This window comes from Variovorax sp. 01N425 (genome assembly GCF_056399465.1).
This window is the reverse complement of record NZ_JBFTRJ010000002.1, coordinates 56,263-496,725: the sequence shown is the minus strand read 5'-3', so window position 1 is coordinate 496,725 and position 440,463 is coordinate 56,263. Positions and strand designations below refer to the sequence as shown.

At 68.2% G+C, this 440,463-nt stretch carries 428 protein-coding genes, 2 tRNA genes, 1 pseudogene and 1 riboswitch (2 of these 432 cut by a window edge); of the genes and pseudogenes, 165 read left to right on the top strand and 266 right to left on the bottom strand.

Going from position 1 to position 440,463, the window contains the following annotated elements:
- Both AC1DSC_RS05475 and AC1DSC_RS05470 read right to left on the bottom strand, forming a co-directional pair.
- Positions 1-124: the start of a type 1 glutamine amidotransferase domain-containing protein gene (locus AC1DSC_RS05475; protein WP_436288192.1), read on the bottom strand. Its footprint begins 452 nt before the window's first position; the window shows 124 of its 576 coding nt (coding positions 1-124); its start codon is at positions 122-124; its stop codon lies off the left edge, out of view.
- Positions 125-268: 144 nt separating this feature from the next.
- Positions 269-1,459, bottom strand: a complete 1,191-nt coding sequence (locus AC1DSC_RS05470; RefSeq protein WP_436288193.1) for a M48 family metalloprotease — start codon at positions 1,457-1,459, stop codon at positions 269-271.
- Positions 1,460-1,663: 204 nt separating this feature from the next.
- On the opposite strand from AC1DSC_RS05470, the gene AC1DSC_RS05465 reads away from it, so the two are divergent.
- Positions 1,664-2,638, top strand: coding sequence for a tripartite tricarboxylate transporter substrate-binding protein (locus AC1DSC_RS05465; RefSeq protein WP_018905152.1), 975 nt, complete (start codon positions 1,664-1,666; stop codon positions 2,636-2,638).
- A 76-nt stretch (positions 2,639-2,714) separates the two neighbouring features.
- Here the strand turns inward: AC1DSC_RS05465 and AC1DSC_RS05460 are convergent, their stop codons facing one another.
- Entirely contained in the window at positions 2,715-4,841 is a 2,127-nt protein-coding gene (locus tag AC1DSC_RS05460; RefSeq protein WP_436288194.1) for a carboxypeptidase-like regulatory domain-containing protein, read from the bottom strand.
- A 181-nt stretch (positions 4,842-5,022) separates the two neighbouring features.
- Here AC1DSC_RS05460 and AC1DSC_RS05455 point away from each other — a divergent pair, with 181 nt between their 5' ends.
- The gene (locus AC1DSC_RS05455) at positions 5,023-6,003 is read left to right on the top strand and encodes a helix-turn-helix transcriptional regulator (protein ID WP_018905154.1); all 981 of its coding nucleotides are present in this window, start codon (positions 5,023-5,025) and stop codon (positions 6,001-6,003) included.
- Positions 6,004-6,033: 30 nt separating this feature from the next.
- Here AC1DSC_RS05455 and AC1DSC_RS05450 read toward each other — a convergent pair whose 3' ends face one another.
- On the bottom strand, positions 6,034-8,127 hold the full coding sequence (locus AC1DSC_RS05450; protein WP_307593387.1) for a PQQ-dependent dehydrogenase, methanol/ethanol family: 2,094 nt from the start codon (positions 8,125-8,127) through the stop codon (positions 6,034-6,036).
- Between the two features lie 159 nt (positions 8,128-8,286).
- Here AC1DSC_RS05450 and AC1DSC_RS05445 point away from each other — a divergent pair, with 159 nt between their 5' ends.
- The gene (locus AC1DSC_RS05445) at positions 8,287-9,558 is read left to right on the top strand and encodes a helix-turn-helix domain-containing protein (protein ID WP_436288195.1); all 1,272 of its coding nucleotides are present in this window, start codon (positions 8,287-8,289) and stop codon (positions 9,556-9,558) included.
- A 4-nt stretch (positions 9,559-9,562) separates the two neighbouring features.
- Here the strand turns inward: AC1DSC_RS05445 and AC1DSC_RS05440 are convergent, their stop codons facing one another.
- The 5 genes from AC1DSC_RS05440 to xylF form a co-directional block, all read right to left on the bottom strand.
- A complete protein-coding gene (locus tag AC1DSC_RS05440) occupies positions 9,563-12,001 on the bottom strand; it encodes a membrane-bound PQQ-dependent dehydrogenase, glucose/quinate/shikimate family (RefSeq protein WP_436288196.1) in 2,439 nt (812 codons plus the stop codon).
- 114 nt (positions 12,002-12,115) lie between these two features.
- The gene (locus AC1DSC_RS05435) at positions 12,116-13,279 is read right to left on the bottom strand and encodes an ROK family transcriptional regulator (protein ID WP_436288197.1); all 1,164 of its coding nucleotides are present in this window, start codon (positions 13,277-13,279) and stop codon (positions 12,116-12,118) included.
- Positions 13,280-13,298: 19 nt separating this feature from the next.
- Positions 13,299-14,075, bottom strand: a complete 777-nt coding sequence (locus AC1DSC_RS05430; protein ID WP_436288198.1) for an ATP-binding cassette domain-containing protein — start codon at positions 14,073-14,075, stop codon at positions 13,299-13,301.
- Between the two features lie 211 nt (positions 14,076-14,286).
- Positions 14,287-15,477: a sugar ABC transporter permease gene (locus tag AC1DSC_RS05425; protein WP_319439916.1), complete on the bottom strand. Its 1,191-nt coding sequence runs from the start codon at positions 15,475-15,477 to the stop codon at positions 14,287-14,289.
- A 110-nt stretch (positions 15,478-15,587) separates the two neighbouring features.
- Entirely contained in the window at positions 15,588-16,610 is a 1,023-nt protein-coding gene (xylF, locus tag AC1DSC_RS05420) for a D-xylose ABC transporter substrate-binding protein (RefSeq protein ID WP_436288199.1), read from the bottom strand.
- 250 nt (positions 16,611-16,860) lie between these two features.
- Between xylF and AC1DSC_RS05415 the strand changes: the two genes are divergently transcribed.
- Genes AC1DSC_RS05415 through AC1DSC_RS05405 form a run of 3 tightly spaced genes read left to right on the top strand, consistent with a single transcriptional unit; the run spans position 16,861 to position 19,119 of the window.
- Entirely contained in the window at positions 16,861-17,292 is a 432-nt protein-coding gene (locus AC1DSC_RS05415) for a VOC family protein (RefSeq protein ID WP_278879865.1), read from the top strand.
- A 9-nt stretch (positions 17,293-17,301) separates the two neighbouring features.
- Entirely contained in the window at positions 17,302-18,213 is a 912-nt protein-coding gene (locus AC1DSC_RS05410) for an amino acid ABC transporter substrate-binding protein (protein WP_436288200.1), read from the top strand.
- Between the two features lie 39 nt (positions 18,214-18,252).
- Positions 18,253-19,119, top strand: a complete 867-nt coding sequence (locus AC1DSC_RS05405; protein ID WP_436288201.1) for a LysR family transcriptional regulator — start codon at positions 18,253-18,255, stop codon at positions 19,117-19,119.
- Here the strand turns inward: AC1DSC_RS05405 and AC1DSC_RS05400 are convergent.
- Positions 19,113-21,671: a PepSY domain-containing protein gene (locus AC1DSC_RS05400; RefSeq protein ID WP_436288202.1), complete on the bottom strand. Its 2,559-nt coding sequence runs from the start codon at positions 21,669-21,671 to the stop codon at positions 19,113-19,115. The genes AC1DSC_RS05405 and AC1DSC_RS05400 overlap by 7 nt on opposite strands.
- Before the next feature lie 55 nt (positions 21,672-21,726).
- A complete protein-coding gene (locus tag AC1DSC_RS05395) occupies positions 21,727-23,853 on the bottom strand; it encodes a TonB-dependent siderophore receptor (protein WP_436288203.1) in 2,127 nt (708 codons plus the stop codon).
- 212 nt (positions 23,854-24,065) lie between these two features.
- Between AC1DSC_RS05395 and AC1DSC_RS05390 the strand changes: the two genes are divergently transcribed.
- Genes AC1DSC_RS05390 through AC1DSC_RS05380 form a run of 3 tightly spaced genes read left to right on the top strand, consistent with a single transcriptional unit; the run spans position 24,066 to position 26,468 of the window.
- Positions 24,066-25,079 (top strand): thiamine pyrophosphate-dependent dehydrogenase E1 component subunit alpha, encoded by a 1,014-nt coding sequence (locus AC1DSC_RS05390; RefSeq protein ID WP_436037381.1) that lies wholly within the window; start codon positions 24,066-24,068, stop codon positions 25,077-25,079.
- Positions 25,070-26,032, top strand: a complete 963-nt coding sequence (locus AC1DSC_RS05385) for an alpha-ketoacid dehydrogenase subunit beta (RefSeq protein ID WP_436037383.1) — start codon at positions 25,070-25,072, stop codon at positions 26,030-26,032. Before AC1DSC_RS05390 ends, AC1DSC_RS05385 begins: the two co-directional genes overlap by 10 nt.
- A gap of 13 nt (positions 26,033-26,045) precedes the next feature.
- A complete protein-coding gene (locus AC1DSC_RS05380) occupies positions 26,046-26,468 on the top strand; it encodes a MarR family winged helix-turn-helix transcriptional regulator (protein WP_436037385.1) in 423 nt (140 codons plus the stop codon).
- Between the two features lie 3 nt (positions 26,469-26,471).
- Here AC1DSC_RS05380 and AC1DSC_RS05375 read toward each other — a convergent pair whose 3' ends face one another.
- The gene (locus AC1DSC_RS05375; protein WP_015867781.1) at positions 26,472-27,233 is read right to left on the bottom strand and encodes an SDR family oxidoreductase; all 762 of its coding nucleotides are present in this window, start codon (positions 27,231-27,233) and stop codon (positions 26,472-26,474) included.
- Between the two features lie 116 nt (positions 27,234-27,349).
- Here AC1DSC_RS05375 and AC1DSC_RS05370 point away from each other — a divergent pair, with 116 nt between their 5' ends.
- Both AC1DSC_RS05370 and AC1DSC_RS05365 read left to right on the top strand, forming a co-directional pair.
- The gene (locus tag AC1DSC_RS05370) at positions 27,350-28,276 is read left to right on the top strand and encodes a LysR family transcriptional regulator (RefSeq protein WP_062364132.1); all 927 of its coding nucleotides are present in this window, start codon (positions 27,350-27,352) and stop codon (positions 28,274-28,276) included.
- A 63-nt stretch (positions 28,277-28,339) separates the two neighbouring features.
- Positions 28,340-29,359 carry a Bug family tripartite tricarboxylate transporter substrate binding protein gene (locus AC1DSC_RS05365; RefSeq protein WP_018905171.1) on the top strand — a complete coding sequence of 340 codons (1,020 nt, stop codon included), beginning with the start codon at positions 28,340-28,342 and terminating at the stop codon, positions 29,357-29,359.
- Between the two features lie 112 nt (positions 29,360-29,471).
- Here AC1DSC_RS05365 and AC1DSC_RS05360 read toward each other — a convergent pair whose 3' ends face one another.
- Positions 29,472-29,795 (bottom strand): DUF1840 domain-containing protein, encoded by a 324-nt coding sequence (locus AC1DSC_RS05360; RefSeq protein ID WP_015867784.1) that lies wholly within the window; start codon positions 29,793-29,795, stop codon positions 29,472-29,474.
- 12 nt (positions 29,796-29,807) lie between these two features.
- Positions 29,808-31,076: an SAM-dependent methyltransferase gene (locus AC1DSC_RS05355; protein ID WP_062364129.1), complete on the bottom strand. Its 1,269-nt coding sequence runs from the start codon at positions 31,074-31,076 to the stop codon at positions 29,808-29,810.
- A 155-nt stretch (positions 31,077-31,231) separates the two neighbouring features.
- On the opposite strand from AC1DSC_RS05355, the gene AC1DSC_RS05350 reads away from it, so the two are divergent.
- Genes AC1DSC_RS05350 through AC1DSC_RS05325 form a run of 6 tightly spaced genes read left to right on the top strand, consistent with a single transcriptional unit; the run spans position 31,232 to position 38,135 of the window.
- The gene (locus AC1DSC_RS05350) at positions 31,232-33,580 is read left to right on the top strand and encodes a bifunctional salicylyl-CoA 5-hydroxylase/oxidoreductase (RefSeq protein ID WP_436037388.1); all 2,349 of its coding nucleotides are present in this window, start codon (positions 31,232-31,234) and stop codon (positions 33,578-33,580) included.
- Position 33,581: 1 nt separating this feature from the next.
- Positions 33,582-34,058 carry a MarR family winged helix-turn-helix transcriptional regulator gene (locus AC1DSC_RS05345; protein ID WP_015867787.1) on the top strand — a complete coding sequence of 159 codons (477 nt, stop codon included), beginning with the start codon at positions 33,582-33,584 and terminating at the stop codon, positions 34,056-34,058.
- A complete protein-coding gene (locus tag AC1DSC_RS05340; protein ID WP_027730984.1) occupies positions 34,055-34,909 on the top strand; it encodes an enoyl-CoA hydratase family protein in 855 nt (284 codons plus the stop codon). The genes AC1DSC_RS05345 and AC1DSC_RS05340 overlap by 4 nt, the downstream gene beginning before the upstream one ends.
- A gap of 3 nt (positions 34,910-34,912) precedes the next feature.
- A complete protein-coding gene (locus tag AC1DSC_RS05335) occupies positions 34,913-36,106 on the top strand; it encodes an acyl-CoA dehydrogenase family protein (protein WP_018905175.1) in 1,194 nt (397 codons plus the stop codon).
- Between the two features lie 5 nt (positions 36,107-36,111).
- Complete coding sequence (locus AC1DSC_RS05330; protein ID WP_436288204.1) at positions 36,112-37,740, top strand: AMP-binding protein; 1,629 nt, start codon at positions 36,112-36,114, stop codon at positions 37,738-37,740.
- Positions 37,737-38,135 carry a RidA family protein gene (locus tag AC1DSC_RS05325; RefSeq protein ID WP_015867791.1) on the top strand — a complete coding sequence of 133 codons (399 nt, stop codon included), beginning with the start codon at positions 37,737-37,739 and terminating at the stop codon, positions 38,133-38,135. Before AC1DSC_RS05330 ends, AC1DSC_RS05325 begins: the two co-directional genes overlap by 4 nt.
- 152 nt (positions 38,136-38,287) lie before the next feature.
- Here the strand turns inward: AC1DSC_RS05325 and AC1DSC_RS05320 are convergent.
- The 18 genes from AC1DSC_RS05320 to rplN form a co-directional block, all read right to left on the bottom strand.
- Positions 38,288-38,364, bottom strand: a tRNA-Met gene (locus AC1DSC_RS05320).
- A gap of 18 nt (positions 38,365-38,382) precedes the next feature.
- Positions 38,383-38,781, bottom strand: coding sequence for a 50S ribosomal protein L17 (gene rplQ, locus AC1DSC_RS05315; protein ID WP_015867792.1), 399 nt, complete (start codon positions 38,779-38,781; stop codon positions 38,383-38,385).
- A gap of 83 nt (positions 38,782-38,864) precedes the next feature.
- The gene (locus AC1DSC_RS05310; RefSeq protein ID WP_009124827.1) at positions 38,865-39,854 is read right to left on the bottom strand and encodes a DNA-directed RNA polymerase subunit alpha; all 990 of its coding nucleotides are present in this window, start codon (positions 39,852-39,854) and stop codon (positions 38,865-38,867) included.
- A gap of 128 nt (positions 39,855-39,982) precedes the next feature.
- A complete protein-coding gene (gene rpsD, locus AC1DSC_RS05305; RefSeq protein ID WP_013544104.1) occupies positions 39,983-40,606 on the bottom strand; it encodes a 30S ribosomal protein S4 in 624 nt (207 codons plus the stop codon).
- A gap of 130 nt (positions 40,607-40,736) precedes the next feature.
- Complete coding sequence (rpsK, locus tag AC1DSC_RS05300) at positions 40,737-41,141, bottom strand: 30S ribosomal protein S11 (RefSeq protein ID WP_009124825.1); 405 nt, start codon at positions 41,139-41,141, stop codon at positions 40,737-40,739.
- Between the two features lie 12 nt (positions 41,142-41,153).
- The gene (gene rpsM / locus AC1DSC_RS05295) at positions 41,154-41,519 is read right to left on the bottom strand and encodes a 30S ribosomal protein S13 (protein ID WP_013544105.1); all 366 of its coding nucleotides are present in this window, start codon (positions 41,517-41,519) and stop codon (positions 41,154-41,156) included.
- Positions 41,520-41,542: 23 nt separating this feature from the next.
- Entirely contained in the window at positions 41,543-41,656 is a 114-nt protein-coding gene (gene rpmJ / locus AC1DSC_RS05290) for a 50S ribosomal protein L36 (RefSeq protein WP_013544106.1), read from the bottom strand.
- 74 nt (positions 41,657-41,730) lie between these two features.
- Complete coding sequence (gene secY / locus AC1DSC_RS05285; RefSeq protein WP_015867793.1) at positions 41,731-43,044, bottom strand: preprotein translocase subunit SecY; 1,314 nt, start codon at positions 43,042-43,044, stop codon at positions 41,731-41,733.
- 26 nt (positions 43,045-43,070) lie between these two features.
- A complete protein-coding gene (gene rplO / locus AC1DSC_RS05280) occupies positions 43,071-43,502 on the bottom strand; it encodes a 50S ribosomal protein L15 (RefSeq protein WP_015867794.1) in 432 nt (143 codons plus the stop codon).
- Between the two features lie 11 nt (positions 43,503-43,513).
- Positions 43,514-43,699, bottom strand: a complete 186-nt coding sequence (gene rpmD / locus AC1DSC_RS05275) for a 50S ribosomal protein L30 (protein ID WP_009124818.1) — start codon at positions 43,697-43,699, stop codon at positions 43,514-43,516.
- A gap of 35 nt (positions 43,700-43,734) precedes the next feature.
- On the bottom strand, positions 43,735-44,253 hold the full coding sequence (rpsE, locus tag AC1DSC_RS05270; RefSeq protein ID WP_015867795.1) for a 30S ribosomal protein S5: 519 nt from the start codon (positions 44,251-44,253) through the stop codon (positions 43,735-43,737).
- Positions 44,254-44,271: 18 nt separating this feature from the next.
- Positions 44,272-44,637, bottom strand: a complete 366-nt coding sequence (rplR, locus tag AC1DSC_RS05265) for a 50S ribosomal protein L18 (RefSeq protein WP_021012927.1) — start codon at positions 44,635-44,637, stop codon at positions 44,272-44,274.
- 14 nt (positions 44,638-44,651) lie between these two features.
- Positions 44,652-45,185, bottom strand: a complete 534-nt coding sequence (gene rplF / locus AC1DSC_RS05260; protein ID WP_013544111.1) for a 50S ribosomal protein L6 — start codon at positions 45,183-45,185, stop codon at positions 44,652-44,654.
- A 24-nt stretch (positions 45,186-45,209) separates the two neighbouring features.
- On the bottom strand, positions 45,210-45,605 hold the full coding sequence (gene rpsH, locus AC1DSC_RS05255) for a 30S ribosomal protein S8 (protein ID WP_015867797.1): 396 nt from the start codon (positions 45,603-45,605) through the stop codon (positions 45,210-45,212).
- A 20-nt stretch (positions 45,606-45,625) separates the two neighbouring features.
- A complete protein-coding gene (rpsN, locus tag AC1DSC_RS05250) occupies positions 45,626-45,931 on the bottom strand; it encodes a 30S ribosomal protein S14 (RefSeq protein WP_015867798.1) in 306 nt (101 codons plus the stop codon).
- Positions 45,932-45,939: 8 nt separating this feature from the next.
- Complete coding sequence (gene rplE, locus AC1DSC_RS05245; RefSeq protein ID WP_013544114.1) at positions 45,940-46,479, bottom strand: 50S ribosomal protein L5; 540 nt, start codon at positions 46,477-46,479, stop codon at positions 45,940-45,942.
- An 11-nt stretch (positions 46,480-46,490) separates the two neighbouring features.
- Positions 46,491-46,823, bottom strand: a complete 333-nt coding sequence (gene rplX / locus AC1DSC_RS05240; protein ID WP_015867799.1) for a 50S ribosomal protein L24 — start codon at positions 46,821-46,823, stop codon at positions 46,491-46,493.
- 13 nt (positions 46,824-46,836) lie between these two features.
- Entirely contained in the window at positions 46,837-47,205 is a 369-nt protein-coding gene (gene rplN / locus AC1DSC_RS05235; protein WP_009124801.1) for a 50S ribosomal protein L14, read from the bottom strand.
- A gap of 247 nt (positions 47,206-47,452) precedes the next feature.
- On the opposite strand from rplN, the gene AC1DSC_RS05230 reads away from it, so the two are divergent.
- Both AC1DSC_RS05230 and proC read left to right on the top strand, forming a co-directional pair.
- Complete coding sequence (locus AC1DSC_RS05230; protein ID WP_436288205.1) at positions 47,453-48,595, top strand: esterase-like activity of phytase family protein; 1,143 nt, start codon at positions 47,453-47,455, stop codon at positions 48,593-48,595.
- Positions 48,592-49,449 (top strand): pyrroline-5-carboxylate reductase, encoded by an 858-nt coding sequence (gene proC / locus AC1DSC_RS05225; RefSeq protein ID WP_369663749.1) that lies wholly within the window; start codon positions 48,592-48,594, stop codon positions 49,447-49,449. The genes AC1DSC_RS05230 and proC overlap by 4 nt, the downstream gene beginning before the upstream one ends.
- 6 nt (positions 49,450-49,455) lie before the next feature.
- Here the strand turns inward: proC and AC1DSC_RS05220 are convergent, their stop codons facing one another.
- The 4 genes from AC1DSC_RS05220 to AC1DSC_RS05205 form a co-directional block, all read right to left on the bottom strand.
- Entirely contained in the window at positions 49,456-49,923 is a 468-nt protein-coding gene (locus AC1DSC_RS05220) for a MaoC/PaaZ C-terminal domain-containing protein (RefSeq protein ID WP_369663750.1), read from the bottom strand.
- A 19-nt stretch (positions 49,924-49,942) separates the two neighbouring features.
- A complete protein-coding gene (ubiA, locus tag AC1DSC_RS05215) occupies positions 49,943-50,803 on the bottom strand; it encodes a 4-hydroxybenzoate octaprenyltransferase (RefSeq protein WP_369663751.1) in 861 nt (286 codons plus the stop codon).
- 58 nt (positions 50,804-50,861) lie between these two features.
- Positions 50,862-51,428 carry a Dps family protein gene (locus tag AC1DSC_RS05210; protein ID WP_015867804.1) on the bottom strand — a complete coding sequence of 189 codons (567 nt, stop codon included), beginning with the start codon at positions 51,426-51,428 and terminating at the stop codon, positions 50,862-50,864.
- 141 nt (positions 51,429-51,569) lie between these two features.
- The gene (locus tag AC1DSC_RS05205; RefSeq protein WP_015867805.1) at positions 51,570-52,535 is read right to left on the bottom strand and encodes a LysR substrate-binding domain-containing protein; all 966 of its coding nucleotides are present in this window, start codon (positions 52,533-52,535) and stop codon (positions 51,570-51,572) included.
- A gap of 92 nt (positions 52,536-52,627) precedes the next feature.
- Between AC1DSC_RS05205 and AC1DSC_RS05200 the strand changes: the two genes are divergently transcribed.
- A complete protein-coding gene (locus AC1DSC_RS05200; RefSeq protein WP_018905182.1) occupies positions 52,628-53,260 on the top strand; it encodes a LysE family translocator in 633 nt (210 codons plus the stop codon).
- 9 nt (positions 53,261-53,269) lie between these two features.
- Here the strand turns inward: AC1DSC_RS05200 and recG are convergent, their stop codons facing one another.
- On the bottom strand, positions 53,270-55,399 hold the full coding sequence (gene recG, locus AC1DSC_RS05195; protein ID WP_027730904.1) for an ATP-dependent DNA helicase RecG: 2,130 nt from the start codon (positions 55,397-55,399) through the stop codon (positions 53,270-53,272).
- Positions 55,400-55,481: 82 nt separating this feature from the next.
- Between recG and queA the strand changes: the two genes are divergently transcribed.
- Genes queA through tgt form a run of 3 tightly spaced genes read left to right on the top strand, consistent with a single transcriptional unit; the run spans position 55,482 to position 58,974 of the window.
- Positions 55,482-56,528 (top strand): tRNA preQ1(34) S-adenosylmethionine ribosyltransferase-isomerase QueA, encoded by a 1,047-nt coding sequence (queA, locus tag AC1DSC_RS05190; protein WP_062364106.1) that lies wholly within the window; start codon positions 55,482-55,484, stop codon positions 56,526-56,528.
- Positions 56,525-57,778, top strand: coding sequence for a PQQ-dependent sugar dehydrogenase (locus tag AC1DSC_RS05185; protein WP_369663752.1), 1,254 nt, complete (start codon positions 56,525-56,527; stop codon positions 57,776-57,778). Before queA ends, AC1DSC_RS05185 begins: the two co-directional genes overlap by 4 nt.
- Complete coding sequence (gene tgt, locus AC1DSC_RS05180; RefSeq protein ID WP_369663753.1) at positions 57,775-58,974, top strand: tRNA guanosine(34) transglycosylase Tgt; 1,200 nt, start codon at positions 57,775-57,777, stop codon at positions 58,972-58,974. The genes AC1DSC_RS05185 and tgt overlap by 4 nt, the downstream gene beginning before the upstream one ends.
- A gap of 9 nt (positions 58,975-58,983) precedes the next feature.
- On the opposite strand, the gene AC1DSC_RS05175 is transcribed toward tgt, so the two are convergent.
- On the bottom strand, positions 58,984-59,352 hold the full coding sequence (locus AC1DSC_RS05175) for a hypothetical protein (protein WP_369663754.1): 369 nt from the start codon (positions 59,350-59,352) through the stop codon (positions 58,984-58,986).
- A 137-nt stretch (positions 59,353-59,489) separates the two neighbouring features.
- On the opposite strand from AC1DSC_RS05175, the gene AC1DSC_RS05170 reads away from it, so the two are divergent.
- Positions 59,490-60,275 carry an SDR family NAD(P)-dependent oxidoreductase gene (locus tag AC1DSC_RS05170; RefSeq protein ID WP_278877104.1) on the top strand — a complete coding sequence of 262 codons (786 nt, stop codon included), beginning with the start codon at positions 59,490-59,492 and terminating at the stop codon, positions 60,273-60,275.
- A 133-nt stretch (positions 60,276-60,408) separates the two neighbouring features.
- Here the strand turns inward: AC1DSC_RS05170 and AC1DSC_RS05165 are convergent, their stop codons facing one another.
- The 7 genes from AC1DSC_RS05165 to AC1DSC_RS05135 form a co-directional block, all read right to left on the bottom strand.
- Positions 60,409-60,786, bottom strand: coding sequence for a DUF3597 domain-containing protein (locus AC1DSC_RS05165; protein WP_015867813.1), 378 nt, complete (start codon positions 60,784-60,786; stop codon positions 60,409-60,411).
- A gap of 91 nt (positions 60,787-60,877) precedes the next feature.
- Positions 60,878-61,990, bottom strand: a complete 1,113-nt coding sequence (locus AC1DSC_RS05160) for a serine endopeptidase (protein WP_369663755.1) — start codon at positions 61,988-61,990, stop codon at positions 60,878-60,880.
- Between the two features lie 30 nt (positions 61,991-62,020).
- Positions 62,021-62,818: a DUF2145 domain-containing protein gene (locus AC1DSC_RS05155; RefSeq protein WP_369663756.1), complete on the bottom strand. Its 798-nt coding sequence runs from the start codon at positions 62,816-62,818 to the stop codon at positions 62,021-62,023.
- Positions 62,815-63,273 (bottom strand): hypothetical protein, encoded by a 459-nt coding sequence (locus AC1DSC_RS05150; protein ID WP_155736567.1) that lies wholly within the window; start codon positions 63,271-63,273, stop codon positions 62,815-62,817. The genes AC1DSC_RS05155 and AC1DSC_RS05150 overlap by 4 nt, the downstream gene beginning before the upstream one ends.
- Positions 63,274-63,314: 41 nt before the next feature.
- On the bottom strand, positions 63,315-63,821 hold the full coding sequence (locus AC1DSC_RS05145; protein WP_369663757.1) for a YiaA/YiaB family inner membrane protein: 507 nt from the start codon (positions 63,819-63,821) through the stop codon (positions 63,315-63,317).
- Between the two features lie 125 nt (positions 63,822-63,946).
- Positions 63,947-65,908, bottom strand: coding sequence for an MFS transporter (locus AC1DSC_RS05140; RefSeq protein ID WP_436288206.1), 1,962 nt, complete (start codon positions 65,906-65,908; stop codon positions 63,947-63,949).
- Positions 65,909-66,061: 153 nt separating this feature from the next.
- The gene (locus tag AC1DSC_RS05135) at positions 66,062-66,919 is read right to left on the bottom strand and encodes a hypothetical protein (protein ID WP_369663759.1); all 858 of its coding nucleotides are present in this window, start codon (positions 66,917-66,919) and stop codon (positions 66,062-66,064) included.
- A 138-nt stretch (positions 66,920-67,057) separates the two neighbouring features.
- Here AC1DSC_RS05135 and AC1DSC_RS05130 point away from each other — a divergent pair, with 138 nt between their 5' ends.
- Positions 67,058-67,792 (top strand): helix-turn-helix domain-containing protein, encoded by a 735-nt coding sequence (locus AC1DSC_RS05130; RefSeq protein ID WP_015867820.1) that lies wholly within the window; start codon positions 67,058-67,060, stop codon positions 67,790-67,792.
- 112 nt (positions 67,793-67,904) lie between these two features.
- Here the strand turns inward: AC1DSC_RS05130 and pyrF are convergent, their stop codons facing one another.
- The 6 genes from pyrF to AC1DSC_RS05100 all read right to left on the bottom strand — a co-directional run bounded on the left by pyrF (position 67,905) and on the right by AC1DSC_RS05100 (position 72,641).
- A complete protein-coding gene (gene pyrF, locus AC1DSC_RS05125; RefSeq protein WP_369663760.1) occupies positions 67,905-68,729 on the bottom strand; it encodes an orotidine-5'-phosphate decarboxylase in 825 nt (274 codons plus the stop codon).
- Between the two features lie 33 nt (positions 68,730-68,762).
- Entirely contained in the window at positions 68,763-69,536 is a 774-nt protein-coding gene (locus AC1DSC_RS05120; RefSeq protein ID WP_369663761.1) for a uracil-DNA glycosylase family protein, read from the bottom strand.
- The gene (gene rimI / locus AC1DSC_RS05115; RefSeq protein WP_015867823.1) at positions 69,533-70,075 is read right to left on the bottom strand and encodes a ribosomal protein S18-alanine N-acetyltransferase; all 543 of its coding nucleotides are present in this window, start codon (positions 70,073-70,075) and stop codon (positions 69,533-69,535) included. The genes AC1DSC_RS05120 and rimI overlap by 4 nt, the downstream gene beginning before the upstream one ends.
- Positions 70,072-70,791: a tRNA (adenosine(37)-N6)-threonylcarbamoyltransferase complex dimerization subunit type 1 TsaB gene (gene tsaB, locus AC1DSC_RS05110; RefSeq protein ID WP_369663762.1), complete on the bottom strand. Its 720-nt coding sequence runs from the start codon at positions 70,789-70,791 to the stop codon at positions 70,072-70,074. The genes rimI and tsaB overlap by 4 nt, the downstream gene beginning before the upstream one ends.
- Positions 70,784-71,800 carry a DMT family transporter gene (locus AC1DSC_RS05105; protein ID WP_018905198.1) on the bottom strand — a complete coding sequence of 339 codons (1,017 nt, stop codon included), beginning with the start codon at positions 71,798-71,800 and terminating at the stop codon, positions 70,784-70,786. The genes tsaB and AC1DSC_RS05105 overlap by 8 nt, the downstream gene beginning before the upstream one ends.
- A 76-nt stretch (positions 71,801-71,876) precedes the next feature.
- Positions 71,877-72,641: a DeoR/GlpR family DNA-binding transcription regulator gene (locus AC1DSC_RS05100; RefSeq protein WP_018905199.1), complete on the bottom strand. Its 765-nt coding sequence runs from the start codon at positions 72,639-72,641 to the stop codon at positions 71,877-71,879.
- A 79-nt stretch (positions 72,642-72,720) separates the two neighbouring features.
- Here AC1DSC_RS05100 and AC1DSC_RS05095 point away from each other — a divergent pair, with 79 nt between their 5' ends.
- The 3 genes from AC1DSC_RS05095 (at position 72,721) to AC1DSC_RS05085 (ending at position 76,465) form a co-directional block, all read left to right on the top strand.
- Positions 72,721-73,311 carry an NUDIX hydrolase gene (locus AC1DSC_RS05095; protein ID WP_369663763.1) on the top strand — a complete coding sequence of 197 codons (591 nt, stop codon included), beginning with the start codon at positions 72,721-72,723 and terminating at the stop codon, positions 73,309-73,311.
- An 8-nt stretch (positions 73,312-73,319) separates the two neighbouring features.
- The gene (gene dacB / locus AC1DSC_RS05090; RefSeq protein ID WP_369663764.1) at positions 73,320-74,753 is read left to right on the top strand and encodes a D-alanyl-D-alanine carboxypeptidase/D-alanyl-D-alanine endopeptidase; all 1,434 of its coding nucleotides are present in this window, start codon (positions 73,320-73,322) and stop codon (positions 74,751-74,753) included.
- 128 nt (positions 74,754-74,881) lie between these two features.
- The gene (locus AC1DSC_RS05085; RefSeq protein ID WP_369663765.1) at positions 74,882-76,465 is read left to right on the top strand and encodes an alpha/beta hydrolase family protein; all 1,584 of its coding nucleotides are present in this window, start codon (positions 74,882-74,884) and stop codon (positions 76,463-76,465) included.
- Between the two features lie 15 nt (positions 76,466-76,480).
- Here the strand turns inward: AC1DSC_RS05085 and AC1DSC_RS05080 are convergent, their stop codons facing one another.
- The 3 genes from AC1DSC_RS05080 to purE are packed head-to-tail and all read right to left on the bottom strand — an operon-like array spanning position 76,481 to position 79,220.
- The gene (locus tag AC1DSC_RS05080) at positions 76,481-77,482 is read right to left on the bottom strand and encodes an L-threonylcarbamoyladenylate synthase (RefSeq protein WP_124959047.1); all 1,002 of its coding nucleotides are present in this window, start codon (positions 77,480-77,482) and stop codon (positions 76,481-76,483) included.
- Positions 77,479-78,675, bottom strand: coding sequence for a 5-(carboxyamino)imidazole ribonucleotide synthase (locus AC1DSC_RS05075; RefSeq protein WP_369663766.1), 1,197 nt, complete (start codon positions 78,673-78,675; stop codon positions 77,479-77,481). The genes AC1DSC_RS05080 and AC1DSC_RS05075 overlap by 4 nt, the downstream gene beginning before the upstream one ends.
- Positions 78,672-79,220 (bottom strand): 5-(carboxyamino)imidazole ribonucleotide mutase, encoded by a 549-nt coding sequence (gene purE, locus AC1DSC_RS05070; RefSeq protein ID WP_369663767.1) that lies wholly within the window; start codon positions 79,218-79,220, stop codon positions 78,672-78,674. Before purE ends, AC1DSC_RS05075 begins: the two co-directional genes overlap by 4 nt.
- Before the next feature lie 36 nt (positions 79,221-79,256).
- Here purE and AC1DSC_RS05065 point away from each other — a divergent pair, with 36 nt between their 5' ends.
- A complete protein-coding gene (locus AC1DSC_RS05065) occupies positions 79,257-80,177 on the top strand; it encodes a tetratricopeptide repeat protein (RefSeq protein WP_369663768.1) in 921 nt (306 codons plus the stop codon).
- A 115-nt stretch (positions 80,178-80,292) separates the two neighbouring features.
- The gene (locus AC1DSC_RS05060) at positions 80,293-80,745 is read left to right on the top strand and encodes an META domain-containing protein (protein ID WP_307593448.1); all 453 of its coding nucleotides are present in this window, start codon (positions 80,293-80,295) and stop codon (positions 80,743-80,745) included.
- A 19-nt stretch (positions 80,746-80,764) separates the two neighbouring features.
- Here AC1DSC_RS05060 and AC1DSC_RS05055 read toward each other — a convergent pair whose 3' ends face one another.
- The 3 genes from AC1DSC_RS05055 to AC1DSC_RS05045 all read right to left on the bottom strand — a co-directional run bounded on the left by AC1DSC_RS05055 (position 80,765) and on the right by AC1DSC_RS05045 (position 83,463).
- Positions 80,765-81,670: a phosphoribosylaminoimidazolesuccinocarboxamide synthase gene (locus tag AC1DSC_RS05055; RefSeq protein ID WP_015867835.1), complete on the bottom strand. Its 906-nt coding sequence runs from the start codon at positions 81,668-81,670 to the stop codon at positions 80,765-80,767.
- 106 nt (positions 81,671-81,776) lie between these two features.
- Complete coding sequence (fba, locus tag AC1DSC_RS05050) at positions 81,777-82,841, bottom strand: class II fructose-bisphosphate aldolase (RefSeq protein ID WP_018905207.1); 1,065 nt, start codon at positions 82,839-82,841, stop codon at positions 81,777-81,779.
- A 112-nt stretch (positions 82,842-82,953) separates the two neighbouring features.
- A complete protein-coding gene (locus AC1DSC_RS05045) occupies positions 82,954-83,463 on the bottom strand; it encodes an Lrp/AsnC family transcriptional regulator (protein ID WP_015867837.1) in 510 nt (169 codons plus the stop codon).
- Positions 83,464-83,599: 136 nt separating this feature from the next.
- Here AC1DSC_RS05045 and AC1DSC_RS05040 point away from each other — a divergent pair, with 136 nt between their 5' ends.
- Positions 83,600-84,616 (top strand): 1-aminocyclopropane-1-carboxylate deaminase, encoded by a 1,017-nt coding sequence (locus AC1DSC_RS05040; protein ID WP_015867838.1) that lies wholly within the window; start codon positions 83,600-83,602, stop codon positions 84,614-84,616.
- Between the two features lie 6 nt (positions 84,617-84,622).
- On the opposite strand, the gene pyk is transcribed toward AC1DSC_RS05040, so the two are convergent.
- The 3 genes from pyk to AC1DSC_RS05025 form a co-directional block, all read right to left on the bottom strand.
- Entirely contained in the window at positions 84,623-86,071 is a 1,449-nt protein-coding gene (gene pyk, locus AC1DSC_RS05035; protein ID WP_062364063.1) for a pyruvate kinase, read from the bottom strand.
- 84 nt (positions 86,072-86,155) lie between these two features.
- Positions 86,156-87,349, bottom strand: a complete 1,194-nt coding sequence (locus AC1DSC_RS05030) for a phosphoglycerate kinase (RefSeq protein WP_026284084.1) — start codon at positions 87,347-87,349, stop codon at positions 86,156-86,158.
- A 94-nt stretch (positions 87,350-87,443) separates the two neighbouring features.
- Positions 87,444-88,352, bottom strand: coding sequence for a LysR family transcriptional regulator (locus tag AC1DSC_RS05025; protein WP_018905209.1), 909 nt, complete (start codon positions 88,350-88,352; stop codon positions 87,444-87,446).
- An 89-nt stretch (positions 88,353-88,441) separates the two neighbouring features.
- Here AC1DSC_RS05025 and AC1DSC_RS05020 point away from each other — a divergent pair, with 89 nt between their 5' ends.
- From AC1DSC_RS05020 to AC1DSC_RS04995, 6 genes are read left to right on the top strand one after another with little or no spacing between them, the layout of a single operon-like run.
- The gene (locus tag AC1DSC_RS05020) at positions 88,442-88,990 is read left to right on the top strand and encodes a VOC family protein (RefSeq protein WP_018905210.1); all 549 of its coding nucleotides are present in this window, start codon (positions 88,442-88,444) and stop codon (positions 88,988-88,990) included.
- Positions 88,983-90,104, top strand: a complete 1,122-nt coding sequence (locus AC1DSC_RS05015) for an alpha/beta hydrolase family protein (protein ID WP_369663769.1) — start codon at positions 88,983-88,985, stop codon at positions 90,102-90,104. The genes AC1DSC_RS05020 and AC1DSC_RS05015 overlap by 8 nt, the downstream gene beginning before the upstream one ends.
- A gap of 7 nt (positions 90,105-90,111) precedes the next feature.
- Positions 90,112-91,764: an FAD-dependent oxidoreductase gene (locus AC1DSC_RS05010; protein WP_369663770.1), complete on the top strand. Its 1,653-nt coding sequence runs from the start codon at positions 90,112-90,114 to the stop codon at positions 91,762-91,764.
- The gene (locus AC1DSC_RS05005) at positions 91,764-91,970 is read left to right on the top strand and encodes a DUF2783 domain-containing protein (RefSeq protein ID WP_307593460.1); all 207 of its coding nucleotides are present in this window, start codon (positions 91,764-91,766) and stop codon (positions 91,968-91,970) included. Before AC1DSC_RS05010 ends, AC1DSC_RS05005 begins: the two co-directional genes overlap by 1 nt.
- Positions 91,967-92,944 carry an MBL fold metallo-hydrolase gene (locus AC1DSC_RS05000; protein ID WP_369663771.1) on the top strand — a complete coding sequence of 326 codons (978 nt, stop codon included), beginning with the start codon at positions 91,967-91,969 and terminating at the stop codon, positions 92,942-92,944. Before AC1DSC_RS05005 ends, AC1DSC_RS05000 begins: the two co-directional genes overlap by 4 nt.
- 40 nt (positions 92,945-92,984) lie before the next feature.
- A complete protein-coding gene (locus tag AC1DSC_RS04995) occupies positions 92,985-93,959 on the top strand; it encodes a Bug family tripartite tricarboxylate transporter substrate binding protein (protein WP_436288207.1) in 975 nt (324 codons plus the stop codon).
- A gap of 13 nt (positions 93,960-93,972) precedes the next feature.
- Here AC1DSC_RS04995 and AC1DSC_RS04990 read toward each other — a convergent pair whose 3' ends face one another.
- From AC1DSC_RS04990 to def, 5 genes are read right to left on the bottom strand one after another with little or no spacing between them, the layout of a single operon-like run.
- Positions 93,973-94,308, bottom strand: coding sequence for an AzlD domain-containing protein (locus tag AC1DSC_RS04990; protein ID WP_018905216.1), 336 nt, complete (start codon positions 94,306-94,308; stop codon positions 93,973-93,975).
- Entirely contained in the window at positions 94,305-95,045 is a 741-nt protein-coding gene (locus AC1DSC_RS04985) for an AzlC family ABC transporter permease (RefSeq protein ID WP_369663773.1), read from the bottom strand. Before AC1DSC_RS04985 ends, AC1DSC_RS04990 begins: the two co-directional genes overlap by 4 nt.
- Positions 95,045-96,001, bottom strand: a complete 957-nt coding sequence (fmt, locus tag AC1DSC_RS04980; protein ID WP_436288208.1) for a methionyl-tRNA formyltransferase — start codon at positions 95,999-96,001, stop codon at positions 95,045-95,047. Before fmt ends, AC1DSC_RS04985 begins: the two co-directional genes overlap by 1 nt.
- Positions 95,998-96,498: a hypothetical protein gene (locus AC1DSC_RS04975; RefSeq protein ID WP_018905219.1), complete on the bottom strand. Its 501-nt coding sequence runs from the start codon at positions 96,496-96,498 to the stop codon at positions 95,998-96,000. Before AC1DSC_RS04975 ends, fmt begins: the two co-directional genes overlap by 4 nt.
- Positions 96,495-97,016 carry a peptide deformylase gene (gene def / locus AC1DSC_RS04970; RefSeq protein ID WP_015867852.1) on the bottom strand — a complete coding sequence of 174 codons (522 nt, stop codon included), beginning with the start codon at positions 97,014-97,016 and terminating at the stop codon, positions 96,495-96,497. Before def ends, AC1DSC_RS04975 begins: the two co-directional genes overlap by 4 nt.
- Before the next feature lie 160 nt (positions 97,017-97,176).
- Between def and AC1DSC_RS04965 the strand changes: the two genes are divergently transcribed.
- The 3 genes from AC1DSC_RS04965 to AC1DSC_RS04955 all read left to right on the top strand — a co-directional run bounded on the left by AC1DSC_RS04965 (position 97,177) and on the right by AC1DSC_RS04955 (position 100,202).
- Positions 97,177-98,394, top strand: coding sequence for a LysM peptidoglycan-binding domain-containing protein (locus AC1DSC_RS04965; RefSeq protein WP_369663774.1), 1,218 nt, complete (start codon positions 97,177-97,179; stop codon positions 98,392-98,394).
- A gap of 33 nt (positions 98,395-98,427) precedes the next feature.
- A complete protein-coding gene (gene dprA / locus AC1DSC_RS04960; RefSeq protein WP_062364040.1) occupies positions 98,428-99,582 on the top strand; it encodes a DNA-processing protein DprA in 1,155 nt (384 codons plus the stop codon).
- A 101-nt stretch (positions 99,583-99,683) separates the two neighbouring features.
- Positions 99,684-100,202, top strand: coding sequence for a Smg family protein (locus tag AC1DSC_RS04955; RefSeq protein ID WP_369663775.1), 519 nt, complete (start codon positions 99,684-99,686; stop codon positions 100,200-100,202).
- Between the two features lie 4 nt (positions 100,203-100,206).
- On the opposite strand, the gene AC1DSC_RS04950 is transcribed toward AC1DSC_RS04955, so the two are convergent.
- The 5 genes from AC1DSC_RS04950 to AC1DSC_RS04930 all read right to left on the bottom strand — a co-directional run bounded on the left by AC1DSC_RS04950 (position 100,207) and on the right by AC1DSC_RS04930 (position 109,941).
- The gene (locus AC1DSC_RS04950) at positions 100,207-102,621 is read right to left on the bottom strand and encodes a DUF1631 family protein (protein ID WP_369663776.1); all 2,415 of its coding nucleotides are present in this window, start codon (positions 102,619-102,621) and stop codon (positions 100,207-100,209) included.
- 140 nt (positions 102,622-102,761) lie between these two features.
- A complete protein-coding gene (gene secF, locus AC1DSC_RS04945; protein WP_015867857.1) occupies positions 102,762-103,721 on the bottom strand; it encodes a protein translocase subunit SecF in 960 nt (319 codons plus the stop codon).
- A gap of 18 nt (positions 103,722-103,739) precedes the next feature.
- Positions 103,740-105,623, bottom strand: a complete 1,884-nt coding sequence (gene secD, locus AC1DSC_RS04940) for a protein translocase subunit SecD (protein ID WP_015867858.1) — start codon at positions 105,621-105,623, stop codon at positions 103,740-103,742.
- 101 nt (positions 105,624-105,724) lie between these two features.
- Entirely contained in the window at positions 105,725-106,060 is a 336-nt protein-coding gene (yajC, locus tag AC1DSC_RS04935; RefSeq protein WP_018905224.1) for a preprotein translocase subunit YajC, read from the bottom strand.
- A 272-nt stretch (positions 106,061-106,332) separates the two neighbouring features.
- Entirely contained in the window at positions 106,333-109,941 is a 3,609-nt protein-coding gene (locus AC1DSC_RS04930) for an indolepyruvate ferredoxin oxidoreductase family protein (RefSeq protein ID WP_369663777.1), read from the bottom strand.
- 179 nt (positions 109,942-110,120) lie between these two features.
- On the opposite strand from AC1DSC_RS04930, the gene AC1DSC_RS04925 reads away from it, so the two are divergent.
- The 4 genes from AC1DSC_RS04925 (at position 110,121) to AC1DSC_RS04910 (ending at position 113,867) form a co-directional block, all read left to right on the top strand.
- The gene (locus AC1DSC_RS04925; protein WP_369663778.1) at positions 110,121-110,597 is read left to right on the top strand and encodes an Lrp/AsnC family transcriptional regulator; all 477 of its coding nucleotides are present in this window, start codon (positions 110,121-110,123) and stop codon (positions 110,595-110,597) included.
- A 64-nt stretch (positions 110,598-110,661) separates the two neighbouring features.
- Positions 110,662-111,420, top strand: coding sequence for a basic amino acid ABC transporter substrate-binding protein (locus AC1DSC_RS04920; protein ID WP_369663779.1), 759 nt, complete (start codon positions 110,662-110,664; stop codon positions 111,418-111,420).
- Positions 111,421-111,452: 32 nt separating this feature from the next.
- Positions 111,453-112,223, top strand: coding sequence for an amino acid ABC transporter permease (locus tag AC1DSC_RS04915; protein WP_062364030.1), 771 nt, complete (start codon positions 111,453-111,455; stop codon positions 112,221-112,223).
- A 15-nt stretch (positions 112,224-112,238) separates the two neighbouring features.
- Positions 112,239-113,867, top strand: coding sequence for an MFS transporter (locus tag AC1DSC_RS04910; protein WP_369663780.1), 1,629 nt, complete (start codon positions 112,239-112,241; stop codon positions 113,865-113,867).
- A 17-nt stretch (positions 113,868-113,884) separates the two neighbouring features.
- On the opposite strand, the gene AC1DSC_RS04905 is transcribed toward AC1DSC_RS04910, so the two are convergent.
- Genes AC1DSC_RS04905 through AC1DSC_RS04880 form a run of 6 tightly spaced genes read right to left on the bottom strand, consistent with a single transcriptional unit; the run spans position 113,885 to position 119,050 of the window.
- Positions 113,885-114,199, bottom strand: a complete 315-nt coding sequence (locus tag AC1DSC_RS04905; RefSeq protein ID WP_015867865.1) for a cytochrome C oxidase subunit IV family protein — start codon at positions 114,197-114,199, stop codon at positions 113,885-113,887.
- Positions 114,200-114,216: 17 nt separating this feature from the next.
- Positions 114,217-114,921: a heme-copper oxidase subunit III family protein gene (locus AC1DSC_RS04900; protein WP_015867866.1), complete on the bottom strand. Its 705-nt coding sequence runs from the start codon at positions 114,919-114,921 to the stop codon at positions 114,217-114,219.
- A gap of 11 nt (positions 114,922-114,932) precedes the next feature.
- On the bottom strand, positions 114,933-115,562 hold the full coding sequence (locus tag AC1DSC_RS04895) for a cytochrome c oxidase subunit 3 family protein (protein ID WP_369663781.1): 630 nt from the start codon (positions 115,560-115,562) through the stop codon (positions 114,933-114,935).
- Positions 115,559-117,331: a cytochrome c oxidase subunit I gene (gene ctaD, locus AC1DSC_RS04890; protein WP_369663782.1), complete on the bottom strand. Its 1,773-nt coding sequence runs from the start codon at positions 117,329-117,331 to the stop codon at positions 115,559-115,561. Before ctaD ends, AC1DSC_RS04895 begins: the two co-directional genes overlap by 4 nt.
- Entirely contained in the window at positions 117,328-118,488 is a 1,161-nt protein-coding gene (locus AC1DSC_RS04885; RefSeq protein ID WP_369663783.1) for a cytochrome c oxidase subunit II, read from the bottom strand. Before AC1DSC_RS04885 ends, ctaD begins: the two co-directional genes overlap by 4 nt.
- Before the next feature lie 46 nt (positions 118,489-118,534).
- Complete coding sequence (locus tag AC1DSC_RS04880) at positions 118,535-119,050, bottom strand: DUF1269 domain-containing protein (RefSeq protein ID WP_369663784.1); 516 nt, start codon at positions 119,048-119,050, stop codon at positions 118,535-118,537.
- A gap of 196 nt (positions 119,051-119,246) precedes the next feature.
- Here AC1DSC_RS04880 and AC1DSC_RS04875 point away from each other — a divergent pair, with 196 nt between their 5' ends.
- The 8 genes from AC1DSC_RS04875 to AC1DSC_RS04840 all read left to right on the top strand — a co-directional run bounded on the left by AC1DSC_RS04875 (position 119,247) and on the right by AC1DSC_RS04840 (position 126,928).
- Complete coding sequence (locus AC1DSC_RS04875; protein ID WP_369663785.1) at positions 119,247-120,068, top strand: creatininase family protein; 822 nt, start codon at positions 119,247-119,249, stop codon at positions 120,066-120,068.
- A gap of 13 nt (positions 120,069-120,081) precedes the next feature.
- Positions 120,082-120,882, top strand: coding sequence for an ABC transporter ATP-binding protein (locus tag AC1DSC_RS04870; protein WP_369663786.1), 801 nt, complete (start codon positions 120,082-120,084; stop codon positions 120,880-120,882).
- Positions 120,860-121,744, top strand: coding sequence for an ABC transporter permease (locus tag AC1DSC_RS04865; RefSeq protein ID WP_015867873.1), 885 nt, complete (start codon positions 120,860-120,862; stop codon positions 121,742-121,744). The genes AC1DSC_RS04870 and AC1DSC_RS04865 overlap by 23 nt, the downstream gene beginning before the upstream one ends.
- A 4-nt stretch (positions 121,745-121,748) precedes the next feature.
- The gene (locus AC1DSC_RS04860; protein WP_436288209.1) at positions 121,749-123,113 is read left to right on the top strand and encodes an FAD-binding oxidoreductase; all 1,365 of its coding nucleotides are present in this window, start codon (positions 121,749-121,751) and stop codon (positions 123,111-123,113) included.
- A gap of 383 nt (positions 123,114-123,496) precedes the next feature.
- Positions 123,497-124,525, top strand: a complete 1,029-nt coding sequence (locus AC1DSC_RS04855; RefSeq protein WP_369663788.1) for an ABC transporter substrate-binding protein — start codon at positions 123,497-123,499, stop codon at positions 124,523-124,525.
- A gap of 141 nt (positions 124,526-124,666) precedes the next feature.
- Positions 124,667-125,257, top strand: coding sequence for an NAD(P)H-dependent oxidoreductase (locus AC1DSC_RS04850; RefSeq protein ID WP_369663789.1), 591 nt, complete (start codon positions 124,667-124,669; stop codon positions 125,255-125,257).
- A gap of 25 nt (positions 125,258-125,282) precedes the next feature.
- Positions 125,283-126,260: a PDR/VanB family oxidoreductase gene (locus AC1DSC_RS04845; protein ID WP_369663790.1), complete on the top strand. Its 978-nt coding sequence runs from the start codon at positions 125,283-125,285 to the stop codon at positions 126,258-126,260.
- Positions 126,257-126,928, top strand: coding sequence for a TetR family transcriptional regulator C-terminal domain-containing protein (locus AC1DSC_RS04840; RefSeq protein WP_436288210.1), 672 nt, complete (start codon positions 126,257-126,259; stop codon positions 126,926-126,928). The genes AC1DSC_RS04845 and AC1DSC_RS04840 overlap by 4 nt, the downstream gene beginning before the upstream one ends.
- On the opposite strand, the gene AC1DSC_RS04835 is transcribed toward AC1DSC_RS04840, so the two are convergent.
- The 10 genes and pseudogenes from AC1DSC_RS04835 to mdeB form a co-directional block, all read right to left on the bottom strand.
- On the bottom strand, positions 126,921-127,388 hold the full coding sequence (locus AC1DSC_RS04835; protein WP_015867879.1) for a RidA family protein: 468 nt from the start codon (positions 127,386-127,388) through the stop codon (positions 126,921-126,923). The two genes, AC1DSC_RS04840 and AC1DSC_RS04835, sit on opposite strands and share 8 nt — an antisense overlap.
- Entirely contained in the window at positions 127,385-128,584 is a 1,200-nt protein-coding gene (locus AC1DSC_RS04830; protein WP_369663792.1) for an amidohydrolase family protein, read from the bottom strand. The genes AC1DSC_RS04835 and AC1DSC_RS04830 overlap by 4 nt, the downstream gene beginning before the upstream one ends.
- Positions 128,581-129,399, bottom strand: coding sequence for a 2-oxo-tetronate isomerase (gene otnI, locus AC1DSC_RS04825; RefSeq protein WP_369663793.1), 819 nt, complete (start codon positions 129,397-129,399; stop codon positions 128,581-128,583). The genes AC1DSC_RS04830 and otnI overlap by 4 nt, the downstream gene beginning before the upstream one ends.
- 25 nt (positions 129,400-129,424) lie before the next feature.
- Complete coding sequence (locus AC1DSC_RS04820) at positions 129,425-130,093, bottom strand: class II aldolase/adducin family protein (RefSeq protein WP_369663794.1); 669 nt, start codon at positions 130,091-130,093, stop codon at positions 129,425-129,427.
- Between the two features lie 336 nt (positions 130,094-130,429).
- Complete coding sequence (gene otnK, locus AC1DSC_RS04815; protein ID WP_369663795.1) at positions 130,430-131,698, bottom strand: 3-oxo-tetronate kinase; 1,269 nt, start codon at positions 131,696-131,698, stop codon at positions 130,430-130,432.
- 3 nt (positions 131,699-131,701) lie between these two features.
- Positions 131,702-132,724, bottom strand: a complete 1,023-nt coding sequence (gene denD / locus AC1DSC_RS04810) for a D-erythronate dehydrogenase (protein ID WP_369663796.1) — start codon at positions 132,722-132,724, stop codon at positions 131,702-131,704.
- Positions 132,725-132,745: 21 nt separating this feature from the next.
- Positions 132,746-133,669 (bottom strand): L-threonate dehydrogenase, encoded by a 924-nt coding sequence (ltnD, locus tag AC1DSC_RS04805; RefSeq protein ID WP_369663797.1) that lies wholly within the window; start codon positions 133,667-133,669, stop codon positions 132,746-132,748.
- A 16-nt stretch (positions 133,670-133,685) separates the two neighbouring features.
- A pseudogene (locus tag AC1DSC_RS04800) lies at positions 133,686-135,008 on the bottom strand (MFS transporter).
- A gap of 175 nt (positions 135,009-135,183) precedes the next feature.
- A complete protein-coding gene (locus AC1DSC_RS04795) occupies positions 135,184-135,960 on the bottom strand; it encodes a FadR/GntR family transcriptional regulator (protein WP_015867887.1) in 777 nt (258 codons plus the stop codon).
- 67 nt (positions 135,961-136,027) lie between these two features.
- Complete coding sequence (mdeB, locus tag AC1DSC_RS04790; RefSeq protein WP_369663799.1) at positions 136,028-138,694, bottom strand: alpha-ketoglutarate dehydrogenase; 2,667 nt, start codon at positions 138,692-138,694, stop codon at positions 136,028-136,030.
- Between the two features lie 105 nt (positions 138,695-138,799).
- Between mdeB and AC1DSC_RS04785 the strand changes: the two genes are divergently transcribed.
- Positions 138,800-139,264: an Lrp/AsnC family transcriptional regulator gene (locus AC1DSC_RS04785; RefSeq protein WP_015867889.1), complete on the top strand. Its 465-nt coding sequence runs from the start codon at positions 138,800-138,802 to the stop codon at positions 139,262-139,264.
- Positions 139,265-139,288: 24 nt separating this feature from the next.
- Here the strand turns inward: AC1DSC_RS04785 and AC1DSC_RS04780 are convergent, their stop codons facing one another.
- Positions 139,289-141,550, bottom strand: coding sequence for a PhoX family protein (locus AC1DSC_RS04780; protein WP_478131776.1), 2,262 nt, complete (start codon positions 141,548-141,550; stop codon positions 139,289-139,291).
- 109 nt (positions 141,551-141,659) lie between these two features.
- Positions 141,660-142,808, bottom strand: coding sequence for a murein transglycosylase A (gene mltA, locus AC1DSC_RS04775; protein WP_015867891.1), 1,149 nt, complete (start codon positions 142,806-142,808; stop codon positions 141,660-141,662).
- Here mltA and AC1DSC_RS04770 point away from each other — a divergent pair.
- The 3 genes from AC1DSC_RS04770 (at position 142,807) to AC1DSC_RS04760 (ending at position 144,489) form a co-directional block, all read left to right on the top strand.
- Positions 142,807-142,971 (top strand): hypothetical protein, encoded by a 165-nt coding sequence (locus AC1DSC_RS04770; protein ID WP_167313238.1) that lies wholly within the window; start codon positions 142,807-142,809, stop codon positions 142,969-142,971. The two genes, mltA and AC1DSC_RS04770, sit on opposite strands and share 2 nt — an antisense overlap.
- Positions 142,972-143,168: 197 nt before the next feature.
- On the top strand, positions 143,169-143,828 hold the full coding sequence (locus AC1DSC_RS04765) for a YiaD family glycine zipper/OmpA-like lipoprotein (RefSeq protein ID WP_015867893.1): 660 nt from the start codon (positions 143,169-143,171) through the stop codon (positions 143,826-143,828).
- Positions 143,829-143,925: 97 nt separating this feature from the next.
- Positions 143,926-144,489, top strand: a complete 564-nt coding sequence (locus AC1DSC_RS04760; RefSeq protein WP_278879237.1) for an OmpA family protein — start codon at positions 143,926-143,928, stop codon at positions 144,487-144,489.
- 116 nt (positions 144,490-144,605) lie between these two features.
- Here the strand turns inward: AC1DSC_RS04760 and AC1DSC_RS04755 are convergent, their stop codons facing one another.
- The 4 genes from AC1DSC_RS04755 to AC1DSC_RS04740 are packed head-to-tail and all read right to left on the bottom strand — an operon-like array spanning position 144,606 to position 152,344.
- Positions 144,606-145,232 (bottom strand): response regulator transcription factor, encoded by a 627-nt coding sequence (locus AC1DSC_RS04755; RefSeq protein WP_015867895.1) that lies wholly within the window; start codon positions 145,230-145,232, stop codon positions 144,606-144,608.
- Between the two features lie 43 nt (positions 145,233-145,275).
- Positions 145,276-147,327, bottom strand: coding sequence for a two-component system sensor histidine kinase NtrB (locus AC1DSC_RS04750; protein WP_436288212.1), 2,052 nt, complete (start codon positions 147,325-147,327; stop codon positions 145,276-145,278).
- Complete coding sequence (locus tag AC1DSC_RS04745; RefSeq protein WP_436288213.1) at positions 147,328-148,143, bottom strand: carbon-nitrogen hydrolase family protein; 816 nt, start codon at positions 148,141-148,143, stop codon at positions 147,328-147,330. It lies immediately after the preceding gene.
- A 16-nt stretch (positions 148,144-148,159) separates the two neighbouring features.
- Positions 148,160-152,344, bottom strand: a complete 4,185-nt coding sequence (locus tag AC1DSC_RS04740; protein WP_436288214.1) for a YhdP family protein — start codon at positions 152,342-152,344, stop codon at positions 148,160-148,162.
- A gap of 25 nt (positions 152,345-152,369) precedes the next feature.
- Between AC1DSC_RS04740 and glnE the strand changes: the two genes are divergently transcribed.
- Together glnE and AC1DSC_RS04730 are read left to right on the top strand one after the other, a co-directional pair.
- The gene (gene glnE, locus AC1DSC_RS04735) at positions 152,370-155,165 is read left to right on the top strand and encodes a bifunctional [glutamate--ammonia ligase]-adenylyl-L-tyrosine phosphorylase/[glutamate--ammonia-ligase] adenylyltransferase (RefSeq protein ID WP_436288215.1); all 2,796 of its coding nucleotides are present in this window, start codon (positions 152,370-152,372) and stop codon (positions 155,163-155,165) included.
- The gene (locus tag AC1DSC_RS04730; RefSeq protein ID WP_436288216.1) at positions 155,158-156,333 is read left to right on the top strand and encodes a septal ring lytic transglycosylase RlpA family protein; all 1,176 of its coding nucleotides are present in this window, start codon (positions 155,158-155,160) and stop codon (positions 156,331-156,333) included. The genes glnE and AC1DSC_RS04730 overlap by 8 nt, the downstream gene beginning before the upstream one ends.
- Positions 156,334-156,342: 9 nt before the next feature.
- On the opposite strand, the gene AC1DSC_RS04725 is transcribed toward AC1DSC_RS04730, so the two are convergent.
- The 3 genes from AC1DSC_RS04725 to AC1DSC_RS04715 all read right to left on the bottom strand — a co-directional run bounded on the left by AC1DSC_RS04725 (position 156,343) and on the right by AC1DSC_RS04715 (position 158,678).
- Positions 156,343-156,807: a carboxymuconolactone decarboxylase family protein gene (locus tag AC1DSC_RS04725; protein ID WP_307593317.1), complete on the bottom strand. Its 465-nt coding sequence runs from the start codon at positions 156,805-156,807 to the stop codon at positions 156,343-156,345.
- A 91-nt stretch (positions 156,808-156,898) separates the two neighbouring features.
- Positions 156,899-157,780, bottom strand: coding sequence for an RNA polymerase sigma-70 factor (locus tag AC1DSC_RS04720; RefSeq protein ID WP_436288217.1), 882 nt, complete (start codon positions 157,778-157,780; stop codon positions 156,899-156,901).
- Positions 157,781-157,820: 40 nt separating this feature from the next.
- Complete coding sequence (locus tag AC1DSC_RS04715; protein WP_015867903.1) at positions 157,821-158,678, bottom strand: ferritin family protein; 858 nt, start codon at positions 158,676-158,678, stop codon at positions 157,821-157,823.
- 130 nt (positions 158,679-158,808) lie between these two features.
- Between AC1DSC_RS04715 and AC1DSC_RS04710 the strand changes: the two genes are divergently transcribed.
- Positions 158,809-159,426: a glutathione peroxidase gene (locus tag AC1DSC_RS04710; protein WP_436288218.1), complete on the top strand. Its 618-nt coding sequence runs from the start codon at positions 158,809-158,811 to the stop codon at positions 159,424-159,426.
- A 289-nt stretch (positions 159,427-159,715) separates the two neighbouring features.
- On the opposite strand, the gene AC1DSC_RS04705 is transcribed toward AC1DSC_RS04710, so the two are convergent.
- On the bottom strand, positions 159,716-160,327 hold the full coding sequence (locus AC1DSC_RS04705; RefSeq protein ID WP_015867905.1) for a glutathione S-transferase N-terminal domain-containing protein: 612 nt from the start codon (positions 160,325-160,327) through the stop codon (positions 159,716-159,718).
- Between the two features lie 122 nt (positions 160,328-160,449).
- Here AC1DSC_RS04705 and purB point away from each other — a divergent pair, with 122 nt between their 5' ends.
- From purB to AC1DSC_RS04685, 4 genes are all read left to right on the top strand, one after another.
- On the top strand, positions 160,450-161,829 hold the full coding sequence (gene purB, locus AC1DSC_RS04700; RefSeq protein ID WP_307593315.1) for an adenylosuccinate lyase: 1,380 nt from the start codon (positions 160,450-160,452) through the stop codon (positions 161,827-161,829).
- Positions 161,830-161,964: 135 nt separating this feature from the next.
- Positions 161,965-163,107 (top strand): PepSY-associated TM helix domain-containing protein, encoded by a 1,143-nt coding sequence (locus AC1DSC_RS04695; RefSeq protein WP_436288219.1) that lies wholly within the window; start codon positions 161,965-161,967, stop codon positions 163,105-163,107.
- A gap of 78 nt (positions 163,108-163,185) precedes the next feature.
- The gene (locus AC1DSC_RS04690; protein WP_436288313.1) at positions 163,186-165,324 is read left to right on the top strand and encodes a TonB-dependent receptor family protein; all 2,139 of its coding nucleotides are present in this window, start codon (positions 163,186-163,188) and stop codon (positions 165,322-165,324) included.
- Positions 165,325-165,358: 34 nt separating this feature from the next.
- On the top strand, positions 165,359-165,919 hold the full coding sequence (locus tag AC1DSC_RS04685; RefSeq protein ID WP_412512059.1) for a YaeQ family protein: 561 nt from the start codon (positions 165,359-165,361) through the stop codon (positions 165,917-165,919).
- A 2-nt stretch (positions 165,920-165,921) separates the two neighbouring features.
- On the opposite strand, the gene AC1DSC_RS04680 is transcribed toward AC1DSC_RS04685, so the two are convergent.
- The gene (locus AC1DSC_RS04680; protein WP_015867910.1) at positions 165,922-166,227 is read right to left on the bottom strand and encodes a putative signal transducing protein; all 306 of its coding nucleotides are present in this window, start codon (positions 166,225-166,227) and stop codon (positions 165,922-165,924) included.
- Between the two features lie 13 nt (positions 166,228-166,240).
- A complete protein-coding gene (locus tag AC1DSC_RS04675) occupies positions 166,241-166,705 on the bottom strand; it encodes a DUF3717 domain-containing protein (protein ID WP_015867911.1) in 465 nt (154 codons plus the stop codon).
- Positions 166,706-167,189: 484 nt separating this feature from the next.
- Between AC1DSC_RS04675 and AC1DSC_RS04670 the strand changes: the two genes are divergently transcribed.
- The 3 genes from AC1DSC_RS04670 (at position 167,190) to AC1DSC_RS04660 (ending at position 168,897) form a co-directional block, all read left to right on the top strand.
- Positions 167,190-167,939: a TerC family protein gene (locus AC1DSC_RS04670; protein ID WP_018903516.1), complete on the top strand. Its 750-nt coding sequence runs from the start codon at positions 167,190-167,192 to the stop codon at positions 167,937-167,939.
- Positions 167,940-167,993: 54 nt separating this feature from the next.
- A complete protein-coding gene (locus tag AC1DSC_RS04665) occupies positions 167,994-168,458 on the top strand; it encodes a hypothetical protein (RefSeq protein ID WP_018903515.1) in 465 nt (154 codons plus the stop codon).
- Between the two features lie 85 nt (positions 168,459-168,543).
- Positions 168,544-168,897: a phage holin family protein gene (locus AC1DSC_RS04660; RefSeq protein ID WP_307593313.1), complete on the top strand. Its 354-nt coding sequence runs from the start codon at positions 168,544-168,546 to the stop codon at positions 168,895-168,897.
- A gap of 28 nt (positions 168,898-168,925) precedes the next feature.
- Here AC1DSC_RS04660 and AC1DSC_RS04655 read toward each other — a convergent pair whose 3' ends face one another.
- Complete coding sequence (locus AC1DSC_RS04655) at positions 168,926-170,491, bottom strand: M48 family metalloprotease (protein ID WP_436288220.1); 1,566 nt, start codon at positions 170,489-170,491, stop codon at positions 168,926-168,928.
- A 54-nt stretch (positions 170,492-170,545) separates the two neighbouring features.
- Here AC1DSC_RS04655 and moaC point away from each other — a divergent pair, with 54 nt between their 5' ends.
- Positions 170,546-171,037, top strand: coding sequence for a cyclic pyranopterin monophosphate synthase MoaC (moaC, locus tag AC1DSC_RS04650; protein ID WP_018903513.1), 492 nt, complete (start codon positions 170,546-170,548; stop codon positions 171,035-171,037).
- Here the strand turns inward: moaC and AC1DSC_RS04645 are convergent.
- Complete coding sequence (locus AC1DSC_RS04645) at positions 171,034-172,734, bottom strand: PglL family O-oligosaccharyltransferase (RefSeq protein ID WP_436288221.1); 1,701 nt, start codon at positions 172,732-172,734, stop codon at positions 171,034-171,036. The two genes, moaC and AC1DSC_RS04645, sit on opposite strands and share 4 nt — an antisense overlap.
- A gap of 130 nt (positions 172,735-172,864) precedes the next feature.
- Between AC1DSC_RS04645 and pilV the strand changes: the two genes are divergently transcribed.
- From pilV to AC1DSC_RS04615, 6 genes are read left to right on the top strand one after another with little or no spacing between them, the layout of a single operon-like run.
- Positions 172,865-173,461, top strand: a complete 597-nt coding sequence (gene pilV / locus AC1DSC_RS04640) for a type IV pilus modification protein PilV (protein ID WP_436288222.1) — start codon at positions 172,865-172,867, stop codon at positions 173,459-173,461.
- Entirely contained in the window at positions 173,458-174,474 is a 1,017-nt protein-coding gene (locus AC1DSC_RS04635) for a PilW family protein (protein ID WP_436288223.1), read from the top strand. The genes pilV and AC1DSC_RS04635 overlap by 4 nt, the downstream gene beginning before the upstream one ends.
- A gap of 1 nt (position 174,475) precedes the next feature.
- Positions 174,476-175,072 (top strand): pilus assembly PilX family protein, encoded by a 597-nt coding sequence (locus tag AC1DSC_RS04630; protein WP_436288224.1) that lies wholly within the window; start codon positions 174,476-174,478, stop codon positions 175,070-175,072.
- 14 nt (positions 175,073-175,086) lie between these two features.
- Positions 175,087-179,448 carry a pilus assembly protein gene (locus tag AC1DSC_RS04625; protein WP_436288225.1) on the top strand — a complete coding sequence of 1,454 codons (4,362 nt, stop codon included), beginning with the start codon at positions 175,087-175,089 and terminating at the stop codon, positions 179,446-179,448.
- A 2-nt stretch (positions 179,449-179,450) separates the two neighbouring features.
- Positions 179,451-179,924 (top strand): type IV pilin protein, encoded by a 474-nt coding sequence (locus AC1DSC_RS04620; protein WP_436288226.1) that lies wholly within the window; start codon positions 179,451-179,453, stop codon positions 179,922-179,924.
- The gene (locus tag AC1DSC_RS04615; RefSeq protein WP_436288227.1) at positions 179,921-180,496 is read left to right on the top strand and encodes a GspH/FimT family pseudopilin; all 576 of its coding nucleotides are present in this window, start codon (positions 179,921-179,923) and stop codon (positions 180,494-180,496) included. The genes AC1DSC_RS04620 and AC1DSC_RS04615 overlap by 4 nt, the downstream gene beginning before the upstream one ends.
- 265 nt (positions 180,497-180,761) lie before the next feature.
- Here the strand turns inward: AC1DSC_RS04615 and AC1DSC_RS04610 are convergent, their stop codons facing one another.
- The 4 genes from AC1DSC_RS04610 to AC1DSC_RS04595 all read right to left on the bottom strand — a co-directional run bounded on the left by AC1DSC_RS04610 (position 180,762) and on the right by AC1DSC_RS04595 (position 184,991).
- Positions 180,762-182,468 carry a hypothetical protein gene (locus tag AC1DSC_RS04610; protein WP_436288228.1) on the bottom strand — a complete coding sequence of 569 codons (1,707 nt, stop codon included), beginning with the start codon at positions 182,466-182,468 and terminating at the stop codon, positions 180,762-180,764.
- A 75-nt stretch (positions 182,469-182,543) separates the two neighbouring features.
- On the bottom strand, positions 182,544-183,299 hold the full coding sequence (locus AC1DSC_RS04605) for an SDR family NAD(P)-dependent oxidoreductase (RefSeq protein WP_436288229.1): 756 nt from the start codon (positions 183,297-183,299) through the stop codon (positions 182,544-182,546).
- 1 nt (position 183,300) lies between these two features.
- Positions 183,301-184,593, bottom strand: coding sequence for an FAD-binding oxidoreductase (locus AC1DSC_RS04600; RefSeq protein ID WP_436288230.1), 1,293 nt, complete (start codon positions 184,591-184,593; stop codon positions 183,301-183,303).
- A complete protein-coding gene (locus tag AC1DSC_RS04595; RefSeq protein WP_436288231.1) occupies positions 184,590-184,991 on the bottom strand; it encodes a GtrA family protein in 402 nt (133 codons plus the stop codon). Before AC1DSC_RS04595 ends, AC1DSC_RS04600 begins: the two co-directional genes overlap by 4 nt.
- A 48-nt stretch (positions 184,992-185,039) precedes the next feature.
- On the opposite strand from AC1DSC_RS04595, the gene AC1DSC_RS04590 reads away from it, so the two are divergent.
- Together AC1DSC_RS04590 and AC1DSC_RS04585 are read left to right on the top strand one after the other, a co-directional pair.
- Positions 185,040-185,924: a decaprenyl-phosphate phosphoribosyltransferase gene (locus tag AC1DSC_RS04590; protein WP_436288232.1), complete on the top strand. Its 885-nt coding sequence runs from the start codon at positions 185,040-185,042 to the stop codon at positions 185,922-185,924.
- Between the two features lie 3 nt (positions 185,925-185,927).
- Positions 185,928-186,359 carry a divergent PAP2 family protein gene (locus tag AC1DSC_RS04585; RefSeq protein WP_436288233.1) on the top strand — a complete coding sequence of 144 codons (432 nt, stop codon included), beginning with the start codon at positions 185,928-185,930 and terminating at the stop codon, positions 186,357-186,359.
- Between the two features lie 127 nt (positions 186,360-186,486).
- Here the strand turns inward: AC1DSC_RS04585 and AC1DSC_RS04580 are convergent, their stop codons facing one another.
- From AC1DSC_RS04580 to sucC, 9 genes are all read right to left on the bottom strand, one after another.
- Positions 186,487-188,382, bottom strand: a complete 1,896-nt coding sequence (locus AC1DSC_RS04580; protein ID WP_436288234.1) for a tetratricopeptide repeat protein — start codon at positions 188,380-188,382, stop codon at positions 186,487-186,489.
- Between the two features lie 63 nt (positions 188,383-188,445).
- Positions 188,446-188,961 carry a pilin gene (locus AC1DSC_RS04575; protein WP_436288235.1) on the bottom strand — a complete coding sequence of 172 codons (516 nt, stop codon included), beginning with the start codon at positions 188,959-188,961 and terminating at the stop codon, positions 188,446-188,448.
- A 205-nt stretch (positions 188,962-189,166) separates the two neighbouring features.
- Positions 189,167-189,970, bottom strand: a complete 804-nt coding sequence (locus tag AC1DSC_RS04570) for a 3',5'-cyclic-nucleotide phosphodiesterase (RefSeq protein WP_278876395.1) — start codon at positions 189,968-189,970, stop codon at positions 189,167-189,169.
- A gap of 32 nt (positions 189,971-190,002) precedes the next feature.
- Positions 190,003-192,279 carry a CHASE2 domain-containing protein gene (locus tag AC1DSC_RS04565; protein ID WP_436288236.1) on the bottom strand — a complete coding sequence of 759 codons (2,277 nt, stop codon included), beginning with the start codon at positions 192,277-192,279 and terminating at the stop codon, positions 190,003-190,005.
- A 42-nt stretch (positions 192,280-192,321) separates the two neighbouring features.
- Positions 192,322-192,978, bottom strand: a complete 657-nt coding sequence (locus AC1DSC_RS04560) for an FHA domain-containing protein (RefSeq protein WP_018903498.1) — start codon at positions 192,976-192,978, stop codon at positions 192,322-192,324.
- Positions 192,979-193,002: 24 nt separating this feature from the next.
- A complete protein-coding gene (locus tag AC1DSC_RS04555) occupies positions 193,003-193,803 on the bottom strand; it encodes a Stp1/IreP family PP2C-type Ser/Thr phosphatase (protein ID WP_307593288.1) in 801 nt (266 codons plus the stop codon).
- A 32-nt stretch (positions 193,804-193,835) separates the two neighbouring features.
- A complete protein-coding gene (locus tag AC1DSC_RS04550) occupies positions 193,836-194,522 on the bottom strand; it encodes a TerC family protein (protein WP_015867929.1) in 687 nt (228 codons plus the stop codon).
- A 102-nt stretch (positions 194,523-194,624) separates the two neighbouring features.
- Positions 194,625-195,518: a succinate--CoA ligase subunit alpha gene (gene sucD / locus AC1DSC_RS04545; protein WP_015867930.1), complete on the bottom strand. Its 894-nt coding sequence runs from the start codon at positions 195,516-195,518 to the stop codon at positions 194,625-194,627.
- Positions 195,519-195,528: 10 nt separating this feature from the next.
- Positions 195,529-196,695 carry an ADP-forming succinate--CoA ligase subunit beta gene (gene sucC, locus AC1DSC_RS04540; protein ID WP_015867931.1) on the bottom strand — a complete coding sequence of 389 codons (1,167 nt, stop codon included), beginning with the start codon at positions 196,693-196,695 and terminating at the stop codon, positions 195,529-195,531.
- Between the two features lie 206 nt (positions 196,696-196,901).
- On the opposite strand from sucC, the gene argC reads away from it, so the two are divergent.
- Positions 196,902-197,825: an N-acetyl-gamma-glutamyl-phosphate reductase gene (argC, locus tag AC1DSC_RS04535; RefSeq protein ID WP_015867932.1), complete on the top strand. Its 924-nt coding sequence runs from the start codon at positions 196,902-196,904 to the stop codon at positions 197,823-197,825.
- A gap of 50 nt (positions 197,826-197,875) precedes the next feature.
- Here the strand turns inward: argC and recX are convergent, their stop codons facing one another.
- Together recX and recA are read right to left on the bottom strand one after the other, a co-directional pair.
- Positions 197,876-198,328, bottom strand: a complete 453-nt coding sequence (gene recX, locus AC1DSC_RS04530) for a recombination regulator RecX (RefSeq protein WP_436288237.1) — start codon at positions 198,326-198,328, stop codon at positions 197,876-197,878.
- 27 nt (positions 198,329-198,355) lie between these two features.
- Complete coding sequence (gene recA, locus AC1DSC_RS04525) at positions 198,356-199,474, bottom strand: recombinase RecA (protein WP_018903494.1); 1,119 nt, start codon at positions 199,472-199,474, stop codon at positions 198,356-198,358.
- A gap of 146 nt (positions 199,475-199,620) precedes the next feature.
- Here recA and AC1DSC_RS04520 point away from each other — a divergent pair, with 146 nt between their 5' ends.
- The 3 genes from AC1DSC_RS04520 (at position 199,621) to AC1DSC_RS04510 (ending at position 202,334) form a co-directional block, all read left to right on the top strand.
- Positions 199,621-200,106, top strand: a complete 486-nt coding sequence (locus tag AC1DSC_RS04520; protein WP_436288238.1) for a MarR family winged helix-turn-helix transcriptional regulator — start codon at positions 199,621-199,623, stop codon at positions 200,104-200,106.
- Between the two features lie 65 nt (positions 200,107-200,171).
- Entirely contained in the window at positions 200,172-200,843 is a 672-nt protein-coding gene (locus AC1DSC_RS04515; protein WP_015867936.1) for a response regulator, read from the top strand.
- 45 nt (positions 200,844-200,888) lie between these two features.
- Positions 200,889-202,334 carry a sensor histidine kinase gene (locus tag AC1DSC_RS04510; RefSeq protein WP_015867937.1) on the top strand — a complete coding sequence of 482 codons (1,446 nt, stop codon included), beginning with the start codon at positions 200,889-200,891 and terminating at the stop codon, positions 202,332-202,334.
- Between the two features lie 21 nt (positions 202,335-202,355).
- Here AC1DSC_RS04510 and AC1DSC_RS04505 read toward each other — a convergent pair whose 3' ends face one another.
- The 3 genes from AC1DSC_RS04505 to AC1DSC_RS04495 are packed head-to-tail and all read right to left on the bottom strand — an operon-like array spanning position 202,356 to position 204,056.
- Entirely contained in the window at positions 202,356-202,544 is a 189-nt protein-coding gene (locus AC1DSC_RS04505; RefSeq protein WP_015867938.1) for a hypothetical protein, read from the bottom strand.
- Positions 202,545-202,557: 13 nt separating this feature from the next.
- The gene (locus AC1DSC_RS04500) at positions 202,558-203,385 is read right to left on the bottom strand and encodes a biotin--[acetyl-CoA-carboxylase] ligase (RefSeq protein ID WP_436288239.1); all 828 of its coding nucleotides are present in this window, start codon (positions 203,383-203,385) and stop codon (positions 202,558-202,560) included.
- Positions 203,386-203,387: 2 nt separating this feature from the next.
- Entirely contained in the window at positions 203,388-204,056 is a 669-nt protein-coding gene (locus AC1DSC_RS04495) for an SET domain-containing protein (RefSeq protein ID WP_436288240.1), read from the bottom strand.
- Between the two features lie 182 nt (positions 204,057-204,238).
- On the opposite strand from AC1DSC_RS04495, the gene AC1DSC_RS04490 reads away from it, so the two are divergent.
- On the top strand, positions 204,239-207,181 hold the full coding sequence (locus AC1DSC_RS04490) for a DNA topoisomerase III (protein WP_436288241.1): 2,943 nt from the start codon (positions 204,239-204,241) through the stop codon (positions 207,179-207,181).
- Positions 207,178-208,176 carry a tripartite tricarboxylate transporter substrate binding protein gene (locus tag AC1DSC_RS04485; protein ID WP_436288242.1) on the top strand — a complete coding sequence of 333 codons (999 nt, stop codon included), beginning with the start codon at positions 207,178-207,180 and terminating at the stop codon, positions 208,174-208,176. The genes AC1DSC_RS04490 and AC1DSC_RS04485 overlap by 4 nt, the downstream gene beginning before the upstream one ends.
- A gap of 19 nt (positions 208,177-208,195) precedes the next feature.
- Here AC1DSC_RS04485 and AC1DSC_RS04480 read toward each other — a convergent pair whose 3' ends face one another.
- Positions 208,196-209,125, bottom strand: coding sequence for a LysR substrate-binding domain-containing protein (locus AC1DSC_RS04480; RefSeq protein WP_319440060.1), 930 nt, complete (start codon positions 209,123-209,125; stop codon positions 208,196-208,198).
- Positions 209,126-209,237: 112 nt separating this feature from the next.
- On the opposite strand from AC1DSC_RS04480, the gene AC1DSC_RS04475 reads away from it, so the two are divergent.
- The 3 genes from AC1DSC_RS04475 (at position 209,238) to AC1DSC_RS04465 (ending at position 211,377) form a co-directional block, all read left to right on the top strand.
- Positions 209,238-210,203: a tripartite tricarboxylate transporter substrate binding protein BugE gene (locus tag AC1DSC_RS04475; RefSeq protein ID WP_278876381.1), complete on the top strand. Its 966-nt coding sequence runs from the start codon at positions 209,238-209,240 to the stop codon at positions 210,201-210,203.
- Positions 210,204-210,215: 12 nt separating this feature from the next.
- Entirely contained in the window at positions 210,216-211,088 is an 873-nt protein-coding gene (locus tag AC1DSC_RS04470; RefSeq protein ID WP_436288243.1) for an N-formylglutamate amidohydrolase, read from the top strand.
- Between the two features lie 106 nt (positions 211,089-211,194).
- The gene (locus AC1DSC_RS04465) at positions 211,195-211,377 is read left to right on the top strand and encodes a hypothetical protein (protein WP_018903485.1); all 183 of its coding nucleotides are present in this window, start codon (positions 211,195-211,197) and stop codon (positions 211,375-211,377) included.
- A 13-nt stretch (positions 211,378-211,390) separates the two neighbouring features.
- On the opposite strand, the gene AC1DSC_RS04460 is transcribed toward AC1DSC_RS04465, so the two are convergent.
- A complete protein-coding gene (locus AC1DSC_RS04460; RefSeq protein ID WP_062363953.1) occupies positions 211,391-212,278 on the bottom strand; it encodes a gamma-glutamyl-gamma-aminobutyrate hydrolase family protein in 888 nt (295 codons plus the stop codon).
- Positions 212,279-212,406: 128 nt separating this feature from the next.
- Here AC1DSC_RS04460 and AC1DSC_RS04455 point away from each other — a divergent pair, with 128 nt between their 5' ends.
- The 6 genes from AC1DSC_RS04455 (at position 212,407) to AC1DSC_RS04430 (ending at position 216,636) form a co-directional block, all read left to right on the top strand.
- Positions 212,407-213,462 carry a sugar phosphate isomerase/epimerase family protein gene (locus AC1DSC_RS04455; protein ID WP_018903483.1) on the top strand — a complete coding sequence of 352 codons (1,056 nt, stop codon included), beginning with the start codon at positions 212,407-212,409 and terminating at the stop codon, positions 213,460-213,462.
- Between the two features lie 388 nt (positions 213,463-213,850).
- A complete protein-coding gene (locus tag AC1DSC_RS04450; RefSeq protein ID WP_015867949.1) occupies positions 213,851-214,111 on the top strand; it encodes a hypothetical protein in 261 nt (86 codons plus the stop codon).
- Between the two features lie 61 nt (positions 214,112-214,172).
- On the top strand, positions 214,173-214,445 hold the full coding sequence (infA, locus tag AC1DSC_RS04445; RefSeq protein ID WP_015867950.1) for a translation initiation factor IF-1: 273 nt from the start codon (positions 214,173-214,175) through the stop codon (positions 214,443-214,445).
- A gap of 88 nt (positions 214,446-214,533) precedes the next feature.
- Positions 214,534-215,964, top strand: a complete 1,431-nt coding sequence (gene dbpA, locus AC1DSC_RS04440) for an ATP-dependent RNA helicase DbpA (RefSeq protein ID WP_369663833.1) — start codon at positions 214,534-214,536, stop codon at positions 215,962-215,964.
- A gap of 100 nt (positions 215,965-216,064) precedes the next feature.
- Positions 216,065-216,235, top strand: coding sequence for a hypothetical protein (locus AC1DSC_RS04435; protein ID WP_319428235.1), 171 nt, complete (start codon positions 216,065-216,067; stop codon positions 216,233-216,235).
- Positions 216,236-216,321: 86 nt separating this feature from the next.
- Positions 216,322-216,636, top strand: a complete 315-nt coding sequence (locus AC1DSC_RS04430; RefSeq protein WP_015867953.1) for a hypothetical protein — start codon at positions 216,322-216,324, stop codon at positions 216,634-216,636.
- 21 nt (positions 216,637-216,657) lie between these two features.
- On the opposite strand, the gene AC1DSC_RS04425 is transcribed toward AC1DSC_RS04430, so the two are convergent.
- The 24 genes from AC1DSC_RS04425 to AC1DSC_RS04310 all read right to left on the bottom strand — a co-directional run bounded on the left by AC1DSC_RS04425 (position 216,658) and on the right by AC1DSC_RS04310 (position 241,878).
- Entirely contained in the window at positions 216,658-217,581 is a 924-nt protein-coding gene (locus tag AC1DSC_RS04425) for a fatty acid desaturase family protein (RefSeq protein WP_436288244.1), read from the bottom strand.
- A 53-nt stretch (positions 217,582-217,634) separates the two neighbouring features.
- The gene (locus AC1DSC_RS04420; RefSeq protein WP_026283856.1) at positions 217,635-218,303 is read right to left on the bottom strand and encodes a GntR family transcriptional regulator; all 669 of its coding nucleotides are present in this window, start codon (positions 218,301-218,303) and stop codon (positions 217,635-217,637) included.
- Positions 218,304-218,335: 32 nt separating this feature from the next.
- Positions 218,336-219,625 carry an FAD-dependent oxidoreductase gene (locus AC1DSC_RS04415; RefSeq protein WP_436288245.1) on the bottom strand — a complete coding sequence of 430 codons (1,290 nt, stop codon included), beginning with the start codon at positions 219,623-219,625 and terminating at the stop codon, positions 218,336-218,338.
- Entirely contained in the window at positions 219,622-219,870 is a 249-nt protein-coding gene (locus tag AC1DSC_RS04410) for a (2Fe-2S)-binding protein (RefSeq protein WP_018903478.1), read from the bottom strand. The genes AC1DSC_RS04415 and AC1DSC_RS04410 overlap by 4 nt, the downstream gene beginning before the upstream one ends.
- Positions 219,867-220,973, bottom strand: coding sequence for an NAD(P)/FAD-dependent oxidoreductase (locus AC1DSC_RS04405; protein ID WP_436288246.1), 1,107 nt, complete (start codon positions 220,971-220,973; stop codon positions 219,867-219,869). Before AC1DSC_RS04405 ends, AC1DSC_RS04410 begins: the two co-directional genes overlap by 4 nt.
- A gap of 11 nt (positions 220,974-220,984) precedes the next feature.
- Complete coding sequence (locus AC1DSC_RS04400; protein WP_436288247.1) at positions 220,985-221,935, bottom strand: 4-hydroxyproline epimerase; 951 nt, start codon at positions 221,933-221,935, stop codon at positions 220,985-220,987.
- 14 nt (positions 221,936-221,949) lie between these two features.
- Positions 221,950-223,089, bottom strand: a complete 1,140-nt coding sequence (locus AC1DSC_RS04395; RefSeq protein WP_436288248.1) for a branched-chain amino acid ABC transporter substrate-binding protein — start codon at positions 223,087-223,089, stop codon at positions 221,950-221,952.
- A 45-nt stretch (positions 223,090-223,134) separates the two neighbouring features.
- A complete protein-coding gene (locus AC1DSC_RS04390; RefSeq protein ID WP_436288249.1) occupies positions 223,135-224,052 on the bottom strand; it encodes a dihydrodipicolinate synthase family protein in 918 nt (305 codons plus the stop codon).
- 439 nt (positions 224,053-224,491) lie between these two features.
- Positions 224,492-225,469: a tripartite tricarboxylate transporter substrate-binding protein gene (locus AC1DSC_RS04385; protein ID WP_436288250.1), complete on the bottom strand. Its 978-nt coding sequence runs from the start codon at positions 225,467-225,469 to the stop codon at positions 224,492-224,494.
- Between the two features lie 45 nt (positions 225,470-225,514).
- The gene (locus AC1DSC_RS04380; RefSeq protein WP_418146326.1) at positions 225,515-226,720 is read right to left on the bottom strand and encodes a M20 aminoacylase family protein; all 1,206 of its coding nucleotides are present in this window, start codon (positions 226,718-226,720) and stop codon (positions 225,515-225,517) included.
- Between the two features lie 84 nt (positions 226,721-226,804).
- Positions 226,805-228,088 (bottom strand): aspartate aminotransferase family protein, encoded by a 1,284-nt coding sequence (locus AC1DSC_RS04375; RefSeq protein ID WP_436288251.1) that lies wholly within the window; start codon positions 228,086-228,088, stop codon positions 226,805-226,807.
- A gap of 10 nt (positions 228,089-228,098) precedes the next feature.
- Complete coding sequence (locus tag AC1DSC_RS04370; RefSeq protein ID WP_436288252.1) at positions 228,099-229,154, bottom strand: phosphotransferase; 1,056 nt, start codon at positions 229,152-229,154, stop codon at positions 228,099-228,101.
- Positions 229,151-230,179, bottom strand: a complete 1,029-nt coding sequence (locus AC1DSC_RS04365; protein WP_018903469.1) for a histone deacetylase family protein — start codon at positions 230,177-230,179, stop codon at positions 229,151-229,153. Before AC1DSC_RS04365 ends, AC1DSC_RS04370 begins: the two co-directional genes overlap by 4 nt.
- 18 nt (positions 230,180-230,197) lie before the next feature.
- Positions 230,198-230,986 (bottom strand): GntR family transcriptional regulator, encoded by a 789-nt coding sequence (locus AC1DSC_RS04360; RefSeq protein WP_018903468.1) that lies wholly within the window; start codon positions 230,984-230,986, stop codon positions 230,198-230,200.
- On the bottom strand, positions 230,973-231,899 hold the full coding sequence (locus AC1DSC_RS04355) for a DMT family transporter (protein WP_436288253.1): 927 nt from the start codon (positions 231,897-231,899) through the stop codon (positions 230,973-230,975). Before AC1DSC_RS04355 ends, AC1DSC_RS04360 begins: the two co-directional genes overlap by 14 nt.
- Before the next feature lie 49 nt (positions 231,900-231,948).
- The gene (locus tag AC1DSC_RS04350; RefSeq protein ID WP_436288254.1) at positions 231,949-233,319 is read right to left on the bottom strand and encodes an aminotransferase; all 1,371 of its coding nucleotides are present in this window, start codon (positions 233,317-233,319) and stop codon (positions 231,949-231,951) included.
- A gap of 30 nt (positions 233,320-233,349) precedes the next feature.
- A complete protein-coding gene (locus AC1DSC_RS04345; protein WP_436288314.1) occupies positions 233,350-234,306 on the bottom strand; it encodes a 2-hydroxyacid dehydrogenase in 957 nt (318 codons plus the stop codon).
- On the bottom strand, positions 234,306-235,964 hold the full coding sequence (locus tag AC1DSC_RS04340) for an ABC transporter ATP-binding protein (RefSeq protein WP_436288255.1): 1,659 nt from the start codon (positions 235,962-235,964) through the stop codon (positions 234,306-234,308). The genes AC1DSC_RS04345 and AC1DSC_RS04340 overlap by 1 nt, the downstream gene beginning before the upstream one ends.
- A complete protein-coding gene (locus AC1DSC_RS04335; RefSeq protein WP_062363917.1) occupies positions 235,961-236,812 on the bottom strand; it encodes an ABC transporter permease in 852 nt (283 codons plus the stop codon). Before AC1DSC_RS04335 ends, AC1DSC_RS04340 begins: the two co-directional genes overlap by 4 nt.
- Positions 236,809-237,780, bottom strand: coding sequence for an ABC transporter permease (locus AC1DSC_RS04330; protein ID WP_015867973.1), 972 nt, complete (start codon positions 237,778-237,780; stop codon positions 236,809-236,811). Before AC1DSC_RS04330 ends, AC1DSC_RS04335 begins: the two co-directional genes overlap by 4 nt.
- 40 nt (positions 237,781-237,820) lie before the next feature.
- The gene (locus AC1DSC_RS04325; RefSeq protein ID WP_436288256.1) at positions 237,821-239,389 is read right to left on the bottom strand and encodes an ABC transporter substrate-binding protein; all 1,569 of its coding nucleotides are present in this window, start codon (positions 239,387-239,389) and stop codon (positions 237,821-237,823) included.
- A 95-nt stretch (positions 239,390-239,484) separates the two neighbouring features.
- On the bottom strand, positions 239,485-240,276 hold the full coding sequence (locus AC1DSC_RS04320; protein ID WP_436288257.1) for a class II aldolase/adducin family protein: 792 nt from the start codon (positions 240,274-240,276) through the stop codon (positions 239,485-239,487).
- A gap of 315 nt (positions 240,277-240,591) precedes the next feature.
- The gene (locus AC1DSC_RS04315) at positions 240,592-241,452 is read right to left on the bottom strand and encodes a pirin family protein (protein ID WP_436288258.1); all 861 of its coding nucleotides are present in this window, start codon (positions 241,450-241,452) and stop codon (positions 240,592-240,594) included.
- 36 nt (positions 241,453-241,488) lie between these two features.
- Positions 241,489-241,878 (bottom strand): DoxX family protein, encoded by a 390-nt coding sequence (locus AC1DSC_RS04310; protein ID WP_436288259.1) that lies wholly within the window; start codon positions 241,876-241,878, stop codon positions 241,489-241,491.
- An 85-nt stretch (positions 241,879-241,963) separates the two neighbouring features.
- Between AC1DSC_RS04310 and AC1DSC_RS04305 the strand changes: the two genes are divergently transcribed.
- Positions 241,964-242,896 (top strand): LysR family transcriptional regulator, encoded by a 933-nt coding sequence (locus tag AC1DSC_RS04305; protein ID WP_436288260.1) that lies wholly within the window; start codon positions 241,964-241,966, stop codon positions 242,894-242,896.
- A gap of 7 nt (positions 242,897-242,903) precedes the next feature.
- Here the strand turns inward: AC1DSC_RS04305 and AC1DSC_RS04300 are convergent, their stop codons facing one another.
- Genes AC1DSC_RS04300 through AC1DSC_RS04275 form a run of 6 tightly spaced genes read right to left on the bottom strand, consistent with a single transcriptional unit; the run spans position 242,904 to position 247,673 of the window.
- Positions 242,904-243,587: a GntR family transcriptional regulator gene (locus AC1DSC_RS04300; protein ID WP_319440090.1), complete on the bottom strand. Its 684-nt coding sequence runs from the start codon at positions 243,585-243,587 to the stop codon at positions 242,904-242,906.
- Between the two features lie 37 nt (positions 243,588-243,624).
- Positions 243,625-244,293 carry an amino acid ABC transporter permease gene (locus AC1DSC_RS04295; protein WP_436288261.1) on the bottom strand — a complete coding sequence of 223 codons (669 nt, stop codon included), beginning with the start codon at positions 244,291-244,293 and terminating at the stop codon, positions 243,625-243,627.
- Positions 244,294-244,295: 2 nt separating this feature from the next.
- Positions 244,296-244,976, bottom strand: a complete 681-nt coding sequence (locus AC1DSC_RS04290; protein WP_436288262.1) for an amino acid ABC transporter permease — start codon at positions 244,974-244,976, stop codon at positions 244,296-244,298.
- Between the two features lie 33 nt (positions 244,977-245,009).
- Positions 245,010-245,861, bottom strand: a complete 852-nt coding sequence (locus AC1DSC_RS04285) for a transporter substrate-binding domain-containing protein (RefSeq protein WP_278876024.1) — start codon at positions 245,859-245,861, stop codon at positions 245,010-245,012.
- A gap of 53 nt (positions 245,862-245,914) precedes the next feature.
- Positions 245,915-246,868 carry an aminotransferase class IV gene (locus tag AC1DSC_RS04280; protein WP_436288263.1) on the bottom strand — a complete coding sequence of 318 codons (954 nt, stop codon included), beginning with the start codon at positions 246,866-246,868 and terminating at the stop codon, positions 245,915-245,917.
- 19 nt (positions 246,869-246,887) lie between these two features.
- Positions 246,888-247,673, bottom strand: coding sequence for an amino acid ABC transporter ATP-binding protein (locus AC1DSC_RS04275; RefSeq protein ID WP_018903453.1), 786 nt, complete (start codon positions 247,671-247,673; stop codon positions 246,888-246,890).
- A gap of 138 nt (positions 247,674-247,811) precedes the next feature.
- On the opposite strand from AC1DSC_RS04275, the gene AC1DSC_RS04270 reads away from it, so the two are divergent.
- Complete coding sequence (locus tag AC1DSC_RS04270) at positions 247,812-248,288, top strand: FKBP-type peptidyl-prolyl cis-trans isomerase (protein ID WP_015867985.1); 477 nt, start codon at positions 247,812-247,814, stop codon at positions 248,286-248,288.
- Between the two features lie 27 nt (positions 248,289-248,315).
- Here AC1DSC_RS04270 and AC1DSC_RS04265 read toward each other — a convergent pair whose 3' ends face one another.
- Positions 248,316-249,932 (bottom strand): CYTH and CHAD domain-containing protein, encoded by a 1,617-nt coding sequence (locus AC1DSC_RS04265; protein ID WP_436288264.1) that lies wholly within the window; start codon positions 249,930-249,932, stop codon positions 248,316-248,318.
- Positions 249,933-250,007: 75 nt separating this feature from the next.
- Here AC1DSC_RS04265 and AC1DSC_RS04260 point away from each other — a divergent pair, with 75 nt between their 5' ends.
- The 3 genes from AC1DSC_RS04260 (at position 250,008) to AC1DSC_RS04250 (ending at position 253,162) form a co-directional block, all read left to right on the top strand.
- Positions 250,008-251,381, top strand: coding sequence for an amidase family protein (locus AC1DSC_RS04260; protein ID WP_436288265.1), 1,374 nt, complete (start codon positions 250,008-250,010; stop codon positions 251,379-251,381).
- Positions 251,382-251,489: 108 nt separating this feature from the next.
- The gene (locus tag AC1DSC_RS04255; protein WP_015867988.1) at positions 251,490-251,912 is read left to right on the top strand and encodes a VOC family protein; all 423 of its coding nucleotides are present in this window, start codon (positions 251,490-251,492) and stop codon (positions 251,910-251,912) included.
- A 77-nt stretch (positions 251,913-251,989) separates the two neighbouring features.
- Positions 251,990-253,162 (top strand): pirin family protein, encoded by a 1,173-nt coding sequence (locus tag AC1DSC_RS04250; protein ID WP_436288315.1) that lies wholly within the window; start codon positions 251,990-251,992, stop codon positions 253,160-253,162.
- 19 nt (positions 253,163-253,181) lie between these two features.
- Here AC1DSC_RS04250 and AC1DSC_RS04245 read toward each other — a convergent pair whose 3' ends face one another.
- Positions 253,182-253,472 carry a YciI family protein gene (locus tag AC1DSC_RS04245; RefSeq protein ID WP_015867990.1) on the bottom strand — a complete coding sequence of 97 codons (291 nt, stop codon included), beginning with the start codon at positions 253,470-253,472 and terminating at the stop codon, positions 253,182-253,184.
- 147 nt (positions 253,473-253,619) lie between these two features.
- Between AC1DSC_RS04245 and AC1DSC_RS04240 the strand changes: the two genes are divergently transcribed.
- Entirely contained in the window at positions 253,620-254,690 is a 1,071-nt protein-coding gene (locus tag AC1DSC_RS04240; protein ID WP_062363893.1) for a M4 family metallopeptidase, read from the top strand.
- Positions 254,687-255,028: a protealysin inhibitor emfourin gene (locus AC1DSC_RS04235; RefSeq protein ID WP_018903447.1), complete on the top strand. Its 342-nt coding sequence runs from the start codon at positions 254,687-254,689 to the stop codon at positions 255,026-255,028. The genes AC1DSC_RS04240 and AC1DSC_RS04235 overlap by 4 nt, the downstream gene beginning before the upstream one ends.
- 21 nt (positions 255,029-255,049) lie before the next feature.
- Here the strand turns inward: AC1DSC_RS04235 and AC1DSC_RS04230 are convergent, their stop codons facing one another.
- Positions 255,050-256,378 carry an Nramp family divalent metal transporter gene (locus tag AC1DSC_RS04230; RefSeq protein ID WP_436288266.1) on the bottom strand — a complete coding sequence of 443 codons (1,329 nt, stop codon included), beginning with the start codon at positions 256,376-256,378 and terminating at the stop codon, positions 255,050-255,052.
- 102 nt (positions 256,379-256,480) lie between these two features.
- Between AC1DSC_RS04230 and AC1DSC_RS04225 the strand changes: the two genes are divergently transcribed.
- The 3 genes from AC1DSC_RS04225 to AC1DSC_RS04215 all read left to right on the top strand — a co-directional run bounded on the left by AC1DSC_RS04225 (position 256,481) and on the right by AC1DSC_RS04215 (position 258,091).
- The gene (locus tag AC1DSC_RS04225; RefSeq protein ID WP_015867994.1) at positions 256,481-256,789 is read left to right on the top strand and encodes a putative quinol monooxygenase; all 309 of its coding nucleotides are present in this window, start codon (positions 256,481-256,483) and stop codon (positions 256,787-256,789) included.
- 103 nt (positions 256,790-256,892) lie between these two features.
- Positions 256,893-257,462 carry a hypothetical protein gene (locus AC1DSC_RS04220; protein WP_230537728.1) on the top strand — a complete coding sequence of 190 codons (570 nt, stop codon included), beginning with the start codon at positions 256,893-256,895 and terminating at the stop codon, positions 257,460-257,462.
- Between the two features lie 29 nt (positions 257,463-257,491).
- Positions 257,492-258,091 (top strand): hypothetical protein, encoded by a 600-nt coding sequence (locus tag AC1DSC_RS04215; RefSeq protein ID WP_015867996.1) that lies wholly within the window; start codon positions 257,492-257,494, stop codon positions 258,089-258,091.
- A gap of 70 nt (positions 258,092-258,161) precedes the next feature.
- Here the strand turns inward: AC1DSC_RS04215 and gap are convergent, their stop codons facing one another.
- Together gap and AC1DSC_RS04205 are read right to left on the bottom strand one after the other, a co-directional pair.
- On the bottom strand, positions 258,162-259,163 hold the full coding sequence (gap, locus tag AC1DSC_RS04210) for a type I glyceraldehyde-3-phosphate dehydrogenase (RefSeq protein WP_015867997.1): 1,002 nt from the start codon (positions 259,161-259,163) through the stop codon (positions 258,162-258,164).
- A 63-nt stretch (positions 259,164-259,226) separates the two neighbouring features.
- On the bottom strand, positions 259,227-261,332 hold the full coding sequence (locus AC1DSC_RS04205) for a transketolase family protein (protein WP_436288267.1): 2,106 nt from the start codon (positions 261,330-261,332) through the stop codon (positions 259,227-259,229).
- Positions 261,333-261,468: 136 nt separating this feature from the next.
- Between AC1DSC_RS04205 and speD the strand changes: the two genes are divergently transcribed.
- From speD to AC1DSC_RS04190, 3 genes are read left to right on the top strand one after another with little or no spacing between them, the layout of a single operon-like run.
- A complete protein-coding gene (gene speD / locus AC1DSC_RS04200; RefSeq protein ID WP_015867999.1) occupies positions 261,469-261,849 on the top strand; it encodes an adenosylmethionine decarboxylase in 381 nt (126 codons plus the stop codon).
- 26 nt (positions 261,850-261,875) lie between these two features.
- Positions 261,876-262,586: a nucleotidyltransferase family protein gene (locus tag AC1DSC_RS04195; RefSeq protein ID WP_278878311.1), complete on the top strand. Its 711-nt coding sequence runs from the start codon at positions 261,876-261,878 to the stop codon at positions 262,584-262,586.
- Complete coding sequence (locus AC1DSC_RS04190; protein ID WP_436288268.1) at positions 262,583-263,977, top strand: aminopeptidase P N-terminal domain-containing protein; 1,395 nt, start codon at positions 262,583-262,585, stop codon at positions 263,975-263,977. Before AC1DSC_RS04195 ends, AC1DSC_RS04190 begins: the two co-directional genes overlap by 4 nt.
- Here the strand turns inward: AC1DSC_RS04190 and AC1DSC_RS04185 are convergent.
- The 7 genes from AC1DSC_RS04185 to AC1DSC_RS04155 form a co-directional block, all read right to left on the bottom strand.
- Positions 263,919-264,893 carry a LysR family transcriptional regulator gene (locus AC1DSC_RS04185; RefSeq protein WP_436288269.1) on the bottom strand — a complete coding sequence of 325 codons (975 nt, stop codon included), beginning with the start codon at positions 264,891-264,893 and terminating at the stop codon, positions 263,919-263,921. The genes AC1DSC_RS04190 and AC1DSC_RS04185 overlap by 59 nt on opposite strands.
- A gap of 49 nt (positions 264,894-264,942) precedes the next feature.
- Entirely contained in the window at positions 264,943-266,301 is a 1,359-nt protein-coding gene (locus AC1DSC_RS04180) for an esterase-like activity of phytase family protein (protein ID WP_436288270.1), read from the bottom strand.
- Positions 266,302-266,388: 87 nt separating this feature from the next.
- Positions 266,389-268,020 carry an FAD-dependent oxidoreductase gene (locus AC1DSC_RS04175; protein WP_436288271.1) on the bottom strand — a complete coding sequence of 544 codons (1,632 nt, stop codon included), beginning with the start codon at positions 268,018-268,020 and terminating at the stop codon, positions 266,389-266,391.
- 274 nt (positions 268,021-268,294) lie between these two features.
- Positions 268,295-269,839, bottom strand: coding sequence for a polyamine aminopropyltransferase (locus AC1DSC_RS04170; RefSeq protein ID WP_062363873.1), 1,545 nt, complete (start codon positions 269,837-269,839; stop codon positions 268,295-268,297).
- A gap of 14 nt (positions 269,840-269,853) precedes the next feature.
- Positions 269,854-270,072 carry a DUF350 domain-containing protein gene (locus AC1DSC_RS04165; protein ID WP_015868006.1) on the bottom strand — a complete coding sequence of 73 codons (219 nt, stop codon included), beginning with the start codon at positions 270,070-270,072 and terminating at the stop codon, positions 269,854-269,856.
- Positions 270,073-270,134: 62 nt separating this feature from the next.
- Positions 270,135-271,616, bottom strand: a complete 1,482-nt coding sequence (locus AC1DSC_RS04160; protein WP_436288272.1) for a DUF4178 domain-containing protein — start codon at positions 271,614-271,616, stop codon at positions 270,135-270,137.
- A 9-nt stretch (positions 271,617-271,625) separates the two neighbouring features.
- A complete protein-coding gene (locus AC1DSC_RS04155) occupies positions 271,626-272,675 on the bottom strand; it encodes an SPFH domain-containing protein (RefSeq protein WP_015868008.1) in 1,050 nt (349 codons plus the stop codon).
- 165 nt (positions 272,676-272,840) lie between these two features.
- Here AC1DSC_RS04155 and AC1DSC_RS04150 point away from each other — a divergent pair, with 165 nt between their 5' ends.
- The 3 genes from AC1DSC_RS04150 (at position 272,841) to AC1DSC_RS04140 (ending at position 276,250) form a co-directional block, all read left to right on the top strand.
- Positions 272,841-275,183 carry an NADP-dependent malic enzyme gene (locus AC1DSC_RS04150; RefSeq protein WP_027729499.1) on the top strand — a complete coding sequence of 781 codons (2,343 nt, stop codon included), beginning with the start codon at positions 272,841-272,843 and terminating at the stop codon, positions 275,181-275,183.
- A gap of 180 nt (positions 275,184-275,363) precedes the next feature.
- Positions 275,364-275,774, top strand: coding sequence for a guanyl-specific ribonuclease (locus tag AC1DSC_RS04145; RefSeq protein ID WP_015868010.1), 411 nt, complete (start codon positions 275,364-275,366; stop codon positions 275,772-275,774).
- A 50-nt stretch (positions 275,775-275,824) separates the two neighbouring features.
- Positions 275,825-276,250, top strand: coding sequence for a barstar family protein (locus AC1DSC_RS04140; protein WP_086012221.1), 426 nt, complete (start codon positions 275,825-275,827; stop codon positions 276,248-276,250).
- 359 nt (positions 276,251-276,609) lie between these two features.
- Here AC1DSC_RS04140 and rsmA read toward each other — a convergent pair whose 3' ends face one another.
- The 3 genes from rsmA to AC1DSC_RS04125 are packed head-to-tail and all read right to left on the bottom strand — an operon-like array spanning position 276,610 to position 281,386.
- The gene (gene rsmA, locus AC1DSC_RS04135; protein WP_062363868.1) at positions 276,610-277,377 is read right to left on the bottom strand and encodes a 16S rRNA (adenine(1518)-N(6)/adenine(1519)-N(6))-dimethyltransferase RsmA; all 768 of its coding nucleotides are present in this window, start codon (positions 277,375-277,377) and stop codon (positions 276,610-276,612) included.
- Positions 277,377-278,786 carry a peptidylprolyl isomerase gene (locus AC1DSC_RS04130; protein ID WP_015868013.1) on the bottom strand — a complete coding sequence of 470 codons (1,410 nt, stop codon included), beginning with the start codon at positions 278,784-278,786 and terminating at the stop codon, positions 277,377-277,379. Before AC1DSC_RS04130 ends, rsmA begins: the two co-directional genes overlap by 1 nt.
- A 17-nt stretch (positions 278,787-278,803) precedes the next feature.
- The gene (locus tag AC1DSC_RS04125) at positions 278,804-281,386 is read right to left on the bottom strand and encodes an LPS-assembly protein LptD (protein ID WP_015868014.1); all 2,583 of its coding nucleotides are present in this window, start codon (positions 281,384-281,386) and stop codon (positions 278,804-278,806) included.
- Between the two features lie 234 nt (positions 281,387-281,620).
- On the opposite strand from AC1DSC_RS04125, the gene AC1DSC_RS04120 reads away from it, so the two are divergent.
- The 5 genes from AC1DSC_RS04120 to AC1DSC_RS04100 all read left to right on the top strand — a co-directional run bounded on the left by AC1DSC_RS04120 (position 281,621) and on the right by AC1DSC_RS04100 (position 286,930).
- Entirely contained in the window at positions 281,621-282,877 is a 1,257-nt protein-coding gene (locus AC1DSC_RS04120) for an aminoglycoside phosphotransferase family protein (protein WP_436045189.1), read from the top strand.
- Between the two features lie 8 nt (positions 282,878-282,885).
- Complete coding sequence (locus tag AC1DSC_RS04115; protein ID WP_436288273.1) at positions 282,886-283,620, top strand: 16S rRNA (uracil(1498)-N(3))-methyltransferase; 735 nt, start codon at positions 282,886-282,888, stop codon at positions 283,618-283,620.
- A gap of 62 nt (positions 283,621-283,682) precedes the next feature.
- Positions 283,683-285,047, top strand: a complete 1,365-nt coding sequence (locus AC1DSC_RS04110; RefSeq protein ID WP_018903430.1) for a M20/M25/M40 family metallo-hydrolase — start codon at positions 283,683-283,685, stop codon at positions 285,045-285,047.
- 100 nt (positions 285,048-285,147) lie between these two features.
- Complete coding sequence (locus tag AC1DSC_RS04105) at positions 285,148-285,609, top strand: YidB family protein (protein WP_278878488.1); 462 nt, start codon at positions 285,148-285,150, stop codon at positions 285,607-285,609.
- Between the two features lie 142 nt (positions 285,610-285,751).
- Positions 285,752-286,930 (top strand): MFS transporter, encoded by a 1,179-nt coding sequence (locus tag AC1DSC_RS04100; RefSeq protein ID WP_018903428.1) that lies wholly within the window; start codon positions 285,752-285,754, stop codon positions 286,928-286,930.
- 12 nt (positions 286,931-286,942) lie between these two features.
- Here AC1DSC_RS04100 and AC1DSC_RS04095 read toward each other — a convergent pair whose 3' ends face one another.
- Entirely contained in the window at positions 286,943-287,809 is an 867-nt protein-coding gene (locus AC1DSC_RS04095; RefSeq protein WP_436288274.1) for an alpha/beta hydrolase, read from the bottom strand.
- Complete coding sequence (locus AC1DSC_RS04090) at positions 287,806-289,317, bottom strand: M20 family metallopeptidase (RefSeq protein ID WP_436288275.1); 1,512 nt, start codon at positions 289,315-289,317, stop codon at positions 287,806-287,808. The genes AC1DSC_RS04095 and AC1DSC_RS04090 overlap by 4 nt, the downstream gene beginning before the upstream one ends.
- An 88-nt stretch (positions 289,318-289,405) precedes the next feature.
- Here AC1DSC_RS04090 and AC1DSC_RS04085 point away from each other — a divergent pair, with 88 nt between their 5' ends.
- The gene (locus AC1DSC_RS04085) at positions 289,406-290,191 is read left to right on the top strand and encodes a DUF72 domain-containing protein (protein WP_436288276.1); all 786 of its coding nucleotides are present in this window, start codon (positions 289,406-289,408) and stop codon (positions 290,189-290,191) included.
- Positions 290,192-290,204: 13 nt separating this feature from the next.
- Here the strand turns inward: AC1DSC_RS04085 and AC1DSC_RS04080 are convergent, their stop codons facing one another.
- On the bottom strand, positions 290,205-290,720 hold the full coding sequence (locus tag AC1DSC_RS04080; protein WP_015868023.1) for a bactofilin family protein: 516 nt from the start codon (positions 290,718-290,720) through the stop codon (positions 290,205-290,207).
- Between the two features lie 135 nt (positions 290,721-290,855).
- Between AC1DSC_RS04080 and AC1DSC_RS04075 the strand changes: the two genes are divergently transcribed.
- On the top strand, positions 290,856-291,794 hold the full coding sequence (locus AC1DSC_RS04075; RefSeq protein ID WP_278878495.1) for an ion transporter: 939 nt from the start codon (positions 290,856-290,858) through the stop codon (positions 291,792-291,794).
- On the opposite strand, the gene AC1DSC_RS04070 is transcribed toward AC1DSC_RS04075, so the two are convergent.
- The 4 genes from AC1DSC_RS04070 to AC1DSC_RS04055 all read right to left on the bottom strand — a co-directional run bounded on the left by AC1DSC_RS04070 (position 291,739) and on the right by AC1DSC_RS04055 (position 294,824).
- Positions 291,739-292,329 carry an IMPACT family protein gene (locus AC1DSC_RS04070; RefSeq protein WP_436288277.1) on the bottom strand — a complete coding sequence of 197 codons (591 nt, stop codon included), beginning with the start codon at positions 292,327-292,329 and terminating at the stop codon, positions 291,739-291,741. The two genes, AC1DSC_RS04075 and AC1DSC_RS04070, sit on opposite strands and share 56 nt — an antisense overlap.
- A 37-nt stretch (positions 292,330-292,366) precedes the next feature.
- Complete coding sequence (gene metW, locus AC1DSC_RS04065) at positions 292,367-292,954, bottom strand: methionine biosynthesis protein MetW (protein WP_015868026.1); 588 nt, start codon at positions 292,952-292,954, stop codon at positions 292,367-292,369.
- Positions 292,951-294,126: a homoserine O-succinyltransferase MetX gene (metX, locus tag AC1DSC_RS04060; RefSeq protein WP_436288278.1), complete on the bottom strand. Its 1,176-nt coding sequence runs from the start codon at positions 294,124-294,126 to the stop codon at positions 292,951-292,953. The genes metW and metX overlap by 4 nt, the downstream gene beginning before the upstream one ends.
- 134 nt (positions 294,127-294,260) lie before the next feature.
- Complete coding sequence (locus tag AC1DSC_RS04055; protein ID WP_015868028.1) at positions 294,261-294,824, bottom strand: TMEM165/GDT1 family protein; 564 nt, start codon at positions 294,822-294,824, stop codon at positions 294,261-294,263.
- Positions 294,825-294,830: 6 nt separating this feature from the next.
- A riboswitch (yybP-ykoY riboswitch) is annotated at positions 294,831-295,015 on the bottom strand.
- Positions 295,016-295,278: 263 nt separating this feature from the next.
- Between AC1DSC_RS04055 and AC1DSC_RS04050 the strand changes: the two genes are divergently transcribed.
- Positions 295,279-295,824 carry an RNA recognition motif domain-containing protein gene (locus AC1DSC_RS04050; RefSeq protein WP_015868029.1) on the top strand — a complete coding sequence of 182 codons (546 nt, stop codon included), beginning with the start codon at positions 295,279-295,281 and terminating at the stop codon, positions 295,822-295,824.
- Positions 295,825-295,903: 79 nt separating this feature from the next.
- Here the strand turns inward: AC1DSC_RS04050 and AC1DSC_RS04045 are convergent, their stop codons facing one another.
- The 4 genes from AC1DSC_RS04045 to AC1DSC_RS04030 are packed head-to-tail and all read right to left on the bottom strand — an operon-like array spanning position 295,904 to position 298,873.
- Complete coding sequence (locus tag AC1DSC_RS04045) at positions 295,904-296,686, bottom strand: SDR family oxidoreductase (protein ID WP_436288279.1); 783 nt, start codon at positions 296,684-296,686, stop codon at positions 295,904-295,906.
- Between the two features lie 8 nt (positions 296,687-296,694).
- Positions 296,695-297,330: an LPS export ABC transporter periplasmic protein LptC gene (gene lptC / locus AC1DSC_RS04040; protein WP_015868031.1), complete on the bottom strand. Its 636-nt coding sequence runs from the start codon at positions 297,328-297,330 to the stop codon at positions 296,695-296,697.
- On the bottom strand, positions 297,327-297,875 hold the full coding sequence (locus tag AC1DSC_RS04035; protein ID WP_369663877.1) for a KdsC family phosphatase: 549 nt from the start codon (positions 297,873-297,875) through the stop codon (positions 297,327-297,329). Before AC1DSC_RS04035 ends, lptC begins: the two co-directional genes overlap by 4 nt.
- The gene (locus AC1DSC_RS04030; protein ID WP_015868033.1) at positions 297,875-298,873 is read right to left on the bottom strand and encodes a KpsF/GutQ family sugar-phosphate isomerase; all 999 of its coding nucleotides are present in this window, start codon (positions 298,871-298,873) and stop codon (positions 297,875-297,877) included. Before AC1DSC_RS04030 ends, AC1DSC_RS04035 begins: the two co-directional genes overlap by 1 nt.
- A gap of 87 nt (positions 298,874-298,960) precedes the next feature.
- Between AC1DSC_RS04030 and AC1DSC_RS04025 the strand changes: the two genes are divergently transcribed.
- On the top strand, positions 298,961-300,946 hold the full coding sequence (locus AC1DSC_RS04025; protein ID WP_436288280.1) for a monovalent cation:proton antiporter-2 (CPA2) family protein: 1,986 nt from the start codon (positions 298,961-298,963) through the stop codon (positions 300,944-300,946).
- A gap of 22 nt (positions 300,947-300,968) precedes the next feature.
- Here the strand turns inward: AC1DSC_RS04025 and AC1DSC_RS04020 are convergent, their stop codons facing one another.
- The 7 genes from AC1DSC_RS04020 to rpmH form a co-directional block, all read right to left on the bottom strand.
- On the bottom strand, positions 300,969-301,937 hold the full coding sequence (locus tag AC1DSC_RS04020; RefSeq protein ID WP_436288281.1) for a hypothetical protein: 969 nt from the start codon (positions 301,935-301,937) through the stop codon (positions 300,969-300,971).
- Positions 301,938-302,032: 95 nt separating this feature from the next.
- Positions 302,033-302,497 (bottom strand): Crp/Fnr family transcriptional regulator, encoded by a 465-nt coding sequence (locus AC1DSC_RS04015; protein ID WP_015868036.1) that lies wholly within the window; start codon positions 302,495-302,497, stop codon positions 302,033-302,035.
- Between the two features lie 90 nt (positions 302,498-302,587).
- Positions 302,588-304,003, bottom strand: a complete 1,416-nt coding sequence (mnmE, locus tag AC1DSC_RS04010) for a tRNA uridine-5-carboxymethylaminomethyl(34) synthesis GTPase MnmE (RefSeq protein ID WP_015868037.1) — start codon at positions 304,001-304,003, stop codon at positions 302,588-302,590.
- 69 nt (positions 304,004-304,072) lie between these two features.
- Positions 304,073-305,770 carry a membrane protein insertase YidC gene (gene yidC, locus AC1DSC_RS04005; RefSeq protein ID WP_062363864.1) on the bottom strand — a complete coding sequence of 566 codons (1,698 nt, stop codon included), beginning with the start codon at positions 305,768-305,770 and terminating at the stop codon, positions 304,073-304,075.
- Positions 305,767-306,054: a membrane protein insertion efficiency factor YidD gene (gene yidD / locus AC1DSC_RS04000; RefSeq protein WP_015868039.1), complete on the bottom strand. Its 288-nt coding sequence runs from the start codon at positions 306,052-306,054 to the stop codon at positions 305,767-305,769. The genes yidC and yidD overlap by 4 nt, the downstream gene beginning before the upstream one ends.
- A complete protein-coding gene (locus tag AC1DSC_RS03995; protein WP_018903417.1) occupies positions 306,051-306,476 on the bottom strand; it encodes a ribonuclease P protein component in 426 nt (141 codons plus the stop codon). Before AC1DSC_RS03995 ends, yidD begins: the two co-directional genes overlap by 4 nt.
- A 101-nt stretch (positions 306,477-306,577) precedes the next feature.
- Entirely contained in the window at positions 306,578-306,712 is a 135-nt protein-coding gene (rpmH, locus tag AC1DSC_RS03990) for a 50S ribosomal protein L34 (protein ID WP_007834827.1), read from the bottom strand.
- Positions 306,713-306,999: 287 nt separating this feature from the next.
- On the opposite strand from rpmH, the gene dnaA reads away from it, so the two are divergent.
- The 4 genes from dnaA to AC1DSC_RS03970 all read left to right on the top strand — a co-directional run bounded on the left by dnaA (position 307,000) and on the right by AC1DSC_RS03970 (position 313,609).
- Positions 307,000-308,379 (top strand): chromosomal replication initiator protein DnaA, encoded by a 1,380-nt coding sequence (gene dnaA, locus AC1DSC_RS03985; protein ID WP_012745166.1) that lies wholly within the window; start codon positions 307,000-307,002, stop codon positions 308,377-308,379.
- Between the two features lie 89 nt (positions 308,380-308,468).
- Positions 308,469-309,575, top strand: a complete 1,107-nt coding sequence (gene dnaN, locus AC1DSC_RS03980) for a DNA polymerase III subunit beta (RefSeq protein ID WP_012745167.1) — start codon at positions 308,469-308,471, stop codon at positions 309,573-309,575.
- 134 nt (positions 309,576-309,709) lie between these two features.
- Positions 309,710-312,334 (top strand): DNA topoisomerase (ATP-hydrolyzing) subunit B, encoded by a 2,625-nt coding sequence (gyrB, locus tag AC1DSC_RS03975; protein ID WP_012745168.1) that lies wholly within the window; start codon positions 309,710-309,712, stop codon positions 312,332-312,334.
- 288 nt (positions 312,335-312,622) lie between these two features.
- Positions 312,623-313,609 carry a JmjC domain-containing protein gene (locus tag AC1DSC_RS03970; RefSeq protein WP_436041807.1) on the top strand — a complete coding sequence of 329 codons (987 nt, stop codon included), beginning with the start codon at positions 312,623-312,625 and terminating at the stop codon, positions 313,607-313,609.
- Between the two features lie 99 nt (positions 313,610-313,708).
- Here the strand turns inward: AC1DSC_RS03970 and AC1DSC_RS03965 are convergent, their stop codons facing one another.
- A complete protein-coding gene (locus tag AC1DSC_RS03965; protein WP_012745170.1) occupies positions 313,709-313,996 on the bottom strand; it encodes a hypothetical protein in 288 nt (95 codons plus the stop codon).
- Between the two features lie 302 nt (positions 313,997-314,298).
- On the opposite strand from AC1DSC_RS03965, the gene AC1DSC_RS03960 reads away from it, so the two are divergent.
- The 3 genes from AC1DSC_RS03960 to AC1DSC_RS03950 all read left to right on the top strand — a co-directional run bounded on the left by AC1DSC_RS03960 (position 314,299) and on the right by AC1DSC_RS03950 (position 316,808).
- Positions 314,299-314,811: a hypothetical protein gene (locus AC1DSC_RS03960; RefSeq protein WP_012745171.1), complete on the top strand. Its 513-nt coding sequence runs from the start codon at positions 314,299-314,301 to the stop codon at positions 314,809-314,811.
- A 129-nt stretch (positions 314,812-314,940) separates the two neighbouring features.
- On the top strand, positions 314,941-315,429 hold the full coding sequence (locus AC1DSC_RS03955; protein ID WP_436287025.1) for a hypothetical protein: 489 nt from the start codon (positions 314,941-314,943) through the stop codon (positions 315,427-315,429).
- 131 nt (positions 315,430-315,560) lie between these two features.
- Positions 315,561-316,808 (top strand): metallophosphoesterase, encoded by a 1,248-nt coding sequence (locus AC1DSC_RS03950; protein WP_436287026.1) that lies wholly within the window; start codon positions 315,561-315,563, stop codon positions 316,806-316,808.
- A 13-nt stretch (positions 316,809-316,821) separates the two neighbouring features.
- Here the strand turns inward: AC1DSC_RS03950 and AC1DSC_RS03945 are convergent, their stop codons facing one another.
- Positions 316,822-317,322: a polyhydroxyalkanoate granule-associated phasin gene (locus AC1DSC_RS03945; RefSeq protein WP_369663880.1), complete on the bottom strand. Its 501-nt coding sequence runs from the start codon at positions 317,320-317,322 to the stop codon at positions 316,822-316,824.
- A gap of 204 nt (positions 317,323-317,526) precedes the next feature.
- Here AC1DSC_RS03945 and AC1DSC_RS03940 point away from each other — a divergent pair, with 204 nt between their 5' ends.
- The gene (locus tag AC1DSC_RS03940; protein WP_436287027.1) at positions 317,527-318,102 is read left to right on the top strand and encodes an acyloxyacyl hydrolase; all 576 of its coding nucleotides are present in this window, start codon (positions 317,527-317,529) and stop codon (positions 318,100-318,102) included.
- On the opposite strand, the gene AC1DSC_RS03935 is transcribed toward AC1DSC_RS03940, so the two are convergent.
- Genes AC1DSC_RS03935 through AC1DSC_RS03925 form a run of 3 tightly spaced genes read right to left on the bottom strand, consistent with a single transcriptional unit; the run spans position 318,099 to position 321,151 of the window.
- Positions 318,099-319,070 (bottom strand): lysylphosphatidylglycerol synthase domain-containing protein, encoded by a 972-nt coding sequence (locus tag AC1DSC_RS03935; RefSeq protein ID WP_062363862.1) that lies wholly within the window; start codon positions 319,068-319,070, stop codon positions 318,099-318,101. The genes AC1DSC_RS03940 and AC1DSC_RS03935 overlap by 4 nt on opposite strands.
- The gene (gene clsB / locus AC1DSC_RS03930) at positions 319,067-320,335 is read right to left on the bottom strand and encodes a cardiolipin synthase ClsB (RefSeq protein WP_436287028.1); all 1,269 of its coding nucleotides are present in this window, start codon (positions 320,333-320,335) and stop codon (positions 319,067-319,069) included. Before clsB ends, AC1DSC_RS03935 begins: the two co-directional genes overlap by 4 nt.
- A 33-nt stretch (positions 320,336-320,368) precedes the next feature.
- Positions 320,369-321,151 carry an endonuclease/exonuclease/phosphatase family protein gene (locus tag AC1DSC_RS03925; RefSeq protein WP_018903409.1) on the bottom strand — a complete coding sequence of 261 codons (783 nt, stop codon included), beginning with the start codon at positions 321,149-321,151 and terminating at the stop codon, positions 320,369-320,371.
- Positions 321,152-321,362: 211 nt separating this feature from the next.
- On the opposite strand from AC1DSC_RS03925, the gene AC1DSC_RS03920 reads away from it, so the two are divergent.
- Positions 321,363-321,791: a hypothetical protein gene (locus AC1DSC_RS03920; protein ID WP_012745179.1), complete on the top strand. Its 429-nt coding sequence runs from the start codon at positions 321,363-321,365 to the stop codon at positions 321,789-321,791.
- Between the two features lie 92 nt (positions 321,792-321,883).
- On the opposite strand, the gene AC1DSC_RS03915 is transcribed toward AC1DSC_RS03920, so the two are convergent.
- The 8 genes from AC1DSC_RS03915 to AC1DSC_RS03880 all read right to left on the bottom strand — a co-directional run bounded on the left by AC1DSC_RS03915 (position 321,884) and on the right by AC1DSC_RS03880 (position 330,342).
- Positions 321,884-322,462, bottom strand: coding sequence for a Spy/CpxP family protein refolding chaperone (locus AC1DSC_RS03915; RefSeq protein WP_436287029.1), 579 nt, complete (start codon positions 322,460-322,462; stop codon positions 321,884-321,886).
- Positions 322,463-322,611: 149 nt separating this feature from the next.
- Entirely contained in the window at positions 322,612-323,703 is a 1,092-nt protein-coding gene (locus AC1DSC_RS03910) for a flavodoxin family protein (RefSeq protein ID WP_436287030.1), read from the bottom strand.
- 75 nt (positions 323,704-323,778) lie between these two features.
- Positions 323,779-324,678 carry a pirin family protein gene (locus tag AC1DSC_RS03905; RefSeq protein WP_012745182.1) on the bottom strand — a complete coding sequence of 300 codons (900 nt, stop codon included), beginning with the start codon at positions 324,676-324,678 and terminating at the stop codon, positions 323,779-323,781.
- Positions 324,679-324,734: 56 nt separating this feature from the next.
- Positions 324,735-325,487 (bottom strand): GNAT family N-acetyltransferase, encoded by a 753-nt coding sequence (locus AC1DSC_RS03900; protein ID WP_436287031.1) that lies wholly within the window; start codon positions 325,485-325,487, stop codon positions 324,735-324,737.
- On the bottom strand, positions 325,484-326,758 hold the full coding sequence (locus AC1DSC_RS03895; RefSeq protein ID WP_436287032.1) for a biosynthetic peptidoglycan transglycosylase: 1,275 nt from the start codon (positions 326,756-326,758) through the stop codon (positions 325,484-325,486). Before AC1DSC_RS03895 ends, AC1DSC_RS03900 begins: the two co-directional genes overlap by 4 nt.
- Positions 326,759-326,768: 10 nt before the next feature.
- Positions 326,769-327,338, bottom strand: coding sequence for a hypothetical protein (locus AC1DSC_RS03890; protein ID WP_012745185.1), 570 nt, complete (start codon positions 327,336-327,338; stop codon positions 326,769-326,771).
- On the bottom strand, positions 327,319-328,248 hold the full coding sequence (gene xrtQ, locus AC1DSC_RS03885) for an exosortase Q (RefSeq protein ID WP_012745186.1): 930 nt from the start codon (positions 328,246-328,248) through the stop codon (positions 327,319-327,321). Before xrtQ ends, AC1DSC_RS03890 begins: the two co-directional genes overlap by 20 nt.
- An 18-nt stretch (positions 328,249-328,266) precedes the next feature.
- Entirely contained in the window at positions 328,267-330,342 is a 2,076-nt protein-coding gene (locus tag AC1DSC_RS03880; RefSeq protein WP_436288282.1) for a VIT and vWA domain-containing protein, read from the bottom strand.
- A gap of 210 nt (positions 330,343-330,552) precedes the next feature.
- Between AC1DSC_RS03880 and creD the strand changes: the two genes are divergently transcribed.
- From creD to AC1DSC_RS03865, 3 genes are all read left to right on the top strand, one after another.
- Positions 330,553-332,034 carry a cell envelope integrity protein CreD gene (gene creD / locus AC1DSC_RS03875; protein ID WP_436287033.1) on the top strand — a complete coding sequence of 494 codons (1,482 nt, stop codon included), beginning with the start codon at positions 330,553-330,555 and terminating at the stop codon, positions 332,032-332,034.
- Positions 332,035-332,082: 48 nt separating this feature from the next.
- Positions 332,083-334,491 (top strand): penicillin-binding protein 1A, encoded by a 2,409-nt coding sequence (locus AC1DSC_RS03870; protein ID WP_436287034.1) that lies wholly within the window; start codon positions 332,083-332,085, stop codon positions 334,489-334,491.
- 79 nt (positions 334,492-334,570) lie between these two features.
- On the top strand, positions 334,571-335,176 hold the full coding sequence (locus AC1DSC_RS03865; protein ID WP_012745190.1) for a hypothetical protein: 606 nt from the start codon (positions 334,571-334,573) through the stop codon (positions 335,174-335,176).
- Between the two features lie 5 nt (positions 335,177-335,181).
- On the opposite strand, the gene creC is transcribed toward AC1DSC_RS03865, so the two are convergent.
- Together creC and creB are read right to left on the bottom strand one after the other, a co-directional pair.
- Positions 335,182-336,624, bottom strand: coding sequence for a two-component system sensor histidine kinase CreC (gene creC, locus AC1DSC_RS03860; RefSeq protein WP_436287035.1), 1,443 nt, complete (start codon positions 336,622-336,624; stop codon positions 335,182-335,184).
- The gene (creB, locus tag AC1DSC_RS03855; protein ID WP_436287036.1) at positions 336,621-337,403 is read right to left on the bottom strand and encodes a two-component system response regulator CreB; all 783 of its coding nucleotides are present in this window, start codon (positions 337,401-337,403) and stop codon (positions 336,621-336,623) included. Before creB ends, creC begins: the two co-directional genes overlap by 4 nt.
- A gap of 567 nt (positions 337,404-337,970) precedes the next feature.
- Between creB and AC1DSC_RS03850 the strand changes: the two genes are divergently transcribed.
- Positions 337,971-338,924 carry a YcjF family protein gene (locus tag AC1DSC_RS03850; protein ID WP_436287037.1) on the top strand — a complete coding sequence of 318 codons (954 nt, stop codon included), beginning with the start codon at positions 337,971-337,973 and terminating at the stop codon, positions 338,922-338,924.
- A gap of 12 nt (positions 338,925-338,936) precedes the next feature.
- Here AC1DSC_RS03850 and cueR read toward each other — a convergent pair whose 3' ends face one another.
- Positions 338,937-339,341, bottom strand: a complete 405-nt coding sequence (cueR, locus tag AC1DSC_RS03845; protein ID WP_012745194.1) for a Cu(I)-responsive transcriptional regulator — start codon at positions 339,339-339,341, stop codon at positions 338,937-338,939.
- Entirely contained in the window at positions 339,338-339,532 is a 195-nt protein-coding gene (locus AC1DSC_RS03840; RefSeq protein WP_012745195.1) for a heavy-metal-associated domain-containing protein, read from the bottom strand. The genes cueR and AC1DSC_RS03840 overlap by 4 nt, the downstream gene beginning before the upstream one ends.
- Before the next feature lie 135 nt (positions 339,533-339,667).
- On the opposite strand from AC1DSC_RS03840, the gene AC1DSC_RS03835 reads away from it, so the two are divergent.
- Positions 339,668-341,911, top strand: coding sequence for a heavy metal translocating P-type ATPase (locus AC1DSC_RS03835; protein ID WP_436287038.1), 2,244 nt, complete (start codon positions 339,668-339,670; stop codon positions 341,909-341,911).
- Between the two features lie 13 nt (positions 341,912-341,924).
- Here the strand turns inward: AC1DSC_RS03835 and AC1DSC_RS03830 are convergent, their stop codons facing one another.
- The 4 genes from AC1DSC_RS03830 to AC1DSC_RS03815 all read right to left on the bottom strand — a co-directional run bounded on the left by AC1DSC_RS03830 (position 341,925) and on the right by AC1DSC_RS03815 (position 344,893).
- A complete protein-coding gene (locus AC1DSC_RS03830) occupies positions 341,925-342,407 on the bottom strand; it encodes a GNAT family N-acetyltransferase (protein ID WP_278880647.1) in 483 nt (160 codons plus the stop codon).
- A 67-nt stretch (positions 342,408-342,474) separates the two neighbouring features.
- Positions 342,475-343,701, bottom strand: a complete 1,227-nt coding sequence (locus AC1DSC_RS03825) for a beta-ketoacyl-[acyl-carrier-protein] synthase family protein (RefSeq protein WP_436287039.1) — start codon at positions 343,699-343,701, stop codon at positions 342,475-342,477.
- Positions 343,698-343,997, bottom strand: coding sequence for an acyl carrier protein (locus AC1DSC_RS03820; RefSeq protein WP_418146387.1), 300 nt, complete (start codon positions 343,995-343,997; stop codon positions 343,698-343,700). Before AC1DSC_RS03820 ends, AC1DSC_RS03825 begins: the two co-directional genes overlap by 4 nt.
- A gap of 17 nt (positions 343,998-344,014) precedes the next feature.
- Positions 344,015-344,893 carry an alpha/beta hydrolase gene (locus tag AC1DSC_RS03815; protein WP_436287040.1) on the bottom strand — a complete coding sequence of 293 codons (879 nt, stop codon included), beginning with the start codon at positions 344,891-344,893 and terminating at the stop codon, positions 344,015-344,017.
- A 142-nt stretch (positions 344,894-345,035) separates the two neighbouring features.
- On the opposite strand from AC1DSC_RS03815, the gene AC1DSC_RS03810 reads away from it, so the two are divergent.
- Together AC1DSC_RS03810 and AC1DSC_RS03805 are read left to right on the top strand one after the other, a co-directional pair.
- Positions 345,036-345,725, top strand: a complete 690-nt coding sequence (locus AC1DSC_RS03810; RefSeq protein ID WP_012745201.1) for a response regulator transcription factor — start codon at positions 345,036-345,038, stop codon at positions 345,723-345,725.
- Positions 345,722-347,134, top strand: a complete 1,413-nt coding sequence (locus AC1DSC_RS03805; protein WP_307593197.1) for a sensor histidine kinase — start codon at positions 345,722-345,724, stop codon at positions 347,132-347,134. The genes AC1DSC_RS03810 and AC1DSC_RS03805 overlap by 4 nt, the downstream gene beginning before the upstream one ends.
- Here AC1DSC_RS03805 and AC1DSC_RS03800 read toward each other — a convergent pair.
- The 5 genes from AC1DSC_RS03800 to gstA form a co-directional block, all read right to left on the bottom strand.
- Positions 347,131-347,616 carry a RidA family protein gene (locus tag AC1DSC_RS03800; RefSeq protein WP_436287041.1) on the bottom strand — a complete coding sequence of 162 codons (486 nt, stop codon included), beginning with the start codon at positions 347,614-347,616 and terminating at the stop codon, positions 347,131-347,133. The genes AC1DSC_RS03805 and AC1DSC_RS03800 overlap by 4 nt on opposite strands.
- A 23-nt stretch (positions 347,617-347,639) precedes the next feature.
- Positions 347,640-348,743 carry an alkene reductase gene (locus AC1DSC_RS03795; RefSeq protein WP_436287042.1) on the bottom strand — a complete coding sequence of 368 codons (1,104 nt, stop codon included), beginning with the start codon at positions 348,741-348,743 and terminating at the stop codon, positions 347,640-347,642.
- A gap of 84 nt (positions 348,744-348,827) precedes the next feature.
- A complete protein-coding gene (locus tag AC1DSC_RS03790; protein WP_436287043.1) occupies positions 348,828-350,687 on the bottom strand; it encodes an acyclic terpene utilization AtuA family protein in 1,860 nt (619 codons plus the stop codon).
- Complete coding sequence (locus AC1DSC_RS03785) at positions 350,684-351,478, bottom strand: enoyl-CoA hydratase/isomerase family protein (protein WP_436287044.1); 795 nt, start codon at positions 351,476-351,478, stop codon at positions 350,684-350,686. Before AC1DSC_RS03785 ends, AC1DSC_RS03790 begins: the two co-directional genes overlap by 4 nt.
- A gap of 152 nt (positions 351,479-351,630) precedes the next feature.
- Complete coding sequence (gstA, locus tag AC1DSC_RS03780) at positions 351,631-352,239, bottom strand: glutathione transferase GstA (protein WP_018903385.1); 609 nt, start codon at positions 352,237-352,239, stop codon at positions 351,631-351,633.
- A gap of 188 nt (positions 352,240-352,427) precedes the next feature.
- On the opposite strand from gstA, the gene AC1DSC_RS03775 reads away from it, so the two are divergent.
- The 9 genes from AC1DSC_RS03775 to AC1DSC_RS03735 all read left to right on the top strand — a co-directional run bounded on the left by AC1DSC_RS03775 (position 352,428) and on the right by AC1DSC_RS03735 (position 359,704).
- A complete protein-coding gene (locus tag AC1DSC_RS03775; protein WP_145738865.1) occupies positions 352,428-352,613 on the top strand; it encodes a DUF1328 family protein in 186 nt (61 codons plus the stop codon).
- Positions 352,613-352,759: a hypothetical protein gene (locus AC1DSC_RS03770; RefSeq protein WP_418146397.1), complete on the top strand. Its 147-nt coding sequence runs from the start codon at positions 352,613-352,615 to the stop codon at positions 352,757-352,759. Before AC1DSC_RS03775 ends, AC1DSC_RS03770 begins: the two co-directional genes overlap by 1 nt.
- 190 nt (positions 352,760-352,949) lie before the next feature.
- A complete protein-coding gene (gene mnmG / locus AC1DSC_RS03765) occupies positions 352,950-354,908 on the top strand; it encodes a tRNA uridine-5-carboxymethylaminomethyl(34) synthesis enzyme MnmG (protein WP_278878068.1) in 1,959 nt (652 codons plus the stop codon).
- Entirely contained in the window at positions 354,905-355,546 is a 642-nt protein-coding gene (gene rsmG / locus AC1DSC_RS03760; protein ID WP_436287045.1) for a 16S rRNA (guanine(527)-N(7))-methyltransferase RsmG, read from the top strand. The genes mnmG and rsmG overlap by 4 nt, the downstream gene beginning before the upstream one ends.
- Positions 355,547-355,661: 115 nt before the next feature.
- On the top strand, positions 355,662-356,276 hold the full coding sequence (locus AC1DSC_RS03755) for a LysE family transporter (protein WP_012745212.1): 615 nt from the start codon (positions 355,662-355,664) through the stop codon (positions 356,274-356,276).
- A 7-nt stretch (positions 356,277-356,283) separates the two neighbouring features.
- Positions 356,284-357,198, top strand: coding sequence for a ParA family protein (locus tag AC1DSC_RS03750; RefSeq protein WP_012745213.1), 915 nt, complete (start codon positions 356,284-356,286; stop codon positions 357,196-357,198).
- Entirely contained in the window at positions 357,198-357,749 is a 552-nt protein-coding gene (locus AC1DSC_RS03745) for an RBBP9/YdeN family alpha/beta hydrolase (RefSeq protein ID WP_436287046.1), read from the top strand. Before AC1DSC_RS03750 ends, AC1DSC_RS03745 begins: the two co-directional genes overlap by 1 nt.
- Positions 357,749-358,696 carry a ParB/RepB/Spo0J family partition protein gene (locus tag AC1DSC_RS03740; RefSeq protein WP_018903381.1) on the top strand — a complete coding sequence of 316 codons (948 nt, stop codon included), beginning with the start codon at positions 357,749-357,751 and terminating at the stop codon, positions 358,694-358,696. The genes AC1DSC_RS03745 and AC1DSC_RS03740 overlap by 1 nt, the downstream gene beginning before the upstream one ends.
- 108 nt (positions 358,697-358,804) lie before the next feature.
- Positions 358,805-359,704 (top strand): CsgG/HfaB family protein, encoded by a 900-nt coding sequence (locus AC1DSC_RS03735; RefSeq protein WP_436041860.1) that lies wholly within the window; start codon positions 358,805-358,807, stop codon positions 359,702-359,704.
- Between the two features lie 81 nt (positions 359,705-359,785).
- On the opposite strand, the gene AC1DSC_RS03730 is transcribed toward AC1DSC_RS03735, so the two are convergent.
- Positions 359,786-361,210, bottom strand: a complete 1,425-nt coding sequence (locus AC1DSC_RS03730; RefSeq protein ID WP_436041861.1) for an FAD-binding oxidoreductase — start codon at positions 361,208-361,210, stop codon at positions 359,786-359,788.
- 86 nt (positions 361,211-361,296) lie between these two features.
- Here AC1DSC_RS03730 and AC1DSC_RS03725 point away from each other — a divergent pair, with 86 nt between their 5' ends.
- From AC1DSC_RS03725 to AC1DSC_RS03710, 4 genes are all read left to right on the top strand, one after another.
- Complete coding sequence (locus AC1DSC_RS03725; RefSeq protein ID WP_436287047.1) at positions 361,297-361,803, top strand: DinB family protein; 507 nt, start codon at positions 361,297-361,299, stop codon at positions 361,801-361,803.
- A gap of 16 nt (positions 361,804-361,819) precedes the next feature.
- Positions 361,820-362,425 carry a cob(I)yrinic acid a,c-diamide adenosyltransferase gene (locus AC1DSC_RS03720; protein WP_278878081.1) on the top strand — a complete coding sequence of 202 codons (606 nt, stop codon included), beginning with the start codon at positions 361,820-361,822 and terminating at the stop codon, positions 362,423-362,425.
- Positions 362,422-362,790, top strand: a complete 369-nt coding sequence (locus tag AC1DSC_RS03715) for a hypothetical protein (protein ID WP_278878083.1) — start codon at positions 362,422-362,424, stop codon at positions 362,788-362,790. The genes AC1DSC_RS03720 and AC1DSC_RS03715 overlap by 4 nt, the downstream gene beginning before the upstream one ends.
- A 328-nt stretch (positions 362,791-363,118) precedes the next feature.
- Positions 363,119-363,637 (top strand): class IV adenylate cyclase, encoded by a 519-nt coding sequence (locus AC1DSC_RS03710; protein WP_436287048.1) that lies wholly within the window; start codon positions 363,119-363,121, stop codon positions 363,635-363,637.
- Between the two features lie 9 nt (positions 363,638-363,646).
- Here the strand turns inward: AC1DSC_RS03710 and AC1DSC_RS03705 are convergent, their stop codons facing one another.
- Both AC1DSC_RS03705 and AC1DSC_RS03700 read right to left on the bottom strand, forming a co-directional pair.
- Positions 363,647-364,285: a GDSL-type esterase/lipase family protein gene (locus AC1DSC_RS03705; RefSeq protein ID WP_436287049.1), complete on the bottom strand. Its 639-nt coding sequence runs from the start codon at positions 364,283-364,285 to the stop codon at positions 363,647-363,649.
- Between the two features lie 13 nt (positions 364,286-364,298).
- The gene (locus tag AC1DSC_RS03700; protein ID WP_012745223.1) at positions 364,299-364,481 is read right to left on the bottom strand and encodes a hypothetical protein; all 183 of its coding nucleotides are present in this window, start codon (positions 364,479-364,481) and stop codon (positions 364,299-364,301) included.
- A 178-nt stretch (positions 364,482-364,659) separates the two neighbouring features.
- Between AC1DSC_RS03700 and AC1DSC_RS03695 the strand changes: the two genes are divergently transcribed.
- Complete coding sequence (locus AC1DSC_RS03695; protein WP_436287050.1) at positions 364,660-365,091, top strand: RcnB family protein; 432 nt, start codon at positions 364,660-364,662, stop codon at positions 365,089-365,091.
- Positions 365,092-365,110: 19 nt separating this feature from the next.
- On the opposite strand, the gene AC1DSC_RS03690 is transcribed toward AC1DSC_RS03695, so the two are convergent.
- Both AC1DSC_RS03690 and AC1DSC_RS03685 read right to left on the bottom strand, forming a co-directional pair.
- Positions 365,111-365,371 carry a hypothetical protein gene (locus AC1DSC_RS03690; RefSeq protein ID WP_012745225.1) on the bottom strand — a complete coding sequence of 87 codons (261 nt, stop codon included), beginning with the start codon at positions 365,369-365,371 and terminating at the stop codon, positions 365,111-365,113.
- A gap of 114 nt (positions 365,372-365,485) precedes the next feature.
- Positions 365,486-366,430: a CysB family HTH-type transcriptional regulator gene (locus tag AC1DSC_RS03685; RefSeq protein ID WP_012745226.1), complete on the bottom strand. Its 945-nt coding sequence runs from the start codon at positions 366,428-366,430 to the stop codon at positions 365,486-365,488.
- 195 nt (positions 366,431-366,625) lie between these two features.
- Between AC1DSC_RS03685 and AC1DSC_RS03680 the strand changes: the two genes are divergently transcribed.
- Together AC1DSC_RS03680 and AC1DSC_RS03675 are read left to right on the top strand one after the other, a co-directional pair.
- Positions 366,626-367,228, top strand: coding sequence for a TetR/AcrR family transcriptional regulator (locus tag AC1DSC_RS03680; protein WP_436287051.1), 603 nt, complete (start codon positions 366,626-366,628; stop codon positions 367,226-367,228).
- 209 nt (positions 367,229-367,437) lie between these two features.
- Positions 367,438-368,355, top strand: a complete 918-nt coding sequence (locus AC1DSC_RS03675) for an alpha/beta fold hydrolase (protein ID WP_436287052.1) — start codon at positions 367,438-367,440, stop codon at positions 368,353-368,355.
- A gap of 48 nt (positions 368,356-368,403) precedes the next feature.
- On the opposite strand, the gene minE is transcribed toward AC1DSC_RS03675, so the two are convergent.
- The 5 genes from minE to AC1DSC_RS03650 form a co-directional block, all read right to left on the bottom strand.
- The gene (gene minE / locus AC1DSC_RS03670) at positions 368,404-368,682 is read right to left on the bottom strand and encodes a cell division topological specificity factor MinE (protein WP_012745230.1); all 279 of its coding nucleotides are present in this window, start codon (positions 368,680-368,682) and stop codon (positions 368,404-368,406) included.
- Between the two features lie 3 nt (positions 368,683-368,685).
- The gene (gene minD, locus AC1DSC_RS03665) at positions 368,686-369,501 is read right to left on the bottom strand and encodes a septum site-determining protein MinD (RefSeq protein ID WP_012745231.1); all 816 of its coding nucleotides are present in this window, start codon (positions 369,499-369,501) and stop codon (positions 368,686-368,688) included.
- A 55-nt stretch (positions 369,502-369,556) separates the two neighbouring features.
- Positions 369,557-370,330 (bottom strand): septum site-determining protein MinC, encoded by a 774-nt coding sequence (gene minC / locus AC1DSC_RS03660; RefSeq protein WP_012745232.1) that lies wholly within the window; start codon positions 370,328-370,330, stop codon positions 369,557-369,559.
- 121 nt (positions 370,331-370,451) lie between these two features.
- Entirely contained in the window at positions 370,452-371,738 is a 1,287-nt protein-coding gene (locus AC1DSC_RS03655; protein ID WP_012745233.1) for a solute carrier family 23 protein, read from the bottom strand.
- A gap of 95 nt (positions 371,739-371,833) precedes the next feature.
- Positions 371,834-372,256, bottom strand: coding sequence for a hotdog fold thioesterase (locus AC1DSC_RS03650; RefSeq protein ID WP_012745234.1), 423 nt, complete (start codon positions 372,254-372,256; stop codon positions 371,834-371,836).
- Positions 372,257-372,339: 83 nt separating this feature from the next.
- On the opposite strand from AC1DSC_RS03650, the gene AC1DSC_RS03645 reads away from it, so the two are divergent.
- A complete protein-coding gene (locus AC1DSC_RS03645; RefSeq protein WP_012745235.1) occupies positions 372,340-373,680 on the top strand; it encodes an AsmA family protein in 1,341 nt (446 codons plus the stop codon).
- A gap of 14 nt (positions 373,681-373,694) precedes the next feature.
- Here AC1DSC_RS03645 and AC1DSC_RS03640 read toward each other — a convergent pair whose 3' ends face one another.
- From AC1DSC_RS03640 to AC1DSC_RS03625, 4 genes are read right to left on the bottom strand one after another with little or no spacing between them, the layout of a single operon-like run.
- Positions 373,695-375,512, bottom strand: coding sequence for a feruloyl-CoA synthase (locus tag AC1DSC_RS03640; RefSeq protein WP_012745236.1), 1,818 nt, complete (start codon positions 375,510-375,512; stop codon positions 373,695-373,697).
- 1 nt (position 375,513) lies between these two features.
- On the bottom strand, positions 375,514-376,455 hold the full coding sequence (locus AC1DSC_RS03635; protein ID WP_012745237.1) for a 3-hydroxyacyl-CoA dehydrogenase NAD-binding domain-containing protein: 942 nt from the start codon (positions 376,453-376,455) through the stop codon (positions 375,514-375,516).
- A 10-nt stretch (positions 376,456-376,465) separates the two neighbouring features.
- Positions 376,466-377,458 carry a Bug family tripartite tricarboxylate transporter substrate binding protein gene (locus AC1DSC_RS03630; RefSeq protein WP_012745238.1) on the bottom strand — a complete coding sequence of 331 codons (993 nt, stop codon included), beginning with the start codon at positions 377,456-377,458 and terminating at the stop codon, positions 376,466-376,468.
- Positions 377,459-377,481: 23 nt separating this feature from the next.
- The gene (locus AC1DSC_RS03625) at positions 377,482-378,408 is read right to left on the bottom strand and encodes a beta-keto acid cleavage family enzyme (RefSeq protein WP_012745239.1); all 927 of its coding nucleotides are present in this window, start codon (positions 378,406-378,408) and stop codon (positions 377,482-377,484) included.
- A gap of 131 nt (positions 378,409-378,539) precedes the next feature.
- On the opposite strand from AC1DSC_RS03625, the gene AC1DSC_RS03620 reads away from it, so the two are divergent.
- Positions 378,540-379,250: a Crp/Fnr family transcriptional regulator gene (locus AC1DSC_RS03620; protein ID WP_012745240.1), complete on the top strand. Its 711-nt coding sequence runs from the start codon at positions 378,540-378,542 to the stop codon at positions 379,248-379,250.
- Between the two features lie 43 nt (positions 379,251-379,293).
- On the opposite strand, the gene AC1DSC_RS03615 is transcribed toward AC1DSC_RS03620, so the two are convergent.
- The 4 genes from AC1DSC_RS03615 to AC1DSC_RS03600 form a co-directional block, all read right to left on the bottom strand.
- Positions 379,294-381,096 (bottom strand): NAD(P)/FAD-dependent oxidoreductase, encoded by a 1,803-nt coding sequence (locus tag AC1DSC_RS03615; protein ID WP_012745241.1) that lies wholly within the window; start codon positions 381,094-381,096, stop codon positions 379,294-379,296.
- Positions 381,097-381,299: 203 nt separating this feature from the next.
- Positions 381,300-383,246 carry a sigma-54-dependent Fis family transcriptional regulator gene (locus tag AC1DSC_RS03610; protein ID WP_012745242.1) on the bottom strand — a complete coding sequence of 649 codons (1,947 nt, stop codon included), beginning with the start codon at positions 383,244-383,246 and terminating at the stop codon, positions 381,300-381,302.
- A 144-nt stretch (positions 383,247-383,390) separates the two neighbouring features.
- Complete coding sequence (locus AC1DSC_RS03605; RefSeq protein ID WP_012745243.1) at positions 383,391-383,612, bottom strand: tautomerase family protein; 222 nt, start codon at positions 383,610-383,612, stop codon at positions 383,391-383,393.
- A 10-nt stretch (positions 383,613-383,622) separates the two neighbouring features.
- Positions 383,623-384,363 (bottom strand): SDR family NAD(P)-dependent oxidoreductase, encoded by a 741-nt coding sequence (locus AC1DSC_RS03600; protein ID WP_012745244.1) that lies wholly within the window; start codon positions 384,361-384,363, stop codon positions 383,623-383,625.
- A 111-nt stretch (positions 384,364-384,474) separates the two neighbouring features.
- On the opposite strand from AC1DSC_RS03600, the gene AC1DSC_RS03595 reads away from it, so the two are divergent.
- Positions 384,475-385,386 (top strand): LysR family transcriptional regulator, encoded by a 912-nt coding sequence (locus AC1DSC_RS03595; protein ID WP_012745245.1) that lies wholly within the window; start codon positions 384,475-384,477, stop codon positions 385,384-385,386.
- A 12-nt stretch (positions 385,387-385,398) separates the two neighbouring features.
- Here the strand turns inward: AC1DSC_RS03595 and AC1DSC_RS03590 are convergent, their stop codons facing one another.
- The 11 genes from AC1DSC_RS03590 to AC1DSC_RS03540 all read right to left on the bottom strand — a co-directional run bounded on the left by AC1DSC_RS03590 (position 385,399) and on the right by AC1DSC_RS03540 (position 397,632).
- Positions 385,399-387,309 carry a tannase/feruloyl esterase family alpha/beta hydrolase gene (locus tag AC1DSC_RS03590; protein WP_012745246.1) on the bottom strand — a complete coding sequence of 637 codons (1,911 nt, stop codon included), beginning with the start codon at positions 387,307-387,309 and terminating at the stop codon, positions 385,399-385,401.
- A gap of 108 nt (positions 387,310-387,417) precedes the next feature.
- Positions 387,418-388,296: a helix-turn-helix domain-containing protein gene (locus AC1DSC_RS03585; protein ID WP_012745247.1), complete on the bottom strand. Its 879-nt coding sequence runs from the start codon at positions 388,294-388,296 to the stop codon at positions 387,418-387,420.
- Between the two features lie 27 nt (positions 388,297-388,323).
- Positions 388,324-389,025: an ABC transporter ATP-binding protein gene (locus AC1DSC_RS03580; protein ID WP_478131774.1), complete on the bottom strand. Its 702-nt coding sequence runs from the start codon at positions 389,023-389,025 to the stop codon at positions 388,324-388,326.
- A gap of 1 nt (position 389,026) precedes the next feature.
- On the bottom strand, positions 389,027-389,773 hold the full coding sequence (locus tag AC1DSC_RS03575; RefSeq protein WP_012745249.1) for an ABC transporter ATP-binding protein: 747 nt from the start codon (positions 389,771-389,773) through the stop codon (positions 389,027-389,029).
- A gap of 139 nt (positions 389,774-389,912) precedes the next feature.
- On the bottom strand, positions 389,913-390,887 hold the full coding sequence (locus tag AC1DSC_RS03570) for a branched-chain amino acid ABC transporter permease (RefSeq protein WP_012745250.1): 975 nt from the start codon (positions 390,885-390,887) through the stop codon (positions 389,913-389,915).
- Positions 390,884-391,756, bottom strand: coding sequence for a branched-chain amino acid ABC transporter permease (locus AC1DSC_RS03565; protein ID WP_012745251.1), 873 nt, complete (start codon positions 391,754-391,756; stop codon positions 390,884-390,886). The genes AC1DSC_RS03570 and AC1DSC_RS03565 overlap by 4 nt, the downstream gene beginning before the upstream one ends.
- Positions 391,757-391,911: 155 nt before the next feature.
- Positions 391,912-393,096: an ABC transporter substrate-binding protein gene (locus AC1DSC_RS03560; protein WP_012745252.1), complete on the bottom strand. Its 1,185-nt coding sequence runs from the start codon at positions 393,094-393,096 to the stop codon at positions 391,912-391,914.
- A complete protein-coding gene (locus AC1DSC_RS03555) occupies positions 393,093-393,896 on the bottom strand; it encodes an alpha/beta fold hydrolase (RefSeq protein ID WP_012745253.1) in 804 nt (267 codons plus the stop codon). Before AC1DSC_RS03555 ends, AC1DSC_RS03560 begins: the two co-directional genes overlap by 4 nt.
- Positions 393,897-394,035: 139 nt before the next feature.
- Positions 394,036-395,583 carry a benzoate-CoA ligase family protein gene (locus AC1DSC_RS03550; RefSeq protein WP_436287053.1) on the bottom strand — a complete coding sequence of 516 codons (1,548 nt, stop codon included), beginning with the start codon at positions 395,581-395,583 and terminating at the stop codon, positions 394,036-394,038.
- Between the two features lie 28 nt (positions 395,584-395,611).
- A complete protein-coding gene (locus AC1DSC_RS03545; protein WP_436287054.1) occupies positions 395,612-397,162 on the bottom strand; it encodes a 3,4-dehydroadipyl-CoA semialdehyde dehydrogenase in 1,551 nt (516 codons plus the stop codon).
- Positions 397,159-397,632, bottom strand: coding sequence for a 4-hydroxylaminobenzoate lyase (locus AC1DSC_RS03540; RefSeq protein ID WP_018903352.1), 474 nt, complete (start codon positions 397,630-397,632; stop codon positions 397,159-397,161). The genes AC1DSC_RS03545 and AC1DSC_RS03540 overlap by 4 nt, the downstream gene beginning before the upstream one ends.
- Positions 397,633-397,832: 200 nt before the next feature.
- Between AC1DSC_RS03540 and AC1DSC_RS03535 the strand changes: the two genes are divergently transcribed.
- From AC1DSC_RS03535 to AC1DSC_RS03515, 5 genes are all read left to right on the top strand, one after another.
- Positions 397,833-398,783, top strand: a complete 951-nt coding sequence (locus tag AC1DSC_RS03535; RefSeq protein WP_012745257.1) for a helix-turn-helix transcriptional regulator — start codon at positions 397,833-397,835, stop codon at positions 398,781-398,783.
- Between the two features lie 129 nt (positions 398,784-398,912).
- Positions 398,913-400,589: a 2,3-epoxybenzoyl-CoA dihydrolase gene (boxC, locus tag AC1DSC_RS03530; protein WP_012745258.1), complete on the top strand. Its 1,677-nt coding sequence runs from the start codon at positions 398,913-398,915 to the stop codon at positions 400,587-400,589.
- Between the two features lie 41 nt (positions 400,590-400,630).
- Positions 400,631-402,058: a benzoyl-CoA 2,3-epoxidase subunit BoxB gene (gene boxB / locus AC1DSC_RS03525; protein ID WP_012745259.1), complete on the top strand. Its 1,428-nt coding sequence runs from the start codon at positions 400,631-400,633 to the stop codon at positions 402,056-402,058.
- A 125-nt stretch (positions 402,059-402,183) separates the two neighbouring features.
- The gene (gene boxA / locus AC1DSC_RS03520; protein WP_436287055.1) at positions 402,184-403,470 is read left to right on the top strand and encodes a benzoyl-CoA 2,3-epoxidase subunit BoxA; all 1,287 of its coding nucleotides are present in this window, start codon (positions 402,184-402,186) and stop codon (positions 403,468-403,470) included.
- A gap of 10 nt (positions 403,471-403,480) precedes the next feature.
- The gene (locus AC1DSC_RS03515; RefSeq protein ID WP_307593150.1) at positions 403,481-403,921 is read left to right on the top strand and encodes a MaoC family dehydratase; all 441 of its coding nucleotides are present in this window, start codon (positions 403,481-403,483) and stop codon (positions 403,919-403,921) included.
- A gap of 53 nt (positions 403,922-403,974) precedes the next feature.
- Here the strand turns inward: AC1DSC_RS03515 and AC1DSC_RS03510 are convergent, their stop codons facing one another.
- Positions 403,975-404,514 carry a hypothetical protein gene (locus AC1DSC_RS03510; protein WP_012745262.1) on the bottom strand — a complete coding sequence of 180 codons (540 nt, stop codon included), beginning with the start codon at positions 404,512-404,514 and terminating at the stop codon, positions 403,975-403,977.
- 251 nt (positions 404,515-404,765) lie between these two features.
- Between AC1DSC_RS03510 and AC1DSC_RS03505 the strand changes: the two genes are divergently transcribed.
- From AC1DSC_RS03505 to AC1DSC_RS03495, 3 genes are all read left to right on the top strand, one after another.
- The gene (locus AC1DSC_RS03505) at positions 404,766-405,227 is read left to right on the top strand and encodes an RrF2 family transcriptional regulator (RefSeq protein ID WP_436287056.1); all 462 of its coding nucleotides are present in this window, start codon (positions 404,766-404,768) and stop codon (positions 405,225-405,227) included.
- Positions 405,217-406,125, top strand: coding sequence for an NAD(P)/FAD-dependent oxidoreductase (locus tag AC1DSC_RS03500; RefSeq protein ID WP_436287057.1), 909 nt, complete (start codon positions 405,217-405,219; stop codon positions 406,123-406,125). The genes AC1DSC_RS03505 and AC1DSC_RS03500 overlap by 11 nt, the downstream gene beginning before the upstream one ends.
- A 54-nt stretch (positions 406,126-406,179) precedes the next feature.
- Positions 406,180-406,255 (top strand) — tRNA-Gly (locus AC1DSC_RS03495).
- 63 nt (positions 406,256-406,318) lie between these two features.
- Here the strand turns inward: AC1DSC_RS03495 and fahA are convergent.
- From fahA to AC1DSC_RS03460, 7 genes are read right to left on the bottom strand one after another with little or no spacing between them, the layout of a single operon-like run.
- Positions 406,319-407,644, bottom strand: a complete 1,326-nt coding sequence (fahA, locus tag AC1DSC_RS03490; protein WP_436287058.1) for a fumarylacetoacetase — start codon at positions 407,642-407,644, stop codon at positions 406,319-406,321.
- 19 nt (positions 407,645-407,663) lie between these two features.
- Positions 407,664-408,470, bottom strand: coding sequence for a cyclase family protein (locus AC1DSC_RS03485; RefSeq protein ID WP_436287059.1), 807 nt, complete (start codon positions 408,468-408,470; stop codon positions 407,664-407,666).
- Between the two features lie 39 nt (positions 408,471-408,509).
- Positions 408,510-409,301 carry an ABC transporter permease gene (locus AC1DSC_RS03480; RefSeq protein WP_412510066.1) on the bottom strand — a complete coding sequence of 264 codons (792 nt, stop codon included), beginning with the start codon at positions 409,299-409,301 and terminating at the stop codon, positions 408,510-408,512.
- Positions 409,298-410,068 (bottom strand): ABC transporter permease, encoded by a 771-nt coding sequence (locus tag AC1DSC_RS03475; protein ID WP_436287060.1) that lies wholly within the window; start codon positions 410,066-410,068, stop codon positions 409,298-409,300. Before AC1DSC_RS03475 ends, AC1DSC_RS03480 begins: the two co-directional genes overlap by 4 nt.
- Positions 410,061-410,843, bottom strand: a complete 783-nt coding sequence (locus AC1DSC_RS03470) for an ABC transporter ATP-binding protein (protein ID WP_436287061.1) — start codon at positions 410,841-410,843, stop codon at positions 410,061-410,063. Before AC1DSC_RS03470 ends, AC1DSC_RS03475 begins: the two co-directional genes overlap by 8 nt.
- A complete protein-coding gene (locus tag AC1DSC_RS03465; RefSeq protein ID WP_436287062.1) occupies positions 410,840-411,784 on the bottom strand; it encodes an ABC transporter substrate-binding protein in 945 nt (314 codons plus the stop codon). Before AC1DSC_RS03465 ends, AC1DSC_RS03470 begins: the two co-directional genes overlap by 4 nt.
- A complete protein-coding gene (locus AC1DSC_RS03460; protein ID WP_436287063.1) occupies positions 411,781-412,509 on the bottom strand; it encodes a TetR/AcrR family transcriptional regulator in 729 nt (242 codons plus the stop codon). Before AC1DSC_RS03460 ends, AC1DSC_RS03465 begins: the two co-directional genes overlap by 4 nt.
- Before the next feature lie 99 nt (positions 412,510-412,608).
- On the opposite strand from AC1DSC_RS03460, the gene AC1DSC_RS03455 reads away from it, so the two are divergent.
- Positions 412,609-414,624 carry an acetoacetate--CoA ligase gene (locus tag AC1DSC_RS03455; protein WP_436287064.1) on the top strand — a complete coding sequence of 672 codons (2,016 nt, stop codon included), beginning with the start codon at positions 412,609-412,611 and terminating at the stop codon, positions 414,622-414,624.
- On the opposite strand, the gene AC1DSC_RS03450 is transcribed toward AC1DSC_RS03455, so the two are convergent.
- The 10 genes from AC1DSC_RS03450 to AC1DSC_RS03405 form a co-directional block, all read right to left on the bottom strand.
- The gene (locus tag AC1DSC_RS03450; protein ID WP_436287065.1) at positions 414,603-416,549 is read right to left on the bottom strand and encodes an adenylate/guanylate cyclase domain-containing protein; all 1,947 of its coding nucleotides are present in this window, start codon (positions 416,547-416,549) and stop codon (positions 414,603-414,605) included. The two genes, AC1DSC_RS03455 and AC1DSC_RS03450, sit on opposite strands and share 22 nt — an antisense overlap.
- Positions 416,550-416,738: 189 nt before the next feature.
- On the bottom strand, positions 416,739-417,452 hold the full coding sequence (locus tag AC1DSC_RS03445) for a 2OG-Fe(II) oxygenase (RefSeq protein WP_436287066.1): 714 nt from the start codon (positions 417,450-417,452) through the stop codon (positions 416,739-416,741).
- A gap of 83 nt (positions 417,453-417,535) precedes the next feature.
- A complete protein-coding gene (locus AC1DSC_RS03440) occupies positions 417,536-418,321 on the bottom strand; it encodes a 2-keto-4-pentenoate hydratase (RefSeq protein ID WP_244883452.1) in 786 nt (261 codons plus the stop codon).
- Positions 418,297-419,676, bottom strand: a complete 1,380-nt coding sequence (locus AC1DSC_RS03435) for an amidase (protein WP_436287067.1) — start codon at positions 419,674-419,676, stop codon at positions 418,297-418,299. The genes AC1DSC_RS03440 and AC1DSC_RS03435 overlap by 25 nt, the downstream gene beginning before the upstream one ends.
- 25 nt (positions 419,677-419,701) lie before the next feature.
- Entirely contained in the window at positions 419,702-420,994 is a 1,293-nt protein-coding gene (locus tag AC1DSC_RS03430; protein ID WP_018903333.1) for a TRAP transporter large permease, read from the bottom strand.
- The gene (locus tag AC1DSC_RS03425) at positions 420,991-421,650 is read right to left on the bottom strand and encodes a TRAP transporter small permease subunit (RefSeq protein ID WP_436287068.1); all 660 of its coding nucleotides are present in this window, start codon (positions 421,648-421,650) and stop codon (positions 420,991-420,993) included. The genes AC1DSC_RS03430 and AC1DSC_RS03425 overlap by 4 nt, the downstream gene beginning before the upstream one ends.
- A gap of 11 nt (positions 421,651-421,661) precedes the next feature.
- Complete coding sequence (locus AC1DSC_RS03420) at positions 421,662-422,744, bottom strand: TRAP transporter substrate-binding protein (protein ID WP_018903331.1); 1,083 nt, start codon at positions 422,742-422,744, stop codon at positions 421,662-421,664.
- A gap of 176 nt (positions 422,745-422,920) precedes the next feature.
- Positions 422,921-423,763: an IclR family transcriptional regulator gene (locus AC1DSC_RS03415; protein ID WP_412510073.1), complete on the bottom strand. Its 843-nt coding sequence runs from the start codon at positions 423,761-423,763 to the stop codon at positions 422,921-422,923.
- 184 nt (positions 423,764-423,947) lie between these two features.
- Complete coding sequence (locus AC1DSC_RS03410) at positions 423,948-424,352, bottom strand: phage holin family protein (protein WP_278878416.1); 405 nt, start codon at positions 424,350-424,352, stop codon at positions 423,948-423,950.
- Positions 424,353-424,415: 63 nt separating this feature from the next.
- Entirely contained in the window at positions 424,416-425,324 is a 909-nt protein-coding gene (locus tag AC1DSC_RS03405) for a LysR substrate-binding domain-containing protein (RefSeq protein WP_436287069.1), read from the bottom strand.
- Positions 425,325-425,499: 175 nt separating this feature from the next.
- On the opposite strand from AC1DSC_RS03405, the gene AC1DSC_RS03400 reads away from it, so the two are divergent.
- The 3 genes from AC1DSC_RS03400 to AC1DSC_RS03390 are packed head-to-tail and all read left to right on the top strand — an operon-like array spanning position 425,500 to position 428,407.
- Positions 425,500-426,699: an acyl-CoA dehydrogenase gene (locus AC1DSC_RS03400; RefSeq protein ID WP_018903327.1), complete on the top strand. Its 1,200-nt coding sequence runs from the start codon at positions 425,500-425,502 to the stop codon at positions 426,697-426,699.
- Positions 426,700-426,710: 11 nt separating this feature from the next.
- A complete protein-coding gene (locus AC1DSC_RS03395; RefSeq protein WP_436287070.1) occupies positions 426,711-427,952 on the top strand; it encodes a CaiB/BaiF CoA transferase family protein in 1,242 nt (413 codons plus the stop codon).
- A 17-nt stretch (positions 427,953-427,969) separates the two neighbouring features.
- The gene (locus AC1DSC_RS03390) at positions 427,970-428,407 is read left to right on the top strand and encodes a VOC family protein (protein WP_436287071.1); all 438 of its coding nucleotides are present in this window, start codon (positions 427,970-427,972) and stop codon (positions 428,405-428,407) included.
- Here the strand turns inward: AC1DSC_RS03390 and AC1DSC_RS03385 are convergent.
- Positions 428,404-428,862: a CopD family protein gene (locus tag AC1DSC_RS03385; protein WP_436287072.1), complete on the bottom strand. Its 459-nt coding sequence runs from the start codon at positions 428,860-428,862 to the stop codon at positions 428,404-428,406. The genes AC1DSC_RS03390 and AC1DSC_RS03385 overlap by 4 nt on opposite strands.
- Before the next feature lie 99 nt (positions 428,863-428,961).
- Between AC1DSC_RS03385 and AC1DSC_RS03380 the strand changes: the two genes are divergently transcribed.
- A complete protein-coding gene (locus AC1DSC_RS03380) occupies positions 428,962-429,792 on the top strand; it encodes an isocitrate lyase/PEP mutase family protein (protein ID WP_436287073.1) in 831 nt (276 codons plus the stop codon).
- 16 nt (positions 429,793-429,808) lie between these two features.
- The gene (locus AC1DSC_RS03375; RefSeq protein ID WP_436287074.1) at positions 429,809-430,387 is read left to right on the top strand and encodes a uracil-DNA glycosylase family protein; all 579 of its coding nucleotides are present in this window, start codon (positions 429,809-429,811) and stop codon (positions 430,385-430,387) included.
- Here AC1DSC_RS03375 and AC1DSC_RS03370 read toward each other — a convergent pair.
- The 7 genes from AC1DSC_RS03370 to AC1DSC_RS03340 all read right to left on the bottom strand — a co-directional run bounded on the left by AC1DSC_RS03370 (position 430,384) and on the right by AC1DSC_RS03340 (position 437,432).
- Complete coding sequence (locus tag AC1DSC_RS03370; protein WP_436287075.1) at positions 430,384-432,057, bottom strand: amidohydrolase; 1,674 nt, start codon at positions 432,055-432,057, stop codon at positions 430,384-430,386. The genes AC1DSC_RS03375 and AC1DSC_RS03370 overlap by 4 nt on opposite strands.
- Before the next feature lie 2 nt (positions 432,058-432,059).
- Positions 432,060-433,055: a tripartite tricarboxylate transporter substrate binding protein gene (locus tag AC1DSC_RS03365; protein WP_436287076.1), complete on the bottom strand. Its 996-nt coding sequence runs from the start codon at positions 433,053-433,055 to the stop codon at positions 432,060-432,062.
- Between the two features lie 54 nt (positions 433,056-433,109).
- The gene (locus tag AC1DSC_RS03360) at positions 433,110-433,472 is read right to left on the bottom strand and encodes a cupin domain-containing protein (protein WP_436287077.1); all 363 of its coding nucleotides are present in this window, start codon (positions 433,470-433,472) and stop codon (positions 433,110-433,112) included.
- Between the two features lie 28 nt (positions 433,473-433,500).
- Positions 433,501-434,499 carry a quinone oxidoreductase family protein gene (locus AC1DSC_RS03355; RefSeq protein ID WP_436287078.1) on the bottom strand — a complete coding sequence of 333 codons (999 nt, stop codon included), beginning with the start codon at positions 434,497-434,499 and terminating at the stop codon, positions 433,501-433,503.
- 352 nt (positions 434,500-434,851) lie between these two features.
- Positions 434,852-435,748, bottom strand: coding sequence for a beta-keto acid cleavage family enzyme (locus tag AC1DSC_RS03350; protein WP_436287079.1), 897 nt, complete (start codon positions 435,746-435,748; stop codon positions 434,852-434,854).
- Positions 435,745-436,509, bottom strand: coding sequence for an SDR family NAD(P)-dependent oxidoreductase (locus tag AC1DSC_RS03345; RefSeq protein WP_307593122.1), 765 nt, complete (start codon positions 436,507-436,509; stop codon positions 435,745-435,747). The genes AC1DSC_RS03350 and AC1DSC_RS03345 overlap by 4 nt, the downstream gene beginning before the upstream one ends.
- A gap of 20 nt (positions 436,510-436,529) precedes the next feature.
- On the bottom strand, positions 436,530-437,432 hold the full coding sequence (locus tag AC1DSC_RS03340) for a dioxygenase family protein (protein WP_436287080.1): 903 nt from the start codon (positions 437,430-437,432) through the stop codon (positions 436,530-436,532).
- A gap of 112 nt (positions 437,433-437,544) precedes the next feature.
- On the opposite strand from AC1DSC_RS03340, the gene AC1DSC_RS03335 reads away from it, so the two are divergent.
- A complete protein-coding gene (locus AC1DSC_RS03335) occupies positions 437,545-438,576 on the top strand; it encodes a LacI family DNA-binding transcriptional regulator (protein ID WP_319428427.1) in 1,032 nt (343 codons plus the stop codon).
- Here AC1DSC_RS03335 and AC1DSC_RS03330 read toward each other — a convergent pair whose 3' ends face one another.
- Together AC1DSC_RS03330 and AC1DSC_RS03325 are read right to left on the bottom strand one after the other, a co-directional pair.
- Positions 438,577-440,262: a hypothetical protein gene (locus tag AC1DSC_RS03330; protein WP_436287081.1), complete on the bottom strand. Its 1,686-nt coding sequence runs from the start codon at positions 440,260-440,262 to the stop codon at positions 438,577-438,579.
- A gap of 28 nt (positions 440,263-440,290) precedes the next feature.
- Positions 440,291-440,463, bottom strand: partial view of a YjiS-like domain-containing protein gene (locus tag AC1DSC_RS03325; RefSeq protein WP_018906665.1) — the 3' portion only. It continues 19 nt past the right edge of the window; 173 of the gene's 192 nt are visible here — the last part of the coding sequence; its start codon lies beyond the right edge, outside the window; its stop codon occupies positions 440,291-440,293.

Here is a 440,463-nt window from a genome sequence, read left to right as displayed (position 1 = left end):
TCTGTGCGCCGGCCAGCTCAAGCGCCTTGCGCGGCTCGGTCATCTCGGCCTGCTCGAAGCCGTCCGCCACGAGGATGGCAACCTTCATTCCGTCCAGTGAAGAAGAAGAGATGGTGGTGGGCATGGGTGAGTCACTCCTTGAAGGTGGTTCTTTTGATGGCAATGACACTTCACCCTAGGGCCCGCGCCCGCGGCGCGCATCGGCGCGCGCCGGGTCCGCCTGTCGGACGGTTCGACGGGCGGCAACCTTCTTTTACGGCGTGCGCTGCTATTTGCGGCAGCTGGCCGGCAGCGCCTTGTCCTGGAGGCCGTCGCCGGCCACGCAGTTCCACGCGATGCCGTCCTCGGTGGCCGAGGGCTCCATGCGCAGCGTGCCCTTGGCCTTTGGAAGCACCGCCTCGACCACCATGGTGTCGGGGTCGAGCGTCAGCTCCGAGCCGCCGGGCAGGGTTTCGGGTGCGCCGGCCGCGGCCAGGGAATCGGGAATCTCTTCCTTCTGCTTGTAGTAGCTGCCGAGCGCTTCGCGCACCGGTGCGGCTTCGGACCAGGCCTGCGAAACGGCCGCGCGCGACTCGTATTGCTGATAGGCCGGCAGCGCCACCGCGGCCAGCACGCCGATGATGGCCACCACCACCAGAAGCGCCAGCGCGCCGCCGCCGGCTCGGCCGGCGTACGGCACGAAGACCGCGAGCAGGTAGGCCACCGGATTGCGGCTCGGCAGCTTCGCGCCCGGATCGATGGCGCGCGCCACGCGCTTGGTGAGCCAGGGGTAGCCGGCGATCAGTTCATGGAACGAGGCCCAGAAGCCGCTGTTGCCTACCGACTGGTCGGCGTAGCGCTGCAGGTCGACGTGGCGCCACTGCTGCGCGCCGGCGGCCAGCGCCACGAGCGCGCGGGGCGCGGAGTCGGTCTGCGTGCAGCAGGCGGCGCCGTGCAGGTCGCAGGTGTATTCCTGGGCCCGCGAATAGGCGGCGCCGAGCAGCGGCAGCCACAGCACCGGGGCGCGCCAGATGTGGCCCGTGAGGTGGCCGCGCCGGATATGGCCGAGCTCGTGGCCGATGTAGAAGTTGATGCCGTCGGGCTGGGCTTCCATGGCGTCGACCACGTCGGACAGCAGCACCACGAAGTTGCGGCCGAAGAAGCGCGTGGCAAAGGCATTGAAGATGCCGTCGCCGTGCAGCAGGTAGGCCTCGGGCGGGTTCTGGATGCCCAGATGGCCGCAGCAGGCCAGGAACCGCGCATGCAGTTCCGGCAGCTGGGTGGGGGAGAGCTTCACGGCCGTGCCCTTGATCCAGGCGATGACGGCCGATTGCGCGAACACGTAGGCGATGAAGCCGAGCAGCACATAGACGAGCGCGATGCCCACGGTGCCCAGGACCAGCAGTGCCCAGACCAGCAGGCCAAGCCCGAGCGTGATGTTGCCGAGCCAGCGCTCGCGCGGATAGACCCATGGATCCATTGGAATTTCCTCCTCGATGCGGCCCGAAGGCCTGCGGTGTTGTGGTTTTTCTTCGCGCCCCTCCAGGCGCGGCTTGCGAGCCGCATCATGCCCCAGGAAGGGGCGCATCTCGGCCCACCCCTAAGGGCTATTCGCTATTCGTCAGGTCATGGTCAGCCTTTATGATCGCGGCCATTTTTGAATTTCACCAACCGAGAGACACTCATGAAGAAACTGCTTGCACTCACGGCATTCGCCGCTGCTGCCGCCGGCGCCCATGCCCAGGATTTCCCCGCAGGCAAGACCGTCACGCTGGTGGTGCCTTTCTCCGCCGGCGGCCCGACCGACCGCGTGGCCCGCGACCTGGCCGAAGCCCTGCAAAAGACCCTGGGCACGACGATCGTGGTCGACAACACCGCAGGCGCCGGCAGCTCCATCGGTACCGCCAAGGTGGCCCGCGCGGCGCCGGACGGCTACACGCTGCTGCTCAACCACATCGGCATGTCGACGATGCCTGCGCTCTACCGCAAGCTGCCGTTCAACGTGGAGAACGACTTCGAATACCTGGGCATGGTCAATGAAGTGCCGATGACGCTCATCGGCAAGCCGACGCTGCCGGCCAACAACTACAAGGAGCTGACGGCCTGGATCGCGGCCAACAAGGGCAAGATCAACCTCGGCAATGCCGGCCTGGGCGCCGCCTCGCACCTGTGCGGCCTCTTGTTCCAGAGCGCGCTCAAGGTCGAGATGACGCCGGTTCCCTACAAGGGCACCGCGCCGGCCATCGCCGACCTGCTGGGCGGCCAGATCGACCTCCTGTGCGACCAGACCACCAACACCACCTCGCAGATCGAGGCCAAGAAGGTCAAGGCCTACGCCGTGACCACGAGCAAGCGCCTGACCACGCCGGCCCTGAAGGACCTGCCGACGCTCGCCGAATCGGGCCTGAAGGACTTCGAGGTCTCGATCTGGCACGGCGTGTACGCGCCCAAGGGCACGCCGGCACCGGTGCTGAAGAAGCTCAACGAAGCCATCAAGGCCGCCATGAAGGACCCGGGCTTCATCAAGCGCGAGGAAGCGCTGGGCGCCGTGATCACCACCGACAAGCGCACCGAGCCGGCCGAGCACAAGAAGTTCGTCTCGGCCGAGATCGCCAAGTGGGGCCCGATCATCAAGGCCGCCGGCGTGTACGCCGACTGATTTCCCCCGTGCTCAAAAAAAGAGCCGCCGGCCCTCGGGACCGGCGGCTTTTTTCATGGCGTGACAGCAGAAAAAATCAGGGCAGCGTGACCGTCCACACCTCGAAGTTCTTGCGCACGTCGACCTGGCGCGCCGTGCGGGCCGTGAAGCCGAAGGTGCTGATCGAGGAACCCTGGGCGTACTGCCAGCTGCTGTTGCCCGCCGGCACGCAGTGCGTGTCGCTCGCGCCCACCGGCTGGCAATAGACCATGGCCTTGCGCGCGGTGCTGCGCACGGTGACGGTTTCGCTGAAGCGCGCGCCGCCAGCGCCCGGCGCCCTGCCGAAGACGCTGAACGAGGTGGGCGCGAGCGCACCGGCCGGAACCGTCCAGCCGTCGAGGCCGCCGTCGGCGCTGAAGTCGACGTTGTTGGGCTCCGAAGGCGTGGGTGCCGCAAAGACGATGCCGCGCGGGCTGCCCAGGCTTTCCGCGAGCACCTGGGCACGCAGCGCGGGCGTGAGTTCCACCATGGGCGTCTGCACGGCTTCCGCGATGGTGGGCACGCGGGAGAAGGTGCGCACGTACTGCACCACGTTCGGCGTCGCGCCGTCGGCGTGGAAGAACTCGAGCTTCCACACCGACTGGTCGGCGATCTTGCCAAGCTCCTCGTCGGTGTACGCCGGCGTGGCAAAGAGGTTGGCGTTGTCGAAATCGCTCGGGCTGCCGGGCTGGGCCGGGTCCAGGTAGCGTGCGGACATGCGCCACACCCCCGAATTCAGGGCCGAACCGGCCGTGCCGTCCGGCGTGAGCACCAGCGAGTTGAGGCCGGCCTTGGGCACCAGCACCAGTTCCTTGCCGGGCAGCGATGCGGTGGTTGCCACCACCTTCGACAGCACCGGGTTGCCATTGCCGTCGCGCACGTTGTCGACCGAAACCGCGTAGCCGACCGAATGGAACACCAGGTTCTGGTGCTTCAGGTAGTCCTTCTTGTCGAGCTGGGGACGCACGAAGGCGCGGTAGGTGTTGCCGTTGCCGGTGAGCTTCAGCGCACCGTCCACGATCTTCGCGTTGAAGACGTCGTTGTCGGTGTTGCCCAGGACGTCGGTCCAGCGGTAGGTGAGAGCGATGTCGCCGTTCTTGTGGAAGTATTCGAAGTTGCCGCGGTCGTGCTTCAGGTTGGTGGGGCCGAAGCGGAACAGGCTTTCGAACGAGCGGCGCGCACCGCTGCTCACGCGGCCGATGGGCGCGCCGGCCGCCACGAAGCTGGCCGGATCGTCGTTCACGAACAGCGTGCGGCAGGCCGGCGCCACCACGTTGGCGGCGCTGCCGTAGGCATTGCCGTCGGCCTCGATGGGGCTGTCGACGCGCTGTGCGAGCGGCAGCGCATAGCAGGCGTTGATGCGATCGAGCAGCGCCTGCACCATGGCCGGCGTGGGCGGCTGCACCAGCGTTGCGGCATCGATGGCGGGCAGCGCCGCAATGGTGGCGTCGCCGCTGCGAAAGACGATGGACACCGGCGGGCTGTCGTCGCCGGCGGGCAGCGCCTTCACCGTGATCTCGATGTTGGATGCGGTGCCGTCGGGGCGCACCGACACGTTGAGCGCGTCGAGCACGCGGTCCTGGCCGGTGCCGTTGGCCTGGAACTCGCCGCTCATCGGGTCGATGCTCGCGTCGAGTGCGCTCAGCAGCGGCTGCAGCGCAGCCAGCAGCTTGGACACCTGGTCGCCGATCGATCCGGCCGTGACGGCGCCGGCGTCGGCCTGGATCGCGGCGGCCAGCTTGGCCGGGTCGCCGTTGGGCGCGAGCTGCGCCACCACGATGGTGGTCAGCGGCGTCACGTTGGTGGTGCCGGTGGCGGTGCTGGCGGTGGTGCTGTAGAGAGTGAGGTCGTCGCGCACGGCCTGGATCACCAGCGGCGCCTTGGTGCCGGCGGGCAGCGAGCAGCTGTAGCTGCCTTCGGCCGTGGTGGTCACTTCGCAGACCTTGGCGCCGGTCTGGTCGAACACCGTGAGCACCGCGCCGGCCAGGGCTGCGCCGGTGGCGACGGTGCCGCTCAAGGTGGTCCCGGCCGCCGCGGGCGGGTCGCCGCCGTTCGAGGCCGGCGGGATGAAGCCGAACCCGCCGCCGCCGCCGCCGCCACCTCCACCTCCTCCGCCGCACGCGCCAAGCAGCGCCAGGGTGACAACGGACAGCGCATGGGGAATCTTGCGGGTGAGAGAGGGCATCGGTGGGCTCTTCGAAGGGGTTTGAAAGCCCCGGACCATCCGGGGCCTGCAAACAATAGCTTTCACTTTTCCAAAAAAAATGATGCAAATGCATCATTCTTGAAATCCGCCGGCGGGCCGCAGGATGGAATCACCTGAACATGGGATGCGCGCTGCGCGGGCGCGATGGAAAACTTCGGCGATGACCCGGCCTGCCGCCCTGCACGACTTCAGCGAGCTGCTGCTGCGGCTCTACCGGCTCTCGCACGAGCTGCCGATCGATGCCTTCCAGGATGCCGCGCTCGATCTCATCAAGCCGGTGCTGGCTTTCGACTCGTCGATGTGGGGCACCGCCACCCGCACCGACAGCGGCATCGACATCCACACCATCCACCTGCACAACCAGCCAGCGGAAATGCTGGCGGCCTATGAAGAGGTGAAGCACCTCGACACCGCCGCCGTGGAAGTGGGCAAGCGGCCGAAGTCGACGCTCTCGTTCAATGCCAATGCCTGGTTCCACCGCAAGGACCAGGCGCAGCTGCGCGCGTATGGCGAGCGCTTCGAGCAGTCCAACTTCTTCATCAGCTCGGACGTGCATCCGCAGACGAATTTCGTGCACTGGCTCAGCCTGTTCCGCTCGGACCCCGATGCGCACGGCACCGAAGATGAACGGCAGCTGCTCGCGAGCCTGGCGCCGCACGTGATGCAGGCGCTGGCGCTCAACCGCATCGTGCACCTCGACCGGCTCGAGGCCGGCGGCCAGGCGCCCGGCGGCTCCGCCATCGGCGACCTGCGCGGCGTGCTCTATCACGCCGACGGCCCCTTCGAGGCGACGATGAAGGCCGAGTGGCCGTCCTGGCACGGGCGGACCCTGCCCGATGCGCTGCTCGCGCACTTCCTCGGCCGCCATGCGCGCTACAGCGGCCGGGCGGTGGTGGTCACGCACCACGTGGAGCAGGGCCTGCTGTTCCTCAAGAGCCGCATGCGCTGCCTGGCCGACAGCCTGACGCCGCGCGAGCACACCATTGCCGAGCTGCTGGCCCGCGGCGACACGCACAAGGACATTGCGGCCATGCTGAACCGCTCGCCCGCCACCGTGCGCAACCACATCCAGTCGATCTACGACAAGCTGCAGGTGGGCAACGTGGCGGGCCTGATCCAGGAGCTGCGGCTCGCGGGCTGACCGGCCCGCGCCGGTTGCGGCCCCGCGGCCTCACTTCGGCCGGATCGCGTCGGCCGTGCCCTGGATGAAGGCCTTGATGCTCTCGATGTCTTCGCCCGAGAGCTTGCCCGTGAAGTCGGGCATGCCGCGCGCCATGGCCGGGCCCTTGAGGATGAACTTGTCGAGGTTCTCGATGTAGGCCGCATCCATGTAGCCGAGGTTCGGGATGTTGCCGCCGCGGTCCACGCCCGGCACGCCGTGGCAGAACACGCAGTTGCTCACATAGAGCATGGTGCCGGCCTGGACCTTGGCGGGGTCGTACTTCACGCCCTGCACCAGCTTGTCCATGCGGTACTGCACGAACTCGGGCATCTTCGCGCTGCCGCCCACCGCAAAGGTGTAGACCGTGCCCGGACCCTGCCGCTCGGTGGCGCGCTGCGCCAGGCCGTACACGCCGCCCCAGCCCACCGCGACCGACACGTACTGCTTGCCATCGACCATGTAGGTGGTGGGCGCGGCCACCACGCCGGTGCCGGTGGCCGTTTCCCAGAGCTTCTCGCCGGTCTTCGCGTTGTAGGCCACCAGGCGGCCGTCGGCCGTGCCCTGGAACACCAGGTTGCCGGCGGTGGTGAGCGTGCCGCCGTTCCAGGGCGAGACGTAGTCCACGCCCCAGGCTTCCTTCTGCGCCACCGGGTCCCAGGCGACGAGGCGGCCGAAGGGCTTGCTCTTGGGCGGCTCGGCGTTGGCGAACATGGCGGTGTTCCAGCCGAGCGCGGCGTGCGGCCGGCCCGGTGCGTTCTGGTCGAACTTCCAGTCCTTGTCGTCCATCAGGTTGATCGGGATGTTCTGCGCCGGCAGGTAGGCCAGGCCGGTCTGCGGGTTGAACGACATCGGGTGCCAGTTGTGCGCACCGAAGGGGCCGGGAATGCTGTCGCCGGGCTTGTCGTTCTGGCGCGCGGCCGCGATCTCGATGGGGCGGCCGTTCTTGTCGTAGCCCGTGGCCCAGTTCACGTCGACGAAATTCTTCGCCGAGATGAACTTGCCGTTGGTGCGGTCGATGACGAAGAAGAAGCCGTTCTTCGGCGCATGCAGCAGCACCTTGCGCGCCTTGCCGCCGAGCGTGACGTTGGCCAGGATCATCGACTGGGTGGAGGTGTAGTCCCAGTTGTCGCCCGGCGTCTCCTGGTAGTGCCACACGTACTTGCCGGTGTCGGGGTTCAGGGCCACCACCGAGCCCAGGTAGAGGTTGTCGCCGCCCTTCGGGCTGCGCTTCTTGTGCGCCCAGGGCGAGCCGTTGCCGGTGCCCACGTACATCAGGTTGAGCTCGGGGTCGAAGGCGAAGCTGTCCCATGCGGTGCCGCCGCCGCCGGCCTCCCAGTACTTGCCCGAAGGGTCCCAGGTCTTGGCGGCGCGCGCCATCGATTCGTCCTCGAAGGGCTTGGCCGGGTCGCCCGGCACCACGAACCAGCGCCACTTCTGCGCGCCGGTCTTCGCATCGTAGGCCGTGACGTAGCCGCGCACGCCGTACTCGGCGCCGCCGTTGCCGATGATGACCTTGCCCTTGAAGACGCGCGGCGCGCCGGTGATGGTGTAGCTGCCCTTCTGCCCCTCGATGGTGTTCTTCTCCCAGACCTTCTGCCCGGTGGCCGCGTCGAGCGCGATCAGCCGTCCGTCGAAGGCGCCGACGTAGACCTTGCCTTCGTGCAGCGCCACGCCGCGGTTCACCACGTCGCAGCAGCCCCTGAAGCCCTTGGACTTGTCGACCTGCGGATCGAAGCTCCAGAGCTTCTGCCCGGTGCGCGTGTCGATGGCATGCACCACGCTCCACGACGCGGTGACGTACATGACGCCGTCCACCACCAGCGGCGTGGCCTCGACGCCGCGCGTGGACTCGAGGTTGTAGGACCAGGCCAGCCCCAGCTGCTTCACGTTGCCGGCATTCACCTGGTCGAGCTTGCTGAAGCGCGACTCGGCGTAGTCCAGGCCGTAGCTCGGCCAGTCGGGGGTCTTCTTCTGGGCCGCATTGGCGCGAACGAAGTCGCCGTTCACCTGCTTGGCGGCCGAGGCCTGCGCCGCGGCGGGCGAGCTGCCCAGGCACAGCAATGCACCGGCGAGCGCAAGCCAACCGGAGTGGATCTTTTTCATCGTGGGTCTCCTTTGTGCCGCAAGGATCGGTTGTGCCGCGCTCGCGTTCACCTTCGGGATTTCCCCAGTCCGGCGCTGTTCCATTGCGGAACACATTCGACGGGGGCAGCGATCTCCCCTTCCTTCCTGATCCCCCCATTTCGAGGAGCGGCGAACAGCATGGCTTTCGAACGGCTGGGCACGGCAACCGCGCCGCGCCAACTTTTTTCCAGCACGCCGGCGCAGCGCGTGGCGCTCGCGCGGCAGCAGTTCTTCGAGGAAGGCGTGCGGCCATCGGGCCTGGTCGGCGAGGCGGTGATCCAGTCGTGGCTGCGCTGCACCCGCAACCACAGCGACCGGCAGCGCATCGTGCCTTTCGATGCGGTTACGCCGAGCCGCCTGCACGCCACGCTGGCGCGCAACCGCGAGCTACTCGAGGTGGCGCGGCAGGAACTCGCGAGCATGGAAAGCGCGCTCGCGGGCACCGACTGCCGCGTGATCCTGACCGACGGCGAAGGCGTGGTGGTGCACGTCACGCACCAGCCGGCCGCCGCGCATCAGCCGGTGCTGCGCAAGACCGCGCGGGTGGGCGTGAACATTTCCGAGCGCATCGTCGGCACCACGGCGCCCGGCATCGTGGCGACCACCGGGCAGGCCTGCACGGTCGACGGCGCGGAGCACTACTTCGACGTGCTGTCGCAGATGCAGTGCGCCGCGGCGCCGATCCGCGACGTGGCGGGCCGGCTCGCGGGCGTGCTCGACATCACGATGGAGGCGCGGCGCTTCGGCTTCGATGCAGCCTCGATGGTGGGGCTCTACGCCACCACCATCGAGAACCGCCTGCTGCAGGCGCAGTCGCGCGATCACCTGATCCTGCGCTTCCAGGCCAGCCCCACGCTGCTGGGCACGCCGATGGAAGCGCTGGCCGGCGTGGCGCCCGACGGCACCATCGCCTGGCTCAACGGTGCCGGCGCGCGGCTGATCGGCCGCCTGCCCGAAGAGGCCTGCGAGCGGGATGTCGAATCGATGCTGGGCCACGACCTTGCGAGCCTGCTGCGGCTCGAAAGGCGCGAAGCCGCGCAGCCGCTGCGCCTGGCGAGCGGCCTGGGCGTGTGGGTGCAGGCGCGCCTGAAGGCTGCGGACGGCGTGGACTTCAGGCATGCGGTGGCGGTGCCCGGCGACGCCGGCGCGGTGTTGCCCGCCGAGCCCGCGGCGGCGGCCCAGCCGTTGGCGGCGCACGAGCACACGCCAGCGATCGGCTCGCACCATGTGCCGGCGGAAGCACTTCCGGGCGAAACCCTGCGCGAGCACAGCCGCAAGCTGATCGAGGACACGCTGGCGGCGCAGGGCGGCAACGTCTCGCAGGCGGCGCGGCAGCTGGGCGTGTCGCGCGGCACGCTGTACCGGCGGCTGCGCGGCTGGCGCGAAGAGGACAAGGTCGCGCCGGGCTGAAGGTTCAGCGCCTGGGCAGCGCGTAGGCGATCACGTGGTCGCCGGTGCGCGTGCCCAGCGAGCCGTGGCCGCCCGCGGCCACCACCACGTACTGGCGCCCGTCGCTGCCGCGGTAGCTCATCGGCGTGGCCTGTCCGCCCGCGGGCAGGCGGCTGCGCCAGAGCTCCTTGCCGCTGGCCACGTCGTAGGCGCGCAGGTAGTAGTCGAGCGTGCCCGAGAGAAAGGCCACGCCGCCGGCCGTCATCATCGGCCCGCCGAGGCTGGGCACGCCCATCGCAAAGGGCAGCGGCAGCGGCGAGCTGTCGCGCACGGTGCCGTTCTTGTGCTTCCACACCACACGGCCGGTGCGCAGGTCGGCCCCGGCCACATGGCCCCAGGGCGGCGCCTGGCACGGCAGGCCGAACACCGAGGTGAAGGCGCTCAGCTGCACCGCGAACGGCGCGCCGAAGTTCTCGTTGAGCGCGGGCAGGCTGTCGTTGGGCCGGTCCTTGCCCTGCACATAGAGCGAGGTGTCGTCGGCGCGCGGAATGAGCCTGGACACGAAGGCCAGCGAGGCCGGCGTGGTGAACGCCATCTGCCGCACCGGGTCGACCGCCACGCCGCCCCAGTTGAAGACGCCGAAGTTGCCGGGGTAGATCAGCGAGCCCTCGGTCGACGGCGGCGTGTAGCGGCCTTCGTAGCGCAGCCGGTGAAAGGCGATGCGGCAGGCCAGCTGGTCGAACACCGTGCCGCCCCACATGTCGGCCGGCGTGAGCGCGGGCGGATCGAAGGACAGCTCCGACACCGGCTGCGTGAGCGAGGTGTGGTCGCCCGCGGCCGGCCCCTGCGGCGCGGGCCGTTCATGAACCTTGGTCAGGGGCTTGCCGTCACGCCGGTCGAGCACGAACAGCTCGCCCTGCTTGGTCGGCTGCACGAGCGCGGGCACCGTCTCGCTGCCGATGCGCAGGTCGACGAGGCTGGGCTGCGAGGGCACGTCGTAGTCCCAGAGGTCGTGGTGCACGGTCTGGAAGCTCCAGCGCACGCGGCCGGTGGCCAGGTCCAGCGCCACCACCGAGGACGAATAGCGCTCGGCCCCTTCGGTGCGCTTGCCGCCCCACTGGTCGGGCGGCTGGTTGCCGGTGGGCACGTAGACCAGCCCGAGCGCCTCGTCCACGCTGGAGATCGACCAGCTGTTGGGCGAGTTGGCCGCGTAGCTGCGGTCGGCCGCGATGGGTGCGGTGTCGTCCGGGTTGCCCGAATCCCAGTTCCACACCAGCGCGCCGGTGTCGATGTCGAAGGCCCGGATCACGCCCGAGGTCTCCTTCGTCGAGACGTTGTCCAGCACCGTGCCGCCCACGATGACGAGGGAGCGCGTCACCACCACGGGGGAGGTCGAGTAATACGAGCCGGGCTTCACGTTGGGCATGTTCTTCCAGAGGTCGATCTGGCCCGTGCCGCCGCCGAAACGCATGCAGGGCTTGCCGCTCCCGGGGTCGAGCGCGATGACGCGGCCGTCGGCCGTGGGCATGAAGAGCTTGGCGTCGCAGTCGCCGCCGGCGGCGAGTGGCGATGAAGCAGCAGCCGCTGCGGGCGTGGGCCGCACCGCGCTGCCCGGGTCGTAGGACAGGCCGCGGCAGGTCAGGTGCTGCAAGGCCAGCGGGCGCCGGATCTCTGGCGTGTAGCGCCAGAGCTGCTGGCCGGTGGTCGCGTTCAGCGCCACCACCGACTGGTGCGGCGTGCAAAGAAAAAGCCGCTCGCCGATCTTCAGCGGCGTGACTTCGAAGGTCGTCTCCTCGGGGTCGCCGCTCTGGCCGCGCACGTCGCCGGTGCGGAAGTGCCATGCCTCCTGCAGCTCGCCCACATTGGCCGGCGTGATCTGGTCGAGCGCCGAATAGCGCTGGCCCATGCCGTTGCCGCCATAGGCCGTCCAGTCGTCCTTCGGCGGGGCCGGTGCGGTATTGCCCGATGCCGCGGCGGGTGCCGCGGCCGCCGGCATGGCGCCTTCGATGCGCGTTGCATCGCGCGTCCACGAGAACACCCCGGCAGCCAGGAAGGCCAGCAGCACCACGCCGAGGAAGCCGCGCGCGGGCGCCACGCCCGCGGCGCTGCGGCGCCCGAGCGCACGCGCCACCCAGGGCGTGAGCAGGAACAGGCCGAGCACGAAGAACACGTCGCCGCGCGCTGCCAGCGGCCACCAGTCGAAGCCCACTTCCCACAGGGCCCACACCAGCGTGAACGCCACCACGGCCGCATAGGCCCAAAGGCCCGCGCCGCTGCCGCGCGGCAGCAGCACCGCGCAGGCGATGAGCCCGAGCCCTGCCGCGAGGTAGTACCACGAGCCGCCGAGCACCACGAGCCATGCGCCTGCCGCCCCCAGCCCCAGGCCTGCAAGGCCGATGACGACGGCGGTGATGTTGAGCAGCGCGGAAGAAGGCGCACGAACGCGCGCGGCGGCATCGGGCATGGCATGGGCTCCAGGTTTTGATCGAACCTAGGCCAAGGCCGCGGCAATGCGCGTAGGCGGTTTGCGCATGTCGCCGTGCATCACCGCAATCGCGGCCGCCTGCCGCCGATCTTTTTAAATAGAAGGTATTCGGTCTTCGTTGCGCGCGGCGCGGGCCCGGCGCGTGCGCGCATCGGGCTGCAGCGGCCTGAGGTATTCGTGCAGCGCCAGCGCCGCGGCACCCACGGCGGGTGCCAGTGCAAGGTAGCGCGCAATGCGCAGATCGGGTGCGGGCATGCCGGCCGCATCGGCATGGCGCCCGACCCACTCGAAGGCCGCCTGCGCCAGCCCGAGATGGCCGGTGCAGGACTTGCCGCCGAGCACGATGGCGCGCGGATCGAAGGTCACCCACAGGTTCTGCAGCAGCACGCCGAAGAAGGCTGCCGCGTGCGCCATGCCGGGCGCTTCGCGCGCGAGCGCGCGCGAGCCGAAGAACGCCTCGGCGCAGCCGCGGCGCCCGCACGAGCACAGCGGCCCATCGAGCTGCAGGATGGTGTGGCCGATCTCGCCCGCCATGCCTTGCGCGCCCGTGAAGAGGCGGTCGTTCAGCACCACGCCGGCGCCCACGCCCACGTCGCAGCTCACGAAGATCAGCGGGTCCGCGCTCTCGCCGCCGGAGAACTCGTACTCGCCGAGCGCGGCGGCATCGGCGTCGTTCTGCAGCTGCACCGTGACGCCCGGCAGCCTGGCCGCGGCAAAGGCTTCTTCCAGCGCGGGCAGCAGGCTCACGTTGCGCCAGCCGAGGTTGGGTGCAAAGCGGACCACGCCGGTGCAGTCGTCCACCGCGCCGGGCACGCAGACGCCGATGCTCGACAGCCGCAGCCCCAGTGCGTTGAGCTGCCCGTGCGCCGCCGCGGCCATGCGCGCGACCTGCGCGCAGGCGCCGGCCGGTGCGCTGTCGGCCAGCGCCTGCGTGTCGGCATGCAGCACCTCACCCTGCATCGAGACGCACACCAGGCGCACCGTCTCGACCGCGATCTCGACACCCATCAGCGCGCGCACGCCGACGTTGATCCGCAGCGGCGTGGAAGGGCGCCCCAGCCCATCGGCAACGGTGGTGCCCGCTTCGCTGAGCCAACCCTCGTCGAGCAGTTCGCGCACCAGCAGGCTCACGGTCGACTTGGTGAGGCCGCTCTCGCTCGCGAGCCGTGCGCGCGACAGGCCCGGGCGCGCGCGCAGGAGGCGCAGCAGCACGCTGCGGTTCATGCGCTTGAGCAGCTGCTGGTCGCCGATGGTCACGGGGCCACCCTGCCTTCGTTCACCTGTGGGCCTGCTCTTTTCCTTCGGGGCGCTTGCCGGCGATGATCATGCCGAGCACTTCGTCTTCGGTGACGTCCGCGGTGCGGTAGGTGCCCACGAGCCTGCCGTTCTTCATGACCGCGACGCGGTCGCTCAGCGAGAACACGTCGGGCATGTCGTGCGTGATCAGGAAGATGCCGACGCCATCGGCCTTGAGCTGCTTCACGAGCCCGCCGACCATCGCGGTTTCCTCGGGCCCGAGCGCGGCGCAGGGCTCGTCCATGATCAGGATGCGCGCGTTGAAGTACAGCGCACGCGAGATCGCCACCACCTGCCGCTGCCCGCCCGAGAGCCTTCGCACCGGAATGCGGATGTTGGTGAAGTTCTTGTTCAGGCGCTGGAACACCTTGCGCGCCTGCACTTCCATGAAGTGGTCGTCGAGCGTGTTCCAGCGCGTCATCTTCTCGCGGCCGAGAAAGAGGTTCGATACGGAGTCGAGGTTGTCGGCCAGCGCGAGGGTCTGGTAGATGGTCTCGATGCCGAGCGCCTGCGCCTCGGCGGGCGTGCGGATGTGGACCTTCTCGCCCGCGATCAGCGTGTCGCCCGAATCGACCGGGTAGGCGCCCGCGAGCATCTTCATGAGCGTGGACTTGCCCGCACCGTTGTGGCCGAGCACGGCCACCACTTCGCCGGGATGCAGGTTGATGCTCACGCCGTCCACGGCCTTCACGCCGCCGAAGGCCTTGCGAATCTCCTTCAGTTCGACCAGGGGCTTCGAGGTGTCGACCGTGGTCATTTGGATTCCTTTTGCGGTGTGGCGATTTTTGCGTGCGGGGCTCCGATGTTCGGGGCGCGTGCACAGGCCACCGGGTACTCCCCTCCGCGAATGTCCCCCGCCTTCGGCTCCTCCTTGATTTCGCTGCGGGGAGCACCCGGTGCCCTGTGCACTGGGCACGCTCTGGGTGTATCGCTGATCAACGACTGCTCTGTCCAACGCACTTTCATCTCTAGTTCTCCCCGAACTTGCGCCGGTACAGCACATCGAACACCACCGCCACGATCAGCACCTGCCCGATGATCACCATGCGCTTGCCGATCGGCACGTCGAGCAGCAGCATGCCGCTGTCGAGCGACTGCATGATGAGCGCGCCCAGCACCGAGCCGAAGATCGAACCGGTGCCGCCCGCGAGCGCCGTGCCGCCGATCACGGCCGCCGCGATCACGTACAGCTCCATGCCCGTGCCGAGCGAGTTGGTGCCGGCATTGAGCCGCGCGATCGACACGATGGCCGCCACCGTCACCAGCACCGCGAGCAGCGCGAACAGCATCAGCGTGACGCGCTTGACCGGAATGCCCACCAGCGCCGCCGCATCGGGGTTGCCGCCCATCGCGAACACATAGCGGCCGAAGCGCGTGCGGTGCACGATGAACGACAGCACGATCGCCACCACGGCCCAGATCAGCACCGGGATCGGCAGGCCCTGCGGCGCGTCCTTCGAGGCGATCTGGTAGTTGTTCATGACCGCCGCGAAGACGAACACCACGGCCGCCGGCACCGCCGTGAGAAGCAGCTCCAGCCACAGCGGCTCGTTGGGCATCTCGTGGTGCGCGCGAGCGCGGCGCTTCTGCAGCATGCGCGCGAACAGCACCAGCGCCACGAAGGCCGCGAGCACCCAGGTCATGGTGGTGCCGATGCCGCCGTCGTAGCCGCCGCCCAGGCGCTGGAAGAATTCGTCGTTCACGGGCTGCGTCTTGCCGTCGGCCACCAGGAAGGCCGCGCCGCGGAACGACATCAGCCCGCCGAGCGTGACCACGAACGAGGGCACGCCCAGCATCGCCGTGAGCCAGCCCTGGTAGATCGACACCAGCAGCGCCACCGCGAGCCCCGCGAGGCAGGCCGCGGGCCACGACCAGCCCGAGGTGTATTGCAGGTACGCGATCAGCACGCCGACGAAGCCCATGACCGAGCCGACCGACAGGTCGATGTGGCGCGCCACGATCACCAGCACCATCACCGTCGACACGATGCCCACCACCGCCGTCTGCTGCGCCACGTTGTAGAGGTTCTCGGGCGACAGGAACACGCCGCCCGACATCACGTTGAAGACCACCCCCATGGCGATCAGCAGCACGCTCATCAGCAGGAGCCGCAGGTCGACGCCCGTGCGCCGCCACCAGCCTGGCGTTGGATTGCTCATTTTTCAGGTCCTCTCGAAGGAACAACAGGTGCGCGGCGGCGGTCCGGACAGGCCCGTGGGCCCGCCGGACGCGGCAGTGCGGCGCGGATCGGCGGCGCTTCTTCTTGCTGCTACTTGCAGGCCGCGGGTGCGCTGGCGGCCGGGACGCCCTTGCAGAGCTCGTCCTTCTTGATCCAGCCGGCCTTCACGACCACGTCGAGGTTGTCGCGCGTGATCGGCACCGGCGTGAGCAGGCGCGACGACAGCGAGATCTTCTTCGGCCCGGAATTCCAGGGCGCGGCCTTCTCGACCGGCTTGCCCTGCGACAGCGCGATGGCCGCGCTGGCGGCCTCGCGGCCGAGTTCGCGCGAGTCCTTGAAGATGGTGGCGGTCTGCGTGCCCAGCGCAATGCGGTTGAGCGCCGCGAAGTCGGCGTCCTGCCCCGACACCGGAATGCCGCGCAGGCCCTTGGCCGTGAGCGCGGCCACCGCGCCGCCGGCCGTGCCGTCGTTGGCCGCCACCACCGCGTCGACCTTGTTGGCGTTCTTGGTGAGGATCTGCTCCATGTTCTTCTGCGCCACCTCGGGCTTCCAGCCTTCGGTGTATTCGTCGCCGACGATCTTGATGTCGCCCTTCTTCACCGCCGCGTCGAGCACCTCCTGCTGGCCCGCGCGCAGGAAGTCGGCGTTCGGGTCGCTCGGCGAGCCCTTGATGATCACGTAGTTGCCCTTGGGCTTGACCTTGAAGACCTCGCGCGCCTCCATGCGGCCAACCTCGACGTTGTCGAAGGTGATGTAGAAGACGCCGGGCGCCTCGATCAGCCGGTCGTAGGCCACCACGGGCACCTTCTGGCGCGTGGCCTTGGTGACGGCCGGAAGGATCGCGTCCTTGTCCATGGCCAGCACGATGAGCGCCTTGGCGCCCTTCGACATCAGGCCCTCGATGTCGCCCAGCTGCTTCTCGGGCGAGCCGCCCGCGTCGGCGCTGATGTACTTGGCGCCGAGCTTCTCGAGCTGCGCCTTGATCGCGGCCTCGTCGGTCTTCCAGCGCTCTTCCTGGAAGTTGGACCAGCTCACGCCGACCACGGTCTGGGCCACTGCGCCCACGGCAGAAAGGCCGAAGGCCACGGCGGCCAGGGTGTGCTTGAGTTGCATGGATGTCTCTCCTTGGAAGGGTGTGCCCGGCGAAGAACGCCGTGTAAGAAATTAGTTAGTTTGAAGGGCGAACTAACTATCCCATCGTGGCCGTGCGCTGGGCACCCGGGAATTCCCGGGGAATGCGCTTGGCCCGCGGGCGCGTCGAGCATCGAAAAGATCGATGCTCAGCAAGAAAATATATCGTTTTCGGTTATGGGGCGCGCTGCTTAAAGTCCGGCCATCCTGAACTCACAGACCGATGGCCGCCATGAATGCATCCCCCACGAGAATTCCGTTCCACCTGGCTTTCCCCGTCCGCGACATTGCCGAAGCCCGCGCCTTCTACGGCGAGCTGCTCGGATGCCCCGAGGGCCGCAGCGCGCCCGAATGGGTCGACTTCGACTTCCACGGCCACCAGATCGTGGCGCACCTCGCCCCCGATGAATGCGGCCATAAGGCCAGCAGCGCGGTCGACGGGCACGACGTGCCGGTGCGCCACTTCGGCGCCATCCTCCCGATGGACCAATGGCAGGCGCTGGCCGACAAGCTGGTGGCGCGCCAGACCCGCTTCGTGATCGAGCCCTACATCCGCTTCAAGGGCGAGCCGGGCGAACAGGCGACGATGTTCTTCCTCGATCCGTCGGGCAATGCCATCGAGATGAAGTCGTTCGCGAATCTCGATTCGCTGTTCGCCGTCTGAGGGCGCCGCGTGAAGACACGACGCTTTCTTGCAGCCGCGGCCGCCACAGCACTGCTGCTGTCCGCCGCAGGCGCCGGTGCGCAAACCGACACCTTGAAGAAGATCAGGGAGTCCGGCGCCATCACCATGGGCGTGCGCGACGCCTCGGGCGCCATGTCCTTCACGCTGGGGCCGGGCAGCTACACGGGCTTTCACGTCGAAGTCTGCGAGCGTGTCGTCGCCGACATCGGCCGGGCGCTGCAGATCGAGAAGATCCACGTGAAGTACCAGCTGGTCACGCCGCAGAATCGCATTGCCCTGGTGCAGAACGGCACCGTCGACATCGAGTGCGGCACCACGACCAACAATGCGGCGCGCCAGAAAGACGTGGCGTTCGCGCCCACGCTCTACGTCGAAGGGGTTCGCATCGCCGTGAAGGCGGCCTCCGGCATCGTGTCGCCCGCGCAGCTCTCGGGCAAGGCGGTGGCCGCGACGACGGGCACCACCTCCGTCCAGCTCCTCAGGAAGCTCAAGCGCGAGGGTGCGGGCGAGATCGCGGAGGTGCTCGCCAAGGACAACAGCGAAGGCTTCCTGCTGCTCGAATCGGGCCGGGTGGATGGCTTTGCGGCCGACGGCCAGATCCTTGCCACGCTGATCTCCAAGAGCAGGGAGCCGGCGCAGTACAGGCTGCTCGACCAGGTTCTCAGTGTCGAGCCGATCGCGATCATGCTTGCGAAGGGCGACCCCGCGTTCAAGAAGCTCGTCGACCAGAGCGTGGTGTCGCTGGCCAGGAGCGGAGAAGCCGCGCGGCTCTACGACAAGTGGTTCATGCAGCCCATTCCTCCGCACAACTCGAAGGTCGGGCTGCCGGCCAGCGCCTTGACGAAGGCCGCCTGGGCCAGTCCGAGCGACAAGCCGATGGAAGCGTACGAGGCGCGATGAATCATTGAACCTTGCATCGATTCTTGAGATGCTCGGTTCATGATCAACGAACTCAGAACCTTCATCGCCGTCTGCCGCCACGGCACCTTTGCCGCTGCGGGAGAGCGGATCGGCCTGACGCAGTCGGCGGTCAGCAGCCAGGTCAAGCGGCTCGAGGAAGCGCTGGGGTTCGAGCTGTTCGAGCGCACCGGGCGCTCGGCCACCTTGAATGCGGCCGGCCAGACGACGCTGGCGCGCGCGGAGCAGATCTGCGCGCTCTACGCCAAGCTCGGCGAGCTTCCCGATGACGCCGCGAGCGGCGGGCTGCTGCGCATCGGCGCGATTGCCTCGGCGCAGTCGACGCTGGTCGCACGGGCGCTTGCAAGGCTGCGCAAGCAGCAGCCGCTGCTGCGCGTGCATGTGTCGCCCGGCGTGTCGATGCGGCTGATGGACGAGCTCGATGCAGGCACGATCGATGCCGCGGTGATCATCCGGCCGCCGTTCGGCATTCTTCCGGAGCTGGCGTGGCAGCCGCTGGTGCAGGAGCCGTATGTGCTCATCGCGCCCAGGAAACTGCCGGGAAAGGACTGGCGCGCGCTGCTCCAGGAACAGCCCTTCCTGCGCTACGACCGCGCATCATTCGGCGGCCGCATGGTGGAAAGATTCCTCCGGCGCGAAGGCATCGCGGTCAACGATTCGATCGAACTCGACGAGATCGCCGGGCTCATCCACATGGCGTCCAAGGGGCTGGGCGTTGCGCTCGTTCCGCTGGTCGAGGCGCACCTTCCGCTGCCCGCGGGTGTTCGCATGCTCTCGCTCGGCGAGCTCACGTTCCACCGCGAGGTGGGCCTGCTGCTGCGCAAGCCGCGCGCCAGCCCGCCTGCCGCCGCGCTGTTTGCGCAGTGCCTGCGGGAAGCCGCTCAATAGACGTCGCGCCGGTAACGGCCCTCTGCCACCAGCGCGTCATAGGCCGGCGCGCCCAGCACCTCGCGCAATGCGAGATCGACGCCCGGCGCCATGCCTTCGAGGCTGCCGCAGACGTAGACCACCGCCCCCTCGGCCACCCATTGGCGCAGCAGGCCGGCCGCCTCGCGCAGCCGGTGCTGCACATACAGGCGCTCGGCCTGGTCGCGCGAGAACACGAGGTCGACGCGCTCGAGCGCCGCGGCCGCCTGCCACTGCGCGATCTCCTCGGCGCAGAAGGCGTCATGCGCGGCATTCCGCTCGCCGAACACCAGCCAGTTGCGCCCGTGGCCTCGGCGCACGCGCTCGCGAAGATGCGCGCGCAGGCCGGCAAAGCCGGAGCCGTTGCCGATGAAGACGCAGGGCGCCTCGTCGTCGACGAGCGCGAAAGCGGGATTGGGCAGCAGGCGCAGCTCGACCTGCGCATCCAGCGGCGCTCCCTCGGTCAGCCAGCCCGAGGCCACGCCCATGCCGTCCGCATGGCGGGCCTGGCGCACCAGCAGCTGCACGCAGCCATCGGCGGTGGTCGAGGCCACCGAATAGCGCCGCGGCGCGAGCGGCACCAGCATGTCGGCCAGTGCCTGCGCGCTGGCCGCCGGTGCGGCCGGAAGCATGCTGCGGGACAGCGCGTCTTCGAGCGTGCACGCGCGGCCATCGCAGCGCACGCGCGTTCGCCCGTCGAGGCCGGCGCGGCGCAGGAATTGCTCGACCGCGTGGCCGGACTGGCGCGGCAGCAGTTCGACGAGCGCGCCCGGCGCCCAGTCGGCCGCGCCCGCATGCGCGAGCTCGACCTCGAAGAGCGGATCGCCCTGGCTGCCGGCATTGAGCAGCGTCCGCCGCACGAGGCGCCAGGGCTCGAAGGGCGCCGCCTCCGCTTCGTGCGACTTCCATGCGCCGGGCTGCAGCACGCCGAAGGCTTCGGCCAACGCGTGCTGCCAGCGCGCCAGCGCACCGGCATCGCCGTTGTGCACTTCGATCATCGGGAACAGCGCCTCTGCGCCATGGCCGCGCAGGTCGCGGTCGAGCGACCGGCCGAAGCCGCAGAAGTTGGCGTAGTGCCGGTCCCCGAGCGCGAGCAGGCCGTAGTGCACATGCTGCAGGCCGGAACCGGTCTGCAGCGCGAACTGGCGCGCAAAGGCGCGCAGGCTGTCCGGCGGATCGCCATCGCCGAAGGTGCTGGCCACCAGCAGCACCTTGCGGTAGCGCCGCAGCGCCTCCACGCTCAGGCGCACCAGCGGCTGCAGCACCACCGCGACGCCGGCCGACTGCAGCACCGCGGCCGTCTGCAGCGCGATGCGCTCTGCCTGCCCGGTCTGGCTCGCAAAGGCGAGCAGCACGGGCTCGGCGCCGGGCGCGTCCGGCTGCAGTACCGGACCGAGCCGCGTGCGCTCTTCGCGCACGGCCCGCTTGGTGCGCCGGCGTCCGAGGTAGAGCATCCACCCCGTGACCGCGAACAGCGCCAGGCCCAGGCTGCCGAGCAGCATCACGATGCGGCCCGGCAATCCCCAGTAGGTGCCCATGTGCATCGGATAGATGCTGTTGACCAGGCGGCCGGCCAGCGGCTTGTCGGCGTAGCGCTGGTGCCGGGAGGGCTCGCCGGTGGCGGCGTCGAGATAGAGGCGGTTGCGTGCGCGTTCGTGTTCGGGGCGGGCACGCAGGTAGGTCACTTCCACCTGCGATGCATTGCGCGCCGGCGGGCGCAGCGTGGCCAAGCTCCAGTCGCCGCCGGTTTCATCGAGGAAGGACTGCCACACGCGCTGCAGGTCGGGCGCCGCCTGCGCCTTGGCGGGCGCGCCGCCGGCCTGCATGCCCTGCGCACGGACCACGCGCCCTTCGCCGGCGGCGTTGTCGACCATCGCGCGCACGGCGTCGAAGCCCCAGTAGATGCCCGTGAGGCTCGAGACCAGGTACACCAGCAGCGCAAGGGTGCCGGCCACCGCATGCAGGTTCCAGAGAAAGGCGCGGCCGGTCAGCGCGAAGTCCAGCTTCAGCCAGGCCCGCCACGCGAGCGGCCGGCGCGGCCAGCGCAGGTAGAGGCCCGACAGCGCAAGGATCAGCAGCCCCGCGGCCAGCGTGCCGGTGACGGGCTTGCCCGCATCGCGCGGCAGCAGCAGCCAGCGATGCAGGTGCTCGGCGAACTCGAAGAAGGCCTCGCCCGTGGGCACGGGCAGCAGCGCGCCGGTCCAGGGATCGATCAGCCGGACCTCGCCCTGGCGCTCGCCTTCGGGCGGCGCGAAGTTGACGCGCGCCGGCCGCCCCGCTTCGGCAAACACCGTGAGCGCGGCGATGCGCAATGCCGGCTCCGCCGCCTGCACCTGCGCCGCGAGCGCTGCGGGCCGCAGTGCCGGTGCACCGGCGGGGTTGGGAATGTGGCGCAGCGTGGGATTGAGCGCGTCGACGATCTCCGCGCGAAAGGAGAGCACCGCGCCGCTCAGCCCGATCACGACGAGCACGCTTCCGGCCGTGATGCCGATGAACCAGTGGATCTGGAACCAGATCCGTCTCAGGAGAGCCATGGGGAAAAAACGCCGAAGGATGTGGAGGGCCGCTGCCGTCTTGTTGCGGATGCGTTCAAAGGTCGACCTTGAGCGTCGCCTTGATGCTGCGCGGCGCGCCCACGGCCAGCCGCGTGCCGGCCGCCGCCCAGTAGCGCTTGTCGGCCACGTTGTCGATGTTGACCTGCCACAGCGTGCGCTTGCCGAACAGCTGCGTCACGTAGCGCGCGCCCAGGCCGAAGAGGGTGTTGCCGCCGATGAAGGCCTGGTTCAGGTCGTCCACCGGCCGGCGCCCCGTGTAGTAGGCGCCCGCGTTGACCGACAGGCCCGGCACCGCGGCAATGTCGTACGAGAGGAAGGCACTGGCCGTCTGCCTGGCGGTGTTCTCGGGCATCTTGCCGTTGTATTGCGCGTTGATGCCGCGGAACTCGGCATCGAGCGACTGGGCCGACAGCTGCCAGGCGAGCGCGCGCGTCAGGCGGCCCTGCGCCGAAATTTCAAGTCCGCGGTAGCGCTGGCGCCCGTCGGCCACGAAGGTGTTGGCGCTGTTGGTGTAGGCGCCGGGGCGTTCGATGTCGAACAGCGCGCCCGACAGCAGCATGCCGCCGTCGGTGAGCCAGCGCAGGCCGATTTCCTTCTGCTTGCTCACGCCGGGCGGCATGTGGGCGTTCTGGTTGGCGGTGCCGGCCGGTGCGATCTCGCCTTCCTCCACGCCCTCCGCATAGGAGACGTAGCCCACCAGCGCGGGCGTGAACCTGTAGCTCAGCGCCGCGAGCGGCGTGGTCTTGCGCACGTCGTAGGCAAGCGACGGGATCGTGGCGCCCGCGCCCTGCGTGCTCTCGTAGTGCGTGCGGCGCAGGCCCGCCACCAGCTGCCACTGCGGCGAGAAGGTGATGCGGTCGAGCGCATAGAGCCCGAGCTCCTCGCTCTCCTGGGCGCCGGTGGTGGGCCGGGCCGGCCGCGCCGTCAGCGGCAAATAGCCGATGGGCACCGGGTTGTACAGGTTCTGCACGGTGCCGGCGCCGCCGTAGTTGCGCTGGAAGATCGGGTCCTGCGTCTTCTTGCTGCGCGCGGCGCCGAGCGTGAGCTCGTGCTGCACGCTGCCGGTCGAGAAGGTGCCGAACAGTTCGGTGCGCAGCAGGTCCGAGGTCTGCTTCAGGCTCTGGTCGTTGCCGGTGATGCGGCCGGCGCCGGTCCGCACGTTGTAGTTGCTGAAGCTTGCCAGCCGGCGGTCGCGCTCGGCTTCGGAGTGGCCGGCTTCCACGGTCAGCGCCCAGTTGCCTCCGAGCGAGTAGTCGGCGCGCAGTTGCGTGTTGGTGACCTCGGCGTCGAACACGGCCCACGGCGGCCCGAGCAGCTTGTCGGGGTTGGGCAGGGCGGGCAGCGCGATCACGCCGTTGACGGCCGCGAGCCGGGTGATGCCGGCCTGCTCGGTGATGCGCTTGCGGTAGTTCTCGACGTCGGCCTTCAGCGTGAGCCGGCTGTTGACGCGCCAGTCGAACGCGGCCGACACGAACCTGCGGTGGCCGTCCACGCCGTCGATGTTGGAGCCGATGCGTCCGCCGGCCGCGTTGATGCGCAGCCCGTACTGCTTCTGGTCGCCGAACTGCCGCCCGAGATCGACCAGCGCCTGCGCCGAGCCGCGGTCGTCGAGCGTGAGGCCGACGGTGCTCACGGGCGTGCTGCCGGCGCGCTTGGTCACGAGGTTGACGATGCCCGCGGGCGTGGTGAAGCCGTAGTAGAGCGCCGATGCGCCCTTCAGCACCTCGACGCGCTCCTTGTTCTCCATCGGAATCTCGGAGATGTTGGGAATTGCGAGCGAGCCGTTGAGCCGGTAGTTCGTGCGGTTCTCCACCGCGATGCCGCGGATCACGAGCTGGTCGAAGGTGTCGCCGCCGTTCTGCTGGCGCGTCACGCCGGCCGTGTTGCGCAGCGCCTCGTAGATGCTGGCCGCGCCCTGCAGCTCCAGCACCTCGCGCGTGACGGTGTTGACCGTGGCGGGCACGTCCATGATGCCGGCGCCGCGGAAGGTGCCGGCCTCCACCGTGTTGGCGACGAAGCCGGTGGTCGCGCTGGATTCCACCGTGACGGTGCCGAGCTGCCCGCGCGCCTCGGCGGCGGGATCGGCGGCGGGCTGGGCGGTTTGGGCATGGGAAAAGGCCCCCGCGAGCGCGAGAGGCGTTGCCAGAAAGAACTTGTGCATGGGAAAGGCTGGGGACCGGCGCTGCTTCGATCGACAGGGGCAGCAGCCGCAAAGGAATCGTGCGGACGGGGGCGCCATTCTACCGATGCATTTGAGAATCATTCTCAGACTTCCGCTGCCGGCGCATGAGAGGGGTAAGCCCTGTGAGGCGATATCGTCACGCTTGATACGATTTTTGCCGGAACGCCCTCGTCAAGGGCGCTGGAGACAAGATGGACCCGAGCAATTCAGGCACGGCGCTGTACCGCGCCATGGTGCGCATCCGCGCCTTCGAGAACGCCGCCGAAGCCGCGAGCCAGGGCGGCGTGAGCGCCTATGGCCAGCAGGCCGCCGGTGCCGCCAAGGTGCGCGGCCCGCTGCATCTTTCGACCGGCCAGGAGGCGGTGCCCGCGGGCGTCTGCGCGCATCTGCGCACGAGCGACTACCTCACCTCCACGCACCGCGGCCACGGCCACACGCTGGCCAAGCGCGCCGACCTCGCCCGCATGATGTGCGAGCTGTTCGGCAAGGCCAGCGGCTTCAACGGCGGCAAGGGCGGCTCGATGCACATCGCGGACTTCTCGGTCGGCATGCTGGGCGCGAACGGCGTGGTGGCGGCGGGGCTGCCGATTGCGGTGGGCGCGGCGCATGCGCAGAAGCTGCTCGGGAAAGGTGACGACATCACGGTCTGCTTTTTTGGCGACGGCGCGATCAACCGCGGCCCTTTTCTCGAAGCGCTGAACTGGGCGCGCGTGTACGGCCTGCCGGTGCTCTTCGTCTGCGAGGACAACCGCTGGAGCGCCACCACCGCGAGCGGCCCGATGACGGCGGGCGAGGGCGCCTCGGCACGCGCCGCGTCGATGGACATCGCGGCCACGCAGGTCGATGGCAACGACGTGTTCGCGGTGCACGAAACCGCCGCGCGGCTGGTCGCCGAAGTGCGCGGCGGCGGCGGACCGCGGCTGCTGCATGCGCTGACCTACCGCGTGAAGGGGCATGTGTCGGTCGACCTCGCGGCCTACCGCGATCCGACCGAACTGGCGGCCGCGCTCGAAACCGATCCGATCGCGCGGGCGCGCGGGCAGCTGCTGGACATGGGCGTGGCCGCCGCGGCGCTGGATGCCATCGAGAATGCCGCGCGCGACGAGGTCGATACCGCGCTGGCCATCGCCGACGCGGCGCCCTGGCCCGAGCCGAGTGCCGCGTTCACTGACGTGCAGACCACGGGAGCAGGCCAATGGTATTGAAGGATTTGAGCTATTCCGAAGCCGCCGTGCTCGCAATCCAGCGCGAAATGGAGGCCGACCCGCGCGTGGTGGTGCTCGGCGAGGACGTGGGCCGCGGCGGCATCTTCGGCCAGTACAAGGGCCTGCAGCAGGCCTTCGGCGACGAGCGCGTGATCGACACGCCGATCAGCGAGGCCGCGATCATGGGCGCCGGCGTGGGCATGGCGCTCGCGGGCCTGCGGCCCGTGGTCGAGATGCGCGTGGTCGACTTCGCGCTCTGCGGCATGGATGAGCTGGTGAACCAGGCCGCCAAGAACCGCTTCATGTTCGGCGGCCAGGGCCGCGTGCCGCTGGTGGCGCGCATGCCCGGCGGCATCTGGGACGCCTCGGCCGCGCAGCACTCGCAGTCGCTCGAAGCCTGGTTCGCGCACCTGCCGGGCCTGGTGGTGGTGAGCCCGTCGACGCCGCAGGACAACTACGGCCTCCTGCGCGCCGCGCTCGCGTGCGGCGACCCGGTGGTCTACATCGAGCACAAGACGCTCTGGGGCCTGCGCGGCGAGGTCGACGAAGACATCGCCGTGCCGCTCGGCAAGGCGCGGCGCGTGCGCGAAGGCAATGCGCTCACGCTCGTGAGCTGGAGCCGGCAGATGCAGGCCTGCGCCGCGGCCTGCGATGCGCTGGCGGCCGAAGGCATCGCGGTCGACCTGATCGACCTGCGCACGCTCTGGCCCTGGGACCGCGAAACGGTGCTCGCGTCGTGCGCGCGCACCCAGCGGCTGCTGGTGGTGCACGAGGCGGTGCAGGTGGCCGGCTTCGGCGCCGAGATTGCCGCCAGCGCCGCCGAGGCCACGGGCTGCCGGGTGGCGCGGCTCGGCGCGCCGCGCATTCCGGTCGGCTATGCGCCGGTGCTGGAGGCGCAATCGCGCGTCGGCGCCGAAGCCATCGCGGCCGCCGCGAGAAAACTGCTGGGCTGAACCGCGCCGCGCCATGGACCCGCTGTTCTTCAAGCTGGTGCGGGTGGTCAACCTCACGGCGCGGCCCTTTCACGAGAAGGTGGGCCGCGAGCACCACCTCACGCTCAACGAATGGCGTGCCATGGCGGTGCTCGGCGCGCAGCCGGGGCTCCATGCCACGCAGATCGCGGACCTCACCGGCCTCGACAAGATGGCGGTGAGCCGCGCCCTGGCCGGCCTGAAGCGCCACAAGCGCGTGCAGCTCCTGGGCGACCCCACCGACCGGCGCCGCAGCCGGCTTTACCTCACGGCGGCGGGCAAGGCGCTGCACGAAACCGTCGGCATGCTGGGCCGCCAGCGCGAGGCCGCGCTGTTCGAGGGCATCGCAGCCGACGAGCTCGTCCGCCTCGATGCCACCCTGGACAAGCTCGTTGCCGCCGTCCAGCGCGCCGGGTAGCCGTCAGGCTGCAAAGCCGCCGTCGATGTTGAGGCTGGCGCCCGTCACGAAGGCGGCTTCGGGGCTTGCGAGGTAGGCCACCATGCCGGCGATTTCCTCGGGGCGCGCGTGGCGGGCCAGCGCCATCAGGCCGTGCATCGCGGCGGCATTGGGGCCGTCGACCGGGTTCATGTCGGTGTTGACCGGGCCGGGCTGCACGTTGTTGACCGTGATGCCGCGCGGGCCGAGGTCGCGCGACAGGCCCTGCACCAGGCCCTTGAGCGCCGACTTGCTCATGGCATAGGCGCTGCCGCCGGGCCAGGGCATGCGCTCGGCGTTGGTGCTGCCGATGTTGATGATGCGGCCGCCTTCGCCCATGTGGCGCACGGCCGCCTTGGCCGCCACGAACACGGCGCGCACGTTGATGTCCAGCGTGCGGTCGAAATCCTCGAGCGAGAAATCGTCGATGGTGCCGGGCAGGAAGACGCCGGCGTTGTTGACCAGCACGTCGATGCGGCCGAGCTTGCGCGCGGCCTCGTCGATGCCGGCGGTGAGCGCGGCGGCGTCGGCGCTGTCGATCTTCAGCGCCAGCGCGCGGCCGCCTTCGGCCTCGAGGCTGCGCACGAGCTCGTCGGCCGGTGCGCTCGAGCTGGCGTAGCTGAAGGCAACGGCGGCGCCGTCCTCGGCCAGGCGCCGCACGATGGCGGCGCCGATGCCGCGTGAACCGCCGGTAACGAAAGCGACCTTGCCCGCGAGCACGGGGGAAGTGGATTTGCTGAGAGCCATGGTGATGTTTTCCTATCGGTTGTGAGGTGGAAGACCTTCAGTGTCGGGATTCCATTACCGTTGCGGTAGCCATCAATCGGTCCAATCAGATTCAACTATTGATTGAAAATAGGCCCATGGAACCGCTCAATCACCTCCAGTCCTTCGTGCAGAGCGCCGAAAGCGGCAGCTTCTCGGCCGCCGCCCGCCGGCTCGGGCTCACGCCGGCCGCGGTCAGCAAGAACGTCGCGCGGCTCGAAGCGCGGCTGGGCGTGCGGCTGTTCCAGCGCAGCACCCGCCGCCTCACGCTGACGGAGGGCGGCGAGCGTTTCCTCGGCCAGATCGGCGGTGCCCTTGCCACGCTGCAGGACGCGGTGGCCGGGCTCTCGAAGGACGACGGCCAGCCCGCCGGCACGCTCAAGGTGAGCATGGGCCAGGCCTTCGGCCGCGAGCATGTGCTGCCGATGATGGGCGACTTCCTGGCCCGCTATCCGTCCATCCTGCCCGACTGGCACTTCGACAACCAGCAGGTGGACCTCGTGGGCGAAGGCTTCGACGCGGCCATCGGCGGCGGCATCGAGCTCTCGCCCGGCGTGGTGGCGCGCGAACTGGCGCGCATCCATGTGGTGGCGGTGGCCGCCCCGGCCTACCTGGCAGGCCGCGCGCTGCCGGCGCAGCCCGCGGAACTGGCGCAGCTGGACGCCCTGCTGCGGCGCTCCTCGCCCACCGGCCGGCTTCGCAGCTGGACGCTGCAGCACGCGGGCGGCGACCAGGCCACGGTGGAACTGCCGCGGCCGCGCGCGATCTTCAACGACCCCGAAGCCATTGCGCATGCCGCGCTGATGGGCCTGGGTGTCGCCATGCTGCCGATGCCCTTCGTCGAGCGCGGGCTTCGCAGCGGCGAGCTGGTGCGCCTGCTGCCCGAGTGGCACTTCGATGCGGGCGCGGTCTGGCTCTACTACCCGAGCAAGAAGCTGCTGCCCGCGAAGACCCGCGTGTTCATCGACTTCGTGCTCGAGCGCTTTCGCAGCGAGCGTTTCGCCGAGCGCATGCAGGTGGCATAGACCGGCGCCGCACGGGGTTTTTACCCGCCATGCGCGCGGCGGTTCCCCTGTACAAACGCCCGCATGACCTCTTCTTCAAATTTCAAGACGAACCGCCGCGCCGCACTGGCCGCTTCCGCCGCCGCCATCGCCCTCGCGGCCACTCCTTCCTGGGCCCAGAGCACCTGGCCGACCAAGCCGGTGCGCATCGTCGTGCCCTTTGCGGCCGGCGGCACCACCGACATCCTGGCGCGCGCCGTTGCGCCCGAACTGTCGAAGGCCTTCGGCCAGCAGTTCATCGTCGACAACCGCGCGGGCGCGGGCGGCAACGTGGGCGCCGAGATCGTGGCGCGCGCGCCGAACGACGGCTATACGCTGCTGATGGGCACGGTCGGCACGCACGGCATCAACCGCGCGCTCTATCCCAAGCTGCCGTTCGACCCGATCAAGGATTTCGTGCCGATCACGCTGGTGGCGGCCGTGCCGAACGTGATGGAAATGAACGCCGACAAGGCCAAGGCGCTGAACATCCACAACGTGCAGGACTTCATCAAGTACGCCAAGGCCAACCCCGGCAAGCTCAACATGGCCTCGAGCGGCAGCGGCACCTCGATCCACCTGGCGGGCGAGCTCTTCAAGAGCATGACCGGCACCTTCATGGCCCACATCCCGTACAAGGGCTCGGGCCCGGCGCTGCTGGACATGGTGGGCGGCAATGCCGACGTGATGTTCGACAACCTGCCCTCGTCGATGGCGCAGATCAAGGGCGGCAAGCTCACGGCGCTGGCCGTGACCAGCGCCAAGCGTTCGCCGGCGCTGCCCGACATTCCGACGGTCGAGGAAGCGGGCGGTCCGTCGCTCAAGGGCTTCGAGGCGAGCTCGTGGTTCGGCCTGCTGGCGCCGGCCGGCACCTCGCCCGAGATCGTGAACCGGATCCAGCAGGAAGTGGCCAAGTCGCTCGGCACCCCCGCCATCAAGGAAAAGATGCTCGCCCAGGGCGCCATCCCGAGCGGCAATTCGCCAGCCGACTTCGCCAAGCTGATTGCCAGCGAGCACGTGAAGTGGGCGAAGGTGGTGAAGGACTCAGGCGCGAAAGTGGACTAACCCCCAGGCTTCGCGCACTTCGTGTCGCTTCTCCCTCCCCCTTGCAGGGGGCAGCGCCTGCGGCCCGGCGAAGCCGGTTCCGCGGCGCTCCTCGAAATAAAAAGACAGGCGCTCAGGTCTTCCAGGTCACGTCTTTTTTCTCGGCCAGGGAGTCCCTGAGCATGTGCAGCAGCGGGGCTGCGCGCTGGTGCAGGCCCACGTGCTGCTTCTCGGCCTCGTTGGCATGGCCTTCGACGGCGTAGTCGTCGTGGTTGTGCGGGTTGCTGGCCTCGCGCGCCAGCGCGGACTCGAGCGCCGCAATGGCGCCCGGGATCTGCTCGACCGTGACGATGCCCTGCGGCGCGGGTGCCTTGCCGATGATGTCGAACAGCTGGCGGGCATGCACCTCCAGCATCACGAAGTCAGGGGAGGCCCGGGACTGGAATCGGTACAGCATGGTTGTTCTCACTCACTTGTAGATGTAGTCACGGGCAAAAGGGTACACCGATTGCGAACCGCGCAAAACACCATGCTCGACCCGGCCGTCGGGCTTGGTCGAAAGCATCTGGTGCAGTGAGATCCAGCCCTGCTCGAAGCTCATGGCCGAGCCCGCCAGGTAGAGGCGGTAGGCGCGCAGGATGCGCTCGGCATTCTCGCCCTGGCGGCCGCCCGCGCGCGCGAGCACCTCGCGTGCCGTGTCCAGCTGCGACTCCAGCGCGTCCGACCAGGCCCACAGCGTGCGCGCGTAGTGCGGGCGCAGGCTTTCGGTATCAACCATCTCCAGGCCCGCGGCCGCTGTCTCGCGCAGCACATGCGTCACGTGCAGCAGCTCGCCGCCCGGAAAGATGTACTTCTCGATGAAGTCGCCCATGCCCGCGCCCAGCTGGCGGTAATCGAGCTGGCCCGAGGTGATGCCGTGGTTCAGCACCAGCCCGCCGGGCTTGAGCAGCGAATGGATCTTGCGGAAATAGGTGGGCATGTTGGCCGCGCCCACATGCTCGAACATGCCGACCGACGCGATCTTGTCGAAAGGTGCGTCAGCGGAAAGTTCGCGGTAGTCGCGCAGCTCCACCCGCACGCGGCCCTGCAGGCCCTTTTCCTGGATCAGGCGCTGCACGTGTGCATGCTGGTTCTTCGACAGCGTGATGCCGGTGGCGTCGACGCCGTAGTGCTCCGCCGCCCACAGCAGCAGCCCGCCCCAGCCGGAGCCGATGTCCAGGAAGCGCTCGCCGGGCTGCAGCATGAGCTTGCGGCAGATGTGGTCCAGCTTGGCTTCCTGGGCCTCTGCCAGCGTCAGCCCGGGCGTGCGGAAATAGGCGCACGAGTACACCCGGCGCGGATCGAGCCACAGCGCGTAGAAGTCGTCGGAAACGTCGTAGTGGAACTGGATCTGCTCGGCATCCTTGTGCAGCGAATGCGAGCTGTGGGACTTGGCCAGCCGCATCAGGCGGGTCCACCAGGTGGTGTTGGTCTCCGCCGGGTTGCCCGGCAGCATGCCGACCGTGGCGTCGATCAGGTCGCGCATCGCGCCTTCGATCTGCACCCGGCCTTCCACGTAGGCCTCGCCGATGGCCCCCACCTGGTGCGCCGCCAGCTTGGCCAGCGCCGACCACTCGCTGAACGCCAGGGTGACACGCGACCCCGGCTTGGCAACTCTTCGGCCATCAGGCAGTTCCAGCGCGATGGGCACGGGCAGCGACGCAAGCTGCGACTCGATCTTGGGTATCAAGCTTTGCATGGTGAAGCGATGGTATTGATTTTTTCGATTTTTTGCATGACACCCGCCGCGCCCCGGGTACCCCGCTGGGGATGGCCCCGTTGACACCAGATTGTTTATGCTTAAACTATTCAACCATGAACAGCCTAACCACCGGCTCCCCTGCCGCACCCGCCATGGACCTTCAACGCATCCTGTGCATCGGCGGCGGCCCCGCTGGCCTGTACTTCGCGCTGCTGATGAAGGCGCGCAATCCCGCGCTCGAGATCACCGTGGTGGAGCGCAACCGCCCCTTCGACACCTTCGGCTGGGGCGTGGTGCTCAGCGACCAGACGCTCGCCAACCTGCGCGCGGCCGACGCCGAGACCGCGGCGCTGATCGGCAGCGAGTTCCACCACTGGGACGACATCCAGGTGTTCTTCAAGGGCCGGCAGGTGCGCTCGGGCGGCCATGGCTTCTGCGGCATCGGCCGCAAGCGCCTCCTGAACATCCTGCAGGAGCGCTGCCTCGCGCTCGGCGTGAAGCTGGTCTTCGAGACCGACGCCACCGACGACCAGGCGATCGCCGCCCAGTACAACGCCGACCTGGTGATTGCGAGCGACGGCCTGAACAGCCGCATCCGCCAGCGCTATGCCGACGTGTTCAAGCCCGACATCGACCTGCGCAACTGCCGCTTCGTGTGGCTGGGCACGCACCAGACCTTCGACGCCTTCACCTTCGCCTTCGAACAGACCGAGCACGGCTGGTTCCAGGCCCATGCCTACCAGTTCGACGACAAGACCTCGACCTTCATCGTCGAGACGCCCGAGGCCGTGTGGAAAGCCCACGGCCTCGACCAGATGGAGCAGCCCGAGGCCATCGCCTTCTGCGAGAAGCTGTTCGCCAAGTACCTGGGCGACCATTCGCTCATCAGCAATGCCACGCACCTGCGCGGCTCGGCCAACTGGATCCGTTTTCCGCGCGTGGTGTGCGAGCGCTGGACCCACCGCATCGACGTCGAGGGCCGCTCGGTGCCCGTGGTGCTGATGGGCGACGCGGCGCACACGGCGCACTTCTCGATCGGCTCGGGCACCAAGCTCGCGCTGGAAGATGCGATCGACCTGGCCAACGAATTCGCGCAAGGCGGCACCGTCGACCACGTGCTCGAAGGCTACGAGGCGCGCCGCAGCGTCGAGGTGCTCAAGATCCAGAACGCCGCGCGCAACTCCACCGAATGGTTCGAGAACGTACCGCGCTACACCGGCATGCAGATCGAGCAGTTCGCTTATTCGCTGCTCACGCGCTCCCAGCGCATCAGCCACGAGAACCTGCGTGTGCGCGACACGCAATGGCTCGGCGGCTACGAGCAGTGGCTGGCCGGCGGCAAGCCCGTTGCGCCCATGCTGATGCCGCTGCAGGTGCGCGGCCTCACGCTGAAGAACCGCATCCTGGTGTCGCCAATGGCCACCTACAGCGCGGTCGACGGCGTGCCGCAGGACTTTTTGCTGGTGCACCTGGGCGCCCGCGCGCTCGGCGGCGCCGCCATGGTGTTCGTCGAAATGACGAGTCCGACGCCCGAAGGCCGCATCACCCCCGGCTGCACGGGCCTGTACAACGACGCGCAGCAGGCCGCGTTCAAGCGCATCGTCGACTTCGTGCACACGCAGTCGAGCGCGAAGATCGCCATGCAGCTCGGCCACAGCGGCCCCAAGGGCTCGACCCGCGTGGGATGGGAGGGCACCGACGAGCCGCTCGAAAGCGGCAACTGGCCGCTGCTGGCCGCCAGCGCGGTGGCCTACGGCGAACAGAACCAGCTGCCGGCCGCGATGACGCGCGAGCAGATGGACGCCATGCGCGACCAGTTCGTGGCGTCCACGCGCCGCGCCGCCGAATGCGGCTTCGACTGGCTCGAGCTGCACTGCGCACACGGCTACCTGCTGTCGGCCTTCATCAGCCCGCTCACCAACCTGCGCACCGACGAGTACGGCGGCGGCATCGAAGCGCGCTGCCGCTATCCGCTCGAGGTGTTCCGCGCGATGCGCGCCGCCTGGCCGCAAGACAAGCCGATGAGCGTGCGCATCTCGGCGCACGACTGGGCCCCTGGCGGCAACACCGACGCCGACGCCGTGGTGGTGGCGCGCCTCTTCAAGGAAGCCGGCGCCGATTTCATCGACGTGTCCTCCGGCCAGACCACGCGCACCGCCAAGCCGGTGTACGGCCGCATGTACCAGACGCCGTTCTCGGACCGCATCCGCAACGAGGTCGGCATCTCGACCATTGCGGTCGGCGCCATCACCGACGCCGACCAGGCCAACAGCATCATCGCGGCCGGCCGCGCCGACCTCTGCGCCATCGCCCGCCCGCACCTTGCCGATCCCGCATGGACCCTGCACGAGGCCGCCAAGCTGCAAAGCCGCGACGTCGACTGGCCGAAGCAGTACCTGAGCGGGCGCGACCAGATGTACCGCGAGATCGCCAAGCAGCAGCAGATCGCTGCCGCTGCGAACGCCGCATTGGCTGCCTCCAACAACGAGGAGACGCACTGACATGGACCTCGAAGCACGCGCCCACAGCGAGCACCCCGAGGCCCTGCGCCTCTGGCTGCGGCTGCTCACCTGCACCCAGCTGATCGAGAAGCAGGTGCGCAACGAGCTGCGCTCGCAGTTCGCCACCACGCTGCCGCGCTTCGACCTGATGTCGCAGCTCGAGCGTTCGCCCGACGGCCTGAAGATGAACGAGCTCTCGCGCCGCATGATGGTGACGGGCGGCAACGTCACCGGCATCACCGACCAGCTCGTGACCGAAGGGCTGGTCGAGCGCATCAACGTCGAGGGCGACCGCCGCGCCTGGCGCGTGCGGCTCACGGCGCGCGGCCGCAAGCTCTTCAACGAGATGGCGCAGCAGCACGAAGACTGGATCGTCGATGCCTTCGCGGCGCTCAGCGCCAAGGAGATCGCGCAGCTGCACAAGCTGCTCGGCAAGGTCAAGCAACACTCACACAGCCAGATGGCGGAGGCCGAATGAAGCACTACATCGGCGCGGGCAATCCCATGCACGCGCAATTCGAGGCCAAGGCGCCTTACGCGGCGAAGCACTTCGCATGGCACTACGAAGCGGGCGTCGGCACCATCACGCTGAACCGCCCCGAGCGCAAGAACCCGCTGACCTTCGATTCGTACGCCGAGCTGCGCGACCTGTTCCGTGCGTTGAACTACGCGACCGACGTGAAGGCCATCGTGGTCACCGGCGCCGGCGGCAACTTCTGCTCGGGCGGCGACGTGCACGAGATCATCGGCCCGCTCACCGGCATGCGCATGCCCGAGCTGCTCGAGTTCACACGCATGACCGGCGACCTGGTCAAGGCCATCCGCCATTGCCCGCAGCCGATCGTCGGCGCGATCGACGGCGTGTGCGCCGGCGCCGGCGCGATGATCGCGCTGGCCTGCGACCTGCGCTACGGCTCGCCCGCCACGCGCACCGCCTTCCTGTTCACGCGCGTCGGCCTGGCCGGCGCCGACATGGGTGCCTGCGCCTTGCTGCCGCGCGTGATCGGCCAGGGCCGCGCCTCGGAACTGCTCTTCACCGGCCGCGCGATGACGGCACAGGAAGGCCAGGCCTGGGGCTTCTTCAATGCGCTGCACGAAAGCGATGCACTGCTCGAAGCGGCCACCAAGGTAGCGCGCGAACTGGCCGAAGGCCCGAGCTTCGCGCACGGCATGACCAAGACCATGCTCTCGCAGGAATGGTCGATGACCATCGACCAGGCCATCGAGGCCGAGGCACAGGCACAGGCCATCTGCATGCAGACCGAGGATTTCAAGCGCGCCTACGAAGCGTTTGCAGCCAAGCGCAAGCCCGTGTTCGGCGGAGACTGAATCATGATGGCCAAGATCCCCGCACCGCCCTCGACAACGCACCTCGCGCTGCCGTTCTTCGATGACGCGCATCGCGCGCTCGCAAGCGAGCTGCTGCCCTGGTGCGCCGCGCAGGAAGTCGACGAGCGCGACGACCGCGCGGCCTGCCGCGAATGGGTGCGCCGCCTCGGCGACGGCGGCTGGCTGCGCTATGCCGTGCCCGGCAGCGCTGGCGGCGCGCTGGAGCGCCTCGACTCGCGCGCGCTCGTGCTGCTGCGCGAGACGCTCGGCTACCACTCGCCGCTGGCGGACTTCGCGTTTGCGATGCAGGGGCTGGGCAGCGGCGCGATCACGCTCGCGGGCACGCCCGAGCAGCAGTCGCACTACCTCACAGCTGTGGGCAAGGGCGAGAAGATCGCGGCCTTTGCGCTGAGCGAACCCGATGCGGGCTCCGACGTGGCTGCGATGGCGATGCGCGCCGAAGCCACGCCCGACGGCTGGCGCCTCAACGGCGAGAAGACCTGGATCAGCAATGGCGGCATCGCCGACTTCTACTGCCTGTTCGCCAAGACCGATCCCGCGGGCGGCACGCGCGGCATCACGGCGTTCATCGTCGATGCAACCGCCGCCGGCCTCGACACCTCCGGGCACATCGACGTGATGGCGCCGCACCCGCTCGCCACGCTGCGCTTCCAGGACTGCATCGTGCCGCGCGCGGCGCAGCTCGGCGAACTCAACGGTGGTTTCAAGCTCGCGATGCGCACGCTCGACATCTTCCGTGCCTCCGTTGCGGCGGCGGCATTGGGCATGGGACGCCGCGCGCTCGCCGAAGCCGTCGCGCATGCAAAGGGCCGGCGCATGTTCGGCCAGACGCTCGCCGACTTCCAGCTCACGCAGGCCAAGCTCGGCGAGATGGCCGCGCTGATCGACAGCGCCGCATTGCTCACCTACCGCGCCGCATGGATGCGCGACGACGCCGAACAGCGCGGCGCTCCCGCGGTGGGCGACGTGTCGGCCGCCGCGGCCATGGCCAAGATGTGCGCCACCGAGAACGCGAGCCGCGTGATCGACATGGCGCTGCAGATGCACGGCGGCCTTGGCGTGAAGGTTGGCACGAAGATTGAAAGCCTCTACCGCGACATCCGCTCGCTGCGCATCTACGAAGGCGCGACGGAGGTTCAGCAACTGATCATCGGCAAATCCGTTTTGCGGGGATAAACATCGTGTCAGCCCAAGTCGACCGCTTCGTTCACGACCGCCTGCCGCCCGCCGAGCAGCTGCCGGTCTTCCGCTACGACCTTCCGGAGCTGCAGCTGCCCGATCAGCTGAATCTGGTCGAGGAGCTCCTGGACAAGGCGCCCGCCAAGGGCTTCGGCGACAAGCCGATGCTGCGTTCGCCCGCCGGCACGCTGACCTATTCGCAGGCCGCCGTCGAGGTCAACCGCATCGCGCAGGTGCTGGTCGAAGACCTCGGCCTCGTGCCCGGCAACCGCGTGCTGCTGCGCGGCGGCAACTCGGTGGCCATGGCGCTGTCGTGGCTCGCGGTGGTCAAGGCCGGCCTGATCGCGGTGGCCACCATGCCGCTGCTGCGCGCCAAGGAACTGGGCGAGATCATCGAGAAGGCGCGCCCCGTGGCGGCGCTGTGCGACGGGCGCCTGCTCGACGAGCTCGTGCTGGCGCAGCGGGAGCATCCTGTGCTCGCATCGGTGATCGCGTTCAACAAACCCGATGCGCCCGATTCGCTGTCGGCACGCGCGGCCGGCAAGAGCGGCGTGTTCACCGCCTGCCCCACGGCGTCGGACGACATCGCCCTGCTCGCGTTCACCTCCGGCACCACAGGCAAGCCCAAGGCACCGGTCACCACGCACCGCGACGTGCTCGCGATGTGCCAAACCTGGCCGCGCCATGTGCTGCAGGCGCGCAGCGACGACATCGTGATCGGCTCGCCGCCGCTGGCCTTCACCTTCGGGCTCGGCGGCCTGCTGGTGTTTCCGATGTGGGCCGGCGCCTCGGTGTACTTTGCCGATGCGCCGTTCACGCCCGAAGGTTTGGTGCAGCTCATCAACGAGGTCGGCGCGACCATCTGCTACACGGCCCCCACCTTCTATCGCCAGATGGCGCCCTTCGTGCGGCAGCACGGCGCGCCGAGCCTGCGCATCTGCGTGAGCGCGGGCGAGGCACTGCCCGACGCCACGCGCCAGCTCTGGAAGGAAGCCACCGGCATCGAGATGCTCGACGGCATCGGCGGCACCGAGGTGTTCCACATCTACATCTCGGCCGCCGGTGACCAGGTGCGCCGCGGCGCGGTCGGCAAGGTGGTGCCCGGCTTCACCGCCAAGGTGGTGGACGACCAGGGCAACGAAGTGCCGCGCGGCACGGTCGGCAAGCTGGCGCTGCAGGGCCCCGTGGGCTGCCGCTACCTGGACGACCCGCGCCAGGCCGACTACGTGAAGAACGGCTGGAACTACCCCGGCGATTCGTTCGTGCAGGACGACGACGGCTACTTCTTCTACCAGGCGCGCGCCGACGACATGATCATCACGGCCGGCTACAACGTCGGCGGGCCCGAGGTCGAGGATGCGCTGCTCAAGCACCCGGCCGTGGCCGAGTGCGGCGTGATCGGCAAGCCCGACGCCGACCGCGGCATGATCGTGAAGGCCTTCTGCGTGCTCAAGCCCGGCCATGAAGGCGACGCGGCGCTCGTCAAGGCGCTGCAGGACCATGTGAAGGCCACCATCGCGCCCTTCAAATACCCGCGGGAGATCGAGTTCGTGCCGGTGCTGCCGCGCACCGAGACCGGCAAGCTCCAGCGATTCAAACTGAGACAACTCAACGAGACCACCCCATCATGATGAACAAACTCTTGCAGCCCCCGGGCTGGTTGCCCCCCAAGGGCTATGCGAATGGCGTGGCCGCACGCGGCACCATGGTGTTCGTCGGCGGCCAGATCGGCTGGAATGCACAGCAGCAGTTCGAGTCGGACGACTTCATCGAGCAATGCGGCCTGGCGCTGCGCAACATCGCCGAGGTGCTGCGCGAAGCCGGCGCCGGCCCCGAGCACATGGTGCGCATGACCTGGTACGTGACCGACCGCGACGAATACAGCCGCCGCCTCGGCGAACTCGGCCCGGTGTACCGCGATGCGATGGGGCGCAATTTCCCGGCCATGACCTGCGTGCAGGTGGCGGCGCTGGTCGAGCACCGCGCCAAGGTCGAGATCGAGGTCACGGCGGTCATTCCAGACTGACGGAACGCCTGCGGGAAGCCGCCCGGTGCGGCGCAAACAAGAATGCCCTCTTCGCGAGGGCATTTTTCATGGCATGGGTGCATGGATCTGCCGACCTGAAGATCGGCGGGCCAAAGAAAAAGGCCCTTTGAAATTCAAAGGGCCTTTTAAATTGGTTGCGCGAGCAAGATTTGAACTTGCGACCTTTGGGTTATGAGCCCAACGAGCTACCAGGCTGCTCCATCGCGCGGCAAGATGGAATTATACCTTATTCAGCAGCGCCTTGCTCGGCGGCTTCTTCTTTAATTTCAGGACGGTCGACCAGTTCGACCAGTGCCATGGGTGCATTGTCGCCAACGCGGAAACCCATCTTCAGGATGCGGGTGTAGCCGCCCGGACGCGCTGCGAAGCGCGGGCCGAGTTCGCCGAAGAGCTTGACGACGCTGTCGCGGTCGCGCAGGCGGTCGAAGGCCAGGCGCTTGTTGGCAACCGTGGGCTTCTTGGCGAGCGTGATCATCGGTTCGATGACGCGGCGCAGTTCCTTGGCCTTGGGGACCGTGGTCTTGATGACTTCGTGCTCGATGAGCGAATTCATCATGTTCTGCAGCATCGCAAGGCGGTGCGAGCTGGTGCGGTTGAGTTTGCGGAGTCCGTGTCCGTGACGCATGGTGCTTTCCTTTACTTTATTAAACAGGCAGCCGTATCAGGTACTGCCCGGGCACGAGCCCTCAGGGGCTCAATTTTCAAAAATCAACGCTTGTCGAGGCCGGCCGGCGGCCAGCTTTCAAGCTTCATACCCAAGGTCAGGCCGCGCGAGGCAAGCACTTCCTTGATTTCGTTGAGCGACTTGCGACCCAGGTTCGGGGTCTTGAGCAGCTCGTTCTCGGTGCGCTGGATCAGGTCGCCGATGTAGTAGATGTTTTCGGCCTTCAGGCAGTTGGCCGAACGCACGGTGAGCTCGAGCTCGTCGACAGGGCGCAGCAGGATCGGGTCGAATTGCTGTGCGCTGCGCGGTGCCGGCGCATCGAATGCAGCCAGTTCGCCGCCTTCGAGCTGCGCGAACACGGCCAGCTGTTCGACCAGGATTTTAGCCGAGGCGCGCACGGCGTCTTCGGCCGTGATCGCACCGTTGGTTTCGATCTCGACCAGCAGCTTGTCCAGGTCGGTACGCTGTTCGACACGGGCGCTTTCGACCGTGTAGCTCACGCGCTTGACGGGCGAGAACGAGGCGTCCAAGACGATGCGGCCGATCGACTTGGTCGGCTCGTCGGCATAGCGGCGCATCGTGCCGGGCACGTAGCCGCGGCCCTTTTCGACCTTGATCTGCATATCGAGCTTGCCGCCTTGCGACAGGTGCGCGATCACGTGGTCGGGGTTGATGATCTCGACGTCGTGCGGTGTCTGGATGTCCGACGCCAGCACCGGGCCTTCGCCGTCCTTGCGCAGGCTCAGCGTGACTTCGTCGCGGTTGTGGAGCTTGAACACCACGCCCTTGAGATTCAGCAGGATGTTGACGACATCTTCCTGCACGCCATCGATCGACGAGTACTCGTGCAGCACGCCGGCGATCGTGACTTCAGTGGCCGAATAACCGACCATCGACGACAGCAGGACGCGGCGCAGCGCGTTGCCGAGCGTGTGGCCGTAGCCGCGCTCGAAAGGCTCGAGCGTGACCTTGGCCTTGTTGGCGGCAAGTTGCTCGACCTGGATGGTCTTGGGTTTCAGCAGGGTGGTTTGCATGCAGACTTCCTCTCAATACCCCCGGCTCGTTACACCGGTAAGGCTGGTGAAGCACCCGTCGGGAGTGCCTCCCGATGGGAACAAAAAAATCAAAAGCGGACCGCAAAGCGCGGCCCGTTGTCGCCCGCTTAGCGCGAGTACAGTTCGACGATCAGCGATTCGTTGATGTCAGCTGCGAATTCGTCGCGATCGGGCACCTTCTTGAAGGTACCTTCGGCCTTGTCGGCGTTCACTTCGACCCAGGCCGGGATACCGACCTGCTGGGCGAGCTGGAGCGCTTCGGCAATGCGGGTCTGCTTCTTCGACTTGTCGCGAACGGCGATCACGTCGCCGGTCTTCACCAGGTACGACGGGATGTTGACCGACTGGCCATTCACCGTGATCGCCTTGTGCGACACGAGCTGGCGTGCTTCGGCGCGCGTCGAGCCGAAGCCCATGCGGTAGACGACGTTGTCCAGGCGCGATTCGAGGATGAACAGCAGGTTGGCGCCGGTGTTGCCACGGCGGCGGTCGGCTTCTTCGAAGTAGCGGCGGAACTGCTTCTCGAGCACGCCGTACATGCGCTTGACCTTCTGCTTTTCGCGCAGCTGCAGGCCGTAGTCGGAGGTACGCTGACCCGAAGTGCGGCCATGCTGGCCGGGCTTGGAATCGAACTTGGCCTTGTCCTGGATGGAGCGGCGGGCGCTCTTGAGGAACAGGTCGGTGCCTTCACGGCGGGAGAGTTTGGCCTTGGGGCCGAGGTAGCGTGCCACGATTTTTCCTTTGTGTCATCTGCCGCAGTTGCCTGCGGGAGCCATCGGCGAAGACGCGGATGGCGGTGGGCTTAGTAAAAAAACAAATGCGCAGCCGCTCAAAAGCCGGCTGCGCCTTGCGGACTGACGATCAGATGCGGCGACGCTTCTGGGGACGGCAGCCGTTGTGCGGAACGGGCGTCACGTCGGCAATGGAATTGATCCGGATGCCGAGCGCAGCCAGTGCGCGCACCGACGATTCGCGACCGGGGCCGGGGCCCTTGATCTCGACGTCGAGGTTCTTGATGCCTTGTTCGACAGCAGCACGGCCGGCCACTTCGGAAGCCACCTGCGCAGCGAACGGGGTCGACTTGCGCGAGCCCTTGAAGCCCTGGCCACCCGACGAAGCCCACGACAGGGCATTGCCCTGGCGATCGGTGATCGTGATGATGGTGTTGTTGAACGAGGCATGCACGTGGGCGATGCCGTCCGCAACGTTCTTGCGAACCTTCTTGCGAACGCGCTGTGCGGCGTTGTTTGCAGGTGCTTTAGCCATGCTGGTCTATCCTTATTTCTTCAGGGACTGCGCTGCCTTGCGCGGACCCTTGCGGGTGCGGGCATTGGTGCGCGTGCGCTGGCCGCGCATCGGCAGGCCGCGACGGTGACGGAAGCCGCGATAGCAGCCGATGTCCATCAAACGCTTGATGTTCATCGTCGTCTCGCGACGCAGATCGCCTTCGATGGTGAACAAGGCGATCTGGTCGCGGATCTTTTCGAGATCGGCGTCAGTCAGGTCCTTGATCTTCTTCGAATATTCGATGCCGCTCGCTTCGCAGATCTGACGGGCGCGGGTGCGACCGATGCCGAAGATGGCGGTCAGGCCGATTTCAGCGTGCTTGTGCGGCGGAATGTTGATGCCAGCAATACGTGCCATGTGCGTCCTCTAATACTCTTCAATCAACCCTGGCGCTGCTTGTGGCGCGGGTCGGTGCAAATCACACGCACCACACCTTTACGGCGGATGACCTTGCAATTACGGCAGATGGTTTTGACCGAAGCCGAAACTCTCATTTCATTCTCCTAAAACTGTTTAACGTGGCGGTACACCGCCCACACCCAAATTCTCAATACTGAAACTCACAGCCCTACGATGTCTTGAAGTTGGCCTTCTTCAGCAGCGATTCGTACTGCTGGGACATCATGTAGTTTTGCACCTGGGCCATGAAGTCCATCGTGACGACCACGATGATCAGCAGGGAGGTACCACCGAAGTAGAACGGGACGTTGTACTTCAGGATCAGGAACTCGGGCAGCAGGCAGACGAAGGTGATGTACACCGCGCCAGCCAACGTCAGGCGAACCAGAATCTTGTCGATATAGCGAGCGGTCTGGTCACCCGGACGGATGCCCGGAATGAATGCACCGCTCTTCTTCAGGTTGTCGGCCGTTTCCTTGCTGTTGAACACGAGTGCCGTGTAGAAGAAGCAGAAGAAAACGATCGCGGCAGCGTACAGCAGCACGTAGATCGGCTCGCCCGGACGCAGAGCGCCGGCCACGTCCTTGATCCAGCCGAAACCACCTTCGCCGGTGCTGAACCAGCCGACCACCGTTGCGGGCAGCAGGATGATCGAGGAGGCGAAGATCGGCGGAATCACACCGGCCATGTTCAGCTTCAACGGCAGGTGCGACGACTGGCCGCCATAGACCTTGTTGCCGACCTGGCGCCGCGCATAGTTCACGAGGATCTTGCGCTGGCCGCGTTCGACGAACACCACGAAGTAGGTGACCAGCACCACGATCGCGATGATGAACAGCGCAATGATCGGGTTCATCGCACCGGTCGTCACCAGCGAAGCGAGGCCGCCGATGGCGTTGGGCAGACCGGCCGCGATACCTGCAAAGATCAGGATCGAGATGCCGTTGCCCAGGCCCCGTTCGGTGATCTGCTCGCCGAGCCACATCAGGAACATCGAACCTGCCGTGAGGCTCACCATGGCGGTCAGGCGGAAGCCGAAACCGGGCGAGATGACCAGGCCGGCCGAAGACTCGAGCGCCACTGCAATGCTGAACGACTGGAACAGGGCCAGGCCGAGCGCGCCATAGCGCGTGTACTGCGTGATCTTGCGGCGGCCGGCCTCGCCTTCCTTCTTCAATTGCTCGAAGGTCGGAAGCACGTAGGTCATCAGCTGCATGATGATCGACGCCGAGATGTACGGCATGATCCCCAACGCGAACACGGTGAAGCGCGACAGCGCCCCGCCCGAGAACATGTTGAACAGGCTCAGGATGCCGCCCTGCTGGCCCTGGAACAACGCCGCCAGCTGGTCCGGGTTGATGCCCGGCACAGGAATGTGCGCGCCGATCCGATAGACCACGAGCGCGAGCAGCAAGAAGACGAGCCGGCGACGCAGGTCGCCGAACTTGCCTGTCTTTGCGATCGTTGCCGCGTTAGTTGCCACGAAGAACTTCTTTCAGTCCAGTGTGATCAGGCGACGCTGCCGCCGGCTGCTTCGATCGCAGCCTTGGCACCAGCGGTTGCACCCACGCCCGTCAGCTTGACGGCCTTGGTGAGTTCACCGGTCTTGACGATCTTGACGACCTTGGCGAGCTGGCCCACGAGGCCGGCTTGCTTGAGCGCCAGGATGTCCACTTCGGCCAGGCCGAGCTGCTCGAGGGCAGTCAGCGTGACTTCGGCGTTGAACTTCAGCAGGTGCGACTTGAAGCCGCGCTTGGGCAGGCGGCGCTGCAGCGGCATTTGACCGCCTTCGAAGCCGACCTTGTGGAAGCCGCCTGCGCGCGACTTCTGACCCTTGTGACCACGGCCTGCGGTCTTGCCGATACCGGAGCCGATACCGCGGCCGACGCGGCGCTTGGCGTGCTTGGCGCCAGCTGCCGGCTTGATGCCATTGAGTTCCATATCAGTCTCTCTTACAGAACTTTGACCAGATAACTGATCTTGTTGATCATGCCGCGCACCGCCGGGGTGTCCTGCAGCTCGCTCACGCTGTTGAGCTTGCGCAGGCCGAGGCCACGCACGGTCGCGCGATGCGATTCCTTGGTGCCAATCGGGCTCTTGACCAATTGCACCTTGAGGGTTTGTTGTTGCGTCGTCATTTGAATGCTTCCTTCAGCCTTGCGAGAGCTTGCGCTCAGGCGAAGATTTCTTCGACGGTCAGGCCGCGCTTGGCAGCCACTTCGGACGCGGTCGTCGAGTTCTTCAACCCGTCGAGCGTGGCGCGAACCATGTTGTAGGGGTTCGACGAACCATGGCTCTTGGCCACGATGTCGGTGATGCCCATGACTTCGAACACGGCGCGCATCGGGCCGCCGGCGATGATGCCGGTACCCTTCGGGGCCGGGATCATGACCACCGAGGCAGCGCCCCAGTGGCCCGTCACGCGGTGATGCAGCGTGCCGTTCTTGATCGAGATCTTGGCCAGGTTGCGACGGGCTTCTTCCATCGCCTTCTGCACGGCAGCAGGCACTTCCTTGGACTTGCCCTTGCCCATGCCGACGCGGCCGTCGCCGTCGCCCACGACGGTGAGTGCTGCGAAACCGAGGATACGACCACCCTTCACCACCTTGGTGACGCGGTTGATCGCGATCATCTTCTCGCGCAAACCGTCTTCAGGGCCTTCGTTCTGCGTTCTTGCTTGAATCTTTGCCATTTTGAATCTCGTGTCCGTTTAGAACTGCAGGCCGGCTTCGCGGGCAGCGTCGGCCAGCGCCTTGACGCGGCCGTGGTACGCGAAACCAGCGCGGTCGAAGGCGACCTTCTCGACGCCGGCAGCCTTCGCCTTTTCAGCGATGCGCTTGCCGATGGCCGTTGCAGCGGCGGCATTGCCGCCCTTGCCCGAACCGCCGAGCGCAGCGCGCACTTCGGCTTCGGCCGTCGATGCGGTGGCGATCACCTTGGTGCCGTCGTCGGAGATGACGGTGGCATAGATGTGCAGGTTGGTGCGGTTCACCGTCAGACGGGCCACGCCCTGCGTCGCGATGCGGATGCGGGTCTGGCGCGAGCGGCGAAGACGCTGTGCTTTTTTGGTCAACATCATTTTGCTGCCCCTTACTTCTTCTTGGTCTCTTTGATCACGATCTTCTCGTCCGAATAACGGATGCCCTTGCCCTTGTAGGGCTCAGGCGGACGAACAGCGCGGATCTCAGCGGCGATTTGACCAACGCGCTGACGGTCAGCACCCTTGATCACGATTTCGGTCGGCGTTGCAGTGGCCACCGTGATGCCTTGGGGCATGTCGATGTTGACCGGGTGCGAATAGCCGACTTGCAGGTTCAACTTGTTGTTGGACGCTGCAGCCTTGTAGCCGACGCCGACCAGGTTGAGCTTCTTCTCGAAGCCCTTGGTCACGCCAACCACCATGTTGTTCACCAGCTGGCGGATCGTGCCGCTCATCGCGTTCGCTTCACGCGACTCGTTGGCGGGCTCGAAATTCAGCTTGCCGTCGTTGCTGACGACCTTGACCAGGGGGTTGCGTGCAAGGTTGAGCGTGCCGCCCGTGCCCTTGACGCTGATCTGGTCTTCCTTGATCGACACATCCACGCCTGCGGGGATGGTGATCGGCATTTTTCCTACTCGGGACATTTCAGTTACTCCTCGATGTCTCGGTTAGGCGACGTAGCACAGCACTTCGCCACCGACACCGGTAGCGCGCGCCTTGCGGTCGGTCATCACGCCCTTGGGGGTCGTGACGATCGCGACGCCCAGGCCGTTCTGGACTTGCGGAATGGAAGCACTGGCCTTGTAGACGCGCAGGCCGGGACGGCTCACGCGCTCGATGCGCTCGATGACCGGACGGCCAGCGTAGTACTTCAGGGTAATGACGAGTTCGGTCTTGCCGTCTTCGGTCTTGACCTGGAAACCGTCGATATAGCCTTCGTCCTTCAGGACCTGCGAGATCGCGATCTTCACCTTGGAAGACGGGACCGACACAGTGGGCTTCGCCACCATCTGCGCGTTACGGATACGCGTCAGCAGGTCGGCAATGGGATCACTCATGCTCATGTTGTTTGCTCCTGCCTGGCTTACCAGCTGGCCTTGGTGACACCGGGGATGTCGCCATTGAAGGCCAGTTCGCGGATCTTGGCGCGGGCCAGACCGAATTGACGGAAGGTGCCACGGGGGCGACCGGTGATTTCGCAACGGTTGCGCTGGCGCGTGGGGTTCGCGTTGCGCGGAAGCTTCTGCAGGCCCAGGCGGGCAGCAGCGCGCTCTTCGTCGCTCTTCTTCAGGTCGTTGGAGATTGCCTTCAGTTCCGCGTGCTTCGCAGCGTACTTGGCGACCAGCTTGTCGCGCTTGAGTTCGCGTTGGATCAGGGATTGTTTAGCCACGGTGCGCCTCAGTTCTTGAACGGGAAACGGAAACCAGCGAGAAGCGCCTTGGCTTCTTCGTCGGTCTTGGCCGTCGTCGTGATGCTGATGTTGAGACCGCGCAGGGCATCGACCTTGTCGTATTCGATCTCGGGGAAAATGATCTGTTCCTTGACGCCGATGTTGTAGTTGCCACGGCCGTCGAACGCACGGCCGGAAATGCCGCGGAAGTCGCGAACACGCGGCAGCGCGATGGTCACGAAACGGTCCAGGAACTCATACATCTGCACGCCACGCAGCGTGACCATGCAGCCGATCGGCTGGTTTTCGCGGATCTTGAAACCGGCGATGGCCTTCTTCGACTTGGTGACCACGGGCTTCTGGCCGGCGATCTTGGTCAGGTCGGCAACTGCGTTGTCCAGGACCTTCTTGTCGGCGACAGCTTCACCCACGCCCATGTTGAGCGTGATCTTGGTGAGGCGGGGGACCTGCATCGGCGACTTGTAGCCGAACTTTTCCGTCAGGTCTTTCGCGATCTTTTCGCGATAGTGTTGTTGGAGACGTGCCATGTGAGTACCTCTTAGGCGAACTTGATTTCGTCGCCGCTGGACTTGAAGACGCGAACAGCCACGCGCTTGCCGTCAGCACCCTGGGTGATCTTGATGCCCACGCGATCGGCCTTGCCGGTCGCGGCATTGAAGATCGCCACGTTGGATTGGTGGATGGGCATGGTCTTCTCGACGATGCCGCCGGTCGTACCCTTGAGGGGGTTCGGCTTGGCGTGCTTCTTGACGATGTTCACGCCCTCGACGACGAGGTGCGAATCATCCTTGCGCAGCGAGACGGTGCCGCGCTTGCCTTTGTCGCGCCCGGCCAACACGATGACCTGGTCGCCTTTGCGAATCTTGTTCATGGCGTTGTTGTCCTTAGAGAACTTCGGGGGCCAGCGACACGATCTTCATGAACTTTTCGGTGCGCAGCTCGCGCGTCACCGGTCCGAAGATGCGGGTGCCGATCGGCTCCAGCTTGGCGTTGAGCAACACGGCTGCGTTGCCATCGAATTTGACGAGCGAACCGTCGGCGCGACGGATGCCCTTGGCGGTGCGGACCACCACTGCGCTGTAGATCTCGCCCTTTTTGACGCGACCACGCGGAGCGGCTTCCTTGATGCTCACCTTGATGACGTCGCCCACGCTGGCATAACGCCGCTTGGAGCCACCGAGCACCTTGATACACAGGACGGACTTCGCGCCTGTGTTGTCGGCCACTTCGAGCCGGGATTCAGTTTGGATCATTGCTAGTAGTTCCCAACTTGTACCGATGCGCCTCCGGGAGGGAAACGCTGCGGTCAGTCTTGGGCCCGTCGTCCGCACCTCGAACCACTCGAGGCACTTCCGCTTTGGGCTGAAAGCTTCGCCTTTTGAAGCGAAGCCTGCGATTGTTGCACGCAGGCCAAGGCATGTCAACTGCCTTCTGAGATCGAATCGAACTGGAACTAGACTCGGCGGCGTGCGCACCTTCGATCCAGGCCCCATATCGCCCATGCGCCGCCGGCTGCTGGCGGGGGCGGGCGCCATGGCGGCGGGGCTCGCAGGGCTGGGATTGGCCGGCTGCCGCAGTCCGGCCATTCCGCCGGCGGGGCCACAGCGGCTGCGCCGCCTTGCCGAGGCGCACTGGCCGCACCGGCTGAATATACAGGGCACGACCGCCGGCGGCCTCTCGGGCATCGACTACGATGCAAAAAGAAGTGAGTACCTGCTGCTCAGCGATGATCGGTCAGACCTCGATCCTGCGCGTTTCTATGCGGCGCAATGGGCGCCTCCCTGGGCGCAGCCACCCGAACCGAAGGGTGTCGTGCAGCTGCAACGCCCGGGCGGCGGTCCCTGGCCTGCGCGGCGCCGCGCCGAGCCCGGCACCCCGGTTCCGGACCCCGAATCGCTGCGCCTGCGCCCAGGCGCCGGAACCCTGCTCTGGACGAGCGAAGGCGATGTGGGCCGGGGATTCGGCCCGGCCTTGTACGAATCGGCGCGCGACGGCCGCCTGCTGCGCGAGTTCGCGCTGCCGGCCATGTTCAACCCCGATCCGGCCCGGCGCCGCGGCCCGCGCGACAACCTGGGCCTCGAGGGCCTTGCGCTGCCGCCCGACGGCCGCCACGCCTGGCTTGGCATGGAAAACGCGCTGATCCAGGACGGCCCGGTTCCCACCACGAAGGCGCCGGGCGGTCCCTGCCGGCTGACCCGGATCGACCTGGAGACCGGCCAGGCCACGCGCCAGATCGCCTATGTGCCCGATGCGATCCCGCTGCGGCCGCTCATTCCCGGCAGCCATGCGGACAACGGCATCAGCGAGATCCTGATGCTCGACGCCGACCGCATGCTGGTGCTGGAACGCGCCTATGCCACCGGCGCCGGAAACTCGCTGCGCCTGTACGAGATCGATACCCGCAACGCCACCGACGTGCTGGCCATCGACGCGCTCGCCGCGGACAACCACCGCGCCGCGCCGAAGACCCTGGTCGCTGACTTCGCCTGGCTCGGCCTTTCGCGCCTCGACAACACCGAGGGCATGTGCTGGGGACCGCCGCTTTCGGACGGCAAGCGCATGCTGGTGGTCGTGAGCGACGACAATTTCAACCCGCTGCAGACAACCCAGTTTGCGGCATTCGAATACACCGACCGACCATGACCATCGCCGTCACCTTCCTGCCCCGCACCGCACCGCCGCCGCTGCCTCCGATCGCCTTCATCGGCGGCGGCAACATGGCCAGTGCCATCATCGGCGGCCTCATCAAGCAGGGTACGCCCGCCGGCAGCTTCGAGGTGGTCGAGCCCTTCGAGGAGGCCCGCACCAAGCTCGCGCAATCCTTCGGCATTGCCGCTCACGCCGAGGCCGGCGACGCCCTTTCGCGCTGCTCGGTGGTGGTGTGGGCGGTCAAGCCGCAGACTTTCGCGGACGCGGCGGTCCCGGTGCGCGCATTCGCGGCCAACGCACTGCACCTGAGCGTGGCGGCCGGCATTCCGTCGGGCAGCATCGCGCGCTGGCTCGGCAGCGAACGCGTGGTGCGCGCCATGCCCAACACGCCGGCGCTGGTGGGCCAGGGCATGACCGGCCTTTTTGCGCGGGCCGCGGTGGAGGCCGCCGACCGCTCCCTGGTCGGGCAGCTGCTGGCGCCGACCGGCGAGCTGCTCTGGGTCGACGACGAAGCCGCGCTCGATGCGGTGACGGCCATGTCGGGCTCCGGCCCGGCCTACGTCTTCTATTTCATCGAAGCGATGACCGAAGCCGGCGTCGAGATGGGCCTGCCGCTCGAGCAGGCCCAGCGGCTGGCCATCGGCACCTTCACCGGCGCTTCGGCACTTGCGCACAGCGCCACCGAGCCGCCGTCGGTGCTGCGCGAACGCGTGACCTCCAAGGGCGGCACCACCCACGCGGCAATCAGCGCGCTCGAGGGCGCCGACGTCAAGGCGAAGTTCAAGGCCGCCATCCGTGCGGCGCAGAAGCGCGCCGCCGAGCTGGGCGACGAATTCGGCCGCGCCTGAGCCTCGTCAGGCCGCCAGTGCGCGCGGCCCGAGGAAGACCAGCCACTCGGCCGCCAGCGTGACGGTGCCGTCCTCGAGCTCCAGCAGCACCGCCTCCTTCAGCAGGAAGCTCTCTCCGGGCTTGGGCGTCGCCTCGAGAATGCGCACACGCGCCCGGAAGCGCGCGCCGACGGGCATCGGCCTGACGAAGCGCAAGCGGTCGAATCCATAGTTCAGCGCGTGGTTCGCATCGAAGGGCAGCAGCGTCCGCATGGCCTCGCCGGTCAGCCGGATCAGGTGCGACACCTGGAAGAAGCCCGGCACGATCGTTCCGCCGTAGTTCGCCTCGCGGACGGCGCGCTCCGGATCGAGGTGGATCCATTCGCCCTCGCCGTCGCCCGAGAGCGCCGCGTACCGGTCGACCATCTCCTGCGTGATGAGGTGCCATCCGGACAGGCCTTCCTGGCCGATCTTCTGCGTCAGGCGATCGAGCATGTGCGTCCTGTCTTTCTAGCTAGCGAAGGGCGTAGCCGGCCGCGATGCCGGCAAACACGGTGAAGCCGAGCCAGTGGTTCAGCCGGAAGGCCTTGAAGCAGCCGTCGCGCGTGCGCTCGCGGATCAGCCGCCAGTGCCAGGCGGCCTGTCCCGCGGCCACGGCGATCCCCGCGAAGAACGGGGCCCCCAGCGACCGGCTCGCGCCGGCCCAGGTCCAGACCGCCAGGAAGACCGCGTAGCTCAGCATCACCGCCGCCACGTCGAAGCGGCCGAAGGTGATGGCCGAGGTCTTCATGCCGATCTTGAGGTCGTCGTCGCGGTCGACCATCGCGTACTCGGTGTCGTAGGCCAGCACCCAGAACAGGTTGCCGGCCAGCAGCCAGGCGGCGAACACGGGCACGCTGGCTTGCACCGCCGCAAAAGCCATCGGGATGCCGAAGCTGAAGGCGATGCCGAGCACCGCCTGCGGGACCGACACGAAGCGCTTGGCGAAGGGATAGGCCAGCGTGATGGCCAGCGCCGCGAACGACCACAGGATGGTGAGCCGGTTGGTCGTGAGCACCAGCCCGAAAGCCAGGAGTGCCAGCACCGCGCCCAGCGCGAGCGCCTCCCTGACCGAGACCGCGCCGCTGGTCACCGGCCGCTGGGCGGTCCGCTTCACGTGGCGGTCGAAGTCGCGGTCGGCCACGTCGTTGACGCAGCAGCCTGCGCTGCGCATCAGGATGGTGCCCAGCACGAACACGGCCAGCAGGTGCCAGCCCGGCCAGCCTTCGGCCGCGAACCAGAGCGCGCCCAGCGTGGGCCACAGCAGCAGCAGCCAGCCGGCGGGGCGGTTCCAGCGGATCAGGTCGAGATAGAGCGCAAAACGGCGGGCAAGCATGCGGCGGGCAAAAAAAGAGCGGCCATTGTGCCGCTCCTGGGTTCGCGGGCTCGGAGGGTCAGTCCTCGAGCAGCGAACGCAGCATCCATGCGGTCTGGTCGTGCACGGTGCAGCGCGCGGTCAGCATGTCGGCCGTCGGGTCGTCGCCGGCTTCCTCGGCCACGGGGATGAATTCGCGTGCGATGCGCGACACGGTTTCGTGGCCCTTGACCAGGATGCGCACCATCTCCATCGCCTTGGGCGGGGTCTGGGGCACGTCGGGCACGGTGGCGATCTTGCTGAACTCGGCGTAGGAGCCCGGTGCGTAGTGGCCCAGCGCGCGGATGCGCTCGGCAATGATGTCGGTGGCGCCCCAGAGCTCTGTGTACTGGCCCATGAACATCGCATGCAGCGAGTTGAAGTGCGGCCCCGTCACGTTCCAGTGGAAGTTGTGGGTCGTGAGGTAGAGCGTGTAGGTGTCGGCCAGCACGCGGCTCAGGCCCTCGGCAATCGCGGCGCGGTCCTGGCGCTCGATGCCGATGTTGATGAGGGGCGCATTGCGGCTGCCCGATTCCTGCGCCACCACGGCGGCGCCCTTCTTGGGCACCTTGCCGGACGACGATGCTTTCTTCGATGCTTTGGCCATGGCTGGAAATTCTTTCTTCAGGTTTTGCGGAACACGCCGTTATTCTGAAAGCCGACCCGCGGCTTCGCAACAGCGCCACTCTATCCCGGCGATCAACGAATTCGAACGGCCGCCGCGTAGGCCAAATTCTCGTCTTTGCCTCTACGACAGCCGCTTGACGCCCGGCAGCTCGCAGGCATAGATCGCGTTGCGCAAGGCCGCGATTGCCTCGTAGCGCGTGAAGGTGCGGCGCCAGGCCAGCACCACGCGCCGCGTCGGCGGATCGCGGTCCTGCGCGTCGCGCACCGGCAGGTAGCGCACCATCTGCTCGGGCTCCTTGCGTCCCTTGACCTTGGGCTTGAGGGCTTCGGCCGGCACCGACAGGCGCGGCACCAGCGTCACGCCCATGCCCGATGCCACCATGTGCTTGATGGTCTCGAGCGACGAGCCCTCGAAGCTCTTGCGGATGCCCTCGGCGTTGCTCGAGAAGCGCGCGAACTCGGGGCAGACCTCGAGCACGTGGTCGCGAAAGCAGTGGCCGGTGCCCAGCAGCAGCATGGTCTCGTTCTGCAGCTCTTCCGAAGTGACCGATTCGCGGTCGGCGAACTTGTGCTTCGTGGGCAGCGCCGCCATGAAGGGCTCGTCGTACAGCGGCGCCATGGCCAGGCCGGTGTCGGGGAAGGGCTCGGCCATGATCGCGCAGTCGATCTCGCCGGCACGCAGCATCTCGAGCAGCTTGGCGGTGAAGTTCTCCTGCAGCACCAGCGGCATCTGCGGCGTGCGCGCAATCACCTGGCGCACCAGGTCGGGCAGCAGGTAGGGCCCGATGGTGTAGATCACGCCGAGGTTCAGCGGGCCGGCCAGCGGGTCTTTTCCGCGCTTGGCGATTTCCTTGATGCTGGCGGCCTGGTCGAGCACGCTCTGCGCCTGCTGCACGATCTGCTCGCCGAGCGGCGTGACGGTGACTTCGCCGGCACTGCGCTCGAAGAGCTTGACCTCGAGTTCGTCCTCGAGCTTCTTGATGGCCACCGAGAGGGTGGGTTGGGAGACGTAGCAGGCCTCGGCCGCCTTGCCGAAGTGCCGTTCGCGGGCCACTGCGACGATGTATTTGAGTTCGGTGAGAGTCATAGCTTGCTTCAATTATGCGCAAGCGTCCGTGACCGAGCGTTCTCTGGGGTCGGCCTGCGGATAATGGTGGCCCCATCGACACCGGTGCAGCCATGACCTTGTCCACCTATCTGCTGTTCCTGCCGGCCTGCTTCGCCATCAACATGGCTTTCGGCCCCAACAACCTGCTGTCGGTCACCAACGGCGCGCGCCACGGCGTTTCGCCGGCGGTCATCGCGGCCGGCGGGCGCCTCGCGGCCTTCGCCATCATGATCGCCATCGCGGGCCTGGGCATGGGCGCGGTGCTGGTCGCGTCGGAGCTGGCCTTCGACGTCATCAAGTACATCGGCGCCGCCTACCTTGTGTGGATCGGCGTCCGCCTGCTGCGCGCCCCGGCGCCGGCGGCCGAAGCGCAGGCAGCGGACGCGGCCGCGCCGCCCTCGATGCGCGCGCTGGTGCGCCAGGAGTTCACCGTGGCGGCGGGCAATCCCAAGGCGATCCTGGTGTTCACGGCCTTCTTTCCGCAGTTCGTGGTGCCGGGGGCCTATGCCACCAGCTACCTGCTGCTGGGCACCACCTTCCTGCTGCTCGAAGTGGTTGCGATCGCGCTCTACGCGATGCTCGGCGCCCGCATGCGCCGGCTCGCCAACGGCAGCCGCGCGATGCGCTGGTTCAACAAGGTGAGCGGCAGCATGATGGTCGGCTTCGGGCTGCTGCTGGCCTTCACGCGCCGCCCCGCCGCCTGAGCGAGGCCTTCAGGCCTTCAGGTACTCGGCCTTGGTGCCGAGCCAGCGGTCGATGTGGCGCTGGGCCAGGTCGGGGTGCTTGTCGAGCATCAGCGGCGCGAGTTCGCGCGCCCAGTCGAGCAGCATCGTGTCGGTGCTGAGGTCGGCAAAGCGCAGCAGCGGCGCGCCCGACTGGCGCGCACCCAGGAATTCGCCGGGGCCGCGGATCTCGAGGTCGCGCCGCGCGATCTCGAAACCATCGCTGGTTTCGGCCATGGCCTTGAGCCGGGCGCGGGCCGCTTCGCCGACACGGCCGCTGTCGCCCGGCGCGTAGAGCAGCACGCAGGCCGAGGCCGCGGCGCCGCGGCCCACGCGGCCGCGCAGCTGGTGCAGCTGCGAGAGCCCGAAGCGCTCGGCATGCTCGATCACCATCAGCGAGGCGTTCGGCACGTCCACGCCCACCTCGATCACCGTGGTGCTCACCAGCACCTGGATCTCGTTGGCCGTGAAGGCGGCCATCACCGCCTGCTTCTCGGCCGTGGGCATGCGCGAATGCAGCAGCCCGACGTTGACGGCCGCGCCGAGCGCATCGGCGAGCTCGTCGCGCGTCTCGGTGGCGTTGCGCAGGTCGACCGCTTCGCTCTCCTCGATCAGCGGGCAGACCCAGTAGACCTGCCGGCCCTGCGCGATCTGCGCCTGGATGCGGTCGATCACCTCCTCGCGCCGGTGGTCGGCCACCAGCTTGGTGACGATGGGCGTGCGGCCCGGCGGCAGCTCGTCGAGCGTGGAAACGTCCAGGTCGGCGTAGTAGCTCATCGCCAGCGTGCGCGGGATCGGGGTGGCGCTCATCATCAGCAGGTGCGGCTCGAGATGGCCCACGGCCTTGCCGCGCAGCGCGAGCCGCTGCGCCACGCCGAAGCGGTGCTGCTCGTCGATGATCGCCAATGCGAGGTTCTTGAAGCGCACCTTCTCCGAAATGACGGCATGGGTGCCGATGACCAGCGCCGCCTCGCCGCTCTCGACCGCGGCCGACATTGCGTCGCGCTCCTTCTTCTTCTGGCTGCCGGTGAGCCAGGCCACGCGCAGGCCGCGCTCGGCCAGCAGTGGATCGAGCCAGCCGACCAGCTTGCCGAAGTGCTGGGCCGCGAGGATCTCGGTCGGCGCCATCAGCGCGCACTGGAAGCCCGCATCGATGCAGCGCGCCGCCGCGAGCGCCGCCACCACGGTCTTGCCCGAGCCCACGTCACCCTGCAGCAGCCGGTGCATCGGGATCTCGCGGCCGAGGTCGCGCGTGATTTCCTCGCCCACGCGCTGCTGCGCGCCGGTCAGGCCGAAGGGCAGCACCGCGAGCAGTTGCGCATGCAGCGAGCTCGCCTGCGGCTCGGCCGAGGAAGGCAGCATCGGCGCCCGCTGCGCCGCGCGCTCCAGCCGCGCCTGCAATTGCGAGAGCTGCTGCGCGAGCAGCTCTTCCGCCTTGATGCGCTGCCATGCCGGATGGCTGTGGTCTTCCAGCGTGGCCATGGCCACATCGGGTGTCGGGTAGTGCAGGAAGGTCAGCGAACTGCGCAGGTCCCAGGCGCCGCGCCATCCGATCTGCACGGGGATCGTCTCGTCGAGCACCGCGCGAGCCAGGCCCGAGCGCACCTCGCGCCGGAGCACCGGCTGCGGCAGCCCGGCAATGGTCGAGTAGACCGGCGTCAGTGCCTGCGGCAATGCCGTGCCGGCCGCCTTGACGGTGGGATGCATCATCTGCCGCCCGACGAAGCCGCCGCGCATCTCGCCCCGCACGCGCACGCGCGCGCCGACGGCCAGCTGCTTCTGCTGCGAGGGGTAGAAATTGAAGAAGCGCAGCTGGCAGGTGTCGCTGCCGTCGTCGATGGTGGCGATCAGCTGCCGGCGCGGGCGGAACACCACCTCGCATTCGGTCACCACGCCCTCGACCTGCGCCATGTCGCCGTCGCGCGTGTCGGCCAGGCGCACGATGCGCGTCTCGTCTTCGTAGCGCATCGGCAGGTAGAGCGCGAAGTCGATGTCGCGCACCAGGCCGAGCTTGCGCAGCGCGCGCTGCACGGCGCTCAGCCCGGCCCCGGGCGCGGCCGGAGCGGCAGCGGGCGGGCTTGTGGTCTTTTCGGGCGGCACGGACTTCGCGGAAGCGGGCATGGGACAATTCTGCCCGGCTCCGGCCACGTCTCGCTCATCTTCCACGCCTCCTTGGCACGGGCCCGTCCGGCCCTCAAGCACCATGCGCGCCTTCACGCTTTCCGATTTCGATTTCGACTTGCCGCCCGAGCTGGTGGCACAACACCCGGCCTCCGAACGCACCGCCTCCCGTCTGCTCGACGGCACCGGCAGCACCCCGGCCGACCGCATCTTCAAGAGCCTGCCCTCGCTGCTGCGCGCGGGCGACCTGCTGGTCTTCAACGACACGCGCGTGGTCAAGGCGCGCCTGTTCGGCGAGAAGCCGACCGGCGGCAAGCTCGAACTGCTGGTCGAGCGCGTGCTGCAGGGGCAAGAAGTGGTGGCGCACATGAAGGTCAGCAAGAAGCCGCCCGTGGGCACGATGCTGCAGATGGTCGGCGGCTTTCGCGCCACGCTGCTGGGCCGCTGGCCGGAGGAAGACGGCGCGCTGTTCCGCTTCGCTTTCGAGAGCGATGCCGGCGAGGACCCGTACGCATTGATGGCCCGCTGCGGCCACGTGCCGCTGCCGCCCTACATCACGCACAGCGATTCGGCCGACGACGAGCGTCGCTACCAGACCGTGTTCGCGCGCGTGCCCGGCGCCGTGGCTGCGCCGACCGCCGCACTGCATTTCGACGAGGCGCTGCTGGCCGAACTCGAAGCGCGGGGCGTGCAGCGCGCCAGCGTCACGCTGCACGTGGGCGCCGGCACCTTCCAGCCGGTCAAGACCGAGAACATTGCAGAGCACACGATGCACGCCGAGCGCTACGAAGTGCCCGAGGCCACACAGCGCGCGATTGCCGAGTGCAAGGCGCGCGGCGGCCGCGTGGTCGCGGTCGGCACCACCACCGTGCGCACGCTCGAATCGTGGGCCAAGAGCGGCGAGGCCGCGGGCGACACGCGCATCTTCATCACGCCGGGCTTCGTGTTCGAGCATGTCGACCTGCTGGTCACCAACTTCCACTTGCCCAAGAGCACGCTGATGATGCTGGTCTCGGCCTTTGCGGGCTATGAACGCGTGATGGCGCTCTATGCCCACGCCATCGCGCAGCACTACCGCTTCTTCAGCTACGGCGACGCCATGCTGCTGGCGCGCGCTGCTCCCGCATGAAACCCCTCAACACCATCCGCTCCTCGCTGGCCGCGATCGCATTCGGATGCGCGCTGCTGCTGCCCGTGGCCGTCCAAGCACGCGGCTACACGCCGCAGGGTCTGTGCGGCGGCTATGCGCGGCTGGACATCGGCAGCCCCGCGGGCACCTGCGTCGCGCTGCTGGCCGACGAGGCCCAGGGCCTGCGTGCGCCCCGGCGCATCCTCGAGGTGGCGCCGGGCCGCTACTGGGTCGTCGACATGGGCTCGTGGGAGCCGCGCCGCGGCCGCCTGCTCGAGATGGTGCTGCCCACCGAGGGCCCGGCGCCGCGGCGCGCGCGCTTCAGCGTGCTGGCCGAGCAGCTCGACCGGCCGCTCGGCCTTGCCGCCGGACCCGACGGCAGGATCTACATCGGCGAGTCGGGCATGATCTGGCGCACACCCATCCCTTCTTCGCCCGGCGGCGCGCTGCAGCGCGAAACGGTGATCGACGGCTTGCCGGGCGACGGCACGCATCCGCTCAAGGAACTGGCCTTCGGCCCGGACGGACGGCTCTACGTCAACGTCGGCTCCGACTCCGATGCCTGCCGCGATGCCTCGTCGAAGCAATACCCGCTGCCCTGCCCCGACCTGGCCGGACCGAAGCCGCGCGCCGCGGTGTACGAGGCCGTGCTCGCCGGGCCGGACCACAAGCTGCAGAGCTTCAAGCCCTTTGCCACCGGCCTGCGCAACTCGGTCGCCTTGACCGTGCTGCCGGACGGCCCCGCCAAGGGCACCGTGCTGCAGGGCGAGAACTCCATCGACTACGAAGACGTGGGCCAGCCGCCCGAAGAGCTGAACCGGCTGCAGGCCGGGCGCGACTACGGCTGGCCCTATTGCGTGGGCAACCGCCAGCCCGCGCGCGGCTACGAGAACCGGCAGGGCTGCAAGGCCACCGAGGCGCCGCTGATGCTCTGGCCCGCGCACGCCGCGCCGCTGCAGATGATCACCGGGCCCGCGGGCAGCCGCTTCGCGGGCCAGCTGCTGGTTGCCTGGCGCGGCCACCAGCCGCCCGGCCACCGCGTGGTGGGCTACAAGCTCGATGCGCGCGGCCTGCCGTCGGGCAAGCCGATCGAATGGCTCGCCGGCTGGAGCCCCAAGGCGGGCGTGCGGCCCATGGGCCGGCCCACCGGCATCACCGTCGACCGGCAGGGCCGCCTGCTCGCCGTCGAAGACTTCAACCGTACCATCCTGATGCTGCTGCCGGACACCGGCGCCGCCCCCCAGAAATGACCGACACCACGTCCTCCCTGCCGCGCCTGAAGTTCGAACTTCTCAAGACCGATCCCGCGAGCCACGCGCGCCGCGGCACGCTCACGCTCAACCATGGCGTGGTGCAGACGCCGATCTTCATGCCCGTGGGCACCTACGGCACCGTCAAGGGCGTGATGCCGCGCAGCCTCGAGGAAATGGGCGCGCAGATCATCCTGGGCAACACCTTCCACCTGTGGATGCGCCCCGGCCTCGACGTGATGGCCAGCTTCGGCGGGCTGCATTCGTTCGAGAAATGGAACAAGCCCATCCTCACCGACTCGGGCGGCTTCCAGGTCTGGTCGCTGGGCGCGATGCGCAAGATCAGCGAGGAAGGCGTGAAGTTCGCCTCGCCCGTCAACGGCGACAAGCTGTTCCTCACGCCCGAGGTCTCGATGCAGATCCAGACTATCCTCAACAGCGACATCGTGATGCAGTTCGACGAGTGCACGCCCTACGACACCAAGGGCCACATCACGACCGAGGCCGAGGCGCGCATCTCGATGGAGCTGAGCCTGCGCTGGGCCAAGCGCTGCCAGCACGAGTTCGCGCGGCTCCAGAATCCGAACGCGCTGTTCGGCATCGTGCAGGGCGGCATGTTCGAGAACCTGCGCGAGGAATCGCTCGCGGCGCTGGTGGAGATGGACTTTCCGGGCTACGCCATCGGCGGCGTGAGCGTGGGCGAGCCCAAGGAAGAGATGCTGCACATCATGGGCCACACGCCGCACCGGCTGCCCGCGAACAAGCCGCGCTACCTGATGGGCGTGGGCACGCCCGAAGACCTGGTGCAGGGCGTGGCCGACGGCGTCGACATGTTCGACTGCGTGATGCCGACCCGCAATGCGCGCAACGGCACGCTGTTCACGCGCTTCGGCGACTTGAAGATGCGCAATGCGCGCCACAAGAGCGATCCGCAGCCCATCGACCCGAGCTGCACCTGCCATGCCTGCGCGGGCACCTCGGGCGTGAGCTGGAACGACGGCGGGCGCGAGGGCTTCAGCCGTGCCTACCTGCACCACCTCGACCGCTGCGCCGAGATGCTCGGGCCGATGCTCGCCACCATCCACAACCTGCACTACTACCTGAACCTGATGCGCGAGATCCGCGAATCGCTCGAGGCGGGCACCTTCGCGGAATTCCGCGCGCGCTTCAAGTCGGAGCGCGCGCGCGGCATCTGAGGCGCAGGGCTACTTCGGCGGCTGTATGGCGAGCGGCGTGGCGTAGGGCTCGATGCGCAGCAGCTCGTTCCTGAACACCACGATCTGCCTGAGCGGCGCCTGCACCAGCGTGCCGCCCGCGTCCTTGTGCGAGGCGTACTGCCACAGCGTGAGCTGGCCCTTGGCCGCGAGCTGAGCGGCCAGCCGCTCCACGGCCGGGCTGGAGCCCGGGCCCAGCTGCGCCGCATCGGCGCCCACGATCACCTCGTCGCGCGGCGAGACCACCTTGAAGAGCTGCATGGAGGCCGCCGCCTGGGCGCGCACCGGGCGCACCGCCAGCGCGGCGGGAAGAAGCGCGAACCCAAGAAGGGTGCGGCGGGGAAGCGTGTTCGTCGTCATGGAGAAGAAGCGTAGCCACGCACGGCCGCGCCGGCCATTCGCCGTAAGCCATACGCCGGCCGGCGGCCCCTCGCGCGGCAGGGGCACGCCCATCCGGTACGCTTGCCGCCCGTGTCCATCGCCGTTGCTGCACTCACATGACCACCGACGCCTCACCACTTTCGTCCTACACCGCCCGCTATCCCTCGCTGGCCGGCCGCACCGTCTTCATCTCCGGCGGTGCGAGCGGCATCGGCGAGGCGCTGGTGCGGGCCTTCCATGCGCAGGGCGCGAAGGTCGGCTTCTGCGATCTCGACACGGCCGCCGGTACCGCGCTCGCGGCGCAGCTGCAGGGCGACACGCCCGCGCTGTTCCGCGAATGCGACGTGACCGACACGGCGGCGCTCGCGGCCACCATTGCCGCGGTGCGCGCGCAATTCGGCCCGATCGGCGTGCTGCTCAACAATGCCGCCAACGACCGGCGCCACGAGATGGCCGAGGTCACCAGCGAAGACTTCGACCGCCTCGTGGCCGTCAACTTCAAGCACCAGTTCTTTGCCGCGCAGGCCGTCGCCGACGACATGCGCGCGCTGGGCGGCGGCTCGATCATCAACTTCGGCTCGATCAGCTGGATGATCAAGGGCCGCGGCTACCCGGTCTACCAGGCCTGCAAGGCGGCCGCGCGCGGCCTCACGCGCTCGCTGGCGCGCGACCTGGGCAAAGAGAACATCCGCGTCAATTCGATCGTGCCGGGCTGGGTGATGACCGAGCGGCAGATCAAGCTGTGGGTCAAGCCCGAATCGGCCGCGGAGATCGATGCGGCGCAATGCCTGCCGGGGCGCGTGATGGCGGAAGACATCGCCGCGATGGCGCTGTTCCTGGCGGCCGACGATTCGAAGATGTGCACCGCGCAGGACTACGTGGTGGATGCCGGCTGGACATAAATAGGCTCGCCCCCAGTCTTCGCGCACTTCGTGTCGCTACGCCTTCCCCCTACCGGGGGCAACACCAGCGGCCCGGCAAAGCCGGTTCCGCGGTGTTCCTGGAAATTCCTTTTTCGGCAGAAGCCGCCTTTATTTAGTCGCGCAGTTCGGCTGGCAGCGTGCCGCCATTGGCGGCGATGCGAGTCATCACCTGCTTGTGCAGGCCGATGTTCCATTCGGCCGAACCCGGTTCGCCGTTGCTGTAGAGAATTTCGCTGGCCAGTTCCTTGCGCGCGGCGAGGCTGCTGTCCAGGCCCAGCAACTTGAGCAGGTCGACGATCGAGGTGCGCCAGTTCAGGCCGGCGGCACCAGGCATCGCGTCCAGGACGGCGGGCACGTCGCCCAGTGGGATCGCAGGCGGCGGTGCAACAGCGGCCGGCGCGCCGGGTGCAGCCGCCGGCGGTGCGGCGACGACTTCAGCGGCGTTGGCCGACGGAAAAATCTTGGAAAAAATCTTGCCGAAAATGCTCATGGGTGTGCTCCGTCAATGTGAATGGGAAAACCCGCGGCACGGCGTTGCGTGACGCAGCCCGGGGTTGTAGCACGACCGTGCGGCGCTTTCGCTACGTGGCCGGCTGAACCGGTGCGCCCGGCGTGACCGATTGCGCAGTGCCGGTCACAGGTGTGTGCGGCGCCTGCGTTGCGGCCGCGGAGGTGCCGCAGGCATGGCAGAACTTCGAGAACGCGCTCTTGCGCGTTTCGCACTGGCCGCAGTGGTCGAACAGGCCGATGCCGCAGTGCGGGCAGAAGTCGATCTCGCCGTTCTTCAGGTCCACCGGGCGCTCGCAGCCGGGGCACACGCCCTTGCCGAGCCGCGCAAGCGCGACGTCGTAGCTGAGCTCCTCGCGCCGCACCTGGTCGGGCTGCTGCTCGGCGAGCTTCTGGCGCGCGAGGTAGGCGTTGAGCGCCACGATCGCATAGCGCCCCACGAGCACCGTGACCAGAATGCCCACCACGTAGCGCACATAGCCGCCGTAGCTCGGCAGGTACGGCACCAGCTCGACGAAGAAGGCGAACAGCGCAAAGAAGATGAAGCCCCAGACAAAGGGCCAGTAGGTGCTCTTGCGCTTCTTTGCGAACAGCCAGCCCGCCACGACCAGCAGCGGCAGCGTGAGCGCCAAGCGGTAGGCGAACACGCGCAGTTCGACACGGCGGTACTCGGCGCCGAGCTTTTCCCGCGCATCGCGCTCCAGCAGCGACAGCGCCTCCCGGGCGCGCTGCTCGGCCTGGCGCGCGTCGAGCACGACCTGCTGCTGCGCATTCACCAGGCGCTGGACCTCGTCTTCCTTCTGCTTGAAGGCATCGAGCTGCTTGGTGCGTGCGATCAGCTCCGTGTCCTGGTCGGGCTGCGCGGTGGCGCGCCGAGTGGCGATCCAGTTGCCGAAGGTCTCGCGCGCGTTGGCGCTGGCCTGCCGCGCGGCGCTCTGCTGCAGGCGGACCTGCTCCAGCTGCCGCGTCGCCTGCAGCTCGGCGGCCTCCGATGCCTTGATCGTGCTGCGCAGCGGCTCGGCCGCGGGGCGGTCGATGAAGTCGTCGAGCTCGAGCGCCCGCTCGACCCGCGGCAGGTCGTCCACGACGGCGCCGCCGAGCCCGATCAGGAAGCTCGCGAACGCCAGCGCCACGAGCCAGAGCCCGCGGCGAAACCATTTTTCGGACAGACGCAGTGACTTGCTCATTTCATTCTTTCGGTAGGAGAGAGAGATTTCTTATGGCAGCTTGAACGCCACCGGCGCCGCGCCGAGCCCCGCGCGCGGCATCCATGCGAACACCGAGTCGACCGTCACTGTCTCGATGCGGTCCGAGAACCGCTTCTCGTTCGGATGGTCGTCGAAGGCCACGTTGGCCGAGCCCACGCGGCCGCCCAGCCGCGTGAGCGGGCCGAGCCTGAGCATGGTCGGCTCGTAGCCCTTGAACTGCATCCATGCCTGCGCCTGCGCGCGGCTGTTGATGGTGGCGGGCTCCATCGCCGCGGCCAGCGTCTCGATGGCCCACTGGTTCGACTGCTGGTACTTCTGCCCCCAGGCGTAGCTCACGATGCTGTAGGGCGCGATGTTCAGCCGCACGATGCGCGCAGGCGGCTCGCGGAGCGCGGCCAGCAGCTGCGCCTGCACGGCGGGCGTGGGCACGACCCAGGCGGCTTCGTAGCGCCACAGGTCGTCGAGGAAGAACTCGCCAAGCCCCTGCCGGTAGACCGCGGCCACGGCGCTGCCGCACTGGTTGAGCTTGTGCACCACGCGCCATGGACCCTCGTCGGTCTTGTAGGCGATGCCCAGGTGCGAATAGCGCAGGCCGTACTTGCCCAGGTCCTGCCCGGCGCGCGCCAGCAGCACCGCGCGCGCGCCGCTGGCATCGAGCTGCTGCGAGCTGCGCTCGGCCATCTGCATGCCCTTGACGATCAGTTCGGCGGTCGGCCTGGCCTGCTCGCAGGAGCGGCCGGCCTGCGCCTGCAGCGGCAGCGCCACAGCGAGCGCGAGCAGGAGCGCAGGAAAGACCGCGCGCTTCACGACAGCCTCTCGTTGTGCAGCAGCGCGCGGCCGATGGCATTGGGCACGAAGGCCAGCACCTCGCCCGCGGCCGACAGCACGACGCCGCTGCCGATCACGCTGACCAGGACGCCCGTGCCCACCGCCGCCGACACGCCGTTGGCCGCGCGTCCCATTACCTTGACGCTGGCACGCGCGCCGTCCGAGGCACGCTCCAGCAGGTAGACGGTGCCATCGGCCGAGGCCTCGACCGCCACCACCGTGAGCATCGAGCCGCCCACCGAGAGTGCGGCGGGCAGCGCGACCACGGCCGTGGCGGAGGCACCCACCGCGGAGGCAGCGCCCACGACCGAGGCCACCGGCAGCAGCGAGAGCGCGGCCGAAGCCTCGCTCTGCGCCTGGGCATGGAAGGGCAGCGCGGCGCCCGCGAAAGCGGTGCAGGCGGCAACCAGAAGCGCAGCAACGGATTTTTTCATGGCGGTCTTTCGTGGATGGATGATGAAGAAGAAGGCGGCGCTCATTCGGCCGAGCCGGCGGCAGCGGCTTCCTGGCGGGCGGCGCGGCGGCCCTGCAGGCGCGCCTCGATCAGGTCGGCTTCGTGGCGGTCGCGCAGCGTCTTGGCCAGCGTGAAGGCCGAGCTGATGAGGAACAGCCAGCTCACACCGAGGAAGGCCTTGTAGGCGTCGTTGATCTCCATGCGGACCAGGCCCCAGCCGGTCAGGCTCATCGCGGTGAAGAAGCTGCCCCAGACCACCAGGCGCCACATCGGCACGTCGCGGCTCGCTGCCGTGCCGCCGGCGCCTGCCTGCTGGCTGTCGCGCACGAACTTGGCCAGCATGAAGGCGGTGCTCAGGCAGAACACATAGCCCATCACCATGAACGCGCGGTCCAGCGCCCCGCCCGGCAGCCAGCTCAGGCCGGTGGCGCACAGGAACACGGCGGCCGCGAACGAAGCCCAGACCTGGAACTGCCAGGCCCGCGTGTCGCGCTGGATCGAAACGGTGGTGGAAGGGAAGGTTTGCATGCGTGCCTCGCGGCGTAGTGAAGGTGAGCGAATGATGGTTCGCTCCCGCACCGCGGGGCTCGAATGCTTCGACCAGTTCCGGTTTGAGCCGCTACTGGTATCTCGAAAAGATACTTCTCGGCGCCTCAGGCGGCCAGCAAACCGCTCACGCGCTGCTGCAGCGCCTCGGGCCGCACCTCGACCGGCGGCACGGCATGGCCGACGTTGAGCCCCACGCGGCTGAAGAAGCCGCGGCGGAAGGGCTTGGCCATGGCCACGTTCTCGCCGCCGCGCAGCTCGATGCGGCTGAAGTACGAGCCCCAGAGGTTGGTCAGCGCCATCGGGATCACCGGCGGCTCGATGCCTTCGGCGCGCGCGCTTTCGATGATCTTCATCACGCCGCCCTTGAAGGGCTGCAGCTGGCCGTCGCGCGTGATCGCGCCCTCGGGAAAGATGGCCAGCAGGTCGCCTTCGCGCAGCACGCCCAGCGCCCTGGCAAAGGCCGCTTCGTAGGCCGCCGGGTCTTCCTTCTGCGGCGCGATCGGAATCGCCTTGGCCAGCTTGAACAGCCAGCCGAGCACCGGCACCTTGAAGATCCGGTGGTCCATGATGAAGCGGATCGGGCGCGGGCTCGCGGCCATCAGCAAGATGGCGTCGATGAAGCTCACGTGGTTGCACACCAGCACCGCGGCGCCTTCGGTGGGAATGTGCTCGTCGCCCTTGATCTCGAAGCGGTAGACGAAGTGCGACAGCATCCACGCGATGAAGCGCAGCAAATACTCGGGCACCAGCATGAAGATGTAGAACGCCACCAGCGCGTTGGCAATGCCCGTGAACAGGAAGATCTGCGGAATCGTGAAGCCGGCGCCGAGCAAGGCACCCGCGATGACCGAGCTGCCGATCATGAACAGCGCATTGAGGATGTTGTTGGCCGCGATGATGCGTGCGCGGTGCGTGGGCTGGCTGCGCAGCTGGATCAGCGCGTACATCGGCACGCTGTAGAGCCCCGCGAAGAGCGACAGCAGCGCCAGGTCGGCCATCACGCGCCAGTGCGCGGCCTGGCCCATGAAGGCGCCCAGCCCCATGCCGGCGGACGGCGGCAGCGCGCGCGACGCAAAGTACAGGTCGATGGCGAACACGCTCATGCCGATCGCGCCCAGCGGCACCAGGCCGATCTCCACCTGCCGCCGGCTCAGCGTCTCGCACAGCAGCGAGCCCGCGCCGATGCCCACCGAGAACACCACCAGCAGCAGCGAGGCCACCTGCTCGTCGCCGTGCAGCACTTCCTTCGCGAAGCTGGGGAACTGGCTCAGGAACACCGCGCCGAAGAACCACATCCACGAGATGCCCAGGAGCGAGCGGAACACCACGATGTTGCCGTGCGCGAGCTTGAGGTTGCGCCAGGTCTCGCTGAACGGGTTCCAGTTGATCACCAGGCCCGGGTCGGTGGCGGGCGCCCGCGGAATGGCCTGCGCCACACCGCGCCCCACCAGCGCCAGCAGCACGCAGGCCACTGCCACCGTGGTGTGGCCGACCTGCGGCAGCGCCACCAGCAGCCCGCCCGCCACCTGCCCGAGCAGGATGGCGACGAAGGTGCCCATCTCGACCATGCCGTTGCCGCCCGTGAGCTCGCGCGCGTCGAGCACCTGCGGCAGGTAGGCGAACTTGACCGGCCCGAACAGCGTGGAATGCAGGCCCATGAGGAACACGCAGCCCAGCAGCACCACCGCATCGGCGCGCACGAAGCCCCAGGCCGCGAGCAGCATGATCGCGATCTCGAGGTTCTTGACGAAGCGGATCATCTTCGTCTTGTCGAACTTGTCGGTGAGCTGCCCCGCCGTGGCCGAGAACAGCAGGAACGGCAGTATGAACAGCGCGCCGATGGCCAGGCCCGCCATGGCCGGCGGCATCCAGCTCAGCTGGAGCTGGTAGGTCACCATCACGGTGAAGGCGAACTTGAAGAGGTTGTCGTTCGCCGCGCCCGCGAACTGGGTCCAGAAGAATGGCGCGAAGCGCCGCTGCCTGAGAAGCGCGAACTGGTTGGCGTGGGCGTTCGCCTCGGGGGGCGCGGTGGCGGCAGTGGCAGCAGCAGCGGCGGGGGTTGTCATTCGGAACATCTCCTCTTGTTATCTACACACTGTCCCCGCTTCTTCGTGGAACACCGCGGAACCGGCTCTGCCGGGCCGCAGGTGTTGCCCCCGGTAGGGGGTTGGCGCAGCGACACGAAGTGCGCGAAGACTGGGGGCGAGCCTAGGTCATCCTCATGCCGTCATTGCGGCTGCGTCGGGATTGTGCCGCAGCAGGGTCGCGCGCCAGTTCATGTCGAGCTTGCGCAGCGCCGCCAGCACCGGCAGGCCCGCCAGCGATGCGGTCAGGTGCTTGAGGGTGTGGCCCGAAACCACCTGCTGCGTCGCCTCGTAGATCGCGTGGTCCGCCAGTTCGAAGACCTTGGCCAGCGCATAGAAGCAGATCACCCAGCCCAGCTTGAGCCCGACCGCGCCGCGCATCGGCGTGGCCAGCGCGAGCGTGAGCACCAGCGCCATGCCGCCGAACTGCACGATCGCCCAGGGCAGCACGTTGCCGCTTTCCTGGAACACCTCGGCCGACAGCAGCCCGGCCATCAGCACCAACCAGGCGGCCGGCCAGCCAGCGCGCTGGCTCACGCGCTCGCAGACCGCGATGCCGATCAGCCCCGCAAAAGCCACCGCCATGCCGGCGCGGTCGGCCGCGAGCCGGGCGCCGTCGGGCATCAGGTGGAAGAAGGCCGATCCCGCGGCCGTGGCAACCAGCCCCGCGAAGAAAAGCCAGGCGCAGTCGAGCGTGTTGTCCGGCGGGTCGTTGGCCGGCGGTGCCAGCGGGAACTGCGCCAGCGCCTCCTGGTGGGCCCGGTCGATCCGGTTGAGCCGGTACAGGCCCCAGAAGCCGATCAGCAGGAAGGGCAGGTTGCTCAGCACGTCCATCGCGTTGGGCAGGCCATGCCAGCTGCGGTCGTCGGCAAACACCGAGGCGATGGCCACCTCGGCCGCCGGCAGCGCGGGTCCGAACAGGGCCACCAGCGCGAGCAGCGCGAAGGTGAAGAGCAGTCCGCGTTCGCGGCGGCTGAGGGTGGGCAAAGGCATGGCGGTCCTCGGTGGTGGATGGCAGGAGCCGCGGAATTTAGTTGCCAGTCGCTCCACAGGCATCGAGAATCGATACGAGGCACTAATTCACACCTTTCGGTATCTTTTTCTAATACCTTCTTCCGCAACGCCACCCTCATGAGCACCACCGTCGACCTCGTCCAAGCCCTCAAGAACGAACTCAAGAGCGCCCGCATGACCTACGCCGACCTGGCGCGCTCGCTCGACATGGCCGAATCCAGCGTGAAGCGCATGCTGGCCAAGAGCGACATGCCGCTGTCGCGGGTCGACGCGATCTGCCGCGCGCTCAAGATCGACTTCGCCGAACTGGCGCGCCGCGTGGCCGACGCCCAGCCGCTCCTGAAGGAGCTCACGCACGAGCAGGAAAAGGCGGTGGTCAAGGACAAGAAGCTGCTGCTGGTGGCCATCAGCGTGCTGAGCCAGTGGACGCTGGAGCAGATCGTGGCGGCCTACCGGATCAGCGAGGCCGAGTGCATCGGCTGCCTGGCGCAACTGGACCGCATCGGCATCATCGAGCTGCGCCCGCTGAACCGCTACCGGCTGAAGCTGGCCAAGACCTTCCGCTGGCGGCCGCACGGCCCGGTGATGGAGTTCTTCCGCGAGAACGTGGTGCTCGACTACTACGCGGGCGGCTTCGACGGCCCGGCCGAGGGGCTGCTGCTGGTGCACGGGCAGATCAGCCGCTCGCTCGCGCCCGCGTTCCTCGAACGCCTGCAGCGCGTGGCGCAGGACTTTGCGCAGCAGCACCAGACCGACCAGAAGCTGGCCGCGAAGGACCGCGAGGGCTACACCTTGCTGCTGGGCATGCGCAACTGGGAGTTCGAGGCGTTTACCAGGCTGCGCCGCGCCTGATTGGCTCTCCCCCAGGCTTCGCGCACTTCGTGTCGCTTCTCCACCCCCCTCGCAGGGGGCAACACCAGCGGCCCGGCAAAGCCGGTTCCGCGGTGTTCCACGAAAAAGCCCATCAGGCCTTGGCCGCTTCCAGCGCGTCGCGCGTGCTGCGTGCGGCGTTCTTTGCCGCCTCGGCAAAGTCGTCGCCCGAGGAGGCGTAGATGATGGCGCGCGACGAGTTCACGATGATCGGCGCATCGGGGCGCCAGCCCGCGCGCACCGTGGCCACCGCATCGCCGCCCTGGGCGCCGACGCCGGGGATCAGCAGCGGTACCGTCGGTGCGAGTTCGCGCACGCGCTCGATCTCGGCCGGATAGGTCGCGCCCACCACGAGGCCGAGCTGGCCGTTGAGGTTCCACGGGCCCTGCGCCAGCCGGGCGACGTGCTCGTAGAGGAAGGGCTGACCCTCGATGCCCGCCAGGCGCTGGCCCTGCAGGTCGGAGCCGCCGGGGTTGCTGGTGCGGCAGAGCAGGAAGGCGCCCTTGCCCTGGTGCTTGAGGTAGGGCGCCACCGAGTCGAAGCCCATGAAGGGCGACAGGGTCACGGCGTCGGCGCCGTAGCGCTCGAAGGCCTCGATGGCGTACTGCTCGGCCGTGGAACCGATGTCGCCGCGCTTGGCGTCCAGGATCACGGGCACGCCGGGCGCGTTGCGGCGCATGTGCTCCATCAGTTGTTCGAGCTGGGCTTCGGCGCGATGGGCCGCGAAATAGGCGATCTGCGGCTTGAAGGCGATGACCAGGCCGGCCGTCGCGTCGACGATGCGCGCGCAGAAGTCATAGATGCGGCTGGCGTCGCCCTTGAGCTGCCCCGGGAACTTGGCTGGCTCCGGATCGAGCCCCACGCAGAGCAACGAACCGTTTGTTTGCTGTGCGGTGGCCAGCTTGTCGAGGAAAGTCATGGGGTCCGATTTTAAGGACCCGTCCGCCGGCCCCTAGTTCGACGGTGTTTGCTGCTCGGCCGCCAGGCAGAGATCGGCCCAGGCGCGGGCCTTGTCGGCCGGGTTCCGCAGCAGGTAGGCCGGGTGGTAGGTGGCCACCACCGGCACGCCGCTGGCCGAGGGCAGCGGCACCGCGCGGCCGCGCAGCTTGCCGAGCGGATCGGCGCTTTGCATCAGGCTCTGGGCGGCCAGCGGGCCCATGGCAAGCACCAGGCTCGGCGCCAGCGCGGCCGCATGTTCCGCGAACGCCTCGTCCATCGGACGCGGGCTGCCGGGCTGGCCGGCGCCCACGCCGCGGTGCGTGCGCATCAGGTGCACCGGCGTTTTGCCGTCGTGCAGCTTGAGGGCGCGCAGCATGTTGTCGAGCAGCTTGCCGGCATCGCCCGCAAAGGGCTCGCCGTGGCGGCCGTCGGCTTCGGGCGGCATGTCGGCCACCACCAGCCAGCCGCCTTGCGCCGCTTCGGCGGCGGCCTCGGCGTAGAGGCGGCGGGGCGCGTCGACCAGCACGGCGGCGCCCTGTGCGAGCAGCGCGGGCGCGGTGGGGCGCGCCGCCGGGGCCGGTGCTGCAGCGGGCCTTGCGGCCGGCGCCTCGGCCACGGAGGGCGCGCGCTCGCGGACGGCGGGCGTCGGCGCGGCCACCGCAGCCGCTTCCAGGGCCGCGGGCGCCGCTTCGGCAGCTTCAGGCATCGGCCACCAGACCTTCACGCCCATCTCGTCGAGCATCGCGCGCCGGCGGGCGTCGAGCTTCAGTGTCTGTACCGCGTTCATCGCAAGGCTCCCCAGGCAGAGCCTGATTCGTTCAATCGCAGGCTCATGACCACCGCGTCCTCGCGCTTGCCTTCATGCGCCGGGTAGTAGCCCTTGCGCACGCCGACGCTGCGGAATCCCTGGCGCATGTAGATGTCGAGCGCGCGCCGGTTGCTCTGGCGCACCTCGAGCCAGAGCCACTGGGCGCCCTGCGCGCGCGACCAGCCGGTCAGCGCCTCGAGCATCAGCGGCGCCCAGCCCTGGCGCTGGAAGGCCGGCGCCACGGTGATGTTGAGCAGGTGCACTTCGTCCACGCCCTTCATGGCGACGAAGTAGCCGATCAGCGTCTCGCCGAGGCTGGTGAGCGGCGTGCCCAGGTCGGGCCGCGAAACCGGGGCCAGCAGGCATTGGCAGTGGTAGCCGACCGCCATCGAATCGATGAAGTTGGCCCGCGTCCACGGATGGCTGTAGGCCGTCTGCTCGACCGCGCAGACGGCATCGAGCCGCTCGACGGTGAGCGGCTCGAGGCGGGCTTCGACGGGCTGGAGGACGGCGCTCATGACTGGTTGGCAACAGGTGGAACCGCCAGTGCGGCCGCTTTGATGGCGGCGCGCTCATCGGTGGTTTGCGCCACTTTATCGCGAACATAGAGCGGCCAGGCATGTGCCGCATCCACCGTGCGCCCCGCGGCCAGCAGCGCGGGCGCCAGCCGCAGCATGGCGGTGGCCGTGGGCAGCACTTCGTGGCGCGCCGCGGCCGGGGCCAGTCGCGGGCCGTAGGCGGCAAAGGCGTTGCCGGCAAGGGACCAGCCGGCGGGCACTTCGAGCGCCTCGGGCGCGAGCAGCAGCGGCTCGCTGTCCGCGCCGCCCAGCGCCCCGCCGCCATCGAAGTCGTAGCGCGCGGCATAGAGCTGGTCCATGCGCGCGTCGAGCACCGCCACCACCTGGCGTGCGCCGAAGGCATGGCGCGCCTCCTCGGCCACGGCCAGCAGCGTGTCGACCGGCAGCAGCGGCACGCCGGCGCCGAAGGCCAGGCCCTGCGCCACCGAGCAGGCGGTGCGCAGGCCCGTGAAGGAGCCCGGCCCGCGGCCGAAGGCGATGGCGTCGAGCGCGGCCAGTTCGAGCCCAGCCTCGGCCAGCAGTTGCAGGATGAGCGGGATCAGCGTGCTCGACGCCTGCGCGCCGCCGGCCCCGCTGTGCGTGAACAGGCGCTCGCCGTGGCGCACCGCCACCGACAGGTGCTCGGTGCTGGTGTCGAAAGCCAGGAGCCTAGGCATCGCGGCACCCCGTGGCGGTGGCCGGCATGGCGGGCCGCGCAGCCGCGCGCCCGCCGGCCGATGTTTTCTGCACGCCGAACAAGATGCCGGCCGTCACCAGCAGCAGGCCGGCGATCAGGTTCCAGTAAAGCGGCTCGTCGAGCCAGATCACCGCGCCGAAGGCCGAGAGGCCGGGCACCAGGGCCGTGATCATGGTGCTGCGCACCGGCCCGAAATATTGAATCATCTTCGTGAAGGTGATGCCCGAGACGACGACCGAGCCGACGCCCTGGAACAGCATCTGGAACGCCACCTCGCCCCAGGGCGCGGTGCCGATGCGGCTCACGACCGCGCCGCCCGCCACCAGCAGGCCGTAGACCGGAACATAGGCCAGCAGCGCGAACACGGTGATGGCGATGGTCGCGCGCACGGCGTCCAGCCCGTGGCGGCGCGCCACCACGCTGTAGCAGGCCCAGCAGAAGGCCGCGGCCATGAAGAGCAGGTCGCCCTTCCAGACCTCGCCGCCCTCGAAGGCATGCAGCAGGCTGCGCCCGCCGACGACCAGGTCGCCGGCCACGATCAGCGCGAGCCCGAAGGCGCGGCCCGGCGTGATGCGGTCGCGCAGCACCAGCGCGGCCAGCAGCGTGGTCCACAGCGGCAGGCTGCCGGGCATCAGCACCGAGGCATGGCCCGCGGGCGCGAAGAAGAAGCCGCTGTAGGCCAGCAGGGCATAGGCCACGCCGCCGAAGATGCCGGCGCCGGCCGTGAGGCGCAGCGACAGCGGCGAAAGCCCGAACAGCGACGACGCGCTGCCGTCCTTTTGCCGCTGGCCCTTCATGACCATCCAGGCGCCCCAGGGCACCAGCACCAGGCTCGCGCCGCAGATGCGCGCCAGCGCCAGATCGAGCGGGGTGAGCGAGCGTGCGGCCGAGGCCCGCGCGATCACGATGAAGGCGGTCCAGACCAGCACGGTGACCACGGCCGCGCCGATGCCGATCGTGCGGGGCGAGAAACGGGGCAGGGCGGGCATCCCCCGATTATCCAGGGCAGGCCGCGGCCGCGCCGGCCAGGGGCGAATGGATCGAATCGGCGGCGGACCGGCGCGCTCAGCCGCCGTCGCTGCGCAGGATGGCGAGCCCGGCCTTGCGCAGCGGTGCCAGCGCGGCGGCCGGCGCTTCCGGCGACACCAGCAGGCTGGTCGCGGCCGAAACGGGGTGGATGACCCAGGCCGAGGCCGCGCCGATCTTTTCCGACGAGGCCAGCACCACCGTCTCGGCCGCGGCGGCCATGAGTGCGCGCTTGATCGCGGCCTCCTCGACGTCGCCGGTGGTCAGGCCCGCCTCGGCATGTACCCCCGTCACGCCCAGGAAGCAGGTGTCGGCGTGGACGCGCGAGATGGCGTCCATGGCCGCGGCGCCCACCGCCACCATCGAATGCCTGAACAGGCGCCCGCCGATCAGCACCACCTCGATGCCGGCATGGCCCGCCAACTCGACCGCCACCGACGGGCTGTGCGTGACCACGGTGGCGCGCAGGCTGGCCGGCAGGTGCCGCGCCATCTGCACGGCCGTGGTGCCGCCGTCGATGAAGACCACCTGCCCCGGCCGCACCAGCCGTGCCGCGGCGCGGCCGATCGCCACCTTCTCCGCGGTTGCGAGCTGCAGCCGGCCCGCGAAGTCGGCTTCGGCCCTGGCGACCGGCAGCGCGCCGCCGTGCACACGCTGCAGCAGCCCCTCGGCGGCCAGCTCGCGCAGGTCGCGGCGGATGGTGTCTTCCGACAGCGCCAGCTCCTCGCTGAGCGACTTGGCCACGACGTTGCCGTCGCGCTGCAGGACCGAGAGGATGTGTTGCTTGCGCTGGCGGGTGAGCATCGGGCGATGGTAGCGGGCAGGACCGTGGATTGCACGAATTTTCTTGTTTCTGCACGAATTTACGCATAAGCTGCGCGCCATGACGACCCTCCACGACCGCGTCCGGGTGCACGAAGTCACCCTGCTTTCCGACAACTGGTACACGCTCAAGACCACTGCCTTCGACTGGCGGCGCAACGACGGCCAGTGGCAGCGCATGCACCGCGAGACCTACGACCGCGGCAACGGCGCCACGCTGCTGCCCTGCAACCTCGCGCAGCGCACGGTGCTGCTGACGCGGCAGTTCCGCTATCCGGCCTTCGTCAACGGGCACGGCGACCTGCTGATCGAGGCGGCCGCCGGCCTGCTCGACAACGCGGCGCCTGAGGAACGCATCCGTGCCGAGGTGGAAGAAGAACTGGGCTATCGCCTGGGCGCGGTGCAGAAGGTGCTCGAAGCCTTCATGAGCCCGGGTTCGGTGACCGAGAAGCTGCACTTCTTCATCGCCGAATACGAGCCGTCGATGCGCATCGGCAACGGCGGCGGCCTGGCCGAGGAGGGCGAGGACATCGAGGTGCTCGAGCTCGGCATCGACGAAGCGCTGGCCATGGTGGCCGACGGGCGCATTGCCGACGCCAAGACCGTGATGCTGCTGTATCACGCGCAACTGCATGTTTTTCCGCCGAGATAATCGGCACGATGCGTCTTCGTCGTCTCCCCTTCTTCCTGCGCACCGCCTGCGCGCTTTCCTTCGCCGCCCTGTCCATTCCGGGCGCGCTTGCACAGCAGGTCTTTCCAGGCGAAGTGGAGGCCGCCCTCGCGCGCGCCAAGGTGCCTCGCGATTCGGTGACGATGCTGGTGGCCGATGCCGAAGGCCTGCGCCCGCCGCGCCTGGCCTGGCGCACGCAGGTGCCGGTGAACCCGGCATCGATCATGAAGCTGGTCACCACCTACGCCGCGCTCGACCTGCTCGGGCCGGCCTACAGCTGGAGCACGCCGGTCTACATCGACGGCACGGTGAGCAACGGCGTGCTCAACGGCAACCTCTACATCAAGGGCCAGGGCGATCCCAAGCTGGTGCTGGAGCGCGCCTGGCTGCTGCTGCGGCGCGTGCAGGGCCTGGGCATCACCAGCGTGAGCGGCGACATCGTGCTGGACCGCAGCGCCTTCGACGCCGCGATCGAGAACGACCCGGCCGCCTTCGACGGCGAGCCGCTGCGGCCCTACAACGCCTCGCCCGAGGCGCTGCTGGTCAACTTCAAGTCGGTCAACATGGTCTTCACGCCCGAACGCGGCGGCCAGCAGGCGCGCGTGAGCTACGAGCCGCCGCTCGCCAGCGTGTCGATGCAGCCCACGGTGGCGCTCGCGCCCGGCGAATGCGGTGACTGGCGCGCGGCGATCAAGCCCGACTTCAGCGACCCGAACCGCATCCGCTTCCTGGGCGCCCTGCCGGCCTCCTGCGGCGAGAAAAGCTGGGCCGTGGCCTATGCCGATCCGCGCACCTACGGCCTGCGCGCCATCGGCGGCATGTGGGCCGAGATGGGCGGCCGGGTCGGCGGCCAGATGCGCGACGGCCGCGTGCCGGCCGGGCTCAGGCCGGTGTTCGAGTTCGGCTCGCCGCCGCTGGCGGAAGTGGTGCGCGACATCAACAAGTACAGCAACAACGTGATGGCGCAGCAGCTGTTCCTCACGCTCGGGCTCACGCAGAAGAACCGCGGCAGCTTCGAGGCTTCGCGCAGTGCGCTGGGCCAGTGGTGGCGCGAGCGCATCGGCACCGGCGAGGCGCCGCCGGTGTTCGACAACGGCTCGGGCCTGTCGCGCGACGAGCGCATCAGCGCCGCGGCGCTCGGCCGCATGCTGCAGGTGGCCTGGCGCTCGCCGCTGATGCCGGAGCTGGTGTCCTCGCTGCCCGCCATGGGGGTGGACGGCACGCTCAGGAAGCGCACGCTGCGCTCGGGCGGCGCGGCCCACCTGAAGACCGGCTCGCTGCGCGATGCGGCCGGCGTGGCCGGCTATGTGCACGGCGCAAGCGGCCGCCGCTACGTGCTGGTGGCGATTGCCAATGGCGAGAACGCCGGCGCCGCGCGCGCCGCGTTCGACGCGCTGGTCGACTGGGCGTCGCAGGACAACTGAGGGCCTTCGGCCGCTTGGCAGCGGCCGTGTACTGAAAACTTCTCTAGGTAGACGCGCCGCTTGCGCGCGGCCGTGGCGCTGCACAGAATCGGACGCCCGTTCGATTCGACAACATCAGGAGCCACGCCTTGAAAAAGCCGCAACGACAATTCCCCACTCCGCTGCACAAGGTTGCGGCTCTGGCCGGCGCCACGCTGCTGCTGGCGGCCTGCGGCGGTGGTGGAGGGGGCGGCGGCATCGGCATCGGCTTTCCACCGCCAACCAGCGACACCGGCCGCGGCTCGGTCGTCACGGACCCGCCCGAGCAGACCGCCAAGCTCTCGGCCGACCAGCTTCGCACCAACCTCCAGGCGACCGACCAGGGCAAGGCCCTGCTGCAGGTGGCGGGCACGCCCAGGTGCGGGGTCGCGGTGCGCTACCTCGAATACCGCACCATCGGCGGCAAGAACGAGGCCACCAACGCCACCGCCGCGATCATGCTGCCCTCCGGTACCGACGTGGCCTGCAACGGGCCGCATCCCGTGGTGCTCTATGCGCACGGCACCACGGCCGCGCGCAACTACAACCTCGCCAAATGGACCGACTCCACCCAGCCGGCCGCCGGCGAGGGCCTGACGATCGCCGCCATGTTCGCGGCGCAGGGCTACATCGTGGTGGCGCCCAACTATGCGGGCTACGACAAGTCGACGCTGGCCTACCACCCGTACCTCGACGGCGACCAGCAGGGCAAGGACATGGTGGACGCGCTCACCGCGGCGCGCAAGACCTTCACGGGCATCGACGCCGCGGACGCGGGCTCGCTTCTGATCACCGGCTACTCGCAGGGCGGCTACGTGGCGCTGGCGGCGCACCGCGAGATGCAGGCCACGGGCCGGGCGGTGACGGCGTCGGCGCCGCTCTCCGCGCCATCGGCCATCGGCCTGCTGGCGGACTACACCTTCATGGGCTGGCCGGCGCTCGGCAGCACGCTGTTCGTGCCGCTGCTCTCGGCCAGCTGGCAGCAGCAGTTCGGCGATGTCTACGGCAGCACCGGCGACATCTACGAGTCGCAGTACGCCACCGGCATCGACACCCTGCTGCCGAGCCTCACGCCCATCACCACGCTGTATGCCAACGGCAAGCTGCCGCAGCTCGCGCTGTTTCCCGCGGGTGCGACGCCGGGCCCGGTGAGCCCGGAGCTGTCGATCTTCTACGGCGCCAACAACCTCATCCGCCAGAGCTACCTGACGCAGGCGGCCGGCGACATCCAGGCGAACCCCTGCCCCGGCAATGCGCTGCCCGCCACGGCGGCCTCGCTGAGCACCACCTCGCCGCTCGACTGCAGGCCGGCCGTGGGCTTTCGCAAGGCGGCGCGCGCCAACGACCTGCGCACCTGGCTGCCGACGCGGCCGGTGCTCATGTGCGGCGGCGCCAACGATCCGACCGTGAACTTCCTGAGCACCCGCGCCACCGCCGGCTACTTCCGCGCCCGCGGCATGCCTGCCGCCGCGCTGACGGTGGTCGACCTGGAGGATTCCGGCACCACCGACTCGTACTCCGCCGCGCGCGCCGGCTTCGCGCAGGCCAAGAGCACCCTCGCGCAGAACACCCCCGGCAGCGACGCCGACAAGCGGCAGGCCGTCACCCTGGCCTACCACGGCAGCCTGGTGCCGCCGTTCTGCCTGGCTTCGGCGCGCGGCTTCTTCCAGGGCGTACTGGCCGCCGGCGGCTAGCAGCGAAGACCGGGGTCAGCCCATGGACGCGCGATGCAGGCGGTCGCGCACGCCTTCCCATTCGGGCGTGTCGGGCGGCGTCTCGACCCAGATCAGCTTGACACCCTCGGCATCGAACTCGCGCAGCACCGCGAACAGCTGGTGCGCGCTGGCCGCCGCGTCGTCCGGCATGCGCCGCTGCAGCACGCGCTGGGAGTGGCTGCGCACCTCGGCGCGCGTCCACACGGCGATGTGGGCCGCGCCCGGGCCGAGCACGTCGAGGCCGGCCTGGATGGCCTTGGCGTCCATCAGCCGCAGCTTGGCGTTCGGCGCATAGTGCGCTTCCAGCGTGCCGGAGGCGCGCGGATCGGGCGTCTCGAGCACCTCGCGGTTGCTCAGGCGCTCGCCCGCGGCGGCCTCGATCTGCGCGCGCGTGATCAGGCCCGGGCGCAGCAGCACGGGCGCGCCGCGGCTGCAGTCGACGATGGTCGACTCGATGCCGACCTCGCAGGCGCCGCCGTCGATCACCGTCAGCGCATCGCCGAACTCGTCATGCACATGCTGCGCGGTGGTGGGGCTCACGCGGCCGAAGCGGTTGGCGCTCGGGCCCGCGAGGCCCGGCACGCCCTGCTCGGCGCAGGCCTCGAGCAGGGCCTGCGCGACCGGATGCGAGGGGCAGCGCAGGCCGATGGTGTCCTGCCCGCCGGCGGCCGCGGCCGCCACGCCGGGCTGGCGCGTGACGATCAGCGTCAGCGGGCCGGGCCAGAAGGCCTGCACCAGCTTCTGGGCGAACGGCGGCAGCGGCTGCGCAAAGCGCGACAGCGCCTCGGTGCCCTTGATGCCGGCCGCCACGTGGACGATCAGCGGATGGTCGGCCGGCCGGCCCTTGGCCTTGAAGATGCCGGCCACCGCCATGTCGCTGGTGGCATCGGCGCCCAGGCCGTAGACGGTTTCGGTCGGGAACGCGACCAGCCCGCCCGCGCGCAGCACACGCACGGCCTCGGCAATGGCTTCGGGGGATTGGCCGTCGAGGATCATGCGAAGTCGGCCGCCGACAGCGCCGGCAGGCCGAGCACGGTGGCGGCCTGGGAGGCCGTGGCGCGCACATTTTCGAGGGTGGCGCCGGTGAGCGTCAGGTGGCCCATCTTGCGGCCGCGGCGCGGTTCGATCTTGCCGTAGAGGTGCAGGTGCACGCCGGGCAGCGCGAGCACGTCGCTCCAGCGCGGGGCCACCGGCTTGTCGCCGCCCGCGGTGAACCACAGGTCGCCCAGCAGGTTCAGCATGACCGCCGGGCTGTGCTGGCGCGGCGCGGCCAGCGGCAGGCCCGCGAGGGTGCGCACCTGCAGCTCGAACTGCGAGACGTCGCAGGCTTCCATGGTGTAGTGGCCGCTGTTGTGCGGCCGGGGCGCCATTTCGTTCACCACCAGCGAGCCGTCGGCCAGCGCGAAGAACTCCACGCACAGCACGCCCACGTAGTCCAGCCCGGTCGCAATGCTCCTGGCCGAGTTGATGGCCGCCTGGGCCACGGTCTTGGGCATGTTCTGCGCGTGCACCTCGGTCACGGCCAGAATGCCATCGCGGTGCAGGTTGCGCTGGGGCGGAAAGTGCACCAGCTGCCCGTCGCGGCCGCGCGCGACGATCACCGAGCATTCGAATTCGAGCGGCAGCAGCTTTTCGAGCACGCAGGGCACGCAGCCCGCGGCCTGCCAGGCGTCGACCAGTTCGGCGCGCGTGGACACGCGCTGCTGGCCCTTGCCGTCGTAGCCCAGGCGCGCGGTCTTGAGGATGCCCGGCAGCAGCGCATCCTCCACCGCGGCGAGCTGGGCCGCGGTCTCGATGACTGCATAGGGTGCGCAGGCCACGCCGCAGCGCGTGAAATGGGCCTTTTCGGCGATGCGGTCCTGCGCGATGGCGATGGCGCCCGCGTCGGGGGCCACGGGCCGGGCCACCGACAGCTTCTCCAGCGAGGGCGCCGGCACGTTCTCGAACTCGGTGGTGACCGCATCGGCCAGGCCCGCGAGCCGCGCGAGGCCGTCGACGTCGGCATAGTCGGTGTGGATGTGGTGGTGGCTCACGCGGCCGGCGGGGCTGTCGGCGTCAGGGTCGAGCACGGCCGTGAAATAGCCCATGCGCTGGGCGGCGTGGGCGAACATGCGGCCCAGCTGGCCGCCGCCGAGCACGCCGAGCGTGGCGCCCGGAAGAATGGGAAGGCCGTTGCCGTTGTGGTTCACAGCGCACCCCCGCCCTGCGGCGAGAACGGCGACACGGCGGCGGCATCGGCGGCCGGCGGCGGCAGCGCCATGGCCTCGGCCGCGGCGGTCTGCGCGGCGCGGAAGGCATCGAGCCGGGTGCGCAGCGCCGGGTCGTTCACCGCCAGCATCGCCACCGCGAACAGCGCCGCATTGGCCGCCCCCGCATTGCCGATGGCAAAGGTGGCCACCGGCACGCCCTTGGGCATCTGCACGATGCTGTAGAGCGAATCGACGCCCTGCAGGTGGCGGCTGGCCACCGGCACGCCGAGCACCGGCACCGTGGTCTTGGCGGCCAGCATGCCCGGCAGGTGGGCGGCGCCGCCCGCACCCGCGATGATCGCGGCCAGCCCGCGCCCGGCGGCGCTTTCGGCATAGGCGAAGAGTGCATCGGGCATCCGGTGGGCCGAGACCACCTTCGCTTCGTGCTGGATCCCGAATTGCTGGAGAATCTCGACCGCGTTGCGCATCGTCTCCCAATCGGAGTTCGAGCCCATCACTACACCGACCTGAATGGTTTCGTTCATGGTTCCAATTTTACGTTTCACCCCCAGTTGTTCCCGATGATCGACATCACTCTCGAAAATTTTCAGGCTGAACTGATCGAAGGCTCGGTCGCCACGCCGGTGCTGCTCGACATCTGGGCCGAATGGTGCGGACCGTGCAAGCAGCTCGGCCCGGTGCTCGAAAAGCTCGAAACCGAGTACGCCGGGCGCTTCACGCTGGCCAAGCTGGACGCCGACAAGGTGCCCCAGATCTCCTCGCAGCTGTCCGAAATGTTCGGCGTGCGCAGCATCCCGTTCTGCGTGATGTTCAAGGACGGCCAGCCGGTGGACGGCTTCGTCGGCGCCATTCCCGCCGACAAGATCCGCGAATTCCTCGACAAGCACGTGCCCGCCGCCGAGCAGGTCGAAGCCGCCTCCCAGGAGGCCGCGGCCCAGGAAGCGCTGGCCGAAGGCGACACCGAGGGCGCCCTCGAGCGGCTGCAGCACGCCGTGGCCACCGACCCGGCCAATGACGATGCGCGCTTCGACTACGTCAAGCTGCTGCTGCAGATGGGCCGCATCGACGATGCCAAGGTGGCGTTCGCGCCGGTGATCGCCAGGACCACGCTGGTGCGCCGCTTCGATTCGCTGCAGCGCTGGATGGACGCGATCGATTTTGCGGCGCCGGCCTCGGGTGCCGCGCCCGCCATCGCCGAGTTCGACGCGAAGATCGCCGCCGGCAAGCGCGACTTCGACGCCCGCTTCGGCCGCGCCCGCCTGCTGATGGCCGGGCAGCGCTGGACCGACGCCATGGACGAGCTGCTCGAGATCCTGATGCGCGACAAGGCCTGGAACGAGGAGCTCGCGCGCAAGACCTACATCGCGATCCTCGACCTGATCGAGCCGCCCAAGGTGAAGGTGGCGGACGGGCAGATTCCGCCGGACGATCCGGTGGTGGCCACCTACCGCCGCCGGCTCAGCAGCGTCGTGCTGAGCTGAGCCGGGCAAGCGCGGCCGATTGCGGCAGGCGCACGCATCTTGGCGAGCCGGGGCGGCCTCGCATACGATGGCGGCGATTCAACTTGTTGCAATTGAGAAGAAGGACACCCCGGCCATGCGCTTTCCCGCCCGCCACCGCGCCCGCATCGCGCTTTCCGTTTTCGCGACCGCACTGATGGCCGCCGCCCTGGCCGGCTGCGGCAGCGGCATCAGCCTCGACGAGCCGATCGAGGGGCCGGTCTGGCGCCTGGTGCAACTGGGCGACGAGCCCGTGGCGTCCGGCGGCGAAGCGCAGATCCAGTTCGACCGCAGCAGCGGGCGCGTCAGCGGAACGGGCGGCTGCAACCGCGTGTCGGGGTCGTTCACGCGCAGCGGCATCACGCTGCGCATCGGCCAGCTGGCCTCGACCCGCATGGCCTGCGCGGATCCGGTGCGCGGCGCCAACGAGGCGCAATTCATCTCGGCGCTGCAGACCACCGCAACTTATCGCCTCGCCGGCCCGGGACGGCTCGCGCTGCTCGACGCGAGCGGGCGCACGGTGGCCACGCTGAATTCGGCGAGCCGCTGAAGCGGCGCGCCCTTTTTCCTCAGCCCGTGAGCCGCTCGAGCGCTTCGCGGTATTTGGCCGCGGTCTTTTCGATGACCTCGGCCGGCAGGCGCGGCGCCGGCGGGGTCTTGTCCCAGGGCTTGCCGTTGATCTTGGTGGCTTCGAGCCAGTCGCGCACGAACTGCTTGTCGTAGCTCGGCGGATTGGCGCCCGCGGCCAGCGCGGCCTGGTAGCCCTCGACCGGCCAGTAGCGCGAGCTGTCGGGCGTGAGCACCTCGTCCATCAGCACCAGCGTGCCGGCCTCGTCCAGGCCGAACTCGAACTTGGTGTCGGCAATGATCATTCCCTTGCCCAGCGCGATCTGCGCGGCGGTTTCGTAGATCTCCAGGCTGGTCTCGCGGATCTGCTGCGCCAGCTTGGGGCCGACGATCTCGACCACGCGGTCGTAGCTGATGTTTTCGTCGTGCTCGCCGGCCGCGGCCTTGGCGGCGGGCGTGAAGATCGGGCGCGGCAGCTTGCTGGCGTTGGTGAGCCCTTCGGGCAGCGGCACGCCGCAGACCGAACGGCTTTCCTGGTATTCCTTCCAGCCGCTGCCGGCCAGGTAGCCGCGCACCACGGCCTCGACCGGGATCGGCGTCAGGCGCTTGACCAGCATCGAGCGGCCGGTGACCTGCGGCACTTCTTCGGGCGTGACCACGCTCTCGGGCGCTTCGCCCGTCAGGTGGTTGGGGCACAGCTGGCCGAGGCGGTCGAACCACCACAGCGCCATCTGCGTGAGGATCTCGCCCTTGCCCGGGATCGGCTCGCCCATGATCACGTCGAAGGCGCTGAGCCGGTCGCTCGCGACCATCAGGATGCGGTCTTCGCCGACGGCGTAGTTGTCTCGCACCTTGCCGCGCGCAAGCAGGGGCAGGCTCTGGATGGAAGAGGTGTGGACGGTGGTCATGGAACGGTGCTGCTGTGCGGAAACGGGTGACGGGGGAAAACGGATTGTGCGCGCAGAAAAAAGCCACCGCGAACGGTGGCCTGCGATTCGCGGAAAAAGTTTGTCTTCAGACCACTTCTTGCGCGAGTTCGCCCTTGGCGTACTTGGCGGCGACCACCTGCAGCGTGTCGCCCTTGATCTTGGCGCCCTGGCCTTCACAGCCGAACTCGATGTAGCGCTGCTTGCAGATCAGCCTGGCGGCTTCGCGCGCGGGCTTGAGCCATTCGCGGGCGTCGAACTTCTCGGGGTTCTCGGCCAGGAACTTGCGCACCGCACCGGTCATGGCCAGGCGGATGTCGGTGTCGATGTTGATCTTGCGCACGCCGTGCTTGATGGCTTCCTGGATTTCCTTCACGGGCACGCCGTAGGTTTCCTTCATGTTGCCGCCGTACTGGCGAATGATGGCCAGCAGCTCCTGCGGCACGCTCGACGAGCCGTGCATCACCAGGTGGGTGTTGGGAATGCGGCGGTGGATTTCCTTGATGCGGTCGATCGCCAGGATGTCGCCGGTGGGCTCGCGCGTGAACTTGTAGGCGCCGTGGCTGGTGCCGATGGCAATGGCCAGCGCGTCGATCTGGGTGCGCTTGACGAAGTCGGCGGCCTGCTCGGGATCGGTGAGCAGCTGCTCGCGCGTCATGGTGTCGTCGGTGCCGTGGCCGTCTTCCTTGTCGCCCTTCATGGTTTCGAGCGAGCCGAGGCAGCCGAGCTCGCCTTCGACGGTCACGCCCAGGCGGTGGGCCATGTCCGACACCTTCTTGGTGACGTCCACGTTGTAGTCGTAGCTGGCGATGGTCTTGCCGTCGGCCTCGAGCGAGCCGTCCATCATCACCGAGCTGAAGCCCAGGTCGATGGCGCCCTTGCAGACGTCCGGGTTCTGGCCGTGGTCCTGGTGCATGACCAGCGGGATGTTCGGGTACTGCTCGATCGCGGCCTGGATCAGGTGCTTGATGAAGGCTTCGCCGGCGTATTTGCGGGCACCGGCGCTGGCCTGCAGGATGACGGGCGCGCCGGTTTCCTTGGCGGCCTCCATCACGGCCTGGACCTGTTCGAGGTTGTTGACGTTGAAGGCCGGAATGCCGTAGCCGTTGGCGGCTGCGTGGTCCAGCAGTTCGCGCATCGAGACGAGTGCCATGGGAAATACCTCGCGGAAATAGGGGAAAAAGAAGGCGGAAAGTCGAGAGAAAACTGCCCCAATTCTATCGAGCCCCCTTGTGGGACGGCACTGACACGCGGCGCGGGCGCTCCTAGATGGGCAGCTGCGTGGTCGACAGCACCTGCTTGAGCACCACGAAGGTCCGGATCTGCCGCACGCCCGGCAGGTACAGCAGCTGCTCGGCATGCAGGCGGTTGAAGCTGTCGTTGTCGCGCGTTCGCACGAGCATGAAGTAGTCGAACTCGCCCGTCACCACGTGGCATTCGAGGCAGCCCGAGACCTTTTGCGCGGCCTTCTCGAAATCGGCGAAGGAATCGGGCGTGGAGCGGTCGAGCACCACGCCGATCATCACCAGCATGCCGAGCTCCAGCGCCTGGGCGTCGAGCAGCGCCACGATGCCCTTGACGAGCCCCGCGGCCTTGAGCCGCTCCACGCGGCGCAGGCAGGCCGGCGCGCTCAGGTTGACCTTGGCGGCCAGCGCCACGTTGGACACCGAGGCATCGCGCTGCAGGGCGCGCAGGATCGCGCGATCGGTGCGGTCGAGCTCCGCCGCCGCTTCGGCCGCCTGCGCCGGCGTGGTACGCAACTTTGTTGTGCTCATTGGGGTATTGGCAAATCAAAAATCTCTGATTTCCCGATCTTGTCTTTTTTTGCGCCGCAATTCCACCAAAGTTTGCAAGCACGTTTCGGCGGCTTCTTCCTACGATCGATGGCATCCCTTTCCTGGAGCAGCACCGATGAACCTGAAGAAATTCCCGCGCCACGCGCTCACCTTCGGCCCCACGCCGATCCATCCGCTCAAGCGCCTGAGCGCCCACCTGGGCGGCGAGGTCGAGCTCTACGCCAAGCGCGAGGACTGCAACAGCGGCCTGGCCTTCGGCGGCAACAAGACGCGCAAGCTCGAATACCTGATTCCCGAGGCGCTCGAGGGCGGCTACGACACGCTGGTGTCGATCGGCGGCATCCAGTCGAACCAGACGCGCCAAGTGGCGGCGGTGGCCGCGCACCTGGGCCTGAAGTGCGTGCTGGTGCAGGAGAACTGGGTCAACTATTCCGATGCGGTGTACGACCGCGTCGGCAACATCGAGATGTCCCGCATCATGGGCGCCGACGTGCGGCTGGACAGCGCGGGCTTCGACATCGGCATCCGCAAGAGCTGGGAAGAAGCCATGGCCGACGTGCGCAAGGCCGGCGGCAAGCCCTTTCCGATTCCGGCCGGCTGCTCGGAGCATCCGCGCGGCGGCCTGGGCTTCGTCGGCTTTGCCGAGGAAGTGCGGCAGCAGGAGGCCGAGCTGGGCTTCAAGTTCGACTACATCGTGACCTGCTCGGTCACGGGCAGCACGCAGGCCGGCATGGTGGTGGGTTTCGCGGCCGACGGCCGGGCCGACCGCGTGATCGGCATCGACGCCTCGGCCAAGCCCGAGCAGACCTTCGCGCAGATCGTGCGCATTGCCAAGGGCACGGCCGAGCTGGTCGAGCTGGGCCGCGACATCACCGACAAGGACGTGGTGCTCGACCGCCGCTTCGGCGGCCCCGAATACGGCCTGCCCAACGAAGGCACGCTGGAATCGATCCGCCTCTGCGCGCGCCTGGAAGGCATGCTGACCGACCCCGTGTACGAGGGCAAGTCGATGCACGGGATGATCGAGAAGGTGCGCCTGGGCGAATTCCCGGCCGGCTCGAAGGTGCTCTATGCGCACCTGGGCGGCGTGCCCGCGCTGAACGCCTACAGCTTTCTGTTCCGCAACGGCTGAGCGAACTCAGCTGGCGCGGCAGATCTTGAGCATGTTGGTGCCGCCGGGGGCGCCCATCGGCTCGCCGCAGGTGATGGCGTAGACGTCGCCGGTCTGCACGATGCCGCGCTTCTTCAGGTGGGCCTCGGCCTGCTCGAGCGCGGTGTCGCGGTCGCTCTCCGAATCCATCAACAGCGGGCGCACGTTGCGGTAGAGCGCCATGCGGCGCTGCGTGGCCAGGCGCGAGGTCAGTGCGTACATCGGGATGTGCGCGCGGTGGCGGCTCATCCACAGCGGCGTGGAGCCCGACTCGGTGAGCGCGACGATGGCCTTGGCGCCCAGGTGGTGGGCCGTGAACAGCGCGCCCATGGCAATCGACTGGTCGATGCGGCTGTAGGTCTTGCCGCTGAAGTCGGCGTCCAGCGTCTTGTCCTCGGCCGCCTCGGCAGCTTCGCAGATGCGGCTCATCTCCTGCACGGTCTCGAGCGGATAGCGGCCCGAGGCGGTTTCGGCCGAGAGCATCACGGCGTCGGTGCCGTCGAGCACGGCGTTGGCCACGTCGCTCACCTCGGCGCGCGTCGGCACCGGGTTGGTGATCATCGACTCCATCATCTGGGTCGCGGTGATCACCACCTTGTCCATGTCGCGCGCCATGCGGATCATTTTTTTCTGCAGCGCCGGCACGGCGGCATTGCCCACCTCCACGGCGAGGTCGCCGCGCGCCACCATGATGCCGTCGCTCGCGCGCAGGATCTCTTCCAGCTTGGGAATGGCCTCGGCGCGCTCGATCTTGGCGATGAGGCCCGGCTTGTGGCCGTACTCGGCCGCGGCCACGTTGCACAGCTGGCGCGCCATTTCCATGTCGGTGGCGTTCTTGGGAAAGCTCACGGCCACGTAGTCGGCCTGGAAGCTCATCGCGGTCTTGATGTCTTCCATGTCCTTGGCCGTCAACGCGGGGGCGGTGAGGCCGCCGCCCTGCTTGTTGATGCCCTTGTTGTTGGAGAGCTCGCCGCCGAGCTTGACGGTGGTGTGCACCGCCTCGCCGCGAACCGCGTCGACCGTGAGCACGATGAGGCCGTCGTTCAGCAGCAGCCGGTCGCCGGGGCGCACGTCGCGCGGCAGGTCCTTGTAGTCGAGGCCCACAGCCTCGGCGTCGCCGGGCTCGGTGCGCGAGGCGTCGAGCACGAACTTGGCGCCCGGCTCGAGCCAGACCTTGCCCTGCGCGAACTTGCCGACGCGGATCTTGGGGCCCTGCAGGTCGGCCATGATCGCCACCTCGCGGCCCGTCTTGCGTGCGGCCTCGCGCACCATGGCGGCGCGGTCGATGTGGTCCTGCGCGGTGCCATGGCTGAAATTGAGCCGCACCACGCTGACCTTGTTCAGGATCATCTGCTCCAGCAGCTCGGGCGTGTTGGACGCCGGGCCGAGCGTGGCGACGATCTTGGTGGCGTGGCGGGGAAGGCGATCCGTGATCATTGAGCTTGTCTCCATTTTGTATCCGCTACTGTATACACTTTGTGCGACAACAGGAAGCGGGCACCGCGGCGCGGGCGCGAAAAATCAGCCCGCGGCACGCTTGGCAAGGATTTCGAAAGCGGGAAGCGTCTTGCCCTCGAGCACTTCGAGGAAGGCGCCGCCGCCGGTCGAGATGTAGCCGACCTGCTTCTCGATGCCGTACTTGGCAATGGCCGCGAGCGTGTCGCCGCCGCCGGCAATCGAGAAGGCGCTGCTCTCGGCAATGGCCTGGGCGATGGCCTTGGTGCCGCCCGCGAAGGCGTCGAACTCGAACACGCCCACCGGGCCGTTCCAGACGATGGTGCCGGCCTTGCGCAATTGCGCGGCCAGGATCGCGGCGGTCTTGGGGCCGATGTCCAGGATCAGGTCGTCGTCGGCCACGGAGTCCGCGTCCTTGACGGTGGCGGGCGCATCGGCCGCGAAGGTCTTGGCCGTGACCACGTCCACCGGGATCGGCACGTCGGCGCCGCGCGCGCGCATGGCTTCGATCACCGCCTTGGCCTGGTTGACCAGGTCGGGCTCGGCCAGCGACTTGCCGATCGAAAGGCCGGCCGCGAGCATGAAGGTGTTGGCGATGCCGCCGCCGACGATCAGCTGGTCGACGTTGGCCGACAGGCTCTTCAAGATGGTGAGCTTGGTGCTGACCTTGGAGCCCGCCACGATGGCCACCAGCGGCCGCTTGGGCTGGGCCAGCGCCTTGGTGATGGCGTCGATCTCGGCCGCGAGCAGCGGACCGGCCGCCGCCACCTTGGCGAACTGCGCAATGCCGTAGGTGGTGGCTTCGGCGCGGTGGGCGGTGCCGAAGGCGTCGTTCACGTAGATGTCGGTGAGCGCGGCAAGCTTGCGGGCCAGGCCTTCGTCGTTCTTCTTCTCGCCCTTGTTGACGCGGCAGTTCTCGAGCAGCACGACCTGGCCGGGCTTCACGTCGACGCCGTCGACCCAGTTGGCGACCAGCGGCACTTCGCGGCCGAGCAGCTCGCCCAGGCGCTTGGCGACGGGGGCGAGCGAGTCCTCGGGCTTGAATTCGCCTTCGGTCGGGCGGCCCAGGTGCGAGGTCACCATCACGGCGGCGCCGGCGTCGAGCGCCAGCTGGATGCAGGGCACCGAGGCGCGGATGCGCGTGTCTTCGGTGATGTTGCCGGCATCGTCCTGCGGCACGTTGAGGTCGGCACGAATGAAGACGCGCTGGCCGGCGGCCTTGCCCTGCGCGCAGAGGTCGGTGAATCGAATGACGTTCATGGATCTGGAGAAGGTGGTGGAAGACAGGTCGCCTTCCATTGTAGGTTTGGCCCCGGCGCCGCTCTATGCGCCTCGTGCGGCCCGCCGATGCTTTTCATCCGGCCCTGGGCTGCGTCCGGGCATGGCGCTCGAGGATCTCGACAAAGCTCGCGGCAGCCGGCGAGAGGGTGCGCCGCGCCGCGCTGTAGATGCACACCTCGCGGTGGAAGTCGGGCGATTCGAGCCGCACCATCTGCAGGCCGTGGGCGCGCACCAGCGGCGCCGAATAGGTCGGGCACACCGTGAGCCCGAGCCCCGAGGCCACCATGCCGAGCGCGGTGGTCATGTACGACACCTCCTGGGTGCCCGGGCGCAGCATGAGCTCGCGCTCGGCCGGCGCCAGCTCGGGCAGCACGCGCTGGCGGAAGTCGCGCGTGGGCGCGATGAAGGTGTAGGGGCCGAGTTCATGCCAGCGCACCTTGCGGCGCTTCGCAAAGGCGTGGCCGGGCGGGCAGATCAGCCAGTGCCGGTCGCGAAAGAGGGTGCGGCGCTCGACGGCGCCGTCGACCGCCACGTCCTGCCCCACCGCAAGCTCCACGTCACCGGCCGTCACGCCGGCCAGCAGGTGCTCGGGCAGCGTGTCGGCCAGGCGCACATCGACGTCGGGGAACGCCTCGCGGTAGAGCGCGATCACGCGCGGCATCAGCGTGCAGGCCATGAGCTGCGGCGCTGCAAGCCGCAACAGCCCTTTCTTCTTGTCACGCAAATCCGTGACGCCGGCCACCGCGCCCGCAAGGTCGCCCAGCAGCCGGTGCACCGAGGGCAGGAACTCGCGCCCGGCCTCGGACAACTGCACGCGCCGCGTGTGGCGGTCGAGCAGCTGCACGCCCATCTCGCGCTCGAGCTCGCGCACCAGCACGCTGAGCGCCGACTGCGTGAGGTGCAGCTGCTGCGCGGCCGCGGTGAAGCTGCCGGTCTCGGCCACGGCCGCGAAGGCGCGCAATTGGCGCAGGGTCAGATTCATATGTTTATTTCATCAATCGATGAATTAATTTCGATTGCATCATAAGACGCGGCATTGCCCAATCGCGGCTCACCGGAGACCACAAAGCCATGCCGACGACCGCCCCCGCGGCCCCGCCAGTTCGCGGGCTGCACCATTTCGCCTGGCGCTGCCGCGACAGCGAGGAAACCCGCCGCTTCTACGAAGACCTGCTGGGCCTGCCGCTTGCGCACGTCATCAAGAGCGACCACGTACCGAGCACGGGCGAGTACTGCCCTTACGTGCACATCTTCTTTCGCATGCGCGACGGTTCGTACATCGCCTTCTTCGACCTGGGCGACGACATCGCCGCGCTGCCCTCGCCCAACACGCCGGCGTGGGTCAACCACATCGCGCTGCGGGTCGATTCCGTGGCCGACCTGCTCGCCGCCAAGGCACGGCTCGAGGGCGCCGGCGTCGAGGTGCTGGGCGTGACCGACCACCACATCATCGAATCGATCTACTTCTTCGATCCCAACGGCCTTCGCGTCGAGCTCACCACGCCGACGGTGCCGCAGGCCGAGATGGAGGCGCATGCACTGCGCGCCCGCGCAGACCTCGATGCGTGGACCGCGCGCAAGGCCGGGCTGCGCGCAGCGAAGGACGCGTCGCATGCCTGAGCTGCAACTCGCCGTCATCGACGTGAAGCCCGGCGCGGCCATGGAGAGCCAGTCGGGCCTGCAGATGCTGCGCCCACGCATCTACGGCGCCTTCCGCGCGCCGCCGGGCCCGAAAAGAATCGCGGCCATCGTGATGCATCCGACCAGCAACTTCATGGGCCACTACCTGATCGGCCCGCTGGCCGAGCGCGGCATCTGCTGCATGGGGCTGAACTCGCGCTACGTGGGCAACGACACGGTGCTGCTGATGGAGCGTGCGATCCAGGACCTGGGCGCCGGCGTGCAGTACCTGCGCGCGGCCGGCTACGAGAAGGTGTTCCTGGTCGGCAACTCCGGCGGCGCGGCGCTCTCGGCCTTCTACCAGGCGCAGGCCGAGAAGCTCACCGCCACCCACCTGCCCGACGGCGACCCCACGCACCTGCACCCGGCCGACCTGCCGCCCGTGGACGGCATTGCGCTGTGCGCCGCGCACCTGGGCCGCACGCGGCTGATGCGCGACTGGATCGACCCCTCGGTCACCGACGAGCACGACCCGCTCTCGGTGGACCCCGAGCTCGACATGTACGACCCGCGCCACCGCATGCCCTACGACCGCGGCTTTCTCGCGCGCTTCAGCGCGGCGCAGCAGGCGCGGCTCGATCGCATCGAGCAGTGGTGCGTCGACCGCCTCGCGCTGCTGCGCGGCACCCCGGGCGCACCGCGCGACCAGACCTTCATCGTCTACCGCACGCATGCCGATCCGCGCTGCGTGGATCTGTCGCTCGATGCCAACGACCGCCTGCCGGGCAGCGTGTGGGGCGATGCGCGCCAGGTCAACTACTCGGCCAATGCGATGGGCCGCACCACTTCGCTCACGGCCTTCCTCTCGCAATGGTCTTCGCGCTCGCAGGCCGACGGGCCAACGAATCTCGCGCGCACCGCGGTGCCGAAGCTGCTGCTGACCTACACCGGCGACCAGTCGACCTTCCCGAGCACGCGCGATGCGTGGATGGCCGCGGGCGGCGCGCGCATCCGCAATGTCGACATCGTGGGCGGCAACCACTACCTCGCGGGCCAGCCCGAGCTGATTCCCAAGGCGGCCGATGCCATCGCCGAATTCGCCCACGCGCTGTAGAGGAGCCATGGAAAGCTTTGCATTTGCACCGGCCTACGAGCTGCCGGTCTGGCCGTTCACGCCACCGCCCGAACTGGGCCGTACGGAGATCGTCCGCCACCCGATCGTGATCGTCGGCGCCGGCCCCTCGGGCCTCACGCTGGCCTGCGACCTCGCGCAGCGCGGCGTGCGCGCGGTGCTGCTCGACGAGGACGACACCGTCGGCGTGCGCGGCGCGTCCTCGCGCGGCATCTGCTATGCGCAGAAGAGCCTCGAGATCTTCGAGCGCCTGGGCATCTGCGAGCGCATCGCGGCCAAGGGCATCACCTGGTCGCTCGGGCGCACCTTCTCGGGCGAGCAGGAGGTCTACAGCTTCAACCTGCAGGCGGAGAGCGTCTCGAGGCAGCCACCCTTCATCAACCTGCAGCAGTTCTACATCGAGTGGTTCCTGGTCGAGCGCATCCTCGAACTCGGCCTCACCGACGTGCGCTGGAAGAGCCGCGTGACGCGCATCGAGCCCCTGAGCGATGGCGTGCGCATCGACATTGAAACGCCCGCCGGCCGCTATACGATCGAAGCCGACCGCCTGATCGATGCGACCGGCGCCAACAGCCCGATCCGCACGCAGCTCGGCATCGACGCGCATGCCTCGCGCAGCACCGACCGCTGGTGCATCAGCGACGTGCGCTTCAAGAAGCCGCTGCCCACCGAGCGCTGGACCTGGGTCGACGCGCCCTTCAACGAGGGCCGCGGCGTCTGGCAGCACCTGATGGCCGACGGCGTCTGGCGTATCGACTACCAGATGCCCGAGGACTGCGACACCGCCCACATCAGCCGGCCCGAAGTGGCGGGCGCGCGGCTGCGCGAGCAGCTCGGGCCGGGCGTGGAGTTCGAGTTCGTCTGGATCGGCCCGTACGGCTACCGCGACCACCTGCTCGACAGTTTCCGCCACGGCCGCGTGTTCTTCATCGGCGATGCCGCGCACGTGGTGAGCCCCTTCGGCGCGCGCGGCGGCAACAGCGGCATCCAGGATGCGGCCAACCTCGGCTGGAAGCTGGCGCTGGTCGTGCAAGGCCAAGCGAACGATGCGCTGCTCGACAGCTACGACGCCGAACGGCGGCCGGCCGCGAAGGAGAACCTGAAGGTCACGAGCCGCTCGGCGCGCTTTCTTGCGCCGCGCTCGCCGGCCGAGCACACGCTGCGCCGCGCGGTGGTGGCGCTGGCCGCGCGCCATCCGTTCGCGCGTGCGCTGGTCAACACCGGCCGCATGTCGGTCGCCAACGACTATCCGCCCGCGCCGCAGCTGCCGGAAGGCGCACGCACGGTGCAGAACCTGCCGCTGCGCTGGGCCGATGGCCGCGAGACCACGCTGATGCAGCTGCTGGCCGAGGGCACGCAGTGCCTGGGCCTGTGGCTGGCACCCACACGCGCCGCGGCCGCCGCGGCGATGGATGCCACGGCGGCGCTGCCGCTGCGCCTGCTCGCGATCGGCGGCGACAGCGGGCTGCCGGCGCTGCAGGCCGACGAGACGCTCGTGCGCCACCTCGGCCTGCGCGACGCGGGCAGCTTCGTGCTCGTGCGGCCCGATGCCTACCGCGCCGCGACGCTGCCGCGCGCCACGCCCGATGCCATCGCCGCCGCGCTGCGCACCGCGCTCGCCCTCGACCACCACGCCCCATGATGATCACCGAGCCCCGCATCCCCGACCCTGACGGCTTCTACGCCGCGCTGCTCGCCGCGCACGAGGGCCTCGGCGAAGCGCAGAGCGCCGACCTCAACGCCCGCCTCGTGCTGCTGCTGGCCAACCAGTGCGGCGACCAAGCCGTGCTGCTCGCCTGCATCCACGCCGCGGCCGAAGACCCCACGACAACTCCGGAAACCCCATGACCGCCAACGTCTCCTTTGCCTCGGCGTCCGACACGCGCGAGCAGAAGCCGCAGCTGCGCGAACTCGCACCCAACGTGTACGGCTACATCAGCGACTTCGATCCCAACTGCGGCTTCGTCGTCGGTGACGAGCAGGTGGTGCTGATCGACACGCGCCCCACACCGCGCATGGCGCGCGACTTTCTCGCAGCCATCCGCACGGTGACCGACAAACCGATCAAGACCATCGTGCTCACGCACTACCACGCGGTGCGCGTGATGGGCGCGAGCGCTTTCGGCGAGGTCGAGGCCATCATCGCGAGCAACGGCACGCTGGACTGGATCCGCACGCGCGGCCAGGCCGATTTCGATTCCGAGGTCGGCCGCTTCCCGCGCCTCTTCGCGGGCGTGGAAGAGATCCCGGGCCTGACCTTCCCGACGCAGAGCTTCGAGCGCGAGATGAGCCTGTGGCTCGGCCCTGGCCGCAGCCAAGGCCGCGAGCTTCGCCTGATGGCGCTGGGCCGCGGCCATTCGAGCGGCGACACGGTCGCGTGGCTGCCCGACTGCGGCGTGCTGTTCTCGGGCGACGTGGTCGAGAACCACTGCGGCGTCTACGCCGGCGACGCCTACATCGGCGACTGGTCCGGCACGCTCGATGCGGTGCGCGCGCTGAAGCCGCGCGTGCTGGTGCCGGGCCGCGGCGCCGTGCTGCAGGGCGAGGCCGAATGCGCCGAGGCCATCGGACTCACCCAGGCCTTTCTCCAGGCCTTGCTCGACAGCGTGAAGGCCGGCATGGCCGCGGGCGAAACGCTCAAGGGCTGCTTCGCACGCGCCGAAGCGGCCATGGCGCCGCGCTTCGGCAGCTGGCCCGTGTTCCAGCACGTGCTGCCCTTCGACGTCTCGCGCGCCTACGACGAACTGCGCGGCATCGAACACCCCGTGGTGTGGACCGCGGAGCGCGACCGCGAACTGTGGCAGACGCTGCGCGGCGAATGAGCTGAACAGATTCCAAGACAAGCAATGGAGACAAGAAACGATGAAGCGACTGATTCCCCTCATGGCCGCGGCCCTCGCGCTGGCGAGCCCTTTCGCATCGGCGCAGCAGCCTGCCGCCTACCCGAGCCAGCCCGTCAAATGGATCGTGCCCTACGTGGCCGGCGGCGGCACCGACAACCTCGCGCGCTCGCTGGCCGAGGCGATGCAGCCGTCGCTCGGGCAGCCGCTCATCATCGACAACCGGCCCGGCGCCTCGACCAACATCGGCGTCTCGGTGCTGATGCAGGCCAGGCCCGACGGCTACACCATCATGCAGGCCGAGAACGCGGCGCTGCTCTTCAACGAGCACATGTTCGCCAAGCTGCCCTACAAGCCCGCGAGCGACTTCACCTACATCGGCGCCATCGGCCGCTTTCCGGTAGCGCTGGTGGTGCACCCGGACTTTCCCGCGAAGAACGTGGCCGAGTTCGTGCGCTACGTGAAGGCCAACCCGGAGAAGGCGAGCTATGCCTCGCCGGGCAATGGCTCGCCGCACCACATGGCGATGGAGCTCTTCAAGCAGAAGGCCGGCCTGACGATCACGCACGTGCCCTACAAGGGCGCCGCGCCCGCCATGACCGACCTGATGGGCGGCCAGGTGCCCACGATGATGCTCGACCTGGCCTCGGGCCTGCCGATCATCAAGGCGGGCAAGGTGCGGGTGCTGGCCATCGCGCTGCCGCAGCGCGCGAGCGCACTGCCCGAGGTGCCCACCTTCGTCGAGGCCGGCTTCAGCGACGTCAACGCCTATGCCTTCCACGGCCTGATCGGCCCGGCCGGCATGCCGCCCGAGGCGGTGGCGCGCATCAACGGCGAACTGCACAAGGCGATGAAGGCACCGAAGGTGGCGAAGCTGTTCTCGGAGTTCGGCTTCGAGGCGCTGCCGGGCACGCCGCAGGAGTTCTACAAGCTCTCGCGTGCCGAGAGCGAGCGCTGGGGCAGGATCATCCAGGCCGCCGGCGTGAAGCTGGACTGAAAAGAAGCACGGCCTACCAGCCCAGGCCCAGGTGCAGCGGCAAGTACACCGCCATGCCCGCGAGCATCGTGCCGAGCACGCCGCGCCGCCAGTAGTAGTAAGCGGCGCCGACCACGGCCGCATACAGGCGGGCGTCGTGCAGCGTGGTGATCAGGTGGCCCTGGGTCATCACGATCTCGGGCGCGATCACGCCGGCCAGCGCGGCGGCCGGTGCGTAATGCAGCGCACGGTGCGCCCACTCGGGCAGGCCCCAGGGCCGGTCGAGGATGAAGAAGAAGCAGCGCGTGAGCACCGTGACCGCGGCCAGCCCGACGATCACGCCCATCGTCCACAGGTCGGTGCCCTTCACTTGTCGTCCTCCGCGTCGGGGTCGAGCCCGAACCGCTTCTCGAGCCAGAAGCACAGCAGCACCGCGGCGCCGATGGCCACCACGATGTTGAGCTTGAGCGGCAGGGCATAGGCGGCCACCGCGGTGGCGCTCGCGACCAGCGCGGCCAGCACGCGCAGCCGGGTGGTGGCCATCGAGCAGACGATTGCCACCAGGCTCAGCACGCCGGCAAAGCCCAGGCCCCAGCTCTGCGGAATGAAGTTGGCCAGCGCAATGCCCAGAAGGCTCATGCCCATCCAGGAGCACCAGGTCACGAAGTAGTTGCCCGTGAGGTAGGCCTCCTGCGACTGCTGCTCGGCAGCGGTGGCCGGCGGCGCGGCGTACTGCCGAGTGAAGAGCGCATAGCTCAGGTCGGCCGTGAGGTAGCCGTGCGTCATGCGGCGCCAGCGCGGCATGTGCATGAGGTAGGGCCGCAGGTGCAGGCTGAAGACCACGAAGCGCAGGTTGACGCAAAAGCCCGTGGCCAGGATCACCCAGGCCGGCGCGCCCGCGAACAGCAGCGGAATGGCCGCGAGCTGGGAGCTGCCGGCGTAGACCAGCAGCGTCATGGCCACCGACTCCAGCACGCTCATGTCCGACTTGACCATGGCCACGCCGGTCATGAGGCCCCAGGCGCCGATGCCCAGCGCGGCCGAGGACATGTCGCGGATGCCGGCGCGGAATTCGGGGCGGCGGCGAATGGCTGCGGAAAGGAACATCAGCCGAACCGCTGCCCGGGCTTCAGGTCGAAGCCGCGCAGGAAGTCGGCCACGTCCAGGCGCTTGCCGCCGGGCCGCTGCAGTTCGGTGGCCATCACCACCGAGCCGGCCGCCGCCACCGCCACGCCGGCGTCGCTCACGGCCAGCAGGGTGCCCGGCGCGGCCGAAACCTCGGCCGGCGGCGCCGCATGCGCGGCCCAGAGCTTGATGGTCTCGCCATCGAGCGCACTGTTGGCGCCCGGGAACGGGTCGAAGGCCCGGATGCGCCGCACGATCGCGTCGGCCGGCTGGTTCCAGTCGATCTGGGCTTCGTGCTTCTCGACCTTGCTGGCGTAGGTGACGCCTTCGGCCGGCTGCGGCGTGCGCGCGAGGCGGCCGATGTCGGCCAGCGCCTGGACGATCAGGCGGCCGCCCAGCTCGGCCAGCCGGTCGTGCAGCCGCGCGGTGGTGTCGCTGCCGATGTCGACGGCTTCGCGCAGCAGCATGTCGCCGGTGTCCAGGCCGGCGTCCATCTGCATGATGGTGATGCCGGTCTGCGCGTCGCCGGCCTCGATGGCGCGATGGATCGGCGCCGCGCCGCGCCAGCGCGGCAGCAGGCTGGCGTGGATGTTGAGGCATCCGTGCACCGGCAGGTCGAGCACCCATTGCGGCAGGATGAGGCCGTAGGCCGCCACCACCATCACGTCGGGCCGGGCCGCCAGCAGGGCCTCGCGCGCGGCCACGGCGTCTTGCGGGTACTTGCCGTCCAGCCGCAGGCTGCGCGGCTGCGCCACCGGCCAGCCGTGGGCAACGGCGCATTGCTTGACGGGCGAGGCCTGCAGCTTCATGCCGCGGCCCGCGGGCCGGTCGGGCTGGCTCAGCACCAGCGCGATCTCATGGCCGGCGGCGGCAATGGCTTCGAGCGCGGCGCGCGCGAACTCGGGCGTGCCCGCAAAAACGACTTTCAGCGGGGTCAATCGCGGATCCGATCGAGTTCGAGGTCGTCCCCCGTGTGATAGCGGCGGACCACGCCGGTGGGGTCGATGTAGATATAGAGCATGCGGCGCTCGTTCACGGCCTTGTAGCGCCAGCTCCAGACCACGCCGTCGAAGGAGCTGACGCGGCTGGTTTCATAGGGCCGGCCGTAGAAGGCGAGCACATCGTTCTGGCGCCACTGGCCGACCTTGATGTCGTGGCCGAAGCGCGCCTCGCTGAGCACCTGGGTCACGGAGACGACCTTGCCGGAGGCGTCGACGTCGATGTCGACCACCTCGAAGCCCGCCGGCATGCGCGAATACTGCAGGCGCTCGCCGCCGCCATTGAGCGGATAGCGGCCCGTGGGCGCACCCAGGCGCTGCAGGGTTTCGGCGGCGGTGGTGCCGGGGGCAATGCGCGTGGGTTCGCTGGCGCAGCCCGCGAGCATGAGCCCTGCTGCGGCAAGGCCGAGCGCCCAGGGCCGCAGGGAAGCTGTCACGCCCGGCCCTCTTTGGCCTCTTCGCGCTGCTGCTTGAGCAGCTTGCTCTTGATGCGGTTGCGCTTGAGCGGCGACAGGTATTCGACGAACACCTTGCCCAGCAGGTGGTCGAGCTCGTGCTGGATGCACACGGCCAGGAGGCCTTCGGCCTCGATGGTGCGCAGCTCGCCGTTCTCGTCCAGCGCCTGGACCTTGACCGAGGTGGAACGCATGACGCCGTCGTAGATGCCCGGCACCGAAAGGCAGCCCTCTTCGTTCAACACCTTTTCGTCGCTTGCCCAGATAATTTCGGGATTGATGAGCACCAGCGGCTCGTTGCGTTCCTCGGACACGTCGATGACGACCAGCCGCTCGTGCACGTCGACCTGGGTCGCGGCCAGGCCGATGCCGCTGGCGTCGTACATGGTCTCGAGCATGTCGGCCACCAGGGCCTTGATGCGCGCGTCGACGCCCTGCACGGGCTTGGCAACCGTGTGCAGGCGCTTGTCCGGGTAACTCAGAATGATTCGTTTGGCCATGAAACAGGGAGAAAGTTGTGGCTATTTTCGCCAATTCCGCGACGCGGCGACTCCGGATCGCCTGAAAACGTTGCCCTCCCAAGGGCTTCGGGCGCAGAATTCGTAGCAAATTGTGAGATTCGTATGTGCGCCGATACGCGGCGCGCTCACCCATCCAGACATGAAAAAGCTCCGAATCACTGTCCGCCAGCGCCCGCATCTTCTCGCCACGTTGGCTGCCCTTGCGGTGATCACCGGCGGCACGACGGCGGCCTGGGCACAGAACTACCCCATCACGCCACAGCAGCGCGCCACCGCCCAGCAAACCGCCCAGACCGGCGTTCCGCTGAGCGAACTGGCGCCCAATGCGCCCGACGAATACACGGTCAAGCCCGGCGACACGCTCTGGGCGATCTCGCGCCTGTACCTGCTGCGTCCCTGGCGCTGGCCGGAACTGTGGGGCATGAACATCAGCGAGATCGCGAACCCGCACCGCATCTACCCCGGCCAGGTCCTCTACCTGGACAAGACCGGCGGCCGCGCACGCCTGACCATGCGCCGCGGCGCGGGCGGCAGCGCCGATGGCGGCACCATCAAGCTGTCGCCGCGCACGCGCTTCGACTCGCTGGCCGGCATGGCCCTGCCCACGCTCAACCCGAGCATCATCGAGCCCTTCCTGAGCGAGCCGATCGTGGTCGATGCCGACACGCTGCAGGCCGCGCCGCGCATCGTTGCCGGCAACGACAGCCGCGTCCTGCTGTCGCGCGGCGACCGCGCCTATGCGCGCGGCAATGCCGAGACGCCGCTGCTCGAAACGCCGGGCCCGCTGAAGAATTTCCGCGTGTTCCGCAGCGCCACGCCTCTCAAGGACCCGGGAACCGGTGAAATCCTCGGCTACGAGGCGCAGTACCTGGGCAAGGCGCAGCTCCAGCGCGGCGAATCGACCACGGTCGAAACCACCGACGACAAGGACGTCATCACCGTGGTGCCGGCCAGCGTCGACATCATCGCGGCGCGCGAGGAAATCCGCGCCGGCGACCGCCTGCTGCCCGAGCCACCGCGCCAGCTGCTGAGCTATGTGCCGCGCGCGCCCTCCTCGCAGGTCGAGGGCCGCATCATCTCGGTCTATGGCAACGCGGTGCAGTTCGCGGCCCAGAACCAGGTGGTGGCCATCAACAAGGGCACCCGCGACGGCATCGACAGCGGCCACGTGCTGGCCATCCTGAAGAACGGCGAGACCATTCTCGACCGCACCGGCGCGCGCAAGGAAACCATCAAGCTGCCGAACGAACGCATCGGCCTCTTGATGGTGTTCCGGCCCTTCGAAAAGGTTTCGTACGCACTGGTGCTCGAGATCACCGACACTCCGAAGGCGGGCGACTTCCTCGTCAATCCCTGACACTTTTTCCGCTTTCTTCTTTCTCCGCTTCATTTGGACCGAGCAGAACTCGCAGGCTGGCTGCGGCTTTCACTGACGCCGGGCATCGGCGATGGCGCCGCGCGCCGGCTGCTGGCGGCTTTCGGCCTGCCCGAGAAAGTCTTTGCGCAGACCGGCGAGGCGCTGCGCCAGGTGGTGTCGGCGGCGCAGGCCGACGCGCTGCACCAACCGCCGCCGGGCTTGCAGGCCCAAGTCGACCAGACCTGGCAGTGGCTGCAGCCCGGCCACGATGACGGTGCCGCGCGCCGCCTGGTCACGCTGGGCGATGCCGCCTACCCCGCCTCGCTGCTCGAGATGGCCGACCCGCCGCTGATGCTCTACGTGCTCGGCGCCGCGGACTTCGACCTGACCCAACTCGGCCACAGCATTGCGGTGGTCGGCAGCCGCAATCCCACGCCGCAGGGCGCCGCCAACGCCCGCGCCTTTGCGCGCGCGCTGGGCGACGCGGGCCTGCCGGTGGTGTCGGGCCTCGCGCTCGGCGTCGATGGCGCCGCGCACCAGGGCGCACTCGATGCGGCCGGCGACATGCCGCGGCTGGCCACGGTGGCCGTGGTGGGCACCGGCCTGGACCGCGTCTATCCGGCGCGGCACCGCGACCTCGCGCACCGCATCACGCTGCAGGGCCTGATCGTGAGCGAGCTGCCGCTCGGCACGCCGCCGCTCACGCAGAACTTTCCCAAGCGCAACCGCCTCATCGCCGGCCTGGCGCGCGGCACGCTGGTGGTCGAGGCCGCGCTCGCCTCGGGCTCGCTGATCACCGCGCGGCTCACCTCGGAGCAGGGCAAGGAAGTGTTCGCCATTCCGGGCTCGATCCATTCGCCGCAGTCGCGCGGCTGCCATGCGCTGATCCGCCAGGGCGCGAAGCTGGTCGAATCGGTCAACGACATCCTCGAGGAGCTGCCGTCTTTTCTGCACGCGGGCAGCGCGGCGGCACCGGCGGCCGTGAACGGCGATGCCGGCGCCGTGTCCGCCGCGCGCGAAGAACCCTTGCTGGACGCGCTCGGTTTCGATCCCGTGAGCCTGGACGCGCTGGGCGCGCGCACCGGCTGGAGCGCCGCCGCGCTGCAGGCCAGGCTGCTCGAACTCGAGCTCGACGGCCACGTCGCGCGGCTGCCCGGCGGCCTGTTCCAGAGAGCGGCCATCGGCTGACGCCCGGGCCCGCGCCCGCTTTTTCGTGAAACACCGCGAAGTGACACGAGGTGCATGAAGCCCTGGGGGCGAGCCATCGTTTCCTCGGCTATATTGGGCCCATGTTCGAAGTGCTCGTGTTTGTCTACGAAAACTATTGGCGCGGCGATGCCTGCCCCGAACCCCAGCAATTGGGCCGCAAGCTCAGCGCCCACGGCTTCGAGCCCGAAGAAATCCGCGATGCGCTGCACTGGCTCGACGGCCTGAGCCTTGCCACCCAGGGCCTGCAGTTCGAACGAAGTCCCGGCGACGACACCGTGGCCACGGTCACGCTGCGCGGCGCGCCCGAAGCGGCCCTGCCCCAGTCGGACAACGCCATGCGGGTCTACTCGCAGGCCGAGCAGGAGCATCTGGGCGCCGACTGCCTGGGCTTCATCCGCTTTCTCGAATCGTCGAACGTGCTGTCCTGCGGCCTGCGCGAGATCGTCATCGAGCGCGCCATGGCGGCGCCGGGCGATCCGGTCGCGCTCGACGAGCTCAAGATCATCGTGCTGATGGTGCACTGGAGCACCGGCATCGAGCCCGATGCGCTGGTGCTCGACGAACTCTGCGAAAGCCGCGAAGGCCGCGTCGCGCACTAGCCGGCTAGTTCAGCAGGCGCTCCGGATTCGCATCGAGCTTGGCCAGCGCCTCGCGCGTGGCGCGCACCGTGAGCGTTTCTTCCTCGGCGGGCACCAGCAGGCCGGCCTGCAGGTAGTTGGCCAGCCGGCCGACCTGGATCAGGAAGCTGCGGCCGTCGGCCGAGGCGAACAGGTGCAGTTGCTTGCGGTCGCTGCGCCAGACGAACTGCACCTGGCTCACGCGGTCGTTGTGGTCGAGCATGAACCAGTTGCCCACCTCCAGCTCGTGGGCCCAGGCCAGCATGTCTTCGGCCGGTACGCCGCCCACGGTGTCGGCCACGACCTCGATCGAGGCTGCATCCACGCCCAGCAGCAGTTCGATGCTGGTCGCATCGAGCGGCAGGCTGGAGGCGCCGCCGTCGTCGGTGACGAAATCTTCCAGGTGCGCGAGGCGCTCGGCCATCGCCTCGATCTTGGCCGCGGGAATGGCCTCGGTCTTCGACAGGAAGGCATCGGACAAGGTGGCGCCGATGGCCTTGATGTGGGCTTCCTGCGGCTCGTCGATGATGCCCAGCAGGTTCATGCCCAGGCGCAGGCGCTGCAGCAGCTGCGGCAGGTCCTGGATCACGCGGGCGCGGTCGGCGCGGTTGGGCTTGGCGCTCGCCGCCCACACCAGCTCGGAGGCCACGCGCTTGAGCATCACCGTCTGCTCGCCCTGGGCGCCGTAGCGCAGCGCGGCAATCGCCAGCACCTCGGCCCAGACCTTGAAGAGGAACTCGCGGATCTCCTCGCGCACCGGCATGTCGTTGAGCATCTTGCGCAGCTCGATGGTGTACTGGATCGCCATCGTTTCCTTCTGCTCGACTTGCTGCGCCACGCTCATGACGCGCTGGGTGGCGTCGCTTTGCGTGAGATAGCGGTTCAGGAAGGCCACGAACTCGTCGAACACCAGCTTGAAGACGCGCTGGCCGGTTTCGGGATACTGCTCGATCACCTGCACCACGCGGCGGATCTCGCCCTCGAGCGCACTGCCCGAGATGGCCGCGGCATCGAAGCCCATCACGCAGGAGCCCATGCGGTCGATCAGCATGCGCGCCGGGTGCTGCAGCGTGCCGAAGAACTCGGGCTCGGCAATGGCCACGCGCAGCACCGGCATCTGCAGGCGCGCAAACCACACGCGCGCCGAGAAGGGAATGCGCTCCTCGGCAAGGATGGCCTGGAACATGAGCGCGACGATCTCGACCGTGGCCTTGTCGGCGGTGGTGGGCGCCTTTTTCTTGAGTTCCGCGCTGCGCCGCCGAAGGTCGACCGAGGCCTGCTGGATGAGGGTGGCCTGCTCCGCGGCGCCCGGCGCCGAGCCCTGCATGTACTGCGTGGCGGCGGCCCGGTAGGCGGCTTCGGCCTCGGCGATCATGCCGGCGAAGGTCTGGGAGACGGCACGCGGGGCAGCCGCACCGGTCGCGCCGGACCCCGCGACGGCCGCATGGCCGTCCATTCCCGTGGTCGTCATCGAAGCCGAAGGCGAGGCCGGCGTTTCCGCGCCGATGCGCGCGGCGACAAAGCGCTTGAGGCTCAGCAGCGCCGTCTGCGCACGCTGGCGCGCGGCCAGCAGCGGCGAGCCGCCCGTGGTGAAGGCCGGCGCGGACGGCGCGAACGCCCCCCGTGCCTGCGGGGATGTATCGGCACCGCCCTGGCGCTGCACGGCCCCTGCGGGCCGCATGGCGCCGCCGGCATGGGGCGAGGCCGGCATCGTGGCCGGCCCGGTGGCGCCGCCGCCGGTGGTGCTGCTGCCGGTGCGGCGCACGAAACTCTTGAGATCGATTTCGGGCATCACGCCCTGCGAAACCAGGAAGGCGTTGGCGTCTTCGTAGGCCTTGACGACCACGCCGACCAGCTGCTGCTGCACGGTGTCCTGCACGCGGGCCCAGAGCGCGCGGCTCAGGCCGGCCGCCAGCCACTGGTCCACCAGCAGCCGGGCCAGGGTTTCGGGCCTGAGCACGTCGTGGGCGTCGAGTTCTGCGGTGCCTTCCAGGAACTGGATGCGCAGCCGCAGGTCGCTGAGTTCGAAGCTGGCCTTGTCGTGGATCAGCTGCGCCAGGCGCGACGACAGGATGCTGCTCTCCATGGCATCGTCGCCGATGAGTTCGAGCCGCAGCTTCGCGGCCGGCGCGGCGGGCACCGCACCTGCTGGCGCGTCTACCGACTTGCGCCAGCCCGCCTGCGCGAGCGACACCCATTGCGAGGCCTGGCCCTGGAACGCCACGAAGTCGTCGCGGCTCTCCTGCATGGCGCGCGCACTGCCGATTTCCGAGGCCTGCTGCGTCAGGCGATCCCGTATCGCCTGCGCCAGCGGGACGATGACGCCCTCGGTGGCGCGAACGAAGCGCTCGCGCGTCTCGCGTGCGAGCTGCAGGGAGGAAGCGGACCGCGCGGTGCTCATTGAAGGATCAGGAAGGCCAACGGGACTCTATTTTTCGGCGAAAGCCGAGAGCTTGCATCGGCAAGCGCCACCGCACAAGTGTGCATCACCTGCGGCATGGCGGCGGGCTTTGCGCGGCGCGTCCCGTTGATCCGGCGCAATCAGACCACGGCGCCGGCGTTCGGGTCGTCCTCGGAGCCGCCGTCGCGCTTGGCCGGGCCGCCCTTGATCAGGTCTTCGCGCTTGATGCCCAGCCACATGGCAATGGCCGCCGCCACGAAGCAGGACGAGTAGATGCCAAAGCAGATGCCAATGGTCAGCGCCAGCGCAAAGTAATGCAGCGTCGGGCCGCCGAAGAAGAACATCGAGAGCACCACCAGCTGCGTCGAGCCGTGCGTGATGATGGTGCGGCTGATGGTCGAGGTGATCGCGTTGTCGATGATCTCGACGGTGTTCATCTTGCGGTAGCGCCGGAAGTTCTCGCGCACCCGGTCGAAGATCACGACCGATTCGTTGACCGAGTAGCCCAGCACCGCCAGCACCGCCGCCAGCACCGCGAGCGAGAACTCCCACTGGAAGAAGGCGAAGAAGCCCAGGATGATGACCACGTCGTGCAGGTTGGCGAGCACGGTGGCAAGCGCAAACTTCCATTCGAAGCGGATCGCCAGGTAGATCATGATGCCCACCACCACCATGCCGAGTGCCTTGAGCCCGTTGGTGGTGAGCTCCTCGCCGACCTGCGGGCCGACCACCTCGATGCCGCGCTGCGTGGCCGAGGGATCGACCGACTTGAGCGCCTGCATGACCTGCGCGCTCTGCTGGTCGGAGCTCATGCCCTTTTGCGCCGGCAGGCGGATCTGCACGTCGCGCGAGGTGCCGTAGCTCTGCACCTGCACGTCGGGGTAGCCGAGCTTGCCGATGGCCTCGCGCACCTTGCCGATGTCGGCGGACTGCTGGTAGGCCACCTCCATCACGGTGCCGCCCGTGAACTCCACCGACAGGTGCAGCCCGCGGTGCAGCAGGAAGAACACCGCCAGCGCGAAGGTGACGAAGGAGACGATGTTCAGCACCAGCGCGTGGCGCATGAACGGGATGGTCTTGTGGATGCGGAAGAATTCCATGGCGCTTGTCCTTGACCTTTACTTGCCTTCAGCCACGGCGGTGCCGTCGGTCTTGGGGCGCCAGACCGTGCCGATCGACACCGTCTTGAGCTTCTTCTTCTGGCCGTACCAGAAGTTCACGAGGCCGCGCGAGAAGAACACGGCGGAGAACATCGAGGTGACGATGCCGATGCAGTGCACCACCGCGAAGCCGCGCACCGGGCCCGAGCCGAAGGCCAGCAGCGCGATGCCCGCGATCAGCGTGGTCACGTTGGAGTCGAGGATCGTGCCCCAGGCGCGGTCGTAGCCGGCGTGGATGGCCGCCTGCGGCGAGGCGCCGTTGCGCAGCTCCTCGCGCACGCGCTCGTTGATCAGCACGTTGGAGTCGATGGCCACGCCGATGGCCAGCGCCATGGCCGCGATGCCGGGCAGCGTGAGCGTGGCCTGCAGCATCGAGAGAATGGCCACCAGCAGCATCAGGTTGACGGCCAGCGCGATCGACGAGAACAGGCCGAACAGCGCGTAGTAGGCGCACATGAACACCATGATGGCCAGGAAGCCATACATCACGCTCTTGAAGCCCTTCTCGATGTTGTCGGCGCCCAGGCTCGGGCCGATGGTGCGTTCCTGGATGATCTCCATCGGCGCGGCCAGCGAGCCGGCGCGCAGCAGCAGCGCGAGGTCGGCGGCCTCGGCCACGGTCATCGAGCCGGAAATCTGGAAGCGGTTGCCGAGCTCGCCGTTGATCGACGGGGCCGTGAGCACTTCGCCCTTGCCCTTCTCGAAGATCAGCATGGCCATGCGCTTCTTGTAGTTCTCGCGGCTCACGTCGCGCATGATGCGGCCGCCCTTGGCGTCCATGGTCAGGTCGACCTTGGGCTGGTTGCTCTGCTGGTCGAAGCCGGGCTGCGCGTCGGTGAGGTTCTCGCCGGTGACCAGCACCTGCTTCTTCACGATCACGGGGCGGCCGTTGCGCTCGAGGAATTTCTCGGAGCCGAAGGGCACCGGCCCGCCGCTCAGTTCGGCCGCGCGGCCTTCGGCGCTTTCGTCGACCAGGCGCATCTCGAGCGTCGCGGTGCGTCCCAGGATGTCCTTGGCCTTGGCCGTGTCCTGCACGCCGGGCAGCTGCACCACGATGCGGTCCAGGCCCTGCTGCTGGATCACGGGCTCGGCCACGCCGAGTTCGTTGATCCGGTTGTGCAGCGTGGTGATGTTCTGCTTGAGCGCCGCGTCCTGGAGCCGGCGCGCGGCTTCGGGCTTGATGGTGGCCACCAGGCGCCAGTTGCTGCCGTCCTGGCTGTCGGTGGTGGCGAGGTCCTGGAACTGGTCCTGGATCAGGCGCTTGGCCGCTTCCAGCGCGGCCGCGTCGCGGAACGAGACCTCGATGGCCTGGCCGTTGCGGTTCACCGAGGTGCCGCGGATGCCCTTGTCGCGGAAGGTGGTGCGCAGGTCGCTCGCGAAGGATTCGGCCTTCTTGTCGATGGCGCCCTTCATGTCGACCTGCAGCAGGAAGTCGACGCCGCCGCGCAGGTCCAGGCCCAGGTACATCGGGAATGCATGCAGCGCCGTGAGCCAGGCCGGCGAGCGCGAGACCAGGTTCAGCGCCACCACGTAGGGCGGATCGGCCGGATCGGGCACCAGCGTGCGCTGCAGCGTGTCGCGCGCCTTGAGCTGCTCGTCGGGCGTGGCGAAGCGCGCGCGCAGCGAGCCGCCCTCGAGCGTGAGCAGGTCGGGCGCGAGCCCGGCCGCCTTGAGCGCCTCCTCGACCCGGCTCTGGGTGGCCGCGTCGACCTTGACGGTGGACTTGGCCGCGGACACCTGCACGGCAGGCGCCTCGCCGAAGAAGTTCGGCAGGGAATAGATCAACCCCACAAGCAGCACGATCACGATGATCGCGTACTTCCAGACCGGATAACGGTTCATGAGCGGGCGCTTTTCACAAACTTATTAAAGATGGGACACAGGCGTGACTTGAGGCCATGCGCCGCAAAGCGCAAGGCCGAGCCGCGCGTTGATTGCTGGGCTTACTGCTTGACGGCGCCCTTGGGCAGGACCTGGACCACAGCGCTGCGCTGGATCTTGATCTCCACGCCATTGGCGATTTCGAGGCCGAGGTACTGGTCGCCGAGCGAGGTGATCTTGCCGAGCACGCCGCCGGCCGTGGCCACTTCGTCGCCCTTGGCCAGCGCCTCGATCATGGCGCGCGCTTCCTTCTGGCGCTTCATTTGCGGGCGGATCATCACGAAATACAGCACCACGAACATCAGCACCAGGGGCAGCATGCTGCCCAGCGAGGACAGCATGTCGCCGCCGCCGGAAGCTGCGGGTGCGGTTTGGGCGAAAGCAGAGGAAATGAACAAGAGAGTCTCCAGCAGAGAGAAGAGAGGAATGTCAGAAGCGCGGATCGGGCCCGCGGTTCCGCGGCCCCGTGGAAAAGGCCGCGAGTCAGAGCTTGAGGCGGCGTCGGCCGCGCGCAGCAGCGGGCATTGTATTCGTGGCAATGCCCCGCTCCGCGCGCTTATCCGGCGCGCGGGGCAGGGCTTTCCATGGGCTGCGGCTGCGTGTCTCTTGCTAGCTTTTCAGGAGCAAGCGCGCGATGCGGCCGGCGGTGCCAGGCCGGCCTCCGGAAAAATCACGCGGCGGCGCGCTGCGCCTCTTGCGGGTTGCGCCACTTGGCGAGCAGCTCGCTCCAGCGGGTGCGGGCCGCGGCGAGGTTGCGCTCCTTCACATGGCCGTAGCCGCGGATCTGCTCGGGCAGGCTTGCGATCTCCAGCGCCAGCGCATGGTTCTCGGCGCGAAGGCCAGCAATCACTTCCTCGATGCTCGCGCGGTACTCGCCGATCAGCGCGCGCTCGGTCCTGCGCTCCTCGGTGCGCCCGAAGACGTCCAGCGCCGTGCCGCGCAGGCCCTTGAGCCGGGCCAGCAGCCGGAAGCCGGAGAGCATCCAGGGGCCGAACTTCTGCTTCTGCAGCTGGCCCTTGGCGTTCTTCCTGGCGATGATGGGCGGCGCGAGGTGGTAGTTGAGCTTGAAGTCCTTGCCCACCTCGCCCTCGAACATGCCCTCGACCCGCGCGAGGAAGCTGCGGTCGGTGTGCAGCCGCGCCACCTCGTACTCGTCCTTGTAGGCCATGAGCTTGAACAGGTAGCGCGCCACCGTTTCGGCCAGCGCGCTCTTGCCGAGCGCCGATTCGGCCTGCCGGACCTTGTCCACGAACTGCCGGTATTCCTCGGCATAGGCCGCGTTCTGGTAGCCCGCGAGGAATTCGACGCGGCGCGCCACCAGGCTTTCGACGGTTTCGCGCTTCTTGAACTCGATCACCTGGCCCGGGCGCAGGCGCTTTTGCAGCTCGTCCGGGCGGACGGCCGCCTGGCGGCCCCAGGCGAAGGCGGCCTTGTTGTTCTCGACCGCCACCGCGTTGAGTTCGATGGCGCGCAGCAGCGACTCGAGCGCCAGCGGGATCCAGCCCTTTTGCCAGGCAAAGCCCAGCAGCATCGGGTTGGCATAGAGGCTGTCGCCCATCAGCGTGGTGGCCGCGGCATCGGCGTCGAAGGTGCCGAGCGCATCGGCGCCGATGGCGCGCGCGATCTGGCTGGCGCAGTCGTCCTGCGGGTTCACCCAGTTGGCGTTGCGCACGAAGGCGGCGGTGGGCGTGCTGTGCGTGTTGAGCGCCACGTGCGTGCGCCCCTCGCGCATACGCGCCAGGGTTTCGGCGTTGACGGCCACCAGCGGATCGGCCGCCAGAATGAGGTCGGCCGCGGCGGTGCCCACGCGCGTGGTGCGGATCGCGTCCTGCGACTGGCCGATCAGCGCATGGCTCCAGGTGGCGCCACCCTTTTGCGCGAGGCCGGCCGCGTCCTGCGTGACGATGCCCTTGCCCTCGATGTGCGCGGCCATGCCGAGCAGCTGGCCGATGGTGATGACGCCCGTGCCGCCGACGCCGGCCACCACGATGCCCCACACTTGGTCCTGCGCCAGCACCGGCACGGCCGGATCGGGCAGCGGACCGAGCGCGAGCGGCGAATCGGCCTTGTCCCTGGCCTTCTTCTTGAGCTGGCCGCCCTCGACCGTGACGAAGCTCGGGCAGAAGCCCTTCAGGCAGCTCATGTCCTTGTTGCAGCTGCTCTGGTTGATGGCGCGCTTGCGGCCGAACTCGGTTTCCAGCGGCTCGACCGACAGGCAGTTGCTCTGCACGCTGCAGTCGCCGCAGCCTTCGCAGACCAGCTCGTTGATGACCACGCGCTTGGCCGGATCGACGGCCGTGCCCCGCTTGCGGCGGCGGCGCTTCTCGGTGGCGCAGGTCTGGTCGTAGATGATGGCCGTGGTGCCGGCGATCTCGCGGAACTCGCGCTGGACCTCGTCGAGCAGGTCGCGGTGCTTGACCGCCACGTGGTCGCCCGGGATGTTCACGCCCTCGTATTTCTCGGGCTCGTCGGTCACGATGACGACCTTCTTGGCGCCCTCGGCATGCAGGCTCTCGGCAATCTGCAGCACCGAGTGGCCCTCGGGCCGCTCGCCGACCTGCTGGCCGCCGGTCATGGCGACGGCGTCGTTGTAGAGGATCTTGTAGGTGATGTTCACGCCGGCGGCGATGCTCTGGCGGATGGCGAGCAGGCCGCTGTGGAAGTAGGTGCCGTCGCCCAGGTTCGCGAAGATGTGCTGGTCGGTGGTGAAGGGCTGCTGGCCGACCCACGGCACGCCCTCGCCGCCCATCTGCGTGAAGCCGATGGTGGAGCGGTCCATCCAGGTGGCCATGAAGTGGCAGCCGATGCCGCCCATCGCGCGCGAGCCCTCGGGCACCACGGTGCTGGTGTTGTGCGGGCAGCCCGAGCAGAACCAGGGCTGGCGGTCGGCGCCCTGCACGCCGCCCACCTTGAGCACTTCCATCGAGCGCTCCTTGGCCTCGAGGATGGCCATCTGGGCGTCGATGCGCGCGCGCATGTCGGCGCCGGCCTGCTCCAGGATGCCGAGCTTGCGCAGGCGCTGCGCAATCGCCTTGGCGATCAGTGCCGGGTTCAGGTCGGCATTGGCGCGCAGCAGCGTGTTGGCCGTGGGGTTGGGCATGGCCCATTCGCCGCCGGAGAAGTCGCCGTCGAGCTCGTTGAACTTGCCGAGCACGGTGGGGCGCACGTCGGCGCGCCAGTTGTAGAGCTCTTCCTTCAGCTGGTATTCGATGACCTGGCGCTTTTCTTCGACCACCAGGATCTCCTGCAGCCCGGTGGCGAAGTCGCGCGTGAGCTGCGCCTCCAGCGGCCACACCACGCCCACCTTGTGCAGCCGGATGCCCAGCTGGCGGCAGGTGGCGTCGTCCAGGCCCAGGTCGATCAGGGCCTGGCGGGTGTCGTTGTAGGCCTTGCCGCTGGCCATGATGCCGAAGCGGTCGTTCGGGCCCTCGATCACGTTGTGGTTCAGGCGGTTGGCGCGGATGTAGGCGAGCGCGGCATACCACTTGTAGTGCATGAGCCGCGCTTCCTGCTCGAGCGCGTGGTCGGGCCAACGGATGTGCAGGCCGCCGGGCGGCATCTGGAAATCGGTGGGAATGACGATCTCGACGCGGTCCGGGTCGATCATCGCCGTGGCGCTCGACTCGACGATTTCCTGGATCGTCTTCATGCCCGACCAGATGCCCGAGAAGCGGCTCATCGCAAAGGCGTGGATGCCCAGGTCCAGGATTTCCTGCACGTTGGCCGGAAAGAACACCGGCGTGCCGCAGGCCTTGAAGATGTGGTCGCTCTGGTGCGCGGCCGTGCTGCTCTTGGAGATGTGGTCGTCGCCCGCGACCGCGATCACGCCGCCCCATTCGGTGGTGCCTGCCATGTTGGCGTGCTTGAAGACGTCGGAGCAGCGGTCCACGCCCGGGCCCTTGCCATACCAGATGCCGAAGACGCCGTCGAACCGGTTGGTGCCCGCGGGCGAGAAGCCCAGCTGCTGGGTGCCCCAGAGCGCGGTGGCGGCGAGCTCTTCGTTCACGCCGGGCTGGAAGACGATGTTCTGTTCCTTCAGGAACTTGCTGGCCTTCCATAGCGCCTGGTCGTAGCCGCCGAGCGGGGAGCCGCGATAGCCGCTGATGAAGCCCGCGGTGTTCTTGCCGGCCTGCTTGTCGCGCAGGCGCTGCAGCATCGGCAGCTTGACCAGCGCCTGGACGCCACTCATGAAGGCACGGCCGTAGTCGAGGCTGTATTTGTCGTCGAGCGTGACGGTTTCCAGCGCGCGGCGAATGTGCTCGGGCAGCGGTGCGTTCATGTTTGTCTGTCTCCGTGTGGCAGGGCCTTTTGGGCCTGGCTGATGGGTGTGGGTCTGTGCCCGGGTAGGGCGCGAGCCCATGGTCACGCAAAGTGTATGCCGGGGTGCGCGACAGGTGTTTGCGTTCTGTGCCCCAAAAAACCAGCTTCCAGGAAGAATCTTGCTTAATATCGCCCTCCATGGAAAGCATTGACAAGTTCGACCTCGCAATCCTGCAAGAACTGCAGGCCGACGGCCGCCTCACCAACGCCGAGCTTGCGCAGCGCGTGGGGCTCTCGGCCGCGCCCTGCTGGCGCCGCGTGCGCGCGCTGGAGGAGGTCGGCTTCATCAAGGGCTACCACGCCGAGATCGACCGCCACAAGATAGGGCTGGGCGTGCTCGCTTTCGTGCGCGTGGACACCGAGCGCGTCACCAACGATGCAACGCTGAAACTGGAGGATGCGATCCGCAAGCTGCCCGAGGTGGTGGCCTGCCACTACATCAGCGGCACCGGCACCTTCGAGCTGCAGGTGGTGGCGCAGGACCTGGACAGCTTCTCGGCCTTCGCGCGCCAGCACCTCATGAACCTGCCGAACGTGAAGGACCTGCACACCAGCTTCTCGCTGGGCGAGGTGAAGGCCAGCAGCGCCTGGCCGCTCGGGCACCTGGCACCCTAGAATTCCCGCCCACTCCACAGACACATCCCGCCGTCCGGCGGAACAAAGAGGAAGAGGTCCCCGCATGAACTCCATCCGCCGCGCCCTGGCGCTCGGCCTTGCCGCCGCCACGCTCGCCTTTGGCGCCCAGGCCCAGAACCGCGAACTCACCGTGGCCTCCAGCGCCACCTACGCGCCCTTCGCCTTCGAGAACAAGGACAAGCAGATCGTCGGCTTCGACATCGACATCATCAACGCCATTGCCAGGCAGCAGGGCCTGAAGATCAAGGTGGTGAACACGCCGTTCACCGGCATCTTCGGCGCGCTCAACAACGGCGACGTCGACCTCGTGATCTCGGGCGTGACCATCAACGAGAAGCGCAAGCAGAGCTACGACTTCACGCCGCCCTACTTCGCGGCGCGCCAGCTGATCGCGCTGCCCAAGGGCAGCACGGTGGCCTCGCTGAAGGACCTGGCCGGCAAGAAGATTGCCGTGGTGAGCGCCTCCACGGCCGACGACATCGCCTCGCGCGAGTTCGGCAAGACCAGCCCCAACATCCGCCGCTTCGAGAGCACGCCGCTCATCATTTCCGAGCTGGCCGGCGGCGGCGTCGATGCCGCCATGGGCGACAACGGCGTGATCGCCTACCGCGTGGCGCAGAACCCCGAGCTCAAGACGCTCGACGACAAGTCCTTCCCCGAGGAAGGCTTCGGCATCGTCGTGAAGAAGGGCGACAAGGCGCTGCTCGACAAGCTCACGGCCGGCCTGGCCGCGATCCGCGCGGACGGCAGCTACGCCGCCATCTACAAGAAGTGGTTCAACAAGGACCCGAACGCCCGATGAGCGCGCACTGCACGACCGCGCGAAAGCCCTAGATGGAGCAGCCGATCCTCTTGTTCGGATGGTTCCGCTGGGACATCCTGGTCGAATACAGGGACCTGTTCTGGCAGGGCGCCTGGATGACGCTGCGCATGACGGTGGTCTGCGTGCTGCTGGGTTCGAGCTGGGGCCTGTGCCTGGCGCTCGCGCGGCTCGCCCGGCCGCGCCATGCGCCCTGGAGCTGGATGGCGCGCTTCTTCCTGCGCTGGCCGGCCACGGTGTACGTGAGCTTCTTCCGCGGCACGCCTTTGTTCGTGCAGATCCTGCTGATCCACTTTGCGGTGATGCCGGTGTTCATCCATCCGGCGACCGGCCTCCTGATCAGCGGCGACCTGGCGCGCGAGCTCAAGCAGGAGCACGGCGCGCTGATCTCCGGCGTGGTGGCGCTCACGCTCAATTCGGCGGCCTACATCTCGGAGGTGTTCCGCGCCGGCATCCAGTCGATCTCGCGCGGGCAGTTCGATGCCGGCCGCTCGATCGGCTTCACGCCGCTGCAGGTGATGCGCTACGTGGTGCTGCCGCAGGCCTTCAGGCGCATGCTGCCGCCTCTCGGCAACAACGCGATCGCGCTGCTGAAAGACACCTCGCTGGTCTCGGCCATCGGCCTGGCCGAGCTGGCCTATGCGGCGCGCACGGTGGCCGGTGCCTATGCGCGCTACTGGGAGCCGTACCTCGCGATCTCGGTGGTGTACTGGGTGATGACGCTCGTGCTCACGACGATGCTGCGGCGGCTCGAACACCGCCTGGCACGCAGCGACAGGGGATAGGCACAATCGGGCGACATGCCGCCGATTTCGCCCGAAGAAACACCCATTCCCCCCGCCCGGCCGCAGCCGCCGAAGTTCGCGGCGCTCGAGCCGCTCAAGCTGCCCGTGTTCCGCATGCTGTGGAGCACCTGGCTCATCGCCAACATCTGCATGTGGATGAACGACGTGGCGGCGGCATGGATGATGACCTCGCTGACCACCTCGCCGATCTGGGTGGCGCTGGTGCAGTCGGCCTCCACCTTGCCGGTGTTCCTGCTGGGCCTGCCCAGCGGCGCGCTGGCCGACATCCTGGACCGCCGGCGCTGGCTGGTGGCCACGCAGTTCTGGCTCGCGGGCACGGCCATCGTGCTGTGCGCGGCCATCGCCATGGACCTGATGACCGCGCCGCTCTTGCTGGCGCTCACCTTTGCCAACGGCATCGGGCTGGCGCTGCGCTGGCCGGTGTTCTCGGCCATCGTGCCCGAGCTGGTGCCGCGGCCGCAATTGCCGGCGGCGCTGGGCCTGAACGGCATTGCGATGAACGCCTCGCGCATCATCGGCCCGCTCACGGCCGGCATGCTGATCGCCAGCGCGGGCAGCGTCTGGGTGTTTGCGCTCAACGCGGTGCTGTCGGTGGCCTCGGGCTTCGTGGTGCTGCGCTGGCGGCGCGAGCACACGCCCAATCCGCTGGGCCGCGAGAAGCTCATCAGCGCGATGCGCGTGGGCGTGCAGTTCGTCTGGCAGTCGCAGCGCATGCGCGCGGTGCTCTCGCGCATCACGATCTTCTTCTTCCACTCCACCGCGCTGCTCGCGCTGCTGCCGCTCTTGGCACGCAACCTCAAGGGCGGCGGCGCGGCCACCTTCACGCTGCTGCTGGCCGCCATGGGCGCGGGCGCGATCATCGCGGTGCTGTTCCTGCCGCGGCTGCGCCAGGCGCTCGGGCGCGACCAGCTGGTGCTGCGCGGCACGGTGCTGCAGTCGCTCGCCACCGCGGTGATGGCCTTCGCACCCAACGCCTGGGTGGCGGTGCCCGCGATGTTCTTCGGCGGCATGGCCTGGATCACGGTGGCCAACTCGCTCTCGGTGTCGGCGCAGCTCGCGCTGCCCGACTGGGTGCGCGCGCGCGGCATGTCGACCTACCAGATGGCGATCATGGGCGCGAGCGCGATCGGCGCGGCGCTCTGGGGCCAGGTGGCCACCGTCACCGACCTGCGCTCCAGCCTCGAGGTCGCCGCCGTGAGCGGCACCCTGCTGATGCTGGCGGCGCTGCGCTGGGTCACCGACGTCTCGGGCGAGGAAGCCGACATGAGCCCGGCGCGGGCCGGCTGGGCCGCGGGCCCGCCGGCGGAAACGCCGGAAGAAAACGGCCGCGTGGTCATCACCATCGAATACATGATCGACCCCGCGCGCGCGGCCGCCTTCCACCTGGTGATGCACCAGACCCGGCGCGCGCGCCTGGGCCAGGGCGCCATCGGCTGGGAACTGCTGCACGACATCGCGGAGCCGGGCCGCTACCTGGAAGAGATCGTGGACGAAAGCTGGACCGACCACCTGCGCCGCTTCAACCGCGCCACGGCCGCCGACATGGCGCTGCGCGAGCGGCGGCTGGCCTTCCACATCGGCGAATCGCCGCCGGTGGTGACGCGCTACGTGGTGAAGCGCTGAGCGGGCCTGCAACGGCTTCAGTGGAAGAACAACAGCCGCGTCAGGTAGGTGTGGCCGGCCTCCGCCGCCATCAGGCCGACCAGCACCAGCAGGCACAGCGGCGGCACCAGGATGGCATAGACCAGCGACAGCCGCTCCCAGGCCATGTGCATGAAGACCGCGACGATCAGCCCCGCCTTCAGCAGCATGAAGGTGACGATCAGCGTCCAGCGCAGGTAGCCCTGGAAATGGAAATAGTCGACCAGGTAGGACATCGTGCTGAGCACGAACAGCAGCCCCCAGATCTTGAGATAGAGGCTGATCGGATGCTGCTGGCCGGTGGCGGGGTTCATGGTCTTCTTCCTCCTCCTCACCAGAGATAGAACAGCGCAAAGATGAACACCCACACCAGGTCCACGAAGTGCCAGTACAGGCCGGCAATCTCGACGATCTGGTAGTTGCCGGACTTGTCGTAGTCGCCGCGCATCAGCTTGAAGGCCACGGTGAACAGGAAGACCACGCCGGCCGACACGTGCAGCCCATGGAAGCCCGTGATCATGAAGAAGGCCGAGCCGAACTGCGCCGCGCCCATCGGGTTGCCCCAGGGCCGCACGCCCTCCTCGAGGATCAGCTTGGACCACTCGAAGGCCTGCATGCCGACGAAGATTTCGCCGCAGGTCGCGGTCACGAGCATCAGCGTGGCGGCGTTCACGCGGTCGCGGCGGTAGGCGAAATTGACGGCCATCGCCATCGTGCCGCTGCTGCTGATGAGCACGAAGGTCATGATCGCGATCAGCAGCAGCGGAATGTCGGCGCCCCCCACATGGAGCGCGAACACCTCGCTCGGGTTGGGCCACGGCACGGTGGTCGAGGCGCGCACCGTCATGTAGCCGGTCAGGAAGCAGCTGAAGACGAAGGTGTCGCTGAGCAGGAAGATCCACATCATCGCCTTGCCCCACGAGACGTGGAACGCCTGGCGGTCGGAGGACCAGTCGGCGACCAGCCCGCGCCAGCCGGTGGCGGCGATGGCCTGCGGGTTCAGCGGCGCAGCGGCGGCGGTTGCGGTGTGGTTCATGGGACGCCTCCTCAGGATGTGCCGCAGATGAAGCGCGCCACCTCCGGCGTCACCCAGCCCAGCAGCGCGAACAGCACCAGCCACACCGCCAGCATGAAGTGCCAGTAGCGCGCGCACAGCGCGATGCGCCAGGCGGACCGGGCTGGATCGGGCCAGGCGGCGTGCGCCGTCCAGGCCCAGCCGACCAGCCCACCCATCAGGTGGAGCCCGTGCATGGCCGTCAGCAGGTAGAAGAAGCTGCCCGCCGGATTGCCGGCCGGCATCACCTGCGCGCCCAGCATCGCCTGCCAGGCCCACAGCTGCACGGCCAGGAAGCCGAATGCGAAGAGACCCCCCGCCAGCAGCAGGCGACGCGCCCGCATCGGGCCGGGACCGCGCGGTGCGCCGCTGGCCCGTTGCAGCGCCACGCTGCCCGCCACCAGCAATGCCGTGCTGAGCCAGAGCTGCCACGGCAGCGCGATGGTCATCGCATCGCCGCCGCTCATGCGCATCACATAGGCCACGATGAAGAGGGAGAACAACGCAGTCACCACGCCCATGAAGACCCACAGGCCGATGCCGGCCGCGCTCGCATGCGGATCGTGGGCGCGGCCATGGCCGCGGCCGGCACCGCGGATGCCCAAGGCGGCTCCTGAAATCATGCCGGTGCTCCCCGGACCTCGCCCTGGCCCTCCGGCTCGGGCTCCCCGGGCCCGGCTTCCGGCGGTGCGTTCTGCGCGATGAAATCCTCCGCCGCACCCGGCTCCCCATAGGCATAGGCCCACCGGTAGACCACCGGCAGCCGCGGTCCCCAGTTGCCGTGGCCCGGCGGCGTGGCGGGCGTCTGCCATTCGAGCGAGGCGGCGCGCCATGGATTGGCGTCGGCCGGCCGGCCGCGCCACGCGCTCCAGGCGAGATTGGCAATGAACAGCAACTGCGCCACGCCGACGATCAGCGCAACCACGGTGATGAAGGTGTTCAGGCTGAATGCCGAGGGCGGAATGAACGCATAGCCGTCGAAGTTGTAGTAGCGCCGCGGCATGCCCAGCACACCCAGGTAGTGCATCGGAAAATAGATCAGGTAGGTGCCGAGGAAGGTGATCCAGAAATGCAGGCGCCCGAGCCGGTCGTCGAGCATGCGGCCGGTGACCTTGGGGAACCAGTGGTAGATGCCGCCGAACACCACCAGGAGCGGCGCCACGCCCATCACCATGTGGAAGTGCGCCACCACGAAATACGTGCCCGACAGCGGGATGTCCACGCTCACGTTGCCGAGGAACAGGCCCGTGAGCCCGCCGATGAGGAAAGTGCACAGGAAGGCCAGCGCGAACAGCATCGGCACCGTCAGGTGGATGTCGCCGCGCCACAGCGTCAGGATCCAGTTGTAGACCTTGATCGCGGTGGGCACCGCGATGATCAGCGTGGTGGTCGCGAAGAAGAAGCCGAAGTACGGATTCATGCCGCTCACGAACATGTGGTGCGCCCACACCACCACGCTGAGCGCGCCGATGGCCACGATGGCCCACACCATCATGCGGTAGCCGAAGATGCACTTGCGCGCATGCACGCTGATCAGGTCCGAGACGATGCCGAAGGCCGGCAGCGCGACGATGTAGACCTCGGGATGGCCGAAGAACCAGAACAGGTGCTGGAACAGCAGCGGGCTGCCGCCCTTGTAGCCGGTCACCTGGCCCATCGACACCAGCGCCGGCATGAAGAAGCTGGTGCCCAGCGTCCGGTCGAGCAGCAGCATCACGCCGCTGACGAACAGCGCCGGAAAACCGAGCAGCGCGAGGATGGTGGCCACGAAGATGCCCCACACCGTGAGCGGCATGCGCAGCAGCGTCATGCCTTCGCAGCGCGCCTGCAGCACGGTGGTCACGTAGTTGAGGCCGCCCATCGTCGTTGCCACGATGAAGATGAGCAGCGACACCAGCATCAGCACGATGCCGCCCGCATGGCCCGGCGTGCCGGGCAGGATCGACTGCGGCGGATACAGCGTCCAGCCCGCGCCGGTGGGACCGCCCGCGACGAAGAAGCTCGCCACCAGGACCACCACCGACAGCAGGTAGACCCAGAAGCTCAGCATGTTGAGATAGGGAAAGACCATGTCCCGCGCGCCCACCATCAGCGGGATCAGGTAGTTGCCGAAGCCGCCGAGGAACAGCGCCGTGAGCAGGTAGATCACCATGATCATCCCGTGCATGGTCACGAACTGGTAATAGCGCTCGGCGTTGATGAACTCGAACTGGCCCGGAAAGCCGAGCTGCAGCCGCATCAGGTTGGACAGCACCACGCCCACCACGCCCACTGCGATGGCGGTGCAGGCGTACTGCACGGCGATCACCTTGTGGTCCTGGCTCCAGACGTAGCGGGTCAGGAAGCTCTGCGGCGCGGGGTGGTCGCCGCCGTCGGCGTGGGACGAGTTCATCGCGCAGCCTTCTGTTCGGCGGCAGCCTGCGCCGGCGGGCTGCCCAGACTCTGGATATAGGCCACCAGCGCGGCCAGTTCTTCATCGCTCAACTCGATCTTCGGCATGACCGGCGGGAAGCCCTTCACCTGGCGGGCCTGCGGATCGCGGATGAAGCTGCGCAGATAGGCTTCGTCGACCAGCGCGGTGCTGCCGTCCGCCATGGTTTCGGTCTTGCCGTGCAGGCCCTTCCAGGTCGGCCCGACGCGCGCGCTGCCGTCGACCGTGTGGCAGGCCACGCAGCCCTTGCTGTCCGCCAGCGCGCGCCCCTGCTGGACGCGTGCATCGCCGCCGGCCGCCGCGGCGCCGGCCGGGGCCTCGGGCGCCTTGGCCTGGGACTTGGCGAAGGTCGGCAGCGCCGCGTGCCAGGCCTTGTAGTTCTCCGGGTCTTCCACCACCACGTAGCCGCGCATGTTGGGATGGCCCACGCCGCACAGCTGCGCGCACAGCGCTTCGTAGCGGCCCGCGACGGTCGGCGTGAACCAGAAGCGGCTGACCTGTCCCGGCACCATGTTCATCCGGGCGCGGAAGTTCGGCACGAAGAAGTCGTGCAGCACGTCGTTCGAGCGCATCAGCACCAGCACCGGCTTGCCGAGCGGCAGGTGCACCTCGTTGCCGGCGATCAGGAGGTCGTCCTGGCCGGCCCGATCGGCGGGGTCGATGCCGAACGGATTGGTGGCGCTGACAAAGCGCGCATCGGTCGCGCCCAGCTTGCCGTCCTCGCCCGGGAAGCGGAAGCGCCATTGCCATTGCTGGCCCAGCACCTCGAGCACGAGGGCGTCGCGGGGCTCCCTGACATAGTTCGCGTACACCACGAGGCCGGGCGCCAGCAGCGCCATGATGCCGACGGTGGTGCCGCCGATCAGCCAGCGCTCGAGCTTCCTGTTCTCGGGCTCATGCGCCGCACGGCGTCCCTCGCGGTGGCGAAAGCGCACCAGCATGTAGGCGACGAACACGTTGATGGCAATGAAGAAGATCCCCGTGATCAGCAGCGTGATGGACAGGGTGTCGTCCATCGGCTGCCAGTTCGACGCAAGGGGCGTCGTCCACCACGGATTGAAGACGTGGAACAGCACCGAGCCGAGCACGATGAGCAGCAGGGCGACGGCCATGGTCATGTGCGCTCCTGCGGCTCGGCATGGTTTCCGGGCTCATGCGCGCGCTTCAGGGAAAGGCCGGGACTTGCGGCTCTTCGCCCTCGAACCGGGCTTCGGGATGCGCGGAGCGCAGCAGCGCCTCGATGTCCCGCACGCGCGAACGCGGCAAGTCCACCATCAGCAGGATCTGCCCCTGCGCGATGGCGCCCTCGAAACGTTGCAGCCTGGGGCTCGGGATCGAAATGCCGATCATGCTGGCCGACCAGGCGCCCACCACGCCGCCCAGGAGAGCCACCAGCACCGCCACTTCCCATTCGGGGCCGTCGCCGGTGATCGGGAACAGCAGCGCGGCCACGAGGCCGACGACGATGCCGCAGGCACTGCCGACCACCCACCCGGTCTTGGCTGCGTGGACGAGGTCCGAGGTCTGCCACACGTTGGCCGCATGGAGCCCGGCCATGTCCATGCCTTCCGGTCCGGCGAAATGAATGTGCGCGGCGTCGACGCGTGCCCACACCAGATCGTCCATTGCCCGCCTGGCGCTCGCCAGGTCCGGCATCAGCCAGTAGATGCGCCTCTTCATAGCGCCCCCTTTCGTCTTGCGACGAGTCAAGGAACCATGGATGACTTATATGCCCATGGAAGGCCGCCATCAAGTGGCCGCCGCATTTCACGCGGCAGCGGCATGGGGGTTATTGCCGAGCCATCTTTTTTTGACCGATTGGATAATTTAGCTCATCATCCCGCCCCTGTTGCCCGCCATCACGAGGTACGCCACGATGAACCCGCACCCCCTGCGCAGCCGCTTCTGGTCCGACCTGACCAGCGAAGAGTTCTCCCGCCTGGACCGCGAACGGCTGATCGCCGTGCTGCCGGTGGGCGCGACCGAGCAGCACGGCCCCCACCTGCCGATGTCGACCGACACCGCCACCATCGACGGCATGGTGCAGGCCGCGCTCCCGCACCTGCCGGGCGACCTGCCGGTGCTCTTCCTGCCCACCGTGGCCTACGGCAAGAGCAACGAGCATTCGCGCTACCCGGGCACGCTCACCGTCTCGGCCACCACGCTGATCGCGCTGTGGAAGGACATCGGCGCCTGCGTGGCGAAGGCCGGCGTGCGCAAGCTGGTGCTCTACAACAGCCACGGCGGGCAGATGAGCGTGATGGACATCGTGGCACGCGACCTGCGCGAGGAGCGCGGCATGATGGTCGTGGCCGCCAACTGGTACACGCTGGGCCTGCCCGAAGGGCTCTTCACCGCGCACGAGGGCAAGCACGGCATCCATGCCGGCGATCTCGAAAGCTCGGTCATGCTGCACCTTGCGCCGAACGACGTGCGTCCCGACCAGTTCCGCAACTTCCGCTCGATGACCGAAGACCTCGCCGCCGAGAACCAATTCCTCTCGATCACGCCCAGCGGCAAGCTCGGCTGGCAGATGCACGACATCAACCCCGCGGGCGCGGCCGGCGACGCCACGCGCGCCACCGCCGAGAAGGGCGCCGCGGTGCTCGACCACGTGGGGCGGCGCTTCGTGGAGCTGCTGCAGGAGGTGGACCGCTTCCCGCTGTCGCGCCTCGCCAACGAACCTGCCTGGCGCTAGGCTCGCAGCCACCATGGAAAGCTTCGCGACCTCTTCTTCGCCGCTGGTCAGCCTGCGTCATGTCAGCAAGCGCTTTGCCAACGGCACGCTCGCGCTGCAGGGCATGACGCTGGACATCGGCGAGCACGACTTCATCAGCTTTCTCGGCCCCTCGGGCTGCGGCAAGAGCACCGCGCTCAGGCTGATCGCCGGCCTGACCCGGCTCAGCTCGGGCGAGATGCAATGGTCCGGCGCCAACACCAGCAAGACACAGAGCGACCGCGACCTGGGCTTCGTGTTCCAGGAGCCCACGCTCATGCCCTGGGCCAAGGTGTTCGACAACGTCTGGCTGCCGCTCAAGCTCGCGGGCCAGAGCCGCGATGCGGCCGCGCCGGTGGTGCAGCAGGCCCTCGAGATGGTCGGCCTCTCGCGCTTCGCGGGCGTGTACCCGCGCGAGCTTTCGGGCGGCATGAAGATGCGCGTGTCGATCGCGCGCGCGCTGGTCACGCATCCGCGCCTCTTGCTGATGGACGAGCCCTTTGCCGCGCTCGACGAGATGACGCGCATCAAGCTCAACAACGACCTGCTCGCGATCTGGCGCGAGCACCGCTTCTCGGTGGTGTTCGTCACGCACAGCGTCTACGAGTCGGTGTACCTCTCGGACCGCATCGTGGTGATGGCCGCGCGCCCGGGCCGCGTGATCGAGGAGATCGGCATCGACGAGCCCTATCCGCGCGGCGAGGAATTCCGCACCTCGAGCCGCTACAACGTGCACTGCACCGCCGTGTCGCAATCCCTGCATGGAGCCCTGCATGGCGTCGACATCGATCACTGATGAGCCCGCCGCGCTCGCGGACGCGGACACGGCGCCCTCCGAGGCCGCGCTGCGCGCACACGAAGACGGCTTGCGCCGGCGCGAATCGATGCTGCGCATCGCGGTGCCTGCGGGCATCGTCATTGCGCTGCTGCTGGCCTGGGAATGGATGGTGCGCGCCAACAACATCCCGCACTACATCCTGCCCGCGCCTTCGCTCATTCTTCGCACGCTGTTCGACAACTGGGGCTCGCTCTCCAGCGCGCTGTGGTTCACGGTGAAGCTCACGCTGCTCGCGCTCGGCGCGGCCATCGTGGGCGGCGTGCTGCTGGCGATTGCCTTCGCGCTCTTCAAGTGGGTCGAGATCGGCCTGTTCCCGATCGCCGTGATCCTGCAGGTGACGCCGATCATCGCGATCGCGCCGCTCATATTGATCTACGTGTCGAGCACCACCGCGGCGCTTCTGCTGTGCGCGTGGATCGTGGCCTTCTTCCCGATCCTGTCGAACACCGTCATCGGCCTGAAAAGCGCCGACAGCAACCTGCGCGATCTGTTCCAGCTCTACAAGGCCTCGCCGTGGCAGACCTTCCGCTACCTGCTCGCGCCCAGCGCGCTGCCCTACTTCATGGCGGGACTGAAGATCGCGGGCGGGCTGAGCCTGATCGGCGCGGTGGTGGCGGAGTTCACGGCCGGCACCGCGGGCAAGGAAACGGGCCTGGCCTCGCGCATCCTCGAATCGAGCTTCCGCACCGAGATCCCGATGATGTTCGCGGCGCTGCTGCTGGTGTCCCTGCTCGGCATCGTGATCTTCATCGTGTTCGCGGCACTGTCGCGTCTCGTGCTCGGCCACTGGCATGAAAGCGAGATGCGCCGTGAACGCTAGGGCCATGCACGCCGCCACCGACTGGGAGGCCGTGCGCGCCGATCTGCGCGGGCTCAACCTGATCACCGCGCCGGCCCAGCGCAAGCAGCTGTCCAAGGACTTCTACTGGTACAGCCCCATCCTCAGCGCGCAGCTCGCGGGCTGCGTGGCCGACCTCGTCGTCAAGGTCAGCACCGAGGACGACGTGCGCCAGGCGGCCGCCGTGGCCGCCAAGTGGAAGCTGCCGCTCACCGTGCGCGCCGGGGGCACCGGCAACTACGGCCAGTGCGTGCCGCTCGAAGGCGGCATCGTGCTCGACGTGACGCAGATGTGCCGCGTGCTCGACATCCAGGATGGCCGCATGCGCGTGGAGGCCGGCGCGCGCATGCACGACATCGACCTTGCGGCGCGCGAAACCGGCCAGGCGCTGCGCATGTGGCCTTCGACCTGGCACGTGGCCACCATCGGCGGCTTCATCGCGGGCGGCTTCGGCGGCATCGGCTCGTTCCGCCACGGCATCCTGCGCGACCCCGGCAACCTGCTGCGCGCGCGCGTGATGACGGTGGAGCGCGAGCCGCGCATCATCGAACTGCACGGCGACGAGATCCAGCAGGTGCACCACGCCTACGGCACCAATGGCGTGATCCTCGACGTGGAAGTGGCGCTGAGTCCGGCGGTCGAGTGGGTGCACTGCACGGTGCTGTTCGAGACGTACCGCGGCGCGCTCGATTTCGGCATTGCGGCGCAGGCGCCGGCGCTCGACATCTTTTTGCTCTCCACGGTCGAGGCCCGCTTCTCACCCTACTACACGGCGATGCGCGACCGCTTTCCGCGCGACCGGCATGCCGCGTTCGCGATGGTCTCGCCCGATTCGATGGCCGGGTTCCGCGCGCTGGCCGCCGCGCATGGCGGCACCCTCTCCGTCGCCGGTACCGAGCCCGAACTGCTTGCCGAGGGCCTTCCGCCCGCGTACGAATGCGCGTTCAACCACACGACGCTGCAGGCGCTCAAGGCCGACCGCGGCTGGACCTACCTGCAGGTGGCCTACGCCCAGCCCTTCGACCCGGCGGTGGTCGAGCGCCATCTGCAAATCTTCGGCGACGAGGTGCTGCAGCACCAGGACTTCGCACGCGCCGGCGGCGAATGCGGCACCTTCGGCATCCTGCTGGTGCGCTGGAAGGGCGAAGCCCACCAGTACGAGGTGATCCGCGAGATCGAGTCGCAGGGCGGCTGCAAGATCTTCAATCCGCATGTCGTGACCATCGAGGACGGCGGCATGAAGACCATCGACACGCAGCAGATCGAGTTCAAGAAGCGCAGCGATCCGATGGGGCTCATGAACCCCGGCAAGACGCGTGGCTGGACTTCCGAGATGGCTGTCGAGCGTTGAAATGAAGCGTCGCCCTGTCTTTCGTCGCGTTGATTTCGAGGGCTGCTATTCAGGGCGCGCTCCCGCCGACGGGGTACCTTGCTCCGCGAATGTCCTCCGGCCTTCGGCCTCCCCCTTGATTTCGCTGCGCAAGGCACCCCATCGACGGGAGCGTTGTACAGAGCGGTCGTTGATCGGCCAGCACCAGAGCCGCGCCCATCGTGCACAGGGCATCGGGTGCTCCCCGCAGCGAAATCAAGGAGGAGGCCGCAGGCCGGGGGACATTCGCGGAGGGGAGTACCCGGTGGCCTGTGCACGCACCACGAACAACAGCGCTTGCCATCGAACAATGGCCAAGCCGACATGAAAATACCCCGTCGAATTCACACCAGGAGTCCACTGCCATGCACGTTCCCGCTCTGACCATCCGTCCGCTCGCCCTAGCCCTGGCCCTCGCGGCCGCCGCCTTCGCCGCACAGGCGCAGGAAAAAGTGGTGTTCGCCACCAATTGGAAGGCGCAGGCCGGCCACGGCGGCTTCTACCAGGCGCTGGTGGACGGCACCTACAAGAAGTATGGCCTCGACGTCGACATCCAGCAGGGCGGACCCATGGTCAACAACCGGCCCATGCTGCCGGCCGGCAAGATCGACTTCCTCATGACCGGCAACCTGCTTCAGTCCTTCGACAACGTGAAGAACGGCGTGCCCACCGTCGTGGTCGCGGCCTTCTTCCAGAAAGACCCACAGGCCATGTTCGCCCATCCGGGACAGGGCTTCGACACCTTCAAGGACATGGCCAAGGCGCCCGTGGCCTTCATCGGCAAGGATGGCCAGTTCAGCTTCTGGCAGTGGATGAAATCGGAGCACGGCTTCAAGGATTCGCAGCTCAAGCCCTACACCTTCAACGTCGGCCCGTTCCTGGCCGACAAGAAGTCCATCCAGCAGGGCTACGCCATCTCCGAGCCGCTCTCGATCAAGGCGCAGGCCGGCTTCGACCCGGTGGTGCAGCTGCTGGCCGACAACGGCTTCTCGACCTACTCGACCACCATCGAGACGCGCGCCGACCTCGTCAAGACCAAGCCCGAGACCGTGCGCAAGTTCGTCGAGGCCTCGATCATCGGCTGGAACAACTACCTCTACGGCGACAACAAGGCCGCCAACGAGATGATCGCCAAGATCAACCCCGACTCGCCCGTCGCCGCGTCCCAAGGCTCCATCGAACTCATGAAGAAGATGGGCATCGTCGACAGCGGCGAATCGCTCACCAAGGGCATCGGCGCAATGGACGAGGCCCGCGTGAAGGACTTCTACGACAAGATGGTGAAGGCCGGCCTCTACAAGCCGGGCGAGGTCGACCTCTCGAAGGTCGTCACCACGCAGTTCGTCAACAAGGGCGTCGGCCTCGACATCCGCAAGAAGCTCGCCGGCAAGTAAGCACACCGTCTTTTCCCGTGGGCCGCGCGGGGCTTGCGCCGGGGTCAGATGCCGGCGCCTGGGTTGCCATAAGGCACTGCGCGGCTCTTCATTCCCTGGGCTCTGACCCCGTCTCGCCGAACCGGCGAACCGGCCCTCCTCATGAAAACGCTCGTCGTCCACTGCCATCCGAACCCTGACAGCTTCAACCACGCGCTCTACCGCACCGCCCTCGAGGCCCTCGAGCCGCGGCACCCCGTCAAGGCCATCGATCTCTACGCCGAAGGCTTCGAGCCCACGCTCACGCGCGAAGAGCGCATCGCCTACCTCGACAACCCCGAACTGATCCGCGAACGCGTGAAGCCGCATGTCGAAGCGCTGCTGTGGGCCGAGCACCTGGTGTTCGTCTATCCCACCTGGTTCCATGGACCGCCGTCGATGCTCAAGGGCTGGCTCGAGCGCGTGTGGCTGCCGGGCGTGGCCTTCCTGCCGGCAGAGCGCAAGGGACAGCTCGCGAGGTCGGGCATGCGGCACATTCGGCGGCTGACGGTGGTGACCACGGGCGGCTCGCCGCGCTGGTTCGTGATGCTCATCGGCGACCCGGGCCGGCGGCTCTTCACGCGCGCGCTGCGGGCGCTGTTCGCATGGCGCTGCAAGGTCACGTGGCTGCAGCTGCACGACATGAACGCGGTCACCGCGCGCGACCGCACCCATTTCATCGAACGCGTTGCGCGCAAGCTGCAGAGCATCTAGCAGGACAGAGGAGACAGACCCCACCATGAGCCTCGAACGCACGCTCACCGTCCGCGTCGAACGCATCTCGCGCGAGACGCCGGAAATCCTGGCCTTCGAGCTGGCCCATCCGTGGGGCCGCACGCTGCCGGGCTACGAGGCCGGCGCGCACATCGACGTGCACATGCCCGGCGGCTTCTCGCGCCAGTACTCGCTGGCGCGATGGTCTCTTTCGAACGCGCCGTCGCACGCCGCGGCGTCCTACGTGATCGGCGTCAAGCGCGAGGCCCAAAGCCGCGGCGGCTCGGCCTCGATGCACGAGCGCGTGCGCGAAGGCGACCTGCTCGCGATCAGCGTGCCGCGCAACACCTTTGCGCTGCGCGAAGAGGCCGGGCACCATCTGCTGATGGCCGGCGGCATCGGCATGACGCCGCTGCTGGCCATGGCGCAGGCGCTCGCGGCGCGCGGTGCCTCGTTCACGCTCTGCGTGTTCGCGCGCAGCGAGGAGCACCTGGCCTTTGCCGATGCGCTGCATTCGTCCGCGCTGGCGCCGCACCTGCGACTGCACCTCGACCAGGGCGGCGCCAGCCGGCGCATCGACCTGCGCGCGCTGCTGGCCGAGCGCGCACCCAACACGCACCTGTATGTCTGCGGCCCCGGCGGCTTCATGCGGGCGGTGCGCGAGGCTGCGGCGCACTGGCCCGAAGACACGCTGCACACCGAATACTTCGCCGCCCCCACCGATGCGAACGCGAGCACCGGCCTGCCCTTCACGCTGAAGCTCGCGCAGCGCGGCATCAGCGTGCCGGTGGCGGCCGACCAGACCGCCGTCGATGCGCTGCACGAAGTGGGCATCGACATTCCGGTGTCGTGCCAGCAGGGCCTGTGCGGCACCTGCGTGGTCGAGGGCGATGGCGAAGGCGCGGAGCACCGCGACTTCTGCCTCACGGGCAGCGAGCGGCGCCACAAGGTGGCCCTGTGCTGCTCGCGCGCCAAGGGCCGGGAACTGGTGCTGCAGCTGTGAGCATCGGAGAAGAGGAAAGAGAAAGCGACAGCGAGGCGCCCGCCACGCGCGGCCGCTCGCGCAAGTACACGCAGGTGCTCGGCCTCATCAACCAGGCCGCCATCGAGGTGTTCGCAAGCGAGGGCCTGGCCGGCGCCTCGACCCAGGCCATTGCCGACAAGGCCGGGCTCTCGAAGGCGCAGCTGCACTACTACATCGAAAGCAAGGAAGCGCTCTACCGGCAGATCCTGCAGGACATCCTCAACGACTGGATCGTGGTGTTCGGCTTTGCCGACGAGGCCTTCGGCCCGCGCAAGGTGCTGGGCGACCTGATCCGCCGCAAGATGGTGTTCTCGTTCGAGCACCCACTGCGCTCGCGCATCTTCACGGCCGAGATGATGCGCGGCGCGCCGGTGCTCAACGCCATGATGGACACGAGCAAGCAGCGCACCGACCAGGCCGCCGCCGTGATCCAGAACTGGATGAACCAGGGCCTGATGGACAAGGCCGACCCGATGCTGGTGCTGTTCCACATCTGGGCGGTGACGCAGTTCTATGCCGACCACGCCACGCAGGCTGCTTACTTTCGCAACGTGGCGCAGCAGGGCCAGGACAAGGACAGCAAGGACCGGCGCTACCTGATCGAGCAGGTGACCGAATTCCTGCTGAAAGGCGCGGGCGTCAAGTAGGGCGATGCTGCGGCAGGTACATGGTGGCTTCCACTTCCACCAGCACCTCGTCGCCCGGCAGGAAGCGCGACACCTCGACCACCGTGCTGACCGGCGGCTCGCCCGGATAGAACAGGCCGCGCACGCGGTTGTAGAAGGCGTAGTGCGGCAGCTGGCGGAAGTACTGCACCAGCTTCACCACGTCTTCCATGGTGCCGCCATGCTCGGCCGCGATCTGGCGGATGCGCTCGAGCACGAACCAGCTCTGCGCCACGATGGGCGCCTCGAAGATGTCGACCGACATCTGGCCCGTGGCATAGCCCAGGCCCTGCAGGGCCGTGCGGCCTTCCTCGGGCAGGGCCTCGTAGCCGGCCACGGCGCGGCGCGTGGCCGGGTCGACCGCAACCACGCCGCTCATGAAGACGAAATCGCCCACGCGCTTGGCGGCGGCGTAGTTGGCCATTGGCTTGCCCATGCTCATCGTGTCTGCTCCAGAATTTCTTGACCGCCACGGATCACGGTGCGCCGGCGCCCGCGCGAGCCGACCAGCTCATGCTCGCCGGTGGCCGCGAGCAGCACCAGGTCCGCGGGGCAGCCCGGCGCAATGCGGCCGTCCCATGCCAGGCCGAGCGCCTTCGCGGGGCTGACGGTGATCGCGTCGAGCCATTCTTCCGCGGGCGCGAGGTGCGCCATCTGCACACCGAGGCCGAAGGTTTCGAGAAGGTCGTAGCTGCCATAGGGATAGAAGGCGTCCTGCACGTTGTCCGTGGCCAGGCTCGCACGCAAGCCCCGTGCCGCCGCCTCGCGGATGCGCGTGATGCCGCGCGGCACGGGCGTGCGGTCCCAGGCGCCCTGCAGGTAGAGGTTGGTGGTCGGCAGCGCGACGATGTGGATGCCGGCGCCCGCGCACAGCGCCAGCGTTTCGTTGGCAACGGCATCGTCCTGCATCGCCAGCGAGCAGCAGTGGCCGCAGACCACGCCGCGCCGGAAGTCGCGCGCACGCATCAGCTGCGCAATGCTGCGCAGGCCGCTCGCGTCGGCGTCGAGACCCTCGTCGACATGGAAGTCGAGGCCCAGGCCGTGGTCCTGCGCGAGGTCGAACACGCGGCCCAGCTTGTGCACCAGGCCTTCGTTGCGATACACGAAGGCGCCCAGCACGCCGCCCGCGCGCTTCACCTCGCGCGCAATGCGCTCGCCGGCCGCGAGGTCCGCGAACAGGTCGAGCGGCGTGAGAGAGACGAACTGCAGCTCGATGCGGCCGCGCCACTCTTCGCGCAGCGCCTCGAACACCGCCAGCGCGGCGGGCGGCTCGCCCTCCACCCAGTCGATGTGGGTACGCAGCGCCCGCGTGCCCGACTGCCAGGCCTCGTGCAGCGCGCGCTCCATGCGCGGGCGCAGCGCCTGGCCGCTCCAGCCCGCGCGGTGCTTCGCCATGCGGTCGATGGCCGCGAACAGGTTGCCCTCGGCCGCGCCGACTTCCTGCACGGTGTAGTTCTTGTCGATGTGCGCATGCGCCTCGACGAGCGCGCTCAGCAAGGTGCCGCGCGCCTGCGACTGCGATGCGCTCGGCACGACGGCCTGCACCCTGTCGCCGGCCAGCGTGACGTCGAAGACCTGCGCATCGCCCGCGGCAAAGCCGCGCAGCCGCGATGGAATGCGCAGCGACTCGAGTTTCATGCGCGCTGTTGCAGCGCCCGCAGCCAGCCGAGCCCCGCCGAGGTGCCGCCGGGTTCCGAGCCGCGCCGGGGCCGGTACTCGCAGCCGACCCAGCCCTGCCAGCCGGACTGCGCCGACACCTCGTCGATCAGGTCGAACAGGTAGGGGTAGTTCTGCTCGCCGATGTCGGGCTCGTGGCGCTCGGGCACGCCGGCAATCTGGATGTGGCCCACGCGCCCGGTGGGCAGGTACTTGCGGATCTTCATGGCCACGTCGCCCTCGACGATCTGGCAGTGGTACAGGTCCATCTGCACCTTGAGGTTGGGTGCGCCCACCATGTCGACGATCTCGTGCGCATGGTCCTGCCGGTTGAGGAAGAAGCGCGGGATGTCGCGCGTGTTGATGGGCTCGATCAGCACGTCGCGCCCGGCCTTGGCCGCCTCGGCCGCGGCCCAGCGCAGGTTGTCGACGTACACGGGCTGCACGGCCTCGCGCTCCAGGCCTTCGGGCACCAGGCCCGCCATGACGTGGATGCGCGGGCAGCCGAGCGCCACGGCGTAGTCGATGGCGCTGGCCATGCCTTCGCGGAATTCGGCGTCGCGGCCCGGCAGGCAGGCCAGGCCGCGTTCGCCGCGGTCCCAGTCGCCCGGAGGGGCGTTGAAGAGCACCTGCTGCAGGCCGTTGTGCTGGAGCCGCGCGGCGAGCTCTTCCTTTGCGAAGGCATAGGGAAAAAGATATTCGACGGCCTTGAAGCCGTCTTTCGCGGCGGCTTCGAAGCGGTCGAGGAAGTCGAGCTCCGGATAGAGCATCGAGAGGTTGGCGGCGAATTGGGGCATGGCGTGTTTTTACTACTACTGGCGGCTACCAGCGCGCACCGAAGATGCGGCGCAGTTCATCGATCTGTTCATTGCCGAGCGGCTCGGGCCTGGCAGGGCCGGCGAGGAGCTGGAGCTTGGCGGTGTCCTCGAGTTCCTCGAGCACGGCCATGGCGGCGGCCGGGTTCCCGTGCCACACGTTGGGGCCGAGGCGTTCGAGCATCACGGCCCGAATCGGCGTGCCGGCCGCGCCATGGCGCTCGATGGCCTGCGCCACGAGTTCGGCCGCTTCGGGCGCGCCGGGGCGGTGGTACGGAATGAGCGGTACGTGGCCGACCTTCATGACGAAGTACGGCGTGAGCGCGGGCAGCAGCTCGTCGCCCGGCGTGTTCGCCAGCGTGAGCGCGACGCAGTGCGTGCTGTGCGTGTGGATCACGCAGGCCGTGCCTGCATCGAACTTGCGGGCGGCGGCGTAGATGCGCGTGTGCAGCGCGATGGTCTTGCTGGCGCGGTCGCCGCCGGTCTGCTGGCCTTGCGCGTCGAGTTTGGCAAGACGCGCGGGGTCGAGAAAACCCAGGCAGGCATCGGTCGGCGTGATCAGAAAACCGTCGTCCAGCCGCACGCTGATGTTGCCCGCGGTGGCATGCACGTAGCCGCGTTCGAACAGGCTGCGGCCGACTCGGCAGATTTCTTCTCGGGCTTGGGTTTCTTTCATGTCTTTTTTAACTGCGCGAGTTTGGCTGTGTTCGGGCGGTCTTGTTCAGGGTGCTGTTGTCCAGGGTGTGTGCACAGATCACCGGGTACTCCCCTCCGCGAATGTCCCCCGGCCTGCGGCCTCCTCCTTGATTTCGCTGCGGGGAGCACCCGATGCTCTGTGCACCTGGGCACGCTCATGGTGTACCGCTGATCAACCACCGCTCTTTGCAACGCTCCCGCTGATGGGGTGCCTTGCGCAGCGAAATCAAGGAGGAGCCCGAAGGGCGGGGGACATTCGCGGAGCAAGGTACCCCATCGGCGGGAGCGCGCCCTGAAAAGACACCGAGCATGAACATCATTCAAGCACTGTAAAGGCCTTGGTGAAGAAGTCATCCCCCCCGAAGTTCCCGGACTTCAGCGCAATGTGCACCGGCAAACCTTCGACATCCGTGCGCGCATGGCACCACGGCACCCCCGGATCGATCTGCGGGCCGATCTGCATCTGCGCGATGCCCAGTGCCTGAACGCAGGCACCGGAGGTTTCGCCGCCCGCCACCACCAGCTGGCGCACACCCCGCTCGACCAGGCCGCGCGCAATCGCGGCAATGGTGCGCTCGACCATTGCGCCGGCCTCCTCGACACCGAGCTTGCCCTGCACCGATTTCACGGCGCCGGCCTCGGCCGTGGAATAGACCAGCACCGGCTGCTTCTCGACCAGCGGCGCGGCCCAGGCCAATGCCTCGGCCGCGACATCCACGCCCGCGGCAATGCGCAGCGGATCCACGGCCAGCGCCGCGCCGCCGCGCTGGATGAAGTCGAGCACCTGCCGGTTGGTGGCCAGCGAGCAGCTGCCCGACACCACGGCGCGCAGTCCGCCGGCCGTCGGCAGCGCACTGGCCTGCGACGACGGCGCAAGGCCGAAGTTGGCCGGCAGCCCGATGGCCACGCCCGAGCCGGCCGTAACCAGCGGCATCTTCGCGAGCGCCGGGCCCAGGCGCAGCAGGTCGTCGTTCGACACCGCGTCGACGATGGCGACCGACACGCCCTCGCCTTGGAGCTGCTCGATGCGCTCCGTGACGGCCGCCGCGCCGCGCGCCACCACCGCGTGGTCGATCAGCCCGACCTTGCGCGTGCACTGGGCCTGCAGCACGCGAACCAGGTTCGGGTCGGTCATCGGCGTGAGCGGATGGTTCTGCATGCCGCTCTCATTGAGCAGCACCTCGCCCGCGAACAGGTAGCCCTTGAACACGGTGCGCTTGTTGTCGGGGAAGGCGGGCGTGGCAATGGTGAAGCCGCACTTCAGCGCCTCCATCAGCGCCTCGGTCACCGGGCCGATGTTGCCTTGCGGCGTGCTGTCGAAGGTGGAGCAGTACTTGAAGTAGATCTGCTGCGCGCTCTGCGCCTGCAGCCAGCGCAGCGCATCGAGCGACTGCGCGATGGCCTCGGCCGGCGCAATGGTGCGCGACTTGAGCGCGACCACCACCGCATCGACTTCCGCATCGAGCGGCATGGCGGGCACGCCGATCGCCTGCACCACGCGCATGCCGGCGCGCACGAGGTTGTTGGCGAGGTCGGTCGCGCCGGTGAAGTCGTCGGCGATGCAGCCGAGCAGCAACTTGGCCATGGCTCAGTCCTTGGTGGCGAAGACAGGCAGCTTCACCGCCTGCGGGTTCTCGCGCACGTAGTCGCGCAGGATGGCGTCGAAGCTCGCGTCGGCCGCGAGGCCCAGCGCCTCGGCGCGCGCGGCGTGGATGCGGCTGGGCCAGCTGGTCACGATCTTGGCGATGGCCGCATCGGGTTCCCAGTCGATCAGCCCGGTGGCGTCCTTGCCGGCGATGCGTTCGAGCGCATCGGCCATCTCGCGCACGGTGGTGGTCAGCGCCGGCAGGTTGACGGCGGTGCGTGCGCCCCATTCGGCGGCGCTGGCCGTGGCCGCGCGCACGATGCCCGCGACGGTGTTGCCGGGCGATGCGAGCGCGACTGCCGTTTCTGGCGCCACGGGGCAGCGCGCGCGTTCGCCCGCCAGCGGCTCGCGCAGCATGCCGCTCAGGAAGCTGGAGGCCGCGCCGTTGGGCCGGCCCGGCCGCACCGAGACCGTCATGAGCCGCACGTTGCGGCCCTGCACGAAACCCTTGCGCGTGAAGTCGGCCACCAGCTGCTCGCCGATGAACTTCTGGATGCCGTAGCTGTTCTGCGGCGTCGGCAAGGTGGTGTCCTCGATCACCGCGGGCAGCCGCTGCTCGGGCGAATCGCCGAACACCGCGACCGAGCTGGAGAACACGAACACCGGCGCATGGCCCGCGCGGCGGCAGGCGTCGAGCAGCGCGCGCGTGGTGTCGAGGTTGCTGCGCATGCCCAGGTCGAAGTCGGCCTCGCATTCGCCGCTCACGGCCGCGGCCAGGTGGAACACGGCGTGCGTGTCGGCCAGCGGCAGCGCGCCGCCGGTGGCCTGCTCGTACAGGTCGCCCTGCACGAACTGCACGCGCGCATCGGCCGCGAGGTCGGCGGGCGGCGCCACGCGGTCGGCCAGCGTGATGCGCGAGATGGACTGGGCCGCGCCGCCCGCCAGTGCCAGCGGGCCGCCCGCGAGCAGCGTGCGCGCGAGCCGCGTGCCGACGAAACCGCAGCCTCCGGTGATGAGAATGTTCATGGTGCTTGTCTTCCTTTGACTTCAGGCTTTCTTGTCGGCAGCCGGCAGTTCGATGCCGGGAAAAATCTTGATGACCGCGCTGTCGTCCTCGCGCGCGAAGCCCGCGGTGGAGGCCTGCATGAACATCTGGTGCGCGGTGGACGACAGCGGCAGCGGAAACTTGCTGGCACGCGCCACGTCGAGCACCAGGCCCAGGTCCTTCACGAAGATGTCGACGGCCGACAGCGGCGTGTAGTCGCCCGCCAGCACGTGCGCCATGCGGTTCTCGAACATCCAGCTGTTGCCCGCGCTGTGCGTGATGACCTCGTACAGCGCGGCCGGGTCCACGCCTTCGCGCAGGCCCAGCGCCATGGCCTCGGCCGCCGCGGCAATGTGCACCCCGGCCAGCAGCTGGTTGATGACCTTGACCTTGCTGCCCGCCCCTGCGCGGTCGCCCAGACGATAAACCTTGGCCGCCATCGCGTCGAGCACGGCGCCGGCCTTTTCGTAAGCCGCGGGCGTGCCCGCGGTCATCATCGTCATCTGGCCGCTCGCGGCCTTGGCGGCGCCGCCGGAGATCGGCGCGTCGAGGTACAGGATGCCCTTTGCGGCCAGGCGCGCCTCGAGCGCGACCGACCAGTTCGGGTCCACGGTGGAACACATCACGAACAGGCTGCCAGGCTTCATCGACGCCGCGCAGCCGGGCGTGGTGCCGTCGCCGAACAACACCGATTCGGTCTGCGCCGCATTGACCACCACGGAAACCACGATGTCGCATTGCGCGCCGAGCGCGGCCAGCGTGTCGCAGGCCACGCCGCCGTCGCGCGCAAAGGCGTGGGCCATGTCCAGGCGCACGTCGAACACGTGCGGCTCGTAGCCCGCGCGGCGCAGCGACTGCGCCATGCCGCCGCCCATGGCGCCGAGGCCCACGACGCCGACGACGGGTGTTGGGGAGTTGGAAGTCATGCGAGGGTTCTTTCGATCAACGGTTGACGAGTTGCTTGGGCGTGAGCCACACGCCGATGGCCCCGAGCACCAGCGCAGCGGCCAGCACGTACATGCCGATCTGCGTGCTGCCCGTGAGGTCCTTCAGGTAGCCGATGAGGTAGGGGCTCGCGAACCCCGCAAGATTACCCACCGAATTGATGGCCGCAATACCCGCCGCGGCCGCCGTGCCCGAGAGAAAGGCGGTGGGCAGCGACCAGAAGAGCGGCGCGCAGGTCAGCACGCCGGCCGCCGCGAGCGAGAGGAAGGCGAGCGACACGACCGTGTTCTGCGTGTACGACGCGGCCACCGTGAAGCCCACCGCGCCCATCAGCGCCGGCACGATCAGGTGCCAGCGGCGCTCCTGCCGGCGGTCGGCGCTGCGGCCGAAGAGGTTCATCGCGACGATCGCGCAGATGAACGGAATGGCACTCAAGAGGCCGATGTGCAGGTTGCCCTTCACGCCCGTGGCCTAGACCAGCGTGGGCAGCCAGAAGGTCAGCGCGTACTGGCCCATCACGAAGGCGAAGTAGATGAGCGCCATCCACCACACGCGCATGTCGCGGAACATGGCGGCCACCGAGTGCGGGCCTTTGGCGCCATGCGCCTGGTCGCGCTCGACCTCGCGCTGCAGCAGGCTCTTTTCCTCGGGCGAGAGCCAGCGTGCATGCTGGATGCTGTTGTCCAGGTAGAGCAGCACCATCACGCCGACGAGCACGGCCGGAACGGCCTCGATGATGAACATCCACTGCCAGCCGTGCATCGACGACACGCCGTGGAAGGCGTCCATGATCCAGCCCGACAGCGGATTGCCGAAGATGCCCGCCACCGGAATGGCCGACATGAACACCGCGATGATCCGCGCGCGCCGGTGCGCCGGATACCAGTGCGTGAGGTAAAGGATCACGCCGGGATAGAAGCCCGCCTCCGCCACGCCGAGCAGAAAGCGCAGGATGTAGAAGCTGCTCGGCGTTTCCACGAACACGAAGCAGGCCGACAGCACGCCCCAGGTGATCATGATCCGCGCGATCCAGATGCGCGCGCCCACCCGGTTGAGCAGCAGGTTGCTCGGCACCTCGAACAGGAAGTAGCCGAGGAAGAAGATGCCCGCGCCCAGGCCGAACACCGTTTCGCTGAAGCCCAGGTCCTGCCCCATCTGCAGCTTGGCAAAGCCCACGTTCACGCGGTCGAGGTAGGCGACCACGTAGCACAGCATCAAAAAGGGAACCAGGCGCCAGAACACCTTGGCATAGGTGCGCTTCTCGAGCGCGGCGTCGGCGGGCACGGGCAGTGCGCCAACCGGTAGGGTGGAGGAAGTCATGAGAAGGTTTGTCCCGCTTTGGATGAGAAAGAGGCCTTGCCGCCGCTGGCTCGCGCGGCCGTCGCCTTATTTGTCAGGTCATCATACAAATTTGACCTCGGAGCTTTGCCTCGGGTAAACCCGCAGGCGCCCTCGTCCGCAGCGCCTTTTTGGTGAGCTTGTGTGTCGCGGCCGCTCAGCTGCCGAGCGGCCAGCCTTCGACCAGCGGCCGCGCGAGCTGCGCGCCCTCCTGCTGCCAGAAGGCGGGGTCGGCCTGCTCGATGCGGCGGATCGCGTTGTCCATGTGGGACTTGGCCGCCTCGCGCGCCCGCAGCGCATCGCCGGCCTCGATGGCCTCGACGATGCGCGCATGCTCCTGCGCCACCTCGCGCGCGAAGTCGGCACGGCGCGCCTCGTTGGCGCGTGTGACGCGCGTAGCGCCGTGCAGGAACTGCCGCAGGTACTGCAGCGTGCCGACCAGGAACGGGTTGCGCGCGGCCTCGGCAATGGCGCGGTGAAAGCGCACGTCTTCCTCGGCGCCGTTGCCGCCCGCGGCCACGGCCGCATGCAGCGCGTCGATGGCGTCGCGGATGTGCTGCACGTCCTCAGGGGTGCGGCGCTCGGCCGCGAGCGCGGCCACCTCGGCTTCGAGCGCACGGCGCAGCTCGACCATCTGGATCACCGCTTCGCGCGAGGCCACGTGCGGCATCTCGAAGCGCAGCGGCTCCACGCCCGCGGCGCGCACGTACACGCCGCTGCCCTGGCGCGAATCGAGCAGCCCCAGCGACTTGAGCCGCGACACCGCCTCGCGCACCACCGTGCGGCTCACGCCGAACTGCTCGGCCAGCGCGCTCTCGGTCGGCAGGCGGTCGCCCTCGGACAGGCGACCGCTGCGCACTTCGGCGGCCAAGGCGTCGGCCACCTGGTCGGCGAGGCGGGCACCGGGAGCGATGGATTGGAAGCGGGCGGTCATGGGCGCGAAAGGGAGGGGGCCTGCGACTCTAACGCAGGCCCGAACGACGAGGCGCCGCCCGCGGGACTCAGCCGAGCGCGTGGCGCGCCGCGTTCGCGATGCTCGCCGCGTCCACCCCGAAGAAGCTGCGCAGCGCCGCGCGCGTGTCGCTGCGGCCGAACCCGTCGGTGCCGAGCGTGAGGTAGCGGCGGCCTTCGGGCAGGAAGGCGCGCACGCTCTCGGGCACGGCGCGCACGTAGTCGGTGGCGGCGACGATCGGGCTCTTGCCGGCGCCGAGCTGCTGCGCGATGAACGGCACGCCTGCTTCCTTCTCGCCCGCGATCGCGCGCTGCTCGCAAGCCAGGCCGTCGCGCGCGAGCTCGCTCCAGCTCGTGACGCTGAACACCTCGGCCTCGATGCCTTCATCGGCCAGCCGCTGCGCGGCCTTGACCACCTCGGTGAGGATCGCGCCCGAGCCCATCAGCGTGACCTTCTTCTTCGCCTTGCCCGAGGCCGGCGCGTACGTGCCGAAGCGGTAGCAGCCGCGCAGGATGCCGGCCTCCGCGCCTGGCGGCACATCGGGCTGCGCGTAGTTCTCGTTCATGAGCGTGACGTAATAGAACACGTCCTTCTGCTCGACCATCATCTCGCGGATGCCCGCGTCGACGATCACCGCCATCTCGCCCGCAAAGGCCGGGTCGTAGGCCTTGCAGTTGGGAATGGTCGCGGCCACGAGGTGGCTCGTGCCGTCCTGGTGCTGCAGGCCTTCGCCGCCGAGCGTGGTGCGGCCCGAGGTGGCGCCCAGCAGGAAGCCGCGCGCGCGCTGGTCGGCCGCGGCCCAGATCGCATCGCCCACGCGCTGGAAGCCGAACATCGAGTAGTAGATGTAGAAGGGCAGCATCGCGAGGCCGTGCACGCTGTAGCTGGTGGCCGCGGCCGTCCAGCTCGCGATGGCACCGGCTTCGCTGATGCCTTCCTCGAGGATCTGGCCGTCGGTGGCTTCGCGGTAGCTCAGCACGGAGCCGATGTCCTCGGGTGCATAGCGCTGGCCCACGCTCGAATAGATGCCGACCTGCTTGAACAGGTTGGCCATGCCGAAGGTGCGCGCTTCGTCGGCCACGATGGGCACGATGCGCGGGCCCAGCGCCTTGTCCTTCAGCAGGTTGCCCAGCATGCGCACGAAGGCCATGGTGGTGCTCATTTCCTTGCCGGCGGCCGCCGTCGCAAACTGCGCATAGCTCGCGATCTCGGGCTTGGGCACCACCTCGCAGGCCGTCTCGCGGCGCGGCATGGCGCCGCCGAGCGCTTCGCGGTGGCTGCGCAGGTACTTCATCTCGGCGCTGTCTTCGGGCGGGCGGTAGAAGTCCATCGCAATGGCCTGCGCATCGGTCAGCGGCAGGCTGAAGCGGTCGCGGAATTCCAGCAGGTCGACGTCGCCCATCTTCTTGTGCGAGTGCGTGGTCATCTTGCCCTGCGCGGCGCTGCCCATGCCGTAGCCCTTCTTGGTGTGGGCGAGGATCACGGTGGGCCGGCCCTTGTGCGCGGCCGCGGCGGCATAGGCGGCATGGATCTTCACGAGGTCGTGGCCGCCGCGCTTCAGGCGGTCGATCTGCTCGTCGGTCATGCCTTCGGCCAGGCGCGCGAGCTCGGGGTTCTGGCCGAAGAAGTTGTCGCGGTTGAAGCGGCCGTCCTTGGCCGCGAAGGTCTGCATCTGGCCGTCGACGGTTTCGGCGAACACGCGCGCCAGCGCACCGCTCACGTCCTGCGCGAAGAGCCCGTCCCAGTCGCTGCCCCAGACCAGCTTGATGACGTTCCATCCTGCCCCGGCAAAGAGCTTCTCGAGCTCGTCGATGATGCGGCCGTTGCCGCGCACCGGGCCATCGAGGCGCTGCAGGTTGCAGTTGACGACCCACACGAGGTTGTCGAGTTTTTCGCGCGCGGCCAGCGTGAGGGCGCTCATCGATTCGGGCTCGTCCATCTCGCCGTCGCCGAACACGCCCCAGACCTTGCGGCCTTCGCAGTTCAAGAGGTTGCGGTGCGTGAGATAGCGCATGAAGCGCGCGTGGTAGATCGAGCTGATCGGGCCGATGCCCATCGAGCCGGTCGGGAACTGCCAGAAGTCCGGCATCAGGTAGGGATGCGGATAGCTGCTGAGGCCGCGCGCGCCGCGGCCTTCGGTGAAGGCGGGGGCGGTCAGTTCCTGGCGGTAGTGCTTGAGGTCTTCTTCGGTCAGGCGGCCTTCGAGGTAGGCGCGGGCATAGACGCCGGGTGCGCTGTGCGGCTGGAAGAACACGAGGTCGCCGCGGTGTGTGCCTTCGCCCGTGTCCTTGCGCGCATGGAAGAAATGATTGAACCCCGTCTCGAACAGATCGGCCGCGCTCGCATAGCTCGCGATGTGGCCGCCGAGCTCGCCATAAGCCTGGTTGGCGCGCGCCACCATCGCAAGCGCATTCCAGCGCATCAGCGAAGCCAGCCGCTCCTCGACGGCCAGGTCGCCCGGGAACGGCGGCTGGTCTTCCACCGCGATGGTGTTGACGTACGGCGTCGCCAGCTCGGGCTGCCAGCCGATGCGCTGCTGCCGCGCGAGGCGGGCGAGCTCCGCCAGCATCTGCCGTGCGCGCTGCGGGCCGTGCGCCTGGGCCAGTGCCAGGAAGGCCTCGCGCCATTCGGCGGTCTCGGCAGGGTCGGGGTCGTGCGTGAGCGGCGTGTCGAGCAGCAGCGCGCGCATCTGGTCGGCGGAGATCGGGGCGTTCATGCCGGCACTTTAGGCCGCCATGCGGCAAATTAGCTACCGGTACAGCCAATTCCATGCGAGCGTCCCAGCATAAAATTCCGGCAATTCTTTATTTGGCGGCATTTCATGCAACTGGACACGATCGACCTGCGCATCCTCGACGAGCTGCAGCGCGACGGCGCGCTGTCGAACGTGGAACTCGCGCGCCGCGTGCACCTGTCGCCCTCGCCGTGCCTCGCGCGCGTGAAGATGCTCGAGGCGAATGGCGTGATCGACCGCTACGTGGCGCTCGCGAGCGCCAAGGCGCTGGGCCTGGGGCTCAACGTGTTCATCTCGATCAGCCTGACGACGCAGAGCAAGCAGTCGCTCGCCGACTTCGAACAGCGCATTGCCGAGCACGACGAGGTGATGGAGTGCTACCTGATGACGGGCGACAGCGACTACCTGATCCGCATCGCCGTGGCCGACATGGCGGCGCTGGAGAAATTCATCCTGGAACAGCTCACGCCGATTCCAGGCATCGAGAAGATCCGCTCGAGCTTTGCGCTCAAGCAGGTGCGCTACAAGACGGCGCTGCCGCTGCCCCGGTAGGAAGCAGCGGCAGCGCGCGGCCGATCAGAGGCCGATCAGGCCGCCGTCGTCCTTGGTGATGACCACCGTGGCCGAGCGCGGGCGGGCGCTGCCGCCTTCGGGCCAGTGGCTGCCGAACTTGGTCGGGTCGCCGATGCTCGCCGCGGGAGTGGTTTCGCCCGGATGCTGGATGTTCACGAACAGCGCGCGGCCGTCGCCCGACTCGGCAATGCCGGTGATCTCGCAATCCTTCGGGCCGACCAGGAAGCGGCGCAGGCCGTCGGCGCCGGGCGCCTTGCCCACGAAGGTGTCCTGCGTGCGCGTGGTGGCGCCGTCGACGTTGGTGATGGTCCTGGCGCCGCCGTCGCCGACCTTGCCCGGCAGCGCGGCCAGCAGCATGCAGTTGGTGACGTCGGTGTAGGCGCCGTCGTCGGTCTCCAGCCAGAGCAGGCCGGCGGTGGCGTGGCTGAACCACATGCCGTCGGGGCTGGAGAAGTCGTTGTCGGCGCTCAGTTGCGACACGTTGATGTCGGCCGAGGCGGTGGCGCGCGCGCCGAACAGGTACACGTCCCACGTGAAGGCCAGCGCGGCGGGGTCGCCGCCCTCGTCCGCAAAGCGCACGATGTGGCCGTTGGGGTTGCCGGTCTGCGCGGTGGCGGTGGGGCCCTTGGGGTCGTTGTAGAAGCGCGGGTTGGCGCCATCGGTGGCGGTGATGGGGCGCGAGGCGGCGTTGGTGTTGGTGAGGGTGACGTAGACCTCGCCGGTCTTCGGGTTGACGGCCGTCCACTCGGGGCGGTCCATCCTGGTGGCGCCGGCGGCGTCGGCGGCCAGGCGCGCGTTGACCACCACGTCGGCCGCGTCGGCAAAGGCGTAGGCCGGATTGCTCGCGGTGATGCCGTTCACGCCGAGCTTCAGCTCGAGCCACGCGCCGGTGCCGTCGGCGTTGAACCTGGCCACGTAGAGGCGGCCGTCGTCCATGTACTTGTCGCCCGCCGCGGTGCCGCCGCCCACGTCGGCCGCATCCCAGTTCTTCGTCGAGACGAACTTGTAGATGTACTCGTTGCGCGAGTCGTCGCCCATGTACCAGACCAGCGGCTTGCCGACCACGACCGGGCCGAGGCAGGCGCCTTCATGGCCGAAGCGGCCGAGCGCGGTGCGCTTCTTGGGGGTGCTCGCGGGATTGAAGGGATCGATCTCGACCACCCAGCCGTAGGTGTTGGCGCCGTTGCGGAAGTCGTCGGTGGCGGTGGCGCCGACCACCTGGGCGTTCCAGCGGCCATAGAGGTTGTCGGCCGTGTCGGGCGTGACGGTGGCCCAGAGCTCGCGGCCGGTGCTGGCCACGCCGTAGCGGGTGAACGCTGCAATTTCCTTCGCCGTGCGGCTGGGGTCGTCGGTGGCCTTGATGCGGCGGAAATAGCCGGCCCAGTTTTCTTCGCAGGTCAGGTAGGTGCCCCAGGGCGTGGTGCCGTTGGCGCAGTTGTTGAGCGTGCCGCGGGTCTTGCTGCCGTCGGTCGAGTACTTGGTCTTCAGGTAGTCGGTCTTGGCGGCCGGGCCCGAGAACGCCATTTCGGTCAGCGTGTGGACGCGGCGGTTGAAGCTCGAGTCCTGCTTGTAGCTCCAGGCGCTGCCGCTCTTGTTGATCTCGATCACGCTCACGCCGTGCAGGTAGAACTCGCGCAGCACTTCGTCGGCGGAGGTGCGCACCGCCGCATTGCCGGTGCCGCTGATGGTCTGGCCGGCGGGGTGCAGGAACAGCGGCGTGATGGCTTCGTGGTTCATCACGAGCAGGCCGCGCGCGGCGCTGGCGGCGTCCCACTTGTTCGACGCGTTCATGCCGAAGAAGGTCATGCCGTCGTGGTGGTCGCCGGCGCGCCGGTCATAGGTGGCCGGATCGTCGGTGCCGTCGTTCTTGTAGGCCGCCACGCCCGCAGCGATCGGGTCGCCCAGGCGATAGAGCACGCTGGCGGTGTAGCCGGCGGGCACGGTGACCACGTCGGCCAGGCCCTTGGCCACGGCATTGAAGCCGAGCTTCATCGGCGTGGGCGCCGGCGCGGGGGTCGGTGCAGGCGCCGGAGCGGGAGCGGGTGCCGGTGCGGGCGGAATGATCGGGAAAGCCGTGCCGCCGCCGCCACCGCCGCCGCACGCCTGCAGCAGCGCGGTGCCGGCAGTGCCGACGCCCAGGCCGAACAGATGGCGACGGCTGAGGCGCGAAGCGATCAGGTCGGTGAAGGAGGGGTTCGCAGTGGGATTGGTGCCAACGTCGTCAAGATCGATGCCGTTGGCGTCGGTACGGGTGTTTGCGGTCATGCGCAATCGCTTTCGTGGGTTGAAAAGGAAATCAACCCGCGAAGTTAGGCAATTCGCATGACACCCGCGTGAAACGCTCAGCCCGCGGTCAGGCGCATCTGCTTGGCGCTCAGGGCGCCGGCGTTTGCCGCGGCCACAGCGCCCACAGGCGCAGCGGCTGGTTCATGCTGGCGGCCAGGCGGCCCGCATCGGCGCCGGTGCCGGCAAAGTAGTCCGCGCGCACCGCGCCGACGATGGCGCTGCCGGTGTCCTGCGCCACCACCAGCTTCTGCAGCTGCGCCGCCGGCCCGCTCGACGCGAGCCAGACCGGCGTGCCGTACGGAATGCTGTCGCGGTCGACCGCAATGGAGCGCCCGGCCGTCAGCGGCACGCCCTGCGCCCCGCGCGGGCCAAAGGCCGCATCGAGCTCGCTCATGGTCTCCTCGCGGAAGAACACGTAGCGCGGATTGCTCCACAGCAGCTGCGTCACGCGCTGCGGGTTTTGCGCGGCCCAGGCCTTGGTGTCGTCGGGCCACTTGCCGATCTTGGTCACCCCCTGGCCGATCAGCCATTGCTGCACGCTCTTGTACGGCTGCTCGTTGGTGGCCGAGTACGCCACGCGCACGGTGCGCTGCACGCCGTTGGCCTCGGTGATGCGAAGGCGCCCCGAGCCCTGGATGTGCAGCATCAGCGCGTCGATCGGGTCGGCCATCCAGGCGATCTCGCGGCCGCGCAGCGCGGCCTGGGCTTCGGGCAGGGTTTCGATCTCCTGGCGGGTGTACCAGGGCCGGCGCGGCACCAGGCCGTCGGGCGCCTGGTAGATCGGAATGTTGAAGGCGGCGGTGGGCACGCGCGAGGCCTCGTACACCGGCTCGTAGTAGCTCGTGAGCTTGCCTTCGCTCGAGCCCGCAAGCGACTCGACGCGGTAGGGCTGCAGCCGCTCGGTCATCCACTGGCGCTGCTCCTCGGGCGTGGCGATGGCCAGCTGGCGCACCTCGCGGCACAGCGGCGCAAAGGCGGCGTTGGGCCGCGCGCAGTTGGCCAGCAGCGCAATCCAGGCTTCGTGCAGCGGGTCGTCGCCGAAACCCGGCAGCTCCGACCAGCCGACCGGCACCCACCGGCTCTTGGGATGCGCGAGCGAACCGGTCAGCGGTCCGAGCTCGCGCGGCGGCGTGGCGGCCGGCCGGGCCGGGGTGTCGGGCGCACGCGGGGCGACCGAGCAGCCGGCCAGCGTTGCTACGATCGCGAGCCCAACCAGCCACTGGAGTCCATTTCTCATGGGTTTGATTTTGCTTGAAGCCCTCGGGGCCGGGCTCGTGTTCATCTTGATCGTCTGGTGGACCATGTTTTCCGGTCGAAAAAAAGGCGAGCTGCACGACGACGACGAGGCCGCCGATGGCAAGGGAGCCAACGAAAAGAAGAATCTCCCGCCCGAAGCGTGAATTCCTTGCGTAGCCCGGGACCGCAGCGGAATGTCGGAGAACAGCCCAATAGCTATTACTTTAGTAGCAATCATCGCAGCAAACACGGGCCTTTGCAGAAAGTTTTCCTCTTTCCTGCAAGTTGGGAAGGCCGTACCATCGCATGCTCGCCGAGGCTAAGCTGTGGCCCGCCTGATTCAACCTTGAAAGGGATTGCCATGAAAAAGTTTGTACTCGCCACCACCGCTGCCGCCCTCGTCCTGTCCGGCTGCGCCGGCGGCATGACCGACACCCAGCGCAACACCGGCATCGGCGCCGGCATCGGCGCGCTCGGCGGCGCCGCCATCGGCTCCGCCACCGGCGGCAACCGCGGCGCCATCGGCACGGGTGCCGTGGTCGGCGCCGCAGCCGGCGCGCTCGGCGGCTACCTGTGGTCGCAGCGCATGGAAAACCAGAAGCGCCAGATGGAAGCCGCCACCCAGGGCACCGGCGTGGCCGTGACCCAAACCCCGAACAACGAGCTCAAGCTGCAGATCCCGAGCGACGTCTCCTTCGACGTGGGCCGCTCCAACATCAAGTCCAACTTCGCTCCGGTGCTCGACCAGTTCGCGAGCGGCCTGCGCAACAACCCGAACGCCGAGGTGCGCATCATCGGCCACACCGACAACACCGGTTCGGACGCCATCAACAACCCGCTGTCGGTCGACCGCGCCGCCAGCACGCGCGACTACCTGGTGGCGCGCGGCGTGAGCGCCGCCGCCTTCCGCATCGAAGGCCGCGGCTCGCACGAACCGATCGCCAACAACAACAGCGATGCCGGCCGGGCGCAGAACCGCCGCGTCGAGATCTACGTGGGCGAGCGCGCGCCGCGGGGCTGACCGGATCGGCTGATGCAGTAAATAAAAACAAAGCCGGCCGTGCGGGAGCGGCCGGCGCCCATCGTCATCGTTTCATGTTCACAAAGAGGGAAAACTCATGAGGAAGCTTGTTGTTTCGGGTGCGGCTGCGGCCGCATTGTTCGTTGCGGGGTGCGCCTCGCAATCGCCCGCGCCAGGATCGGCCGCCGCGCCGGCCGCCCAGGCGGCTGCACCGGCCAACAGCTGGACTGCGCGCCTGGCGGCGCTCAAGACCGAGCTGGAAAGTTCCACCAAGGGCACGGGCGTGGTGATCGAGCAGACCGCGGACAACCAGCTGCATCTCGTGGTTCCCAATGAACTGTCGTTCGACGTGGGCCGCGCCAACGTCAAGCGCAACCTGGCGCAGGTGCTCGACAAGGTGGCCGAAGGCCTGCGCAGCGCGGCCGCGGCCAGCGTGCGCGTGGTGGGCCATACCGACAACACCGGCAGCGAGGAAGGCAACGAGCGCCTCTCGGTGAGCCGCGCCGACAGCGTGCGCAACCACCTGGTGAGCCGCGGCGTCTCGACCACGGCCATCACCACCGACGGCCGCGGCTCGCGCGAGCCGATCGCCGACAACGCCACGCCGGCCGGCCGGGCCCAGAACCGCCGCGTCGAGATCTTCGTCGCGGAGAAAAGCTGACCCCCAGTCTTCGCGCACTTCGTGTCGCTTCGCCAACCCCCTTCCAGGGGGCAACACCAGCGGCCCGGCAAAGCCGGTTCCGCGGTGTTCACACAAAAGACCGAAGCTCGTGACAGCTAGAGGTCTCGCAGGCGGTTGGCCAGCTCGACCGCCGATTTCACTTCCATCTTGTCGAACACGCGTGCGCGGTGGACCTCCACCGTGCGCACGCTGATGGCCAGCTGATCGGCGATCAGCTTGTTCGGCAGGCCCTCGACCACGAGCCGCATCACGTCGCGCTCGCGCTCGGTCAGTTCGGCGACGCGGCCGGCCAGGCTGCGCCGCACGCGCCGCACCTCCAGCGCCCGCAGCGAAGCGCCCAGCGCCTGCTCGATGCGGTCGACCAGGGCGTTGTCGGAGAACGGCTTCTCGCAGAAGTCGAAGGCGCCGCGCTTCACCGCATCCACGGCCGTGGGCACGTCGGCATGGCCGGTCAGGAAGATCACCGGCATGGCGTCCAGCAGGCCGCGCTCGGCGAGCCGGTCGAACAGCACCAGGCCGCTGGTGCCGGGCATGCGCACGTCCAGCAGCAGGCACAGCGGCTGGTCGGGCAGCGGGCCTTCGGCCAGGCGCAGCTCGAAGGCCTCGGCGCTCGCGAAGTGCTCGCTTTCGAGGCGGCGCGAGCGCAGCAGCCAGGCCAGCGCCTCGCGCACGCTGGCGTCGTCGTCCACGATGAAGATCAGGCCGTCGATCAGCGGTTGCATGTCATGTCGATTCCAGAAACGGGCACAAAAGCGCGGGGGTTGATCATGTACTCGGCAGGGTAAACCGGAACACGGTGCCGCGCGGCCGGTTGGGCTCGAACACCAGCACCCCGCCATGCTGCTCCACCACGGTGCGGCACAGGCTCAGGCCCAGGCCCATGCCGTCGGCGCGCGTGGTGAAGAAAGGCGTGAAGAGGCGGCCCGCCACCTCTTCGCTGATGCCGCAGCCCAGGTCGGCCACGGCAAACTCCAGCCAGCGGCGGGCATCCTCCGCGCCCGGGCCGCCGACCGCGACGACGCGCGACACGCGCAGCCGCAGCACGCGCTCGCCCCGGTGTTCCGGCGTGTCCATGGCCTGCATGGCATTGCGCGCGAGGTTCAGCAGCACCTGCTCGACCAGCGTGCGGTCGCACACGGCCGGAGGCAAGCGGTCTTCGAGCACCACCTCGATGCTCACGCCGAGCTTGCGCGCCTGCAGCCGCACCAGCGGCAGCACCGCATCGATCAGCGCCTGCGGCGCCACCGCCTCGCGCGTGCGGTCGCGGCGACGCACGAAGTCGTGCACGCTGCGGATCACCTGGCCGGCGCGGTCGGCCTGCTCTGCAATGCGCCGCACCGCCATGGCCACCTCAGCCTGCTCGCCCTTGGCGTGCGGCCCGAGCATGTTGAGCGAGCCGGTCGCATAGCTGGCAATGGCGGCCAGCGGCTGCGTGAGTTCGTGGCTCAGCAGCGAGGCCATCTCGCCCACCGTGGCAAGCCGCGCGCTGGCCTGCAGCCGCTCCTGGCTGGCGCGCGAGAGCTCCTCGATGCGGCGCTGCTCGCTGATGTCGATGAAGGCGCTCATCCAGCCGGTCTGCACGCGGTGCGCGTTGATCAGCGGGGCCTCGAAGATGAGCACCGGAAAGCGCGTGCCGTCCTTGCGCATGAAGACCGACTCGAAGCCCTCGCGCGGCGGCATGCCGCCGGCCAGCCGGCGGGCCTGCCGCTGCTGGTATTCGTGCGCCAGCTCGGTGGGCCAATAGGGCGCCTCGATGTCTTCGCCGCTGCCGGCCATCAGCTCTTCGGGGCTGAAGCCGACCATTTCGCAGAACGCGGGGTTCACGTAGGTGATGCGCCCCTGCAGGTCGCGCGCGCGCAGGCCGGTGATGACCGAGTCTTCCATCGCCTTGCGGAAGGCCAGCGCATCGGCCAGGTCGCGTTCGGCGCGCAGCCGGCGGCGCGTGTCGCGCGCCAGCAGCACCAGCACCGACACCAGCGCGATCGAAATCGCCGTGACCAGCGCCGTCAGCACGTTCGGAAAAAGATCGGGCGCAGCGCGCCAGCCGTCCACGCGCAGCATCAGCGCGGCGCCGGGCAGGTCGATCAGCTGCTGCGAGGTGAAGACGCGCGTCCCGGTGCGGCGCGAGGTGCCGAGCGCCACCAGGCGCGTGCCGTCGGCCTCGGTGAAGGCCACTTCCTGGCCGCGCGTGAGCGTGGGGCCGACCAGCTCGATCAGCGTGTCGCGCAGCGAGTAGCTCGCCACCAGGAAGCCGCCCGCATCGATCGGCACGCACAGTTCCATCACCTCGACGCCGCCTCCGCCGAGGATCGGCACGTAGTGGCTCGGCGAATAGGCCGGCGCACCCAGCTTGCGCGCGGCCGCGCAGGCGAGCCCCACGTCGGACTGGTCGGCGCCGCGGCTCTCGTCGGCGATCAGCCGCATGCGGTAGGGCGTGTTCACCGCTTCGAGTGGCCGCAGCGCGGCGTCGCGCCATTCGAGCCGGAGCCATTCGCGGTGCTCGCGCAGCAGCGAGGCCGCGGCTTCGGGCCAATGCGTGCGGTCCAGGCCCGGGGCCTGGGTGGCGCGCAGGCTCTGGGCGTTGCGCTGCAGGCCGATGCGAAGGTCCGAAACCGCATCGGCGGTGTCGCGGTCGAGCGTGGCCTGCACCTGCTCGACCTCGTGCCGGCCCGCGAGCCACACCACGGTGACCAGCAGCGCCGACACCAGCACGGCCAGGATCAGCCACAGGAACCAGCGCTGCCACAGCGAGCGCAGCCGCGCAAACGCCGACAGTGCCCACCGCGGCGGTGCGACAGTCAGGGCGGCCTCCTGCATCTAGAGCACGCAGTGCGAGAGCACGGGCAGCTGCGCGCGCACGCGCTCGATCTGCCCGGCGTCCAGGTCGAACAGCACCACGCCTTCTTCGCTCGCCTGCTGCGCCACCACCGTGCCCCAGGGATCGACCACCATCGACTGGCCCCAGGTGTGGCGGCCGTTCTCGTGCGTGCCGCCCTGCGCGGGCGCCACCACCCAGGCCAGGTTCTCGATGGCCCGCGCGCGCAGCAGCACCTCCCAGTGCGCGGCGCCCGTGGTGCGGGTGAAGGCACTGGGCACCAGCAGCAGCTCGGCGCCGCGCTTGGCGAGCGCGCGGTACAGCTCGGGAAAGCGCAGGTCGTAGCACACGCTCATGCCCACGCGCCAGCGGTGGCCGTCGCGCGAGGGCAACTCGAACATCACGGGCTCGGCGCCCGGCGCGATGACGCGGCGCTCGTCGTAGCGCTCGCTGCCGTTGTCGAAGAAAAAGAGATGGATCTTGTCGTAGCGCGCCACGCACTGGCCGTCGGGCGAATAGCACAGCGAGCTGTTGAACACGTGCTCGGCGTCGCCGCTTTCGATGGGCAGCGTGCCGCCCACGATCCAGAGCCCGAACTCGCGCGCCGCATCGGCCAGAAAGCCCTGCACGGTGCCCGCGCCGGCGGTCTCGCGCAGGCCGAGCTTGTCGGTATCGCGCGCGCCCATCATGCAGAAATACTCGGGCAGCACCGCCAGCTCGGCGCCGGTCGCGGCGGCTTGCGCGAGCAGGCCGTGGGCGCGCGCGAGGTTGGCTTCGCGGGCGATGGCCGACACCATCTGGATGGCTGCGACTTTCATGGCGTGGTCTCCGTTTTCACTTGCCCTGGCCGCCGGGCGGCACCGCGGCAGCGCCGGGCACGTTCGGCAGGATGGATCGTGGCACCTTGGCTATTTTGGGGTCGGCCCAGGTGCCTTGGATATGGAACTCCTGCGTGGCCGCGGCCGCGAGCGGCTTGCTCAGCACCCACTGCGCGAGGAAGGTGCCCAGGCCGATCGCGGGATTGATCGCGGTGGCCACCAGCGCGGCGGTGCCGGCGTTGATCTCGGGCACCACCACCACGCGCAGGTCCTGCGTTTCGCGCACGATGTCGGCCGAGCCGTCCATCAGCGCGCCCGCGTTGACGCCCTTCATCTGCAGGTTGTTGGTGCTGGCGATGCCGTTGTGGATTTTTGCGTCGCCGCGGATGAAGTCGAAGGCGAAGCCCTGGCTGAAGACATCGCGAAAATCCAGCGTGAGCCGGCGCGGCAGCGCCTGCAGGCTCAGCACGCCGAGCAGCTTGGCCAGCCCCGGGTCGGCCTTGAGGAACTGGCCCGATTCGACGTTGACCTGGAGCTGCCCGCCCAGGCTCGGATAGTCGAGCGAGAACGGCGAGCCGCGCCAGTTGACGTCGCCTTCGAGCCGCCCGCTGCCGCGCCGCAGCACACCGGACATGCCGAAGCGCGTGAGCAGGTCGCCGGCATCGGCGATGTCCAGCTTGAAGGTCATGGCCGTGCGGCGCTGCTCTGCGCGCCCGGGGGTGCCGCCCGGCGCGGCGGCCCAGGTGCCCTTGGCCGAGAAACTGGCCTCGGGCATGGTGAAGCTCAACTTGTTGAGCAGCCATTCGCGGCCCGCGCCGCCGCGGTTGACGGCGTCGATCTCGGCGCGGCCCAGGCGCTTGCCCAGCAGCTCGAAGTCGTCGATGACGATGTCGAGCGCGGGCAGCGTGCCCGGCTGCTCGTCGAGCAGGGTTTCGACCTGCCTGGCTTCGGTGGGCGCGATCTTGAGCCGCGCGAGCCGCGCATAGAGCCGCCCGGCCTGGGTGTGGCGGTATTCGGCGTAGCCGCTGAGTTCGGTGGCGTCGATGTTGGCGCGCCAGAGAGCGCCGTCGCGCGTGCCGCCGAGCACCACGTTGTGCAGCGTGCGCCCCGCGATGACGAGCTCCTGCGCCCGCACCGCGATGCGCGTGGGCAGGTAGCCCGTGGCCGCGTCTTCGGGCCGCTCGGCACCGCCCGCCGCTTCGGGCGCGCTGCTTGCGGTGTCGCCGACCAGCGCCTGCCATGCGGGCATGTCGAGCTTCGCGACGTTGACGTTGGCCAGCACGCCCTTGTCGGGCACCGGGGCGGCCTCGCCCGGCGCAAGGCCGATGCCGATGCTGCCGCGCAGCACGCGCGCCTCGGCGCCGGAGATGTCGCGCACATACTGGGCGGCGCCGATGCGGCCGAGCTCCATCGAGAGCTGGTCCTGCACGGCGACGGCGGCGCCCGCGCGGGTCTCGCGCTGCAGCACCTTCTTCTCGATGCGCAGCGGCATCTGTTCGTCCGCCGCCTTCACGAGCGGTGCGGGCAGCTGCAGCGCCAGGCCCTGCAGCGTGCTGGTGAGCAAGAACTCCGGCGCGCCGTCGCGCATCGAGAAGGTGGCCGCATAGGGCGTGCTGCCGCTCGCCTTGGCCGCGATGCGCGCGAGCCACTCGGCCTCGCGCGCCGCGCGCAGGCCCTCGGCCGTGGCGGTGCCCTGCGCCTTCAACGCCACCTCGCGGCCGGGCCCGGCAAAGCGGCCGCGGCCTTCGACGCGGACCTCGCCGCCCAGCAGCCTGGCGCTGACGCCGGCCAGCGAAAACCCCGTTTCGGTGAAGCCGACGACGCCCTTCGCATGGGCGAAGGACGGCGCCTCGGGCACCAGCTGCAGCTCGTTGTCGGTGAGCGCGATGCTGGCCTGGACCTTGGCCGCCTCGAGTGCGGCCAGCGGCAGTTCGAGGTGCAGGCGGTAGTCGGCCGTGCCGGTGGCGCGCACGCGGGACAGCACCTCGCCGGTTTCCCCGGCCAGCGGCGCGCCCACGCGCAGCAGTTCGGCGAGCGGGCCCTTGGCCTGGGCATCGACGCGCAGCAGCGCGGCATGGTGCGACATGTCGGCAATCTGCGCCTCGGCCTTGCTCACCTCGATGCCGGTGGCACCGGCCAGCCGGCCGCGCGCATTGCGCACCAGCATGCCCGCGCGCTCGAACACCAGCTCGCCCGAAAGCCCGGTGAGCGCGGGCCACACGGGCGCCGGCGCGCCGGCGCGGGCCGCGGAGGCCGGCGCCTTGGATGCCGTCGACGCGGCAATCGCCGAGGCCGGCGGCACATAGGCGTAGTTGACGTCGGCCACCTTGGCCGCGATGCGGAACTCGCCCTGCTTCGGGTCCATGAACGGCATGTCGTGCAGGTCGCCGCGCACGCGGAAGTCGACGCTGCTGGCGGTGCCCTTGGTGACCGCATCGCGCACGTAGTCGCGCGTGTGCTGGGGGATCTCGAGCGGCAGGTAGCGGAACACGCGCGTGCCGTCGGCGCGGGTCAGCTTGCCCTGCAGGTCGAGCACGCCGGGGTAGAGCGACTGCCCGCGGGACACGGCGGGATCGCTGGTGCGCCAGCTGGCTTCGGCTTCGCCGTCGGCGTCGGCATTGGCGAAGCGCAGCTTGGAAACCTGCAGCTGCGCATGGCCCTTGTCGAGCTTCCACTGCAATTGGGCCACGAGCCGGTCGATGGGAATGACCGGTTCCTCGAACACGCCCGGGAATTCGAGCGTGCCCTGCGCCATCGACAGTGCGGCGCTGCCGCCGGCCTGGCTGGCGTCGAACTCGACGGTGGCACCGCTCAGGCCCGGCGAGCCGGCATGCGGCCGCGGGGTGGCCGGCGCGGTGCTGCTGGGTCGGGCTGCAGTGGCTGGCGGGACGGGGGTGGTTTCAGGCGGGGCTGCCGCCTGCGAGGCGACGCGCAGGCCGCTGACCCGCCCCTTGGCCTGGTAGCGCTCGGGAGCGCCCAGCGAGCCTTGCCAGTTCAGGTCGATGCGCTCGACCAGCCCGCGCGGCGCATAGGCGTCGAGCACGCGGTGCGTGGCATCGCCGAGCGGCAGCCGGTCGGCAATGAGGGCCAGCGCGGCCAGGTCGAGCCGGTCGGCGCGCAAGGCGCCCTGCTCCGGCGTGCGGCCGCGCGCGGGCGAGTGCTGCAGCCACAGGTTGCCGCCGGGCCAGCGCATGCCGTCGGCGGTGTCGAACTGCAGGGCGGCGGTCGAGAACTCGAGCTTTTCCTCGTCCAGCTGGCCGGCCAGCCGCCCGGTCACCGCGCGCAGCACCAGCGGCTGCAGGCCCCGGCCCAGCGAGGCGTCGATGCGGTCGAGCCCGAGGTCGGCCGCGCCGCCCACGATTTGGCCCCGCTTCACGTCGGCCCACAGGCGCAGCGCGCCGCTGCCTTCGCGGATGCGGGCGTCGAGGGAGACATAGCGGCCCAGGCGCGTGACGTCCATGTAGGGCAGGTCGGCATAGACCTGGCCGTCCCAGGTCTGCCAGCGGCCCGAGCGCACCGACAGCAGCGGCTGGCGGAACTGTCCGCGCAGCGTGAAGCGCTCGCCCCAGCCGACCGGTGGCGTGGCGTCGAGTCTGAGGCCGTGGCGCCGGGCCGTGTTGCGCGCCACGAAGCGCACGTCGGTCAATAGCAGGGGCTCGGCCTGGCGCTGCTCGTCGGTCCAGCGCACGGTGCCGCCCTCGACCACCAGCTCGCGCTGGGCGAAAAACCAGTCGGCGGCGCGGGTCTCTCCGGTGGTGTCGGTGTCCATGTGCAGGCCCGCGACGTGCAGCTTGCCGAGCACGTCGCGGCGCACGTCGAGCTGCGGCCCCTCGATGTAGAGCTGCTCGAAATTGAGGCGCCACAGCGAGCGCGGCGACACGCTGGCCACCACCCGCACGAGGCGCAGGGCTTCCCGCTTCTGGGCGTCGTGCAGCACCACGTCGCGCAATTCGAAGGCGGGAAAGAGACTATCGGAACGCGCCGTGATCGACCCGATGCGCACGGGTACCCCGATGGCCTTGCTGGCTTGTGCCTCGAGCGCGCCACGGTAATCGCCGATTCGCGGCACAATCCACGCGTGTAGGACAACCACTGACAGTGCCAGCAGAAGCCATGCAGCGATCAGTAAACCCAGCAGCCAGCGCGCCGTCGCAGCGGTGATCTTGAGCAGACGTGAAGGGGAAGACGCCGTGTCGTTCATTGAGGATCGCGCTGTGTCCGGAATTATGACCGCCAGCATTCAGAGGGGTTCCACGGAAACCAACACCAGTGTGAACCAGTTGCCAGCCACGCCATCGACAGAAGCGACCGAGGTCGCGTTCTCTTCCTATTCGCGCTTCGTCCAGCGCCTGCGCCGCAGGTATGCGGCCGAGCTTGCATTGCTTTCCCCTGGCGCGCCGCGGCGCGAGTCGATGTCGAAGGCCTACGAGGCACTGCGCGAACGCGGGGACGGCGTCGGCGATGCGCTGCGCATTGTGCGGCAGCTCGTGATGGAACGCCTGGTCACCCTCGATTGCGACGCCAACGCGCCGCTGGCCGTGGTGACCACCGCCGTGACCGAGCTCGCGGAATTCGCGCTCGACGTCGCCTGCCGCGACGCCTGCCAGGAACTCGACGCGGTGCATGGCGCGCCGCTCGGCCCCGAAGGCCAGCGCGCGCAGCTCTGGGTGGTGGGCATGGGCAAGCTCGGCGCGCGCGAGCTCAATGTGTCGAGCGACATCGACCTGATCTACCTGTACGACCTGGACGGCGAGACCCGCGGCGATGCCGACGGCCGCGGCCGTCTCTCCAACCAGGAGTATTTCTCGCGCGCCGTGAAGCGCATCTATGCGCTGGTGGGCGACGTCACCGAGCACGGCTTCGTGTTCCGCGTCGATCTTGCGCTGCGGCCGAACGGCAACTCCGGGCCCAGCGTGGTGTCGCTCGATGCGCTCGAGGAATATTTCCAGGTGCAGGGCCGCGAGTGGGAGCGCTTTGCCTGGATGAAGAGCCGGGTGGTCGCGCCGCGCGACATCGTTGCGGACGGCCTTGCGCAGGGCCTGCGCGCCACCGTGCTGCCCTTCGTGTTCCGCCGCTACCTGGACTACAGCGTGTTCGATTCGCTGCGCACGCTGCACCGGCAGATCCGCGAGCAGTCGGCCCGGCGCAGCGCGGGGCGGCCCGAGCGCGCCAACGACGTCAAGCTCTCGCGCGGCGGCATCCGCGAGATCGAATTCACCGTGCAGCTGCTGCAGGTGGTGCGCGGCGGCCAGTTCCCTGAGCTGCGCACCCGCCCCACGCTCGACGCCCTGCAGCGGCTCGCGCGCGCCGGCCTGATGCCGCAGGAAACCGCCGACACCCTGGCTGCGGCCTACGAATTCCTGCGCCGCGTGGAGCACCGCATCCAGTACCTGGACGACCAGCAGACCCACGTGCTGCCGGTGGCTGACGACGACCTGCGCTGGATCGCGCAGACCATGGGCTACGCCGGCTGCTGCCCCTTCCTCGAGCAGCTCGACACGCACCGCGAGTTCGTGGCGCAGGAGTTCGACAAGCTGCTCGGCGGCGAGAAACCCTGCAACGGCAAGTGCAACGGCAAGAAGGCCGCCGCCCCCGCCGACCTGGCCGACCTGCTCGGCGACCTGCCGCCGGCCTTTGCCGACCGCATCCGCAACTGGTGCGAGCAGCCCCGCGTGCTGGCGCTGCGCGAGGAAACGCGCGCACGGCTGCGCCAGCTGGTGCAGCGCACCGGGCAATGGCTGAAGGAGCCCGACGGCGACGGCCCCGGCCAGACGCCGCGCCATGTCGATGCCGCCCTGCGCTGGGCCGACTGGATCGAGCCGCTCTTGCGGCGCGAAAGCTACCTGGCGCTGCTGGTCGAGCGGCCCGCGGTGCAGGAACGGCTGCTGCGGCTTTTGGGCGCGGCGAAGTGGCCGGCGCGCTACCTGATGCAGCATCCGGGCGTGATCGACGAGCTCGCAAGCGACGAAATGCTCTCGGGCCGTTTCATGGCGGCCGAGTTCGAGCGCGAGCTCGAGGCGCGCCACACCTCCCTCAGCCGCACCGGCGAAGCCGACGAGGAGCGCCTGCTGAACCTGCTTCGCCACGCCCATCACGCCGAGGTGTTCCGCACCCTGGCGCGCGACGTGGACGGGCGGCTCACGGTGGAGCAGGTGGCCGACGACCTGAGCGCGCTGGCCGACATCACGCTGCGCGTGACCGCCCATTGGTGCTGGCCGCACGTGCGCAACAGGCACCGCGAGCTGCCGCAGTTCGCCATCATCGGCTACGGCAAGCTCGGAGGAAAGGAGCTGGGCTACGGCAGCGACCTCGACATCGTGTTCGTCTACGAGGACGACGACGAGCGCGCAGGCGAGGTCTATGCGGCCTACGTGCGCAAGCTGATCAACTGGCTCACGGTGAAGACGCGCGAAGGCGACCTGTTCGAGATCGACACCGCCTTGAGGCCGAACGGCAATTCGGGCCTGCTGACCACGAGTTTCGAAGCCTACGAGCGCTACCAGCTCGGACGCGGCAGCAACACCGCATGGACCTGGGAGCACCAGGCCATGACCCGCGCAAGATTCGTGCTCGGCAGCGCCGAACTCGGCACGCGCTTCGACCAGGTGCGCGAAGCCGTGCTGGTGGCGCCGCGCGACCGCGAGGCGCTCAAGGCCGAGATCATCGCCATGCGCAACAAGCTGCGCGGCGCACGGCCGGTGAAGGCCGATCGCTTCGACGTCAAGCACAGCCCCGGCGGCATGGTCGATGCCGAGTTCGCGGTGCAGTTCCTGGTGCTGTCGGCCTCGGGCGAGCATCCGGAGCTGATTCCCAACGTCGGCAACATCGCGCTGCTCGTGCGCGCGGAAGAAGCCGGCCTGCTGCCCGAGGGCGTTGGCCGGAAGGCCGCCGCGGCCTACCGCGAACTGCGCCGCGTGCAGCACCGCGCGCGCCTCAACGAAGAACCGACCCAGGTCACCCCGCCCGCACTGGCCGCCGAGCGCGACGCCATGCTGGCGCTATGGAAGGCGGTATTTGGCTGAGCGCGCACTCTCCTTTTCCACCCCCGCGCTGGCGGCCTGCGCGGTGGCCGTCGCCGTCCTCCTTGCGGGCTGCGCGAGCGGCACGCGCAGCGGCGGCGGCGCACTGAGCGGCCGCGACGGCCCGGGCAGCAACATCCCGTCCGACCTGGACCACGTGCCCGACGCCGAGCCCCGCGTCGAAGCCATCCGCGGCAGCGGCGGCACCAGCAAGCCCTACACGGTGCTGGGCCGGGCCTACCAGCCGATCACCGACGACCGGCCGTTCCGCGAATCGGGCATTGCCTCGTGGTACGGCCGCAAGTTCCACAGCGCCTCGACCGCGAGCGGCGAGCCCTACGACATGTACGCCATGACGGCCGCGCACAAGACGCTGCCGCTGCCCAGCTACGTGCGGGTGCGCAACCCGGCCAACGGGCGCGAGGTGATCGTGCGGGTGAACGACCGCGGGCCCTTCGTCGACGGCCGCATCATCGACCTGAGCTACACGGCGGCGCTCAAGCTCGACCTGCTGCGCGGCGTCGCGCCGGTGGAAATCGAGCGCATCACGAACGAGGACATCCGCACGGGCGCATGGCGGCGCGATGCGGGGACGGCCTATGCCTCGGCCTCGCAGGCGCCTGCACCGGCGCAGCCCCAGCGCGTGGCGGCTGCACCGGTGGCCGTGCCCTCGGCCTGGGTGGCGCCGGTGGCGATGAACGCTGCAGCGCCGGCCTCGGCGACGCCGGTCGCGCCGCAAACGCCCATGGCATCCACGGCGCCCGACGACCGGATCGCGCAGGCCGCGCCGGCGCCCGAGCCGGAGGCCGCATCGCCGCGCCAGCCGATCACGGTCACCGAGCTGCCGCCGCTGGCGCCGCTCGCCGCGCCACCGCCGGCGCCGCGGGCCGCCGCATCGCAGGATTCCGCGCCCTCCTCCTCGCCTTCAGCCGCGGCCGCGGGCTTCTGGGTGCAGCTCGGCGCCTTCCGCGAGCGCGATGGCGCCGAGAGCCTGCGCAGCCAGGCCGCGCGCGGACTGCCCACGCTGGCGCCGCAGCTGCGCGTATTCAGCGAAGCCGGCACGCATCGCCTGCAGGCCGGGCCCTTCGCCTCGCGCAGCGAAGCCGGCGAGGCCGTCACGCAGCTGCGCGAGAGCCTGCGCATCGCGCCGATGGTGGTCGAGCGCCGCTGATTCAAGGCCTCAGGGCATCGCCTTGGCTGCCACCGGCAGGCGCATGCCCACACCCATGCGGTTCCACGCGTTGATCTGCGCAATCGCGATCGAGAGTTCGACGATCTCGAGTTCGCTGAAATGCGCCTGGAGCGCTTCGAACTCGGCGTCGCGGGCTTCGTGGTGGCCCGGCAGGCGCGTCAGCGTTTCGGCCCAGTCCAGCGCCGCGCGTTCGCGCTCGCTGAAGAAGCTCACTTCGCGCCAGGTGGCCAGGCTGTTGATGCGCTGCCAGTCCTCGCCCTGCTGGCGCAGGTCGCGCACGTGCATGTCGAGGCAGTAGGCGCAGCCGTTGATCTGCGAGACGCGGGCAAAGACGAGGTCGATCAGCACCTTGCCGAGGCTGGACGATTCGATGGCGCCGTTGACGGCGATCATGGCCTGGAAGGCCTTGGGGGCGATCTTGAACCAGGCGAGGCGAGGGGTGGTGGTGCTCATGGCGCGTACTCCAGGTGGTTGAGATGAAAAATCTGCTTGCTACCTGTTGAAGACGGGCCAGCCATCGGCCCTGTGACACGCCGCCGGAAAACTATTTCAGCGAATAGAGCTGCGCGATGCGCGCGAGCTTGTCGGGATTGCGCTGCACGCGCACGCGCACGATGCGCTCGTCCTCGATCTCGAAGGTCTGGGCCGATTCGAGCTCACCATCCAGAAAGCGCAACAGCCCCGGCTCGCCGTTGAGCTCCACCAGTTCCATGCGCACCGCGGCGCCCATGCGGCGCCAGAGCGCGAAGTACAGCTGCGCGAGCCGCTGGCTGCCGCGCAGGACCTTGCTGAAGCTCTGCACCTTGCCGCCGCCGTCGCCGATGAGCTCCACGTCTTCCGCCATCAGCGCCTTCAGCTCCTGCAGGCTGCCGCGTGCGGCCGCATCGGCAAAGGCGCGCAGCAGGCGCTGGTGGATTTCGCGCGGCACCTGGAAGCGCGGGCGCGCCTCCTGCACCTGCGCCTTGGCGCGGTGCACCAGCTGCCGGCAGGCGGCTTCGCTCTTGCCGAGCGTGCGGGCCACCTCGTCGTAGTCGGCGTCAAACACTTCGCGCAGCAGGAAGGCGGCGCGCGCCTCGGGCGCCAGGCGCTCGAGCACGGCCAGGAAGGCGACGGAGATGTTGTCGGCGCGTTCGAGCAGCTGCTCCGGGGTGTCCGGCCCGCCGGTCAGCGTGGGCTCGGGCATCCAGGCGCCGATGTAGTGCTCGCGCTGCACCTTGGCCGCGCGCAGCCGGTCGATCGAAAGACGGGTGACGACGGTGACCAGCCAGGCTTCGGCGCTACCGAGGGCGGCCTTGTCGGCCTCGTGCCAGCGCAGCCAGGCGTCCTGCACCACCTCTTCGGCTTCCGCGACGGAGCCGAGCATGCGGTAGGCAATGCCCTGCAGGCGGCCGCGGTGGCTGTTGAAGGCGAGGGTGGGATCGTCCATGCTCACAAGACGGGCGACCCACCGGGTTTGTGACAGGCGCTTATGCGCCCTGGTACTCGGGCCTGGGGCCGAGCGTGGCGGCCAGTTCCTTGCGGTAGCGGTTGAGCTCCTGCACCGTCTTGAAGCTGCGGTTCATCAGGAGGCTCAGGTTGTGCAGGATGCGCTCGCCGACCTTGCTTTCCCAGACCGCGTCGAACTTGATCTGCTTGTCCAGCCAGTGCTCGAGCCAGTCGGGATCGGGCATGCGGCTCTGGATGGTGTCGTTGGGGAACAGCGCCTTGTTGACGTGCAGGTTGGTCGGGTGCAGCGCCTGGGCGGTGCGCCGCGCGCTGGCCATCAGCACGCCGACCTTGGTGAACGCGGCGCGCGCCTCGTCGCCGAACTTTTCCATCGCGCGCTTCATGTAGCGCAGGTAGGCGCCGCCGTGGCGGGCCTCGTCCTGGCTCAGCGTGGTGTAGATGTGCTTGATGACCGGCTCGGTGTGCCACTGGGCGGCACGGCGGTACCAGTGGTTGAGGCGGATTTCGCCGCAGAAATGCAGCATCAGGGTTTCGAGCGGCGGGGCCGGGTCGAAGTCGAAGCGCACTTCGTGCAGCTCCTGCTCGGTGGGCGCATGCTGGGGGCTGAAGCGCTTGAGGTACTCCATGAGCACCAGCGAGTGCTTCTGCTCCTCGAAGAACCAGATCGACATGAAAGCCGAAAAATCGCTATCGTGGCGGTTGTCGCGCAGGAACATCTCGGTGGCCGGCAGTGCCGCCCACTCGGTGATGGCGTTCATCTTGATGGTCTGCGCCTGCTCTTCGGACAGCAGCGAAGCATCGAACGACTGCCAGGGAATGTCCTTGTCCATGTCCCAGCGGACAGATTCGAGTTGTCTGAAGAGTTCCGGATAAAGCATCAAAGTCTTTCTAAGGCCGTCGATTTTAGTCGGCTCGTTTGGCGCACCCATGACAGACGCGCGATGATGTGTGCATAAGCGCGGTCTTATGGCGCGAAATGCACACTTTTTTGTCTTCAGGAGCCCCTTTATGCGAATCCCTGCCGCCCTGGCCGCATGCCTTCTTGCCGCTGGCACAGCGGTCGCACAGGCCCCCTCTCCCAGCTCGCCTCCCAGCCCCACAGCCGCCCCATCCGCCCCGGCCGACGGCACCGCCGCTGCGGCCTGCCCGTCCACCCTGCAGCACACCTTCCCGCGGCTGCAGGATGAAAAACCACAATCGCTGTGCCAGTACGCGGGCAAGGTGGTGCTGGTGGTGAACACCGCGAGCTTCTGCGGCTTTACCCCGCAATACAAGGGCCTGGAGGCGCTGGACAGCAAATACCGCGCGCGCGGGCTGGTGGTGCTGGGCTTTCCGTCCAACGATTTCGCACAGGAATCGGGCTCGAACAAGGAAATTGCCGATTTCTGCGAAAGCACCTTCGGCGTGAAATTTCCGATGTTCGCGAAGTCGTCGGTGCGCGGCGCCAATGCCAACCCGCTGTTCAAGCAGCTGGCGCTGGCCTCGGGCACCACGCCGAAGTGGAATTTCTACAAATACCTGATCGGGCGCGACGGCAAGGTGGTGCAGGCCTGGTCCAGCATGACGGCGCCCGACGAGAGCGCCTTCGTCAAGGTCATCGAGAGCCAACTCGCGGCGGGCGGCTGAGGGCCTTGCCACCATGAACTAACGGTCACAAACGTTTACCACTGGAGGGGGAACCGGGCTGGCACACTGTGCTCATAACGAACGAGGGCAGCACATGCCTTCCAGTTTTCATGTTGCGAGGTCTTCCAGGCGTCCAGTCTGGTCGAAATCCCGAGGCGATTCTTCTCCTCCTCCCTCCCTCCCTCCTTCGCGTCGGGGCGCCTCGCAGCATTTTTGTATTTCCCGCAACGGGCGGGGCGCGGCAGATGCCGGCGCCCTGAAACGAAAAAGGCGCCAGAGGCGCCTTTTTTCATGGTTGGGTGTCGATGAAGCTGGGCCGCAGCATCAGCTTGTCGTACAGCTTGGCCAGATTGGTGTGCTGGCTGCGCCAGTCGATCTCGGGAAAGCGCAGCCCCAGCCAGCCCAGCGCACAGCCCACGGCGATGTCCGAGAGGCTCAGGTGGATGCCGCTGCAAAAGGGCTTGTCGGCCAGCCCCTTGGCCATGGCGGCGATGCCGCCTTCGACCTTGGCGCGCTGGCGCTCGATCCAGGCGGCGCTGCGCTCGCCGTCGCTGCGGCCGGACCAGGTGGCTTCCAGGCGCCAGAGCACGCCGGCGTCCATGACGCCGTCGGCCAGCGCTTCCCAGGTCTTGACCTCGGCGCGCTCGCGGCCTTGCTGGGGGATCAGCTTGCCCACGGGGGACAGGGTGTCGAGGTATTCGACGATCACGCGCGAATCGAACATCGCGTCGCCGCCTTCCATGATGAGGCAAGGCACCTTCCCGAGGGGGTTGGAGTGCGCGATGGTGGTGTCGGCCGCCCAGACGTCCTCGATCACGAACTGGTAGTCGAGACGCTTTTCAGCCAGCACCACGCGCACCTTGCGCACATAAGGGCTGGCGGCCGATCCGATCAGTTTCATGAAAGCTCTCTCCCCTTGCATTGATGACGTTTGTTCATGGTCATTTTAGGGGAAGGGCCAAAGAGCGGGCCCCCGATCCGTGGCAAACGTGCATCGGCGCCAAGCCACCTAAAATTCGGGGAATGAGCTTCTCCACCGTTTCCGCCCTCTCCCCACTTGATGGCCGCTATGCGGCCAAACTCGCGGCCTTGCGCCCGCTGATGAGCGAACAGGGCTACATGCACCGGCGCGTGCAGGTCGAAGTGGCGTGGTTCATCGCGCTGTCGGACTGCGGCTTTGCCGAATTCAAGCCGCTCACGGGCGGCGCCCGCAAGTACCTGCTGGGGCTGGTTTCGCACTTCTCCGAGGCCGACGCGCTGGCCATCAAGGACATCGAGAAGACCACCAACCACGACGTCAAGGCGGTCGAATACTGGATCAAGTCCAAGTTCGAAGCCCGGCCCGAGCTGCTGGCCGCCGCCGAATTCGTGCACTTTGCCTGCACCAGCGAAGACATCAACAACACCAGCCATGCGCTGCAGATCCAGGCCGCGCGCGAAAAGGTCATGCTGCCGGCCATCGACGGGCTGATTGCCAAGCTGCGCGAAATGGCGCACCAGTTCGCCGGCGTCTCGATGCTGTCGCGCACGCACGGCCAGACCGCGAGCCCCACCACCGTGGGCAAGGAAATCGCCAACGTGGCGGTGCGGCTCTCGAAGGCGCGCGCGCAGATCGCCTCGGTGCAGCTGCTCGGCAAGATGAACGGCGCCGTGGGCAACTACAACGCCCACCTGGCGGCCTGGCCCGATTTCGACTGGGAGGCATTCAGCCGCAAGGTCATCGAAACGCCGGCGCCGCTCGGCCTGGGCCTGAGCTTCCAGCCCTACAGCATCCAGATCGAGCCGCACGACTACATGGCCGAGCTGTTCGACGCGGTGGCGCGCGCCAACACCATCCTGATCGACTTCTCGCGCGACATCTGGGGCTACGTGAGCCTGGGCTACTTCAAGCAGCGGCTCAAGAAGGGCGAGATCGGCTCCTCGACCATGCCGCACAAGGTCAACCCGATCGATTTCGAGAATGCCGAAGGCAACCTGGGCCTGGCCAACGCGGTGCTGCGCCACCTGAGCGAGAAGCTGCCGATCAGCCGCTGGCAGCGCGACCTGACCGACAGCACGGTGCTGCGCAACATCGGCGTGGCCTTCGGCTATGCCACGCTGGCCTACGCGAGCCTGGCCACGGGCCTGGGCAAGCTGGAGCTCAACCAGGAAGCGCTGGCCGAAGACCTCGACGCCTCGTGGGAAGTGTTGGCCGAGCCGATCCAGACCGTGATGCGCCGCTTTGGCGTGCAGGGCGCCTACGAGCAGCTCAAGGAAGTGACGCGCGGCAAAACCGTGACGGCCGAGGCGCTGCACGGCCTGATCCGCTCGCTCGACATTCCCGAAGCGGAAAAGGAACGCCTGCTGGCCATGACGCCCGCGAGCTACGTGGGCAAGGCGGCGGAGCTCGCCAGTAGAATCTAGCCTCCCCGCACGCCGATGCAGCAGCCGCCCGAGGGCGGCTGTTTTCTTCGTGCCACGCCCCCTTTTCAGCCAACGCGCCCTCGGCGGCGCGCCAGCCAACAACCAGGCGGGGCTTTTTCGACGCCCCTGTTGTCCATGCTGCGCGCATCCCTGAGACGCCTCTGGCTCAAGATTCACCGCTGGATCGGCCTTTCGCTCGGTCCGGTCCTGGCCCTCACGGCCCTGCTTGGCGCCGTGCTGGTGGTGGCCTTGCCGATCGACCGCGAAGCGCATCCCGCGCTCTTCGTCGCGCGCAGCGCGGCCGATGCGGGAACGGGGACGCCCGCGCTGCCGCTCGAACCGCTGCGCCAGCGCCTCGCGGCCGAGTTCGGCCCCGACACCACCTTCACGCTGCGCCCGCCGCGCAGCCCCGGCGAAACGCTCTGGGTGTACGTACGCGGGCCCTGGGACGGCACGCTCTACCTCGACCCCGCGACCGGCGCGGAGCAAGGCCGGCGCGGCTCGCACGAAGGCGCCTACAACCTGCTCTTCGAGCTGCACAGCAGCCTGCTGCTGGAAGACACGGGCAAGGGCATCCTGGCGTTCGTGGCGCTGGCCTATCTTTTCCTGCTGGTCACCGGCCTCGTGCTCTGGTGGCCCGCGCGCTGGCCGCCGTCGCTGCGCATCTCGCTGAACCGCGGCCTGCTGCGCGGGCTGTTCGACCTGCACCGCACCGGCGGCGCGGTGCTCGGGCTGCTGATCGCGGTGTCTGTCTTCACGGGCGCCTACATGGCCTGGCGGCCGCTCGGCGGCTTCATTTCCGCCGCCATGGGCCAGGAGGTGGTCAAGCCGCCCGCGGTTCCCAAGGGCGCCGCAACAACAGGTCCGCGGCTCCCGCTCGACAAACTGGTCGCCCGCGCACAGAACGTGTTCCCAGGCCAGCCGATCGGCTACGTGCAGGTGCCGGCCAGGCCGAACCGCCCGGTGCGCGTGCGCTTCCGGCTGGCCGACGATCCGCATCCGAACGGCATCAGCTCCGTGTGGCTGCATCCGCTCACGGGCGAGGTGCTGGCGGTGCGCCGCTGGCAGGACCTGGACGCCGGCAACGGCGCGGTGGTGGTGATCTACCCGCTGCACACCGGCGTGCTGGGCGGGCCGGTGCACCAGGCGGTCACCCTGCTGCTCGGGCTGGCGCTCGGCGGGCTGGGCTTGAGCGGCCTCTGGCTCTGGTGGCGGCGCCGCGCAGTGGCCGCCGCGGCCCGCGACATCGCCCTTGCCAACAACCGCACGACCTCCTGAGAGGGACGTCGCGGCTTTCGATTTATTGATATCCGAGGAGAAGCCTTGTTCAAGCAAAAGAAGTGCGCCGCACTGGTCATGGCGCTGTTCCCCATCAGCTTCCAGAGCCTGGCGGCCGAAGCCGAGCCGGCCGGTTCCGCGTCCGGCGCGAAATCGCTGGAGGCGGTGACCGTCACCGGCGACTGGCTCGGCACGCCCAGCGAGACCAAGGTGCTCGAGCACCCGGGCGCGCGCAGCATCATCGAGCGCACGCAGATCCAGGAAAGCGGCGCCACCAGCGTGCGCGAGGCGCTGCGCCAGGTTCCCGGCGTGCAGGTGCAGGAGAGCAACGGCACGGGCGGCAGCGACATCTCGCTCAACGTGGGCGTGCGCGGCCTCACCTCGCGACTCTCGCCGCGCTCGACCATCCTGCTGGACGGCGTGCCGCTGGCCTATGCACCCTACGGCCAGCCGCAGCTGTCGCTGGCACCGCTGTCGCTCGGCAGCCTGGAAGCGGTCGACGTGGTGCGCGGCGCGGGCTCGGTGCGCTACGGCCCGCAGAACGTGGGCGGCATCATCAACTTCGTGACGCGCTCGATTCCCAAGCAGTTCGCGGGCGAAGTGAGCGTGGGCGTGGAAAGCGCGGGCCACGGCGGCGGCACCAAGACCACGCCCAGCCTGTTCGTGGGCGGCACCAACGAGAACGGCCTGGGCCTGGCGCTGCTCTATTCGGGCACGCACGGCGACGGCTTTCGCCGGAGCAACGACCACACCAGCATCGACGACCTGATGCTCAAGGGCGCCTACCGCCTGTCGAAGACCGACGACATCGCGGTGACGCTGCATCACTTCGAGGGCAAGGGCCGCATGCCGGGCGGGCTGACCACCGCGCAGTTCGCGGCCGACCCGTTCCAGTCGGACCGTCCGTTCGACGAATTCACGGGACGCCGTACCGACGGCTCGGTCAAGTACACGCACGACGACGGCGTGAACAAGTTCGAGATGCTGAGCTACTACACGGACTCCTACCGCAGCAGCTACCTCGAGCAGGAAGGCACCGGTGCCAACACGGGCCGGCGGCGCCTGACCTCCGCGCCGCGCAACTACAAGACCTACGCCCTCGAGCCCCGCTACTCGCGCCTGATCGACTCGGGCAGCGTGGTGCAGGAGATCAGCGTCGGCGCGCGCTACCTCAAGGAAGAGGCCTCCGAGGTGGCGACGCGCAGCGGCTACTACCAGCCGCGCCCGGGCTTCGACGCCTACGCGCTCGCCCAGCCGGCCTACCAGTCGAGCAAGGGCGGCACCACCGCCCATGCGGTCTACATCGACGACCGCATCGACTTCGGCAACTGGACGGTCACGCCCGGCGTGCGCTACGAATCGATCCGCTCGCACAACGACGTCTTCACGCTCGCGAACGGCCGGGTCACCGGCGCGAACTACCCGAAGATCGACTCCAACGAAGTGCTGCCGACGCTGTCGGTGCTCTACCGCATGAACGAGCGCTGGTCGGTGTTCGCGAACGCCGGCGTGTCGTTCGGGCCGCAGCAGTACGCGCAGCTCGCGCAGTCCACCAGCGGCCTGCACCCCGAGAAGGCCAAGACCTACGAGATCGGCACGCACTACAAGGGCGAGGCCTGGAGCGGCGAGCTCACGCTGTTCAACATCAACTTCGACAAGGAACTGCTGCTGGCCCGCTCCATCACCGGCGACGTCGGCCAGTGGACCGACCTGGGCGCCACGCGGCACCGCGGCCTGGAGTCGGCGCTGCGCTACCAGCTCGGCAGCCTGAGCGATTCGCTCAAGGGCCTGTCGGTGTCGGCCACCTACACCTACACGCAGGCGATTGCCAAGGCCGGGGCCTTTGCCGGCCGCGACCTGCCCTTCTACTCGCGCCAGGTGGCCACGCTCGGCGCGCGCTACGAGCGCGGGCCCTGGACCTTCAATGCCGACGTGTACGCGCAGTCGAAGCAGCGCTCGCCGGGCTCGCCAGACGACGGCGCGCAGTACATCACGCTGGAAGATTCGACCGGCCGGCTCGGCAACATTCCGGGCTACGCCACCATGAACCTGCGCGCGGCGTACGATTTCGGCCCCTCGATGAGCCACCTGAAGCTCGCCGTCGGCATCAAGAACCTGTTCGACCGCCGCTACTACAACCGCTCGGTCGACAACAACGGCGGCAAGTACGTGGGCCAGCCGCGCACGGTGTACCTGCAGGCCTCGGTGGCGTTCTGACGCGGCCCGTGGGGGCGCATACACTCGCGCACCCATGGCCCTCAAATCCACCATCTTCAAGGCCGCCCTCGCGGTGGCCGACATCGACCACGGCTACTACGCCGACCATGCGCTGACCCTGGCGCGCCACCCGAGCGAGACCGACGAGCGGATGATGATCCGGCTCGTCGCGCTCGCGCTCAACGCGCACAAGCTGCAGGACGTGTGCAACGGCGACGGCACGCTGGCCTTCGGCGCGGGCCTGTCGAACGTGGACGAGCCCGATGTCTGGCTGCGCGACTTCACGGGCGAGACCAAGCTGTGGATCGAGGTCGGCCAGCCCGAGGACAAACCCGTCATCAAGGCCTGCGGCAAGGCGGACGAGGTGATCGTCTACTGCTTCAACCACGCCGCCGAGATCTGGTGGCGCGGCATCGAGAACAAGCTCACGCGGCCGCAGAACCTGCAGGTCTACCGGGTGCCGACGGAAGCCTCGCAGGCGCTGGCCGCGCTCGCGCAGCGCAGCATGCAGCTGCAGGCGACGATCCAGGAAAACACGCTGACGCTGGGCGACGGTACGAACAGCATCGACGTCGAACTGCTGCGCTGGAAGTAGCCTCAGGCCACCGGCATCATCGCGCCGCAGTGCCAGCACTGCTCGAAGCCGCCTTCGATGCGCTCGCCGCAGGCGCACTGCCAGTTGCGCTGCGGCCGGTGCTGGGCCGCATGCAGCACCTGCTGTGCGCGCTCGAACTGGGTTTCGTCGTCGATCCAGATCTCGGGCAGGCACTGGTCGGGCGGCAGCTGGCCCATGACGGCGCCCAGGTATTCGCGCTGCACCGTCGCCTCCACGCCCTCCTCCCGCAGCGCATGCACCCACAGCGCGGCGATCGCGAGGTTCGGAGCCTGGGCAAGGCGGCGCATGGGGTGGCCTCTTTCAGGGCGTGTCGTCGGGGCCGAGGGGCTCGGCGGGATCATCGGGCCACTGCGGCGGCTCGGCCTCGCGCGCACGCTCGGCGTACTTGTTGAAGCGCCAGGCCGAGTCTTCCATGGTGATGCGGCGCCAGGTCACGCGCTTTTCGGCCGGCGTCATGGCGGGCCAGTGCTGCACCTCGTCGAAACTGCGCCCGCAGCCCTTGCACTGGTCGTCGCCCTGGCTGGTGGAGCAGATGGCAATGCAGGGGGTGTCGGGCGTGCTGTGGTACCAGTCGAGCCAGGCGGCCCAGGCTTTTTCAGGGAAGCCGACCTCGTCGACCTCGTCCTCGTGGTGGAACACCATGAGCGCGTAGACCTCGGCCAGCGCGCGCAATTCGGGCGCCAGCGTGATGCCGTCGGGCGAGGGGCTCTTCTCCCGCCAATGGTTGATGGCGGCCTCGATGTCGGTGATGTGAATGGCGGCCATGAAGAGAGAAAAAACAGCGAGCCGGCGATCATAGTCCGGCAATGTCCCGCGTCAGTCGAAGGTTATATGCGCTACCAAACACATAGCGACAAAGCCATTAGCCACAAGGCTTTCGAGAGCATTCCTTTTGGAGCCCGGTAATTTCGAGGTTGCCAGAACAGCATTGGCAATGCTCTAATTCTCCTCACGAAGGGGAGTAGCTCCCAGCCGCCGTGCACCACGGCGGCATCGACAGGTCGTCAATACGAAGCACAACACTTCCGGCCTGTTGGACAACACGTGCCTCCGGGCGCGCGCTGTCGAGCAAGACCTTCGATTTGAACCTGCGCAGGTTTGGTCGAAGCGTTCCTGAATCCCCGGTCATCGCCCGGTCTTCGCCATCGCTTCGGCCTACCCGCACGGGATGGATCGAAATGCAACGCATGCGCCGGACCGCCGCCATCCAGCCCAGGATGGACGGGCCGCGCGAAGACAAGAGGAACCTATGGAACAGTTCATGACCCCGGAATTCTGGGTCGCGGTCGGTCAGATCATCATGATCGACATCCTGCTCGGCGGCGACAACGCCGTCGTCATTGCCCTGGCCTGCCGCAAGCTGCCGCCCGCGCAACGCACCAAGGGCATTCTGTGGGGCACGGCCGGTGCCATTGCGCTGCGCGTGATATTGATCTTCTTCGCACTCACGCTGCTGGCCATTCCGTTCCTGAAACTGGTCGGCGCCGCATTGCTGTTGTGGATCGGCATCAAGCTGCTGGCGCCCGACCATGACGATGCGCACGGCAACATCCAGAGCAGCGACAAGCTGTGGGGCGCGGTCAAGACCGTGATCGTGGCCGACCTGGTGATGAGCGTGGACAACGTGATTGCCATTGCCGGTGCCGCGCAAGGCGCCGGCCAGGCCCACCAGATGCCGCTGGTGATCTTCGGCCTGCTGGTGAGCATTCCGATCATCGTCTGGGGCAGCCAGCTGGTCATCAAGCTGATGGACCGCTTCCCGATCATCATCACGCTCGGCGGCATGCTGCTGGGCTGGATTGCCGGCACCATGGCGGTGTCCGATCCCGCGCTGTCGAACACCGCGGCCTGGACCTGGGTGCCGAAGCTGCCGCAGACCGATACCATCCGGTACGCCGCAGGCATTGCCGGCGCGCTGCTGGTGCTGGCCGTCGGCAAGTGGGTGGCCATGCGCCAGGCCCGCCAGAAGCCGGCCGAAGCCGCAACGTCGTCGAGCTGACGGCCCTTCCCCTGCGCCCGGTCCTAGCCACTCTCATTACTCGAAGGAGCACCCATGGAAAAGGTCATTCTGTACGTCGACGATGCCGGCTATGCGGCCGAGCAGTTCGCCGAGCTTGCCCCCGACGCCAGCAGCGTCGTGGCTCGCCACTGGGTGCTCGTGGCCTGCGCTCCGCGCATGACGCACCGCATCAGCAAGTGGGTGAGCCACAGCGCGCGCGAGAACTGGCGCGCCAAGTGGTTCAGCAAGGTGCAGGCGCAACTGCTGCCGCTGCTCGAGCGCAATGGCGGCCAGGTGACGCCGGTGCTGGCCAAGGGCCCGCTGGCCGACCTGACGCAGCAGCTCAAGCGCGAGCATTCGGCCACGCTGGTGGTCGATGCGCGCCGCCCCAAGATCGGCGTCGACCTGGAACCGGTCACGCCCGAACAGGCGCCCGCGCGCCAGTCGGGCTGGGCCTTTCCCGGCGCCGTGATGGGCATGGGCGCGCTGCTGGTGCTGGCGAACGAACTGGCCGAATAACCGCGCAACCCCGTCCCTGACGAGCCCCGGTGCGGCAACGCCCCGGGGCTCGTTGTTTTGGGGGCTCTGGGGTATCCTGCGCCGCATGCGCATCATCATCAAATGGCTGCTCAGCGCTGTCGCGCTGCTGGCGGTGGCTTATCTCTACAGCGGTGTCCAGGTTGCCAGCTTCGGCTCCGCGCTGATTGCCGCGGCCGTCATCGGCCTGCTCAACATGGTCGTGCGGCCGGTGCTGGTGGTGCTGACGCTGCCGGTCACCATCGTCACGCTCGGGCTGTTCCTGTTCGTGATCAACGCGCTGCTGTTCTGGGCCGCATCGGGGCTCCTGTCCGGCTTCCAGGTCAGCGGCTTCGTGGCGGCGCTGATCGGCTCGCTGATCTATTCGCTGCTGGGCCTGGTCATCGAAGCCGCGCTGGGCGGGCTGCTCTCGAAGCGCTGAGCCGGCAGGCGAGCAGCGCTCCCCTCGCTCACTTCAGCGGCGGCTCCTCGGCTTGCCGCTTCACCAGCACCTCCACGGCCCGCGCACGGGTGTCGATGATCGACGCCTCGTAGTGGTCGATGGGCGCGCCGGGCTTGCGCATCAGCTCCTGCGCGGCCTTGAGGCGGTCGCGCGCGGCCGGATAGTCGAGGATGGCCACGTTGGCCTCCGCATCGGCGCGCACCGCGCGCACCGAATCGTTCTGCGCACCATACAGGTTGGCCAAGGCCCGCCAGGCCGTGGCGTCGCGCGGGTTCGTGGCCACCCAGTCGCGCAGCACCGGCACCATGGGCGCGGGCTGGCGCGTGGCCACGGCGGCGTCGGCCGCGAGCAGCATCTCGGGCCGTTCCTTCGACTTGGCGTCGAGCAGGCCCGCGGCCTTGGGCGCGTTGCCGCCGGCCAGCTCGATCTCGGCGTTGAGCCAGCGCGCCAGCTTGGCGGCGGAGGCGTCGTCGGCGGTGCGCGCGGTCAGCCGCTCGGCCAGGGTGCGGGCGGCGCGGAAGTCGCGTAGTTCCTTGGCCGACAGCGCGGCTGCGTAGAGCGTGCCGGCCTGCTGGGCCGCGCTGCTCTTGGCGAATTCGCCGCTGGAGGCCGCATCGACCCACAGCCGCAGCACGTCGACGCCCGGCCGCGTGAGCACGCGGGCGCGCGCGGCGATCATGGCGTGGTCCATGGCCAGCGGCATGGCCGGGGCGGTGTCGAGGCGGAACTGGAAGCGCCCCTGCATGTCCGAGATGCGCTCCGACGTGAGCGGATGGCTGCGCAGGTACGGGTAGGAACCGTTGTCGTTCAGGCGCGAGGCGTACTGCAGCTTCTCGAACATGGCGGCCGCGCCCTGCGGCGCGAAGCCGGCCTGCGTCATCACGCCGAAGCCCACGCGGTCGGCCTCGCGCTCCATGTCGCGCGAGAAGCTCAGCTGGTTCTGCATGAACAGCGCCTGGCTGCCCATCATCACGGCCTGGCCCGCATCGGCGTTGCGGCTCTTGCCGGCCGCGATCATGCCGAGGATCAGGCCGGCCAGCATCAGCGGCATCTGCCTGCCCTGCTGGTTCATGATGCGCGAGATGTGGCGCTGTGTGACGTGCGACAGCTCGTGCCCGAGCACCGTGGCCAGCTCGTCGCGGCTGCCCACCGTGGCAATCAGGCCCATGTTCAGGCCCAGGTAGCCGCCCGGCAGCGCAAAGGCATTGATGTTGCGGTCGCGCCCCAGCAGGATGGTCCAGGCAAAGCGCTCGTCGAGCTCGGGCGTGAGCTCGCCGCGCTGGCGGGCTGCGGCCAGCAGGCGCTGCCAGATGTCCTGCACGTAGGCGGCGATCACCGGGTCGTCGATGTAGTCGGTGTCGCGGTAGAGCTCGCGCGCAATCTGGTCGCCCAGCTGGCGCTCGGCACTGGCGGTCATTTCGCCGCCGTCGCCCAGGCCCGGCAGCACCTGCATCTGGGCGCGGGCCGGTACCGGCAGCAGCACCTGGCAGGCTATTAAAACGGTAGCGCAGAGCGACCGCAGAGCGGGCGCGGCGGAAGTCTTTTTGGTGGCAAAGGGAGTCAAGCGCGGCATTCCTCGTCCATGGCTCGGGCTCGTATGATGCACCTCCACACCGATCGTTCACACATGAGTTCCCTCACCCACTTCGACGCCCAGGGCCAGGCCCACATGGTCGACGTGGCGGCCAAGCCCGCCACCCATCGCGTGGCCGTGGCCACCGGCCGCATCGAGATGCAGCCCGCCACGCTGGCGCTGATCGAATCGGGCACCGCCAAGAAGGGCGACGTGCTCGGCATCGCCCGCATCGCCGGCATCCAGGCCGCCAAGAAAACCAGCGACCTGATCCCGCTGTGCCACCCGCTGGCGCTCACGCGCGTGGCGCTGGCCTTTGCACTGGCCGAAAAAGGCAACGCGCCGCAGGTGGTGTGCACCGCCACCGTCGAGACCGTGGGGCCGACCGGCGTCGAGATGGAAGCGCTCACCGCCGTGCAGGTGGCGCTGCTCACCATCTACGACATGTGCAAGGCCGTGGACCGCGGCATGCGCATCACCGACGTGCACGTGCTGGAAAAGCATGGGGGCAAGTCGGGGAGCTACGTGGCCGACCCTCAAGGCTAGGGCGCCTGCCCGTCCACGGGCAGCCCTTTCAGCCAGCGCTCGTATTCGGCCGGAAAGGCAATGCGAAAGCGCTCCGCCTGATCGCGCGCCTCCTCGCGCCGCCCCATCAGCTCGGCGCTTTCGATCAGCTTGACGATCACCCGCGGCTCGGGCGAGAAGTGCAGCGTGCGCTCGGCCAGTGAATGCATCGCGGCGGCGTTGTCCGGCGTGACCGCCGTGAGCGTGAGTTCGGCAAAGTCGACCTGCCTGGCAAAGAGCCAAGACTTTCTGGCCTTGGCGAGCGTGCCGTCTTCATAGGCCGGCAGACGCTCGTCGCGCGCCAGGTAGATCTGGCTGATGCGGATGTAGTCCCAGGTGGCATAGCCGACCACCGCCATCAGCACCGCGGCCGCGATGGAAGACAAGACTGGCGGCAAAACCACGTCGGCACCCCGCGCCGGCCACAGCATGCCCAGGCACAGCCCGAACACCAGCTGGAACGGCCCGTACCAGAGCGGATATTCGAGCAGGCTGTGCAGCGCGATCGCGCCCAACATGCCCCAGGCCATGAACCGCACCGGGTCGCGCTCGCGCCAGGGCCTGGCCGCCAACACCATCCAGACGAAGCCGCCGCAAATCAGCACCGACACCGGAATGCCCATTTCCACCGCCAGGTGCAGCGGCAGGTTGTGCGCGTTGTCCAATATCTCGGGGAAGCGCGGCCCGTCGTACAGCGTGCTGTAGTGCGCGAAGGCCAGCTCGCCCCAGCCCCACCCCGCGAGCGGATGCGCGGCAATCAGCGAGAGCACGTTGCGCCACAGGATCATCCGCGTGTGGTCGCCTGGCGCGCCCTCCTGCAGCCGCTGCATCATGCCCTCGACCTCGCCCGCCGCCAGCTGCGGCAGCAGCCAGGCGATGGCGAAGTAGACCGGCACCATCGCCAGCAGCACCAGCGGCGGCGGCAGGCTGAAGGGCGGCGCGCCGGCAGCGTCATCCGGGGCCACGCCGCGGCGCTCCCGCCGCGCGATGAACGCCGCAACGCCCACGATCGACAGCAGCTGGAGCAGGCCCGTGCGCGAAGTGGACGCCGCCGCGGCCACCAGCAGCAACAGCGCCGCCGCCACCAGCCAGCGCCGGATGCGCGCCGAGGGCTGCGCCGCGTAGATCCAGAGCGCAGCCACCAGCGCCATGCTGATCAGCGTGGCGAACTGGTTGCGCTGGCGCAGGTTGCCATAGGCCTGGCCCAGCGCGGGCGTGGTGGTCCAGGGCACCAGCGGCTCGGCCAGGCCGTAGTACTGGAGCAGGCCCAGCACGGCGCTGACAAGGCCGGCCACCAGCACGCCCACCGCCAGCACCCCCGAGGTGCCCGGCCCACTGCGCGCCATGCCCGCGCCCACGCAGGCCGCGGCCGCCATGGCGGCGAGCACGACCACGGGCGGCAGCCATGCGGCGGCTCCGGCATGTGGCGAGGAAAAAAGCACGACCGCCGCCGCCCCGGCGCCCAGCCAGGCCCAGATGCCGCGCGACGGAGTGGCGGCAGGAATGACCAGCAGCATCGCCGCCAGGCAGACCCAGGTGGCCAGCAGCTGCCAGGCCTGGACCGACGGGCCGGCCACGAGCGGACAGAGAAACGGAAACGCGACCAGCCCGGCGCGCACGGCGCCAACGGCCTTGGATGGGAGAACGGCTGCCTCGGCAGGCGCTGCGCGGGAAGTCATTCCGCCAATTGTGCCGACCGCCCGGGCCGACGAATGGCGGCGGGCGGGAGACGAGCGGCAGGGCAAGTGTTCAGCGCAAAACTTACCATCGCTGGTCACATTTGGACACCTTTGCAAACACTTTGCGCCAATGAACCCATTTCCTTTATCCCGCAATCGCATACGCCGGCAGACGGGTTTTAGCCTCGTCGAGGTTCTGGTCGCGATCGTGGTCCTGTCCTTTGGTTTGCTGGGCATGGTGGGCCTGCAAGCGGCGTCGTTGCAAGCCAACCGTGATGCGCGGCTTCAATCGACAGCCGTGGTGCTGGCGCGAGAACTCGCGGAAATGATGCGCGGCAACAAGGACCAGGCCCTGCTCGCCACCGGCAATCCGTACCTGATAGGCGACCTCTCGCACCCGCTCGCCCCGCCTACTGCTTCCTACTGCCTAGCAATCGGCCAGAACTGCGGCACCGACAAAGCGGCTGTCGCGCAGGCTGAACTGACCGATTGGCTGGCGCGGGTGGACGAGGCATTGCCGGGTGCGCGAATCAGCATCTGCCGCGACAGCGCCCCCTTCGGCTCGGACGGCACTGCCGTATGGACCTGCACCTCGACCGACAACTCCGACCCGATTTTGGTCAAGATCGGCTGGAGCCGGCCGTCGACGAAGACGGGTACCGCAGCGGTCGTTCAGGCAGATCAACCGTCCGTCGTGCTGCCTGTTACGCCGGGGAGCACCCTGTGATTGCCCTTTCCTCACGCCGCCGCGCTCTGCGCGGGCTGACACTGATCGAACTGCTCGTCGCAATGGCGGTGGGCTTGGTGGTGGTGCTGGCGGCAGTCTCGGCCCTGACCGTCGCACGGCGCGGCTTCACCACGGTCGACGCGGCTTCGCAATTGCGCGACAACGGCCGGTTTGCGGCGGACATGATCCAGCGCATTGGCGTGCAGACCGGCTACCGGGATGTGTTCTTCGCGGCAACCCCTCGCCAGCCCACCACGACGGACCCGGCACCAAGCATCATGGGCTTCAACAACGCCAAGGTGAACCTCACCAATCCGTTGGCGTCGTCCACCACACGGCCCTCCACCGAAGCGGGCACGGGGAGCGACATACTCATCATGCGCTACCAGTCAGCGCAGGCCCACACCATGGTGGTCGGTTCGACCGATGCCGACAAAACCATGATCGACTGCGCCGGCAATGCACCGGATACGGTCGCGAACATCAATACCGCCGCAGCGCGCGACACGCTCATGGCCAGCGTTTTCTCGGTGGGCATCAATCAGGGCGAGCCTTCGCTCATGTGTACCTATTACGACACAGCCACGAGCGCGTGGCTCTCCAGTCCCATCGTGCAGGGCGTCGAGAATTTCCAGGTGCTGTATGGCGTTGACGGCGTAACGGCGGGTACCGCAACGCCGTCGAGCGCAGCATCGCCCAATGTGCCCAACGCGTATTTGCGCGCGGACCAGATGACCGTGTCCGGCAACAGCGCCGCCACCAACGCGAACTGGCGCCGAGTGCGTAGCGTCCGAATCGGCATGGTGCTGCGTAGCGCGAAAGGTGCCGCTCAGGATTCGGGGACGCAGACCTTCTATCCATTCGGACCTACCAAGGGCAGCGCAAACGGCTCGGCCGGCAGCGCCTTCGCGTCCGTGAATGATCCAGGGACTGTCTTCCAGCCCACGCCGGATGGGCGGCTGCGCCAGACCTTGACCTTCACGATCCACCTGCGCAACGACCAGGGCCTCTGAGATGAGACACAAACTTCTTCCCCGTCCCGGCGGCCAACGCGGTGTCTCACTGATCATCGTGCTGCTTCTGCTGGTGATCGTGTCGATCCTTGGCGTGGGCGCGGCCCAGATCGCGACCATGGGCGAGCGCAGTTCCCGGAATGACCGTGACATGCAAGTGGCCTGGCAGTCAGCTGAGGCCGCGCTGATGGACGCCGAATTCGACATCCACGGCCCCGTTGCTTCCAGCCGGCGCTCTGTGTTCACCAACATGGCCAATACCAACGCCTTCGTCAATGGCTGCGGCGACTCGGGCAACAGCAGGGGCCTCTGCACACTGGTAACAAGCGGCCAGCCGGCTTGGCTTTCCGTCGACTTCACCGCAACAAGCAATGCGCACACTGCCGCTTACGGCGAGTTCACGGGACGCAGCTTTCCGGCCGGCACCACCGGCATCCAGCCCGCCAAGGCGCCGCGCTATGTGATCGAGCCAATCGAAGACCCGGCAAACCGCGATCTCTCGGGCTCTACAACCAGCTACATCTACCGCGTGACAGCCATGGGCTTCGGACCGCGAGCCGATATCCAGGGCGTCGCCCAAATCATCTATCGCGACTAAGCGAGCCGCCTTCAATGAAATCGTCTACTCCTAATCCACGTCGCTGGTTCGCGCGACCGCGCACCCTGGCATGGCTCGCCTTTCCAGCGGTGGCCGCAACAATCGCGTTGTCCTTTGCGGGCATCTCCTCGACCGCTCCAAACATCAAGGCCATCGCGCTGGCCAGCGATCCACTCTATGCCACCACTTCCGGTGACAAGCCAGCGCTGGCGCTGGCCCTGTCGGTGGAGTATCCGACGGTGGGCGCGCAGTACACGCCCGGCGGCGACACCGACAACACGTACAGCAACCTCACCGAGTACATCGGCTACTACGACGCCTACGCCTGCTATTCGTACAACGATGCGCCTGCGGAAACGCCAGCCACCGGTTTCTCGGCGACCGACTACAAGCGCTTCGACCGCATCCTGACGAGCACACGCACCGACCGCAAGTGTGACGACGGCTTCAGTGGCAACTTCCTGAACTGGGCCAGCAGTTCCGCCATCGACATGCTGCGGCTTGCGCTGTCGGGCGGTGATCGCTACATCGACACTCCCGACCTGACCATCCTGCAACGTGCAGTGCTGCCGAATGGCGACCCGATCTGTATGTGGAACTCCACCAACTTTCCGGCCAAGCAATTGACCCGGAACGGCGGCGGCGCTGGCACCTACTGGGGAGCGGTCCCGCAACGCATGGTGAATGCAGCCGGCCCCAACGACATCTGGGTGGCCAATACCTTGAACCGCATCTACTTCGGCACGGCCAAGGGCGGAGCTTGCACGAATACGAGTGGCTACACCCTGGGCGCCGTCGCGACAGGGACGGGGCCGTTCTCATTCAACGGCAACCTGCCGACCGGGGCCAACAAGTGCGCCGACGAAAACGGCACTTGCAACTTCAACAAGAACTCGAGGGAGGTCTGGTACGGAGCTGGAACCACCTGGATGGTCGGCCAGTTCAAGAACAGTGCCGCTTGCACCAACGCCGTATTCACCGATCCAGCGCCCGGCGTGGGCAAGGCCTGTTATACGGTTGCTGCCAACACCACCCCGAGATCGACCAGCGGCCTCAACAGCGACGGCTTCTTCTACTCCCGCGTCAAGGTCTGCGAGAAAAACGCCTCCGGCAATCTGGCCGACAGCCGTGATTACACCTTCTGCACCAAATACCCCAACGGCAACTACAAGCCGACCGGCACGGTCCAGAAGTACAGCGACCAATTGCGTCTGTCCGCGTTCGGCTACCTGCTCGATCAGACCAACAGTGCCGACACTGGTGGGCGCTACGGCGGTGTACTGCGCGCGCCCATGAAATATGTCGGCGCCAAGACCTTCGACATCAATGGCACCGAGAACACACCGACTGGCGGCAACGCTGCAGCCGAATGGAACGCAACGACCGGCGTTTTCGCCGCCAACCCCGACAGCAGCACATTGACCGGCACAAACGCCGGCTTCGGGGTGAGTGGTGTCATCAACTATCTCAACAAGTTCGGACGCACCGGCGTGGCTGGCAAATACAAGAAGTACGACCCGGTCAGTGAGCTCTACTACGAGTCACTGCGCTATCTGCAGGGGCTGCAGCCAAGCGATATCGCAACCAGCGGCATAACGACGGCCATGTACGACGGATATCCAGTATTCACCACTTGGGACGATCCGTATGGCGATGGTCGTTCCAGTTCGAGCAACTATGCGTGCCTGAAGAGCAACATCGTGGTCATCGGCGACATCAATACGCACGATGGCAGTCACTATCCAGGAACCAACGTGGCCGCCAACATTCCGGATCTGACCGCTTGGACGACTGTGGTCAAGAACTTCGAGAAGGGCGTGGACACCACCTATCGTGATGGGCAGAACGTCGAGCAGCACACCACCGGCAACCCCAACACCAACGCCAACCCACGCGGAGAAGCCATCATCGGTTACTCGTACTGGGCCCACACGCACGACATCCGTGGCACGGCGTGGACCGCCGAGCCCACCAAGCAGCGCCCGGGCTTGCGCGTGAAGAGCTTCTTCTTCGACGTGAACGAGTACGGTGACCAGAACGATGCTGCCACCCGCCGCAACCGAAATCAGTTCTTCACTTCGGCGAAGTACGGTGGCTTTGAATCTGATCCGGCCAACAACGGCAGCAAGCCCTTCAACACCTTCGGCAACCCCTTCAAGCGGCAGGACGGCACAGTCGATGCCAACGTCTGGCAAGACCCCGCCCGCCCCGGCGAAGCCAGCACCTATTACCTGCAGAGCAGCGCGCGCAGCGTGCTGAGCGCCTTCGACAGCATCTTCAGCCGGGCGTCCACCTCCGCACGCAGCATTGCTGGTAGCGCCGTGCAGTCCAAGTCGCTGCAGACAAGCAACTCGGTCTACCAAGGTGCCTTCGATACCAGCGACTGGAGCGGCGACCTGCTGGCTCAGTCAATCACCATCACCAATGGCAACGTCAGCATCTCGCCCACCCCGACCTGGTCGGCCACCGCGCGACTGGCCTTGCTTTCAGCGCCGGACACCACTCGCAACATCGTCATTGGCCGCCCCGGCAATGCAGTTCCCAAGGCCACAAATTTCGCATGGGGTTCGCTGACCACTGCTCAGCAAACCGATCTCAACAAGATCACGCCTTCTGCCACTGCCGATTCATTGGGTTCCGACCGCGTGAGCTATCTGCGCGGCAGCAACGCTCGAGAAGGCGCGCCTTTCCGGCGCCGCAACAACAAGCTGCTGGGCGACATCATCAATTCAGGCGTCGTGTATTCAGGAGCGCCGGTCAACAACATCAACTCGAGCACCTACGCCGCGTTCAGAACGGCCAATCTCAACCGTACGCCCGCTGTGTTCGTAGGCGCCAACGACGGCATGCTGCACGGCTTCAATGCCGCCACCGGCGATGAACTGTTCGGCTACATCCCGAGTTGGATGACCCCCAAGCTCGCCGCGCTTACTGATGCCGACTACGTATCGAGCCATCAGAGCTATGTCGATGGCCCACCAGTGGTAGCGGAAGCACAAGTGGGTTCCGCCGGTACCTCGGCCGACTGGAAGACAGTGCTCGTGTCGGGCACCGGTGCGGGCGGGCGCGGCGTGTTCGCGCTCGACGTGACCGATCCGACGACCTTCGGCGCAAGCAAGGTGATGTGGGAGTTCACGCAGGATGATGACGTCGACATGGGTTTCGTCGTCGGCCAGCCACAAATCCTGAAGATGCGCACCAGCGCACCGTCGGCCACGACAGCGACCTACAAGTGGTTCGCAGTGGTGGCGAGCGGAGTCAACAACTACACGAAAGTCAACTCGGCCGGCAACTTCAGCACCGGAAACCCCGCGTTGTTCCTGCTTGACCTGTCAAAAGCACCAGAGACTGCCTGGACCCTTGGCACCAACTACTACAAGGTGGAACTTCCCCTGGACACCACGCTGGCCGTGACCAAGGCGCCGGGTCTCCTCAACTTCAAGGCGGCCATTGCCACCGGCGGTAACCGCGAAGTGGCGCAGATCTTTGCCGGCGATCTGCACGGCAACATGTGGAAGCTCGACTTCCGCAGCCATGGCACCTCCGAATGGAACATGGCGAACCTGTCGGCTTTCAAGAACGCCACAAGCAACGCGCCGTATCCGCTCTTCGTTGCCAAGGACGGTGACGGCAATGTGCAGCCCATCAGCATGGCTCCGACGCTGGTGGCAGCAACGAACAACATCAACGCAATCCAGGTGGCGTTCGGCACTGGGAAGTATCTGGAAGTGGACGACCGCTCGTCGACGGCACAGAACTCGTTCTACGTGGTGTACGACGACGGCACGAGCGTTGCCGACGCAACGCCGAACGGCTCGGGCGCCATCAGCGGACGCGCGCGGCTGAGAGCGGCCACGATCGATTCCACAGGCGCGATCACTGTGCCCAGCTTCACCTGGGGCCGCGCCACGAGCGATCTCACAACATCATCGACCGTGAGTTCGGGCTGGTACATGGATTACGGCAGCACCGAGCGCCAGGTAAGCGGAGCACTGCTGACAGGCAACACGCTGATATTCGGCAGCCTGATTCCGGGAACCTCGGGCGACTCGGCCTCTTGCGGCGTGGGCGGAGGCAGCGGCAATTCGTACATCATCGATGTCGACACTGGCACGGGGACACGTCGGGCGTCCACCGTCGGCATCATGGGACAGCCGCTGGTGATCGAGGTGGCGTCCACGGTCGAAACCATCAGCGACAGCACCGGCCGGCGCAAGAAGAAGATCACCAGCCAAACCATTGCACAAGGCTCCGGCGGCGTCGGCAATGCAGCGGGGGGAACCGGGAACACCGGGCAGACGAGCGTCATCATCACCGCCGGACGACTGAGCTGGCGGCAGATCAACAATTACTTGGACCTGAAGCGCGGATCGTGAATATGACCTCAATCAAGAAACGCGCCTCCATGCGTGGCTTCACGCTGATCGAGTTGATGATCGTCGTGGCAATCATCGGCATTCTGGGCGCCATTGCCTATCCTGCGTACACGGATTCAGTGCTGAAAGGAAGACGGGCACAGGCCCGTACCGCACTGCTGGAACTCATGCAGCAGCAGGAGCGATACATGACGCAGCGGAATACGTACCTGGCCTTCACCAACATATCGGGAGTTACTACACCTACTACGGCTTCGGGCACATTCAAGGTTTATGCGGGAGACACCGCTTCGAGACCGTCCTATTGGCTTTCTGCGGTAGCCTGCGACAACCAGTCGATCACCGAGTGCGTCAAGCTCACCGCGACGCCAACAAGCAGCGATGCCACTGCTGGCGCACTCAGCCTCACCAGTACGGGCGTCAAGAGCTGCAGCATCGCCTCGACAGATGCGAAATTCAGGCTTTGCTGGCCATGAAAAGTTCTTGCCACTACCGGAGTACCGGCTTCACCCTCATTGAACTGATGGTGACGATCGCCATTGCTGCAACATTGCTGATGATCGGTGCGCCTAGCTTCGTCGCTTTTCAACGGAATTCAGAACTCACCTCGGCGGCCAATTCTTTCGTTGCGGCGCTGGGCGCCGCGCGAGGCGAAGCCATGAAGCGTGGCCGGCAAGCGGTCGTTGTGCCTCGCGCAGACAACAACTGGGCAGCGGGGTGGACGGTCTTCGTCGACACGGACAACGATCAGCAATTTGATGGGTCGGATATCCTCCTCGTGCAACAGGGTGCGCTGCCGAGCTACTTCACGGCGACCGGACAGGGAACTGCGCAGAACAGCCCCGCATACGTCATGTTCAACCCGTCGGGCTATACACAGACCAGCGGAGCAGTTTTTCAATCGGCAACGCTGAAGATCGAGCGCAATGACCTCTCGGGCACGGAGAAGACTCAGCAGACGCGAATCGTCGTGATTGCAAAGACGGGGCGTGCACGAGCTTGCCAACCTGCAACGGATACGACATGCACAACTTCGGCTACCGAGTGAGTAGCAGTGCCTCTAAGCCAACAGTTGGCAGGTAGAAAACCCACGATTATTGGAATCTTGGTCGACATCTTTTCGTTAACGCTTTAGCCGTTTTCCCGCGGATTCGACGCAGGCGAGCATCCATGCAGTGAAGGACAGCTTAATCGCCACCGCTCGGAGCTGTGTACGCGCCGATCACTGCAGCTAGGTCGAATGCCGGACTGAGCACAACCTAAGAGTGCAAACAATCAGCAGTAAGTCAGTAGCTTGCCATCCGCGCTACTTGTTACTGTGGGTTGAAGTTGAACGATGCCCGAAGGACGACGACAGGCGGTCCATCGATCCTCCAGATGCCGTCCCAGCCGTATGGCACACCGTAGCAGGAGAACTTGGATCTGCTCATAACTTTGACCCCAGGCAATCCAATTGCCTGTCGGTCAAAGCTTTCCGAGATGTAAGCGCCTTTATCGGCATTTAAGCGCCAGATTGCGGCCATTCGTCCTGGTGCAGTTAGCGGAGCTCTTGTAGCCAAGTCCACATCGGCATACAGGCGGCTCAATGCAGGGTCAAGGATTAGATTTTGTCGAGCTACGGTCGATTCTAGATAGCCTGCGGGAAACGCTCGTTCATAGTGGCCGACGCGCCCCCCGGTTCTTGCAGGCAGCCGAGCGAGAAATGGCTCCGTCAGCGCCAAAGGATCAATCCAATATATGTCCGGTCCGCCGGCGTAGCCGGTCATGCCTACCGCGCATCGCGTGTAAGTGCCCGGAACCTCTTTCAGAGTGGCTCCCTCCAGAAGCCATGGATGCGAATTCCAAGTACCTCGCCGAAGGACCGGGAGGACGCCCAACTGCTGGTAGTAAAAACCTCTTTCATCAGCGACTCCGCTCTCTGCAAGGATCTTCTGATCGAATGAGGAGGGAGAGAAGACTGTGACCTGTAGTGCTCCAACACTTATGGCGAGATATGCAGTCCACAACGCTTTCCACAATCCCCCGTGTTTGCGAAGTTTGAAACCAACGAGTAGGCAGGCCAGCAGTAGTGGTGCGCTGAAAAAACGGCCGCCCATATAGTCGGCGCCGACATAGAAGAGGTATGCGGTCCAGAGTACAAGTCCGATCGCAAACTCCCGCAATTTGCGATCCCATAGACCACCCACCGTTCCCACCAAAAGCAGAACGGCGGAGACTGTGTCGCGATCAACCGTCCATCTGATGTAGTTAGTGGCTTGCTCAGCATTCTCCGCGAGGGTGAGTCCATTCTGAACTTTCGCGAGGGCGGTGTTGGGGACCGGGCTTCCATAATAGAAAAGCGAAAAGCCGACCCAGAGTACCGCGGGGAGAAGTCCAACAACCGTGCTCAAGGCGGTCTGCGCGAAGCGCTGTCTGCTCTGCCAAACGTGCACTGCGAGACTTGGGGCTACAAGAACAATTGCGTCAGGCCGTGTCAGAAACAAAAGTGATACCAGCAATGCCAGCAGAAAGGTTCTGCGCTGTGGCTCTTCGCGCAGCCACACCATCACGTATCCCGCCAGCAAGGCATGCGTCAAGGGATTCTCAAGGCCGGATGTGCTGTAGTCGATGAATGCGTGTGACCAAAGCAGACTCGCGGTTGCCAGCAGGGCTGCAATATCCCATCGCCCCCAGATGCGTCCGACCAAGAACAGTGTCATGGCCAATGCCACGAAGCTTAGAGCAATGCTGGTCCAGTACGGATCTCCGCTCAAGGCCGTAAAGGGCAACAGTAGGGCGAGCCAGAGAGGGTGCGTGAATGCCTGCACCCGTTCGATGGGATTCCACGTCAGGCCGTATCCGCCGAGCGCATTGCTGACCGTCCGGAAGGTAATGAACGCGTCTTCGCTGACCCAAGCGGTTTTGGCGACTGCGACAAAAAAAAGGCCGAGTACCAAGACCCAGAGATAGGTCTGTTTGACGATGATCTTGTTAGACGAAGCTAGCGCTTGAAGATGTTGCTTAAGGTTGGCGTGGCGCATCGAGGCATGTTACAGGATGCTTTATGCCCGCCTCTAGTCTAGAGAACGACCGATCACCGGGTTTCGCGTCAAGCTCTAGATGTTCAACTTGTTGAAGATGAACGCAGGCAGGTGTCGAATGATCAACATGACCCAGCGCCATTTGCCCGGGACATATATGGTGCTGTCGCCCCGGTCGATACCTTTGACAATCCGGCTTGCAACATCTTCGACTGGTGCGAGCCGCGCGCCCCGGCCTTTCAACTCCGCAGTCATCGGCGTGTCTGTTGGGCCTGGTTTTATTAGAACGATGCTCACGCCTGTTCCGGCAAAACGATGCTGCAGTCCTTCGGCATATCGTGAGAGGAGCCCCTTGGCTGCGCCATAGATGTAGTTGGACTTGCGGCCGCGGTCGCCTGCGACGGACCCAATGATGGCTATCGTGCCGCTTCCCACCTGCCCCATTGGGAACGCAAAAGCTTCGGCGAAAAGCACCGGGGACACGCCGTTTACCTGCAAAGCATCCTCGGTCCGCGCCAAACTTTGTTGGCATGCATCCTGGTCGGGCAAGGAGCCATGCGCGATGAGCACGACATCGGGCAAACCTTGTGCGACGATGGTTTGAACGACGTCGGCGATGGCATCGGCTTCCGCGAAGTTCGCCTGAATCGCTTGGATGTGGGAGGAAGGACTCCTCACACGAAGATCAGTGGCAACACGCTCGGTACGCCGCAGATCTCTTCCCACCAACACCAAGTCGATATTCCCAGCCTTGACCCACTCTCGAGTGCAGTGCTCGGCGATGGATGAAGTTGCGCCTATGACGATGATTTTTCGATTCGTTGTTGTCAATTCAACTTCCCATCAAACGACGCGACATTGCGGAACTGATCCCCGGGTCGCGATACGATAAAAACTCCGCCAAGCCCGGATAGCCCGCCTCAAACAGCGCTCGCGGCATGCGTGCATCCTTGGCACAGTAAATTCGACCCCCAGCCTCGCGCACGATCGCATCGAGCCTGTCAAAGAGCGCTAGGGTGCGGCCCCCCCGATTCGGAAAATCTAACGCAAGTGTGGCGCCCGGCATGGGGAAACTGAGCATCCCAAGCGGCAAGCGACGGCCGAATGTCTTCAGGACAGCCAGAAACGAGCCTTCGCCAGAACGAGTGATTTCATTCAACATGGCCTTCGATGCATCGCGCTGCACCGACCGCGGCACAACGCTCTGATACTGATAGAACCCTCGAGGGCCGTAGAGGCGGTTCCAGTCTTGGACATTGTCTAAGGGGTAGGAGAATGCTTCATGGTGCACGATAGTCGTGGAAGCCTTGTGCAAATGGAAGTACGCGGCATTGAATGGCCGCAATGTCAGCCGATTGACGAGTGACATGGGTGGGACAACGGGCATTGCCACCGATCGAATGCGAGGCTCGACGCGAGCCTGTGCTTTTGCATGGTTGGCGCGCATGAACAAACCGCGTCCTTCCTTAGATCCGATGCAATCAATCCAGGAGACGGTGTGCTCCCACTCTTCTTCCGAAGCGTCTGCGAGCGCGAAGAATTCATCCAAGTTCTCATAGGGCACCGTCTCCGCTTGCATCCACGGTCCGGTCACTCGACGAAGCTGAAGTTCGGCTTCAAGCACTACACCCGTCAATCCCATGCCACCGACAGTTGCGGCAAACCAGTCTGCTCGCTCCGCGCGGCCGCATTCGATGATCTCACCGTCCGAGCGGAGCAGCTTCAGCCATCTCACATGGTCTCCGAAAGAGCCTTGCACATGATGATTCTTTCCGTGCACATCATTCGCGACTGCGCCTCCGACGGTGACAAACTGAGTGCCAGGCGTTACGGCAAGCATCCAACCTCTGGCGACGGCAACTCGTTGAATGTCGCGCAGCAGCACTCCAGCCTCACATCTCAGGAGACCGAGCTGTTCGTCGAAATGAACTAAGTGATCCAGTCCCTTCGTGCTCCACAGAATGCCTCCAGGATTGAGACACACATCGCCATAGCTGCGCGCCATGCCAAGCGCGATGCCAGGCCGACGCTCGGCTAGAACCAAAGCTGCGGCCTCGGGGTCGCGCAGATTCACTACGTCGTGGAGGTCCGCGTTGAGTCGTCCCCATGAGGAAACTGGCCTCATGCGGTGCGTTCCTTGAAAACGTAGTGTTTGTCCAGGTGGTACTTGGCGATGTAGCCAATTGCCAACCCTATGACGCCGCCGAGGTAGCGCATTTCGCGAGAAGCGAAGAAGTGATGGAAACCGAACTCGAATCCCCAGAAAATAGCGGTGGTCGCAAGGCCCATCAGAACGTAGAGCACAAAAGTCTGGCCCCCATGCATAGCATCGCGCGTACGAAAACGGAAGATGTAGTGCTTGTCCAAAACATACTTCACCACTAGCCCCACAGCAGTGCCGACCAAGACCGAAAAGGGAACCCCGAAAGTCCCCTCATACACGGAGATCGCGAGTTCCTGCGAGGCGATGTTCGCCATAGTGGCGAGCAGCGCGAAGAACGCATACGAGATCGCTAGCTTCATTCTCAAGTCTTTCACCCAACGGGCTCACATCACAGGCGTCAGATTGTCATGCATGAATCACTTGCACCCCCTTCCCCCTGGACACAGATGCGTGGACTGATCGCACTGGTGAGGCCGAAGCAATGGATTAAGAACGCTTTCGTGCTAGCCCCGCTAGTGTTCACTGGAGAATTCGTCAACCCGGATTCGGTGGCGCATGCGCTGCTTGCTGTGATCCTGTTCTGCGTTGGTTCTTCGGCAACCTACATCATCAACGACATCCACGATATTGAGCGTGATCGCAAGCACCCCAAGAAATCAAAAACGAGGCCTCTGGCTTCAGGTGCAATCCCGGTTTCCATGGGACTCGCCTTGCTTGCCGTGTTATACGCAATGCAGATCTGCGGCTGGTTTTTGGCCCCAAAGGTCGTGCTCGTGATCGCAGCCTACATGGCACTCAACGTTGCCTACACCTTTGTGCTCAAACACCAGCCGGTTCTCGACATCTTCACGATTGCCATCGGCTTCGTGCTCCGGGTATATGCAGGTGCCATGGCGTTGTCTGTACCGGTGTCGAGTTGGATGTTCGTCACTACGTTGTGTCTCGCGCTGTATCTGGCAGCGGTCAAACGTCGGCAAGAGCTGAGCCTCAGCGGCGCAGACGGACGCAAGGTGTTGGAGAAGTACTCACTGTCTTTAGTGGACCGCTACGCCGAAATGTCAGCTACCGGTGCGCTGGTTTTCTATAGCATGTTCGTAATGTCGGCGCGCCCTCAACTCGTGTTCACCGTGCCTCTCGTACTCTTCGGCTTGTTTCGGTATTGGTATATGGTCGAGAAGCTTGATGGTGGAGAGTCACCGACCGACGCCTTGTTGGCGGACTGGCAGTTGATGGTAACTGTGGCACTGTGGATCGCCGCCTGCGTCTGGGCACTCTGGCCTGGACTGGGGTGAACAATGGCTACGGATTTCTCTTACGTTGTCACGCCATTCCTCGCGTGGGCTGTTGCTGGAACCTCGAAGTTCATCATCAATAGTGTGCAGGCGCGCAAGCTTGCATTCGGGTTGATCGGCTATGGCGGACTACCGAGCAATCACAGTGCCATCGTGAGTAGTGTGACTGCGCTCGTTGCCCTCAAACAGGGGATTGATCACCCCGCGTTTGGGGTTGCGCTTGCCTTGGCGTTCATCGTCGTGCTCGATGCGGCCAGCTTGCGTCGCCAAGTAGGCAAGCACGCAATGTTTCTGAATAAGCTGCACCCCCCCACGGTTGAGAGTGCGCCTTTGCGCGAGCGCATGGGGCACAGCCGGGTTGAGATTGGAGCTGGCATTCTCGTTGGCATCGCAGTTGCAATCCTGATGACACGCTTGATCAGTCCCGTAACCTGAGATTGGCTAACCGATCGCTGCATCCCTGGAGCAAGACTGACTCCGAGAGAGACGTTTCCCAAAATTTCACAGTCTTCCTCCCGGATTACGCAAGCGTTCAACTCGCCAATTGAAGGTCAGATGGGCCCTATTCTCTAGCAAAATGCAAGCACAAGTCAGCAGGCGGGGCACTTTGTCCGCAAAGTCTGCCAATGAAATTTTTTCTGACTGTGTCGAGCGATTCCACTCCCACTTCCACCATGTAGCGATGTGCCTTAGCGTATTCAGCTTGCCCCTCTGACCAATTGCCAACACCATAGGATGCGAGCGCCTTGTAAAACCAAGCCAATGAATATACCGGCCCATAAAATGTCGCCAGCTCCCCATTAACCCGGGCTTTTTCGAAGTCCTTTATTGCGACATATGCTTCTGTTAGAGCCGTGTAATAAACGGACTTAAGTTGGGCCGGCAAGATTGAACCTGCTCCTTCCTTCGCATTCGGATACTTGCGCTTGTACTGACCAGAAAATTCATCCATTGCGCCTTCCAACACCTGGATAGCTTGAGAATACTGGTTATTTTTCCCAAGAACTCTTGCCTCCAGAATTGCCGCGGGCAAATCATTCTCCATTCCCTTGCGGTCGACTTTTTTCGCATGCTGTAGTATTTTATCAGCGAGTTCAAATTGCTGGTACCGCACTGCCGCGCCCGCGTAACCAATATTGGCCACATAGAAGTTGGGATTTGTATCATAGGCCCACTTCCACAATGTCAGATCGTTCCGCCAAAGTGGCGCAGTGAGACGCACATTCATTCCCGCGATGACAACCCACAGCGACGCAAAGATTAAAATCGACGGGAGGGCGATTTTTTGCATGGACGGCGAAAGCATCGCTTTATTCAGTGGAATGCTGACGGCGGCCATGCTAAAAAAGGCCATCGGAAGGACCAAAAATCGCTCGTGTCCAATATTTCCACCAATGGTGAGCGGAATAATGTTAGAGACAGGGAGCAAGCAAACCACCCCGATTAGAAGAAAAACCCCGAAAGAGTTTCTTTTTTTAATTAAGTAGATCGCGCTCGCCAAGAGCAGCACCACAGCAAAAATACCAATGCCCACATCCAAGCTCGTCATGTCCTTGATGGAAAATGGATGGTGCGGAGACAGATTGGAAAATGGCCACAGAACCATTCTCGCGTAGAACAATAGAGTATGCCCAATGAAGGCGATGTGGGCTGCGCCTCCTGCGCTTCCCGAGCCAAAGCTATTTGCTACATCGGAATCCACATGTGCGAGTTGTGGGAAAAAAAAGGACTTCACGCCGATATAAAACAAACCCACCAATCCAAGGGACACAATCGATGCAAGCACCCCTGACCTCTCCAGATAACCTTTTACCTCACTGATATTTTTTTGCTGAAGCCCCCTGATGCCTTCTATTAGCAAAAGAACCGCGGGCAGCGTTACAGCCATTTCCTTACTGAAGCATGCACAAAAATAAAGCGGCATTATCAAAAGTATCCGCTTAGCGCCATCAAAGCTCAGGTATACCCAGAGGCACAGCAGATAGAAAAATGTCACCATGAGATCAAAGCGTCCAGCGGCCCAGGCCACTGCTTCGATAAGAGCCGGATGAACGCCGTATAGGGTCATCGCGATCAGCGCGAGATATGTTTTTTTTCTCTCGTCTGGAAGCTGACTCAAGCGCATAAAAATAAGGCCGACCAGAATGGTGTTTGCCAAGTGAAATAGTAGGTTTATCGCATGCGAAACGATCGGATTGACTCCACCTACATAAAACTCCAATGCAAACGTCGCCAAGGGCAAAGGGCGAAAGTACGTAGTTCCCGGAATAATCGGTTTTACAAGTCCTTCGATTATTAACGCGGGGTCCCTCAAGTAAGGACTATTAATAAATAGCTCCCAGTCGTCCCACGCATAGCTGTTTCCAAGTACCGCGGGCATGTAAAGTGCACATATTCCCGCCACCACTAGGAGCAGCAATAATCCAACTATTCTTTTCGGTGCAGGCAACTGGGTCATTTTCAAATTAAATGCATAAAAAAAGAGCCGCTCACTAGCGGCTCTTTGTTGAATTAAGTCAACTTAGGAAGTTTTGCGGCACTCGGCAGGCACATATTTTGCCTCCAATGTGCCAGCGGTACCAGTGCCATAGGTCGAGCCGGCCGATTTGCAGTTCCAAGAAATCGAACCATTCGACGGGATCGTAGAAGCGCTCGTGGTACCGCTGAGTGCGGAAGCTGTTGGTCCACCATCAACAGGCGTCAGGATCAGCGTCTTTCCGCCACCGCTGATTGCCGAGGCGTACGTAATGGTAATCGCGCCCGTATCTGCCGCGATAGCAACGGAATCGACGTTCCTGGTCGCGGCAGGAGCGGTCCAACCCGACGAGAATGGGGCACCGTTCGCCGCGTTTTCTGCGATCGCCGTCTTGGCGCTGGCTGCAAGCGACAAGCCTTCCGTGACCTTTGCGCGCACGGTGTAGTCCTGGTAAGCCGGCAAGGCCACAGCAGCCAAGATACCGATGATCGCCACGACGATCATCAATTCGATAAGGGTAAAGCCGGCCTGTGCGCGGCGGGCGATCTTGCGAACGTTCATGAGAAAACTCCAGGTTGGTTTGTACAGCCCGGGAACCAAGCCCGGAGCGCACTACCTTCCGCAGCATCTGTGCCATCCCGCTTGCGAGCCCCGGAACCGCCAAAACCGAGCACTTTGCACTCAATGCGGTTACATCGAGTGACAGAAACTGCTTCAAGATGCTACAGAGCGTGACAATTTTGTCAGCCCGCCGGGCCCCACCGCCTCAAAAAGTCAGCACCCCATCCGCCTTCAGCCACCGTATATCCCGCTGCGCCAGCCCCGCCACCTGGTGCCCGGCCAGATGCTCGATCTGCCACATGATCTCTTCGGTTTCCGCCGGCTTGGTGTGGGTGATGTAGATCGGAAACTGCTTGCCCGGGTCGATGTGGGCCAGCTCGTCGGCCAGGGCGCGCGGCGACAGGTGCAGGCTGCGTTCGGCCAAGGCCTGCTCGCGGTTGCTGAATGCGGTTTCTATGACGAGCATGGCCACGTCCAGGGCGTTGAGGCGGTCCCAGAAGGGGGTGTTGCGCTCGGTGTCGCCGGTGAAGACCCAGTTGGCGCCGCCCTCGGCGCGGCTCACGGCAAAGCCGCAGGCGGGCACGGTGTGCACGGCGGGCAGCACCTCAATGCGCTTGGGGGCGGCGGTGCCCAATTGCAGCACCTGGCCCACGGCAATGTCGTGAAAGCTCACGAAGGGGGCCTCGGGGCTGGGGATGCTCTCGAAGTCGGGCCAGATGACGTTGTTGAACACGTGCGCGCGCAGCGCCTCGATGGTGGCGCGCAGGGCGTGCACGCGCAGCGAGCGGGTGCGGCGGCCGCCGACGGCGTCGAGCATGAGGGGCAGGGCGGCGATGTGGTCGAGGTGGCAGTGGGTGAGCACCACGTCGTCGATGCCGGCCATTTCTTCAAGCGTGAGGTCGCCCACGCCGGTGCCCGCATCGACGAGCAGGTCGGTGTCGATCAGGAACGAGGTGGTCCGGCAGTCCTTGGCAATGGCGCCCGAGCAACCCAGCACGCGAACCTGCATTGTGAGAGCCCCTCTGCTTGTGTCTTCTGCCGTCATTTGGTTTCGAAGCGGGTTGCGCCGTCCCATTCGGGGTCTTGGGGCCGCAACGCCATGGAGGCTAATCGTTGTGCGTAGAGCTGGTAAAGGACTTTTTTGGCATCCGCGGCCAGCAGTGGATCCAGCAAGTTCCGGCCCATGGCCCAGTCCTGGCGGCGGTAGGCGGCCAGCACTTCGGCCCAGCGCTGCAGCTGGGCGGATTGCTGCAGTGCGGCAGGGCTCTGGGCCTCTGCCTGCGTGGTGGCGCCGAGCGGCGTGAACACGGCCACGGCCTGCGCGCGGCCCTTGACGAGCACGCTGTCGAGCTCCTGCCAGACGAAGCCGGGCGCGAGTTCGCGGGTGGCGCCGCTGGCGACGATCTCGACGCCGTAGTGCACGCTCAGGCCTTCGAGGCGGGAGGCGAGGTTGACCGCATCGCCAACGACGGTGTAGCTGCGCCGCGCGGCCGAGCCCATGTCGCCCACGCTCATGACGCCGCTGTTGATGCCGATGCCCACGCTGATCTCGGGCCGCCCGGTGGTGCGGTGGATGTTGTTGATGTCGCGCACGGCCTCGGCCATGTCGAGCGCGGCGCGCACGGCCAGGGTGGCGTGCTCGGGGGTGTCGATGGGGGCGCCCCAGAAGGCCATGACGCAGTCGCCCATGTATTTGTCGACGGTGCCGCGGTGCGTGCTGATGACGCTGGTGAGCCGGTTGAACACGTTGTTCAGGAAGGCCTGCAGTTCGGCCGGGGCCATCTGCTCCGACAGGCGGGTGAAGTTGCGCATGTCGCAGAACATGACGGTCATGTGCTTGCTCTCGGCGCGCATGCTGTAGCGGCCGGGGGTGACGAGCATTTCCTTGACGAGCTGCGGCGGCACGTAGGTGCCGAAGAGCCGCACCAACCCGCGGCGCGCGCGCGACTCGATGAAGTAGCCCCAGCCCATGTTGAAGGCAAAGGCGAGCACCGCCATGGTCAGCGCGGAGGCAAGCGGCAGCACGAGGCTGTGGCGCTGGTAGAGCCAGGCATTGACGCCGACCAGCGCCGCGACGGTGGCAATGGCCAGCACCACGGCGCGCGGGGCGGGCAGCAGCGACAGGCCCAGCGCGAGCACGAGCCCCGCGGCCAGCACGCTGAGCACTTCATAACCCGGGGCGTAGTCGGGCACCGCGAGCAGGCGGTGGTCGAGCATGGCCGAGACGATGTTGGCATGCACTTCGACGCCGGGGAAGGCAGCGCCGACGGGGGTGGCGCGCAGGTCCTGCAGGCCCGGCGCGGTGGCGCCGACGAGCACGATGCGGTCCTTCAGCTCGCCGGGCGCGAGCCGCCCTTCGAGCACGTCGCCGGCGGACACGTAGCGGAACGATCCGCCGTGCGCGCCGCCGGGGCCGCGGAACGGCACCTGCATGGAAGCGGCTTCGTTGACGGGGATGCGCAGGCCCCCGACCAGCAGGGACTGGAGCGGCGGCGCGGCGCCGCCGGATCCGCCGGGTGCAAAGGCCGGCCGCACGGGCGGCGAGCCGCTGGCGAGCCGGTAGACGGCCAGCCCCAGCGATTCGTAGTAGCCGGGCCGGGCGCGGTCGCCCTCATAGCGGGCGATGAGCGGCACGGCGCGGATGACGCCGTCGCCGTTCGACATGACCAGCGTGTTGAGAAAGCCCGCCGCCGGCGCAGCATCGGCCAGCACCGGCAGGCTGGCGCCAAAGCCGTTCCAGGCGGTGGCATAGCCGCGGCCCGGCGGAAAGGCCTCGGCCTGCAGCACGGGGGCCGGCGGCAGCTGGCCCTTGGCGCCGGGCTTTTCGGTGCGCGTGAAGTAGTAGCCGAGCGCCACGCGCTGGCCCTGCATGGCGGCGGCAAAGATGGCGTCGTTGTCGAGCGTAGGGGCGAGCCGGTCGATTTCAGCGGCCAGCCCCGGCATTTCGCGCAGCGGCCCGCGTGCGATCTGGCGCAGCTTGTCGAGGCCGGAGCTGCGGTCGGGCTCGACGAACATCACGTCGAAGCCCAGCGCCGCCGCCTGCTGCCGCCCGGTGAGCTCCCGGGTGAGCCGGGCCAGCTTGTCGCGCGACCAGGGCCATTGGCCCTGCCGGGTGAGGCTGGCGTCGTCGACGTCGACGATCACGATGCGCGGATCGAGCGTGCCCGGCATGGTGGCGCGCAGGCGGGTGTCGTAGATCAGGTGGTCGAGCCGGTCGATGGCATCCAGGCGCCAGAGGCCGGTGGCATGCGCGAGCGCGAGCAAAACCGGCAGCAGGGTGATGGCAATGCGCAGCCCGTGGCGCCTCATGGCAGTCACCGGCGCACCCTGGGCGCCGCTGCTGCTGCGCCGCAAGAAAGATCAGACCCGCACGAACTGCATGCGCGTGGCGCCGCCAAGCTCGAGCACGTCGCCTTCCTGCAGCCCGACGGGCTCGGCGCCGAGCGGAGCGCCGTTGAGCGTGACGCCGCCCATGATGGTGGAAGCCATGTAGCTCTGGCGGCGGCGCGTGACCACGGCCACCGCAACGCCGGGCTTGCCGATGGTGGTGACCACCTTCTGCAGCGGCACTTCCTGGCCCTGGTCGGTGCCCGAGAGAACGCGCAGTGCGGGCATGCCCAGTTCGAGCAGCGCGCCGGCTTCGGTGGGCGCGGCCGACAGCGGAACGGAAGCCGCGTAGTCGCCGCGCGCAGCACCGCGGGGGGAACCGGCATCGGCGGCCGCGCTGCTGCGGGCGCGGAAGTGCAGGCGGCAGCCGCCGATTTCGATGACGTCGTTGTCCTTGAGCTTCTGCTGCTTCTGGACGACGATCGCATTGACGTAGGTGCCGTTGGTGCTGTTGAGATCTTCAATTTCGACTTCAGCGCCGCGCATGTGCAGCACGGCATGCTCGCCGCTGACCGCGAGATTGTCGAGCACGATGTCGTTGTAGGCGCGCCGCCCCAGCGTGGTCCGGTCCTTGGCAAGCGCCATTTGCCCGATGACAGTGCCATCGATCGAAATGATCATCTTCGGCATTGCCGACTCCCTGAATGCATGTTTTTATTCAGGCGCACTGCCAACGCGCGCCCTGGCCAGGACAACTGAAATATTGTCTCGGCCGCCATTGTCGTTGGCAACGGCCACCAGAAGTGATGCTTTCTGCTGAAGCTCGACATCGTGATTCAAAAGCGTGAAAAGCTGCGCATCCGGGACCATCTCGCTGAGCCCGTCGGAGCAGAGCATATAGAGATCGTCGGGCCTTGCGGTGTGCTCATGCATCTCGAGCACCACCTGCGGCTCCACGCCCATGGCACGCGTCACCAGGTTGCGGTGCGGGGAGATCAGCGCTTCCTCGGCGGTGATGGCGCCGGCGTCGAGCTGCTGCTGGCGCAGCGAGTGGTCGCGCGTGAGCTGCTCGAGCTTGTTGTTGCGAAGGCGGTAGCAGCGCGAATCGCCGATGTGGCCGACCAGCACGCGCTGCGGCCGGAACGCGGCCAGCACCAGGGTGGTTCCCATGCCCTGGAGTTCGGCATTGGCCAGGCCGGCTTCGAGGATGGCGGAATTGGCCTCGTCGGTGGCCGCCTGCAGGGCGCGCCGGACCACGCGCGCGGGCGCCTGCAGGCCGGCCTGCGCGAACCAGCGCGCAAAGCTGGCGTGCACCAGCGACACGGCCATGGCGCTGGCCACTTCGCCGCCCTTGTAGCCGCCCATGCCGTCGGCCAGCACCGCCAGGCCCAGGGCCGGGTCGACGTGCAGGTCGTCCTCGTTGTGGGCCCGCGCGCGGCCGACGTCGGTCAGCGCCGCAAAGTCCCAGGAGAGCTGGGGCCGGGTGGAGAAAAGGGACGCGCCGACACTCGCCATATGTTTTCAGGAAGCGTCGATGCGCGACGGTTTCAGTGTCCCTCGGCGGCCTGCGCGCGCCGCTGCAGCAGGCGGCCCACGGCCACCACGAAGAAGGCGCCGGCAGCCGCCGCCGCATAGTGCAGCCAGGGGTTGGCAGCCAGCACGCCGTGCAGCGACACGTCGCTGGCAATGGTTTCGCCGCCGACCCAGCCGATCAGGGCGGCGCCCAGCATGACGACGATCGGAAAGCGTTCCATGAGCTTGATCATGAGCGTGCTGCCGAAGATCACCAGCGGAATGCTGATGGCCAGGCCAAGCACCAGGAGCACCATGTTGCCTTGCGCGGCGGCGGCCACGGCAATCACGTTGTCCAGGCTCATGACCAGGTCCGCCAGCAGGATGGTGCGCACGGCCGCCATCATGCTGCCGTATTCCTTGGCTTCGCCTTCGCCTTCATCTTCTTCGCTCAGCAGCTGCAGGCCGATCCACAGCAGCAGCAGGCCGCCGACGATCTGCAGGTAGGGCAGCGCCAGCAGCCTGGCCGCCACCACCGTGAGCACGATGCGCAGCACCACGGCCGCGCCCGAGCCGAACAGCACGGCCTTTTTCTGCTGCGCGGGCGGCAGCGATCGGGCCGCCATGGCAATCACCACGGCGTTGTCGCCCGAAAGAATGATGTTGATCCAGACAATCTTGATCAGACCGATCCAGAAGTCGGCGCCTTGAAGGAGTTCCATGTCTCTTGTTCCACTGTGTTGTAGTGAAAAAAGCGCCCGCAATCCAGATTGCGGGCGCTTTTTCTTTTTGCGTGGTTGCGCGGAGAACTGCCGGGGGCTTGTTTAGAGCTGGGCCTTGAGCAGTTTTGCCAGTTCCGAGAAGTTGCGCGTCACGGTGAAGCCGCACTCTTCCATGATGGCGAGCTTGGCATCGGCCGTGTCGGCACCGCCCGAGATCAGCGCGCCGGCGTGGCCCATGCGCTTGCCGGGAGGGGCGGTGACGCCGGCGATGAAACCGACCACCGGCTTCTTCATGTGTTCCTTGCACCAGCGGGCCGCGTCGGCTTCGTCGGGGCCGCCGATTTCGCCGATCATGATGACGGCGTCGGTGTCGGGATCGTCGTTGAAGGCCTTCATCACGTCGATGTGCTTGAGGCCGTTGATCGGGTCGCCGCCGATGCCGACTGCCGACGATTGGCCAAGGCCGATTTCGGTCAGCTGCGCCACGGCTTCATACGTGAGCGTGCCCGAGCGCGAGACCACGCCGATGCGGCCCTTGCGGTGGATGTGGCCGGGCATGATGCCGATCTTGATTTCGTCGGGCGTGATGAGGCCGGGGCAGTTGGGGCCCAGCAGCAGGGTCTTCTTGCCGCCGGCCGCTTCCTTGGCCTTCATCTTGTTGCGCACTTCGAGCATGTCGCGCACCGGGATGCCTTCGGTGATGCAGATCGCCAGGTCCAGGTCGGCCTCGACGGCTTCCCAGATGGCGGCGGCTGCGCCTGCCGGCGGCACGTAGATCACCGACACCGTGGCGCCGGTTTGCGAGGCGGCTTCCTTGACCGAGCCGAAGATCGGGATGTTGAAGATCGACTCGCCGGCCTTCTTGGGGTTCACGCCCGCGACGAAGCAGTTCTTGCCGTTCGCGTATTCCTGGCACTTCTCGGTGTGGAACTGGCCGGTCTTGCCGGTGATGCCTTGCGTGATGACTTTGGTGTCTTTGTTGATGTAGATCGACATGACTTGTTCCTTAGGCCTTCTTGACTGCTGCGACGACCTTCTGGGCCGCGTCCGCCATGGTGTCGGCGCTGATGATCGGCAGGCCCGAATCGGCCAGCAGCTTCTTGCCTTCGACTTCGTTGGTGCCCTTCATGCGCACGACCAGCGGCACTTGCAGGTTCACGGCCTTGCAGGCTGCGATCACGCCGGTGGCGATGGTGTCGCACTTCATGATGCCGCCGAAGATGTTCACGAGGATGGCTTCCACGTTCTTGTTCTTCAGCATGATCTTGAAGGCTTCGGTGACCTTCTCGGGGGTGGCGCCGCCGCCCACGTCCAGGAAGTTGGCCGGCTCGCCGCCGAACAGCTTGATGGTGTCCATGGTGGCCATGGCCAGGCCGGCACCGTTCACCAGGCAGCCGATGTTGCCGTCCAGGCTGATGTAGGCGAGGTCGAACTTGGAGGCTTCGACTTCGGCCGCGTCTTCTTCGTCGAGGTCGCGCAGGGCCACGATCTCGGGGTGGCGGAACAGCGCGTTGCTGTCGAAGTTGAACTTGGCGTCCAGCGCCATGACCTTGCCCTTGCTGTCACGGTTGAGCGGGTTGATCTCGACCAGCGAGGCATCCGTCTCCATGTAGCAGGTGTAGAGCTTCTTGAGGATGTCGACCGTTTGCGCGGTGGAATCGGCCGGCATGCCGATGCCGTCGGCGATCTGCTTGGCCTGCTCGTCGGTCAGGCCCTTTTCGGGGTCCGCGAACACGGTGATGATCTTCTCGGGCGAGGAGTGGGCCACTTCCTCGATGTCCATGCCGCCTTCGCTGGAGGCGATGAACGCGACCTTCTGCGTGGCGCGGTCGGTCACGGCCGAGACGTAGTATTCCTTGTTGATGTCGGCGCCATCTTCGATGTAGAGGCGGCGCACCTTCTGGCCTTCGGGGCCGGTCTGGTGGGTCTTGAGCTGCATGCCGAGGATCTCGCCGGCGAGCTTCTTGACGTCTTCGATGGACTTGGCGACCTTGACGCCGCCGCCCTTGCCGCGGCCACCCGCGTGGATCTGGGCCTTGACGACCCACACCGGGCCTCCAAGTTTCTGGGCGGCCTCGACCGCCTCCTGAACCGTATAGGCCGGAATGCCGCGCGGCACCGGCACGCCGAACTTGGCAAGGATTTCCTTGCCTTGGTACTCGTGAATCTTCATGAGGGATGTCTCTCGGAAGGAGGAGGTTGAGAACGGGGGATCTGGGGTCTGAGGCGTCTTTGGCTCTGTTGCTCGCGGGCGACGGCAGCCTGACGGCTGGGGGCGGCGAACAACCGCGGACTGTATCATGGTGCGGCGCACCAATACTCGACGTGGCCTTGCGGTCAATACGTACTTTCTTCTAGCCCCTCTACGCATACTCTGATATGGCCAAGGTTTTCATCGACGGCGAAGCCGGCACCACCGGCTTGCAAATCCGCGAGCGGCTCCAGACGATGCCGCAGATCGAACTCGTGAGCATTGCGCCCGAGCTGCGAAAAGACGTGGCCGCCAAGCGCGAGCTGATGGCCGGCGTCGACCTGGTGGTGCTGTGCCTGCACGACGATGCGGCGCGCGAATCGGTCGCGCTGATCGACCAGCTGCCCGGCAAGAAGCCCAAGATCATCGACGCCTCCACCGCGCACCGCGTGGCGCCCGGCTGGGTGTTCGGCTTTCCCGAACTGGCGGCCGGCCACTGGCAGGCCGTGGCCGCGGCCGACCGCGTCGGCAACCCGGGCTGCTATGCCACCGGCGCCATCGCCATGGTGCGTCCGCTGGTCGACGCCGGCCTGCTGCCGGCCGACTTTCCGATTTCGCTGCCTTCGGTGAGCGGCTATTCGGGCGGCGGCCGGGCCATGATCGAAGACTACGAGAACGGCAAGGCGCCGCTTTTCGAGACCTACGCGCTCGGCCTCAAGCACAAGCACATTCCCGAGATCATGAAGTACACCGGCCTCACGCGCCGGCCGGTCTTCATTCCTTCGGTGGGCAATTTCAAGCAGGGCATGCTGGTGCAGCTGCCGCTGCACCTCGACCTGCTGCCCGGCAAGCCGAAGGCCGGCGACCTGCAAGAGGCCCTGGCTGCGCACTACGCCAAGAGCAACACGCCCGAGCAGTTCGTGAAGGTGCTGCCACCCACCGATGACGGCAAGCTCGACGCGCTGGCGCTCAACGACACCAACAATCTCGAAATTCGCGTGTTCCCGAACGAGGACCACCGCCACGCCGTGGTGATTGCGCGCCTGGACAACCTGGGCAAGGGCGCGAGCGGCGCCGCGGTGCAGAACCTGAAGCTGATGCTGGCGCTCTGAGCGCCCGCGGCCGAGCCGTTCCTGGCAGGCCGGGACCGCGCGCCCGGCCGTCAGTCTTCGTCGAAATCGCTCCGCAGCACCTTGGCCACCACCGCGCCCGAAAAGCCGCGTGCCAACAGGAAGCGGGTTTGCCTGGCGCGCTCCTTCGCATCGGCGGGCGGTGCGTCGAAACGGCGGCGCCACAGGGCCGTGGCGCGCTCCACCTCGGTGTCCTGCAGGCTGGCCACGGCCTGTGCAATGGCCTCGGGCGCGATGCCCTTGGCCTGCAGCTCCTGCCGCACCCGCAGCGCGCCCGAGCGGGCGGCGCGCTGGTTCAGCACCGAGGCCACCACGCGCGGCTCGCTGATGAAGTCCTTGGCGGCCAGCTCGTCGAGCGCGCGGGCCAGCTCGCCCGGTGCTTCTTCGTGCCTGGCCAGCTTGCGCTCCAGTTCCGCGCGCGAATGCTCGCGCTGGCTCAGGAGCCGCAGCGCGCGGCCTTTGAGGGAAGGGGCGCCGAAAGCCATGCGCTGCCTGCGCGCGTGCTCGCCGGCTTACTCGCCCTTGTCGGCTTTGTCGGCCTTGGCCGCCTTGGCGGGCTTCTCGGCCTTTTCGGGGGCCGGAGCGTTGGCATCGGCCGCCAGCAGCGGAATGCCCAGCGATTCGCGCACCTTGTTCTCGATCTCGCGCGAGAGTTCGGGGTTCTCGCGCAGGAACTCGCGGGCGTTGTCGCGGCCCTGGCCGATCTTTTCGCCGTTGTAGGCGTACCAGGCGCCCGACTTGTCGAGGATCTTGGCGTTCACGCCCATGTCGATGATCTCGCCTTCGCGGCTGATGCCTTCGCCGAACAGGATGTCGAACTCGGCCGTCTTGAACGGAGGCGAGACCTTGTTCTTCACCACCTTGACCTTGGTTTCGTTGCCGATGGCCTCGTCGCCCTTCTTGATGGTGCCGATGCGGCGGATGTCCAGCCGCACCGAGGCGTAGAACTTCAGCGCATTGCCGCCGGTGGTGGTTTCGGGCGAGCCGAACATCACGCCGATCTTCATGCGGATCTGGTTGATGAAGATGACCATGCAGTTGGTCTTCTTGATGGTGGCGGTGAGCTTGCGCAGCGCCTGGCTCATCAGGCGGGCCTGCAGGCCGGGCAGCGAGTCGCCCATTTCGCCTTCGATTTCGGCCTTGGGCGTGAGCGCGGCGACCGAGTCGACCACGATCAGGTCGACGGCGCCCGAGCGCACCAGCGAATCGACGATTTCGAGGGCCTGCTCGCCGGTGTCGGGCTGGCTGATGAGCAGGTCGGACAGGTTCACGCCGAGCTTCTGGGCGTATTGCACGTCGAGCGCGTGTTCGGCGTCGACGAAGGCGCAGGTGCCGGCCTGCTTCTGCATCTGGGCGATGACCTGCAGCGTGAGCGTGGTCTTGCCCGACGATTCCGGGCCGTAGATCTCGATGACGCGGCCGCGCGGCAGGCCGCCGACGCCCAGCGCGATGTCCAGGCCGAGCGAGCCGGTGGAGACCACCTGGACGTCCTCGAGCGCCTCGCCTTCGCCGAGCCGCATGATCGTGCCCTTGCCGAACTGCTTTTCGATCTGGGCCAGTGCGGCCTGCAGGGCCTTGGCTTTTTCGCTGCCTGCGACCGAGATGCTGGTGCCCTTGACGAGTGCGTCCATGTGGAAATCTCCTTGAAAATCAACGGTTTGTGTGTGGATGCGGTCCATCTGCTTTTAATTACAGGCTGGATGCTTGAACAGTAGTGTAGAGGCTCGTTGGTTTGAGTAAACCCATTTTTTGGTCAGTTTGCTTTACCATCTAGCCGATGGCCGAATTCGCTTTTCCGACCGACCCGGACGCCTGGCGCCAGACCCACCTGGGCCGCCTCTTGGGCCATGCAATGCGCCGCTTCGACGAGCGCGTGCTCGAACTCATGGCGCATGACGTGAACGTGCCGCTGGCGCTGTCGAACCTTGCCGCGCGCGCGCAGGTGAGCGCCGCGCACATCCACATCACGCGGCACCTGGCGCGCGAGGGCTCGCGCCTGACCGAACTGGCCGAGCGCGCCGGCATGACCAAGCAGGCGATGGGCGCGCTGGTGGACCAGTGCGAGGCCTGGGGCCTGGTCACGCGCGGCCCCGATCCGCTCGACGCGCGGGCGCGGCGCGTGCTCTTCACCACCGACGGCCTGGCGTGGCTCGACGCCTTCCGCGGCGCGGTGACGCAGGCCGAACGCGAGTTCCGCGCCAGCGTGGGCAACGACATTGCCACCGTGGTAACCATCGGACTCGAGGCCTACACGGCGGGCTAGACTCGGCAAAGAGACATATGTGAACGCGGCGCCAGTGCGGCGCCCGAACCGGCCGGAGGTGGCTCATGCGGATTCTGATTGCCGAAGACGACCAGGTGCTGGCCGATGCCCTGCTGCGAAGCCTGCGCACCTCGGGCGCAGCGGTCGACCACGTGGCGAACGGATCGCAGGCCGACACCGCGCTCATGACGCACAGCGAGTTCGACCTGCTGATCCTCGACCTGGGGCTGCCCAACCTGCACGGCATCGAGATCCTGAAGCGGCTGCGCGCACGCGGCTCGCAGCTGCCGGTGCTGGTGCTCACCGCGGCCGACAGCGTGGAGGAGCGCGTCAAGGGCCTGGACCATGGCGCCGACGACTACATGGCCAAGCCCTTCAGCCTGCAGGAGCTCGAGGCGCGCGTGCGGGCGCTCACGCGGCGCGGCATGGGCGCCACCAGCAACACGATCCGCCACGGCCCGCTGGTGTACGACCAGGCCGGCCGGGTGGCCACCATCGACGGCAAGATGGTCGAGCTCTCGGCGCGCGAACTGGGCCTGCTGGAGGTGCTGCTGCAGCGCGCCGGCCGCCTGGTCAGCAAGGACCAGCTGGTGGAGCGCCTGTGCGAATGGGGCGAGGAAGTGAGCCTGAACGCGATCGAGGTCTACATCCACCGGCTGCGCAAGAAGATCGAGAAAGGCCCGGTGCGCATTGCAACGGTCCGAGGCCTGGGCTACTGCCTCGAGAAGATTCCTTGACGCGCCGCCACGCGTAGTGCCCGAAGACCCCCGGGGGCAACTGCCTTGAAACTCTTCCAGCGCGCGCAGCGCTCCCTGTTCGGCGAGATCCTCGACTGGATGCTCACGCCGCTCCTGCTGCTGGTGCCGGTGAGCATCGGCGTGACCTGGCTGGTGGCGCAGGGCATTGCCAATGCACCCTTCGACCGGGCGCTCGAATACAACGTGCAGACGCTGGCACGGCTGGTCACGGTGCAGCAGGGGCAGACGCAGTTCGTGCTGCCGCAGCCGGCGCGCGAGATCCTGCGGGCCGACGGCGCCGACCGCGTCTATTACCAGGTGCTCGACAGCCACGGCGCGCTGCTCAGCGGCGAGCCCGACGTGCCGCATCCCAACTCCGACGAGCCCCCGGTTCCCGGCGTGGTCACGCTCCGCAACGGCGAGATGCGGGGCAAGTCGGTGCGCGTGGCCTCGCTCTGGCTCGCGGGCCCCGACAGCGACGCGGAGCCGGCGCTGCTGCAGGTGGCCGAGACGCGCGAGAAGCAGTCGGTGCTGGCCACCGAGATCATCAAGGGCGTGCTGCTGCCGCAGTTCGCGATCCTGCCGCTGGCCGTGCTGCTGATCTGGCTGGCACTGGTGCGCGGCATCAAGCCGCTGTCGGTGGTGGAGGCGCGCATCCGCGAGCGGCGTCCGGGCGACCTGAGCCCGCTGGACGAGTCGTCGGTTCCGCTCGAAGTGGTGCCGCTGGTGTCGTCGGTCAACGAGCTGCTCGACAAGCTCAACGATTCGATCCACACGCAAAAGCGCTTCCTGGCCGATGCGGCGCACCAGCTCAAGACACCGCTCGCGGGCCTGCGCATGCAGGCCGACCTGGCGCAGCGCGAGGGCGCCAACGCCGACGAGCTCAAGCAGTCGCTCAAGCAGATCGGCCGCGCCAGCGTGCGCGCCACCCACACGGTGAACCAGCTGCTTTCGCTCGCGCGCGCCGAAAGCACCGGCGCCGGCACCGGCCGCCAGGCCTGCGACCTGGCGCGGCTCACCATCGAGGTGGTGCGCGAAGCGGTGCCGCGCGCGATCGAGAAGCGCATCGACCTGGGCTACGACGGCGCCGAGGCAGGCGCGCCCGGCGTGGTGATCGAAGGCAACCAGACCCTGCTCAAGGAGCTGGTGCGCAACCTGCTCGACAACGCGATCAACTACACGCCCTCGACCGCCGAGCGGCCCGGCGTGATCACCGCGCGCGTGCTGGCCGACCCGTTCGGCCACGTGGTGCTGCTGCAGGTGGAGGACAACGGGCCGGGCATTGCGGAGTCCGATCGCGAACTGGTGTTCGAGCCGTTCTACCGCGTGCTCGGCAACGAGGCCGACGGCTCGGGCCTGGGCCTGCCGATCGTTCGCGAGATCGCCAACCAGCACCATGCGCAGGTGAAGCTGGAGGATGCGCATCCGGGCCGGCAGCCGCCGGGGGCGCGCTTCACGGTGCGCTTCGAGGGCGAAGAAGCCGCGGCCTGACGAGACGCGGCGGCGGGGTCGTCAGGGCGTGCCCTTGGCGTCCTTGCGGATCTGGAGCCACTCGGGATGCACCTGGCGCGCGAGGCGCTGCGGCTCGCGCTCGTTGAAGCCGGCGGGCGTGAGGCCGAAGCCGGCCAGGTCGCCGCGCGACCACAGCCAGTACCCCAGGTTGGCGGCGAGCAGGGCCATCAGCACCAGGCGCAGTTTCATGGTGGCCGGTGCCTCAGAACGCCATGCCGCTCGGGCGCACGCTGACTTCGTCGCTCGAGACCAGCTGCAGCCCGCCGGCGGTGCGCACCTGGAGCTCGCCGCCCCAGGCCACGCCCTCGCACAGGCCGAAGCTGCCGTCGCTGAGCTGGACTTGCCGCCCGCGCAAGGCGTCGCGCGCGGCAAAGCGTTCGGCAAACGGCCCGAAGCCCTCGGCCTCGAAGGCCTGCACGCTGCGCACCAGCGGCGCGGCCAGCTCGGCCAGCACCTGCGGCGCGGTGGCATCGGGGCGCCACTGGCGCAGCCAGGCCGGCGGGGTGCGCATGCCATCGCCCTCGCGTGGGCCGATGTTGATGCCGATGCCGATCACCAGGTAGCGCGGCGGGGCCGGCGCATCGGCGCGGCCCGCATGCGGCATGGCGGTTTCGATCAGGATGCCGGCCAGCTTGCGGTCCTCCACCCACAGGTCGTTGGGCCACTTGAGCGCGACCTTGGCCGCGCCCGTGGGATCGAGGCTTTCCGCCACGCTCACGCCCACGGCCAGCGAGAGGCCGGCCCAGTCGCGCGGCGCGAGCGGCAGGCCGAGCGAGAAGGTGAGGGAGGCGGCGCCTTGTTCTTCGCCCTGCTGCGCGCTCTGCCAGGGCCGGCCGAGGCGGCCGCGCCCGGCCGTCTGGCGCTCGGCCACCAGCAGCACCGGTTCGACACGTCCGGCGCGCGCGCGGCGCATCAGTTCGGTATTGGTGGAGTCGATCTCGGCCACCGCCTCGACCGCGAAGCCGGGCAAGAGCGGCGCCACCGCCGCAGCGATCCGGTCTTCGAACCAGGCGGCCTGGGTACCCATCATGCTCAGCCCTTGCCGGCTCCGTCGGCCTTCTTGGACTTCTTTTTTTCCGGCTTCTTTTCGGCCTTGTTCTCAGCCTTGTTCTCAGCCTTTTTCTCAGCCTTTTTTTCGGCTTTCTTGTCCGCCTTCTTGGCTTCCTTCTTCTCGGCCTTTTTCTTGTCGGCCTTCTTCTTGGCTTTTTTCTTCTTTTTCTTTTCTTCGTCTTCGTCCTTGGGCGTCAGCAGCGTGCCGCGGCAATTCTCGGAGCCGCACCAGCAGGGAAACTCGGACAGCAGCTTCGGCGTGTAGGGCTCGTCGATGATCAGGCCGTAGTCGTAGTTGAGCTCTTCTCCTGCAGCGATGTTGCGCAGCGCCTTGATATAAACGCGCCCATCGATCTCGTCGGCCTCGCAGTTCGGCTCGCACGAATGGTTGATCCAGCGCGCGTCGTTGCCCTTGACGTTGCCGTCGATCACGCGCCCGTCGTCGATGTGGAAGTAGAAGGTGTGGTTCGGCTGGGCCGGGTCGTGCGGGTGGCGGCGCAGCGCCTCTTTCCAGCTGATGACTTCGCCCTTGTATTCGATCAGCGTTTCGCCCTCGGCCAGGTCGTCCACGGCGAACACGCCGTTGCCGTGGACATCCGAGCGCCGCATCTGGATGCGGCGGCCGGCGAATTGTGGGGATTTGGAAGGCATCGCCGAAGTCTGTTAGGTTGAATATGCACACATGCGCGTGTGCGCGTGCGCACGCGGGAAGCCGCAGATTGTATGTGGCCCCCACGCTCCCGCACTGCGTGTCGTCGCTGCCCCCCGAGGGGGCCGCAGGCCGCCTTGAGGCGGCTCGGCGGCGGCCTGAGAACTCTTTTAGGAATTTGTTGATGAAGACCTTGGTAATCGCAGAAAAGCCGTCGGTGGCACAGGACATCGTCCGTGCACTCACGCCCGTGGCCGGCAAGTTCGAGAAGCATGACGAGCATTTCGAGAACGACAGCTATGTCGTGACCAGTGCTGTCGGCCACCTGGTCGAAATCCAGGCGCCCGAGGAGTTCGACGTCAAGCGGGGCAAGTGGAGCTTCGCGAACCTGCCGGTGATTCCGCCGCATTTCGACCTGAAGCCGGTCGACAAGACCAAGACGCGCCTGAACGCCGTGGTCAAGCAGGCCAAGCGCAAGGACGTGACGCAACTCATCAACGCCTGCGACGCGGGCCGCGAGGGCGAGCTGATCTTCCGCCTGATCGAGCAGTACGCGGGCGGCAAGACCGGCCTGAACAAGCCCGTGAAGCGCCTGTGGCTGCAGTCGATGACGCCGCAGGCCATCCGCGACGGCTTCGACGCGCTGCGCACCGAAAAGCAGATGCAGGGTCTGGCCGATGCCGCGCGCTCGCGCTCGGAGGCCGACTGGCTGGTGGGCATCAACGGCACGCGTGCCATGACGGCCTTCAATTCGCGCGACGGCGGATTCTTTTTGACGACCGTGGGCCGCGTGCAGACGCCCACGCTGTCGGTGGTGGTCGAGCGCGAGGAAAAGATCCGCAAGTTCGTGAGCCGCGACTACTGGGAAATCCACGGCGTGTTCCAGGCCGAGGCCGGCCAGTACCCGGGCAAGTGGTTCGACGCCAATTTCAAGAAGCCGCCGCCGGGCCCCGACGGCACGGCCGACGCCGAGATCCGCGCCGACCGCGTGTGGAGCGAGCGCGAGGCCCGCGAGATCGCCGATGCGGCGCGCGGCAAGCCCGCCACCGTGACCGAGGAAAGCAAGCCCACCACCCAGGCCTCGCCGATGCTGTTCGACCTGACCTCGCTGCAGCGCGAGGCCAACGGCCGCTTCGGCTTCTCGGCCAAGACCACGCTGGCGCTGGCGCAGAGCCTGTACGAGCGCCACAAGGCGCTGACCTATCCGCGGACCGACTCGCGCGCACTGCCCGAGGACTACCTGCCGGTGGTCAAGGACACCATGAAGATGCTCGCCGACAGCGGCATGAAGCACCTGGCGCCCTTCGCGCAGCAGGCGGTCGACGGCAGCTACGTGAAGCCGAACAAGCGCATCTTCGACAACGCCAAGGTGTCGGATCACTTCGCCATCATTCCCACGCTGCAGGCGCCGAGCGGCCTTTCGGACGCCGAGCAGAAGCTCTACGACTTCGTGGTGCGCCGCTTCATGTCGGTGTTCTTCCCGAGCGCCGAGTTCCAGGTCACGACGCGCATCAGCACGGTCGAGACCAGTGGCAAAAAATACCCGTTCCGCAGCGACGGCAAGGTGCTGGTCAAGCCGGGCTGGCTCGCGATCTGGGGCAAGGAAGCCATCAGCGACGACGACGAGAAGGACGGCAAGAACCTGGTGGTGGTGAAGCCGGGCGAAACGGTGAAGACCGAATCGGCCGACCTGAAGGCGCTGAAGACCCGGCCGCCCGCGCGCTATTCGGAAGCCACGCTGCTGGGCGCGATGGAAGGCGCCGGCAAGACCATCGACGACGACGAGCTGCGCGAGGCCATGCAGGAAAAAGGCCTGGGCACGCCAGCCACGCGCGCGGCCACCATCGAAGGCCTGATCACCGAGAAATACATGCTGCGCGAAGGCCGCGAGCTGATCCCCACGGCCAAGGCCTTCCAGCTCATGACGCTGCTGCGCGGCCTGGGCGTGGAAGAACTCTCCAAGGCCGAGCTCACGGGCGAGTGGGAATACAAGCTCGCGCAGATGGAAAAGGGTGCGCTGAGCCGCGACGCCTTCATGCGCGAGATCGCCGAGATGACGCAGCACATCGTCAAGAAGGCCAAGGAATACGACCGCGACACCGTGCCGGGCGACTACGCCACGCTGTCGACGCCATGCCCCAACTGCGGCGGCGTGGTGAAGGAAAACTACCGCCGCTACAGCTGCACCGGCAAGGCCGGGCAGGAGCCCTGCGGCTTCTCGTTCGGCAAGTCGCCGGCGGGGCGCACCTTCGAGGTGGCCGAGGCGGAAGTGCTGCTGCGCGACAAGCACATCGGCCCGCTGGAAGGCTTCCGCTCCAAGGCGGGCTGGCCCTTCACCTCCGAGATCGTCCTCAAGTACGACGAAGAGGCGAAGAACTGGAAGCTGGAGTTCGACTTCGGCGACGACAAGAACGCCGACACCGGCGAGATCGTCGATTTCAGCGAGCAGGACACGGTGGGCCCGTGCCCGATCTGCGGCGCGCCGGTGTTCGAGCACGGCAGCAACTACGTCTGCGAGAAGTCGGTGCCCACCACTGCGCAGCCGACGCCCAGCTGCACCTTCAAGACCGGCAAGATCATCCTGCAGCAGCCGGTGGAGCGCGCGCAGATGGAAAAGCTGCTGGCCACCGGCAAGACCGACCTGCTCGACAAGTTCGTGAGCATGCGCACGCGCCGCGCCTTCAAGGCCTTCCTGACCTGGAACGCCGAGGAGGGCAAGGTGACCTTCGAATTCGCTCCGCGCGAAGGCGGCAGCAAGTTCCCGCCGCGCAAGACCTTCGGCAAGGCCGCGCCGGCGGGCAAGACCGCGGCGGCCAAGAAGGTGGCGGCGAAGAAGACGCCCGCCGCCAAGAAGGCACCGGCCGCGAAGAAGGCGGCCGCGCCGCGCAAGCCCGGTGCGGGCCTGAAGCCCAGCGATTCGCTGGCCGCGGTGATCGGCGCCGAACCGGTGGCGCGCACCGAGGTCATCAAGAAGCTCTGGGACTACATCAAGGCCAACGGCCTGCAGGACGCGGCCAACAAGCGCGCGATCAATGCCGACGCCAAGCTCAAGCCGGTGTTCGGCAAGGACCAGGTGACGATGTTCGAGCTCGCGGGCATCGTGGGCAAGCACCTGTCGGCGCCATGAGGGCGGGGCGCAGGCATTTCGCCGCCGGCTTGGCGGCTGGTGCGACGGCCCTGCTGCTTGCCGGCACGGCCGGCCTCGCGCAGGCCGCGGCCTGGCCCGACCGGCCGGTGAAGCTGGTGGTGCCGTTCCCGCCCGGGCAGGCCACCGACATCTTCGCGCGCGCGCTCGCCGAGCAGCTCGGCAAGCGGCTGGGCCAGCCGGTGATCGTCGACAACAAGGCCGGTGCCGGCAGCAACATCGGCACCGAGTTCGTGGTGCGCGCGCCGGCCGACGGCTACACGCTGGTGGTGGCCGGCAGCGCGATGGCGGTGAACCAGACGCTCTACGCCAAGCCGGGCTTCGATCCGCGCAAGGACCTGGTGGGCATCTCGCTGATTGCCACGGTGCCGCTGGTGTTCCTGGCCACGCCCGAAAGCGGCATCCGCAGCATGGCCGACCTGGCGGCGCGCGCCAAGGCCGAACCGGGCCGGCTGAGCTACGCGAGCGCCGGCATCGGCGGCACGCAGCACCTGTCGGGCGAGATGTTCAAGTCGGCCGCGCGCGTCTTCATCACCCACATTCCGTACCGCGGCAGCGGGCCGGCGCAGTCGGACTTCCTGGGCAACCAGATTCCGCTGATGGTCGATTCGGTGACGGCCGCGCTGCCGCACATCAAGTCGGGCAGGGCGGTGGCGCTGGCGGTGACCTCGGCCAAGCGCTCCTCGCAGCTGCCCGACGTGCCCACCGTGCGCGAAAGCGGCGTGGCCGGCACCAGGGACTTCGAGGCCGTGGGCTGGCTCGGCCTGATGGCGCCGCGCGGCACGCCGCCCGAGATCACGGCGCGGCTGAACCAGGAAGTGACCGACATCCTCAAGAGCGAGCAGATGGCGCGCTTCATCCGCGACCGCGGCTCCGAGCCCGCGCCCACCACGGGCGCCGAGTTCGACCGCTTCGTGGCGAACGAGATCCAGCGCTGGGGCGGCGCGGTGAAGGCCTCGGGCGCCAAGCCCGAGTAGTTCTTCTTTCGCGCGCCGGTCAGGCAAGGGCCGGCGGCGCCTGCTCCTCCGCGCTGCGATCGGCATCCGCCAGCAGCCAGCGGCGGAAGTGGTCGAGCGTGGCCAGCTGGCCGCGGCCCTCGGGGTAGCAGAACCAGTAGCCCTGGTCGCCGCGGTAGCCGCCGCCCGGCAGCGGCTCGTCCACCAGCCCCGAGGCGATCTCGTCCTGCACCAGGCAGCGCGGCACCAGCGCCACGCCCATGCCCACCATCACCGCGCGGATCATGGTCTGGAACTGGTCGAACTGCGGGCCGGCCAGCGGATCGAGCCCGCGCACGCCATGCGCCTCGCTCCATTGCAGCCACGACTGCGGCACCGTGACGTGGCGCAGCAGGGTGCAGCGCGCCACGTCCTGCGGCGTGCGGATGGCGGCTTCGGCCAGGCCCGCGCGCGGCGCGATCAGCGCCACGTCGCGCCCGGCCAGGTAGTGCGAGCGCGCGCCGGGCCAGTGGCCGTCGCCGAAGAGGATGGCGCAGTCGAGCTCGGGGCGCTCGAAGTCGTAGCCATGCACGAAGGGCACGAAATGCAGCGTGATCTGGGGATGCAGGCGCTGGAAGTCGGGCAGGCGCGGAATCAGCCACTTGGCGCCGAAGGTGGGCAGGGTGGACAGGTGCAGCGCGCCGCCGCCGTCGCCGCTGGTGATGAATTCCAGCGTGGCCGCCTCCAGCTGCGCGAGCACGGCGCGCACGGCTTTTTCGTAGCGCTCGCCCGCGGGCGTCAGCGCCAGGCGCTTGCGGCTGCGCTCGAACAGCGGCACGCCGATCCAGCGCTCCAGTTCCTGCACCTGCTTGCTGACCGCGCCCTGCGTGAGGTGCAGCGCCTCGGCGGCGCGCGAGACGCCGCCGAAGCGCACCACGGTGGAAAAGGCGCGCAGCAGGTTCAGCGGCGGGTTGAGGCGGCGGAGCGACATGGCTGGATGCCCATTAAAACATTCCAGATCAGAATGTTAGCTGGTCTATCCTTTGCTTCAAGTAGCGCAGCAACTTTTGCTTCATTACTTCCGTCTCATTGGAGAAACCCCCATGCAACGTCGTCATCTTCTTTCCGCCCTGGCTGCTGTTTCTGTCGCGCCTGGAATATCCTTTGCCCAGCAAGGCAAGCCGATCCGCATGATCGTGCCCTTCCCGCCCGGCGGCGCCACCGACATCACGGCGCGCGTGCTGTCGGAGCCGCTGGCCAAGATCCTCCAGCAGCCCGTGGTCATCGACAACCGCGCCGGCGCCGGCGGCTCCATCGGCATGGCAGAGGTGGCCCGCTCCGCACCGGACGGCCTCGCCTTTGGCGTGGCCACGCTCTCCACGCACGGCGTGAACCCGGCCGTCTACCAGAAGCTGCCTTATGACCCGCTCAAGGGCTTCGTGGCCGTGACCGAGCTGGTGAAGGCGCCCGGCGTGGTCGTCATCAACCCGCGGGTGCTGCCGGTGCAGAGCTTCGCGGAACTCGTGAAGTACCTGAAGGCCAATCCGGGCAAGGTGTCGTACGCGTCGCCGGGCAACGGCACCATCGGCCACATGTGGGGCGAACTCTTCAAGAGCAGCACCGGAACCTCGATGGTGCACATCCCCTACCGCGGTGCGGGCCCGGCCATCAACGACGTGCTCGCGGGCGAGGTGCCGGTGTATTTCGACCAGGTGGCCTCGTCGCTGCCGCACGTGAAGGCGGGCAAGCTGAAGGCGCTGGCCGTGTCCTGGAGCAGCCGGCTCGACGTGCTGCCCGAAGTGCCGACCTACCGCGAGCTCGGCTACCCGGCCAACAACGATCCGTCGTGGTTCGGCCTCGTGGCGCCCGCCGGCACGCCGGCCGACATCGCGCTGCGCATGCAACAGGCGGTGGCCACGGCGCTGAAGGACGCCACGGTGCGCGAGCGCCTGGCGCTGCAGGGGCTGTACGCCTCGGGCACCACTCCGGCCGAATTTGCCAAGCAGATCGACAGCGAGATCGAGAAGATGAAAAAAGTCGCCGCCTTCGCGCGCATCCGATTGGACTGATCCCGCCTGCCTATGCATCCTGTTCTGAAACTGATCCAAACCCGCGCCCAGGTGACCAGCGTTGCCGGGCACACGCCGCTGGTGCTCGATTCGCCGCACAGCGGCACCGTCTACCCCGAGGACTTCCGGCCCGCCTGCGACGTGGCCACGCTGCGCCGGGCCGAGGACACGCACGTCGAGAAGCTCTATGCCTTTGCGCCCGAAATGGGCGCGGCGTGGATCGAGGCGCACTTTCCGCGCAGCTACCTGGACGCCAACCGCGACACCACCGAGCTGGACACCGCGCTGCTCGACGGCCCGTGGACCGGCCCCCTGTCGGCCGACCCGCGCGTGCTGGCCAAGGTGCGGCTCGGCAAGGGCCTGGTCTGGAAGCTCACCGACGAGGGCCTGCCGATCTACGACCGGCTGCTCACTGTGGACGAGGTCCGCGCGCGCATCGACAACTGCTGGCGGCCCTACCACGCGGCGGTGGCCGAGGCCATCGACGCGGCGCATGCGCGGCACGGCTACAGCATCCACATCAACTGCCACTCGATGCCGGCGGTGGCGGGCAGCCATGCCACCGATTTCCCGGGCCTCGTGCATGCGGACTTCGTGATCGGCGACCGCGACGGCAGCACCGCCGACCCGGCGCTGTCGCAAAGGATCTGCGCGCACCTGCGCGCGCGCGGCTACAGCGTGGACTACAACCATCCCTACAAGGGCGTGGAACTGGTGCGCCGGCATGGCCGGCCGGCCGAGCACCGGCACAGCATCCAGGTGGAGGTCAACCGCAAGCTCTACATGGACGAGGCCACGCTGGCGCTCGACGAGGCCGGCGCGGCGCGGCTGCGGCAGGACCTGCAGTCGATGGTGGCGATGCTGCTGGCCACCGATCCGCGCTGACCAACAACAACAACAACCCTGCCGCCGGCGCGTGTGTTGCGGCAGGGCGCGAAGGCGCGCGGCCTATAGTGGCCGCAAGTCTTTTCATCTTCGCCTGGAGTTTGACGTGAAGCCATTCCTTGCAGCTGTTCTTGCCATCGCGATGGGCGCCCTGGCGGCGGGCTGTGCCGGCACGGGCTCGGCCGGCAGCGGCGACCGCGCCGCCGCGTCGTCGGGCAGCGGCGTGACGGTGTTCGGCACCATTGACGCGGGCGTCAGCGGCAGCACGAACCGTTCCGAGCGGCGCTAAGCCGGCCGGGGCGTCAGCGCCGCAGCAGTGCCTGGCGCAGCACCCGCGCCGCGCGGTCGCGGATGCGGCCGTGCCCGGCATCCGGCAGGGTGCGCGGCGCCACCTTCGCGGTGGCGCAGGCCCAGAGAAAGTCGTGCAGGATGGGCGTGTCGTCGACCGTCTCGGTGCTGCCGTACTTGTGGAATTCGGGGTGCCACTGCGTGGCGGCGATGTAGCTGCGGCCCCTGTCGGCGCGGCGGCGGATGGCCTCGGGCACGCGGTCGGGCAGGCTCCAGGCCTCGATCTCGAAACCCGGCGCGAGGTCTTTCACGCCCTGGTGATGGATGCTGTTGACCTTGGCGGTCTTCACCTCGGGGTAGAGCTTGGCCAGGCGCGTGCCCTCCACGATCTCGATCTGGTGGAAGTTCTGGTCGTAGGTCACCGGGTCGCGGTGCCGCACGGTTTCGGGATGCTCGTGCTGCGCCTCGATGTCCTGGTAGAGCGTGCCGCCGAAGGCCACATTGATCAGCTGCAGCCCGCGGCAGACGCCGAAGATGGGCTTGCCGGCCTGCTCGAAGGCCTCGACCAGCGCCAGGTCGTACAGGTCGCGGATGCGGTCGCCCACCCAGGCGTCCTTGAGCGGCACCTCGCCGTAGCTGCCGGGCCAGACGTCGGCGCCGCCGTGCATTACCACGCCGTCGAGCCATTCGGCGTAGTGCGAGAGCTTGGTGTCGCCGCGCGCGGTTTCGCCCGTGGGGCAGGGCACCATCACCACCATGGCGCCGGCCGACATGAGCCAGTGCGCAATGGACTGCTCGACGTACTGCAGCGTCTTGTTGGTGAAGAGCGAACGCGCCGGATCGGCGTGGGAAAAGCAGGCGGACAAGCCGATCTTCAGCCGGGCGGAAACGGGTTGCGGCATCGCGGGACGAGCAGGGCGTGCTGTGCGAAAAGGAAAGTCCATTGTGGCGCTTTGGCCTCTCGCACGGGGTCGGACGACACGCCAAAGTATGCTTTCAACGCCGCCACGACCAAGAAGGAAGACAAGCCATGAAAACGATCAAGGGCCCGGCCATATTCCTGGCCCAGTTCGCCGGGGACGAAGCCCCGTTCAACTCGCTCGACGCCATTGCCGGCTGGGCCGCCGGGCTGGGCTACAAGGGCGTGCAGATCCCGAGCTGGGACGCGCGCCTGTTCGACCTGAAGAAGGCCGCCGAGAGCAGGACCTACTGCGACGAGGTCAAGGGCACGCTGGCCGCGCACGGCCTGGAGATCACCGAGCTGTCGACCCATCTGCAGGGCCAGCTGGTCGCGGTGCATCCGGCCTACGACGCGGGCTTCGACGGCTTCGCGGCGCCCGAGGTGCGCGGCGATCCGGTGCGGCGCCAGCAGTGGGCGGTGGAGCAGCTGCACTTCGCCGCGAAGGCCTCGGCCAACCTGGGGCTCACGGCGCATGCCACCTTCTCGGGCGCGCTCGCCTGGCCGTATCTCTACTCGTGGCCGCCGCGCCCGCCGGGACTCATCGAGGAGGCCTTCGACGAACTTGCGCGCCGCTGGCGGCCGATCCTCGATGCCTTCGACGCGGCGGGCGTGGACGTGGGCTACGAGATCCACCCCGGCGAAGACCTGCACGACGGCGTGAGCTACGAGATGTTCCTGGAGCGCGTGAACAACCACCCGCGCGCCTGCCTCCTGTACGACCCGAGCCACTTCATGCTGCAGCAGCTCGATTACCTGGCGTACATCGACCACTACCACGAGCGCATCAAGATCTTCCACGTGAAGGATGCCGAGTTCAACCCGACCGGCAAGCAGGGCGTCTACGGCGGCTTCCAGAGCTGGATCAACCGCGCGGGGCGCTTCCGCTCGCTGGGCGACGGGCAGGTCGATTTCGGCGCCATCTTCTCGAAGATGGCGCAGTACGACTTCCCGGGCTGGGCGGTGCTCGAGTGGGAGTGCTGCATCAAGCACCCCGAGGACGGCGCGCGCGAAGGCGCGGCCTTCATTGCCGACCACATCATCCGGGTGGCGGAGCGGGCTTTTGACGATTTTGCGGCGGGCGGCGTGGACGTGGCCGCCAACAAGCGGATGCTGGGGATCGGCTGAGGCGCTTTTGAGCTATATTTTTGATAGCATCAAACACTTGGCCGGCGGGTGTTTGATGCCGAATTCGCCAAGGCGTTGTTTTTAAGACAAGCAACTGTCATGCCCCGCGGGCTATAATGCCGGGTTCGTTTCGATACCACGACGAAGCACTTTTCGTCACTCCGCCGGCTGACCTGCACTGTCCCTTGGATTTTTCAGGCCTCTTTCCCCCAAGCCGGCTTCACAGTGTGTTGGAGCGCCAGACCGGGCGCCCATGATTGCCACCACTGCCTTCGTTCTTGTTGAAGCGAATAGCGCGTCCGCCGCGCCATTCCGGCCGGCCCACGCCCGTTTTCAATTATTTTTCCGGCATCTTGCGCACACTTTCCGCGCAGGGTGCCAAGGCTTCATGGACATCATTCAACACAGTATCGCGGTGGGCAAGTACCTTGTTTCTCCGCTCATCCGCCACCAGGACGACGGCAATTTCGCCGCATCCGTCTCGATCCGCTCCGGCCGGGGCAGCGGCATGCACGACCGCGTGATGCGTTTCACGCCGCGCTTTGCCAGCCACGCCGCCGCGGCACGCTATGCCGTCGCCCAGGGGCTCGGCTGGGTGCGCGAACGCCACCCCCGCAGCGCGCCGCTCGCTTTGCCGTGCGCGGGCTGAAACAATTACGCCCATCTTCATCTCCAACACACATCGAACGAGAATTCAGAGGTAATCACACATGCCCAAGGAAGAACTGATCGAAATGAACGGCGCAGTGACCGAAGTCCTGCCCGACTCGCGCTACCGCGTGACGCTCGACAACGGCCATCAGCTGATCGCCTACAGCGGCGGCAAGATGCGCAAGCACCACATCCGCATCCTGGCGGGTGACAAGGTGTCGCTCGAACTCTCGCCCTACGACCTGACCAAGGGCCGTATCACCTTCCGCCACCTGGAGCGCCGCGGCCCGCCGCCGACCAACTCCGGCAACAACAACGCACCTCGCCGCTGATCCGCGACGGACGAAGGGCCTTGCAAGCGCCCCGCGCGGGCGCTTGGCAAGGCCTTTGTTTTTGTTGCGGCCGCCCGGCTGCAAAACGATGACCACATCCCCTTCCACAGCCGGCGGCCCGCCAGCCGGCAACGGTTTTGCCACGCTGGCGCTCTCGCCCCAGATGCTGGCCAACCTCACGCAGCTGGGCTACACGCAGATGACGGCGATCCAGGCGGCCGCGCTGCCGCCGGCGCTGCTCGGCAAGGACCTGATCGCGCAGGCCAAGACCGGCAGCGGCAAGACCGCCGCCTTTGCGCTCGCGCTGCTCTCCAACCTGAACCCGCGCCGCTTCGCCATCCAGGCGATGGTGCTGTGCCCGACGCGCGAACTGGCCGACCAGGTCACGACCGAAATCCGCCGCCTGGCGCGCGCGGAAGAGAACATCAAGGTGGTCACGCTCTGCGGCGGCGTCGCGCTGCGCGGGCAAATTGCCAGCCTGGAGCACGGCGCGCACATCGTGGTGGGTACGCCCGGCCGCATCATGGACCACCTGGAGCGCGAGAACCTGAATCTCGAGGCGCTCAACACGCTGGTGCTCGACGAAGCCGACCGCATGCTGGACATGGGCTTCTTCGACGACATCGTGAAGGTGGCGCGCCAGTGCCCCAAGGAGCGCCAGACGCTGCTGTTCTCGGCCACCTACCCCGAAGGCATCGCCAAGCTCGCGCAGCAGTTCATGAAGAACCCCGAGCAGATCACGGTGCAGGCGCAGCATGAGGGCAGCAAGATCCGCCAGCGCTGGTACCAGGTGAAGGAAAGCGAACGGCTGCACGCCGTGAGCCTTTTGCTCGACCATTTCCGCCCCGTGAGCACGCTGGCCTTCTGCAACACCAAGCAGCAGTGCCGCGACCTCGTCGAGGTGCTGCAGGGCCAGGGCTTCAGCGCGCTGGCGCTGTTCGGCGAGCTGGAGCAGCGCGAGCGCGACCAGGTGCTGGTGCAGTTTGCCAACCGCAGCTGCTCCGTGCTGGTGGCCACCGACGTGGCGGCGCGCGGGCTCGACATTGCGCAGCTCGAAGCCGTGATCAACGTCGACGTGACGCCCGACGCTGAAATCCACATCCACCGCATCGGCCGCACCGGCCGCGTGGGCCAGCAGGGCGGCGCCGAGGGCCTCGCGCTGAACCTGGCGAGCATGGACGAGATGGGCAGCGTCGGCAAGATCGAGCAGCTGCAGGGCCGCGAATCCGAGTGGCACCCGCTGGCCGAGCTCACGCCGGCCCGGGGCGCGCCGCTCGCGCCGCCCATGGCCACCTTGCAGATCGTGGGCGGGCGCAAGGAGAAGATCCGCGCCGGCGACGTGCTGGGCGCGCTCACCGGCGACTGCGGCTACGCCAAGGACCAGGTCGGCAAGATCAACGTCAACGAGTTCTCGACCTACGTGGCCGTGGAGCGCGGCATTGCGGCCGAAGCGGCGCGCAAGCTCTCGAGCGGCCGCGTGAAGGGCAAGAGCGTGAAGGTGCGCCTGCTGGAGCTCTGAAAGAAACCCTGTCATGCCGGTTGCTTCGGCTTCTGGCAGGCAAAATCCCCGCTGTGGCCTAATTGAGCCTCGAACATCACTTTTTTTACCCGAGCTTTTCATGCCCAAGAAAATTCGTACCGAAGCCGACCGCGTTGCCACCCCGAAGCCGACGCCCATGCCCGGCTACGCCCTGACCAAGGCCGGTGGCGGCCAGAAGGTCAGCCTCGAACGCGGCACCGCCACGCGCAGCAAGAAGAACCCCGGCAAGCGCGCCAAGAAGGGCGGCTGATCCAGCCCCCGGAGGCTCGCAAGAGCCGCGACGAACGCGCCCTTGGGCGCGTTTTGTCATTGGGACCGCCATCAAGCCAATCCGCGATGTCCGACGACAACCAGATCTTCATCCCGCCTTCGTTCTTCGCGGTCTACAGCGATGCGCGCCAGCGCCTCTCGGAGCCGATCGGCGTGGTGCGCGAGCGCTACGAGATCTGCGAGGACCTGGCCAGCCACCTCGTGGGCCACGCGCAGATCCAGCACCACACCGAGGTGCCGGTCGAGAGCGAGATCCTGCGGCGCATCCATGCCGGGCTCAGGGCGCCCGAAGCCGGCGTGTCGGCCGCCGAGGCCGGCTGGATCGTGCAGCGGCTGGCTGAACTGCTGGGCTGGCCCGGACCCGAGCTGGCTGCGGACTGACGCAGAGCGGACGGGCACCCGTCAGGCCGGCGCGGCGCGCCTGAGCAGGCTCAGGTAGCCGGGCTGCACTTCCATGCGCGCGATGGCGCCACGCCGCTGCAGCAGCCGGTGCGCCTTTGGCAGGCTCCAGCAGGGCAGGCTGGTGAACATGTGGTGCTCGCAGTGGTAGTTGACCCAGTAGGGCGCCACCAGCGCGCGTTCGAGCCAGCCGGCCTGCGTGGTGCGCGCCTGGCGCAGCGGATCGGCCTCGTTCTGCGCCACCAGCGCATGCTCGGCGATGTTGCGCACGCGGCTCACGAGCGGCAGCCAGGTGGCCATCGGCAGCAGCCACATCAGGAGCCAGGCCCATCCGTACCCCGCCAGCGCGAAGGCCAGGAAGCCGAGGCCGTTGCCGGCCAGGAAGCGCCGGTCCTTCGCCAGCTCGCGCCCGAATGCCTTCAGCGCCGATTCGCCCGGTGTGCGCTGCCGGATGCCCTCGGCGATATGGCCGAAGCGCTGCTTGTAGAAGGTCTGGCCGCTCAAATCGCGCACGACCTTGCGCCACATCGAATCGCGCGTGATGGGGAAGGGCGCGGACAGCACGAGGTCCGGGTCTTCGGTCTGCTGCACGAAGCGGTGGTGCTGCAGGTGATAGGGCCGGTAGTCGCGCAGCGTGGACGAGCAGAGCCAATGGCCGACCCAGTCGTTGACCCTGCGGCTGCGATGCAGGCCCGCATGCGCGGCGTCGTGCATGAGGATGAAGAGCCCGAGCTGCCGCGCGCCGACGATCGGCACCATGAGCGGCATGGTCCACGGCCACACGATGCCCGCGAGCATCGCGGCGCCGATGACGCCCCAGCAGTGCGCCACCAGCCACAGGCCCTTCCACGGCGAGCGGCGAGTGAGCGACTGCCACTCTTCGTTGGAGAAGAAGTCCTCGGGTTGCGCGCGGGGGGCGACGGCCATCGGGCCAGTATGCGCCGATGGCCCGGCCGCGGCACGCGGAATTCCCCGGGGCTTCAGTTGTCGATCACCTTGCGGGCGAACAGCTCGAGGTAGTCCATCAGGCGGTTGGCGCCGGCAATGGCCGCGGCCTCGTCGCCGGTCGCGATGCCCTGCGCGAGTTCGAGGTGCGCATTGGCGCCCTCGACGATCTCGCCTTCGTGCTGGTAGGCGTACCAGAAGCGGCGGCACTGCACGATGAGCGGGATCACGGCCTTCACCGCCGAGTCGTTGTGGCTCGCCTGGTGGTTGACGAGGTCGAGCGCGCGGTCGGCCTGCATGTAGTCGTTCAGGTCGCCGCGATGGGCGGCCTTCACCATCAGCTCGGCGCAGCGCACGATCTCCTTGCGCTGCAGCGCGGTGGCGCGGCGCGCCGAGCAGGCCGCGATCAGCCGTTCGAGCACGCGCCGGGTCTGGATCACGTCGAGGTGGTCGGCCAGGTCGATGGTCGACACCAGCAGGCCGCGGCGCGGCTGCTGCACGATGAGGCCGATGGACACCATGCGCATCAGCGCCTCGCGCACCGGCGTGCGGCCAAGGCCGGTGCGCTCGGCGAGGTCGGCCTCGACGATCTGGCTGCCGGGCTCCAGCTGCAGCGTGGACAGCAGCGTCTCGATCGCGTCGTAGGCGAGGTCGGCGGCCCGTCGCTTGGGCTGGGGGCGGGGCGCGGTCTTCGGGGGGGCCATTGTTTTCTTTTGCTGCTGGTGCTGCTTCGGCTTCATTGTCGGTCCACATCGCCATCCGGGCGCGCGAGGCCGGCCAGCGTGGCAATGCGCGCCGGCGAGAGCGGCGGCCGCGGCGCGGGCGGGGTCCAGCCGAACAGGAACTGCGCCGCATCGCCGCAGACGCGGCCCTGGCAGGCGCCCATGCCGCAGCGGCGATGGAGCTTGGCGTCGGTCCAGCCGCTGCAATCCGCGAGCGCCGAAAAGGGCACGTCTTCGCAGCGGCACACGAGGGTGTCGGGCTGCGGCATCTGCCTGATCTCCGGGGCCAGCGCGAAGCTGCGGTGCAGCTGTGCGGCGAAGGCGTTCCAGCGGGTGCGTTCGGCTTCGTGCTGCTTTGCGGCGCGCTCGTTGCCGACGGCTGCGTAGCCGGCGATGGCGCCCTGCGCGAGCGCGCGTTCGCTGCCGCCGAAGCCGGTGCATTCGCCGGCCGCGTAGACGTTGGGCAGGCTGGTGAGCTGCCGCGCATCGACCGCCAATGCCCGCGCGCCTTCGACAGTGAGAGTGCAGCCGAGCAATTGGCCGAGCTGCGTGTTGGGCGTGAGGCCGAAGCCGCAGGCCACGCGGTCGCAGGCGATTTCCACCTCGCGGCAGCCTTGAAGAAGCCGGACCGATTCGACCTGAGTGCTGCCCTGCGCCGACACGATGCGCGACGCGGTGCGGTACTGCGGATCGGCCAGCGTCACCGCCTGCACGGCCTTGCCCGGCCATCTCGGCAGGCTGGCGACAAAGCCCGCGACCGCCGCGAGCGACGCCTGCTCGGCGACACGCACGACCTTCGCACCCGCCGCACGTGCGGTGGCCGCGGCGGCAAGCAGCAAAGGCCCGCTGCCGGCGATCACGACGCGCTCTCCTTCGACCGGCAAGCCCGCCTTGATGAGCGCCTGCAACCCACCCGCGCCCGTGACGCCGGGCAGCGTCCAGCCCGGGAAGGGCAGCAGCAGCTCGCGCGCACCGGTGCAGAGGATCAGCTTGCTGCACCGCATGCGCCAGCCGCGTTCGGCATCTTCGAGCAGCAGTTCGTCGCGCGCAGGCGCAGCGACGACGCGCGTACCGCTGCACACGCGGATGTTGGCGTGGCGCTCGAGTGCAACGCGCCAGGTGCGCGCGGCCGCTGGCGGCGATGCGCCGGGGCCGTCGCGCCAGATCTGCCCGCCGGGCGCGGGGTTGTCGTCGATCACGGCGATCGATGCGCCGCTCGGTGCGGCAGCGACCGCCGCCGCCATGCCGGCCGGGCCTGCGCCGACGATCAGCAGGTCGCAGTGCGCCAGCGCCATGGCCGTCATGCCGAGGTCTCCACGCGCATGCCTTCGGCGCAGACCGCCTGGCAAGCGAGCCTTTGCCGGCCATCGATCCGCACGCGGCATTCCTGGCACACGCCCATGCCGCAGAAGGGCGCGCGCGGCTGGCCCGTGACGGAGCTGCGCGCCACGCCCATGCCGCCGGCCACGCGCAAGGCGGCGGCGACCGAGCTGCCTGCCTTCACGCGGACGGGTTGGCCGTCGATGTGCAGCAAGGTCTCGCCGCTCATGCGCGCTTCTCCAGCAGCCCGCGCGGCGCATAGGGCGCCGCGTCGAACTCAGGGGCAGCGCCGGTCATCAGCGCCGCGAGCAGGTGCGCGCTGCCCGGCGCGGTGGTCACGCCCAGGCCTTCGTGGCCGACCGCGAGCCAGAGCTTCTCGCGCCAGGGGTGCTTGCCCAGCAGCGGCAGCCCGTCGGGCGTGGCGGCGCGCAGGCCGGTCCACGAGCGGACCGCATTGAGATCCGCAAGCCCCGGCAGGTAGCCGAGCGCGCGCTGCAGCATGCGCGCGAGCATCGGCGCTTCGACCGCCGGATCGGTGGTGCCGAACTGGCGCGAGGAGCCGATCAGCAGTTGGCCCGTCGGCCGCGGCTGCACGTTGAAGGCGATCGAATCGCCATCGCTGTGGTGCGCGCTCGTCACGTAGCCGAGCTCGACGAGCTGGTGGCGCACCGTGCCCGGGTAGCGGTCGGTGATCAGCAGGTGGCCCTTCTTGGGGCGGATCGGAAGTTCGGGGCACAGCGCCGTGGCCTCGATGCCGTTGGCCAGCACGATTTGCGGCGCGCTGCGGCGGCTGCCGTCGGCAAGCCGCAACGTGCCGTCGTCTTCGATCGCATCGACTTTCGCGTGCTCGACGCGGATCGAAGCGCCGCCCTCTGCGAGCAGCCAGCGCGCCGCGTTCGGCGCATAGAGGATGCCGTCGCCGGGCACTTCGAGCGCGCCGGCGAGGCCCTTGCGCAGCGCGGGCTCGGCGCGCGCGAGCGTGGGCGCATCGAGCAGGCGGCTGTCGACGCCGTGTGCATGCAGCCGCTCGCGCTTGCGCTCGGCCTCGGCCATTTCTTCTTCGTTGGCCGCGATCCAGAGCGTGCCGCAGGCGCGGTACGCGCAGTCTTCGCCCATGCGGAGCGCCAGGGCGCGCCACTGCGCGATCGAATGGCGGCTCAACGCAAGCTCGGCCGGGTTGTCGTCCATCACCACCAGGTGCCCCATGCCCGCGCCGGTGGCACCGCCGATGCGCGCATCGAGCACCAGCACGCGGCGGCCGGCCCGCGCGAGCGCATGCGCGCAGGCGGCGCCGACGATGCCGGCGCCGATGACGATGGCATCCGCATCCATGCCGTGCGGCGTCAGAGCCGAATGCCCCAGCCGAAGGGGTCGCTGTCGTCGATCAGCAGCGTGGCTTCGGCGCTGACGTGGGCGCGGCCGCGCAGCGTCGGAACGACCTTGCCGCCGTCTTCCAGCGTGTAGCTGGCCTCGAAGCGGCTGCCGATCACGCTGGCCTGCGTCCACACTTCGCCCGGCGCGAGCTTGCCGTCGGCCGCGAGGCAGGCGATCTTGGCGCTGGTGCCGGTGCCGCAGGGCGAGCGGTCGTAGGCGTTGCCGGGGCACAGCACGAAGTTGCGGCTGTCGGCGCCTTCGCTGTCGTCGGCAAAGAGTTCGATGTGGTCGATCTCCGCGCCCTCGGCGCCCGTGATGCCCTGCGCCGCCAGCGCGCGGCGCAAGGCGGCGGTGTAGCCGGTCAGCGCGGCGAGGTTGTCGCTGGCCACGCGCTGGCCGTGCTCGCTCACGAGGAAGAACCAGTTGCCGCCCCAGGCGACATCTCCGCGCACAGTCTCGCGCACGGTGCCATGGCCGGGCAGCTCGACCGCCACCTGGTGCAGGTGCCGATACGCCGGCACGTTGCGCACGCTGACCGAACCATCGGCATGCAGCGTGGCGGTGACGGTGCCCACCGGCGTCTCGATGCGGTGCTCGCCGGCGCCGATGCGCCCCATGTGCGCGAGGCTCGCGACCAGGCCGATGGTGCCGTGGCCGCACATGCCGAGATAGCCGGTGTTGTTGAAGAAGACCACGCCGGCCGCGGCGTCCTTCGACACGGGTTCGCACAAGAGCGCGCCCACCACCACGTCGCTGCCGCGCGGTTCGAGCACCGTGGCCGCGCGCCATTGGTCGTGGCGCTCGGCCAGCAGCGCGCGGCGCTCGGCCATGGTGCCGCCGCCGAGGTCGGGAAAGCCGCCGACGACCAGCCGCGTGGGCTCGCCGCCCGTGTGCGAATCGATGACCTGGATGCGGTGCATGTCGTCCTTCAGCTTCAGTAGCTCGCGAGGGGAACGGGCGCGGCGTTCTTGAAGGTGAACACCGTGATCGGCGCCTGCTTCATGTTGCCCTTGTCGTCGTAGCTGTAGGTGGCGGCCACGCCCTTGTAGGTGGTCTTGTAGAGCTCGGCGCCCACCTTGTCGGGGTCGGTGGAGTTGGCCTTCTGCATCGACTCGCCGATGAACATCAGCTGGTCGTAGTACGAGGCGGCATACGCATCCGCATCGGCGTTGAAGCGCTTCTTGAACTTGGCCTTGAAGGCCGGGCCGCTCTGCGCCTTTTCAAGGATGGAGCCGCCCTGCGCGCAGAACACCAGGTCGTTGACCGCGTCGCCGCCGAGCTTGCCGGTGGCCGGGCTGCAGACGGTGTCGCCGCCGAGCAGCTTGCCGGGCACGGCCAGCTGCTTCATCTGGCGCGCCATGGGTGCGGCCTGCGGCGCATAGCCGCCGAAGAAGATGGCTTCGGGCGCCTTGGCCTTCATGTTGGTGAGGATGGCGGTGAAGTCCACGGCCTTGTCGGTGGTGAACTCCTGGCCCACGATGGTGAGGCCCTGCTTCTTCGCTTCCTTGCTGAACTCTTCCGCCAGGCCCTGGCCGAAGGCGGTGCGGTCGTCGATCACGCCCACCTTCGTCACCTTGAGCACCTTGGCTGCATACACCGCCATGCTGGAGCCGATCTGGTTGTCGCTTGCGATGATGCGAAAGAGGTTCTTGTAGCCGCCCTGCGTGACCTTCGGGTTGGTGCCCACGGTGGAGACCATGGTGCCGCCGTCGGCATAGATGCGCGACGCCGGAATGGCCACGCCCGAGCAGTACGGCCCCATCACGTACTTGACGCCGTCGTCCACCAGTTTCTGCGCCACGCTGACGCCGGTCTTGGCGTCGCACTGATCGTCTTCGGACACGAGCTCGAACTTCAGCGTCTTGCCGCCGACGGTAATCTTCTTCGCGTTGAGTTCCTCGATGGCCAGGCGCACGCCGTTTTCGTTGTCCTTGCCCGCGAAGGCATTGGGGCCCGAGAGCGGCCCGCTGTGACCGATCTTGACGACCTGCTCCTGCTGCGCATGCGCGTGGCCTGCAACGGCGATGGCCGCCACGAGGCCGAGAAACGGAATCATGTGTGCTTTGGACTTCATGCTTGTTCCCAGGTAAGGACGATGAAAAAAGAGTGAGAGCGCGCGTTATGACACGACCGACTGGTATTGCACAGGCCGCGTGGCCAGCGCCTTCTTCACGATGGCCTCGATGGCGGCGCGCTCCTCGCCGATGAGCGGCAGCCGCGGGCGGCGCATGTGCTCGCTGCCCACGCCCACCAGCACGTCGATCAGCTTGAGGTTCTGCACCAGCTTGGTCGACACGTCCAGGTGCAGCATCGGCGTCATCCACTGGTAGAGCTTCAGCGCCTCGGCGAAGCGGCCCGCCTTCATCAGGTCGTACAGCGCCACCGTCTCGCGCGGGAATGCGCAGCCCACGCCGGCCAAGAGGCCATCGCAGCCCAGCGCCAGGCCTTCGTAGGCCAGGTCGTCCACGCCCAGGAACAGCTGGTAGCGATCGCCCACGGTGTTGCGCAGGTCGGTAATGCGGCGGATGTCGTCCGAGCTCTCCTTGATGGCCGCAATCCATTCGCAGTCCGCCAACTCCAGCATGTGCGCGGGCTTCAGGTCGACCCGGTAGGCCACCGGGTTGTTGTAGACCATGATGGGTTTTTGCGCCGCGTTGGCGATGGTGCGCACGTTGAGCATGGCTTCGCGCGCATCGGCCACGTAGATCACCGAGGGCATCACCATGAAGCCGGCGACGCCGAGCTTGTTGGCCCCGTCCACGTAGCGCAGCGCCTCGCGCGTGCTGGTTTCCGACACATTGGCCAGCACCGGGATGCGGCCGTCGGCGGCTTCGAGCGCGATCTTGGCGACCTGCAGCTTCTCTTCGAGCGTGAGCGTGCTGGCTTCGCCCAGCGAGCCGCAGGTGACGAGGCCGTGGATGCCGTTGCGGATCTGGAAGTCGATGTGCCGCGCGGTGCCTTCGGCATCGATGCTTTCGTCGGCGTGGAACTTGGTGGTGATGGCGGGAAAGATGCCTTGCCAGCGGGGTTGGGTCACGTGAGCGCTCCTGGATGTGCGGTGGGGAAGGGTTCTACTTTAAATATATTAGCGATATATCGTCAAGATATGCGTAGGGTGGGCGCTCTTCCGGGTCGGGTTCTTGTGTGATATTTAGGCGAAGGCGGGACGCTTTATCCAGGGCGCGATCACGCCGACGGGGTACCTTGCTCCGCGAATGTCCTCCGGCCTGCGGCCTCCTCCTTAATTTCGCTGCGCAAGGCACCCCATCGGCGTGCTCGTCATGCGCAGTGGTCGTTGATCGGTCAGCACCACAGCCGCGCCCATCGTGCACAGGGCATCGGGTGCTCCCCGCAGCGAAATCAAGGAGGAGGCCGCAGGCCGGGGGACATTCGCGGAGGGGAGTACCCGGTGGCCTGGGCACGCGCCCTGAACAACAGCGCCAAAAAACTACAGCGCCAAAAACAACAGCACAAGATCAGTCGATCTTCGCCCCCGAAGCCTTGACCACCGCCCCCATCGCATCCCAGTCCGCGCGCAGCAGCTTCTGGAACTCTTCTGCGCTCTGCATGCGCGGCTCCACGCCCAGGCGCTTGAAGCGCTCCTGGATCGCCGGATCGGACAGCACCTTGTTGGTGGCCGCGTTGAGGCGCTCGACCTCGGCCTTGGGTGTGCCGGCCGGGGCGAGCAGGCCGATCCATGAATCGAAGGCGTAGCCCGGCAGGCCGCTCTCGGCCACCGTCGGCAAGTTTGGCAGGAACGGGCTGCGCGCCTGCCCCGTGGAAGCGAGCAGCTTCATGCGCGGATCGGCCTGGAAGCCCATCACGCCGATGCTCGACGAAATCACCGCCTGCACGCGGCCCGCGAGCACCTCGTTGACCGCCTCGCCGGTCGACTTGGTCGGGATGTGCGTCATCTGCAGCCCGGCCTTGGCAAGGAACGACGCCATTGCCAGGTGCGTGGCGCTGCCGTTGCCGGCCGAGGCGTAGTTGTACTTGCCCGGATTGGCCTTGACCTCCTTGATGAAGTCCGCCGTGTTCGACACATTGAGCCCGCTCGATACGGCCAGCGCGTAGCCCGCGTTGCCGATGTTGGCCACGCCCACGAAATCCTTCAGCGGGTCGTAGGACAGCTTGCTGTACAGGAAGCCCGCGATGTTGTGGCTCGCGGCCGCGAGCAGCAGCGTGTTGCCGTCCGCAGGCGCCTTGGCCACCGCGGCCGCGCCCACCGTGCCGCCCGCGCCCGCGCGGTTCTCGACGATGGCGCTGGCATTGAGCGCCGCACCCAGCTCGGCGTTGAAGGCGCGCGCCACCGTGTCCTGCACCGCGCCGGTGCCGAAGGGCACGACGATGTGGATCACGCGTTGTTGTTGCGCATGCGCGGGCACGAACGCGCCGAGCGTTGCGGCGGCTGCAAGGGCGGCGAGCGAACGCCGGGTGAAGAGGGAGGAGGTCATCGAAGTGGCCGCTTTCATCATCATCATCGTTGGCAGTGAAAAATCTCAGCCGCCCGCGGGCAGCCAGCGCTGCACCAGCTTCACGAAGTAGCTGGCGCCGATCGGAATGATCTCGTCGTTGAAGTCGAACGAGGTGTTGTGGATGATGCAAGGGCCGGGCCCGTGGCCGTCGAGCCGGTGGTCGCCGTCGCCATTGCCGAGGAACGCATAGCAGCCGGGCCGCGCGAGCAGCATGTGCGCGAAGTCCTCGGCGCCCATCACGGCGGGAAAATTGTCGGTGACCATGCCGTCGCCCACCACCTCGCGCATCACGCTGGCGGCAAAGCGCGCCTCGGCCGGGTGGTTGACCACCGGCGGCGAGGAGCGGTTGAAGAAGACCTCGGCCGTGCAGCCGTGCGCCGCGGCCACGCCGGCGGCCACTTCGCGCAGCCGCGCCTCGATCTTGTCGATCGCCTCGATCGAAAAGGTGCGGATGGTGCCTCCGACCGTGGCCACGTCGGGAATCACGTTGGGCGCATCGGAGCCCTGCAGCTGCGTGACCGCGAGCAGGGCGCGCTCGGTGCTCGGAATGGTGCGCGGCACGATGGTCTGCAGCTGCTGCGCGAGCGTGACCACCGCGGCCACCGGGTCGATGCCGGTGTGCGGCATCGAGGCATGCGTGCCGCGCCCGCGAACGGTGATCTTGTAGGTGTTGCTCGAGGCCATCAGCGCACCTTCGTTGAGCGCGAAGCGGCCGACGTCGCCGACCGGGAAGTTGTGCAGCGCAAAGACCGCGTCGCACGGAAAGCGCTCGAACAGGCCGTCCTGGATCATCTTCTTCGCGCCGGCCTTGCCCATCTCCTCGGCGGGCTGGAAGATGAAATGCACGGTGCCGTCGAAGTCGTCCGGCCCCTGCTGCGACAGGTGCCAGGCAGCGGCCAGCAGCATGGTGGTGTGGCCGTCGTGGCCGCAGGCATGCATGCGGCCGGCGTGCGTGGACTTGTGGGCGAACTCGTTGGCCTCGTGCAGCGGCAGCGCATCCATGTCGGCGCGCAGGCCGATGGTGCGCGTGCCGCTGCCCTTGCGCAGCACGCCGACCAGGCCGGTGCCGGCAATGCCGCGGTGCACCTCGATGCCCCATTCGGCGAGCAGGCCCGCGACCTTTTCGGAGGTGCGGTGCTCCTCGAAGCCGAGCTCGGGATGGGCATGGATGTCGCGCCGGATATCGACGAAGCGGGAGGCGTGGGCGGCAAAGGAATCGACGATGTTCATGGTGGCAGGCAAGGGTCGTGGGGTCGAATGATTCTGGCGCAAGGCGGCGATCGGCGCCACGCGCAGCAGCGAAGAGGCGATTGGTCAGCGACCGGCCAGCACCTGGCCGAGCGTCTCGGCCAGCAGGTCGGCATGGGCTTCGGAGAACACCAGCGGCGGGCGGATCTTGAGCGTGTTGGCATGTTCGCCGGTGGCGCTCAGCAGCACCTGCCGCTCGCGCAGGCCATTGACGATGCGCGCGGTTTCCGCGGTGGCGGGCGTGCGGGTGCGGCGATCGGTGACGAGCTCCACGCCCACGAACAGGCCCGCGCCGCGCACGTCGCCGATCAGCGCATGGCGCTCGGCGAGCTTCGCGATCTGCGCACGCAGGTAACGGCCGACGCGCTGCGCATTGGCCATCAGCCCTTCGCGCTCGACCACGTCGAGCACCGCCATGCCCGCGGCCATCGAGACCGGATTGCCGCCGAAGGTGTTGAAGTAGCGGCACTCGCGGCCGAAGGCGGCCAGCACCTCGGGCCGCACCGCGAGGCCGGCCAGCGGATGGCCGGCGCCCAGCGGCTTGCCCATGGTGACGATGTCGGGCACCACGCCGTGCCGCTGGAAGCCCCAGAACGCGTCGCCGGTGCGGCCGAGGCCGGGCTGCACTTCGTCGGCAATGAAGAGGCCGCCGGCCTCGCGCACCGCGTCCACCGCCTCGGCCATGAAGCCGGGCGGGTCGGTGAAGATGCCGTCGCTCGAGAACACGGTGTCGACCATCAGCGCGGCCGGGCGCATGCCGCGCGCCTTCAGGTCCGCGATGGCCTCGCGCACGCCATCCGCGAACGCGCGACCCAGCTCGCCAGGCGCGGTGCGGTAGCTGTCAGGCGCGGGCACGGTGCGCACCGCATCGCCGAGCTGCACGAACTTGCCGAGCGAGGGCGAGGCCTCGGCGATCGACGCGGTGACGCCGTGGTACGCAAAGCGCGTGACGATCAGTCCCCCGGCCCTGGTGTGCGAGCGTGCGATGCGCATCGCCAAGTCGTTGGCCTCGCTGCCGGTGCAGGTGAACATCGCATGTGCGAGCTCGGCCGGCAGGGTGGCGAGCAGCCGCTCGGCGTAGTCGAGCACACCTTCGTGCAGGTAGCGCGTGTGGGTGTTGAGCACGCCGGCCTGGCGCGCGATGGCCTCGACCACGTGTGGGTGGCAATGGCCGACGGAGGCGACGTTGTTGTAGGCGTCGAGATGGGGCCGGCCCTCGGCGTCGTACAGCCACACGCCTTCGCCACGCACCGGGTGCAGCGGCGTCTCGTAGAACAGGCGGTAGGCCGGGCCGAGCACGCGCGCGCGGCGCTCGACCAGGGCCTGGGTCGAAGGGGCGAGGGAAGTCATGGGCGGTCTCTCAGAGGTTCAGCGCGCGGCGAAAGGCTGCTGTCGCCGCGGCGCTGCCGACGCGCTCGCAAGCCTGCAGCCGCGCCCACGACAGCGGGTTGTTGCGCAGCAGGTAGGGCGCGTTCTCGGGATAGCGCGCGGCGCGCCAGCCGCTGATGGCCACCACCATCACGAGCCGCGCCGTGATCAGGTCGAACAGCACGCCGGCCTCGGCCGGCGACAGCGGCCGCACGGCGTGGTACGCGGCCACCAGCGGCACGATGGCCGCGAGCGGATCGTCGCCGGTGCCGGCCTGGTAGGCGGCGGCCACGGCCAGGTCGTTGATGCACGGCGCGCGCACCATGTCGCCGAAGTCGAGGATCGCGGCAATGCGGTCGGTGTCGGCCGGGTCGACCAGCAGGTTGTAGATGTTGAAGTCGTTGTGGATCGGCTGTGCGGGCAGCGTGCGCAGCACCGGCTTGGCATCGCGCTCGAAGCGGTCGAGCGCGGCGGCGGCCAGCGCGCGGCGCTCCGGCTCGGCAATGTGCGCGAGCAGGCCGCGCACGCTGTCGGCGCGCTGCAGGTCCCAGGGCAGCGGCAGGTCGCCGGCCGGATGATCGAAGCCCGCGAGCGCCACGTCGAGCCGGGCCAGCATGCGTGCAAGGTTCTGCTGCTGCGTCGGCGTGCGCGGCGCCTCGGGCAGCGGCAGGCCGGGCAGGTAGCTGAAGAGGCGCACCACGCGCGGCAGGCCGTCGCCCGGATCGCAGACGAAAGAGGCGGCGCCGCCCTGCGTCGGCACGATGCGCTGCACCGGAAGACCCGGGTCGACGGCCGCGAGATGCAGCAGGGCCTGGGTCTGGAAGTCGGCGACCAGCGCGGTCTCGGCCGGGTGCGAGATCTTCAGCATGAAGCGGGCACCGTCGGCGGCGCGCTCGAGCCGGTAGTTGCGGTCGCGCTCGCCGGTCAGCGGCTTCATCTCGCCTTCGATGCCGTAATGCTCGCGCGCGAGTTCGCGCACCCAGGCGCCGTCGAGCGCGGGCGAGGCTTCGCTGAGCACCTGCGTGTCGGCGAACTCTGCAATCGTCATGCCGCGCTCTCGAAACCGCGCAGCGCGCTCGCGATGTTGGGCCCCAGGTCGTCGGACAGATAGCCGCCCTCCTGCACCAGCACCGTGGGCAGCCCCAGGCGCGCGATCTCGGCCAGCAGCACGGCGAAGCCGGCGGTCTGGATCTTCATGCCCTTGTAGGGATCGCGCTCGTGTGCGTCGAGGCCCAGCGCCACCACCAGCGCGCCGGGCGCGTAGGCGCGGATGCTGTCGCAGGCATCGCGCAGCGCGGGCAGGTAGCCGTCGATGTCGGTGCCGAGCGCGAGCGGCTTGTTGATGTTGTAGCCCAGGCCTTCGCCTTCGCCGCGCTCGTGCGCGTGGCCGATGAAGAAGGGCGTGAAGTTGCGCGGATCGCCGTGCAGCGAGATGGTCAGCACGTCGGCGCGGCGGTAGAAGATGCCCTGCGTGCCGTTGCCGTGGTGCACGTCGATGTCGAGGATGGCCACGCGGTCGTGCACGCCGCGCAGATATTGCGCGGCAATCGCCACGTTGTTGAGGTAGCAGAAGCCGTTGGCGCGGTCGGCATACGCGTGGTGGCCGGGCGGGCGGCACAGCGCATAGGCCACGCGCTCGCCACCCCGCACGAGCTGCGCCGCATGCGTGGCCATGTTCGCCGAGGCGACGGCGGCCTCCCAGGTGCGCGCGCCGATCGAGCAGGCGTTGTCGCCCATGTGGAAGCCGGCCTGGCCGACCACGCTGTCGGGGTAGGTGCAGGGCTGGCCCGGGAAGGGATGGATGTTGGGCATCACCTCTTCGGACGGATCGTCCAGCAGCTGCCAGCGCGCGTAGGCGGTCTCGAGGAAGCGCAGGTACTCGGGCGTGTGGATGGCGGCGCGCGGGCCGGCGCCGAAGTCGCGCGGGGCAACGACCTCGTGGCCCTCCCGCTGTACCGCCTCGAGCAGGCGGAAGGCGCGCTCGGGCTGCTCGTTGCTGCGCTTGAGCTTGCCGCGCACCATGAACAGCTGCGGATCGTGGTCCTTGTGGGTGTCGCTGTAGACGACTTTCATCGGTGTGTTTCTCCGGTCTCAGGCATTGGCGGGATGGGGCGCGGCGCCGTGCTGCTTCACGAACAGCGCGCGCACGTGCTGCCAGGCGTCTTCCAGGTGCACGCGCATCGCGGCCTTGGCGGCCTCGGGGTCGCGGCGCACCAGGGCGTCGACGATGGGGCGGTGGGTCTCGGCCATGGCGGTGGGGTCGTGGTAGACCGCATCGATCAGCGCGATGATCATCTGCATCTCGGTCTGGGTGTTCATGAAGATGCGGTGCAGGTGCGCGTTGCCCGACAGCTCGCAGATCAGCGTGTGCAGCGCCAGGTCGTTGGCGATGCGGTGGTGCTGCGGCTGCGTGTTGGCCTCGCGCACCATGGCCTCGACCAGCGCCTGCACGCGCGCGATGCCCGCGTCGTCGGCCTTGCGGCAGGCCAGCTCGATCGAAGTCAGCTCGAGGCTCAGGCGCACTTCGAACAGGTCGTCGATCTCCTGCACGCTGATGGTCCGCACCGCGAAGCCGTGGCGCGGCTTGGCGACCAGCACGCCCTGGCGCTCGAGCCGCCGCGCCGCCTCGCGCACGGGCGCGCGGCTCACGCCCATGCGGCGCGCGATGTCGGCCTCGACGATGCGGCTGCCGGGCGCCAGGCGGCCTTCGACGATGGCGCGCGTCAGCTGGGCCTCGACCAGCCCGACGAGGTCGGTCGACTCGACCGATTCGAACAGGGCCGCGTCGGCAGCAGCAGGAGGAGGAGAAATTGTGGAAATTGCCATGTTGCTTGTCTCGTCATTGGTGTGCGCCAGGGGCGATTCTTCACCGGATGGCATCTGGCGCGGCCGGTGCGGTCTTCAGGCCCCGCCCCGCGCGCGCCAGGTAGATGCCCGCCGCCATGATCAGCGCAATGCCGGCCATCGCGATCGCGTCGGGCGGCCGGCGGAACCAGAAGGTGCTGAAGGCCACGGCCAGCAGCAGCTGGAAGTAGTTGAGCGGCGCCAGCGTGGAGGCCTCGACGCGCTCGAAGGCGGCCAGCAGCAGCCACTGTGCCGCCGCGCTGCAGGCGCCGCCCGCCAGCAGCAGCGCCACGTCGCCCCAGGGCGGCTGCTGGGCGGGCAGGAAGAAGGGCGCGGGCAGCAGCGTGACGACGAAGCAGACCAGCGCGGTCCAGGCGTACTGCACCGGCCCCGCGACCAGGCCCGCGAGCCGCCGCGTGAGCAGCTGGAAGATCGCGTAGCAGACGGCGGCCACCGCCATCAGCACCGTGCCGAGCAGCGGCAGGTCGGCGCCCGGCCGCACGATCAGCAGCATGCCGCCGAAGCCGACCGTCACGGCCACCCAGCGGCTGCGCCGCACCTGCTCGCCCAGCAGCCACGGCGACAGCGCCACCATCAGCAGCGGCGCGGTGAAGTAGATGGCCGTGGCCTCGGCCAGCGGCATCCAGATGAGCGCCGTCATGAAGCAGGTGGCCACCGTCGCGAGCATCAGACCGCGCAGCAGCAGCAAGGGCTTGTGCGGCGTGCGCCACATGCGCAGGTCGCCATGGCGCAGCAGCATCGCCAAGGCAATGCCGCTCACCGCGACGTAGCGCATCACGTTGACGAAGGGCGCCGGGTAGAACTGCAGCATGTACTTGCAGAACGCGTCGTAGGAGGCAAAGGCCACCAGTGCGCAGAAGAACAGCGCCACGCCGGCGCGCCTGGAGCCCGCGGGGTGCAGTGCGAGAGCCGTGGCGGCGGTGCTCATCGCGCGGCCTGGAAGCCCCGCGGGAAACTCTCGTCCGTGCAGAAGGCCTTCACGCGAAGCTTTCCTCGAAGATCGCCATCGCGCGGGCGAAGCGCGCGAACATGTCGTCGACCTGTTCGGCGGTGATGATGAGCGGCGGGCAGAAGGCGATGGAGTCGCCCATGGCGCGCACGATGAGCCCCTGTGCCAGCGCGAGCTCGGCAAGGCGGGCGCCGGCCTTCTGCGCGGGATCGAAGGGCGTGCGCCTGGCGGGGTCGGCATACAGCTCGATCGCGCCGATGAGCCCCACGCCGCGCACCTCGCCAACGTACCTGCGCCCGGCGTAACTCTGCAGCCCTTGCTGGAATTGCGGCACCAGCGACTGCACGTGCGCGAGGATGCTCTCGTCTTCGTAGACCTTGAGCGTCTCCAGCGCAATGGCGCAGGCCACCGGATGGCCCGAGTAGGTGAAGCCGTGGCCGAAGGTGCCGATCTTGCCGCTGTTGGCGGCCACCGCCGCATGCACCTTCTCGCTGACCATCACGGCCGAGATCGGCACGTAGCCCGACGAGAGCGCCTTGGCCGCGGTCAGGATGTCGGGCTTCAAGCCGAAGGTGGCCGAGCCGAACATCTGGCCGGTGCGGCCGAAGCCGCAGATCACCTCGTCGGCGATCAGCAGCACCTCGTATTTCGCCAGCACCTTCTGGACCTTGTCGAAGTAGGTGGCCGGCGGCACCAGCACGCCGCCCGCGCCCATCACGGGCTCGGCGATGAAGGCGCCGACCGTCCCGGGGCCTTCGTCGAGGATGCGCTGCTCGAGCGCAGCGGCCAGCCGCGTCGCGAAGTCTTGCTCGCTCTCACCGGCTTCGGCGTAGCGGAAATGGTGCGGGCAGTCGACGTGCAGGATGCGGTCGATTGGCAGGTCGAAGTCGCGGTGGTTCGGCACCAGGCCGCTCAGGCTCGCGGCTGCGACGGTGACGCCGTGGTACGCGTTGCGGCGCGCGATGATCTTTTTCTTCTCGGGCTTTCCGATGGCGTTGTGGTAGTACCAGACCAGCTTGACCGCGGAGTCGTTGGCCTCCGACCCGGAGTTGGCGAAGAACACCTTGGACATCGGCACCGGCGCCAGCGCGAGCAGTTTTTCGGCCAGCGCGATGGCGGCCGGGTTGGAGCGGCCGTTGAAGGTGTGGTAGTACGGCAGCCCGTGCAGCGCTTCGCTGCCGGCCTTGGCGAGGCGTGCGTTGCTGAAGCCCAGCGAGGCGCACCACAGGCCCGACATCGCCTCGAGATAGCGGCGGCCCTGGTCGTCCTCCACGAAGATGCCATCGCCGCGCTGGATCACCAGCGGGCCGAGCTGCGGATGCGTCGCAAGGTTGGTGAAGGGATGCAGATGCGCGGCGATGTCGTTGGCGGCGTTCTCTGCGTGCGTGCTGGCGTTCATGAAGGCGGTTCCGTTGTGTAGGGAGTTCGATCAATAGCCGCGCGCCAGGTCGACCTGGTTGGCGGGGCGCCGGCCCTGGCGCAGCGACGCAAGGTTGTCGAGCGTCTGGCGCGCGATCACGAGGCTGTCGGTGCGCGTGGCGATGTGCGGCGTGACGAGGATGCGCGGGTCGCCCCAGAACGGATGGTCCGGCGGCAGCGGCTCCTGCGAGAACGCGTCGAGCGTGGCCGCCGAGAGCTGGCCCACGTCGAGCGCCGGCTGCAGGTCGGCCTCGACCAGGTGGTCGCCGCGGCCGACGTTGATCAGGTGCGCGCCGCGCGGCAGCCTGGCGAACAGCGCGGCATCGAGAAAACCGTGCGTCTCGGCGGTGAGCGGCAGCAGGCACACCAGCGTGTCGCAGCCCGAGAGAAATTCATCGAGCTGCGCGGCGCCGTGGAAGCCCTCGACGCCGGCCGGCAGGGCCTCCTTCGCGCTGCGGCTCCAGCCGCGCACCGGGTAGCCGATGGCGGCCAGCGCCTCGGCGCAGGCCATGCCCAGCGTGCCCAGGCCCGCAATGCCCACGCGGTGGTGGCGCGGCGATTCGATCGGCTGCTCCTCCCATCGGCGGGCCGCGGAACTCGCAACGTAGGCGCGCATGCCGCGGTGCTGCTGCACCACGGCCCAGCAGACATAGGCCTTCATGCCGGCCGCCATGCCGGTGTCGACGATGCGGCACAGCGGCAGGTGGCGCGGCAGCTGTGCATCGGCCGTGATGTGCTCGATGCCCGCGGCCAGCGACTGCACGAGCCGCAGCTTCGGCATCCGGGCGAGCAGGCCGTGCGGCGGAAACCAGCAGACGGCCGCATCGATCTGGTCGAGCGCGCCGAGCTCTTCGCCCAGGCGCAGGTCGATGCCGGGATGGGCCTCGCGGAAGGCCACGGCGAGGTACTCCATGTCCAGCACCTCGCTCAGGATCGCCACGCAGGGCATGTCGTCCTTCGGCGCCATCACGCGACCAGCGCCTCGGCCGGCGACGCGGCGGACACCAACCGCGGCACCGCCTCGATCAGCTTGCGCGTGTAGGCGTGCTTCGGATCGCCGAGCACCTTGTGCGTCTCGCCGTATTCGACGACCTCGCCGCGCTGCATCACCGCGATGTGGTCGCACATCTGGCCGGCCACGCGCAGGTCGTGCGTGATGAAGACCATGGCAAGCTGGAACTGCTCGCGCACCTGCGCGAAGAGCTCGAGCACCTGCGCCTGCACCGACACATCGAGCGCCGACACCGGCTCGTCGGCCACCAGCAGTTCGGGCTGCATGGCCAGCGCACGCGCAATGCCGATGCGCTGGCGCTGCCCGCCCGAGAACTCGTGCGGGTAGCGCTGGGCCGCATCGGCGCCCAGGCCCACGAGCTTCAGCAGCTCCATCGCGCGCGCCATGGCTTCGGCCTTGCCCACGCCCTGCGCAATGGGCCCGCCCGCAATCGCCGCGCCGACGCGGTGGCGCGGGTTGAGCGATGCGTACGGGTCCTGGAACACCATCTGGATCTTGCCCGCGGCCTCGCGCCGGAAGGCCGGGCCCTGCGACAGGCTGCGGCCCTTGAAGAGAATGCGGCCGCTGTCGAACGGCGAAAGCCCCACCAGGCAGCGGCCCACGCTCGACTTGCCCGAGCCCGATTCACCGACCAGCCCCAGCGTTTCGCCGCGGCGCAGCTCGAAGCTGACGTTCTTCGCGGCCTGCACCGAGCGGCCGCGCTTGAAGAGGCCGTTGCCCGAGCTGTAGGTCTTGCACAGGTCCTGCACCTGCAGCACGCGCACCACCTCGCCGCTTGGCGTGTCGCGCTCGGCAGTGCCGGTGGGAATGGCGGCGATCAGCTTGCGCGTGTAGGGGTGCTGCGGCGCATCGAGTACCTGGCGCACCGGCCCGGCCTCGACCACCTGGCCGGTCTGCATCACGACCACGTGGTCGGCAATTTCCGAAACCACGCCGAAGTCGTGCGTGATGAACAGCACCGCCGTGCCGCGGCGCTGCTGCAGCTCGCGGATCAGCGCGAGGATCTGCGCCTGCGTGGTCACGTCGAGCGCGGTGGTCGGCTCGTCGGCGATCAGCAGCACGGGCTCGAGCACCAGTGCGCAGGCAATCATCACGCGCTGGCGCTGGCCGCCCGAGAGGCGGAACGGATAGGCGTCGATCAGCAGCTCCGGATCCGGCAGGCCGACGTCGGCCAGCGCGGCCAGGATGCGCCGCCGCTTCTCGGCCGCGGGCACGCTGCCGTGCGCATCGAAGACTTCGCCGATCTGCTCGCCGATGCGCATCACCGGGTTGAGCGCCGTCATCGGCTCCTGGAACACCATGCCGATGCGCCGTCCGCGCAGCTCGCGCAGCTGCGGCTCGCTGAGCTGCAACAGGTCGCGGCCCTCGAACAGGATCTGCCCGGCCACGGGCTCCACATGCGGGCGCGGCAGCAGGCCCATCACGGCGTTGGCGATCATCGATTTGCCCGAGCCCGATTCGCCGACCACGCACAGCGTCTGGCCCGGCAGCACCGACAGCGTGGCGCCGTCGACGGCCAGCGCGCGGTCCGCGCCCCTGGGCAGGCGGATGCCAAGGTTGACGACATCGAGCACCGGCTGCACCGGCTTCATGGGCGTGACGGTGGCGCTCATTTGCCCCTCCCGTCGAGCCGCGTGTTCAGGCCGTCGCTCAGGCCTTCGCCCACCAGGTTGAGCGCGAGCACCGTCAGCACGATGGCCAGGCCCGGGAACAGCGCCATCCACCAGGCCTGGCGCAGCACGGTGCGCGCCGCGCCCACCATGTAGCCCCAGCTCATCTGGTTCGGGTCGCCGAGGCCCAGGAAGCTCAGGCTCGACTCCAGCAGGATGGCCGTGGCTGTCATGAGCGAGGCCATCACGATGATGGGCGACATGGCGTTGGGCAGGATCTGCGTCAGGATGATGCGCGGCGTCGACTGGCCCGCGAGCAGCGCGGCCTGCACGAAGTCGCGCTGGCGCAGCGTGAGGAATTCGCTGCGCACCAGCCGCGCCACCGGCGGCCACGAGACGATCGCAATCGCCACCACGATCGAATGGACCGAGGGCTGGAAGATCGCCACCAGCACGATCGCGAGCGCGAAGCTCGGCACGGCCTGGAACAGCTCGGTGAAGCGCATCAGCGCCGCGTCGATCCAGCCGCCGAAGTAGCCGGCAATGGCGCCGAGCGTCACGCCAATGAGCAGCGCGACCACGGTCGACACCAGCCCGATCAGCAGCGAGATGCGCGCGCCGTAGATCACGCCCGAGAGGATGTCGCGGCCCAGCGTGTCGGTGCCGAGCGCAAAGCCCGGCTCGGTCCATGGCCGCAGGAACGGCTGCTCGACCATGTTCCACGGATCGTTGGTCGCGACCCACGGACCGATGAGGGCGACGACGGCCACCAGCACCAGCACGGCCATGCCGAGCACGGCGCCCTTGTTGCGGCAGAAACGCCGCCAGAATGGACTTTGCAGCAGGGTCATAGCTCAATCCGGGGATCGACCAGCGTGTAGACGAGGTCGGTGATGAGGTTGAACAGCACGGCCATGGCCGCGGTCACGAGAAAGGCGCCGAGCAGCAGGTTGTAGTCGCGCTGCAGCAGCGCGTCGAACATCAGGCGGCCGATGCCGGGCCAGGCGAACACGGTCTCGGTCAGCACCGCGCCGCCGATCATTCCGCCGGCCTGGATGCCCGCGAGCGTGACCACCGGCAGCAGCGCATTGCGCAGCACGTGCGCGCGCAAAATGCGGCCGGGCTTCACGCCCTTGGCGCGCGCGGTCTTCACGAAGTCCATCTGCGCCACCTCGAGCATGGCGGCGCGCGTCATGCGCGCATACACCGCCATGTAGAAGAGCGCGAGCGTCAGCGCCGGCAGCACCAGGTGGCCCGCGATGTCCCAGGCCAGCGCCAGGCCGGTGGCGCCGGAGCCCACGGTGCTGAAGCCGAAGCCCGGCAGCCAGTCGAGCTGCACCGTGAACACCAGCACCGCCATCAGCGCGAGCCAGTAGAGCGGCGTGGCATAGAAGATGAGCGCCACCACCGTGATCGAGCTGTCGACCCAGCTGCCGGCGCGCCGCGCGGCCAGCGCCCCGAGCGTGATGCCGAACAGCAGCGACAGCGCAAACGCGGTGCCGGTGAGCAGCAGCGTGGCCGGCAGCCGGTCCATGATGAGCTTCAGCACCGGCTGCTGCTGCCGGTACGAGAAGCCCAGGTCGAGCTGCACCACCTTGCCGACGTAGGTGGCGAGCTGCGTCGTGATCGGCTGGTCGAGCCCGAACTGCGCGCGCAGCTGCGCCACGAACTGCGGATCGGACGCGCCCGCCTCGCCCGCCAGCACCGACACCGGATCGCCCGGCGCCGCGCGCACCAGCATGAAGTTGACCGTGGCGATCAGCAGGATCGCCAGCAGGCCCTGCATCACGCGGCCCAGCATGAACTGCGTACGTTTCATCGGCGGCTCCTGTTGCGTTGCATGTGCTGCGGGCCGGCCGTCATGCGAGCGTCGCGGTGCCCAGGCTGTCGTTCAGGCCGATGCCCGATGTGATCAGGTTGCCCAGCTTGGTGCGGTACAGCGTCGGAAAGTTGAGCTCGTGCAGCCAGGCCACGGGCACTTCGTCGAGCAGGATCTTCTGCACCTGCAGGTAGATGGCCTTGCGCTTCTCGGGATCGCTCTCCTTGGCGCCGGCGTCGAACAGCTCGTCGACCTTCGGGTTCGAATAGCCCTCGACGTTGTTGAAGGGCGAGCCCTTGGCGATGTTGCTGGTGGTGTAGTTGCGCGCCACGCCCAGCGCCGGGTCGCCGTACTGGTAGACGTAGGTGAAGGCGAGGTCGTAGTCCCACTCGTTGAGCTTCTGGTTCCAGCCGGCCACGTCGGTGGCCACGAGCTCGACCTTGATGCCGGCCTGCGCGAGGTTCTGGCGCAGGATCTCGGCCGAACGCGCCCAGGTCTCGCCGTAGGGCAGCGGCAGCAGGCGCAGCGTCTCGCCCTTGTAGCCGGCTTCTTCGAGCAGCTTCTTGGCGGTGGCCACGTTGCGCGGGTACTTGGCGACGTCGGTGCTGTGGAACTTGATGTTGCTGTTGAACGGCCCGGTCGCCGGCTTGGCGAAGCCCTGCCAGGCGATCTTGGCCATGGCTTCGCGGTCGATCGCGTACATCACGGCCTGGCGGAACTTGAGCTTGTCCATCGGCGCCTTGCGGTTGTTGAGCCACAGCCACGAATGCGGCGCGAAGAACTCCCAGCCCTTGGTGGTGACCGCCGCGCCCGGCAGCTTGGAAAGCCGCAGCACGTCGAAGTACTCGACCGCGCCGCCTGGCACCAGGTCGACCTTGCCCGACTCGAAGGCCGCCGCGCGCGAGGCCGCATCGGGAATGATGTGGAAGTACACGCTCTCGACCAGCGGCACGTCCTTGACGTGGTACTTGTCGTTGGCCACGAGCTGGATGTACGAGCCCTTGACCCATTCCTTGAACTTGAACGGCCCGGTGCCGATGGGCGTGGCATTGGCCGGGTTGGTCGCGAACTCGGTGCCTTCGTAGATGTGCTTGGGGATCATCGGCATGCTGCCGACCTCGAAGATGCCGATGAAGGGGCCGAAGGGGTACTTGAGCTTGAACTCCACCGTGAGCGGATCGATGGCCTTGATGCTCTCCACCGCGGCCAGGTTGGCGCGCAGCCGCGCATGCGTCTTGCGAAGGAACACGTCGGCCGAGAACACCACGTCGGCCGAAGTGAAGGGCTTGCCGTCGTGCCAGGTGACGCCGGGCTTGAGCTTGAAGGTGTAGAGCGTGCCTTCCTTGTTGACGGTCCACGAGGTGGCCAGCGAAGGCAGCGGGTTGATCTTCTCGTCGTAGCGCAGCAGGCCCTCGTAGATGTTGCCCGCGATCATCTGCGTGGGGCCGTTCTGCGTGATGCCCAGCATCAGGCCCGGCGGCTCCGGCTGCACCACGGCGTTGATCACGCCGCCCTTCTTGCCCTGCGCCAGCAGGTGCAGCGGGACACCCGCCAGCGTCAATCCGGCGGCCGAGGCGGCGCCCATCTGGATGAGGTTGCGACGTTTCATGTGCGGAAACTCCTTGTGGCTCTGTGCGAGCGGGTGGGGACGAAGAAACGGGGAACGGCAGAACGCGGGCGCCGCAGATGGCGGCACCGCCGCGCTCAGTCGCGGTACGAGGTGGCGGGAAGCGGATCGATGCGCTGCAGCAGTGCGCGCCATTCGCGCGCGTTGGGGTCGGGCTGGCCCGGCTGGCGCACGCTGTCGCCGCTTTCGTACTGCTGCGCGGTCTTTTCGCAGACCTCGGCCGGCACCGGATGCACCGGCAGGCCGCTCGACTGGATCGCCACCTGCACGCGGCAGGCGCGTTCCAGGTTGAGCATGAGGATGAAGGCTTCCGACACCGTGCGCCCGAGCGTGACCAGGCCGTGGTTGCGCAGGATCAGCGCGCGCGCCGTCGGACCCAGGTCGGCCACCAGGCGCTCGCGCTCATCGGCATCGAGCGCGATGCCCTCGAAGTCGTGATAGACCACGCGGTTGTAGAACTGCAGCGCCCACTGGTTGCAGGGCTGCAGCCCGCCCGCCAGCGACGACACCGCTACGCCCGCCACCGTGTGCGTGTGCAGCACGCAGGCCGCGTCGTGGCGCGCCGAATGCACCGCGCTGTGGATGGTGAAGCCGGCCGGGTTCACGTCCCAGGGCGAGTCGTCGAGGATGCGCCCCTCCAGGTCGATCTTCACCAGCGACGAGGCCGTGATGTCCTTGAACAGCATGCCGAAGGGGTTGATCAGGAACTGGTCTTCGGTGCCCGGCACGCGCGCGGAGATGTGCGTGTAGATGCTGTCGTCCATGCCGTAGTGCGCCACCAGCCGGTAGGCCGCGGCCAGGTCTTCGCGCACCTGGCGCTCGGCATCGGAAACGGATGGGGCCTGGCGGCCCACTGCCTGCAATTGCATGTCGCGTTCCTTTTTCAGGCCCGGCGGGAGGCCGCCGGCGCCATGTTCGGGGTTCATCGGATCGACTGTGCAAACTGTCGACAGTCAACCGACGACAGTCTTAAGCAATATGCAGGCCTGCGTGATGGGGTAAGCCCTTGGTGAGGCGGCTGGAAGTGCGCAAAGGCGCGCCGGCAAAGGACGGGCGCCAGGAAAAACGCCGCGCGCACTGGGGAAAGTGCGCGCGGCGCGTGGGGCCGGACGGTGCCTTTGGGGCGGCATGGCTGCGCCATGAAGGCGCCGGATGCACCAGGGTGCAGCGGGAAAGTGCCCTCTTCAGCGCACCCGGCCTTCCTCGCGCAGCCGCGCGCCGATGCGGCGGATCTCGGCCTCGCCCTGCTCGAGCGCCGCCTTGCTGGTGTGCACCGAGTAGTGCCCCATCACCAGTTCATGCGGATGCTTCGCGGCCGAGCCCAGCACGAAGGAGGTGTCGCCTTGGGCCACGAAGCCGATGGCCGCGCCCGATTCCTCGAACACCGCGAGCTCGCCGGCGGCGACCGGTTCGCCGCCGCCCGCATCGAGCCGGCCCGCGTCGACCGCGATCCAGCCCACCGTGTGGCCGGCGGGCGGCGTGTAGCGCCAGTGCTCGCCGTCCTTCAGCTGCACGGCCAGGTAGTTGATCGGCGCCGGGGCCGGAATGGGGCTTTGCGCCGCGCCGTGGCGCCCGAGCAGCACGCGCGCCGGGCCTTCCCGCGGCACCTGCGAGGGTGCGAGGTAGATGCTCTGCGCCGGCGCATTTTCTTCCGAGGCCGGCAGGGCCACCCAGAGCTGGAAGCCCTGCACGCGCTGGGTGCCCGGCGCGGGCGCGCCGTCGTGCCACACGCCGTTGCCGGCGCGCATCCACTCGACGCCGCCGGCCGGCAGCACGCCCTGTTCGCCGGTCGTGTCCTCGTACCGCGTGTCGCCTTCGATCAGCCAGGTCAGCGTGGCAATGCCCGAATGCGGGTGCATGCCGAAGCCCTTGCGGCCGCCCGAGGTGTCGAAGCCGAAGAGGTCGAGGAACACGAAGGGCTTGAGGAATTCGCCCAGGTCGCCCGGGCTCATGAGCCGCGTGATCGGCCCGTGCTGCGAGCCGCGCGTGCGGTAGACGATGGCGCGGGCTTCGGTGGTGATGGCAGTGGCAACGGCGGTGGTCATGGGAGGCTCCTTAACCGATGGAAGAAGAAAGAAAGATCAGGCGGCGCTGCTGGCCGCCGGCACCGGGCGCAGGCGCCACGCCACGAAGGCCGACAGCAGCAGGAGCACCACGGCCGGCGCGGGGCTGCCGCCGATCAGCACGAGGTGCGTGGCCACGGCGCCGGCCATGGTCGCGGTCAGCAGCAGGCCGCCGATGAAGCCGGTCGCCGGCACCAGCAGCAGCACCGCGCCGCCGACCTCGACCACGCCCGTCAGGTAGCGGAACCACTGACCGAAGCCGACCGCCTCGAACACCTGGACCATCTGCGGCACGCCGGCCAGCTTGGCGAGGCCGGCGGCACCGAAGGCCAGCGCCAGAAGAATGCGGATGCCCCAGACGATGCGGCGCTGGGTTACGGAAGTGGAAGTGAGGGATGTGGAAGTCATGGGCACAAGGTTAGGGCGGCACCCATTGATCGGCTAGACGGCAGAATCGGATTGCACTCGTCCATCAATAGAAGGAATCCCCGCCATGCTCGACCTCAATGACATCGCCATGTTCGTGCAGGTGGTGCGCCACGGCAGCTTTGCCGCGGCGGCGCGCCGGCTGGGACAGCCGCCCAACACCGTGAGCCGGCGCATCCAGCAGCTCGAGGCGCAGCTGGGCACGCGGCTCATGCAGCGCTCCACCCGCAGGCTCACGCTGACCAGCGCGGGCCAGGCGTTTCACGAGCGCTGCGCGGGCGCGGTCGACGGGCTGGTCGAGGCCGGGCAGGCGCTGATCACCGGCAGCCAGCAGCCCAGCGGCCTGGTGCGCGTGGCGGCGACGGCCGATTTCTTCGATTTCTTCCCGATGGAGTGGGTGGCCGACTTCCTGGCCGCGCATCCGCTGGTGCGCGTCGACTTCGTGCTCAGCGACGCCCGGGCCGACCTGATCGCCGAGCAGATCGACATCGCATTCCGCGGCGGCGCACTGCCCGACTCCGGCTACGTCGGCCGCAAGCTCCTGGGCGCCCGGACCGACGGCATGGTCGCGAGCCCCGCCTACATGGCCGCGCGCGGCGCGCCCGCCACCCTGCAGGAGCTGACGGAGCACGACTGCGTCACCTCGCCGCATCCGAGCGGCCGCACCCTCTGGCGCCTGGCCGGCCCCGGCGGCGCGGAAGAAGAAGTGCAGGTCGCGGGCCGCTTCAGCGGCAACACCGCGCAGGCGCTGCGCAAGGCCGCGCTCGCCGGCTTGGGCATCGCGCTGCTGCCGCCCACCATGGCCCGGCTCGACCTGGAGGCCGGCCGGCTGGTGCCGGTGCTGCCGCAGTACCAGCGCACGGGGCAGGGGCTGAGCGTGCTCTACCCGAGCCGCAAGCACCTGCCGCTGGCGGTGTCGGCGTTCATCGGAATGGTGATGGAAAAGCTCAGCGCGGTGGAGGCGCTGCCGGAGATGCTGCGCACCGACCCGGTTTCATGACCCATGCTCAGCCGCGCGGGGCCGTGTTGCGCAGCGCGTGCCGAATGGTCGACAGGCCGCGCAGCAGGTGCGCATCGAGCTCCTCGAGCATCGCGTTGAGGTCGCTGCCGATGGCCAGCTCGAGGAACAGGTGGTGGTTCTCCGCGAAGTCGGGCTTGGGCGCATGCGTCAGGCGGCACACCGCGAAGCCGAGCTGGATCTTCTGCGTCATCTGGCGCCACACGTCGAGCAGCAGCTGATTGCCGCAGCGCTCGTAGACCAGGCCGTGGAAGTGGGCCTCGGCCGCGCTCTCGCGATGCAGCTCGCTGCTGGAGGCCGCTTCGGCCAATGCCTCGTAGCGCGCGGTCATCTCGGCGCGAAAGGCTTCGTCGCGCTGCGGCCACAGGCGGATGAACGCCTGCCTTTCCATGATGCGGCGCACCTCGTACACGTCGCTCATGGTTTCCTCGCTGATGTCGGTCACGTAGGTGCCGGCATAGGGCTTGTTCACGAGCAGGCCGGTCTCGATGAGCTCGCGGATCGCCTCGCGCAGCAGGCCGCGGCTCACGCCGAACTGGGTGGCGAAGTGGCTCTCGACCAGCTGCGTGCCGGGCGCGATCCTGCCGGTGAGGATGGCGTCGCGCAGGGTCTGCGCCACGTAGTCGCGCCGCGTGGCCGAGGGAGCGGGTGCGAAATCGGGGAGGGTCTTCATCGCGGCGGTTCGGGTGTCGGGGCGTGGGCGGTGGACGTCAATGGCTGCGCAGGGCCAGGCGCTTTTCGAGGCGGCTTGCGGCATAGGCGCCAGGGTAGATGAGCACGAAGTACACCACGGCCACGGCCGTCAGGATTTCCAGCGGCCGGTAGTAGGCGGCGCTCAGTGCGCGGCCCTGGTACATGAGCTCGTGCACCGCGATGACGGACGCGATGGAGGTGTTCTTCGCCAGCTCGATGCCGCGGTTGGTGAAGGCCGGCAGCATGCGCTTGAGCACCTGCGGCAGCACCACGCGGCGCAGCACCTGCACGCGCCGCATGCCCAGGGCGCGCGCGCCCTCCCACTGGCCCGCCGGCAGCGAGGCGATGCCGCCGCGGAAGATCTCCGAGCAGTAGGCCGATGCGTTGAGCGAAAGCGCCAGCAGCGCCGCCACGTAGGGCGTGAGCTGCCAGCCCGTGAGGATCGGGAACGCATAGAAGAACCACACCAGCTGGATCAGGATCGGGATGTTGCGGAACAGCTCCATGTAGCCGCGCGTCGCGGTGCCCACGAGGCGGCTTTTCGAGCGCGCGCCCAGCGCAATCAGCAGGCCGATCGCCATGGCCGAGGGAAAGGCGACGGCCCACAGGCCGGCCGTGACGCCCACGCCCTTGAGCAGCACGGGCCAGTGCTGCAGCACGGCCGAGAAGTCCCAGGTGAAGTCCATCGTCAGGCTCCTGCAGCGCGGGTGGAAATGGCCAGGCGATGCTCGGCCACGCGCGCGACAAGGCTCAGCGAGAACAGCGCCAGGAAGAAGATGGCCGCGACCACCGTGTACACCTCCAGCGGCCGGAAGGTGATCGAGTTGAGCTGCATGGCCTGGTAGAGCAGGTCGGAGTAGGCCAGCGTGGAGGCCAGCGCGGTGGTCTTGATGAGTTCGAACGAACGCTCGATGAACGGCGGCAGCATGCGCGCGAGCGCCTGCGGCAGCACCACGCGGCGCAAGGCCTGGTGCGAGCGCATGCCGACAGCGCGCGCCGCCTCCCACTGCCCGCGCTCGATCGACACCAGGCCGCCGCGGAACACCTCGGCGAAGAATGCGCCCGACTGCGTCGACAGCGCGATGACCGCCGCCGCGTACGGGTCCAGGCTCACGCCGATGAGCACCGGCAGTGCGTAGAAGGCCCAGAAGAAATGCACCAGCGGCGGCGTGTTGCGGTAGAACTCGATCACCCACAGCGCGGGCCTCGCGAGCCACGCCCTGCCCGACAGCCGCAGGGCCGCGAGCACGATGCCGAACACCACGCCCAGCGCAATGGCGACGGCGGCGATCTTCATCGTGCCGACGAAGCCCGCCAGCAGCATGTCGCGGTGCGCCCAGACGCCGCTGAAGTCCCATTCGTAGTTCATGTGCGCCCGCCCGCCGGTTCGATGCGGCCCGGCCTACTGGCCGAGCGTTTCCTTCATCACGCCGGGCACGGTGGCCGGGTCGATGCCCTTGGTCTTGAGGTACTGGCCGTACAGCGCCTGCGTCTGGCCCGAGGCGTAGAGCTTGCCGATCAGGCCGTCGAGCTGGTTGCGAAAGCCCGCATCGGCCTCGCGCCGGATGCCCACGCTGGTCGGCAGCGCGACGACCGGCTGCGGCACCTGCACCTTGCCCTTGCGGATCTTCGAATACGCGATGACCAACGCCGGGTGGTAGAAGCCGATCGCGTCGACGCGGCCCGACATGAAGGCCGCCACGGTCTCGTCGGTATTGGTGAAGCGCTCGATCTTCGCCTTCGGCAGGCGCGTGGTCAGGTCGCGGTCGGTCGCCGTGCCGAGCGCCACGCCGATGCGCACTTCGGGCTTGTCGAGGTCGGCCCAGTTCTTCGCAACAAGGCCGTCCTTCGCGAGCACGCCCTGCGCATACCAGAGCAGCGGGCTGGCCGGAAAGTCGATCGCCTTCTTGCGCTCCTCGGTGGCATCGAGCACGAACATGGCATCGATCTGCCCGGCCTGCAGCGCGGCCACGCTGTTGCCCCAGGTGGTTTCGACCGGCGTCATCTTCACGCCCATCTCCTTGGCGACCTGTTCGCCGAGCAGCACGCCGAGCCCGGTCCAGGTGCCCGAGGCGGGATCGCGGAAGTACCACGGATCGCCGGGCGCGACGCCGATGCGCAGCTCGCCGCTCTGCTTGATCTTCTGCAGCGTGTTGGTCTGCGCGCCGGCGGCAAGGCTGCCGAGCGACAGGGAGGCGGCAAGCGCCAGGGCGAGGGCACGGCGCAGGCGCCGGAAGGGAGTGGTGGCGTTCATGGGATGGGCTTTCCGTGGACTGGAGTTGAAGGGAGCAGTCGGTGTGGCGGTGTTCAGGCGGCCGCGGGCAGCGCGCCATGGGCCTCGTTCGCGCTCGCGATGTAGGCGCGGTAGAGCGCGTCGAGCCGCTGCGTGAGCGGGCCGAGCGGCGCCAGCGCACGGCCGTCGACCGACGACACCGGCGTGAGGCCGGCCAGCGTGCCGGTGACGAAGGCCTCGTCGGCCGCGTAGACCTCGGCCAGCGTGAAGTCGCCCTCGTGCACCGGGATGCCCGCCTCGCGTGCGAGCCGCACCACGGTGGCGCGCGTGATGCCGTTGAAGCAGTAGCGCCCCGACGAGGTCCACAGCGCGCCGCCCCGCACCGCGAAGAAGTTGGTGGAATTGCAGCTCGAGACGAAGCCGTTCGGGTCGAGCATCAGCGCCTCGTCCGCGCCGGCCTGGATGGCCTGGATCAGGGCCTGGATCAGGTTGAGGCGGCTGTGCGAGTTGAGCCGCAGGTCGAACACGTCCGGCCCGCTGCAGCGCAAGGTCGAGGTGAAGAGCTTCAGGCCGTTGCGCTTGGCCTCCGGCGTGACCACCTTGTGCTCGGCCACGCACACCACGGTGGCGCCGCCGATGATGAAGCGCGGGTCCTGGTTGGGCGTTTTCTTGACGCCGCGCGTGACCATGAGCCGGGCGTGCGCGCCGTCGCGCATGCCGTTGCGCAGGAAGGTGTCGACCACCACCTGCTTCATCTGCGCCCGGGTCATGCCGATGTCCAGCGCGATCGACTTCGCGCCCTCGTACATGCGGTCGATGTGGGCGTCGAACGAGATGATGCGGCCGTCGACCAGGCGCACGCCCTCCCACACGCCGTCGCCGCACACGTAGCCGGCGTCGAACACCGACACCACCGCCTGGTGACGCGGCACGAACTGCCCGTTCACGTAGACGAGCACTGCGTCGTTGCGTGCATCGGGGGCGTAGGCCTGGGAACTGGTCTTCGAGGGGGCGCTGTCGGCGTGCATATGAATGAGGGTCCTGGGATCAGAAGTGGAAGGCGGTGAAGCGCTCGATGAAGCGCTGCGTGCGCTCCTGCTTCGGGTGCTTGAGCACCTCGTCGGGCGTGCCGCTCTCGTGCAGCAGCCCGTCGGCGAGGAACACCACCTTGTTGGCAAAGTGATAGGCAAAGCCGAGTTCGTGCGTCACGAGCAGCATGGTCCGGCCTTCGTCGGCCAGCGCGCGGATGGTGCCGAGCACCTCGCCGACCAGTTCGGGGTCGAGCGAGGACGTGGGCTCGTCGAACAGCAGCACCTCGGGCTCCATGGCCAGCGCGCGGGCGATGGCGACGCGCTGCTGCTGGCCGCCGGACAGGTGGCCCGGGTAGGCGGCGGCTTTTTCCGCGAGCCCCACCTTGGCGATTTCGGCCAGCGCGCGCTCGCGAGCCTCTGCCGCGGGCAGGCGCTTGACGGTCACCAGCCCCTCCATGACGTTCTGCAGCACCGTCATGTGCGGGAACAGGTTGAACTGCTGGAACACCATGCCGACCTGCTTGCGCACCTCGCTGAGCTCGGCCTCGCCATAGCGCAGCGTGTCGGAACCCGGCACGGGCCGGCCCACGGCGCGTCCCTTGAGGACCACCTGCCCGGCGGAAGGCACTTCCATGAAGTTGAGGCAGCGCAGCAGCGTGCTCTTGCCAGAACCGCTCGAACCGATGATGGCGATGCGGTCGCCGGGCAGCACGTCGAGGTCGATGCCGCGCAGCACGTGGTGGCTGCCGTAGCGCTTGTGCAGGGCCTGGATGCGGAGAACGGGCGGCGGGGCGGCTGTCATGGCATGTGATGGTATAGATTGTCGAACAATCGACAATCGGGGGTTGTACTATCCACGCAAAGTCCATGCCATGCTTCCCCACGGGGGCGCTCGCCAGCCGCGCGCGGCCGCTTCGCCCCTGCGGGAGAATCGCCCCCCATGAAAATCGAAAAAGACACAGTCGTCACCCTCAAGTACAAGGTCGCCGACGCCCAGGGCAAGCTCATCGAAGCCAGCCCTGAGCCGATGGCCTACCTGCATGGCGGCTACGAGAACACGCTGCCCAAGATCGAGGAAGCGCTCGATGGCAAGGAAAAGGGCTTCCAGACCACGCTGAACCTGGCGCCTGAAGACGCCTTCGGCCTGCGCGACGAGTCGCTGGTGCGCAGCATCCCCAAGTCCGAATTTCCGCCGGGCGTGAAGGTGGGCGGGCAACTCGAGGGGCGGCTCGACGATGGCACCGAGCACCTCTTCACCGTGATGAAGATCAAGGGCCCGGTCGTGCTGCTGGACGGCAACCACCCCTGGGCCGGCAAGGCGCTGAAGTTCAGCCTCCAGGTGACGGACGTGCGCGCGGCGCTGCCGGTGGAGATCGAGCATCGGCACGTGCATGGTGCGCACGGGCACCATCACTGACCGATCGGGTCCGGCGGCCCGGTCGTTCTAGTTCTTCTTCCAGAACCGCGGCACCTTTGCGATCCGGCCCAGCGCCTTGCGGCAGGCCTTTGCACCCGCTGCGTGGCGCGCGCTGAACCAGCCGACGGCGAACCATGCGCGCGCATCGCGCGCGGTGGCTTCGCGGTAGAGCGCGAGCGCCACGGCTTCGTCGTTGAATTCGCCCAGCGCGTCCTGCGCGGGGCGCAGGCGCTTCAGGTAGCGCTCGGCGGCCGGCTTTTCCTTGTCGTCGTCCGCATCGGCGGCGAACAGCGGCGCCGCGAATTCGGCCAGGTAGCGCAGGCGCTTGAGCCGCTTGCGCGTGCGGTGCTGGTCTTCGGCCGACAGCGATTCGAAGCGGCGGCCGTCGCGCACCGCCTGCCGACGCAGCCGCTGCAGGCGCTTGCGCAGAAGGCGCCGCGCCTCGGCGGCGTCAAGCGGCACCGGCGCTGACGCGGGCTGGCCGGCAGCTTCGGCTTCGGCCTGCGGCGCAGCTTCCCCGGCGGTGGCCGCGGTGAAGCCGATCAGCGACACCAGCACCGACTGGAACGCCGGCGCGCGCACCACCTCGCCGGGCGACGGCGCCTCGGGCGCCGCATCGTCGCCAGCCAAGGGATCGAACTCCGGCGCCCCCGCATCGCGCAGTTGCGGCTGCGCCAGCCTCACGACCTGCTCGCGGTCGCGCAGCGCGCCGAGCGCGCGGAAGGCCTCGACCAGCGGCGGCTCCCATTCGCCGCCGTTGAAAAGACCGGTGCGCGGGTCGAGCCCCGCGAGTTCGCGCAGCGCGGTGCGCAGGCGCCGGATGCCGATGCGCAGCTGGTGGATCTGCTCTTCATCCGTGCTGCCCGCGGCGATCTCGCTTGCGTTGGGCAGCATCTGCGCGAGGCAGGACGCGACCACGGCCTGCTGGATGGCGCGGCCGCCCGGCTTTTCTTTCTCGTTGGCAAAGCGCGGCGCCTCGGCCTTCACGGCCGGAACTGCATCGACTTTCGCCAGCAGCCGCGCGCCGCGCTCGGCCTTGGACACGGTGCTGAACCACAGGCCGTGCTGCTGCGACCAGCGGCGCGCGAGCGCCACCAGCCCCTGCACGTCGCCGCGCTTGAGCTCGAGCTCCAGTTCGCACACGGGCGACTCGCGCTCGTCCGGCGTGCCCGCATGGGCGATGACCTTGCCGACATCGAGCGCCAGCTCCACCACGGCGGCGCCGGCGCCGGTGGTGCGCACATCGCGCGTGAGCCGCACGATGTCGGTGGACTGGCGCTCCACCAGCGGTGCGCCGCTCGCGGCCAGCACCTGGGCAAGCCGTTCGCCCACGGGCGTGCCCTGGTGGCGCTGCGGGTCGATGGCCGGCGCGCCGCCGCCGGCCGCCGCGGCGCCCAGGTCGACGTTGTGTTCGAGCCGGTGCAGCGCGTTGTCGCCGGTGGCCTTGACGGTCTGCACCCAGCGCGGCCCTTCCTTGCGCAGGCGCAGCACGATGCCCTGGGCGGCCAGCGCCTGGTCCTCGGTGTCGAAATAGCGCGCCTGCAGCCGCGTGCGCACCACGCTGCCGCGCCGCATGGCGGCCTCGACGGCTTTCAGGCGCTGTGCGGGAACATGAAACTTGAACTCGATTTCCATGCCGGCCATGATGCCCGGTCTTGTTCATCGCGCCGCCGGCTTTGCGCCTGCCGCTGCGCATCAGGAAAGAAGGAAAGGCTCGCCATGGCCACACCGCTCGATCCCACCGCCCTGCTCGCTGCGGGCGCCGCCCCATCGGCCAGGGCACTGGCCGCCGGCCAGCTGAGCGCCGCCGCGCTGTGCGAAGCCGCCATCGCCCGCATCGAGGCGCTCGACGGTGCGCTCAACGCGGTGGTGGTGCGCGACTTCGACCGCGCGCGCCGCCAGGCCGCCGAAGCCGATGCGGCCCTTGCGCGCGGCGAGCGCCGGCCGCTGCTGGGCGTGCCGATGACGGTGAAGGAGGCTTTCAACGTGGCCGGCCTGCCGACCAGCTGGGGCCTGCCGCAGTTCCGCGACTTCGTGCCGCAGCAGGACGCCGTGGCCGTGGCGCGCCTCAAGGCGGCGGGCGCGGTGATTCTCGGCAAGACCAATGTGCCGCCGGCGCTGGCCGACTGGCAGAGCGCCAATCCGGTGTACGGCCGCACGGTGCACCCGCTCGATGCCGGGCGCACGCCGGGCGGCTCGTCGGGCGGCGGCGCGGTGGCGGTGGCCACCGGCATGGTGGCGCTGGAGCTGGGCTCCGACCTCACGGGCTCGCTGCGTGTTCCCGCGAGCTTTTGCGGCGTGTACGCGCACAAGCCGAGCCACGGCCTGCTGCCGACGCGCGGCTTCGCGTTTCCGGGCACCGAGGAGGCGCTGGCCTCACTGCCCTCGGTGATCGGGCCGATCGGCCATGGCGCCGAGGATCTCTCGCTGGCGCTCGACGTGCTGGCCGGGCCCGATGCGGCCCCTTTGTCACAAGCCCGCTTCATGCTGCCGGCGGCGCGCCATGCGGCGGCCAAGGACTGGCGCGTGCTGGTGGTCACCGCGCATCCGCGGGCCGCGGTGGCGGCCGATGTGCGCGACGCGGTCGAGGGCGCCGGGCAGCGGCTGGCAAAGGCCGGCGCCTCGGTGGCCCGAGCCTCGGACCTGCTGCCCGACCTGGCCGAGATCGGCGACACCTACGGCCAGATCGTGCAGACCGTGCTCGCGCATGCCGAGCCCGGCGGCCGTTCGCCGATGCAGCTTCGCACCTGGTTCGACCTGCTGGCCACGCGCACGCGCATCCGGGCGCAGCTGCGCACGCTGTTCACGCAATTCGACGCCGTGCTGTGCCCGGCGGTGGGTTGTGCAGCCTTCGAGCACGTGGCCGAACCCGATTTCGAGAAGCGCACGCTCACTATCGACGGAAAGCCCACGCCCTATGGCACGCTGGCTGCCTGGTCCGGGCTCGCGAGCCTGGGCGGCCTGCCCGCCACGGTCGCGCCCGCGGGCTTCACGGCCGGCGGATTGCCGCTGGGCGTGCAGATCGTCGGCCCGTATTTCGAGGATCGCAGCACCCTCGCGCTGGCCGGGCTGCTGGCCAAAAGTGCCGCTTGAAAAAATAATGTGGACACCGTACATTTTCTTTGGTATCTTTTGTGGACGGTGTACACAACACACCGGCAAAGCTCCGATCCATTCTTCATCGACACAGGAAAGACAACCATGGCCAACAAGCAGATCTTCGTGAACCTCGCCGTCAAGAACCTCGACAAGTCCAAGGCATTCTTTGCCGCGCTGGGCTACACCTTCAACGAGAAGTTCACCGACGCCAACGCCGCCTGCATGGTGATCCAGGAAGGCAGCATCCACGCGATGCTGCTGGTGGAAGACTTCTTCAAGACCTTCACGAGCAAGAGCCTCGCCGACACCAGCAAGAGCACCGAGGTGCTGCTGTGCCTGTCGTGCGAAAGCCGCGCCGAGGTCGACGAGATGGTGGCCAAGGCGGTGGCCGCGGGCGGCACGGTGCCGCGCGAGCCGCAGGACTACGGCTTCATGTACGGCCACGGCTTCCAGGACCTCGACGGCCACCTGTGGGAGCTGATGTACATGGACCCGAACGCCGAAGTGACCCACCAGAACGCCTGAGGGCGCGCCGCCAAGCACGCAGAACGATGCCCATCGTTCCATATGCGCTCCTCACTGTTGCGCGGAAGGCCCCTTCCCTGAAGCGGGTGCGCCCCGATATTCCGGACAGCAGCGTTGCCGCGCATCCGGCCGCGGCACGCCCAACCGAAAGGAATACCGAGGTGTCCAGCAACAACGACAGCAGCAGCCCTATCGAGGACGGCCGCAGCCCCGTGCTGCAGGTGAGCCCGCTCGGCTTCCCGTGGCAGACGATCGACCCGTTCCTGTTCTGCGTCTATCACGACGACGCCTATCCGAAGGCCAACGCGCAGATGGGGCCTGAGGCGCCGCTCGCGGGCCGCCAGATCGGCCAGGACTTCAGCCGCAAGGACGGCTGGAGCATGTACCACGGCGACACGGTGCCGGGCTTTCCCTCGCACCCGCACCGCGGCTTCGAGACGGTGACCATCGTGCGCAAGGGGCTGGTCGACCATTCCGATTCGCTGGGCGCCACCGCACGCTTCGGCGGCGGCGACGTGCAGTGGCTCACGGCGGGCAAGGGCATCGTGCATTCGGAGATGTTTCCGCTGCTCGATGCCAACGCGCCCAATCCGCTCGAACTGTTCCAGATCTGGCTCAACCTGCCGGCCAGAAGCAAGATGGCCGAGCCGCACTTCACGATGTTCTGGTCGGAAGCCATTCCGCGCCTTGCGTCCGACGACGCGGCGGGCGGCCGCACCGAGATCGCGGTGGTCGCGGGCCGGTTCGGCGGCACGGCCGCGGGCAACGGAGAGCCGATCCGCCCGCTGCCGCCGCCGCCCGATTCATGGGCCGCGCAGGCCGATGCCGACGTCGCGATCTGGACGCTCAAGATGACGCCCGGCGCGCAATGCACGCTGCCGCCCGCCGCGGGCGAGGGCACGCGGCGCATGCTGTACTTCTTCAAGGGCGCGGAGGCGACCATCGCCGGCCGGCGCGTGGAAGGCCCGGCCGCCATCGAACTGCGCGCCGACACCGCCGTCGAGCTGTGCAACGGCGATGAAGAGCCGGGCGAATTCCTGCTGCTGCAGGGGCGCCCCATTGCCGAGCCGGTGGCGCAGTACGGTCCGTTCGTGATGAACACGCAGGCCGAGATCAGCCAGACGCTGGCCGACTACCGCCGCACGCAGTTCGGCGGCTGGCCCTGGAGCGATCCGGCGCCGGTGCATGGCCGCGATGCGGCGCGCTTTGCGCGGCACCCCGGCGGGCGCGAGGAAAAGCCGGCGACCTGAGCCGCGCGGGCAAGCGGCCTCAGAGCGCCTTGAGGATCTCGGTCGCGGGCGCGGTCATGCTCGGCACGAACTCGATCACGTGCGTGCTGGCCACGCCGTTCTGCACGAAGGGGTCGCGTGCGAGCACAGCCTCGAGCTCTGCCCGGTCGCCCGAGCGCGCGAAGATCACGCCGCCCTTGCGCGGCACCTGCCGGCCCGAGGCCAGGAACAGACCACTTTGGTAGTGCTTTCGCAGCCACGCCATGTGCCCATCCATCAACACATCGAGCTCTTCAAGCGGACGGATGTAGGTGAGCGTGACGATGAACATGGCAGGGGCGGCAAGTGGATCGGAAGGCTCCGATCGTATGGCCTGGAACGCGGCCACCGCATGACCAGAAGTAACGGTGTGATCCAGGTTTTACGGCTTTCTGATACCGTCTTTTTTGTTGCCCTCAACTGCAAAGGAGAGTCGCCCATGCCGCTTCGCTCGCCTGGCCTTTTGCCGCCCAGCTTCGTACCGCCGTACCTGCTGGACCGGCTGGCGCAACATGCCGGTGCGCATGCCAGCGCGAAGGCGGCGCAGACGCTGATGATCGACCTGCAGCACCGCGGCCTGCGCGAGGCGGTGGCCGGGCAGGGCGTGTCGTCGGGCCCCGCGCCCAGCTATGTGCGGCGCGGCTCGCCCGCGCGCGCCATCCACGACGCAGAGCACACCATGGTCCTGCCGGGGCGGCTGGTGCGTGCCGAAGGACAGGCCGCCACCGGCGACATCGCCGCCGACGAGGCCTACGACTACCTGGGCGCCACCTACCGCCTGTACCACGACATCTTCGAGCGCGATTCCATCGACGGCGCGGGCATGCCGCTCACGGGCAGCGTGCACTACGGCAACGACTACGACAACGCCTTCTGGAACGGCAGGCAGATGGTGTTCGGCGACGGCGACGGCGAGGTCATGAACCGCTTCACCATCGCGGTGGACATCATCGGCCACGAGCTCACGCACGGCGTGATCGACCACGAGTCGGGCCTGGTCTACCAGGGGCAGCCGGGCGCGCTCAACGAGTCGATCTGCGACGTGTTCGGCGCGCTGGTCAAGCAGCACCTGCTCAAGCAGACCGCGCAGCAGGCCGACTGGCTGGTGGGCGCGGGGCTCTTCACCGGCAAGGTCAAGGCGCGCGCACTGCGCTCGATGGCCGAGCCCGGCACGGCCTACGACGACCCGGTGCTCGGCAAGGACCCGCAGCCTGCCCACATGAAGGACTTTGTCGACACGCGGCAGGACAATGGCGGCGTGCACATCAATTCCGGCATTCCGAACCGCGCCTTCCATCTCGCTGCCACGGCCATCCAGGGTCCGGCATGGGAGACGGCCGGGCGCGTCTGGTACGACACGGTGTGCGACCGGCGGCTGCGCCAGGACGCCGATTTCCTGGCCTTCGCGCAGCTCAGCGTGGAAAATGCGGCCAGGCGCTTCGGCGCCGGCAGCGCGGCGCACCAGGCCGTTGGCGCTGCATGGAACACCGTGGGAGTCACACCATCATGATTCAGCTTCCGCCCCTGGACCAGGCCTCCGTCGTGCGCGTGACGCGCGAGGGCGGCGTGGCCTACGTGCCGGGCCTGTCGCGCCCGCGCAGCTACCAGCTGGGCAACTGCAGCGAGGAACTGCGCCAGCAGATCGGCGAGGCGCTGCAAAGCGCGGCGCCGCACGCGGAGCCGCGCGCAGGCCCCGGTTCGCCGGGCGGCGACCAGCGCTTCTACCGCGTGGAAGTGGTGGTGGAAAGCGCCACCTCCCATTCAGGTTCTTCGGTCAGCTTCGAGGTGCCCGAGAACGAGGCGCCCGCGTCGCTGGTGCACCTGTGGAAAGACGCGGCCGAGCGCTGAGGCTTCGTCTTCTCCGCCGAATCAGGGGCCGCCGAGCACCGCCGACGCCACCAGCCACACGTTGGCCGCGCTGATCACGCCGAACAGCCCCCAGGCCAGCAGCTTGACCAGCGTGCCGTTGGCAAAGCCGCCCATCAGCGCGCGGCTGCTCGTGAAGCGGATCAGCGGCCACATCGCGAAGGGCAGCTGGAAACTCAGCACCACCTGGCTCAGCACCAGCATCTTGCCCACGCCGCCATCGCCGAACCACCAGACCCCCAGGAACGCCGGCCCGAGCGCCAGCCCCCGCGTGATCAGGCGGCGCTGCCAGCACGGGATCTTCAGGTCGAGAAAACCTTCCATGATGATCTGGCCCGCAATGGTGCCGGTGAAGGTCGAGCTCTGGCCCGAGGCCAGCAGCGCAATGCCGAACAGCGTGGCCGCCACCGCGCTGCCCACGATGGGCTCGATGAGCCGGTAGGCGTCGTCGATCTCGGTCACTTCCACATGGCCGGTGCTGTGGAAGGCGCTGGCCGCCAGCACCATGATGGCCGCGTTGACCAGGAGCGCGAGCGAAAGCGAGAACACCGCGTCGAAGGTGCAGAAGCGCACCGCCTCGCGCCGCGCCGCATCGCTGTCGGCCACCAGCCGGGTCTGCACGATGGACGAATGCAGGTACAGGTTGTGCGGCATCACGGTGGCGCCCACCACGCCGATCGCCAGATACAGCGCGCCCGGCTGCTGCAGCCGCTCGAAGCTGGGCGCGAAGCCCATCGCCACGCCGAACCAGTTGGGCTGCGACATCGCAAGCTCCACCACGAAGCAGCCCGCGATGGTGCCCACCAGCCCGAGCACGATCGCCTCCACGCGCCGGAAGCCCGCGCCCTGCAGCCCCAGCACGAGCAGCGTGTCGAACGCCGTGATGCCGATGCCGACCGGGATCGACACGCCGAACAGCAGGTGCAATGCGAGCGCGCTGCCCAGCACCTCGGCCAGGTCGCAGGCCACGATGGCCAGCTCCGCGCCCAGCCACAGGAAGCGGTTCACGCGCGGCGAATAGTGCTCGCGGCAGGCGCGCGCCAGGTCTTTCTGCGCCACCAGGCCAAGCCGCACGCACAGCGTCTGCAGCAGCATGGCCGCGAGGCTCGCGAGCAGCACCACGAAGAGCAGGCCGTAGCCGAAGCGCGAGCCGGCCTCGATGTCGGTCGCCCAGTTGCCCGGGTCCATGTAGCCCACCGAAACCAGCAGGCCCGGCCCCGCGTAGCGCAGCAGCTTCTTGCCGAACGGCAGGTCCTGCGGGACCGCCACGCTGCCCTTGACTTCGGAGGGACAGAAGGGCGCGGTGGCCGTGCGGGGCAGGGGAAAGAACATGCGGGCGATGATAGGGTCGCGCGCGGGACCGCTGTCCCAGCGGCCGGTCTTTTAGATTCGGCGGTCCCATTCCACACATATGAAACTACGGAGCTTTTTTCCATGATCCACGTCGTCGCCGTCATCACCGCCAAGCCGGGCCAGCGCGCCAGCCTGCTCGAAGCCTTTGCCGCCAACCGCGCGGCCGTGCTGGCCGAGGAGGGCTGCATCGAATACGGCGCCACGGTCGACGCGGCGGGCGTGCCGGCATCGAAGGCCAGCTTCGGGCCCGACACCTTCGTGGTGATCGAGAAATGGGAAACGCTGGCCCACCTGCAGGCCCATGCGGTGGCACCGCACATGGCGGCCCACGGCGCGAAGACGAAGGAGCTGGTCCAGAGCAAGCTGATCCACGTGCTCGAGCCGGTCTGAAAATCGGCCTTCGCGCGCGGCGCAATGCCTGCTACCCTCGCGCCGGGATCAGGCATCCCGAGGAGGGACACGAGGCATGGCGATCTTCTTCAGACCGCGGGGTATGCGCCTGCACGCTTTCACCGCAAGGCTCTTCGCATCGGCCGCGCTGGTGCTGGCGTCTGGCTGCGCGCAGCTCGCCGCGCCACCCTATGCGGCCGACTACGAGGCGCTCGACCGGCTCGAAGCCACGCGCCCCGGCATGGTGGCGGTCGCCAAGGTGCAGCCGGCCGACCCGAACGACAGCGTCAACACCCTGCGCCTGCGCCGCGCGAAACTGCTTTCGCCCAGCGGCAGCTTCGCGCAGTACCTGGAAGACGCGCTGGCGCGCGACCTGGGAGAAATATCGGCCTACGACCCCAAGGCCCCGACCCGCATCGCGGCGCGGATTCTCGTCAACGAACTCGACCTTGGCGTGATCAACGGCAGCGGCCGCATGGAGGTGGAGGTGGTCGTGACGCGCGCGTCCGCGCAGAGGCTGCACAAGACCTACCGCGGCGAGCTCGCCTTCGACTCGAGCTACGCCAACATCGTGGCCGTGCCCGCCGGACAGGCGGCCTATCCGCGGCTGGTGCGCGCGCTGCTGCGGCAGGTGTATGCCGATCCGCAGTTCATCGCGGCGATTGCACCCTAGCCACAGCCATTGCCGGAGAAAGCCGCACCATGCCTTTTCTTTTTTCTTCTTCGGCCGCTCGCCTGTTTGCCGCTGCGGTCCTGGCGGCCTTGCTGGCCGCCTGCGCCCATCCGATCACGATGATCACGGAAACCGCGCCGCCGCGGTCGCAGGCGCGCCTCCTTCCCAAGAAGGTGGCCTACGTGATGACCGACGCCCAGCGCGACCAGCAGGTGACCACCGCCGGCGGCAGCGGCGACCGCGTGAGCTACTACCCGTACCGCGACCTCGAGAAGTCGATCCGCGATGCGCTGCGCGCGGTCTACCGCGACGTGGTCGTGCTGCGCACCGCCGGCGATGCCAAGGCCAACGAGGCGGCGGGCGTGTCGCTGGTGTTCACGCCGCAGATCAGGACCGATTCGAGCTCGTCCTCGTGGATCACCTGGCCGCCCACCTCGTTCACCGCCGAGGTGAGCTGCGTGGTGAGCGATGCCGCCGGCGCCGAGCTCACGCGGGTGCGCGCGGTCGGCAACGGCACGGCGGAGTTCGGCGAGTTCAATGGCGACTACGGGCTCGCCGCCCGCCGCGCCGCCACGCGGCTGACGTCGCAGCTCAGCAGCGAGATCCGCAGGAACGAGAAGCTGCGCTGAAACGCCCGGTGCTCGCCCATGAAAAAACGCGCCCTCGGGCGCGTTCTTGTTGTCGGAGCCGCGAAGCTTTTTACTTCGCCACGACCTTCACCATCTCCAGGCACTTGTTCGAGTAGCCCCATTCGTTGTCGTACCAGCTCACGAGCTTCACGAAGGTGCCGTCCAGCGCAATGCCGGCTTCGGCGTCGAAGATCGAGGTGCGCGGGTCGCCGCGGAAGTCGGTGGCCACCACCTTGTCCTCGGTGTAGCCCAGCACGCCCTTGAGCGCGCCTTCGCTCTGCGACTTCATCTCGGCGCAGATTTCCTTGTAGGTGGCTTCCTTCTCGAGCTCCACCGTGAGGTCGACCACCGACACGTCGGAGGTCGGCACGCGGAAGCTCATGCCCGTGAGCTTCTTGTTGAGCTCGGGAATCACCACGCCCACGGCCTTGGCAGCGCCGGTGCTCGACGGAATGATGTTTTCCAGGATGCCGCGGCCGCCGCGCCAGTCCTTGTTGCTCGGGCCGTCGACGGTCTTCTGCGTGGCGGTGGCGGCGTGCACGGTGGTCATCAGGCCGCGCTTGATGCCCCACTTGTCGTTCAGCACCTTGGCCAGTGGCGCCAGGCAGTTGGTGGTGCAGCTGGCGTTGCTGACGATGGCTTCGCCGGCGTACTTCTTGTCGTTCACGCCGTAGACGAACATGGGAGTGTCGTCCTTCGACGGCGCCGACATGATCACCTTCTTGGCGCCCGCGTCGAGGTGCTTCTGGCAGGTTTCCTTGGTGAGGAAGAGGCCGGTGGATTCGAGCACGATGTCGGCGCCGACTTCGTTCCACTTCAGCTGCGCGGGATCGCGCTCCTGCGTGAGGCGGATCTTCTTGCCGTTGACGATCAGCGTGTTGCCTTCCACCGTGACTTCGCCCTTGAAGCGGCCATGCACCGAGTCGTACTGGAGCATGTAGGCCAGGTAGTCGGGCTCGAGCAGGTCGTTGATGGCGACGATCTCGATGTCGTTCTTGAAGTTCTGCACCGCTGCGCGCAGCACGTTGCGACCGATGCGACCGAAGCCATTGATACCGAGTTTGATAGCCATCTGATTTGCTCCTAAGGTTGAAAAACTTGTGGTCGGACAGAAAGGAAAAACGCCTCGCCGGGCTCAGCCGCGCAGGGCGGCTTCGACCGTGGCGGCAACGTTCTCGGCCGTGAAGCCGAAGTGCTTGAACAGCGCCGGTGCCGGTGCCGACTCGCCGTAGCTGTCGATGCCCACGACGGCCGCGCAGCCGTACTTCCACCAGCCGCCGGTGCAGCCCATTTCCACCGCGATGCGCGGCAGCTTCTTGGGCAGCACGGCCTTCTTGTAGGCCACGTCCTGGCGGTCGAAGGTGGTGGTCGAGGGCATCGACACCACGCGCACGGCAATCTTCTTTTCGGCCAGCAGTTTCTGCGCGGCCAGCGCCAGCTGCACTTCGGAGCCGGTCGCGATGATGACGGCGGCGGTCTTCTTGCTCTTGAGGCCGACGGCTTCGGGCTCCGACAGCACGTAGGCGCCGCGGCTGATGTCGCCGAGGTCGCCCTTGGGCGCATAGGCGATGTTCTGGCGGCTCAGGAGCAGCGCCGTGGGGCGCGACTGGTTCTGCAGCGCCACGGCCCAGGCCACGGCGGTTTCGGCGGTGTCGCCCGGGCGCCAGACGTCGAGGTTGGGAATCAGGCGCAGCGAGGCGGCATGCTCGATCGACTGGTGCGTGGGGCCGTCTTCGCCCAGGCCGATGGAGTCGTGCGTGAACACGTGCACCACGCGGCGCTTCATGAGCGCGGCCATGCGGATGGCGTTGCGGCTGTAGTCGCTGAAGGTCAGGAAGGTGCCGCCGTAGGGAATGAAGCCGCCGTGCAGCGCAATGCCGTTCATGATGGCCGCCATGCCGAACTCGCGCACGCCGTAGTTGATGTGGCGGCCGATCTCGCCGTGCGGCGGCTCGACGGCTGCGCCCTGCGAGGCTTCGTCTTCCGCGCCTTGCGGGGACTGCGTCGCGATTGGTGCATTCAGCACCACGGCGCCGGTCTTGGCGTCGAAGCGCAGCGCGGCGGTGCTCTTGGTGTTGGTGAGGTTGGAGCCCGTGAGGTCGGCGCTGCCGCCGAGCATTTCGGGCAGCGCGGCGGTGAAGGCCTCGAGCGCGAGCTGGCTGGCCTTGCGGCTGGCCACGGTTTCGCCCTTGGTGTGGGCGGCGACCACGGTGTCGAACGCCACCTGGTGGAAGTTCTTCGGCAGCTCGCCCTTCATGCGGCGGGTGAACTCGGCGGCCAGGCCGGGGTAGGCCTTGGCGTAGGCGTCGAAGCGGTCGTTCCAGGCGGCTTCGGCCTTGGCGCCTTCTTCCTTGTGGTTCCAGTCGGCATACGCCTCCTGCGGCACTTCGAAGGCCGCGTACGGCCAGTTCAGCGCGGCGCGGGTGAGCGCGATTTCGTCGGCGCCCAGCGGCTCGCCATGGGCCTTGGCGGTGTTGGCGCGGTTCGGGCTGCCCTTGCCGATCTGCGTCTTGCAGATGATGAGGGTGGGCTTCGAATCTTCCTTCTTGGCCTTGGCGATGGCCTTGGACACGTCCTTGGCGTCGTTGCCGTCGATCGGGCCGATCACGTTCCAGCCGTAGGCCTTGAAGCGCTCTTCGGTGTTGTCGATGAACCAGGGCTTGACCTGGCCGTCGATGCTGATGCCGTTGTCGTCGTACAGCGCAATCAGCTTGTTCAGGTGCCAGGCGCCGGCCAGCGCGCAGGCTTCATGGCTGATGCCTTCCATCATGCAGCCGTCGCCCAGGAAGGCGTAGGTGTGGTGGTCGACGATCGCGTGGTCCTTGCGGTTGAACTCGGCCGCGAGCAGCTTCTCGGCCAGCGCAAAGCCCACGGCATTGGTGATGCCCTGGCCCAGCGGGCCGGTGGTGGTTTCCACGCCGGGGGTCACGTCGACCTCGGGGTGGCCCGCGGTCTTGCTGTGCAGCTGGCGGAAGTTCTTGAGCTCGCTGATGGGCAGGTCGTAGCCCGTGAGGTGCAGCACCGAATACAGCAGCATCGAGGCGTGGCCGTTCGACAGCACGAAGCGGTCGCGGTCGAACCAGTGCGGGTTCGCGGGGTTGTAGCGCAGGTGTTCGCCCCAGAGTGCGACGGCCATGTCGGCCATGCCCATCGGTGCGCCCGGATGGCCGGAGTTTGCTTGTTGGACGGCATCCATGGCCAGCGCGCGAATCGCGTTGGCCATCAGGGCTTGGTTTGCCATGGGCGGTGGGCTTTCGGGGAATGTGGATTAGGGGGAACCCGCGATTTTACCGGCCTCGCTCCAACCCCCTCCCGCAGCGGCCAGAACACCCCACTGATGCTCTTTGGCGACACCCGGGCTGCTAGAGTTGCCACCCATGCACGGGCTGCACCTCACCGCCGATCTCCACGACTGCCAATGCGCCATGCAATGGCTCACCGACAAGGAGGCGCTCGGCGCCGTCTGCCTCAAGGCGGCAACGGCCGCCGGGCTGCAGCCGGTGGGCAAGCTGGTCCACGGCTTTCCGGCCACGCCGCAAGGGCCGGGCGGCGTCACGGCCACCGTGCTGCTGGCCGAATCGCACCTGTGCATCCACACCTGGCCCGAACAGCGCGGCGCCACGCTCGACGTCTACGTGTGCAACTTCGGCGGCGACCATTCGGCCAAGGCGCATGCGCTGATGGAATGCCTGGTCTCTCTGTTCAAGCCCGGCCACAGCGAACGCAACGAGCTGTTGCGCGGCAAGGTGGCGGCTTGAAGCCTTCTTCTTCTGCGGTGCGGGCGATGATCCTGGCCGCCGGCCGCGGCGAGCGCATGCGGCCGCTGACCGACAGCCTGCCCAAGCCGCTGCTCGAAGTGCACGGCAAGCCGCTGATGCAGTGGCCGATGGAGGCACTGGCCGCCGGCGGCTTCACCGAACTGGTGGTCAACACCGCCTGGCTCGGCGAGAAGATCTCCAGCCGCTTCGGCCTCAATGCCTTGCTGGATGGGCATCCTGCGCTATCGATTTCATACTCCGACGAAGGCCATGACTTCGGCGAAGCGCTCGAGACGGCCGGCGGCATCGTGCGCGCCCTGCCGCAACTGGGCGAGATTTTCTGGGTGGCGGCCGGCGACGTGTTCGCGCCGGATTTCGCCTTCACGCAGGCCTCGGTGGACCGCTTCGCGGCCAGCGGCAAGCTGGCGCACCTGTGGCTGGTGCCGAACCCGGCGCACAACCTCAAGGGCGACTTCGGTCTTTCGGCCGACGGGCTCGCACTGAACCAGGCAGCCGAGAAATACACCTTCTCGACCATCGGCCTCTACCGGGCCGCACTCTTCGCGCCGCCTTACTGCGGCATCCCGGCCGGCAACCCGGCGGGCGCCAAAGCCCCGCTGGCCCCGATCCTGCGCGCCGCGATGGACAATGAACGCGTGAGCGCCGAGCTCTATGCCGGTCCCTGGACCGATGTGGGAACGCCCGAACGGCTTCTTCAACTGAACACGCCAAGATGACCTCAGAAGACAACAGGATCTACGCCGAGCGCCGCGCGCGCCTCGCCTCGCAACTGGGCAAGGACGGCATCGCCATCGTCCCGACCGCGCCCGAGCGCCAGCGCAACCGCGACAGCGACTTCCTGTTCCGGCACGACAGCTACTTCTACTACCTGACCGGCTTCACCGAACCCAACGCCTGGCTGGTGCTCGCGGGCGACGGCCGCAGCATGCTGTTCTGCGCGCCCAAGGACCTGGAGCGCGAGATCTGGGACGGCTATCGCCTGGGCCCCGACGCGGCCCCCGCGGCGCTTGGCGTGGACGAGGCCTTTTCGGTCAGCGAGCTCGACGCCCGGCTGCCGAAGCTGCTCGAGAACAAGTCGACCGTGTGGTTTCCGTTCGCGATCCACAAGGGCCTGGAAACCCGCGTCGACGGCTGGCTGCAATCGGTGCGCGCGCGCGTGCGCTACGGCGCGCTGTGCCCCGAGGAACTGCACGACCTGTGCGGCCCGCTCGACGAAATGCGCCTGGTGAAGGACGCGCACGAGCAGGACATCATGCGGCGCGCCGCGCAGATCAGCGCGCGCGCCCACGTCCGCGCGATGCAGCTGTCGGCGCGCATGCTGCGTGAAGGCAAGGACGTGCGCGAGTACCACCTCGACGCCGAGCTGCTGCACGAGTTCCGCCTGGGCGGATCGCAGTACCCGGCCTACGGCTCCATCGTGGCCGCGGGCGCCAATGCCTGCGTGCTGCACTACCGCGCCGACGCAGCGCCGGTGCGCAGCGGCGAGCTGGTGCTGATCGACGCGGGCTGCGAGCTCGACGGCTACGCCAGCGACATCACCCGCACCTTCCCCGCCAACGGCAAGTTCAGCGGGCCGCAGCGCGCGCTGTACGACCTGGTGCTGGCCAGCCAGGACGCCTCGGCCGCGGCCACCAGGGCCGGCAACCGCTTCAACGATCCGCACGATGCGGCCGTCAAGGTGCTGGCGCAGGGCATGCTCGACCTCGGCCTGCTCGATGCCAGCAAGGTGGGCAGCGTCGACGACGTGATCGACTCGCGCGCCTACTTCCAGTTCTACATGCACCGCACCGGCCACTGGCTCGGCATGGACGTGCACGACTGCGGCAGCTACGTGGAGCCCACGCAGGTGGGCGAGGTCAGCGAGCGCAAGGACCCGCTGTCCAACGAAGTCATCAAGAACCGGCCGAGCCGCATCCTGCATCCCGGCATGGTGCTGACGCTGGAGCCCGGCATCTACGTGCGCCCCGCCGAGGGCGTGCCCGAGCAGTTCCACAACATCGGCATCCGCATCGAGGACGACGCGATCGTCACGGCCACCGGCTGCGAACTCATTTCGCGCGGCGTGCCGGTGAAGGCGGACGAGATCGAGGCACTGATGCGAGCTTGACGGCGCGCTGCGACACCGGCGGCGGCGCATGCCGCGCCTGCAGGAAGTCGATGAACACCCTGAGCTTGCGCGGCATCTGCGCGCGGCTCGGGTGGTACAGGTAGAAGCCCGGAAAGGTGGGCCACCAGGGCTCGAGCAGCGGCACCATGCGGCCGCTTTCCAGGTCGCCGCGCACCATGCCTTCGAAGGCCACCATGATGCCCGCGCCGTCGCGCGCGGCGGCCAGCAGCACGTCGCCGTCGTTGCTGATCAGCGGCCCGGCCACTTCGACATCGAGCACGCGGCCGTCCTGCGCGTATTCCCAGCGATAGAGGCTGCCCGTGGTCAGGCGGTAGTTCAGGCACTGGTGCTCGCGCAGGTCCTCGGGCGTCTTCGGTGGCCTGCGCCCCGCCAGGTAGCGCGGCGACGCGAGGGTCACCATGCGCTGCGGCCCACCCACCGGCAGGGCCACCACGTCCTGCGCCAGGCTTTCGCCAAGCCGGATGCCGGCATCGAAGCCGCCTTCGACCAGTTCGATCATGCGGTTGTCGCAGACCAGCTCCAGCGTGATGTCGGGATAGGCCTCGGCAAAGTCCGCGAAGTGCGGGTTCAGCAGCAATTCGGCCGACACGCGCGCGACGTTCAGGCGCAGCAGCCCGGCCGGCTTGTCGCGCGCCTCGTCGAGGCCTTCGACCGCCTGCGCGAGCGCGGCCAGCGCCGGCTGCGCGCCCTTGAGCAATTGCTGGCCCAGCTCGGTCACGCCGACGCGCCGCGTGGTGCGGTCGAGCAGGCGCACGCCCAGCCGGGCCTCGAGCGTGCGCACGGTCTGCGACAGGGCCGAGGGCGATACGCCCAGCTCTTGCGCCGCCCGCGTGAAGCTGGCGTGGTGCGCAATGCGTGCGAAGGCGGCGATCGCGGGGAGCAGTTCGGGGGACATGCGCGGATTATGAGGACGCGCTTCCGCCGGCGGCTCGCGCCGGCGCCGCCTACCTGGCCTGCAGCAGCGCGCCGGCTTCGAGCAGCACCAGCTCGTTGTCGTCCGCCTTGTTGGGCTCGCGGCTGCTGGAGAACGGCAGGTTGTTGTCGTTGCCCACCACGATGTGCGTGGCATCGACCACGTCGACGTTCTCGATCGTGAAGAACGGGAACTTGAGCACGCCGTCGTTCAGCGGCTTGCGCGCGAGCCTGGCCGGGTCGGCGATGTTCAGCAGGTCGATGTAGCCGATCTTGCGCACCGCGCCGCCCACGTTGGCATCGCTCAGCTCGATCTTGTAGACGCGCTTGAACCTGGCGATGTCGTGGAAGCAGTCGCTGCGCTTCTGGCCTTCGGGGCAGGCCTTGTCGCTGGTGCCTTCGCCATTGTCGCGCTCGATGACCAGCGCTGTGGTCGCGTCGATCATGTTGAAGTCGCCGATGGCGTGGCCGTTGGCTTCGAGCGGGTACTTCCAGTGGCGGCCGGTCCATTTTTCAGACGCCACGTCGAACTCCAGCACGCGCAGCGCTTCCTTGCCGTCGACACGTTCGTAGTCCTTGGCCTCGGCGTTCCACACCGGGCCTTCGAGCAGCGCGTAGAGCCTGCTGCCGTCCTTCGAGGCCGCCATGCCTTCGAAGCCCTTGGAGCGCTTGACCTGGAAATCGACCGTGCCGCCCGGCGCGCCCGACGTGGTGAGCGCCGGATGGTCGGGCGAGCGCACGGCCTTGCCGTCGACCTCGGTGTCGAACACCGCGAGCACCTTGCCCTTCAGATCGGCCTTGATCAGGAAGGGGCCGAACTCCTCGCCGATCCACAACGCGCCGCCGGCAAACTGGAAGCTCTCGGGGTCGAAGTCGGAGCCGGTCAGGTAGCGCTGCTTCGTGCCTTCATGGACGATGCGGAACGGCACCTTCTTGTCCGGGTCGTGAAGGAAGATGGTGTTCAGGCGGTTGAACCTGCCGCTCTTGAAGTCCACCTTGTAGTGGTTCAGGTAGAGCATGAAGTCGGGCGAGTTGGCCTTGGCGCCGGCGCCGTTGTCGGTGAGGATCCAGAACGTGCCGTCGTCCATCTTCTTGATGCCCGAGTGGCCCTGCAGCGGCTGGCCCTTGAAGGGCAGCGAGACGCCGGTGCCGCGCCCGCCGGAGAGGCCTTCGATGGTGCCCACCGCCTCCACGCGCTTGCCCGAGGTGAACTTGCCGCTCACCTGCAGGTCGGCGGGCGCGTCCTTGGGCGCAGCGACGAAGCTTTGCGCGGGCAGCACGGCGTGGCCCGCGAGCGTGGCGGGGAAGGCGGTCTGTGCAGCGGCATGGCCGCAGGCGAGCGCGGCGGCCAGCGCGATGAAAGAAGAAATGAAAGAGGCAGGACGCGTCATTGGGAAAGAGAGGTTCCGTGTCGAAACGCGAGACCATGCCGGCCACGCGTGACGCGGCCATGACATGGCCGGCAGGCCCCTGCGGCTTCAGCCCAGCGCCGCGCCCGCGACGTGCCCGCGCGTGAACGCCTCCTCGAAGATCGAGTAGCCCGACCAGTCGGCATGCGCGAACGAAAGCCGTCCCGCGACGACGCGGCCACGGTGCGCCGCGTCCGGCGGCATGCGCTGCGCGCCGATCTGCGCGAGCAGCCCCGGCCGCGGGATCGACATGGCGTGGCCGTAGCGCGTGATCTCGATGCGCGTCGCGAGCGCAGGCAGATCGGGATGCGGCACCGAGAGTTCGGCGAGCAGGTCGTCGCGCCAGCCGGTCCAGGGGCGGTCGAGCAGCAGGCGGCGGCCGTCGGCGCCGTCATGGCGGCTCGGGCCGAGCGGGCGGTACCAGCTCAGCACGGTGCCGCGCGGCGTGGGGTCGAGCGTCTGATGGCGCGCATCGACATAGCCGAGGCCGCGCGTGCCGTGGATCACGTTGTCCCAGCTCGGCGCGGCGCCGGGGCGGTCGGCGAGCGGCCCGCGCAGGTGCACGTTGGCCACGAGCCAGGGGGCATAGCGCAGCTGCGCGGCGGCGTTCCTCAACACCTGCGGCGCGTTCTCGACCACGCGCGCGGCGATGAACACCGGCAGCGCGACGATGCAGCGCTCGGCCTGCCAGCGCACCCATGATTTGGACGCGGCGTCCCATGCGTCGACCTCGACGCCGCCGCGCAGCTCGGCAATGCGCGTGACGGCCTGGCCCGTGTGCAGGCGATCGCCGAGCGGCCCGGCCAGCCGCTTCGTGAGCCAGCCGTTGCCCTCTGGCCAGGTCAGCACGCCGTCGCGCTCGGCATTCGAATCGGCGCTGCTGCCCGACGAGCCCGGCGCGTGAAAGCCGTGCCGGCTCGCGAAGTAGTGGATGCCGGCCCAGGCCGAGACTTCCTCGATGCCCGCGCCGTAGTCGTCGCGGCAGCAGTAGTCGAGGTACCAGCGCAGCTGCGCATCGCCGAAGCCCTCGCTGTCGAGCCAGTTCGCGAAGCTCACGGCATCGAGCGCCAGCAGCTCGGGCGTGACGTCGGCCTTGAGCGTGGGAATGACGAAGTGCGCCGCATGCTGCAGCGTGTCGATGCGCTGCGCGAACTTGCGGTACTGCGCATGCGTCTCGGCGCCCACGCCGTGCACGGGCAGCAGGCCTTCCTGCCATTCGCCGCGGAAGAACAGCCGCTCCTGCGGGCTGTGGCAGAGGTGGCGCTCGTCGTATTCCCAGCGGCCCGCCACGCGCCGGCGCAGGCCGAGTTCCTCGAGCAGGTCCTGCACTTCGCGCGCATCGTCGCCGGGCGTCGGCAGGTAGTGCGCGCCGAGCGGACAGGCAATGCCGCTGACCATGCCGCCGCGCGCATTGCCGCCTGCCGCATCCTCGAGCTCGAGCAGCACGAAGTCCTCGACGCCCGCGAGCCGCAGTGCGCGCGCGGCGGCGAGGCCTGCGACACCGCCACCGGCGATCACCACGCGCGTGCGCTTGACGGTTGCCGGAGACGGGCCCTTGAGCGCGCCATCGCGCAGCGCATGGCCGCGCGCCACGTCGATGCCGGTGAAGCCGCCTTCGATGGGCGGCGGCGGGGCCTCGCAGCCGGAGAGCGCAAGGGCACCCGCCGCACCGGCCACGCCGAGGAAATCGCGCCGCTGCATGTCCGGACCTAGGGCCTGTTGACGCTATGGAAGGGGATCGCGTTGCTTCGCCAAGGGGCTGGCTGCAAGGCGCCCGGGCGCAGCAAGGCTTTGGCCTTGCAAGCGCGGGCAACGCCGCAGACGGCCCCTTGGCGAAGCAACCCGCAGGGAAGCTCGCCACAGCCCGCCCCTCGGCGTTGCGCTCCTTGTGCGTGCGCACGCACGCACGGCGTCACGCGCCTTGATGGGCGGGCTGTGGCGAGCTTCGCGACCCCTTGCATAGCGTTAACAGACCCTAGTGCGTCGTGATCACCTTGCCCCACTCCTGCTCGTAGGTGGTGACAAGGGTCTGGTTCGACAGCCGGTTCACTTCGGCCGGCACGCGCGCCATGTCGAGCGGAAAGTCGAACATCAGCGGCAAGGTGGAAGGCGAGAGAAAACGCAGGCCCGAAGGCAGCGCATCGGGCATGCGGTACGGCCGCCGGCTCGCGATGATGTAGCCCCATTCGCCGAAGCTCGGCACATGCGCGTGGTAGGGCGTCGCCTGCAGGCCGACCGATTCGATGGTTGCCGCCACGGTCCAGTAGCTCTTGCGCGCGACCAGCGGCGAAGTGGTCTGGACCACCGCGTAGCCGCTCGCCGAGAGGCGCTTCTCGAGCAGCGCATAGAAGCTGTTGGTGTAGAGCTTGCCGATCGCGAAGTTGGTGGGGTCGGGAAAGTCCACCACGATCACATCAAAAATATCCCCAGGCTGCTGCAGCCACTGGAACGCATCGGTATTGACGATCTTCACCTTCGGCGACGAGAGCGAATGGCCGTTGAGCGCCGCCAGCGTTTCGTGCGTTGTGAAAAGCTGGGTCATGTTCGGATCGAGCTCCACCAGCGTGACCGATTCGACCGAGGGATATTTCAGGATCTCGCGCACCGCCATGCCGTCGCCGCCGCCGAGCACCGCGACCTTCTTCGGTGCGCCCTGCGCAGCCATCACCGGATGGACGAGCGCCTCGTGGTAGCGGTACTCGTCGCGCTCGGCGAACTGCAGGTTGCCGTTCAGGAACAGCCGGTGCCCGAGCTGCCCGCGCGTGACCACGATGCGCTGGTAGGGCGAGGTGGCGCTGAACACGATGCGGTCCTGGTAGAACTTGTCCTCGGCCAGCGTGGTGATGTGGCCGGCCCCGGCGAAGGCGCCGACCAGCGCGGCCAGCGCCAGCAGGCAGGCCAGCGCATGCGCGCCGATGCGGCGCAGCTCATGGCGGAACAGCCACAGCGCCCACACGGCCACGGCGGCATTCATGATGCCGAACAAGAGGCCGGTGCGGATCATGCCCAGCTGCGGCACCAGGATGAGCGGAAAGGCCACCGACACCGCCAGCGCGCCGAGGTAGTCGAAGGTGAGCACCTGCGACACCAGGTTCTTGAGCTGGATGTTGCGCTTGAGGATGCGCATCACCAGCGGGATCTCGAGCCCCACGAGCGTGCCGACCACCACCACGAGCCCGTAGAGCAGCAGGCGGAACGCGCCGGGCACGTAGGCGTTCGCAAGGAAAAGAATGGCCGGCAGCGCGCCGCCGACCAGCGCCACGAGCAGTTCGATGCGCAGGAAGTGCGCCGGCAGCTGGCGCTCGAAGAAGCGCGAGAGCCATGAGCCCACGCCCATCGCGAACAGGTAGGTGCCGATGATGGTGCTGAACTGCAGCACCGAGTCGCCGAGCAGGTACGAGCTCAGCGCGGCCGCGGTCAGCTCGTAGACCAGCCCGCAGGCCGCGACCACGAACACGCTGGCCAGCAGCGCGATCTCGACCGGCTGCGGCCCGCGCGCATCGGCGGAATGCGCGGACACGGCCGCCTCCCCGCTCAATGGATCGCTGCGGCGACGATGACGCAGATGCCGAGGCTCATGGCGGCCACCACCAGGCCCAGCGCCACGTTCTGCTTCTCGACGATCTCACCCCACAGGTCGTAGGGCGTGAGCTTGTCGATGATGAGGAAGCAGAGCCAGAAGATCAGCACGCCAAGCAGCGCATACACGAGCGATCCGAGGACCACGCCCGGTTTCAGCCATTCAAATCCCATGGGGACCTCCAGTCGTAGTTGCAGTAGTGGGTGACATCAGCGCGAAGCCATGTTGCGCTTGTTCATTTGTGGCCGCCGCCGCTCGAATAGCCGCCGTAGGAGCCGCCGTAGCTGCGCGACCCGCCGGACGAGCCACCGCTGCAGGTGCTCAGGATGACCAGCAGCACGATGATGACGATCACGATGAGGATGATGGTGCCGCAGCCCAGGCCCGATGCGGCGCTGACCGGCAGCGCATCGCCGCGCGCGAACATGTCCTTCTTGTCGTCGAGCTTGAAGGCGGCGGACACCAGGCCGCTGTCGAGCTTGCTGCCCGAGGACCAGGTCAGCTCGTTGGCCGAGCGCTCCATCGACAGCAGCGCGTTGCCGCTCGCGAAATCGCGGTTGAAGGTTTTCTGGCCGCGCTCCACCTGCCAGTAGAACTCGCCCGCCACGTAGGTGGTCTCGGCGTTGTAGGCGTATTGCTGCGTGTAGCGCTTGCCCAGGTAGCTCGCGCTGCTGCCGTTCTCGGCCATCACCGGCGCGCCGGTGGTCGGCTTGACCATGCTCCAGCCGTCCTCGGCATCGACCAGGAAGCTGAAGCCGCGCTTCTTGTTGTACAGCAGGTATTCGTTCCAGCCAAAGTGCTCGTCGTCGCCGGGCTCCACGCCCATGCGGTGCTGGAAGCCCACCACCTGCCATTGCGCGCCCTGCAGCTGGCCGGTGCTGCCGATGGGAATGAGCGGGCGCACGGGCTCGTCCTGCGCCGCGTGCTTCAGCTCGCCGCCGATGCCCTGCGACAGGTCGATGATGCTGTTGCACGAGCCGCAGGTGATGCTCTTGCTGTCGGCCAGGTTGACGGTGACGGGCGCGCCGCAATTCGGGCAATTGAAGGCGCGGCCTTTTTCGTCCTTGGCGGATTCGTCGCGCAGGCCGGTGAGCTGCAGGTCCTCCAGCTGCACCGAGCGGCCCAGGTAGGCGCCCGGCGGCTCGGTGCCGTAGTCGATGCTGAGCACCAGTCCCTTGTCGCTGCGCAGCTCGACCATCGGGAAGGGGCGGCCCAGCTCGGGCAGATGCGGCAGTTCGCCCTGGGCGGACAGCAGCGCCACCTGCTCGTTGGACGAGACGGTGTAGCTCTGGCCGTTGAATGCGCTGGTGGCGCCCACGCGCAGGTCCGTGGGCGGCGGCGCGGCGCGCTGCAGCTCGAAGGGCAGCGCGAACACGTAGGCGCCGTTGTCCTCGCTCAGGATGCCGGTGCGGTCGCCGTCCAGCGCGGCGATCCACTCGGTCCAGCGCCCGCCGGGGTTGCTGTATTGCAGCCGGCCGACGATGGTGAACGGCTGGTTCTGGATGCGGCCCGCGGCAAACAGCTGCAGCGGGCTGAAGTCGTCGAACAGCTCCGCCATCTTGCCGACGCGCGCGAGCGTCTCGCCCTGGCGCACGACGGTGCTCTGGCAGTAGGGGCAAACGGCGAAGGCCGATTGCGCGGACCTGAATTCGACCGGTGCGCCGCAGCCAGGGCAGGGCGCACGGTAGGCGCGCTGGGCGCCTGCTTGCTCAGCCATTGCCGGTGCTTAGACCAGCTTTTTGAGCAGTTCCGCCTTCTTGGCGTCGAACTCTTCCTGCGTGAGGATGCCCTTGGTCTTGAGCTCGCCGAGCTTCTCGAGCGTGGTCATCACGTCGGCCGGGCTCACCACGGCCACGGCCGGCTGCTGCTGGGTTGCGGCCGCCTGTGCCGCCGCGCCCGGGCTCAGCCCTTGCGCGAGGTTCTGCGCCAGCACCTGGCCGAGCGCCACGCCGGCGCCCAGGCCCATGGCATCGCCCGCGATGCCGCTGCCGCCGCCCGCGCCTTCGGCGAACTTGGGAATGGCCTGCGCGGTCTGGTACTGCATGAACTTGCCCATGTCGTTGCCGACCATGCCCATGCCGATCTTCTGGTCGAGGATCTTCTGCAGTTCTTCGGGCAGCGAGACGTTCTGGACCGTGATGTTCTCGAGCTTGATGCCGATCTTCTCGAACTCGGGCACCAGCTGGGCCGCCAGCGCCTGGGCGAACTGGATCTGGTTGGCGGCAAGGTCCAGGAACGGCACGCCGCTGGACGCGATGGCGTTGCTGATGTTCTGCAGCACCAGCCCGCGCAGCTGGCCGTCGAGGTCGGCCACGCCGTAGATGTCGCGCGTGCCCGAGATCTCGGTGTGGAACAGCTTGGCATCGCCGATGCGGAAGCTGTAGTTGCCGAAGGCGCGCAGGCGCACGGCGCCGAAGTCCTTGTCGCGGATGGTGATGGGCTGCGGCGTGCCCCACTTCTGGTCGACCTGCTGGCGCGTGCTGAAGAAGTAGACGTCGCTCTTGAACGGGGACTCGAACAGCTTGTCCCAGTTCTTCAGGTACGTGAGCACGGGCAGCGTCTGCGTCGTGAGCTTGTACATGCCCGGGCCGAACACGTCGGCCACCTGGCCTTCGTTGACGAACACCGCCACCTGCGACTCGCGCACGGTGAGCGAGGCGCCGTTCTGGATTTCCATCTCCGCCATCGGGAAGCGCCAGGCCAGCGTGCCGTCGCCGGTCTCGGTCCACTGGATGATGTCGATGAACTGTTTCTTGATGAAATCCATCAGGGCCATGGCTGCTCCTCGTCGGTTTTTTTCCGGATTGCGCATATTGCCACATCGTCTTGACGGGTCTGCGCGCTTTCGGCAGGGCCGATCTGCGCCATGCGGCCTATGGCGCCGCGGGCCGAGGTCTACAATCGGCGCCCCCAGAAGAAGCGCCACCAGGAGCAACGGCCCATGTCCGATTCGACGACCTCATCGACCCCCACGCCCGAAGACAAGCGCGCCGAACTGCGGCGCGCCGCCCTCGAGTACCACGAGCTTCCGGTGCCGGGCAAGATTGCCATTGCCGCCACCAAGCAGATGATCAACCAGCGCGACCTGTCGCTGGCCTATTCGCCCGGCGTGGCCGCGCCCTGCGAAGAGATCGTCAAGGACCCGGCCAACGCCTTCAAGTACACGGCGCGCGGCAACCTGGTGGCGGTGATCACCAACGGCACCGCCGTGCTCGGCCTGGGCGACATCGGCCCGCTGGCCTCCAAGCCGGTGATGGAAGGCAAGGGCGTGCTGTTCAAGAAGTTCGCCGGCGTCGACGTGTTCGACATCGAGATCGACGAGAAGGACCCGGCCAGGCTGGTCGAGGTGATCGCCGCGCTGGAGCCCACCTTCGGCGCCATCAACCTGGAGGACATCAAGGCCCCCGACTGCTTCTACGTCGAGCGCGAGCTGCGCAAGCGCATGAAGATCCCGGTGTTCCACGACGACCAGCACGGCACGGCCATCACCGTGGCGGCGGCCATGCTCAACGGCCTCAAGGTGGCGGGCAAGGACATCAGCGAGGTCAAGCTGGTCACCTCGGGCGCGGGCGCCGCGGCGCTGGCCTGCCTGAACCTGCTGCTCAAGGTGGGCCTCCGGCGCGAGAACGTGTTCGTGACCGACCTGGCCGGCGTGGTCTACGAAGGCCGCGAAGAGCTCATGGACGACGACAAGCGCCAGTACATGCAGAAAACCACGGCGCGCACGCTGGCCGAGGTGATCGAGGGCGCCGACGTGTTCCTGGGCCTGTCGGCCGGCGGTGTGCTCAAGCCCGCCATGGTGGCCAAGATGGCGCCCAAGCCCGTGATCTTCGCGCTGGCCAACCCGAACCCGGAAATCGCTCCCGAGGACGCCCATGCGGTGCGCCCCGACGTGATCATGGCCACCGGCCGCACCGACTACCCGAACCAGGTCAACAACGTCCTGTGCTTCCCGTACATCTTCCGCGGCGCGCTCGATTCGGGCGCCACCACGATCACCGACGAGATGGAAATTGCCGCGGTGCGCGCGATTGCCGATCTCGCCCAGGCCGAGCAGAGCGAGCGCGTCGCTGCCGCCTACGTCGGCGAAAAGCTGACTTTCGGGCCTGAATACCTGATTCCGAAGCCCTTCGATCCGCGCCTCATGATGAAGATCGCGCCCGCGGTGGCCAAGGCCGCCGAGGAGAGCGGCGTGGCCTCGCGCCCGATCAAGGACATGGACGCCTACCGCGACCGCCTGCAGAGCTTCGTCTACGCCTCGGGCACCACGATGAAGCCGATCTTCGACGCCGCCAAGCGGGCGCAGAAGAAGCGCGTGGCCTATTGCGAGGGCGAGGAAGAGCGCGTGCTGCGCGCCGCCCAGATCGTGGTCGACGAAGGCATTGCGCGCCCCACGCTGATCGGCCGCCCGGCCATCATCGCGCAGCGCATCGAGAAGTTCGGCCTGCGGCTGAAGGAAGAGCTCGACTACGACGTGGTCAACGTCGAGCAGGACCACCGCTACCGCGACTTCTGGCAGACCTACCACCGCATGACCGAGCGCAAGGGCCAGACGGTGCAGACCGCCAAGATCGAGATGCGCCGCCGCCTGACGCTGATCGGCGCCATGCTGCTGCACAAGGACGAGGTCGACGGCATGATCTGCGGCACCTGGGGCACCACGCTGATCCACCTGCACTACATCGACCAGGTGATCGGCAAGCGCCCCGGCGGCTGCGAAAGCACGCCGCAGGACGTGCCGGTGTACGCCTGCATGAACGGCCTGCTCTTGCCTGACCGCCAGGTGTTCCTGGTCGACACCCACGTCAACTACGACCCCTCGCCCGAGGAACTGGCCGAGATCACGACCATGGCGGCCGAGGAAATGATGCGCTTCGGCCTCAAGCCCAAGGCCGCGCTGCTGTCGCATTCGAACTTCGGCACCAGCAACGAGCCCAGCGCGGTCAAGATGCGCAAGACGCTCGACCTCTTGCGCGTGCAGGCGCCCTGGCTCGAGGTGGACGGCGAAATGCACGGCGACGTGGCGCTCGACAGCAAGCAGCGCGCGATCGTCATGCCGCACAGCGCGCTGGCGGGCGACGCCAACCTGCTGGTTTTCCCGAACATCGACGCGGCCAATATTTCCTACAACCTGCTCAAGACCGCGGCCGGTGGCAATATCGCGATCGGCCCGGTGCTGCTCGGAGCCGCCAAACCTGTGCATATTCTCACGGCCAGCGCAACAGTTCGGCGCATCGTGAACATGACAGCCTTGACAGTCGCCGACGCAAACGCAGAGCGATAAGCCATTTGGCGAGAGTGGCCGCCAACTTAAAGCGCCACTCGATCCCCTTGCGACTGCTCAAACTTTGGGCAGTCGCTTGCTATTTTCGCCAGCGTGGTGCACACTCGCGGGCTTGAATTTGCGGGTTAACCCCAGGGTTGGCTGCCAATTCGGAACCCCGCTCTTTTCTTGTGGTGCCCCATGGCGGCTTACGCCTCGATCACGTCCTCTGTCACTAAGTTTGCGCTCACCGGCTTGATGCTGGTGGCATTGGCGACGGGGGCCGAGGCCCGCGGATGGTTCGGCACCGGAAAGCCCGCCCAGGAATCGATTGCACTGTCCGAACTGCCGGTTCAGGGCCAGCGAACCTACGAAGCCATCCTGAGTGGCGGCCCCTTCCGATTCGAAAAGGACGGCACGGTATTTGGCAACCGCGAGCGTCTTTTGCCGCCCGCGCGGCGCGGTCACTACCGCGAGTACACGGTGGCAACGCCCGGCTCGCGCGATCGCGGTGCACGGCGCATTGTCTGCGGCGGAGAACAGCGCACCACACCCGAGGCCTGCTGGTACACGGCAGACCACTACGCGAGTTTCAGACGGATTGCACCATGAGCGATGACAAAGACTTGAGCGGCGCCCCGAAGCGCCCCGAAGAAATGATGATGACTATGGAAAGACCAGCGGAGATGACTTTATCCCTTCGTGCCGTACGCCCGAACATCGTGCAGTCGATTCGTGCGTTCCGCGTGAACGACCTGCAGGAAGCCGCCAACGCCGCGGGCCAGCACTTCCTGTACGCCAATCTGGGGAACGCCCAGACCAAGCAGGACGTTCTGGACCTGATCGCCCAGCAGTTCACCTTTCCGGCGCATTTCGGCAAGAATTTCGACGCGCTGTACGACTGCATGACCGACCCGTTGCATAAATCGGGCCCGCAGCCCGGCTTCGTGATCGTGCTCGAGCAGATCCCGGCCAACGCCAAGTTCGACAAGGAAGCGCGCGAGCAGCTGCTCGACATCTTCCGCGATGCCTCCGATTACTGGGGAGACCGGAAAGTCCCGTTCCGCTGCTTCTATTCTTTTCTGTAGCCCGTTCTGCACACACCAGCCAAGCAGAACGGGCGAACGAGGCTCAGCCGAACGGCGCAGCACTCGATGGCATCGAAATCAACGGCAACACCGCCAATGCGGCAGCCGGCACGGAACCCGAAGGCGAAAAGATGCCGACCGACAAACTGGTCGACGTCTCGCCGCTCGCATTGCGCATGAGCAGCCCCTTCAACGCGGGCTACTGGCTCGCGGCGGCCTGAACGAGCCCACCCCCGAAGCGGCTCGCTTCGTGTAGCCGCCTCCCCCTCGAGGGGACAACACCTGCGGCCCGGCGAAGCCGGTTCCGCGGTGTTCACGAATCAAAGCCGAAAGCCCGCCTTTGCCAAGGCGGGCTTTTTTCATGGGCGCGGGGGGACGGCTTGGGCCAGGGCGACGTATTCGGCCACCGGCACTTCCTCGGCCCTGCGCTGGGCATCGAACTGGCCTGCGAAGCCGTGCTCGTCGAGCCACTTGCCCAGTGTGTGCCGCATGATCTTGCGGCGCTGGCTGAAGGCCACCTGCACGATCTCGCCCAGGCGGGCGGCATCCACGGCCGGCGGCTCGGCCAGCGGCACCATGCGCACCACGGCGCTGTCGACGCGCGGCGGCGGATCGAAGCTCTCGGGCGGCACGAACAGCACGTTTTCCATCCTGTAGCGCCACTGCAGCATCACGCTCAGGCGGCTGTAGTCGGAGGTGGCGGGCCGCGCGACCATGCGGTCGATCACTTCCTTCTGCAGCATGAAGTGCTGGTCGGCGATCAGGTGTGCGAAGCCCAGCAGATGGAACAGGATCGGCGTGGAGATGTTGTAGGGCAGGTTGCCCACCACGCGCAGCGGCGCCGCGAACCTGGCGGCCAGCGCCGCGAAATCGACCTTGAGCACGTCGGACTCGATGACCTCGAGCTGCGGATGCTCGCGCAGCCGCTTGGCCAGGTCGCGGTCGAGCTCGATGACCGTCAGGCGCCCGAGCCGCTCCACCAGCGGCTGGGTGAGCGCCGCCAGGCCCGGACCGATCTCGACCATGGCGTCGCCGGGCTGCGGCGCGATCTCCTGCACGATGGCATCGATGATGCCGCCGTCGGACAGGAAGTGCTGCCCGAACCGCTTCCTGGCGATGTGTGCCATCAGGACTGGGGCGGCTCGCGGTATTCGACGTAGGCGCGCGCGCGCGTTTCCTGCACCCACGTGCTGAAGGCTTCCTCGACCCGCTGCTCGCGCAGCACGGCCCGCGCGGCTTCGCGCTGCTCGGCCTGCGTGAGCTTGGATTCGCGCCGGCCGACCACCTGGATCAGGTGCACGCCGAAGCGCGAGACCACCGGGTCGCTGATCTGGCCCGGCGCCAGGCGGTCCATGGCTTCCTCGAACTCGGGCACGAACTGGCCCGGGCGCGACCAGCCCAGGTCGCCGCCCTCCTTGGCGCTCGCATCCTGCGAGTTGTCGCGCGCGAGGCCGGCGAAGTCGGCCGTGCGGGCCTGCAGGCGGCGCTTGAATTCCGCGAGCTGCGCCACGGCCTGGGCGGTGGTGCGCTTCGGGTCGTTGAGCAGCAGGATGTGGCGCACCTGCGTCTGGGTCACGGTGGCGTCGGTGGCGCCGAGCTGGGCCTTGGCCAGCACCTTGAGCACGTGGAAGCCCGCACCCGAGCGGATCGGGCCGGCAATGCCGTTGACCGGCGTCGACTGCGTGGCTTCGACGAACAGCGACGGATAGCGGTCGGCGGTGCGCATGCCGACGGCGCCACCATTGGCGCGGTCCGGCGAATCGGAGTTCTCCTGCACCAGCTTGGCGAAGTCTTCGCCGGCGCGGGCGCGCTGCGCGAGGCCCTGGGCCCGCTGCTGCAAGGTGGCGACCTGCGCCTCGGTGGCGTTCTCGGGCACGGCGACCAGCAGGTGCGCGAGGTTGATGTTCTGCAGCGCCGCGTCCTTGGTGGGGGCGTTGCGCTGGTCGCGCAGGTATTCGTCGGCCTCGGCGTCGCTGATCTTGACCTTGGACTCGACCTCGCGGTCGCGCAGGCGCGTGAGCAGCAGCTGGTCGCGCAGGTCGTTGCGGAATTCGCGCTGCGAAATACCCTCGGCCACCACGCGGCGGCGCAGCTCCTCGACGCTGATCTGGTTCTGCCGCGCCACGGTCTGCTCGGCCTGGTCGATGGCGACCTCGTCCACCTTGATGCCGTTTTCCTTGGCCAGCTGGAGCTGTGCGCGCTCGGAGATCAGGCGTTCGAGCACCAGGCGCGTGAGCTCGGCGCGCGGCACGCGCTCGGCTTCGGCGTTTTCGCGGATCAGGCGCGTGACGCGCGACTGCACCTCGGTGTTGGTGATCGGTTCGGAATTGACCAGTGCGACGATGTATTCGGCCGCGCGCTGCACCGGCGCGGCGGTGGAAGGCGCGGTGCGCGGCGCCGGCGGCGCCAGCCGGGGACCGGCGCGCATGATGTCGGTGATGCCGCTGCCGCCACCGGGACGCAGGCCTTGCGCGCCCGAGGCCGCGGCCAGTGCCGCGAGGCAGCCCAGGGTCAGGATGGAACGGATGTGTTTCATGGCGTTGCTCAATCGTCTCAGTCGTAATTGGTGAAGCGGCTCGGCCCTTCGGTGGGCTGGCGAAGGGGCTGGTAGCGCTGGATGTTGGTCCGCAAGGTCTGCATCGGGCTCGACCCGATGCTGGAGAACCCGACGAATTCGAGCTGGAACATGATGCGGGTGTTGGCCGTCACCGTGCCGGTCGTGATGCGCTGCAGCACCACGCGCCCGATCCAGCAGCAGCCGTCGTACTCGAAGCCCAGCACGCCGTCCGTGAGTTTCTTGTCCTGCAGGCTGTAGTTGAGCCGGCCGACCGCGTACCACCGCCCGCCGCCCTGGCCCTTGCCCGGGCCGAGGTCCTTGCCCTTGTCGCCCCACAGGTCGTTGAGCGGCCACTGCCAGCCCACGTCGAAGGACTTGTTGCCGTCGGTGGCAAGGGGCGTGGTGGGCGCCTGGTAGCGGAAGGCCGCGCTCAGGTTGCGGTAGGGCCCTGGGTTGTAGCGCGCGGTGATGGCCGAGCGGTCCGACTTGTGCGTGTCGGGGTTGTACTGGACGACCGTGTCCAGGCTCCACTTGGGCGTCCAGTTGATCTGGGCGCCCAGCAGCAGGTCGCTCGCGCGGTCGGTCACCGGCGTGCCGCCCGGCAGCGTGACCTTCTGGTCGCTGAAGCGCAGCCGCTGCGCAATGCCGAAGCGCGCCGCCTCGACGCCGGTGTCGGGGTCGATCAGGCGCGAGGTGACGCCGAGCGTGAGCGTGTTGGTGTCGGAGATGCGGTCGTTGCCCGAGAAGGCGTTCTCGGTGTAGATGGTCGCAAAGCTGAAATCGTTGGCCGCCGAATCGTAGTTCGGCAGCATGCTCTGGTTGCGGAACGGCGTGTAGACGTAGTAGGCGCGCGGCTCCAGCGTCTGGCGGAAGGCGCGGCCGAAGTAGTTCGCGTCGCGCTCGAAGATCAGGCCGCTGTCGAGGCTGAAGGTCGGCACCGTCCGGTTGCTCGAGGTCGGGAAGAAATACAGCGAGTTCGGGTTGTAGGGCACGCCGTTGACGTACTGGGTTCCGTTGACGGTGAGCCTCGGAACGTCGGACTGCGGCAGGTAGTAGTTGTACGAAGCCGTGTTCAGCTGCAGCTTGGGGATGACGAAGGAGCTCGGCGTGATGAACGGCCGGCTGATGGTGGCAATGGCCAGGGCGCGGTCGCCGTCGGGCTGCGACTGCTGGTTGATGTCGAAGCCCGGCTGGCCGGCCAGGATGGTGTTGACGCGAAAGCGCGTGTAGTCCAGGTTCAGCGAAACGTCGAAGCCGTGCCAGTCGTACTTGTTGTAGTTGGCCGTGATCTGCGGCATCCGGTCATAGGACGGCACGATCGGCGACAGGCTGTATTGCAGCGTCTGGTAGCGCAGCGCCCGGATGCCGCCGCTCCAGTCGCCCTTGCTCCAGTTGAGCGAGGCGTCGTTCGTCAGCTGGCGCTGCGCCAGGGTGGGCGTGCGCGTGAAGTCGCGCCAGTAGTCGTTGTCGCTGACGCGGTTGATGTTGATGTTGGCCGAGAGCGAATCGAGCCCCAGCGCCTTGGCGTTGAAATCCTGGTGGTGGTTGGCCCAGATGCCCCAGCGCTTGCTGCTGGGCGGCGCGCCGAAATTCAGGGCCGAGGCCTGGATTTCCCCGTTGGCGAGCTGCTGCAGCTGCGCCGCGCGCGTTTCGTTGTAGCGCTGGCCCACGAGGCGGTCGCTGCCCATCAGGTCCAGGCGGATGCTGCCGCTGTATTCCTTCTCGAGGTAGCGGAATTCCGAGCCCAGGTTGAGGCCGCGCTTGCTCATCAGCGTGGGCGTGAAGGTGGCGTCGCGGTTGGGCGCGATGTTCCAGTAGTACGGCTGCGAGATCTCGATGCCGTTGGTGTTGTCGATGCCGATCGTGGGCGGCAGCAGGCCGCTCTTGCGCTCGTTCGACAGCGGAAAGCTCACGCTCGGCAGCGGCGGCGTGCTGATGCCCATGAAGCTCAGCCGCGCGTCGGTGGCCACGCCGACGTTTTCCTCGGTGTCGGTGGTCAGCGTGGCTGCAGACAGCAGCCAGGCCGGCATCCAGCCCGGAAAGTCCTCGCGGCGGCAGGTGGTGTAGGTGGCGGTGCGGGCCACCGACACGTTGCTGTCGACGAAATCGATGCGCTGCGCCTCGCCATGTCCGCCGGTGGCAAGGAAGGAATAGCGCACGTTGTTGAAGAAGCCCTCGAAGGTCTCGAGCTTGAGCTCGAGCTCGGGGCCTTCGTACACATTGCCGGCCTGGTTGACGCGCACGTTGCCGCGCGCCCTGGCGCGGTCGTCGGGCTGGTAGTACTCGAGCCGGTCGGCGGTGATGGCGACTTCGCCGCGGCGCAGCGTGGCATGGCCTTCGACCACGGTTTCGAGATCCTGGCGGCCCGACAGGCGGTCGCCGGTGATCAGGCTGGGCAACTGGCTGCGCTCGGCGGGCGGCAGCGTTTCGGTCAGCTGCGGCGTGCGCTTGAGCGTGAGCGGGCCATCGAGGCCCCCGGCCGGCTGGGCCGAGGCGCCGTGCGCATGCAGCAGCGCCAGCGACAACAGGGCCAATGGCAGGGGCGGGCCGGAACGCCGCAAGGCAACGCGCCGCCTCATCAGGCCTCCCGCCGCATCGTTCCGGAGAAGGTCCGCAGTCTTCCTGGGGAGGGCTGCGAGTGCACAGGGTGCCAAGCGTGGGGGCTTTGGGTCGTAGGCATCGGTCAGGAACGAAGGATCGTCGGGAGGACGGCGCGGCAGGCCGGCAGGTTGCAGGAGCCGGCGGCAACTCTGTTCGACCAGGGAGGACCGCAGGAGTTGCCGCGCCAGGCGGATTTGTAGAATCGATTATCCATGACAGCACCCCCGCTCCCGGCCTCCGAGCCCACACCCTCCGCCACGGCCATTCTCTGGGCAGATCCGCAGCGGGCCGCGGCGTTCCAGAACTGGCTGGCCGGCATCGGCGCCGCGCACGGCCTGCGGCCCGAGACGGTGCGCCTTGCGTCCGCCGATGCGAGCTTTCGCCGCTACTTCCGCATCGACGCCACGGGGAGCGCCGCCAGCCGCATCGTGATGGATGCGCCGCCCGACAAGGAGAACAGCGAGCCCTTCGTGCAGGTCGCCCGCCTGATGGCCGAGGCCGGCGTGACCGCGCCGCAGGTGCTCGAGTGGGACCGGGCCCACGGCTTCCTGCTGCTCGACGACCTGGGCCGCGAGACCATGCTCGACGTGATCGATCCGGCCCGGCCCGACGCCAGCCGCCCGCTCTACGACCAGGCGATTGATGCGCTGATCCGCTGGCAGCTGGCCTCCAGGCCAGGCGTGCTGCCGCCCTACGACAGGGCGCTGCTCGAGCGCGAACTGGCGCTTTTTCCCGAGTGGTACATCGGGCGGCATCGTGGCATCGCGGTGGAGGGCCAGCTCAAGGAGCGGCTGGAACGCAGCTTCAGACTGATCGTCGAGAGCAACCTGGCCTCGCCGAGCGTCTACGTGCACCGCGACTTCATGCCGCGCAACCTGATGGTCAATGTGGCCCCCACGCTCGGCACTGGCGTGTCCTCGCTGCCCCCCGAGGGGGCGCTCGCCGCCTTGGGGCGGCCCGGCGGCGGCTCGGCCCCCACGCTCGGCACTGGCGTGTCCTCGCTGCCCCCCGAGGGGGCGCTCGCCGCCTTGGGGCGGCCCGGCGGCGGCTCGGCTGCCGATCTCGGCGTGCTCGACTTCCAGGACGCGGTCTACGGCCCGATCACCTACGACATTGCGAGCCTGATGCGCGACGCCTTCCTGAGCTGGGACGAGGAATTCGTGCTCGACGTCACCATTCGTTACTGGGAAGCCGCGCGCAAGGCCAAGCTGCCGGTCGATGCCGATTTCGGCGCGTTCTACCGCTCGGTCGAATGGATGGGGCTGCAGCGCCACCTCAAGGTGGCCGGCATCTTCGCCCGCCTCACGCTGCGCGACGGCAAGCCGCGCTATTTGGCGGACACGCCGCGCTTCATCGCCTACATCCGCTCCACCGCCAGCCGCTACATGGAGCTCACGCCGCTGCTGCGGGTGATCGACGAGATCGAAGGCACGTCGGCGCTGACCGGCTTCGCCTACGGCAGGGTCTAGGGCTCTAGATGCCCCGTTTCCATTGCTCGGTACCGTTAACGGCGGGTGCCTCGCTCGAACTGCCTCCCGGCCCCGCGCGCCACGTCCAGGTGCTGCGCATGCAACCCGGCGACGCGCTCACCTTGTTCGACGGCTCGGGCGGCGAATATGCGGCAACCGTGGAGCGCATGGGGCGCAGCGATGTGTCGGTGACGATCGGCGCCCATGCACCGGCCGAGCGCGAAGCCGCGCGCTCGGTGCACCTGGCCGTCGGCATGCCGGCCAACGAACGCATGGACTGGCTGGTCGAAAAAGCCACCGAGCTGGGCGTCGCGAGCATCCAGCCGCTGGCCACGGCCCACGGCGTGCTGCGCCTTTCGGGCGAGCGCGCCGAGAAGAAGAGGGCGCATTGGGAAGCGATTGCGATTGCCGCCTGCGAGCAATGCGGCCGCAACCGCGTGCCGCGGATCCATCCGGTGCGGCCGTTCTCGGGCCCCTCGGCCTGGATCGGCGCGCATGCGGGCGAGGCCCCGCTGCGCCTTGTCCTGAGCCTGGCCGAAGGCACGCGGCGCCTGGCCGATGCCACCGCCTCGGCGCCGGCCGATCGCAGCGTGCTGGTGCTGAGCGGCCCCGAGGGCGGCCTGAGCAGCGCCGAAGAGCAGGAAGCACTGGCCTGCGGCTTTGCGCCGGTCACGCTCGGGCCGCGCGTGCTGCGCGCCGAAACCGCGGCGCTGGCCGCGCTGGTATTGCTCGCGGGCCCTTGAGCCCGCTTTCCGCAACGGCCTGCCCCACTTCATCCCCATCACAAGAAAAGGATCTCCACGCCATGCCTCGTTCGCCACGCGCCCTCCGGCTTGCCCCCCTCGCGCCCCTTGTGCTGGCCCTGCTCTGCGCCGCGCCGGGCGCGCAGGCCCAGAACACCGCCGTCGCCCCCACGCCGGCGCAGGTCACTCCCGAGGTGGAAAAAACCTTCACGCAGCTGATGGCGGCGCCCGCGGTCCAGAAGCTGCTCGACGCGGTCAAGGCCGACCACGAGCGTTCGGTCGAAGACCTGAAGATGCTGACCGAGATCGAAGCGCCGCCGTTCAAGGAAAGCAAGCGCGCCGAGGCCTTCCTGGCGCGCATGAAGGCGCTCGGGCTCGCCGACGCAAAGATCGATGCCGAGGGCAACGTGGTCGGGCTGCGCAAGGGCACCGGCAACGGCCCCAAGCTGCTGGTCTCGGCCCACCTGGACACCGTGTTCCCCGCCGGCACCGACGTGAAGGTGAAGGAGCACGACGGGAAGCTCCACGCGCCCGGCATCGCGGACGATACGCGCGGCCTGTCGGTGCTGCTGTCGTGGCTCAAGGTGCTCAACGACAACAAGGTCCAGACCGTGGGCGACCTGCTCTTCGTTGCCAATGTGGGCGAGGAAGAGCTCGGCAACCTGCGCGGCATGAAGGCCATCTTCCGCGACCACCTCGACATCGACGGCATGGTGGGGCTGGAGCCTTCGCCCGACGGCAACGTGCTGGTGCTCGGCACGGCGAGCCACCGCTACGAAGTCACGTTCAAGGGCCCGGGCGGCCACAGCTTTGCCGCCTTCGGCCAGGTGCCCAGTGCGATCCACGGCATGGGCCGCGCCATTGCCAAGATCGCCGAAGTCCGCACGCCCAGCTTTCCCAAGACCACCTTCACCGTCGGCACCGTCGGCGGCGGCACCTCGGTGAACACCATTGCGCCCGATGCCCGCATGGCCATCGACATCCGTTCGGACGACATGGCGTCGCTGCTGGAGACCGAAAAGAAGATCCTCGCGGCCATCGACGAAGCGGTGGCCGAGGAGAACAAGCGCTGGAACGTGGCGACGCTGAGCGCCAGCAACAAGCTGATCGGCGACCGGCCGGGCGGGCGCACGCCGTCCGATTCGGTGATCGTGGAAGCGGCTGTGCGCTCGAACACCGCCTTCGGCCACAAGACGCTGCTGCGCGGCGGCAGCACCGACGCCAACGTGCCGATGTCGTACGGCATCCCGGCCATCATCATCGGCGGCGGCGGAAAGTCGACCGGCTTCCATGCCCTGAGCGAAGCGATCGACGTGACAGATGCCTGGAAAGGCGCGCAGAATTCGCTGGTGACAGTGCTGGGTCTGGTCGGCGTGCAAGGGGTAAGCCCCGCATTGCTGCCAAAACGCGCACCGCGTCCCAGGTAATTTGTCACGCTGCGGGCTTAAAAGTAAACAAGCTTGTTCGCCCGCGGCCCCTCGCGCTGGGAAAATGCCAGCGGTTCTGTCACACACCAAGGAAACGTCCATGGGAATGCTCGATTCGGTACTCGGCCAGGTTCTCGGGGGCGCCGCCCAGCAGCAGCAGCCGCAAGGCGGCGGCATCGGCGGGCTGGGAGACCTGGGGGGCCTTGCCGGCGCGCTGGGCGGCCTGCTGGCCAACAACGGCGGCGCGGGTGGCCTGGGAGGGCTGGTCTCGAAATTCGAGCAGGCCGGCATGGGCGACGTGATCGGCTCCTGGATCGGCAAGGGCGAAAACCAGCCCGTGTCCGGCGGCCAGCTGGAGAACGCGCTGGGCAGCGACACCATCGCCAGCATCGCCTCCAAGCTCGGCATCAATGCGCAAACGCTGCTGCCCATGCTGGCCACCATGCTGCCGGCCCTGATCGATCAGCTCACGCCGCACGGCAAGGTGCCGGAGCAGGGCCTGGACAACCCGAACGACCTGCTGGCTACGCTCGGCGGCCTGCTGCAGAACAGGCAGCCTTGAGCGAACTGTTTGCTCATCGGAAATTCCGGCGCCCGCGAGGGCGCTTTTTTTTCGCCCGCCGCAGTTCGGCTGGCGCATCCGGGGCGATTCGCGTAGAACCGCAGCCTTCCATGCCGCAACGCGCCTTCGCCGCCATTTCTCCATGAACCGCAACCTCTGGCTGCTCGCCATCTGCCAGGGCCTGTTCCTGACCAACAACGTCACCTTCATCGCCATCAACGGGCTGGTGGGCCTGAGCATCGCGCCGCGCGGCTGGATGGCCACGCTGCCGGTCATGGGCTACGTGGTGGGCGGTGCGCTCACCACCGGGCTGGTGGCGCGCACGCAGCAGCGCTTCGGGCGGCGCGGGTCGTTCCAGATCGGGCTGGCGGTGGGGCTGGGCTCGGCCTTGCTGTGCGCGTTCGCGGCCATCTCGAAGAACTTCTGGCTCCTGTGCCTGGCCACGGTGGTGGCGGGCTACTACAACGCCAACGCGAACCTCTATCGCTTCGCGGCCGCCGAACTCGCGGCCCCGGCCTGGCGCGAGAAGGCGGTGTCGCTGGTGATGGCCGGCGGCTTGATCGGCGCGGTGGCGGGGCCCAACCTGGCGGCCGCCACGCGCGAGGCGTTCGCGGTGCCGTTCGCGGGCGCCTACATCGCGCTGGCGGCGGTGGCGCTGCTGTCGATGGCAGTCATGCGCTTCATCGAGTTTCCCGCCACGCTCACGCGCCAGGAGGCGCTGGGCGGACGGCCGCTGTCGCAGATCGTGCGCCAGCCGGTGTTCATCGTGGCGGCCGCGGCAGGCGCGCTGGGCTTTGGCGTGATGAACCTGCTGATGGCCGCCACGCCCATTGCCATGCAGATCTGCAGCCTGCCTTTTTCCGATGCCGCGCTGGTGCTCGAATGGCACGTGATCGGCATGTTCGCGCCGGGCTTCTTCACCGGCCACCTGATCCGCCGCTTCGGCGCGCTGCCGGTGATGGGCGTGGGGCTTGCGCTCAACTTCGGCTGCATCGCCGTTGCGCTGTCGGGCGTGGAGCTGCAGCACTTCCTCGTGGCGCTGTGCCTCTTGGGCGTGGGATGGAATTTCCTGTTCACGGGCAGCACCACGCTCTCGCTCACGGCCTACACCCCGCAAGAGCGCGACCGGGCGCAGGGCGCGCTCAATTTCTGCGTGTTCGCGACGCTCGCGCTGACTTCGTTCGCTTCGGGCGTACTGGTCACGACGCAGGGCTGGCAGCTGCTGAACTACGGCTCGCTGGTGCCGGTGGCGCTCACGGGTGCGGCGCTGCTGTGGCTTGCGCAGACGCGCCGGCGCGAGGCCGCAGCCGCGAGCGCCTGAAAGGCTTCTTCTTCAGTCCGGCGGAAAGCGCTTGCCGAGCCAGCGCTGCAGCGCGGCGAACACGGGTTCGGCCTCGAGCTCGTTGAATATCTCGTGGTACATCGATTCGAAGCACTGTGCTTCGACCATGCCGCCGGGCGCCGCGGCGGCCGCGAAGGCGCGGCTCGCGGCCGGCACCACCAGCCGGTCGTCGCCCGCATACAGCAGCAGGGTCGGCACCGGCCAGTGTGCCGCGGCCTGCTGCACCACCGCCCCTTCGTGCGCCAAAAAGCGCGCGAGCCGGCCGCCGATGCGGTCGTGCGTGAGCGGATCGTCGCGGTAGGCCTGCACCACGGCCCGGTCGTGCGAAAGAAAGTTGTCGTCCAGGCCGTTGCCGACGCGCAGCCCGGGCGCAATGCGCGGCAGCACCGCGAGCAGCGCCTTCTGGAATCCGCTCAGGCCCGGGTCGAGCCCCGGCGAAGACAGCACCAGGCCGTCGACCGGCCGCACACCGCGTGCCACCAGGCTGGCAGCGACCAGCCCGCCCAGGCTGTGGCCGAGCAGCAGCAGCGGCAAGCCGGGGTTCCCGCGGCGCGCATCGTCGATGACCAGCGCGAGGTCTTCGACCAGCCGCAGTTCGCCGGGCAGTGCGCCGCGCGCGCCGGACGATCCGCCGTGGCCATGGTGGTCGTGGGCCCACACCGCGAAGCCCCATGCATGCAGGCGCGCCGCGAGCTGGTGATAGCGCCCGGCATGCTCGCCGAGGCCATGCACCAGCACGACGACGCCGCGCGATGCGCCGGCCGCCGGAAGGCGGCGCAGCAGCAGCGTTTCGCCGTCCGGCGTGGGCAGCGAAACCCGCTGCGGCAAAGGCAGCGGCGTCGGCGCCGCCGGGCTCAAGCGGCCGCCGGCTCCGCGGAAGCCGCGCGGTGCGCCGCCGGCAGGGCCGCAATCACCTCGGCCACCGCGGCCGTGAGCTTCTTGGCGTAAGGCACGTGCAGGAATTCATTGGGGCCGTGGGCATTGCTCTTCGGACCCAGCACGCCGCAGACCATCATCTGCGCCTTGGGAAAGCCGGCGCTCAGCATGTTCATCAGCGGGATCGTGCCGCCCTGGCCGATGTAGCCGCAGGATGCGCCGAAATGCGCCTGCGAGGCCTTGTTGAGCGCATCCTCGAACCACGGCGTGATGGTCGGCGCATTCCAGCCGGTGGCGCCGCCGCCGCTTTCGAAGGTCACGCGCGCCTGGTAGGGCGCGTTGTCCTCGAGCAGCGTTTTCAGCTGCTGCACCGCCTCGGCCGCATCGACCAGCGGCGGCAGGCGCAGCGACAGCTTGAAGGCGGTGTAGGGGCGCAGCACGTTGCCCGCGTCCTTCAGCGCCGGAAACCCTTCGGCGCCGGTCACCGACAGCGTGGGCTTCCAGGTGCGGTTGAGCAGCGCCTCGACCGGATCGGTGGTGGTCGGCAGCGCGAACACGGTCGAGCCGCCGCAGTCGTAGTGCGCCCACGGAAAACGCTTGTAGACCTCGTCGCCCAGGATCGCCGCGGTGGCTTTGGCCTGCGCGAGGCGGTCGGCCGGCACTTCGCAATGGAAGCTCGCGGGGAGCAGCCGGCCGGTGGCGCTGTCCTCGAGGCGATCGAGCACCTGCCGCATGATGCGGAAGCTCGAGGGCACGAGGCCCGAGGCGTCGCCCGAGTGGATGCCTTCGGTCAGCACTTCGACCTTGAGCGTGCCGCTGGCCATGCCGCGCAGCGAGGTGGTGAGCCACAGCTGGTCGTAGTTGCCGGCGCCGGAGTCCAGGCAGATCACCAGTTCGACATTGCCCAGCCGCGGGCGCAATGCGTCCACATACGGCAGCAGGTCGTAGGAGCCGCTTTCCTCGCAGGTCTCGATCAGCCCGACGATGCGCGGATGCGCCGCGCCCTGGTTCTTGAGCGCCTGCAGCGCGGCGATGCTGGCGTAGACCGCATAGCCGTCGTCGGCGCCGCCGCGGCCGTAGAGCAGGCCGTTCTCGTACTTGGGCGTCCAGGGGCCGAGGTCGTTGCGCCAGCCGGTGAATTCGGGCTGCTTGTCGAGGTGGCCGTACATCAGCACGGTCTCGTCCATGTTGGTGCCGCTGGCGGCCACTTCGAAGAACAGCACCGGCGTGCGGCCTTCCAGGCGCACGATCTCGAGCTTCAGGCCCTCGACCTTCTGCGCCTCGACCCAGGCCGCCGCATTGCGCAGCACGGTTTCGAGGTAGCCGTGGGCCGACCAATCCTTGTCGAAGCCGGGCGACTTGGCGGGAATGGCGATGTAGTCGGTGAGCTGCTTGAGGATGTCGCCGTCCCATTGGGCGCTGACATCGGACAGGGCGCGCTCGGCATCGAGCAGGCCGGCAGGCATTTCGCGGTGCAAGGGGGCGTTCATCGGGTTCTCCGCGGCTAAGGAAAAAATCGCATTTTGCGCCCTTGGGCGAGCGCGCGTAGAGTGCGGCGATCTCAACCCGGAGCGCAATGTGAGCAAGGCAGCATCGACTCGGATCAAGGTGGGCATCGGCGGCTGGACCTACGAGCCCTGGCGCGACAACTTCTATCCCAAGGGGCTCGCGCAGGCGAAGGAACTGCGCTATGCGAGCCGCCAGGTGAGCGCCATCGAGATCAACGGCACCTACTACAGCACCTTCAAGCCCGAGACCTTCCGCAAATGGCACGGCGAGGTGCCGGAAGACTTCATGTTCTCGATGAAGGCCTCGCGCTTTGCCACCAATCGCAAGGTGCTGGCCACCGCGGGCGATTCGATCAAGCGTTTCATCGACAGTGGCGTGAGCGAGCTCGGCGACAAGCTCGGGCCGATCGTGTGGCAGTTCATGCCCACGAAGCCCTTCGATGCGGAAGATTTCGAGGCCTTTCTCGAGCTGCTGCCCAGGAAGGAAGGCAGCCGAGCGTTGCGCCACGTGATGGACGTGCGGCATCCGAGCTTCATCACGCCGGCCTACCAGGCGCTCGCGAAGAAGCACAAGGTCTCGACCGTGTTCACCGATGCGGACAAGTTTCCCTCGTTCGAGGAACCCGAAGGCGACTTCGCCTATGCGCGGCTCATGATGGCCGACGCCAAGCTCAAGACCGGCTATGCGCCGAAGGCGCTCGACGCCTGGGCCGAGCGCGCACAGCGTTGGGCCGAAGCACCCAAGAAGCGCGACGTGTTCGTCTACTTCATCAACGGCGCCAAAGAGAAAGCACCGGCCGCGGCCGGTGCCTTGCTGGAGCGCCTGGGTTGGAAGCCGCCCGAAGAGGCGGCTTGAGCCGAAAGCCTGATCAGGCTGCGGCTTGCAGCGACGGCTTGGCGCCGAAGCTGATTTCGCCCGACAGCTGGCCGCCTTCCTCGATCACGATCTTGCCGTAGCGGATCTTGCCGGTGACCTTGCCGGTCGAGTGGATCACGAGCTTTTCGCGCACCGTGAGGTTGCCGTCGAACACGCCGCGGATCTCGGCGATGTCGATCTCGGCCGAGCCCTTGAACTCGCCCTGTTCGGCGATCTGCATCAGGCGCGAGTCCATGGTCGCCTCGACCAGGCCTTCGACCACGAGCGTGTCGCAATCGGTGATCTCGACGCCCTTGAGCTTGATGTTGGGGCCGACGGTGAGCTTGCTGCCGCCTTCCTTGGCCGGTGCGGCCGCTGCGGAGAGGCCCCCTTGCTGCGCGGTCAGCGACGAAGGATTGACGGGCGAGCCCGAGAGATTGGTGCCCGAGCCCACCAACGGCGCGGGGCGAGAGGTCAACGAGTCGGTATCACGATCACGCTTGCCGAAAAAGGGGGACTGTGTGGCCAATGGGGAGCTCCTCAACAAAACGACTATCGTAAGAACCCGCTCGCGGCCTGCGGCACTTCATTGCGCAATAAACGTAACCGAATAAATCCCGCGGCGCCCGACAATGACACTCTCCAGTGACCCCGGCCCCGCAAGATGACCCGATCGAACACCGCGCCTGCCGCCCGGAGCCTCGCGATCTCCTCGACCATCGATTCGCGCTTCGACAAGCCTGCCAGCGGCTGGCGGCGCCGGCTGTTCACGGTGATCTTCGAGGCCGACACGCGTGCGGGCCTGCTGTTCGACCTGGCCTTGATCGCGGTGATCGTGGCCAGCGTGCTGGTGGTGATCCTCGACAGCGTGCAGTCGATCCGCGAGCAGTGGCGGCCCGTGTTCAACGTGCTCGAATGGGTGTTCACCATTTTGTTCACGCTCGAGTACATCGCGCGGCTCGCCTGCGTGAACAAGCCGCTGCGCTATGCGCTGAGCTTCTACGGCGTGATCGACCTGCTCGCGCTGCTGCCGACCTTCCTGGTGGCGCTCGCGCCCGAGCTCGCCTACCTGATCGACGTGCGCATTCTTCGGCTTTTGCGCGTGTTCCGCATCTTCAAGCTCTCGCGCTATTCGGTGGAATACCGCGCGCTGGTCTCGGCCGTGGCCGCGAGCCGCCGCAAGATCACGGTGTTCGTGGGCTTCGTGATGCTGGTGGTGCTGGTGATGGGCACGCTGATGTACGTGGTGGAAGGCCCGCAGCACGGCTTCACCAGCATTCCGGTGGCGATCTACTGGGCCATCTCGACCATGGCCACCGTGGGTTTCGGCGACCTCGTGCCCAAGACGGACCTCGGCCGCGCGATTGCCTCGGTGATGATGCTGCTGGGCTGGGGCGTGCTCGCCGTGCCGACCGGCATCGTGACGGCCGAGATGGCGCGGCGCGGTCCCGACGACGATACGCCAGTGCCCGTGGCGCTCGCGCCGCGCGGCGTGCTGGCGATGGCGCCGCCCTCGGCCGTGGCCGCGCCCGCGCCTGCGCGCCGGCTCACGCCTGCAGCCAGGCGACGCGCCCTTGCGCAGCATCGTCGAGGCGGGCGATGAAGGCATCCGCGTCGGGCTCGGGCAGCGTGAAGGTGAAGTCCACCGCATCGCCATGCCGCACATCGACCAGCGAAGCGCCGGGCGCCGCGGCAATCTCGCGCCGCACCAGTCCTTCGAGCGCATAGGGCACGGCGCATTGCAGCAGCCGCTGGCGCACCAGCGGCACCAGCGTGGCCCCGAGGCAGGCCTGCGCCACCGCGTCGGTGTAGGCCCGCACGAGTCCGCCCGCACCCAGCTTGACGCCGCCGAAGTACCGCACCACGGTGGCAAGCACGCCTTCGAGCTGCTGGTGCCGCAGCACTTCGAGCATGGGGCGCCCGGCCGTGCCGCCCGGCTCGCCGTCGTCGTTGGCGGCCGACTGGCCGCCCGCCATGAGCGCCCAGCAGACATGCGCGGCGGCGGGATGCTCGCTGCGCAGGGATGCCACCACGGCCAGGGCCGCGGCCCGGTCGGCCACCGGCTGCACGCAGCCGATGAAGCGGCTCTTCTTGATCAGCAGCTCGCTGTGCGCCGGTTGCGAGAGCGTGAAGCTCATGGAGCAGCCGTTGTTTTCAGTCGGGTCGCGGAATCGCTCAGCGCTCCCGCTCGAACTTGAACACGGCTGTGCCCGCGCGCGCGTTGGGCAGCCAGCGCACGCTGCGGCCTTCCTGCACGCCGAAGGCATCGAGCACGCGCAGGCTGTTCTTCTGTGCCAGCACCTCGAAATCCTTGAAGGTGCCGACCCGGATGTTGGGCGTGTCGTACCACTGGTAGGGCAGGCGGCGCGTCACCGGCATGCGGCCGCGCGCAATGCTGATGCGGTTGGGCCAGTGCGCAAAGTTGGGGAAGGCCACGATGCCGATGCGGCCCACGCGCGCGGTTTCGCGCAGCATGATCTCTGCGTTACGCAGATGCTGCAGCGTGTCGATCTGCAGCACCACGTCGAACGAGGCGTCGTCGAACATCGCCAGGCCTTCGTCGAGGTTCAGTTGGATCACGTCGACGCCGCGGCGGATGCACTGCAGCACGTTGCCGTCGGCAATTTCCACGCCGTAGCCGGTGCAGCCGCGCTCGCGCTGCAGCAGGTCGAGCAGGGCGCCGTCGCCGCAGCCGAGGTCGAGCACGCGCGCGCCCTCGGGCACGAGGTTGGCAATGAGCCGCTGGGTCTGGATGTCGCTCACGACGCGCTCCCTTCGGCCTGGATCTCGTGCGCCACGCGCTCGAAGTAGGAGCGCACCACGCCCATGTAGCGCACGTCGTCGAGCAGGAAGGCGTCGTGCCCGTGCGGCGCGTCGATCTCGGCGTAGCTCACGTTGCGGCGGTTGTCCAGCAGCGCCTTCACCAGCTCGCGGCTGCGCGCGGGCGAGAAGCGCCAGTCGGTCTTGAAGCTCACGAGCAGGAACTTGGCCGTGGCGCCGGCGAATGCCGCGCTGAGGTTGCCGCCATGCGAACGCGCGGGGTCGAAGTAGTCGAGCGCGCGCGTGATCAGCAGGTAGGTGTTGGCGTCGAAGTATTCGCTGAACTTGTCGCCCTGGTAGCGCAGGTAGCTCTCGATCTGGAACTCGACGTCCTGCGTGGAATAGCGGTAGTCGAGCCCCGCCGCCTCGCCTTCGACCGCGCTGCGCAGGATGCGGCCGAACTTCGCGTTCATGACGTCGTCGCTCAGGTAGGTGATGTGGCCGATCATCCGCGCGATGCGCAGGCCCCGCTTGGGGATCACGCCGTGCTCGTAGAAATGGCCGCCGTGGAAGTCGGGGTCGGTGACGATGGCGCGGCGCGCCACTTCGTTGAAGGCGATGTTCTCGGCCGTGAGGTTGGGCGCGCTGGCCACCACCACGGCATGCCGCACGCGGTCGGGGTACTGCAGCGTCCACGACAGCGCCTGCATGCCGCCCAGGCTGCCGCCCATCACGGCCGCGAGCGTGCGGATGCCGAGCGCATCGAGCAGCGCCGCCTGCGCATCGACCCAGTCCTCGACCGTGACCACCGGAAAGTCCGCGCCGTAGACGCGGCCGGTGGCGGGATCGACGTGCATCGGGCCGGTGGAGCCGAAGCAGGAGCCGAGGTTGTTCACGCCGATCACGAAGAAACGGTCGGTGTCGACCGGCTTGCCCGGGCCCACCATGTTGTCCCACCAGCCCTCGGACCGCGCCTGGCCTTCGTAGGTGCCGGCCACATGGTGCGAGGCGTTGAGGGCATGGCACACCAGCACCGCGTTGCTGCGCTCGGCGTTCAGGGTGCCGTAGGTTTCGTAGGCGAGCGTGTAGCTGCCGAGCGACGCACCGCTGCGCAGGGCCAGCGGGCCCTCGAACTGCATCGACTGCGGAGTGACGACCAAGGGAGGTGACGACATCAATGAAAAAACCCGGCCTCGCCAAAAACGAGCCGGGTTGCTTGTTCGCCAACTGGACTGTCTTTAGCTGAATTTATTAAGCGCCCGCAAGCTGAAGCAAATCGGCGCAGCTGGCAGTATATCGCCCCGCCGTGCTACCAGCCGACGATCATCACGATGCCGAGCACGAGGAAGATCGCGGCCGAGACGCCGTGCACCAGCTTGATGGGCACGCGCCGTACGATCTTCTCGCCGAGCCACACCACCGGTGCGTTGGCCAGCATCATGCCGAGCGTCGTGCCGGCGACCACCCAGACGTAGTCCTGCGTGAAGCGGGCGGCCAGCATGACGGTCGCGATCTGGGTCTTGTCGCCCATTTCGGCCAGGAAGAACGCGACCAGCGTGGTGCCGAAGACCCCGTAGTGGCTGGCCGCGGGCGCGTCGTCTTCGTCGAGCTTGTCGGGAATCAGCATCCACGCCGCCATGGCGATGAACGAGCCGCCCAGGATCCAGCGCAGCACGTCGGGTCCGAGCCAGTGGGTGATCCAGTTGCCGACCGCGCCGGCCAGCGCGTGGTTGACGATGGTGGCCGCGAAGATCCCGAGCACGATCGGCCAGGGTTTCCGGAAACGCGCCGCGAGCAGAAGAGCCAGCAGTTGGGTCTTGTCGCCCATTTCGGCGAGCGCAACCACGCCGGTTGCAACGAGAAAAGCTTCCATGAAAGAGAGGGTTCCTTGGGCCGAAGGACGCAATTGACCGTGCAACACCTTCGGCCATATTCCCGAAGTTGCACGGTCAAAGGTCTCGCCAGGTGTGTTCACTGCACGCGCCATGTCCTGTGGGGCAGGACAAGTCTGTTGACGCGGGCCCTTCTCGCGATGGAAGGCGGCTACTCCCCAATGACGGGTCGGATTCTACCTGCTGCGCGGCAGCCACCGGCCGGGTTTGTAAGCGTGCGCTAGCTTTCTGTAAATTTTTCGAGGCCCTACAGGATGCAGCAAATTACTGCTTGCATTTCACGTATTTCACCCATAATGCACGAGCCTCCCTCTTCATTTTGCCGGGGAGGAAGTTCGGTGATCGGTCAGTTTCGCGCGACTCGACGGCTCTCGTTTGAGTGATGCTTTCGGGACTCCATCGCTTTTCTTGCTATGTGTTTATAGGAGTCCCTTGATGGGCAACAAACTGTATGTCGGCAACCTGCCTTACTCGGTGCGCGACAGTGATCTCGAACAGGCTTTTGGACAATTCGGCGCGGTGACCAGCGCCAAGGTCATGATGGAACGCGACACGGGCCGCTCGAAGGGCTTCGGCTTCGTCGAGATGGGCAGTGACGCGGAAGCGCAAGCGGCCATCAATGGCATGAACGGCCAGCCGCTCGGCGGCCGCAGCGTCGTCGTCAACGAAGCACGTCCCATGGAAGCACGTCCGCCCCGCAGCGGTGGCGGCGGCTACGGCGGCGGCGGTGGTGGTTATGGCGGCGGTGGTGGCGGTGGCTACGGCGGCGGCGGTGGTGGCGGCTACGGTGGTGGCGGCGGCGGCCGCTCCGGCGGTGGTGGCGGCTATGGCGGCGGTGGCGGTGGCCGCTCCGGCGGCGGTGGTGGTGGCGGCGATGGCGGCTTCCGCAGCCCCTACGGTGCCGGCCCCCGTGGCGGTGGCGGCGGTGGCCGCTCCGGCGGTGGTGGTGGCTACGGCGGCGGCGGCAACAGCGGCTACTGAACGCTGCATCCCGTCACGCACAAGTAAAAAGGCTCCTCAGGGAGCCTTTTTACTTGGAGCCGCCGCTCCGGCGAAGCCATCAGCTTTCGCCGCTGCGCTTCTTGCGGGCGCGGCCCTGCACGGCGCGGTCGAGCAGCGCATTCGGCAGCATGCGCATCAGCTTGGCGACCACGCCCATCTGCCAGGGAATCACGCGGTAGCTGGTGCCCGCCTCGATGGCGCGCAGCGCCTGGTCGGCAAAGTCCCGGGTCTTCATGAGAAAGGGCATGCCGTAGCGGTTGCCCTGGGTCAGCGGCGTGTCGATGTAGCCGGGGCAGAGCGTGACGACCTTGACGCCGCTGTTGTGCAGTTCGCCGCGCAGGCTCTCGCAGTACGCGACCACGCCCGCCTTGCTGGCGCAGTAGGCGCCGTGCCCCGGCAGCCCGCGAATGGCCGCGACGCTCGCGATGCCGACCAGCCGGCCGCTGCCGCGCTGCCGCATCGCGGCCACGAAAGGATGGAAGGTGGCCATCAGGCCGACGTTGTTGGTGGCGAAGGTCCGGGCCATCACCTCGATGTCCTCGCGCTCTGCGGTGTCGATGCCCACGCTGATGCCGGCGTTGGCAATCACCACGTCGGGCAGGCCCTGGCGCGCGATGCAGGCGGCGCCGGCGGCCACGATGCTGTCGGTTTGCGCGACGTCCGCGCCATAGACCTGGTAGCGGGCGGGGTCCAGCTGGCGCTCGCCGGCCCAGGATTCGATCTCCGCGGTGCGCCGCGCCACCAGCGCCAGGCGGTAGCCCGCCTCGTAGAAGCTGGCGGCCAGGGCCTGGCCGATGCCGCTCGATGCGCCGGTGATGAAGACAAGCGGAGACGGGCTCATGCGCGGGTTCAGCGCGGCTTGCCGGCCGCCGAGGGAATCAGCACGCCGCGCACGCGGCCGGTCAGGTTGGCGACGCCGCTCAGGTTGTCGTAGTCGAGGTGGTCGGCGGTGAACTGGTCGCTGCCGCGGATGAGCGTGACCGGCTTGTTCGAGGTCACGCGTTCGGTATCGAGGAAGGCGTGCAGGAAATCGCCGCGGAACTCCAGGCGCGGCGTGGACTTGCCGCTGGGCCCCACCACCGGGTCGCGGATGACGATGGCGTTGCCGAAGAGCTGGATCTCGCTGCCGTCGGAGTTCGAGATGCCGCGATTGGCCGTCGCGTGGGTGGTGTAGCCCTGCGGCGAAACGGAGCGCATGCGCACGTCGTCGACCTCGACGGTGTCGGTGTCGGGATAGTGCCGGCCTTCCTTGCCATGGAGTTCGCTGCGCAGGTCGCCGTTGGGCAGGAAGTTCTTGATCACGAAGCCGCGCATGAAATAGTCGGGCTCGTGCGTGGGCGCGGCCTTGGCGGTGGGTGCGAGCAGCTTGGGCGCGTTGCGCACCAGCCAGTAGGTGCCGAGCGCAACCGCCGCCGTGAGAATGATGGGCAGGTAGATGGTGGCGCGGTCGAGCACGTCGCGCAGCAGGTTCCAGGCACGCTTCATTGCCTCGGACCCCGGGCGGCGTCGAGCAGGCGGCGGTACTGGCCGCAGGCCGTCAGCAGCAGATCGCAGAACTCGCGCGCCGCGCCTTCTCCACCGCGTGCGCGCGTGACGTAGTTGACCGCCTGGCGCACTTCGGCATGCGCATTGGCGGGCGCGGCCGCAAAGCCGGCGCGCGCCAGCACGGGGAGGTCGGGCCAGTCGTCGCCGATGGCCGCGGCCTGCAGCCAGCTGAAACCGAGCTCCTCGAGCATGGCCTGGGCCGCGGGCAGCTTGTCTTCGGTGCCGTAGCGCACGTGCTGGATGCCCAGCGCTTCGAGCCGCACGCGCAGCGGCTTGGAGTCGCGCCCGGTGATCACCGCCGGCGTGATGCCCGCCAGGCGCAGCAGCTTGAGGCCGTAGCCGTCCAGGATGCTGAAGCGCTTGAGGGTTTCGCCATGCTCGGTGAAATACACGCCGCCGTCGGTCAGCACGCCGTCGATGTCGAAGAACGCGATGCGCACGTCCTGCGCGGCGAGCAAGGTCTCGGCCTGGAAGTCGATCGGCATCAGATGACCTTCGCGCGCATCAGGTCGTTGATGCTGAGCGCGCCGATCAGGAGCCCCTCGGGGTCGACGATGAGCACGCTGGTGATGCGGTGTTCTTCCATCAGCTCGGCCGCCTCGACCGCCAGCGCCTCGGCGCGCAGCGTGCGCGGGCCGGGGTGCATCACGTCGGCGGCGGTGAGGCCGCGCAGGTCGCCGCCGGTCTCGACCTGGCGGCGCAGGTCGCCGTCGGTGAAGATGCCGATGGCGCGGCCTTGCGCGTCGACCACGGCGGTGGCGCCCAGGCCCTTGGAGCTCATCTCGCGCATCAGCTCGCTGAGCGTTGCAGTGGGCGCCACGCGCGGCACCTCGTCGCCCGAGCGCATCACGTCGCTCACATGCGTGAGCAGCTTGCGGCCGAGCGCACCGCCGGGGTGCGAGCGCGCGAAGTCCTCGGAGCCGAAGCCGCGCGCGTCGAGCAGCGCCACTGCCAGCGCGTCGCCCATCGCCATCTGGGCGGTGGTGCTTGCGGTGGGGGCGAGGTTGAGCGGGCAGGCCTCCTTGGCCACGCCGGCGTCGATCACGATGTCGGCGTGGCGCGCGAGGGTGGAATCGGTGCGGCCGGTCATCGCGATGAGAGGCACGCCCTGGCGCTTGACCACCGGCAGGATCACGGTGAGCTCGTCGACCTCGCCGCTGTTGGAGATGGCCAGCACCAGGTCGACCGGCTTGATCATGCCGAGATCGCCGTGGCTCGCTTCGGCCGGGTGGACGAACATGGCCGGCGTGCCGGTGGAGGCCAGGGTCGCCGCGATCTTGCGGCCGACGTGGCCGCTCTTGCCCATGCCCATGACGACCACGCGGCCGCGCACGTCCAGGATCTTGCGCACGGCCTCGACGAAGCTCGGACCCACGCGCGACTTCAGGCCGATCACGGCATCGGACTCGATGTCGAAGGTGGCGCGCGCCCGCGCCAGGATTGCGTCGGCGTCGACCACGGGGGGCAGGGGAGCTGAACTCATCGGCGGATTTTACGGGCCGGCCGGCGCGCGCCGCCGCTCGATGCAAGCCGCACGTTCGGGGCATGGACATTGCTCTAGCATCCGGCAATGTCCTCGTTCGATCTCACGCTGATGTATTTGCTGGCCGCAGTGCTCGGCGTGGTGGTCTGCCGCTCGCTGAAACTGCCGCCGATGCTGGGCTATCTGTCGGCCGGCGTGCTGATCGGGCCGCATGCGCTGGCATTGGCGCAGAACTCCGAAGCCATCCGCCACCTCGGCGAATTCGGCGTGGTGTTCCTGATGTTCGTGATCGGGCTCGAATTCAGCCTGCCCAAGCTGCGCGCCATGCGCAAGCACGTGTTCGGCCTGGGCCTGCTGCAGGTGCTGCTGACCATGGCCATTGCCACCGCCGGGGCGCTCGCCATCGCCTCGCAGCTCCCGCCGGCCTGGCGGCTCGGGTGGCAGACCGCGCTGGCGCTGTCGGGCGCCCTCACGATGAGCAGCACCGCGATCGTGGTCAAGCTGATGGCCGAGCGGCTCGAGCTCGAGAGCGAACACGGCAAGCGCGTGATGGGCGTGCTGCTGTTCCAGGATCTGGCGGTGGTGCCGCTGCTGGTGCTGATTCCCGCGCTGGGCGCGCCGCCCGAGGCGCTGGCCAAGGCGATCGGCCTGGCGCTCGTGAAGGCCACGCTGCTGATCGGCGTGCTGCTCTATGGCGGCCCGCGCATCATGCGCTGGTGGCTCACGCTCGTTGCGCGGCGGCGCAGCGAGGAGCTCTTCATCCTGAACGTGCTGCTGGTCACGCTCGGCCTGGCCTGGCTCACCGAACTGGCCGGCCTGAGCCTGGCGCTGGGCGCCTTCATCGCCGGCATGCTGGTGTCGGAGACCGAATACAAGCACCAGGTCGAAACCGACATCCGTCCGTTCCACGACGTGCTGCTGGGCCTGTTCTTCATCACGGTGGGCATGTCGCTCGACTGGCACATCGTGGTGCAGCGCTGGGCGCTGGTGGCCGTGCTGCTGCTGCTGCCGCTGGCGTTCAAGCTGGCGCTGGTGACGCTGCTGGCGCGGGTGCTGGGCGCCACCGCGGGCGTGTCGCTGCGCACCGGCCTCTACCTGGCGCAGGCCGGCGAATTCGGCTTCGTGCTGCTGGCGCTGGCGCAGGAGCGCAGCCTGCTGCCGCCGTGGCTGGCCAACCCGGTGCTGGCGTCGATGGTGCTGTCGATGCTCGCCACGCCCTTCATCGTGATGTACACCAACACCATCGTGCGCAAGCTGGTGGCGAGCGACTGGCTCCAGCAATCGCTGCAGATGACCACGATCGCGCGCAAGACCATCAATACCGCCAAGCACGTGATCATCTGCGGCTACGGGCGCTGCGGCCAGAACCTGGCGCGCATCCTGGAGCGCGAAGGCATTCCCTACATGGCGCTGGACCTCGACCCCGACCGTGTGCGCCAGGCCGCCGCGGCGGGCGATTCGGTGGTGTTCGGCGACGCGGCGCGGCTGCAGGCGCTGATGGCGGCCGGCCTGGCGCGCGCCAGCGCCGTGGTCGTGACCTATCTCGACGTGCCGGGCGCCATGAAGGTGCTGGCCAACATCCGCTCCCACGCACCGCAGGTGCCTGTGATCGTGCGCACGCAGGACGACCTCGACCTCGAGAAGCTGCAGGCCGCCGGCGCGACCGAGGTGGTGCCCGAGGCCATCGAGGGCTCGCTGATGCTCGCGAGCCATGCGCTGGCGCTGGTCGGCGTGCCGATGCGGCGCGTGATCCGCGTGGTGCAGGACCAGCGCGATGCGCGCTACAACCTGCTGCGCGGCTACTTCCACGGCGCGGACGACGACAACGCCGACGAGCTCGACCACGAGCGGCTCAATACCTTCACGCTCACGCCCGGCGCCCGCGCCGTCGGCCAGACCCTGGCGCGGCTGGCGCTCGACAGCCTGGGCGTGCGCGTCGCCAGCCTGCGCCGCCACGACGGCCAGAACCAGGTATTCACCGACGACACGGTGCTGACCGACGGCGACACGCTCGTGCTGTGCGGCAAGCCCGCTGCCCTGGCCGTGGCCATCGAGCGGCTGCAAAAGGGCTGAGCCTCTGCGCCGCAGCGCGCGCTCAGTTCACCAGGGTGGGGTTGCGCTTTTCTTCCTCGATGCGCTGCTGCCGGCGCACGGCTTCGCACTGCGCATGCGGCTTGTATTCGGGCTTGAGGCACTGCGCGGCCATGCACTGGGCCTTCGCGATGAAGTTCCGGTCGCCGCAGAGGGCCTGGGGATCGGTGGGCGCTGGCGCGGCCGGCGATGCAGGCGGCGCGGCGGCGGGAGCCGGTGCGGGATCGGCCATCGCGCCGGCCTGCAAGGGTGCCGCCGGTGCCGGCTTGCGGGACTTGGCGGTGGCGGCTGGCGGCTTGTTATTGGCTGCCGCCGGCGTGTCGCTTGCCGCAGCTGGTGCGGCCGTCTCCGCGGCCGGCGCTTCGGCGGCTGGAGGTTCCGGCAGCGCCGCAGCGGCCGGCTCGGGCAACGGGACAGGTGGTGCGGGCGGCGCGGCAGGCGCTGCTGCAGCAGCAGCCGGCGTCTCTTCGGACGGCTTGCCGGTCCCGTAGCCGTACCAGCCGGCGGCGATCATGAGCAGGCCCACCGCCAGCAGCGCCCCCCACAGCCACATGCCGCGGGAGCGAGGCGGCTTCTTCTGCGCTTCGGCGCCGACGGGCCGCCGCGTCCTGCTCCCGGAAGAAGAAGCAGAAGAAGATTTCTTCCTCGCACGGCCCTCCCGCGGCCGCGAAGGCAGCCGCCCGGAAGACCCCGGCGCAACGATGACGGTCTTGTCCTCGTCCGGCAGGCTCGCGCTCGCGGAAGAGGTAGCGGAAGCCGCGTAGGCACCGGCTTCGAACAGCCCGCCCGGAATGGTGGGCGCACGCAGTTGCGCGGGTGCCGTGGCGGCCCACTCGCGCTCCGATCTGCTGCCGGGCGGCGGAGGCGGCGCCATCGGCGCGGGTGCCGCAGGGGCCAGCTTGCCGCCGCAGCCGCGGCAGAAATTGGCGCCGGCGCGGTTCTCCGCGCTGCACACCGGACAGATCAAGGCCATGACGACGGACTTCTAGGGAAAAACGATTTCAGAAAAAACTGGCGGCGAAGAGCCGTCGAGGGCCGAATTCGAGGCGCGAAGCGGCAGGCCGGTGCTCAGGTCACCGCAACGCGCTTGGAGCGGTGTGCCATGCGCTTGGCGATCACCGCGCCGAGCCCCATGGCAATCTCCAGGGCCAGGTTGGGCTGCCGGTTCGACATTTCCGCGAAACGGATTGCCGTGAGGCGCCACACGCGGCCCGCGCCGGTGACCACCACGTTGGCGGAGTGCGGCTGGCGCGAGAAGAAGGAGCCTTCGCCCACCACCGATCCGGGCATGAGCACGGCCAGCTTCATCTGTTCCTTGCTGCTCACGCGGTGCACGCTGATGGCGCCGCTCTCGAGGAAGTACACCGACCGGTCGTGCGTGCCCTGCTCGATGAGAACGTCCCCCACGCCGGTGTCGATGGGCTGCAGGTAGCCCGCCAGCGTTTCCCACTGCTGTACGTTGAGCGTCAACGCGAAGGCGTCGCTGCTGCTGTTGTTGTCCGCGATTGCGCGGCTCAGGTTCTGGATGGACATGCTTTTCTCAACCCCCGCATCTGTGCCGGAGTATCCGCGAAGGGCGCGGTTTTCGGCTACAACTCTTTACGTTTTTCGGGCGAGCTGTCGCTATTTGCCGATACAGAAGCGAGAAAAGATGACGCCCAGCAGGTCGTCGGCGCCGAATTCGCCGGTGATTTCGTTCAGTGCGTTCTGCGCAAGGCGAAGCTCCTCGGCCAGCAGGTCGAGCAGTTGCGCCTGCGCCGCCAGATGGCTCGCGGCCAGCGCCAGGTGCGTTTCCACCTGGCCCAGCGCCTGCACATGGCGCGCCCGCGCCAGGTAGACGCCCTCGGGCACGGCCTGCCAGCCGGCCATGGCCAGCAGCTGTTCGCGCAGCGCCTCGATGCCGAGGCCGGTCTTGGCGGACAGGGCGATGCCTTGGGCCGCACCCGCCGTCTCCGGCATTGGCGCGGCGTCCTGCTTGTTCCAGACATCGAGCACCGGCACGCTCGCGGGCAGCTTGTGTTGCAGCACGCGCAGGATCTCGGCGTCGGCGGCGGCGTACTCGGGCTGGCCGGTGCGTGTCAGGTCGTGCAGGAACAGCACGGCATCGGCGCCCTCGATCTGGCCCCAGGCGCGGGCCACGCCGATCTGTTCGACCTCGTCGCTGCTTTCGCGCAGGCCGGCCGTGTCCACCACGTGCAGCGGCACGCCGTGGATCTGGATGGTCTCGGACACCACGTCGCGCGTCGTGCCCGCCACCGCGCTCACGATGGCCAGCTCGGCGCCGGCCAGCGCATTGAGCAGCGAACTCTTGCCCGCATTGGGCTGGCCCGCAATGACCACCTTGATGCCTTCGCGCAGCAGCGCACCTTGTTTGGCGCGCTGCTGAACTGCCGCGAGCTGCGCCTGCAGCTTCGCCAGCTGCCCCGTCGCATCGGCCTTCTGGAGAAAGTCGATTTCCTCTTCCGGAAAGTCGAGCGTCGCCTCCACCAGCATGCGCAGGTGGATCAGCGCATCGCGCAGCGCGTGGATCTCGCGCGAAAAGGCACCCGACAGCGAACGCCCGGCGCTGCGCGCGGCCGCCTCGGTGCTGGCGTCGATCAGGTCGGCAATGGCTTCGGCCTGGGCGAGGTCGATCTTGCCGTTGAGAAAGGCGCGCTGGCTGAACTCGCCCGGCTCGGCCACGCGCAGGCCAGGCAGGCGCGGCCGGCCGGTGACCGGATCGGCCTCGGCGGCGGCTTCGAGGCAGCGCGCCAGCAGCAGCTGCAGCACGACCGTTCCGCCATGGGCCTGCAGTTCGAGCACGTCTTCGCCCGTGAACGAATGGGGCGAGGGAAAGTGGATGGCCAGGCCGTGGTCGACCGGCTCGCCGGCCGCATCGCGAAAGGGAAGGTAGGTGGCTTCGCGCGGCTTGAGCGGCCGGCCGCAGAGCGCGTCGACCAGCGGCGCGAGCCGGGCGCCAGACACCCGCACGATGCCGACCGCCCCGCGCCCCGAGGCGGTGGCGATGGCGACGATGGGATCGGTGGTGCGGGCGAGCATGGTGCGGATTCTTTCAGCAAAAAGGGCCGCTGACGCGGCCCTTCGGGGATGGTTCGGAGCGCGGGCGGGCTACTTGGTGCCCAGCACGCCCAGCCGCTTGTTGATGAACCACTGCTGCGCGATCGACAGCACGTTGTTGGTGATCCAGTACAGCACCAGGCCGGCCGGGAAGAAGATGAACATCACGCTGAACGCGAGCGGCATGATCCACATCAGCTTGGCCTGCATCGGATCGGGCGGCGTCGGGTTGAGCCAGGTCTGGAACAGCGAGGTGAGCGTCATCACGACCGGCAGGATGTACCAGGGGTCCGGTGCCGACAGGTCGGTGATCCAGCCAATCCACGGCGCGTGGCGCATTTCGACCGACGACAGCAGCACCCAGTAGAGCGCGATGAACACCGGGATCTGGATCACGATCGGGAAGCAGCCGCCCATCGGATTGACCTTCTCGGTCTTGTAGATCCGCATCATTTCCTGCTGCATTTCCTGCGGCTTGTCCTTCAGCCGCTCGCGCATTTCCATGATCTTGGGGTTGATGGCCTTCATCTTGGCCATGCTTGCGTAGGCCTTGGCATTGAGCCAGTAGAAGGCCGCCTTCAGCAGCACCACCAGCGCCACGATGGCCCAGCCCCAGTTGCCCAGGATGCCGTGCAGCTGCGTGAGCAGCCAGTACAGCGGCTTGGAGATGATCGCGAAGATGCCGTAGTCCTTGACCAGGTCCAGGCCAGGGGCGATGGCTTCGAGCTTCTTTTCTTCCTCGGGGCCGGCGAACAGCGCGCTGTTCACGACCTGCGTGGCGCCCGGAGCGATCTTCGGCAGCGTCGCCACCATGGCGACGGTGTAGAGGTTGTCGCCCAGGTCCTTCACGCGGAACTCGCGGCGCAGCTGTTCGCTGGCCGGGTCGCCCTTGAGCAGCCAGGCCGACGCGAAGTAATGCTGCACCATCGCGATCCAGCCGTCGTTGGCGGGCGGCGGCGGCTCGATCTTGCCCTTGGCAATGTCCTTGAAGTCGAGCTTGTGGAACTTCTTCTCGTTGGTGTAGGCGGCCGGGCCGGTGAAGGTGTTGGTGCCGAACATGGTGCCGGCGGCCACGGTGCCGTGGCGCAGCAGCTGCATGTAGAGCTGCGCATCGCGCGGCTGGTCGCTCACGTTGACGACTTCATGGCGCACGCCGATGGCGTAGTCGCCGCGCTTGAAGACGTAGGTCTTGACGTATTTCAGGCCGCCGACCGGCGCGCTTTCGAAGCTCACTTCCAGCGTGTTCTGGCCTTCGGGCATTTCGCGCGGACCGGCCTTGGGCGCCATCGGCGTCAGGTGGTTGGGGAAGCGCTCGCCCGAATCGACCGGGTTCAGCAGGCCGGTCTGCGCCACGTAGCGGGTGGCCGGCGAGGCGTTCTCGAACAGCACGACGTGCTTGGTGCGGTCGGCCTCGTCGTACTTGAGCAGTTCGAGGTAGTTGACCGTGGCGCCTTCGCTGTCGATCACCGCCTTGAACAGGTCGGTGGTCACGTTGACCTGCTCGCGCGGCGCGGCCGCGGCGGCCTGCGTGGGCACGGCGCCGGCGCTGCCCGTGGCGGCGGACGCGCTGGGCACGCCGTTGCCGGCAGCGGGTGCGGCGGCGCCCGCCGGAGCGGAGGCCACGGCGGCCGGCTTGCTCGAGGGCAGGAAGGTCGGCTTGTTGCCGTTGAAGACCTGCCATTGGTCCCACAGCAGCACCAGCGAGAAACCAAAAATCACCCACAGGATCGTGCGGCGGATATCGTTCATGACGAAGACTTCTTGTCGGAGGAGAGGAGAGACGAAAACAGTGAGCCTGACTTGTCAGTACGACACTGTGATGCCGGAGGAACCGGATCGTGCCCGCCCTGGCACCAGGGCTGGCAGCGCGCGATGCGGTGCAGCGTGAGATAGCTGCCCTTGAGCGCGCCGTGCACTTCCAGCGCCTCGATCGAATACACCGAGCAGGTCGGCGTGAAGCGGCACGACTGGCCGAGCCAGGGGCTCAGCAGCAGGCGATAGCCCTTCACGAGGCCGATCAGCAGGCGTTTCATGTGGAGGAGGAAGAGGGAGAAGAGGGCGCGGCCGGAGCCGCCGGCGCACGCGCGGCGCGCGCCAGCAGCTGCTGGAGCTCGGCCCGAACGGCCGCCTTGAGCTTGTCCGAAGAGGCGCTCACGAACTCCTTGCGGTCGAAACCCGCGCGCAGGCGCACCACGTGCGCAGCACGCGGCAGGCCGGTGTCGGGCGCAGCGCTCACGGTGTAGATCTGGCGCTTGATGGCATTGCGCGTGACCGCACGGCGCGCCCAGCGCTTGGGCACCATGGCGCCCAGCCAGACATCGTCGGACGCGAACAGCGGCTGTGCGCTCGACGAAAGATCGAGCGCACAGCGATGCAATGCGAAATGAGCAGTGCGCGCCACGGTGGCACCTGCGAGGACGGCCTGGAATTGCGCGCGGGTCTTGAGCCGCTGCATGGAAACCGAGCCGAGTCCGCCGTTACGGGTCGGGCCAGAAGCGCTGGCTGCAGGAGCTGGCGCTGGCGGTTCGGCTGCTGGCAACGGCAGGCGGGCTGCCGTCAGACGGCCAGGCGCTTGCGGCCCTTGGCGCGGCGTGCGTTGATGACGGCACGGCCGCCGCGGGTCTTCATGCGGACCAGAAAGCCGTGGGTACGGGCGCGGCGGACTTTGGATGCTTGGTATGTGCGTTTCATGATGGTTCCTGATTCCCTGTTTCCGCAGGCGAAAAAGCCGCGGGCGCCGGAGAGCGTGTTTCGGATTGGCCCCCGAAAGACGCAATGAGGTTTTCAGGGAAACCCGCAATTATCGCAAACATTCGGCCCCTGAACAATCTTCGACTGGATTTGCGGGCCTTTCGCCGCCGCCGGCGGCGTGTGGATAAGGTTTTGACAAGTTAGAATGCGAGGCGCCTTCAGCAGAGAATATCCACAATACATATACCAAAAAATGCCCGAGGGTTTCACCATTTTTTCAAGCGCCCATGTCCACTGACGGCATCGGCGAAAGCCTCTGGCAGGCCTGCGTCGACCAGCTCGCGCAGGAGCTGTCCGAGCAGCAGTTCAACACCTGGATCAAGCCCCTGACAGCGCAGGTCGCGGACGACCTTTCGCGCATGACGGTGTTCGTTGCCAACCGCTTCAAGCTCGACTGGATCCGGGCCCAGTACGCCGGCAAGATCGCCGCCATGGCCGAGAAGATGTACGGCCAGCCGGTCGCGGTTGAGTTAGCGCTTGCTCCGCGAGAAGCGCCCGTGCGCTCTGCCCCGGTTGCCGTGCTGGCCGAAACCGACGTGCCGCGTGACGTGGCCGGCCCGGGCGAGGAGCCCGCCAACGCCGGCTTCAAGAACCGGCTGAATTCGGGCCTCACCTTCGACACCCTGGTGGAGGGCACGGCCAACCGCATGGCGCGCGCCGCCGCCATGCACGTGGCCGGCATGCCGGGCCACCTGTACAACCCGCTGTTCATCTACGGCGGCGTCGGCCTGGGCAAGACCCACCTGATGCACGCGGTGGGCAACCGGCTGCTGGCCGACCGCCCGGATTCCAAAGTTCTCTACATCCATGCCGAGCAGTTCGTCTCGGATGTGGTCAAAGCCTATCAGCGCAAGACTTTCGACGAGTTCAAGGAGCGCTACCACTCGCTCGACCTGCTCCTGATCGACGATGTGCAGTTCTTCGCCAACAAGGACCGCACGCAGGAAGAATTCTTCAATGCGTTCGAGGCCCTGCTGGCCAAGAAGTCGCACATCGTGATGACCAGCGACACCTATCCCAAGGGCCTGGCCGACATCCACGAGCGGCTGGTCTCGCGCTTCGATTCGGGCCTCACGGTGGCCATCGAGCCGCCCGAGCTCGAAATGCGCGTGGCCATCCTGATCAACAAGGCGCGCGCCGAATCGGCCGAAATGCCGGAAGAAGTGGCCTTCTTCGTGGCCAAGAACGTGCGCTCCAACGTGCGCGAGCTCGAAGGGGCGCTGCGCAAGATCCTGGCCTACTCGCGCTTCAACCAGAAGGAGATCTCGATCGCCCTGGCGCGCGAGGCGCTGCGCGACCTGCTGTCGATCCAGAATCGGCAGATCTCGGTCGAAAATATCCAGAAGACGGTGGCCGACTACTACAAGATCAAGGTCGCCGACATGTACAGCAAGAAGCGCCCGGCCAGCATTGCGCGGCCGCGGCAGATCGCGATGTACCTGGCCAAGGAGCTCACGCAGAAGAGCCTGCCCGAAATCGGCGAGCTGTTCGGCGGGCGCGACCACACGACGGTGCTGCACGCGGTGCGCAAGATCTCGGGCGAGCGCCAGCAGCTCACCGAGCTCAACCAGCAGCTGCACGTGCTCGAGCAGACGCTCAAGGGCTGATCCCGGATGTCGCCAGGCATTCCCCTCGCAACAGCGGAGAATGGCGTCTCAATGGCGGATTCAAAGAGATAAGAGAAGAGGAAGAAGACATGATCGTTTTGAAGGCAACCCAAGACAAGGTCCTCGCCGCGCTGCAGTCGGTGGCTGGCATCGTGGAGCGGCGCCACACCTTGCCGATCCTGGCCAACGTGCTGATCCGCAAGACCGGCGGCCAGCTGCAGCTGACCACCAGCGACCTCGAGATCCAGATCCGCACCACGGCCGAGCTCGGCGGCGATGAAGGCAACTTCACCACCACCATCGGCGCGCGCAAGCTGATCGACATCCTGCGCACCATGCCGGCCGACCAGACCGTGAGCCTCGAATCGAGCGCGAGCAAGCTGGTGCTCAAGGGCGGCAAGAGCCGCTTCACGCTGCAGTCGCTGCCGGCCGAGGACTTTCCGCTGGTGCAGGAAGCCGCCAACTTCGGCCCGGTGTTCAGCGTGCCGCAAAAGACGCTGAAGGACCTGCTCTCGCAGGTTTCCTTTGCCATGGCCGTGCACGACATCCGCTACTACCTGAACGGCATCCTGTTCGTGGCCGAAGGCAAGCAGCTGAGCCTGGTGGCCACCGACGGCCACCGCCTGGCGTTCTCGTCGGCCACGCTCGACGTCGAGGTGCCGCGCCAGGAAGTCATTCTTCCGCGCAAGACCGTGCTCGAGATGCAGCGCCTGCTGTCGGACGCCGAAGGCGCCATCGAGATGCAGTTTGCGAACAACCAGGCCAAGTTCAGCTTCGGCGGCATGGAGTTCGTCACCAAGCTGGTCGAGGGCAAGTTCCCCGACTACAACCGCGTGATCCCCAAGAACCACAAGAACAGCGTCACGCTCGGCCGCGCGCCGCTTCTGGCCAGCCTGCAGCGCACCGCCATCCTGACGAGCGAGAAGTTCAAGGGCGTGCGCCTGAACATCGAGCCCGGCACGCTGCGCATCGCGTCGAACAACGCCGAGCAGGAAGAGGCGCAGGATGAACTCGACATCGACTACGGCGGCGACGCCATCGAGATCGGCTTCAACGTGACCTACCTGATCGACGCGCTGTCCAACATGGACCAGGACATGGTCAAGCTGGACCTGGCCGACTCCAACAGCTCGGCCCTTTTGACCATCCCCGAGAACGCATCCTTCAAGTACGTCGTGATGCCGATGCGAATCTAGAAGCCAGAAAACACAGCGCCTTGCGCAGACAGCCCGCGGCCCTCCGCGGGTTTGCGCTTTCAAGAGGCAGGAAAAACCGGCTCCGAGAGCCCGAGAAATCCCGTGAATGCCGTGAGAGATAGAGGAATATCCGAATGAGTGCAGAAGAGAACAAGCCCGAAGTACCCCACACCGAGCCGGTCTACACGCCCGAGATCGAGAGTGCGGTACCGATCGAGATCACGCCCGCCGACACCAGCTACGGCGAAGGCTCGATCACGATCCTCGAAGGGCTCGAGGCGGTGCGCAAGCGCCCCGGCATGTACATCGGCGACACCTCCGACGGCACGGGCCTGCACCACCTGGTGTTCGAGGTGGTCGACAACTCCATCGACGAGGCGCTGGCCGGCCACTGCGACGACATCGTCGTGACCATCCACACCGACAACTCGATCTCCGTCACCGACAACGGCCGCGGCATTCCCACGGGCGTGAAGATGGACGACAAGCACGAGCCCAAGCGCTCGGCCTCCGAAATCGCGCTCACCGAGCTGCACGCGGGCGGCAAGTTCAACCAGAACAGCTACAAGGTGTCGGGCGGCCTGCACGGCGTGGGCGTGAGCTGCGTGAACGCGCTGAGCGTGATGCTGCGCCTGGTGGTGCGGCGCGAAGGCAAGATCCACGAGCTCGAATTCAGCCGCGGCTTCGTGCAGAACCGCCTGATCGAGACCGTGAACGGCGTCGAGGTGTCGCCGATGCGGATCATCGGGGAGACCGACAAGCGCGGCACCGAAGTCCACTTCCTGCCCGACACCGAGATCTTCAAGGAGAACGCCGATTTCCACTACGAAATCCTCTCCAAGCGGCTGCGCGAGCTGAGCTTCCTGAACAACGGCGTGCGCATCCGCCTGAAGGACGAGCGCAGCGGCAAGGAAGACGACTTCTCGGGCGCCGGCGGCGTCAAGGGCTTTGTCGATTTCATCAACAAGGGCAAGACCGTCCTGCACCCCAACGTGTTCTACGCAATGGGCGAGAAGCCGGCCGACACCTACGGCGGCATCCCGGGCACGCACATCGGCGTCGAAGTGGCGATGCAGTGGAACAGCGGCTACAACGAGCAGGTGCTGTGCTTCACCAACAACATCCCGCAGCGTGACGGCGGCACCCACCTCACGGGCCTGCGCGCCGCGATGACCCGCGTCATCAACAAGTACATCGAAGAGAACGAGTTCGCCAAGAAGGCCAAGGTCGAAGTCACCGGCGACGACATGCGCGAAGGCCTGTGCTGCGTGCTGAGCGTGAAGGTGCCCGAGCCCAAGTTCTCGAGCCAGACCAAGGACAAGCTGGTGTCCAGCGAAGTGCGCGCGCCGGTGGAAGACATCGTCGGGCGCCTCCTGACCGACTACCTGCAGGAACGCCCGAACGACGCCAAGATCATCTGCGGCAAGATCGTCGAGGCCGCCCGCGCCCGCGAGGCTGCGCGCAAGGCCCGCGAGATGACGCGCCGCAAGGGCGTGCTCGACGGCATGGGCCTGCCCGGCAAGCTGGCCGACTGCCAGGAAAAGGATCCCGCGCTGTGCGAGGTCTACCTGGTGGAGGGCGACTCCGCCGGCGGCTCCGCCAAGCAGGGCCGCGACCGGAAGTTCCAGGCCATCCTGCCGCTGCGCGGCAAGATCCTGAACGTGGAAAAGGCGCGCTACGAGAAGCTGCTCACCAGCAACGAAATCCTCACCATGATCACGGCGCTGGGCACCGGCATCGGCCGTGCCGGCGCCACCAGCGCGGGCGGCGGGGCGGACGACTTCAACGTTGCCAAGCTGCGCTACCACCGCATCATCATCATGACCGACGCCGACGTCGACGGCGCCCACATCCGCACGCTGCTGCTCACCTTCTTCTACCGGCAGATGCCGGAGCTGGTCGAGCGCGGCCACATCTACATCGCGCAGCCGCCGCTGTACAAGGTGAAGGTCGGCAAGGAAGAGCAGTACCTGAAGGACGGCCCCGCGCTGGACGCCTTCCTGCTCAAGGTGGCGCTGAAGGACGCGAGCATCGAGACCGGCGGCCCCAACTCGACCACCCTCTCCGGCGACACGCTGGCCGAGCTCGCGCGCAAGCACCAGCTGGCCGAAGCCGTGATCGCGCGGCTGCGCAACTTCATGGATGCCGAGGCCCTGCGCGCCATTGCCGACGGCGTGGCGCTCGACCTCGACACCACGCCCGCGGCTGAAGCCTCGGCCGTGGCGCTGCAGGCCAAGCTGCGCGAGCTCAACACCACCGGCGTGCCGGCCGAGGTAAGCAGCGAATTCGACGCCCGCACCGACAAGCCGCTGCTGCGCATCAGCCGCCGCCACCACGGCAACATCAAGAGCAGCGTGCTCACGCAGGACTTCGTGCACGGCGCCGACTACGCCGCGCTCGCCGAAGCCGCCAACACCTTCCGCAACCTCCTGAGCAGCGAAGGCGCCACCGTCCGCCGCGGCGAAGGCGAACGCGCCAAGGAAGAAAAGGTGGCCGACTTCCGCATCGCCATGAAGTGGCTCATCGGCCAGGCCGAGAACGCCACCTCGCGCCAGCGCTACAAGGGCCTGGGCGAAATGAACCCCGCACAGCTGTGGGAAACCACCATGGACCCGACCGTGCGCCGCCTGCTGCGCGTGCAGATCGACGACGCGATCGAAGCCGACCGCGTGTTCACGATGCTGATGGGCGACGAGGTCGAGCCGCGCCGCGAATTCATCGAGCAGAACGCGCTGCGGGCGGCGAATATCGACGTCTGATCGCTGAAGAATTCCCGACAGCGTCGGTGAAACAAAAAAGGGCGCCCGGCAATGCTGGGCGCTTTTTTTGTTTCTTCGAGCCATCGGCCCGCCAACCTGTCGTGCGCGCCAACCCACTCCGATAGCCCTTTAGTCGCCCATAGGTACTTTCACCAATAAGCCCTGTTTTGTCAGGCAAAAGTCAGCAGTTAATCTCAGAATTGAGTTCCAAAGTATTACTTTTGCTCGCGGACTTTGCCTTGACCTTGTTTGAGGGAAAAGGCGCCCAGAAGCGATCTGGAGGGTGCGATGTGCGTCACCAGCATGAATTCCGTCGGGGCTTCGGAAACGACGTATCGGGTGTGGACGGACGATCCCGGCAGCTTCTCTACCCAGAGGATCACGCCGATGCACCACAACTTCCACGAGCATCCGCTGTTCCAGGTGCCCGAACTCGTGAGGCTCGGGATGGAACTCTCGAAGCTGGACCAGTGCAGGTTCATGAACCCGGACAGGACGGTCGCGTCCAGGCTCGCGCACGACAGCCGGCCGCCCGACGGGCGCAGCATCGCGGAATTCTTCAAGCGCGTGGAGGAGCCAGGTTCGTCGGTGGCCTTCTACAACATCGAAGTCATCCCGCGCTACCAGGCCCTGCTGATGTCGGTGGTGAATTCGATGCGCTCCCTCGTCGAGCGCGAGCAGCCGGACATCTTCAGGGTGAACGGATTCGTTTTCTTCTCTGCGCCGCCTTCCGTCACGCCCTTTCACATCGATCGCGAGAACAACTTCTGGCTGCAGCTGCATGGCCACAAGATCCTCAACGTCTGGGACCACCGCGACCGCAGCATCGTGCCGGCGGAAGCGGTGGAGGATTTCATCGTCACGCAGTCGCTCCAGAAAGTGCGCTTCAACCAAGCGTTCTTGCCGCGCGGGCTGGAATTCGATGCGCAGCCCGGCGATGCCGTCTATTTCCCGAGCACCTCGCCCCACATGACGAGATCCACGGCCGACCGGGCCGCCACCCCTGGCGGTCGCCTGTCGATCTCGATCGGCGTGACCTTCTACACCGCTGCGACGCGCAAGGTGGCACGCATTCACCAAGTGAACCGGCTGATGCGCAAGTGCGGAATGTCTCCCTCCTATCCGAGCGAATCGCCCACCGCAGATACCGCCAAATCCGCCGTCGGTGGCTTGGTGGGCGCCTGCCGCGCACGGCTCGGCGCTGCGCGGGCCCGGTTCATCTGCATGACCTCGGCACGGCGAGTCAAGCACGCGCCGCCGCCGGGCTCCTACTGAAACACCCGGGCATTCCGCCGATCATTCGCCCGATCAGCGGCAGCCCAGGCGGAACCGCCCGGAGTTCAGCCGCCTCTTTCAGCAAATAGGCGGCCTGGCTCAAATGGACCGGTGGACGTGAACGCGGCCTCTGCCTGCGCTCCGCTCGCCCCGGCCACCGTGCATCATTTGCGCGACGCGTGCCAGCCCGCCGGTTCCGCTGGCCGCGCGGCCGACCAGCGCACCGCCGGCGGCGCCCGCCAGCAGGCGGCGCGCCAGGGAGTGGCTGCGCCCCGCGGTCAGCAGCAGCAGGACACCTGTGCCGAGCACGGCAAGGTGCTCGCCCGGGAAGCCGGGCCGCCGCGCGTCCTTCTGCTTGATTGCCTCGATCCTGGATCCAATGGTCATTTGAAGCTCCTTTCTGCTGTACGAACTTTCTTCATAACGAGCGGTACGGTGCACCTCTGTAGGCGCCGATGACGTGCACCGCGTCGAATCGGGCCCACAGCGGCGGCTTCTCAGGGTTTTCATAGGGAGGAGCCTCCGAAAGGGCGCCGACGCCCGTCACACGTCTGTCACCAGCTATTAAAACAATAGCGTTCAGTACTTCCCCGAAGATCCTTCCTCGTAAACGCTATATCTAGCCCGACTCTTGCTAAGCAAAATCCTCGACGGATTTCACGTCACCCCATGATCGAGGACTCGAAGCAATGAACCTTATGCGTCTGCGGCAGCCAATGGCTGCATTGGTACTGGGCGGCACAGCAGCATTCTTCGGGGCGATGACATCGGCCCATGCGTTCTCGAACCCGCCCATCCAGATGGCGCAGGGCGTCGAATACATGTGCGGCGGCACGAACAAGGCCGAGGCGGCCTTCATGCAGATGGTCTCGCCGCGCTGGGCAGCCACCATCGAGTTCGGTATCAACGACAGCGCGCAACGCGGCAGTTTCCCCGCGCGCGCGGCGGTCCAGGTGCGTGAGAAGTACACGGGCCGCCCCGTGATGGAGGCGCAGTCGCAGGGGCCCTACATGCTCGCGCGGCTGGACCCGGGCGCCTACGACGTGAACGTGACGCTCGGCGGCCTCACGATGACGCAGACGCTGACGGTGATTGCAGGCGTGCCGGCCCGGGCAGTGTTCATGTGGCCGTCGAACTTCGACATGGCCTCGGTGATGCCGCCGATGCCGCAGGCGCTCGCGCAGACCTCGGCGGCGCGCTGAGCTTCCTCCCTTTCCTTCCCGGCCCGGCCGGGCCTGGACCTTTTCGTTAAGCCTTGCCTAAGCCGTGCGCCGCACAGTGGCGCACGTGGCCTTCCCCGGCCACGCAGACAAGGAAGAAAGGACCCAGACATGACCCCCCGGATTTCATCGCATGCGCGGCCTCTCGCGGCCGCCATGCTGTGCGGCGCCGTTCTCCTCGCGGCGCTTTCTTCTTCGGCACACGCGACGGTCAACCCGCCGATCCGCATGACGCACGGCATCGAATACATGAGCGGCGGCATCGGCAGCGACGAGGCCAAGCTGATGGAGACGGTGGCGCCGCGCTGGCCGGCCACCTTCGAATTCGCGATCAAGGACCACGCGGGCGCCGAGTTCGCCTCCGACGTGCGCGTGACCGTGCGCGACAGCCATGGCACGGTGCTGCTCGACAACGTGGAGTCGGCCGGTCCGTTCATGGTGGCGCGGCTCGACCCCGGCATCTATGAAGTGGAGGCTCGCTTGCGTGGAAACACGCTCAAGCAGACGCTGCAGGTCAGGCCCGGCGCGCCCGCTCGGATGGCATTCGTCTGGCCGGCGGGCACCGATATGGCTTCTGCCGGCACGCGCGCGGTGCAGTGACTGGCGAGCGCCGGCCCGGTGGCGGCGCGGCGCAACGGGAGCCTCGCCGCCCGCTTCGACCGCAGCGCACGCTATCCGGCTGCCCGGCGCTATAGAAAAAATAGCGGGGCAGCAGCCGGAGACCGCCTTGAATGCGCGGCATGCGCCTTGCAGATGCCGTGTCCCGGGCCACGCCCGTTCCCATTGCCCCCATGCCGATACGTTCCCTGAGCGTGCTCACCGCGCTCCTGCATGTCTACATTGCGCTGCGGCTGCTGCCCGCGCTGGCCATGCTCACGCCGGCCTGGCCGCTCGCGCTGGCCGCGCTCGCCATCTCGGCCCTGACGATCCCGCTGCCCTTTGTCTCGCGCGGCAGGGAGCGCGGCGCCTCGGTGGGCGAACTGCTCCAGTGGACGGGGCTCATCAGCATGGGCTGGTTCTCCTCGCTGTTCGTGTCGACGCTGCTGCGCGACGCGGGCCTGCTGCTCGCCTGGCTGGCGAGCGTGCTGTTCGGCGCGCCGGTGCCCTGGCATGCCGTGCTGCCATGGAGCGCAATGGCCGTGCTGGTGCTGGCCACGCTGGTGTCGATGGTGGGTTTTCTCAATGCCCGCCGCACCGCGGACGTGAAGCGCGTGGAGGTTCCGATCCGCGGCCTGCCGGCGGCGCTCGAGGGCTTCACGATCGCGCAGCTCAGCGACATCCACGTCGGCCCCACGATCAGGAGCGCCTACATCCAGCGCATCGTCGATGCGGTGAACCGGCTCGGCGCCGATGCCATCGCGATCACCGGCGACCTGGTGGACGGCAGCGTGGCCGAGCTGCGCGAGCACATCGCGCCGCTGGCGGGGCTGCGTGCGAAGCACGGCACTTTCGTGGTCACCGGCAATCACGAGTACTACGCCGGCGCGCACGCATGGATCGACGAGCTGCGCAGGCTGGGCCTGAAGGTGCTGCTCAACGAGCACGTGGTGCTGCAGACGCGCAACGTGCGGGGCGCCCAGAACGACGAAGAGCTGTTCGAGAGCCAGCTGGTGCTGGCGGGCGTGACCGACTACACCGCCGGCCATTTCGATGCCGCGCACGCCAGCGATCCGCACCTGGCGCTGTTCGACGCGCCGCCGCTGGTGCACACGCGGGTGCTGCTCGCGCACCAGCCGCGCAGCGCGACGCTGGCGGCCCAGGCCGGCTACCAGCTGCAGCTGTCGGGCCACACGCACGGCGGCCAGTTCTTTCCGTGGAACCTGTTCGTGCCGATGCAGCAGCCCTTCACCGCCGGCCTGCACCGGCTGCACGACATGTGGGTCTACGTGAGCCGCGGCACCGGCTACTGGGGGCCGCCCAAGCGCTTTGGCGCGCCGTCCGAGATCACGCTGCTGACGCTGGTGATGGCGCGCGGCTGACGCGCCGGCGCGCTCAGCCGCGCAGTTCGGCAGCCAGCCGCCGGGCGTTCGAGGTGGCGGCGGCGTGGATCGGCTTCAGTCCTTCGCGCGCGATGCGCACCGCCGCGCCCGAGAGCCGGCTGGCCGTGCCCGCCGCCCGGGCCGTGGCCTGCACGAAGGCGTCGCTGCGCTCCGCGGCCTGCGCCGGCGTGACGCTGCCGGCCATCGACAGAAAGGCCCCTGCACTCAGGAGCCATTGCTGCAGCGCGCGGTTCGCCAGCGAGACGTGGCTGCTGTGCCATTGCCGGACCATGGCGGCCCCGGACTGGCCTGCGGCGGCAATTTTTTCATCGCCCATGAGCTGGAACTCCGCGAGATCGGCCGCGCTGGGCGCGAGCCCCGCCTTGGCCATGCGCCCGGTGCGCATCTGGATCACGGAGCCGGAGGACAGCAGCATCTCCTGGGTCTTGAGGGCCACGTCGACCCACAGCATCAGCGGGTTGGACAGGCGGGCGACGGAGGTGAGGGATGGCATGGGGCGCGATCTATGAGGACGGACGAGCCCCACTATAGACGCGAGGCGCGGCAATTGCTGCACCGCAACAAAACCGATTCCGCAATTCTGTTGAACAAGTCCTACTTTCCGACATGGCAATAGCCTCGGGCCCAGGCGCGGACTGCAGCGGAAAGTAATTATTTCTTTTCTTTTCTTTCATTATTTGCAGTTAACAACCACATCATGAAAACACACAGGTCCGCGTCCCTCGGGGCCGCCGTGTTCGCAGGCGTCCTGAGCCTGCTGGGCGCACCGGCTCATGCGTTCGAAGACAGCGCGCGCGGCTACTACTTCGAGGGCGGCCATGCGCCGCATGGCGACCAGGGCGGCACCGAGTCGGCCACGGTGGGCGTCACGCTGCCGTGGTCGCCGCGCCAGCCGGTGCATGAAGGGGCGCTCACTTCTTACTGGGATCTGTTCGCGAGCCATTGGCATGCGCCGGCCCTGGGCGGCGGTTCGCGCAACTACACGCAGATCGGCGCGATCTACACCTGGCGCTACCGCTTCGACAGCGGCGGTTCGCCGTGGTTTGCCGAAGGTGGCGTGGGCGGCACGGTGATGGACCACCTCTACCGGACGCCCGACCGCAGCTTCAGCACCGCGTTCCAGTTCACCGAAGTGCTGGGCGTGGGACGCAGCTTCGGCGAGAACGGCAGGCACGAACTCACATTGCGGCTGCAGCATTTTTCGAATGCCGGCATCAAGAAGCCCAACCCGGGCGAAAACTTTGTGCGGCTGCGCTACACCTATCACTTCTAGCGCTTCAACGTCGCGGCATGCCGCCAGCGCCGCGCACGCAGCTCGGTGACGAAGTACGCCACCGTGGCCACGCCGAGCGGCAACAGGTAGTAAAGCCCGCGGTAGACCAGCAGCACGCCCAGCAGCCGGCCCTGCGCCACCTCATGCGAGAGCAGCGCAAGGAACACCGCCTCCAGCACGCCCAGGCCCGCCGGCACGTGCGTGACCACGCCGGCCACCGCGGCCACCAGCAGCACCGCGAGCACCGTGTGGTAGGCCACCGCGCCCTGCAGCAGGACCCAGATCACGCTGCCGATCAGCGCCCAGTTCAGGCACGACAGGGCCAGCTGGAGCCAGGCCATCCGAAGGGACGGCACCTTGAAGGGATAGTGGCGCAGCCGGAACACATGCCCGCTGGCCAGGGCGCACAGCACGAAGTAGCCCGCGGCCAGCAGCAGCAGCACCGCGCCCAGGATGCGCAGCCCGCCGTTGCCGACCTTCCATTCGGCCGGCAGCACCAGCGGCCAGAAGCAGAAGGCCACTCCCGCCACCACCAGGTAGCCGAGCCAGTTGGTCAGCATGCTGAAGCCGAGCACGCGCGTGATGGTGCCGTTGGGAAGGCCCAGCCGCGAATAGAGCCGGTAGCGGAACGCCACGCCGCCCACCAGTGAACCGAGGTTCAGGTTGAAGGCATAGCTGATGAAGGTCACGCCCATGACGGTGCGGGCGCCGAGCGGGTGGCGCGTGAGATGGCGGCCCAGCAGGTCGTAGGTGCTGTAGGTGGCAAAGCTGCCGGCGGCCAGCGCGCCGGCCAGCCACAGCGTGGCCGCGGGCAGCGCGCGCATGGCGTCGAACACCTCCTGCCAGTCGATGGCACGCGCCTGGCTCACGAGCAGCCAGGCGATCAGGCCGAAGAAGGCCCAGACCGCGATGCGCCGCAGCCAGGGCCACCAGGGCCGGTGCGCGGGCTTCGCAGTGGAGATGCTCATGCCGCTTCCGTCGGCGTGGCCCCGTTGTCGCCGGCGCCTTCGCGCTTTTCGCGCTTCTCGGCAAGCTCGATGGTCTCGGCCGGGGTGAGGCGCGGCACCTGCCGCGGCAGCCAGCCGAGCCACGACGGATACCAGCGCAGGAAGTGGAAGATGAAGAAGCTGCGCACCAGCCGCCAGCCGCTCCATCCGCTCTCCAGGTCGGCCTCGCCGATCTGCTGGCAGCTCTCGCGCATGAGCTTGTCCATGCGTTCCCACAGCAGCTGGTTGAAGGCCCTGCCGCGCGCAAACACGTTGGCCTCCAGGTTGAGCGACAGGCTCAGCGGATCGAGATTGCTCGAGCCGACCGTGGTCCATTCGTCGTCCATCAGCGCGACCTTGGCGTGCAGCGGGCGGTCGCAGTATTCGTAGATGCGCACGCCCGCATGCAGCAGGTGGTGGTAGAGCATGGTGGCGGCCGTCTTGACGATCGGCATGTCGGGCTCGCCTTGCAGGATGAGCCGCACGTCCACGCCGCGCCGGGCAGCGCGGCGCAGCTCCTTGATGAGCCTGTAGCCGGGAAAGAAATACGCGTTGGCAATCACGATGCGCTTGCGTGCGGCGCGGATCGCGGCCAGGTACTCGCGTTCGATGTCGCTGGTGTGGCGGCGGTTGTCGCGCGTGATGAGCACCGCCTCCACATCGCCGACGGACTCGCGGTCGACGGGCGGCGCCTGCTTGAGCCGGCGGCGGAACCAGCGCGGCCCCTTGTCGCCGAGCGCGATGGCGCGCAGCACGAACTGGTGGATCTGCGCCACGACGGGTCCGCGCAGCTCCACCGCGTAGTCCTGCTTGGCCTTGGGCCCGTAGTCCAGCAGGTGGTCGGCCGAATAGTTGATGCCGCCCACGAACGCGAGTTCTCCATCGACCACCACGATCTTGCGGTGCATCCGCCGAAACACGTTGAGCCGCTTGCCGAGGACGGGTTGCCCCGGATCGAACACCCGCACCCGCACGCCCACGGCGCTCAGCTGCGAGATGAATTCGCGCGAGAGATCCGGCGAGCCGAAGCCGTCGACCAGCAGATCGATCTTCACGCCGCGCTGGGCCGCCGAGCGCATGGCGGCATGCAGCGCCAAGCCGACCTTGTCCTCGAACAGGATGAAGGTCTCGATGATGACTTCGCGCTGCGCCCCGCGAATGGCATCGAACACGCGCGGGAAGAACTCCTCGCCGTTCTCGAGCAGCGCGATGCGGTTGCCGCCCACCCATTGGCCGACGTTATCCATGGCGTTCACCGCAGGTCATGGCTCGTGTCCGCTTCAAAGATCGATGTTCGCCACCAGCGGCGCATGGTCCGACAGGTGCGACCAGGGCTTGCGCGGCAGCACCACGGGCGCATGCACGCCCGCGTTGCGAACATAGATGCGGTCCAGAGGCAGCAGCGGAAAGCGCGCCGGAAAGGTCTTGGCGGCCGAGCCGTTCGCATGCACGAAGACCTCGCGCAGCGCGGCGCCTTCCTCCAGCACCTGGTGGGCGCGGCCGCGCCAGTCGTTGAAGTCGCCCGCGACGATCAGCGGCGCGTCGGCCGGCACCTCGTCGCGCACGATGTGCAGCAGCAGTTCGAGCTGCTGCTGCCGGTGCGCCTCGGCCAGGCCGAGATGTGCGCAGATCGCGTGGACGTCGACCGTGCGGCCCGGCAGGCGCAGCACGCAATGGAGCAGGCCGCGCTTTTCGGGCCCGGCCACCGACACGTCATGGTTGCGGAAATGCACGATCGGAAACTTGGACAGCACCGCGTTGCCGTGATGGCCCCTCGGGTACACGGCGTTGCGGCCATAGGCGAACTGCGGCCACATGGTGTCGGCCAGGAATTCGTAGTGCGGCGCCTCGGGCCAGTTGTTGACCTTGCGCGAGTGGCGCGAATGGGTGCCGAGCACTTCCTGCAGAAACACCACGTCGGCTCCCACCGTGCGCACCGCGTCGCGCAGCTCCGGCAGGATGAACTTGCGGTTGAGCGCGGTGAAGCCCTTGTGGGTGTTCACCGTCATGACCTTGAGCGAAGTCGGCGCCGCGGCGGCAAGTGGAATCGGTGAGGAAGACATCGGTGTTGTGGTTGTACGTTGCCGCGCCCGGCGCGCCTGTAGGAACGCGCCACCTTCTTTGCCGCCTTTCGCGAGGCGACGGCCGGCTCCTACAGGCGTGCCTGCCACACCCCGACACGGGCCGCATGGCGGGCCTCCTACGGTGGTTTTCAGGCCGCAGCAAAAACGAGCCGGCGGTCCTCTTCATCATCATTTTTCAAAGGAACGCACCATGAAGCACGCAATCCTTCACGCCACGGCGCTGGCCGGCCTGATGGCCGCGGCCGGTGCCGCCATGGCGCAAGCCACGTCGATACCTGCGCAGCCGGACCCCGCCGTGAGCGGCCAGGCCAGCACGCAGACGCCCTCCGGCGTGCCCAACCCGCCGCAGCGCCCCGACGCCAGCATGCCGGTGTCGCGCGAAGCCGTGAAGGCCGAGGCGCGCGCCCACAACCGCAACAACGCCAACAACCCGGTGCCCAAGGGCGAGGCCAGCACCACCGTGAATGCGCAGCCGAACGCGATGCCGCAACCCACCGGCGAAATGTCGCGCGCCGAAGTGAGCCAGATGGCTCGCAAGACCAAGCCCCGGTTCGGCCAGCCCGGCGAGCGGCCGGACGTGCCCACCAATCCGTCCGAAAGGACCGGCACGCCCCAATAGCCGTCCATGTACGAAGAAAGAAAGCCCGCGGTGCTCAAGGCATCGCGGGCTTTTTCATGCGTGGGCGCCGGTTCCGGCGCCCCGGCGGCGGGTCAGCTCTTGGCGGGTGTTGCCGAAGGTTGCCCGTCAGCGCCGCCGTGGCCGTGGTGGCCGCGGTGGCCATGCATGCCGACATGCACCGTCTCCGCGTCGAAGGTCTTCTGCTGCTCGGGCGTCAGCGCGGCATAGAAGGCCTTGGTGGCTTCGGCGCGCTTGGCGAACCTGGCGCTGCGCTCGGCCTGGCGGGCCTGCATGCGCTCCAGGCGCTCGGGCGTGGTGAGCTTGGCGAATTCCGCGCGGTCCATGCGCTGCGTGCGGGCCGGCGGCTGGCTGGCCGCTGCGAAGGTGGTCCACGCGCTTTCCTGTCCGGCATTCAGCTTGAGCTTTTCCTTCAGCGCGGCAAGCCGCTTGGTGCGGTGCTCCTGCATGCGCTCCATACGCTGGGCCGGGTCCATGCGCTTGTGCTGCGCCTTGGGTGCCGCGCCGCCCTCGGCCTGCGCAACGGCGGCCGTGGGCGTGGAGGGCGAAGTGCCGGGTGCCACCGGGGCCTGTTGTGCGAAAGCGCCCGAAGAGGCGAGGGCGGCCGAGCCCAGAAGGCTGGCCCAGACGATGCGTTGGCGAAGAGAGATCATGAGAAGTGCTTCCTTTCGAAGAAGCCCGCCGCCAAAGGGCAGCAGGTGAGACGAAGTGTGGAAGACCTCTGTATCGGCCAGGTGAGCCGCAAGTGAGCCTGCGTAAAGAATCATGAACGGGCGCGCGGCTTCCGGCGGCGCGGCATGCCTCATTTGAGCCGCGGCGGCTTCAGCCCGCGGTCGGGCGCCTGCAGCTTGCCCGCGCGCAGTTCGCCCACGGCCAGTGCCACGGCACGGGCCACGTTGCGCACTTCCTCCTGCACGCCTTCGTCGGCATCGAGGCTGTCGTGGCTGGTGGCGTAGGGCTCGTAGTAGCCGATGTAGCGGTCGAGCCGGGCCTGCGCACCCGCGTCGATGAGGCCCATCCAGTCGAGCCAGTCCGACAGGTTGCGCCGCACGCTCTCGGCGCCGGCCACGTCGCCGTGCACCACCAGGCCGTAGACCCGCCCCGCCAGGTGCTTGGGATAGCCCCAGCCCTGGAGTTCGAGGGCCTTGGCTTCGTCGGGCTTCTTGCCGTGGGTGCTGGTGGGGTCGGGGTTGCCGCCGTCGGCGCACACCAGCCGGTCGGTCATGAGCTTGAGCGGGCTGGCGGACTGGTACCAGTGCGTGGGCGTGAACAGGATCACGCCGTGCGCGGCCACCCAGCGCTCGTAGATCTCGTTCATCCAGTCGCCGGTCTGGCGCAACGCATGGTTGGGATAGCAGCTGCAGGGCCAGTGGCACAGCGGCATGGCGGTGGACACGCAGCCCTTGCAGGGATGGATGTGGCGCCCGTAGTCGGAGGCGAGCAGGCTCAGGTCGAGCACGTCGACCTCGATGCCGCAGCCATCGAGCACCTCGCGCGCGAGCTGCAGCAGCCGCCAGCTCTTGGAGATCTCCCCCGGGCAGGTGCCGTCGTTGCGCGGCGAGCCGTTGACGAGCAGCACGCGCGAGCGCGTCTGCGGGCTGCCCCAGGCGGCCTGCGCGGCGTCGATGCGCGCCCTGGCTTCGAGCCAGTCGACCGAAAGTTCGTAGTCGGGGTCGGCATGGCCCGGACCGGCCTTGCGCGTGACGGGCGACTTGCGGCCCTGTTCGTAGGCCTCCCATGCGATGAGCTCGATGCGCCGCAGCGCCTCCTTTTCGGACCGGAAGGCGGGGTCCTGGAAGGGCTGCATGAAGCGCTCGTGGAACTGGTCGCGCTTCAGTGTTTCGGGCGCCTGGCCCTTGCGGACCTCGGGGGCTTTGGTCGTGCGATGCGGCATGGCGGCCAATCTATGCCCCATGCGTGCGCCCGTGACCTGCGGGCGATGCCGATTTTCGGTAGGCCTGCGACTACATCAGGCCCCGAACTTGCCGCTCTGGAAGTCCTGCACGGCCTCCTTCAGCTGCTCCTGCGTGTTCATCACGAAGGGGCCGTACTGCGCGATCGGCTCGTGCAGCGGCTTGCCGGCAATCAGCAATGCGCGCGCCGGGCTGTGGTTGGTGGCGCCGGCGCGCAGCACCACGCCATCGCTGCCGGGATCGTTCGCCAGAATGGCCATGCGGCGCGTGGGCACCTCGCTGCCCGCGATCCACACCGACTCGCGGAACGCATAGACGAGCGCGTTGTGGTCGTCGGGCAGGGGCTGGGCGAACTCGGCGCCGGGCGGCAGCGTGATGTCGAGGTAGAGCGGCTCGGTGTGCTCGCGCCGCACCGCGCCCTCGATGCCGTGGCTCGCACCCGCGATCACGCGCACGTGCACGCCCGCGGCGGTGGTGTATTCCGGAATCTCCTCGCTCTGGATGTCGCGATACCAGGGCTCGCGCATCTTGTCCTTGGCCGGCAGGTTGAGCCAGAGCTGGAAGCCTTCCATGAGGCCGTCCTCCTGCTCGGGCAGTTCGCTGTGGACGAGGCCGCGGCCGGCCGTCATCCATTGCACGCCGCCGTTCTGCAGCAGCCCTTCGTGGCCGGCGCTGTCGCGGTGCCGCATGCGGCCCGCGATCATGTAGGTCACGGTTTCGAAGCCGCGGTGCGGATGGCTCGGAAAGCCGCCGATGTAGTCGCCCGGGTTGTCGCTGCCGAAGGCGTCGAGCATCAGGTAGGGGTCGAGCCTTTTCTGCAGCGGCTGCTGCAGCACGCGGGTGAGCTTGACGCCGTCGCCATCGCTGGTGGAAACACCGGCCACGATGTGGTCGATGCCGCGCGGCGTGGCCACGGGATCGGTCGGGTGGTTGGCGTGGTGGTTTGCATTCGTCATGCAGCCATGGTGGCACTAACGGCCCGACCGCGCCACCCGGTAGGAATTGCCCGTCTTCAGCGCGGCCACTGCTGGCGCTGCCAGTAGCGGTACTGCCACCGGGTCGAGAAACCGGCGCGCCGGTAGAGCGCATGGGCCGGCAGGTTGTGCGCGTCGACCTGCAGGAACACCTGCTCGAAGCCGCGCGCGAGCGCCGCCTGCGCAAGGGCTGCCAGCACGCGCCCGGCCAGGCCCCGGCCGCGCTGCGACTGCTCGGTCCGCATGCCGTGCACGCTGGCCCATCCGTGGCCGAAGGCCATGGCGCCGGCCGCCACGGTCCGGCGGCCCTCGCGCACGCTGGCATAGAGCGAGCCCTGGGCGCGCGAGAGCGCACGCACGCGGTGGGCGCCGTCCACCGGATCGAAGCCCTCGCCGAGGAACAGGGTGGCCCAGGCGTCGTCGGGCGCCAGGTCGACATCGGCCAGCGGGGCGCCGGCCGCGGCCATCTCGCGCATGCGCCGTGCGGAGCCGACCTGCACGCAGGTCGGCGAGTCGCCGACGTAGTGCCGCTGCTCCAGCTCCGACTGCAGCGCCACGAAGGAGGGCACATCGGCCAGGCGGAAGGCGGGCACGAAGTGCCGGCGGTCGTAGCGGTCCTCGATGCGGTCGATCGTGCGGCCGGCGACCGGCTCGCGATGCAGCGGCACGGCCGACCTCGCGCGCTTGACGGTGCCGTCGTCGAAGGGCAGCAGCCAGCCGTCGAGCTCTTCGACGACCAGCGGCGACACGGCGGCCACGGTGGCGCGCTCGATGGCCTCGACCTCGTTCATGGAGAGGCCTCCGGTGCGGTGAATCTGGCAGCCGCCACGCTCTTGAGCAGCGACTCGCGCTGGTTGCGGCTGATGCCGCGCACGCTCTCGGCGACCCACTTGGTGCGGTCCGGGTCGATCTGCCCGTCGCGCCGCCATTGCTCGAGCACCGCCTGCGGCTTGTGCAGCATGGACGCGAGCCAGACCGCCTGCGCGGGCTCCAGGCTGCGCGCGGACCGCTTGAAATAGCGCCGGGCGGCGGCTTCGGCGCCGCACAGGTTGCCGCCCCACGGCGCGTTGTCCAGGTAGAGCTGCAGGATGCGCGCCTTGCCCAGAGTTTGTTCCATCTCGACCGCGTAGAGTAGCTCGCGCAGCTTGCGTTCCGCGGTGCGGTCGCTGCCGGTCACCAGCATCTTGGCGAGCTGCTGCGTGAGCGTGCTGCCGCCGCGCTTGGGCTGGCCTTCCTTCTGGTTGTTGTCGATCGACGCGACGATCTCCGTCAGGTCGTAGCCGGCGTGGGTGAAGAAGCGCTGGTCTTCGGCCGCGATGACGGCGCGCGCCAGCCAGCTGTCGTTGGCCAGCTTCGACGGCGCGCCGCAGCTGGTGCGCGCGCCGAGCATGGCTTCGGTGCCCAGCCCCTCGACGGTGAACTGGCTCACGGTGGGCTGCACCGCAAACGTGGCCTCGGGCAGCATGACCTGCCCGCGCAGCGCCAGCGTGCCGCCGATGCGCGCGCGCTGCAGCTCGGGCAGGCTGGGCGCGAGCACGGCATACCAGCGGGCAATGGGCGCGTCCTTGATGTCGACGCTGAGCTGCAGGCCCTTGCCCTTGGGCACCAGCTGTCCTTGCCACTGGCCCTGGAGCACGGCGGCGGCCTCGGCGCTGCGCGGCGTGGCCTCGATGGTGCCGGCCAGCGTGTTGCCTTCGCGCTTCACGGTGGCGACCAGGCCCTCGAACACGATCGGCTGCGTGCCGAGCGCGGCAACCTCGGCGCTGCAGGGCGAGCAGCGCACTTCGAGCACGCCCGCCGCGTCCTTCCAGGCGAAGTGCAGGGTGCCGAAGCGACTGTCGAATGAATGCCCGTCCAGCCGCGGCGCGAACCAGGACGACGTGGCCAGGCGCACCGCCGTGGGCACGCCCACCGCAAAGCGCAGCGGGCCGGCCTCGACCGTGGTGCTCCACTCCCCCGCGGCCGGTGCAAGCACCAGTTTTACTATCAGGAAGATAGCAACGCAGGTTGTCACGACAAGGGCCAGCAGCCCGTAGATCACGAATCGCAGAAACTGTTTCACAAAACTCTCATCACATCGGCCTCGCCACCGTCACAGCTTGCCACGGACCGCTCGAGCGTCCACTGGCCGCCGCCCAGTACCAGGCTGAAGTGTCGGTGAAAGCCGTGCCTTCGGCATCGACGATGCGCTCACAGACACGGATCTTTTGCGCACTGTGCCGTTGCGCAACAAAACAGCGCCACAGCCGCTCCTGCGCATCGCGCTCGAGCCGCGCCTGTTCGATGCGAAAACCCAGCGCGCGGTAGCAGTCGGCCGCCGGATGCAGCATGCGCGTGGGGGCGTTCACCGCGCGCATCACGATGGTCTGCGTGCCGTCGGTCATGCGGCCGATGGCACCCGGAAAGCGGTCGGCAAAGCGCTGCTCGACGTCGCCGAGCGCCAACGGCCGCAGTGGAACGCCGTCCCACTGGCTCGGCCATTCGTGCGAGGCCATGGCCATCGAGGGTTCGGGCGGCGCACGCAGCGCCGCCGCGGTCGACCACAGCATGCACAGCAGCATCAGGAGCGCAAAGGCGGTCTTGTGGCCGATGCGGTTGATGAAATGGTTGGCAAACAGGACTTCAAAGAACCGTGTCGACATGGCGGCCTCCTTGCGTGGTGATCAGGCCCGGGATCGGCCGGTCGGCGAACGCGGGCTCGGTGCGCACCGGCACCATCAGGCGGGCGATGCCGCCGCACACCGCGGCCAGAATCAACAGCCCGAGCAGGTTGTGCGCCCAGGGCGCGAGCGGGTGGCCCGCGCCTTCGAACGCGATCAGCATGCTGTTGCGCAGGATGTTGCCGCCCAGCACCATGAGGCCGACCATCGGCAGCCGGCGCAGGAAGCCGCGGTCGCTGCGGCGGGCCCAGAGCGCCACCGCGCAGGCCGTGAAGTAGCCGAGCCACACCATCTGCACGCCCGAGCACGGCGCGTCGACGATCACCAGCCGGCCATCGACCACCAGGCTGCTTCCCTCGCGCGCCACGCTGAAGCCCGGTGCCAGCAGCCAGCGGCTCGCCTCGGCCGTGACCACGCGCAGCGGATAGCCCGCATAGAACTGCAGCGACGACAGCAGCGGCAGCGCGAGCACCGCCAGGCCGGCCACCGGCAGCGCGGCCACGCGCCGCGGCAGGAAGGCCAGCAGGCCGCAGGCCAGTGCCAGCACGGCCACCAGGCCCGTGGCGAGCGGCGGCAGCGCGGGCAGGGCGCCGAGCCCCGTGCGCAGCGCGGTCGCCAGCACGGTGCCGGCGCCTGCCAGTGCCAGCCAGCCCAGCTGCGGCGCAGCGCGCAATTCGCGCCGGCAATGCCAGGCCAGCGCGGCCAGGGCAGCCAGCGCCAGCAGGCCCAGCGGATCGTCGGAACCGTCGCGCAGCCGCCGGGCCATCCAGGCCCAGGTCGGCGCGAGCGCGGCGAATTGCAGTGCGAGCCAGCCGGCAGCCGGTGCGCGGTCGACGTGGATGCCCCAATCCACGATGCGCGGATGGCGATGGGCGAGTGCGGCCAATGACATTTTTTCTTTTCCCCTGGCTCAGGCCGTGAAGCGGCGCGGATCGTTGCGGCGCGCGCGGCGGCGCAGCATCGCGAGCATCGACAGCACCACGGCAATCGCGCCCAGCGTCTCGGGTTCCGGCGTGCTCGGCACCTCGGCGCCGAGTGCGAGTTCGCTCACGCCCTGCGGCAATGGCAGCGGCTGGTTCACGCCCACGCTGTTCTGCGGCGCGGGGTTGCGCACCACCTTGTCGACGGCGATGAAGCTGGTGTACTGGGTCAGCAGGCTGTACTTCAGGCCGAGCTCGGTGATGCGCTCCTTGAACGCGCTGCCGCCTTCGAGCGTTTCCTGGTCGCTCAGGCTCTGGATGCGGTGGCGCGCCCACAGCGTGCGCAGCGCGGCCGTGTCCTGGCGCAGCTGCGGGTCGATGCGCAGTTCCTGGCGGTACGGGCCGTTGGCGCCCTGGCCTTCGACGATCACGCGGCCCTTGGCCTTGCCTTCCGCGTCCGCGCGCCACTTGCCGAACACGATCACCGGGCGCTCGCCCAGCACGTCGGGCAGCGCCTGCGGTTCCACGTCGTACACGTCGAGCCCGCCGAAAGTCACCTTCACATTGGTGAGCACCGGCGACTCCACCATGCGGCGGAAGCGCGCGGCCTGCTCGGGCGCCTGGATCGGGTCGGTGATGATGAAGGGCTCGCCCATGCCGGCGCGCGCAATGCCTTCCATCAGGCTGCGGTTGACCGACGAACCGATGCCGAAGGCGAACACATTGGCCTTCGAAAGGTTCTTGCGCACCAGCTCGAAAGCCTCGCGCTCCACGCTCACGTAGCCGTCCGTCACCAGCACCACGGTGCGCGAGACCTTCTCCTCCTTCGGCTCGGCGTAGACGCGCTTGAGCGCGGGAATCAGCTCGGTGCTGCCGCTGCCGCCGTAGTTCTGGATGGTGGCCAGCGCCTGCTCGATGTTGGCGCGCGTGGCCGGCACCGACCGGGGCGAGAGCATCTTGTTGCTGCCCGAGAACAGTAGCACGTTGAAGGTGTCGCTGGGCCTGAGGCCGCCAATCAGGCGTTCGAGCACCGTCTTGGCGGTGTCGAGCGGAAAGCCGTGCATCGACCCCGAGATGTCGACCACGAAGATGTAGTCGCGCGGCGAGATCGCGCTGGCGGCCACGGCCTTGGGCGGCTCGACCATCGCGAGGAAGAAGTTCTCGGCGCTGCCGTCGGTGTTCTGGCCCTTGTAGAGCATCAGGCCCGATTCGATCCTTTCGCCCGCAAGGCGGTAGTCCAGCACGAAGTCGCGGTTGTCCGCGGGCCGGCCATCGGCCGCGAGCACGATGTCGGCGTGCCGGTCTTCATCGCTCTTCTTCACCTCGATGGTGTGGGACGAGGAGCGCACCTCCTTCAGCCCCATGGGCGTGTCGATGCTGGCCTTGAGCCTGAAGCTGGTGTCCGGCGCCACGTCCGCGCGCAGCGTGGGCTGCGCCACCCACTTGGCCTGGGCGTTCTCCGACTGCGGGCTGTTGTAGCGCGGGCCCACCACGGTGGGAAAGACGAACGCGTAGTTGCCGGACTGAGGCACCAGCAGTTCGGTATAGCGCAGCTCCACCTTCACGTCGTCGCCCGGCAGGATGTTGGCGACGTTCATCTGGAACACGTTGGGCAGGTGCTGCTCGAGCAGCGCGGCGGTCTTGCCTTCCTTCTTGGCGCTGTCGTATTCGATCTGCGCCTGCTGCTTCTCGCGGATCTGCGCGGTGATCAGCCGGTCGGCCAGGCGCACGTTGAGGCCGCTCACGGCCGCCTTGGTCGAGCCGGGGAACACGTACTTGGCCTCGATGGCGCGCTGGCCTTCGTTGCGGTAGGTCTGCGTGACGGTCACGTCGGCAATGACGCCCGAGATCTTCACCGCCACCTCGGTGGCCTTGAGCGGCAGGCGGTCGACCGCGGGATCGTCGCTCTTCACGAAGAAGTACGGGCTCTCGGTCTTCAGCCGCGGGCCCGGTGCTTCCTGGGCATGCACGGGGTTGAGGCTGAGCGCGACGAAGCCCGCCGTGGCCAGGCTCACGGTGGCGAGCCAGAGCCAGCGGCCGGGACGGGTGGAGGTGTGGGCATCCATGGCGGTGTGGGTGTTGGTGTCCGTGCGAACTTGCACAGCCGCAACTGTCGGCACCGCGCGAGAAGGAAATTGGAAGGCTCCTTGAAGTCCGGCGCGTGGATGCGGCGTTGTATGAAGCCTGTGTGAAGTCCGCCGGCGGCTGCGCTTCACACGCGCTTCGGATGGCGCAGCGAGCATCGCGGCTTCGACAACCGACGAGGAGAAAAAAACATGTTCCAGTTGCTGAAGGCCCTGCAGGGTTCGATGCTGGTCAAGGTGGCCGGACTGCTGATGCTCACGCTCCTGCTGTGCATTCCGCTGGCCGAGATCAATGCGATCAACCGCGAGCGCGGCAGCAGCCAGCGCGAGGCGGCCGCGGAGCTCGCGGCCACCTATGCGGGCCCGCAGACCGTGGTGGGTCCGCTGCTGCTGGTGCCCTATGTGGAGCGCTGGATGGAGCCGCTGCGCAATGCGCAGGGCCAGGTGATCGGCCAGGAGGCGCGCAGCAAGGAAATGACCCATGTGGTGTTTCCCGACAAGCTGCACATCGAAGGTTCGATGGCACCGCACGAGCGCTACCGGGGCATCTTCAGGATCCCGTTCTATACGCTCAGCGCCACGCTCGGCGGCGGCTTTTCGGCCTTCGATCCCAAGTCGGTGGCGCACAGCGAAACCGATTCGCGCATCGAGTTCAAGGCACCGTTCGCCGTCTTCGGCGCGAGCGACCTGCGCGGGCTCGACGGTTCGCCTTCGATCGCGATGAACGGCGAGGCCTTGCGTTTCAGGCAGCGCGTGCCCGGCCTGGCGGATGACGCCCTGCTGGCCGACGGCATCCACGCACCGCTCACCGGCGCCGCGCTCGCTGCATGGGAGGCGAAGGCACCGTTGTCCTTCGAGATGAAGCTCGGCCTGGTCGGGCAGGACACGCTCTCGATGGTGCCGATTGCCGAGGAGACCACCGCCCATCTGAAGTCGCCCTGGGCGCATCCGAGTTTCGGCGGCCGTTTTCTCGCCACCCAGCGCGAAGTGACGCCGCAGGGCTTCGATGCGCACTGGCGCGTGTCTTCGCTCGTGACCTCGGCGCGCGAGCAGGTGCGCGCCGGGCTGCCGGGCCGCGGCGATGCCGCCAGTGCCGCAACGGCGGCGGCCGTGGCTGCAACCAGCCATGCGCAGCGCAACCTCGGCCCCCTGCAGACCTTCGACGTGTCGCTCGCGCAGCCGGTCAACGTGTATTCGATGAGCACGCGCGCCGGCAAGTACGGCGCGCTCTTCATCGGCCTGGTGATCATGGCGGCCTTCATGTTCGAGCTGTTCCGCAGGCAGCGCATGCACCCGGTGCAGTACGGCCTGGTCGGCCTCTCGATCGCGCTGTTCTTCCTGCTGCTGCTGGCCCTGTCCGAGAAGCTGGCCTTCTGGCTGGCCTATGCCAGCGCGGCCGGCGCGAGCGTGCTGCTGCTGGGCATCTATTTCAGCGCGGTCTTGCAAAGCTGGACACGCGGCGCGGGCTTCGGGGCCTATGTCGCGGTACTCTATGGCGCGCTCTACGGCCTGCTGGCATCGGAAAGCAATGCGCTGCTGCTCGGCGCCCTGCTGACATTCGGCATGCTGACGGTGCTGATGCTCGCCACGCGCAAGGTCGACTGGTATGCGCTGTCGGCCGGGAACCCCCGAATGCCCGAGCCGGTCTTACCTGAGGCGGCCGCGTCCGTGTAACCAACGCTACGGACTGTTTTTTTCCTTACCTTTTTGCCACTGATTCCCATGGACGATTCTTCTCCCTCCGCCGAGCCCGCGCGCCCGCAGCGTTCAGCGAAGCTGCGGCGCGCGGCGCGGTGGAGCGCCATCGCGCTCGGCTGCGGCGCGCTGGTGCTGCTGGTGGCCGCCGTCGTTGCGGTGGCCTCCATCTATCCCCGGCTGCCCGACATTTCCGAACTGGCCGACTACCGGCCCAAGCTGCCCCTGCGCGTGTACACGGTCGAAGGCACGCTGATCGGCGAGTTCGGCGAAGAGCGCCGCATGCTCACGCCCTTTGCGAGCATTCCCAAGGTCATGAAGGACGCCGTGCTCGCGGTGGAAGACGCGCGCTTCTACGACCATGGCGGCGTCGACTACAAGGGCTTCGCGCGCGCGGCCGTGGCCAGCCTCAAGGGCGGCCGCAAGCAGGGCGCCTCGACCATCACGATGCAGGTGGCGCGCAACGTCTACCTGAGCTCCGAACGCACGCTGAGCCGCAAGGCCTACGAGATATTGCTGGCGCTGCGCCTGGAACAGCAGCTCAGCAAGGACCAGATCCTGGAGATCTACCTGAACCAGATCTACCTGGGCAACCGCGCCTATGGTTTTGCCGCCGCATCGGAAGCGTATTTCGGCAAGCCGCTACAGAACGTCACGCTGGCCGAGGCCGCCATGCTGGCCGGCCTGCCCAAGGCGCCCGGCGCCAACAACCCGGTGGCCAATCCGCGGCGCGCCCGCGCCCGCCAGCTCTACGTGATCGACCGCATGCACGAAACCGGCTTCATCACCGCCGAGCAGGCGGCCGAGGCCAAGAAGGAAGAGCTGCACCTGCGCGATGCCGCCGACCCGGAGCGGCTGCATGCGGAATACGTGGCCGAGACGGTGCGCCAGATGATGTACGCGCAGTACGGCGACAGCATCTACACCAGCGGCATGAAGGTCTATACCTCGCTGGTCGCGGCCGACCAGGCGGCGGCCTACAGGTCGCTGCGCAAGGGCATCATGGACTACGAGCGGCGCCAGCCCTATCGCGGGCCCGAGCGCTTCGTCGACCTGCCGGACGATCCCAAGGAAGTCGACGAGGCGGTGGACGACGCGCTGGCCGAGCATCCCGACAACGGCGACGTGATGGCCGCGGTGGTGCTGGAGGCCGGCAGCAAGGAAATCAACGCGGTGCGCGCGAACGGCGAAACCGTGCAGATCACCGGCGAAGGCCTCCGGCCTGCGCAGTCGGGGCTTGCGGCGAAGGCGCCGCCGCACATCAAGATCCGCCGCGGCGCGGTGATCCGCGTGGCCCGCACGCCGAAGAACACCTGGGAGATCACGCAGCTGCCCGAAGTGGAGGGCGCCTTCATCGGCATGGATCCGCGCAGCGGCGCCATCAAGTCGCTGGTGGGGGGCTTCGACTTCGGCAAGAACAAGTTCAACCACGTGACGCAGGCCTGGCGCCAGCCGGGCTCGAGCTTCAAGCCCTTCATCTATTCGGCCGCGCTCGAAAAAGGCTTCACGCCCGCGACCATCGTCAACGATGCGCCGCTGCACTTCGAGCCGGGCACCCCGGGCGGGCAGCCCTGGGAACCGAAGAACTTCGATGGCGGCTTCGAAGGGCCGATGCCGCTGCGCACCGCGCTCATGAAGTCGAAGAACCTGGTGACGGTGCGCCTGCTGCAGGCCATCGGCGCGCCGTATGCGCAGGAGTGGATCACCCGCTTCGGCTTCGACAAGGACAAGCACCCGGCCTACCTGCCGATGGCACTGGGCGCCGGCTCGGTCACGCCGATGCAGATGGCCACGGCGTACTCGGTGTTCGCCAACGGCGGCTACAAGGTCAATCCGTACCTGGTCACGCGCATCACCGACCTGCGCGACAAGGTGCTGGTCGAGACCGAGCCGCCGGTGCTCGACGAAAGCCGCCGCGCCATTCCCGAGCGCAACGCCTTCATCATGGATTCGCTGTTGCAGAGCGTGGTGAAGGGCGGCACCGCCGCGCGCGCCTACCAGGCGCTCAAGCGCGACGACCTGTTCGGCAAGACCGGCACCACCAACGATTCCTTCGACACCTGGTTCGCGGGCTTCCAGCCCACCACCGTGGGCATTGCATGGATCGGCTACGACACGCCGCGCCAGCTGGGCGTGCGCGGCGAAACCGGCGGCAGCCTGAGCCTGCCGATCTGGATCGGCTACATGCAGGCCGCGCTCAAGGGGGTGCCGGTCAGCAAGATGGCCGAGCCGCCGGGCGTCGTCAACATCGACGGCGAGTGGTACTTCGACGACTTCACCCCAGGCCACAGCGTGGCCAGCCTGGGCGTGGAGAGCGAGCCGCCGCCCGTGCCGGCCGAAGAACTCACGGGTGTGCCACCGGCCGCCGTCCCGGTGCCGCTGGGCCCGCCGCCGCAGCCCGAAGAGCGCAACCGCATCCTCGATTTCTTCCGCTGAGGCATGGCGGGAAGAAGCCGCAGCGAGTCTCTACACTCGGTGCGGCTTCTTTCGCTTGACCTTCCCACGCTTCTTCCCCATGGAAATCCTCACCCTGGCGACATTGATCGTCGTCGGCGCCTACATCCTCAAGTCCAGGGACCAGCGCCAGCGCATCGCGCTGCTGGGCAGCCACCTGGGCCGATACCAGATCGAAAGGCTGATGGAGAGCCTCACCGAAGGCTACCTGCGCTGCCTGGGCGAGGACAACGCCGAGCGGCGCCAGCAGATCTGGAGCCTGCTCGATTCCACCGAGGAAAAGCTCTCGGCCCAGTTCGACAGCTTTGCCGCCGAGTTCGCGCGGGTCGACGCGGCCGATGCGCGCGTGAGCAAGCTGCCGGTGGCCATTCCGTTCGCGCACAGGCTGTTTCCGGCCGCCACCTTCGACCTGCGCCAGGCGCTGGCGATCCACGCGCGCGGCATTGCCGAGGTCATGCGCAACGACGCGGGCCGCACGCCCAAGGCCAAGGCCTTCACCATGTCGGCCGAGCTGTTCCTGATGCAGCACACCTGTCACTGGTTCTGCAAGTCGAAGACGGTGGCTTCGGCGCGCATGCTGGCGCGGCACAAGACCTCGTACGAGCAACTGCTCGAGGCCGTGAGCCCCGCAACGCGCCGGGCCTACGCGGCGCTCACGGGCCAGTGACCCCTTCAGTGGTGTGACGGCAGCAGCGGCAGCGTGAGCGTGGCCACCGCGCCGCCGCGCGCCGCATTGCCGAGCTCGATGCGCCCGCGGTGCAGCGCGGCAATCTCCTTCACGAAGGCCAGCCCGAGCCCGGTGCTCTTCTTCTGGCTGTGCGGCCGCGCGAGCGAATAGAACTTCTGGAAGACCTTTTCCTGTGCGTAGTCCGGAATGCCCGGGCCGTGGTCGCGCACGCTCACGCGCGCCAGCTTCGAGGTGGTTTCCAGCGTCAGCAGCACCTCGCTGCCCTGCGGTGAAAAATCGATCGCGTTGTCCAGCAGGTTGCTGATGGCGCGCCGCAGCAGGAACGGATCGCCCTCCGCGCGCGCCTCGGCGCGAATGTTCACGCGCACGCCGATGTTGCGCTTGGCCGCCGCAGGCTGCGCGCTGATGGCGATGTCCTCGATCAGCGAGGCCAGCGCCACCGGCTCCGTGCGGTCGAGCCCGTGGCGGGTTTCCAGCGCGGTGAGCTCCATCATGCGGTCGACGATTTCCTGGATGCGCTGCGTTTCGCGCTCGATGTTCTTCAGGAAACGCTCGCGCTCCGCATGCGGCATCGACGGTTCCTGCAGCAGCTCGGCCGCGCCGCGGATCGCCGAGAGCGGGCTCTTCACTTCGTGCGTGAAAGTCTGCACGTAGTCGGCCACGTAGTTGCGGCCGGTCAGCGCGTCGCGCATTTCGCTGAAGCCGGTGCGCACCGCATCCACCGCGCGCCGCGCCATGCGCGAAAGGCTCAGCGTGCGCTGCGCGCGCACCCAGGCCCAGTAGTCCGAGATCAGCCCGAAGGGCCGCACCAGCCAGACCGAGACGATCACCGCCAGCAGCAGCAGTGCCAGCCCCGAACCCACGCCCACCCACAGCGTGCGGGCCCGCGCGTCCTCCACGAACTGGCCGAAGCTCTGCACCGGCTTGCCGACGCTCACCATGCCGACGATCTCGTTGTTCCACCGGATCGGCGCGCCCACGTACATCACCGAGGTGCGCGGATCGCCGTCGACGTCGCGCGAGGTGCGCGCACCGTACAGGCCGGCGAGCGTGCGGCTCACGTCGCTCCACTGCGAGTAGTCGGCGCCCAGGTGCCTGCCGAGCGAATCGAACACCACGCGGCCGCTGCGGTCGGTGACGTACACGCGCAGCTCGACGCGGTTCTTGTGCAGGTTGTAGATCTGCGCGGAGAACTCGCGCGCATAGACCGTGCGGAACAGCGGCTCGAGCCGCGCGGTGTTGAGGGCGCCCGCGATCACGTCCTGTTCGACCAGGCTGGCCATGAGCTGCGAGGTCTCGACCAGCGATTCCTCGGCCGATTCGCGGTAGCGCGGATCGATGTCCGACACCACGCGGTAGAGCAGGAAGGCGATGCCCGCCGTGTAGATCAGCAGGATGCCGATAAAAATCCGCGTGCGCCGGCTCACGGCGTCTGGGGCAGTTCTTCGTTCAGCGCATAGCCGGTGCCGCGCAGCGTGCGGATCGGCTCCACCTCGGGCGCGACGGCCTTGAGCTTGGCGCGCAGGGTCTTCACATGGGCATCGACCGTGCGGTCGAAGCTGTCGCTCGCGTCGTCCCAGACCAGCTGCAGCAGTTCGTCGCGCGTGAAGACGCGTCCGGGCCGCTGCACCAGGAGCCGTAGCAGCCCGTATTCGTAGCGCGAGAGCTCGAGCAGGCGTCCGTAGTAGCGGATCTGCATGCGCTCGTTGTCCAGCGCAAACGGCATTGCGGGGGGCTGGACGGGCGCTGGAGGCGCCGCGCCCGGAATTCGAGGGGGTACCCCATCGCCCGGCCCGGCGGGCGCTCCAGCGGCCGCTCGTGCGCTGCGCCGCAGGATGGTACGGACCCGCGCCACCAGTTCGCGCGGCGAAAAGGGCTTGGCGATGTAGTCGTCGGCGCCAAGTTCCAGCCCCACCACGCGGTCGATCTCGTCGCTTCTTGCCGTGAGAAACAGCATCGGCACCTCGGCACCGCCCTGCGACTGGTTCAGCGCGCGCAGGCGCTTGAACAGCTCGAAGCCGTTGAGATCGGGCAGGCCGACATCCAGGATCGCGAGCGCCGGCGGCTCCTGCGCGAATTGCGCGATGGCGTCTTCGGCCGTGGCGCACCAGACCGGCGTGAAGCCATCGCTCTTCAGCACGTACTGGAGGGTGTCGGCAATGCCCGATTCGTCTTCGGCGATCAGGATCCGCGGTTTGAAGCTCATCCCCGGATGTTAGCGAGCGGGCGCCGTCCGGCGAGGCTGGTTTGGCTGCGTGGCGCCGCGAACACGGCGCAGCCGTCCACGGACTTTTTTTCGGGCGCGGCGCTGTCCCCGTTTCTATTTCTTATTTCTCTTATTCAAATTAGTAGTAGTAGATAAGGGCAGCGCCGGTCTGTGGACATGGCACTTTTTTCCTTGCGTGACATGGACTTGTCATGCCCGCGTCACTGTGCGCAGCTGCGCTTCCGTGCTGTCGCGCCAAAAGGAACAACATTGCCGGAAGCGCCGGCCCTGTGGATAACGCCCTGCTTGTGCCGGAAATCTCCCCAGAGTTGTCCTTTGACAGGCTCCGGAAAATCTGCCAAAGGCGTTTTCCGGCGCGAGAAATTCATTGCCTCATATTTGGGCAGACTGTAGATTTTCCTTAAAGATCAACCACTTAGCTTTCTCTTACAAGGAAGTGCGAGTGTTATCCACAGAGTTGCCCAAGCTTTGTGGGGAGAACCGGCGGCGGAACCTTCGGGCGCCCTGCCGAACGAACTTTGTCCCTCAACCAGTGGAAATTCGAACGTGACACCTTCCGAAACCCGGGCCATCGTGTCCCTCAGCCTGCTGGCCGCCTTTGTCGACGGCGAGAAGCACGAGCGCGAACGCGCCGAGATCAAGCGCATTGCCGAAGGTCTTTCGCAAGCCGACGGCGTGAACCTGCCCACGCTCTACCAGGACGTGCTGATGAAGCGCGTCTCGCTGGCCTCGGTCGCGGGCGAGCTCAAGAGCACGGAATCGAAGCAGCTGGCCTACGAGATGGCGGTGTGCGTGTGCGATGCGGATGGCACGCAGTCCGATGCCGAGCGCATGTTCCTGGCGGACGTGCGCAGCTCGCTCGGGCTCGATGCCTCGGCGGCGCAGTTCTCGCAGCAGGCGGAAGAGATTGCCGCGGCGGTGCCGGCGCCGGCCGCCGGCACCGCTACAACTGTCGCGCCTGTTGCTGCTGCTGCGCCATCGCCCGACAGCGCGGAGCTCGACAAGTCGATCCTCAACGCCTCCATCCTCAACGGCGCGCTCGAATTGCTGCCCGAGACGCTCTCGACCATGGCGATCATTCCGCTGCAGATGAAGCTGGTCTACCGCATCGGCAAGGCCTACGGCTACGAGCTCGACAGCGGCCATGTGAAGGATTTTCTGGCGACGGTCGGCGTGGGCCTGACTTCGCAGTACCTGGAGCAGGCCGGGCGCAAGCTGCTCGGCGGCCTGCTCGGCAAGATGGGTGGCGGGCTGCTGCGCGGCCTCGGCAACCAGGCGGTGAGCTCGGGCATGAGCTTCGCCTCGACCTACGCGCTCGGGCACGTGGCCAAGCGCTACTACGCCGGCGGCCGCACGCTCTCGGCGCAGATGCTCAAGGAAACTTTCTCGGGCGTGGTGCAGGAAGGCAAGAGCCTGCAGACCCAGTACCTGCCGGCGATCCAGGAAAAGGCCCGCACCCTCGACGCCGGAAAGGTGCTGTCGCTCGTCAGGGGAGCGTGAGTCTTTCTTCGCTTATTTCGCGAGATCGTCGAGGATGGGGCAGTCGGGGCGCGCGTCGCCGTGGCAGCAGTGCACCAGGTGCGCGAGTGTGCTGCGCATCGACTGCATGTCGGCAATGCGCTGCTCCAGTTCGCCCAGGTGCCTTTGCGCGATGCGCTTCACGCTGGCGCTCGCACGGCGGCGGTTGTGCCACAGGCCCACGAGCTCGGCGATCTCTTCCATCGAGAAGCCGAGATCGCGCGAGCGCTTGATGAAGCGCAGCGTGTGGATGTCGGCATCGCCGTACTGGCGGTAGCCGCTGTCGGTGCGCGCCACCGGGGGCAGCAGGCCCAGCCCTTCGTAGTGGCGCACCATGCGCGCCGAGACACCCGAGAGCCGCGCGGCCTCGCCAATGGAAACGGTGCCGAAGCCGCTCATTGGACCCGGTAGCCGGCGTTCTCGATGGCCGCCACGATGTCCTTTCGGGGCTGCGCGCTCACCACGTCGACATGGCCGGTTTCAAGATCCACCGTGACCTGCGCTTCGGGGTCCACCGTCTGTACCGCGTTCTGCACCGCGCTCACGCAGTGGCCGCAGCTCATGCCCGATACCTGGAATTTCTGGCTCATCGTGTTTGCTCCTTTTGGATGAAATGAAGTGAACGAAGCGCCAGTTTGAACCTTCTCATGATGTCAATGTCCAGCGCAGGGACACTGCGCGTGCCGGCTTGACCTTGCCATGATGTGAGACTTTAGCCTCGGGGCATGGACAATCTGCTGCACAACCTACACGACCCGATGAGCACCCTCGATCTTTCCGTTGGCGGCATGACCTGCGCCTCTTGCGTGATGCGCGTGGAACGCGCGCTCAAGAACGTGCCGGGCGTGCAGGACGTGAGCGTCAACCTGGCGACCGAATCGGCGCGCGTGGTGACCGCCGCCGGCGGCGAAGACATGAACGCCCGCCTGCGCCGCGCCGTGCGTGCTGCCGGCTACGAGCCGCGCGCGGCCAGCAGCGCGGCCGACGACGCCGCTGCGCTGTCGCCCTGGCACGGCTTCGGGCCCGTGGGCGTCGGGCTGCTGCTGTCGATACCGCTCTTGGCACCGATGCTCGGCCAACCCTTCGGGCAGGACTGGATGCTGGCGCCCTGGCTGCAGCTGCTGCTGGCGGCGCCAGTGCAGTTCTGGCTCGGCGCGCGCTTCTACCGCGCGGGCTGGCATGCCGCAAGGGCGGGCACCGGCAACATGGACCTGCTGGTGGCGCTCGGCACCAGCGCGGCATTCGGCCTGTCGCTCTGGCTCTGGTGGCGCGCGGCCACGGGCGAGCATGCTGGGCACGGCGGCATGCCGCATCTGTATTTCGAAGCCTCGGCCGTGGTGATCACGCTGGTGCTGCTCGGCAAGTGGCTGGAGGCGCGCGCCAAGCGGCAGGCCACCTCGGCGATCCGCGCGCTGCAGCAGCTGCGGCCCGAGACCGCGCACCTGGTGGGCCCGCGCGGCGAAAGCGACGTGCCGTTGGCCGAGGTGATGGTGGGCGACCGGCTCGCGGTGCGCCCGGGCGAGCGCGTGCCCGCCGATGCGCGCGTGATCGAGGGGCAGTCCGAGGTCGACGAATCGATGCTCACGGGCGAGCCGCTGCCGGTGCCGAAGGGACCTGGCGATCCGCTGACGGGCGGCGCCGTGAACGGCGACGGCCGCATGGTCGTCGAGGTGAGCGCGGTGGGCGCCGAGAGCGTGCTGGCGCGCATCATCCGCCTGGTCGAGGATGCGCAGGCCGCCAAGGCGCCGATCCAGCGGCTGGTGGACCAGGTCGCGGCCGTGTTCGTGCCGGTGGTGCTGGCGATCGCGCTGGCCACGCTGGCGGGCTGGCTGCTGGCAGGCGCCGGTATCGAGCTTGCGATGATCCACGCAGTGGCCGTGCTGGTCATTGCCTGTCCCTGTGCGCTGGGCCTGGCGACGCCGGTCGCGGTGATGGCCGGCACCGGCGTGGCGGCGCGCCGCGGCATCCTCATCAAGGACGCGCGGGCGCTGGAGCTGGCGCACCGTGTCGGCACCGTGGCCTTCGACAAGACCGGCACGCTGACACTGGGCCGCCCGGTGCTCACGGCGCTGGTGCCGATGGCGGGCAGCGGCGACGAAGCCGCATTGCTTGCAACTGCCGCCAGCCTGCAAGGCGGCAGCGAGCATCCGCTGGCACGCGCCGTGATGGCGGCTGCCAAACAGCGCGGCGTGCAGCCGCTGCCCTTGAGCGCGATGCAGGCGATGCCGGGCCGCGGCGTGCGCGGCCTGGTGGATGGCGAGCCCTGGGCCATTGCCAGCCTGCGCTGGTGCGCGGAGCTCGGCGCCGTGCCCGACGCCGTACAGCTCGAGCGCCTGCATGCGCAGGGCGCCACGGTGTCCGCGTTGCTGCGTTTCGACGCGGCCGGCGCTGCCCGGGTGCAGGCGCTGCTGGCCTTTGCCGACGAGCCCAAGCCCGAGGCCGCGCAAGCCATCCGCACGCTGCATGCACGCGGCCTGCGCGTGGTGATGATCTCGGGCGACAACCTGCGCGCCGCGCAGGCGATGGCCGCGCGGCTCGGCATTGCGGCCGAGGACGTGCGCGCCGAGGTGCTGCCCGCCGACAAGGCGGCGCAGGTCAGCGCCCTGAAGAAGAACGGCCAGGTGGTCGCGATGATCGGCGACGGTGCCAACGACGCACCCGCACTGGCCGCGGCCGACGTGGGCATTGCGATGGCGCCTGCGGGCGGCGGCACCGACGTGGCAATGGAAGCGGCGGGCATCACGCTGATGCGCGGCGACCTGGCGCTCGTGGCCGAGGCGCTCGAGCTCTCGGCACGCACGGTGGCCAAGATCCGGCAGAACCTGTTCTGGGCCTTTGCCTACAACGTGGCCGGCATTCCGCTGGCCGCCTTCGGGCTGCTGAGCCCGGTGGTGGCGGGTGCGGCGATGGCGCTGTCGAGCGTCAGCGTGATGGCCAACGCGCTGCTGCTGCGGCGCTGGAAGCCCTGAGCCTTCGCCGATCTCAATCGATCAGCAGCGCCAGCAGGTGGTCGTCGATGTAGTCAGCCTCGCCGGCGCGCTTGTAGAACCTGCGCAGGGTGCCTTCGTACTCGAAGCCCAGCTTCTCGTAGAAGCGCAGGCCCGGCGCGTTGTCGCTCTCGGCATAGAGCTCGATGCGCTTGACGCCCTCGGCCTTGAGCCTGGCGATGGCATCGCTCACCATGGCCTGCGCAATGCCCTTGCCGTGCAGCGAGGGATCGACCGCCAGCGTGCCGAAGCAGGCCACGTGCCGCGCGCGGCCCGGGTAGCGCGTCGCGCGGTAGAAGCCCGCGACGCGGCCATCGACTTCATAGACATGGAAGCTGCGGCTGTCGACCAGCTCCTTGTAGATGGCGCGGAATTCATCGAGCGGCATCGGGTCGTAGCCGAGGAACGGGACCACGCTCTCGTGCATGTAGATGGTGAAGACCGCTTCGAGGTCCTGGGGTGTGGCGAGCCTGCGCATGGATGACGGGTTTTCTGCGGATGCGGCGAAGGCGCCAGCATACCCAGTCCCGCCGGCACGCTGTTCTTCAACGGCCCGCAACCAGCACGGCGTTGGTGCCTCCGAACGCGAACGAATTGGAAAGCACGTAGCGCAGGTGGCGGGCTTCGCGCGGCTCGCCGCGCACGAAGTCCAGATCGAAGGCCGCATCGGGCACGCGCAGGTTGGCGGTCGGCGGAAGCACCCCTTGCGCCAGCGTTCGCAGCGCCGCCACCAGCTCGATGGCACCGCCGCCGCCCAGCGCATGGCCGTGGATGGCCTTGGTGGCGCTCACCGGCGTGGCACGGCCGAACACCTCGCGGATGGACGCCGCCTCGGCGGCGTCGCCCGCCGTGGTGGCGGTGCCGTGCGCATTGATGTGGCCGACCTGCGCGGCCTCGATGCCCGCATCGCGCAGCGCCGCGCGCATGGCACGCACCTGGCCGGCGGAGTCGGGGTTGGTGATGTGCGTGGCGTCGCAATTGGTGGCATAGCCCGCCAGGAAGAGCGAAGAGGCATTCACGGCGCCTCGCGCGCTGGCATGCGCTTCCGATTCGAGCACCAGCGCCGCCGCGCCTTCGCCGAGTGCGAAGCCCGCGCGGTCGCTCGAGAACGGCCGACAGGCGCTGGCGGGTGCACCGGGCGGCGGCGGCGCCGTGACGCGCATCGCATGCCAGCTGGCCATCACGCCCGGCGTGAGCATGGCCTCGTGTCCCCCGACGATGGCCACATCGATCCAGCCGCCCCGGATGGCGCGCATCGCCTCGCCGATGGCCACGGCCGAGGAGGCGCAGGCGCAGGCGTATGCAATGGCCGCGCCCTGTGCGCCGAACTGCAATGCGAGCTCCGCCACCGCCGCGTTGGGCATCACGGTGAGCACGGTGGTCGGCCGCATGCGGCGCTGCTCACCGTAGAGCGCGCGCGTGGTGTCGTCGAAGCTGCCGGCGCCCGCCAGCCCGCTGCCCCAGAAGATGCCCAGGCGTTCGGGATCGACGCTGCCGGCAGCCAGGCCCGCCTGCGCGGCGGCATCGCGCGCGGCCGCGAGTGCCATGGCGGTGCCTCGATCGAGCGGCAGGCGCGAATTGCTGCGCACGGCGGCCGCGTCGAAATCGCAGGCGGCAACGGCCAGCGTGATCGGATCGAGGCCCGCGATCTCGAGCGCTCGCGCGCGCACCGCGGAACGGCCGCTGAAGAGCGCATCGTCGAAGGATTCGACGGTGCCGCCCAGCGGTGTGACCAAGCCGATGCCGGTGACGTGAACGCGGGCGCCGCTCACGCCTGCGCGGCCATCGGCGAATCGAGCTTGCAGTCGATCTGGGCTTCGATCGCCTCGCACAGGTGGCCGAGCGTGATGCCGGCCTCGCGCGGATCGAGCCGGTCTTCGGGCAGGCGCAGATGGAAGGCGTCTTCCACCGCGAACACGAATTCCATCAGCGACAGCGAATCCAGGCCGAGTTCGGACAAGGCCGCGCCGGGCGCGATGGCATCGCGCGCCACGTCGAACTGGTTCACCAGGATGGCGGCGATGCTGTTGAAGACGGTGGAAGACGAGGAGGAGGAGGAAGAAGACATGGCGTGCTTTCTTTCTTTCAGGCGGCCAGCGGGCGCGCGGACAGGGCGCCGAAGGGCTCGGGCGTGCCGTGGGCCACGGCATCGGCGAAGGCGCAGGTTTCGCGCACCACCTGGTGGCGGTCGTTGTCGATCGTGATCATGTGGTAGCTGTTGCCCAGCACCACGCTGCGGAAGGACGGGCAGCGAAGGCCGCGCGCAAGGAGGTCGACATTGGCGAGGCTGGCCACCTCGTCCTCGCGCGCATGCAGCGCGAGCACGCTGGCGCATTGCACGCGGTGCAGGTTGCGCCGCACGTGGCGGATCAGCCGGTCGTGCTCGCGCAGATGGCCCACGCCGATCACCGCGCTGCCGGCGCTCGACACCTTGCGGTGGCGCAGCTCGCGCTCGATCCAGGCACGCACGCGTTCGTTCTTCACGCCGTAGGGCGCACGTTCGCGGTATTGCCAGAAGCGCCCGAGCGGCGTGTAGAAGGCCAGCGGCAGCAGCACCTGCGTTCGCGGCACGGCCCAGCCGTCGAAGCGCAGCGTGGTCGACATCAGCACCAGCGCATCGACGCCGTTGCCGCAGCGGATGGCCGCGCCCAGCGCCAGCGACGAACCGGCCGAGATGCCCACCAGCATCACGCGATCGTGCGCTGTGCGCAGCGCCTTCACCCGTGCTTCGATGGCGTCGATCCAGCGTTCGTACGGCAGCGCCTGCTGCACCGGTGCGGCGGCATCGAAGGAGTAGCCGTCGACGCGCATCGGATGCACCGGGTAGCCGCTCGCGCGCAGGGACGACTGCACGGTCAGGAGCTCGTCAGGTGTGCTGCATAAACCATGCAGCAGCACAATGGCCGTGCGCCGCACCGCGGGATGCACGACGCTCAGGAGATCGGAGGGATCGCGGGCGCTCATCGCGTGGTGCGAGCGGCCCGGAAAGAGACCCGTGCCGCAGGTTGCTGTCGTATGCTCATGGCGCGTTTATCGCCGGGGTGTGCTGACCGGCCGCTGACCCTCCTTCGCGCAAGAATAGGCACTTCCAACCACCACACACACCATGCGAATCCTGCTTGTCGAAGACGATGCCGTGCTGCGCGACGTGATGCTGCGCAGCCTTGCGGATGCCGGCCACCGGGTCGACGTGTCGACCAACATCGAGGACGCCGACCACCTCTGGCGCGTGCAGCCCTTCGATGCGGTGCTGCTCGACCTGAACCTGCCGGCCACGGCCAGCCCCACCAGCGGCCTGGCGAGCGGCCTCAACGCCCTGCGCCAGGCGCGCGCCCGCGGCGACCGCACGCCGGTGCTGGTGCTGACGGCACGCGGCCGCACCGAGGAGCGCATTGCGGGCCTCGATGCCGGCGCCGACGACTACCTGGGCAAGCCCTTCGACCTGGCCGAGGTCGAGGCACGGCTGCGCGCACTGGTGCGGCGGGCCAAGGGCACCGAGGACATCGTGCTGCTGGGCCAGCTCAAGCTGGACCGCAAGGCGCGCCGCTTTTCCACCGCGAGCGGGCCGCTCGACCTGCCGGCGCGCGAGTTCGAGGTGCTGTGGGAGCTGATGAGCCCGCCGGGCCGCACGGTGAGCAAGCGGGCGCTGTCCGACAAGCTCTCCAGCTTCGACGAATCGCTGGGCGACAACGCGCTGGAGGCCTTCATCTCGCGGCTGCGCAAGAAGCTGGCCGGTTCGGGCGCGGGCATCCGCACGCTGCGCGGCATCGGCTACCTGCTCGAAGCCGAAGTGTGAGCCGCACGCAGCCGGCCGCGCCCGGGCCATCGAAGGCGGCGCCTTCGCTCACGCGGCGCGTGCTGCGCAACGTGCTGGTGCCGCTGGCGCTCACGTGGATGGTGGGCGCGGTGATCGCGCTGGTCATCGCCAACTATTTTTCCGAGCAGGCCTTCGACCGCGCGATGCTCGACGACGCCTATGCGCTTTCGGCCAACGTGCAGGCGGGCGAGCGCGGCATCGAGCTGCTGCTCACGCCGCGCGAAGTGGCCACGGTGCTGTTCGACCAGGTCGACAAGATCTACTTCGCGGTGCAGCGGCTCGACGGCACGCTGATCTCGGGGCAGGCGGGCCTGAACGCGCCGCTGCCCACGGGCGATGCGCGCTACCGCTTCTCGGACGTCAACTTCGACGGCAAGGTCCTGCGCGCGGTGGTGCTCGAGCCGGTTGCCGAGGCGGGCACTCTGATGCCCTACCGGGTGGTGATTGCGCAGACCACGCTGAGCCGCGCGGCGCTGGTGCAGCGGCTGCTCGGCTATGCGCTGGCGCCGCAGGTGCTGCTGCTGGTTCTGCTCGCGGTATGGCTCTGGCATGGCATTCGCAGCGACCTGCGTCCGCTCGGCGAACTCCAGCAGGCGCTGGACCGGCGCGATGTGTACGACCTCTCCCCGGTCGCGGTGGTGCGCACCTCGCGCGAGGTGCAGCGCCTGGGCGATGCCGTCAACGCGCTGTTCGACCGGCTGAACCACAGCGTGCGTGCGCAGCGCGAATTCGTGGGCAACGTCGCGCATGAGCTGCGCACGCCGCTTGCGGGCATTCGCGCACTGGCCGAATACGGGCTCGCGCAGCACGACTCCACCGTGTGGCGCGAGCAGCTCGCGCGCGTGGCCGAGCGGCAGGCGCGCGCGAGCCACCTGATCGACCAGCTGCTGGCGCTCGCGCTCGCGGATGAAGCGCGCACCGGCCTCGCGCGCGAGCCGGTGCGGCTCGACATGCTGGCCGAGCAGACGGTGCTGCGGCACCTGGCCCGCGCCGACGCGCACGGCGTCGACCTGGGCGCGCGCGGCCTCGACGAGCGCGTGACGGTGCTTGCCAACGAAGCGCTGGTCGAGGGCATTCTCGACAACCTGATCGACAACGCGCTGCGCTACGGCGGACGCACCATCACCGTCGAGCTGGCGGGCCGCACCCTGAGCGTGATCGACGACGGCCCCGGCATTCCGCTGGAAGCGCAGCGCGACCTGATGCAGCGCTGGTCGCAGGGCCCGGCGGGCCAGAAGCTCGGGCAGGGCTCGGGCCTGGGCCTGTCGATCGTCGCGCGCTATGCGGAGCTGCTGGGCGCCGAGCTGCGGCTCGATGCGGCCGAGCCCACGGGGCTGCGCGTGAGCATCAGCTTCGCGGAACTGCGCCTGGCGGCGGCCGGCGATTAATCCCCGAACTCCGCTTCGCCTTCGATCTCGACCGGGAGGTTGAACGGAAGCTCCGCCATGCCGACGGCACTGCGTGCGTGAGCGCCGATCTCCGGGCCGAAGAGTTCGAGCACGAGGTCCGAGAAGCCGTTGATGACGGCGGGCTGCCTGTCGAAGCCCGGTGCCGAAGCCACCATGCCGAACACGCGCGTCCAGGCGGTGATGCGGTCGAGGTCGCCGAGCGCGCGCTGCAGGCTGCCGAGCATCGCCAGCGCGGTGAGCCGCGCCGCCCTGTAGCCCTGTTCGACCGTCAGCTCGCGGCCCAGCTTGCCGAGCGGCGCGGCAATGGTGCCGTCGGCATTCAGCGGGCCGTGGCCCGAGATGATGGCGCGGCGCCCGGCGATGCGCACGAAGGCGAAAGGCAGCACCACGCCCGGCGGCGGCGTGACCGGCGGCGGCAGCACGAGGCCGAGCGTGGCGAGTCGCTGTTCGATGCGGGCCATGGCGTTTTTTTTCTCCTGCGAACTCAGTCCAGCGCCGGATAGTCCGTGTAGCCCTTGGTGCCGCCGCCGTACATGGTGGCCTTGTCCACGGCGTTGAGCGGCGCGTTCTCGCGCAGGCGGCGCACCAGGTCGGGGTTGGCGATGAAGGGCTTGCCGAAGGCGACGAGGTCGTCGCCTTCCTTGACGGCCTGGTCCGCCAGCGGCTTGTCGTAGCCGTTGTTGACCATCCATGCGCCCTTGCCGCCGGCCTCGCGGTAGGCGGCCTTGAGTGCCTCGTAGTCGAAGGGGCGGTCCTCGATCTCGCGCGGGCCGCCGGTGGCGCCTTCGATCACGTGGATGTAGGCCAGGCCGAGCGGGGCGAGCTGCTTCACCACGTAGGTGAAGAGCGGCTGCGGATCGGAGTCGTGCACGTCGTTGGCCGGCGTGACGGGCGACAGGCGGATGCCGGTCTTGCCGCCGCCGACCGCGTCGACCACGGCGCGCGTGGCCTCCAGCAGCAGGCGGGCGCGGTTCTCGATGCTGCCGCCGTAGTCGTCGGTGCGCTTGTTGCTGCCGTCCTTCAGGAACTGGTCGAGCAGGTAGCCGTTGGCGCCGTGGAGTTCCACGCCGTCGAAGCCGGCGGTTTCCACCGCGTTGCGCGCGGCGGCTGCATAGGTGTGGACGATGCCGGGCAGCTCCTCGGCATCAAGGGCGCGCGGTTCGGAGGTTTCGACGAAGGTCGGCACGCCCTCCTTGATGAGCACGGTCTTGGTTTTGGCGGTGATGGCCGAGGGCGCGACGGGCTTGCCGCCGCCGGGCTGCAGTTCGCTGTGCGAGACGCGGCCCACGTGCCAGAGCTGCACCACGATCTTGCCGCCCTTGGCATGCACCGCATCGGTCACGCGCTTCCAGGCGTCGAGCTGCTCGGTGCCGTAGAGGCCCGGCACGTCGGCATAGCCCTGGCCCTGGTGGCTGATGGCGGTGGCTTCGGTGATGAGCAGGCCGGCGCTGGCGCGCTGCGCGTAGTAGGTGGCGGCAATGTCCTGGGGAATCGCGTTGGGCGAACGGTTGCGCGTGAGCGGCGCCATCACGATGCGGTTGGCGAGCTGCAGGTCACCGGCCTGTACGGGATCGAAGAGGGAGGGCATGGCGAAACGTCAAAGAGTGGGACAGAGGCCGCGAGGCTAAACCTGCACAGTCAAACCTGCTGTCGCACGGTTGTCCGTTTGCTGCTAGGCGTTCAGGGCGCTGCGATCGGACCCTGCGAGCGCGAGCAGTTCCGCGCCCACGCGCACGGGCATCGCAAGCAGGATCTGCCCCATGCCCTTGCCGAGCGGATCGTTGCGCAGCGAGGCCATGCCGCCGCCGCCGAGCGCCTGCCCGCAGACGAAGTTGAAGGCGCCGATGCCCGGCACTTCGTAGCGCGTCACCGGTCCCTTGACGAGGTGCGCGAGCCATTCGGCCACGCGCGCTTCGCTGAGCTGGCTGCGCAACAGCGGCAGCAGGGCAGGGTGGCGCGCGATGACGCCGATGTTCGAGGTGTCGCCCTTGTCGCCGCTGCGGGCCCAGGCCAGGCGGATGAGCGGCACTTCGATGGCGTCGGCATCGATGGAGACCACGGCATTCGCATCGACGGCGGCCTGCCGTGGCGAAGGCGCGTCGGCCGCCGCCGCAACCACGATGTCGCGCGGGATCTCGATGTGCTGTCCGTCGATGCTCACGCGCGCTTCGACCATCGTCTTGTCGAGCAGGAAGGCGTACTGCCGGATCGACGCCGCTACCGAGGGCCGCCCGCCCGCGCCCGTGGTGCCCGGCGCCCACGAGGTGCCGGCCGGTGCCACTTCGCGCGCGAAGAGTTCGAGTGCCTCCTTGCGCGCATGCGTGACCGCGAGCCGCAGCACGGCCTCGCGCGTTTGCAGGGCCTGCGCATGCGGGCCATAGCAGGATTCGGCGCCGAGCACTTCGAGCTGCGTGCCGCTGTAGGGACCAAGGCCTTGCTGGTCGAACAGCGCACCGGTGCGCGCAAGGATCGCCTCGCCGGTGCGCCGGGCCTTGGCCACGGCGTCGAAGCCGACGATGGTGAGCTGCGCCGCGGCCTTGAAGCCCTCTGCATAGGTGGCGCAGACCTTGTGGCTCGCGGTGGGCGCGCGGCCCCGCGCGCCATGCACGCGCACGCGGTGCTCGTCGGCCTGTTCGATGCGCACCTGCGTGAAGTCGGCCACCACGTCGGGCAGCAGGTAGGCCGACGGATCGCCGATCTCGTAGAGTAGCTGCTCGCCCACCACGGCCGGCGTGAGCTTGCCGCCGGTGCCCGCGGGCTTGGTGACGACGAAGCTGCCATCGGCGCTGCACTCGACGATCGGATAGCCGATGTTCGGCCAGTCGGGCACGGTGTCCCAGTCGGTGTGCAGCCCGCCCGTGGCCTGGCAGCCGCATTCGATGATGTGGCCCGCGAGGCTGCCGGCGGCGAGCAGGTCGTGGTCGCCGGGTTGCCAGCCGAACGCATGCATCAGCACGCCGAGCGTCACGGCCGAATCGACGCAGCGGCCGGTGATGACCACCTGCGCGCCCGCATCGAGCGCGGCCTGGATCGGCCGTGCGCCCAGGTAGGCATTGGCCGTGAGCACGCGCTCGGGCAGCGGCGCGCCGCTCTGCAGTTCGCGCACGGGGGGCTGCTGCTGGCGCAACTGCGGCAGCAGCGGCGACACGTCGTCGCCGCTGACCACCGCGATCTTCAGCGCGATGCCCTGCTCGGCCGCGAGCGCGGCCAGTGCATCGGCGCAGCCCTGCGGATTGACGCCGCCCGCATTGCTCACCACGCGGATGCCCTGCTGCACGACATCCTTCAGCACCGCCTTCATCGCGATGGAGACGAAGTCGGTGGCGTAGCCGAGCTCCGGCTTCCTGAGCCGCGCGCCCGCGAGGATCGACATCGTGAGCTCGGCCAGGTAGTCGAACACCAGGTAGTCGATCTGGCCGCTGGCCACGAGCTGCGGCGCGCCCACGCTGCTGTCGCCCCAGAAGCCCGAGGCGCCGCCGATGCGCACGATGCGTTCGCTGCTGTTGTTGTTGTTGTTGCTGCGCGCGCTCATCGGCCGCTCCATTGCGGCTTGCGCTTTTCGCGGAAGGCGAGCTGGCCTTCGGCCGCATCTTCGGTGAGCGCGAAGAGGCCCATCTGGCTCTCGGTGAAGGCGATCGATTCCTCGAAGGCCATGGCCTCGATCTTCTTCATCGTGTAGAGGCCCCGGCGGATGGCGGCGGGCGACTTGTCGAGCATGCGGCCGAGCAGCCAGTCCAGGCTTTCGTCGACGTCCTCGCTCACGCGGTTCACGAGCCCGTGCTCGAGCGCCTGCGCGGCGGTGATGGGCTCGCCCGTGAGGCACATCTGGGCCAGCACGCGGCGCGGCAGCAGGTTGCCGAGCACGCTGAGCACCTGGGCGGGAAAGAGGCCGACCTTGACTTCGGGCAGGCCGAACGCGGCGTGGCTGCCGGCAACCGCCATGTCGCACATGCCCAGGAGGCCCATGCCGCCCGCCATGCAGGCACCGTTGACGCGCGCGACCAGCGGCACCGTCAGCTGCCGGGCCTGGCGCAGGAGGTTGGCGAAGCCCTGGTACGGCTCGGCAGGGTCGAACCTGAAAGAGGCGCCGCCTTGCAGGTCGGCACCGGCGCAGAAGGCGCGCGTGCCGGCGCCGGTGATGACCACGGCGCGCACCGTGCGGTCGGCACCGGCGCGGGACAGTGCCGACGAGAGCGCCGCGAGCACGCCGGGGCTGATGGCGTTGCGGCGCTCCTCGCGGTCGACGGTGAGCCACATCACGGGCCCGCGCATCTCCTCGCGCAGTTCCTGGTGATGAGAATGAAGGGCAGGGGCTTCGGCCATCGTCGGGTCCTTCGCTACGGGGTCTGGAAGAGGCCCGTAGCGTGACCCGAAAAAAAAGCCGCGGCATGCGGCTTGTGGCTGAAGCAGCCCGGGTTTTCCCGGGGCTCGGGCGGGCTGCCTCAGGGCTCTTGCGAGCTTCTGCCGGCTTCTTCTTACTTCAGCAGGCCTTCGGCCTTCATCGCCGATTGAACGGCGGGACGGGCGGCCACACGCGCATGCCAGGCCTGGAGGTTGGCGAAGCCCGAAATGTCGACGCCCGTGGGCTTGGCCCAGTTGGTGACGGTGAACAGGTAGCCGTCGGCCACGCTGAACTGCTCGCCCATCAAATACTGCTTGTCGGCAAGCTGGCCGTCGAGCCATTGATAGCGCGACTTGAGCTTGTCCTTGAAGATGGCCTTGGCTTCTTCGGGCATGTTCGGGTTGAACAGCGGGCTGTAGCCCTTGTGCATCTCGGTGCCGATGAAGGTCAGCCATTCCTGCAGGCGGTAGCGCTGCAGCGTGCCGGCGGCCGGCGCGAGGTTCTTGGTGGGGGCCAGGTCGGCGATGTACTGGACGATGGCCGGGCCTTCGCGCAGGCGCGTGCCGTCGTCGAGCTCGAGCATGGGCACGTAGCCCAGCGGATTGATGCCGTAGTAGTCGGTGCCGTCCTGCAGCTTGTGGGTCTTGGTGCTTGCCAGCACGGGCTCGAAGGCAAGGCCTGCCTCGTGCAGCGCGATGTGGGGCGAAAGGGAGCAGGCACCGGGCGAGTAATACAGCTTCATGCGAAGAAATCTCCAATGTTGGGAATATGGATAGCGGGAATCGATCCATCGACCCACGGGATGCTAGCGGGTTTGCGCGCTGGGCGTTTGTCCTACGGATGCTCGCGCGGCGCGACTATCGGGGCGGCAGTGGCCGGTTCCTAAGCTCCCCCGCACGGCGGGCGAGGCTCGCCGCAAGGAGTTTTCAGATGTTGAAGTACGCGATTATTTTTGCCTTGATCTCGCTGGTGGCCGGGGTGCTGGGCTTCGGCGGCATTGCGGCAGGCGCAGCCGGCATCGCAAAGCTGCTGTTCGGGCTGTTCCTGGTCCTGGCGGTGGTGTTCGTGGTCCTGGCGGCGCTGGGGATTGGCGCGGTGAAAAAGGTGATCGACTGATGCCGCATCCGGCACCCGTCTGGCCGCGGCCCCGTCCGCTCGGCCTGCTGCTGCAAAGCCCGGCACATCGCGTGGTGCGCGTGCTGCTGGTGACGCAGACGCACTGGCAGCTTCCAGAGCATCGCTCGCGCCGGCGGCACGCCTGAGCGCCGCCGCTTTTTGCTATTAAATCAATAGCAAACTATCCAATCTACAAGAGGGTTTGGCCGAGATGGCGAGGTGGTTTAGGCGCCATTAACCATATTGCCCGCATTTCGAACGCAAACCGGCACCCCCGATTAAAATCGGTGCCCCCTTTGCGCAGCGCACGCGTCAGTAGTGCGCCCCCTCTTTCAAATGCTGTACCCCGAAGAATTCGATGTGATCGTCGTCGGCGGTGGCCATGCCGGCACCGAAGCCGCGCTGGCCGCTGCGCGCATGGGCGCCAAGACGCTGCTGCTCTCCCACAACATCGAGACGCTGGGGCAGATGAGCTGCAACCCGTCGATCGGCGGCATCGGCAAGGGCCACCTCGTGAAAGAGGTGGATGCGCTGGGCGGTGCCATGGCCATTGCCACCGATGAGGCGGGCATCCAGTTCCGCATTCTCAATTCGAGCAAGGGCCCGGCGGTGCGCGCGACCCGCGCGCAGGCCGACCGCGTGCTGTACAAGGCCGCGATCCGCCGCCGCCTGGAGAACCAGCCGAACCTGAGCCTGTTCCAGCAGGCGGTCGATGACCTGATGGTGGAGGGCGACCGCGTGGTCGGCGCCGTCACGCAGGTGGGCATTGCCTTTCGTGCGCGCACGGTGGTGCTCACCGCCGGGACTTTTCTCGACGGCCGCATCCATGTGGGCCTGGACAACTACCAGGCCGGCCGCGCGGGCGATCCGCCGGCGGTCAGCCTGTCGGCCCGGCTCAAGGAGCTCAAGCTGCCGCAGGGCCGGCTGAAGACCGGCACGCCCCCGCGGCTGGACGGCCGGAGCATCGACTTTTCGAAGTGCACCGAGCAACCCGGCGACGGCATGCCGGGCGGGGCAGGGCCAATGCCGGTGTTCAGCTTCATGGGCCGGGCCGACATGCATCCGCAGCAGATGCCGTGCTGGATCACCCACACCAATGCGCGCACGCACGACATCATCCGCTCGGGCTTCGACCGCAGCCCGATGTTCACCGGCAAGATCGACGGCGTCGGTCCGCGCTACTGCCCGAGCGTCGAAGACAAGATCAACCGCTTTGCCGACAAGGAAAGCCACCAGATCTTTCTCGAGCCCGAAGGCCTGACGACCAACGAGTACTACCCCAACGGCATCTCGACCAGCCTGCCGTTCGACATCCAGTACCAGCTTGTGCGCTCGATGCCCGGGCTGGAGAACGCCCACATCCTTCGGCCCGGCTACGCCATCGAGTACGACTACTTCGATCCGCGCGAACTCAAGAGCAGCTTCGAGACGCGCTCGATCAAGGGCCTGTTCTTTGCCGGACAGATCAACGGCACCACTGGCTACGAAGAGGCGGCGGCCCAGGGCCTGTTTGCCGGCATCAATGCCGCGCTCCAGTGCCGCGGCGAAGAAGCCTGGCTGCCGCGCCGCGACGAGGCCTACCTGGGCGTGCTGGTCGACGACCTGATCACCAAGGGCGTGACCGAGCCTTACCGCATGTTCACGAGCCGCGCCGAGTTCCGGCTGCAGCTGCGCGAGGACAACGCCGACATGCGCCTGACCGAGGCAGGGCGCAAGCTGGGCCTGGTGGACGATGCGCGCTGGGATGCTTTCAGCCGCAAGCGCGACACTGTTTCACGTGAAACAGAACGGCTCAAGTCGATCTGGGTGAATCCGCGCAACCTCCCGGCTGCCGAGTCGGAGCGCGTGCTCGGCAAGGCCATCGAGCACGAGTACAACCTGGCCGACCTGCTGCGCCGGCCCGATGTGAACTACGAAACGCTGATGTCGCTGGACGGTGGAAAGTACAGCGCCGGATCGCCCCTCAGTGAAACCGAGATCGAGCAGATCGAGATCTCGGCCAAGTACTCGGGCTACATCGAGCGCCAGCACGACGAAGTGGAGCGCGCGGCGCATTTCGAAAACCTGCGCCTGCCGGCCGATTTCGACTACAGCCAGGTCAAGGCGCTGAGTTTCGAAGTGCGCCAGAAGCTCGACAAGCACCGGCCCGAGACGCTGGGCCTGGCATCGCGCATCTCGGGCGTCACGCCGGCCGCCATTTCCTTGCTGATGATCCACTTGCGCAAAGGCGGCCACAAGGCATTCAACCGCGACGCCGCCACGGAAGCCGCCGCAGAATCGCAGCCCGCCCAATGAGCGCGCCCATCGACACGCTGCGCCAGGGCGCGGCCGCCCTGGGCACGGCCTTGTCCGATGCGCAGGCGGAACAGCTGCTGGCCTACGGCACGCTGATGCTCAAGTGGAACAAGGTCTACAACCTCACGGCGCTGCGCGATCCGGCCAGCGTGCTGACGCACCATCTGCTCGACAGCCTCGCGGCCGTGGCGCCGCTGCAGCGCGAATGGGCAGGGAAGGGCAAGCTGCTCGACGTGGGATCGGGCGGTGGCCTGCCGGGCGTGGTGATTGCCGTCCTGCGGCCAGACCTCGAGGTGAGCTGCCTCGACGCCGTGGCCAAGAAGGCGGCCTTCGTCCAGCAGGTGGCGGCCGAGCTCGAATTGCCCAACCTGCGCGGTCTGCATGCGCGCGTCGAATCGCTGACGGGCAGCTATGAAGTCATCAGCTCCCGGGCCTTTGCCTCCTTGCCCGATTTCTTCAACGGTTCGCGGCACCTGCTGGCGTCGGGCGGTGTCTGGCTGGCCATGAAAGGCAAGATGCCCACCGATGAGCTCGCCGCCTTGCCCCAGGGTATCGCGGTGTTTCACGTGGAACAATTGACTGTTCCCGGCTTGGACGCCGAGCGCTGCATTGTCTGGGCGCGCCAGGAAGCGGCCTGAATCGCCAAAAAAGAGGTCGCCGCATCGGTGAAAGCCGGTGCCGAACGATCCTCGCCGGGCCGGCCTCGCTTAGACTCGACGCCTCCCCCTGGCTCTCCTTCTCGAGGCAAATCCCATGTTCGGCATTGCTGACTACGGCGCATTCGTCGCCGCCATCGTCCTCTTTCTCCTGATTCCCGGTCCGGGCAACCTCGCGTTGATCACCTCGACCAGCAAAGGCGGAATCCGTGGCGGCCTGGCGGCCACCTTGGGCGTGATCGTCGGCGACCAGTTCCTGATGTGGGCGGCGGTGGCGGGCGTGGCGGCCGTGCTGGCGGCCTATCCGGCCGCGTTCAAGGCGGTGCAGTGGCTGGGCGCCGTCTATCTGGCATGGCTGGGCGCCAAGATGCTGCTGGCTAAGCCCGGCGCGGCACCCATCCTCAACATCCGCCCCAGCCACTTCATGCGCCAGGCGCTGGCCATCACCTTGCTGAATCCCAAGGCCATCGTGTTCTACATGGCCTTCTTTCCGCTGTTCGTCGACCCTGCGCGCCACCAGGGCGTGGTCACTTTCGGTGCCATGGCGGTGACAATCGCCGCGCTGACCTTTCTCTACGGCCTCACGTCGACGCTGCTCACGCACTTCCTGGCGGAGCGCATCCGCGCCAATCCGCGCATTTCGGGCAGGCTCGAAAAGCTCGCGGGCGTCTTCCTGATCGCCTTCGGCATCAAGCTCGCCATTTCCCGCTGATCCTCATATGGCCAAGATTTTCTGCATTGCCAACCAAAAGGGCGGCGTCGGCAAGACCACCACCACCGTCAACCTGGCCGCCGGCCTGGCCAAGGTGGGCCAGCGGGTGCTGATGATCGACCTCGATCCCCAGGGCAATGCAACCATGGGTTCGGGCATCGACAAGCGCCAGCTGGAGCTCACGGTGTACGACGTGCTGCTCGAGTCGGCTTCGGTGGCCGAGGCGCGCGTCAAGGCCGACAAGCTGGTGGAGGGCGGCTGCGGCTACGACGTGCTGGGCGCCAACCGCGAGCTGGCCGGCGCCGAAGTCGAAATGGTGGCGCTCGACCGCCGCGAAAAGCGCTTGCGCACCGCGCTTGCGACAGTGGGCGCCGAGTACGACTTCGTGCTGATCGACTGCCCGCCGAGCCTGAGCCTGCTGACGCTCAACGGCCTGTGCGCCGCCCACGGCGTGATCGTGCCGATGCAGTGCGAGTACTTCGCGCTCGAGGGGCTCACGGACCTGGTCAACACCATCAAGCAGGTGCACGCCAACCTCAACAAGAACCTGCAGATCATCGGCCTGCTGCGCGTGATGTTCGATCCGCGCATCACGCTGCAGCAGCAGGTGAGCGAGCAGCTCAAGGCCCACTTCGGCGACAAGGTGTTCGACACCGTGATCCCGCGCAACGTGCGGCTGGCCGAGGCGCCCAGCTATGGCCTGCCGGGCGTGGTGTTCGATCCGGCCGCGCGCGGCAGCCAGGCCTTCGTTGCCTTTGCCAAGGAACTGGTCGAGAAGATGCCGCCCGCCAGCGCCTTCGCATCCGGTGCCGTTGCGCCGCCCATTGCGCCGGTCGGGCCGGTCGCGCCGCCCAACCTGGCGGTCCCGGAGGATGTGCTGTCGCCGGCAGGCGGCCCCGATTCGGGCGAGAAAAGCTTCTGATGGCCGTGTTGTCTCGCGTCTTCCTGCTGCCGGGCTGGCAGAACAGCGGCCCCGGCCATTGGCAGACCCGCTGGGAGTCGGTCCACGGCGACCACCGCGTCGAGCAGCACGATTGGATGCGGCCGCTGCGCGGCGACTGGTCCGCGCGGCTCGAGGAAGAGGTGCTGGCGGCATCCGAGCCCGTGGTCTTTGCAGCGCACAGCCTGGGATGCATCCTCGTTGCGGCCTGGGCTGCGCATTCGCGCAATACGCACAAGGTGCGGGGCGCGCTGCTGGTGGCACCCGGCGACGTCGAACGCGACGACCTGCGCCAGCTGATTCCGGGCTGGGCGCCGATCGTGCGCCAGCCGCTGCCCTTTGCCTCGGTGCTGATCGCCGCCAACGACGACCCCTACTGCGAGGCCGCGCGCTCGCGCCAGATGGCTGCTGACTGGGGCGCGCGCTTCGTCGACGCCGGTGCGGGTGGCCACCTGAACGCCGAATCCGGCCTGGGCGACTGGTCCCAGGGCCGGCAACTACTGAACGAAATCTCGACGAAAGACACGCACTGATGGCGACCAAGAAACCCAAGGGCCTGGGGCGCGGCCTCGAAGCGCTGCTCGGCCCCACGGCCGCGCCGTCCGCCGACCCCAGCGGTGCCGACGAAGGCGCCGCCGCGCAGAACCCGAACACGCTGATGCTCGACGAGATGGTGGCCGGCGTCTACCAGCCGCGCACCCGCATGGACGAAGGCGCGCTCTACGAGCTGGCCGAGAGCATCAAGGCGCAGGGCATCATGCAGCCGATCCTGGTGCGCCGGCTCGATGCCGAATCGGCCGCCGCCAAGAACGCCGAGTACGAAATAATCGCGGGCGAGCGCCGCTTCCGCGCCGCCCGGCTCGCGGGCCTCGACCGCGTGCCGGTGCTGGTGCGCGACGTGCCCAACGAGGCCGCGGCGGCCATGTCGCTGATCGAGAACATCCAGCGCGAAGATCTCAACCCGCTCGAAGAAGCTCAAGGCCTGCAACGCCTGGTCTCAGAGTTTGGGCTCACTCACGAAGCGGCTGCACAGGCCGTGGGCCGGTCGCGCAGCGCGGCCAGCAACCTGCTGCGGCTGCTGAACCTGGCCGAGCCGGCGCAGCAGATGCTGATGGCCGGCGACATCGACATGGGCCATGCCCGCGCGCTGCTCTCGCTGGACCGCGGCACGCAGATCACGGCCGCCAACCAGATCGCGGCCAAGAAGATGTCGGTGCGCGAAGCCGAGGCGCTGGTCAAAAGGCTGGCGGCCGAGTTCACCCTCACGCCGTCCCGCCGCAGCAACGACGGCGAGAAGTCGCGCGACCTGCAGCGCGTGGAAGAGGAACTGGCCGACCTGCTGACCGCCGAGGTCGAGGTCCGCATCAAGAAGCGCAGCAAGCGCGGCGGCAAGGTGGAGGAGAGCGGCGAGCTGGCGATCCACTTCGGCTCGATCGAGGCGCTCAACGGGCTGATCGAGCGCATCCGCCGAACGGCCTAGGTGCGGGCGCGTCCAGTCGGACATTCGCGCGATTGATTCTTGCAATCTTTTACGCGTATCCTCGCCGCTGACGTTTCAACACCAGATCTCGAGGAGAGGGAGTTCATCATGAAGTTCAGGACAAGGTTTCCGTTCGCGGCCGTGGCCGTCGGCGCACTGCTGCTGACCGGTTGCGCGACCACCGACATGCAGATGGGCAGCCAGTCGGCCAAGACCATGGCCACGGGCAGCGCCGCGGGTTCCGCCACCGCCGGCGAAAGCAGCCAGCTCGAGCGCTGCGATTCGCCGCTCGGCACCGTCTCGCTGATCGAGAACGTCAATGCCGGCTGGTACACCATCCTCACCGGCGAGTACCGCCTGCCGCCCACGGCCAACCTGCTGCGCCTTCTGGTGCAGCAGTCGAACTGCTTCGTGGTGGTCGAGCGCGGCGCGGCCGGCATGAACGCCATGACGCGCGAGCGCGCGCTCATGCAGTCGGGCGAAATGCGCGGCGGCAGCAACTTCGGCCGCGGCCAGATGGTGGCGTCCGACTACGGCCTGTCGCCCGAGATCGTGTTCAGCAACAGCGATGCCGGCGGCATCGGCGGCGCGCTGGGCGGGCTGGTCGGCGGCGGCCGGGGCCGCGCGCTGGCCACCATCGGCGGCAACATGCAGACCAAGGAAGCCAGCGCGCTGCTGACGCTCATCGACAACCGCTCGGGCGTGCAGGTCGCGGCTTCGGAAGGCAGCGCCTCCAAGACCGATTTCGGCGCCTTCGGTGCACTGGCCGGCCGCAGTGCCGGCGGCGGCCTCGGCGGCTACACCAACACGGCGCAAGGCAAGGTGATTGCCGCGGCCTTCATGGATGCCTTCAACCAGATGGTGCGTTCGCTGCGCAGCTACAAGGCGCAGACGGTGCGCGGCCAGGGCCTGGGCGGCGGCGGCCGGCTCGGCGTGGATGGCGGCGCGGCGCCTTCGCAGACCTACGTGCCGGCCGAGCAGCCGGCGCCCGCACGCCGCCGCAGGTAAGGCAAGGCGTTCGGCCAGCGGCAAAAAAGCCCGGGGCTCTTGCGAGCCGCCGGGCTTTTTCATGGGCGTGCTTCCGAAAGATCAGAGCGCGAAGATCTTCCCGGGATTCATGATGTTCTTCGGGTCGAGCGCGCGCTTGATCGTGCGCATCATGTCGATCGCACCCACACCTGCTTCGGTCACCAGGAAGTCCATCTTGTGCAGCCCCACGCCGTGCTCGCCGGTGCAGGTGCCCTCGAGCGCCAGTGCGCGGCTCACGAGCGAATGGTTCAGTTCCTCGGCCTTCACGCGCTCTTCGGGAATGTTCGGGTCGAGCAGGTAGCCGAAGTGGAAATTGCCGTCGCCCACGTGGCCGACCAGGAAGTAGGGGATGCCGCTGGCATCGGCTTCGGCCACGGAGTCGAGCAGGCAGTCGGCCAGGCGCGAGATGGGCACGCAGGTGTCGGTCGAGATCACGCGGCAGCCGGGGCGCGACTGCACGGCCGCAAAGTAGGCGTTGTGCCGCGCGGTCCACAGGCGCGTGCGCTCTTCCGGCGTGCTGGCCCATTCGAAGGCGTTGCCGCCATGGCCGCTCGCGAGCTCCTGCACCGTCTCGGCCTGCTCCTTCACGCCGGCCGGCGAGCCGTGGAATTCCATCAGCAGCATCGGCTCTTCGCGCAGGTCGAGCTTGGCGTAGGTGTTGACCATGCGCACCGTGTTCACGTCGATCAGCTCCACGCGCGCGATCGGCACGCCGAGCTGGATGGTCTCGATGGTGGTGCGCACCGCGGCCTCGATGCTCGGGAACGAGCAGATCGCGGCCGACACCGCCTCGGGCAGCGGGTAGATGCGCAGCGTGACTTCGGTGACCACGCCCAGCGTGCCCTCGCTGCCCACCATGAGGCGCGTGAGGTCGTAGCCGGCGGACGACTTCTTTGCGCGCGTGCCGGTGCGGATCACGTCGCCGCTCGCCGTGACCACTTCGAGCGCCAGCACGTTCTCGCGCATGGTGCCGTAGCGCACCGCGTTCGTGCCGCTCGCGCGCGTGGCGGTCATGCCGCCGATGGAAGCGTCCGCACCCGGATCGATGGGAAAGAACAGGCCCGTGCTCTTGATCTCGTCATTGAGCTGCTTGCGCGTGACGCCGGGCTGCACGGTCACGGTGAGGTCGTCGGCATTGACCGACAGTACGCGGTTCATGCGCGAGACGTCGATGCTGATGCCGCCCTGCACCGCCAGCAGGTGGCCTTCGAGCGACGAGCCCACGCCAAAGGGAATGACCGGCACGCTGTGCTCGCTTGCGAGCTTCACCGCGTCGGCCACGTCCTGCGTGCTTTCGGCAAACACCACGGCCGAGGGAGGCGGCGCATCGAACGAGGACTCGTCGCGGCCATGCTGGGTGCGCACGGCCATGGCCGTGGAACAGTTGCCGCCGAAGCGCGCTTTCAGGCCCTCGATCAGGCTGTCGGGCACATTGCGCAGATGAAGCTCCGGCAGCAGGTGCGAGGTTGGGGTCGGGGCGTTCATCGGGCGTCTCCTGGGCGTGAAAGGGGGGCGGGGCTCTGTCCGGCCATTTTACGGAGCGCGCACCATAATGCGCTTCGGAAAAAGCCATGAACCCCACGACCCTCGCAGCGCTTGCCGCATTTCCTTCGCAGCTCGAAGCCCACTACGCGGCCATTCCCCACGCCTTCAGGCACTGGGCGCCGCCCTCGTGGGAGGGTGTGCCCAGCGAGGCCTTTACGGCCATCGAGCAGCTCTGCCATGTGCGCGACATCGAGGTCGAGGGCTATCACGTGCGCTTTCGCCGCACGCTGGAAGAAAGCCATCCGACGCTGGCTTCGATCGACAGCGAGCCGCTCGCCATTGCGCGTGCCTATGGCATGGCCGACGCGGAAAAGGTGCTCGCTGAATTCCGCATTGCGCGTGCCCGGACCATGGACATCGTCTCGAACCTGACGGACGTGCAACTTGCGCGCACGGCCGTGTTCGAAGGCTATGGGCCACTCACGATGCGCAGCCTTGTCCACTACCTCTGCAGCCACGACCAGCAGCATCTGGCGGGCCTGCAATGGCTGGCCGGCAAGATCGATGCGTCGAAGGCCGCGGTCGCCGCATAAACCAGGAGCACCCATCATGGGCAACCGACTCTCGCAGATCGCCACCCGCACCGGCGACGACGGCACCACCGGCCTCGGCGACAACACCCGCGTGCCCAAGGACCACCTGCGCGTGCACGCGATGGGCGACGTGGACGAGCTCAACTCGCAGATCGGCCTGTTGCTCTGCGAGCCCATGCCGGAGCCCGTGCGCGAGCTGCTGGTCGACGTGCAGCACCAGCTCTTCAACCTGGGCGGCGAGCTTTCGATGCCGGGCTACACGCTGCTGAAGGCCGATGCGCTGCTGCAGCTGGACAACGCGCTGGCCGAGCACAACGCCGCCTTGCCGCGCCTGGCCGAATTCATCCTGCCCGCGGGCACGCGCGCGGCCTCGCTCGCGCATGTGTGCCGCACGGTGGCACGGCGGGCCGAACGCGCCGTGGTGGCGCTCGGCGCAACGGCCGAGCTCAACGATGCACTGCGCCAATATCTCAACCGGCTCAGCGACCTGCTCTTCGTGCTCGCGCGCGTGCTCAACCGGATGAACGGCGGCGACGACGTCTACTGGAAGAGCGAACGCATGGCGCGCGCCGCGGCGGCGGATGCAGCCGAGCCCATCGACGAAGAAGGAAGTCCATCATGACGATGAAGAAAACACCTGCCCATGGATTCGCGCTGGCCGCGGCAAGCGCCGCGCTCCTGCTGCTGTCCGCCGCCACCGTTCACGCGCAGAGCGCCGACAACCCGCCCAGGGCGCAGCCGGCGCACACGCTCAAGCCGCCGCCGCGTGACAGCAAGGTCGTGAACAGCGTGCAGCGCGGCACCAACGCCGCCGGCCGCGGCATCGACCGCGCCGAGAACGCGACGCGGCGCGGCGTCAACAACGTTTCGGAAAAAGCCAGCCGGCCGGTGCGCCGGGTCGGCGAAGCCTTCGGACGCAAGCTCGCGCCGGGTTCGAGCGGGCGCACTGCGCCGCCGCCTGTGGGGCCGCAGGGTAGCGCGCCTTGATGTGAGCGCTTTGTTCGTGTGAGCGCTTTGTTCGGGGCGCGCTCCCGCCGACGGGATACCTTGCTCCGCGAATGTCCTCCGGCCTGCGGCCTCCCCCTTGATTTCGCTGCGCAAGGCACCCCATCAGCGGGAGCGTTGGACAGAGCATTGGTTGATCAGCGGTACACCAGCGGCGTGCCCAGGTGCACAGGGCATCGGGTGCTCCCCGCAGCGAAATCAAGGAGGAGGGGCGTAGCCCCGGGGGACATTCGCGGAGGGGAGTACCCGGTGGCCTGTGCACGCGCCCCGAACAAGAGCTCAAAAAAAGCAAGACACGAACCACCAGAAAATGGCAAGAAACATAGAGATCAAGGCCCGCATCGACAGCGTCGAACGCGTGGCACTCATCGCCGCGAAGCTCGCCGATTCAGGCCCTCTCGAAATCGCGCAGGACGACACTTTCTTCCGCTGCGACAACAACGCCGACCGCCTCAAGCTGCGCACCTTCGCGCCCGACCGCGCCGAACTGATCTTCTATCGCCGCGCCAACAGCAGCGGCCCGAAGGAATCGTTCTACCTGATCTCGCCCACCACCACGCCCGACGCGTTGCGCGAATCGCTCACGCTCGCCTGGGGCCAGGCCGGCCGCGTGCGCAAGCAGCGAAGGCTCTTCATCGTGGGCCGCACGCGCGTGCACCTCGACCGCGTGGAGGGCCTGGGCGAATTTCTCGAACTCGAGGTGGTGCTGAAAGATGGCGAGCCTGCCGAGGTTGGCACGGCCGAAGCGCATGCGCTCATGGCGCAGCTGGGCATTGCGTCCGAGCAGCTCGTGCAGGGTGCCTACGTCGACCTGCTGCAGGCTGCCTGAGCCCCGCCGTCACCGCCAGCCGGCGGCCTTGAACTGGTCGGCGAGCTGCTGCGCAATGCGCGCATAGCCTTCGGCATTGGCATGGATGCGGTCGGAGCGCAGCGATGCGTCCGACAGCACGCTCGAATACACATTGGGCACGAGCAGCGCCTGCCCCGACTTCGCCACCTCCTCGTAGAACAGTGCATCGCTCAGCGAGCCGACGGCCGCGCGCATCGCGTCGGGCGAGGGCGTGGCCAGCAGCGCCACGTAGGGTGTGTGTGCGCGCGCCTGGCTCACGAGGGCCGCGAGGTTCTCGCGCGTGGCCGCTGGCGACACGCCGCGCAGCATGTCATTGCCGCCAATGCCGATCAATACCGCGTCGTAGCTGCCGGCAGCCAGCAGCGGCGCGAGGCGCTCCAGCGCGCCGGCCGAGGTGTCGCCATTGAGGCCCGCGTTCTCGATCTGCCAACCGGTGAGCTCGCCCAGCTTCACGGGCCAGGCGGCCTCGGGCGGCGCGCCGTAGCCGAAAGTCAGGCTGTCGCCGAGCGCGAGCACGCGGGCATCGGATTTCAGCGCGGCGGCGGAGGGCTTGCGCTTGCCGCAGGCGGCCACAAGGGCGGCTGCGGGCACGCCGGCCAATAGGTGGAGGAGGTGACGTCGCTTCATGCTGCGCGTCGCCTCAGTCGGGACGCTTGAAGAAGCGGTACAGGCCCGCAACCAGCATGACCGCGCCCAGCAGGGCCATGGCGGTCTGGCCGCCTTGGTAGCCGCCGATGCCGGCCGGCGGGCCCGACATGAGCCACCTCAGGAGCATGCCGCCGCCCCACACTATACCGATGGCGCCAATGATCTTGTCACGCATGTTGATGATGGCGCCTCCACGCCGGCGATGGTTGGGAGGCCCATTGTCGCCAGGGTCGGACAGCACGCCGCCCGGATACCTGCACTTACCTGATTTCACCTGACCGCGACCTGATGCGTGCGGGGCAGACACAAGCGCCGCTGACAATGGACTCGTCATCAACACGAAGGAGTTCCAGATGATCATCAAGTCAAAGAGCATGGCCGTCGCTGCTGCGGCGCTCGCGATGTGCATGGCAGCGGGGAGCGCCTTCGCGCAAGGCCGCGGCCATGACGGCGACCACGACAACCGCGGCAACGGCCGCTACGAACAGCAGCACCGCGACTTCGACCGGCACGACGATCGCCGCGGCGACCGCTATGGCCGCGAGGACTATCGCCCCGGCCGCCAGTTCGATCGCCGCGGCTATCCGCAGCCGCACGCGGAATGGCGCCGCGGCGGGCGCGTGCCCAGCGAATACCGCGGCCGCAACTACGTGGTGAACGACTGGCGCGCCTACCGCCTGCAGCAGCCGCCGCGCGGCTACCAGTGGGTGGGCGTGGGCGGCGACTACGTGCTCGCGGCCATTGCGACCGGCGTGATCGCGCAGATCATCGTGGGCAGCCAGTAACCCGCCGGACGCGGGGCTTTCAGGCCACCACCGTGGGCAGCGACTGGGCGCAGACATTGCGCCCGGTGATGGTGAGCCGCAGGCCGCCGCCGTGCCATTCGAGCCAGTTCAGGCTCACGTAGGCCTCGATGTCGCTGTCGTCGATGCGGTCCGCCTGGCGGCTCTGCAGCAGTTCCACCGTGGCGGGCAACGCACGCCTCAGCCGCTCGCGCCGTTCGGCGGCGTCGGCGGCCTTCAGGGCGGCCCTTGTTTTCTGTTGCTGCTGCGGGGTCGATGCCATTGCTGATCCGTTCCGGGAAGCCAAGGAATTAACCCGAATGTACGCCCCCTTTGTGAAGCAGCGCGCATCTTTCTAAAACCTGTTGCAGCGGGCGCCGAAGGCGTTGCGCGCGCACTAGATTTCGTAGTGCGATCCCTTCGCTTCATCGCCCAGAGCCTTTTCGACGACCGCGCGCGTGAGCGTGGGGGCGAACGATTCGATGAAGGCGTAGACGTACTTGCGCAGGTAGTTGCCGCGCCGCACCGCGAGCTTGGTCATGTTGATGCCGAAGAGCCGGCCCGCGTCGAGCGCGCGCAGCTGCGTGTCGCGCTCCGTCTCGTAGGCCACGCCGGCCACGATGCCCACGCCCATGCCCAGCTGCACGTAGGTCTTGATCACGTCGGCGTCCATCGCGGCCAGCACGATGTTGGGCGCGAGCCCGCGCTGTGCAAAGGCCTCGTCGATGCGCGAGCGCCCGGTGAAGCCGGTGTCGTAGGTGATCAGCGGATGGCGCGTGAGCGCCTCGAGCGTCAGCGGCGCATCGAGCAGCGCATGGCCCGGCGGCACGATCACCGAATGCGTCCAGCGGTAGCAGGGCAGGGCCACCAGCTGGGGATAGTCGCCCAGCGCCTCCGTGGCAATGCCCACGTCGGCCTCGCCGTCGATCAGCATCTGCGCGATCTGCTTGGGCGAGCCCTGGTGCAGGTGCAGCTTCACGTTGGGAAACTGCGCGCGGAATTCCTGCACCGCCACCGGCATCGCATAGCGCGCCTGCGAATGCGTGGCCGCCACCGAGAGCAGGCCGCTTTGCTGCGCGACGAACTCCTGCCCGGCATGGCGCAGGTTGCTGCTTTCCAGCAGCATGCGCTCGATGATCGGCAGCACGTGGCCGCCCGGCTCGGTGAGTCCGGTGAGGCGCTTGCCGGCGCGCACGAAGAGCTCGATGCCGAGCTCTTCCTCCAGCTCGCGGATCTGCCGGCTCACGCCCGGCTGGGACGTGTGGAGGGTATGGGCGACTTCGGTCAGGTTGAAGCCGCAACGAACGGCCTCGCGTACCGAGCGCAGTTGTTGGAAGTTCATCTGGCGCGGAAGAAGATCGGGAGGAGGAAAAGGCACGGGCCCGCAGCGGGCCGAGCGGCGATTCTCGGCACAAGTGCTTATGCGGGGAACGATGCGTTTGTTGGTTTCACATGAGAAAAACATCTGTGCGGGCCTTCCGCCAATGCCGCAACGGGTGAATTTGTAATTTCGCACGACTGTGCTAAAGTTGTTCGCATGGACGCCAAGACCCAGAAAAGCGAACTCACCCGCGCCGCCATCGTCGGCGCGGCGATGGACCTTGCGCTGGCCGAAGGCCTGGAGGCCATCACGCTGCAGGCCGTGGCCAGCCGCCTGGCGCTCTCCAAGAGCGGCGTGTTCTCGCGCGTGGGTTCGCGCGAGGCGCTGCAGAAGGCCGTGATCGAGGAATACAGCCGCCGCTTCCTGGCCGACGTGTTCGTGCCGGCCATGCAAAAGCCCAAGGGCCTCGCGCGGCTCGACGACATCGTCGGGCGCTGGATTGCCCGCACCCGCGACATCGAGGCCGAAACCGGCTGCATCTACATGGCGGGCGCCTTCGAATACGACGACCGCGAAGGCGAGCTGCGCGACCTGCTGTTCGGCGAGATCACGCGCTGGCGCGCCGCGCTGCGCCGCACGGTGCTCCAGGCGGTGGAAACCGGCGAGCTGCGGGCCGACACCGACCCGGCGCAGCTGGTCAGCGAATTGAACGGCCTCATCATGGGCCTGCTGCACGACGCGCGCTTCCTGCGCGACCCCCAGGCCGCCGATCGCGCCACGCAGACCTGGCAGCGGCTTCTTTCGAGCTACCGCGCCTGAGCCACGGCACAGGCCATTCCGTTTTCGTCTTTCTTTGTACTGATTTCGCACGATCGTGCGATAAAAAGGAGAAGCACCATGCTGATCATTGCCCTCTGCCTTGCCGTCTATGTGGGTGCCATCGGCGCCGACGCCGCCCGCGATGCGCTGCGCAGCCTGCCGCGCAGCAACGAGGACTGGGTCTGGTACTGAACGCAGGAGCCCATGGCATGACGAGCACCACCACCTCCGCGGCCACGCACGCCGCGCAGTCCAACTACTACCGCCCGGGCCGGCTGATGCGCGCCTTGCGCTTCGGCCTGACCGCCTCGCAGCGCCTGTGGCCCGCGCTGGGCGTGCGCGCCGCCTACCGCGTGTTCGGCACGCCGCTGCCGCCCAAGTGGCTCTACCGCGGCCAGGGGCCCGGTGCCGGCTGGCGGCGCGAGGCCTGGGCCTTCGAAGACGCCGGCCTCGGCCTCTATCACCTGGCTGCGCAGGACTTCGGCGCGGAATCGGCGCCCGTCGTGCTGCTGGTGCACGGCTGGGGCGGGCATGCGGGGCAGATGCTGGCGCTCGCGCAGGCGCTGGCCGATGCGGGCCTGCGGCCGGTGCTGCTCGAACTGCCGGCCCATGGCCGCAGCGCGGGCACCATGAGCAACTCGCCGCAGTTCGCGCGGGCCATTGCGTACGTGGTTGCCAGGCTGGCGGCCGACGGCCATGCGCTGCGCGCGGTGGCCGCCCATTCGCTGGGCGCCAACGGGCTGGCGCTGGCGGCCGCGCAGGGCCTGCAGGCCGAACGGCTGGTGCTGCTCGCGCCGCCGGCCTCGCCACGCGAATACACGCGCTACTTCGCGCACACCTTCGGCCTCAGCGAGGCGACGCGCCTGGCCATGCAGCGGCGGTTCGAGGCGCGCGAAGGCGTCCTGATGGCGCAGCTGGAGCCGGCGGCCGTCGGTCCGCGCATCGCGCAGCCGACGCTGATCGTGCATGACCAGGGCGACCGCGTGAACCGCTTTGCCGACGCCGAGGCCTACAGGGACGCGATCAGGGGAGCGCGGCTGGTGGCCACGCAGGGACTGGGGCACCGCCGCATCCTCAAGGAGGAGGACGTGGTCCGCCAGGTGGTGCGCTTCGTGGCGCAGCCCTGATGGGCGGGCGCGGGGCGTGCAGTGCCGCCGCCCCGCGTTCTTTCTTCTTCAGCGCGCCGGCGAAGGTGCCGGATCGGGCAGCTCGATCTTGATGTCGAGCACTTCGAGGTCGTCCTGCTTCTCCAGGTGAACCTTGATGTCGTCGGCATTGATCTTCACGTACTTGGAGATCACCGCCATCAGCTCGCGCTGCAGGTCGGGCAGGTAGTCGGGGCGCTTCTTGCCGCTGAGGCTGGACCGCTCGTGCGCGAGGATGATCTGCAGCCGCTCCTTGGCGACGCTGGCCGTCTTCTTCTTTTCGCCGAGCAGGAACGAGAAAAAGGACATGGCCTACTTGCCTCCGAAAATTCGCTTGAAGAAGCCCGGCTTTTCGGCGTCGACGAAGCGCATCGGGCGGTCTTCGCCCAGGAAGCGCGCGACCACGTCGCTGTAGGCCTTGGCCACGTCGGTATCCTTGTCGTGGATTGCGGGCACGCCCTGGTTGGACGCCTGCAGCACGCTTTCCGACTCGGGAATGACGCCGATCAGCTTGATGCGCAGGATGTCCTGGATGTCTTCCAGCGAGAGCATCTGGCCGCCGGCCACGCGGTTGGGGTTGTAGCGGGTGATCAGCAGGTGCTCCTTGATGGGGTCGCCGCCTTCCTTCGCCCGCTTGGTCTTGCTGCTGAGCATGCCCAGGATGCGGTCGGAGTCGCGCACCGAGGATACCTCGGGGTTGGTCACCACGAGCGCCTCGTCGGCAAAGTGCATGGCCATCATCGCGCCGGTCTCGATGCCGGCGGGCGAATCGCAGACGATGTAGTCGAAGTCCATGGCGGCCAGGTCGGCCAGCACCTTTTCGACGCCTTCCTGCGTGAGCGCTTCCTTGTCGCGCGTCTGCGAGGCCGCGAGCACGAACAGGTTGTCGCACTGCTTGTCCTTGATGAGCGCCTGGCTCAGGTTGGCCTCGCCCTGGATCACGTTGATGAGGTCGTACACCACGCGGCGTTCGCAGCCCATGATGAGGTCGAGGTTGCGCAGGCCCACGTCGAAGTCGATCACCGCCGTCTTCTTGCCCGCGAGCGCGAGGCCCGACGCGAAGCTGGCGCTCGTCGTGGTCTTGCCGACGCCGCCCTTGCCTGAGGTCACCACCACAATTTTGGCCATGGCCATTCCTTCTTGTTTCAATTCGGTTGTTGTTGGTCGGATGTGCCTCGGCACATCAGATCGGATCGATCACCAGCTTCTTGCCATCCAGGCGTATCTGGGCCGGCTTGCCGAGCACCGGGTCGGGCAGCGGCACCTCGTTGGTGCGATAGATGCCCGCAATGGCCACGAGCTGCGCTTCCATGCAGGTCGAGAAGATGCGCGCCTCGGTGTTGCCGCGCGCGCCGGCAATGGCCTTGCCCCGCAGCGGCGCGTAGACGTGCACGTTGCCGTCGGCAATGACCTCGGCGCCGAAGCTCACCACGGCGGTCACCACCACGTCGCCGCCGCGGGCGTAGACCTGCTGGCCCGAACGCAGCGGCTTGTCGATCAGCAGCGTGCCGTTGGCCGGCACCGGCACTTCGCGCACGATCTGCGGTGCTTCGCTGGCGGGCGCCGGCGAAGCGGCTGGCGGCGCCGGTGAGCGCGGCGCGGGCGCCACCGGCATGGCCGTGAGCGACAGGCCGGCGGCGCGCGCCGCGGCATTCTGGGCGTTGTTGCCCCCGCGCACCGCAATCGGCTGCGTCTGGTGGCGCGCCAGCAGGCCGCGCAGCGCCGCGAAGTCGAGCGCCGGGGATTCCTCGCCGCTTTCCTCGTCCGGCTGAAGCTGCGAGAGGTCGATGACCACCGGCTCCTGCTCGAAGAAATCGGGCGAATCGGCCAGCTGCGCGTCGAGGGCCTCGGCCAGCACGGCCAGGTCGGCCGTCTTGAGGATCACTGCGATCAGCGGCAGCGTGGCGCTCTTGAATTCGAAAACCGCCTTGGTGCGCGCGGCGGAGACATCGGCCATTGGAAAACGTCGGTGCGAAAAGCGTTGAAGTCTAACGGGCGCGGGCTTCCGGCCAGTGAACGGGGCCCGCTTCAATCACCCCGCAGAACATTTATTGCACGAGGTTTCACTTTTAAAAGGCTCAGGCGTTGCGCGATCTGCCGAGCAGTGCGTAAAGAATGATCGCGCCGAAAGTCGCGGTGCCGATGCCGCCCAATGCGAAATCGCCGAACTTCAGCGTGAAGTCGCCGGTGCCGATGATCAGCGTGATGGCGGCCACGATCAGGTTCTTGTTCTGCGAGAAGTCGACCTTGTTGTCGACCCAGATCTTGGCGCCCGCAATGGCGATCAAGCCGAACACCACGATGCTCACGCCGCCCATCACCGGCAGCGGAATCGCCTGGATCAGCGCGCCGAACTTGGGGCTGAAGCCCAGCACCAGCGCAATGAGCGCGGCCACCACGAACACCGCCGTCGAGTAGATGCGCGTGGCCGCCATCACGCCGATGTTCTCGGCATAGGTGGTCACGCCGGTGCCGCCCGAGGCGCCGCTCACCACCGTGGCAATGCCGTCGCCGATGAAGGCGCGGCCGATGTAGGGGTCGAGGTTGCGCCCCGTCATGGCCGTGACCGCCTTCAGGTGGCCGAGGTTCTCGGCCACCAGGATGATGGCCACGGGGGCGATCAGCAGCATGGCGTTGGTGGTGAACACCGGCGCGGTGAAGGTGGGCATGCCGAACCAGGCCGCATTGGCAATGCCGGACAGGTCGACCGGCTTGCCCATGCCCAAGAGGTTGGTCAGCAGCGCATAGACCGCAGTAGCCAGGATGAGCCCGACCAGGATCAGCAGGCGCTGCAGCATGCCGCGCGTGAACACCGCCACCAGCCCCACGCAGAGAAAGGTGACGGCCTGCATCCACGAGTCGAAATTGCTGGCCGCCATGTTCTTGATCGGCACGCCCGCCAGGTTGAGCCCGATCACCGCCACCACGGCGCCCGTGACCACCGGCGGCATGAAGCGCTCGATCCAGCCGGTGCCGATCGCCTGCACGAGGGCGCCGATCAGGATGTAGACCACCCCGCAGGCCACGATGCCGCCCAGCGCCACCGCGATGTTGGCGTTGGGCCCCTTGCCCGCGTAGCCGCTGGCCGCGATCACCACGCCGATGAACGCGAAGCTCGAGCCCAGGTAGCTGGGCACCTTGCCGCCCGTCACCAGGAAGAAGATCAGCGTGCCGATGCCGCTCATCAGGATGGCGATGTTGGGATTGAAGCCCATGAGGATGGGCGCCAGCACCGTGGCGCCGAACATCGCGATCACGTGCTGCACGCCCATCGCGCCGGTCTGCAGCCAGGGCAGGCGTTCGTCGGGCGCGACCACGCGGCCCTCGGTGGCGGCGACTTCGCGCCAGCTGAACAGGTTGCTCATGAGTGGTTATCTCCTCGGTAGTTATTGATGTTCCTGGGGCTTCTCTCGGCCCGCTGCCGCCCGCGTGCCGGGCGGATTTTCTTCTCTTCTCCTGGCTAGCGCGGCGGCAGCACCGCCATTGTGATGCGCGAGACGCAGGTCAATTCGCCCGCGTCGTTCGTCATGTCGATCTGCCACACCTGCGTGGTGCGCCCGCGGTGCACCGGCCGCGCGGTGCCCGTGACCCAGCCGCTCGTGGCGGAGCGGATGTGGTTGGCGTTGATGTCCAGCCCCACGGCCCGGTCGCCCTCGGGGGCCGAGTAGTGCGCGCCGCAGGAGCCCAGTGTCTCGGCCAGCACCACCGAGACGCCGCCATGCAGGATGCCGTAGGGCTGGCGGGTGCGTTCGTCCACCGGCACGCGGGCGCGGATGAAGTCGTCGCCCACCTCCAGGAACTCCATGCCCAGCGTGGACACGGCGGTGCCGATGTGGTTGCGGGTCAGTTCCTCGACAGAGATGTCTTTTTTCCAGATACGCATTCGGTTTCTCCAGTGCAGGGTTTGGGAAACTATAGCGACGGGGGCTGACAACGGCAGTCGCCTTTGCGTGCTAAGTTGGCGCGATGAAACGCCCCCTTCGCCGTTGGCTCATCGGCATTGCCGCGGTCCTGCTGCTGGGCACCGGCGCGCTGCTGTGGGTGGCGAGCACCCACCTGCCCAGCGACGAGGAAGTGGCCGCGCGCATCGCCGAGGGTTTCGAGAAGCGCTTCGGCGTCGGCCTGAAGATCGGCGGCGCGCACTGGGCGCTGTGGCCCAGCCCCGTGCTGGTGCTGTCCGACCTGGCCACCGAGCAGCCGCGCCCTGTCACGCTGCGCCGCATCACGGTCCAGCTCAAGCTCAGGGAGCTGCTGCGGCGGGTCGTCGCCATCGACGAGGTCGAGATCGAGAGCCTGGTGCTGCCGCGCGAGTCGGTGCGCGCAATCCGCGGCGGCAGCCCCAAGCCGAAGGAGGATGGGCGCATCGTCGCGCTGCCCGCGCCCTGGACGCTGGCGCCGGTTCCGCTCGAAAAGCTGCGCTGGCGCGACCTGGTCTGGATCGACCGGCGCAACATGGCGCTGGCCTACGACGGCGAAATCACTTTCGACGCCGGCTGGCGCCCGCGCCAGGCGCGCATCGAGCGCGCCGGCGCCTCGCCGCCCGCCCGGCTGCGCCTGGACCGCGCCGCCGGCCAGGACCGGTGGCGCACCCGCATCGACATTGGCGGCGGCACGGCGAACGGCGTGGCCTGGTTCGAGACCCTGCCGCCGAACGACCTGCTGCGCGTGTCGGCCGAACTCGAGCCGCGGCAGGTGGACATCGAGGGCATGCTGCAGGCCTTCGGCCGGCGCAGCGCCGTGGCCGGCAAGGCCTCGGGCCAATCGATGCTGGTGGCCGAGGCCGAAGAGGTAGGTGCGCTCTTGCGCAGCCTGCGCACCCGCACCACCTTCTCGGTCCAGCCCGCCACGCTCACGCGGCTGGACCTGGCCAAGGCCGTGACCACCGCCGGCATCAGCCGCGGCGGCACCACGCCGCTGGACGAGCTCACCGGCGTGCTCGACACGCAGGGCACCGATGACGGGGTCGTGATGCGCTACACCGGGCTCAAGGCGCGCTCGGGCGTGCTCACCGCGAGCGGCCGCCTGCGGCTCTTCAACCGCAAGCTGGACGGCGAGATCGCGGTCGACCTCATCGACGGCGTGGTGGGCATGCCGCTCAAGATCGGCGGGACCATGAGCGAGCCGGAGGTCTCGCTGACTGGCGGCGCGCTGGCCGGCGCGGCGGTCGGCACCGCGGTGCTGCCGGGCGTGGGCACGGCCCTCGGCGCGCGCGCGGGGCAGCAGTTGGAAAAGCTCTTCGGCGCGGAAGAGCCGGTGAAGAAGAAGCCGGCGCCGGCAGCTCGCAAGGGGGCGCGGGCTTCGCCTTGAGGCGACTGGCTCGCTCAGTCGCGCAGCCGGATGACCTGCAGGTCGTGATGCGCGCCGGCATGCAGCCGCGCCACCTCGGCCGCGCGCCGCGTGAGCACCGCGCGCTGGTTGATGTAGCCCTTGTCGGTGATCTCGCCCGCGTCCAGGCTCGGCGGCTCGGCGAGCACCAACGCGCGCGTGGGGCACTTCGAGGAACCCGCGCCTTCGCTGCGCAGCGTGCGCAGCACTTCGGCGATGCGTGCTTGCAGCGCCTGCGGCGCGAGCGAGGCGGCCTGCGGGCTCGCGAACACCAGCATGCCGATCTCGTCGCGGTCATGGCCGGTGAGCACCACGTCCTGCACATGCGGCGCCAGCATCGAGACCAGCTTCACGCGCAGCGTGCCCACCGAGACCCAGGTGCCGCTCGAGAGCTTGAAGTCCTCGGCCACGCGGCCATTGAAGATCACGCCCTGCGAGGGCTCGGCGGGGTTGGCGAGAAAGCCGGCATCGCCGATGCGGTAGTAGCCCTCATCGTCGAAGGCTTCGGCCGTTTCGCGCGGTGCGTGGCGGTAGCCCGGGAACACAGAGACGCCCTTGACGCGCATCTCGAGCTTCTGGCCGTTGGGCACGAACTTGAGTTCGAGCCCCGGCAGCGGCGCGCCGATGCAGCCCGCGCCATCGAGCTTCCAGTGCGCCGAGGTGATGGCCGGCGAGGTCTCCGTGGCGCCCCAGGAGGTGGTGAGCCACAGCGGCCGCTCGGGCCGCACGCGCTGGGCCACGGCTTCGAGCCGCTGCCAGCTCGAGGGCGCGAGCGCCGCGGCCGCATAGAAGGCCAGCCGCAGCCGCGAGAGCACTTCGCGCGCGAGCGCATCGTCGGCTTCGAGAAAAGGCAGCAGCATGTCGAAGCCGCGCGGCACGTTGAACAGCAGCGTGGGCTTCACCTCGCGCAGGTTGCGCACGGTCTTCTCGATCAGGCCCGGCGCGGGCCGGCCCTCGTCGATGTAGAGCGCGCCGCCATGGGCGAGCACCATGTGCAGGTTGTGGTTGCCGCCGAAGGTGTGACTCCAGGGCAGCCAGTCGACCAGCACCGGCTTCTCGTATTCGAGGAAGCGCCAAGTCTGCGCCATCATCTGCTGGTTGGCGCAGAGCATGCGGTGCGTGTTGATCACCACCTTGGGCTTGCCGGTGGAGCCCGAGGTCAGCAGGTACTTGGCGTGGGTGTCGGGCAGGATGGCTTCGTAGGCCTGCATCACGGCCGGCGTCTCGCTCGCCTGCAGCAGTTGCGCAAAGGGCAGGGCGCCCGCATGCGCATCGGCGTTGCGGCTGAACACCGCGGGCGCCTCGACGCCGCAGCCCGCGAGCGCGCCGCCGTAGACCTTGGCATCCGAGGCGTAGATCAGCGCCGGCTGCAGCGCCTGCAGCATGCCGTGCAGCCGCGACGGATCCTTGGCCATGCGCGAATACGCGCTCGACAGCGAGCAGGCGGTGCGGCCGATATGCATGGCCGCGAGCATCAGCACCGCGTGGTCGATCGCGTTGTCCGAGAGGATCACGATGGGCTTGTCGGCCGGCAGCTTCAGGTCGAGCAGCGCCTGCGCGACGGCACCCACGGCTTGGCGCAGCGCGCGGTAGTCGAGCTTGCGCCAGCCTTCGCCGCTGTCGTCGCGTTCCGCGAAGGCCAGCGCCTCGGGCGTCTCGCGCGCCCAGCGCTCCAGCCATTCGCCGATGCAGCGCGCATAGGGCTTGAGCGCCATCGGCGAACGCAGCGCGAAGGAGCCGTCGTCGAAGTCGATGCGCACGGTGCGCGGCGGGGCGATCTGGCTGGGGTCCAAAAGGAAGTGGTCGTCGTTCATTTCAATCGAGTCTGCCGGTGTCGGCCTTGGCGCGAATCAGGTCTAACAGCAGCATGTCGCGCGCAACCTCGAGCTCGGCCACGCGCCGGGCGCCCAGTTCTGCGGCCACGCCCTCGGCTACCTTCTGCTTGAGTTCTTCCGTCATCGACGGCGCGCCCAGGTCCTTCCACCAGTCCTCGATCGGTCCGCCCAGGTGCGCGAGCACATGTTCGATGCCGCCCGCGCCGCCCGAAAGATGCAGGTTCATGAACGGCCCCATCACCGCCCAGCGCAGGCCGGGGCCGTGCGCAATGGCGGTGTCGATGTCGGCCACGCTCGCCACGCCCTCGTCGACCAGGTGGAAGGCCTCGCGCCAGAGCGCGGCCTGCAGCCGGTTCGCGATGTGGCCCTTGACCTCGCGCTTCACATGGATCGGCCGCTTGCCGATGGCGGCGTAGAAGGCCATCGCGCGTTCGATGGCCTGAGCCGAGGTGCGCTCGCCGCCGACCACCTCCACCAGCGGGATCAGGTGCGGCGGGTTGAAGGGATGGCCCAGCACCACGCGTTCCGGATGCTTGCATTCGGCCTGCACCGCGCTGATCGCGAGCCCCGAGGAGCTCGACGCCAGGATCGCGTGGGCCGGCGCGGCCTCGTCCATGCGCCGGAACAGGCCGGTCTTGAAATCCAGCCGCTCGGGGCCGCTTTCCTGGACGAAGTCGGCCTGCGCCACCGCGTCTTCGAGCCGCGCATGAAAGCGCAGCCGCCCGGGCGAGGCGCTGGTCGCCAGGCCGAAGCGCTCCAGCGTGGGCCAGTGCGCGGCCACGGCCGCGTGCAGCCGCGCCTCGGCATCGAGCGAGGGGTCGGTGGCCTCCACGTCGAGGCCGCGCGCGAGGAAGTAGGCGGCCCAGCTGGCGCCGATGACGCCGGTGGCAACCACCGCGACGCGTTGAGGAGTCGGTTCCATCTGCATCCCCTCAGGAGTCGGCCGTGAAGCCGATCTTCCTGACCAGCGGGCCCCAGCGCTCGGCCTCGGCGCGCTGCGAGCGCGCCATCTCCTCGGCGGTGGAGCCCTGGGCGATCAGGCCGACCACGGCCAGGCTGTCGGTCACCACCTTTTCCTTGATGGCCGCGTTGATCGCCGCATTGGCCGTTGCCACCACGCTGGCCGGCGTCCGGGCCGGCGCGTAGAAGCCGAACCATTCCTCGGTGGTCAGCTCGGCGAAGCCCTGCTCGGCAAAGGTCGGCACCTCGGGCGAGAAGGGCGAGCGGGCCTTGCCCGAGGTGGCGAGCAGCCGCAGCTTGCCGGCCTTGTGGTTGGGAATGAAGTCGCCGCTGGGCGTGACCATGGCGGCGATCTGTCCGCCCACCACGTCGGTCACGCCCGGAATGGAGCCGCGGTAGGGCACGTGCTTGAGATCGACCCCGTGGTTGAGGCCGAGCAGCGCGCCGATGAAGTGCGGCGTCGAGCCGGCCGCCGGCGAGCCGTAGCTGGCCTGGTTCGGGTTGGCCTTGGCCCAGGCGAGGAAGTCCTTCACCGTGCGCACCTCGGGCGGCACCAGCGGGCCGACCGCGAGGCCGTGGTGCATGACGGCGGCGATCGACACCGGCGCGAAATCCTTGGCCGGGTCGTAGCTGAGCTTGCTGTAGATGTGCGGATAGATCGAGGTGCACGAGAAGGGCGACAGCGCCAGCACGCTGCCGTCGGCCGACGCGCTCCTGAGGGTTTCCAGCGCGATGCGCCCGCCGGCGCCCGGCTTGTTCTCGACCACGGCCGCGTTGCGGCAGTAGGCCGAGCCCGCGAGCTTTTCGCCCACGCGGCGCGCCACGCTGTCGCCGGCACTGCCGGCCGGGAAGCCGTAGTAGATCTTGACCTGCTCGAGCGCCTGGGCCAGCGCGGCCAGCGGCGAGAGGGCGCCCAGCGCAGTGGCTGCGCCGAGCGTGTGGAGGAAGTGGCGGCGGGTGTCCATGCGATGTCTCCTTGGGTTGTTCTTCAGCGCGGCGCGAACTCGGGGCGCGGGCCGCCTCTGCGCGGCAGGCCCATCATCTGCCTGGCTTCGGCCGGCGTGGCCACGTCCATGTCGAGTTCATGGATGACGCGCACGATACGTTCGGTGAGCTGCACGTTGGTGGCCAGCTCGCCATGGCGGAAGTAGAGGTTGTCTTCCAGCCCCACGCGCGCATGGCCGCCCAGCAGCAGCGCCGCCACATTGGCTTCCAGCTGCGAGGGGCCGATGCCGCTCACGCCGAAGATGCTGCCGCGCGGCAGGGTGTCGACCATCATCTGCAGGAAGCGCGGCGAATACGGCATCGCGTTCTGGAAGTTGCGGTGCACGTTCATCACCAGGTTGATGAAGTAGGGCTCGTCGTCATGGCCTTCCTCGATCAGCGTGGTGGTGTCCTGCAGGATGTGCGTGGGGCTGAACACCTCCCACTCGGGCTTGATGCCGCGCGCCTTCATGCCGGCGGCGAGCTCGCGGCCGCGGGTGATGGGCGTGTCCATCAGGATCTGCCTGCCCTCGAAGCTCAGGTTGAGCGTGGTGGCGTCGAGCGTGCACATCTCGGCGCCCGCGTCCATGCCCTTGATGCGCTCTTTCCAGGCGATCTCCCAGCGGTCGCCGGCCAGCGGCTTCACCATGTCGCCATGCACGCCGCCGCCGGTGGAGTTGTTGATGACGATGTCGCAGCCGGCGTTGCGGATGCGGCTGTTGATGTCGCGGTACACGTCGGCGCTGCAGGTGGCGCCGTCGTCGGGGCGGCGCGCATGGATGGCGGCCACGCTCGCGCCGGCGTTCCAGCAGCGCAGCACGTCGGCCGCGATCTCGTCGGGCTGGGTGGGAAGGTGGGGGTTCTGCGACTTGTGCGCCATGCCGCCGGTGGGGGCGATGGTCACGATCACTTTGCGCTTGGACGACGACATGCTCCGGGTCTCCTGGGTGTCTTCTTGCATGAGGGGCGCGCTATTATTTTTGGCGGCGCAGGCACACTCAGTCATTGCGACGACATTTGGGCTCAGGGTTTACGCACCCGGGCCTCAGGAGCTTTCATTTCATGGCCACGACGAAGCCGGCCTTCAAGGCGGCATCGCTGACGATTCCCCAGTTGCTGCAGCGCTCGGCCTGGTATCCGCTGCTCGACGAAGCGGCGCGCGAGCGCGTGCTCGACGAGATCCGCGAGGTCGACGTGGCGGCCGGCGCCGCGCTGTGCCGGCGCGGCGACACGCCGCTGCACTGGTACGGCACGCTCGAAGGCTTGCTCAAGTGGTCGATCACCTCGAGCGACGGCCGCTCGGTGACCTTCGGCGGGCTGTCGGTCGGCAGCTGGTTCGGCGAAGGCACGCTGCTGCGCGGCGCTCCGCGCTCGGCCGACGTCATTGCGCTGCGGTCCAGCCGCGTGGCCCAGTTGCCGCTGGAGACTTTCGAGTGGCTGCACCGCACGCAGCGCGGCTTCGATCATTTCCTGCTGCAGCAGCTCAACGAGCGGCTGCACTGGTTCATGGGCAACTACGCGGCGCACCGGCTGCTCGACGCCGACGGCCAGGTGGCCCGTGCGCTGGCGGGGCTGTTCCATCCGTGGCTGTATCCGGGCAGCGAGCTGCACCTGCAGACCTCGCAGGAGGAGATCGCCAATCTTTCGGGCGTGTCGCGGCAGCGGTGCAATGCGGCGCTGAACCGGCTGAAGGAAGCGGGCTTTCTTCGCATCGAATACGGCGGCATCACCGTGATCGATCTCGAAGGGTTGCGGCGCTTCATCAGCGAATGAATGACTCGCTCCCTCTCCCCGTGGGGAGAGGGGACAACACGGGTCAGCGCGTGTGATACGACGGCGCGCGCTCGTACACCGGCGTGTCGATGCCTTCCATGCGCGCCTTCAGCTGCAGCGCCAGGAACTGCGAGTAGTGGCGCGACTGGTGCAGGTTGCCGCCGTGGAACCAGAGGTGCTCGACCTGCGTGGGCTTCCACATGTTGCGCAGCTCGCCCTCCCACGGGCCCGGGTCCTTCGGCGTGCCGGAGCCCAGGCCCCAGCACTTGCCGACCTTGTCGGCGATCTCGGGCGAGATCAGGTCGGCCAGCCAGCCGTTCATGGAGCCGTAGCCGGTGGCGTACACCAGCAGGTCAGCCGGCAGCTCGGTGCCGTCGGTCAGCGTGACCGAGCGCTCGTTCACCCGCTCGATGTTCACGCCGCTTTTCAGGTGGATGCTGCCGTTGGCCACCAGCTCGGAGGCGCCCACGTCGATGTAGTAGCCCGAGCCGCGCCGCAGGTACTTCATGAAGAGTCCCGAGCCGTCGACACCGAAGTCCAGCAGGAAGCCCGCCTTCTCGAGCCGCGCGTACAGGTCGGCATCGCGCTTCTTCATCTCCTCGTACACCGGGATGTGGAAGGTGTGCATGATCCTGTAGGGCACCGAGGCGAAGATCAGGTCGCCCTTGTGGTGGTCGATGCCGTTCTTCACGGCCTGCTCGGAGTAGAGCCCGCCCAGTGCCAGCTCCATCAGCGACTGCGACGGCGCGATGTGCGTGGACGAGCGCTGGACCATCGTCACGTCGGCGCCGTGCTCCCACAGCGCCGCGCAGATGTCGTGCGCCGAGTTGTTCGAGCCCAGCACCACGCACTTCTTGCCGGCATAGGCCTCGGGCCCGGGGTGCTGGCTCGAATGGTGCTGGTCGCCCTTGAAGTTCTCTGCGCCCGCGATCTTCGGCACGTTCGGGTAGCCCGAGACGCCGAGCGCGAACACAAGCTGCCTCGGCCGCAGCACCACCGGCTTGCCTTCGCGCTCGACCGTCACTTCCCAGCGCTGCGCGGCCTCGTCGAAGCGGGCCTTCCTCGCGTGGGTGGAGCTCCAGTAGTTGAGCTCCATGATCTTGGTGTACATCTCGAGCCAATCGCCGATCTTGTCCTTGGGCGCGAACACCGGCCAGTCGTCGGGAAAGGGCATGTAGGGCAGGTGGTCGTACCAGACCGGGTCGTGCAGGCACAGCGACTTGTAGCGCTTGCGCCAGGAGTCGCCGGCCTTCGCGTTGCGCTCCACGATGATGGTCGGCACGCCCAGCCGGCGCAGCCGCGCGCCCAGCGCGATGCCGCCCTGGCCGCCGCCGATGATCACTACCTCGGGCTGCTCGGTGTAGCCGAGCGCGGCCTCTTCGTCGCGGCGCTTCTCGAGCCAGTTCTTGCGGCCCTTGTGCACGCCGTGCTCCGCGCCCTTGATGCGGTTCTCGCCCGTCTTTTCCTCGAAGCCCTTGAGCTCGGTCATGGTGGTGAGCAGCGTCCAGGCCTTGCCGCCACGCAGCCGAAGGTGGCCGCGGCCGCGCGCCACGCGCGTCTCGAAAGTGAACCAGGCATCGACCACGCCGTCGGCCTCGGTCGCCTCGCCCTCCAGCGCAAAGGCCGCGGGCTGCGTGTCGGCCAGCCGCGCCTGCAGCATCGCGCGGATGGCATCGGCGCCTTCCTGCGTGCGGATGTTCCAGGTGAAGGCGACGAGGTCGCGCCAGTAGCTGTCGGCCTCGAACAGCGAGACGGCCGCATCGGCGTCGCCGCGCGCGAGGGCGGCGGCAAAGTCGGCGAGCCAGGTGGCGGCGGCCCGGTTGGGACCGGTGGTCGGGTCTGTCATTGCATGTCTCCGTGTGTCGTTGAACGAATCGAATCGAATCGCGGCGCGGCAAGGCGCACGCAGGATTCATGGCGCAGCTTTCGTGCCGCGTGGCACGGGACGAAGAATCAACGGCTTGGCCGCGGTTTTGTCGCACACCCGCGCCCGTCGCATGTCGCATGCGACGGCATTGCGACAGTTGTCGCACCTCTGGCCTGGCGGCCTTACATCCGCTGCGGCGGCGCGATGCCGTGCCGCTTCATGTGCCGGTACACGGTGGCGCGGCACACGCCGAGCTCGGCGGCCGCGCGCGCCACGTGCCAGCGATGGCGCTGGAGCAGGGCGCGCAGCTCGTCCGCGCCCTCGAGGCCGCCGTCGCCAGCACCGGCTTCGGCGCTCGCGGGAGCTGAAGGCACGGCGGCCGCCGCGGCAGAATCGGAAGGCGCGGGCAGCTGGAGGTCCTGCGCGCCCACTGTGCCATCCGCACACAGCGCAAGCGCCAGCCGCAGCACGTTGCGCAGCTCGCGCAGGTTGCCGGGCCACGCATGGGCCAGCAGCCGCTGCAATGCCGCGTCGGACAGCCGCGCACCAGGGCGCATCGCCGCCGCCTCTTCATTGAACATCGCCTCGATCAGGTAGCGCCGGTCACCCCGCGCGCGCAGCGGCGGCAGCTTGAGCACCGCGCCGCACAGGCGGTAGTACAGGTCTTCGCGGAAGCGCCCGGCCGCGACCAGCGCCGACAGGTTGCGGTGCGTGGCCGCCACCACGGCAAGGTCCACGCGCTGCGGCGACTCCGCCCCCAGCGGCAGCACCTCGCCTTCGGACAGCACGCGCAAGAGCCGCGTCTGCAGCGCCATCGGCATGTCGCCGATCTCGTCGAGGAACAGCGTGCCGCGGTCGGCCTGCGCGATCAGCCCCTTCATGCCCTTGGCACGGCCGCCGGTGAAGCTGCCGGGCGTGTAGCCGAAGAGCTCGCTCTCGATCAGCGAATCGGGAATGGCCGCGCAGTTCACCGCCACGAAGGGCATGGCCGCGCGGCGGCTCGCGCCGTGCATGGCGCGCGCCAGCACTTCCTTGCCGCTGCCGGTCTCGCCTTCGACCAGCACATGGATGCCGCGGTCCACCAGACGCTGCGCCTGCGCGAGAAGCTGCTGCATGGCCGGATCGTCGCCGGCGATGCGCGCGAGCGGCGGCAGGCGGTCGGAGGGACGGGCAATGTCCGGCGCGGGCGCCGCCGCCCGCCGCACGCGCGGCGCCAGCAGCGAGGCGTGGTATTCGCCGCCGCCCGGCAGCAGCACCGTGTGCGCGAAAGGCATGGCCGATGCGCCGCCGTTGCCCAGGCGCCAGATCGCATCCATCGGTATGTGCAGCAGCTGCGACACCTCGCGGCCCAGCGGGTTTTCGGCCAGGGCCTGCCGCGCGCCGCTGTTGGCGCCGACCACCGTGCCGCCCTCGTCGAAGGCCAGCATCAGCTCGCCGGCCACGTCGACCAGCCCGTAGGCCGTGCCCAGCCGCAGGATCCAGTGGCCGCGGAAGCTGCGCAGGAAATCGGCGTCCTCGATCATCCGCGCGTAGATCGACACCAGGTGCCGCACCAGGTGCTGGCTCTCCCGGGCCTCGGGCGAGCGCAGCGCCGAGACGTCGAGGATGGCCGTGAGCCTGCCGCTGTGGTCGAACAGCGGCGCCGTCGTGCAGGTCAGCGCGATGTGCGTGGCATCGAAGTGCTCGGTCTGGTGGCAGGTCATCGGCTGGCGCTCGATCAGGCAGGTGCCCACGCCGCAGGTGCCCGCATGGGCTTCGTTCCAGTCGGCGCCCAGGTAGAGGCCGGCGCGGCGCAGCTGGTCGTCCCAGGCCGGGTTGCCGATGTAGTCGACCGTGATGCCTTCGGCGTCGGTCAGCAGCACCATGTAGCCGAGGTCCGCCACGCGGCGGTAGATGTCTTCCATGCCGGCGCGCGCCGCGCGCAAAAAATGCTCCAGCTGCTGCTGGTGCGCGCGCACCTCCTGCGCCGGCAGGATGCGCGCGGGGCTCGGCTTCGTCGGATCGAGCCCATGCTCGCGCACGCAGCGCGCCCACGACTTGTGGACCAGGCTCGCCGCCGGATCGGCCAGCGCCGTGCCGGTGGCGATGGAGTAGACGTTGTCGATGTGACGCGATTGCAGGGAAGTCATGCTCAACCTTGCGGTGCGCACGGCCCCCGCGGGGATCCATGGGGCGTGCAGCCGCACATCATTCGGCGGCCGCATGGCCCGGGGTGAGAGGTGAAACCCGGTGGAACGGAGGTTTTACGCTCCCTCACACCGTGGGCATGCCGCTCACGCCGGTTTCGCACGGTCGGCCAGCCGCTTGCGGTATTCGGTGGTGGTCAGGCCCGCGAAGCCCCAGTCGTCGGTGTCGATCTCCTCGATCACGATGTGCGTCCATTCCGGCGGCTTCTTCAGCACCCGTTCGAGCGTTTCCGTGAACTCGGCGATGACCTGGGTTTTCTGTTCGCGCGTGACACCGTCGCGCGTGATCTTCAGATTGACGAAAGGCATGGCGTGCTCCTTACCACTTGCCGGAGCTCATGCCGCCGTCCACGGGCAGCACCACGCCGGTCGTGAAATCCGCGCTCGTGAGGTAGAGCACCGCATCAGCGATCTCGCGCACGGTCGCGATGCGGCCGGCGGGCGCCAGGCCGTTGAGGAAGCCGTGCTGCTCGGGCGTGTACAGCGGCGTGTCCACGATGCCGGGTGCCACCGCATTCACCTTGACGTTGTGCGGTGCGAGTTCGAGCGCCAGCGCGCGCGTCGCGGCATTGATGCCGCCCTTGATCAGCACCGGCAACGCAGCCGGCACCTGCTGGTTCGGCTGCAGCGCGATGCTGGCGGTGATGTTCACGATGTGGCCCTGCCGGCGCGCCACCATGTGCTTCGCTGCGGCCTGCGAGGCATAGACGAAGCCCTTGAGGTTCGTGGCCACCATTTGCTCGAGGTCGTCTTCGGTGTATTCGACGAAGGGCTTCGCGTTGAAGATGCCCGCGTTGTTGATGAGCACGTCGACCTGGCCGAAGCGTTCCACGGCGCGCTCGACCAGTTGCTGCGCAGTGTCGCGGCGGCCGATGTCGCCCGCGACGCCGAGAAGGCGCGCCGGGTTGCCGAGCTGCTTCGCGGCGGCTGCGAGCCGCTCTTCGGTGCGGGCATTCGCGACCACGTTGAAGCCGCGCTCGAGGTACGCCTGCGCAAGGCCCAGGCCGATGCCGCTCGAGGCACCGGTGATGACCACGGTGGGGGATGTGTTGTCCTGCATGTCGGTTCTCCAAGGAAGTTGATGAGGTGGGGAGAACTGTATTGATGACGTGGCAATAGATAAATCACTAGACTCGCACTTCACTTGATACGCGAGGTAATCAATCAATCCATGCAGCGGCAATTCGGCGACATCCTCCTGGGCAGCATCGAGTTGTTCTGCCTTGCTGCGGAGACCGGCGGCTTCACCTCGGCCGCACTTGCTGCCGGTGTGACGCCGGCGGCCGTGAGCCGCTCGATCTCTCGGCTCGAGAAGCGGCTGGGTTTGCGGCTTTTCGTGCGCACCACGCGCAGCGTGCGGCTCACCGACGCGGGCCGCTCCTACTTTGCGCAGTGCCGCCAGGCGCTGGCGCAGCTTGCCGAGGCCGAGCGCGAGGTGATGGGCCAGCAGGCGCTGCCTTCGGGCATGCTGCGCATCAGCGTGCCGACCACCTACGGCCACCACCGCATCCTGCCCTTGCTGCCGGCGTTTCGCGAACGCTTTCCCGACATCCGGCTGCACGTGCACCTGAGCAACCGCAACATCGATTTCGTGGAAGAGGGCTACGACATGGCCGTGCGCGTGCGGGCCCAGCCCGATTCCACGCTGATCGCGCGGCACCTCGAGGATGCGGATCTTGTCGTGGTCGCCACGCGCAAATACCTGAGGAGGGCCGGCACGCCGCGCACGCTGGACGATCTTGCGGCGCACGAGTGCATCCAGTTCGAGCTGCCCAGCAGCGGCCGCCGCATTTCGTGGCTCTTCAAGGAGAACGGCAAGGACCGCGAAGTCTTCGCAGACGGCGCCTACAGCTGCTCCGACGACGTCCTTGGCGGCGTCACGCTCGCGAAAAGCAGCGCCGGGTTGTTCCAGACCTACCGCTTCGTCGTGGAGAAGGAACTGGCCGACGGCTCGCTCGTCGAGGTGCTCAAACCCTTCGCGGGCTGTTCGCGGCCCTACACGCTGCTGTACCCAGACGGACGCCACGTGCCGCTGCGCATGCGGGTGTTCATCGACTTCCTGATGGCGCAGCGCGGCGCGTGACGCCCGCCGGCGTCAGCGGCAGGCGAAGCTCGCCGCCGCCTTCACATCGCCGCCCGTGTAGGCGACCTTTTTCGGATAGGTGCAAAGCGGCCGCGCAAGCGACTTGTCGGCGTTCTGCAGCACCAGGTTGTCGGGTGCAATGCCTTTCTCGACCCAGTCCGTGAGGGCCGAGAACAGCTGGTCGGGCGCCGGCAGCGGCGGGTTGGCCGCGGGGCTCACGCCGGCGAGCCCGTTGACCGAGCCGACGCCTACGCAGTGGCCCATCGCCGGGATTTCGAGATAGCGGTAGAACTTCTGCGTGGCCTCGATGCCGCCCATCGTCTTGGCCACGCGCTCGTAGTAGTTCGCCGTGCCGGAGCTGGCGATCAGCTGGTCGGCCAGGCCGTGATAGGTCAGCAGCTTGGCGCCGCGGTCGCGGAACCTGGCGAGGTCGGGGTTGTCGGCGTTGATGCCCGCGAACGCGGATTGCAGCGCCTTGCCGCGATCGCTGGCATTGGCCAGTTGGGCGTACGACAGGCCCTTCCAGTTGTTCGCGCCGTTGCCGGTTGCGTTCACGAAGTCGGGCGTTGCGATCGTCGGGTCCTGCAGGTTCAGGGCCACCTGGTGCGCCGCGATCGGAAACGGATGGGGCGTGCCCGCCGTGGAGTCCGCCAGCGAGAATCCCGGCGCGCCGGGGCTGTTGAGCGAGGTGCCGCGCGTGAGGCCGTACCAGAGCTGGCCCGGCGCCAGCGTGGCGCCGTAGCCGATGTCGCTCGCGGGAGCGGGCGCGCTGCCGTCGCGCGTCTGGCCGTACCAGATCTTGTTGACGGCCTGTGCCTGCACGGTGCTCAGGCAGGCCGCGGTGGCGTTGGTGCCGCCGCTGCCGATGCACAGCACCGCCTTGTCCTGCACGGGGTCGTACTTGCAGGCGGCCGGGTCGCTGATGAAGCCTTCGTGCTGGCCGGTGAGCGTACTGTCGCAAGCGCTCACCGCGGCGGACGACACCAGCGCGAGCTGCTCGGCCGCGAGCGGCGTGCCGCCCAGGTCGCGCTGCATCACGATCTGCGGATAGAGCTCGGAGGTGATGAAGGTGGTCCAGTTGATGGCGCTGTTGCCCGCCAGGATGCCGTCGAAGTCGCCGGGGTTCACCTGCGCCTGCATGTGGCCCTGGCGGCCGCCGGTGGAGCAGCCGTCCCAATAGGCGTACTGCGCGTCGCGCTGGTAGAAGCCGGATGCGAGCGCCTTGGCCTTCACGGCCATCTCGTGGATGCCGCGGCTCGCGAAGTCGGTCCAGAGCGTGGTGTTGACGGTGCCGTCGGGGTTCATGGCGAACGAGCCGTCCACCGCGGGCACGGGCAATTTCGATGCATGCCCCGCATCGGTCACTGCACTCACCGATCCTTGGCCCGCCGCAATGGCCGCCGCACCGGCACCGCCGATCTGCGTCCTGGAGCTGATGCCCGCATCGCCCACAAAGCCGCCGCCGCCCAGCACGCGCAGGCGGTTGTTCCATTTGGCTGCCGCCGGCAGCCATACCTCGATGCCGATGCCGGGCGAGGTGGACGGCGCATCGGCCGGTCCCGCATGGCCCGGCCCCACGTTGAGCTTGACCATGCACACGTCGCTGGCCGCCACGGTGCCCGATGCCTTGCCGTCGAGGTTCAGGTCATCGCCCTGCTTGAACTGCTTCACCACCGTGACGGTGGTGTTTGCGTCGGGCTTGAAGGCGGTCTTCAGGCTTTCGTCGCATGCGAGCGCGCTCGATGTGCCGGGCGTGGAGGGCGGCGGCACCACGGGAAGGAAAGGCAGCGAAGCGCCCGAAGAGCCGCTGCCGCCGCAGGCCGCGAGCGTTGCAAGAGTGCCGATGCCCAGGCAGGCGGCGGCCAGCCGCGCGGCGATGGCGGTGCGCGATGCGGTGCGCGTGCGGCGTTGAGGACGAGGCATGGCGGGATCTCCGGTTGTTGTATGGAGATCGAATTTGCCCTTCGCCTGCGTTCCGGTCTATCGACAAGCGATCATCGCTTGCGGGATCCATTCACCTCGCACCGGGACTTACCCGAGCCGTGCGCGCGCGGGCGTGGTGCCCACCAGTTGCTTGAACACCTGCGTGAAGTGCGCCTGGCTCGAAAAGCCGACCGTGTGCGCGATCTCGGCCAGCGACAACCGGCCCTCCAGCAGCGTGAGCGCGTGGCGCACGCGCTGCTCCATCACATAGCGGTATGGCGTTGAGCCGGTGCTGGCCCTGAAGAGGCGCGTGAAGTGCACCGCGCTCATGTTCAGCTCGGCCGCGAGTTCGTCGATGCCGAAGTCTTCGCCCAGGTGCTGCATCACCCAGTCGTACACCCTGCGCAGGTCCGCCTGCGAGAGCCGCCCCGGCGCGCGCTTCGCGTTGCGCGCGCCGCCGTAGCGGCTTTGCAGATAGCTCACCAATGCCATGGACAGGCCCTGCGCATGCATGCGGCCCGACGTGCAGCCGCGCTCGACCTCGTCGCGCATGGCAATGGCGAGCGAGGTCAGCGTGGCGTCGGTGGTCGAGAGATGCGTCTGCAGGTGCAGCTCGCCATCGCTCTCGGGCATCAGGCTGCGCAGGGTTTCGGGGCGGATCTCCAGTGCAATCACTTCGTCGCACTGGCCGGACCACGTCACGCGGTCGACCTCGTAGCCCTGGTCGAAGATACACACGCTGCCGGGCCGGCTCTCGACGTGGCTGGTGCGGCGCCCCGTGGTCATTGCGGACTTCACATGGCCGCGCATGCAAAAGGCGAGCAGCGGATGGGGGTTGTAGCAGGCCGGGTTTTCGCCGTCGCCGTGCATCGCGCGCACTTCCAGCGCAAAGCCCTGCCATGGCGTGGCGGCCGCGTTCATTAGCATCCTGCCGTCGAACCGCACGGGCTTGCCCGAAAGATCGAGGAGGCTGATCTCGCGTGCCATCGCCATGCGCTCCTTCTACATCCCGCTCTACACGCCCAGCAAGTCTTCGAGCGCCTTCGGCTCGGACAGCAGGTCGGCCGACGCGCCATGCCGCACGATCTGGCCCTTTTCCATCACCACCGCCAGATCGGTGTGCGCAAGCACCTTGCGGTAGTCGCGGTCCACGATCAGCGTGGCGATGCCGGTCGCGCGGATCTCGCTGATCACGCGCCAGATCTCGGCCACGATCAGCGGCGCGAGGCCCTCGGTGGCCTCGTCGAGGATCAGCAGGCGCGGGTTGGTCATGAGCGCGCGGCCGATCGAGAGCATCTGCTGCTCGCCGCCCGAGAGCTGCTGGCCGCCGTGCGAGAGCCGCTCGGCCAGCCGCGGAAAGGTGGCCATCACGCGGTCGAAGGTCCAGGCGCGCCGGCCGTCGATGCCCGCGCGCTCGCTCATCGCGAGGTTCTCGCGCACCGAGAGATTCGGAAAGATGCCGCGGCCTTCGGGCACGTAGCCGATGCCCAGGCGCGCCATCTTCTCGGGCGGCCAGCCGGTGACGGTGCGGCCATCGACCTGCACCTCGCCCGAAGCGGGTCGCACATAGCCCATGACCGTGCGGATCAGCGTGGTCTTGCCCATGCCGTTGCGCCCGAGCAGGCCGACCGAGGTGGCGGCCGGAATGCCGGCATGCACGCCGCGCAGGATGTGGCTGTTGCCGTAGTAGGTGTTGAGATCGCGGACGACGAGCATGTCAGTGGTCTTCTCCGAGGTAGGCGGTACGCACTTCGGGGTTCTCTCGGATCGACCGAGGGTCGCCGGTCGCGATGACCGTGCCGTTCACCATCACCGTGATGCGGTCGGCAATGCGGAACACCGCATCCATGTCGTGCTCCACCAGCAGGATCGCGTGCGTGGCCTTCAGCCGCGCGAGCAGCGTGAGCATGCGGTCGGTTTCCTCGGCGCCCATGCCCGCGAGCGGCTCGTCGAGCAGCAGCACGCGGGGCCTGGTGGCAAGGCACATCGCCACTTCGAGCTGGCGCTGCGCGCCGTGGCTCAGCGTGCCGGCGATGCGCAGCGCTTCGTTCGACAGGCCCGCGGCCTCGAGCGCCGCGTCGGCCGCCGCATTGCTGGCCGCGCAGCGCCCGGACGACTGCCACACCGTCCAGGGCCGCGCCGTGGCGGCCTGCGCCGCGAGGCGGCAGTTCTCGTGCACGCTGAACTCCGGGAAGATGGTGGTGCGCTGGTAGCTGCGGCCCACGCCCGCGCGCGCGCGGCGCCACTGCGCGCGCCGCGTGATGTCGACGCCGTCGAGCGCGATGCGGCCTTCGGAGGCTTCGATCTCGCCCGAGAGCATGTTGATGAGCGTCGACTTGCCCGCGCCGTTGGTGCCGATCACCGCATGGACTTCGCCGACGTGCAGGTCGAGCGTGATGGCATTGACGGCTGTGAGGCCGCCGAAGCGGCGGGTGAGGCCTTCGACGGAAAGCAGTGCGGTCATGGTGTTGCTCCTTCCCCTTCCGGGGGAAGGTGGGGATGGGGGCTCGCGGCCTTCGAGGCTGCGCGGCGTTGGAGGCCGCGTGCCCCCACCCCGGCCCTCCCCCGGGAGGGGAGGGAGAAAGAGGGAATGCAGGGGCCGGTCATGCAGCCCCCTTCGGCGACAGCCGCTTCGCCAGGCCGATCAGCCCCTTGGGCAGCCACGCCACGAACACGATGATCGCGATGCCCAGCGTCAGCTGCCAGTGGTCCGCGAGCGGCCCCATCACGGCGTGCGTCGAGAAGATTTCCTTCAGCAGCGTGAACGCGATGGCGCCGATGACAGCGCCGCGCAGATGGCCGAGGCCGCCGAGGATCACCATCAGCAGCACCTCGCCCGAGTTGTGCCAGGCCATCAGCTCGGGGTTGACCACGCCGTCGCGCGAGGCCAGCAGAAAGCCCGCGAGCCCGGCCAGCGCGCCCGCCAGCACGAAGGCCGCGAGCTTGTAGCCGTACACCGGAAAGCCCGCCGCGCGCATGCGCTGCTCGTTCACGCGGATGCCCGCGAGCGCCGCGCCGAAGCGCGAGCGCCGCACCAGCGCCAAAAGGCCGTAGGTGAACACCAGCGATGCGAGCACGATGTAGAACAGCACCATGCGGTTCTCCATGTCGAGCTTGCCGATGGCCGGCCGCACGTACATGTAGATGCCGTCGCTGCCGCCGCCCACCTTGGTGTCGTGGAACACGAAAAAAGCCATCTGCGCGAAGGCCAGCGTCACCATGATGAAGTACACGCCGCGCGTGCGCAGGCTCAGCGCGCCCACGAACAATGCGTAGAGCGCCGCCGCGCCCATGGCCAGCGGCAGCAGCAGCGCGAGGTTGCCGCCCTCGCTGCCCGAGGCCAGCACCGTGACGTAGGCGCCGATGCCGTAGAACGCCGCGTGGCCCAGGCTCACGAGCCCCGTCATGCCGACCAGCAGTTCGAGGCTCAGCGCGAAGATCGACAGGATCATCACCTTGACGACGAAGTCCGAGACGTAGTTGCCCATGAGCGGGCCGAGCACGCCGATGGCAATGGCGCAGGCCACCGGCACGAGGAACGCGCCGCGCCGCATGGAAGAAGTGTGGACCTGCATCATGGCCGCCTCCCCATCAGCCCTTCGGGCCTCCAGATCAGCACGATGGCCATCAGGAGGTAGATGCCGATGCCGCTCAGGTCCGCGAAGAACACCTTGCCGAAGGTGTCGACGAAGCCCACCAGCAGCGAGGCCACGAGCGCGCCCGTGATCGAGCCGATGCCGCCGATCACCACCAGCACGAAGCAGATGATGAGCACGCTCGCACCCATGTTGGGATAGACCGAGGACATCGGCGCCGCGATCATCCCGGCCAGCGCCGCGAGCGCCACGCCGGCCGCGAACACGATGCGGTAGAGCCTCTTCACGTCGATGCCCAGGCCCCGCACCATGTCGCGGTTGCTCGCGCCGGCGCGGATCATCATGCCCAGCCGCGTGCGGTTGACCACCCAGTACAGCGCCACCGCCAGCACGATGCAGGCGGCCGAAGCGAAGAGCCGGTACCACGGATAGCTCATGACGTTGCCGAGCGCGAAGCTGCCGTCGAGCCAGGCCGGCACCTTCACGCCGTGCACGTCGTTGCCCACGAGAATCGAGCGCAGCTCCTCGAACACCAGGATGAGCCCGTAGGTCATCAGCACCTGCTGCAGGTGGTCGCGCTGGTAGAGGTAGCTGAAGAAGGCCCATTCGAGCAGGTAGCCGAAGATCGCCGCCAGCACCACGCCGGCCACCAGCATCAGCAAGAACTGGTCGCCGAACAGCGGCGAGAGCGCGAACGCCATGTACGCGCCGATCATGTAGAAGCTGCCGTGCGCAAGGTTGATCACGCCCATGATCCCGAAGATCAGCGTGAGCCCCGAGGCCACCAGGAACAGAAGAAGTCCGTACTGAACCGAGTTCAGGCACTGGACAAGGAAGGTGCCGAAATCCACGTTAGGTCATCCCGGTAGCGGCTTGAAGAAAGAGCGTGGCGCGCAGCGCCCGCGATGTTCGTGAGACACCGCGGATCCGGCTTTGCCGGTCCGCCGGTGTCGCCCCCTCGAGGGGGGAGTCGAGCTACACGAAGTGAGCGAGGGACGGGGGTGGGTCACATCCTGCAGCCGCGGGCCGGGTCCGTGAGGCCCTTGATCGCGATGCTCACCAGCTTGTTCTCCTTGCCTTCCACCTTGCGCAGGTAGATGTCCTGCACCGGGTTGTGCGACTTGCTCATGGTGAACGTGCCGCGCGGGCTGTCGATCTTCGCCTTCTCGATGGCGGCCGTGAATTCGGCCTTCTTGCCGATGTCGCCCTTGGTGGCGGCCAGGCCCACGCCCAGCATCTGCGCCGCGTCGTAGCCCTGCACGGCATACACGTCGGGCTGCAGCTTGAAGGCCTTGGCGTAGCCGACCCGGAAGGCGTTGTCGCGCGCCGTGTTGAGGCCGTCGGCATAGTGCAGCGTGGTCAGCATGCCTTGCGCGGCCTCGCCCTGCGCATCCAAGGTGCCGTCGGTCAGGAAGCCCGGGCCGTAGAGCGGAATGGTCTTGTTCAGGCCCGCGGCCTGGTAGTCCTTGACGAACTTCACCGCGCCGCCACCTGCGAAGAAGGCATACACCGCATCGGGCTTGGCCGCCGCGATCTCGGTCAGGAGCGCCTGGAACTCGACGTTGGGAAACGGCAGCGTGAGCTGCTTGTCGACCTTGCCGCCGTTCTTCTCGAAGCCTTCCTTGAAGCCGTTGACCGACTCGTCGCCCGCCGCGTACTTCCAGGTGATGGTCATCGCCTTCTTCTTGCCCTGCTGCTTGGCCGCCACTTCGCCCATCGCGAAGGCCGGCTGCCAGTTGCTGAACGAACTGCGGAAGATGTTGGGTGCGCACATCGGGCCTGTGACCGCGTCGGCGCCCGCGTTCGGCACGATCAGCACGGTGCCGCTTTCCTTGGCGGCCTTGGCCATGGCCATGGCCACGCCCGAGTGCACGGTGCCGACGATCACGTCGACGTTGTCGCGCTTGATGAGCTTGTTGACGTTGTCGGTGGCCTTGGCCGGGTCGGACTCGTCGTCGACCTTGAAGTATTCGATCTCGCGGCCCGCGAGCTTGCCGCCGTGCTCGTCGACATAGAGCTTGAAGCCGTTCTCGATGGCCACGCCCAGCGCGGTGTAGGTGCCGCTGTAGGGCAGCATCAGGCCGACCTTGAGCTTGGCCGAACCCTGCGCGCCGGCGGCGCTGGCCAGGGCGGCGAAGGCGATGGCTGTGAGGGCCAGGCGGGCAGTGCGAACCGGGGTGAATGGGGTCATGGTGTTTGTCTCCTGTTTTTGGTAATGAAAGAAGTGGCCGCGACGATGACACGATCCGGCTGATCGCGATGCGGGGAATGCCCGCATTCCGGGATTTCGAGCAGCTCGCATCCCCCGACGCGCGCCGCGATGCCGTGGATCTGCGCGAGCGTGCCGTACTCGTCGCCCGTGCCCTGGATGGCGAGGACGGGGCAGCGGATGGTGTCGAGTTCGGCCTCGATGTTCCATTCGCGGAAGGGCGGGTGCAGCCAGATGCGGTTCCAGCCCCAGAAGGCCGAGTCGGCGCTGTCGTGGTAGCGGCCGAGCTTTGCCGGCAGGTCGGTCGAGAGGTACGCGGTGCGGGCCTGTTCGATGTTCGCGACGGTCACGTCTTCCACGAAGATGTGCGGCGCGAGCACGATCAGGCCGCTGACGCGGTCCGCAAAGCGCGAGGCATACAGCAGCGAGATCGAGCCGCCGTCGCTGTGGCCGAAGAGCCAGGGCTTTTCATCGTCGAGCTTCAGTGCGGTGAAGAGGGCGGGCAGCACCTCGTGTGCCTGGCGGTGCATGAAGTCGACGTCCCAGATCTCGTCGTCGGCGCGCGGCGTCGAGCGGCCGTAGCCGGGGCGCGAGAACACGAGGCCGCGGGCGTTGGCGGCGTTGCAGACTTGCGCGGGGAAGTCCTTCCACATCGCGATGGAGCCGAGGCCTTCGTGCAGGAAGACGATGAGCGGGGCATCGGTGCGCTCGGGGGCGATCCATTGGCATTCGATGTGCACGGGGCGGCCGCGCCAGTTGATGGTGGCGAAGTCGGGAGTCATGGCTGTTGCTCCCTCTCCCTCTGGGAGAGGGCGGGGGTGAGGGCCAGCGGCGCTGGCGAAGGCGGTGCTTTTGCGAAGGCCGAAGCCCTCACCCTAGCCCTCTCCCGGAGGGAGAGGGAACAACGCGGGAACCTCATGCTCATGCCTGCCTCTCCCGCTCCCGCAGCCTGAACCGCTGGATCTTCCCCGTCGCCGTCTTCGGCAGCTCCTGCACGAACTCCAGGAAGCGCGGGTACTTGTACGGCGCGAGCCTTTCCTTCACGAAGGCCTTCAGCTCCTCGTCGCTGACCGACTGGCCGTCCTTCAGCACGACAAAGGCCTTGGTCTTGGTCAGCCCGTCCGCGTCTTCCTTGCCGATCACCGCGGCCTCGAGCACCGCGGGGTGCTGCATCAGCGTGGCTTCCACCTCGAAGGGCGACACATAGATGCCGCTGACCTTGAGCATGTCGTTGCTGCGCCCGGCATAGGTGTAGTAGCCGTCGGCGTCGCGCGTGTACTTGTCGCCGCTCTTGGTCCAGCCGCCCTGGAAGGTCTCGCGCGACTTCTCGCGGTTGCACCAGTACATGAGCGCCGCGCTCGGGCCGCGGATGTAGAGGTCGCCCACTTCGCCATCGGGCACCGGGCGGCCGTCCTCGCCGCGCAGCTCGACCTCGTAGCCTTCCACCGGCCGGCCCGTGGTGCCGTAGCGCACGTCGCCGGGGCGGTTGGAGATGAAGATGTGCAGCATCTCGGTGGAGCCGATGCCGTCGATGATCTCGCAGCCGAAGTGCGCCTTGAAGCGCTGCGCGATCTCGCCGGGCAATGCCTCGCCGGCGGAAGAACACATGCGCAGGGCCACGGCTTCGCGCGCCGGCAGCTTCGGCGAGGCGAGCATGCCCGCGAAGCCGGTGGGCGCGCCGAAGAAGACCGTGGGTTTGTGCTCCACCCAGCGGCGGAAGGTGGCGTCGGGCGTGGGGCGCTCGGCCATCAGCACCACCGTGGCCCCGACCGACAGCGGAAAGGTCAGCGCATTGCCCAGCCCGTACGCGAAGTACATCTTGGCGGCCGAGAAGCACACGTCGTTCTCGGTCAGCCCGAGTATCGGCTTGCCGTAGAGCTCGGCCGTCCACCACAGGTTGGCGTGCGTGTGGACCGTGCCCTTGGGCTTGCCGGTGGAGCCGGAGGAATACAGCCAGAAGCCGGGATCGTCGGAGGCCGTGGGCGCGGGCGCCGCCATCGGCGCGGCGGCGGCCAGCGCGGCTTCGAATTCCTGCGCGCCTTCGGGCAGCGCGCCCGTGGGCTGCGAGACGATCAGCGTGTGCACTTCGTGCGGGCCGAGCGCCATCGCCTCCTGCAGCGTGGGCAGCAGCGCGCCCGACACCAGCGCGGCCTGTGCGCGGCTGTGGTCGAGCATGTAGGCGTAGTCCGCGGGCGTGAGCAGCGTGTTGACGGCGACGGGGACCACGCCGGCATAGAGGCAGCCGAGAAAGCTCACGGGCCAGTCGCTGCTGTCGAGCATCAGCAGCAGCACGCGCTCTTCGCGCCGCACCCCGGCGGCCTTGAGCGCGGCGGCCAAGCGGCGCGCGCGGTCCTCGAGCTGGCCGTAGGCGAGCGTGCCGCGGTCGTCGATGTAGGCGGTGCGCTCGGCGCGGCCGCGGTTCAGCGCGAACAGGTGCTCGGCAAAATTGAATCGTTGGGGCAGGGTCATGGTTGTCTCCTTCGGCCGGGTTCTTTTTCTAGAGGCCCAGTGCGGCCAGCACGCCGGGGCTCGCCTGCACGGCGCTGCGGCGATGGTAGAAGTCCAGCGCGCGCAGGCCGCCGAGCTCGGCGCCGCCGCCCGCGCGGCCGGGGCCGCCGTGCAGCGACATCGGCATCACGTTGCCGTGGCCGGTGTGGGCCTGCGCCACCTCGGGCGTGATCACGTGCACCCGGCCATGGCTCGGCGCCACCGCGAGCGCGGCCTGCGCCAGCGCGGCGTCGTCGCTGCCGTAGAGCGAAGTCACGAGCGAACCCTGGCCGCGGTGCGCCAGCGCGATGCCGTGCGCCAGGTCTCGGTAGGGCAGCAGCGTGGCGACGGGGCCGAACACTTCCACGTCGTGCACGCGCTGCGCCGCATCGGCGTCGCGCGCACCCAGCAGCACGGGGCCGATGCAGGCGGCCACCGACGGTTCGGCATCGATCAGCGGCGTGTTGCGGCCGTCATACAGCACGGTGGCCTGCGCGGACAGTGCTTGCAGGCCCTCGCTCACGGCATTCATCTGCGCCCGGCTCACGAGCGAACCCATGCGCACGCTCTCGTTGCGCGGATTGCCCACCGTCACACCCTTGAGCTTCGCGCCAATGGCTTCGGCCGCGGCGTCGTAGAGCTCGGCCGGCACCAGGATGCGGCGGATCGCGGTGCACTTCTGGCCCGACTTGACCGTCATCTCGCGCACCACTTCGCGCACCAGCAGGTTGAAGGCCTCGCTGCCGGCCGCGGCGCCGGGCAGCAGCAGGGCGCTGTTGAGGCTGTCGGCCTCGATGTTCACGCGCACCGAGCGTTCGGCCACGGCCGGGTGCGCGCGGATCACGGCGGCCGTCTCGGCCGAGCCGGTGAAGGAGACCACGTCGAAGGGCTGCAGCGCATCCATCAAACCCGCCGAGCTGCCGCAGACGACCGAGAGCGCGCCCGCGGGCAGCACGCCCGCATCGACCACGTCCTTGACCATGCGCTGCGTGAGCCAGGCGGTGGCCGTGGCGGGCTTCACGATCACCGGCACGCCCGAGAGCAGCGCCGGCGCGGCCTTTTCCCACAGCCCCCATGACGGGAAGTTGAAGGCGTTGATGAAGAGCGCCACGCCGTGCATCGGCAGCTGCAGGTGCTGCGACTGGAACACCGGCTCCTTGCCGAGCTTCACGGCCTCGCCGTCGCGCAGCGCGCGCACGTCGCCGAGCGCATCGCCCCACTTCGCGTACTGGCCCAGCGTGAAGATCGCACCGTCGATGTCGACGGCCGAGTCGTTCTTCACCGTGCCGGAGTTCGCGGTGGCGATCTCGTAGTAGGCATCGCGGTTCGCCTGCAGCACCTTCACGATGGCGCCGAGCAGCCCGGCGCGCTGGCGATAGGTGAGGGCGCGCAGCGCGTGGCCGCCCTCATCGCGCGCAAAGGCAAAGGCGGCGGGCAGGTCCAGGCCGGTGGCGTCGACGCGCACGAGCTCGGTGCCCAGCACCGGGTCGAAGAGCGGCGTGCCGGCGCCCGATCCGCCTTGCCAGCGGCCGGCGACGTAGTTGGGGAGGAGTTCGGTCATGGGGTGAACTTGATCTGCCCTTCAGGCAGGAGATAGAGAACGAGGGCGCGGCCGTTCGCCACGGTCGGGCGGTGCGCGGTGCCGGGACCGTAGACGCACCAGCCCGCGGGCCGGCCGTCGAAGGTGGCGCCGGGGCTGCCTTCGAGCGGCATGATCAGGTCGATCTCGCCGTTCGGATGGGTGTGGTGCGGCCCCGCGATGTCCTGCATGTCGACCACGTCGACCGAGAAGCGCTGCAGCGCGTCCTCCGCCTTGAACACGCGGCCGTAGCGGATGCCGCCGCCTTCGCGCTCGCACAGCCAGCCTTCGGCCACGCCGCCGATGCAGGCCTGGCGCAGCGCTTCGAAGCGCGCGCTGCCCTCGCCATGGGTGGCGTTGAGCCACTGGTCGAGCTGTTCGTCGAGCGGCCGGCCGGCAATTTCGGCGGCCAGGCCGGCGATCAACTGGTGAAATGCTTCCTTGCTGGACATGGGCGGGCTTCCTTTTTGGAGGCTGGCTGGCAGGGTGAATGGCGCAGCGAACTTTCGGACTACCTTGCAGGATTGGTGCGCGTGCAGTATCTTGCTTGTGGCCGAACAATAAGCATCGACTCCATGGGTGTCAAGCAATATAGTGCATCTATGGTGTTTACCCTGAGCGCGCACAATCCCGGCCAAGAACGAGGACATGCATGAACGAGCACGTAGACGCGGTGCTGGCCCCCGCGCCCGAAGAAGGCCAGCGCGCCGGCAACCCCGCGGCACCGGCCGGGGAGGCCAAGAATCCATTGCTGGCGGCGCTGGGTGAGCGCGTGCGCAACCTGCGCGCGCAGCGCGGCCTCACGCGCAAGGCGGTGGCCATTGCGGCCGACGTGTCGGAGCGGCACCTGGCCAATCTCGAATACGGCATCGGCAACGCGTCGATCCTGGTGCTGCAGCAGGTGGCCGGCGCGCTGCACTGCTCGCTGGCCGAGCTGGTCGGCGACGTGACCACCAGTTCGCCCGAGTGGCTGCTGATCCGCGAGCTGCTCGAGAACCGCAGCGAGGCCGACCTGCGCCGCGTGCGCGTGGCGGTGGGTGAGCTGCTGGGCACGGCCTCGGTCGATCCGGCGCGCCACCGCCGCATTGCGCTCGTGGGCCTGCGCGGCGCGGGCAAGTCGACGCTCGGGCAGATGCTGGCCGACGACCTCGACGTGCCCTTCGTGGAACTGAGCCGCGACATCGAGAAGCTCGCAGGCTGCAGCGTGCGCGAGATCCACGACCTCTACGGCACCAACGCCTACCGCCGCTACGAGCGCCGCGCGCTCGAGGAAGCCATCCAGATCTACGGCGAGGTGGTCATCGCCACGCCGGGCGGCATCGTCTCGGACCCCGCCACCTTCAACGAGCTGCTCGCGCACTGCACCACCGTGTGGCTGCAGGCCGCGCCCGAGGAGCACATGGGCCGCGTGGCCGCGCAGGGCGACACCCGCCCGATGGCGGCCAGCAAGGAAGCCATGGAAGACCTGCGCCGCATCCTGAACGGCCGCGCCGCCTTCTATTCGAAGGCCGATCTCTCGGTGGACACCAGCGGCAAGACACTGGCGCAGAGCTTCCAGGCGCTGCGTACCGTGGCCCGCCAGGCGATCGGCACCGGCGCCTGATCTGAAGTTTTGAAAAAAAGCGCTTCAGGCATTGACTTGCCTGTTCGCATGCAGCATGATGCATGTCATCGACGCCAGAAGTTGCATTATTCTTCCGGTTTCGCATCTGCCCCCACAGGAGACTTCCGTATGACCGAGACCACGACCCTTCAGGCGCCTCTGCGCGTCGACTACCGCATCGAACCCGCGCAATACAGGCACTGGAAGCTCAGCTTCGAAGGCCCGGTGGCGCGCCTGGTGCTCGACATCGCGGAAGACGGCGGCATCCGCCCCGGCTACAAGCTCAAGCTCAACAGCTACGACCTGGGCGTGGACATCGAACTGAACGACGCGCTCAACCGCGTGCGCTTCGAGCACCCTGAAGTGCGCAGCGTGATCGTCACCAGCGGCAAGGACCGCATCTTCTGCTCGGGCGCCAACATCTTCATGCTGGGCGTGTCGAGCCATGCCTGGAAGGTGAACTTCTGCAAGTTCACCAACGAGACGCGCAACGGCATCGAGGATTCGTCGAAGCACTCGGGCCTGAAGTTCATCGCGGCCGTGAACGGCGCCTGCGCCGGCGGCGGCTACGAGCTGGCGCTGGCCTGCGACGAGATCCTGCTGGTGGACGACCGCTCGTCCTCCGTCTCGCTGCCCGAGGTGCCGCTGCTCGGCGTGCTGCCCGGCACCGGCGGCCTGACCCGCGTGACCGACAAGCGCCATGTGCGCCATGACCTCGCCGACATCTTCTGCACCAGCGTCGAAGGCGTGCGCGGCCAGCGCGCGGTCGACTGGCGCCTGGTCGATGCCGTGGCCAAGCCCGCGCAGTTTGCCGCCGCCGTGCAGGAGCGTGCCGCACAGCTGGCCGCCGCGAGCGACCGCCCGGCCAGCGGCAAGGGCGTGGCGCTGACCCGGCTCGAGCGCACCGACAGCGCCGACGGCATCGCCTATTCGAACGTCGACGTGAAGATCGACCGCAGCAAGCGCACCGCCACGATCACCGTCAAGGCACCCACCGGCACGCAGCCGGCCGACATTGCCGCCATCGAGGCTGCGGGCGCCGCGTGGTGGCCGCTGGCCGTGTGCCGCGAGCTCGACGACGCCATCCTCAACCTGCGCACCAACGAGCTCGACATCGGCACCTGGCTGCTCAAGACCGAAGGCGACGCGGCCGCCGTGCTCGCATCGGACGCCCTGATGCTCGCCCACAAGGACCACTGGCTGGTGCGCGAGACCATCGGCGCGCTGCGCCGCACGCTGGCGCGGCTGGACGTGTCGTCGCGCAGCCTGTTCGCGCTGGTCGAGGCCGGCTCGTGCTTTGCCGGCACGCTGGCCGAGCTGGCCTTTGCGGCCGACCGCAGCTACATGCTCGCGCTGCCCGACGATGCCGCGCGCGCACCGAAGCTCGTGCTCAACGAATTCAACTTCGGCTTCTTCCCGATGGTGAACGACCAGAGCCGCCTGCAGCGCCGCTTCTATGAAGAAGCCGCGCCGCTGGACGCCGCCCGCGCCGCGGCCGGCAAGCCGCTCGATGCCGACGAAGCACTGAAGCTCGGCCTCGTCACCGCCGCGCCCGACGACATCGACTGGGACGACGAGATCCGCATCGCCGTCGAGGAGCGCGCCGCCATGTCGCCCGATGCGCTCACCGGCCTCGAAGCCAACCTGCGCTTCGCCAGCAAAGAGAACATGGCCACCCGCATCTTCGGCCGGCTCACCGCCTGGCAGAACTGGATCTTCAACCGCCCCAACGCCGTCGGCGAAAAGGGCGCACTCAAGGTCTACGGCACCGGCCAGAAAGCCGGCTTCGACTTGAACCGCGTCTGAATGAAGAAGAACCCCCAGTCCGCACAACCCAAGGAACAGCGATGAGCACGATCAACTACAGCGAGAAGATCCCCAACAACGTCAACCTCGGCGAAGACCGCACGCTGCAGCGCGCGCTCGAAGGCTGGCAGCCGAACTTCATCAACTGGTGGGACGACGTGGGCCCCGAGGGCTCGACCAACCACGAGGTCTACCTGCGCACGGCCGTGAGCGTCGATCCGCAGGGCTGGGCCCAGTTCGGCCACGTGAAGATGCGCGACTACCGCTGGGGCATCTTCCTGAACCCGGGCGATGCCAACCGCGAGATCCACTTCGGCGACCACAAGGGCGAGAAGGCCTGGCAGGACGTGCCCGGCGAACACCGCGCCAACCTGCGCCGCATCATCGTGACCCAGGGCGACACCGAGCCCGCATCGGTCGAGCAGCAGCGCCACCTGGGCCTCACGGCACCGTCGATGTACGACCTGCGCAACCTGTTCCAGATCAACGTGGAAGAGGGCCGCCACCTGTGGGCCATGGTCTACCTGCTGCACAAGCACTTCGGCCGCGACGGCCGCGAGGAAGCCGAGGCGCTCTTGCAGCGCACCTCGGGCGACCAGGACAACCCGCGCATCCTGGGCGCCTTCAACGAGAAGACGCCCGACTGGCTCGCGTTCTTCATGTTCACCTACTTCACCGACCGCGACGGCAAGTTCCAGCTGGCCGCGCTGGCCGAGAGCGCGTTCGACCCGTTGGCGCGCACCACCAAGTTCATGCTGACCGAGGAAGCGCACCACATGTTCGTGGGCGAGAGCGGCGTCTCGCGCGTTCTGGCGCGCACCGCGCAGGTCATGAACGAGCTCAAGACCGACGACGCGCAGAAGGTGCGCGCGGCCGGCGCCATCGACCTTGGAACGATCCAGCGCTACCTGAACTTCCACTACAGCGTGACCATCGACCTGTTCGGCGCCGACCAGTCGAGCAACGCCGCCATCTTCTACAGCTCGGGCCTGAAGGGCCGCTACGAGGAAGGCAAGCGCGGCGACGACCACGTGCTCAAGGGCCAGACCTACAAGGTGCTCGAGGTGAAGGACGGCCAGCTCGTCGAAAAGGACGTGCCGATGCTCAACGCACTCAACGAAGTGCTGCGCGACGACTTCATCAAGGACTCGGTGGCCGGCGTCGGCCGCTGGAACAAGGTGCTCGAGAAGGCCGGCATCCCCACGCGCCTGACCGTGCCGCACAAGGCCTTCAACCGCCAGATCGGCGCGCTCGCCGGCATCAAGATGTCGCCCGAGGGCCGCGTGGTGAACGAGGTCGAATGGGCCGCCAAGCGCAATGAATGGCTGCCGAGCGCCGAAGACTTCGCTTTCGTGGCATCGTTGATGGGCCGCGTGGTCGAGCCGGGCAAGTTCGCAGGCTGGATCTCGCCGCCGGTGATGGGCATCAACCGCCAGCCGGTGGACTTCGAGTACGTGCGTTTCGGTTGATTGGGGTATTACTCCCTCTCCCCTCGGGGAGAGGGCAGGGGTGAGGGTTGACGGCGCTCCCACGACAAGCCGCTGCCCCCTCACCCTGACCCTCTCCCCAAGGGGCGAGGGAAAGGAGAAAAAACATGGACATGGCCGTTGAAGCCGGGGTCATCAAGCAGCACCTGATCGACCCCGAGATCTGCATCCGCTGCAACACCTGCGAGGCCACCTGCCCCGTCAACGCGATCACGCACGACGACAACAACTACGTCGTGCGCGCCGACATCTGCAATGGCTGCATGGCCTGCATCTCGCCGTGCCCCACCGGCTCGATCGACAACTGGCGCACCATGCCGCTGGTGCGCGCCTACACGATCGAGGAACAGCTCACCTGGGAATCGCTGCCCGCGGAGCTCACGCCCGAGGAGCTCGAGGCCGCAGGCGTTTCCGCCGCCGATGCCGGCGATGAAGCCGCGCCGGCTGCCGCGCCCGCATCGAGCCAGACTGCCGTCGATGCCATCGAGCCGGTCTTCAATTCGGCCCAGTACGGCGCCACCGTGCCGCCCTGGTCGGCCGCGCACGCCTACACCAACCTCTTTGCGCCGAAGTCGCCGACCACCGCCACCGTGGTGGGCAACTTCAACTGCACCGAGGCGGGCTTCGACAGCGAAACCCACCACATCGTGCTCGACTTCGGCGTGGTGCCGTTCCCGGTGCTCGAAGGCCAGTCGATCGGCATCGTGCCGCCGGGCGTCGATGCCATCGGCAAACGCCACCATGCGCGCCAGTACTCGGTGGCCAGCCCGCGCAACGGCGAGCGGCCCGGCTACAACAACGTGTCGCTCACCGTGAAGCGCGTGACCGAAGACCACCAGGGCGACCCGGTGCGCGGCGTGTGCTCCAACTACGTCTGCGACCTGAAGGTGGGCGACACGGTGCAGGTGGTGGGGCCCTTCGGTTCCTCGTTCCTGATGCCGAACCATCCCAGGTCGCACATCGTGATGATCTGCACCGGCACCGGCAGCGCGCCGATGCGCGCCATGACCGAATGGCGCCGGCGCCTGCGCAAGAGCGGCAAGTTCGAAGGCGGCAAGCTCATGCTGTTCTTCGGCGCGCGCACGCAGCAGGAGCTGCCGTACTTCGGGCCGCTGCAGTCGCTGCCCAAGGACTTCATCGACATCAACCTCGCGTTCTCGCGCACGCCGGGCCAACCCAGGCGCTACGTGCAGGACCTGATGCGCGAACGCGCCGCCGACCTGGCTGCGTTGCTGAAGGACGGCGCGAGCCACTTCTACGTGTGCGGGCTCAAGAGCATGGAAGAAGGCGTGGTGCTTGCCTTGCGCGACGTGGCGAAGGAAGCAGGGCTCGATTGGGACACCGTGGGCGCCGCACTGAAGCGCGAAGGCCGGCTGCACCTCGAAACCTATTAAGCTGCGGCGAATGAAGTTCGCCGACTTCCACCCCGGCCAGGTCATCGAGGCCGGGCCCTATGTCGTGTCCGAAGCGGAGCTCATCGGCTTCGCGCAGGCCTACGACCCGCAGTGGTTCCACACCGACGCCGTCGCCGCGGCGGACAGCGCCTTCGGAGGGCTGATCGCGAGCGGCTGGCACACCTGCTCGATCGCGATGCGGCTCGTGGTCGATGCCGCGCTCAGGGGCTCGGAGTCTTTTGCCTCGCCGGGGCTCGAGCATGTGCGCTGGCCCCATCCGGTGCGGCCCGGCGATGCCTTGCGGCTGGTGGCCGACGTCATCGAGGCGCGGCGCTCCGAAAAGCGGCCGACGCTCGGCATCCTGCGCTGGCGCTGGCGGCTCTTCAACCAGCGCGAGCTGATGGTGCTCGACGTGGAAGTGACCAGCCTGTTCAGGCTCGAGGCAAGCTAAAAAAAAACCCGCGGCGCAGGCGCACCGCGGGCTTCTTTCCCTGAGCGAAGTGCTTATTTCTTGACGTCGACCGCGCCGGATCCCTTGGCCTTGCCGCTGGCCTTGGCGCCCACGGCCGGTGCCTTCAGCGCGCCGCCGGCCGAGCCTGCGGCACCGGTCACGCCGCCCACCGTGTCACCGACGACATTGGTCGCGCCGGTCACGTTGCCGGCCGCGCCAGTCGCGGCATTGGTGGCACCGCCCACGGCGCTGGTCGCACCGCCGACTGCGTTGGTGGCACCGCCGACCGCACCCGTCGCGCCGCCGACCACGCCGCCCAGGGTGTTGCCCAGCCCGCCTGCGGCCTTGCCGGGGACTTCGACCGGCTGCACGCCGGCATTCGTGGCGGCACTGCCGCCGGCACTTCCCTCGGTGCGTGCACCGGCGCCCGCGGCGCCTTGGCGTTGGGGCGCGGTCGCGCTGCCCGATGTGTTGACGTCGGCATTCACGCCCACGCCAACGCCCACGCTCTGTGCCTGTGCGAAGCCGCTCATGGCAAGAAGGCCTGCGAGCAAGGCGCCGACGAAAAGGGATTTGTGTTGTTGCTGCTTCATAGGTGACTTTTCCTTTCGTTGAATGGTCACTGAACCGGCTTTGGGCCAGTTCGGTCGCTACCGTGACCACCTGCGCACATGTCGCCGTGTGCGAGGTGGCCCCCGGCGCGTGTGGGACGGCTCCGTCGTCCGGAATGGGGGGTCGTGCGTTAGGCGGCGCGCCCCTCCCCGGGGGAAGGCAACCGCAATGCCCGCAGGGTCAAATGCAGCCCTCTCGAGCGCTTCCGCTTTCACGCAACTAATAATGTTGCATGAAACGAGACAGCAAGCTTTCAGGCGTTCTCCACGCACTGCTGCACATGGCCGAGATGGAGGGGCCCGTCACCTCCGAATCGCTGGCCATGGCCATGCAGACAAATCCCGTCGTGGTGCGCCGGGTCATGGCGGGCCTGCGCGAAGCGGGCTTCGTGAGTTCGGCCAAGGGCCATGGCGGCGGGTGGGTGCTGTCGTGCCCGCTCGATGCCGTGACGCTCGGCGACATCCACCAGGCGGTGGGATCTCCGGCGCTGCTGGCCATGGGCAACCGCACCGAGAGCCCGGGCTGCATCGTCGAACAGGCCGTGAATGCGGCGCTCGACGGCGCCTGCCGCGAGGCCGAGGCCCTGCTGCTCGAGCGTTTCAACAGCATCACGCTGGCCGATCTTTCCAGGGACTTTCATCGCCGCATGACAGGCGGCGGCTTCACTCGCAAGGACATCGAACATGCACTATGACGCTCTGGTCGTGGGCGGCAGCTTTGCCGGCCTTTCCGCTGCCCTGCAGCTTGCGCGCGCGCGAAAAACGGTCTGCATCGTCGATGCGGGCGCGCCGCGCAACCGCTTCGCTGCCGCATCGCACGGCTTCTTCGGGCAGGACGGCACGCCGCCGCTGAAGATGATTGCCGATGCGCGCGCCAAGGTGCTCGCGTATCCGAATGCCAGCTTCGTCGAAGGCCGCGTTGCCGAGGCGCAGGCCGACGGCGCGGGCGGGTTCGCTGTTTCGCTCGAAGGCGGCGGCGCGCCGCTGACGGCCAGCCGGATCGTGCTCGCCTTCGGCGTCGAGGACGGCTTTCCGGAGATCGAGGGCGTGCGCGAACGCTGGGGCCGAAGCGTGCTGCACTGCCCGTACTGCCACGGCTATGAAGTCAGCGGCCGGCGCCTGGGCATCCTGATCGAGCAGCCGCATGCGCCCGAGCATGCGATCCTGTTCGCCGAATGGGGATCGGCCACGCTGTTCCTCAACGGCAACAACACGGTGGACGACGAGACGCGCGCGAGGCTGCAGGCGCGCGGCGTGGCGATCGAGCCGGGCCGCATCGCGGCGCTCGAGGGGCCGTCGCCTGCCGAGCTCTCGGGCGTCCGTTTCGCGGACGGCCGGCGCGTGCCGCTCGATGCGATGTTCCTGGTGCCGCGCACGCGCCTCGCAAGCCCGCTGGCCGAGCAGCTCGGATGCGCGATCGACGAGGGCGGCTTCGGCCCGCTGATCCGCACCGACGCAATGAAGATGACCACGGTGCCCGGCGTGTTCGCGGCCGGCGATGCGGCCATGATGTTCCACAACGCCACGATGGCTTCGGCCGATGGCGTGATGGCCGGCATTTCGCTGCACCGCGCCTCGGTGTTCGGCCACTGAGTGAAGAGCCGAAGAAGGCCTGAAAAAACCAGGCTATAATCTGCGGCTCGAAATGCGGGAATAGCTCAGTTGGTAGAGCGCAACCTTGCCAAGGTTGAGGTCGAGAGTTCGAGACTCTTTTCCCGCTCCACATTTCATGCAAAAGGCCACCCTCAACGGTGGCCTTTTCTTTTGGCGCGCCGGATGGATGCCTTCAGCCCTTCGCGGGCAGCACCGTCCCGCGGCTTTCGCCGAAGCCGATGCGCGCATGGCCCGGCTTCTCGCACCAGCCGCGCAGCAGCACCGCATCGCCGTCTTCCAGGAAGCCGCGCTGCTCGCCGTTGGCCAGCGTGACCGGGTCTTGCGCGGCGCGCGTCAGCTCGATGATCGCGCCGGCCTCGCCCGGCCCCGGTCCCGAGATGGTGCCGCTGCCGAACAGGTCGCCCGGGTTCAGGCTGCAGCCGCCCACCGTGTGGTGCGCCACCATCTGCGCCACGCTCCAGTACTGGTGCCTGAAGCTGGTGCGCGACAGGCGCGAAGGCCCGCTCCCCTCATTGCGCGCCCTCTCGCTTTCGAGCCAGACCTCCAGCCGGATGTCGATCGCGCCGCTTTCGCGGTTGCCGCGGCTTTCGAGGTAGGCCAGCGGCTGGGGCTCGTCGGCGGGCCGCGTCCAGGCCTGGCGGTAGGGCGCGAGCGCTTCCATCGTCACGATCCACGGCGAGATGGTGGTCGCGAAATTCTTCGCAAGGAAGGGACCGAGCGGCGCCATCTCCCAGAACTGGATGTCGCGCGCCGACCAGTCGTTGAGCAGGCAGATGCCGAAGATGTGTTCTTCCGCGCGTTCGAGCGGAATCGGTTCGCCGGCCGCATTGCCTTCGCCGATCCAGATGCCAAGCTCGAGCTCATAGTCGAGCCGCGCGCAGGCGTGGAAGGTGGGCGCCTTGGCGCCCGGCGCCATGGTCTGCCCCATCGGGCGGTGAAAGCGCTGGCCGCTGATGCCGATGGTCGACACGCGCCCGTGGTAGGCCGTCGGAATCCAGCGGAAGTTGGGCGTCACGTCGCCTTCGGGGTTCATCAGGCGGCTGATGTTCAGCGCATGGTCGATGGAGGTGTAGAAGTCGGTGTAGTCGCCGATGCGCGCGGGCAAGGTGTATTCGACCTCGGCCTGCGGCACCAGGCATTCGCGCACGAGCTTGGCCGTGGCGGCCGGTGCATCGTCGCGCAGCAAGGCGAACACCGCGTGGCGCAGCGCACGCCAGGCGGTGCCGCCGAGCGCGAAGAAATCGTTGAGCGCGGGCAGCGCGGCAGCACGGGCCGCATCGAGCGCGAGTCCGTCGAGCAGCTGGCGCGCGGAGAGCGCGGCCATGTCGAGCACCTGGTCGCCAATGGCCACGCCGCCGCGAAAGGGCTGCGGGCTGCCGGTGCGGCGGAACACCGCGTAGGGCAGGTTCTGGATCGGAAAGTCGGTGCCTTGCGTGTTGGCAGCGGCGACCCAGCTCCTGGCGTTGGCGTCGTGCGTGTGGTTGAGCGCGGCATTCATGGCCTTGGCCTCCCGCGTTTCAGGCCGACGCCATCAGCGCGTCGTCGAAGATCGCCACCGCGCGCGTCCAGCCGGCCGATGCACCGCGGATCTTGTGCGGAAAGCAGCTGATGAAAAAGCCCGTGGGCGGCAGCGCCTCGAGGTTGTGCAGCTTCTCGATGTGGCAGTAGCCAATGTCGCGGCCGGCCTTGTGGCCTTCCCAGATCAGCGAGGCGTCGTGCGTCTCGCCGTACTTCCTGGCGGTGTGCACGAAGGGCGCATCCCAGCTCCAGGCGTCGGTGCCCGTGAGGCGCACGCCGCGCTCCAGCAGATACATGGTGGCCTCGTAGCCCATGCCCGCGCCGGCCGAGACGTAGTCGTTGTGGCCGTAGCGCGAGCCCGCGCGCGTGTTCACCACCACGATCTCCAGCGGGCTCAGCGTGTGGCCGATGCGCTTGAGCTCGGCCTCGACGTCATTCGCCGTGACCACATAGCCGTCGGCGAAGTGACGAAAGTCGAGCTTCACGCCGGGCTGGAAGCACCATTCGAGCGGCACCTCGTGGATCGCGATGGCGGGCTTCTTCTCGCCCAGCGCCTTGTCCATGGTCGAGTGGAAGTGATAGGGCGCATCGAGGTGCGTGCCGTTGTGCGTCGACAGCTGCACCAGCTCCACGGCCCAGCCTTCGCCGTCGGGCAGGTCTTCTTTCTTGAGGCCCGGAAAGAAGGGCTCGATCTGCTCGTAGGTCTGCTCGTGCGTGAAGTACTGGATCTTCGGCGCGAAGGCCGGTGGATCGGACAGCACATCGTTTTCGAGAAAGATCGAAAGGTCGACGAACTTGCGTGGCATGGCGGGGCTCCTTGTGGAATGGGGGTGTGAGGGAGGGCGTCAGGGCTGCTGCCAGCGCAGCAGCCGCTTCTCGGCAAAGGCCAGCAGCGCATTGCTCGCGAAGCCGATCAGCCCGAGCAGCACGATGCCGGCGAACAGGTCGCTCGCGCGGAAGGCGCGCGCGGCCAGCAGAATGGCCTGGCCCAGGCCGCTTTGCGAGGCGATCATTTCGCCCACCACTGCGACGATCAGCGCAATGGTCAGCGCAAGCCGCATGCCGGCCAGGATGTCGGGCATGGCGTTGGGCAGGCCCATCTTCCAGACAAAGGCCGCGCGCGACATCTGCAGGCAGCGCGCCACTTCCGAGAGCCGCGGCTCCACGGCCGCGAAGCCGTGCACCGTGGCCAGCAGCACCGGCCACATCGCGCCGAAGGCCACCACGAACAGCACCATGCCGGGGTTCAGCCCGAAGATCGAGATCGCAAGCGGCAGCAGCGCGGAGGCGGGCAGCGGGCGAATGAATTCGAGCGTCGGCTGCACCCACGCGCGCACCGCGGGCGACACGCCGATGGCCGCGCCCAGCAGCACGCCGAACAGCGACGCCAGCAGCCAGCCCTGCAGCATGCGGCCGACCGTGGCCTGCGTGAAGGCGAGCAGTTCGCCGTTGCTGTTCGGGCCGCGGAGGTTGAGGCCTTCGAGCAGGCTGGCGAAGGTGGCCTGCGGTGTCGGCAGGAACACGCGGCTCACCCAGCCCGCGTTGCTCGCCATCCACCACAGCGCAATCAATGCAAAGAGCACGGCGAGCGAGCCGAGCCGGTTCACCAAGATGCCAACGCGGCCGTTGCCGTTCATGGCAGCACCCCCATGCGCCGTGCGACCACGCGCTGCAGCAGCACCATGCCCGCATTGACCGCAAAGCCCACCACGCCGATCCAGCCCAGCCACGCAAGCATCAGCGCGGGGTCGAAGCTCTGCTGCGCGATCATCATCGCGTAGCCCATGCCGTTGGGATTGGCCGCAATCTCCACCGTGACGGCCACCACCAGCGCCACCGCCACGCCGAGGCGCAGCGCCACGAACAGGCGCGCCGCGATGGCCGGCAGCACGATCTTGAAGGCACGCTCGCGCGCCGAGAGCCCCAGCACGCGGCTCACCTCGAGCAGCCGCGGCTCGATCTGCTGCACCGCCGACTGCACCAGCACCAGCAGTGGCCAGAAGGTGGCAAAGGCGACGATGGCCAGTTCCATGCGCACGCCGAAACCGAAGGTCAGCATCGCGAGCGGAATCAGCGCCACCGAGGGCACGGGACGCAGCACCTCGATGGAAAGCGAGCCGAGCTGCGCCGCGCGGCGCGAGAGCCCGAGCACCAGGCCCAGCGCAATGCCCAGCACCGCACCCAGCAGCAGGCCGAGCGCGGCCGTGCCCAGCGTGAAGCCCGTCGCCTGCCACAGCGAGCCATCGAGCGCCGCGCCCATGAAGGCCCGGGCCGCCGCGCTCGGCGGGGCGAGCGCATCGCTGCCCAAGGCCGCTGCGCGCCGCGCGTACCACTCGAAGGCCCCGACCAGCAGGGCCGGAAAGACCCAGGGCCGCAGCCAGCGCAGTAGGCGGCGTTCAGCCATGGCCCTGCTCGATGAAGGCAAACAGTTCGCGACGCAGCTGCAGATACTCCGGATGCTCCTTCGTCGTGAGCTGGTCGCGCGGCCGCGGAATCTTCACGTCGATCATCCGCGCCAGGCTGGGCCGCCCCGGCCCGGGGTTGGCCTGCAGCGCGATCACGCGGTCGCCGAGGTAGATGGCCTCTTCGAGATCGTGCGTGACGAACAGCACCGTGAGCCCGTCGTCGCGCACCAGCCGCGCGAGCTCGTCCTGCAGGCTCTGGCGCGTGAGCGCATCGAGCGCGCCGAAGGGCTCGTCCATCATCATGAGTTCGGGCTTCTGCGCGAGGCAGCGGGCGATCTGCGCGCGCTGCTGCATGCCGCCCGAAAGCTGCACCGGAAACTTCTGCGCATGCTTCGCGAGGCCGACCTTGCCGAGCACCTCGGCAATGCGCGGCGCGCGTTCGGCCGCGGGCACGCCGGCCGCTTCGAGCGCGAGGCTCACGTTGCCTTCCACCGTGCGCCAGGGCAGCAGCGCGCGGCCGTAGTCCTGGAACACGAAGGCCACTTCGCGCGAAGGCTCGCTCATCTTCACGCCCTTGCGCCGCACCTCGCCGGCGCTCGCGGTGACCAGGCCGCTGGCCGCGCGCAGCAGCGTGGTCTTGCCGCAGCCGCTCGGGCCCACGATGCAGACGAACTCGCCGCGCGCCACGTCGAACGAGGTGGGCGACAGGATCTCGCGCCCGCCGAGCCGGATCGCGACGCCGTCGAAGCGAAGGAAGTCGGCAGCAGTGCTCACTTGGCGATCAGCTTCCCAACGTCGATGGAGGTCTTGAGCATGTCCTGGTCCTTCATTAGGCCGACCCAGTAGCCCAGCTGCTTCTCGCTCACCGTGGCGCCGGGCGGCGAGATCTGGATCTTCGCGAGCACCTCGGGCGGCAGCTTGATGTACTTGCCGATGGCCGCGCGCACCCGGGCGTCGTTCTTCGGCTGCTGCATGAAGGCCGCGGCCTCCACCAGCGACTCGCGGAACGCGCGCGCGGCGCCCGGGTTCTTCAACACCCATTCGCGCTTGGCCGCATGCACGATGGTCTGGTTGTTCTCGGGCAGGAAGGTGGAGTAGTACGAGGCCACGTAGCCCGCGCCGCTTTCGGTGATGCGGCTCATGAACGGATCGGCCGACACCACTGCGTCGACCGAGCCGCCGCGCAGCAGGTCGGCATGCTGCGGGAACGAGGCCTCGACGAAGTTGACCTTGCGGTAGTCCACGCCGCTTTCCTTGAGCCAGGCACGGAAGGTCACGTGCAGGAACGCGCCGAGCCCCGGCACGCCGATCTTCTTGCCCACGCAGTCCTGCGGCCCCTTGATGCCCGAGCCGGCGCGCGCCACCAGGCCGAAGCCCGTGATGGTCTTGGACGTGAGGCCGCCGCCGGCCACCAGCACCAGGTCGAGCCCGCCGTCCACCGCCTGCAGGAACACCGAGGGCGTGGGCCCGCCGATCTGCAGCGAGTCGGACTGCAGCGCCGCGGGAATGGTGGAGTTGAGCGGAATGAACTTGAGCTCGACGTCGAGATTGCGCTTCTTGAAGTAGCCCTCTTCGGCCGCCACGAAGACCGAGGCGAAGTCGGACACGGCCGTGTAGCCGAACACGATCTTCGGGTTCGATTGCGCGCGCGAGGGCAGCGCCGCGGCGGCCGAGGCGGCGGCCAGCGCCGACAGCAGGGTGCGTCGTTTCATCATGTCTTCTGTCTCCTGGGGGTGGTTTTCTTCTGCGGGGCCTTGGGTCGCGGCAGCGCGGCGCGCAGCCCGCCGACGATGAAGTTCACGAGCATCGGCGCCACGGCCGGATCGCTGCGCCGGTTCTCGCCGCGCGAGAGCCGCTCGATGCGGCTGTCGTTCAGGTGGTGCAATAGCGCCCCGAGCGAGAACTGGTAGCCCCAGGCGGCCTGCCCGCGCGTGGCATGCGGCAGCGCGACGTGCAGCGCGTCGATGTAGGCCTCGGCCAGCGGATCGAAGTAGCCGCGCAGCACGCGGTCGGCTTCCTCGGTGGCGTGGTAGAGCTCGCGCGCCACCAGCAGCGCGTAGTACTCGCCCTCGGCGCTCGCGCGCAGCGCCAGCACCGGCCCGGTGAAGGCCTCGATGATGCGCGGCAGCGTGCGTGCGTCGTCAGGGTCGTTGTCCACGGCCTTGAGGCCCGCGAGCCGCTCCTCGATGCTGTGGCTCCAGTGCTCGAAGATCGCGTGGAAGAGCTCGTGCTTCGGGCCGAAGTAGTAGCCCACCAGCGCCAGCGGCACGCCCGCTTCCTCGGCGATCTGGCGGATGGTGACCGCGTGGTAGCCGTGCTGCGCAAAAAGCTTTTCCGCCGCCAGCAGGATGGCGTGGCGCCGATCGGGCCGGGCGGCTTCGGCAGCGGCGGCCGCGGCGCGGTGGGCGCTTCGCCTGGCGGGCGGGGTGCGGGTGTTCATCGAGCGTATTGAACGTCTGTACAAAACTATTGAACACGCGTACAAACCCTGAGGTCAAACCCGGTTGAACGGCGCGGAATGCGGCATTAGGCTTGGTGCATGCCCGCTCCCAACATTCCCCAGATCCGCCTCTACCAGGACTGGCTGCGCGAGCAGCGCGGCCTGTCCTTCGACACCTACGACGCGCTGTGGCGCTGGTCCGTGACCGATCTCGACGCCTTCTGGCAGAGCATCTGGGACTACATGGGCATCGTGTCGCCCACGCCGCACACGGCGGTGCTGGCCGACGACCGCATGCCCGGCGCCACGTGGTTTCCGGGCGCCGAGGTCAACTACGCGCGCGAGGTGCTGCGCCATGCCGATGCGGCGCATGCGGCCGGCCTGCCGGCCATCGTGAGCGACAACGAGCTGGGCGAAGTGCGCGAGATGCCGTGGCCCGAGCTGCGCCGGCAGGTGGCCTCGGTGGCGCTCACGCTCAAGTCACTGGGTGTGCAGCGCGGCGACCGCGTGGCCGCCTACCTGCCCAATGTGCCCGAGACCATGGTGGCCTTTCTCGCGTGTTCGAGCATCGGCGCCGTGTGGAGCGTGTGCGCGCCCGACATGGGCACGGCCGCCGTGGTCGACCGCTTCCGCCAGATCGAGCCCAAGCTGCTGATTGCTGCCGACGGCGTGCACTACGGTGCCAAGCCCATCGACCGCAGCGCGGTGGTTCAGGAGCTGCGCGATGCGCTGCCCAGCGTGCAGAAGCTGCTGTTGCTGCGCACGCCCCATGCCGCGCAGCAGCTCGCCGCCGACGCCGACTGGCAGGCCGCCAGCGCGCGCCGCGACGCCGAGGTGGCGGCCTTCGAGCCCGAATGGCTGCCCTTCGACCACCCGATCTGGATCGTCTATTCGAGCGGCACCACCGGCCTGCCCAAGCCCATCGTGCACGGGCAAGGCGGCATCATCATGACGATGTACGCCTGCGGCCTGCACAACGACATCGGCGCAAGCTACGGCGCCAACAACTTCGACGAGCGCTTCCACTGGTACAGCTCGACCGGCTGGGTCATGTGGAACTGCCAGCTCGCGGGCCTGGCCTTCGGCGCGACCATCGTGATCTACGACGGCCATCCGGCGGGCAGCAAGGAGAAGCCCGACTGGAGCGTGCTGTGGCGCTTCGTCGCGAAGCACCGCATCAGCTTCTTCGGCGCCGGCGCGGCCTACTTCACCAACTGCATGAAGGCCGGCGTGGTCGCGGCCGAGTGCGGCGACCTGTCGCGCGTGCGCGCGCTCGGCAGCACCGGCTCGCCGCTGTCGGAAGAGGTGCAGCGTTGGGGCACGGCGCAGCTGCTGGCCGCGGGCGCGAGCAGCGTGTGGTGGTGCAACATCTCGGGCGGCACCGACTTCTGCGGCGCCTTCGTCGGCGGCAACCGCGAGCTGCCCGAAGTGCCCGGGCAGATGCAGTGCCGCCAGATCGGCCATGCGGTGGAGGCCTGGAACGAAGACGGCAAGCCCGTCATCGGCGAAGTGGGCGAGCTGGTCTGCACGCGGCCGATTCCATCGATGCCGCTGTACTTCTGGGGCGACGAAGGCAACGCGCGCTACCTGTCGAGCTACTTCGACACCTACCCCGGCGTCTGGCGCCACGGCGACTGGATCAGGATCGGCGAGGACGGCGGCTGCATCATCTACGGCCGCAGCGACGCCACCATCAACCGCCAGGGCCTGCGCATGGGCACCAGCGAGATCTACAGCGCCGTCGAGGCGCTGCCCGAGGTGCTCGACTCCATGGTGGTCGACCTCGAATACCTGGGCCGCGAAAGCTACATGCCGCTGTTCGTGGTGCTGCGCCCCGGCGTCGCGCTCGACGATGCGATGCGCGGCAAGATCAACCACGCGATCAAGACCTCGCTCTCGCCGCGCTTCCTGCCCAACGACATCTTCCAGGTGGCCGAGATCCCGCGCACGCTCTCGGGCAAGAAGCAGGAGCTGCCGATCAAGAAGCTGCTGCTGGGCCAGCCGCTTCAGAAGGTGGTCAACCCCGAGGCCATGGCCAACCCCGGCTCGCTCGGCTGGTACGTGGAGTTTGCGGCGCGGCGCGCCGCGGCCTCTCAGGGCATCAGCAGTTCGTAGAGCACCATGCGCGTCTGGCGGCCGCGCAGCGCCACCCGCTCGTCGATGCGGCGCGTCTGCAGCCGGCCCTTCAGGCCCGCGCAGGTGACCTCCGAGATCAGCGTGTGCGTGCCCAGCTGCTTGTTGATGCCCTCGATGCGGCTGGCCACGTTGACCACGTCGCCCAGCGCCGTGTAGGACAGCCGGTCGTTCGAACCCAGCACCCCCGCGATCGCCACGCCGGTGTGGATGCCCACGCGCGTGCGGAACTCGGGCAGCCCGTCGGCGCGCCACCTGCGGTTGAGCGCACTCGTCTCGATGTGCAGCTGCAGCGCGGCCAGGCAGGCGCGGTACTCCGCGTCCTTCAGGTCGGCGGGCGCGCCCCACAGCACCATGATGCCGTCGCCCATGAACTTGTCGACCACGCCGCCGTAGCGCGCCAGCACGCGCGTTGCCAGGTTGAAGTATTCGGTCAGCATGCGTACCAGCACATTGGCTTCCATCGATTCGGAGATCCGCGTGAAGCCCTCGATGTCGGTGAACATCACGGTCATGCGCCGCGGCGAGCCGCTGGGCGCCAGCGCCTGGCCCTCGGCCACGAGCTGGCTGATCACGTCCACCGGCACGAACTTGCTGAACGCCCTGAGGCTGCGCGCCGATTCGTCCAGCGCCCGGTCCAGGTTCTGGATCTCGAGCACGCGGCTCGGCTCGCGCGGCAGGTCGTCGAGCTCCAGCAGGCCGATGCGGCGCGCGATTTGCGCGAGCTTCTCGACCGGCGAGGTGACCAGCCTGGACAGCTGCAGCGACACGAACAGCGCGGCCGCGAGCAGCGCCAGGCCCAGCAGCAGCCACCACAGCACGGCGCGCCGCAGGGCGCCGAGCACGAAGTCCTCGGGCACCCAGCTCACCAGCTGCCAGCCGGCCGAAGGAATGCGCGAAGCCTGGGCCAGGTAGCCGCGCCCTTCGTGCTCGAACGAGAAGGCTGCGCCGCCCGCGCCGTCCGGCGTGCGGTTCTCCAGCATCTGGGCGTGCAGCGCGCCCAGCACGCCGGTGGGCGGCTCGGGCTGGCGCAGCACGCCGGGCTGGTCGCTGCGCGCGAGCACCTGGTCGCCGGCGTCCAGCAGGGCGCCGTCGCCGCGGCCGTCGCTTGCGAACAGCCGCACGAACTGCGAGAGCCGGCCCAGCGAGACATCGCCGCCCACCACCAGCAGCCGGGGGCCGCCTTCGGCCGCGCGGCGCTTGCTGGGCAAGGCATAGCTCACGCCCAGCTCCTGCGTCGCGGCGAAGGCGTAGGGCGCGGTCCACACGGGCCTTTGCATCTGGCGCGCCTGCTGGTACCAGCGCTGCAGCCGCGGGTCGTAGCTGCTGCGGAAGGACTCGATGCGCTGCGTGGCGAAGCGCTGCTGCGCGTCGATCTCGGGCGCGGGCGGCAGCTTGTACTGCCAGGTCTCGATGGCGAGTTCGCCGGTGCCCGCGCCGCGCGCGATGCGCCGGATGGCCGGCACCGGGTAGCGCAGCGCCATCAGCATCTGGCCCGTGTCGTCGGCCACGTAGAGGCTGTCGAGCTCGGGCGCCTGCTGCAGCAGGGTCCACAGAAGCTCGGCCGTGCGCTGGGCATGCTCGCCCGCGGCGCCGAGGCTGGGCGCGCCGGCCAGCGCACCGACCGCCGACTCGGTCTTGGCGAGGACCGCGAGCATGTTGTCCTCGGTGCGGTAGTGGTTGGCCGCGTGCGCGGAGGCGCCGATCTTCGCCACCAGCCGCTGCGAGCCCCAGTAGCCGAGCGTGGCCAGCAGCAGCGACTGCGTCAGCGCCACCGCGCTCACGATGGTGCTCACGTCGACCCTGAAGCGGCGCGAAAGCCGCGCCACGGCGGCGGAAAATTCAAAGAATGCGAGAGGCGGCTTTCCCGCCCCACCCGCAGACCCGGATGAGTTCTTCTTGTTCATACAGCTCCCTGTCGACCACTCGAACGCACCCGCGGCCGTCACGTCGGGCCGCGGATCGCATCCGGCCGCTCGCTGCCCCGATCGTTTGGTTGTCGGAAATCATGGCGAGCACCCGGGGTGCAGGGCGGATTTTGCGCGACTTCGGGCCGCGCGCGTCATGGCACGGTCGTGCGCAAGACGCGGGCTTGGCTAGCGCGCGTCGTGGAAGATGATTCCCAGCGTGTGCCGCCGCCCCGCGCGCACGCGGCTCACGCCGTGCCGCATGGTGACGCGGTAGCTGCCGCGCGTGCCCGCCACGGGCCGCTGGTTGACCGCGAAGATCACCGCCTCGCCCTGCGCGAGCGGCACCACCTCGGCGCGCGACTGCATGCGCGGGCGCTGCTCGGTGAGCACGAATTCGCCGCCCGTGAAGTCTTCGCCCGGCCGGCTCAGCAGCACCGTGAGCTGCATCGGAAACTGGAGGTCGCCGTACAGGTCCTGGTGCAGGCAGTTGTAGTCGCCTTCGGCATAACGCAGCAGCAGCGGCGTGGGCCGCAGCTGGCCCGCCGCATGGCAGCGCGCGAGATAGGCCGCGTGGTCCGCCGGGTAGTCGGCCGGCTGGCCCATCGCGGCGGCCCATGCGTTGGCGAGCGGCGCGAGGCGCTCGTACAGCGCGCTGCGCCAGGCCGCGACCGGAGCGGGCAGCGGGTTGCCGAAGTACTGGTACTCGCCCTGGCCGAAGCCGTGGCGCTGCATCACCACGCGGCTGCGGAAATGGCCGGGCTCGTCATACAGCGCGGCCAGCGCGGCGCACTCCTTCGGGCTGAACAGCACGCCCGTGGTTGCGCAGCCGCGCGTGGCAAGCTCGGTTTCGATGCGGGGCCAGTCGAGGACGCGGACGATGTGGGCAGGAGAGGTCGGCATGCCGAAAGTGTGCGGCCGCCGCGGGCGCGGCGCTCGCTGTTTCCGGACATGGGTTCCGGCGGCGACGGTGCCGCAAGAAGACGTCAGAACGAGAGGGCCACGGGCGCGAGCTCGCCGATCTCCACGCGCACCGCCGTGCCCGCCGACGCGAACAGCATGCCGGTGCACGAACCGCTCGTGACGATCTGCCCGGCCTTGAGTCCGGCGCCGCGCGCGGCGCAATGGTTGGCCAGCCACACCAGCAGCGCGCCCGCGTCGGGGCTCGGATGCTCGCCCACGGTGTGCGCGACGGTCTGCCCGTCGAAGTGCAGCGCGGCCTCGGCGCGCTGCAGGTCGAACCAGGCCGGCGCGAAGGGCTGGCGCTGCCCCAGCACCAGCGCGCCATGGCTCAGCAGGTCGGCCAGCAGGGCGTTGGCATGGGCGCCGAACCAGTCGGCCAGCCGGGTCTCGACGACCTCGATCACCGGCAGCACCGATTCGACGGCGCCTGCCACATCGGCCAGCGTGTAGGGCGCGGCGCGCGGCGGCAGGTCCGCGCCCAGCTGGAAGCCGACCTCGGCCTCGATGCCGCGCAGCCGCCATGCCGGACCCTGCAGGCGCACGCCGCCGGGCAGCAGCCCCTCGGCCGGCAGCGGCGCGCAGGTGGGCTCCTGGCCGGGCGCGCGCGCGCCCACCTTCCAGCCGCCGACCGGGCCGATCGCCGCCAGCGTGGCGTCCTGGATGGCATAGGCCTCGGCGCGGCTGGCCGTCTGCAGCAGCGCCGAGGGCACGCGCCGGCCCTCGCGCCGCGCGAGGTGCAGCGCATGCGCGGCGCTGGCGGGCGCAAGGCCGCCGGCCGCCGCGCTCACAGGGCGGGAAAGCGCTGCCACGGATGGGCGCGTTCGAAATCGCGGGCCAGCGCCAGCAGCGCGTCGTCGCCGCCTTCGCGCGCGACCAGCTGCAGCCCCACCGGCAGGCCCTCGGCAAAGCCGCAGGGCAGCGCGATCGCGGGCAGGCCCACGGCGTTGACGAAGCCCGCGAACACCGCATGGCCGCGCGGACCGACCTCGCGGCCGTCGATGCGCGGCGGATGGGTGTCGGCCGCGGGCCAGGGCAGCGCCGCGGTCGCGGGGGTCAGCAAAAAGTCGTGCTGCTCGAACAGGCCCGCGAGTTCGCCGCGCAGGCGCTCGGCCTCGAACAGCAGTTCGAACAGCTCGCGCGCCGAGGCGGCGCGGCCGGTCCCGGTGTTGGCCTGCATTGCGGGGCCGAACAGCGCGGGATCGAAGGGCCGCGGCCAGAGCTCTTGCGGATGGTCCACCAGCCAGGCCAGGCCCACCTGCGCGAGCAGCGGCCAGCGCTGGTTGACCGCCTCGGCCAGCTCGAAGCGCGGCTGCGTCGTGACCTCGTGCCCGAGCGCGGCCAGGTTCTCGGCCGCGGCATCCACCAGCCGCGCGATGCGCGGGTCCACCGGGTGGTCCGCGAAGCGCGGCAGGTAGAGGATGCGCGCAGGCTTGGCTTCATGCGGCGCATCGGCCGCGGCGCGCGGCGCGATCGCCCGCATGACCGCGGCCACGTCGTCCACGCAGCGCGCCATCGGCCCCACCACCTCGAAGTCCAGAAAGATCGGCGGCAGGCCATTGCCGCGCCGCACGCGGCCGCGCGAGGGCTTGAGCCCCACGAGGTTGGTGTGCGAGGCGGGCCGGCGAATCGAGCCGCCGCCATCGGTGCCCAGCGCGATCGGGCAGCCGCCCGCGGCCACCAGCGCCACCGCGCCGCCCGAGGAGCCGCCGGGCGTGAGCGCCGGGTTCCACGGATTGCCGGTGGGACCGAAGACCGGGTTGGCGGTGTAGCCCTGCATCGTGAACTCGGGCACGTTGGTCTTGCCGAAGATCACCGCGCCGGCTTCGCGCAGCCGCGCCACCGGCAGCTCGTCGCGCTCGGCGACGAAGCCGGCCAGCGCGCGGCTGCCCCAGTGCGTGGGCAGGCCGCGCACCTGCAGGTTGTCCTTGATGGTGGCCGGCACGCCGTCGAGCGCGCCGAGCGCGCGGCCCGAGCGCCAGCGCGCGGTGCTTTGCGCCGCGGCCTCGGCCGCGCCTTCGGCATCGAGCACCACCAGCGCATTGAGCCGCGGGTTCACCTCGGCCGTGCGCGCCAGGCAGGCCGCGAGCGCCTGCTCCGGCGTGAAGGCGCCGGCGCCAAAGCCTTCGGCGAGCTGGGCCGCCGTGAGTTGCCAGAGTGCTTTCATCGTGCGCTTGCCGCAGTGGACCGGCTCACATGTGGCCCGGCAGCCAGGTCACCAGCTGCGGCACGGCCAGGAGCAGCAGGGTGAACAGGATCATGATCAGCGCATAGGGCAGCGCGCCGTAGATCGCGTCCTCGATGCCGCCCCTGTCGGGCCGGATGCCGTGCACCACGAACAGGTTCATGCCGACCGGCGGCGTGATGAGACCGAGCTCGCACATCAGCACGATGAAGATGCCGAACCAGATCGGATCGACCCCCAGCGCGGTGGCGATCGGATAGGTGATCGGAATGGTCGCCACCTGCATCGACAGCACGTCCATGAACATGCCCAGCACCAGGTAGAACAGCATCAGCGCGAGGATCAGCCCGGTGGCCGACAGGCCCAGGCCCGAGACCCACTTGGTCATGGCCTCGGCCACGCCGGTGAGGCTGACCGTGAGGTTCAGCACGAAGGCCGCCACCACGATCAGCAGGATCATGCCGCTCACGCGCGCGGTCGAGACGAAGCAGTTGCGCATCAGCTCCCAGCTCAGCTTGCCCGAGTGCAGCACGAAGCCCAGCGCCGCAATCACGCCGAGCGCGGCGCTCTCGGCCGCGGTGGCAATGCCGAAGTAGAGGCTGCCCATGACGATGCCGAACACCACCGCCGGCGGCACCAGGTGCACCAGCGCGCGGATGCGCGCCTCCAGCGGCACCTTGGGCTCGCGCATCGCGTTGCCGCTCGCCAGGCTGGAGCCCGCGATCCAGAGCATGAAGAAGCCGGTCAGGAGCAAGCCCGGGATGATGCCCGCGATGAACAGCTTGCCGATCGAGTTGTTGGTGAGCGAGCCATACACGATCATGTTCACGCTCGGCGGAATCAGGATGCCCAGCGTGCCGCCCGCGGCCAGGCTGCCGAGCGAGGCGCGCATCGAATAGCCGCGCCGGTGCAGCGAAGGCAGCGCCACCGTGCCCACCGTGGCGGCGGTGGCCACCGACGAACCCGAGGTGGCCGCGAACAGCGCGCAGCTGCCGATGTTGGTGTGCAGCAGCCCGCCGGGCAGCCGGCCGAGCCAGGCCGACAGCGCGATGTACATGCGGTCGGCAATGCCCGAGCGCAGCAGCAGTTCGCCGAGCAGCACGAACAGCGGCACCGAGGTCAGCAGGTTCTCGTTCTGCACGCCCCAGACCACGGGCGCGATCGAGTCCATGAAGGGCGCGCCGTAGGCCGCGATGCCGCCGACGATGCCCACCAGTGCCATCGAGACGGCAATCGGCATGCCAACCAGCATCATGCCCAGCATCGCGAAGAACGCGAGCCCTATGACGAAGAGGTTCATGGCTTGCCTCCTTCGCCGGGCTGCGGGGCCTGGCGCACCGCGAGGTCGTCGAGCTCTTCCTTCAGCTCTTCCTTCGCGCTCTTGGGATGGAAGTCGGTGTTCAGCGCCGCGATGTCGCCGCGCAGCAGCAGCTGGGTGGCGCGCAGCGCGAGCCCGCAGGCCACCAGCGCGAAGACCACGAGCCCCGCATACCAGACGCCCTGCGGAATGATCAGCGGCGTGGCCCACGGCGTCTGCGCGGTGCTGCGGTAGGCCATGGTGTCGCCGATCACCTTGAACGCCACCCAGCCGATGAACACCGCGAGCGCGGCCAGCGACACCGCCGAGATCCAGTTCAGCAGCGCCTGCACGCGGGCCGGAAACTTCTCGTGGAACACGTCGACGCGGATGTGGTTGCGGCCCATGAGCGCGAGGCTGAAGGCAATGGTCGAGCCCACCGCGAGCGCATAGCCGCCGAGCTCGTCCGCGCCCTGCAGCGAGATGTTGAACAGCTTGCGCGCGGCGGTCTCGACGGTCACGATGACCGACAGGCCAAGGAAGATCGCCCCGAAGACGGTGGCCAGCACCGTCTCCACGCGCGTCTTGAAGCTGGCGTGCCGCGGCGCGGCCGGCGCTTCTTCCGGCGATGCGGCGGTGGGCTGCGGCCGCTCGCTCATGGCCGCGCTGCTCACTTGTTGAGCCCCAGCACCGGCGCCACCGTGGCCTGCCAGCCCTTGGAGCAGCCCGGGTTCGACTTGTCGCAGACCTCGGCCCACACCGGCAGCGACACCTTGCCGACCGCGCCGCGCACCAGCTCGAGGTCGGCCGGCGTGACCGGCACGTCGACCAGCTTGAACTTCTTGCCGGTGGTGCACGGGTCCCTGCCGGCGTTGCAGTTGAGCGCATCGCGGAACAGCTCCTCGGAGTACTTCCACACCTCGTCGGTCAGGCCGTCGAAGGCGGCCTTGAGCTTGGCCTGCTGGTCGGGCTTGAGCGCGTTCCATGACTTCATCGTCATGCCGTAGCCGTTGAGCGCCATCTGGAAGCCGATGGCCAGCTGGTGCGTGGTGACCTCGGGCCAGCCGGCCGAGTTGGCCGAGCTCGGCCCGGTGATGGCGCAGTCGACCACGCCGAGCGACAGCGACTGGTGCGTGTCGGCGAACGACACCGGCACCGGCGTCGCGCCCACCAGCTCGATGAACTTGGCCAGGTTCTGGTCGTACACGCGCACCTTCATGCCCTTGATGTCGGCCAGCGAGGCGATCGGCTTCTTGCAGAACAGGATCTGTGGGCCGAAGGGCCATACGCCGAGCAGCTTCACGTTGAACTGCTGCTGCAGCCGCGCATCGACCGTGTCGAAGTAGGCCTTGGCCACCTTGCGGCCGGTGGCAAAGTCGGGCGCGGCGCCGACCAGGTCGAGGCCCAGGATCGTCGGTTCGTCGCGCGAGTTCTGCGAGACGCGCAGCGAGACGATGTCGAACAGGCCCGCCTTCATCACGCGCAGCTGCTCGGTGTCCTTGATGCCGAGCGTGTCGATGGGCTTGTAGTCGACGTCGATCGGCAGGCCGGTGCGGGCCGCGAAGTTCTCGAAGAAGGGCTGTTCCTTGTTCTTCTGGATCAGCCCGGTGGCCAGCGGCTGGCCGATGGCCTTGAGCTTGATCCGGTCCTGCGCCTGGGCGGCGGGAAGGGCGAGCACGGTGGCCAGCGCGAGCAGGCAGGCCGCGGCGAACGGCCTTGGAAAAGAGGGCTTGGCAAGAGGGCGCAGCGGCATGATTTCTCCTGGAAGGGCAAAGGTGGGCGGATCGGCAAGGCGGCAATGCAGGAGGCCATTGAAGCGCGCCGCACGGCGCCCGCGCAGAGTTTTCCGCGCACCGGGAACGGCAGAAAAAATCTTTGCGGATCAAGCACTTGGCGCTGCGCGCCGGTGGAAGACGCGGGGGCCGGCGGCTACTTCAGGCGCCCGCCGTAGGCCGCGGTGATCTCGTCGGCGGCGCCGCGCACCGTGGCGCCCAGCTGCGCGAAGTCGGCCGCCTTGATGCGCTGCGTCGGCCCCACCAGCGAGATCGCGCCGAAGGGCTGGCCGTGCTCGTCGCGGATGGCGGCGGCAATGCAGCGCAGGCCCACGGCGTTCTGCTCGTCGTCCACCGCATAGCCCGCGCGGCGCACCTCGCCCAGCGTTTCGTGCAGCCGCGATGCGCGTGCGATGGTGTTGGGCGTGAGCTTGGGCAGGCCGTAGGTGCGCAGGTACTGCAGCACGTCGTCCTCGGCCATGGCGGCCAGGATCGCCTGCCCCATGGCGGTGCCGTGCAGCGGTGCGCGGAAACCCGGCTTGCCGATGGCGCGCATCAGCTCGCGGCTTTCCACCTGCGTGACGAACACGATGTCGCCCAGGTCGGCAATGCCCAGGTTGATGCTTTCGCCCGAGCTGTCGCGCAGCCGCCGCATCACCGGCAGCGCCAGGTGCGCAATGCGGCGCCGGCGCCCGAAAGCCGCGCCCACCGAGAAGCAGCGCACGCCCACATACCAGAGGCTGGTTTCGCGGTCGAACTGGACGAACTGGCGCTGCTCCAGCGTGGTGAGCAGGCGGTGCGCGGTGGACGACGACAGGCCGCTGCGCGCCGCGATGTCGACCAGGCGGTAGCCCTCGTCGTCGTCGGCCAGCAGTTCGAGCAGCTGCATGGCCCGCGTAAGCGATTGCACGGTGCCGTCGCCGTCGCGGTCGATGCGCATGACCTTGCCGGCGGCCTTGGAAGAGGAGGAGGAGGAGCGGGGGGAGCTGCTGTCCGTCATGTCCAGATCCTTGCAAGTTGCACGCCACCCCCCGCCGCCGGCGCGGCCGCAGCCGCTCAGCGCCGGTGCGTCCGGCTATTTTTGTCGACAAAAGTATTGAATATTGTCGACATCATCCTCGTCAATCAAGCGCCCGGGGGCAGTGATTACGCGGATGCCGGCCATCGGCGGCATCCCGCCGCGGCTACAGCCACTTGCCGCTGCCGGTCGGCATCTGGATGGTGGTGGCGGGGTCGCCGCTGCTCACCAGCGAATCGATCGCAATGCTCAGCAGCGAGATGAAGATGCTCGCGAAGAACGCGGTCCAGAAGCCCGAGAGCTTGAATCCGCGCACCAGCGCGGCCACCAGCATGATCATCAGCGCGTTGATCACCAGCAGGAAGAGGCCGAGCGTGAGCAGCGTCAGCGGCAGCGTGAGCACGATCAAGAGCGGCTTGACGATGGCATTGGCCAGGCCCAGCAGCAGGGCCGAGATCACGAGCGCCGAAGTGCTCTCGAACTTGATGCCGCGAAAGATCAGGCTGGCCACCCACAGCGACAGCGCGGTGATGGCCCAGTGCACGAGAAAGGGAGCGATGTTGTTCAGCATGGTGTTGGGGGGCGCAAGGCAGTGCGCGCGATGGTGCGGACCATCATATCGGCACTGCCTTGGCTAGACGGCGCTGCGCTGCGCCTCGGCCAGCAGCCAGTCGCTGAAGAACTTCAGCAGCGGCCGCTGGTCGGCGCGCTCGGGCGTCACGAGGTAGTAGTTGCGCTCGCCCGACAGCGGCCGCGCGCAGGCCACCACCAGTTCGCCGCGCGCGAGTTCGTCGGCCACCAGCATGGTCGGCATCAGCGCCACGCCCAGGCCGTGCGAGGCGGCCGCGGCCAATATGGAAAAGAGCTCGTAGCGCGGCCCGCCGCGCGCATTGGGCGCATCGACCTGCTGCGCGTCGAACCACTGGCGCCAGCCGTCGGGCCGCGTGCTCTGCTGCAGGAGCGGCATCTGCGCGATGGCCGCGGCTGCCACGGCCTTGCCGCGCGGCAACAGCGAGGGGCTGCACACCGGCACCACGTCCTCGTGCATCAGCATGAGCGCGCGCGTGCCGGCCCAGTTCTCGACCTGCGCGGGCGTGCCGGCATACAGCGCCGCGTCGAACTCCGCATCGGCAAACAGGAAAGGCCGGGTGCGCGTCTCGATGTGCACCACCACGTCGGGCTGCAGCGCCGCAAAGCCCTTCAGGCGCGGCATCAACCAGCGCGTGGCAAAGGTGGGCACCGCCGCCAATGAGAGCGAGCCGCCTTCGCCCTGGTGCGCCATGGCGTCGAGCGTGTCGCGCTCCATCGCCTCGAGCCGCTTGGTGATCTGCCGCGCATAGGCCGCGCCGCTCGCGGTGAGCGCCACGCCGTGGCGCGTGCGGCGGAACAGCGCCACGCCCAGGAAGGCTTCGAGCGTGCCGATCTGGCGCGACACCGCGCTCTGCGTGAGCGCGAGTTCCTGTGCGGCGCGGGTGTAGCTCTCGTGGCGCGCGGCGGCGTCGAAGCACACGAGGGTCTGCAGGGGCGGGATCTTGCGGCGCATGTATGCCGCAAGTGTATGACTGGGCGGACGCCGTCACCAATGGAAACGTCTTGCCAGGCGGGTGCCAGATGTGCGCAAGACGCATATCTGGGTGAGGATTCATCGTTTGCGCCCAACCCCCCGCATGGCTAGGATCGGCCCATTCCCCCTTTTTCCCTCTTCCGGAGACAAGCACATGGCCGCCAAAGCGCAATTCCACTGGGACGATCCCCTTCTTCTCGACCAGCAGCTGACCGACGAAGAACGCATGATCCGCGACGCGGCCAATGCCTACTGCCAGGAGCGCCTCGCGCCCCGCGTCATCGAGGGCTTCCGCAGCGGCGAGACCGACCCCGCCATCTTCCGCGAAATGGGCGCGCTCGGCCTGCTCGGCCCCACGATCCCCGAGCAGTACGGCGGCCCCGGTCTCAATTACGTGGCCTATGGCCTGATCGCGCGCGAAGTCGAGCGCGTCGACTCGGGCTACCGCTCGATGGCCAGCGTGCAGAGCTCGCTCGTGATGGTGCCGATCAACGAATTCGGCACCGAGGCGCAGAAGCAGAAATTCCTGCCCAAGCTCGCCACCGGCGAATGGATCGGCTGCTTCGGCCTGACCGAACCCGACCACGGCTCCGACCCCGGCAGCATGGTCACGCGCGCCAAGAAGGTGCCGGGCGGCTACTCGCTTTCCGGCGCCAAGATGTGGATCAGCAACTCGCCGATCGCCGACGTGTTCGTGGTCTGGGCCAAGGAAGTCAGCGAAAGCGGCACCGTGGGCCCGATCCGCGGCTTCGTGCTCGAGAAGGGCATGAAGGGCCTCTCGGCCCCCGCGATCCACGGCAAGGTCGGCCTGCGCGCCAGCATCACCGGCGAGATCGTGATGGACGGCGTGTTCTGCCCCGAGGAAAACGCGTTCCCCGAAGTGCAGGGCCTGAAGGGCCCCTTCACCTGCCTCAACAGCGCGCGCTACGGCATCTCCTGGGGCGCGCTCGGTGCCGCCGAAGACTGCTGGCACCGCGCCCGCCAGTACACGCTGGACCGCAAGCAGTTCGGCCGCCCGCTCGCCGCCAACCAGCTGATCCAGAAGAAGCTGGCCGACATGCAGACCGAGATCACGCTGGGCCTGCAGGGCAGCCTGCGCCTGGGCCGCATGAAGGACGAAGGCACGGCCTCGGTCGAGATCACCTCGATCATGAAGCGCAACAACTGCGGCAAGGCCCTGGACATCGCCCGCCTGGCGCGCGACATGATGGGCGGCAACGGCATCAGCGACGAGTTCGGCGTGGCGCGCCACCTGGTGAACCTGGAAGTGGTCAACACCTACGAAGGCACGCACGACATCCACGCGCTGATCCTGGGCCGTGCCATCACCGGCATCGCCGCCTTCGCCAACTGAACGAAGAGCGCATGACGGCCACCAAGCCCGCAGCCCTGGACGGCATCAAGGTCCTCGATCTGTCCCGCGTGCTCGCGGGCCCGTGGTGCACGCAGATCCTCGCGGACCTGGGCGCCGACGTCATCAAGATCGAACGCCCCGGCGTCGGCGACGACACGCGCACCTGGGGCCCTCCGTTCATCAAGGACGCGGACGGCAACGACACCGACCAGGCCAGCTACTTCACGGCCTGCAACCGCAACAAGCGCTCGGTCACGGTCGACATGGCCACGCCCGACGGCCAGGCGCTCCTGAAGCAGATGGCGGCGCAGGCCGACATCGTGGTCGAGAATTTCAAGACCGGCGGCCTGAAGCAGTACGGCCTCGACCACGAGAGCCTGCGCGCGGCCAACCCGCGCCTCGTCTACTGCAGCGTGACCGGCTTCGGCCACGACGGCCCCTACGCCGAGCGCGCGGGCTACGACCTGATGATCCAGGCCATGACCGGCATGATGAGCATCACCGGCCGTCCCGACGGCGAACCCGGCGGCGGCCCGCTGCGCGTGGGCGTGGCGCTCACCGACCTGTTCACCGGCGTCTACGCGAGCACCGCCATCCTCGCGGCGCTGCAGGTGCGCGGCCGCACGGGCGAAGGCCAGCACATCGACATGGCGCTGCTCGACGTGGGCATGGCCATCCTCGCCAACCAGGCCAGCGCCTTCCTCAACACCGGCAAGGCGCCGCAGCGCCAGGGCAACACGCACCCGAGCCTGGCGCCCTACCAGGACTTTCCGACGCTCGATGGCTCGATGCTCTTGGCCATCGGCAACAACGGCCAGTTCGCGCGCTTCTGCGAAGCGGCCGGCCATGCCGAGTGGGCCGCCGATGCGCGCTTTGCGAGCAACACGCTGCGCGTGAAGCACCGCGGCGTGCTCATCCCGATGATGGAAGAGCTCACGCGCACCCGCAGCACCGCCGACTGGGTCGCGCTGCTCGAAGACAAGGCCGTGCCCTGCGGCCCGATCAACGACATCGCGCAGGCCTTCGACGACGCGCAGGTCAAGTCGCGCGGCCTGGCCGTCACGCTGCCGCGCGATGCGGACGACGGCATCGCCAGCATCACCGGCGTGGCGAGCCCGCTGCGCCTCACGGCCACTCCGCCCGTGCTGCGCCATGCGCCGCCCGCGCTCGGGCAGCACACGCGCGAGGTGCTGGCCGAGTTCGGCATCGATGGCGCGCGCTTCGACGCGCTGCGCGCGGCAGGCGTGGTGTAGAGCAAGGAGAGCAAACCATGACGGACCCGATACACAGCCCACCGTTCTCGGTGCTGCGCATCGATCATGTTGTGCTGCGCGTGAAGGACGCGGAGCGCGCCATTGCCTTCTACCGCGACGTGCTCGGCTGCCAGGTCGAGAGGCGCCGCGACAACCTGGGGCTCGTGCATCTGCGCGCCGGCACCAACCTCATCGACCTCGTCACGCCCGATGGCCCGCTCGGCAAGCAGGGCGGCGCCCTGGCCGGCAAGGAGGGCCGCAACGTCGACCACCTCTGCCTGCGCATCGAGCCCTTCGACGAAGCGGCGATCCGCGCATTGATGGCGCGGCACGGCGTGCCGGTGCACGGCGAGGTGCAGAACAACTTCGGCGCCGAGGGCAACGGTCCGTCGATCTACGTCACCGACCCTGACGGCAACGGCGTCGAGCTGAAAGGGCCGGCAGGCAACAGCTAGCCGGCGCGTCCCAGGATCGTCACGGCGAACACCGCCACGCCGAGCGCGAGGTTCACCGTCACCAGCAGGCGCACGGTATTGAGCCGCCCGGCCGCCACCGGCCATGCGCTTTCTTCCACCGCGCGCCGCAGCGCCTTGAACACCGAGGCGCGGATGTACACGTAGATGCCGGCCATCACGAGGGCGATGCCCATCATCGCCTCGATGCGCCAGTGCACCGCGCGGAAGCCGCCCGCAAGCAGGATCATCGCCACGCCGGTCACGAACAGCAGCGTGACGGCCGCGTCCACGCCCACGAAGAAGCGCCGCAGCACCGCCGCCATGGTGCGCAGCCGCAGCGGCGGCTCCAGCGTGGCGACCGCGGCGGGGCGCACCGCGAAGTGCAGGGTGGCCATGCCGCCCACCCAGAAGGCGGCGGCGAGAAGATGGATGAAGAGCAGGAAGGCGTAGGACATGGGGCCCGATCAGAACACCGAAAGCTGTGCCCGCGCAATGTCCGAGCCGTTGCGTTAAAACCCCATCCTTCGCACGCAACAAAGAAAGATGAGGCTTCCATGACCCGCACCGTCGCCCAGAAACGCGCCGAGTTCCGCGCGCTGCACGAACAGGGCTGCTTCGCCATTCCCAACCCCTGGGACAAGGGCAGCGCGCGCTACCTGCAGGGCCTGGGCTTCAAGGCGCTGGCCACCACGAGCTCGGGCCATGCCTGGTCGCAGGGCCTGGCCGACGGAGGGCAATCGCGCGACACCATGCTGGCCCACCTGCGCGACATCGTCGGTGCCACCGACCTGCCGGTGAATGCGGACTTCGAGAACGGCTTCGCGGCCGATGCCCAGGGCGTGGCCGAAAGCGTGCGCCTCGCGGTCGAGACCGGCGTGGCGGGCCTGTCGATCGAGGACTCGACCGGCGATGCGGCGAATCCGCTGTTCGAGATCGGCGTGGCGGTCGAACGGCTGCGCGCGGCGCGCCGTGCCATCGACGCGGCCGGCGGCGACACGCTGCTGGTGGGCCGCGCCGAGAATTTCTTCGTCGGCCGCCCCGACCTGGACGACGCCATCGCCCGCCTCAAGGCCTACGCCGAGGCCGGCGCCGACTGCCTCTACGCACCGGGCATCCGCACGCGCGAGCAGATCGCGGCGGTGGTGGCCGCGGTCGCGCCCAAGCCGGTCAACCTGCTGATCGGCTGGCCCAGCGAGCTCGGCATGCAGGACATCGCCGCGCTCGGCGTGCGGCGCGTCAGCGTGGGCGGTGCGCTCGCGCGCGCGGCCTGGGGCGGCTTCGACCGTGCCGCGCGGGCGCTGGCCGAGAAGGGACGTTTCGATGGCTTCGAAGGCGCGGCCTCCGGGGCCGATCTCGATGGCTTCTTCGGCCGGTTCTCCGAATAGCGCGCGCGCCGGCGCCATGGATGCGCTGCTCGCCGAAATCCGCGGCTGCACCGCCTGCGCCGCGCAGCTGCCGCTGGGCCCTCGGCCCGTGGTGCAGGCCAGCGCCAGCGCGCGCCTCTTGATCGTCGGCCAGGCGCCGAGCCTGACGGTGCATGCCACCGGCCTGCCATGGGACGACAAGAGCGGCGAGCAATTGCGCCGCTGGCTCGGCATCGACCGCGAGCTGTTCTACGACGCCGCGCGCATCGCGATCATGCCGATGGGCTACTGCTACCCCGGCCGCGGCAGCAGCGGCGACCTGCCGCCGCGCCGCGAATGCGCCGAGCTCTGGCATGCGCGCCTGCTCGCGCAGATGAGCCGGGTCGAGCTCACGCTGCTGATCGGCCAGTACGCGCAGCGCCACTTCCTGGGCGCGGCGCGCAAGGCCGGCGTCACCGAGACCGTCGCGGCCTTTGCGGAATTTGCGCCGCGCTTCATCCCGCTGCCGCATCCGTCGCCGCGCAACACCGGCTGGTTCAAGCACCACCCGTGGTTCGAGAGCGAGGTGCTGCCGGTGCTGCGCGAACGCGTGCGGCAGGCGCTCGCGCAGCCCTAGGGCGCCGCGGCGACCGAGGTGCCTGCGGCATCGAAGGGCCGCGCGGCATGCACCACGCGCCCGCCCACCACCGTCATCAGCGACACCGTCTTGCCGATGCGCTCCAGCGGCACCGAGAAGAAGTCCTGGTCGAGGATCGCGAAGTCCGCGAGCTTGCCCACTTCGAGCGTGCCGCGCCTTGCCTCGTCGAAGCTGAACCACGCGCTGCCCACCGTGTAGAGCCGCAGCGCCTGTTCGCGCGTGGGCGTCTCGTCGGCGCCGCGCATCGCCTTGCCGCTCACGGTCCTGCCGTCGAGCATCCATTGCAGCGCGACGAAGGGGTTGTACGAAGCCACGCGGTGCGCATCGGTGCCGGCGCCTACGTTCACGCCGGTGCGCAGTGCGCTGCCGATGGGCGGCATGCGGCGCGCCGCGTCGCCGCGCGTGGCGAGCGCGCGGTCGCCCTGGAAGTACATCGCGTCCTGCATGGTCCAGCCGATGCCCAGCGCCTTCATGCGCGCGAGCGTTTCGGGCGAGGCATCGTCCAGGTGCGCGATCGACCAGCGCAGCTCCTTGATCGGCACCTCGGCGTTGAGCTTCTCGTAGAGCCCGAGCAGGTGGTCGACCGAGCTGTTCTCCTGCCAGTGGATGGTGACCGCAAGCTTGCGCATCGCCGCCCACTTGATGAGCTCGTAGAACTTCTCCTTTGCGGCCGCGTCGGGAAAATTGTTGTTGTACATCGCGAGCGTCACGCGTTCGCCGAGGCCGTTGAACTTGAGCATGTCGTCGCCAAAGCCCATCGGCAGCATCTGCGTGAGCTCGCGGAACTCCTGCAGCTCGGCGCCCGGCTTCTGCGCGAACACGCTGTAGGCCACGCGCAGCGTCAGCGCCTTCTCGCGCCACAGTTCGAACAGCGCCGCGTACTGCGACGGCGCAATGCTGAAGCCGCCCGGGTCCACGAGGCCGGTGACGCCCAGGCGGTTCAGCTCGCGGAAGAAGGCGCGCGTGCCGGCCAGGTTGTCGTCGTAGCTCGGCTTGGGCAGCTTGTCGAACAGGGCCGAGATGCCGACGATGTCGCCCGCCATCCAGCCCGGCGCACCGTCCGCCGCGGGCTTCATGCCGGCCGGCAGCGTGCCCGCCGGAACGCCCAGCGCTTCGAGCGCCTTGGGCGTCATTGCCACCGCTTCATAGAACAGCTGCACGTACACCGGATGGTTGGGCGCCGCCTCCTGCAGCTCGGCCGCGGTGGGGCGGCGGCGCTCGGCGAACTGCTGCTCGGTCCAGCCGCCGGCCACGATCAGCCAGCCGCCGGGCCGCGCACGCGCGGCCGCGGCGCGGATGCGCTCCATGGCTTCGCCGATGCTGGCGGCGCCGATCCAGTTGACCTCGGTCGAATAGCTCAGCGCCGCGCGCACCGCATGCATGTGCGAGTCGATGAGGCCGGGAATCACGGTGCGGCCGCCCGCATCCACCGTGCGCGTGATCGGGCCCGAGAGCGCGCGCACCTGCGCGGCATTGCCGACCGCCACGATGCGGCCGTCGCGCACGGCCAGCGCCTGCGCGGTGGTGGCGGCCGCGTCGAGCGTGGCGATCTTCGCGTTGGTGACGATCAGGTCGGCCGGCTGGGCCTGCGTGGCAGGCGGCAGCAGCAGTGCAGCCGCCCCGGCCGCCGTGAGCAGTGTGCGCAGCATGGTCAGTCGACCTTGATGCTGGCGGCCTTGACCACCTGCTGCGCCTTGGTGGTTTCATCGGCAATGAACTTGTTGAACTGCGCCGACGGCATCGTGAAGGGCTCGGCGCCGAGCTTGTCGAGGCGTTCCTTGAGGTCGGGCGAGGCCATGATCTTCGCGACCTCGGCCTGCAGCCGGTCCACCACCGGCTGCGGCGTCTTCGCGGGTGCGAAGAGCCCGACCCAGAACAGGTACTCGGAACCCGGCACGCCGGCTTCCACCGTGGTGGGCGCCTCGGGCAGCGCGGGCGAGCGCTTCGCGGTGCCCACGGCCAGCGCCTGCAGCTTGCCGCTCTTGATGAGCGGCAGGGCCGAGACCATCGGCGCGAAGAACCAGTCGACGCGTCCGGCCATCACCTCGGTCATGGCCTCGGGCGTGCCGCGGAAGGGCACGTGCTGCGCATCGAGCCCGGCCGCGAGGCGGAACACCTCGGCATTCATGTGCGTGGCCGAGCCATTGCCCGCGGAGCCGTAGTTGAGTCCGCCCGGATTGGCCTTGGCTTTTGCGACCAGGTCCCGCACGTTCGCGAAGTGCGAAGGCCCGGTCACCAGCACGTTGGGCAGGCTCGCCATCGGCGTGATGCCGGTGAAGTCCTTGATCGTGTCGTACGACAGGCCCTTGTAGATCCATGGATTCACCAGGTGCCCGGCCGAATGCACCAGCAGCGTGTAGCCGTCGGCCGGCGCCTTGGCCGTGATGGCTGCGCCCAGCGTGCCGCCGGCGCCGGGCTTGTTGTCCACCACCACGCTGGTGCCGAGCGCGGGCCCGAGCTTCTCGGCCACGAGCCGCGCGACGATGTCGGTGCCGCTGCCCGCGGTGAAGGGCACCACGAGCTTGATCGGCTGCGTGCCGGGCCACGGGTTCTGCGCGTGCGCGGCGCCGAGCGTGCTGATGGCCGCGAGCGCCGCGGCCAGCGCGAGCGCCTGCCGGCGGCTCCAGGTGTCGAATGTCTTCTTCATGCGTCTTGTCTCCGTTGATTTAATTGGGTGAGCGATGAAAGACCAGGGCAGGGCCTATGCGGCCGGCGGCGCGCTGTTCGGCATCACCAGCGCCACCAGCACCGGCCGGTTGCTGCGGTTTTCGAGCTGGCGCTTTTCGCCGGGTGCGAAGCGGCAGCTGTCGTAGGGGCCGAGCACTTCTTCCTGGTGCGCGCCGTCGAGCTCGCCGACCACATGGAGCTGGCCTTCGAGCACGAGGTAGAGCTTCTCCATCGGCGAGCCGTCGAGCCCGGTATGGCCGCCGGGCAGGATCTGGCTCATGCCCATCCACATCTGCGTCGAAGGGCCGGCCTCCTTGCCCTGCAGGCGCAGGCAGCGCATGTCGAAATGGTTGGGCGCCTCGTAGTGCGGCGCTTCGCTGAAACGGGTCACGTGCATGGCGGTGTTCCTTGGTTGCGGTTCATCTTCAGGGGCGCAGCACGACGCGGTCGGTGCTGCCCGAGAGCACGAGCCGGTAGGCATCCATCGCGTCGTCGAGCGCGAAGTGCCGCGCCACCGGAAAGGGCTTGAGCGTGCCGCGCTCGAAGCCTTCGCGCATCGCGTCGAGCTGGGCGGTGGAGGCCACGCAGTCCATCGCGAGCGAGTCGATGCCCACGAAGGTGTGCATGCCGCGGTAGAACGCGAAGATGTCGAAGGGCACGGCGCGCTCGTGCGTGGCGATGAAGATCTGCGTCGCGCCCTTGGCCATGGCCTTGTTGGCGGCCTCGAAGTAGGCGCTGCCGACGGTGTTGTAGACGATGTTCGCGCCGCGCCCGCCGGTGAGCTCGCGCACCTGCGCGCCCACGTCGGCATGGTGGCGCGCATCGATCACGTCGACCGGCCCGCACGCGAAGCCCTCGAACGGGCCGGCGCGGCGCTGCACCGCGATCACGCGCGCACCGGCCTGCGAGGCCAGCTGCACCGCCGCCTGGCCGACCTTGCCGTTGGCGCCGAGCACCAGCACGGTCTGCCCGGCCTGCGGCATGCCGCTGCGCCTGAAGCCTTCGTAGGCGGTGACGAAGGGCACGCCCACGGCGCCGGCCTCGTCCATCGAGATGCCCTGGGGCTTGGCGCGCAGCGCAGCCTCGGGCAGCACGAGATAGCGCGCATGCGAGCCGTCGCGCGTGATGCCGATGTCGCCGCCCGAGCCATAGACTTCGCGGCCTATCCATTCGCCGGGACCACTCACCACGGTGCCTGCGAAGTCGCGGCCCGGCGTGCGCGGCCACACGGCTTGCGGCATGAGGCCTAGCGCGGCTTTCACGTCGCTGGGGTTGACCGCGGCGGCGGCGACTTGCACCACGGCGTGGCCGGGGGGCGCGGTGGGTTCGGGCTGCGGCGCGGCTTCGAGTTGAAGTGCGTCGAGGTTGGCGGCCTTTTCGTTCACGCGCAGTGCGCGGGAGGTGGGGGGCGTGTCGGTGCTCATGTTGCGGAGTGCTTGTGTTGTTCGGGCGTTCTTTTGTTCTTGGCGCTGTTGCTGTTGTTCTTGTTCAGGGCGCGTGCACAGGCCACCGGGTACTCCCCTCCGCGAATGTCCCCCGGCCTGCGGCCTCCTCCTTGATTTCGCTGCGGGGAGCACCCGATGCTCTGTGCACGAGGGCACGCCCGTTGTGCATCGCTGATCAACGACTGCTCCGCATAACGCTCCCGTCGATGGGGTGCCTTGCGCAGCGAAATAAAGGAGGAGGGCGAAGCCCGGGGGACATTCGCGGAGCAAGGTACCCCGTCGGCGGGAGCGCGCCCTGAATGCCCCACAACGCTCCGAATGGAAAAAGTTCTCAAGTCAGCTCCCCCCCACCAGGCAAGCCCAGCATCGCGCGCGCCTCCCGCGGATTCGCAATCTCGCCCCCAAGGCTCAGCAGGATGTCGCGCGCCTTCACCACCAGCTGCGCATTGCTCTCGGCCAGCACGCCTTTCTCCAGGTAGATGTTGTCCTCCATGCCGACGCGCACATGGCCGCCGAGCAGCCATGCCTGCGCAACGATCGGGAACTCCATGCGGCCGATGCCGAAGGCGCTCCAGAACGCGCCGCGCGGCAGCATGTTGCGGGCGTAGAGCAGCGTCTCGGGCGTGGGCGCGAAGCCGTACTTCACGCCGAGGACGAAGGTCCACATCGCGGGTCCGTCGAGCGTGCCGTCGGCGATCAGGTCGAGCGCAAGGTTGATGTCGCCCGAATCGAAGATCTCCAGCTCGGGCTTCACGCCCGCCTCGCGGATCACCCTGGCCATGCGGCGCACATTCTTCGGCGTGTTCATCACCACGTCGGGGCCCGAGTTCATGGTGTTGAGATCGAGCGAGCACACGTCGGGCCTGATCAGCGCGATGTGCTCCACGCGCTTCTCGGGCGGCAGCAGCGTGGTGCCGGGCGCGGCGATCTTCGGATCGTCCTCGCTCGGAATGAAGCGCCCGCCGGGGCCGGTCGTGAGGTTGATGACCAGCTCGCGATTGCTGCGCCGGATGCGGTCGACCACCTCGCGGTACAGCTCGACCTCCATCGACGGCTTGCCGGTCTCGGGATGGCGCACGTGGATGTGCACCTGCGCCGCGCCGGCCTCGGCCGCGGCCAGGCATTCGTCGGCGATCTGCACTGGCGTGATCGGCAGGTGCGGCGTCTGCTCGGGCTTCACGAGGTTGCCCGTGACGGCGCAGGTGATGAGGGTCCTGGCGGCGCTCACAGGTGGCGCCCTCCATCGACCACGATGCGCGTGCCGGTGACGAAGCGCATCGTCGTTGCGAGCGCCTCCACCGCGGCAGCCACGTCGTCGGGCTTGCCGATGCGCCCGAGCGGCGTGGTGCTCGCCATCTTGCTCGCGAACTCGGCGCCGCGGCCTGGCACGAAGCCCGACTCCACCGCGCCCGGCGAGACGGACACCACGCGCACCGCCGGCGCCAGCGCCTTGGCCAGTGCATCGCCCACCACGTCGAGCCCGGCCTTGGCCGCGACGTACGCGAGGTTGCTGCCCACGCCCGTGAAGCCCGCAATCGACGAGATGTTGGCAACGAGCCCGTCGCCGCTGTCCTTCAGCATCGGCGCGAAGGCGCGGATGGTCGCGAACACGCCGCGGAAGTTGGCGCGCACGATGTCGTCGATGAGCTCGTCGGTCAGCGCATCGAGGTCGCCCGCCGGAACGGGCTGCGTGTGGCCCGCGCTGTTGACCAGGATGTCGCAGCGCCCATGCGCGGCCTTCACCTCGGCGGCCGCGGCCTGCAGGCTCGGCGTGTCGACGATGTCGGCGCGGATCGCCGCATGGCGCTGTCCGCTGGCGGAGGGCAGGGCGGCCGCGCGGGCCGCCGCATCGTCGCCCTTGCGGTGCAGCAGCACGCAGGTGGCGCCGAGCGTTGCAAGGCGCACCGCCGTCGCATAGCCGATGGCGCCAAGGCCGCCGGTGATGACGGCGACCTTGCCGTCGAGTCGGGAAACAGGATCGAAGCTCATGGGATGCAAGCGTGGTGGGTTCAGGGGATGGGGGGACGCGGGAACTTCATCTCGCCGGGTTCGAGCTGGAAGTCGTACTGCAGCGTGGCGCTCCGGCCGTCGGGCGCCAGCGCGAAGCAGCCGATCAGCCGCTGCGTCACGCCGAAGGTCGGGTCGCTCTCGAGGTTCTGGTCGTCATCGGCGAACACCTGCGTGACCAGCACCTTGTGGCCCGGCTTGCTCACCATGAAGTGCAGGTGCGCGGGCCGGTTGGGGTGGCGCTGCTGCGCGCGCAGCAGCACGCCGCAGGGCCCGTCGGTCGGCACCGGATAGCCGGCCGGCCGCACGCTGCGGAAGTGGAAGCGCCCCTGCGCGTCGGTGGTGAAGCGGCCGCGCAGGTTCATGTCTTCCTGCGCCGGGTCCTGGTTTTCGTACAGGCCGATGGGCGAGGCCTGCCACACGTCGACCGTGGCGCCGGCGATCGGCTCGCCCCGCGCATTGCGCACCGTGCCTGCCACCGCGAGCGGAAGGCCCGGCGTGCCCGAGCGCGCGATGCTGTCGCCCAGCGCGCAGGCCGGCGAGTTGGCGCGCCAGAAAGGGCCGAGCAGCGCGGCCGGCGATTCGCCGTGCGGGTCCTGGTTGTTCTGCAGCGCCACCACGGTGGAGATGCCGAGGATGTCGGCCGCCAGCACCACCTCGTTCTTCTTCTCGCCCGTGGCCTGGCCGATGGCGACGATGAATTCGAGCGCCTGCTCGAACTCCTCCTCGCTCAGCTTCACCTCCTGGACGAAGGCATGCAGGTGGCGCGTGAGCGCGTTCATCACGGTGCGAAGGCGCGCATCGGGCGTGCGCTCCATGGCCTGGAGCGCGAAGCCCAGCACCGAGTCGGGAGAGGTGGCGATGTTCATGGGAGTCTCGTCGGATGTTTGTGCAATCGTTTGCATGATCTTAGTCCAAACCGGCAGAAAGTAAAATGACCCTGTTGGCGAACCTGGGAATGCCGGAAAGCCGTTCCAGCGTCCCGCACAGGCGACAATCGTTTGCACCAATCAGTCCATGAGCACCAGCCCGCCTTCTTCCCCCGTGACCATCCGCGACGTTGCCCGCGCGGCCGGCGTGCATGTGTCGACGGTGTCGCGCGCGCTCAGCCCCGAGAAGCGCTCGCTGATCAGCGACGAGGTGCTGCGCGTGGTGGAGGAGGCCGCGCAGCGCCTGGGCTACCGGCCCAACCGCGCGGCCTCGGCGCTGCGCACGGGCCGCACCCACACCATCGGCGTGCTGGTGCCCGACATCACCAACGCGGTGTTCCCGCCGATCCTGCAGGGCATCGAGGCCAGCGCGGCGGCGCGCGGCTACTTCGTGTTCGTGACCAACGTGGTCGACCCTGCGCTCGCGCGGCCGGTGCTCGAGCGCATGCTGGCGCAGCGCGTCGACGGCGTGATCCTGGCCACCGCCACGCGCGACGATCCGCTGGTCGACTTCGTCGCCAAGGCCGGCATGACGGCGGTGCTGGTCAACCGCGCCGACGAGACCGGCCGCCTGCCGGCCGTGGTGAGCGACGACCGGCTTGCGATGAAGCTCGCGGTCGACCACCTCGTGGGCCTGGGCCACAAGCGCATCGCGCACCTGGCCGGGCCGCAGAACATTCCCACCGGCGTGGGCCGGCGCCTGGGCCTGGAGCAGGCGCTGCGCGACCACCGCATGAAGCCGCTGCGCGTGGTCGAGTGCGAGAGCTACAGCCGCGAGGCCGGCGCGGCCGCCATGCGGCAGATGCTCGAGGCCGGCCCTGCCCCGCAGGCCGTGGTGTGCTGCAACGACCTCGTGGCGCTGGGCGCCTACGACGCGCTGCGCGAGGCCGGCCTGCGCGTGCCGAAGGACATCTCGGTCACCGGCCACAACGACATGCCGCTGGTCGACATGGTCGACCCGCCGCTCACCACCATCCGCCTGCCGCACCGCGAGCTCGGCTGGCGCGCGGCCGAGATGCTGTTCGAGGAGATCGACGGCCGCGCGATGTCGGCATCGACCGTGGTGCTGCGGCCCGAGCTCGTGGTGCGCAAGTCGACCGGTGCGCCTTCCGTGCGCTGATCAGCGGGGCAGGGTTTTCTTGCGCGCCGCCGGCCGCCGCGGCGGCTTCGCTTCGAGCACCAGCTCGGCCGGCAGCGTGTCGTTCCACGATTCGGTGAAGTAGGCGCGGTCGCTCGGCACCAGCTGCGGCAAGGCTTCGCGCAATGACGCCAGCGACTGCTCGGCCGCCTTCAGGTCGCCCGCATGCGCCGCATACCAGGCGTGCTCGAACAGCAGGCTGCAATGCTGCAGGCCGGGGTAGCGGCGCCGGCCGGCCTGGTGGTCGGCCAGCCGCGCCTGTGCCACCCCGACCCAGCGCGCGGGCCAGTGCGCGGTGTCGAAGGCATCCGCGAGCGGCCCGGCGAGCTGCGAGATCGCGGCCGGGTCGAGCGGCTTCTGCGCGCGGAACTGCGCGAGCGTGGGCTGCGGCTCGGGCCGGCAGTGGCCGCGCGCGATGCGCATCAGGTAGATCGCGTTCCAGGCCGAGCGGCCCTGCCCGTCGGTGTGGCCGCAGAGCCATTCGCTGAAGGCGATCCACTGCACCGCGCGGCGCGTGGTGTCGGCGTGGCCGTCGTGCGCAAGCGCCGGCAGGTCGGACAGGCCCACGCGGTCGAACAGCCAAGCGGCCATGCCCATGTTGGCGGCCACGTGCTGCGCGGCGTCGAAGGAGTGCGACTCGAAGGCCGCGGCCAGCGCTTCGCCGAAGCGCTGCAGCGACTCTTCGGCGAGCGCTGCGGCGGCTGGCTTGTCGTCGGCGGAAAGCCCCAGCGCGCGCGAGCGGCACACCAGCGCCCACAGGTTGCACCACTCGAAGCGCACGTCGGGGTGGTGCCGCAGCACCAGGCTGCGCGCCGCATCGTTCGCCATGCCGCCCAGCAGCGACTGCGCGAGCGGCAGGTCGCGCGCGGTGTAGGCGCACCAGGCCGAGACGATGCATTCCATCGCGCCCAGGTAGTCGTTGCCCGCCACATGGTGGGCCAGGCGCTGCTTCTTGAGCGCCTGCAGGCGGCGGCGCGCCTGCTCGTTGTCGCCGAGGCGGCGCCACAGCATGGCCTCGTTGAGCGTGACCAGCGCGCGCTGGAAATCGGTGGCGGCCAGCGTGCCGGCGAGGCGGATCGACTCCAGCGCACTGGGCGGCGACTTGGCCGGCGACCCGGCCGCGCCGCCGCCCGCCACCGGCGCCATCAGCCGGCCTTGCCGCGCCGCCTGCTGCGAGGCCACCAGCTGCTTCCAGAATGCGGCGTCCTGCAGGTGCACCGCATCGGGCGGCGCCGAGCCGGGCGCGCCCGCGCGGGCCTTGCGCGAACGCAGGCCCAGGAAGGAAGCCACCTCGGCGGGCGTGGCCGCGCGGCCGCCCACCAGCATGCGCACGCGCTTTGCCTCGGCGGGGGGCAGCCAGAACGGCCCCTGGCTGCGCCGCTCGGCGTTCAGGAAGCGCGGCTCGCGCTGCGTGTCCTCGCCCCAGCCGACCTCGATGTGCCAGGCCTTGAAGTCGCGGAACGCGCGGCTCACGACCATGCGCAGCGTGCTCGCATCGGAGACTTCGCCGCGCAGGTCGGCCAGCCGCACGAGGCCGCCTTCGGCATCGTGCGCGTGCTTCATGCGTGCGAGCAGCCAGAGCGACTGGAACGCCGCGCGCTGGCCGTTGACCGATTGCGGCGAAGTGAGTTCGATGGAAAGCGGGGTGGGGGCGGCGGTTTGGGGCACGCCCCGGATTGAACCTCAAATCCGGTGGTCAGCGATGCCGGTCGAGCAATCCGGCCACCTCGCTGCGGCCGATGCCCAGGTCGCGCAACTCGTGCTCGCTCATGCCGGCCAGGTGCCGCGCATCCATGTGGGCGCGGCGGCGCTCGGCGGCGCGGCGGCGCCAGCTGCGCAGGGCATGCATCAGGCGTTGATGAAAGGGCG

Bases quoted from the DNA above. Each gene is read 5' to 3' on its own strand.
- AC1DSC_RS03385 (WP_436287072.1), bottom strand. From the start codon at position 428,862: ATGTCCTACGCCTTCCTGCTCTTCATCCATCTTCTCGCCGCCGCCTTC.
- AC1DSC_RS04225 (WP_015867994.1), top strand. From the start codon at position 256,481: ATGATCCACGTCGTCGCCGTCATCACCGCCAAGCCGGGCCAGCGCGCC.
- AC1DSC_RS04670 (WP_018903516.1), top strand. From the start codon at position 167,190: ATGGAACAGTTCATGACCCCGGAATTCTGGGTCGCGGTCGGTCAGATC.
- AC1DSC_RS04615 (WP_436288227.1), top strand. From the start codon at position 179,921: ATGAAAAGTTCTTGCCACTACCGGAGTACCGGCTTCACCCTCATTGAA.
- AC1DSC_RS04280 (WP_436288263.1), bottom strand. From the start codon at position 246,868: ATGCACGCCGACAGCGCCCCCTCGAAGACCAGTTCCCAGGCCTACGCC.
- AC1DSC_RS03625 (WP_012745239.1), bottom strand. From the start codon at position 378,408: ATGTCGTCGTCCAAGCGCAAAGTGATCGTGACCATCGCCCCCACCGGC.
- lptC (WP_015868031.1), bottom strand. From the start codon at position 297,330: ATGAAGCGTGCCTGGAACCTGCTGCGCGACGTGCTCGACCGCGCCACC.
- yidC (WP_062363864.1), bottom strand. From the start codon at position 305,770: ATGAACGATATCCGCCGCACGATCCTGTGGGTGATTTTTGGTTTCTCG.
- AC1DSC_RS03340 (WP_436287080.1), bottom strand. From the start codon at position 437,432: ATGCAAACGATTGCACAAACATCCGACGAGACTCCCATGAACATCGCC.
- rpmJ (WP_013544106.1), bottom strand. From the start codon at position 41,656: ATGAGAGTTTCGGCTTCGGTCAAAACCATCTGCCGTAATTGCAAGGTC.
- AC1DSC_RS04610 (WP_436288228.1), bottom strand. From the start codon at position 182,468: ATGCGCCACGCCAACCTTAAGCAACATCTTCAAGCGCTAGCTTCGTCT.
- AC1DSC_RS03685 (WP_012745226.1), bottom strand. From the start codon at position 366,430: ATGAACTTCCAACAACTGCGCTCGGTACGCGAGGCCGTTCGTTGCGGC.
- recG (WP_027730904.1), bottom strand. From the start codon at position 55,399: ATGCCCGCTTCCGCGAAGTCCGTGCCGCCCGAAAAGACCACAAGCCCG.
- AC1DSC_RS05065 (WP_369663768.1), top strand. From the start codon at position 79,257: ATGATCGACATCACTCTCGAAAATTTTCAGGCTGAACTGATCGAAGGC.
- recX (WP_436288237.1), bottom strand. From the start codon at position 198,328: ATGGCTTTCGGCGCCCCTTCCCTCAAAGGCCGCGCGCTGCGGCTCCTG.
- AC1DSC_RS03870 (WP_436287034.1), top strand. From the start codon at position 332,083: ATGGACGATTCTTCTCCCTCCGCCGAGCCCGCGCGCCCGCAGCGTTCA.
- AC1DSC_RS03615 (WP_012745241.1), bottom strand. From the start codon at position 381,096: ATGACAGACCCGACCACCGGTCCCAACCGGGCCGCCGCCACCTGGCTC.
- AC1DSC_RS04665 (WP_018903515.1), top strand. From the start codon at position 167,994: ATGGAAAAGGTCATTCTGTACGTCGACGATGCCGGCTATGCGGCCGAG.
- AC1DSC_RS05145 (WP_369663757.1), bottom strand. From the start codon at position 63,821: ATGCAAACCTTCCCTTCCACCACCGTTTCGATCCAGCGCGACACGCGG.
- AC1DSC_RS03360 (WP_436287077.1), bottom strand. From the start codon at position 433,472: ATGCACGTGACCCGTTTCAGCGAAGCGCCGCACTACGAGGCGCCCAAC.
- rpsK (WP_009124825.1), bottom strand. From the start codon at position 41,141: ATGGCTAAAGCACCTGCAAACAACGCCGCACAGCGCGTTCGCAAGAAG.
- AC1DSC_RS05430 (WP_436288198.1), bottom strand. From the start codon at position 14,075: ATGACCACGGTCGACACCTCGAAGCCCCTGGTCGAACTGAAGGAGATT.
- AC1DSC_RS03645 (WP_012745235.1), top strand. From the start codon at position 372,340: ATGAAACGCCCCCTTCGCCGTTGGCTCATCGGCATTGCCGCGGTCCTG.
- AC1DSC_RS04330 (WP_015867973.1), bottom strand. From the start codon at position 237,780: ATGAAACGTACGCAGTTCATGCTGGGCCGCGTGATGCAGGGCCTGCTG.
- AC1DSC_RS05340 (WP_027730984.1), top strand. From the start codon at position 34,055: ATGAAGCACTACATCGGCGCGGGCAATCCCATGCACGCGCAATTCGAG.
- AC1DSC_RS05395 (WP_436288203.1), bottom strand. From the start codon at position 23,853: ATGCACAAGTTCTTTCTGGCAACGCCTCTCGCGCTCGCGGGGGCCTTT.
- boxC (WP_012745258.1), top strand. From the start codon at position 398,913: ATGACCGAGACCACGACCCTTCAGGCGCCTCTGCGCGTCGACTACCGC.
- AC1DSC_RS04620 (WP_436288226.1), top strand. From the start codon at position 179,451: ATGACCTCAATCAAGAAACGCGCCTCCATGCGTGGCTTCACGCTGATC.
- AC1DSC_RS04205 (WP_436288267.1), bottom strand. From the start codon at position 261,332: ATGGCAAACCAAGCCCTGATGGCCAACGCGATTCGCGCGCTGGCCATG.
- AC1DSC_RS04820 (WP_369663794.1), bottom strand. From the start codon at position 130,093: ATGAAAGAAACCCAAGCCCGAGAAGAAATCTGCCGAGTCGGCCGCAGC.
- AC1DSC_RS04625 (WP_436288225.1), top strand. From the start codon at position 175,087: ATGAAATCGTCTACTCCTAATCCACGTCGCTGGTTCGCGCGACCGCGC.
- AC1DSC_RS05105 (WP_018905198.1), bottom strand. From the start codon at position 71,800: ATGCCCGCCCTGCCCCGTTTCTCGCCCCGCACGATCGGCATCGGCGCG.
- AC1DSC_RS03555 (WP_012745253.1), bottom strand. From the start codon at position 393,896: ATGACTCCCGACTTCGCCACCATCAACTGGCGCGGCCGCCCCGTGCAC.
- AC1DSC_RS04865 (WP_015867873.1), top strand. From the start codon at position 120,860: ATGGCGTCGACATCGATCACTGATGAGCCCGCCGCGCTCGCGGACGCG.
- AC1DSC_RS05425 (WP_319439916.1), bottom strand. From the start codon at position 15,477: ATGAGCAATCCAACGCCAGGCTGGTGGCGGCGCACGGGCGTCGACCTG.
- AC1DSC_RS04410 (WP_018903478.1), bottom strand. From the start codon at position 219,870: ATGAGCGGCGAGACCTTGCTGCACATCGACGGCCAACCCGTCCGCGTG.
- AC1DSC_RS03720 (WP_278878081.1), top strand. From the start codon at position 361,820: ATGGGCAACCGACTCTCGCAGATCGCCACCCGCACCGGCGACGACGGC.
- AC1DSC_RS04025 (WP_436288280.1), top strand. From the start codon at position 298,961: ATGTCCTCGTTCGATCTCACGCTGATGTATTTGCTGGCCGCAGTGCTC.
- AC1DSC_RS03735 (WP_436041860.1), top strand. From the start codon at position 358,805: ATGAAGTTCAGGACAAGGTTTCCGTTCGCGGCCGTGGCCGTCGGCGCA.
- AC1DSC_RS04915 (WP_062364030.1), top strand. From the start codon at position 111,453: ATGGAGCAGCCGATCCTCTTGTTCGGATGGTTCCGCTGGGACATCCTG.
- AC1DSC_RS04460 (WP_062363953.1), bottom strand. From the start codon at position 212,278: ATGCCGCAACCCGTTTCCGCCCGGCTGAAGATCGGCTTGTCCGCCTGC.
- AC1DSC_RS03510 (WP_012745262.1), bottom strand. From the start codon at position 404,514: ATGAAGCAGCAACAACACAAATCCCTTTTCGTCGGCGCCTTGCTCGCA.
- AC1DSC_RS04500 (WP_436288239.1), bottom strand. From the start codon at position 203,385: ATGATGGGTACCCAGGCCGCCTGGTTCGAAGACCGGATCGCTGCGGCG.
- fahA (WP_436287058.1), bottom strand. From the start codon at position 407,644: ATGAATGCCGCGCTCAACCACACGCACGACGCCAACGCCAGGAGCTGG.
- AC1DSC_RS04075 (WP_278878495.1), top strand. From the start codon at position 290,856: ATGACCCGATCGAACACCGCGCCTGCCGCCCGGAGCCTCGCGATCTCC.
- AC1DSC_RS03915 (WP_436287029.1), bottom strand. From the start codon at position 322,462: ATGATCTCTCTTCGCCAACGCATCGTCTGGGCCAGCCTTCTGGGCTCG.
- AC1DSC_RS04045 (WP_436288279.1), bottom strand. From the start codon at position 296,686: ATGAGCCCGTCTCCGCTTGTCTTCATCACCGGCGCATCGAGCGGCATC.
- rplR (WP_021012927.1), bottom strand. From the start codon at position 44,637: ATGTTGACCAAAAAAGCACAGCGTCTTCGCCGCTCGCGCCAGACCCGC.
- AC1DSC_RS04850 (WP_369663789.1), top strand. From the start codon at position 124,667: ATGAAAACGCTCGTCGTCCACTGCCATCCGAACCCTGACAGCTTCAAC.
- gyrB (WP_012745168.1), top strand. From the start codon at position 309,710: ATGAGTGCAGAAGAGAACAAGCCCGAAGTACCCCACACCGAGCCGGTC.
- secD (WP_015867858.1), bottom strand. From the start codon at position 105,623: ATGAACCGTTATCCGGTCTGGAAGTACGCGATCATCGTGATCGTGCTG.
- AC1DSC_RS04055 (WP_015868028.1), bottom strand. From the start codon at position 294,824: ATGGAAGCTTTTCTCGTTGCAACCGGCGTGGTTGCGCTCGCCGAAATG.
- rplF (WP_013544111.1), bottom strand. From the start codon at position 45,185: ATGTCCCGAGTAGGAAAAATGCCGATCACCATCCCCGCAGGCGTGGAT.
- AC1DSC_RS05345 (WP_015867787.1), top strand. From the start codon at position 33,582: ATGGACCTCGAAGCACGCGCCCACAGCGAGCACCCCGAGGCCCTGCGC.
- rplX (WP_015867799.1), bottom strand. From the start codon at position 46,823: ATGAACAAGATTCGCAAAGGCGACCAGGTCATCGTGTTGGCCGGGCGC.
- AC1DSC_RS05380 (WP_436037385.1), top strand. From the start codon at position 26,046: ATGGACCCGCTGTTCTTCAAGCTGGTGCGGGTGGTCAACCTCACGGCG.
- xylF (WP_436288199.1), bottom strand. From the start codon at position 16,610: ATGCAACTCAAGCACACCCTGGCCGCCGTGGCCTTCGGCCTTTCTGCC.
- AC1DSC_RS04145 (WP_015868010.1), top strand. From the start codon at position 275,364: ATGGCGGCTTACGCCTCGATCACGTCCTCTGTCACTAAGTTTGCGCTC.
- argC (WP_015867932.1), top strand. From the start codon at position 196,902: ATGGCCAAGGTTTTCATCGACGGCGAAGCCGGCACCACCGGCTTGCAA.
- AC1DSC_RS04590 (WP_436288232.1), top strand. From the start codon at position 185,040: ATGCATGAATCACTTGCACCCCCTTCCCCCTGGACACAGATGCGTGGA.
- AC1DSC_RS03695 (WP_436287050.1), top strand. From the start codon at position 364,660: ATGATCATCAAGTCAAAGAGCATGGCCGTCGCTGCTGCGGCGCTCGCG.
- pyk (WP_062364063.1), bottom strand. From the start codon at position 86,071: ATGATCACGGATCGCCTTCCCCGCCACGCCACCAAGATCGTCGCCACG.
- metX (WP_436288278.1), bottom strand. From the start codon at position 294,126: ATGTCGTCACCTCCCTTGGTCGTCACTCCGCAGTCGATGCAGTTCGAG.
- minE (WP_012745230.1), bottom strand. From the start codon at position 368,682: ATGTCCTTTTTCTCGTTCCTGCTCGGCGAAAAGAAGAAGACGGCCAGC.
- AC1DSC_RS04420 (WP_026283856.1), bottom strand. From the start codon at position 218,303: ATGGCCCCCCCGAAGACCGCGCCCCGCCCCCAGCCCAAGCGACGGGCC.
- AC1DSC_RS03580 (WP_478131774.1), bottom strand. From the start codon at position 389,025: ATGCTCGTCGTCCGCGATCTCAACACCTACTACGGCAACAGCCACATC.
- AC1DSC_RS03595 (WP_012745245.1), top strand. From the start codon at position 384,475: ATGCAGCGGCAATTCGGCGACATCCTCCTGGGCAGCATCGAGTTGTTC.
- AC1DSC_RS04585 (WP_436288233.1), top strand. From the start codon at position 185,928: ATGGCTACGGATTTCTCTTACGTTGTCACGCCATTCCTCGCGTGGGCT.
- rplE (WP_013544114.1), bottom strand. From the start codon at position 46,479: ATGGCACGTCTCCAACAACACTATCGCGAAAAGATCGCGAAAGACCTG.
- rsmG (WP_436287045.1), top strand. From the start codon at position 354,905: ATGAGCGCGCCCATCGACACGCTGCGCCAGGGCGCGGCCGCCCTGGGC.
- AC1DSC_RS04185 (WP_436288269.1), bottom strand. From the start codon at position 264,893: ATGTCCCCCGAACTGCTCCCCGCGATCGCCGCCTTCGCACGCATTGCG.
- AC1DSC_RS04110 (WP_018903430.1), top strand. From the start codon at position 283,683: ATGCCTCGTTCGCCACGCGCCCTCCGGCTTGCCCCCCTCGCGCCCCTT.
- AC1DSC_RS04985 (WP_369663773.1), bottom strand. From the start codon at position 95,045: ATGTTCCTTTCCGCAGCCATTCGCCGCCGCCCCGAATTCCGCGCCGGC.
- AC1DSC_RS03840 (WP_012745195.1), bottom strand. From the start codon at position 339,532: ATGAGCCAGAAATTCCAGGTATCGGGCATGAGCTGCGGCCACTGCGTG.
- AC1DSC_RS05120 (WP_369663761.1), bottom strand. From the start codon at position 69,536: ATGAACGCGGTACAGACACTGAAGCTCGACGCCCGCCGGCGCGCGATG.
- AC1DSC_RS03755 (WP_012745212.1), top strand. From the start codon at position 355,662: ATGTTCGGCATTGCTGACTACGGCGCATTCGTCGCCGCCATCGTCCTC.
- AC1DSC_RS03420 (WP_018903331.1), bottom strand. From the start codon at position 422,744: ATGCCGCTGCGCCCTCTTGCCAAGCCCTCTTTTCCAAGGCCGTTCGCC.
- AC1DSC_RS03920 (WP_012745179.1), top strand. From the start codon at position 321,363: ATGAAGCACGCAATCCTTCACGCCACGGCGCTGGCCGGCCTGATGGCC.
- AC1DSC_RS04750 (WP_436288212.1), bottom strand. From the start codon at position 147,327: ATGCAGGAGGCCGCCCTGACTGTCGCACCGCCGCGGTGGGCACTGTCG.
- minC (WP_012745232.1), bottom strand. From the start codon at position 370,330: ATGGCCGATGTCTCCGCCGCGCGCACCAAGGCGGTTTTCGAATTCAAG.
- AC1DSC_RS04470 (WP_436288243.1), top strand. From the start codon at position 210,216: ATGCATCCTGTTCTGAAACTGATCCAAACCCGCGCCCAGGTGACCAGC.
- creD (WP_436287033.1), top strand. From the start codon at position 330,553: ATGTTCCAGTTGCTGAAGGCCCTGCAGGGTTCGATGCTGGTCAAGGTG.
- AC1DSC_RS04575 (WP_436288235.1), bottom strand. From the start codon at position 188,961: ATGAACGTTCGCAAGATCGCCCGCCGCGCACAGGCCGGCTTTACCCTT.
- AC1DSC_RS04175 (WP_436288271.1), bottom strand. From the start codon at position 268,020: ATGCAGCGGCGCGATTTCCTCGGCGTGGCCGGTGCGGCGGGTGCCCTT.
- AC1DSC_RS04035 (WP_369663877.1), bottom strand. From the start codon at position 297,875: ATGCCGATCGACTTCCAGGCCGAGACCTTGCTCGCCGCGCAGGACGTG.
- AC1DSC_RS03925 (WP_018903409.1), bottom strand. From the start codon at position 321,151: ATGTCTTCCTCACCGATTCCACTTGCCGCCGCGGCGCCGACTTCGCTC.
- AC1DSC_RS03960 (WP_012745171.1), top strand. From the start codon at position 314,299: ATGAACCTTATGCGTCTGCGGCAGCCAATGGCTGCATTGGTACTGGGC.
- AC1DSC_RS05360 (WP_015867784.1), bottom strand. From the start codon at position 29,795: ATGCTGTACCGATTCCAGTCCCGGGCCTCCCCTGACTTCGTGATGCTG.
- AC1DSC_RS04875 (WP_369663785.1), top strand. From the start codon at position 119,247: ATGAACCCGCACCCCCTGCGCAGCCGCTTCTGGTCCGACCTGACCAGC.
- AC1DSC_RS05015 (WP_369663769.1), top strand. From the start codon at position 88,983: ATGCCTGAGCTGCAACTCGCCGTCATCGACGTGAAGCCCGGCGCGGCC.
- denD (WP_369663796.1), bottom strand. From the start codon at position 132,724: ATGAACATTCTCATCACCGGAGGCTGCGGTTTCGTCGGCACGCGGCTC.
- AC1DSC_RS04920 (WP_369663779.1), top strand. From the start codon at position 110,662: ATGAACTCCATCCGCCGCGCCCTGGCGCTCGGCCTTGCCGCCGCCACG.
- AC1DSC_RS04505 (WP_015867938.1), bottom strand. From the start codon at position 202,544: ATGAAACTGCGCCTGGTGCTGATGGCCCTGCTCGCCGCCAACCTGGGG.
- AC1DSC_RS03575 (WP_012745249.1), bottom strand. From the start codon at position 389,773: ATGACCGCACTGCTTTCCGTCGAAGGCCTCACCCGCCGCTTCGGCGGC.
- AC1DSC_RS04860 (WP_436288209.1), top strand. From the start codon at position 121,749: ATGCACGCCGCCACCGACTGGGAGGCCGTGCGCGCCGATCTGCGCGGG.
- mltA (WP_015867891.1), bottom strand. From the start codon at position 142,808: ATGAGAAATGGACTCCAGTGGCTGGTTGGGCTCGCGATCGTAGCAACG.
- AC1DSC_RS05095 (WP_369663763.1), top strand. From the start codon at position 72,721: ATGACGACCCTCCACGACCGCGTCCGGGTGCACGAAGTCACCCTGCTT.
- AC1DSC_RS05335 (WP_018905175.1), top strand. From the start codon at position 34,913: ATGATGGCCAAGATCCCCGCACCGCCCTCGACAACGCACCTCGCGCTG.
- AC1DSC_RS05150 (WP_155736567.1), bottom strand. From the start codon at position 63,273: ATGAAAAAATCCGTTGCTGCGCTTCTGGTTGCCGCCTGCACCGCTTTC.
- pyrF (WP_369663760.1), bottom strand. From the start codon at position 68,729: ATGACTTTCCTCGACAAGCTGGCCACCGCACAGCAAACAAACGGTTCG.
- AC1DSC_RS03545 (WP_436287054.1), bottom strand. From the start codon at position 397,162: ATGACCGAACTCCTCCCCAACTACGTCGCCGGCCGCTGGCAAGGCGGA.
- AC1DSC_RS03640 (WP_012745236.1), bottom strand. From the start codon at position 375,512: ATGAACGACGACCACTTCCTTTTGGACCCCAGCCAGATCGCCCCGCCG.
- otnI (WP_369663793.1), bottom strand. From the start codon at position 129,399: ATGCCCCAATTCGCCGCCAACCTCTCGATGCTCTATCCGGAGCTCGAC.
- AC1DSC_RS05040 (WP_015867838.1), top strand. From the start codon at position 83,600: ATGAACCTGAAGAAATTCCCGCGCCACGCGCTCACCTTCGGCCCCACG.
- gap (WP_015867997.1), bottom strand. From the start codon at position 259,163: ATGGCTATCAAACTCGGTATCAATGGCTTCGGTCGCATCGGTCGCAAC.
- AC1DSC_RS04900 (WP_015867866.1), bottom strand. From the start codon at position 114,921: ATGAACCACACCGCAACCGCCGCCGCTGCGCCGCTGAACCCGCAGGCC.
- AC1DSC_RS04660 (WP_307593313.1), top strand. From the start codon at position 168,544: ATGCGCATCATCATCAAATGGCTGCTCAGCGCTGTCGCGCTGCTGGCG.
- AC1DSC_RS04710 (WP_436288218.1), top strand. From the start codon at position 158,809: ATGCGAATCCCTGCCGCCCTGGCCGCATGCCTTCTTGCCGCTGGCACA.
- AC1DSC_RS03935 (WP_062363862.1), bottom strand. From the start codon at position 319,070: ATGAGCATCTCCACTGCGAAGCCCGCGCACCGGCCCTGGTGGCCCTGG.
- AC1DSC_RS03865 (WP_012745190.1), top strand. From the start codon at position 334,571: ATGGAAATCCTCACCCTGGCGACATTGATCGTCGTCGGCGCCTACATC.
- AC1DSC_RS03745 (WP_436287046.1), top strand. From the start codon at position 357,198: ATGGCCGTGTTGTCTCGCGTCTTCCTGCTGCCGGGCTGGCAGAACAGC.
- AC1DSC_RS04285 (WP_278876024.1), bottom strand. From the start codon at position 245,861: ATGAACGCCACCACTCCCTTCCGGCGCCTGCGCCGTGCCCTCGCCCTG.
- AC1DSC_RS03355 (WP_436287078.1), bottom strand. From the start codon at position 434,499: ATGAGCACCGACACGCCCCCCACCTCCCGCGCACTGCGCGTGAACGAA.
- ltnD (WP_369663797.1), bottom strand. From the start codon at position 133,669: ATGACTTCCAACTCCCCAACACCCGTCGTCGGCGTCGTGGGCCTCGGC.
- AC1DSC_RS04425 (WP_436288244.1), bottom strand. From the start codon at position 217,581: ATGGCCGTCGCCCCCCGCGCGCAACCCGAGGACTTCTTCTCCAACGAA.
- rplQ (WP_015867792.1), bottom strand. From the start codon at position 38,781: ATGCGTCACGGACACGGACTCCGCAAACTCAACCGCACCAGCTCGCAC.
- AC1DSC_RS04320 (WP_436288257.1), bottom strand. From the start codon at position 240,276: ATGCAATTGCAGGCAGTGGGCCGCCAGGCCCCATCCGTTTCCGATGCC.
- AC1DSC_RS04295 (WP_436288261.1), bottom strand. From the start codon at position 244,293: ATGGACTTCACCTGGGACTTCTCGGCCGTGCTGCAGCACTGGCCCGTG.
- recA (WP_018903494.1), bottom strand. From the start codon at position 199,474: ATGGACGCACTCGTCAAGGGCACCAGCATCTCGGTCGCAGGCAGCGAA.
- AC1DSC_RS03750 (WP_012745213.1), top strand. From the start codon at position 356,284: ATGGCCAAGATTTTCTGCATTGCCAACCAAAAGGGCGGCGTCGGCAAG.
- AC1DSC_RS05325 (WP_015867791.1), top strand. From the start codon at position 37,737: ATGATGAACAAACTCTTGCAGCCCCCGGGCTGGTTGCCCCCCAAGGGC.
- AC1DSC_RS03505 (WP_436287056.1), top strand. From the start codon at position 404,766: ATGAAACGAGACAGCAAGCTTTCAGGCGTTCTCCACGCACTGCTGCAC.
- ubiA (WP_369663751.1), bottom strand. From the start codon at position 50,803: ATGCTTGCCCGCCGTTTTGCGCTCTATCTCGACCTGATCCGCTGGAAC.
- AC1DSC_RS04600 (WP_436288230.1), bottom strand. From the start codon at position 184,593: ATGAGGCCAGTTTCCTCATGGGGACGACTCAACGCGGACCTCCACGAC.
- xrtQ (WP_012745186.1), bottom strand. From the start codon at position 328,248: ATGTCATTGGCCGCACTCGCCCATCGCCATCCGCGCATCGTGGATTGG.
- tsaB (WP_369663762.1), bottom strand. From the start codon at position 70,791: ATGCCTAGGCTCCTGGCTTTCGACACCAGCACCGAGCACCTGTCGGTG.
- AC1DSC_RS05405 (WP_436288201.1), top strand. From the start codon at position 18,253: ATGATCAACGAACTCAGAACCTTCATCGCCGTCTGCCGCCACGGCACC.
- AC1DSC_RS04755 (WP_015867895.1), bottom strand. From the start codon at position 145,232: ATGCAACCGCTGATCGACGGCCTGATCTTCATCGTGGACGACGACGCC.
- speD (WP_015867999.1), top strand. From the start codon at position 261,469: ATGCACGGGCTGCACCTCACCGCCGATCTCCACGACTGCCAATGCGCC.
- AC1DSC_RS03540 (WP_018903352.1), bottom strand. From the start codon at position 397,632: ATGTCCAGCAAGGAAGCATTTCACCAGTTGATCGCCGGCCTGGCCGCC.
- AC1DSC_RS04105 (WP_278878488.1), top strand. From the start codon at position 285,148: ATGGGAATGCTCGATTCGGTACTCGGCCAGGTTCTCGGGGGCGCCGCC.
- AC1DSC_RS04895 (WP_369663781.1), bottom strand. From the start codon at position 115,562: ATGATTTCAGGAGCCGCCTTGGGCATCCGCGGTGCCGGCCGCGGCCAT.
- AC1DSC_RS04910 (WP_369663780.1), top strand. From the start codon at position 112,239: ATGCCGCCGATTTCGCCCGAAGAAACACCCATTCCCCCCGCCCGGCCG.
- AC1DSC_RS05375 (WP_015867781.1), bottom strand. From the start codon at position 27,233: ATGGCTCTCAGCAAATCCACTTCCCCCGTGCTCGCGGGCAAGGTCGCT.
- AC1DSC_RS04070 (WP_436288277.1), bottom strand. From the start codon at position 292,329: ATGAGCTTCACGCTCTCGCAACCGGCGCACAGCGAGCTGCTGATCAAG.
- AC1DSC_RS03800 (WP_436287041.1), bottom strand. From the start codon at position 347,616: ATGGCCCGCATCGAACAGCGACTCGCCACGCTCGGCCTCGTGCTGCCG.
- AC1DSC_RS05200 (WP_018905182.1), top strand. From the start codon at position 52,628: ATGACCTTGTCCACCTATCTGCTGTTCCTGCCGGCCTGCTTCGCCATC.
- AC1DSC_RS03390 (WP_436287071.1), top strand. From the start codon at position 427,970: ATGACGGACCCGATACACAGCCCACCGTTCTCGGTGCTGCGCATCGAT.
- AC1DSC_RS03410 (WP_278878416.1), bottom strand. From the start codon at position 424,352: ATGCTGAACAACATCGCTCCCTTTCTCGTGCACTGGGCCATCACCGCG.
- AC1DSC_RS03680 (WP_436287051.1), top strand. From the start codon at position 366,626: ATGGACGCCAAGACCCAGAAAAGCGAACTCACCCGCGCCGCCATCGTC.
- dnaA (WP_012745166.1), top strand. From the start codon at position 307,000: ATGTCCACTGACGGCATCGGCGAAAGCCTCTGGCAGGCCTGCGTCGAC.
- dacB (WP_369663764.1), top strand. From the start codon at position 73,320: ATGCGTCTTCGTCGTCTCCCCTTCTTCCTGCGCACCGCCTGCGCGCTT.
- infA (WP_015867950.1), top strand. From the start codon at position 214,173: ATGCCCAAGGAAGAACTGATCGAAATGAACGGCGCAGTGACCGAAGTC.
- AC1DSC_RS03605 (WP_012745243.1), bottom strand. From the start codon at position 383,612: ATGCCTTTCGTCAATCTGAAGATCACGCGCGACGGTGTCACGCGCGAA.
- AC1DSC_RS05450 (WP_307593387.1), bottom strand. From the start codon at position 8,127: ATGAAAAAGATCCACTCCGGTTGGCTTGCGCTCGCCGGTGCATTGCTG.
- glnE (WP_436288215.1), top strand. From the start codon at position 152,370: ATGACCGCCAGCATTCAGAGGGGTTCCACGGAAACCAACACCAGTGTG.
- AC1DSC_RS05445 (WP_436288195.1), top strand. From the start codon at position 8,287: ATGGCTTTCGAACGGCTGGGCACGGCAACCGCGCCGCGCCAACTTTTT.
- rpsM (WP_013544105.1), bottom strand. From the start codon at position 41,519: ATGGCACGTATTGCTGGCATCAACATTCCGCCGCACAAGCACGCTGAA.
- AC1DSC_RS03585 (WP_012745247.1), bottom strand. From the start codon at position 388,296: ATGGCACGCGAGATCAGCCTCCTCGATCTTTCGGGCAAGCCCGTGCGG.
- AC1DSC_RS03725 (WP_436287047.1), top strand. From the start codon at position 361,297: ATGAACCCCACGACCCTCGCAGCGCTTGCCGCATTTCCTTCGCAGCTC.
- AC1DSC_RS03650 (WP_012745234.1), bottom strand. From the start codon at position 372,256: ATGCGTATCTGGAAAAAAGACATCTCTGTCGAGGAACTGACCCGCAAC.
- AC1DSC_RS05170 (WP_278877104.1), top strand. From the start codon at position 59,490: ATGACCACCGACGCCTCACCACTTTCGTCCTACACCGCCCGCTATCCC.
- AC1DSC_RS03445 (WP_436287066.1), bottom strand. From the start codon at position 417,452: ATGCCGACCTCTCCTGCCCACATCGTCCGCGTCCTCGACTGGCCCCGC.
- AC1DSC_RS03770 (WP_418146397.1), top strand. From the start codon at position 352,613: ATGCCGCATCCGGCACCCGTCTGGCCGCGGCCCCGTCCGCTCGGCCTG.
- dnaN (WP_012745167.1), top strand. From the start codon at position 308,469: ATGATCGTTTTGAAGGCAACCCAAGACAAGGTCCTCGCCGCGCTGCAG.
- AC1DSC_RS04270 (WP_015867985.1), top strand. From the start codon at position 247,812: ATGAAAATCGAAAAAGACACAGTCGTCACCCTCAAGTACAAGGTCGCC.
- AC1DSC_RS04490 (WP_436288241.1), top strand. From the start codon at position 204,239: ATGAAGACCTTGGTAATCGCAGAAAAGCCGTCGGTGGCACAGGACATC.
- AC1DSC_RS05370 (WP_062364132.1), top strand. From the start codon at position 27,350: ATGGAACCGCTCAATCACCTCCAGTCCTTCGTGCAGAGCGCCGAAAGC.
- AC1DSC_RS04785 (WP_015867889.1), top strand. From the start codon at position 138,800: ATGCAACTGGACACGATCGACCTGCGCATCCTCGACGAGCTGCAGCGC.
- AC1DSC_RS04580 (WP_436288234.1), bottom strand. From the start codon at position 188,382: ATGACCCAGTTGCCTGCACCGAAAAGAATAGTTGGATTATTGCTGCTC.
- AC1DSC_RS05130 (WP_015867820.1), top strand. From the start codon at position 67,058: ATGAGCACCACCGTCGACCTCGTCCAAGCCCTCAAGAACGAACTCAAG.
- AC1DSC_RS04835 (WP_015867879.1), bottom strand. From the start codon at position 127,388: ATGAGCATGGGCAAGCCAATGGCCAACTACGCCGCCGCCAAGCGCGTG.
- AC1DSC_RS03995 (WP_018903417.1), bottom strand. From the start codon at position 306,476: ATGCAGCGGCTCAAGACCCGCGCGCAATTCCAGGCCGTCCTCGCAGGT.
- secF (WP_015867857.1), bottom strand. From the start codon at position 103,721: ATGGAATTCTTCCGCATCCACAAGACCATCCCGTTCATGCGCCACGCG.
- AC1DSC_RS04255 (WP_015867988.1), top strand. From the start codon at position 251,490: ATGGCCAACAAGCAGATCTTCGTGAACCTCGCCGTCAAGAACCTCGAC.
- AC1DSC_RS04705 (WP_015867905.1), bottom strand. From the start codon at position 160,327: ATGAAACTGATCGGATCGGCCGCCAGCCCTTATGTGCGCAAGGTGCGC.
- AC1DSC_RS04385 (WP_436288250.1), bottom strand. From the start codon at position 225,469: ATGACCTCCTCCCTCTTCACCCGGCGTTCGCTCGCCGCCCTTGCAGCC.
- AC1DSC_RS04260 (WP_436288265.1), top strand. From the start codon at position 250,008: ATGGCCACACCGCTCGATCCCACCGCCCTGCTCGCTGCGGGCGCCGCC.
- AC1DSC_RS04220 (WP_230537728.1), top strand. From the start codon at position 256,893: ATGCGCCTGCACGCTTTCACCGCAAGGCTCTTCGCATCGGCCGCGCTG.
- AC1DSC_RS04855 (WP_369663788.1), top strand. From the start codon at position 123,497: ATGCACGTTCCCGCTCTGACCATCCGTCCGCTCGCCCTAGCCCTGGCC.
- AC1DSC_RS03635 (WP_012745237.1), bottom strand. From the start codon at position 376,455: ATGGAACCGACTCCTCAACGCGTCGCGGTGGTTGCCACCGGCGTCATC.
- AC1DSC_RS05060 (WP_307593448.1), top strand. From the start codon at position 80,293: ATGCGCTTTCCCGCCCGCCACCGCGCCCGCATCGCGCTTTCCGTTTTC.
- AC1DSC_RS04240 (WP_062363893.1), top strand. From the start codon at position 253,620: ATGCCGCTTCGCTCGCCTGGCCTTTTGCCGCCCAGCTTCGTACCGCCG.
- AC1DSC_RS05160 (WP_369663755.1), bottom strand. From the start codon at position 61,990: ATGAGCAAGTCACTGCGTCTGTCCGAAAAATGGTTTCGCCGCGGGCTC.
- AC1DSC_RS04150 (WP_027729499.1), top strand. From the start codon at position 272,841: ATGTCCGATTCGACGACCTCATCGACCCCCACGCCCGAAGACAAGCGC.
- AC1DSC_RS04780 (WP_478131776.1), bottom strand. From the start codon at position 141,550: ATGACCGCAAACACCCGTACCGACGCCAACGGCATCGATCTTGACGAC.
- AC1DSC_RS04340 (WP_436288255.1), bottom strand. From the start codon at position 235,964: ATGAGCGCCACCGTCACGCCCATGAAGCCGGTGCAGCCGGTGCTCGAT.
- AC1DSC_RS03430 (WP_018903333.1), bottom strand. From the start codon at position 420,994: ATGAACCTCTTCGTCATAGGGCTCGCGTTCTTCGCGATGCTGGGCATG.
- AC1DSC_RS04180 (WP_436288270.1), bottom strand. From the start codon at position 266,301: ATGACGCGTCCTGCCTCTTTCATTTCTTCTTTCATCGCGCTGGCCGCC.
- AC1DSC_RS04405 (WP_436288246.1), bottom strand. From the start codon at position 220,973: ATGGATGCGGATGCCATCGTCATCGGCGCCGGCATCGTCGGCGCCGCC.
- creB (WP_436287036.1), bottom strand. From the start codon at position 337,403: ATGAGCTTCAAACCGCGGATCCTGATCGCCGAAGACGAATCGGGCATT.
- AC1DSC_RS03535 (WP_012745257.1), top strand. From the start codon at position 397,833: ATGAACGAGCACGTAGACGCGGTGCTGGCCCCCGCGCCCGAAGAAGGC.
- gstA (WP_018903385.1), bottom strand. From the start codon at position 352,239: ATGAAGCTGTATTACTCGCCCGGTGCCTGCTCCCTTTCGCCCCACATC.
- AC1DSC_RS04595 (WP_436288231.1), bottom strand. From the start codon at position 184,991: ATGAAGCTAGCGATCTCGTATGCGTTCTTCGCGCTGCTCGCCACTATG.
- AC1DSC_RS04430 (WP_015867953.1), top strand. From the start codon at position 216,322: ATGTCCGACGACAACCAGATCTTCATCCCGCCTTCGTTCTTCGCGGTC.
- otnK (WP_369663795.1), bottom strand. From the start codon at position 131,698: ATGGCCAAGTTGCTGCTCGGCTGCATCGCCGACGACTTCACCGGCGCG.
- AC1DSC_RS03590 (WP_012745246.1), bottom strand. From the start codon at position 387,309: ATGCCTCGTCCTCAACGCCGCACGCGCACCGCATCGCGCACCGCCATC.
- AC1DSC_RS03740 (WP_018903381.1), top strand. From the start codon at position 357,749: ATGGCGACCAAGAAACCCAAGGGCCTGGGGCGCGGCCTCGAAGCGCTG.
- AC1DSC_RS04015 (WP_015868036.1), bottom strand. From the start codon at position 302,497: ATGTCCATCCAGAACCTGAGCCGCGCAATCGCGGACAACAACAGCAGC.
- AC1DSC_RS03550 (WP_436287053.1), bottom strand. From the start codon at position 395,583: ATGACCCTGCCCCAACGATTCAATTTTGCCGAGCACCTGTTCGCGCTG.
- AC1DSC_RS03610 (WP_012745242.1), bottom strand. From the start codon at position 383,246: ATGACTTCCCTGCAATCGCGTCACATCGACAACGTCTACTCCATCGCC.
- AC1DSC_RS05230 (WP_436288205.1), top strand. From the start codon at position 47,453: ATGCGCCGCCGGCTGCTGGCGGGGGCGGGCGCCATGGCGGCGGGGCTC.
- AC1DSC_RS04690 (WP_436288313.1), top strand. From the start codon at position 163,186: ATGGCGCTGTTCCCCATCAGCTTCCAGAGCCTGGCGGCCGAAGCCGAG.
- AC1DSC_RS04795 (WP_015867887.1), bottom strand. From the start codon at position 135,960: ATGACCGCCCGCTTCCAATCCATCGCTCCCGGTGCCCGCCTCGCCGAC.
- AC1DSC_RS04995 (WP_436288207.1), top strand. From the start codon at position 92,985: ATGAAGCGACTGATTCCCCTCATGGCCGCGGCCCTCGCGCTGGCGAGC.
- AC1DSC_RS03880 (WP_436288282.1), bottom strand. From the start codon at position 330,342: ATGGATGCCCACACCTCCACCCGTCCCGGCCGCTGGCTCTGGCTCGCC.
- AC1DSC_RS04495 (WP_436288240.1), bottom strand. From the start codon at position 204,056: ATGCCTTCCAAATCCCCACAATTCGCCGGCCGCCGCATCCAGATGCGG.
- ctaD (WP_369663782.1), bottom strand. From the start codon at position 117,331: ATGAACTCGTCCCACGCCGACGGCGGCGACCACCCCGCGCCGCAGAGC.
- AC1DSC_RS03475 (WP_436287060.1), bottom strand. From the start codon at position 410,068: ATGGCTGAACGCCGCCTACTGCGCTGGCTGCGGCCCTGGGTCTTTCCG.
- AC1DSC_RS03710 (WP_436287048.1), top strand. From the start codon at position 363,119: ATGGCAAGAAACATAGAGATCAAGGCCCGCATCGACAGCGTCGAACGC.
- AC1DSC_RS04155 (WP_015868008.1), bottom strand. From the start codon at position 272,675: ATGGCCCTGATGGATTTCATCAAGAAACAGTTCATCGACATCATCCAG.
- AC1DSC_RS04275 (WP_018903453.1), bottom strand. From the start codon at position 247,673: ATGACAGCCGCCCCGCCGCCCGTTCTCCGCATCCAGGCCCTGCACAAG.
- AC1DSC_RS03450 (WP_436287065.1), bottom strand. From the start codon at position 416,549: ATGAACAAGAAGAACTCATCCGGGTCTGCGGGTGGGGCGGGAAAGCCG.
- AC1DSC_RS04880 (WP_369663784.1), bottom strand. From the start codon at position 119,050: ATGAAGAGGCGCATCTACTGGCTGATGCCGGACCTGGCGAGCGCCAGG.
- AC1DSC_RS05100 (WP_018905199.1), bottom strand. From the start codon at position 72,641: ATGCTCACCCGCCAGCGCAAGCAACACATCCTCTCGGTCCTGCAGCGC.
- AC1DSC_RS04645 (WP_436288221.1), bottom strand. From the start codon at position 172,734: ATGACTTCCCGCGCAGCGCCTGCCGAGGCAGCCGTTCTCCCATCCAAG.
- AC1DSC_RS04375 (WP_436288251.1), bottom strand. From the start codon at position 228,088: ATGACTTCCCTCGCCCCTTCGACCCAGGCCCTGGTCGAGCGCCGCGCG.
- AC1DSC_RS04885 (WP_369663783.1), bottom strand. From the start codon at position 118,488: ATGACCATGGCCGTCGCCCTGCTGCTCATCGTGCTCGGCTCGGTGCTG.
- AC1DSC_RS03655 (WP_012745233.1), bottom strand. From the start codon at position 371,738: ATGAGCAACCTGTTCAGCTGGCGCGAAGTCGCCGCCACCGAGGGCCGC.
- AC1DSC_RS03700 (WP_012745223.1), bottom strand. From the start codon at position 364,481: ATGCGTGACAAGATCATTGGCGCCATCGGTATAGTGTGGGGCGGCGGC.
- AC1DSC_RS03630 (WP_012745238.1), bottom strand. From the start codon at position 377,458: ATGGACACCCGCCGCCACTTCCTCCACACGCTCGGCGCAGCCACTGCG.
- mnmE (WP_015868037.1), bottom strand. From the start codon at position 304,003: ATGCTCGCCCGCACCACCGATCCCATCGTCGCCATCGCCACCGCCTCG.
- AC1DSC_RS03890 (WP_012745185.1), bottom strand. From the start codon at position 327,338: ATGTCGACACGGTTCTTTGAAGTCCTGTTTGCCAACCATTTCATCAAC.
- def (WP_015867852.1), bottom strand. From the start codon at position 97,016: ATGGCCAAACGAATCATTCTGAGTTACCCGGACAAGCGCCTGCACACG.
- AC1DSC_RS05000 (WP_369663771.1), top strand. From the start codon at position 91,967: ATGACCGCCAACGTCTCCTTTGCCTCGGCGTCCGACACGCGCGAGCAG.
- mnmG (WP_278878068.1), top strand. From the start codon at position 352,950: ATGCTGTACCCCGAAGAATTCGATGTGATCGTCGTCGGCGGTGGCCAT.
- AC1DSC_RS03950 (WP_436287026.1), top strand. From the start codon at position 315,561: ATGCGCGGCATGCGCCTTGCAGATGCCGTGTCCCGGGCCACGCCCGTT.
- moaC (WP_018903513.1), top strand. From the start codon at position 170,546: ATGAGTTCCCTCACCCACTTCGACGCCCAGGGCCAGGCCCACATGGTC.
- boxB (WP_012745259.1), top strand. From the start codon at position 400,631: ATGAGCACGATCAACTACAGCGAGAAGATCCCCAACAACGTCAACCTC.
- AC1DSC_RS04930 (WP_369663777.1), bottom strand. From the start codon at position 109,941: ATGAACGCACCGCTGCCCGAGCACATTCGCCGCGCGCTGGAAACCGTC.
- AC1DSC_RS04165 (WP_015868006.1), bottom strand. From the start codon at position 270,072: ATGGGATTTGAATGGCTGAAACCGGGCGTGGTCCTCGGATCGCTCGTG.
- AC1DSC_RS04030 (WP_015868033.1), bottom strand. From the start codon at position 298,873: ATGAGTTCAGCTCCCCTGCCCCCCGTGGTCGACGCCGACGCAATCCTG.
- AC1DSC_RS03515 (WP_307593150.1), top strand. From the start codon at position 403,481: ATGAAGTTCGCCGACTTCCACCCCGGCCAGGTCATCGAGGCCGGGCCC.
- AC1DSC_RS03415 (WP_412510073.1), bottom strand. From the start codon at position 423,763: ATGACGGACAGCAGCTCCCCCCGCTCCTCCTCCTCCTCTTCCAAGGCC.
- AC1DSC_RS03365 (WP_436287076.1), bottom strand. From the start codon at position 433,055: ATGAAGAAGACATTCGACACCTGGAGCCGCCGGCAGGCGCTCGCGCTG.
- AC1DSC_RS03345 (WP_307593122.1), bottom strand. From the start codon at position 436,509: ATGAGCTTCGATCCTGTTTCCCGACTCGACGGCAAGGTCGCCGTCATC.
- AC1DSC_RS04905 (WP_015867865.1), bottom strand. From the start codon at position 114,199: ATGAACCCCGCCACCGGCCAGCAGCATCCGATCAGCCTCTATCTCAAG.
- AC1DSC_RS04300 (WP_319440090.1), bottom strand. From the start codon at position 243,587: ATGAAGACCCTCCCCGATTTCGCACCCGCTCCCTCGGCCACGCGGCGC.
- AC1DSC_RS03380 (WP_436287073.1), top strand. From the start codon at position 428,962: ATGACCCGCACCGTCGCCCAGAAACGCGCCGAGTTCCGCGCGCTGCAC.
- AC1DSC_RS05465 (WP_018905152.1), top strand. From the start codon at position 1,664: ATGAAGAAACTGCTTGCACTCACGGCATTCGCCGCTGCTGCCGCCGGC.
- AC1DSC_RS03370 (WP_436287075.1), bottom strand. From the start codon at position 432,057: ATGCTGCGCACACTGCTCACGGCGGCCGGGGCGGCTGCACTGCTGCTG.
- AC1DSC_RS04140 (WP_086012221.1), top strand. From the start codon at position 275,825: ATGACTATGGAAAGACCAGCGGAGATGACTTTATCCCTTCGTGCCGTA.
- AC1DSC_RS05185 (WP_369663752.1), top strand. From the start codon at position 56,525: ATGAAACCCCTCAACACCATCCGCTCCTCGCTGGCCGCGATCGCATTC.
- proC (WP_369663749.1), top strand. From the start codon at position 48,592: ATGACCATCGCCGTCACCTTCCTGCCCCGCACCGCACCGCCGCCGCTG.
- AC1DSC_RS05205 (WP_015867805.1), bottom strand. From the start codon at position 52,535: ATGACTCTCACCGAACTCAAATACATCGTCGCAGTGGCCCGCGAACGG.
- AC1DSC_RS03405 (WP_436287069.1), bottom strand. From the start codon at position 425,324: ATGCGCCGCAAGATCCCGCCCCTGCAGACCCTCGTGTGCTTCGACGCC.
- AC1DSC_RS03815 (WP_436287040.1), bottom strand. From the start codon at position 344,893: ATGAGCGCCCGCGATCCCTCCGATCTCCTGAGCGTCGTGCATCCCGCG.
- AC1DSC_RS04555 (WP_307593288.1), bottom strand. From the start codon at position 193,803: ATGGCGAGTGTCGGCGCGTCCCTTTTCTCCACCCGGCCCCAGCTCTCC.
- AC1DSC_RS04100 (WP_018903428.1), top strand. From the start codon at position 285,752: ATGAACCGCAACCTCTGGCTGCTCGCCATCTGCCAGGGCCTGTTCCTG.
- AC1DSC_RS05310 (WP_009124827.1), bottom strand. From the start codon at position 39,854: ATGCAAACCACCCTGCTGAAACCCAAGACCATCCAGGTCGAGCAACTT.
- AC1DSC_RS04950 (WP_369663776.1), bottom strand. From the start codon at position 102,621: ATGAGCACCGCGCGGTCCGCTTCCTCCCTGCAGCTCGCACGCGAGACG.
- AC1DSC_RS04695 (WP_436288219.1), top strand. From the start codon at position 161,965: ATGCTGCGCGCATCCCTGAGACGCCTCTGGCTCAAGATTCACCGCTGG.
- AC1DSC_RS03560 (WP_012745252.1), bottom strand. From the start codon at position 393,096: ATGACCCCATTCACCCCGGTTCGCACTGCCCGCCTGGCCCTCACAGCC.
- AC1DSC_RS04120 (WP_436045189.1), top strand. From the start codon at position 281,621: ATGACAGCACCCCCGCTCCCGGCCTCCGAGCCCACACCCTCCGCCACG.
- AC1DSC_RS04630 (WP_436288224.1), top strand. From the start codon at position 174,476: ATGAGACACAAACTTCTTCCCCGTCCCGGCGGCCAACGCGGTGTCTCA.
- AC1DSC_RS03905 (WP_012745182.1), bottom strand. From the start codon at position 324,678: ATGACGAATGCAAACCACCACGCCAACCACCCGACCGATCCCGTGGCC.
- tgt (WP_369663753.1), top strand. From the start codon at position 57,775: ATGACCGACACCACGTCCTCCCTGCCGCGCCTGAAGTTCGAACTTCTC.
- AC1DSC_RS04830 (WP_369663792.1), bottom strand. From the start codon at position 128,584: ATGAAACTCGAGTCGCTGCGCATTCCATCGCGGCTGCGCGGCTTTGCC.
- purB (WP_307593315.1), top strand. From the start codon at position 160,450: ATGAGCTTCTCCACCGTTTCCGCCCTCTCCCCACTTGATGGCCGCTAT.
- AC1DSC_RS04965 (WP_369663774.1), top strand. From the start codon at position 97,177: ATGAAAAAGCTCCGAATCACTGTCCGCCAGCGCCCGCATCTTCTCGCC.
- AC1DSC_RS03425 (WP_436287068.1), bottom strand. From the start codon at position 421,650: ATGAGCGAGCGGCCGCAGCCCACCGCCGCATCGCCGGAAGAAGCGCCG.
- AC1DSC_RS03480 (WP_412510066.1), bottom strand. From the start codon at position 409,301: ATGAACGGCAACGGCCGCGTTGGCATCTTGGTGAACCGGCTCGGCTCG.
- AC1DSC_RS05055 (WP_015867835.1), bottom strand. From the start codon at position 81,670: ATGACCACCGTCCACACCTCTTCCATCCAGAGCCTGCCCCTGCTTGCG.
- AC1DSC_RS04305 (WP_436288260.1), top strand. From the start codon at position 241,964: ATGCTCGACCTCAATGACATCGCCATGTTCGTGCAGGTGGTGCGCCAC.
- rpmD (WP_009124818.1), bottom strand. From the start codon at position 43,699: ATGACGACGCAACAACAAACCCTCAAGGTGCAATTGGTCAAGAGCCCG.
- AC1DSC_RS03945 (WP_369663880.1), bottom strand. From the start codon at position 317,322: ATGCCATCCCTCACCTCCGTCGCCCGCCTGTCCAACCCGCTGATGCTG.
- minD (WP_012745231.1), bottom strand. From the start codon at position 369,501: ATGGCCAAAATTGTGGTGGTGACCTCAGGCAAGGGCGGCGTCGGCAAG.
- rplO (WP_015867794.1), bottom strand. From the start codon at position 43,502: ATGGAACTCAATGGCATCAAGCCGGCAGCTGGCGCCAAGCACGCCAAG.
- AC1DSC_RS03820 (WP_418146387.1), bottom strand. From the start codon at position 343,997: ATGTCTTCTTCCTCCTCCTCCTCGTCTTCCACCGTCTTCAACAGCATC.
- AC1DSC_RS05220 (WP_369663750.1), bottom strand. From the start codon at position 49,923: ATGCTCGATCGCCTGACGCAGAAGATCGGCCAGGAAGGCCTGTCCGGA.
- AC1DSC_RS05390 (WP_436037381.1), top strand. From the start codon at position 24,066: ATGGACCCGAGCAATTCAGGCACGGCGCTGTACCGCGCCATGGTGCGC.
- AC1DSC_RS04720 (WP_436288217.1), bottom strand. From the start codon at position 157,780: ATGGACGATCCCACCCTCGCCTTCAACAGCCACCGCGGCCGCCTGCAG.
- AC1DSC_RS04125 (WP_015868014.1), bottom strand. From the start codon at position 281,386: ATGAGGCGGCGCGTTGCCTTGCGGCGTTCCGGCCCGCCCCTGCCATTG.
- AC1DSC_RS05210 (WP_015867804.1), bottom strand. From the start codon at position 51,428: ATGGCCAAAGCATCGAAGAAAGCATCGTCGTCCGGCAAGGTGCCCAAG.
- AC1DSC_RS04485 (WP_436288242.1), top strand. From the start codon at position 207,178: ATGAGGGCGGGGCGCAGGCATTTCGCCGCCGGCTTGGCGGCTGGTGCG.
- AC1DSC_RS05365 (WP_018905171.1), top strand. From the start codon at position 28,340: ATGACCTCTTCTTCAAATTTCAAGACGAACCGCCGCGCCGCACTGGCC.
- AC1DSC_RS04190 (WP_436288268.1), top strand. From the start codon at position 262,583: ATGACCTCAGAAGACAACAGGATCTACGCCGAGCGCCGCGCGCGCCTC.
- AC1DSC_RS04360 (WP_018903468.1), bottom strand. From the start codon at position 230,986: ATGCCATCCGGTGAAGAATCGCCCCTGGCGCACACCAATGACGAGACA.
- AC1DSC_RS04515 (WP_015867936.1), top strand. From the start codon at position 200,172: ATGCGGATTCTGATTGCCGAAGACGACCAGGTGCTGGCCGATGCCCTG.
- AC1DSC_RS03785 (WP_436287044.1), bottom strand. From the start codon at position 351,478: ATGGCCGAAGCCCCTGCCCTTCATTCTCATCACCAGGAACTGCGCGAG.
- rimI (WP_015867823.1), bottom strand. From the start codon at position 70,075: ATGAGCGCCGTCCTCCAGCCCGTCGAAGCCCGCCTCGAGCCGCTCACC.
- clsB (WP_436287028.1), bottom strand. From the start codon at position 320,335: ATGGATAACGTCGGCCAATGGGTGGGCGGCAACCGCATCGCGCTGCTC.
- AC1DSC_RS03570 (WP_012745250.1), bottom strand. From the start codon at position 390,887: ATGATGCAGGTCCACACTTCTTCCATGCGGCGCGGCGCGTTCCTCGTG.
- AC1DSC_RS04550 (WP_015867929.1), bottom strand. From the start codon at position 194,522: ATGGAACTCCTTCAAGGCGCCGACTTCTGGATCGGTCTGATCAAGATT.
- AC1DSC_RS04925 (WP_369663778.1), top strand. From the start codon at position 110,121: ATGGAAAGCATTGACAAGTTCGACCTCGCAATCCTGCAAGAACTGCAG.
- AC1DSC_RS03620 (WP_012745240.1), top strand. From the start codon at position 378,540: ATGGCCACGACGAAGCCGGCCTTCAAGGCGGCATCGCTGACGATTCCC.
- AC1DSC_RS04450 (WP_015867949.1), top strand. From the start codon at position 213,851: ATGGACATCATTCAACACAGTATCGCGGTGGGCAAGTACCTTGTTTCT.
- AC1DSC_RS04480 (WP_319440060.1), bottom strand. From the start codon at position 209,125: ATGTCGCTCCGCCGCCTCAACCCGCCGCTGAACCTGCTGCGCGCCTTT.
- AC1DSC_RS04245 (WP_015867990.1), bottom strand. From the start codon at position 253,472: ATGTTCATCGTCACGCTCACCTACATCCGTCCGCTTGAAGAGCTCGAT.
- AC1DSC_RS05165 (WP_015867813.1), bottom strand. From the start codon at position 60,786: ATGAGCATTTTCGGCAAGATTTTTTCCAAGATTTTTCCGTCGGCCAAC.
- AC1DSC_RS04160 (WP_436288272.1), bottom strand. From the start codon at position 271,616: ATGGCTGAGCAAGCAGGCGCCCAGCGCGCCTACCGTGCGCCCTGCCCT.
- AC1DSC_RS04335 (WP_062363917.1), bottom strand. From the start codon at position 236,812: ATGACCCTGCTGCAAAGTCCATTCTGGCGGCGTTTCTGCCGCAACAAG.
- AC1DSC_RS04560 (WP_018903498.1), bottom strand. From the start codon at position 192,978: ATGCCGAAGATGATCATTTCGATCGATGGCACTGTCATCGGGCAAATG.
- AC1DSC_RS03465 (WP_436287062.1), bottom strand. From the start codon at position 411,784: ATGATGAAACGACGCACCCTGCTGTCGGCGCTGGCCGCCGCCTCGGCC.
- AC1DSC_RS03335 (WP_319428427.1), top strand. From the start codon at position 437,545: ATGAGCACCAGCCCGCCTTCTTCCCCCGTGACCATCCGCGACGTTGCC.
- AC1DSC_RS03715 (WP_278878083.1), top strand. From the start codon at position 362,422: ATGACGATGAAGAAAACACCTGCCCATGGATTCGCGCTGGCCGCGGCA.
- sucC (WP_015867931.1), bottom strand. From the start codon at position 196,695: ATGAAGATTCACGAGTACCAAGGCAAGGAAATCCTTGCCAAGTTCGGC.
- AC1DSC_RS03435 (WP_436287067.1), bottom strand. From the start codon at position 419,676: ATGAAAGCACTCTGGCAACTCACGGCGGCCCAGCTCGCCGAAGGCTTT.
- AC1DSC_RS04760 (WP_278879237.1), top strand. From the start codon at position 143,926: ATGAGGAAGCTTGTTGTTTCGGGTGCGGCTGCGGCCGCATTGTTCGTT.
- rsmA (WP_062363868.1), bottom strand. From the start codon at position 277,377: ATGGCACACATCGCCAGGAAGCGGTTCGGGCAGCACTTCCTGTCCGAC.
- AC1DSC_RS05350 (WP_436037388.1), top strand. From the start codon at position 31,232: ATGGACCTTCAACGCATCCTGTGCATCGGCGGCGGCCCCGCTGGCCTG.
- AC1DSC_RS04290 (WP_436288262.1), bottom strand. From the start codon at position 244,976: ATGAACTACGAATGGGACTTCAGCGGCGTCTGGGCGCACCGCGACATG.
- AC1DSC_RS03900 (WP_436287031.1), bottom strand. From the start codon at position 325,487: ATGAACGAGGTCGAGGCCATCGAGCGCGCCACCGTGGCCGCCGTGTCG.
- AC1DSC_RS04770 (WP_167313238.1), top strand. From the start codon at position 142,807: ATGGGTTTGATTTTGCTTGAAGCCCTCGGGGCCGGGCTCGTGTTCATC.
- AC1DSC_RS04020 (WP_436288281.1), bottom strand. From the start codon at position 301,937: ATGGCCTTGATCTGTCCGGTGTGCAGCGCGGAGAACCGCGCCGGCGCC.
- AC1DSC_RS04050 (WP_015868029.1), top strand. From the start codon at position 295,279: ATGGGCAACAAACTGTATGTCGGCAACCTGCCTTACTCGGTGCGCGAC.
- AC1DSC_RS03965 (WP_012745170.1), bottom strand. From the start codon at position 313,996: ATGACCATTGGATCCAGGATCGAGGCAATCAAGCAGAAGGACGCGCGG.
- AC1DSC_RS03400 (WP_018903327.1), top strand. From the start codon at position 425,500: ATGGCCGCCAAAGCGCAATTCCACTGGGACGATCCCCTTCTTCTCGAC.
- AC1DSC_RS03500 (WP_436287057.1), top strand. From the start codon at position 405,217: ATGCACTATGACGCTCTGGTCGTGGGCGGCAGCTTTGCCGGCCTTTCC.
- AC1DSC_RS05045 (WP_015867837.1), bottom strand. From the start codon at position 83,463: ATGAGCACAACAAAGTTGCGTACCACGCCGGCGCAGGCGGCCGAAGCG.
- AC1DSC_RS05010 (WP_369663770.1), top strand. From the start codon at position 90,112: ATGGAAAGCTTTGCATTTGCACCGGCCTACGAGCTGCCGGTCTGGCCG.
- AC1DSC_RS05025 (WP_018905209.1), bottom strand. From the start codon at position 88,352: ATGAATCTGACCCTGCGCCAATTGCGCGCCTTCGCGGCCGTGGCCGAG.
- AC1DSC_RS03395 (WP_436287070.1), top strand. From the start codon at position 426,711: ATGACGGCCACCAAGCCCGCAGCCCTGGACGGCATCAAGGTCCTCGAT.
- AC1DSC_RS04715 (WP_015867903.1), bottom strand. From the start codon at position 158,678: ATGCTTTATCCGGAACTCTTCAGACAACTCGAATCTGTCCGCTGGGAC.
- AC1DSC_RS04395 (WP_436288248.1), bottom strand. From the start codon at position 223,089: ATGAAGTCCAAAGCACACATGATTCCGTTTCTCGGCCTCGTGGCGGCC.
- AC1DSC_RS03940 (WP_436287027.1), top strand. From the start codon at position 317,527: ATGAAAACACACAGGTCCGCGTCCCTCGGGGCCGCCGTGTTCGCAGGC.
- AC1DSC_RS04315 (WP_436288258.1), bottom strand. From the start codon at position 241,452: ATGACCACCGCCGTTGCCACTGCCATCACCACCGAAGCCCGCGCCATC.
- AC1DSC_RS03790 (WP_436287043.1), bottom strand. From the start codon at position 350,687: ATGAGCGCGCGCAGCAACAACAACAACAACAGCAGCGAACGCATCGTG.
- AC1DSC_RS04455 (WP_018903483.1), top strand. From the start codon at position 212,407: ATGAAAACGATCAAGGGCCCGGCCATATTCCTGGCCCAGTTCGCCGGG.
- AC1DSC_RS03705 (WP_436287049.1), bottom strand. From the start codon at position 364,285: ATGAAGCGACGTCACCTCCTCCACCTATTGGCCGGCGTGCCCGCAGCC.
- AC1DSC_RS04130 (WP_015868013.1), bottom strand. From the start codon at position 278,786: ATGAAACACATCCGTTCCATCCTGACCCTGGGCTGCCTCGCGGCACTG.
- dbpA (WP_369663833.1), top strand. From the start codon at position 214,534: ATGACCACATCCCCTTCCACAGCCGGCGGCCCGCCAGCCGGCAACGGT.
- mdeB (WP_369663799.1), bottom strand. From the start codon at position 138,694: ATGAACGCCCCGATCTCCGCCGACCAGATGCGCGCGCTGCTGCTCGAC.
- queA (WP_062364106.1), top strand. From the start codon at position 55,482: ATGCGCGCCTTCACGCTTTCCGATTTCGATTTCGACTTGCCGCCCGAG.
- rplN (WP_009124801.1), bottom strand. From the start codon at position 47,205: ATGATCCAAACTGAATCCCGGCTCGAAGTGGCCGACAACACAGGCGCG.
- AC1DSC_RS04115 (WP_436288273.1), top strand. From the start codon at position 282,886: ATGCCCCGTTTCCATTGCTCGGTACCGTTAACGGCGGGTGCCTCGCTC.
- AC1DSC_RS04955 (WP_369663775.1), top strand. From the start codon at position 99,684: ATGTTCGAAGTGCTCGTGTTTGTCTACGAAAACTATTGGCGCGGCGAT.
- AC1DSC_RS03460 (WP_436287063.1), bottom strand. From the start codon at position 412,509: ATGAACACCCGCACCCCGCCCGCCAGGCGAAGCGCCCACCGCGCCGCG.
- AC1DSC_RS04310 (WP_436288259.1), bottom strand. From the start codon at position 241,878: ATGACTTCCACATCCCTCACTTCCACTTCCGTAACCCAGCGCCGCATC.
- AC1DSC_RS04355 (WP_436288253.1), bottom strand. From the start codon at position 231,899: ATGAGCACCGCCGCCACGGCTCTCGCACTGCACCCCGCGGGCTCCAGG.
- AC1DSC_RS05175 (WP_369663754.1), bottom strand. From the start codon at position 59,352: ATGACGACGAACACGCTTCCCCGCCGCACCCTTCTTGGGTTCGCGCTT.
- AC1DSC_RS03455 (WP_436287064.1), top strand. From the start codon at position 412,609: ATGCCCGCTCCCAACATTCCCCAGATCCGCCTCTACCAGGACTGGCTG.
- rpsH (WP_015867797.1), bottom strand. From the start codon at position 45,605: ATGAGCATGAGTGATCCCATTGCCGACCTGCTGACGCGTATCCGTAAC.
- AC1DSC_RS03375 (WP_436287074.1), top strand. From the start codon at position 429,809: ATGGATGCGCTGCTCGCCGAAATCCGCGGCTGCACCGCCTGCGCCGCG.
- rpmH (WP_007834827.1), bottom strand. From the start codon at position 306,712: ATGAAACGCACATACCAAGCATCCAAAGTCCGCCGCGCCCGTACCCAC.
- yidD (WP_015868039.1), bottom strand. From the start codon at position 306,054: ATGAAACGCCTGCTGATCGGCCTCGTGAAGGGCTATCGCCTGCTGCTG.
- AC1DSC_RS05440 (WP_436288196.1), bottom strand. From the start codon at position 12,001: ATGCCCGATGCCGCCGCGCGCGTTCGTGCGCCTTCTTCCGCGCTGCTC.
- AC1DSC_RS05140 (WP_436288206.1), bottom strand. From the start codon at position 65,908: ATGACAACCCCCGCCGCTGCTGCTGCCACTGCCGCCACCGCGCCCCCC.
- AC1DSC_RS04765 (WP_015867893.1), top strand. From the start codon at position 143,169: ATGAAAAAGTTTGTACTCGCCACCACCGCTGCCGCCCTCGTCCTGTCC.
- AC1DSC_RS04090 (WP_436288275.1), bottom strand. From the start codon at position 289,317: ATGAACGCCCCCTTGCACCGCGAAATGCCTGCCGGCCTGCTCGATGCC.
- AC1DSC_RS04740 (WP_436288214.1), bottom strand. From the start codon at position 152,344: ATGAACGACACGGCGTCTTCCCCTTCACGTCTGCTCAAGATCACCGCT.
- AC1DSC_RS04400 (WP_436288247.1), bottom strand. From the start codon at position 221,935: ATGCACCGCATCCAGGTCATCGATTCGCACACGGGCGGCGAGCCCACG.
- AC1DSC_RS04475 (WP_278876381.1), top strand. From the start codon at position 209,238: ATGCAACGTCGTCATCTTCTTTCCGCCCTGGCTGCTGTTTCTGTCGCG.
- AC1DSC_RS03730 (WP_436041861.1), bottom strand. From the start codon at position 361,210: ATGAACGCCCCGACCCCAACCTCGCACCTGCTGCCGGAGCTTCATCTG.
- AC1DSC_RS05020 (WP_018905210.1), top strand. From the start codon at position 88,442: ATGCCGACGACCGCCCCCGCGGCCCCGCCAGTTCGCGGGCTGCACCAT.
- AC1DSC_RS03795 (WP_436287042.1), bottom strand. From the start codon at position 348,743: ATGCCCTCCCTCTTCGATCCCGTACAGGCCGGTGACCTGCAGCTCGCC.
- pilV (WP_436288222.1), top strand. From the start codon at position 172,865: ATGAACCCATTTCCTTTATCCCGCAATCGCATACGCCGGCAGACGGGT.
- AC1DSC_RS05080 (WP_124959047.1), bottom strand. From the start codon at position 77,482: ATGATCCTCGACGGCCAATCCCCCGAAGCCATTGCCGAGGCCGTGCGT.
- AC1DSC_RS04215 (WP_015867996.1), top strand. From the start codon at position 257,492: ATGCCTTTTCTTTTTTCTTCTTCGGCCGCTCGCCTGTTTGCCGCTGCG.
- AC1DSC_RS04415 (WP_436288245.1), bottom strand. From the start codon at position 219,625: ATGACGGCCATGGCGCTGGCGCACTGCGACCTGCTGATCGTCGGCGCA.
- AC1DSC_RS03600 (WP_012745244.1), bottom strand. From the start codon at position 384,363: ATGCAGGACAACACATCCCCCACCGTGGTCATCACCGGTGCCTCGAGC.
- sucD (WP_015867930.1), bottom strand. From the start codon at position 195,518: ATGTCGATCTACATCAACAAAGACACCAAAGTCATCACGCAAGGCATC.
- AC1DSC_RS03910 (WP_436287030.1), bottom strand. From the start codon at position 323,703: ATGCCGCATCGCACGACCAAAGCCCCCGAGGTCCGCAAGGGCCAGGCG.
- AC1DSC_RS03810 (WP_012745201.1), top strand. From the start codon at position 345,036: ATGCGAATCCTGCTTGTCGAAGACGATGCCGTGCTGCGCGACGTGATG.
- AC1DSC_RS04350 (WP_436288254.1), bottom strand. From the start codon at position 233,319: ATGAACGCCAGCACGCACGCAGAGAACGCCGCCAACGACATCGCCGCG.
- AC1DSC_RS04680 (WP_015867910.1), bottom strand. From the start codon at position 166,227: ATGCGCCGCCTTGCCCAGGCTCCGAACCTCGCGATCGCCGCGCTGTGG.
- AC1DSC_RS04845 (WP_369663790.1), top strand. From the start codon at position 125,283: ATGAGCCTCGAACGCACGCTCACCGTCCGCGTCGAACGCATCTCGCGC.
- AC1DSC_RS04725 (WP_307593317.1), bottom strand. From the start codon at position 156,807: ATGAGCACCACCACCCCTCGCCTCGCCTGGTTCAAGATCGCCCCCAAG.
- AC1DSC_RS05030 (WP_026284084.1), bottom strand. From the start codon at position 87,349: ATGAACGTCATTCGATTCACCGACCTCTGCGCGCAGGGCAAGGCCGCC.
- AC1DSC_RS04230 (WP_436288266.1), bottom strand. From the start codon at position 256,378: ATGTTCTTTCCCCTGCCCCGCACGGCCACCGCGCCCTTCTGTCCCTCC.
- AC1DSC_RS03835 (WP_436287038.1), top strand. From the start codon at position 339,668: ATGGACAATCTGCTGCACAACCTACACGACCCGATGAGCACCCTCGAT.
- AC1DSC_RS04370 (WP_436288252.1), bottom strand. From the start codon at position 229,154: ATGACGATTGCAGAGTTCGCCGACACGCAGGTGCTCAGCGAAGCCTCG.
- AC1DSC_RS03675 (WP_436287052.1), top strand. From the start codon at position 367,438: ATGACGAGCACCACCACCTCCGCGGCCACGCACGCCGCGCAGTCCAAC.
- AC1DSC_RS03955 (WP_436287025.1), top strand. From the start codon at position 314,941: ATGACCCCCCGGATTTCATCGCATGCGCGGCCTCTCGCGGCCGCCATG.
- AC1DSC_RS05400 (WP_436288202.1), bottom strand. From the start codon at position 21,671: ATGGCTCTCCTGAGACGGATCTGGTTCCAGATCCACTGGTTCATCGGC.
- AC1DSC_RS04345 (WP_436288314.1), bottom strand. From the start codon at position 234,306: ATGGCGCCGAAGGACGACATGCCCTGCGTGGCGATCCTGAGCGAGGTG.
- AC1DSC_RS05135 (WP_369663759.1), bottom strand. From the start codon at position 66,919: ATGCCTTTGCCCACCCTCAGCCGCCGCGAACGCGGACTGCTCTTCACC.
- AC1DSC_RS04685 (WP_412512059.1), top strand. From the start codon at position 165,359: ATGGCCCTCAAATCCACCATCTTCAAGGCCGCCCTCGCGGTGGCCGAC.
- AC1DSC_RS04380 (WP_418146326.1), bottom strand. From the start codon at position 226,720: ATGAACATCGTCGATTCCTTTGCCGCCCACGCCTCCCGCTTCGTCGAT.
- AC1DSC_RS03485 (WP_436287059.1), bottom strand. From the start codon at position 408,470: ATGCCACGCAAGTTCGTCGACCTTTCGATCTTTCTCGAAAACGATGTG.
- AC1DSC_RS05455 (WP_018905154.1), top strand. From the start codon at position 5,023: ATGACCCGGCCTGCCGCCCTGCACGACTTCAGCGAGCTGCTGCTGCGG.
- AC1DSC_RS04675 (WP_015867911.1), bottom strand. From the start codon at position 166,705: ATGGCCGCCATTCACATCACCGACATCGAGGCCGCCATCAACCATTGG.
- AC1DSC_RS03830 (WP_278880647.1), bottom strand. From the start codon at position 342,407: ATGCGCAGGCTCGCCACACCCCAGGACCTCGAAGCGGTCTTCACCATC.
- AC1DSC_RS04745 (WP_436288213.1), bottom strand. From the start codon at position 148,143: ATGAAAGTCGCAGCCATCCAGATGGTGTCGGCCATCGCCCGCGAAGCC.
- AC1DSC_RS04655 (WP_436288220.1), bottom strand. From the start codon at position 170,491: ATGCCGCGCTTGACTCCCTTTGCCACCAAAAAGACTTCCGCCGCGCCC.
- boxA (WP_436287055.1), top strand. From the start codon at position 402,184: ATGGACATGGCCGTTGAAGCCGGGGTCATCAAGCAGCACCTGATCGAC.
- AC1DSC_RS05385 (WP_436037383.1), top strand. From the start codon at position 25,070: ATGGTATTGAAGGATTTGAGCTATTCCGAAGCCGCCGTGCTCGCAATC.
- AC1DSC_RS04365 (WP_018903469.1), bottom strand. From the start codon at position 230,179: ATGAAAGTCGTCTACAGCGACACCCACAAGGACCACGATCCGCAGCTG.
- AC1DSC_RS05005 (WP_307593460.1), top strand. From the start codon at position 91,764: ATGATCACCGAGCCCCGCATCCCCGACCCTGACGGCTTCTACGCCGCG.
- AC1DSC_RS04325 (WP_436288256.1), bottom strand. From the start codon at position 239,389: ATGAAACGTCGCAACCTCATCCAGATGGGCGCCGCCTCGGCCGCCGGA.
- AC1DSC_RS04435 (WP_319428235.1), top strand. From the start codon at position 216,065: ATGCCCAAGAAAATTCGTACCGAAGCCGACCGCGTTGCCACCCCGAAG.
- AC1DSC_RS05470 (WP_436288193.1), bottom strand. From the start codon at position 1,459: ATGGATCCATGGGTCTATCCGCGCGAGCGCTGGCTCGGCAACATCACG.
- rpsE (WP_015867795.1), bottom strand. From the start codon at position 44,253: ATGGCAAAGATTCAAGCAAGAACGCAGAACGAAGGCCCTGAAGACGGT.
- AC1DSC_RS04195 (WP_278878311.1), top strand. From the start codon at position 261,876: ATGATCCTGGCCGCCGGCCGCGGCGAGCGCATGCGGCCGCTGACCGAC.
- AC1DSC_RS03775 (WP_145738865.1), top strand. From the start codon at position 352,428: ATGTTGAAGTACGCGATTATTTTTGCCTTGATCTCGCTGGTGGCCGGG.
- AC1DSC_RS04235 (WP_018903447.1), top strand. From the start codon at position 254,687: ATGATTCAGCTTCCGCCCCTGGACCAGGCCTCCGTCGTGCGCGTGACG.
- AC1DSC_RS03970 (WP_436041807.1), top strand. From the start codon at position 312,623: ATGTGCGTCACCAGCATGAATTCCGTCGGGGCTTCGGAAACGACGTAT.
- purE (WP_369663767.1), bottom strand. From the start codon at position 79,220: ATGAACGAAACCATTCAGGTCGGTGTAGTGATGGGCTCGAACTCCGAT.
- AC1DSC_RS05460 (WP_436288194.1), bottom strand. From the start codon at position 4,841: ATGCCCTCTCTCACCCGCAAGATTCCCCATGCGCTGTCCGTTGTCACC.
- AC1DSC_RS04570 (WP_278876395.1), bottom strand. From the start codon at position 189,970: ATGCAGGTTCGCGTGCTGGGTTGCTCGGGCGCCATTGCCAAGGACTGC.
- fba (WP_018905207.1), bottom strand. From the start codon at position 82,841: ATGGCACTCGTCTCGATGCGCGAACTGCTGGACCACGCAGCCGCCAAC.
- AC1DSC_RS04870 (WP_369663786.1), top strand. From the start codon at position 120,082: ATGGAAAGCTTCGCGACCTCTTCTTCGCCGCTGGTCAGCCTGCGTCAT.
- AC1DSC_RS04265 (WP_436288264.1), bottom strand. From the start codon at position 249,932: ATGGCCGGCATGGAAATCGAGTTCAAGTTTCATGTTCCCGCACAGCGC.
- AC1DSC_RS05355 (WP_062364129.1), bottom strand. From the start codon at position 31,076: ATGCAAAGCTTGATACCCAAGATCGAGTCGCAGCTTGCGTCGCTGCCC.
- cueR (WP_012745194.1), bottom strand. From the start codon at position 339,341: ATGAGCGGCTTCGGCACCGTTTCCATTGGCGAGGCCGCGCGGCTCTCG.
- AC1DSC_RS05415 (WP_278879865.1), top strand. From the start codon at position 16,861: ATGAATGCATCCCCCACGAGAATTCCGTTCCACCTGGCTTTCCCCGTC.
- AC1DSC_RS04520 (WP_436288238.1), top strand. From the start codon at position 199,621: ATGGCCGAATTCGCTTTTCCGACCGACCCGGACGCCTGGCGCCAGACC.
- AC1DSC_RS03690 (WP_012745225.1), bottom strand. From the start codon at position 365,371: ATGGCATCGACCCCGCAGCAGCAACAGAAAACAAGGGCCGCCCTGAAG.